Source organism: Xylophilus sp. Leaf220 (assembly GCF_001421705.1).
GTDB lineage: Bacteria > Pseudomonadota > Gammaproteobacteria > Burkholderiales > Burkholderiaceae_C > Xylophilus.
Map to the genome: position 1 here is coordinate 1 of NZ_LMKO01000022.1, position 440000 is coordinate 440000.

Sequence of the window (440000 nt, forward strand, 5' to 3'; positions counted from 1 at the left end):
CTCGCTGCGCTGCGCTCCGCTCAAACAGTCGCGGGCCCTGATCCGCCGCCCGCTGCGCTCCTCGACGCCGCAGAGGGGCGGGGGAGCGGGAGCGGGGTCCACACGGGCCATCGCTGCGCTCGGCCTGGGGGTGCCTTTGCTTCGCTCGGCACGAGGGGTGGGTCGTTGCTTTGCTCGACTTTCTGACGTTTCGGTCTTACTGCCTTTCGCGTGTGGGGAGAGGGCGGGGGTAAGAGTGGCCCGGGCCATCGTCGCAGCAACCTTTTGCACAGACGCTACTAAATCGATAGCTGACAGCCGGCGCTATACGCCGGCTACAGCCACTTTTCGTTCAAATNCCCGGGCCATCGTCGCAGCAACCTTTTGCACAGACGCTACTAAATCGATAGCTGACAGCCGGCGCTATACGCCGGCTACAGCCACTTTTCGTTCAAATTCTGCCTTGGTGCTGGTGCTTGTGCCGATGCGGGCGTTGGTGCCGGTGCCGGTGCCGGTGCCAGTGCCAGTACCAGTACCAGTACCAGTACCAGTGCCAGTGCCAGTGCCAGTGCCAGTACAGGTGCGGGTGCCTTTGCCTTTGCCGCTTCCGCCCCCAGGCGTAACTGCCGCGAAGCCGGCAGCAGCCGAGGGACCCCGCCTGCCGCGAGCACCGCAGGTTGCCCGCAGCGCAGCGGAGGGACGCAGCACGTGGGGTCGCCTTTTCTTGGTTACTTCTTTTGGCGAAGCAAAAGAAGTGACTCGCCCGCGGGGGCGAAATCCCCGCCTCCGATCAGCGGCGGCACAGCAGCAGCACATATGAGTCGGGCGCGGCCCTCACCCCCGCCCTCTCCCAGGGGGAGAGGGAGCCATGCAGGACAGCCGGGCACGGACCCGACAGCCGTCAGTGGATGGCCAGCCGGGCACGGCCCTCACCCCCGCACTCTCCCGGAAGCAGCGGAGCAATAACGGCCAAACCTGCGCACCGTAAGCAAGCGCAACATCAAGCGCCCAAGTCCTACCACCCCACCCCCTCCCCCTCGCCCATACTTCTCCCCCATGCTGCGCTCCCTCCTCGACAGGCTGCCCACCATCCCCGAACACCTCCTGTTCGGCACCCTGGCGGTCCTGGCCTATGTCATCACGACCCGTGCGCGCGGCGAGCAGCGGGCGCCGTCCAGCGCGATCGCCTGGGTCATGGGGCTGGCGCTGCTGCCGTACCTGGTGCTGCCGATGTACCTGGTCTTCGGCAGCCGCAAGCTGCGCCCGGCCCGCCTGCCGCGCGCGCGGCCGGCCGTCCCGCTCGGGCACTGGGCGGCCGAGCTGATCGAGAGCTTCGGCCTGGCGCCGCCGTCGGCCTGCAGCGTGCGGATGCACCACGACGGACACGAGGCGCTGGCCGCGCTCTGGGACACCATCGCGCAGGCGCGCTCCCGGATCGACGTCTGCACCTTCCTGATCGGCAACGACGACGTCGGCCGCGAGACCGTCGCGCGGCTTGCGGCGCGGGCCCGGGAGGGCGTGCGGGTGCGCTTGCTGCTCGACGGCTACGGCGCCCTGCTGGCGCCGCGCAACGCCTTCGATGCGTTGCGCGAGGCGGGTGCCGAGGTCGCCGTGTTCCGCCCGTTCCTGAGCCTGCGCCGCAGCGGCCCGCGCAACCTGCGCAACCACCGCAAGCTGCTGATCGCCGACCACGCCTGGCTCTGGTGCGGCGGGCGCAACCTGGCGGCCGAATACTTCAACGGGCGTGCGGGCGAGGCGCCGTGGGCCGACCTGTCGTTCGACCTGCACGGCGGCGTGGCGGCGGCGGCGGCCCACCAGTTCGAGCAGGACTGGGCCTCGGCCTGCGGCCACGCGCCGCGGCCGGTGGCGAGCCCGGCGGAGGTGCCGCACGGCGCGCTCGCGCAGTTCCTGCCCAGCGGCCCCGACCAGACCGAGGACACCGCCCAGGCGCTGCTGATCGACGCCTGCTTCCGCGCGCAGAACCGCATCCTGGTGGTCACCCCCTACTTCGTGCCCGACAACTTCCTGCGCGACGCGATGCGGCTGGCGGCGCGGCGCGGCGTCGAGATCACGGTGGCGCTGCCCACCCGATCCAACCACCGGCTGGCCGACTTCGTCCGCATGCGGGCGATGCGCGAGCTGTCGCGCGTCGGAGTGCGGTTCCGGATGCTGCCGGCGATGGCGCATGCCAAGGCGGTGGTGGTCGACGACAGCCTGGCGATGTGCGGATCGATCAACCTGGACCTGCGCAGCCTGCTGCTGAACCACGAGGCGGCGGTCGTCTTCTACAGCCTGGCCGAGATCGAATGGCTGGCCGGCTGGATCGCCGCGCTGGCCGCCACCGGGCACGACTTCGACCCGCGGCCGCCCTCGCTGCTGCGCGACATCAGCGAGGGCCTGCTGCTGACCGTCGCCTTCCAGCTCTGACCTTCCCCTTCATCTTTTCGTTCTCCGCGAGCACCCCGACCCATGTTCCACCCCTCCGAACTTTTGCAGGACTACGGCTACTACGCCGTCTTCTTCGCCGGCCTGCTCGAAGGCGAAACCATCCTCCTGCTGGGCGCCTACGCGGTGCACGAGGGTTATCTGAAGATCTGGCCGCTGATCGCCTGCGGCGCGGCGGCGGCCTTCCTGAGCGACCAGTTCTATTTCTTCCTGGGCCGGCGCAAGGGCCAGCAGGTGCTGGCGCGCCACCCGAAGATGCAGAAGCGCTTCACCCGCGCCTTCGGCTTCGTCCACCGGCATCCGATCTGGACGGTGATGCTGATGCGCTTCGCCTGGGGCCTGCGCATCGTGTTCCCGGTCGCCCTCGGCATGACCAAGATGCGCGCCGCGCTCTTCGTGCCGCTGAGCGCCTTCGCCTCGGTCGCATGGGCGATGATCGTCTCGTTCTTCGGCATCTGGGCCAGCGAGATGATCAAGTCGCTGATCGGCAGCCTGCGGCCGTACGAGTACGTGCTGATCGGCATCGCGGCGGTGGTGGGCCTGATCGTCGCGATCCGGCACATCCGAATGGACTAGGCCATGGCGTACCCAGTGCGGTGGCTGGTTCTGGCAGCGTGGCTGCTCGCAACCATGTGCGCGCAGGCGGCCGACACGCTGCGCATCGGCTCCAAGCGGTTCACCGAGAGCTACATCCTGGCCGAGATCGTGGCGCAGCAGGCGGCGGACGCGGGTGCGGCGACGCGGGTATCGCAGGGGCTGGGCAATACCGCGATCGTGTACGCGGCGCTGCGCGGCGGCAGCATCGACGTGTACCCGGAGTACACCGGCACCATCGCGCAGGAGATCCTGCGGCAGCCCGGCGCCACCGGCCTGGAGGCGCTGCGCAGCGCGCTCGCGCCGCTGGGGCTGGGCGTCGCGGTGCCGTTGGGCTTCAACGACGGCTACGGGCTGGCGATGCGCGCCGACGTGGCCGAACGGCGCGGCATCCGCACCCTGGCCGACCTGGCGCGGCACCCCGACCTGCGGCTGGGCCTGTCGAACGAGTTCCTGGGCCGGGCCGACGGCTGGCCGGGCCTGGCACGGCACCACGCCCTGCCGCAGACGCCGCAGGCGCTCGACCACGGGCTGGCCTACGACGCCCTGGCCCGCGGCCAGGTGGACATCGTCGACATCTACACCACCGACGCGCAGATCGAACGCCGCGGCCTGCGGGTGCTGCAGGACGCCGACGGCTACTTCCCGCGCTACGACGCGGTGCTGCTCTACCGGCTCGACGTGCCGCAGCGCTTCCCGGCCGCGTGGGCGGCCCTGCAGCGGCTGGAGGGCCGGATCGACGAGGCGCAGATGGTGCGGATGAACGCGCAGGCCGAGGTGGACGGCCAGCCGTTCGAGGCGATCGCCCAGGCATGGCACCGGCAGGCGGGGGCGACGGCGGCGGGCGCCGCGCTCGCCGCCGACGCGAACGCCAGCGCGCCACGGGCCGGGGCCACCCCCGCTGCCGCGGCGCCGCCCGCGGCGATCCGCGGGTTCGGCGCCAAGCTCTGGGGCCCCGACCTCGGGCGGCTGACGCGCCAGCACCTGCTGCTGGTGGCCGCATCGGTCGGCCTGGCACTGATGGTCGGCGTTCCGCTGGCGATGGCGGTGGCCTACCGGCCGCGCCTGCGCGCGCTGATGCTGGGCGCCGCGGGGCTGCTGCAGACAGTACCGTCGCTCGCGCTGCTGGCGATGCTGATCTCGCTCACCGGCAGCATCGGCAGCGTGCCGGCGCTGGCCGCGCTGATGCTCTACGCGCTGCTGCCGATCATGCGCAACACCGCCACCGGCCTGGCCGCCGTGCCGCCCGGGCTGCGGCAGGCGGCGCTGGCGCTGGGCATGACGCCCGGGCAGCGGATGCTGGCGGTCGAATTGCCGCTGGCCCTGCCGACCCTGATGGCCGGCGTGCGCACCGCCACCGCGATCGCCATCGGCACCGCGACCATCGCCGCCTTCATCGGGGCGGGCGGCTACGGCGAGCGGATCGTCACCGGCCTGGCGCTCAACGACCGCGGCCTGCTGCTGGCCGGCGCGCTGCCGGCGGCGGCCCTGGCGCTGGCCAGCGAAGCGGTGTTCGAATGCCTGGAGCGGGTCCTGCGCCGCCGGCAGGGCGCGGCAGCGCAAGAGGGCTGATGCGCAGCGCGTTTTCGAACGAAAAGTGGCCGGGGCCGTCGGTGGACGCCGGCATCTAGCTATTATTTTTATAGCATCACGTGGTCGAGACAGCCAGGCGGTGTCGTCCGGCCCGCCTGCAGCCGGGCATCAGCCCGCTGGCAATTCCATCGGCAGCAGGAACGACACGTCCGGTTCGCGCTGGGTGGCGATGAAGCGCACGAAGCGCAGCGCCTCCATGTCGAAGACGCCGACCTTGTCGTTGTCCTGGCTCACGTAGGCGATCGGCTTGGTCGGGTGGTAGCTCAGCGCGATGGCGCGGGCCTCCATCGGGATGTGGTGCAGCTCCTGCAGGGTGGCGGGGTCGACCACCGACAGGCTGCGTTCGCCGTAGTTGCTCACCACCAGACGGCCGTCGCGGTAGAGGTAGAGCCGCGTCGCGTCGTCGCGCGACGGCGCCCGGCGGGTCACCTGCATCGTCTCGGTGTCGATCGCGCAGAGGGTGTTGCTCCAGCGGCAGGTGACGTAGAGCGTCTTCTCGTCGGGGCTGAGCGCATAGCCCTCGGGCTTCTCGCCGGGTGCGCAGGCAACCGGCGCCACCGTCGCGTCGTGGGGGCGCACCCTGGTCACGGTGTGCGACAGCAGGTTCATCGCATAGGCGGTCCTGCCGTCGCGGGCCAGGGCGAACAGGTGGCTCTTGATGCCGCCCACCGGCACCGCGCGCCGGGGTGCGGTATCGGTCGCTGGCCGGTCGATCACCACCAGCTGCGCCCGGTCTTCGCTGAGCGCGTACAGCCGGCCCTGGTCGTCCATCTGGATGCCGTGCAGGCGGTTGAACGGCGCGATGTCGATGATGCGGGCCAGGGTGCGGGCGGCGATGTCGATCTGCAGGATGCAGGTGCCGCCTTCGCCCAGGTGGCCGGACGTCTCCACGCCGTAGTGGCCGACGTAGGCGAAGCGCCGCTCCCGGTCGACGACGAACTCGTGCGGGAAATCCGGCAGCGGGATGCTGGCCAGCCGTTCGCCGGTGTCGGCGTCGTAGTAACTGAAGCAGTGGCTGCATTTCTCCACCAGCAGCAGGATGTCGCGGGTCATGGCTGTTGTATTCCCTGGGTGTTGAGTCGGATGCGGTAGAGCGAGGTCGATGCCGCGATGAAGAGTTCGTCGCGCCGCGGGCCGCCGAAGGTGAGGTTGCCCACCTTCTCCAGCACCGGGATGCGGCCGAGCAGCGTGCCGTCGGGGTGCAGCACCTGCACCGCATCCAGGCTGCTGGTGTAGATCCAGCCGTGGCGGTCGATGCGGAAACCGTCGGGCAGTCCCGGGGATACGGCCGCCACCACCCGCATGCCGCTCAGCTGCAGGCCCTCGACGTCGAAGGCCACGATGTGGTGGTTGCCCCGGCCCAGGCGCTGCAGCGCGGCCGAGGTGTCGCTGACGTAGAGCACCGATTCGTCGGGCGAGAAGGCCAGGCCGTTCGGCTCCTGCACCTGGTCGGTCACCGCATGCAGGCGGCCGGTGGCGGGCTCGTAGCAGAAGACGTGGTTGGCCGCCTGCTCGGGCGCCGCCTTGTAACCCTCGCGGTTGCTCAGGATGCCGTAGGGCGGATCTGTGAACCAGATGGTGCCGTCGCTGCGAACCACCACGTCGTTGGGCGAATTGAGGCGCCGGCCCTCGAACCGGTCGACCACCACCTCGTCGGGCACGTGGGCCCGCACGCCGTCGGGGCCGACCCGCGTGCGCAGGATGGCGCGGCGGCCGTGGGAGCAGTGCAGCAGGTCGCCGTTGCGGTCGCGGGTATGGCCGTTGGTGAAATCGACGCCGTCGCGCCAGACGGTCATGCCCTCGGCCGCCGACCAGCGCAGCATGCGGTTGGCGGGGATGTCGCTCCAGAGCACCGCGCCGTCCTCGTGCATCCAGACGGGGCCTTCGCTCCAGGTGGCGCCGGTGCACAGCCGCTGCAGCACGGCGCCCTCGGCCACGGTGGCGAATCGGGGATCGAATATCTCGGGTGGGGTCGTCGTCATGCGGTTCATGGGTACTGCGCTCAGGCGACGCTCGGGTCCGCCGACCCGGGACCGACGCGCCGCGATGCGGTGAAGAGGTCGTTGCCGGCTGCGCTGCCGGTGCGGGTCTTGCGCCAGTCGGCCGCGGCGATCATGGCGTCGAGCGGCGCGACGCAGCCCGCCAGCGCCGCCGCCGCGGTGCGCTTGCCGCTCAGCACGTCGGGCAGCGCCTGTCCGATCACGTCGCGCGCCATCGTGTCCCATTCGGGGATCAACGGGCGCCAGGCCGGATTCGCGATCTTCATCGCGTACGGCAGGATGCTCTGCTCCGGACGGCGCGACCTGAACTCCACATCCGACAGCGTGGACCACCGGCCCGCGTTGCCACCGGAGATCGCGACACGCAGGTCGTTTTCCTTGTTCGTCAGCCACTGGATGAAGAGGAAGGCCGCCTCCGGATGGCGCGCGTTGGCCGGAATGCCCAGCCCGAAGCCGCCGGTCAACCCGGACCAGGTGCGCGCGGTGGGATGCATGGCATAGGCCACCTTGCCCGCGACCTTGGAGCGTTTCGGATCGTCCGCCAGGTTCATCACCGTCAGGCTGTCCAGGTAGAAGGCGCTCCGCCCCGACAGGAACGCTTCCTGCATCTCGCCGAAGCCGGCATTGGCATGGTTGTCCGGCCCGGTCTGCACGATGCGCGCCAGGGTTTCGGCGGCGCGCACGCCGCCCTCGTTCTGCAGCGCGGCGCGGTAGTTGCCGTCGAACACCTGGCCGCCGTGCGGCGTCAGGTGCAGCAGCCAGGCATGCACGATCTGGTGGCCGGCCTGGGTGCGCGAGGCCAGGCCGCCGATCTTCTCCTTGTCGTGCACCATTTCGCAGGCGGCCAGCAGCTCGGTGTAGTTGGTGGGGATCGGCAGCTTGAGCCGCTCCAGCACGTCGCGCCGGTAGCCGAGCACGCTGGTCTCGGCCCCGTAGGGCAGGCCGTAGAGCCGCGCGGGCGAGCGCGGCAGGTAGCTGCCCGGCCCGCCGACGCGGCCGATCGACTCGAGGTAGCCGGGGATGATGTCCTGCAGCGCATAGCCCGGCTGCGCCAGCGGGCCGGCCAGCAGGTCGTCGAGCGGGCGCAGCAGCTGGTGGCCCGCGTACTCGCTCTTCCAGGTGAGCAGGTAGGTGACGACGTCGTAGTCGCCCTGCTGCCGTCGCATTTCCTTGACCTGCCTGTCGTGCATGTCCAGGTAGGGCGTGCGGTCGCGCTCGACCAGGATGCCGGTCTCGGCGGTGAAGCGGTCGAACAGGGCCTGCGCCGCATCGTAGTGCGGATGCGGGCCGGGGTAGCTGATCGTGATCTTCTGCCCGCGGTACGGGCGGTAGAGGTCCTGCGCGTGCAGAGCAGGCGCGGCGGTTGCGGTGGCGATGCCGGCCGCGAGGAAATGGCGTCGATCCATCGAGAGTCCTGTTGTTGGTTCGTTCAGACCACGGCCAAGGCATGCCCGGCCGGCACCACGAAAGCGCCGACCATGCCCTGCAGTGCGCCGGTCTGACGGCGCAGCGCATCGGCGGCGGCGGCAGACTCTTCCACCAGCGCAGCGTTCTGCTGGGTGGTCATATGCAGGTTGTTGACGGTGATCAACAGTTCCTGCACATGGGCCCGTTGGTGCACCGCGGTGTCGGACACCTCTCCCATGGCATGGGCCACCGCGGTCACCGCGGTCTGCAGTTGTGCCATCGAAGCACCGACCGCGTCCGCCATACGGGTGCCGTTCTGCACCCGCTCGCGGGTGGACGACACCACCTTGCGGATTTCACGCGCCGAGTCGGAGCAGCGCTGCGCCAGCGCCCGCACCTCTTGCGCCACCACCGCGAAGCCGCGTCCCTGCGGGCCGGCACGGGCCGCCTCCACTGCCGCATTCAGCGCCAGCAGGTTGGTCTGGAACGCGATCGCGTCGATCACCCCGACGATGTCGGCGATGTGCGCAGCGCTCTCCTGGATCACCCGCATGCCGGCCCCCAGTTCGGTGGTGGTGCCGGCGGCCGTGGCCGCGGCACCGGCGGCGGCGCGGGCCAGGCCCTGCGCGTCTTCAGCTGCGCGGGCGCCCTGCTCCGACGCCTGCCGCAGCTGTTCGACCGTGGCGGCCGAGCGGTCGAGCTCGATCACCTCCTGCTCGGTCCGCTGGCTCAGGTCGAAGTTGCCGGCCGCCAGTTCGTTGGTCGAGAGGTCGATCGCCCCGGCACTGTCGCGCACGCCGACCACGAGCGTGGCCAGCCCCTGCTGCATCCGGCCCAGGGCCTCCAGCAGCACCGCCATCTCGCGCGGCGCACCGGAGCCGGACGCGGTGGCGGCAAGGTTGCCGCGCGCCACCCGGTCGGCTGCCGCCATCGCGTCGGCCAGGGGGCCGGTCACCGCGCGCAAGGTCAGCACCGCCAGGCCGGCGACGGCCACCGCGCCCACCAGCGCCACCAGGGCCAGGGCGGCGATCTCCAGCCGACCGCGCCGGTCCTGGTCCTGCCGGCTCTGGTCGACCCGCTCCGACACCCGCTGCACCAGCTCGGGCAAGGCGGCCTCGGCATCGCGCAGTCCGGCACGGCCGGGCGCCATCAGTTCGTTGCCGACGCCGGCCGACAGCACCGCGCCCGACTGCATCTTCTTCAGGAAGAACTGCATGCCGGCCTGGTACGAGGCCAGGCCCTTGCCGATGCGGGCGGCGCTGGCCGCGACGACCGGGTCGGCGTCGGCCGAGAGGGCCCTCGCCCCGGCGGTGCCGGTGGCGTACGCGGACTCCCAGGCGGCCTGCGCCGCGTCGGCCAGCGGCGCGCTCTCGAAGTTGACGATCAGCTCCATCTCGTGGCGGCCCATGCGGCTGAGCGCATCGCGCAGCGCGCCCGCCTGCGTCAGGGCGACCAGGTCGCGCTCGGCGAACGCGGTCGCCACCGTGCGGCCCTGCAGCACCGCGGCCACGCCCACCGCCGCCACCGCGCACACCGCCAGCACCGTGACCAGCGCCAGGGCCCACAGGCGTTGCCGGATGCTGAGCCGCCCCTCGCGCACGCCCATACTCAGCCCTTCACCGCGCCGGCCGTCAGGCCGGTGATGATCTGGCGCGCGGCCAGGAAGGTGAAGACCAGCGGCGGGATCGCGATCAGGCTGCCGAGCGCCATGACCTTGCCCCAGTCCACCCCGATGTCCGTGATGTAGAGCGAGGCGGCGACCGGCAGGGTGCGGGTCGCGCGGTCGGTCAGCACCAGGGCCAGGATGAACTCGTTCCAAGCGATGCGGAAGGTGAAGATCGCCGCCGCAGCCAGGCCCGGCCGGATCAGCGGCAGGACGACGCGCCAGAACACCGCGACCGGCCCGCAGCCGTCGATCGCCGCCGCTTCCTCCAGCTCGATCGGCACCTGCTGGATGAAGCCGTAGAGCAGCCAGATGGTGAACGGCAGGTTGACCGCCACGTAGAGCAGCACCAGCCCGCCGAGCGAATTGGCGATGCCGGCCTGGCTCCAGATCATGAAGACCGGCACGGCCAACACCGCCAGCGGCACGGTGCGCAGCAGCAGCGTGGTGTAGCCCAGCACCCTGCGCCCCCGGAACCGCAGCCGCACCAGTCCGTAGGCGGCCATGCAGCCCAGCAGCAGCGTGATCGCGGTCGAGGCCACGCCCACCAGCAGGCTGTTGACCAGGTAGCGGTCGAAGTGGTCGTCGAACAGCACGTCGCGGTAGTTCTGCAGCGTCGGCATGAAGACGAAATTCAGCCCCTGGGTGAACAGGTCGCTCTGCAGCTTGAACGAGGTGGCGAACATCACCACGATCGGCGTCACGCAGAAGAGGCCCAGCGCCAGCAGCGCGACGTAGTGCAGCAGGTCGCCTAGGCGTGCCAGCAGGAAGCGGGGACGCCGCGGCGTGGCGATCGGGTGGCCGAGGGTGCTCATGACCGCTCCTCCTTCAAGGGGTTGGACAGGCGCAGCGCGAACCACGAGAGGCCCGCCACCACCGCCAGCAGCAGCACCGAGATGGCCGCGGCGGCACCGAGCTGCTGGCCGACGAAGGCCGTCTTGTAGATGTGCAGCGACAGGATTTCGGTGGAGTCGCCCGGCCCGCCGAAGGTGAGGATGTAGACCACCTCCAGCACCCGGAACGCGTCGATCAGCCGCATCAGCAAGGTGACCACGATGACGTTCATCACCATCGGCAGCTTGACCCGGAAGGTGGTCTGCCACCAGTTGGCGCCGTCCATGCGGGCGGCCTCCAGCACCGCGGTGTCGACGTTGGCGAGCGCGGCGACCATCATGATGAAGACGAAGGGCGTCCACTGCCAGATGTCGGCGATCACGATGGCCGCGAAGGCCATGTGCTCGTTGGCCAGCCAGGCCACCGGCTGCGCCCCGAACACGCCGAGCAGCGCGTTGACCAGCCCGAACTGCGCATCGAACAGGTAGCGCCAGGTGAGGCCCACCGCGATCGGCGCGATCATCATCGGCAGGATGAACAGCGTGCGGAAGAACGCGACGCCGCGCAGCGGACGGCCCGGCCGGTCCTCCAGCGCCAGGGCCAGCGCGATGCCCAGCACCATCTCGGCGGCGACGCAGACGAAGGCGAACAGCAGCGTGATGCGCAGGGAGCGCCAGACCGCCGGGTCCTGCAGGGTGCGCAGGAACGTCTCCAGGCCGACCCAGCGGGCGTCGGACCACGGCGTGCCGATGCTCCAGTCGTAGAAGCCCAGCTGCAGCGCCGACAGCACCGGATAGAGGCAGGCCACCGCCATCACGACGGCCGCGGGGCCGACGTAGACGAGCGGCACCCAGGCGGGTGTTTTCATCGTGGGACTTTCGCAAGAAGGAGGCCTGCAGCCGGCGCCGCGCGCCGGCCTGCAGCTACAGAAACCATAGCAATCGACCTGCAGCCGGGTCAGGCCTTGAGGTATCCGCCGCGCCGCATGATCTCGGTCACCTTCGGCACCACGCCGTCGAGCGCGTCCTTCGGTGTCTTCTTGCCGGTGAGCGCCTCGGAGATCGCCACGCCCAGCGCCTGGATGTTGATCTCGTCCCACTCGGGGATGATCGGACGCCAGTCGGGGTCGGAGTACTTGAGCTGCTCGCGCAGGGTGATGTACTCGGGGTACTGGCGCACCAGGTCGGCATCGGCCAGGGTGCTGTTGCGGATCGGCACGCCACCGGCCTTCGCCACCGCGACGTCCTGCTGCTTGGAGGTCAGCCACTGCATCAGCAGGAAGGCCGCGTCCGCGTTCTTGGCGTTGTGCGGAATCGCCAGGCCCAGGCCGCCGGACTGCGACGCGTACTTCACCCCCTTCGGATGCAGCGCGTAGCTCACCTTGCCCGCGATCTTCGAGCGGGCCGGGTCGTTGACCTGGCCGAAGATGACGGTCGAATCGAGGTACATCGCAGACTGGCCCTGCAGGAAGGCGGTCATCATCTCGCCCTGGCCGTAGCTCGGGATGCCGGCGGGCCCGGTCTCCGAGATTTCCTTCAGCAGGGCCAGGGCCTTGACGCCCACCTCGTCGTTGAAACGCGGCTTCCAGGCCGCATCGAACACCTTGCCGCCCAGCGGGTTCAGGTGCAGCAGCCAGGCGTGCACGCACTGGTGGCCGGCCTGGCCGCGCGAGGTGAGCGCCCCGATCGCCTGCTTCTTCTCGATCATGGGCAGCAGGGCCTGCAGTTCCGCATAGTTTTCCGGCGGCTTGAGGTCGTGCTTGGCGAAGATGTCGCGGCGGTAGGCGAGGATCGAGGTCTCGGCACCGTAGGGCAGGCCGTAGAGCTTGGCACCCGGGCCGGCCAGGTAGCCGCGCGGGCCGCCGACCAAGCCGATGTTCTCGCGGTAGGCCGGCACGATGTCCTGCAGGTCGAAGGCCGGGTCGGCCAGCGCCGGGTTCTTCAGGAAAGGATCGAGCTCGCGGATCAGGTTCTTCTTGACGTACTCGCCCTTCCACATCACGACGTAGCTCACCAGATCGTAGTCGCCCTGGGGCTTGGCCATCTCGAGCAGCTGCTTGTCCTTCATCCGCAGGATCTGCAGCTTGTCCACCTCGACCTTGATGCCGGTTTCCTTGGTGAAGGCCGGCAGCAGCTTGAGCATCGCCTCGTAGTGCGGATGCGCCGGGATGCTGATGACGACCGACTGGCCGCGGTACTTGGCATAGCGGTCCTGCGCATGCGCGCTGCCGAAAGGCAGCGCGGCGCCGAAGAGGGAAAGGCCGGTGGCCTTGACGATGTCGCGACGTTGCATGGTGGGTCTCCTGGGGCGTTGTCCGGTGGGGTCAGGCGGCGTAGTTGTGGCCGGTGGATCGTTCGAAGACGTGCAGGTCCGCCGGATCGGCCGTGAGCGGCACGGTGCTGCCGACCAGGTCGGTGCGGTGGCCCGGCACCACGGCCGTCAGCCGGGTGGCGGGGAACTGGTCGAGGTGGCCGACCAGCACGCTCTCGGTGCCCAGGTACTCGACCATCGCGACCCGGATGCGCAGCGCGGCGGCCGCGCCGTCGGCGATGCGCAGGGCCTGCGGGCGCACGCCGGCGACCACCGCGGTTCCCGCCACCAGGCCGGCGGTGGACGGCGCGGGCAGCACGAAGCCCTCGCCCTCCAGCCCGCCGTCGGCGCGCACCGTGGCCGGCAACAGGTTCATGGTGGGCGTGCCGATGAAGCCGGCGACGAAGAGGTTGGCCGGGCGGTTGAACACCTCCTGCGGCGTGCCGACCTGCTGGATCAGGCCCTTGTCGAAGATCACGATGCGCGAGGCCAGCGTCATCGCCTCGACCTGGTCGTGGGTGACGTAGACGGTGGTCTTGCCGAGCCGCTGGTGCAGCACCGCCAGCTCGGCCCGCATGTGGCCGCGCAGCTTGGCGTCGAGGTTGGACAGCGGCTCGTCGAACAGGAACACCTCCGGCTCCCGCACGATCGAGCGGCCGATCGCCACCCGCTGGCGCTGGCCGCCCGAGAGTTCCTTGGGCTTGCGCTGCAGCAAATGGCCCATGTTGAGGATGCGGGCCGCTTCCTGCACCCGGCGCTCGATCTCCGCCTTCGGCGTGCCGGCCAGGCGCAGCGCGAAGCTCATGTTCTCTGCCACGTCCATGTGCGGGTACAGGGCGTAGTTCTGGAAGACCATCGCGATGTTGCGCTGCTTGGGCGGCACGTCGGTCACGTCGCGGCCGGCGATGAAGATGCGCCCCTGCGTGACCGTCTCCAGGCCGGCGACCATCCGCAGGGTGGTCGACTTGCCGCAGCCCGACTCGCCCAGCAGGACCACGAACTCGCCCTGGCGGACACGCAGGTTCATCTCTTGCACCACCGTCACCTCGCCGAAGCGCTTGATGACGCCCTGCAGTTCGAGGCCGGCGACACCGGCATTGGTACTCATCGAATCGTGTGTCATTTTGTCTTTTATTGTAAGTATTGTGATTCAACGTTAGCCGGTTTCAACGCCGCGCTTTGTAAAGCAGCGCGCGAAATGCGGCGGCGTCGTAGCGGCGGACACCCCATCCGACGGGTGCCATCCGGTTGCCGGGGTGCCGATCGTCGGGGCCCCAGATGGCCTGGTAGGTGTCGATGCAGCGCCCTTGCCGCTGGAGCAGGCAGAACGCCGCGATCCACACCGCCCACCACAGGACCACGCCTGCCCACATCCACCGAGGGGCGTCGGCCACCTTTAGGCCGAGCACCACGGTGGCGGCCGCCAGCAGCAGCGCCAAATAGCCGAGGCCCTTGTGCAGCACCTCGAAGGCGATGCGGCGGCGCGTCATGTCGTAGTGGTCGCCCCGAAGGCCCTGCGCATCGGTGGGGCCGCCCTTGCTGCCCCGCAGCCAGCCGCCCAGCGCCTGCAACGCCCCCAGCGCCACCACCGCCAGGCCCAGGCCCGCATGCCACCGCGCGACCGCCGTGGCGCCGCCACCGCGGCCCCAGGCCAGCCAGAGGCCCGCGCCCATCGCCGCCAGCCCTGCGTACTGGAGCGTGCGGTGGGCGTGCCACCAGGCCTTGTTGTCGAGCTCCCGGGGCCAGTCCTGGCGCGGCGTCACCTTGCAGTAGCGGGCGACCAGCACCCCCACCGGCAGCAGCACCGCCCAGGCCAGCACCATCAGCCGGCCGTGCCAGGAGGCCCAGGCGGCGATGTGATGCTCGGCGGCACCGCTGGCGGGTGCCAGCAGCCAGTGCAGGCAGGCGGCGAGGTCCATGGCGGCTACCGGCCCCAGCGCAGCACGAGCGGGTCGAGCCGCCGCGCCGTGGCGATAAGGCCCTGGCGCACCGCGGGGTGCATCGCGGGCCACGGGTGGCGCGGTGCCTCGCAGTCGATCACCCCGCCCTCCTTCATCAGCGCCTTGGCCGCCAGGAAGCCCGCCTGCCGGTTCTCCAGGTTGATCAGCGGCAGCCAGCGCTGGTACAGCGCGAAGGCGGTGTCGGCGTCGCCCTCCCGGTGCGCCTCGATGATCGGCCGGATGCCGTCGGCGAAGGCCCCGCCGGTCATCGCGCCGGTGGCGCCGGCGTCGAGGTCGGCCAGCAGCGTGATCGCCTCCTCGCCGTCCCACGGGCCTTCGATCGCCTCGCCGCCCAAGCGGATCAGCTCGCGCAGCTTGCTCGCCGCACCGGCGGTCTCGATCTTGAAGTACGCGACATGCTCGATCTCCTGCGCCATGCGGGCCAGGAAGGCCGCCAACAGCGGCGTACCGCTGGCGGGTGCGTCCTGCACCATGATCGGGATGCCGACCGCATCCGACAGCCGCGCGTAGAAGTCGAAGACCTGCGGCTCGGGAAAGCGGAAGGTGGCGCCGTGGTAGGGCGGCATCACCATCAGCATCGCGGCGCCCATCTCCTGCGCGCGGCGGCTGCGCGCGGCACAGACGGCGGTGCTGGTGTGGGTGGTGGTGACGATCACCGGCACCCGGCCGGCGACGTGTTCCAGCGCGGTGCGGGTCAGCACCTCGCGCTCCTCGTCGGACAGCAGGAACTGCTCGGAGAAGTTGGCCAGGATGCAGATGCCGTCGACGCCCGAGTCGACCATGAAGTCGAGGCAGCGCCGCTGGCTGGCCAGGTCGAGCGCACCGTCCTCGGTGAAGGTGGTCGGCGCCACCGGGAAGATGCCGCGGTAGCGCGGGTGGGAGAGTCCGGGCATGGCGCGGCTCACTCCAGGATGTCGAACTGGTCGAGGTACTCGGTCTTGAGCGAGAGGCCTAGGCCCGGCACGTCGTCCTGCAGTTGCAGGAAGCCGTTCTCGGCGATCGGCTCGCCGTCGAAGATGTACCAGAACAGCTCGTTGCCCACTTCCACGTCGAAGATCGGGAAGTACTCGGCCATCGGCGAGGCCAGGGTGCTCATCGTCAGGTGGTAGTTGTGCATCTGGCCGGCGTGCGGGATCACCGGCACGCTGAACGCCTCGCACAGCGCGTTGATCTTGTGCGCGGCGGTGATGCCGCCGACCCGGTTGGTGTCGTACTGCACGACGCTGACCGCCTTCCTGTCGAGCAGCTGCTTGAAGCCGTAGGGGCTGAACTCGTGCTCGCCGCCGGAGATCGGGATGATGTTCATCGCGTTGAGCTCGGCATAGCCGTCGATGTCGTCGGCGATCACCGGCTCCTCCAGCCAGCGCGGCTCGAACTTGGCCAGCTTCGGCAGCATGCGCTTGGCATACTCCAGGTTCCAGCCCATGTAGCACTCGAGCATCAGGTCGGTGTCGTAGCCGATCACCTCGCGCACCGCCTCGACCGATTTCAGGTTCTCCTGCACGCCGTGCTGCAGGTGCGCCGGGCCGTAGCCGAAGCGCATCTTGAAGGCCTTGAAGCCCTGGTCCAGGAATTTCTGTGCCTCGTCCTGCATCTCCTTGAGGTCGGTGCGGTAGAGCTTCGAGTAGTAGCAGGGGATCTTTTCCTTGGTGCGGCCGCCCAGCAGCTTGAACACCGGCTTGTTCACGCTCTTGCCCAGGATGTCCCAGATCGCCAGGTCGACCGCGGAAATGGCCGCCATCGTCACGCCCTTGCGACCCCAGGCGTGGGTGGCGCGGTACATGCGCTGCCACAGGTATTCGTAGTCCCAGGGGTCCTGGCCCAGCACCAGCGGCGTGAGGTATTCGTCGATGATGGCCTTGGCGATCTTCGGCGCCAGCGCCACGTTGCCGATGCCCACGATGCCGTCGTCGGTCTCGATCTCGACCACCGTCCACGAGTGGAAGCGGAAGGTGCTCATGCTTTCGGCGGGCGAGTACAGCAGGTCCATCGCGTTGGAGCAGAAGTTGCCCTGCGGCGGCACGGTCTTGCCCTTCCACTGGAATACGCGGGCACGGACGGATTTGATTTTCATGACAGAGGTGGGGCTGTGGAGGTTGAAACGAATTCGGGCCTTCAGGTCAGGCGGCGGCCAGCGACTTCTCGCGCTGGGCGGCGCCCATGCGGCAGGCGATCTGGAAGGCGTGCGACATGGCCTCGACGCTGGCCTTGCCCTGGCCCGCGATGTCGTAGGCGGTGCCGTGCGCCGGTGTGGTGATCGGGATCGGCAGGCCGCCCTGCACCGTGACGCCGCGCGAGAAGCCCAGCAGCTTGATCGCGATCTGGCCCTGGTCGTGGTACATGGTGACGACGGCCTGGTACTCGCCCGCCTGCGCCTTCAGGAAGATGGTGTCGGCCGGAAAGGGGCCGTGGAACGGGCTGTCGGTGGGCCAGCTGCGGGCCTGCAGGGCCTGCACCGCGGGCACGATGGTGTCGACCTCCTCCCGCCCGCACAGGCCGCCGTCGCCGCCGTGCGGATTGAAGGCCGCGATCGCCACCTTCGGCTGCGCCACGCCGCTGGCGAGCAGCGAGCGGTAGATCAGCTCGGCCGCCTGCTGGATGCGCTCCACGCTCAGGTAGCCCGCGACGTCCTTCAGCGGCACGTGGGACGAAATGCGGGAGGTCCAGAGCTCGCCCAGCGTGTTGAACTCGCAGAAATAGCCGGTCACGCCCAGGTGCTCGGCGAAGTGGTGCAGCTCGTCCTCGTGCTGCATGCCGCCGATCTTCATCGCCTGCTTGTTGAGCGGGGCGAAGCAGATCGCGTCGATGGTGCCGGCCAGGGCGGCGTCCATGCACAGGTCGAGCACCCGCAGGACCGAGCGGCCGCCGATGGCCTGTGCGCGGCTGCGCACCACCTCGGCCTGCGCCACCGTGTCCATCGCCAGGAAGGCCGGGCGGGCGGTGTCGGCCCGGTCGCGCACCGCGTCGAGCGAGTCGACGGCATCGGTCGCCACCCGCACGCCGGCGATGCGCTGGCCCTCTTCCCACAGCCACGGGTCGCCGACCAGGACGATGTTGGCGCGCTGCGCGGCCTCGGGCCCGGCGAGCAGCCGGGCGATGAGTTCGGCGCCGATGCCGGCGGGATCGCCGAGCGTGAGCGCGACGACGGGACGTTCTGCGGTGGTGGTCATGGGAAGGGCTCCGGGCTCAGTCGAGCTTGATGTTGTTCTTGCGGATGACGTCGCCGTAGCGCTTGGATTCGGCGTCGTGGAAAGCGATGAACTGCGCCTGCGTCATCGGCTGCAGCTCCGCGCCGACCGCTTCCAGGCGGGTCTTGGTCTCGGGCAGCGCGATCACCTCGTTGACCGCGTCGTGCACTTTCTGCTGCACCGCCTTGGGCGTGGCGGCGGGCATGTAGACGCCGTACCAGGCGGTCACCGCCACCGCGGGCAGGCCGGCCTCGGCGGTAGTGGGCACGCCGGGCAGTTGCGGGCTGCGCCGGGCCGAGGTCACCGCCAGCGGACGCATCTTGCCGTTGCGGATCTGGCCGATCACCGAGGGCATGGTGTCGAAGCTCATCTGCACCTGGCCGCCGATCAGGTCGATGATCGCGGGCGCACTGCCCTTGTAGGGGACGTGCACGATGTCGATGCCGGCCGCTTCCTTGAAGACGACGGCCGCGATGTGCTGGGTGCTGCCGGCACCGCTGCTGGCGTAGTTGATCTTGCCCGGCTCCTTCTTCGCCAGCGCGACCAGCTCGGCCACCGATGTGGCAGGCAGCTCGTTGGTGACCACCAGCACGTTGGGCACCGACCCGACGAAGGCCACCGGCACCAGGTCCTTGTCGCCGTCGTAGCCGAGCTTCAACAGGTGCGGCGCGATGGCATGGGCGGTGACCACACCCATCACCATCGTGTGGCCGTCGGTCGACTTGGCGGCCACGTCGGCGGCCAGGGTGTTGGAGACGCCGGGGCGGTTCTCGACCACGACCGGCTGCTTGAGCAGCGGCCCGAGGCGGTCGGCCACCGCACGCGCCATCGCGTCGGTGCCGCCGCCGGGGGCGGAGCCGACCAGCATCCGCAGCGGGCGCGTCGGCCAATCCGGCGACGCGGCCTGGGCGAAGGCGCCGAAGGGTGCGGCCAGCGCGATCGCCAGGGTAGAAATGGCAAGGGGGCGGATCATCTTTGTCTCCTGCGTGCTTCTCGGTGTGCACGGTGTGGAGGGCCATCGTAGGAAGCCGAAAGCATTCCGTAAAATGAAAATTGATGATGGATCGATCACCCCAGGCTATCGAAAAATGTCCAGTACCGACGCCGTTCCCCAGCTGCTCAACCGACTGCGCATGCGCCAGGTGGCGCTGCTGCTGGCCATAGAGGATCGCAACACTCTGCGCGCCGCCGCGGCCGAGCTGGGCATGACACAGCCGGCCGCCACCAAGATGCTGCACGAGCTGGAGGACACGCTGGGCTACCGCCTGTTCGACCGGGTGGGCCGAGGGCTGCGGGTCAATGCGGCCGGCGCCTGCGTGACCGAATACTTCCGCGGCATGCGCGGCGGGCTGGAGGCGCTGCGGCGCGAACTGCAGGGCCTGCGGCTGGGAAGCGCCGGCAAGCTGTTCATCGGCAGCATCATGGCCGCCTCCCCGGCCGACCTGACGCTGGCGCTGGTGCGGCTGAAGGCGCTGTACCCGCTGCTGTCGGTGGAGATCTCGGTGGGCACCAGCGACCGGCTGATGGAGCAGTTGCGCGAGGGCCAGCTCGACGTCGTGATCGGCCGCATGCCCGCGCGCACCGGCGGCGACTGCGTGTTCAAGCCGCTGTCGGACGAGCGGCTGTCGGTGGTCGTCGCGGTGGACCATCCGCTGGCGCGGGCGCGCACGTTGGCGTTCGCCGCGCTGCAGGCCTACCCCTGGATCCTGCAGCCCGCCGGCAGTCCGATGCGCGAGGTGATGGAGCAGGAGTTCGCCGCCCACCACCTGCCGCTGCCGCCGGGCCTGGTCGAGACCGCGTCGATCCTCACCACCACCAACCTGATCGCCCGGACCGACATGGTGGCGGTGATCCCGTGGTCGATCGCCGGACGCTATGCGGAGCACGGCCTGCTGCGGGTGCTGCCCTACACGATCCGCAACCGGCTGACCGCCTACGGCAGCATCGTGCGCAGCGACCGGCCGGCCTCGGCGGCGCTGCAGCACTTCGTGGAACTGCTGCACGCACCGGCCGCGCCGGTCGATGCGCACGATGCCCTTGCCGCGGCAGTTCCAAAGAAAAAGGGCTTGCAGCGCAAGCCCTTCGCCGACCGGTAGCTATCTTTTCGATAGCGCCCGGTATCAGGCCAGCGTATAGGCCGTCTTCACCACGGTGAAGAACTCCTGCGCGTACTTGCCCTGCTCCCGCGGGCCGTAGCTGCTGGCCTTGCGGCCGCCGAACGGCACGTGGTAGTCGACGCCCGCCGTCGGCAGGTTGACCATCACCATGCCGGCCTGGCTGTGGCGCTTGAAGTGGGTCGCGTGCTTCAGGCTGGTGGTGGCGATGCCGGCCGACAGGCCGAACTCGGTCGCGTTGGCGGTGGCCAGCGCTTCCTCGTAGTCCTTGACCTGGATGACGCTGGCGACCGGGCCGAAGATCTCCTCGCGGTTGACGCGCATAGACTGCGTGGTGTCGGTGAGCAGCGTCGGGGCCATGAAGTAGCCGTCGTGGCCGCTGCCGGTGTGGCACGCCACCCGGCCGCCGCCCGAGTAGACGGTGGCGCCCTCGGCCTTGCCGATCTCGACGTAGCTCAGGTCCTGCTCCAGTTGCGACTGGCTGACGACGGGGCCGATGTCGGTGCCGGCCGTCAGGGCATCGCCGACCTTGATTTTGTCCATCCGCGCCTTCAGCGCCTCGATGAACTTCGGGTAGATGCCCTGGGTGACGATCAGGCGGCTGGATGCGGTGCAGCGCTGGCCGGTGGAGTAGAAGGCGCTCTGGGCGCTCAGCTCGACGGCCTGGGCCAGGTCGGCGTCGTCCAGCACGATCTGCGGGTTCTTGCCGCCCATCTCCAGCTGCACCTTCTTGTGGGTCTGCACGCAGCGCTCGGCGATGCGCTTGCCGACGCCGGTGGAGCCGGTGAAGCTGATCGCGGCGATGCCGTCGTGGTTGACCAGCGCGTCGCCGATGACGCGGCCCGGGCCCATCACCAGGTTGAAGACGCCGGCCGGGATGCCGCTGCGGTGGATGATGTCGGCCAGCGCCCAGGCGCTGCCGGGGACGAGGTCGGCGGGCTTCAACACCACGCAGTTGCCGAAGGCGAGCGCCGGTGCGATCTTCCAGGCCGGGATGGCGATGGGGAAGTTCCACGGCGTGATGAGACCGACCACGCCGATCGGCTCGCGGGTGATCTCCACGCCGATGTTGGGCCGCACCGACGGGATCGTCTCGCCAGCGAGGCGCAGGCATTCGCCGGCGAAGAACTTGAAGATCTGGCCGGCGCGGGTGGCCTCGCCGATGCCTTCGGGCTTGGTCTTGCCTTCTTCGCGGGAGAGCAGCGTGCCCAGTTCCTCGCGGCGCGCCAGGATCTCGGTGCCGATCTTGTCGAGCGCGTCGCTGCGGGCCTGGATCCCGCTGGTGGACCAGGCCGGGAAGGCGGCCAGCGCGGCCTGCACCGCCGCATCGACCTGCGCCGCGTCGCCCTGGGCGTAGCGGCCCACCACGTCGGCCAGGTTGGACGGATTGCGGTTGTCGCTCAGCGACGCGCCGGCCGTCCATTCGCCGTTGACCAGGTTGTTGAATTCGCTCATGAAGTTTCCTGTTGGTTGATTTTTGACGGATGCGGCACGCGACCGGCGGTCAGCGCACCAGGCAGGGCCGCTTGGGATCGAAGGTCCAGCCGGGCACCAGGAACTGCATCGCCTGCGCGTCGTTGCGGGCGCCCAGGCCGTGCTGCAGGTACAGCTGGTGCGCCTTCTCGACCTCGGCCATGTCGAGTTCGATGCCCAGGCCGGGCTTCTTCGGCACCTCGATGTAGCCGCCCTCGATCTGCAGCGGCGCCTTGGTGAGGCGTTGGCCGTCCTGCCAGATCCAGTGGGTGTCGATCGCGGTGACGCGGCCCGGCGCGGCGGCACCGACATGGGTGAACATCGCCAGCGACACGTCGAAATGGTTGTTGGAATGCGAGCCCCATGTCAGCCCGAAAGCTTGACATAGCTGGGCCACCCGCACCGAACCGGCCATCGTCCAGAAGTGCGGATCGGCGAGCGGTATGTCGACCGACTGCAGCGACAGCGCGTGGGCCATCTCGCGCCAGTCGGTCGCGATCATGTTGGTGGCGGTCGGCAGGCCGGTGGCGCGGCGGAACTCGGCCATCACCTCGCGGCCGCTGAACACGCCTTCGGCGCCGCACGGGTCCTCGGCATACGCCACCACGCCCTGCATGCCGCGGGCCAGGCGGACCGCGTCCTTCAGCAGCCAGCCGCCGTTGGGGTCGAGGGTGACGCGCGCTTCGGGAAAGCGTTCGTGGATCGCGCGGATCGCCTCGACCTCCTCCTCGCCGCGCAGCACGCCGCCCTTGAGCTTGAAATCCTGGAAGCCGTAGCGGGCGTGGGTGGCTTCGGCCAGCCGCACGATCGCCTCGGGCGTCATGGCTTCTTCGTGGCGCAGGCGCAGCCAGTCGTCGGCCTGGTCGGGCTCGCTCGCATAGGGCAGGTCGGTCTTCTTGCGGTCGCCCACGTAGAACAGGTAGCCGAGCATCTGCACCTTGTCGCGCTGCTGGCCTTCGCCGAGCAGGGCCGCCACCGGCACGCCCAGGTGCTGGCCCAGCAGGTCGAGCAGCGCCGATTCGGCCGCCGTCACCGCATGGATCGCGATGCGCAGGTCGAAGGTCTGCTGGCCGCGGCCGGCGCTGTCGCGGTCGGCGAAGCGGGCGCGCATGCGGTTCAGGATGGCGTTGTGGTCGCCGATCGGCTGGCCAACCAACAGCCCGCGCGCGTCTTCCAGCGTCTGGCGGATCTTCTCGCCGCCGGGCACCTCGCCGACGCCGGTCGCGCCGCTGCTGTCGGTCAGGATCAGCAGGTTGCGGGTGAAGAACGGTGCGTGCGCACCGCTCAGGTTGAGCAGCATGCCGTCGTGGCCCGCGACGGGCACGACGCGCAGGTCGGTGATGGTGGGGGAGGAGCTGGTCATGGTCGACGGCTTGTGAAGAAACGGGATGGCTTGGCAAGGGCGAGCACGGCGAAGCCCTTTCGCGGACGCCCGCGGAACTGGCTTTGCTAGGCCGCAGGGTGCGCCCCCCTTCGCGCAGCAGAAGGGGGGCAGCCGCAAAGCGGCTCCGCGGGGCTGATCGCTACTAGTCTGCGGTGATCTTGCGGGTGTCGATCAGGGTCTTCCACCGGGCGAACTCGCGGGCCTGGAAGGCTGCGAACTGCTCGGGCGTATTCGCCACGATCTCCAGGCCCTGCTCTTCCATGCGCTTTTTCACCGCCGGATCCTTCATGGCCGCCGCGGCAGCGGTGCCCAGCTTGGCCTTGACCGCCGGAGGCAGGCCGTGCGGCGCGGCGAACCCTTGCCACGAATACACCTCGGCACCCTTGACGCCGGCCTCGGCCAACGTGGGCACGTCGGGCAGCACGGGCGAGCGCTTGTCGCCGGTGACCGCGATCGCACGCAACTTGCCGGCCTTGATATGGGACAGCACGGCGTTGACGTTGGGAAAGGAAAAATCGACCTGGCCACCCAGCAGGTCGTTGATCGCAGGCGATCCGCCCTTGTAGGGAATGTGCAATCCGTCCGTTCCGCTCTGCTGCCAGAACACCTCGGCCGCAAGATGGTCGGAAGAGCCGTTGCCGGAGCTGGCGAAGCTGACCTTGCCCGGCGCCGCCTTCAACTGTGCGATCACTTCGGCGACCGTGGTGGCCTTCTGCGCCGGGCTCGCGACCAGCACGTTGGGGGCCTGCACCAGCACGCTCAGGTAGTCGAAATCCTTCAACGCGTCGTACGGCACGGTCTTCTGGAGGTGCGGCGCGATGACGTAGGTACCGAGCGACGACACCATCAGCGTGTACCCGTCCGGCGTCGCGCGCTTGACCTGGCCGGCCCCGATGGTGCCCGTGGCACCCGGCTTGTTGTCGACGATGAAGCTTTGGCCGAGTTGGTCCTGCAGCTTCTGCGCGAGCGCCCGCGCCACCATGTCAGTCGACCCGCCCGCCGGGAACGGCACCACGATCGTGACCGGACGCTCGGGCCACGCCGGCGTCTGGGCCGATGCCGCACCGTGCAGCGCCAGTGCGAACGCCACCAGGCCAAGCAGATGCTTGATGTTTTTCATGCTTGCTTCTTTCTACGCAAAGACGTAATAAAAGACGTTCAGACGGGTGGCCGGACCGCCTGGCGGGCCAGCAGCTTCCACTGGCCGCCCTGCTGCTGCCAGACCTGCAGGATCTTGATCGTCACGTTGCCGGGCTTGCCGCTATCGTTGGTCTGCGCCGACAGGGTGTGGCGGACCAGGGCCACGTCCTTCACCACCTTCACCGTCTGGTCGGTGATGGCGATGGTGACGAAGTCCGACTTGCCGTCGAGCAGGTCGGAGATGAAGCTGGCCTTGGTATCGACCTTGCCGCCGGAGTGGCCGTAGCTCAGGTCGTCGGCCACCAGCGCGTCGAGCGCCGGCCGGGTCGGGTCGACCATCGCGACGCGCAGCTTCTCGGCCGCGGCCGCTGCGCCGGCACCGCCGTCGGCCGCCGCGCTGCCGCCGCCCTGCGGCATCGCCGAGCAGGCCGCCAGCGCGGCGGTGAATACGAGGGCGATCGCTGTCTTGTGGAACATGTTTGTCTCCTGTTGGTTTTTATGACGCGGGCTGCGAAGGTGCAGCGTTTACTGCGGGCCGAGCTTGTCGATCAGCGCCTTCAGTTCTTCCACTTCCGCCGGCTTCAGGTCGCTCAGCGGTGGGCGCACCGGACCGGCACCGTGGCCGACGATGGTGGCGCCGGCCTTGACGATGCTCACCGAGTAGCCGGCCACCTTGTTGCGGATGTCCAGGTACGGCATGAAGAAGTCCTTCAGCAGGCGGTGCTGCGTGGCCAGGTCGTCGGTGCGCACCGCTTCGTAGAACTCCATCGCCGTCTTGGGGATGAAGTTGAAGACTGCAGACGAGTACACCGGCGTGCCGAGGGCCTTGTACGCCGCGGCATACACCTCGGCCGTGGGCAGGCCGCCCAGGTAGCTGAAGCGGTCGCCCATCTTCTGGTAGACCGAGACCATCGCCTCGATGTCGCCCACGCCGTCCTTGAAGCCGACCAGGTTCGGGCAGGCGTCGGCCAGGCGGGCCAGCGTGTCGGGGCTGTAGCGGGCCTGGGCGCGGTTGTAGATGATCACGCCGAAATCGACGCTGTCGCAGACCGCCTTCACATGGGCGTAGAGGCCTTCCTGGCCGGCTTCGGTCAGGTAGTGCGGCATCAGCAGGATGCCGTGGGCGCCGGCCTTCTCGGCGGCCTGTGCGTACTGGATCGTCTGGCGGGTCGGGCCGCCGGCGCCCGCGATGATCGGTACCGTGCCGCGGCAGGCGTCGACCGCGGTCTGGATGATCGTCGGGTACTCCTCCTGCGTCAGCGAGAAGAACTCGCCGGTGCCGCCGGCGGCGAACAGGGCGGTGGCGCCGTACGGGGCCAGCCATTCGAGACGCTTGGTGTAGCCCTTGGCATCGAAGTCGCCGTTGGCGTCGAAATCGGTGACCGGGAACGACAGCAGGCCGGAGCCCATGATCGACTTGAGTTCTTGCGGGGTGAAGCTCATGGTGTGTGAGTAGTGTTGAAGGTTTTGGGAGAAAGGAAAAATCAGTCCAGCTTGATCTGGGCGTCAGTCACGACCTTGGACCAGCGGGCGCGCTCCTTGTTGAAGAACGCTTCCTGCTCGGCCGGTGCCATCGTCACCACCTCGGCGCCCTGCCCTGCCAGGCGCGAGCGGATCTCGGGGGTGCGGATGACCTTGATCAGTTCCTGGTTCAGGCGGTTGACCAGCGCGTCGGGCGTGCCCTTGGCGACCATCACGCCCTGCCAGGTGCCCGATTCGAATCCCGGCACGCCCTGCTCGGCGATGGTCGGCACGTCGCCCACCAGCGGCATGCGGGTGCCCTTGGAGACGGCCAGCAGCTTGAGCTTGCCGCTCTGCACGTGCGGCAGCGTGGCCAGCATGCCGTTCATCAGCACCTGCGTCTGGCCGGCGACCGTGTCCTGGATCGACTGCACGCCGCCCTTGTAGGGCACGTACTCCCACTTGGCACCGGTGGCGCGCTGCAGCGCCACGCCGGCCAGGTGCGGCGCGCTGCCGGAGGCGGTCACCGCGAAGTTCAGGTCGGACGTCTTCGACAGCGCCACCAGCTCCTGCAGGTTGGAGGCCTTGACCGACGGATGCACCACCAGCAGGTGCGGCGAGTACGCCAGCATCGTCACGCTGCGCAGGTCCTTCGACGGATCGAACGGCAGCTTGGTGTAGACCGAGGGGCTGATTGCCAGAGCGCCCACGTCGCACAGCAGCAGGGTGTAGCCGTCGGGCTGCGATTTGGAGACGAAGTCGGCGCCCAGGTTGCCGTTGGCGCCGGCCTTGTTCTCGACGATGACCGACTGCTTCAGCGCTTCCGACAGCGACTGGCTGATCGAGCGGGCGATGATGTCCGAGGAGCCGCCCGGCGGGTACGGCACGATGAGCTTGATCGGGCGGGCGGGCCAGGCGTCGGCGGCCTGGGCGGCGGTGCCGGCGCCGAGGGCGGCCAGCGCGGAAGAGCCCAGCAGGGCGCGGCGGGAAATGGTCATGTCGTGTCTCCTTGGAACGATGCACGGGCTCTGGGGCCCGGATGGAATGCGGCGCTTGTCGCACCACGCGTCATCAGTCATCGTACAACTATCCAGGAAAAAGTACAGCCCGTGCAAACCCCGTAGGGTCCGCAGGGGCTTGCGGCTAGTCGGTGGCGGGCTTGCCGGGGACCGACTGCGCGGCCTCGCGGGCGCGGCGCAGCCGTTCGCGGCTGTTGGTCAGGTGGATCCGCATCGCCGCGCGGGCGGCCTCGGCGTCGCGCCGGGCGATCGCGTTGAAGATCTCCTCGTGCTCGCGGTTGACCCGGTGCAGGTAGTGCGACTGGTCCTCCTGCGGCACCCGGGTGGCGGTGATGCGGGTGCGCGGGATCAGGGCCGACCCCAGGTGGCCCAGGATGTCCGAGAAATAGCGGTTGCCGGTGGCCTTGGCGATCTCCAGGTGGAACCGGAAGTCGGGCGATACCGTGTCGCCCTTGGCCATCACCACGTTGCGCTCGAACTCGTCGAGGGCGTCGCGCATCGCCAGCAACTGCTCGTCGGTGCGGCGCGCAGCGGCCAGGCCGGCGGATTCGGTCTCCAGGCTCACCCGCAGCTCCAGCACCGCGATCGCGTCGATCGAGGTGGGGATGTCGGCCGGGTCGAGCCGGAAGATGCCGCCCGGCCGGGACTCCAGCACGAAGGTGCCGATGCCGTGGTGCGTCTCCACCAGGCCCGCCGCCTGCAGCCGCGAGATCGCCTCGCGCACCACGGTGCGGCTCACCCCGTAGGCCTGCACGATGGCCGACTCGGTCGGCAGCTTGTCGCCCGGCGCCAGCACCTTGGCATGGATGCGGCCGCTGATGTCTTCGACCAGGTCGTGCGCCAGGCCGCGGGAGCGTTTGCGCTGCCGCACGGCCCCGCCCGCCATGGGGGATGGCACTGCGTCTGCCGGGGTGGTGGACCCCGTCGAAACCACCGTTGACATGTTCGACATTGCCTGATGATAATGGTCCGAGCGTTGTACGACAACCGATGACATACCCGGATCATCCCCCAAAGCCTCGCACCACACAATGACAGAAGAGACATATCCGAAGGCCGTCGCCGCCCCGGCGCCCGCCACCCGCACCCTGCAGCGCCTGCTGCTCACCGGCGCCGCGGGCGGCCTCGGCAAGGAACTGCGCGCACGGCTCCGGCCCTTCGCCGAGGTGATCCGCCTGTCGGACATCGCCGCCCTGGAAGCGGCCGCCGGCCCGCAGGAAGAGGTGGTGCCCTGCAACCTGGCGGACAAGCAGGCGGTCGATGCGCTGGTCGAGGGCTGCGACGCCATCGTGCACCTGGGCGGCGTGTCGGTCGAGCGACCGTTCGAGGAAATCCTCGAGGCCAACATCCGCGGCACCTTCAACCTGTACGAGGCCGCGCGCCGCCACGGCGTCAAGCGGGTGGTGTTCGCCAGCTCCAACCACGTGGTCGGCTTCCACCGCCAGACCGAAAAGCTCGATGCGCACTGCCCGCGCCGGCCCGACGGCTACTACGGCCTGTCGAAGTCCTACGGCGAGGACCTGGCGCAGTTCTACTTCGACCGCTACGGCATCGAGACGGTCAGCATCCGCATCGGCTCCTCCTTCCCCGAGCCGCGCGACCGCCGGATGATGAGCACCTGGCTCAGCTACCGCGACCTGACCGAGCTGGTGCGCTGCTGCCTGTTCGCGGCCGACGTCGGCCATACCGTGGTCTACGGCGCATCGGCCAACCGCGACGTCTGGTGGGACAACCATGCCGCCGCCCACCTGGGCTGGACGCCGCAGGACACGTCGGAAGTCTTCCGCGCCAAGGTCGAGCAGCAACCCGCGCCGGCGCCGACCGACGCGGTGGCCGTCTACCAGGGCGGCGCCTTCACCCAGGCCGGCCCGTTCGAATCGTGATCCGGCCCCTGCCGCATCCCGCCCTCGCCCGCCTGCCAGGAAACGACCGATGACCGCCGAACTCGTGCTCGACGCGCGCTGCGCCACCGGCGAAAGCCCGGTCTGGGACGTGCGCAGCCAGGCGCTCTGGTGGGTCGACATTCCGGCCCGCCGGCTGCACCGCTGGAATGCCGCAGACGGTAGCACCCGCCACTGGACCGCGCCCGAGATGCTGGCCTGCATCGCCCGCCGGGAAGACGCCCACGGCGGCGGCTGGGTGGCCGGCACCGAGACGGGCCTGTTCCACCTGCAGCCGCACGACGACGGCACCCTGGGTTTCGACCCGCTGGCGACGGTGGAGCACGCCCGCCCCGGCATGCGCTTCAACGACGGCCGCTGCGACCGCCAGGGCCGCCTCTGGGCCGGCACCATGCTGCTCGACATGGCGGCCGCCGCACCGGTCGGCGCGCTGTATCGCTACGATTTCGATAGCAAGGAGTCGGCGCAGATCGCCGGCTACCGGCCGATTTCGCCCCTGATCGTGCCCAACGGCCTGGCTTTCAGCCCCGACGGCCGGACCATGTACCTGTCGGATTCGCATCCGAACGTGCAGACCGTCTGGGCCTTCGACTACGACACCGACACCGGCACCCCGTCGAACCGGCGGGTTTTCGTCGACATGACCGCCCTGCCCGGCCGGCCCGACGGCGCCGCGGTCGATGCCGACGGCTGCTACTGGATCTGCGGAAACGACGCCGGCCTGGTGCACCGCTTCACGCCCGAAGGCCGGCTCGACCGCTCCCTGGCGGTGCCGGTCAAGAAGCCCGCGATGTGCGCCTTCGGCGGCGCGGGGCTCGACACGCTCTTCGTCACCTCGATCCGCCCTGCAGGCGACCTGTCCGACCAGCCGCTGGCCGGCGGTGTCTTCGCGCTGCGCCCCGGCGTGCAGGGCCTTGCGGAGCCTGCCTGCCGCGGATAGACCGTCCGTTACCCCTCTTTCCTTCCACCGTTTCATCACTACGCAAAAACAGAGACAAGCATGAAATTCCACCGCACCCTCCTCGCACTTTCCATCGCGGTCCTGGCGCCGCTGACCTCCCAGGCGACCGAGTTCCGCTCGGCCGACATCCACCCCGACGGCTACCCCACCGTCGAAGCCGTCAAGTTCATGGGCGAGCGGTTGAAGGCGCTCTCCGGCGGCAGGAACACGGTCCGCGTCTACAACAACGGCGCCCTCGGCGGCGAGAAGGACACGATCGAGCAGGCCAAGATCGGCGCGCTCCAGATGGTGCGGATCAACGTCGGCGCGATGAACAACATCTGCCCCGAGACGCTGGTGCCGACCATGCCCTTCCTCTTCAAGTCGGTCGACCACATGCACAAGGTGCTCGACGGCCCGGTGGGCGAAGAGATCCTGAAGGCCTGCGAGAAGCAGGGCTTCGTCGGCCTGGCCTTCTACGACAGCGGTTCGCGCTCGGTGTTCACCGCCAAGAAGCCGGTCAGGAGCATCGCCGACATGAAGGGCCTGAAGGTCCGGGTGCAGCAGTCGGACCTGTGGGTCGCCACCATGGAAGCCATGGGCGCCAACGCCACCCCGATGCCGCAGGGCGAGGTCTACACCGGCCTGAAGACCGGCCTGATCGACGCCGCCGAGAACAACTACCCCACCTACGAAAGCTCGCGCGCCTTCGAGGTGGCCAAGTACTACACCAAGACCGAGCACTCGATGGCGCCCGAGATCCTGCTGTTCTCCAAGCGCGCCTGGGACCGCCTCTCGGCCGAGGAGCAGGCGCAGGTGCGCCAGGCCGCCAAGGAATCGGTGCCGCACATGCGCAAGCTCTGGGCCGAGCGCGAGATCAAGTCGTTCGACACCGCCAAGGCCGGCGGCGCAGAGTTCTTCGAGATCGACAAGGCCCCGTTCCAGGCCGCGATGAAGCCGGTCTACGACAAGTTCATCACCGACGCGAAATTGAAAGACCTGGTCAAGCGGGCTCAGGAAACGCAATAGGCCGCCCGGCGCGCGACCGTCTTGCGACCCCACCGCGCGCCGTGCCTGCCCTAAAGTCCGCTCTCATTTCGATAGCTGGTAGCCGGCAACCTGCGCCGGCTCCAGCCCTTTTTTCTTCCAAAAACATGTACACCCGACTCTGCCGCGCGCTCGCCCGCGCCTGCATGTGGCTGGGCATCGCCGGACTGGTCGCGCTCATCTGCGCGGTCAGCTGGCAGGTGTTCGGCCGCTACGTGCTCAACAACACGCCCACCTGGGCCGAGAGCCTGGCCCTGCTGCTGGTGCTCTACGTGACGATGTTCGGCGTGGCCGTCGGCGTGCGCGACGCCGGCCACATCGGTCTCGAATCCTTCCTGGTGCTGGCGCCCGAGGGCGTGCGCATCAAGATGGAATTCCTGATCCACGCGCTGGTGCTGGTCTTCGGCGCGGCGATGGCCTGGAACTGCGCCTCGCTCGCCCAGTCGGTCTGGGACTACCGCCTGCCCACGCTGCCGCTGTCGGAGGGCTGGAAATACGTGCCCGCGACGATCGCCGGCGTCCTCATCGTGATGTTCTCGGTCGAGCACATCATCGCTCTCGCGCAAGGCCGCGAAGTCGAAGCTTCCTGGTCATGAAGCACACCCCCAGGCTTGCCCACTCCGTGTGGCCGCCAACCCCCTTGCAGGGGGCAGCACCAGCGGCCCGGCACAGCCGGCTCCGCGGTACTTCTGAAAAATTCATAGGCCTCGTACTGCCGTGACCATTCCTCTTCTGATCCTCTGCGTCACCTTCACGCTGCTGCTGCTGCTCGGCGTGCCCGTCGCGTTCTCGATCGGCCTGTCGGCCCTCGCGACGCTCGCCTACGAAGGCCTTCCGCTGGAGGTCGGCTTCCAGCAGATGACCTCGGGCATGGGCATCTTCTCGTTCCTGGCGATCCCGTTCTTCATCTTCGCCGGGGAGCTGATGCTCTACGGCGGCATCGCCGACCGGATCGTCGCCCTGGCCAAGAACCTGGTCGGCCATGTGCGCGGCGGCCTGGGCATGTCGAACGTGGTGGCCTGCACCCTGTTCGGCGGCGTGTCCGGCTCGCCGGTGGCCGACGTCTCGGCCATGGGCGCGGTGATGATCCCGATGATGAAGAAGGAGGGCTACCACGCCGACTACGCGGTCAACGTGACGACCCACGCGGCCCTGGTCGGCGCGCTGATGCCGACCAGCCACAACCTGATCATCTATTCGCTGGCCGCCGGCGGCAAGGTGTCGATCGCGGCGCTGATCCTGGCGGCGCTGGTGCCGGCGGCGATCCTCACGATCAGCAACCTGGCCGCGGCCTACTTCGTGGCCGTCAAGCGCGGCTACCCGGCGGGCACCTTCCCGGGCTGGCACATCGTGGCCCGCTCGCTGGCCGCGGCCCTGCCCGGCCTGTTCGTGGTGGTGCTGATCCTGGGCGGCATCCTGTCGGGCATCTTCACCGCGACCGAGTCGGCCGCGGTGGCGGTGCTGTATGCGCTGGCGCTCACCGTGCTGCTCTACCGCACGCTCAAGTGGGAGCACTTCATCAAGGCCGCGGCCAAGGCGGTCAAGACGACCGGGGTGGTGCTGCTGCTGATCGGCATTTCCAGCACCTTCGGCTACCTGATCAGCCTCTACGGCGTGGCCGAGCTGACCGGGCGGATGCTGTCCGAGATCACCACCACGCCGTGGATGATCTTCCTGATGATCAACGTGATCCTGTTCCTGCTGGGCACGTTCCTCGACATGGCCGCGACCATCCTGCTCTGCACGCCCATCTTCCTGCCGATCGCGCAGCAGTACGGCATGAGCTCGGTGCAGTTCGGCATCGTGCTGCTGATCAACTGCGCGCTCGGCCTGAACACGCCGCCGGTCGGCACCACCCAGTTCGTCGGCTGCGCCATCGGCGGCGTGTCGGTGGGCGAGGTGATGCGCACCATCTGGCCGTTCTACGGCGCGCTGGTCTTCGCGCTGCTGCTGGTCACCTTCGTGCCGGCGTTCTCGATGTGGCTGCCCGGCATGTTCATGGCGGTCAAGTAAAGCGACCGTTACCGACAGGAGATATCCCATGCCCCTTCGTTCTGCTTGCACCACCGCCCGCCGGCGTGCCGCCTGGTGCCTCGCGCCCATCGCCGGCGCCGCCCTGCTCGCCTCCTGCGGCGGCTCCGGCCCGCTGGCGCCGCCGGTGACCGGCACCCGGGTCTACGTCTCGAACGCCGACAGCCAGGACCTGTCGGTCTACACGCTCGACCGGGCCGCCGGCGTGCTGCGCCCGCTGCAGACGGTGCCGCTCGGCGGCCAGGCGATGCCGATGGCGCTGTCGCCCGACAAGCGCACCCTGTACGTCGCCCTGCGCTCGCAGCCCTACCGGGTGGTGAGCCTGGCGATCGACCCGGCCAACGGCACGCTGACCAAGCGCGGCGAGGCTCCGCTGGCCGACAGCATGGCCAACATCGACACCGACGCCACCGGCCGCTGGCTCTTCGCCGCCTCCTACGGCGGCCACAAGATCACCGTCAACAGCATCGGCGCCGACGGCCTGCCCGGCCCAGTGGTGCAGACCCTCGCCACCGCGCCCAACGCCCATGCGATCCATGCGGACGCGGCCAACCGCTATGTCTTCGCCACCAGCCTGGGCGGCGACAACCTCTCCAGCTGGAAGTTCGACGCCACCACCGGCCGCCTCACCGCCAACGACCCGGCGCTGACCACCGTCGCGCCCGAGAAATCCGGCCCGCGCCACTTCGTCTGGGACAAGTCGCAGCGCTACCTGTACCTGCTCGACGAGCTCGACGCGGCCCTGCACACGATGGAGTACGACGCCACCCGCGGCACGCTGCGTGCGGTGCAGCGCAGCACCACCCTGCCGGCCGGCTTCACCGGCAAGCCCTGGGCGGCCGACCTGCACCTGTCGCCCGACGGCCGCACGCTGTACGCGTCGGAGCGCACCTCCAGCACGCTGTCCACGTTCAGGGTGAATGCCGACAACGGCCAGCTGACGCCCCTCGGCCAGGTGCCGACCGAGAAGACCCCGCGCGGCTTCGCGGTCGATTCCTCGGGCCGCTTCCTGGTGGCCGCGGGGCAGGATTCGCACAGCGTGTCGCTGCACCCGATAGACCCTTCCACCGGTGTGCCCGGCACCCCCACGCGGGTGGCGGCGGGCAAGAATCCCAACTGGGTCGAGATCGTCGACCTGCACTGACATCCCTCCGGCCCCACGCGTTCCTGGCTCCCCCCAAAATGACTGCGCTTCCCACGTCCGCTCCTCTCACCATCCGCATGCACGCGGCCGACAATGTGGCCATCGTCGCCAACGACGGCGGCCTGCCCGCCGGCACCGTGCTGGCCGACGGCCTGGTGCTGCGCGACCGCGTGCCCCAGGCCCACAAGGTGTCGCTGGTCGATATCGCCGAAGGCGGCCCGGTGGTGCGCTACGGCGTGGTCATCGGCCGCGCGATCCAGCCGCTGCCGGCCGGCACCTGGGTGCACGAGCGGCTGCTGCAGATGCCCGACGCGCTCTCGCTCGAAGGCCTGCCGATCGCGACCGTCAAGCCCGAGCCTCAGCCGCCGCTCGAAGGCTTCACCTTCGAAGGCTTCCGCAATGCCGACGGCTCGGTCGGCACCCGCAACATCCTGGCGATCACCCAGACGGTGCAATGCGTGGCCGGCGTGACCGACTTCGCGGTGCAGCGGATCAAGGCCGAGTTGCTGCCGCGCTTCCCGAACGTCGACGACGTAGTGGCCCTGGAGCACACCTACGGCTGCGGCGTGGCGATCGACGCGCCCGACGCGATCATCCCGATCCGGACGCTGCGCAACATCAGCCTCAACCCCAACTTCGGCGGCGAGGTGATGGTGGTGAGCCTGGGCTGCGAGAAGCTGCAGCCCGAGCGGCTGCTGCCGCCCGGCAGCTTCGCCATCGTCGACGAGCGCAACGTCGCCGACGTGGGCGCCAGTGCCGAGACCAAGCTCGACGTGGTCTGCCTGCAGGACGATGCGCACGTCGGCTTCATGTCGATGATCGACGCGGTCATGCGGCAGGCCGAGGAGCACCTGGAGCGGCTCAACGCCCGCACCCGCGAGACGGTGCCGGCCAGCGAGCTGGTCGTCGGCGTGCAGTGCGGCGGCAGCGATGCGTTCAGCGGCGTGACCGCCAACCCGGCCGTCGGCTTCTGCACCGACCTGCTGGTGCGCGCCGGCGCCACGGTGATGTTCTCCGAGGTGACCGAGGTGCGCGACGGCATCGACCAGCTCACCTCGCGCGCAAGCACCCCCGAGGTGGCCGCGGCCATGATCCGCGAGATGGCCTGGTACGACGCCTACCTCGACAAGGGCCGGGTCGACCGCAGCGCCAACACCACGCCCGGCAACAAGAAGGGCGGGCTTTCGAACATCGTCGAGAAGGCGATGGGCTCGATCGTGAAGTCGGGCTCGTCGCCGATCACCGGCGTGGTCTCGCCCGGTGAGAAGGCCCGGCAGAAGGGCCTGCTCTACACCGCCACGCCTGCGAGCGATTTCATCTGCGGCACCCTGCAGCTGGCCGCCGGCATGAACCTGCACGTGTTCACCACCGGCCGCGGCACGCCGTACGGACTGGCGCAGGTGCCGGTCATCAAGGTGGCGACGCGCAGCGACCTGGCGCGGCGCTGGCACGACCTGATGGACATCGACGCCGGCACCATCGCCACCGGCGCCAAGACGATCGAGGACGTGGGCTGGGAGATGTTCCGGCTGATGCTGGACGTGGCCAGCGGGCGCAAGAAGACCTGGGCCGAGCACTGGAAGCTCCACAACGCGCTGGTCCTCTTCAATCCCGCCCCCGTGACCTGAGAAAGGGGGCATGAACCTACTGCGCGGGCCGATCTCGCGCCTGTGGTCCTCACCGTACAGAAGTACGGCTCCGGTCCGCGGCGCAAGCTAGGCCCGCTCGCTACGGTTCCTGACCCCTTCTCGCGTCGTGCTTGTTCAGGAAATCCAAAGAAAAATCAGGAGACAGAGACATGAACCGAATCAACGTCGATCTTTCCCGCCGCAGCGTCATCACCGGTGCGCTGGCGGCGGGCGCTGCGGGGCTGGCGAACGCGCAGGCGTTCGACTTCAAGCCGAACCAGCGGTATCCGGACCCTGCGGTGCAGGTGCTGGACCCGTCGTTCGCAAAGTACCGGCTGTTCAGCAGCAGCGTGGAGCAGATCGCCACCGGCTTCCGCTGGGTGGAGGGGCCGGTGTGGTTCGGGGACGGGCGCTACCTGCTGTTCTCGGACATTCCCAACAACCGGATCATGCGCTGGGACGAGGCGACCGGGCAGACCGGCGTGTTCCGCAATCCGTCGAACTTCTCCAACGGCCTGGGCCGCGACCGGCAGGGTCGGCTGCTGGCCTGCGAGCACCTGACGCGGCGGGTGACCCGCACCGAGTACGACGGCAGCATCACCGTGCTGGCCGACCGGTTCGAGGGCAAGCGCCTCAATTCCCCCAACGACATCGTGGCGCGCAGCGACGGCTCGGTGTGGTTCACCGACCCGCCCTTCGGCATCGGCGGCCACTGGGAGGGCGAGAAGCAGGCGTCGGAACTGCCGCAGGCGGTCTACCGGATCGATCCGAGCGGCCGGCTCGATCGGGTGCTGGAATCGCGCTTTCCCAACGGACTGGCGTTCACTCCCGACGAGAAGCAGCTCTACCTGGTCGAGCGTACCGCCGAGGGCCGCCGCCAGATCGTGCGCTACGACGTCACCGCCCGCCAGGGCCTGGCCAATCCGACCGTCGTGGTCGAGGGCGGCACCGGCGCGCTCGACGGCTTCAAGGTCGACGAGGACGGCAACCTCTGGTGCGGCTGGGGCAGCACCGGGGCCGCGGACTCGATCGCCGCCGACCTCGACGGCGTGATGGTGTTCAACCCCTCCGGCAAGCCGATCGCGCACATCCGCCTGCCCGAGCGCTGCCCCAACCTGGTCTTCGGCGGCCCGAAGCGCAACCGCCTGTTCATGGCCAGCAGCCATTCGGTCTACAGCCTCTACGTGGAAACACGCGGTATCTGATTCCCCCAATGCGCCTTCGGCGCTTCCCCCTCAGGGGGCGATACCGGTGGACCGGCAGAGCCGGATCCACGGTATCCCCGAGACGAGAAGCGTCCGCTGGCCTGTCCTTCACCGTCAACACCCAGGAGACCTTTCAGATGCAACGCAGAACCTTCGTCCATTCGGCCACGGCCGCCGCGCTCGTCGCCGCCTTCCCGGCGGCCTTCAACCCGGCGTTCGCGCAGGACAACTGGCCGACCAAGCCGGTCACCTACCTGGTGCCCTTCCCCACCGGCGGCACCACCGACATCCTGGCACGGCTGATCGGCCAGAAGCTGGGCGCGGCGCTCAACACCACCTTCGTGGTCGACAACCGCGCGGGCGCCGGCGGCAGCATCGGCTCGGAGCTGGGCGCGCGCGCGCCGGCCGACGGCTACACCATCGTGGGCGGCACCGTCAGCTCGCATGCGATCAACGTCAGCATCTACCCCAAGCTGGGCTACGACCCGGTCAAGTCCTTCACCCCGATCGTGCTGATCGGCGCCAACCCGGTGGTGCTGGTGGTGGGCGAGAAGAGCCCGTTCAAGACCTTGAAGGACGTGATCGCCGCCGCCAAGGCCAAGCCCGGCACGGTGACCTCGGCCTCGGCCGGCAACGGCACCTCGCAGCACATGTCGCTGGAGCTGCTGGGCTTCCAGTCGGGAACGAAGTTCGTGCACGTGCCCTACAAAGGCAGCGGCCCCGCGATCCAGGACGTGATCGCCGGCCAGGTCGACATGATGTTCGACACCACCGTGGTGGCCGGCCCGCACATCCAGAGCGGCAAGCTGCGCGCGCTGGCGGTCAGCTCGGCCAAGCGGCTCGAGTCGATGCCCGATGTGCCGACCGTCGCCGAGACGGTGCCGGGCTTCGAGGTGCTGTCGTGGCAGGGCATCTTCGCGCCGGCCAACACGCCCAAGCCGATCGTCGACAAGCTCAACGCCGAGATCCTGAAGATCCTCGCCACCGGGGAAATGCAGGACCGCCTGAAGAGCCTGGGCATGCAGCCCAACCCGATGACGCCGGCCCAGTTCGGCGAGTTCCAGAAGAAGGAAGTCGACAAGTGGGCGCAGGTGGTCAAGGCTGCCGGCATCAAGCTCGAATGACGGATGCAGGCACCGCCCGCCGGGCGGTGTTTCTGCGTGAAAAGAGGCTGCAGCCGGCCCTCCACGCCGGCCACCAGCTATTAAACTTGTAGCATTCGCCAATGTCGGCTATATTGCCCACGCACCCGACACCCGCCTTTCGCCACAGGAGCTTTCGCGCATGAGTCCCAAGGAAAACGCCGCCGTTCACCAGTTGTTCGACCTGCTCGAATCGCGCTACGCGATGCGCGTGCTCTGGGCGCTGCGCGACGGCCACCACCAGACCTTCCGGCTGCTGCAGGACAGCGTCGGCGGCATCACGCCGAACACGCTCAACACCCGCCTGAAAGAGCTGCGCCAGGCCGGACTGGTCGACCACGGCGGCGACGGCTACGGCACCACCGATGCGGGCAAGGACCTGCTCAAGCGCCTGAGCGACCTGCACGCCTTCGCCGGCCGCTGGGTGCAGACGCTGCCGCCGAAGGCCGGCTGAGCCGCTGCGCCTACCCGGCCCCGCGGCGCCTGCCGACCGCACGGCCGCCGCAGACACTTCACCCTCTCGTGCTCGTGGCAGGCCCCTCGCGGGCCTGCGCCGTTTCCCCCCATAGCACCATCCAAGGAGATCACCATGGCTATGACGACCACCGCATCCGGACTGCAATACGAAGACACCACCCCCGGCAACGGCGAAGAAGCCAAGGCCGGCCAGAACGTCAGCGTGCACTACACCGGCTGGCTCTACAACGACGGCGTGCAGGGCGCCAAGTTCGACTCCAGCCGCGACCGCAACAGCCCGTTCGATTTCTCGCTCGGCGCCGGCATGGTCATCAAGGGCTGGGACGAAGGCGTGCAGGGCATGAAGATCGGCGGCCACCGCACCCTGGTGATCCCGGCCAACCTGGGCTACGGCGCCCGCGGCGCCGGCGGCGTGATCCCGCCCAACGCCACCCTGAAGTTCGACGTCGAGCTGATCAAGATCGGCCGCTGAGCCGGTAGTGCGGGGCTGCTGCAGGCATCACCCGCCCACCCTTGTCTCTCGTACTCCGCGCCCGCCGCGGACCGGGCCTTCGGGCCGGGTCCCGGCGGGCGTCGTCGTTTGGGGGCCCGCGTCGATTCGTGCAGCAGATGAACTTCGGATGAACCCCGAATGAACCCGCCATGAAGCCCGCGGTATGCGGCAAAACGCGCCGCACACTGGCCTCGTCCCGTGGGTTCGGGCGTCCGTGCAGGCCCTGTTCCGCACCGACTCCCGGGCACCGCGGACCCCGCAACTACAGGAACCGACGATGACCACTGCGACGACCCCCGCCACTTCCTCCAACGCGCGCCGCGGCTTCTTTCGCAGCGCCTGCTGCGGCACCCTCGCGGCCGCCAGCGCGGTCGCCCTGCCCGCTTTCGGAGCCGACGCGGTGCCCAAGAGCAGCATGACGCCCGACCAGGCCCTGGCGCGGCTGAAGGCCGGCAACGCCGACTTCCTGGCCGGCAAGCGCAAGCCCTCGCAGCTCGACAACGACCGCCGGCTGGAGATCGCCCGCTCGCAGGCGCCGTTCGCGGTGCTGGTCGGCTGCTCCGACAGCCGGGTGCCGCCCGAGCTGCTGTTCGGCGTCGGCCTGGGCGAGCTGTTCATCGTGCGCAACGCCGGCAACACGGTCGACACCACCGCCCTCGGCAGCGTCGAATACGGCGCGATGGTGCTCGGCGCCCCGCTGGTCGTGGTGCTGGGCCACGAGCGCTGCGGCGCGGTCGAGGCGGCGGTGTCGGTGGTCGAGAAGAACGCGGTCTACCCCGGCTCCATCGGCAAGATGATCGAAGGCATCATCCCCGCGGCCCTGATCGCCCGCAGCACCGGCAACCTCAACGGCGACGCGCTGCTGGACGCCGCGGTGCGCGAGAACGTCAAGCGCACGGTGGAGCGGCTGCGCACCACCGAGACGATGTTCCAGGAGCCGCAGAAGAGCGGCAAGCTCAAGATCGTGGGCGCCCGCTACGACCTTGACACCGGCGAGGTCGAGTTCTTCGCCTGAGGATCCGGGAGAGTCTTCCGACCCGGGGCGCGCTGTTGCATGGCGGCCGGCCCGGCCGCCCGCCGCGCAGTCCTACCCGTTCAGCGCGCGGTCCAGCGACGCGTACTTCTCGGGGCCGACCGCCTCGCGTATCTTGGGCGCCAGCTGCACCAGGTCCTCGTAGCCCGAGGCGGCTTCCAGCGATAGGTTGAGGCGGAATCCGCGCAGCCCGAGTCCGGAGGTGAGCTGCGTCGCGATCGGGTAGGCCTCGCTGTAGCGCTGCTGCGGCGTGCGTGCGCTGGCCGCGCTGGCCGCATCGGCCGCGGCCGGTGGGACAGGGGTGACCGCACCCGCCGGGGCTGCGGATTCGACCAGCAGGCCGGCGGCCACCATCGCGTCGATGTCGGCCGCCGCCACGCCCATGCCGGCGGTGGCGGCCAGCACCTCGTCCCGGCTGCGCCGGCCGTCGAACAGGATGAAGGCCGACCGCTGCCGCGGCGTCAGCGGCACCGACCGGTCTTTCATCGCCTGGTGGCCCAGGGCCGTCTTGGCAAGAATCATGGGCGCAGCTTGCCATGCAGGGGTGCACCGATAAACGGTATTTACCCACAGGGAAAAACCTCATCCGCGCTGCGGTTTTCGGCTCGCCAGGCTGGCCAGCCACACCACCGCCACGCCCGCGGGCACGCCGAACACGCCTGCCGAGATCGGCTGGATGCCCCACCACGACGGCGCCGCGGCGGCCAGGCCCAGCAGGCCGCGCAACGGCGCCACATGCGCGAGCTGGTAGTACAGCGCCACGCCCAGCCCGGCCAGCATGCCCGCCACCGCGCCGTGCCGGGTGGCACCGCGCCAGAAGATGCCCAGCACCATCGCCGGCACGAAGGCCGACGCCGCCAGCGAGAACGACGCGGTGACCAGCGTCAGGATCTCGGCGGGCCGCGCCGCCGCCACCGCCGCGGCGATCAGCGCCACGCCCAGCAGCGCGAACTTGGTCAGGATCACCCGCTGCTCGGGCGTGCGGCGCGAGGGCCGTTCCTGCGACACCATGTCGCGCACCAGCGCGTTGCTGATCGTCAGCAGCAGGCCGTCGGCGGTGGAGAGCGCCGCGGCCAGCCCGCCGGCCGCGACCAGGCCCGACACCACGTAGGGCAGCCCGCCCAGCTCGGGCGTCGCCAGCATGATCATGTCGGCCCCCATCCGGATCTCGGCGAACTGCACCCGGCCGTCGCCGTTGACGTCCTCGATCGCCAGCAGCGACGCGTCGAGCCGGGTCCACTGCGCCACCCAGCCCGGCAGCGCATCGAACCGCGTGCCGACCAGGTTCTGCATCACCTCGAACTTCACCATCACCGCCAGGGCCGGCGCGCTCACGTACAGCAGCACGATGAAGAACAGCGACCACGCCACCGAGCGCCGGGCCGCACCCACGCTGGGCGTTGTGTAGAAGCGGGTCAGCAGGTGCGGCAGGCCGGCGGTGCCGACCATCAGGCAGAACATCAGCGCGAGGAAGTTGCGGCGCGCGTCGTCGAACGCGGCCCGCTCGGCCGGCGAGCCTTCGGGGTCGCCGGCGAAGGCCCGCGCATGGGGCGGCAGGCCGCCGAGCGGGCGGGCGCGCTCGGTGTCCTCGCGCAGCGCCCGGCTCCAGCGCTCGCGGGCGGTGGCCACGTCGCGCGGCAGGGCGGCCAGTGCGCGGCTGGCGGCCATCACCTCGGCCACCTCGGCGTTGCGGCTGCGCAGCTCTTCCAGCTGCCGCTGCAGGCGCGCCCGCTCGGCCGCCAGCGCGCCCTCTACGTCGCGCAACCGCTCGGCATGCAGTTGCGCCCGCTGCCGGTAGATGTCGGCCACCTGCCGCTCGGCGGGCGATGCGCGCAGCGCATCCTCCATCTGGCCGATCTTCGCGATCTGGGTGCCGTAGACCAGCGGCGCCAGCGGGTTGCCGAGCTGCTTGTACGCGAGCCACGACACCGGGATCAGGAAGGCCAGCAGCAGCACCAGGTACTGCGCCACCTGCGTCCAGGTGATGGCCCGCATGCCGCCCAGGAAGGAGCAGAGCAGCACGCCGCCCAGGCCCAGCATGATGCCGATCTCGAACTGCACGCCGGTGAGCCGCGAGGCGATCAGCCCCACGCCGTAGATCTGCGCCACCAGGTAGGTGAAGGAGCACAGCACCGCCGACACCGCCGCGATGCGCCGCGGCCACCGGCCGCCGTAGCGCACCTGGAAGAAGTCGGGCACGGTGTAGAGGTTCATCGCCCGCAGCGTCGGCGCGATCAGCATCGCCACCAGGCAGAAGCCGCCGGTCCAGCCCAGCAGGTAGGCCAGCCCGCCGGCCTGTCCTTCGCTGCCGGAGAAACCCTGCAGGTACAGCGCGCCCGCCAGGCTGAGGAACGATGCGGCGCTCATCCAGTCGGCCGCCGTCGCCATGCCGTTGTAGATCGGCGGAATGCGCCGGCCGGCGACGTAGTACTCGTCGGCATCGGTGGTGCGGCCCCAGACGCCGATCGCGGCGTAGACCATCACCGTGCCGAACAGGAAGATCGGCCCGATCCAGTGGCGCGACAGGCCGCTCTGCTCGGCCCAGCCCAGCGCCAGCAGGAACACGACGACGCCGACCGCATAGGCGCCGAAGACCAGGTGCAGCCGCCGGGCGTAGGCCCGGCTGTCGTCGGGTGGGAGGGCCACGGCGCGACCGCGTCAGCCGTGCGGCACGGAGGACGCGGCAGCCGAAGCGGGTCCACCATCCGCCGGGTCGCCCGCGGCGGAGGCCAGTGCGGCACGCGCCGCCTCGCGCCGGTCGCTGCGCCCGGTGCCCACCGCATAGGCCACCACCACCAGCAGGAACACGCCCAAGGCGCCCTGCCCGGCCATCCAGACGTTCAGCGGCCAGCCCTGCACCATGAATTCCAGCGACCGCGCGAAGTAGCACACCCCGAACGATGCCACGGCCCACACCAGCAGCAAGGCCGCCCGCAGCGGCCAGTCCCGCGGCACGGGTACCGCGAACGCGACCGGTGCGGCTTCGTGCCCTGCGTGCGGCAAGGATGGCGGCAGGGCGGGAAAACCAGGAAAAGCCATGCCGCGATCATCGCAGCAGGCGGATGTCGGCGCCTCGGTGTTTGCCAGCAAGGAGGACCACAGGCAGCGCGCGGAACGTGCAGTGCATGTCTCGGCCGGGAGGCCCTCACCCCAACCCTCTCCCAGAGGGAGAGGGAGCAATACCGCAGCCCGTCGCAGGCCATGCGTTCTCATCGGGGATACCGCGGAACCGGCTCTGCCGGGCCGTGGGTATCGCCCCCGGCGAGGGGGTGGCGGCCACACGAAGTGGGCAAGCCTGGGGGAGTGCTTGATCCTCCCCGGCGAGGGGGTAGGCGGCCACACGCAGTGGGCAAGCCTGGGGGCGTGCTCAGCCCGCCGCCAGGCGCTTCCAGGTCTCGATCACGCTGTCGGGGTTCAGAGAGATCGAGGCGATGCCCTCGTCGGCCAGCCACTGGGCGAAGTCCGGATGGTCGCTCGGGCCCTGGCCGCAGATGCCGACGTACTTGCCGGCGGCCTTGCAGGCGTCGATCGCCTTCGACAGCATCGCCTGCACCGCCGGGTCGCGCTCGTCGAAGTCGGCGGCCAGCAGTTCCAGGCCCGAGTCGCGGTCCAGGCCCAGGGTGAGCTGGGTCAGGTCGTTGGAGCCGATCGAGAAACCGTCGAAGTATTCGAGGAAGCGCTCGGCCAGGATCGCGTTGCTCGGCACCTCGCACATCATGATGACCTTGAGCGCGGAGCCGGCCGTGCCGTCGCCGCCCTCGCCGCGCTGCAGGCCGTGCTCGGCCAGCAGTTGCGTCACCTTGTCGGCCTGGCCCAGCGTGCGGACGAAGGGCACCATCACCTGCACGTTGGTCAGGCCCATGTCGTTGCGCACCCGGCGCATCGCCTCGCATTCCATGGCGAAGGCCTCGCGGAACTCGGTGCTCACGTAGCGCGCCGCGCCGCGGAAGCCCAGCATCGGGTTCTCTTCTTCCGGCTCGTAGCGGCTGCCGCCGATCAGCTTGCGGTATTCGTTGGACTTGAAGTCCGACAGGCGCACGATCACCGGCTTGGGCCAGAAGGCCGCGGCGATGGTCGCCACGCCCTCGGCCACCTTGTCGACGTAGAACGCCTTCGGGCTCGCATGGCCGCGGGCCACCGACTCGACCGCCTTCTTCAGGTCGGCATCGACGTTCGGGTAGTCGAGGATCGCCTTCGGGTGCACGCCGATGTTGTTGTTGATGATGAATTCCAGCCGGGCCAGGCCCACGCCGTCGTTCGGCAGCTGGCAGAAGTCGAAGGCCAGCTGCGGGTTGCCCACGTTCATCATGATCTTGGTCTTGATCGCGGGCATCTCGCCGCGCTCGACCTCGGTCACCTCGGTCTCGATCAGGCCGTCGTAGATCAGGCCGGTATCGCCTTCGGCGCAGCTCACGGTCACCAGCGTGCCGTCCTTGAGCAGTTCGGTCGCGTCGCCGCAGCCGACCACCGCCGGGATGCCCAGCTCGCGGGCGATGATCGCCGCGTGGCAGGTGCGGCCGCCGCGGTTGGTCACGATGGCGCTGGCGCGCTTCATCACCGGCTCCCAGTTCGGGTCGGTCATGTCGGTGACCAGCACGTCGCCGGCCTGGACCTTGTCCATCTCGCTGATGTTGTAGACCAGCCGGACCGGGCCGGTGCCGATCTTCTGGCCGATGGCGCGGCCTTCGGCCAGCACGGTGCCGGTGCCCTTCAACTTGTAGCGCTGCTCGGCCTTGCCCTGCTGCTGGCTCTTCACCGTCTCGGGGCGGGCCTGCAGGATGTAGAGCAGGCCGTCGGTGCCGTCCTTGCCCCATTCGATGTCCATCGGGCGTCCGTAGTGCTCCTCGATCACCAGCGCGTACTTCGCCAGCTGCTCGACGTCGGCGTCGGTGAGCGAGTAGCGGTTGCGCTGCTCGGTCGGCACGTCGACGGTCTTGACCAGCTTGCCGCTGGCGGCCTTTTCTTCTGTAGTGGCGAAGGTCATCTGGATCAGCTTGCTGCCCAGGTTGCGGCGGATCACCGCGCGCTTGCCGGCCTTGAGCATCGGCTTGTGCACGTAGAACTCGTCGGGGTTCACCGCGCCCTGCACCACCGTCTCGCCCAGGCCGTAGCTGCTGGTGATGAAGACGACCTGGTCGAAGCCCGACTCGGTGTCGATGGTGAACATCACGCCCGCCGCGCCCAGGTCGGAGCGCACCATGCGCTGCACGCCGGCCGACAGCGCCACCACGTCGTGGGCGAAGCCCTTGTGCACCCGGTAGCTGATCGCGCGGTCGTTGTAGAGCGAGGCGAAGACTTCCTTCATCTTGTGCAGCACGTCGTCGATGCCGACCACATTGAGGAAGGTCTCCTGCTGGCCGGCGAAGGACGCGTCGGGCAGATCCTCGGCGGTGGCAGACGAGCGCACCGCGAACGATGCGGCCGGGTTGCCCGCCGACAGCGCGGCGAAGGACTCGCCGATGGCCGCCTGCAGGTCGGCCGGAAAGGGCTGGGCCTCGACCCAGCCGCGGATTTCGGCGCCGGCGGCGGCCAACGCGCGCACGTCTTCGGTATCGAGCGCGGCCAGCTTGGCGCTGATCCGGTCGGCCAGGCCCTCGTGGGCCAGGAACTGGCGGAAGGCATGGGCCGTGGTGGCGAAGCCGGTGGGCACCCGCACGCCCTCGGGCAGCTGGGAGATCATCTCGCCGAGGGAGGCGTTCTTGCCGCCGACCGACTCGACGTCGGTCATCCTCAGGTTCTCGAACGGTACGACCAGGGCGGTCGCCTCAAAGCGTGCAGACATGGGAAAGCTCCAGAAGTTGAAACCGGGTCGCCGCCGCAGGTGGGCGGGCGTGCACGCATGTCCGGGCGCGGACTTTGGTCTTGTTCTGGTGGGTCGGAGAACATGCGTGAAAAATGGGCAGCCAAGCCGGGCATTCTAGGCCGCGGGGCCCCGGTCATGCTTTGTTGCAAGCCCCCCCGGGCAAACCCGGCCGGGCCCGCCGTTCGGATCGCCGGGCATGCCCGACGGGCGGCCAGCGCTTATTCTTGCGGCTGCGCCAGGCGCCGCCCGACCCTGTGCACCACCGCAGCCCCACCACCACCGCCCGCCATGCACACCCGCACCGTTTTCTTCATCTCCGACGGCACCGGCATCACCGCCGAGGCCTTCGGCATCGCCATCCTGTCGCAATTCGAGTTCAAGCCGCGGCACGTGCGGCTGCCCTTCATCGACACGGTCGACAAGGCCTTCCAGGCGGTGCGGCAGGTCAACCATGTGGCCGAGGTGGAGGGGCGCAAGCCGATCGTCTTCACCACCCTGGTCAACATGGAGGTCCTGCGGGTGGTGCAGGAAGGCTGCAAGGGCATGCTGCTCGACATGTTCGGCACCTTCGTGCAGCCGCTGGAGAAGGAACTGGGCATCAAGTCGCTGCACCGGGTGGGCCGGTTCAGCGACGTCAGCAAGAGCAAGGAATACAACGACCGGATAGAGGCGATCAACTTCAGCCTGGCGCACGACGACGGCCAGAGCAACCGCGACCTGCAGGGCGCCGACGTGATCCTGGTCGGGGTGAGCCGCAGCGGCAAGACGCCCACCTCGCTCTACCTGGCGATGCAGTACGGCCTGAAGGCCGCCAACTACCCGCTGATCCCCGAGGACTTCGAGCGCCAGCAGCTGCCGCCGGCCCTGGTGCCGCACAGGAAGAAGATCTTCGGCCTGTCGATCTCGCCCGAGCGGCTGTCGGAGATCCGCAACGAGCGCCGGCCCGACTCCAGGTACGCCGCGCTCGCCAACTGCCGCCACGAGATCGCCGAGGCCGAGGCAATGATGCGGCGCAGCGGCATCCGCTGGCTCAGCACCACCACCAAGTCGATCGAGGAGATCGCCACCACCATCCTGCAGGAGCTGCGGCCCGAGCGGCTGGTGTACTGATCCCACGACCATCCATTTCCCAGCAAGCAAGCCAGAAAGAAAGAGAGACAGCATGGCTCCCACCCTCCGTCCCACCTCCCGTACCGCCCTGTCGGGCATCTCCCGCCGCGCCGCGCTGCTGGCGTCGGCCCTCGTGCTGGCCGGCTGCGGCAGCCTGCCGGGCGGCACCACGCACGCGGCTGCGCCGGCCGCGGCATCGGCGCCGGTCCACGTCATGACCTCCGGCGGCTTCACCGCAGCCTACAACGACCTGCGCCCGGCCTACGAGAAGCAATCCGGCCGCACGGTGCAGACCGCCTACGGCGCCTCGATGGGCAATGCCACCGACGCGATCCCCACCCGCCTCGGCCGGGGCGAGCCGGCCGACGTGGTGATCCTGGCGCGCGACGCGCTCGATGCGCTGGTGAAGGCCGGCAAGGTCGTGCCCGGCAGCCAGGTCGACCTGGTGCGCTCCTCCATCGGCATGGCGGTGAAGAAGGGCGCGCCGCGGCCCGACATCGCCACGGTCGAGGCGCTCAAGCGCACGCTGCTCGCGGCCCCGTCGATCGCCTATTCGGCCAGCGCCAGCGGCACCTACTACGAGACCGAGATGCTCAAGACGCTGGGCATCGAATCGCAGGTGATGCCCAAGAGCCGCCGCATCCTGAGCGAGCGGGTCGGCACCGTGGTGGCCCGCGGCGATGCGGCACTCGGCCTGCAGCAGGTCAGCGAACTGCTGCCGATCGAGGGCATCGACTACCTGGGCCCGCTGCCGCCCGAGGTGCAACGGGTGACCGTGTTCTCGGCCGGCATCGCCACCGCATCGACGCAGCCTGAAGCGGCACGCGACCTGATCCGCTACCTGCAGTCGCCGGCCGCGGCGCCCACGATCCGCAAGACGGGGCTCGAGCCGATCCCGGCACCCTGAGGCGCGAAAGGCTTCCTCCTGCAGGCGGGGCCGCGCGGGGGCGGCCCGCCTAAAATCGCCGGCTGTCCTGTCACCGGCCCGCCGACCATGTCCTCGCCCGCAACCCCCTCCCCCGCCCCGCGCCCGGTGCGCACCCAGTACGAGGATTTCGTGCGCCACGTGCTGGCTCACGGCGTGCAGAAGGGCGACCGCACCGGCACCGGCACCACCAGCGTCTTCGGCTACCAGATGCGCTTCGACCTGTCCGAAGGCTTTCCGCTGGTGACCACCAAGAAGGTGCACTTGCGCTCCATCATCCAGGAACTGCTCTGGTTCCTGACCGGCAGCAGCAGCAACACCTGGCTGCAGGAGCGCGGCGTGACGATCTGGGACGAGTGGGCGCGCGAGGACGGCGACCTGGGCCCGGTCTACGGCGTGCAGTGGCGCAGCTGGCCGACGCCCGACGGCGGGCACATCGACCAGATCGCGCAGGTGATCGAGACGCTGAAGCAGAACCCCGACTCGCGCCGCATCATCGTCAGCGCCTGGAACGTGGCCGACCTGGACAAGATGGCGCTGATGCCCTGCCATGCGTTCTTCCAGTTCTACGTGGCGCCGCCGCAGGCGCCCGGCGCGCGCGGCAGGCTCAGCTGCCAGCTCTACCAGCGCAGCGCCGACATTTTCCTGGGCGTGCCCTTCAACATCGCCAGCTACGCGCTGCTGACCCACATGGTGGCGCAGCAGTGCGACCTGGACGTGGGCGACTTCGTCTGGACCGGCGGCGATTGCCACCTGTTTTCGGAACCTAAAAAAGTATCAATTCATTGAAAATCAACGGGTTAGCGTCTCATTCCGTTGACACTTTTCCAAAAAACACCAGCCCGCACGGTCGCTTTAGGTTCGCCAAAGCCCGCAAGGTGTCCTCACGTGGCAGCACCAAATGGGGTCAATTTTGCCCCGACTGTCGCAAAGAGTTACGAATGCTCCGCCAGCATGTAGCATGCGTACCAAACATGGGGTCGCATCTTGGCAGAAAACGAACATACGGCCCATCAGGCCGAAATCCTGGCGAGTGAACTTTTTTCAGAGTTTTTCTGGTCGCGGCTCGGGCCAACCAATCACGATTGGCCGTGCGAGGACACGGAGCGACACGGGGCCGCAACGCACCCGTGCGACGTCGTGTACTACTACGATGAGCCGTATGCCGCGCGTCAGACGTACGTGCACTGTGATCTCAAAAGCTACGCGAAAGGCACGATTACAGCCGCAGCTGTGAAAGCTGCCGTTGAAAGTCTCGGGAAGCAGGTGGCTTGTGCGGAGCGAAGCGACGAGTGGCGCAAATTGCACACCCACGACAACGTCACGTTTTCGGTCAGTGGTCTGTTATTCGTCTACAACCACGATGGGGAGTACGAGGCGGACTTTCAGAAGAATTTGGTGCACATCGCCCCCGAGAGTCTTCAACTACCACGTGGCAGCAAGCTCTTCGTACTAGGTCCGAGAGAGATCTTTTGGCTCGATAACATACGCGCTGACATCCAGCGAATGCGGGGCAAGGCGACCCCCGAGGTCCCTGCGCCCGAACACTGCTTCTTCTTTCACCCCCAATTGATGCGGCGTGCAAACTTGCAAGTAAAGAAGGCGAAGGCTGCGACGCTTGAGACGCTAACGTCCCCGATCATCATCCTTGAGCACCGCGACCCTCGTCGGCCAGTCAGCCGAGGGGTGCTGATTTTCTATTCAAGGCCGGGCGACACGGTCGACGAATTCATGTACCTCATCGACACAATGCGCAAGTATGACTTACTTGATGAGAACACTACTGTGACGGTCAAGACGCTTGGAGCATCGCCGATTTCGTCGCCTACGTTTCAGAAAGCGCAACTCCAGTACATCGAAGGACTCACCGGCAGCGGCGTATATACGGATCTTGGCGAGTACGTAAAAGCAATCCGTTATGAACCCATGAGGGAGACACGCACTGTGTACTCGAACATTGACCTGGGGACGTGGGGATGAGCGAATTTCTCGATCATTTGAGCGCGAACGACAACGACATCTACGATCTGCTGCTCTCAGGAAAGCAGAAGATTACTGAGAATGTGCTCAGGGAGCTCGCCCGAGATCGAGGCATTTTTTGCTCTTCACAGGACTCCCGCGAAGAACTGGCGGACTACCTGTCAATCCTGCCGCATGCCTTCCAGGATGTGGCGACCATCGTGCACAAGCGCGAACCAGGCGGTCGCAAGGAGAAGACGACTTCAGTACGGTTGAACGCTGTGATCTCCCAGGAGGACCTCAAAGCCGCTGTCGAAGAATACATTAGCGCGACGGGAAAGGCAGAGCGCGTAGTTCACCGTCCAACAACCGCGGATGGGCTCATCGTCAATGTGAAGTACGAGGAGTTCAACCATTCGCGTGCCCGACTACTGCAGCGCGAACGGCAGGAGGCCGAGATCGAGTTTTTTATTGTGGACGGACAAACGGTCGTCCGCATGCCCGCGACGGAAAAGGCCAAACGGATCGTTCAAGCGCTGAAAGACAACGTCGAACGCCGCCGCAGGGAAGTGATTGAGGAAGAAGTGATTGAACTCCGTGGCCTTACGTCGGTAGGCCTCCGGTCAAAGTTCTTCACGCGGCTTATCTCGACGTTGCAGGGATTCAAGCTGAGAAACGTGATGAGTTTGCGCGTTTCCTCTCACCTATCCGAAGACGGCGAGGATGACGAGTCACTTGACCTAGACGATGTGGATGAAAGCGAGGCCCGTGCTGAGATGTTTGCGGTGGTCCACAGCATGGCGCTATCGGGCCAGAATCTTGTCCAGTCGCAAGAGTACAAGGATCTAACCGCGCGCGGCTTTTACATTACCTCCATCTCGTGGCGATCGGAACAAGACGCCAATCCCCCTGACATTCTTCAGTTTGAAGCCGGCTTCCAAGACCGAAAACTTGGTACCGGGTTCAAGTACAACGTTCAGGGTGCCTTCCGCGCTTATAAAGGGAGCCACCGCAAAACCATCGTTCCGGTAGGACCCTCGGAAAAAGCACAACTGCTTGGGTTGCTCGAAACAACAGCTCGCGAGGTTTTGGCCGCATTGGTCGCGGAGACAGATGCGCTTTCTCCTGACGACATTACTGAACTGGGAGAGCAGCCTTGAAGCGATACCGATGGCTGCAGGCCGACTGGCCTATCTCGATGCGTGCTCTGGGCAGGCGCTTGAAGGCACGACCGTTTGGCCCTGAGGTATCTCACGGATTCGTGATTGATCGAGTGCGCGACGACTTTCTGGAAGGACGATACGTAGAACGCATCGAATTTACAGAGACCGTGACCGATCCTTTTGGCCTCGAACTGTCGTTTGACCGCGTTGAATTTCGGCAAAGTTCATTCCGGGCTAGTCCCTCAGGCGCTGGATTAGAGTTGCGAGATCCTCCACGTAGCGTTCAGGCGCTTTTGAATCGTCTTTCGGAGGCCTCTGACTTTGAGGTAGCAATCATCGCGCAGACGGTGGATGTGCTCCGATGGAGTGCGAAGTTCCAGGAGATGGCTAATCTGAGCCCCATTGTTGATTCTCTTCAGATCAGCGCTTTAGAGCTCGAGCCCGGCATCAAGGCGAAGATAGTGGTTAAAGGAGATCGAGACGTCCGTTCGGCTTGCAACTCCCTGACCGGGGCACGGAAATTCGAGGTCGAGAAGATCCAACTTCGACTTGCGGCTCCCAGCTCCGGAACAATCATTCTTGGAAGCTCCGCATCAGCATCAATTGGGGTCGATGATCCAGAAGAGCGGACGCTTCAAGCGCTTCGTGCATCGTTGCCGGACTAGATTGAGCAGCTACAGCTAGTGAGACTGTGCGCTGCAGCGCGATGGCCGGCCCAGCCGCCCCGTCTTGGGCTCCGTCGGCCCACCTGCAGGGCGGTGCGTAAGTCATTCGCGGGCCACAGAATCGAGCCTGCCGCTGGACAACAGGTGATGGTTGATCAGGTTGCATCGTTTTTCGCCGGAGGCGGCCCCGGCCATAATTTTCATACACGCCATACTTTCCATACTTCACCAAGATGGTTCGTCCGCGCGTCCGCTCTCCGTCTCGGTGCGCCTGTCACGAACCCCTAATGCGGCCGCAAACAATCTGGCCTTCGGACCGCAGGCTCATTCGTGTGCGCCAGTGATGACCAACGTCCAATGTCTCAGCCCGCGATTCGATAGGCCGCAGGCCTACGGCATCACGCACGGGATCGAAGTCGCCGTGCGGATCCCCAAAGAAACGATTTTTAGTCGGTCCGCCGATGCGTTTTTCGGCCTGGGATTGGACTCGGAAGCCGTCTTTTCTTTCAAGCGGGCGATGCCGGATTGCGGGTCATGAGGTGTCGGTGCGCAGAATCGAATCGGGTGCAGCGTGAACCTTCGCAGAAGAAACGCCTCGGCCCCGTCGCGGTGCGTGTGTGGGACGGCTAATCCGTTCCGACAAGCACGGCCAGTGCGAGGTGATTGAGCCTTGGCACGAGCCGCTGCCCTTGTACCTGCCTGATAACGGCTTGCACCAGGGCCACCGGCAAAGAGAATAGAAATCCGAAGATCACGCCTGCGACGATGAAAGAAACATCCGTGCCGGCGGAGATGGCACACAGCACCCCAATGCCGGTGCCAATGATCAGCCCCCATTTGATGCGCTTTTTATAAAAGCCCGGCGGAAGGTAGAGTCCGAGCGGCCGCAGGCGGTCGCAGTGAATCGACTTGTCGAAGTTGAATTTTCCGGTGGTGTTGTTCAGGGCGCCGAACACGGAACCTTCTTCGATGCCTTCGGCGGCACCGTACACCAGCGACATGTCGTGGCCAACTCTCGAGTCGACGGGAAATTCGCTCAGGTCATGGGCGGACTCCTTCCCGTCGGGCGAGCGCAGCCAAACCTTGTTGATTGACACGATCTCGGAGTGCAGACGTCCAGGACGAACAATCGCCGTACCTCCAATGTACTGCCGTTGGTCGCGATCTTGGTGGACGACGGCGACTGAAGTTTCGGAAGCATCGATGACGACACCGCGAGCAACATCAAGCCAGATGCGTCGCTTGCCGGGTAATGTGATCGTGGTGGGCATGAGCGGGTGTTGGGTGGAGTTAAAGGGCCGAGGTGCTAGCTTCGGAGCCTTTGGCAAGTCGCAGCGAAACTCATCCGTTGCTTCGGCTCCCGACTGGCTGGCTGAAGTTGATTGGGATCACAAAGCCAGAGAAGGCGAGCCGGCCTCAAGCGTCTATGGATTTGCTCAGCTAACCTGAGATGACGCACGTCGGCCGACCCCGGAGCGACTGAAGTTGGCCGGAAGTCGGCGGCGAAAGAAGCGGGCCAATCACCAGGAAGTCAGTCGCCTCCGCGGCTTGAACAACGAGGAAGGGTGGCTTGCCCGAACTCACACTCCAGCGGTTGCCCTCGGCGTCGCTCAGGTACACGCTCTCGATCGAACCCCGAGCTCGTTTCGGGCAGCCTTTCAGGATCGTGGCTTTGTCGGCAGCGTGTTCGAACGTCAGTGGACGTATAGCCCCGTGGGCGGGTAGCCAGCACGCGAACGCGAGCAAAGTTGCGAGGCATCTCAAGAGTTGGGCACGAGAGCGGAGGTTCACAGCACCTCCCTGGACAGGCGATCGGATTGCGCCAATTTGCTTGCGCATGCATTGCGCATCCATTCGACCGCAGAAGGCAGGGGCGTGCCCAGGCCCGTCAATGCTGCGGCCAACATCTCGCCATAAACCCGGCCCGCGCCATCAACCGCATAGTCGGCGCCGCCGATCAGAACAGCACAGTGCGTTGGATTGGCCAAGAAGGCTGAAACCGCAGCGGGTACGGGGCCGCGATCCTGAGCCTGCGCACCGTGCATGCAGGCGAGCGCGAGCGCGCAAAGTGAGAGCGATGGGTATTTCACAGGTTCCATTGGTTGCCCGCCCGCGAGGGCGAAGGATGCGGATCGACACCAACGAAGGATGTTGAGTATCGCGTACACGATAAAATTATCTCATGCTAGGGAATGATAAAAATCAATCGGTCGCGACAATTTGCGGATGCCCTCCGCCGTTGACCCGAAAGCCTTTGGCACGCGCTTTCGTCAAGCGATGCAACGCAAGGGGCACGGCGGTCTCGGTGCGACCCAGTTGGCAGAGGCTCTGGTGTCGGAGTTCCCTGAAGGGCTGTCCGTCCAGAGCGTGCACAAGTGGGTCAACGGCACAGCAGTGCCCCGCCCGGATCGATTGGCGATTTTGGCGCGTTGGCTAGACGTGTCCGAGCATTGGTTGCGTTTTGGGCCCGACCCGAAGGCCTCGAACCGGCAGACCGGCGGTTCGGATCGGCCTCTTAACGCCAAGGACCTCGCTCGTCGGCTGCAAGCGCTGTCAGAACCCCAGCGCGAAATTTTGGAGGCCCTGCTCCTGGAGTTTGAGAGGATTCCTCCAGAGTGACGCTGAACGTGTTCTTGGGTGCCGGGTAGCGTGATGCGCCTTGGCCTTGGGGCCCGAGTCTTCCAAAGCCGGCCTACGGGCACTCCGGTCAACGGACTGTTTTGCGCCGAGATCTTCGCTTCCGCTGCGTGCCAAGATTCGTGCACTTTGATGCTGGTCAGGACTGACGATTTCCGGCACGGGCGCGTTTTCGGGACACGAACGGCAGCTGCTGCGAACGACGATCGGTCAAGGACCAGAAATGGACCCCGATCGCGCGAACGAGGTGGTCTCGACCATCAGCTACCAGGCGCTGCTCGAGCAAGGCTCATTAGAGCGGCGGCGGGGTTGCTTTCGCCGGGATGATCTCGTAGTTCTGGTTCGGCATGTCGATCACCAGGTCGAACCGATCGCCGGGAGCGACCCCGGCCTTGTTCGCGGATAGTGCCAAGCTGAAGAATTGCTGGCTGTTCGCCTTGATGTTGATCGGAGGGAGGCTTTCGCCTTTGTGCGCGAAGGTGCCATAGATCTTCCCGAGAAGGAATTTCGGCAGGTAGACGACCTGACGCCGTAGCGGTTCCATCGACGCCGATTGCGTGACGCTGAAGCGGTAGGGACAAGTCAGGTCGACGGCCCCTTCCAAGGGAGCATTGCGGCCGACCTCGACTTCCCTTCGCCGGCGGGCATCGATCAGGCCTTGTGCAGGGATCGGCCGACCACGGATCGCATAGATCGAGTGCTCGAGCTTCTGAATCGCAGGTGAACTGCTGAGCGCCACCGAAACCGCCATGTTCGAGACGCCACCTAGTACCACCAAGCGGGCTGCAATTTCATTGCGCGTGGCCGCGCCGCCGTGTTCCTCGATGATGCTGACGATCGTGGCCTCTGTCGGCGAAAGAGCGTCGCGCGCGACGGTGGCTTTCGGTGTGTACTTGTTGTGCGCGTTGGCCGTGAGCCAATTCCAGCCTCCGATGAGGGCAGTCATCACGTGCAGCGGCGGCATGGCCAGCCCACGTCCGGCGCCGTCACGATAGAACCAGGCATCGTCGGTGACCAGTGCCGAGATCACGGCGTCGATCTCGACGCTACCCACGGCGACGCTCATGAGCTTGCGCATGCGCGCCGCGGCGGCACTGATGTCGCTGTCGATGAGGGTGAACCATCCAGACTCGGCGTCCAGGATGCGAAACCCAGGTGCGCGCTCGAACAGCGAGCGCAGCGTGTCCTCGTTCTGCGCCACGCCCTCTTTGATCGCCAGAATCCCCGCAATGCGGATGAAATTGGTGCAACCCACGAACGTGCAATCCCGGCGCGCTTCCGACAGGGCCACTCTCATCCAGGTCGACGGCTCGACAGCGAGGTCCAGCATCGCGATGCTTCTGATGCCATCACTCGTGCTCGTGCGCGTGGCGACAACCTGGATCGGCGGTGCGACGCCAAGCTCCTTGGCGAAGTCGATCGCTGCAATGATCCCGGCGCCCTCCCCGAGGAAGCGCTGCAGCTGCTCGTTGGCCGCTGTGGCGGACAGGGGCATGACGCGCGAGGCCGACGCGAAGAGGCGGTCCAGCGCCGGCAGCGCGAGCGGCCGCGCACGCAGCGAGGCCAAGAGGCCTTCACAGATCTGCCGCACGCGCTCACGGGTGAGGTCATGCACGTCGGCCACCGCCTGCAAAGTCGCTCCCTCCAAGCCAGCAAAGCGGCCGAGAAAGAGTTCTCGGCGGCGCTGCAGGCCTGCGTGATCTGGGCGCAGGCCGGCGTCGACCAGCGCGTGGCGCAGAAGGTCTTCGAGTTCCTCGGCCCAAGTCGCCTTGTGGGCAGCGATCAGGCGCACGCAGAGTTCGTGGGCGAATCCTGAAAGGGACGGCTTTGCGATCTGCTGCGTGAGCCACGGCGCGAGCGCGGAACCCGCGACGCCCGGAAACCTCAGGTCGTCGATGTCCAGGCCTTTGACCCAGGCTGCGTTGAGGCAATCTTCGACGGCGGCGCGGAAGGTGTCGTCCACGCAGACATTCGGCGAGACCTGGGGCGCCAGCGCCACCATCCTGGCGCCTACAGGCTGGCCAACCCAGTAGGTCGCCTCGATGCGTGCGAGGAGGCCGAGCAGCTCGGCCACCGGCATTTTGAGGGCGTCCTTCACCTGGCGAAGCGTCATCGAGGGGAATGCCTGCGTGAACCCCGCGCTTCGCGTGAGCGCCAGCAACCTGGCCCGCTCCGTGCCGCTGGTTGCCAAGTGCCATTCATCGGTCAGGCGCACACCGATGGGCGAATTCCAGATCACATCGAAGCTGGCGCGCCGGCGTGCAACGATCATCTCGCGCATCTCGGCGGCAAACCGCGCACTAGGAAGGCCCTGGCGCTGCCAGTTAAAAAGCTCGTGCGCCTCGACGTCGCCGTGCACCGAAGGCAAGGCGCTCTTGACGAAGGGCCTCATGAAACTCGGCACTACCCTGGCATGGCGGACGATGGCGCCGGCTGAAGTTGGCGCAGGCTGGCCGGAGCCTGCGACTTCGGGCTGGAGGGCGGCGTCGAGCTGTTTCAATGCATGCCCTTATTCGAGGTCGTCCTCTTCGGCGTGATCGTAGGTCTCGGTGGCCTGCGCGCTCTCGCGCATGCGGGGAGACAGCCGCGGCAGTTTACCGATTCGACAGCGCGCCCTCCAGGCTGCAATGCATCAGCCAGGGCGGTGCAGGCGCCGTTGCCATCGGGGGGGACGCTTCGCCCAGCGCCGGCGAGGCACCACCGTGGCGACTCGCCCATGCGCGAATAGGCCCCTTTTTGAGAACTTGCTGCCGTGACGACAGCCGCTCAAAATTGCATGGCTCGAAACGAAGAACGCCCGATCCATGAACCAACCGACCTCGACAGCGTGGAGCGACTCCTCTCAACTTCGCGCCCTGCTTGCAAGGTTTCAGTACATGTTTCCATTGACGGGTGTGGAACGGAAGCGGGCGTACATTTTCTTTCGCGGATGGATGCCAACATTCGCGCTGCTGTGCCAACACATCGATGAGGCCCTCGGGAGCGAAAAACGCACTTTCCGGTGGACGCGCGTTCGAGAAAAGTTCGGTGCACCGACCTTCGCATACGAAATGCAAGGACGGGCACGGCACGTGATTCACGCGCATCGCCCAACTGACGTCAGGCGAATCATTTGTGAGCCAAGCGAATCATTTGACCCTACAGCAGTTGCGATCCAAGAAGCTGTGCTGGAAGCTGAGGTGAGGTTGCGAGAGACATGCATCGTCTGTGGGACGAGTTCAACCATCACCAATGATGTCGGGCCATGGGTATCACTTTGCGTCGCTCATCGGAAGTGGACATTCGTGAAAAGCTTGGAAAACGAGGCTGCGTCGGTATGGGGAGCTGCCCAGCTTCGCGAAGCATGAACGGACGACCGACAATGATTACCATCGGCGCCTCGTTTCCCAACGGACGTGTCCAAATGCCTTACCCGCTTGAAGCAAGCCAAGTAGCCGGCGCGTTTGGAAGTGATGCTGACATCTGCTAGGTCCCCCACGCTAAGTTGTAGTCCATACGACAAACCCACGCTTGGATCGGGGCGCGCGTCAGACGACCGAGATTCGCCGAAGCGGTCGTTCTACACCGGGCGGCGGTCGGCAGCCTCAGACTGACTGCAGTCGGTCGACCTGGCCCGATCAATGTCGGCGCTTGCACAAAGCAGCATCACGCTGGCCCCTCGCGCGCGCAAAACTTCGGCCTGGTTCGCCAGCGGCACTACATCGATGCCCAGTTGCTCCATCAACGTCGCATTGCCGATGGCAAGGGTCTTGACGCTCACGACGCCCTTGATTCCGATTCCCGACGCGGAGTCAAATTGCTCGGCCTTGTCCAACTTCAGCTCGCGATCCCTTCTGGGCGAACCAGTGAGATGGCCAAACGCGCGAGCGATCGACCGCCTGGCGTTCGGCAGCCTGCTGTTCGGTGTCAGTTGGGGCCTTGCGGGCTTCTGTCCTGGACCGGGTCTGGTGGCGCTCGGAATGGGGGAAAGCGAGGCGCTTGTCTTCACCGCCGCGATGCTCACCGGAATGATCGTCTTCGAAGGCATTGAGCGTCGCAAGTCGCTGCGTGCAGAACCCGCGATCTAACACAGGCTCAGGGATTCGGCTTCTGCGCCATCGGCGATTCGATCGGATTGCCATAGAGCGGTCGCGCGCCGAATTGTGTGCTGATGGCGTAGGCCACGCCGCAGGCTAGCATCACGGGAACGGTGAGCTGGAATTGATTTGTCATCTCCAGCACCATCACGATCGCCATCAGCGGTGCATGGGTGACTGCGGCCAGCACCGCCGCCATGCCGACCACCGCGAGCAGACGCGGATCGCCCACCCACACCGCCGGCAACCAGAGCGCCGCCACTTGGGCCAAGACACTTCCAGCGGTCGCCCCGACGAAGAGCGATGGCGTGAACACACCGCCGATCGCGCCGCTGCCCGAACTCAGCGTCGTCGCCACCACTTTTGCGAGCAGCACCCACGCGAGCCATTGCCAGGCGTGGTCACCGTGAAGCACCTGCGACACCACGCTGTAGCCATTGCCCCAGACCTGCGGCACCCAGGCCGACAACAGGCCCACGAGCAAGCCCCCGAGTCCCAGGCGCAGGACTGGCGTACGGATGCGCGCGAACCAGCTTCGCCCTGATTCCAGCAGCGCCAGCAACCCCCAGCCCAACCCCCCGAACAGCACGCCGGCGAGTAAGGCGATACCGAGGCTCGTCGGTGCCATGACGACAGGCGGAACGTCGTAGAGCGGTTTGGGTTCGACCAGCCAGTAGATCAGTGAACTGGCCGTGGCCGACGCGATCAGCACCGGAGCGACCGTGTGGCGCGCGAGGAAACCGAGCGCCAGTTCCAGAACGAAGACGACGCCCGCAATGGGTGCGTGATAGGCCGAGCCGATGCCTGCGGCGATGCCGCACACCAGCAGCGTGTTGCGTTGTTCCGGCGCCGTCGCGACGAGTCGTGCCAGCCGCGCACTGACCCAGGCAGCCAGTTGGACCATCGGCCCTTCGCGTCCGATGGAAGCGCCCGTGCCGACGGATAAGAGCGCGGACACGGTGCGTGTCAACGTCGTTCGATCGTTCAGGTCGACTCTTCCTGCGCGCGCGGCATCGATGTAGTCGAGGTTCGCCGCGCCGCCCGGGCCCCGCCTGGCCCAGGCCGTTCCGCCTTGCAGGACCAGCCCTGCGAGCAAGCCGCCCAAGGTGCAGACCAGCGCGCGGTGCCAGGGCGACAACGACAACGCGGCTTCGACCAGTCCGCCGCGCTGACCGGTCGCGAGTTCCTCGACCCATTGCGTCAACCACCGGAAGCCCAAGACGGCAGCCGCAGCGAGCGCGCCCGTCACGGCCGCCCACCACCAGACGCGCAACGTTTCGGCAGCCGGTCCCATGGCCCACAGGCGCGCACGACCGCGTCTGGGAGACGCTACTTCTTCGGGAAATTCGTTGGCAGCCACGGGGATTCCATTTCAAGACGCTCGCAGTGCGCCACGAAGCGTTGCAGGTTGCCCGAAAGGCGCTTTTTCTGATGGTGCACCAGATAGAAGCGGCGAGTCAGACGAGGCAACGTGGTTCGCAGAACGACCAGTCTGCCGAGTGTCACCAGGTCCTGCACCGCGCACAGCGACAGGCAAGCCAGCCCGAGGCCTTCGGCCGTCGCCTGCTTGATCGCCTCGGTGCTGCCCGGCTGCATGTCGCCGTCCAGGTGGTGGAGGTGCGGCAGCAACACGTGCTCCACGGCCTCGCGCGTGCCGGAACCCGGCTCACGGAGCAACCAGCGTGCCTGCCGCAAGGCCTTCAACGGAACGCGTGCCTGCACGCCCTCCTGCACCAGCGCATGCGTCGGTGCAGCCACGATGACCAACTCGTCCTGAAGCCATGGCGTCACTCGAAGCTCGGCCTCGTGGCAGGGCCCTTCGATCAGACCAATGTCGACCTCCAGGCGGGTCACGGCCGCAGCGATGTCGCGCGTGTTGCCGATGACGACATCCACTGCGGCACCGGGCCACGTCCTGCTGTAGCCGGCGATCAGCGCCGGCAGCACGTAATTGCCGATCGTCGTGCTGGCACCGACGCGAAGTCGCGTGACCAGCGGCGCGGTGTCAGCGCCCGCGCTTCCGAGACCGAACCGGCTTTCGATCTCCTGTGCGCCGTCGAGCAATGACCTGGCTTGCGGCAGCAGCGCACGGCCGTTGTCGTTCAGCAGCAAGCGCTTGCCGATGCGGTCGAACAGTTGGGCGCCGAGCAGGCTCTCCAGTTCGTTCAGTGCGCCACTGGTTGCCGACTGGGACAGTGCGACGCGCTCACCGGCGGCCGTGGTGCTGCCGGTGTCCGCCACGGCCGTGAAGATCAGGAGTTGACGCAATGTCAGGCGCATCCAAACGCTTTCGTTACCTGTTCGATGGCTAGGTTATAGCGGAAGTATCCGTTTGTCGGATAGATCGTGCCGGTTCAAAGTTCGTTCATGCCTTCCGAAAACGACGTGATGGAGAAAACGATGCACACCGCCACTTCCGCAGCCCACCTGACGCACACCCCCGCAGCGATGCACCGTGTACGCCTGTTGGTTCCTGGTCTCGCACTCACGGGCGCTCTGGCTTTCGTGTCGATCCAACTGGGCAAGATCGGCTGGCTGCAGTCCAACGGCATCAGCGCGCTGACCCTGGCCATCGTGCTGGGCATGGTGGTCGGCAATACCGTCTACCCCCGCATAGGCGCCGCGGCCGGCGGCGGCGTGACCTTTTCCAAGGCCAACCTGCTGCGCCTGGGCATCATCCTGTACGGCCTGCGCCTGACCTTCCAGGACATCGGTAACGTGGGCTGGACCGGCGTCGCGATCGACGCCACGGTGCTGTGCAGCACCTTCGGGCTCGCCTGCTTCCTCGGCACCCGAGTCTTCGGGCTCGACCGCAAGACGGCCATGCTGATCGGCGCCGGCAGTTCGATCTGCGGCGCGGCAGCTGTGATGGCGGCCGAACCCGTCGTGCGCGGTCGCGCCGAGCAGGTGATGGTCGCGGTGGCCACGGTGGTGGTGTTCGGCACGCTGGCGATCTTCCTGTATCCGGTGCTGTATCACCTGGTCGCTCAATACCGGCTGTTCGACCTGTCGCCGACCGCTTACGGCGTGTTCGCCGGCTCGACCATCCACGAAGTGGCACAGGTGGTCGCTGCCGGTCGTGCCGTCAGCGAGCAGGCTGCGAACACCGCCGTCATCGCCAAGATGGTCCGCGTGATGATGCTGGCGCCGTTCCTCATCATCCTGTCGGCTTACCTCTCCCGCTCCAGCGCCAAGGATGCCGATGCTGTCGACGGCGGCGACGAAAGCAAAGCCTCGCCACGCGGCGGCATCGTGATTCCCTGGTTCGCCCTCGGTTTCGTGGCGGTCGCCGGGCTCAACTCGCTCGCGTTGCTGCCCCATGCGGTGGTGACGCAGGTGATCGACATCGACACCGTGCTGCTGGCGATGGCCATGGCCGGCCTCGGGCTGACGACGCACGTCTCGGCCATCCGCAAGGCCGGCATCAAGCCGCTGGCGCTGGCGGCCGTGCTCTTCGTCTGGCTGGTGTGCGGCGGCTTCGCCATCAACGCGGGAATCACTGCACTCCTCAAATGACAGGGCGGACCTGGAATAAATCGCCCCCGCCATTCGTCCATCCATCCAGACAACCGAAAGAATCTCATGAAACTCCGTCCTCTTGCACTCTCGCTGTGCCTCGCCCTCTCGACACTCGCCTCGATCCCTTCGACGGTCACGGCACAGCCGGCGCCTGTCGCAGCGTCCGCAAGTGCGACGCAGCGCTGGACCTTCGACGGTGCCATCCACAACAATTCGCTGGCGCTCAGCCCGGACGAGGGCACGGCCGTGGTGTCGTACAGCGAACGCCCGGACGTCGTCGTCTACGACCTGAAGACCGGCAAGGTGCGCAAGGTGCTGGATGGCTTCGTGACGCCACGCAACATCGTGTTCGCGCCGTCTGGCGAGTTCTTCTATGTTTCGGACAGCAGCCTGGGCACCGTGGCGAAGATCGCCACGTCCAGCCTGAAGACGGTCAGCAGCCTGCCGGCAGGCCCCGGTGCCTTCGGCACCGTGCTGAGCAAGGACGGCGCCACGATGTACGTGAACAACCAGGCCGCCAGCACCGTCACGCGTTTCGATCTCGCAAGCGGCGAACCGCGCGCCGTCATCACCGGCTTCGCGCAGCCGCGCCAGGGCGTGCGCCTGAGTCCCGACGGATCGGCGCTGTACGTCACCAACTTCATGGGCGACAAGATCACCATCGTGAACACGGCGACCAACAGGATCGACGGCGAGATCACCGGGTTCAACAAGCTGCGCGCGATCTCAGTCACCGCCGACGGCAAGACGCTCTTCGCTGCAAACAGCGGCAGCAACACCATCGCGGTCGTCGATCTGGACAAGCGCGCCATCGAGTCGACGATTCCCGTCGGAAAGGACCCGTATGGTGCGGCGCTGTCGCCCGACGGCAGGCGCGTCTACGCCGGCAACCTGGGCGACAACTCCCTGTCCGTCATCGATGTAGCGAGCAAGAGCGTGGTCGCCACCATCACCGGATTCAAGGAGCCGCGGCAAGCCATCGTCTTCACGCGCGACGGCAAGACGGCCTATGTTCTGAACGAAGACTTGGGAATCGCCAAAGTGGACTTGGCGAGCAACCGTGTGGAGGCGACGCTGGCTGCGCCTGCGGCAAAGATGCAGAAGGCCGCGCCGTGAAGAAGCGCTCGTGGACTACCTGAGATCGCCTGCAGCACAAGCAATCTTCGAGAAGTGGTGTTGGAAGACACCCTGAATAGCCACTGTATTTATCTAACAAACGAGACAAACCATGAGATCAGGTCGCGAAGCCACACCCACCGCGCAGCACGACGCCAAGCGCCCTCCATCCCGTCGGCGCTTCGTCCAGGGCGCCGGTCTTCTCGCGCTGGGTGCGTCGCCGCTCGCCGCGCTGGCGGCTGGTCGCGATACTGGCGAAGGCGTGACCTTTGCCGACGGACCGCGCCCCATGGTGACGTACCCGCAAAAACGGCCGCTGATTCGCGTTCACACCCGGCCGCCGCATCTGGAAACGCCGTTCTCAGTCTTCAACGAAGGGCCGATCACCGCCAACGACGCTTTCTTCGTGCGTTACCACCTGGCCAACATCCCGCTGGCGGTCGACCCTGCTACCTACCGGCTCACCGTCAAGGGAAAGGTCAACACGCCGCTGAACCTGTCGCTGGCCGATCTGAAGGCATTGGCAGAGCCTGTGGAAGTGGTGGCGGTCAATCAGTGTTCCGGCAACAGCCGCGGGTACTCGTCGCCGCGCGTCTTCGGCGCCCAGCTCGCCAATGGCGCGATGGGCAATGCCCGCTGGGTCGGCGTGCCGCTGCGCAAGGTTCTCGAGAAGGCGGGTGTGGCTGCGGGTGCCCGGCAGGTGACCTTCAACGGCCTCGACACGCCGGTGCTGCCCGCGACCTCGGACTTTCGCAAGGCGCTGGACATCGAACACGCGCTGCAGGACGAACCGATGCTCGCTTGGGGCATGAACGGCAAGGACCTTCCGTTCCTCAACGGCTACCCGGTCAAGCTCATCGTACCGGGCTACTTCGGCACCTACTGGGTCAAGCACCTCTCGGAAATCGAGGTCATCGACCATGTGTTCGACGGCCATGACGCGCTGTTCATGACGACCGCCTACCGCGTGCCCGACAACGACTGCCAGTGCGTGGCACCGGGTTCCGCAGCGGCGAAGACGCGGCCGATCTCGACGCTGCCCGTGCGCAGCTTCATCACCAGCGTCCAGGCCGGTGGCATCCTGCCTTCCGCTCGCTCGATCGAACTCAAGGGCATCGCCTTCGATGGCGGTGCCGGCATCAAGACGGTGGAAGTCTCCATCGACGGCGGCCAGAGCTGGAAGGCGGCGACGCTCGGCAAGGATCTGGGGCGCTTCTCGTTTCGGGAATGGCGGGCACCGGTGAGCTTCGCGAAGAAGGGCCGAGCCGTGCTCATGGTCCGCGCGACCAATCAGAAGGGCGAAGGCCAGCCTGCCACGGTGGACTGGAATCCGGCAGGTTACCGCCGCCATGTGGTCGAGTCCACGCCGGTCACCATCGCCTGAGGACACGCCATGAAAACCACCACTTTTTTGGCCCGCGCCGTTCTTGGCTGCTGCGTGTTGATCGCGTTCAACGCGTTGGCCGCGCCGCCCGACATCAAGCTGCAGCCCGACACGTCGAAGCTGCGCCCGTCGAAGCTGCCGGGCTACGCCATCGCGATGCAGAAATGCGCGATCTGCCATTCGGCGGACTACGTCAACTACCAGCCACCCGGCATGACGCAGACGCAGTGGACCGCCGAGATGGCCAAGATGCAGCACACCTACGGTGCGCCGATCAGTGATGACGAAGTCAAGCAGTTGGGTGCCTATTTGGCGGTCGCCTACGGGTCTGCGAAGGCCACAGACGCCAGTGTGATCGCCGCATCCACACCAGCGTCTGCGCCGCCCGCTCCGCCAACGTCACCGGGTGCTGCGGCCGCGCCACCAGCTGGTGGCGGGAGTGTCAACGTCCAAGCGCTTCTTGCGAGCAACGCGTGTCTGAGTTGCCATGGCCTGACCCAGAAGATCGTCGGTCCGGGCTATCACGACATCGCCGAAAAGTACAAGGCCGATCAGCAGGCGCAGTCGAAGCTGGAGGCCAGCATCCGTGGCGGCAGCGTCGGCAAGTGGGGCAGCGTGCCGATGCCGCCTTTCGCCGCACTGAAACCCGAAGAGGTGAAAGCGCTGGCTGCGTTCGTCTTGAAGCAGTAAGCACGCCCCCGATCGCCGGAGCGATGACTCCGGCAACGACTAAAAACCCCCCACGAGATTAAAAAAATGACCCCCACGAATCGCCGCTTTTTCATCTTGCAAGTTGCCGGCGCGGCAACTGCGCTGTCCGTCTCCGCCGCCCACGCACAGTCCGGTGGCCCGAAGCTGGCCGAGACCGATCCTCAGGCCGTGGCGCTCGGCTACAAGGAAGACACCACCAAGGTCGACGCCAAGAAATTCCCCAATCACGCGGCCAGCCAGAACTGCGCGAACTGTCAGCTGTTTCAAGGCAAGCCCAAGGAAGCGACGGGCGGCTGCCCGCTGTTCGCCGGCAAGCAGGTCGCTGCTGCGGGCTGGTGCAGCGCATGGAACAAGAAAGCGGCATGAGCAGCGGCTTCGTTCGTGCGGGGTTCCTCGGGTTGCTGGTCGCAGGGAGCACGTTGACGCAGGCGGCCGACATGCACGCGCACAGTATGAAAGCCGAGGGCGTCGTGCCTCCCAGCTTCATGGCCAGCACGGCCAAGCCCTTCGATGCGCTGATGGGCGATGCCATGGCCGTAATGGACCACGACATGCGCACCGCACCCATGAACGGCCAGCCCGCGCACGACTTCATGACCATGATGATTCCCCATCACCAGGGCGCCATCGACATGGCCAAGTCGATCCTGCTCAACACGCAAGACCCGGAAGTGCGCAACCTCGCGCAGGGAATCATCACCGAGCAGTCCAACGAGATCCGGCTGATGCAGGCCTGGCTCGCACGCCACGCATCACCCGCCAAGTAGTCGCTCCAGACACGTCGAAGAAGGACCTTTCATGAATTCACTCAAACCCCTTGTCCTTGCCACGGCGCTGGCCGTTGCATCTTTCGGTGCATCGGCCGCTTCCAATCCCGGCGACCGCGTCTACACCGCAGACCAGAACACCAACACGGTGTCGGTGATCGACCCGAACACCAACACATTGCTCGGCCAGATCAAGCTGGGGAACCAGCGCCCCGACGTGCTGTCGCCGATCTACAAGGGCGAGATCAACGTTCACGGCCTCGGTTTCTCGCCCGACCACCGCGCGCTGGTCGCCATTGCCAACGGCTCGAACTCGGTGACCTTCATCGACACGGCGACCAACAAGGTCAAGGGCGTGACTTACGTCGGCCGCTCGCCGCACGAGGCCTTCTTCACGCGCGACGGCAAGGAGGTCTGGGCCGTGGTGCGCGGAGAAAACTACGTCTCGGTGATCGACGCGAAGACCTTCAAGGAGAAACGCCGGATCGAGACCGCGCCGGGTCCCGGCATGGTGCTGTTCACGCCGGACGGTGGGCGCGCCTTCGTGGTGTCGAGCTTCACGCCCGAAGTGGCCGTGGTCGACACGCGCTCGTACAAGATCGTGAAGCGCATTCCGGTCGTGAGTCCGTTCTCGCCGTTCCTGCAGTTCACGCCGGACGGCAAGGAAGTCTGGATGGGCCACAAGGACGTCGGCAAGGTCACTCGCATCGACGTGAAGTCGATGGCGGTGACGAGCGTGATCGACACCGGCTTCATCACCAACCATCTCGGCTTCGCCAAAACCGCGCGCGGCACGCTGGCTTACGTCGCCGTGGGTGGCGAGAACGTCGTGAAGGTCTACTCGACCGATGGCGAGGCGAAGCTGCTCAACACCATCGCGACTGGCGCGCTGCCGCATGGCGTCTGGCCATCGGACGACGGCACGCGCATGTACGTCGGACTGGAGAACGGCGATGCGGTCCAGGTGATCGATACCGCCAGCGACAAAGTCATCGCGGCAGTGCCGATTGGACAGGCTCCGCAGGCGCTGGTCTACGTTTCGAACGCCGTGCCGTCGGGTGCCGGCACGGACAACCTGAAGCCGCTGGCGAACGCGGCGCCGGTCAACATTCCGCTCATGCCCGATTCCGGCGACGCCAAGGGCTTCGTGGTGGCACGCAATTTCGGCGTGGTCGATGCGCTGGAACTGTTCCTCTACAAACTCAAGCCGGAAACGGTCTACAGCATCTACGTGGGCGATCAGAAAGTGCCCGTCGCCAGCTTCAAGACCAATCCGATGGGAATGGCCGACGGCACGGCGATCGGCGAAATCCGCGAGGTCACTCGTCTGCAGTCGGAAGCCAATCCGAAGACCGCATCGATCGTGGTCATCGAAGGCGATGGGCCGATGGATGCAGCCAAGGTGGTTCTGCGCAGCCCGATGTGATCCAAGGCCCGCGCATCTTTCGTTACGTCGTGCGGCAAGACCGCGGCGGGTCGCCGAATCCTTTTCACGGCTGGTGCTCGCTCGCTGTGTGCAAGCCGCAGATTCGTCGCTCGGCACGTGTCGGCGACTGGATCGTCGGCCTGCGCAGCCGCCACAACGACCAGCTCGTCTACGCGATGCGCGTCGATGAGGTCATGGCGCTGGGCGACTACTGGGCGGACCCGCGCTTTGTCGCCAAGCGACCTGGCGGCGATGGCCCCCCGGACAACTTCTATCGGGCGATGGCGAACGGCTCGATAAAGCAGGTGGCCAACACGTTGCACGACGACAGCGAGGCCGCGCGAGACATTGCGGGCCTCAACGCCCTGGTGTCGTGGCATTTCTGGTACTTCGGCGACCAGAGCCCACCGCTGTCGACCGATCTGGTGCACCTGACGCATTCGGGCCAGGGACACTCGCTGCACCGGCGGCGTCGAGCGGATGACGTCGCCGTGCTGCAGCACTGGCTGGACCACTGGCCGATGGGCCGCAACGGAAATCCCGTCGATGCCTGGCCCATCGGGCGCCAAGACTACTTGTGCACTTCGAGCTGGCTGTAGACCGCCTCCGCGACCCGCAGCATTTCGGACTTGCTGTCGCCTGAAGAGATGGCGTAGCCGAATTCCTTGTCGACCCAGTAGAAGACATTCACCGGGCCATCCTGGCCGAACTTGAAGGCCGTCTCGCGTCCGGCGTCCTCGCGGGTGACGTACAGCGTCAGACGCTCGCCCTTTGCGCCGCCGAACATGAACTGCGCCACCGGCCCCTTGTCGCCCGGCAGCAGCCGCCCGCCGATGAGCTCGTAGCCCAGGGCGCGCAGGTCGGGCGGCTTCACTTCGGTGCCCATGCGCTTGGTCAGCCAGGTGACGAGTGCCTGCTCCTGGTCGGCGCCGACCTCCACCGGACGACGCACGTCCGGGCTGTAGACCACGTGGGCCACGGCTGCACGGTGAGCGAAACCATTGAGCGTGCCCACTCGCGCCGCCGCCAGCGTGGCACTGCGCTGCAGTTGCCCATCGTAGGCGCCACGGCCCCACCAAGCCGACCCGGTGCTGACGACCGCGATCGCCACGCCGGCTGCCAGGGAGCGCCACGGCCATTCCTGCCAGCCCGCCCCCGGCGCCGGCTTCAGCGGCAGGCGCAACGGCAAGGGCTCGGACAGGACCGGGTCGAGCAACTGCTTGAGCGCCAGATTCTGGGCACGCCAATCGTCCACGCGCTGGCGTTCGGCCGGGTGGGCATCCAGGAATTTATCGATTTCGACATGCCGCGAAGAGTCCAGAAGCTGGTCCGCGTAAGCATGCAGATCGGCTTCGGTCACCGGCTTGATGCCGTCGGTGGAAATGGGTTTGAGTGGGGGAGAGTCCATGTCACTTGATCCTGCGCAGGGGCGCGGCAACTTGGGCTGATGGCGCGCGGCCTTGCAGTTCCTGTCGCAGCTTGTCACGGCCGCGCGCCAGGCGGGACATCACCGTGCCGATGGGCACGCCGAGCGCGGTGGCGGCTTCTGCATAGCTCATTTCTTCGACTGCGATGAGCAGCAGCACCTCGCGTTGCTCCACGGGCAGCCGCTGCAGGACGCGGTCCAGGTCGCGGACCTCGATGCCGTCGGACTGGCTGGCTCGTTGTGGGATTTCGGGCAGGTCGTCGCCCGCGCTGTCCTCGGGTCGCCTGCCCTTGGCGCGTACACCGTCGATGAAGTGGTTGTGCATGATGCCGAACATCCAGGCGCGGATGTCGCCGCGTTTCTGCCAAAGCGAGAACCGACTCCAAGCCCGTTCCAGCGTGTCCTGCACCAGGTCGTCAGCTCGCTCGGTGTCTGCCACCAGCCCGCGCGCGTAACGGCGCAGGCTGGGAATGCAGGCGACGATCGAGGCTTCGTCCTGTGCGCGCATGGGATGAAGCGTCGTGCTCTCTTCCGTTCTGGTCGGTCAGGGCTTGATGACGTGCCAGACGTTCTTGAAGTTGTCGCCAGTCATGTCGCCGACCTTCATGTCGGACTTGTACAGGTACACCGGCTTGCCCTTGTAGGCCCACTGCTTGGTGCCGTCGTCGCGCACAACGATGGTCATGTCGCCTTCGGGCTTCGCGTCCGCTTCTGCCATCACCGGTGGCCACAGTCCGGCGCACGGGCCGTTGCAGGCACTCTTGCCGCTGCCCGCCGTGTCGTTGTCGAAGGTGTAGAGCGTCATGCCGCTGGTGTTGACCAGCATGCCGCCGGCTGTCTTGACAGGAGCGGCGGCCATAGCGGCGCCAGAGGCGAGCGCGGCGAGCGCAAGAATCAGGGTGGGCAGAAGGGAAGATTTCATGGGAAGTCCTGTGGAAGATGGAATTGGTCAGAGTTGACATCCAGACAGACGCTTGGCCGCCTGCGTTTATTCCGCTGTCTCAAAGAATTTTTGAGATGGGCGCCAGCGCAGATGGCTGCCAGATGCATTGCAGATGCAGTGTGCGACCAGCGCCTGACTCATAGGCACGCATTTCGCCGTTGGCGATCTCCAGGCACGAGACCGCTTGTTCACTGAGTTCTTCAAGCTGCATCACCAGCGCCCGCAGGCTGTTGCCATGACCGACGACAGCTACCGTTTGGGCCAACGCCAATGATGGTTCGATCAGTTCCTGCCAGAGCGCGGTCACCCGCAGAACGGTTTGCGCGAGTGATTCCGCCAAGGGCAGGGGTTCCAGCCCTGCGCAGGGTGGTTCCATCGATGGATCCGTCGCCACCCGACCGACATCGTCCTGAGTCCACGGCGGCGGTACCGCGCGGTACGACCTGCGCCAAGCTTGCACCTGATCGGCACCGTACCGCGCGATGGCTTCGGCCTTGGATGACCCCGTCAATGCACCATAGTGCCGCTCGTTCAACCGCCAGTCGGCTGTGCGTGGCGCCGATGGACTTCCCGCTGCGAGCAGCAAGCAGTCGACAGACCGTACGCAACGGACCAGCATCGAGGAGAAGACGCGGTCGACGACCAGACCTGACCGCCGAATCGCACGGCCGGCCTCCTGCATCTGACGCACACCCCGCGGCGTGAGGCCCACGTCGGCCCAGCCGGTGAAACGCTGTGCCAGGTTCCATTCGGACTCACCGTGTCGGATGAGCAGCAGTTGCACCTGCGATCGTGGCGCCGACACGTTCAATTGCCCTGCCTGTCGGCATGCGGATCCAGTGGCGTGGGTGTTCTCAGCCGGGCCATCGAACGTCGCAGATGCAGCGTCGATGCCCAAACGAGCGCGCAAGCAAGGTGCCTGTTCATGATCTTCTTTAGATTCGGGATTTTTGAAACATGATCTGAGTGTTACTTCAGTCGATCTGCGCGCAGGCGCTGTCGGTCGTCGGTGACGGCCCTCGCCGCCAGATAGACCGCGCCCGCCGACGCGAGACCGCCGGCGCCTGTGAGCAGGAAAAGCAGCAGGATCTGGTATTTCACGGCCTCGAGTGGATCCATGCCGGCCAGCAACTGCCCCGTCATGATGCCGGGCAGCGTGATGACACCCGCGGCCGACATCTGGTTGATGATCGGAATCATCCCGCGGCGGATCGCATGGCGGATCGGTGCGGCCAGCGCTTGGTGGATGCTGGCGCCGAGCGCCAGCTGCGCCTCGATCGCCGGGCGCCCGGTGCTGATGCCTTCGAAGAAGCTGTCGAGACCCAGGCTGGCCGAATTGAGCACACTGCCGAGCACGATGCCCATCAGCGGGATGGCGTAGCGCGGGTCGTACCAGGGCTGCGGGCGGATCGCCGTCATCAATGCGAGCAACACGGTGGCGATGCTCGAGAAGCCGACGACCACCGCCGCGATGCGGTGACTCCCGGCACCCTTGAGACGCCGAGTTGGACGCACTGCGACTTCGCGCGCGGCCGCCAGCAGCATGAGCGCGACGATCCCGAGAGTGGCCGCCGGCGACGCCGCCTGGAACACGAAGCGCAGCACCAGGCCGACCAGCAGGAGCTGGACGACCATGCGGGTAGCGGCCCAGAGCACCTGCCGATGCAACTGCAGGTGCAGGAGCACGGACGCCAGGGCGTTGATCAGCACCAGCAACGTGGCGAGCGCCACGTCCGTGGCGTGAAGATGGATGGTGCTCATGGCGCGTGCAGCTTGCCGTCGCGCATCTCGAAGTGGCGATGGCTCATCCGCACAGCCTGCTCACGCGAGTGCGTCACCATCACGATGCCGAGGCCGGAGCGGAGCTGTTGCAGAAGCAGGGATTCCATCGCCAGCGTGGAGGCGCCGTCGAGCGAGGCCGAAGGCTCGTCGAGCAGCAGCACGTCGGGCTCCCGCACCATCGAGCGGACGAGCGCCAGGCGTTGACGCTCGCCGGTCGAAAGGCGTGCGATGTCGGCGTCCAGCAGGTCCGGGCTCAGCCCGAGCGCCGCCATCAGTTCGGCGACCCGGCTCGACGCGGCAGACGGAAAGTGGGCTGCCGGCGTTGACGCCCACCAAGCGGGTTCGGCTGACTGGTAGATCACACGACCTCGCCACGCCGGCGCTGCAAACGTCTCCCGGCGTTTCCCGGCCAGGTTCACGCCGCCGGTGCCGGGGTCCATGTCGGCGATCAGGCGCAGCAGGACGCTCTTGCCCGATCCTGATCTGCCGAGCACGCAGACACATTCGCCGGCGTTCAAGGCCAGATCGAACGGACCGCCGAACGGCGACGCAAGACCGGAGATCGCCAGCAAGCAGTTGTCGACAGTCATTCGTAAACGGTCCTCGGCGAAGGTCAACGCTGCGGTCAATCGCCGGCATCAGTGGCATCACCGGCCAACGCGGGCGGCGTTGCTTTGCCGATCCGCCCGTAGACCATTGGCACCTGGATGTAGAACACCGTGACCGGCTCAAGCGCAATCGCTGCAAGCAGTCGTTCGGCGACCTCTTCCGTGGCCGATACGGTCACCGCCACAGGCTGCTGGGCCAGTTCGAAAAAGTGAGTGGAATGCATTTTTCCGGCGGATCCGAAACCCGTAGCCGCGCCCATCAAGCTTCCGCCCAACGCACCGTTGTCTTTGGCAAATTGCAAAAGCCAGTCTCCCATGGGGGTGTGGTCGTGTCGATGTTCCTGCTCGGCAAAGAACGTGATCTGGAAACCCTTCATGATGAACTCCTGGTGAGCGTGAACGAAAAAGAGAAACCGATGCCGTGACTGGCACTCTCATGAGCCACGTGCCGTTGATGGCGGCACTGGCGGTCGGCACGATTGGGCGTTGGTTGGCGACTCCGACTCGCCGTCGGTCATTGGAAGCTCGCAAGCGAAAAGAACGGCCCGCACCTTGCCCAACTCCTCCGCGTGCTCCTGCATGAAGGTCCGAAGCCGAGTTTCAGAGTCAAGCAACTCCAGACATTGCGGATGTCGCAAAGCATGGCCTTCAAGGTGGTGGTGCGTGAGCCGCTCCCCTGGCAGGTAGCCCGATCCGATGGGGTACAGCAAGGCTTGCTGAATGCCCGAGCGACGAGCAACCTCCAACAGATGCTGCGCCAGCGCGGGCGCGCCCAATCGGTGCCAGAAACGCGTGGCCTTGGCGCGGCTGTTGGCGGGAAAGTACAGACGCAAAACGGTCAGGTCGTACGTAGGAGTGGAGGCCTGAGTCGTCATTACTTCGTCTCCTGCAAAACGACGTCCTGCTTCTCCTGCTTCTGCTTGCGCCGGAACTGAGCGATGTCCGCCTGCCGAGGGTTTTTGGGCAAGGATTGGCGATGCTTGCCGGGGCGGACGCGCTGCGCGTGGCAGATGAACGCCCGTAGCTGCATTTCGGTGTCGATCAGCTCCAGGCACTGCGGATGCAGCATGTGGGAGCCGTCGATCTGGTGATGTGTCACGCGCTCTCGTTTGAGGTGGTCCGATGTGACGTGGTAGAGCAGCGCCGACTGCAGGTGCGCGCGCTTTGCCGAGACCAACAGTTGCTGCGCAAACCCTGGAACGCTCAGGTGATACCAGATACGGGTTGGGTTCGCATGGCTGCCGGCTGGGAAATACAGCTGCAGTGCCATCACCGTCGACGGATAGTTTTCAGCGCGACTCATGAGCGGTCATCTCTGGTTGCGGAGACGTGCTGGGTCTGCTGCTTTTTACGGAATTGCGGGACATCGGCGATACGCAGTTCCTCTGGGGGACCGCCATGGTGTTTGATGTGGCCGACGCGCTGCGAGTGGTAGATGCCGGTGTGGCCGGAGCAGAGGTAGCTGGTGATGCAGCCGATGGCTGCGAGCGGTCCGATCTGCGGCCCAAACAGTTCGATTGCCATGACGATGGTGGCCAGTGGCGTGTTGGCCGCGCCCGCGAACACGGCCACAAAGCCGATGCCGGCGAGCATGGCGAAGGGCAGCTGCAGCATGGGCGCCAGGACGTTGCCCAAGGTCGCGCCGATGTAGAACAGCGGCGTGACCTCGCCGCCCTTGAAGCCTGTGCCGAGCGAGGTGACGGTGAAGGCCAGCTTGCCAAAAAAATCCCACGGCGCCGAAGGTTCCTGGAAGGCGTTGACGATGCTAGGAATGCCCAGCCCGATGTAGCGATGCGCATCGAAGCCCGCTCTGCCGAGAGCCCAGAGGGCGAGCGCGATCACGATGCCGCCCAACATCGGGCGCAGCGGCGGATAAAAGATCCATCGCTTGACAAGCCCTCCGAGCTGGTGCGTCGCGGTCGCAAACACGAGGCCGACGAGACCGAAAATCACACCAGCGATCACGACGGCTCCGACGCTCCAAGGCGTAACCGCGACCACCTCTCCGATCGCGTAGTGCATGTGGTGCACGCCCCAGGCCATGCCGACCTGATCGGCCACGATGCCAGCGACCATGCAGGGAAATAGGGCGTCGTAGCGCATCCGGCCTATGGCCAGCACCTCGAGGCCGAAGAGTGCCCCCGCCAGCGGGGTCCCGAACACGGAGGCGAAGCCAGCGCTGATGCCCGCCATCAGCAGGATGCGGCGATCGGCAGGCTGCATTCGAAAGACGTGCGTGAGCTGGTCCGCCAGTGCGCCGCCCATCTGCACCGCCGTCCCCTCGCGACCCACGGACGCGCCGAAGAGATGTGACATGACGGTGCCGCCCAGGACGAGCGGGACCATGCGCAGCGGCACGACCTTCTTCGGGTCGTGGATCTCGTCGATCAGCAGGTTGTTGCCGGCCTCGACCTGCTTGCCGAGCTTGAAGTACACCCAGCCGACGGCGCCACCGGCGAGGGGCAACAGCCAGATGATCCAACGATGCGCTTCGCGCCAAGCCGTGGCGCGGTCGAGGGCGAAGAGGAAAAGTGCGGAAGCGCTGCCGGCCAGGAAGGCCACAACGGAGGCAATCACGAGCCACTTGCCGATGTACGGCAGCAGGTCGAATTGTTCAGGTCGTCTAAATCGGCTCATGCGGGTCAAGGAAACGAATCAATCGGCCTGACCAAGCAAAGAATCTGAGCGCGAACGCCTACAGCCCTGTAATGTGATCAGGTGTCTGTAGGCATCATTAGCCCCGGGCGATGCCAGGGCGGTTCACGGAAGGAATGCCATCTCCGTCGAAAAATTATAGCGAAATGGACTGGAAAAAGTAAAACGGCGCGGCATGCGGTTGAGGCTGCTTTCAGATCACAAGGCAAACATCAACTCGGCAAGTCATGAAGAGGTCGTACTTGCAACATACCCTGCCCGACATTTACATCACCTGGGGCAGCTGGTGCAGGGAGCATCGCACTCGCCGGCAGCAATGGCGACGTCAGGAACGTTGATGTGGGCGACGCCGCACAGTAGGGGTGTTCATCCGAAATAAGCCGTCAGCCGTCAGCAAACGGCAGCTACCCCGCCTAGAGCAGACACTGATCGGCCGACGGTCGCCGGCAGCAATCGCTGCTTAGCCGTCATCGGACCCCTCACAGCCGCTGCTCGGAGCCCAAGGCGGAAGTCCAGTCGTGCAAACAGCACGTTTAAAAACGGATTTTTGCCGAACTAACCTGGACTGATCGCTCGCCCAAACGCACCGACATGAGCGCAAGAAAGGCGATGAGCCCCGGCCTCGGCTGTCTCGCCTTGAGTCGAATCGGTTCAAGACGCCATAAGAGCCGTCGCTTATTCACTTTCGCTCCGAAGAAGCGAGTCATGGCGGGTGCCGTCTCAGACCGCAATCGGAGCAGAAATGGGTGGATGGGGGTCGTATCCTTCGATCACAAAATCCTCAAAACGATAGTCGTAAATCGAATCAGGCTTACGCGCAATGGTGAGCTTCGGTAACTCTCGCACATCCCTCTTCAACTGCGTGTGAATTTGGTCCATGTGGTTTGAGTAAGCATGCAAGTCGCCGATGCTTACGATGATTTCGTGGGCAATCAGATCGCACTGCTGAGCCAGCATGTGCGTGAGTAGTGCGAGAGATGCGATGTTGTAAGGAAGCCCCAAGAAGCTGTCTGAACTTCTGATGTACAACTGTGCAGAAAGCCTCCCGTTCGCCACATAAAACTGGTAAAGCAGATGGCAGGGAGGAAGAGCCATCTTCCCCAGTCTCGCATTGTCCTGAGGACTCAAATTTTCATCTGGAAGGTATTCAGGATTCCAACCGTGAAAAAGAATGCGGCGGCTGTTCGGATTGTTCTTGAGTGCGTCCACGACGTAATCAATTTGATTGATCGTGCCTCCATCCTTGGTTGGCCAAGCCGTCCATTGACTGCCATACACAGGGCCCAGGTCACCAGTTTCCGTTGCCCACTCATTCCAGATGCTAACGCCATGCTCCTTGAGCCACCCGACGTTTGTATCCCCCCTTAGAAACCAAATCAATTCATTGGCAATGCTTTTGAAGTGGAGTTTCTTGGTGGTGAGCAAAGGAAAGCCACCGGACAAATTATGTCTGATTTGCCGACCAAAGACCGATGTGGTTCCCGTGCCAGTCCGGTCACCTTTTGCCACCCCATTGTCTAAGATGTCATTCAAAAGATCCAGGTATTGCTTCATAAATTTGACGTCTAGTTCAAAGTAAAGTCAGGCGTTTACCCTGCAAAGCCAAAAGCGCATCGTCCCGCTTCTTGACCTGACTTCTAAGCCACATGATTTCCTCAAAAAGTAGCGCATTCTGGTTTAAGAGAGTGCGCAATCGATCACGCAGAGCATCTAAAGTCGGAACCTGCAAAACATCATCATGAGAATCCACAGAACTGAGTGCATTGGACTCATTCTTGGCCTCCCGCTTCATGTTTTTGAGTTTGATTAGCGCCCAACTTCGCGACCGTACAGTGTTCGTCGTCAATCCAGTGAGCACGCAAATCGAGCCCACCGTCAATTTTAACTTCTTTCGCTCAGCCGGGTTTGCCAAAGTGGCAAGTGCTTTGAGAATCGCCTCGTCGTTCTTGGCGGCAGTACGGTTGACATCAGGCCCCGGAGCGTTGCGAGACGAGGTCATGCATCCTTCTCCACTAACTTTCCGGCATGTCGGCCGAGCTTGTCTGCAAGACCAAGCCAGACCACCTTGAACTCAGCATTGCCCTCAGCTTGCGCTTGTGCCAGCGCATGCGTTCGCCTCGCGTTCAAAGCCATCCCACCCCGCTCTGTGATGACATGACTTCCGCAGTCTGGATCGCACTCGTAATCGCCATAGCACGGCGGGCGCTTGTCTTCGATCGGCAATTCAAAGTTCTTCGTGCAGTTGCCAATGCTAGTAGGCTGTAGTTTTACACCGCGACTTGCCATCGCTTTGATGTACTTGACACGGTCCGCACCAAATAGGGCCATCCCCGCAAAGAAGGCGTCTACCCGCATTTTGTGAGCAGCCCCTCCACCCCCTGCGAACTTGGCGTTCTCGTCATAAAGGTCGTTCAGCGCCGACTCGCTGGCCTGTGCCAGTCGGGTCGACACGCTCGTCATGAGCTGCGAGCGGTAATTTCCGTAGCCAGCAGTCACCTCGTTGGGCATCCCGTGAAACCTACTATGGAAATGTTTTAACTGCATACTGACGAATGGCAGCTTCACCTGCTGGCTTGCAAGCTGAAAAACCAATGTTTCTCTGCACTGATGAATGGAGAAAGTCCATTCTTTGAATTTCTCATCGACATGTATCTTACTCAGCCAACGCGAAAGCTTTTGACTTATGGTATGGAGGCTATAACCTCTTGATGCCCTAGTAAAACGAGCGAAGGGGCTCGAGATAAGAAATTCACTTCCTGTGAACCGACAGAAAAACGCGAGAACCTCGAACGCATCTCTAACGATGTCGATTGCAAGCCAGCCTTCGGTTGTCGGAGTATCTTTTTTCCGATGTTTCACGACCTTTGATTTGATGAACCAATAGCCGCGTTCAAAACTCAATGCCTCATTGCGCACGTGCACAATTTCACTTTGCCGCATTCCAGTGAACAACAGCAGCATCATGATCGATGCGCATTGCACGTCGGCAATAATTTCCTCGACCTGATAGGCACGCACCTTGAACCGCAGATCAAACTTTGCGCGGTCGACGGGTCCTTGCGGGTGCTCTGTCAAGAATGCGTGAATTGCGCTACCACTTTCACTATCCAATACATCATCTGTCAAAGCGACGTACTCGGAACAATGTACTGGCAACCCCAGTGCAGACTTGAACCGCCCGATCGCATTGAGGGCATAATCTTGAATGCGCAAAAAGTACAGATCGGGCAATGGTTGAATACCTTCGCCGTTGGTAGTCTCTGGCCACGCAATGGACGACTTCTCGATGTCCACCAATTGCCACTGCAAAGGACCCGACAAGTTTCTTTGCACCATCGGAGAAGATACAAGTTTAAGTGCCCTCTTTAAATGAGCCCCACGGCCTGGGTGATCCTTGATGCATTCTTTCAACAGGGCGAAATCAACATCCTGCAGCCGCGTCACAACTCTTCCGTATTTTGTTTTAGCTGCAATTATCGCAGCAGAGAAAATGTGCACCAGCTCTTCAATGCGGCCTTTAACCGTTTTCGGATCCAGTTGCTTTTTTGTGCGACGAGAGGTTTTTATCAATGCGGGAAAATAGCCATGAATAACAGCCGCAACTTTTAAGTCATCAACCATTTGCCGTGTAAGGCAGTTTACATAACGGGCTTTTTTGGCAGAGTTGTGGTGACCATGAGTTGATCCATGCCCGTGGATGAAATCGCTCCACATGATGGCGCTTCCCGTCTTGCCCATGTGAAGTGGATCGCTTAACGGCAACAGTGGCCATACGTCATCACCGAATCTGCCACACCAAACAGGTAGGTCGGGAGCAAATAAGGCTTGCCCGCCAACGAGCGCGTCTAACGAGGGCAAGCTTGATACGGCTAGCATTCAAATTCCTTGATAAATCAGTTGATCCACAAGCACATCATCAAGTGCGACCGCCTTGTCGCGCGCTTCCTCAATGACGGGTTTTGGGAAGATCACGTCTTCTTTCAGGATCCCGTCAATGAGCGTGATCACATCTTTGAAGAGACCGATTCTCGGACGAATAGCGGGTGAATCACCAGCCACAGCCTCGCTCAACCGTTTTCTGTACACAATAATCTTTGGGAGACTTGACTCCGTCACGATAGCCTGATCGCAAAAAAGGCACATGTTCCAGAATTTGCAGACCGAACCTTTTTTGTACTTCGTAAGAGCTTGGACCCGTTCACTTGGTGCATAAGGGTCCGAGCATCCGCATCCGGACAGGGTTTCGCTAAAGCCCGATTGAGAACTGTTTGACTCTATCTTTACCTGCTTTTCTTGGGCAGTGCCATTGCGGTGTTCATTAGAACGGCGGACGATCCGCTCCATCGCGCCTGTAACCTCTCGATTGAAGGCTGGTTGCAGTTGATGTTCGTCTAAATAACTCGCGCTGGTAAGGATTGATCGGTGGCCAAGAGTTGCTTGAACTTGTAGCAAGCTTGCTCCCGCCAAGACCATGTTGGTTGCAAGCGTCGGTCGGCACCTGGAAATGTTAAAACTGAATTCTTTTCCAAATTGAGTCAGCAAACCTTCCTCTTGCTTGAACCTGCGACCCCAAATTTTTACCTTGCCTTTCGGGTCGATTGCAAGAATAACCTTTCGTCCCGCTCGGCGCGACTGCTCCACGTCTTCAAAAATGAACAGTCGCCGCGAAAGCTCTGGAGGTGCGTGATGTCGAATCCTCAGCGTAATTGCAAGGATAATGTTGATTAATGTCTTAACCCGCTTTGCGATTTCCCCAGGGACGAAAACCTCTTCCACTTCAAGCAAGCCTATGTGTAAACTCTGATCTTCTGACCGAGTTGCACTTCCAGAGCGCGGCTTCCGGTATGCAATCACAGGCTCGCCGGTGAGACCGTGCTCATCTTGATACGAATCAACCTCAAGCTGCTTGAGTGCCTCAACGTTCAACCCAGTAAGTACGCAGAGTTCGGTGGCGAGCGGCATCACCAATCGGTCATCAACATGAGCCCACACACCCCAACGACTAAAGAGCGCACGCAAACGTTCCTGGGAACAAACAACACCCAGTTTTCGTCGATTGAAATGGGTCAGCATGGCTTCCGCGTCGCATTCATACTCGTTCTCAAAAGCCCAAAGGAGCGCACGCTCGTCGGATTGAAGCACTCTGGTCGGCACGACGCCCAGCGCTTGCTCAGGGGTGCCGCCCACGCGGAGGCGTAAGGCGACGGTTCCGGCAGGAACACCGTAGGCTTTCGCTGCCTCAGCGATGGATTGGTAGGTCTGCCCCTCGACCTCAATGGGTTGCGCGATGCCCGCATCACAATTGCCACGCTCGTCCAGACCAAGTGTCTCTCGGACAGTCCAACCCTGTTGCAGCCGCGTGGTGAGCTTTTGATGAGAGAGGTTGTAAAGGCTCGCAGCATCCGAGATTTCTACAACTGCTCCATCTATTTCAATTGAGCCAAAGTTTCTTTTTTTATAGGGCACACCTTTGCCACTCCGCGTATAACCCACTACAACGCTCGCAGCAAGGCCAAGCCACTTCGCCAAAGCCGCGTTTATAACCTCCTGTTCGTCTTCGCTATAGGCCGAACGACTGTTCGTTTCACGAGTACCTTTAAACACTCCGGGTGAGTAGATCGCCGTATCTATCACACGAAGCGCATAAGCGAAATCCATGACCCTGCGCACACATTTGTAAAGGCTATACCGAGTTTTACTTGTCAACCTCATGCCGAGCCAGTCGCAAAATCGAACAAGCGCATCGGCTCCCCATTGCTCATGCAAATAGAATCGAACACGATCTTCCGACGATTTGCTATTCGCGTAAGTTTCCTCAAGGTATTTTAGGAACGAATTCTTGGCCCATCTGTAATTGGCCGCCGTTGGCTCGTCATACTCTCGCTCAACCTGGTAGAAAATCCAAATCACTTGGGCGTATGGATTACGAAGCGTAGGCTCGGGCGGACGGCTAATCTTATACGGCGTTGATGACATGATGCCCGCGTCTTTCTTTGTGCTGAATTGGCCCCAAATAGGTCTTGGCTCGTATCTCCTCAGCCTCTTCAAGGCGATTGATCAGTTTTCCGGCTTTTGTCAACTTGTCCAGAATTTGAGGCGGCACTTGAGTATAAATCTCTGTAGTACTCAAATTATTATGACCAAGCATTTTTTGGACGATGAGCATCCTGTCGACGAAATCTTTTCCCGCGTCAGAACGGAGGACCGAAAAGGCCATCCCATGTCGTAGCCAATGAGATCGAAATTCCGGGGGCAAACCTGCTCTCGTTACGGCCGATTTGAACTGTTTAGTGGCATTTCTCAGGCTCCAACGAAGTTGATTGGTCGTAAGGAAAGCAGGCTTATTCGCATCTGTGATGTCCCAATCGGGCGCAAGCCTATAATCTCGAGTATTGTGGTATGCCTTGATTCGGCGAAGAACCGCTCTGGAAATTAATGTGATTCTTTCCTTGCCTTGGTCTGCGCGCCCTTTGACGCCGTTGATGCAAATTGGAATGCATTCATGACCAGAATCATAGGTGCTGTCGTCGGGCAAATCCCCTCGTTTTAAATTGATTAATTCTGAAATTCGTAAGCCCATGTCGTATTGAGCGTGAAAAGCCGTCCTCTCGCATTCGCTGTACAAACCGCTTAGAACATCGATGACATGCGAAGTTGTAATGAACTTTGGACTCTTCGCATTTGACTTTTTAGTAACGTAGCCTGCAGCGCCATCGCGCCCCCAAGGTAGATACTCGACGTCCCTCCGCCTTCCACCTTCCTCCGTGCACAACCACGTCAGAAACTCGCGTACACAAGATTCCCTGCTGTGACGCGTCCTGCCTGTCACGCCTCGATCGCGCATGAAAGTCAACCAATGCACCAGGTCGTCTCTGTTGAGTTGGCAGATGTTCTCGTCGACGTTTACACCCGGGAGCGGTGGATCCGTATCGATCCAGTGGCAAAGGTATTTAAGGGTCTTGCCGTACTGGTGGACGGTGTCGGCAGCGTACGAGTGTCCGACTTCAGCCCAAAGCTTTCGGAGCCAGTTCGAAGCCGTTCTTACAATGACCCCGTGGCGGTCCGTGACCGTGAAGACGGTTGTCCGAGATTTCGGAAAGGAAAGCTCAACCTCTTCTCCTGAAGACTGCAAAGCGAACTTATGACTTTCAGGGGTAACAGCCACCGTCGTAAGGCTCGTTTCCAGGCACAAGGCAAGCTTCCGCACGTCGGACTTCTTGGGCATCTCTGATAGGTTGTGTTTGGTTGCCACAGTTCGTCCATTCTGCACGTTTGCATGCACCTTTGGTTCTTAAAAAAACATGCGAAAAACGAAAACCAGTCACTATCTTCCCAAGGAACGAAGATGCTTTTGATACTTTGTCTTTGGTTCCGTAAACACATCTACAGCAACCACCAGGAGCAGGTGGCCCTGCAGCTTTCGCGCGAGCCGTACCCGTACCCGGTGCTGGAGATCCAGCGCCGGCCCAATTCGATCTTCGACTACCGGTTCGAGGACTTCGCGGTGCAGGACTACCGGTGCCACCCCGCCATCAAGGCGCCGGTGGCGGTATGAAGCTCAACCTGGTCTACGCCCGCGCCGCCAACGGCGTGATCGGCAAGGACGGCGCCCTGCCCTGGCACCTGCCGGAAGACCTGGCGCATTTCCGCACATTGACCCGCGGCCACCCGGTGGTCATGGGGCGCCGTACCTGGGACTCCTTGCCGCCGCGCTTCCGGCCGCTGCCGGGCCGCACCAACATCGTGGTCACCCGGCAGGAAGATTGGAGCGAAACAGGCGCCCAGCCGGCCAGCAGCCTCGACCAGGCGCTATCGTTTTGCGAGCATCTGCCGGAGGCCTGGGTCATTGGCGGCGCCCAGCTCTACGCCCTGGCCCTGCCCCGCGCCGACCGGGTGGAAGTGACCGAGATCGCCCAGGATTTCGAGGGCGACGCGCTGGCGCCGGTGCTGGGCGCCGAATGGCGCGAGGTGTCGCGCGAGCCGCATGCGGCGGCCGACGGCATGCGCTTCGACTTCGTGCGCTACGAGCGCTGACGGACACCCCCCTTTGCGCGGCAACGGCGCGCCGGCACCGGGCCGGCACCGTCAACCCGGCCTGCACCCTTCGAACGCGCGCTGCAGCATGTCCCGTACCTCCTGGCGCTGCGCCGGACCGACGGGCCTCGGGTTCCAGTAGGGCTCTGCCACGACGATGTCGGCCGCCCGGTCCAGCGCGCCGGCCGGCAGGCCCAGGGCCTGCAGCGACAGCGGCGCGCCGTTGTCCCGCGCCAGGTCGTACAGGGCCCCGCCCGCGCCGGTGCCGTCGGGCGCGTCCAGGGCGGTGCGGATGCGCTGCATCGCCTCCGGCGCCGCCACGGCGTTGTAATCGACCGCATGCGGCAGCACCACCGCATGCACCTCGGCATGCGGCAGGCCGAAGCTGCCGCCCAGCACATGGCACAGCTTGTGGTGCAGCGCCATGCCGACGCCGCCCAGCACCGCGCCGCAGAGCCATGCACCGTAGAGGGCGCCGGCCCGCCCCGCCCGGTCGTCGCCGCGCAGCCGGATCGCCGGCAGGGCCCCGGCGATCGCGCGGATACCCTCCTGCGCCATCAGGGCCGACATCGGATGGCCGTCCTGCGCGTACAGCCCTTCGGCCGCATGGGCGACGGCGTTCAGGGCGCTGGCCACGCTGACCGCCGTCGGCAGCGCATAGGTCAGCTCGGGGTCGTAGAGCACGGTGCGGGGCCGCACCCGTTCGTCGCGACCGGTGCGCTTGTGGCCGGCGTCGGTGATGCCGTAGATCGCGGTCATCTCGCTGCCGGCGTAGGTGGTGGGGATCGCCAGGATCGGCAGCGACGACTCCAGGGCGATCGCCTTGCCGAGCCCGATGGTCGAGCCACCGCCGAAGGCGACCGCGCAGTCGGCACCCGCCTGCCGTGCGGCGTCGCGGGCGTCGCGCACCGTTTCGATCGGCACGTGCATCGCGGCCCGGGCGAAGACCCCGGCCGCCCGCGGGCCCAGCCGGTCGGCCACGTCGTGGGCGGCGGCGGCCTGGCCGGGGGTGGAGAGCACCAGCGCACGGCGGGCGCCCAGGCGCTCGATCTCGCGCGCCAGGTGGACGATCGAACCGGCGCCGAACACGGTCCGGGTGGCCGGCGCCTCGTGGTGGAAGGCCTCCATCTCAGGACCCTTCCCGGTCGAGCACGAAGTCGAATTCGAGCAGGTAGCTGCCGTCGGACTGCGCGACCCAGTCGGCCACCAGCGACTCGCGCACGCCGAAGACGACGTCCGAGTCGAGGTAGCGGTCGCCTGCGCGAAAGACGTGGGTCACCAGCGTGCGGTAGCCCGGCGCCGCGATGCGGAAATGCAGGTGCGCGGGCCGCCAGGGATGGTTGCCGGTCCGCCGGAGCATGTCGCCGACCGGGCCGTCGTCGGGGATCGGATAGGCCACCGCCAGGACCGAGCGGAAGTGGTAGCCGCCCTGCGCGTCGGATTCCAGGATGCCCCGCGCCTGGGCCTGCTGCAGCCCGGGCCGCTGCACGTCGTAGAGCCCTTCGTCGTCCGACTGCCAGACCTCGATCGTGGCACCGGCCACTGGCGTGCCGTCGAGTCCGCGTATCCGGCCGCGCACGGTGCACGGCGTGCCGGCCGCGCCGTTGGCGATGTCGTCGCCCTGGCTGTAGCGGGGCGCGTCTTCCACGTGAAACGGCCCGAAGACGGTCGACTCGGTGCAGCCCGGGGGCTTGTCCTGGTTCATCGCGACGGTGAGCATCGAAAGGCCCAGGGTGTCCGACAGCAGGATGAACTCCTGCCGCTTGTCGTCGGTGATGTGGCCAACACGGGTCAGGAAGTCGATGCCCTGCGCCCACTCGCCCTCGGTCAGCCGCACCTCGCGGGCGAAATCGTGCAGGTGCCGCACCAGGGCCGTGACCAGGGTGCGCAGCCGCGGGTCGGGCGTCCCGGCGAAGCGGGCGACGACCGCGTCGGTGATGGTGTGCTGGTTCAGGTTGCGCATCGGCGGCTATCCGTGTGCATGCAGGCCGGCGGCCGCCGCCTGGGCATGCGAGGCCTGCCGGCCGAGCGATGCGATGGCGATCGCCGCCACGATCGAGGCGCAGCCGATCAGCACGAACATCGGCATCGGCCCGGTGGTCGCACCCTGCAGGCTGCCGATCACGAACGGCCCCAGGATGGCGCCGAGCCGGCCCACGCTCAGCATCATGCCGACCGCGGTGGCGCGCATCTCGGTCTGGAACGCGCCGGCGGTGAAGTTGTTGAGCACGTACTGCGCGCCGATCACGAAGAAGCCCGCTGCCGCGGTGCACACCAGGTTCACCCAGTGGCCGTCGAGGAACACCATCGCCAGCACCGCCACGCCGCCCAGCGTCCACCAGGTGGCCAGCACGCTGCGGCTGGCACCGCGCCGGTCGGCCAGATGGCCGCAGGCCAGGCCGCCGACGAAGGACATGATCTGCATCAGCGCGCCGAAGCCGAAGCTGGCCGCGAAGGTTTCGCCGCGCTTCATCATCACCGTCGGGATCCAGCCGGTCAGGCCGAAGATGCAGAAGAGGCTGAGGAAGGCCGCGGCCCAGATCGTGAGCGTGGTGCGGCGCAGCCCGGGCGCGAGCAGCGCGGCGACCGGGTTGGCCTGTCCCTGCGCCACGGCCGGCAGCACCAGTCGGGCCTGCCGGTACACCGCGGCGCGCTCCGGACGCAGGCGGATCAGCAGCGCCCGGATGTCCTCGGTGCGGCCCTTGAGCGCCAGGAACTTGACCGACTCGGGCAGGCAGAAATGCAGCGCGACGGTCAGCGGGATCGAGAGCGAGCCGATCCAGTAGAGCACCTTCCAGCCGAAGACCGGCGTGAGGTAGACGCCCACCAGCCCCGCGAGCGTGCCGCCCAGGGCCCAGCCGAAGGCCACGCCCCAGAGCGAGAAGGTGTTGGCCACCCGCCGGGGCGCGAGCTCGTTGATGTAGGTGGTGGCCAGCGGCAGCAGCACGCCCAGGCCGATGCCGGTCAGCACCCGCAGCCCGCAGAACGATGCGAACGAGTCGGCCAGCAGCGGCGTGGCGAGGGTGAACAGGCTGGTGATCCACAGCCCGCCCAGCAGCGTGGCGCGCCGCCCGATGCGGTCGGCCACCATGCCGTGCGCACCGGCCCCGACCAGGAAACCCACCAGTCCGCTGGAGACCAGCAGGCCCGCCTGCCCGGGCGCCAGGCCCCACGGTCCGGTCACGTAGTGGATCACGTAGGCCGGGTTGAAGGTGTCGTAGCCGTCGAAGAGGGTCAGCGCGGCCATCATCACGCCGAGCCAGATGTGCAGCCGGCCGACGCGCGCCTCGGCCAGTTCCTCGTGCACGTCGATCGAAAGAGGTGTCGTCATGTCGTGTCTCCTGTCTTTTTTATCGTGAACCGGCGGCGGCGGGGTAGCCCGTCAGCCGCCGAGCAGCGGCGCCAGGCCGAACAGCTCGACCGCGTTTGTGCGGCCGATCTTCTCGCGGTCGCGCTCGCTGATGCTGGCGCTGTCGAACCAGCGCGCCGCGTGGTCCACGTTCTCGAACGGCCAGTCGGTCGAGAACAGGATGCGGTCGGCGCCGACTTCCAGGATCGCGTCGATCAGGGTCTGGGTGCGGAAGTTGCCGGAGGTGGTGAGGTAGAAGTTCTCGCGGAAGTATTCGGCGATGCGGCGGCGCGCCGGGTAGCGCGGCGGCGTCTCGATCCAGGCGTTGCGGTTGTCGATGCGCCACATGCTGTAGGGCAGCCCCTCGCCCATGTGGCCGAGGATGATGGCGAGTCCGGGGTATGCGTCGAACAGGCCGCTGCACATCAGCCGCAGCGCATGCACCGCCGTCTCCTGGCCGAAGCCCCAGGTCGGGCCGAGCAGCCACGGATGGCCGTCGTAGATGCGCGCATCCGCCGGCAGCGGGTTGCGGGGGTGCAGGTAGAAGGGCGCGCCGAGCGCCTCGACCGTCGCCCAGAACGGGCGGTACCGCGGCAGGTCGTAGTAGACGGCGGTGTGCGGGTCGCCCACCTGGCTGAAGCCGTTGACCAGCGCGCCCTTGAAGCCCAGATCCTGCACGCAGCGCTCCAGTTCGCGCGCGGCACGCTCCGGGTCCTGCATCGGCAAGGCGGCCAGGCCCTGGAAACGGTCGGGCCGCCGAGCGACCTGCTCGGCCAGGAAGTCGTTGGCGCGCCGCGCCACCTCGCAGGCCCGGTCGGTATCGGGGATCGCCTGCACCGCCGGGGCGTTGAGCGACAGCAGCATCATCGCCATGCCGTTGGCGTCCATCTCGCGCAGCCGGCGCTCGTGGATGTCGAGCAGCCGCGCGCGCAGCTCCGGCCAGTGCGTCTCGGGCGCGAAGCCGGCCGAGTCCATGACGGTTTCCTCGAGCGCGAAATGCTCCTCGAGTCCGATCTTTCCTTGCATGGTGAGTCCTTGGGGTTGGTTTCCGGAGGCGCCGGGCAGGGCCGGCGAAGTAGGCAATTCAGTACTGGCCCTTGGGCGCCAGGCCCAGCGCGTTCTGCCCGGCCATGGTCCCGACCGCGTCCCAGTTGAGGCTGATGTGGCGGCCCACCGCATTGGCGTCGCGCCAGGCCCGCTGCACCGGGTTCGACAGCACCAGCCCCTGGCCGCCGGTGGAGGCGTTGAGCGCCTCGGCACCGCGGATCGCCAGCGACACCGCGAACGCCTGTCCGCGGCGGCTGGCGATGCGCTCGTCCACGTCGACCGTGCCGCCGGTGCGAACCGTTGCGGCCCGGGCGCGCAGATCGCGCAGCAGCACCTCGCGCGCCGCGTCGACGCTGGCGGCGGCCTCGGCCACGCGCAGCTGGATCGTCGGGAACTCGGCCATACGGTTGTTGCCGCCGGCCACCGCGCCGCGGGTGACGCGCTGGCCGGTCATGGCGAGGTAGTCCTCCAGCGCGCCCGCCGCCGCGCCGACCGCCGTAGCGGCCAGGCAGGACGGTATGTTCGACAGCATCGGGATGCCGAAGCCGGGGTTGTCGTGCAGCCGCCGGCCGGGCGTGCAGCCGCTGGTGGTTTCCTTGAAGGTGAGGATGCGGTGCTGCGGCACGAAGGCGCCGTCGAGCACCAGCGTCCTGCTGCCGGTGCCGGCCAGGCCCACCACCTCCCAGTCGCCGTCGATCCGGTAGTCGATGGCGGGCACCAGGAAGAAGGCGGGGCCGGGCGGGGGCGCGCCGTCGGCGGCGGGCAGCACCGAGGCGCAGACCGCCCACTGGGCGCCGTCGCATCCGCTGGCGAAGGCCCATCGCCCGGTGAGCCGGTAGCCGCCCTGCTCGGCCACCGCCTGGCCGGCGGGTGCGTAGGAGCCGCAGACCACCGCGTCGGCATCGTCGCTCCAGACGTCGTGCTGGGCCGCCGCGTCGAAGCTCGCCACCAGCCACTGGTGGGCCGCGTACAGGCCGTACACCCAGGCGGTGGAGGCGCAGGCGCGGCCCAGCGTCATCACCAGGTCCACGAGCACGTCGAAGTCGTGCTCGTGGCCGCCGAACATGCGGGGCTGCACCACCCGGAACAGCCCGGCATCGTGCAGCTCGGCCAGGCTCTCGGCCGGGATGCGGCCCATGCGCTCGGTGGCCGCGGCGCGTGCCTTGATGGCCGGCAGCAAGGCGTGCATGCGGGCCTGCAGTTCGCCGGCCGAGGGCCGCTGCGGCGCCGGCGACAGGGTATGGACGGGATCGCTCGACAGGACACAGGACATGGGAAACCCCTTGTGGAATGGACTTCGGTGGAAAAAACGGGTGGTCCGGCGCGCCGGGCGCGAGAGCTCAGCCCGCCGGGCTGGTCACGCAGTAGCCGGCGTCCTGGTAGACCAGGGGCGCGATCGCGTCGCGCAGGCCGACGTGCTCGACCTGCCCTACGACGATGGTGTGGGTGCCGTAGGGGACCGCTGCGGCCTTGCGGCAGAACAGGTTGGCTTGCGCGTCGGCCAGGTAGGGGATGCCGTCCTCGGTGCGCGACCAGTCGCCGAGGGCGAAGCGCTCGGCCGGCGGCACCGCGCCGCTGAAGGCCGCCGACAGGCCCACCTGCTCGCGGTGCAGCACGTTCACGCAGAAGCGGCGGGCCCGGAACATGATGTCGTGCAGCAGCGTCTTCTGGTTCAGGCAGATCAGCAGGGACGGCGGGTCCATCGACAGCGAGGTGACGGCGGTGGCCGTCATGCCGTGGCAGCGCTCGTGGTCGGCCGTGGTGATGATGGTGACGGTCGATGCGAAGCGCCGCATCGCAGCCCGGAACGCAGCATCGACCTGGTGGGGTTCTACCGTGACGGTGTTCATGTCTTTTGTCTCCTCGGGCCGGCTGCATCGGTGCGGTGCGCAGGCCTCGAAGAGACTGTAGGCGGCGCTGCCGATGCAGGCCAGTGCAAAGATTGCAAGAGGGAAGTGCACGCCGTCGATACCCCCGCACCCCTCCTGCGGCGGCGGCACGGCCCGCCGGGCGTCAGTCGTTTCGCAGCGCCTGCTCGGCGTCGGCGCCGATCGTCACCAGTTTCTGGCGCAGCCAGCGGTGCGCCGGGCTTTGCTGCAGCCGCCGGTTCCACACCAGCCGGAACTCGACCCGCGGCACGGCGAACGGCAACGCGCGCAGCACCAGCGGCGCCGCGCCGGCGAAGACCTGAGCAGCCCCCCGCGTGACGGTGGTCACCATGTCCGACCGCACCAGCGCGATCACCGCGGCCAGGCCGTGCGGCAGACCCATCACGATGCGGCGGTGCTGCTGCGCGGCCGCCAGGGCCTGGTCCACCAGGTCGTCCGGCGCGCCGCTCATGCTGACCTGCAGGTGGGGTGCCTGCAGGTAGCGTTCCAGGGTCAGCGGCTCTGCCGCCAGCGGATGGTCGGCCCGCATCACGCAGACGTGGCTGTCGGCGAGCAGCCGGCAGGTCATGAACCGGTCGGGCAGGTGCTGGAAGAAGCCGATGCCGATGTCGGTGCGCCCCTGGTCGATGCCCGCCAGGATGTCTCCGACCGCGCCGGGCCGCACGGTGAGCGAGAGCAGCGGCGCCTCGGTCCGGATCTGGTCGACCATCTGCGGCAGGATGATGATCGTCTCGTGCGTCTCCACCGCGATCTGGAAGGTGCCATGGGCCTGCGCCGGCTCGAAGTGCTCGGGCGTCAGTACCGTCTGCACGCCCTGCAGCGCCATCCGCAGCGGCCCCGCCAGCCCGAGCGCCCGGGGCGTCGGCTCCATGCCGGTCGCGGTGCGCACCAGGATCTCGTCGCCCAGCAGCTTGCGCAGGCGGTCGAGCGCATGGCTGGTGGCCGACTGGCTCAGGCCGATGCGCTCGCCCGCACGGCGCACGCCGCGCTCCTCGATCAGGGCCTCCAGCACCACGAGCAGGTTCAGGTCGATGGCGCGGAGGTTCATGGCGGGCGGCGGTTAGTGCGCAAAAGCGCAACGCGGCAGCATGCCCGCGCGCCGCCCTGCCGCCAATGGGGAAAACGTGGGCACCGTCACGGCGCGCCAGCGCGGCGCGCCGCGGCTCACCTCAGCGCCGCGCCGTCAGCCACTGCTGCGGCTTGAGCGCCGCGGCCACCACCCGCACTTCGCCGATCTGGCCGAAGAAGCCGTCGGCCCGGCCGTTGTCCCACGATCCGCCGCCCACCACCCAGGGCGCGCTGGCCGAGGTGGTGGCTAGGCCGGTCACCTTGCTCGCGTTGCGCAGCACCGGCGCGCCTTCGACGTACATCGTGGTGTCGTGCGATGCCGGGTCGTTGACCACCGCGATGTGCACCCAGGTGTTGGCGATGATCTCGCCCGACCAGTTGGCGCGCGGCGCGATGGTGTCCTGCGTCGGCACGACCTCCCACTGCACCTCGCGCAGCGACGAGATGGCGAACAGCATCGGCGGCGATTCCGGGTCCTCGCCGGTGAAGCCGGCCAGGTTTCCGCGCCGGCCGTCGCGGGTCATGATGTTCATCCAGGCGTGGGTGGAGCGCATCCAGGCGGCATCGATCTTGACGAAGGCCTCGACGGTGTAGCCGCCCTCGAGCTTCTGCGCGTTGATCGGCGCGGCCGCGTCGGTCATGAAGTAGCTCAGGCGCGGCACGTTCTTGTCGGTGTTCAGGAAGCGCACCGAGCCGGGCGCGGCCGAAAGCCGGTGGCGGTCGGCGCTCCAGACGATGTCGCCCTGCGCCGCGCCGACGATGCCGCCCTGGTTGAGCGCGTCGCGCCGCAGCGGGTTGGCGCCGGTCACGTCGGCGATCACCGTGCCGGTGGCGACCGCCTGCCCGGCGGTGCCGCCGAAGAAGCGCCAGTGCGCCAGCGTGTTGGCGACTTTCGGGTAGTCGTCGCTGTCGGCGGCGGCGCGCGGTGTGACCACCGTCGGCTCCTTGTAGTTGGCCAGCACCAGCGCGCGGGCCTGGGCGACCAGCGACGAGGCGACCGTCGCCTGCCCGGCCGCGAAGGTTTTGTTGAAGCCCGCGAACCGCGCCGCGAAATCCATCGCGAAGGAGAAGCTCTCGTTGGGCGCGCTCAGCACCGCCTGGTCGAACTCGGTCAGCGTGTCGGCCGGCTTCTGGATCACCCAGGGCGAGAACGACAGCACCTTCACCAGCTTGTTGGTCAGGTCGAATTCGTAGAGCCGCATCAGGCCGTTGCCGCCCTGGTAGGCCATCTGGTAGTCCACCACCATTTCCTCGACCGCGTGGCCGAAGTCGTTGGTCCTGGTGAGCCGCGCGGCGCCGTGGTGGTGGCCGTTGAGGGTCATGAAGATCTGGTCGTTGTCGCGGATCAGCTTCTCCCACAGCATCTTGCCGTAATCGGTCTCCAGCGGGCTGCTGCCGTCGGGGGCGATGTTGAGCAGCTGGTGGTTCACCAGGATCACCGGCAGCGTCGGGTTGCGTGCGATGGCCTGCCGCGCCCAGGCGATCGCCGCCGGCGAGATGCGCCACGACAGCGACAGCACCATGAACTTCTGGCCCTGCGCCTCGAACACGTGGTATTCGTGAAAGCCGCTCGGGTCGCGGCCGCCGAAGGTCGACTGGCGCTGCGCGCGGGCGGTGCCGAACCACTGCAGGTAGGGCTCGTTGGCCAGGGTGCGCGCAGCGTCGGTGCCGTTGACCGGGTCGATGCTGTAGTCGACGTCGTTCAGCACGTCGTGGTTGCCGGCCAGCACGCTGTAGGGGCGCTTGGCCACTTCCAGCACCTGCATCGCGCCGTCGGCCACCTTCCACTGCTCCGGCTTGCCCACCTGGTCGACCACGTCGCCCAGGTGGATGGTGAACGGGATGTTGAGCGCACGGGCGTTGGCGGCGATCCACTGCGTCTGCGCCGCGAACGGCTCGCTGCCGAAGCGGCGGCCGTACTGGCTGCTCTCGGCCGAGGTGGCGTAGCGCGAGTAGAACTGGGTGTCGGGCAGCACCGCGACCGCGAAGCTGGAGATGGCGGTGCTGGCCGCGGGCGCAGGGGCGGGGCTCGGTGCCGGCGCGGCATTGGCCGATGGATCGTCGCCACCACCACCGCAGGCCGTCAGGGCCGCTCCGCCGCCTAGCCCCAGCAAGGTGGAGGCGCCCAGTTTGAGCATGCTGCGGCGCGGGGCGAGCGGTGCCGCCGGGATGCGTGCATCGGCGGCTGGATCGGGGGCAGGCACGCAGTCGGGGCGGGAGGGAGTCGAGGCCATGGAAGGACAGTCAGGGTTGGAAAGCCCGCGACGTTAGGGAACCGCCGTGACAGAAGATTGACGCCGCCATGACAAAGCGAAGAACCAGCGCAAAAGCCGAGAAAGCGACACGATGCGGGTCCGATGAATGCATTTGCACTCGGGTAAATCTATTTACATCCTGGTGTACCGGCGGCCCAGTCCTATCTGCGTGCTGCAGGAACAACTGCGCTCGGGAGCTGAAAATCGAGCAAAAAGTGGTTCGAGCCGGCGAGAGGCGCCGACCGGCAGCTATCGAATCAGGAGCAACGGGGCCGGAGGATCGAGGATCTCTTCAGGCCAGCGGCGCCAGCAGCCCGTCCAGATCCCCCACCCCGAACTTCACCGCCGCTTCCGCGTCCTGGCCCAGCACCCCGTCGGCAAGCACCGCCTTGCGCGCCTGCAGCTCCAGCATCCGCTCTTCGATGCTGCCCTCGGCCACCATGCGGTAGACGAAGACCGGCCGGGTCTGTCCGATGCGGTGGGCGCGGGCGGTGGCCTGGGCCTCGACGGCCGGGTTCCACCACGGGTCGAGGTGGATCACGGTGTCGGCCGCGGTCAGGTTCAGGCCGGTGCCGCCGGCCTTCAGGCTGGCAAGCAGGATCGGCGCATCGCCGGCCTGGAAGCGCTGCACCAGCGCGCCGCGCTCGGCCGGCGGCGTGCTGCCTGTGAGCAGCAGGCGCGGCAGGCCCAGGGGCTCCAGCGCCGCATCCACCAGCCGCAGCATGGTCGCGAACTGCGAGAAGACCAGCACCGTGCGGCCGGCTTCCACCATCGCCGGCAGCATCTCGCACAGCCGCTCCATCTTGGCCCGCTCGATGCCGGGCGGCGTGGCGGTACCTTTCAGCAGGTGCGGATCGCAGCAGACCTGCCGCAGCTTGAGCAGCGCGTCCAGCACCGCGATCTGCGCGCCCTGGAAGCCGGTGCGCTGCAGCACCCGGCGCACCTGCTTGTCGGCCGCGACGCGCACGCTTTCGTACAAATCGCGCTGCTGGCCCAGCAGCGGCACCCGCTCGACCACCTCGGTCACCGGCGGAAGCTCGGTCGCGACCGTGTCCTTGCGGCGGCGCAGGACGAAGGGCCGCACCCGGCGCGCCAGTAGCGCGGCCCGCGCGGTCTCGCCGCCCACCTCGATCGGCTTGCGCCAGACGCGCTGGAAACTGCGCGCATCGCCCAGGAAGCCCGGCATCAGGAAATCGAACTGCGCCCACAGCTCGCCCAGGTGGTTCTCCAGCGGCGTGCCGGTGAGGCACAGCCGGTGGCGGGCCTGCAGCCGGCGCAGGGCGTGGGCCGCGCGGCTGGCGGCGTTCTTCGCGACCTGGGCCTCGTCCAGCACCAGCAGGTGCCAGGGCTGGGGCCGCAGCCGGTCGAGGTCGCGCCAGGCCAGCGGGTAGGTGGTGACGACCAGGTCGTGCGCCGCCATCTGCGCGAAGCCCGCGTGCCGGTCGGCCCCCTGCAGCGCCAGCACCTTCAACTGCGGTGCCACGCGGGCCGCCTCGGCCTGCCAGTTGAAGACCAGCGAGGTGGGCACCACCACCAGCGAGGGCCGGTCAGCCCGGCCCTGCTGCTTTTCCACCAGCAGGTGGGCCAGGGCCTGCGCCGTCTTGCCCAGGCCCATGTCGTCGGCCAGGATGCCGCCCAGGCCCTCGGCACGCAGGTACTGCAGCCAGGCCAGGCCCTCGCGCTGGTAGGGCCGCAATGTCACGCCCAGGCCGGCGGGCACGTCGACCGGTGCCGGCGGCCCGCTGCGGGCCAGGCGGGCGGCCAGTGCCTCCAGCCCCTCGGCGCCCTGCAAGGCCCACGCGCCTTGCGCGCCAGCGCGCTGCGCCTGGCTGGCGGCCAGGTGGTGGCGCAGCGATTCGAGCCGTTCGGCATCCCACTGCGACAGCTTCAGCGGACCGGCCGCGCGGTGCGGATCGGTCAGCAGGTCGAGCATCGCGCCGACGATCGCCTTGAGCGGCGCCGCCTCCATGTCGATGCGCCGGCCGCCCGGCGCCCGCAGCCGCACCTGCGCCGCATCGTCGATCGCCGCCAGCGCCGCGGCATCGCGCCAGCGGGCATCGCGCTTCAACAACTCGGCCAGCAGCGGCGCGAGGTCGAGCATCTCGCCCTGCACCTCGATGCCCAGCGTCAGCAGCCAAGAGCCCTCGCGCCGCGGCAGGGCCAGCCCGCCCGCCGGCACCACCGGGGCCGGCCGGGTGCCGAGCGGCGCCGCAAGCTCGCGGCCCTGCGCTTCGCCCGTCGCCGGATCGAGCAGCAAGCGCCAGGCATCGACCGGCACGCTCTGGTGCGCGAAGCCCGGCACCACCACCACCGACCATCCCGCCGCCTGCAGCACCGGCACCCGGTCGGCCCAGAAATCACCGAACTGCTCTTCCTGCGGCAGCGTCCACAGCACCGGCGGCGCATCGCCGAGCGCGGCCGTGGCGGCCTCGGGCGCGCGCCACTGCAGCGCATCGGCCGGAACCGGCCGCAGGTCCAGCGTGGCGAGCAGGTCGCGGGCATCGGCCTCGGCGGCGCGGTCGCGGGTGACGGGGGCGGCGTCCTGGGCCGCATCGGCACGCGGCGCCAGGACCGAGGTGGGCGCCGGCACCTGCCACCGCAGCCCGCCCGGGGCCGCGTAGGTCCATTCCACCTGCGCCACCGTGACCTGGTCGCCGCGCGGCGCCAGCGATTCGGACGGCGCCATGCCCAGCAGGCCGTCGCCGCGGCCGAGGGTGCGCAGGGTCAGGCGGGGGCGGAAGGCGGCAGCGGGGGGTGCGGGGGCGAGGGAGGCTGCGGGGGGCACGGCGGGCATGGGGAATTGTGGAGCGACGGCGGAAGCGCATTAGCGATCCGGACTGCCCCATGACGCATTTCGCGAGCCGGATCAACCTCCAGCCGGCGCCGATCGCCGACAGTCAGCTATGAAAATAATAGCTGGCTGTCGCGCATGGAATCGCGGATGTACGGCAAGCAACCGTCTGCAGCCGGTTTTCGACGGACCATCCGGGACGCTGTGCAAAGCCGACGACCACGGCGGCAACGCACCGGATCGACCCGCCGCCCTCCCAGGAGACCCCGCATGCCCGCAGCCGAACGCACCCTCTGCTGGACCCCCCTGACGGACGAAGGAAGGCCGGGGCCCGGCATGGAACACCTGAGGCTTTGCGCCACATCCGCCGACGGCATGGTGCTGGGCGTGGACGAAGACCAGGGTCCGTTCCGCCTGCACTACCAGCTCCGGTGGACACCGCGGTGGCAGTTGCGCAGCGCCGCGCTGACGCTCGCCACCTCCGGGTCGACCCGCACATTGCGGATGGAAACCGACGGCCAGGGCCGCTGGCGCGATGGCGCCGGCCGCCCCATGTCCGAGCTGGAGGGCTGCCTCGACATCGACATCTGGCCCACGCCCTTCACCAACACGCTCCCGATCCGGCGGGAACCGCTGGCCATCGGCGAGCGGCGGTGCATCCAGGTGGCGTGGGTGTTCGGGCCCACGTTGGGCATCCGGAAGCAGGCGCAGGCCTATACCCGGCTGGAGCATGGCCTGTACCGGTTCGAGAGTCTGGATGGAAGCGGTTTCACAGCCGACATCGCCGTCGATTCGGACGGGCTGGTGCTCGACTACCCCGACCTGTTCCGGCGCTTGCGGACCGGAGTCGGGGGCGGATGCCCGGGTGGCACCGTCGATCAATGAGTGTGTGCTTTCGGCCAAGGCCACGCTTACAAAGACAAACAAGTTAAATTCGGGCTCGACCATCCCGTCGCATTGCCCTTGCGAGCGGTCCACCCGTTTCACGCCCGCCCCATGCGACCTGCCGCCTTCCCCGCCCGATTCCTGACCCTGTGCGCGCTGGCCTGCTGCTGGGCCAGCACCCACGCCGAAGTCGACAGCCTCGTGCGCGATGCTGCCGCCCTGCGGCAGGCCGGCAAGGCGCAAGTTGCGTACGACCTGCTGGAAAGCCACGAAGCCGCACGCGCAGGCGATCCCGATTTCGACACCGTGTTCGGCATCGCCGCCAACGACATCGGCAACTATCCGCGTGCGGTGCTGGCGCTGGAACGTGCGCTGGCGATGCAGCCGGGCCAGGCCCGCATCCAGGCCGAACTCGGCCGGGCGCTGTTCGCGGTCGGCGACAACCAGGCCGCGGCTACCCTGCTGCGCGCGGCCCGCGCCGACCGGCAGGTACCCGAGGGCGCCGCCCGCAGCATCGACCAGTTCCTGAACGCCATCGGCCGGGTCGAGGATGCCAGCCGCTCGTCGGTGCGCGGCTATGTCGAGGGGGGCGTCGGGTACGACAGCAACGTCAACAGCGGCCCGGCCGGCGCCAACGTCGCGGTGCCGGCGCTCGGCGGGCTGGTGCTGACGCTGAACCCCGCGGGGGTGGAGCGCGCGTCGCGCTTCGCCAGCGTCGTCAGCGGCCTGTCGGCCCGCATCGTGGTCGATCCGCGCTGGTCGGTGATCGCCGGCGCCAATCTGTCGGCCCGCCCGAACACCTCGTCGGTCAGCGGCATGGACACCGCGCAGGCCGACGCCAACGCCGGCGTGTCCTACCGGCACCAGCGCCACGAGCTGATCCTGGCGACGCAGCTGAGCAGCTTCGAATACGGCGGCCGGCAGCTGCGCCAGACCGCCGGCGGCACCGCCGAGTGGGTCTACCGCATCGACGGTTTCCGCCAGTGGGACAGCTACCTGCAGTACGCGCGGCTGCACTACCCGCAGCAGTCGGTACGCGACGCCGACCGGGTGGTGCTGGGCACCTCGTACGCCCACCGTTTCCGCAGCGGGCCGCTGGCCTACGGCGGTGGCTACCTGGGCCGGGAAGGCACCCGCGCCGACGGCGTCGACCAGTTGGGCCACCGGCTGGTCGGCCTGCGGGCCGGTGTGCAGGCACCCCTGACCGAGCAATGGGCCGCCTTCGCCACCTTCGGCTTCGAGTACCGGCGCTTCGGCGGTGACGACCCGTTCTTCCTGATCCGCCGCACCGACCGGCAGACCACGCTCAACCTCGGCACGACCTGGGACCCGGCGCCCCGCTGGCGGGTGACGCCGCAGCTGTCGCTGACACGCGTCGCCTCCGACTCGCCGATCGCCGATTTCCGCAAGACCGTCCTGTCGGTCACCGCGCGCAGGGATTTCTGATGCACACCGCACCGCTGCCACACACCATGACCACCGCCATCCGCTTTCGCAAGGCCACCCTGGCCATCGCCGTGGCCGGCTGCTTTCCGCTGGCCGTCCAGGCCGCCGAGCCCGCCGTCGCGCCCGTGGCCGGCACGGTCCAGTTCGCCATCGGCGAGGTCAGCGCCCGCCGGCAGAACGCCTCGGTGCCGCTGCAGAAGGGCTCGACGGTGGAAAGCGGCGACCTGCTGACCACCGGCGCCGACAGCCAGGTGCAGATCCGGTTCAGCGACGGCGGCCTGGTCGCACTGCAGCCCAACACGCAGTTCGCCATCACCGAATACGCCGACCGGCAGGATCCGAAACGAGACCGCTACATGGTCAGCCTGCTCAAGGGCGGCCTGCGTTCCATCACCGGCCTGATCGGCAAGCGCAACCACGACAACTACAAGGTGCAAACGCCCACCGCCACGGTCGGTATCCGCGGCTCGGCCTTCACCGCCTTCGTCGATCCGGCTGACCGCAGCCTCAAGGTGGCGGGCGAGCAGGACGCGATCGAGGTCTGCACCGACAGCGGCTGCATCGGCCTGACGGTCGGCGAGACCGCCCTGGTGCGGGCCAGCGCCGCCGGCGCGCTGCCGAGCCGTACCAGCGACCGCGCCAGCCTGCCGGTATCGGCGCCCACCCAGGCGCCGCAGACCGTGGCCAACCAGAGCGACGATGCCGGCCGCCCCGTGGTGGTGGCGCAGGCGGTGGATGCGCAACGGCCGGCGACGCCCCCTCCTGCCCCCCGGCCCGCTCCCAGCCCTGCCCCCAGCCCCGCCCCCACACCGACGCCCGCACCTGTGCCAGCCCCGGCGCCCATCACGGCACCCGCCCCGACGCCCGCGCCGACACCCATTCCTCCGGCTCCGCCTGCGCCCGCTCCAGCACCATCACCGGTGCCGGGGCCCGCTCCAGCTCCAGCTCCAGCTCCAGCTCCAGCTCCAGCTCCAGCTCCAGCTCCAACTCCAACTCCAAGCCCAACGCCAAGCCCAAGCCCAACGCCGGCACCTGCTCCAGCGCCAACGCCCGCACCTTCGCCAACGCCTGCACCGCCCCCGGTGCCGACACCTGCTCCGTCGCCTGCACCTGCACCTGCACCGTCTCCGACGCCCGCACCTGCTCCAGCGCCAACACCTGCACCGTCCCCGACACCCGCACCGTCTCCAACACCTGCTCCAGCGCCGACACCAGCACCGGCTCCGACACCTGCTCCGGCGCCCACGGCCTCCGGCCTCACCGTCCGCGGCTTCTCCACATCGGCGACCGGCCTGCAAGGCCGCGCCCTGACCGCTGCCACCGCGACCTACGACACCAACGGCCAGCCCCAGCGCTTCGCAGCGGGCACCACATCGGTCAGCCGCGACGGCGCGGCCGTACCCGGCGCGACCTTCTACAGCAGCGGCAGCACCGCGACAGGCGACCTGCTGCAACTCGGCGAGTGGGGCGCATCCACCTGGAGCGCGGGGGGCGCCAACAGCGCGGATACCCGGTTCGTGTATGTCACGGGCGTGCCCACCGCGCCGCAGTTCGTCCTGACCAACCAGCGGGCCACCTACAGTCTGGCTGCGTCCACCCCGGTCTACACCAGCCAGAACCGCGTCGGCTCGGTCGCCTCGGCCACGCTGTCGGTCGACTTCTACATTCGCAACACCAATTCCCTGGGTACCCTCGCGGTGGCCGTCGACCTGCCGAGCGGCGCAGGTGCGGCGACCAACCGCTACAACCTGGCCGGCACCCTCTCCGGCAACGGAGCCTCGCTGTCGGGCGCGCTGGGGATCACCGGCGCGGGCTGCTCCGGCCCGTCCAACCCCTGCCTGGGCGGCTCGGCCGAAGGCTTCTTCGCCAATGCCGCCGGCAGCAAGGTCGGCCTGACCTTCACCGGCAACAGCACCACGACCGGCAGCTTCGGCGGCGCCCTGGCGTTCACCGAGACCGGCCCGCGCGGCAGCATTCCCGCCGCCACGGTCGGCTCACCCGCGGCTTCCTATGTCACCAGCTTCGCCTACCTGACCTCCGTCGGCGCGGCGGCCCAGCGCACCACCGTCCCGGACGGCGACCGCGTCTTCTTCCAGGGTGCGGAGCTGATCGAGTCGCGGCCGCGCGGCAGCCAGCCCGACATCGTCAAGGGCGGCACCGTCACCGCCGCCAGCGCCGGCGCCGGCGGCATCGGGGTGCCGGGCAGCCTCGACTTCATCGGCTGGGGCAGCTGGGAGTCGGGCAACATCAACGGCACGGCGGGCCTGCCGGTCATCAGCAACGTCCACTACATCGTCGCCACGCCGACCACCGACGCCTCGATGCCCATCGCCGGCACCGCCAGCTACAACCTGGTCGGCGGCAGCGCGCCGGTCTCGACCACCCAAGGAACCGGCACACTCAACAGCGGCTCGCTGACGGCCGACTTCACCGCCGGCACGGTGGGCACGGTGCTGAACCTGGGCTTCGGCGGCAACAGCTACACCGTGGGCGGCACCGGCCAGTTCCGCCAGCCCGGAAGCGACGCGGCGATCATCGTGCCGGGCTCCGGCAGCAACGGTGCGCCGATCGCGGCGGTGATCAACGGCGTGTTCAGCGGTCCCAACGCCTACCGCGCCGGCATCACCTACAGCGTCACCGGCACGCCGGCCACCACCGGCATCATCAACGGTGCGGCGGTGTTCCAGAAGGTGCCGTGAGGCGCCCGGGATCGACCGGCCTCCGCAAAATTCATAGGGAAAGTGCCCGGGGCCGGCGTCCTACGCCGGCCTTTAGCTATCAATTTGGTAGCTAACGCCGTTGCAGTGCCGAACCGACCGCCGGCTCCGGCACGCCGATCAACCCTGCTTCCGCGCCCGCACCACCGTCGCGATCTGCGTCTGCGGCTGGATGTCGGTGTACGCCGAAACGTCCTTCCGGATCGCTTTGGCATGCGGCGCGAAGGCGGTCTGGAACGACGCCATCGATTCGAAGTACATGTGCACCGCCGCCACGAAGGGCGGTTGGCTGCCGGGTGCGGCGCCGGCCAGGCCCTGGTCGATCTCCACATCCAGCAGCGCTGCGCCGAGAAGCTCGGCGATCATCGCCACGTGGCGGTCGACGTAGTAGTCCATGTCGAAGCGGGCGCCTTCGGCGGCGGGGTAGAGCACGCTGACCTTGATCATGGGGGTGTCCTAGGATGTAGTTTGAAGATGTGGAAGAACCGTCGCGAGCGGCCCGGGTGTGCAGTGAGGACCGGAACCGACCTTGGGTACGGTGAGGACCGGATCCGCGCCATCGGGTTGCGCAGCAGGCTCTCTCACGTCTGCTTGGCTACGAGCGTCAGGATGTCGTAGCTGGCGACGATCTCGTCGTGCTGGTTGGTGACGGCCACGTCCCAGGCCACGACGCCCTGGCCCTGGCCGTTGGCGTCCTTCTTCTGCCGGTCGGTCTTGCGCTTGCAGGTGAGCCGGGCGCGGATGGTGTCGCCGATGGCGACCGGTTTCACGAAGCGCAGCGTATCGAGCCCGTAGTTGGCCAGCACCGGCCCCGGCGCGGGCGAGACGAAGAGCCCCGCCGCGGCCGACAGCACGAAGTACCCGTGCGCGATGCGCTGGCCGAAGGGCGATGCGCGCGCCGCGATCTCGTCGAAGTGCATGTAGAAATAGTCGCCCGAGATGCCGCCGAAGGCGACGATGTCGGCCTCGCCCACGGTGCGGCGGTGGGTCAGCAGCGAGTCGCCGATCTGCAGCTCCTCGAAGTGCTTGCGGAACGGGTGCAGCGCGCTCTCCTGCACCGCGGCGCCCCGCAGGTATTCGCCGGTGATCGCCGCGATCATGTTGGGCGAACCCTGCACCGCGGTGCGCTGCAGGTAGTGCTTCACCGCGCGGATGCCGCCCAGCTCCTCGCCGCCGCCGGCGCGGCCGGGGCCGCCGTGCTTCAACTGCGGCAGCGGCGAGCCGTGGCCGGTGGATTCGGCCGCCGCTTCGTGGTCGAGCACCAGCAGCCGGCCGTGCAGCGCCGCCACCTGGGGCACCACCGCCGCGGCGATGCGCGGATCGCGCGTCACCAGCGTGCCGACCAGGCTGCCGCGGCCGCGCGCGGCCAGGGCCATCGCCTCGTCGATGCCGTCGTAGGGCATCAGGGTGCTGACCGGGCCGAAGGCCTCGATGTCGTGCGCCGCGTCGTGCTCCAGCGGCCTGCGGCTCAGCAGCAGCGTGGGCGCGAAGAACGCGCCTTCGGCCACGCCCTCGCCCACCGGCGCGAAACCGTCCTGCGCGCCGAAGACCTGCTCGGCGCCCTGCAGCAACGCGGCCACCCGCTCGGCCACGTCGGCCTGCTGGGCGTGGGAGGCGAGCGCGCCCATGCGCACGTCGTCGCGTGCCGGGTCGCCGACCACCACCTTCGCCAGACGGGCGCGCAGCCGCTCGACCACCGCATCGAGGTGCCGGCGGGGCACGATGGCGCGGCGGATCGCGGTGCATTTCTGGCCGGCCTTGGTGGTCATCTCGCGGGCCACTTCCTTCACGAAGAGGTCGAACTCCTCGTCGTCGGGCGTCACGTCGGGCGCCAGGATCGCGCAGTTGAGCGAGTCGGCCTCGGCGTTGAACGGGACCGACTGGCGCACCAGGTTCGGATGCACCCGCAGCTTCGCCGCGGTGTCGGCCGAGCCGGTGAAGGTGACGACGTCGGAGCCGACCAGCCGGTCGAGCAGATCGCCGGTGCCGCCCACCACCAGCTGCAAACTCCCCTCGGGCAGCAGGCCCGATTCGACGATCAGCCGCACCGCGGCCTCGGTCAGGTAACTGGTGGCGGTGGCGGGCTTGCCGATGCAGGGCATGCCGGCCAGGAAGCTGGGCGCGAACTTCTCCAGCAGGCCCCACACCGGAAAGTTGAACGCATTGATGTGCACCGCCACCCCGCGCCGCGGCACCAGGATGTGGGTGCCGGCGAAGCCGCCCTTCTTGCCCAGCGGCATCGCCGGGCCTTCGTGCACCAGGTCGCCCGAGGGCAGCTCGGCGCTGCCCATGCTTGCATAGGCGAAGAGCGTGCCGGCACCGCCTTCGATGTCGATCCAGCCATCGGCCCGGGTGGCGCCGGTGGCGGTGGAGAGCGCATACAGCGTCTCCTTGCGCTCTGTCAGGTACTTGGCCAGGGCCTTGAGCCGTTCGGCGCGCTGCTGGAAATCCAGCGCCAGCAACCCGGGCAGGCCGACAGTGCGCGCGTGGTGCAGCGCCTCGGCGAAGTCGGGCGTCTCTGCGTGGGTATGGGCCACGGTGGTGCCGTCGATGGCGCTGCGCAGCGCCTGGGCGGCCTGTTGGCCGACCCAGCGGCCGCCGATGTAGCTTTGGAGGGTACGTGTCATGGAGATGCTCAGTGCTTGGTGCCGATGCCGAGGTAGGTGTCGATGATCCGTTGGTCGTGCAGCAGCTCGCGCGCCGGGCCTTCGAGCGCGACGGCGCCGGTCTCCAGCACATAGCCGCGGTCGGCCACCTGCAGCGCGGCCCGGGCGTTCTGCTCCACCAACAGCACCGACACGCCGTGCTGCCGCAGCGACGACACCACCTGCAGCACCTCGCGCACGATCAGCGGGGCCAGGCCGAGGGAGGGCTCGTCCAGCATCAGGAGCCGCGGCCGGGCCATCAGCGCGCGGCCGATCGCCAGCATCTGGCGCTCGCCGCCCGACAGGGTCGAGGCCATCTGCGGCCGCCGTTCGCGCAACCGCGGGAAGATCTCGAAGACCTCCTGCATCCGCGCCTTCTGGTCCCGCTGGCCCTTGCGCCAGCGGTAGAAGCCGCCGAGCAGCAGGTTGTCCTCGACCGACATCTCGCCGAACAGCTCGCGCCGCTCGGGCACCAGCGCCACGCCGCGCGCCACCAGCGCCTCGACGCTCGGCCGGGCGATCCGCTCGCCCGCCAGCGTCAGGCTGCCGGTGGAGGGGAGCAGGCCCATCGCCGCGCAGAGCAGCGTCGTCTTGCCGGCCCCGTTGGGGCCGATCACGGTGACGATCTCGCCCTCGTCCACCTGCAGGGCGATGTTGTGCACCGCCTCCACCGTCCGGTAGGAGACGCAGAAATCCTCAAGTCGCAATACCGTGTTCATGGGCGATGTGTCCTGCATGCCGTTGCTTCGTAGGGAGGCCGCTGCGCACGGCCGCCCGAAGCGGCCGGCCTGCCCCCGGAAGGGGGTTGGCGCAGCGACACGCAGTGCGCGCAGCCTGGGGGAGAGCTCATACCGCGCCACCTAAGTAGGCATCCAGTACCCGCTGGTTGCTTTGGATGTCGCTCGGCGTGCCTTCGGCGATCACGGTGCCGAACTCGAAGACGGTGATCCGGTCGGCCAGGTTCATCACGAACTCCATGTCGTGTTCCACCACCAGGATGCCCAGGCCTTCTGCCCGCAGCTGCGACAGCAGGTCGGCCAGCGCGCGTTTTTCCAGGTGGCGCAGGCCGGCGGCGGGTTCGTCGAGCAGCAGCAGCACCGGCTGGCCGGCCAGGGCGCGGGCGATCTCCACCACCCGCTGCTGGCCCAGCGCCAGCGATGCGGCCGGCGTGTCGGCGTGCGCCCCCAGGCCGCAGCGCACGATCTGGGCACGGGCCTCGGCCAGCACCGCGGACTCTTCCGCGCGGTCGAGCCGCAGCATCGAGGCGACCCAGCCGCGCCGCGCCCGGCCGTGGGCGCCGAGCGCCACGTTCTCGACCACGCTGCGCTGGCCCAGCAGCCGCACATGCTGGAACGTGCGGCCCAGGCCCAGCGCGGCGAAGGCACGCGACGGCCGGCCGGCCATCGGCTGCTCCAGCACCCGCACCTCGCCCTCGGTAGGGTCGGCCACGCCCGAGACCATGTTGAAGAAGGTGCTCTTGCCTGCGCCGTTGGGGCCGATCAGCGCATGGATTTCGCCGGCCCTGACGTTCATCGTCACCGCGTTGTTGGCGACCAGCCCGCCGAAGCGCTTGGTGACGCCGGTGGCCTGCAGCAGCACCTGCCCCGCGGCCGGCGTGGGCCGCCGCGCCAGCGCGGCGCCCTGGTGGGCGACGCGTGGCGCGTCGGGCTTCAGCCAGCGGCCGCCGAGGCGCGCGAAGGTGGGCCACAGCCCGTCGGCGAAGCGCTGCAGCACGAAGAGCATCAGCAGGCCGAAGACGATCACCTCGAAGTTGCCGCTGGTGCCGAGCAGGCTGGGCAGCACGTCCTGCAGCTTCTCCTTCAACAGCGTGATGACGGTGGCGCCCAGCACCGCGCCCCAGAGGTGGCCGGCTCCGCCGACCACCGCCATGAAAAGGTACTCGATGCCGATGTTGAGGTTGAACGGCGTCGGGTTCACGAAGCGCTGCATGTGGGCATAGAGCCAGCCCGAGATGGCGGCCATCAGCGCGGCCAGCACGAAGAGCTTGATCCGGTAGCGGGCGGTGTCGACGCCCATCGATTCGGCCATCACCCGGCCGCCTTTCAGCGCGCGAATGGCCCGGCCTTCGCGCGAATCCAACAGGTTGTGCAGCAGCCACAGCGCCACCAGCAGCACCGCCCAGATGACGATGCCCAGCGCCCGCGGCGAGGCCAGCGACCAGCCGGCCACCACCAGCGCCGGCACGCCGGTGATGCCGGTCTGCCCGCCCAGGAACTGCATGTTGCCGAACAGGTAGTACAGGCTCAGGCCCCAGGCGATGGTGCAGAGCGGCAGGTAGTGGCCCGAGAGCTTGACCGTGACCGCGCCCAGCGTCCACGCCACCGCGAAGGTGATCGCCAGCCCCAGCAGCAGCCCGACCCAGGGCAGGCCCGCCATGCCGACCAGCCCGCCCAGGAACGCGACCGAGGCCGGCGCGGTGCAGACCCAGGCCGTCGCGTAGGCCCCCACGCCGACGAACGCGGCCTGGCCGAAGGAGGTCATGCCGCCCACGCCGGTGAGCATCACCAGGCCCGCGGCGACGATCGAGTACAGGCCGATGTAGCTCATCACCACCATGGTGAACTCGGGCAGGAAGCCCCACGCCACGGCGAGCACCGCCACGCCCAGCAGCGTGAGCTGCCGGCGGGTGACGAGGCCGCGCGAGGCTTGCGAAGACTGCGAGGAGGCGCCTGCGGGCGCCTCGGTGTGCGACACGGGCGCGCTCATTCCTCGTCCTCCACATGCACGCTGTGCAGCGACCGCCACCACAGCACCGGAATGATCAGGGTGAACACCAGCACCTCCTTGAACGCGCTGGCCCAGAACGACGAGAACGACTCCAGCTGCCCCACCAGCAGCGCGCCGGCCAGCGCCAGCGGATAGCTCGCCAGCCCGCCCACGATGGCGGCGACGAAGCCCTTCAGGCCGATCAGGAAGCCGGTGTCGTAGTAGACGGTGGTGAGCGGCGCGATCAGCAGCCCCGACACGACGCCGATCAGCGCGGCCAGGGCGAAGCTGATGTCGCCCGACAGCTCCGTCGGGATGCCCATCAGCCGTGCGCCAACCCGGTTGATCGCGGTGGCCCGCAGCGCCTTGCCGATCATCGAGCGGCCGAAGAACACGAACAGCAGCAGCACCAGCGCCAGCGTGGTCCCCACCACCACCAGCGACTGCCCCGACACCTGCATGCCGCCCAGCTCGAAGCGGGCATCCGAGAACGCCGGCGTGCGCGAACCCTCGGCGCCGAAGAACAGCAGCCCCAGCCCGATCAGCACCCCGTGCAGCGCCACCGACACGATCAGGAGCGTGAGCACCGTCGCATGGGCCAGCGGCCGGAAGGCCAGGCGGTACAGCAGCGGGCCCAGCGGCACGATCAGCACCACCGTGGCGAACGCTTGCGCGGCCAGCCCCGACGGCTTCCAGACCAGGAGCAGCACGCAGGCCAGCGCGGGCAGGGCCACGCACCAGACCAGCGCAGACGTCCAGTCCACCGCCGCCCCGCGCTTCCAGCGCCAGGCCTCGACCACCAGCACCACGGCCGCCAGCGCCAGCAACAGCCACAGCGTCGCCGGCACCTTGCCCGCCTGCAGCATCGCCATCGACAGCGCCCCGAAGGCGACGAACTCGCCCTGCGGAATGAAGATGACCCGCGTCACCGAAAACACCAACACCAGCGCCAGGGCCATCAGCCCGTACACCGCACCGTTGATGAGGCCGTCCTGCGCCAGGAGCAGGGCGATCTGCGCATCCATGGATTGACTTTCAAGAAGGCCCTGCGGGCCGAAAACGCTGAACAGCAACTCCGCTGTCCCCGGGAACGCCGCGGAACCGGCTTGGCCGGACCGCAGGTGTTATGCCCACAAGGGGTTGCGAAGGCACGCCCTGCGATGTCCGCGCCACCCCATCAGGAACACCGCAGATCCGGCTTCGCCGGTCTGCCGGTGTTGCCCCCGGTAGGGGGTTGGCGAAGACACGAAGTGCGCAGCCTGGGGGCGAGCTTAAGGAACATATTTCCAGGTGCCGTTCTCGATCTTCACCATCACCCGCGCCCGCTGGTCCAGGCCCAGGTGGTCGGTCGGCGACATGGTGAAGATGCCGTGGGCGCCCGGCAGCTCCTTGGTCTGCTCCAGCGCATCGCGCAAGGCGGCACGGAACTCGGCCGTGCCCGGCTGCGCCTTCTTCAGCGCGACCGGTACCGCGGCGGTCATCAGCAGGCCGGCGTCCCACGCATGGGCGCCGAAGGTGGAGACGCTGCCCTTGCCGTTGGCGGCCTCGTAGGCGGTGACGTAGGCCTGCGCGCTCTTGCGCACCGGGTCGGAGGCGGGCAGCTGGTCGGCCACCAGCACCGGACCGGCGGGCAGGAAGGTGCCTTCCACGTCCTTGCCGCCCACGCGCAGGAAATCCGCGTTGGCCACGCCGTGGGTCTGGTAGATCTTGCCGGCGTAGCCGCGCTCCTTCAGCGCCTTCTGCGGCAGCGCGGCCGGGGTGCCCGAGCCGGCGACCAGCACCGCGTCGGGCTTGGCGGCGATCAGCTTCAGCGTCTGGCCGGTGACCGAGGTGTCGGTGCGGTTGAAGCGCTCGTTGGTCACCACCGTCAGGCCCTTCAGGCCCGCGGCCTTGGCGAACTCCTGCGACCAGCCTTCGCCGTACGCATCGGCGAAGCCGATGAAGCCGACGGTCTTTACGCCCGACTTCTGCATGTGCTCGGCGATCGCCAGCGACATCATGATGTCGTTCTGCGGCGTCTTGAAGACCCACTTGCGCTTGGCGTCCATCGGCTCGACGATACGGGCCGAGGCGGCCATCGAGATCATCGGCGTATTGGCCTCGGCGGCCACGTCGATCATCGCCAGCGATGCGGGCGTGACGGTCGAGCCGATGATGATGTCGACCTTGCTCTCGGTGATCAGCTTGCGCGCGTTGGCGACGGCGGCGGTGGTGTCCGACGCGTCGTCGAGCACGATGTAGTTGATCTTTTGGCCGCCGATGGTCTTGGGCATCAGGGCGATGGTGTTCTTCTCGGGGATGCCGAGCGAGGCGGCTGGGCCGGTGGCCGAGAGCGACACGCCCACGGTCACGTCGGCATGGGCGGACAGGGCGGCGGCGATCAGGCTGGCCAGAAGAAGGGGCTTCGCAAATTTCATTCGGTGTCTCCGGTGTTGTGAGAAAAACGATAGGGGCCTAGTGGACGGGAAGCGCGGGATTCCTGCATCGGGATCGACCCGCGTGCAGCATGGATCGTCGGTCAACGTTCATCGAAGGACAGCACCACCCGGTCGGTCAGCGGATGGGCCTGGCAGGCCAGCACGAAACCGGCGGCGACCTCCTTCTTGTCGAGGGCGAAATTGCGCTCCATGCGTACCTCGCCTTCGACCACCTTGGCACGGCAGGTACCGCAGACGCCCGAGGTGCAGGAGTACGGCACCTCCAACCCCGCGGCCGAGGCGGCGTCGAGGATGCTGGGCTGGCCCTTCTTGAATGGAATCTCGCGCTGCAGGCCGTCGCGCACGATGACGATGCGCGCCTGCTCGGCATCGCCTGCCTGCGGCGCGTGCAGCACCGCGCCGCCCGGTGCGGTGCCGGCCGGCGTGCCCGCCGGCAGTGCGACGCCGAAGCGCTCGATGTGGATGCGCTCCTCGGGCACGCCGGCGGCGAGCAATGCCGCCTCGGCCTCGTCGTTCATCTGGAACGGACCGCAGACGAAGACGTGGTCGATCTGCGCCGCCGGCACCACGCTCGCCAGGAACTCGCCGATCTTCTCGCGGTTCATCACGCCGTGGTTGAGCGGCGCGTCGGTGTGCTCGTCGGAGAAGACGTGCTGCAGCACCAGCCGCTGCATGTAGCGGTTCTTCAGGTCCTCGATCTCTTCCTTGAACATCGTGGACTGCAGCTGCCGGTTGCCGTAGACCAGGGTGAAGCGACTCAGCAGCTCCCGCGCCAGCACCGTCTTCATGATCGACAGGATGGGCGTGATGCCGCTGCCGCCGGCGATGCCCACGTGGTGGCGCCGCGCCGCCGGATCGAGCGGCACGAAGAAGCGGCCCTGCGGCGCCATCACGCTGACCGTGTCGCCCGGCTTCAGGTGCGTGTTGATCCACTGCGAGAACACGCCGCCGCGGACCTTGCGCACGCCGACCCGCAGCTCGCCGTCGTCCACGCCCGCGCAGATCGAATAGGAGCGGCGCAGGTCCTGCCCGTCGATCTCGGAGCGCAGCGTGAGGTACTGGCCCTGGGTGAAGGCGAAGGCATCGCGCAGGTCGGGCGGCACGTCGAAGGACACGACGACAGCCTCGGCCGTATCCGGCTGGACCGAACGCACGCGCAGGGGATGGAAGATGACGCTCATGGACCTGTCGCGGTTCAGATGGGTTTGAAATGTTCGAACGGCTCCCGGCACGCCATGCAGCGGTACAGGGCCTTGCAGGCGGTGGAGCCGAAGGCCGACAGCCGCTCGGTCTGCAGGCTGCCGCAGCGCGGGCAGGCCAGGCGCTCGGCCCCCGAGCGCCCGCCGAAGAAGCGGATCGGCACCGCCGCGCCCGGCTCCAGGTGGGCGGGCGGCGCGATGCCGTAGGCGGCGAGCTTGCGGCGGCCCTCGGCACTGATCCAGTCGGTGGTCCAGGCCGGCGCGCGCCGCAGCGTGACGCGGGCCGGCCCCAGGCCGGCGGCGGCCAGGGCGGCCAGCACGTCGGCCTCGATCGCCTCGGTGGCGGGGCAGCCGGAATAGGTCGGCGTCAGCACGATCTCCAGCCCCGCGCCCTCCCCCGCGTCGACCACCTCGCGCACGATGCCCAGGTCGCAGACCGAGACGGCCGGCACCTCCGGGTCGAGCACCGTGGCCAGCACGTCCCAGGCGGCCTGCACCCGCGGGCCGTGGACCGTCGGCTTAGACACGGCTTCGGCAGCGCTCACCAGACGCCTCCGGGATAGGCCCGCTGCAGGTACTGCATGTCGGTCAGGACGAAGCCCATGTGCTCGCTGTGCTGCCCGCGCTTGCCGTGGCTGCGGAAAGCCGAATCGGCCGGCACGGCCAGGCCGGCTTCGCCCACGATTTGCGCCATTTCCGAGCGCCAGCCGGCCTCCAGGTCGGACCAGAGCGGCCCCAGCCCGGCCTCGGCTGCGGCCCGGTCGGCCGCATCCACGTCGAACATCTCGGCCGCATAGCGCCACAGGTCGTGCAGCGCCGTCTCCATCCGCCGGCGGGATTCGGCCGTGCCGTCGCCCAGGCGCACCACCCAGTCGCCCGAATGCTGCTGGTGGTAGCGCGCTTCCTTCACCGCCTTGGCGGCGATGGCCGACAGCTCGGCATCGCTCGAATGCGCCAGCCGCTCCCAGAGCAGCTTGAGCCAGGTCGCAACCATGGCGTTGCGCAGCACGCCGAAGGCGAAGTCGCCGCGCGGCAACTCGGCGATGGTGAGGTTGAAATAGTCGCGCTCGTTGCGCAGGAAGGCCAGCCGGTCCTCGTCGTGTCCGCTCCCTTCCACCTCGCCTGCACGGGTCAGCAGCGCCCGGGCCTGGCCGACCAGGTCGAGCGCGATGTTGGCCATGGCGATGTCTTCCTCCAGCACCGGCGCGTGGCCGCACCACTCGCCGAGCCGCTGCGCCAGGATCAGGCAGGTGTCGCCGACGCGCAGCAGGTACTGGGTCTCGGGGGTGAGGCGGAGATCGATCGAGGCTTGCATGGCGATCTCCGGCTACATGTGGTCCACGGACTGCGGCAACGCGTAGAACGTCGGATGCCGGTACACCTTGTCCTCCGACGGATCGAAGTACATCTGCTTGTCGCCCGGGTCGCTCGCCACGATCTGGTCGGAGCGCACCACCCAGATGCTGCTGCCCTCCTGGCGGCGGGTGTAGACGTCACGCGCCATCTGGATGGCCATCTTCGGGTCGGCCGCATGCAGGCTGCCGCAGTGCTTGTGGTCCAGGCCTGCCTTGCTGCGGACGAACACTTCCCACAGGGGCCATTCGGTGCCGGGGGCAGGAGAAGGGGAGTCGGTCATCGGGATCCTTGTTTTTTCGGGGTGTCGGTCGCTCAGGCCGCCAGGGCCGTGCGCTCCTGCTTCGCGGCATGGGCCAGGGCGGCGTCGCGGACCCAGGCACCGTCGTCCCAGGCCTTGACCCGGGTGGCCAGCCGCTCACGGTTGCAGGGGCCGTCGCCGCCGATCACCCGCCAGAACTCGCTCCAGTCGATGGCGCCGAAGTCGTGCGACTGGCGCTCCTCGTTCCACTTCAGGTCGGGGTCCGGCAGCGTCACGCCCAGGATGCGGGCCTGCTCCACCGCGCTGTCGATGAACTTCTGGCGCAGTTCGTCGTTGCTCACCCGCTTGATGCCCCAGCGCATCGACTGGGCACTGTTGGGCGACTGGTCGTCGGGCGGGCCGAACATCATGATCGACGGCCACCACCAGCGGTTCACCGCGTCCTGCACCATCGCCTTCTGCGCGTCGGTGCCCTGGGTCATCATCGTCAGCAGCGCCTCGTAGCCCTGGCGCTGGTGGAAGCTTTCTTCGCGGCAGATCCGGACCATGGCCCGGGCATACGGCGCATAGGAGCAGCGGCAGATCGGCACCTGGTTCATGATCGCCGCGCCGTCGACCAGCCAGCCGATGGTGCCCATGTCGGCCCAGGTCAGCGTGGGGTAGTTGAAGATCGAGCTGTACTTGGCCTTGCCGGAGTGCAGCGCCTCGAACATCTGGTCGCGCGAGGTTCCCAGCGTCTCGGCCGCGGCGTACAGGTACAGGCCGTGGCCGCCCTCGTCCTGCACCTTGGCCAGCAGGATGGCCTTGCGCTTGAGCGTCGGCGCGCGGCTGATCCAGTTGCCCTCCGGCAGCATGCCGACGATCTCCGAGTGGGCATGCTGGCTGATCTGCCGCACCAGCGTCTTGCGGTAGTGGTCGGGCATCCAGTCCTTGGCCTCGATGAAGTCGCCCGCGTCGATATGCGCGTCGAAGCGCTCCTGCAGCCGCAGCTCCTCGGTGGAGCGCACCGGCTTCTGGCGGGCATCGGCACTGTCCGCGTTCTGGCCGTCCTGGCCCATCGTGTCCATCGCCTGGGTGTACATGCGTTTCTCCTTCGGGGGTATTCGGTTGACGGGTGCGGCTCAGCGGGCGCGGGTGTCGACCACGCGCCGGGCCTTGCCGGTCTGGGTGCGCTCGATCGAATGGGGGTCGAACACCCGCACCCGGGTCGAGATGCCGACCAGCGTCTTGACCCGGTGCTGCACCCACTGCGCGATCGCGCTGCGGTCGGCGTCGGGCATCGGGCAGGCGCCGGGCTGCAGCTCGCAGTGCACCTCCACCTCGTCCATCAGGCCGGTGCGGCTCACATGCACCTGGTAGAGGCCCGAGAGCTGCCGGTGCGCCAGCACGATCTCCTCGACCTGCGTGGGAAACACGTTGACGCCGCGGATGATCATCATGTCGTCGCTGCGGCCGACGATCTTGCCCATGCGGCGGAACGAGCGCGAGGTGGGCGGCAGCAGCCGGGTGAGGTCACGGGTGCGGTAGCGGACGATCGGCATCGCCTCCTTGGTGAGCGAGGTGAACACCAGCTCACCCTCTTCCCCGTCGGCCACCAGCGCGCCGGTATCGGGGTCGATGATCTCGGGATAGAAATGGTCTTCCCACACCACCGGGCCGTCCTTGCTCTCGATGCATTCGCTGGCCACGCCCGGGCCCATGACCTCCGACAAGCCGTAGATGTCGACCGCGTCGATGCCGGCCTTGGTTTCGATGTCGTGGCGCATCGCCTCGGTCCAGGGCTCGGCGCCGAATATGCCCAGCTGCAGCGAACTGTCGCGCGCATCCAGCCCCTGGCGCGCGAACTCTTCGATGATCACCTGCATGTAGCTGGGCGTGACCATGATGATCGACGGCTGGAAGTCGCGGATCAGCTGCACCTGCTTCTCGGTCTGCCCGCCCGACACCGGGATCACGGTGCAGCCTGCACGCTCTGCGCCGTAGTGCGCGCCCAGGCCGCCGGTGAACAGGCCGTAGCCGTAGGCGATGTGGATCAGGTCGCCCGGCCTGCCGCCCGCGGCGCGGATCGAGCGCGCGACCAGCTCGGCCCAGGTGTCGATGTCGTTCCTGGTGTAGCCCACCACCGTCGGCTTGCCGGTGGTGCCCGACGATGCATGGATGCGTGCCACCTGCTCGCGCGGCACCGCGAACATGCCGAAGGGGTAGTTCTCCCGCAGGTCCTTCTTCACGGTGAACGGGAACTTCGCCAGGTCGGAGAGCTGCTGCAGGTCGTCCGGGTGCACGCCGTGCGCGTCGAAGGCCTGGCGGTAGTGCGGCACGTGGGCATACGCCCGCTGCAGCGTGGCCTGCATCCGCTGCAGTTGCAGCGCGGCGATCTCGTCGCGGCTGGCGGTTTCGATGGGCGACAGGTCGCCGGGGCGGGGTTGCTGCACGGGCATGGTGGTGGCTCGGTTGGCTGAGGCGGCGGAGGGGGCGGCGTCAGGCGGCGGGCACCGCCGGCCGGCCCTTGGCGGTGTAGGAGCGGCCGCGGAAGATGGCGATACGCTCGCCGCGCTCGTTGGTGACCACGGTGTCGTAGACGCCGGTGCGGCCGGCTTTCGACACCTCGTCGCAGCGGGCCGTCAGCAGGTCGTCCAGGCGCGCAGGCGCCAGGAAGTCGATGCCGAATCCGGATGCGACGGTGAGCTCGTCGTACGAATTGCAGGCGAAGGCGAAGGCCGAATCGGCCAGCGTGGCGATCAGGCCGCCGTGGCAGGTGCCGTGCCCGTTGAGCATGTCCTGGCGCACCCGCATCGCGAGCGTCGCGGTGCCGGGCGCGATCTGCAGCACCTCCATGCCCAGAGCCCGGGTGGCGTGGTCGGTGCGCAGCATGCTGTCGCGCACGCGCTCGGCCGTCCGCTGGGGGGTGGTGTCGGGCATGGCGGTCGTGCGCTCAGCGTTCGGTGAAGCGCGGCGCGCGCTTCTGGCGGAAGGCATCGACGCCCTCCAGGTAATCGGGCGCGGTACCCAGCGCGCTCTGCAGCGCGGCCTCGTTCGCCAAGGCGGTGGCCAGGTCCATGCCGTGCGCGGCCGCCAGGGCGTGCCGGGTGGCGACCAGCGCCCGCAACGGCATGCCGGCCAGACGCTCGGCCAGCGCCGCAGCGGCGTCGGGCAGCGCCGCGTCGTCCACGCACTGCCAGATCAACCCGATGCGGGCCGCCTCTTCCGCCGGCAGCTTGTCGCCCAGCAGCGCCAGGCCCATCGCCCGCGCATGGCCGACCAGCCGCGGCAGCAGCCAGGTGCCGCCGGTGTCTGGCACCAGGCCGATCTTGGAGAAGGCCTGGATGAAGCTGGCCGAGCGCGCCGCCAGCACCATGTCGCAGCACAGCGCCAGGTTGGCGCCGGCACCGGCGGCGACGCCGTTCACCGCGGCCACTACCGGCACCGGCATCGCGCGGATGCGTTCCACCAGCGGCGTGTAGTGGTCGGCGATCAGCCGGCCCAGGTCGCTGCCCGGGGCGGCGGCCGCGTCGCCCAGGTCCTGCCCGGCACAGAAGCCGCGGCCGGCGCCGGTGAGGACCACGCAGCGCACCGTGCCGTCGTCGGCCGCCGCGTCCAGTGCCGCGCGCAGTTCGGCATGCAGGGCCGCATTGAAGCTGTTCATCGCCGTGGGGCGGTTCAGCGTCAACGTGGCGACCGAGGCGGTACGGCTGACCAGGACGAGGGATTCGGACATGGGGTTCCTGCTGCGAATGCGAGGGCCGGCGGGGTGCTACAACGAGGTCAAACACTATTGACCGACCGGACGGTAGATTTTAGGATCGACGCTGGAACCGATGCAAGTACACCGGCCGGATTTCGGCCTAGCGAAAACCCTAGCCACCCCAAGGAGCTTCCGACATGCCCTGCTATTCCATCGACGGCGTGGTCCCGGTCGTCGACCCGACCGCCTACGTCCATCCCATGGCGGTCCTGATCGGCGACGTGGTCGTCGGGCCGCACTGCTACGTGGGCCCCGGCGCCAGCCTGCGCGGCGATTTCGGCCGCATCGTGCTGCAGCGCGGCTCCAACATCCAGGACAACTGCACGGTGCACGGCTTCCCCGAGCAGGACACGGTGGTCGAGGAAGACGGCCATGTCGGCCACGGCACGGTGCTGCACGGCTGCGTGGTGCGGCGTGGCGCACTGGTCGGCATGAACGCGGTGGTGATGGACGAGGCCGAGGTCGGCGCGCAGGCGATCGTGGCGGCCTGCGCCTTCGTGCCGGCCGGCATGCGGGTTCCGCCGCGCAGCCTGGTCGCCGGCCTGCCGGCCAAGCTGCGGCGCGAACTGAGCGACGACGAGATCGCCTGGAAGCACGAAGGCACCCTGACCTACCAGGACCTCACCCGCCGCTGCCTGGCGACGATGGCCGAAGTGGCCCCCCTGCCCGCGCCCGAAGCCGGGCGCCCCCGGGTGCAGCCGGCGGCGGTGAAGTCGCTCATCGCCACCAGGCGCGGCTGAATCATCGCGCGCTGGTGCACCATCGCACCCTTACTCCCCTGCCCCGAGAACCCCTGACATGCCGCGCGGACGATCAGCCAGCTACGACGACCAACGCACCCTGATCCTGGAGCGGGCCGCGGCCCTCTTCGCGAAGCACGGCTACCCGTCCACCTCGATGAACCAGGTGGCGCAGGCCTGCGAGCTGTCGAAGGCCACGCTCTACCACTACTACCGCGACAAATACAGCCTGCTTGTCAGCATCGCCGACGGCCATGTGTCGCGGCTGGCCGCGCTGGTGGACGACGAGGCCACGCTGGCCCTGGACAGCGAGGCGCGCCTGCGCCACCTGATCCACCGCATCGTTGAGGAATACGCCGGCGCCCAGGACGCGCACCGGGTGCTGACCGAGGACGTGCGCTTCCTGGAGCCGCAAGACCGCGAACGGGTGCTGGGCAAGGAGCGCCGCGTGGTGGCGGGTTTCGCAGACGCCGTGGCCCAGGTGCGGCCCGGCGCGCCCGGCGCACCGCTCGCCAAGCCGCTCACCATGCTGCTGTTCGGCATGGTCAACTGGATGTTCACCTGGATGAAGCCCGACGGCGCACTCAGCCATGCGGCCATGGGCCCGATCGTGGCCGACCTGTTCCTGGGCGGCATCGGGAAGGTGCAGTTGCCGCCGGCCGCCGTGCCGCAGGCTGCGCCGGAACCGTAGGGGCGCGCACGCGGTCGGGGACGGCCCGCCGGCCCACCGTTAAGGCAGGGTTCAGTCGAAACCGCGACCCTCCGCGGCATGGAACGTTTTTCGAACAGGGGCCTGGGCCTGGCCACGGCTGCATGCGCGCTGGCCCTGCTGGCTTGGGACGCCACCGGGCTCGACATGCCGCTGGCCCACCTCTTCGGCGGCCCTGCCGGTTTTCCGCTGCAGGACCACTGGCTGCTGACCCGGGTGCTGCACAGCGGCGCCCGCAACCTGGCGTGGATCGTGGTCGCGCTGCTGTGGGTGGGCGTGTGGCATCCGGTGGGCAGCCTGCGGCGCATCGCCTTCGGCCGCCGGCTGCAGTGGGCGATCACCACCCTGGCCGCGGTGACCGCGATCAGCCTGCTCAAGGCGGCCAGCACCACCAGCTGCCCCTGGAGTCTGAGCGACTTCGGCGGCGTGGCGCATTACCGGTCGCACTGGGCGAATCTGTTCGGCTCCGACGGGGGCAGCGGCGGCTGCTTTCCGGCCGGGCATGCCTCGACCGGCTTCGCTTTCCTGGGCGGCTACTTCGCCTACCGGCATACGGATGCCCGGCGGGCGCGGGCGTGGCTGGTCGGCGCGCTGGTCGCCGGCCTGGTGCTGGGGGTCGCGCAGCAGATGCGCGGCGCCCATTTCATGAGCCATACGCTGTGGAGCGGCTGGGTCTGCTGGTGCGTGGCCTGGGGTGTCGAGGCGGTGGCGCAACGTCTCCGGGGCCGCGACCCTGTCGCGACGGGCCGTGCGGCGGTGGCCGCCAACGCCGTCCACCGCGTCCCGGCGGACGGGCGATGACGATGGGCCAGTTCCCCGATCCGGCACGGCCCATGCCCGCCGCCTCCTCCGCATCGTCTCTGCGCACCCGGGGTGCCATGCTGTGCCTGCTGTCGGTCCTGGCGCTGCTGGTGCTGGCCCGCGATGCGGCCACCCACCAGGGCCTGGCCCGCTACGACCGGGCGGTGTCGCTGCTGCTGCACAACGCCGGCACGCCGCTCCACGCCCAGCTGCTCGGCGGGGTGACCGCCCTGCACAGCACGCTCGGCATCCTGGGCATGGGCGCTCTCCTGGCCGCCTGCCTGCTGCGCCGCGGAGAAAAGGCGTGGCTGGCGCTGTGGTGCATGGTGGTCCCCGCCGGCATGCTGGCCAACCTGGCGCTGAAGCACCTGGTCCGCCGGCCCCGCCCGTCGTTCGACGGTGCCCTGCCGCACCTGTCGAACTTCAGCTTTCCCAGCGGGCACACCACCGGTGCGGCGCTGTTCTACGGGTTCCTGGTGCTGTACGGGCTGGGTCGAACGGCGCAAGCCCCGCGGCGGTGGCTCTTAGTGTTGGCCGCCTGTGCCATGACCGCCCTGGTGGCGTTCAGCCGGGTGTACCTGGGCTTCCATTTTCCGAGCGATGTGGCAGCGTCGGTGGTGCTGGCGCTGGCGTGGACCGGCGGCGTGCTGGCGATCGCAGGCCTGCCGACCCGGCCTGCGCTGTCGAAAGCCTGAATCCCTGTGCTTGACGGCGGGCGACCAGGATGCGCCCACCGGGCAGGGCGCGGCTCGTGATTCATGGCAACCGGCAAAATGGGCGACAGCCGCCTTGCCCGTCCCCGCCGCCGCAACACCCATATGCCCCATGCCGCGGTACCGGGGCCTACACCCGTCCGGATACCCATGAAACTCGCCACCTGGAACATCAACTCCCTCACCGTCCGCCTGCCGCAGGTGCTCGACTGGCTGGCCGCCAATCCGGTCGACGTGCTGTGCCTGCAGGAGTTGAAGCTCACCGACGACAAGTTCCCCCTGGATGCGTTGCAGGCGGTGGGCTACCACAGCGCGGTTTTCGGACAGAAGACCTACAACGGCGTGGCGATCCTGAGCCGCGCGCCGATGACCGAGGTGGAGCGCAACATCACCGGCTTCGACGATCCGCAGTCGCGGGTGATCGCGGCCACGGTGGAGACGGCCGATGGCCCGCTGCGCGTGGTCAACGGCTACTTCGTCAACGGCCAGGAGCCGGGCTCCGACAAGTTCGCCTACAAGATGCAGTGGCTCGATGCGCTCAACGCGCAGATCAAGGCGCAGCTGGCGGCCTACCCGCGGCTGGTGGTGCTGGGCGACTTCAACGTGGCGCCCGAAGACCGCGATTCCTTCGACCCCGACGGCCTGCGCGACACCATCCACCACACGGTGGAGGAGCGCGCCCACTTCCGCGCGCTGCTCGACCTGGGCCTGACCGACGCGTTCCGCATGTTCGAGCAGCCCGAGAAGAGCTTCTCGTGGTGGGACTACCGGATGCTCGGCTTCCAGAAGAACCGTGGCCTGCGGATCGACCACATCCTGGTGAGCGATGCGCTCAAGCCGCTGGTGAAGGCCTGCACCATTGACCGGGCGCCGCGCAAGAACAAGCAGCCCAGCGACCACACGCCGGTGATGCTGGAAATCTAATTGCTATATTTTTCATAGCTAGAAGCCGGCTTCGGACGCCGGCTGCAGCCACTATTTTTTCGAAATCGGGGTGACGCGGCCCGGCATGGACGAGCCGCAACGCCCCCTGCAACCAGCACCGACCGGACGGCCGGCCTGCCCTACTCCAGTCCCAGCTCCTGGATCTTGCGGGTGATGGTGTTGCGGCCGATGCCCAGCTTCTGCGCGGCCTCGATGCGGCGGCCGCGGGTGCTGGCCAGCGCCGACAGGATCAGGCGCGATTCGAAGCGCCGGGTGAGCGCGTCCCACACGTCGTGGCGGCCTTCGCCCAGCAGGGCCAGCGCTTCGGTCTCCAGTCCCTGCTCCCAGCCGGAGGCCGAGGGCGCGTCGCCGGTGGCGGGCAACGCTGCCACGGCCGGCGCGGCAACGGCGGCGCCGCCGAAGACCGATTCCGAGATCGGCGGCCACACCGGGATGTGCGACGGCGCCGGGCTGGCCACCGGCGGCGCCACCGGTGCGGGTGCTGCGATGGCGGGGGCCGGCACATAGACCGCAGCGCCTTCGGCCAATGCCACCTCGGGCGGCAGGTCCTTCGGCTCGATGACCTGGGACGGCGCCATCACCGTCAGCCAGTGGCAGATGTTCTCCAGCTGGCGCACGTTGCCGGGAAAGTTGAAGTTGCTGAGCTGGGCCAGCGCCGCATCGGCGATGCGCTTGGGCTCCACTCCCAGTTGCTTGGCGCTTTGCTGCAGGAAATGCCGGGTGAGCGCGAACACGTCCTCGCGGCGCTCGCGCAGGGCCGGCAGCCGCAGACGGATCACGTTCAGGCGGTGGAACAGGTCCTCGCGAAACCCGCCGTCCTTGACGCGCTGCTCCAGGTCCTGGTGGGTGGCGGCGATGACCCGCACGTTGGTCTTCACCGCGCTGTGGCCGCCGACGCGGTAGAAGTGGCCGTCCGACAGCACCCGCAGCAGGCGGGTCTGCAGGTCGAAGGGCATGTCGCCGATCTCGTCGAGGAACAGCGTGCCGCCGTCGGCCTGCTCGAAGCGGCCGCGGCGCATCGTCTGCGCGCCGGTAAAGGCGCCGCGCTCGTGGCCGAAGAGTTCGGATTCGAGCAGGTCCTTCGGGATGGCCGCGGTGTTGATCGCGACGAAGGGACCGTTGGCGCGCGGCGAATGCTTGTGCAGCGCACGCGCCACCAGTTCCTTGCCCGAGCCCGATTCGCCGGTGATCATCACCGTGACGTTGCTCTGGCTCAGGCGGCCGATCGCGCGAAACACGTCCTGCATCGCGGGTGCCTGGCCCAGCATCTCGGGCGCCGCGGCCATGCGCTCCTCGGCCACTTCCTCGCGCTGGCTCTCCTCGACCGCGCGGCGGATCAGCTCCACCGCCTTGGGCAGGTCGAAGGGCTTGGGCAGGTACTCGAAGGCGCCGCCCTGGAATGCCGATACCGCGCTGTCGAGGTCGGAGAACGCGGTCATGATGATGACCGGCAGGCCGGGATGGCGTACCTTGACCTTCTCAAGCAGATCGAGGCCCGAGCCGCCCGGCATGCGGATGTCGCTCACCAGTATCTGCGGCCCCTGGTTGTCGGTGTCGTCGTCGCCGATCTCCTCCAGCGCGGCCAGCACCTCGCGCGGATTGGTGAAGCTGCGGGTGGGCAGGTCCTCGCGCAAAAGCGCCTTTTCCAGCACGAAGCGGATGGATTGGTCGTCGTCTACTATCCAGATCGGCTTCATGAATTGCGCTTGCCTCAGAGTCAGCTTGGGGTGAATGTCATGGCAACGGAATCAGCAGTTTGAAATCCGTCCGGCCGGGAACGCTGTCGCACTCGATCAGGCCGTGGTGCTGCTGAACGAAGGTTTGCGCCAACGTCAGCCCCAGCCCCGAACCGCCCTCCCGCCCCGATACGAGCGGGTAGAAGATGCGGTCCTTGATCGAGTCCGGCACGCCGGGCCCGTTGTCGATGACATGCAATTCCAGTGCCAGTCGGTAGCGCTGTTTGCCGAAGGTGATCTGCCGCGCGATCCGGGTGCGCAGCACGATCTGGCCGTCGCCCTCGGCGATGCGTTCGGACAGGGCCTGCGCCGCGTTGTGGGTGATGTTGAGCACCGCCTGGATCAGCTGCTCGCGGTCGCCGCGGAACTCGGGGATCGAGGTGTCGTAGTCGCGCACCACCCGCAGGCCGCGCGGGAACTCGGCCACGATCAGCGAGCGCACCCGCTCGCAGACCTCGTGGATGTTGACGTCGCCCACCACGTGCGGCCGGCGGTGCGGCGCCAGCAGCCGGTCGACCAGCGTCTGCAGCCGGTCGGCCTCGTGGATGATGACCTGGGTGTACTCGATCAGGTCGCGCGATTCGACCTCCATCTGCAGCAGCTGTGCCGCGCCGCGGATGCCGCCCAGCGGGTTCTTGATCTCGTGGGCCAGGTTGCGGATCAGCTCCTTGTTGGCCTGGGCCTGGTCGATCAGCCGCTCTTCCCGGTCCTGCTTGACCTGCTGCTCCAGCGGCAGCAGTTCGACCACGATCTCGCTGCGCCGGTCGGTCTGCGCCACGATCACATGGACCGGGAAGGAATCCTGGTTGGCGCGCTTGACCCATGCCTCGTAGCGCAGCGCCGCGAAGACGTTGCCGTGCGCGCCGTCGAGCGCGTTGCGCAGCACGTCGGGCTCGGTGAAGAAATCGATGAAGGAGGTGCCCTCGATCGTCCGGCGCGAGGTGCCGATCGCATCCTCGAGCGCCGAGTTGGCGAACAGCACCGCGCCGTCGGGCCGCACCACCGCCACCAGCGTGGCCAGCAGGTCGAAGGCGCGGTAGCGTGCGGCGCGCGAGGTCAGCTTGGGAACGCCGGGTATGCGCAGGCTCATCGGGAAGCCGGCAGGCGGGCGATCTCGCGCTTGATGCCGGCGATGTCGCCGTCGTTGCGGGCGATGCTGGCCTTCAACTCGGCCACGCGGTCGCGGTACTTCTGGCTGTCGGGCGTCTCGTTGGGCAGGCGTTCCGGCGTTCCGTTGGCGTACTCGCGCAGCAGGTCGGCCTGGCGGGCCTCGGCGCGGCGCAGTTCGCCCTCGAGGATGGCGCGGGCGTCGGAGTCGCGGGCGCGCTGCTCGCCGGTGTCGATGCGGGGCGCCGACGGCGGGGCGGTGACGACGTTGCCACCGCCACCACCGCCGCTGCCGGCCTGCGGCGCGGTGGACGGCCGGGTGCCCTGGATCACCGTCACGTTGCCGCCCTCGACCAGCTTGCAGTCGCGCTGCTTGGCGCTCGCGGAGCTGTTGGTGTATTCGTTGCCGCAGCGGTAGATGCGGTCCTGGGCCATGGCGGGCGTCGCGGCCGCCAGCAACGTGGCCGCGGCAGCCACGGAAAGAATGAATGCGGTTGTCATGCGGTGTCGGGTGAGGGGCACGGAGCCGGCCGGGAAGGGCCTCAGTATCCTGCAAATCCCTCGCCGGGCCACCAAAACCCGTGGATTCGGCGGGCAGAGCCGATATGCGGGCGCCCAGGAAAAAGGGCGGCCGAAGCCGCCCCTGGGAACCCTGCGGTGCGCAGGATTACAGCGAGTAGTACATGTCGAACTCGATCGGGTGGGTGGCCATGCGCAGACGCGTGACTTCGCCCATCTTCAGCTCGATGTAGGCGTCGAGCATCGAGTCGGTGAACACGCCGCCCTTGGTCAGGAACGCGCGGTCCTTGTCGAGGTACTCCAGCGCCTGGTCGAGGCTGTGGCAGACGGTCGGCACCAGCGCGTCTTCTTCCGGCGGCAGATGGTAGAGGTCCTTGGTGGCGGCTTCGCCCGGATCGATCTTGTTCTCGACGCCGTCGAGGCCGGCCATCATTAGGGCCGAGAAGCACAGGTACGGGTTGGCCAGCGGATCGGGGAAGCGCGCTTCGATGCGGCGGCCCTTCGGGTTGGCGACGTACGGGATGCGGATCGAGGCCGAGCGGTTCTTGGCCGAGTAGGCCAGTTTCACCGGGGCTTCGAAGCCGGGCACCAGGCGCTTGTAGCTGTTGGTGCCGGGGTTGGTGATCGCGTTCAGGGCACGGGCGTGCTTGATGATGCCGCCGATGTAGTGCAGCGCGAATTCCGACAGGCCCGCATAGCCGTCGCCGGCGAACAGGTTCTTGCCGTCCTTCCAGATCGACTGGTGCACGTGCATGCCGGAGCCGTTGTCGCCGACGATCGGCTTGGGCATGAAGGTGGCCGTCTTTCCGTAGGCGTGCGACACGTTCCAGACCACGTACTTCAGCAGCTGGGTCCAGTCGGCGCGCTGCACCAGCGTGCTGAACTTGGTGCCGATCTCGTTCTGGCCGGCGCCCGCCACTTCGTGGTGGAACACTTCTACCGGGATGCCCAGCGATTCGAGGATCAGGGACATCTCGGCGCGCATGTCCTGCGTGCTGTCGACCGGAGGCACCGGGAAGTAGCCGCCCTTGGTGGTCGGACGGTGGCCCTTGTTGCCGCCTTCGATCTTGGCGCCGCTGTTCCACGGGGCTTCGTATTCGTCGATCTTGAAGAACGTGCCCGATGCGTCGGTGTTCCAGCGGATGCCGTCGAAGATGAAGAATTCGGGCTCGGGTCCGAAGAAGGCGGTGTCGCCCAGGCCGGAAGCCTTGAGGTACGCCTCTGCGCGCTTGGCGATCGAGCGCGGGTCGCGGTCGTAGGCCTTGCCGTCGCCCGGCTCCAGCACGTCGCAGGAGATGAACAGGGTGGGTTCTTCGAAGAACGGATCGATGTTGGCGGTTGCCGGATCCGGCATCAGCAGCATGTCGGAGGCTTCGATGCCCTTCCAGCCGGCGATCGAGGAGCCGTCGAATGCGTGGCCCGAGGTGAACTTGTCTTCGTCGAAGTGGGAAACGGGCACGGTCACGTGCTGTTCCTTGCCACGGGTGTCGGTGAAGCGGAAGTCGACAAACTTGACTTCGTTTTCTTTCACCAGCTTCATCACGTCTGCGACGGTCTTTGCCATCAGGGCTCTCCAGTTATTTGCGCGTTGAGAAATAAGTGCGACAGGTGGGGGGAATGCAGTTTCTGTGCCAAACGTGGTGCATCGGCGCCCGCTGCATCGCCGGCTATTCTGCCTTCGCGCCGGCCCGGTTCCCGCGTCTGGGGCGTAGTTTTGTCTGGCAACTGCCTAACGGCGTCCGCACTGCACCAACTTGGCGCACATCATCGAGCGCACCACTTTAGAACCATCAGCGCACCAACTCGGGGCCGAGCGGCAGATCCATCGACCGCAGCTCCGCCAACAGCAGCGGAAACACCTTGTCGACCAGAGCCACCTGCCCCTTCACGCCCAGCTCGATGTGCCGCCCGTGCTCGGGGTGGTCAACGCTCGGCAGGCTGAAGATGCGGATGCCGGCATGGTCGTGCTCCAGGCGCTCCATCAGCGGGGTGAGCGTCGCCTCGATCGAGCCGTAGACGACCACCGAGTGCTCCCGCTGCAGGTTCTGGTGCGCGAGGTGGGCGTAGTGGTGGTCTAGCACCCACTCGATCATCGGCCAGGCCATCACCGGGAAACCCGGCACGAAGTGCACCGTGCCGCCGGCCGGGCCGTGGCAGCTGAAGCCGGGAATCTTGTTGTACGGGTTGGGGATGATCCGGGCGCGCTGCGGAAACACGCCCATGTTGAGCCGGTGCACGTTGTCGGCACGGTCGGGCTCGTAGGGCACGCCCTGCTCGCGGGCGGTGTCCTGCATCCGCTCGCGGATGAGGGCCTCGGCCTCGGGGTGCAGCTGCAGCGGCTCGCCCAGGGCGCGCGCGGCGCACTGGCGGGTGTGGTCGTCGGGGGTGGCGCCGATGCCGCCGCAGCTGAAGACCACGTCGCGGCTCGCGAACGCCCGCTCGAGGGTCGCGGTCAGCCGGTCGGGAACGTCGCCCACGTAGTCGGCCCAGGCCAGGTGCAGGCCCCGGGCGGCCAGCAGCTCGATCGTCTTGGGCATGTGCTTGTCGGCACGCTTGCCCGAGAGGATCTCGTCGCCGACGATGATCAGGCCGAAGGACGGGGCCCCCTCCAGCGCCGGCAGGGCCGACGCGTCAGGAGAGGGGGCGGTGAGGTGGGGAGTGGTCGGCTGGCTCATCCGGCAATGCTAGCGGCTGGCGGCCGTCCGTGCCGGCGCCCGGCGCAGGCTCCGCCCCGGCCCGCAGCGCCTCCAGCGCCGACAGTCCGAAATGCAGGAACCAGAGCGACGAGAAGGCGAAGACCAGCGTGTAGATCCACACCGCGACGAGCAGCAGCACCGGGAAGAAGGCCGCGAAGAACAGCGCGCCGGCGGCCCATACCAGGCCCGGCGCCGCCCCCAGGTAGCCGCAGACGATGCCCATGGCCAGCATGCGGCCGCCGTGGCGCCGGAACAGGGTCTTGCGCTCTGCCGTGCTGGCGTGGGTGGCGAGGGCGTCGAAGGCCATCACCCGGTAGGTGAGCCAGCCCCAGATCAGCGGCGGGATCAGCAGCACCAGGGGCGGCACCAGCCACAGCGGCACCGACAGCACCAGCGCCACCAGCGCGACGGCGGTGGCGCCCACCGACCACAGAACGCTCTGCGCCAGCGACGCACCGTGTCGCCGCTCCAGTGCCGGGAAGCGCCGCTGCGCGACCAGCCCGGTCAGCGCCGGCGTCATCACCAGCGCGACGACCAGCATCGAGACGACCACGATGACCGGCACCGCCACCAGCACGACCAGCACCGGTGCCAGCGCCGATTGCATGCCGCCCATCTGCAGGCCCTCCAGCCAGGTCCAGAAACCCTGCAGCCAGCCGGCACCGCCCAGCCAGTCGAGGGTCCAGGCCACGGCCGGGGACCAGTACAGGTAGCCCAGGCCGCCGGCGGCCGCGACGATCAGCGCCAGCGGCAGAAGGGACATGGCGATCACCCGCGGGTAGAAGCAGTACGCCAGGGCGCGCCAGAAGGAATCGAAGATCAGGGCCATCGCGCCAGCATAGCGAAGCAGGCCTGCGGGGCTGTGTCGGCGTGTGGCGCGACTACCTGCACCCCCCGTTCAGTGCCCCGCGGGGGGACCTGTCAGGCGCGGCCCACCAGCCGCTTCAGCCCCTGCCACTGCTGCGACCAGAACCCGTGGCCGTAGTCGCGCACCCTGCCCTCGGCATCGGGCTCGACCTGGTCCCGGATGCCGGTGGGGTCGTAGCGCACCACGAAGTCCGAGGTGCGGAACAGCATGTCCCACCACGGCAGCAGCACGCCGAAGTTGCAGCCGCCCAGGCGCGGGCCGACGCTGGGCACGGTCTCTCCGGCATGGCCGCCCTCCCCGGCGGCGCGCTCCGCGCCGGTCGGCCATTCGTGGCCGATGCCGATGCTGTGGTGCCGCCGGTGGAAGCGCGGGCTGACCCACAGCCGCTCGCCCAGGCGGCCGAACCAGACGCGCAGGTTGGCGTGCTGCAGGTTCTCGCTCAGTTGCATGATCGCCACCACCGCGATGAACTGGCCCGGCGCGATGCCGATCAGCTGGGCCACCACCACCACGATGCAGTCGTGCAGCAGCGAATCGAGCAGGTGGTTGCGGTTGTCGCTCCACATCGTCATCTGGCGCTGCGAATGGTGCAGTGCGTGCAGGTTCCACCACCAGCCCAGCTGGTGCTGGCCGCGGTGGATCCAGTACTCCAGGAAGTCGAAGACCACCAGGTAGATCACGAGGCTGACCAGGGGCAGGTCGGTGACGCCCGGCCAGACCTCGTCGACGTGGAAGGTGCTCCAGCCCTGCACCCGCAGCAGTCCGAACAACTCGTCGAACAGCGGATCGGCCATGAAGAACAGGGCCACCCGGAACACCCCCAGCCGGTGGATCAGGGTGTAGAAGATGTCGACCCGGATCGCCGCCCGGTCGCGTACCGGCTCGGCCGGCCGCCAGCGCTGCAGCGGGCCGATCACCGCCACCATCACCAGCAGCTGCAGCAGGCCGACCAGCAGCCAGCCGGTGGCGTCGTAGGCGTCCTCCAGCAGGTTGCCCATGTGCAGGGAGAAGAGCAGCGGCTGCACCACGGCTTCGAAGAGCCATTGCTGGGCCAGGGAGAAAAGATCGGTGATCGCGTCCATGGTTCGGTGGTTCTACGCGGTGGCGCGCGGCGCCGGGTACAGGCTGCGGCCGCTCAGCGGTGCTGGGCGATCCACTGGCGGTAGTCGGGATGGTCGCGCAGGGTGGCGAAGCAGTGGCCCTTCTGCTGCAGCCCGGCGATCAGCGGCTCGAGCACGCCCGGCGCCCAGGCATCCTTGCGCGACCAGATGCCCAGGTGGGCCAGCAGAATGTCGCCGGGCCGGATGTCCCGCAGCGCCTTGGCCAGCAGTGCCTGGTTGGGGTAGCGGTCGCTCGGCAGCTCGTCGCCCAGGAAACCGGCCGGCGCCCAGCCCACGTGGGCGTAGCCGCAGGCGCGCGCCGCTGCCAGCAGGGCAGGCGAGGTCTTGCCGCCCGGAGCGCGGAACAGCGGCAGCGGCGCCTGGCCGGTGATCTGCTGCAGACGGGTCTCGGAGCGCTTGATCTCGGCGCAGTACGCCGCGGCGTCCATCGTCAGGTCGCGGCCTTCCTGCGGGCCGGCCGAGGGCCGGATGCGGAAGCGGGTGCCGGATGCGCCCGCCGCGGGCGGCAGGTCGGCCCGCCAGTAGGCATGGTCGTAGGTGTGGGAGGCGAAGGCGTGGCCTTCGGCAGCACGCGCCTTCCACCAGGGCGCCCAGTGGTCGCCCAGGCTGCCGTCGCCTTCCTGGGTGCGCTCGTTGGCGGCGAAGAAGGTCACCTTCACCTGGTGGCGCCGCAGCACGTCGGCGATGAGGGGGGCCACCGCCATGTGGCCGGTGTCGAAGGTCAGGTAGACCGGCTTTTCGCAGGAGGCTGCCGCCGCAGCGCTCTGCGCACCGAAAGTGGCGCTGGCCGGCGCGGCGCACAGGCCTATAGCTACCAATTTGATAGCGTGACGACGGACAAGCTCAGCGGCGTGCATGGTCCAGCGTCCACACGCCGTGCGGCGAGCGGCCTACCGCCACCTGCTTGACCACCTGGCGCGACTGGGTGTCGATGATGGTGAGCTTCTTGGCCCAGCGCGAGGTAACCAGCAGGTAGCGGCCGTCGGCCGAGACGTCCATGCAGTCGGGGCCGCCCGGTGCCGGATAGCTCGCCACCGTCTTGAGCGTGAGGTAGTCGATCTTGCTGATCGTGTTGGCCACCCGGTTGCTGACGAACACATGGCGGCCGTCGCCGGCGGAGCGGAACGCGTGGGCGCCCTTGCCGGTATCGATGCGGCCGGTGCGGCGCGGCTCCGGCCCGCTCACGTCGAAGATCTCGACGCCGTCGCTGCCGGTCAGGCCCAGCAGCAGGGTGCGGTCGTCGGGCGTGACGAAGACGTCGGCTGGCATCGGGCCGGTGCGGGTCCGCCACTTGATCGCCTGCGTCGCCATGTCGATCGCCACCAGTTCGTCGCTGTCCTGCATCGACGAGTAGACGGTGGTGCTCTTGCTGTCGATCCACAGGTGGCTCGGCGTCTTGGCGGTGGAGACGCGCTTGGCCAGCACCGGCTCGCGGCCGTCCCAGCGGTAGATGTCGACATGGTTCAGCCGGTTGGCGGCGGTCACGAACCACTTCATGTCGGGCGAGAACTGCAGCTGGTACGGGTCGACGATGCCGCGGACCGTGCGCTGGACCTCGGCCGTGCGCGGATCGAGGAAGGTCAGCGAATCGCTCAGCGCGTTGGCGACGATCAACGACTTCTCGTCGGGCGTCAGGTAGAGGTGGTGCGGTTCCTTGCCGGTGGGAATGCGCTGCGTCTCGGTCCAGGTGACCGGGTCGATCACACTGACATTGGCATCGAGCGAATTCAGCACGAAGACCGGATGCCGAAGCACCACGTCGCCAGGGGCGGCCGAGCCCGGTGCAGCGGCGGGCGCCGGTGCACGGTTGGCGGCGGCCGGGGCGGGCCGGGGCTGCTGGGCCTGCACGAGGGAAGGCAGGAGACCTGCAGAAAGCGCCGCCGCAACCGCTGCGCGCGCCAGAATACGAACACAAAACATCAGTCCAACCACCTTCCGCTTAACCGGCAAGTGTAGCGGGGCGGCATTCGGCGAATGCCCCTGAAAAGGTAACGGACTCGCAACCTGCGGGCCGACCGGTGCGGGGTCTCCTGCCCGGCCCGGAACGTCTCAGCGCGGGACCAGCAGCGCCATCTCGTCGGGCCCCAGCCAGCGCCAGGCGCCCGGCGCCAGGTCGGCCGGCAGCGCCAGCCCGCCGATGCGGGAGCGGTGCAGGCTTTCGACCCGGTTGCTCACCGCGGCCACCATCCGCTTGACCTGGTGGTACTTGCCCTCGGTCAGGGTCAGGCGCAGGTGGCGGGAGACGCCCGGCTCGCCCACGATCTCGCAGGCCGCGGCCTTGACCGGCTTGGGGTCGTCGTCCAGCACCACGCCGGCGAGCAGCCGGTCGACCTGGCTCTGGTGCAGGGGGTGGCAGGCCGTCACTTCGTAGACCTTCGGCAGGTGCTTCTTCGGCGAGCTCATGCGGTGGATGAACTGCCCGTCGTCCGACAGCAGCAGCAGGCCGGTCGTGTCCTGGTCGAGCCGGCCGACCGCCTGCAACCCCTGCACCGCGCTCTTGGTGGGGCGCAGCCGCAGCGGCGACGGCAGCAGGGTGTAGATGCTCGGGTAGGTCGAGGGCTTCTGCGAGCACTCGGTGCCGGCGGGCTTGTGCAGCATCACATAAGCCTTCTCGTGCACCTGCCACTCGGTGCCCTGCACCCGCAGCCGCAGGCCCTGCATCTCGAAGTGCGCGGTCGAGTCGGTGCATGGCGCGAAGTCTGCGGTGCCCGCGGGCGCGACCTGTACCAGGCCCTGCTGGACCAGGCCCGCGCAGACGCGGCGGGTGCCGAAGCCCTGGCTGAAAAGAATGTCTTGGAGCTGCATGGAAAGGAAGAAAGGCAAGGACGGCGACGGCCCGCCGCACGGAGCGACGGCGCCCGCCGCTATTTCTGGTGGCTGAGGGCGTTGCTGACCAGGCGCGAGGTGATGTCCACGATCTGGATCATCCGGTCGTACGGCATGCGCGTCGGTCCGATCACGCCCAGCGTGCCGACGACCTGGCCGTCGACCTCGTAGGGCGCGCTGACCACCGACAGTTCCTCGATCGGCACCACCTGGCTTTCGCCGCCGATGTAGATCCGCACGCCCGCCGCCTGGCTGGACACTTCCAGCAGGCGCATGAGTTGCGTCTTCTGCTCGAACAGCTCGAAGGCCCGGCGCAGCTGGCCCATGTCGCTGGAAAAATCGGTGACCGCCAGCAGGTTGCGCTCGCCGGCGATCACCACCTCGTCCTGCGACTGCGCCAGCGCGTCGGAGCTGGCGCTGACCGCCGCCTGCATCAGCGAGGCGATCTCGCCCTGCAACTGCTGCACCTCGGTCTTCAGGCGCTCGCGCACCTGCTCGATCGCCAGGCCGGCGTAGTTGGCATTGAGGAAGTTGGAGGCCTCGACCAGCTGGGTCTGGGTGACGTCGGTCTCGGTGAAGATCACCCGGTTCTGCACATCGCCGTCGGGCGAGACGATGATGACCAGGATGCGCCGCTCCGAGAGGCGCAGGAATTCGATGTGCCGGAACACCGAGGTGCGGCGCGGCGCCATCACCACGCCCACGAACTGCGACAGGTTCGACAGGATGTGCGCCGCGTTGGCGATCACCTTCTGCGGCTGGTCGGGCATCAGCGCGGGGGTGTCGAGCGGGCTGCGCTCGGCGGTGAGCATCGTGTCGACGAAGAGGCGGTAGCCGCGTGCGGTTGGGATGCGCCCGGCCGAGGTGTGGGGGCTGACTATCAGGCCCAGCGCTTCCAGGTCGGACATCACGTTGCGCACCGTGGCGGGCGAGAGTTCGATGCCGGTGGCCCGCGACAGGGTGCGGGAACCCACCGGCAGGCCGTCTGCGATGTAGCGCTCTACCAGCGCTCGGAGCAACAACTTGGCGCGGTCATCGAGCATCGGCGCATTCTAAGGGCCCGCGTCGCACCGGAAAGGCCCCGCGACCCTGTGCCCGACGCTGGAGAAACATACAGGCCGCGCGAGGTTCCTGTGATGTAATTTGCGAATGAATTCGCGCTTCCGCCGTGTGGCCTTGATCGGCAAATACCATGTGCCCCTGACCGGCGCCGCGGTCGACACCGCGCGCGAGGCGATGGCCGGCGTGGCCGCCTTCCTCGACCGGCAGGGCTGCGAGATCGTGCTGGAGCAGGACACCGCCACCGGCACCGGCCTGCCCTACCCCGCCTACCCGGCAGACTGCATCGGCGCGCACTGCGACCTGGGCCTGGTGGTGGGCGGCGACGGCACCATGCTGGGCATCGCCCGGCAGCTCGCCCGCTACGGCATCCCGGTGATCGGCATCAACCAGGGCCGCCTGGGCTTCATCACCGACATCCGCCTCGACGACTACGCCGCGTCCCTGCCTGCGATGCTCGCCGGGGATTTCGAGGAAGACTGCCGCGGCCTGATCCATGCCCAGGTGATGCGCGACGGCCACTGCGTCTTCGATGCGCTGGCGATGAACGACGTGGTCGTCAACCGGGGCGCCACCTCCGGCATGGTAGAGCTGCGGGTAGAGATCGACGGGCATTTCGTCGCCAGCCACCGGGCCGACGGCCTGATCATCGCCTCGCCCACCGGCTCGACCGCCTACGCGCTCTCGGCGGGCGGCCCGGTGCTGCACCCGTCGATCGCCGGCTGGGTGCTGGTGCCGATCGCGCCGCACACGCTGTCGAACCGGCCGCTGGTGCTGGCCGACAGCGCCGAGATCGTGATCGAACTGGTGGCCGGCCGCGACGCCAGCGCCAACTTCGACATGCAGTCGCTCGCCTCGCTGCTGCACGGCGACCGTGTGGTGGTGCGCCGCTCGGAGGACCAGGTGCGCTTCCTGCACCCAGTCGGTTGGAACTACTTCGACACCCTGCGAAACAAGCTGCACTGGAACGAGGGGAACGGTTAGGCATGGCCCTGAAACGGATTTCGCTGCGCGATTTCGTGATCGTGCGGGCACTGGAGCTGGACCTGTCGGGCGGCTTCAGCGCCCTCACCGGTGAAACCGGCGCCGGCAAATCGATCCTGGTCGATGCGCTGCAGCTGGCCCTCGGCAGCCGGGCCGACGCGTCGGTGGTGCGCGAAGGCGCCGCGCGGGCCGAGATCAGCACCGAGTTCGACACGCCCGCCGCGCTCGGGGCCTGGCTGGACGCCGCCGGCTTCGAGCCGCACGACCCGCTGCTGCTGCGCCGTACGATCGACGCGCAGGGCAAGAGCCGCGCCTGGATCAACGGCAGCCCGGCCACCGCCGGCCAGCTGCGCGAGGTGGGCGAACAGCTGCTCGACATCCACGGCCAGCACGCCTGGCAGAGCCTGACCCGGCCCGATGCGGTGCGCGGCCTGCTCGACGCCTACGCCGGCGCCGACACCCGGCCGCTCGCCGGCCTCTGGCAGACCTGGCGCAGCGCGGTCCAGGCACTGGAAAACGCCCGGACCGCGCAGGAGTCGCTGCACCGCGAACGCGAGCGCCTGTCGTGGCAGATCGGCGAGGTGCAGAAACTCGCGCCCGCGGCCGACGAATGGGACGAACTCAACGGGCAGCACACCCGCCTGTCGCATGCCCAGGCCCTGATCGACGGCGCGCAGGGCGCGCTGACCGCATTGGAAGAGGACGAGCACGGCGCCACAGAATCGCTCTCCCGCTCGCTTGCGCTGCTGCAGGACCAGCAGCACCTGGAGCCCGAGTTCGCGGAGCTGTGCGGCGTGCTGTCGTCCGCCCTGGCGCAAGCCGAAGACGCCGCCCATTCGCTGCACGCCTACCTGCGCAAGACCGATCCCGATCCGCAGCAGCTGGCCTCGCTCGACGAGCGCATGGGTCTCTGGATGTCGCTGGCGCGCCGCTATCGCCGCCCGCCGGAGGAACTGCCGGCACTGCTGGCCGGATGGCGCGAAGAGCTGGCCCGCCTCGACGCTGCCGCGGATCTTGCCGCGCTGGAGAAGGCCGAGCGCACCGCCGCGGCCGCCTTCCAGGCCGAGGCGGCCACGCTCTCGAAGGCTCGGGCCCGCGCCGCACCCCGGCTGTCCCGCGAGATCACGCAGGCGATGCAGGGCCTGGGCATGAACGGCGGCCGCTTCGAGGTGGCGCTGCAGAAATCGGCACAGGCCTCGGCCCACGGCATGGAGGACGTCCATTTCATGGTGGCGGGCCATGCCGGCAGCACGCCGCGGCCGGTCGCCAAGGTGGCGTCGGGCGGCGAGCTGTCGCGGCTGGCGCTGGCCATCGCCGTGACCACCAGCGCGCTGGGCAGTGCCGACACCCTGATCTTCGACGAGGTGGATGCCGGCGTCGGCGGCACCGTCGCCGAGACGGTCGGCCGGCTGATGCAGCAACTGGGCCGCGACCGCCAGGTGCTGGCCGTCACCCACCTGCCGCAGGTCGCGTCCTGCGCCGACCATCACCTGGTGGTCGCCAAGCAGCGCGACGCCGACGGCATCACCAGCAGCTCGGTCGCCGCGGTCGAAGGCGAGGCCCGGGTGGCCGAGGTGTCGCGCATGCTGGGCGGGGAGCGCCAGTCGGCCACCAGCATGGCCCATGCGCGCGAGATGCTCGAACGCCGCAACATGCCGCCCGCCACGCCGACCGTGCAGGCGCGGGAGCCCGCGTGAGCGAGCAGGCGCCGACCGACCGGCCGGACGCACCCGGCGGTTCCGCAGGCGCGCCGGGCGCCGGCGCTCCGGCAGCGATGGACATCGTGCTGATCACCGGCATGTCGGGCTCGGGCAAATCGGTAGCGCTGCACGCGCTGGAGGATGCGGGCTACTACTGCGTCGACAACCTGCCGCCCGACCTGCTGCTGTCCTTCGTCGCGCTCGAGCAGCGGCACGGCGCGACCCGCGTCGGCATCGCGATGGACGTGCGCAGCGCCGCCTCGCTGCCGCTGGTGCCGCAGCAGTTGGCGGTGCTGCGGGCCCAGGGCATCCGGCTGCAGATGCTGTTCCTCGATGCGCAGACCGACACGCTGGTGCGCCGCTATTCTGAGACCCGCCGGCGCCATCCGCTGTCGAGCGACAACATGCCCGACCGGCAACGCGCCCTCACCCAGGCGATCGAACTCGAGCGCGAGCTGCTGGCCGATCTGCGCGAGGAAGCCCACGTGCTCGATTCGAGCCTGATGCGGGCCTCGCAGCTGCAGGGCTATGTGAAATCGCTGGTCGCGGCGGCGGCCACCCCGCTGCTGCTGGTGTTCCAGTCGTTCGCGTTCAAGCGCGGCATCCCGGTCGATGCCGACTTCGTCTTCGACGTGCGGATGCTGCCCAACCCGCACTACGAGCCGGCCCTGCGGCCGCTCACCGGCCGGGACGCGCCGGTCGCCGATTTCCTGCAGAAGGAGCCGGCGGTCGAGCGCATGTTCGACGACATCGGCCAGTTCCTGGCCCGCTGGCTCGACACGCTGGCCCAGGACCACCGCAGCTATGTCACGGTGGGCATCGGCTGCACCGGCGGGCAGCACCGGTCCGTCTATCTGGTGGAACGCCTGGCCGCATCCTTCGCCGGCCGCTGGGTGACGCTCAAGCGGCACCGGGAATTGGACGCGCAGAACTGACCGGCGGCGCCGCCCGCAGCAGCGGTCATGGCGCGCGGTTCAGCCGATGCCGTCGAGCAGCTTGCGCACCGGTGCCGGAAGGCCGAGCGCGGTCCACTCTTCCCGCGTGGCCCAGCGGCCTGCGGACTGCGGTTCGCAGCCTGGGGGCAACAATGCTTCCACCGGATGGAGGTGCAGGTCCTTGTGCGTCAGAACGTGCAGGAACACCGGCAGCTCGTGGGGCTCCCCGACGACGCCCGCCTCTCGCAGCGCCGTGTCCGCGCCTTCCCGATGCGGGAACACCGGCAGGCAATGCAGGCCGGCCCAGATGCCGATGTCGGGCCGGCGCTCCAGCCACACCCGGCCGGCGCCGTCGCGCGCCAGGAGCAGCCACCAGGATTCGCTGCTGCGCTTCAAGGTACGGGTGCGCACCGGGTAGGCCTCTTCGCGCCCCTCAACATGCGCCACGCAATCCTCCTGCAGCGGGCACAGCAGGCACAGGGGCTTGCGCGGCATGCAGAGCGTGGCGCCCAGGTCCATCAGGCCCTGGGTGTAGCGGGGCATCTCGATGTCGAGCGTGGCCTGCGACCCGTGCGGAAGCAGTTCGGTCACCCGGTCCCACAACAGCCGCTCGTTGGCCGGGCGCGCCAGATCGGCCGCGAAGCCCAGCACCCGGGTCAGTACCCGCTTGACGTTCGCATCCAGGATCGCCACCCGCTCGCCGAAGCAGAACGACGCGATCGCCGCCGCGGTGGAGCGGCCGATGCCCGGCAGGGTTTCCAGCAGCGCAGCACTGCGCGGGAATTCGCCGCCGAAGCGCTCGACCACCTGCTGCGCGCACTTGTGCAGGTTGCGGGCGCGGCTGTAGTAGCCCAGGCCGCTCCACAGGCCCAGCACCTCGTCGGCCGGCGCCGCCGCCAGGGCCTGTACGTCCGGCAGGTGCGCCAGGAAGCGGGGAAAGTAATCCATCACCGTCGCGACCTGGGTCTGCTGCAGCATGATCTCCGACAGCCATACCAGGTAGGGATCGCGGGTGTTCTGCCAGGGCAGGGCGTGGCGGCCGTGCGTGGCCTGCCACTCCGTCACCCGGACGGCGATGCTCGACGCCGCGGCGCTCATGCCGCCGAAGTCGCAGGTGCGTTGCGGGCCGCGGGCGTCTCGAAATGCTGCGCCCAGGCCGCGACCGATGCTTCGAGCGTGGCCAGGTCTTCCACCTGCTGCTCCAGCTCGGCCATGCGCTCGCCCAGGCCCGACGCGGCCTGCTGGATACGGTCGATCGCCTCGATGCGCCGGACGAAGCCCTGCCGGCGCTCCTTGAGCTGCGAATCGACCGGCGCGGCGGCGGCGCGGCTCCAGCCTTCTAGCTCGGTCGCGGCGTCGTCCAGCACCACCTGCACACGGCTGGCCAGGGCCCGCACCAGACGGCCGGCGAAGTCCGGCTGCGCGAGGCGCAACGCGTTGCCGACGCCGACATAGTGCAGATGCGTCTCGCCGATCGCCGCCAGTTCGCGCTCGTGCGGGCCGAGCGCCGGCGGCGGCGGCACCTGCAACGAGAAGCCGTGCTCCGCATTGAGCTGGCGAAAGCTCGCCTCCAGCATCGCATGCATCTCCAACGCCATGCGCTGGGCCTGCGACACCCGCTCCGCGACCTGCGCGAACGCCTGCTGGTAGCCGCGCCGGGCATTGAGCTTCATCACCCCCGACCCGAGGCCCGCCAGCAGCGCGACGAATTCGGGCGCCGGCGTCTTGCCGCGCAGCAGCGCGACCGCCTCCTGCCGCATCCGGCGGTGCACCATGCGCAGGGCCTGCACCCGCTTGTCGCTGGCGTCGAACTCCTGCTGCTCCTGCTCCACCCGGGTGCGCATGCCGGCGATCACGTTGGCGTTCTTGCCGCGCAGGCTGCGCAGCTCCAGCATCTGGTCGTCGATCTCGCGGCGGCGCATGGTCAGCGTCCGGGCCGCGTCCGAGCGCATGCGGACCACCGCTGCCGCCACCGCGCCGCGCAGGATGGCGTGGCGGCGATCGACGATGCCGTGGATCAGCACGTCCTCCAGGATCGGCAGTCCGCTGGCCTGCAGCATCGCGGCGTCGTTGTTGATCCGCGCCAGCAGCCCCTTCTGCGCCGATACCGGTATCACCCGGCCCACCGGCACGCCCAGCAGCGCGGCCGAGGTGGTGCGCTGCCGGTCGGTCTGCGCCTGTATCTGCTGCGGCGTCAGCATGCCGTCCCACAGCACGTCGATCTTGTTGAGCACCACGACCCGCGAGCGCACCTCGGACTGCCCGGCCGCCGGCGCCAGGTGCTCGCGCCACAGGCCCAGGTCGGAGCGGGTCACGCCCGCGTCGGCGGCCAGCAGGAACACGGTGGCGTGCGCCTCCGACAGCAGGTTGACGGTGAGTTCCGGCTCGGCCCCGACCGCGTTCAGGCCCGGGGTATCGAGCACCACCAGCCCCTGGCGCAGCAGCGGATGGTCGATGTTGACCAGCGCATGGCGCCACATCGGCACCTCGACCATGCCGTCGCTGCCGGTCATCGGGTTGTCGTCGGGCGTGTCGTCGTTCCAGAAGCCGAGGTCCCGCGCCATGCCGGGCGATACCCGCCGCACCTGCGACACCGTCTCCAGCGTCTGCGCCATCTGGGCCGGATCGGCCAGGTCGAGCGGGAACCGTCTCCAGGCGTCGGGCGTCGCGCGCCAGTCGGCCAGTGCCCGCGAATCGAGCCGCGTCTCGATCGGCAGCAGCCGCACCGAGCAGGGCTCGCCCGCGTCGTAGGCCAGCTCGGTGGGGCACATGGTGGTGCGGCCCGCGCTGGCCGGCACGATGCGGCGGCCGTGCTGCGCGAAGAAGATCGCGTTGATCAGCTCCGACTTGCCGCGGGAGAATTCGGCGACGAAGGCGACCACCACCCGGTCGCTGCCCAGCCCGTCGGCGATGTGCTCCAGCCGCCCCGACAAGGCGCTGTCGGCCAGTTCGTGCGCGACGAGCCAGGTCGACATCTCGCGCAGCTTGCGGGCCGTTTCCGACCGCCACGCGCCGTGCCGGTCGAACTGTTCTGAAGAGGAGGGGTTCAAGGCACGTCGTGGGGGGTTCTTCGGGTCAATATAGCATCGCCGCCCGCCTCAGGGCTTTTGGCAGACCGGGCAGAAAAACGTCGAGCGCTGCCCCTGGCGGATGCTGCGGATCGGGGTGCCGCATACGCGGCACGGCAGGCCTTCGCGGGCGTACACCATCGCCTCCACCTGGAAATGCCCCGCCTGGCCGTCGGCGTTCGAGAAATCGCGCAGCGTGCTGCCGCCCGTCTCCACCGCCCGGGCCAGCACCTGCCGGACCGCCGTCCACAGCCGCAGGGACCGGGGCCGGGTGATGCGCGCAGCGGGCATCGTCGGCCGGATGCCCGCCTGGAACAGCACCTCGGACGCGTAGATGTTGCCCACCCCCACCACCAACTCGCCCGCCAGCAGCACCTGCTTGATCGGAGATTGCCGGCGCTTGAGCCCGAGGTAGAAGTGCGCGGGATCGAACCCCTCGCCCAGCGGCTCCATGCCCAGGCGCCCGAGCAGCTTGTGCGCCACCGGATCGCCCTCGCCCTGCGCGAACACCACCGCGCCGAAGCGCCGCGGATCGTGCAGCCGCAGCGTGCCGCGGGTGGTTTCCAACTCGAAATGGTCGTGCACTCCGCGCGGCGGCAGCGTGTCCGCGAAGGACAGGCTGCCCGACATGCCCAGGTGCAGCAGCAGCAGGCCCGCATCAAGCTCGATCAGCAAATACTTGCCGCGGCGGCGCACCCGCACCACCTCGCGGCCCTGCAGTGCCGCCGGGTCCAGCCCCAGCGCCCAGCGCAGCGGCTTGCCGATCCGCGCCTCCACGATCCGGCCGCCCGCGATACGGTCGGCAAAACTCAGGCGCGTGACTTCGACTTCGGGCAACTCGGGCATGGAAATTCTTGGAAATCGGGGGGAAGGCGTAAGACAGCGCAGCGGCCGGGTGCAGGCGTTCGCCGGGAAATGCCGCTCGGCGGTAAAGACTGGTAAACCGCCGGGCAGAGGCGCAGCGCGGGCGGAAAGGCTTGAATTATTATGGGTCGATGAATCCCCTAAGCCTCGTAACGGCCTTGGCCGCTGCGCTAGCGGCCTTCGCCGCAGCCCCGGTCCTGCATGCACAACCGCAGCCCATCGTCCCGCCCACCCAGGCGGAAAAGGTGGAGCCCTCGCCCGACAGCGATGCGGCGGATGTCTCGATGCTCAATGCAGAGCTGTTCTACGAGGTGCTGCTGGGCGAGATCAACTCGGCCGACGGCGACCGCAGCGCCGGCTTCGCGCTGCTGCTGGATGCCGCCCGCAAGGCCAACGACCCCGATTTGTACCGCCGCGCGGCCGACGTGGCCCTGCGTGCCCGCTCGGGCGACGCTGCGCTGCTCGCCACCCGCGCCTGGCAGGAGGCGTTTCCCACCTCGCGCGAGGCCAACCGCTACGTGCTGCAGATCCTGGTGGCGCTCAACCGCGTCGGGGAAACCGCTGTTCCTCTGGCCCGTGAACTGGCCCTGACCGAGCCCCGCACCCGCGCCCTGGCCTACACCGCCATTCCGCCGCTCTACGCCCGCGTCGGCGACAAGCGCGCAGCGTTGACGGTCGTCGAACGCGTGCTGGCCGACGACCTGGAAAAACCGGCGCGGCCGGAAGACGGTGCCTCCGCCTGGATCACCGTCGGCCGCATGCGGCTGGCGATCGGCGACACCGCCGGCACGCTGGACGCCGCCAGCCGCGCCCAGGCGCTCGACCCGGCCGGCGAAGGCCCGGCAATCCTGGCGCTGGAGCTGATGGACCCGAAGCAGCCGCTGGCCGAACCTATCGTCAAGCGCTACCTCGCCAGCGGCAAGGTGCAGCCCGAGATCCGGCTGGGCTACGCCCGCGCGCTGGCCGATGCGCAGCGCAACGCCGAAGCCACCCGCGAACTGCAGACCCTCACCGTCGAGAACGCCGACTTCCCCGAAGGCTGGCTGCTGCGCGGCGCGCAGGAAGCCCAGGACGGCCAGTACGGCCCTGCGGAGCAGTCGATCAAGACCTTCCTCGACCTGGTCGCCGCCCGCACCGCCCCCGCCCGGCCGGACGAGGGCCAGGCCCGCTCGCTGGCCCAGGCCTACCTGGTGATGGCCCAGATTGCCGAGAAGCGGGGCGACCTGAAAGCCGCGGCTGCCTGGCTCGACAAGATCGACAGCCCGCAGGCCCTGCTGGGCGTGCAGTCGCGCAAGGCTTCGCTGCTGGCGCGGCAGGGCCGCTTCGAGGAAGGCCGCGCCCTGATCCGCGGGGTGCCCGAACGCTCGGTGGCCGACAAGCGCGGCAAGCTCATGGCCGAGGTGCAGTTGCTGCGCGACTTCAAGCGCGAGGACGAGGCCTACAAGCTGCTGCAGGAAGCCAGCGCCGCGGCACCCGACGATGCCGACCTGCTCTACGACCTGGCCATGACCGCCGAGAAGCTCGGCCGACTCGACGACATGGAGCGGATGCTGCGCCAGTTGATCAAGCAGCAGCCGGACTACCACCACGCCTACAACGCCCTCGGCTACTCGTTCGCCGAACGCAACGTGCGCCTGCCCGAAGCCCGCGACCTGATCAAGAAGGCGCTGGAATTCGTGCCTAACGACCCGTTCATCACCGACAGCCTCGGCTGGGTCGAGTTCCGGATGGGCAACAAGGAAGAAGCCGCACGGCTGCTGCAGGGCGCCTACAAGACCAAGCCCGACGCCGAGATCGCCGCCCACCTGGGCGAGGTGCTGTGGAGCATGGGCCAGCGCGAGCAGGCCAACGCGATCTGGAACGAAGGCCTGCTGATCAACGCCGACAACCCCACGCTGACGCAGACGCTCAAGCGCCTGCGCGCCAAGCCGTGACGCAGCGGATCGGCAGACGCCTCTGCCTGGGCGCCACCGCTGCATTTGCTATATTTTCGATAGCAGGATGCCAGGGATTGGCGCCGGCCCGGGCATCGAAAGTGCCCGAAGATCGTCTGTGGAGCGGCCGGATGGCGCTGCAGGTCGACGGGCAGGACACGCAGTCGTTCGCCGCCTCGTTCGAGCTGCAGGGCAATGCCGACGCGGGCCAGCTCTCGCTCTTCACGCCGCTGGGCGGAACGGTCGCGGTGCTGGAATGGGCGCCCGGGCGCGCCACGCTGCGCTCCGGCCAGGACGTGCGCAATTTCGGCTCGTTCGACACGCTGGTGGCGCACGTCACCGGCACGCCGATCCCAGTGGCGGCGCTGTTCGACTGGCTGGCCGGCACGCCGAGCCCGGTGCCCGGCTGGACGCCCGACCTGCGCCAGCGGGAAGATGGCCGGATCACCGCGCGGCGCGACACCCCGCTGCCGGCCGCCACGCTGCGCATCGTCTTCGAGCGCTGAGCCAGCCGACGCATGCGCGCCCTCTACGACGTGCCGGCTCCGGCCAAGCTCAACCTGTTCCTGCATATCCTCGGACAGCGCGTCGACGGGTACCACCTGCTGCAGTCGGTCTTCATGCTGATCGACTGGTGCGACGTGCTGCATTTCGAACTGCGCACCGACGGGCGATTGAGCCGCGAGGACCTCACCACGCCGCTGCCACCCGACGACCTGGTGCTGCGCGCCGCGCGGCTCCTGCAACAGGAAGGCGGAGTCGCCGCCGGCGCCCACATCGGCATCGCCAAGCAGGTGCCCGCCCAGGCCGGCATGGGCGGTGGATCGTCCGACGCGGCCAGTTGCCTGCTCGCCCTCAACCGGCTGTGGGGGCTCGACCTGCCGCTGGAACGGCTGGAGGCGCTGGGCCTGCGGCTCGGCGCGGACGTGCCTTTCTTCCTGCGCGGGCACAACGCCTGGGTCGAGGGCGTCGGCGAGCGCATCCTGCCGCTGGAGGGCGACGCGGTGCTGCCCGCCGCGCGGTTCGCCGTGGTCAAACCGTCTGCGGGACTCGACACGAAATCGATTTTTTTGTCGGACCGGCTCAAACGCGATTCTCCTAGTGCTAGAATCGCAGGCTTCGCTGCAGAGCACTTCGGTTTCGGCCGAAACGACCTCCAGCCAGTTGCCGAGACGCAATGCTCCGACGTCCGGCAAGCCATCGACTGGCTTGCCACACGCGGACTCAGCGCCCGGATGACCGGCTCCGGAAGTGCCGTGTTCGCACCGATGCCGCACGAAGCGGATTTGACCGGCGCACCCAGCGGCTGGCAGATTCGGCAGTGCAATAATCTGGGTATCCATCCTTTGGCGGGGTGGGCATCCAACCAGAATAAAGGGTAGGCAGCGATGCGCTGCAGACCTGTGTAGGGGAATCGCCAAGCTGGTTAAGGCACTGGATTTTGATTCCAGCATGCGAAGGTTCGAATCCTTCTTCCCCTGCCAATGTCTTCGTGACGCCGCCGGCGCACACCGCAGTTTTCCAAGGTCGCCGGGATCGCCCATGCAGGTTCAAAACCAACACCCCGATTTCCTCGTGTTCACCGGCAATGCCAATCCTGGCATGGCCTCCGAGATCGCCTCCCACCTCGGCATCACGCTCGGCAGCGCCCAGGTCGGCCGCTTCTCCGACGGCGAGATCACCGTCGAGATCAACCAGAACGTGCGGGCCCGGGACGTCTTCGTGGTGCAGTCCACCTGCGCGCCCACCAACGACAACCTGATGGAACTGCTGGTGATGGTCGATGCGCTCAAGCGCTCGTCGGCCGAGCGCATCAGCGCGGTGATCCCCTACTTCGGCTACGCCCGCCAGGACCGCCGTCCGCGCTCGTCGCGGGTGCCGATCTCGGCCAAGGTGGTGGCCAACCTGCTGCAGACCGTGGGCGTGTCGCGCGTCCTCACGATGGACCTGCACGCCGACCAGATCCAGGGCTTCTTCGACATCCCGGTCGACAACATCTACGCGTCGCCGGTGCTGCTGGGCGACCTGCGCCAGCAGAACTACGAAGACCTGATCGTCGTCTCCCCGGACGTCGGCGGCGTGGTCCGCGCCCGGGCGCTCGCCAAGCAGCTCAACTGCGACCTCGCCATCATCGACAAGCGTCGGCCGAAGGCCAACGTGAGCGAAGTGATGCACGTCATCGGCGAGATCGACGGCCGCAACTGCGTGATCATGGACGACATGATCGACACCGCCGGCACGCTGGTGAAGGCGGCCGAGGTCCTGAAGGAACGCGGCGCCAAGAAGGTCTACGCCTACTGCACCCACCCGGTCTTCTCGGGCCCGGCGCTCGAGCGCATCGCCAGCGGCACCGCCCTCGACGAAGTGGTCGTCACCAACACCATCCCGCTCGCCGACAACGCGCGCGGCTGCACCAAGATCCGCCAACTGTCCGTGGCCCCGCTGATCGCCGAGACGATCCAGCGCATCGCCAAGGGCGAGTCGGTGATGAGTCTGTTCTCGGACCAGGACAACCTGTTCTGACCGTCCGCGAACGCCGCAGGGCCCTTCTACCGGGGCCCTTTTTTGCAATCGGAGCCGCACTGGTCGCGGTCGGCTTCCACAGGAGTCAGTTATGAAATTCGTCGCTTTTGAGCGCGCCAAGCAGGGCACGGGTGCGAGCCGCCGTCTCCGCAATTCCGGCAAGACGCCGGGCATCGTCTACGGTGGCGACAGCCAGCCGCAGCTGGTCGAACTCGACCACAACGCACTGTGGCACGCCCTGAAGAAGGAAGCCTTCCACGCGTCCGTCCTCGAGATGGAGTTCGCCGGCGTCACCAGCAAGGTCCTGCTGCGCAACGTGCAGTACCACCCGTTCAAGCAGCTCGTCCAGCACGTCGACTTCCAGCGCGTCGATGCCAAGACCCGCCTGACGATGAAGGTGCCGGTGCACTACAAGGGCGAGGAAGACTCCCCTGCCGTCAAGGTCGACCAGAACCTGATCACCCACGTGATGACCGAACTGGAAGTCACCTGCCTGCCGGCCGACCTGCCGGAATTCATCGAAGTCGACCTGTCGGGCATGACCAAGATGGGCACGCTGCACATCAACGACATCAAGCTGCCGAAGGGCGTGAAGTTCGTGAGCCACGGCAAGGTCAACCCGGTGCTGGCGTCTGCCGTGCCGCCGGCCGCCGAAGAAGAGCCGACGCCGGAAGAAGCCGCTGCTGCAGCGGCTGCCGCCGCCGCGGCCGCGCCTGCTGAAAAGGGCAAGGGCAAGAAGAAGTAAGCCTTCGCCCTTTTGTCGGCAAGGCGCGGCTCCAGGCCGCACCAAGGCCCGCCTCGGCGGGCCTTTTCTTTGGGGGGTACCGCTCGGCGCCTGCCACCGCTCCGCATGGGGCCTCACCCGCACTCCGGATAATTCACCTCCATGATCAAACTGTTCGTGGGCCTGGGCAACCCGGGTCCGGACTACGAGGCGACCCGCCACAACGCCGGGTTCTGGTGGATCGACGCGCTCGCACGCGAGTGGAAGCTGCAGCTCAACGTCGAGAAGGGCTACTGGGGCCTGATGGCGCGCACCACCATCGCCGGCCAGACGGTCTGGCTGCTGGAGCCGCTGACCTTCATGAACGCATCGGGCAAGTCGGTCGCGGCGCTGGCCCGCTTCTTCAAGATCGCGCCCGCCGAGATCCTGGTGGTGCACGACGAACTCGACATCGTGCCGGGCCAGGTCAAGCTCAAGTTCGGCGGCAGCCACGCCGGCCACAACGGCCTGCGCGACATCCACGCCCAGCTGGGCAGCCCCGACTACTGGCGGCTGCGCCTGGGCATCGGGCACCCCGGCGACCGCGCCGAAGTGATCCACTGGGTGCTGAAAAAACCCTCGCTCGACCACCGCATCGCCATCGACCAGTGCATCGACCGGTCGCTCAAGGCGGTACCGGCCCTGCTGGCGGGCGAGATGGACAAGGCGACGATGCTGGTCCACACGGCGCTTCCGCCACGCGCCAAGCCGCCACGGCCGGAAGGTGTCTGAGCGCAACGCACTGGCCATTCGGGAAGCTGCCCCGCCTTAATTGAGAGCCGCGTATCAACTGTATGATCCGCAGCCTCGGTTTCTCCATGCGCATACGTTCCTCCCTCTGTCTCTGGCTATTGCTGCTCCTGGCGTGTTTCCACGCCGCCGCCGGCGTGGGTCACCATGTGCACGACTGCGGGCCGGACCGTGCCGTGCCGGCAGCGTCTGCCGCATCCGACGAGGCCCCGGGCGACTCGGCACCCGGCGCTGCACATGCAGCGTGTACCGCCTGCATGCTGCAGGCACACGGCGCCCTGCCCGCGGTTTCGGTGCCGACGTCTTGGCAACCGATGGCTCTGTCGGCCGCGCCGCTGCCCTGGGCCACCCGCGAGGACAGGCTCCACTACGCCCCCTGGCGCAACCGGTTCGCAGCGCGAGACCCACCGGTGGCGGGATAGGCCGCGGCACGCCCGGTGCCGCCCTCTCCCGGTCGTGGCGCCCTGCTACGGCCCTCCCTTGCACCGCGCGGCCCTGCGCGTGCAATGCCTGTCTTCCTGCCGCCGATCCCATGCCCTCTCGCTCTTTTCCCGCCACCGGCCGCCTGCCCGTGGCCCTCGCCGCGTCCGCCCTGTGGGCCTCCGGGGCCTTCGCCCAGGACGCGCCTTCCCGCAGCGCCGAAGCGCCCGCGCTCGCCACGACGGATGTGGTCGGCCGCACCGAATCGGGCACCTACCACGCAGACGAAGCCGCCGGCGCCAAGACCGACCTGCCGCTGCGCGAGCTGCCCCAATCGGTCCGCATCATCACCCGGCAGGTGATCGACGACCTGGGCGCCACCCGGCTCGACGACGTGCTCGACTACGTCGGCGGCGTCTCGCGGCAGAACAACTTCGGAGGGCTCTGGGACAACATCGCGATCCGCGGCCTGCCGGGCAACGAGAACACCGGCATGGCGACGCTGCAGAACGGGTTTTCCTCCAACCGCGGCTTCAACGCCCCGCGCGACCTGGCCGGCGTGGAGCGGATCGAGTTCCTGAAAGGCACCGCCTCGGCCCTCTACGGCAGCGCGGAGCCCGGCGGCACCCTCAACATCGTGACCAAGAAGCCGCTGTGGAAGGCCGCGAACGCGGTCGAGGCGTACGCCGGCAGCTTCGGGCTGAAGCGCGCCACCTTCGACAGCACCGGCCCGATCGGCGAGCGCTTCGCCTACCGGCTCAACGTGGCGGCGGAAGACCGCGACGGCTTCCGCGATTTCGTCGGCTCCCAACGCCGGGTGGTGGCGCCCGCCTTCACCTGGAAGCTGACCAACGCCACGGTGCTGGAATACAGCGGCGAGATCCTGCGCCACAGTACCCCGCTCGACCGCGGCGTGGTGGCGGTCGACAACCGCCTGGGCGCGGTGCCGCGCGAGCGCTTCCTGGGCGAGCCCGCCGACGGCGACGTGACGGTCGACAACCAGACCCACCAGTTCATCCTGTCGCACGACTGGAACACCCGATGGCGCAGCCGCCTGGGTCTCTCCTACCGCGAGACGCAGATCAAGGGCTTCTCCACCGAGGCCACCGCGCTGCGCAACGACGGCGTCCTGACCCGCCAGCGCCGCTACCGCGACTACGGCTCCGACGACACCGCGGTGCAAGCCGAACTGATCGGCAACGTCAGCACCGGCACGCTGGAGCACGAGCTGCTCTTCGGCGTCGAGACCTACCGCTTCGACATGGACACGCTGATGCTGCGGGCTAACCCGACCGCCGCGGCGCCCTACGGCATCAACATCAACAACCCGGTCTACGGCCAGGCGCAGCCCACGCCGCTGCCCAACACGAGCACCTACGAGCGCCAGCGCAACACCGCGTTCTATGCTCAGGACGCGATCAAGCTCTCGCCCGCCTGGCGCGTCGTCGCCGGCCTGAGGGCCGACAACTACCGCCAGAGCCTGGAGAACCGCCGCACCGGCAGCACCGCGTCGCAGGATCCGTCGGCCACCACGCCGCGCGTCGGCGTCTCGTGGCTGCCCACCGCGCAGTGGACGGTGTACGGCAACGCCGGCCAGTCCTTCCGCCCCAACACCGGCAGCAGCGCCGCCAACACCGCCTTCGGCCCCGAGAAGGGCCGCGCGCTGGAGCTGGGCACCAAGTGGGAGAGCGCCGATCACAGCATCGGCGCCACCGCCGCGCTGTTCGACATCCGCAAGCGCAACGTGCTCACCAGCGATCCGTTCAACGGCGGCTTCTCCGTCGCGGCGGGCGAGGTGCGCAGCCGCGGCGCCGAGTTCGACTTCGCCGGCCAGGTCACCCGGCAGTGGCGGATCAACGCCAGCCTGGTGGTCAACGACGTGGAGGTGACCCGCGACAACACGCTGGAGGTGGGCGGCCGCCTGCTCAACGTGCCCAAGGTCAATGGCAGCGTGCTGGCGGTGTACGAGAACGCCTTCGCCAACGGCCAGCGCTACGGCATCGGCGGCGGCGTCACCCACACCGGCAAGCGGCTGGGCGAGGCCCGTACCAAGGCCCAGGCCAATGCCGGCACCGCCGCCTTCGACCTGCCCGCCTACACCACCGCCAAGATCGTCGCCTACTGGCGCCTGACGCCCGCCGTGCGGCTCACGCTGGATGTGGACAATCTCTTCGACCGCAGCTACTACCCCAACTCCTACAGCGGGGTCTGGGTGACCCCCGGCATGGGCCGGGCGGTGACGCTGGGCCTGCAAGCCAAATTTTGAGTACATCCCCCCGGAGCGGCTGCGCCGCTCCCCCCCTTCTCTCGCTGCGCGGGAAGGGGGGCGCGCCCGGTGGACCGGCGGAGCCGGCTCCACGGGGGCCCTGGTAGTCAACCATCTTTCGCTTCTATGACCGATGCTTCTTCTTTCGCCGTCGAGCGGCGCCGCCTGCTGCAGTGCGGCGCGGTGATCGGTGCGCTTCCGGCGTTCGCCCGGGCGGCCGAGCCTGCGCCGCTGCAGCTGGTCGGGCCGTGGGAGGTGAGCGGGCTGGCGCCGGCGGCCAGCGGCTATATGTTCGCCCGGCTGCAGGTGGCCGAGACGCTGATGGGCGCGGCGGACGACGGCGCGCCGGCGCCGGCCCTGGCCGAGCGCTGGAGCACCTCGGCCGACGGCCTGGTGTGGCGCTTCGTGCTGCGGCCCGCGGCGCGCTTCCACGACAACACTCCGGTCACCGCCGACGCGGTGGTGCGCTGCCTGCGGGCGGCGCAGGTGGCGCCGTCGCTGCTAAGCGGCGCGCCGATCCGGTCGATCGAGGCCGACGGCCCGGGCACGGTGGCGATCGCCCTCGCCGAGCCGCACGGCCGGCTGCCGGCGTTGCTGGCGCACAGCAGCACGGTGGTGCTGGCGCCGTCCGCGTTCGACGCGCAAGGACGCGTCCTGCGGATCGTCGGCAGCGGGCCCTACCGCATCGCGGTGCTCTCGGCGCCGCAGCGCATCGAGACCACGGTGTTCGAGGGCTACGACGGACCGCGCCCGGCCATCGCCCGGGTGCGCTACCTGGCCGCCGGCCGTGCCGAAACCCGTGCGCTGATGGCCGAGGCCGGCCAGGCCGACCTGGCCTACGGGCTGGACCCGGTGAGCCTGCAGCGGCTGAAAAAACGCGGGCAGGTGCCGATCGCCGCGGTCACGCTGCCGCGCACCGCGGTGCTCAAGCTCAACGCCGCCGATCCGGCGCTGCAGGACCTTCGGGTGCGGCAGGCGCTGAGCCTGTCGATCGACCGCGCCGGCATCGCCCGCGCCCTGCTGCGCGATACCGAACTGGCCGCCACCCAGCTCTTTCCGCCGACCCTGGGCGACTGGCACAACCCCGCGCTGGCGCCGCTGCGCCACGATCCGCAGGCGGCCGCGCAGCTGCTGCAGCAGGCCGGCTGGCGCCCCTCGCCCGACGGCCTGCGCAACGCGGCGGGCCAGCCGCTGCGGCTGGTGCTGCGCACCTTCGTCGACCGGCCCGAACTGCCGCTCTTCGCCACCGCGCTGCAGGAGCAGTGGCGGCAGGCCGGCATCGCGGTGCAGATCGCCATCGGCAATTCGGGCGACATCCCGCTGGGCCACCGCGACGGCAGCCTGCAGCTGGGCCTGGGCGCCCGCAACTACGCCACCGTGCCCGACCCCAGCGGCACGCTGGCGCAGGACTTCGGCCCGCGCGGCGGCGACTGGGGCGCGATGGGCTGGAAGAGCGATGCGGTGGTCGGCGCGCTCGACGAGTTGACCCGCGGCACGCCCACCGCGGCCCGTGCCACCGCCCTGCGCGGCCGGATCGCCCAGGTGCTGCAGGACGAACTGCCGGTGATCCCGGTCGTTTGGTACCGGCAGCAGGTGGCCGTCAGCCCCCGGGTGGCCGGCGTGCGCCTGGACCCGCTGGAGCGCTCCTACCGCCTGACCGAGATGGCATGGCGCGGATGAGCCCGCAGGCCGCCCCGCGGCGCCCCGGCACGGCCGCCGGTGCCGAAATCTACAAGAAAAGTTCCTGTAGCCGGCACCGGACGCCGACCACCAGCTATGGAAACCATAGCAAACAGCCGGTTTTCCACGACGGGTGCCACGGGCGCCTGTGTCTCCGAGAGGTGAAACGATGACCCCGCTACGGTCCCCCTGGGCGGCGCTGCTGGCCCGCCGCTCGGTGCAGGTGGTGGCGCTGGCGCTGCTGATCGGCACCCTGTGTTTCTTCATGGCCCGCGCCCTGCCCGGCGACGTGGCGATGCGCATCGCCGCCAGCCGCTACGGCTACGACCTGGTCGGCAACGCCGCCGCGGCCGCGGTGCGCGCCGAACTGGGCCTCGACCGGCCGCTGTGGCAGGCCCTGGCCGACTGGTGGGCCACGCTGGCCCGCCTGGACCTGGGCCGCTCGCTGGTCAGCGGCGATCCGGTCTGGCACGAGGTGCGGGCGCAGCTGGGCGCCACCCTCGACCTGGCCGTGGCCGCGCTGCTGCTGGCGATGGCCATCGGCCTGCCGCTGGGCGCCTGGGCCGGCCTGCACGCCGGCGGCCGCATCGACCGCGCCACGCTGGCGCTGGCGGTGCTGCTGCGGGCGATGCCGCCCTTCCTGCTGGCGGTGCTGCTGATGCTGCTGGTGGCGGTGCGGATCGGCGCCCTGCCGGTCGCCGGCGACGACCATGCCGGCAGCCTGCTGCTGCCCGCGCTCACCCTGGCGCTGGGCCTGGCCGCCGGTCTGGCCCGCGTCTTCCGGCAGGCCCTGCGCGACGCGGTGCAGTCGCCCGCCTACGAGTTCGCCCGCACCAAGGGCCTGGACGACACCCAGGCCCTCCTGCGGCGCGCCCTGCGCAGCGCCGCGGTGCCGGTCGTCGCCTACCTGGGCGTGCATGCGGTGTTCCTGGTCGAAGGCGCGGTGGTGGTCGAGAGCCTCTTCGCCTGGCCCGGCATCGGCCATGCCCTGGTGCACGCGATCTTCGGCCGCGACGTGCCGATGATCCAGGGCACCGCCCTCTGCATGGGCCTGCTCTTCGTCGTCTTCAACCTGCTGGTCGATGCCGCCTGCCTGGCGCTCGACCCGCGCCGCCGGCTGGAGGATGCGCGATGAGCGCCGTGCCGGGCCGCCCCCAACAAGCTCGCACCGCAGTGCGCAGCACGAAGGTATTGCCATGAGCGCCGTGCTCGACACCCCCGCCGCGCAGTCGACCATGCCCCCCGCCCGCCGCCGAGGCCGCGCGCGCGCCGGCCTGGCGGTGATGCTGGCGCTGGCCTTGTTCGCCGCCTTGGGCCCGGCGGTGGTCGGCCCCGACCCGGCAGCGCAGGACTTGAACAACAGCCTGGCACCGCCCGGCGCGGCCGAATGGCTGGGCACCGACGTCTTCGGCCGCAGCGTGCTCGCACGGCTGGCCCATGCCGCCCGGCTCTCGCTCGGCCTGGCACTGCTCGCCGCCGTCACCGCGGCCGTGCCCGGCGTGCTGCTGGGACTGCTGGCCGCCTGGCGCGGCGGCGCGGTGGAGCGGGCGCTGGTGATGCTGTCGGATGCCGCCCTGTCGGTGCCCGGCCTGCTGCTGGTGCTGCTCTTCGCGGGGCTGGCGCCGGGCCGGCACTGGGCGCTGTACCTGGGCCTGTCGCTGTCGCTCTGGGTGGAGTACTTCCGGGTGAGCCGGGCGGTGGCCCGGCCGGTGATGGCGGGCGATGCGGTGCAGGCCTCGCGCCTGCTGGGCTTCGGACCGGTGTACCTGGTGCGGAGCCACCTGCTGCCGGCGCTGGCCCCGGTGCTGGGCACCCTGCTGGCATTCAGCGCGGCGCAGGCGGTTCTGGCGCTGGCCGCGCTCGGCTTCATCGGCGTGGGCCTGCAACCGCCGACGGCCGAGCTGGGCCTGATGATGACCGAAGCCCTGCCCCACTACGAGGAGGCACCCTGGCTCATCGCCGCACCGGTCGCGCTGCTGACGCTGCTGGTGCTCGGGATGATGCTGCTGGCGGGCGACCGGGAGGCATCGGCATGACGGGCGTCGCAGCTCTCCACCGCTCCCCGCGCCACGGCAGGAGCACCGCATGACCGGCACCGTACTTCTCGCGGCCGACGATCTTTCGGTCCACGTCGGCACCCACACCCTTCTGCGGGGCGTGTCGTTCACGCTACGCGCGGGCGAATCGCTCACGCTGCTGGGCGAAAGCGGCGCCGGCAAATCGCTGCTGGCGCAGGCCGTCGTCGGCAACCTGCCGACCGCCCTGCGCGCTGCAGGCAGCGTCACGCTGGACGGCACCACCACCCGCGCGGCCGACGCCGCCGCCCGCCGCCCCGCCTGGGGCCGCACCCTGGCCGTGCTGCCGCAGGAGCCGGCGCTGGCGCTCGACCCGCTGGGCCGCATAGCGCCGCAGCTGGCCGAGGTGCACGCGCTGGTCCGCGGTGCCAGTGCCGCCGCGGCCGATGCCGCCGCTGCCCAGGGCCTTGCCGATGCCGGTCTGGCCGCCGCCGCGCAGCGCTACCCCTGGCAGATCTCCGGCGGCATGGCCCAGCGCGCCGCCGCCACCATCGCCTTGGCCGGCGGCGCCCGGGCACTGCTGGCCGACGAACCCACCAAGGGCCTCGATGCACACTGGCGCGCCCACACCGTCGCGCTGCTGCAGTCTGTGCAGAAGGCCGGCGGTTGCGTCGTCACCATCACGCACGACATCCAGGTCGCCCGGGCGCTCGGCGGCCAGGTGATCGTGCTGCGGCACGGCGAGGTGGTCGAACAAGGCGATGCCGCCGCGGTGTTGGCAGCGCCCCGCCACCCGTTCACCCGCGCTTTGCTGGCCGCACAGCCGGCGCACTGGCCGCGCCACGGCACGGCCACCTCCGGCGCCCCGGTCTTGCATGCCGATGACATCGCCAAGCGGCTGGGCGGCCGCACGCTGTTCGAAGGCATCGACATGCCGATCCACGCCGGCCAGCGCTGGGCGGTGCAAGGCCCCAGCGGCACCGGCAAGAGCACGCTGGGCAACGTGCTGCTGGGCCTGCTGGCGCCCGACGCCGGGCAGGTGCGCCGCGCGCCGGCGCTGCGGCGCCATGCGCTGCAAAAGCTCTACCAGGACCCGGTCGCATCCTTTGCGCCGAAGGCCAGCCTGGAACGTTCGCTGCGCGATGTGGCGCGGCTGCACGGGTGCAGCTGGGCCAGCATAGAGGCCCGCCTGCAGCGCCTGCGCCTGCCCGATGGCGTGCTGGCCCGCCGGCCGTTCGAGGTATCGGGCGGCGAGCTGCAGAGGATCGCGCTGGCCCGCGCGCTGGCAGTGGAGCCGGCGCTGCTGTTCGCCGACGAGCCCACCTCGCGGCTCGACCCGATCACCCAGCAGGATGCGATGGCCACGCTGCTGGGCGCAGCCGAGGAGACGGGCGCGGCGCTGGTGCTGGTGACGCACGACCCGGACATCGCCGCGGCGGTGGGATCGCACTTCGTACACCTGCACGAACCGGTGGTGCCGACGCAGCCTGCGTTGGTCTAGACGCTGCAATCGCACGCGGCGAGGGCATGCCCCGGCGGCGTGTCGGCACTGGCCGCCGCTTCACTCTGCACTACCGGCTTCCGGACTGCACAGGCCCCGCGGCACCGGCGGGCACGACCGCGCTCACCGGCGCCTGCGTGACGCGCCAGATGCCGTAGCAGACCAGCACCAACGCCAGGCCATTGCGCCACTCCAGAATGCTCTCGCCCAGGAAGACGGCGGACAGCATCGTGCCGAACACCGGAACCATGAAGTTGAAGGCGGTGATCAGGCTGACCCGGTTGTACTTGAGCAGCAAACTCCATATGGAGATCGCCAGCGCCGAGAGCACCGCCAGATAGGCCAGCAAGGCAGACGATGCCATGGTGAACCCGCCCAGCGTTCCGCCCGATGCATAGCCGGCCACCAGCAGTGCCGCGCCACCGATCACCAGTTGCCACGCGGTCATGACGATGGGGTCGAGGCCCTGTGAAATGCGCTTGCCGTAGATGCTGCCTGCGGCCAGCACGAACGCCGCGATGATGACGAAGCCTTCGCCCAGCAGCGAGAAATCGAAGTCGAACAACCCGCCCAGCCCGTTTCCCAGGTTGACGATCATGACACCCGCAAAGCCGACGCTGCACCCCAGCGCCTTGCCCAAGCTGAGCCGGTCGTTGCGGTAGAGAAAGTGCGCCATCAGCACGCTGAAGAAGGTGCCGGTGGCGTTCATGATCGAGCTCTTCACGCCGGTGGTGTGGGCCAGGCCGATGTAGAAGAACACGTACTGGATGGTCGTCTGCGCGAGCCCCAGCACCGCGATCTGCCCCCACGCCTTGCGGGTCAGCCCGCGCACGGCCTTGCCGGTGCAGGCGGCGTAGGCCACCAGCAGCATGCCCGCGATCAAAAAGCGCCAGCCGGCGAAGACCAGTTTGGAGGCGATGTCATCCGGTGCGATGCCGAACAGGAGATAGCCGCTCTTGATCGCCGGAAACGAACTGCCCCACAGCATGCAGCACAGCAAAGCCAGCAGAAACACGACCTTGCGGCGGGTCAGAACGGGATGGGGGGCGGATGACACAGCAACTCCAGAGCGGTACTTCTGGGATTCGAATTGCCCCAAAAAGGTGCATCATAGCTGTCGTCTGACAACTCAAGCGGCCGCGTCGGTGTGTGCCGCCACACAAGCCGGACCAACAACCGCAGTTGTGCGACAACTGGTCATGCGTTCCAAGGTGTCGGTAGCACGCCGTGCCGGTACCCAAGGCACGACCGCGATCAGCGCCTTGCGCAAGATGCCTACGCCAACCGCTGGCATGGGAGAGACCGCCGTGGCGTCAGGCGGCCGGCACCACCTGCAGACGGATGTACTTTTGGTACAGGGTTTCGTGGCCTTCTTCGTGCGCCGGATCCTTCGGGATGCAGGCCACCGGGCAGATCTGCACGCACTGCGGCTCGTCGAAGTGGCCGACGCATTCGGTGCAGCGGTTCGGGTCGATCTCGTAGATCAGCTCGCCGGGGTAGATCGCGTCGTTCGGGCACTCGGGCTCGCACACGTCGCAATTGATGCACTCGTCGGTGATCATCAGCGCCATGCGGGACCTCCGACAGAGCAAGAGCGAGGGACGTGGCAGCAGCGCATCCGGGCGATTATCCGCGCCGACGGTTAACCCTGGCCCTACCGGGCCTCTGCACTGCCCGGCGGCGGCGGCACCCCGAAGCTCGCCCCCATAATGCACTGCACCAAACCACGGCCGCAGCCCCGTGCTGCCGAACCTGCTCCCCGCCCACGATGAGTGTGTTTCTCGCCAAACGCTTCCTGACCCTGCTGCTGACGCTGGCAGCGGCATCGCTCGTGGTGTTCCTCGTGCTGGACATCCTGCCGGGCAACGCGGCGCAGGTGCTGATGGGCCCCGATGCAGCACCCGAGGCGGTGGCCGCCCTCTCCGCCAAGCTGGGCCTGGACCAGCCCGCCTGGACCCGCTACTGGCACTGGATCGGCGGCCTGGCCACCGGTCAACTGGGCGACAGCGCCAGCTACGGCTCGCCGGTGTGGGAGCTGATCCTGGAGCGCCTGGCGCTCACCGTGCCGCTGGCCCTGCTGGCGATGGCGCTCACCACCGTGCTCGCACTGCTGGTCGGCGTCACCGCCGCGGCCCGCCACAACCGGCTGGGCGACGTGGGCCTGATGGGCATCGCGCAGGTCGGCATCGCCATCCCCAACTTCTGGTTCGCGATCCTGCTCATCCTGCTGTTCTCGGTGAAGCTGCAGTGGTTCTCGGCCGGCGGCTTCGACGGCTGGGGCGAAGGCGTGCTGCCCGGCCTGAAGGCCCTGCTGCTGCCGGCGCTCTCGCTGGCGGTGGTGCAGGCCGCGATCCTGGCGCGCATCACCCGCTCGGCCGTGCTGGAGGTGATGCGCGAGGACTTCGCGCGCACCGCCCGGGCCAAGGGCGTGTCGCAGCGGGCGGTGCTGTGGCGCCACGTGCTGCGCAACGCGATGGTGCCGGTCGTCACCGTGATGGGCATGCAGTTCACCGAGTTGCTGGCCGGCACCATCGTGGTCGAGAACGTCTTCTTCCTGCCCGGCCTGGGGCGCCTCATCTTCCAGGCGATCAGCAACCGCGACCTGGTGGTGGTGCGCAACTGCGTGATGCTGCTGGCCGCGATGGTGGTGGTCGTCAACTTCGTGGTCGACGTGCTGTACGCGGTGATCGACCCGCGCCTGAAGCCGAACGATGTCTAGCGCCGCCCCGCCCCTCGTGCAGACGCGGCCGCCGGGCTTCTGGCCGCGCGCGCTGCGCCACCCCAGTTTCGCGATCGGCGCGGTGCTGACGCTGCTGCTGGTGCTGGCCGCCGCCGTGTCGTACGCCTGGACACCGTGGCCGGTCTACGAGATGGACCTGGCCGCCAAGCTGCAGCCACCGTCACTCTCGCACTGGCTGGGCACCGACGCCTTCGGCCGCGACGTCGCGTCTCTCCTGCTGGTGGGCGCGCGGGCGTCGATCCTGGTGGGCGTGGTGGCGGTGGGCATCGGCCTGGCGGTCGGCACCGCGCTGGGGCTGCTCGCCGCGGCCCGGCGCGGCTGGGTGGAAGAGGCCATCATGCGGCTCGCCGATTTCTCGCTGGCCTTTCCGGCCATCCTGTCGGCGATCATGATGACCGCCGTCTTCGGGCCCGGCATGGTCAACGCCATCGTGGCGATCGGCATCTACAACATTCCCACCTTCGCCCGCATCACCCGCGCCTCGGCGGCGGCCGTCTGGTCGCGCGACTACGTGGCGGCGGCGCGGGCCTGCGGCAAGGGGCCGTGGGCGATCACCTGGGAGCATGTGCTTCCCAACATCTCGGCGGCGCTGATCGTGCAGGTGACGATCCGCTTCGCGATCGCGATCCTGGCCGAGGCCGCCCTCTCCTACCTGGGCCTGGGCACCCAGCCGCCGCAGCCGTCGTGGGGCCGCATGCTCAGCGAAGCGCAGACGCTGATGTTCCAGGCGCCGCTGCTGGCCGTGTGGCCGGGCGCGGCCATCGCTTTTGCCGTGCTGGGCCTGAACCTGCTGGGCGACGGCCTGCGCGACCTGCTCGACCCGCGCCTGGCCCGAGCACGATGAAACACCACCAGGCTCCCCGCTGCGCGGTCCGCCGACCCCCTTCCAGGGGGCGACACCAGCGGCCCGGCAAGCCGGTTCGGCGGTGTCCGTTTGGGAACGACACGGTATCCGCATGACGAATTTGCTCCACGTCGAAGATTTGCGCATCCGCCTGCAGACGCCGCGCGGCCCGGCCGATGCGGTGCGCGGCATCGGCTTCACCCTGGCGCGCGGCGAGACGCTGGGCATCGTCGGCGAATCGGGCTGCGGCAAGTCGCTGACGGTGCAGGCGCTGATGGGCCTGCTGCCCGCCAGCGCGGAGGTCTCCGGCAGCATCCATTTCGACGAGCGCGAACTGGTCGGCCGCAGCGACCGCTCGATGTGCTCGATCCGCGGCAACCGCATCGGCATGGTGTTCCAGGAGCCGATGACCGCGCTCAACCCGCTGCACCCGATCGGCCGGCAGGTGGCCGAGCCGCTGCGGCTGCACCGCGGCCTGTCGAAAGCCGACGCCCGCCGCGAGGCGCTGGCGCTGCTGGAGCGCGTCGGCATCCCCGACGCGGCGGCGAAGCTGGGCGCCTACCCGCACCAGTTCTCGGGCGGGCAGCGCCAGCGGATCGGCATCGCGATGGCCCTGGCCTGCGGCCCCGACCTGCTGATCGCCGACGAGCCGACCACCGCGCTCGACGTGACGGTGCAGCGGCAGATCCTCGACCTGATTCGCTCCGTGGTCGCAGAGCGCGGCATGGGGCTGATCCTGATCTCGCACGACCTGGGCGTGATCGCCCAGAGCGTGCAGCGGGTGCTGGTGATGTACGGCGGCAGCGTGGTCGAGAGCGGCAGCACCGCCGAAGTCTTCGCCCGCCGGGCGCACCCCTACACCCGCGGCCTGTTCGCGGCCCGGCCGCTGACCGGCGCGCCGCTCGGCACCCGGCTGCCCACCATCGCCGGCAGCGTGCCCGAACTGGTCGACCTGCCCGCCGGCTGCCCGTTCGCCGGCCGCTGCGCGCACACGGTGGCCGATTGCCACACGGTGCGGCCGCCGCCGGTCTGGCTCTCGCGCACCCATGCGGTCCGCTGCATCCGGCTGCGCGAGATCGCCGCCTCGGCCGGCGGCGTCTGAAGGTCATGATGGACGATGCTACAGAAACCATAGCTGGTAGCCGGCCTGCAGAGCCGGCCACGGCCGCTTTTCCTTCGCATTCTGCGGTGGAGGTCCCCTTGCTGGAGGTGAGCGACATCGTCCGCGACTACGCACTGCCGCGCACCTCGCTGTTCAAGCCTGCGGCGAAGGTGCGGGCGCTCGACGGCGTTAGCCTGCGGATCGAGGCCGGGCAGAGCCTGGGCATCGTCGGCGAATCGGGCTCGGGCAAGTCGACCCTGGCCCGCATCGTGATGGCGCTGGATGCGCCCACCGCCGGCAGCGTGCGGCTGCTGGGACAGGATCTGCACCGGCTGCCGCGCGAAGCGTTGCGCGCCGCCCGGCGTGACATCCAGATGGTGTTCCAGGACCCGTACGGCTCGCTCGACCCGCGCCAGACGGTGGCGCGCATCGTCGCCGAACCGCTGGCCGCACTGGACGGCGCCGCCGCCGGCAGCCGTGCCGACCGGCGGGCGCGGGCGGCCGAGGCGCTGGTCGCCGTCGGCCTGCGCGGCAGCGATCTGGACAAATACCCGCACGAGTTCTCGGGCGGCCAGCGCCAGCGGATCGCGATCGCCCGGGCCCTCATCACCCGGCCGAAGCTGATCGTGGCCGACGAGCCGGTCAGCGCGCTCGATGTGTCGGTGCAGGCCCAGGTGCTCAACCTGATGCAGGACCTGCAGCAGCAGTTCGGCATCGCGTACCTGCTGATCAGCCACGACCTGGCGGTGGTCAACCACCTGTGCGACGAGGTCGTAGTGCTGCTCAAGGGCCAGGTGGTCGAGCGCGGCACGCCGCGGCAGCTGTTCACCGCGCCGGCCCATCCCTACACCCAGGCGCTGCTCGCCGCGGTGCCACGGGCCGAGCCGCCGGCCGCCGCCCCGCCGCGCTGACGATCGGCACATCCTGTCGCCCGCCGCCGCGCTCGCCGCCACGCCCCGTTTTTTACCCCGCCACTGTCCGGAGCCTGCCATGCCGAATCGCCGTACCGTCCTCGCCTCCAGCGCCCTCGCCGCCGCACCGCTGGTGCTGCCCGCCGCCGTCTTCGCCCAGACCCGCAAGAACGCGATCGTGCTCGGCATGACCCTGGAGCCGGCGGGCCTGGACCCGACCGCGGCCGCAGCGTCGTCCATCGCCGAGGTCACGCTCTACAACCTCTACGAGACGCTGACCAAGATCAACGCCGACGGCAGCGTGACGCCGCTGCTGGCCGAGCGCTGGGTGGTGTCGCCCGACCTCAAGACCCTGACCTTCCAGCTGCGCCGCGGGGTGAAGTTCCACAACGGCGAGCCGTTCGACGCGCAGGCGGTCAAGTTCAGCTTCGAGCGGGCCGCCGGCGAAAAAAGCACCAACAAGGACAAGCGCCTGTTCGCCAACCTGCAGGTGCAGGTGGCCGACACCCACACGGTGGTGCTGGTGAGCGCCGAGATAGACCCCGACCTGCCCTTCCTGCTGGGCCAGGCCACCGCAGTCATCGTCGAGCCCAAGAGCGCCGACGGCAACGCGACCCAGCCGGTGGGCACCGGGCCGTACCGCCTCACCAGCTACAACCGCGGCGCGTCGCTGGTGCTGGAGGCCTGGGACGGCTACCGCAACGCGGCGGCGATCCCGCTGAAGAAGGCCACCTTCCGCTTCATCGGCGACCCGGCGGCCCAGGGCGCGGCGCTGCAGGCGGGCGACGTGGACATCTTCGCGCGCTTCGCACCGCGCAGCGTGCCGCAGTTCAAGGGCAACCCGCGCTTCCAGGTGGTGGTGGGCGGCTCGCGCGCCAAGACCATCGTGGCGATCAACCACCGCCGCAAACCGCTCGACGACGTGCGGGTGCGGCGCGCCATCTCCGCCGCCATCGACCGCAAGGCGATGATCGAAGGCGCGGCCGACGGCTACGGCGTGCCGATCGGCAGCCACTACGTGCCCGGCGCGCTGGGGTACGTGGACACCACCGGCATCAACCCGTTCGACGTGAACAAGGCCAAGGCGCTGCTGGCCGAGGCCGGGGTGAAGACCCCGCTGGAGCTGACGGTGACGCTGCCGCCCACGCCCTATGCCCGCCAGGGCGGCGAGGTGCTGGTGGCGCAGCTGGCCAGGATCGGCATCGTCGCCAAGCTGCAGAACGTCGAGTGGGCCCAGTGGCTCAGCGGCACCTACGGCAACAAGAACTACGACCTGTCGATCATTTCGCACGTGGAGCCGTTCGACCTGGGCAACTACGCCAAGGCCGACTACTACTGGGGCTACCGGTCGCCCGCGTTCGACGCGCTCTACGACAAGATCCGCAGCACCGGCGACGGCGCCGAACGGGCACGCCTGCTCGGCGACGCCCAGCGGCTGCTGGCACAGGACGCGGCCAACGTCTTCCTGTACCAGCCGCAGTGGGTCACGGTGGCGCACAAGAACCTCAAGGGCTTCTGGAAGGACATGCCCATCTTCGTGAACGACCTGGGCGCGATGGCCTGGGCCTGATACCGACCCGCGGGCGCGGCGGATCCTCCGCGCCTCTGGCGGCACCTGCCCTCGCCCTATAGCGGCACGGCCCGCGAAAATCGTCGGAAAACGGCGAATCGCACTGCATCGTGTGCAATGCAATAGGACGAAACCGAACCGGAAAATGCCGCCTATCGATTTATGGAAAATGGGAATCCAGGCGCCGAGGCCTGAATCGTGGCCATTTTCGAATCGCCGCCCTCTGATTTTCGCCAACAAAAAAGGCTCCCGAAAGAGCCTTTTTCATTCTGCAGAAGCAGCTTAGTAACCGCCGCGGCCACCGCCACCGCCGTAACCGCCGCCACCACCACCGCCGCCGTAACCACCGCCGCCGCCGCCACCACCGTAGCCGCCACGACCGCCGCCACCGCCAGGAGCACGTGGCTCCATCGGGCGGGCTTCGTTGACCGTGAGTGCGCGGCCGTCGAGTGCCTGGCCGTTCATGCCTTCGATGGCGGCCAGGGCTTCTGCCTCGGTGCCCATTTCGACGAAGCCGAAGCCCTTCGAACGGTCGGTGTCACGTTCCATCATGACCTTGGCGCTGGCAACGGTGCCGTATTCGCCGAAGGCTTGTTGCAGATCGTTGTCGCGGATGCTGTAGGACAGGTTGCCTACGTAGAGTTTTTTGCCCATGAGGACTCCAAAAAGAACCAAAAAAAGCGATGGAGTCCCAAATCACGACAAACAAATGAAGCTGAAGCGCGAAACTGACCAATCACCGAAGGACGCCTGTACAGCAAAACTGCGCAGGCTCCACGCGATTATGGACCGGTTTCGTTTTTGAGCGCCAGCTAAATCGTTACATTCATCCACGCTGCGGATCGCGCCCGAAAACCCCGCATATCCGGCCCGTCGCGCCGCATCGCACAATCGTCCGGTGCCGTCCTCCCACCTGCCGACCGATCCCCTGGGCAATCCGCTCACGCTGCACGACCCGTCCTCGCGGGCCGCCGTCGATGCCTTCGTGGAAGGCTTCGTCGCCTGCGAATCCCGCGCGGCCGAGACGCTGTCCGCAGCCGACGACACCAGCCCGCTGGTGCAGGCCTACTGCGCCGCGCTGCACATGTTCTCCGAATCGCGCGGCGGTGCCGCAGCGGCGCAGCCTTTCGTCGAGCGGGCGCAGGCGGGTTGCGCCGGCGCCACGGCGCGGGAGCGCCGATTCGTCGCGGCCGTCGCCGCCTGGGTCGGCGGCGACGTGCCGCGGGCGATCGCGCTGCACCAGGAGCAGGCGGCCGAGCATCCGCGCGACCTGGTATCGGTCAAGCTGGGCCAGTACCACGCCTTCAACCGCGGCGATGCGCCGGCGATGCTGCGGCTGGCCCTGGCCGCGCTGCCGGCATCGGAGGACGTGCCCCACGCCCACGGCATGGCCGCCTTCGGCTGGGAGCAATGCCACTTCATGCCCGAAGCCGAGGCCGCCGCCCGCCGGGCGATCGCCCTGCGCTGGAAGGAGCCCTGGGCCCACCATGCGCTCGGCCACGTGATGCTGACCGAGGGCCGGATCGCCGAAGGACTGGACTTCATGCGGACGGCCAGCGCCACCTGGACCGGCCTCAACTCCTTCATGGTGACCCACAACTGGTGGCACCTGGCGCTGTTCCTGGTCGAGCTCGACCGGCTGGACGAAGCGCTGGACGTCTACGACACGCAGGTCTGGGGCGTGGCGCCCGACTATTCGCAGGACCAGGTGGGCGCGGTGTCGCTGCTGGCGCGGCTGGAGATGGCCGGGGCGGAGGTGGGCCCGCGCTGGCAGGACGTGGCCGACCGGCTGGCGGCGCGCACCCACGACCAGGTGCTGCCCTTCCTGGACCTGCAGTACCTCTACGGCCTGGCGCGTGCCGGCCGGCCCGAGGCCGTCCTGCTGCTCGACCGCATCGCCCAGCAGGCGGACCACGGCCCGGCGGCCGACCGTGCGGCCTGGCGGCGTGCGGCGGTCCCGGCGGCCCGGGGCTGCGTGGCCCATGCGCAGGGCCGCTTCGCCGACGCGGCGGCGGCCCTGGGCGCCGCGCTGCCGGTGCTGGTGGAGATCGGCGGCAGCCATGCCCAGCGCGATCTGTTCGCGCAGCTGCACCTGGATGCGCTGCAGCGCAGCGGCCAGGCGGCCGAGGCCCTGCACCTGCTGCAGCCGCAGTGCAATGCGCAGCCGGAATCGCGCCGGCTGGCGCGGCAGGCGCAGGGCCTCTACTCGGTGCTGGGATTGCCGGCCGACAGGCTGTCGGCGCGGGCGGCCGCGGCCGCGGCGGCCTCGCGCTCGCGGGCCAGCCGCGTCTGGTCGTAGACAGGCTGGGCCGGCAGGCCTTCCAGGTGGCCGACCTCGGCCCAGGCCCGGATCTCGATCGCACCCCGTTCGTCGACGCGCACCCGGTTGAAGCCGGCATTCGGAATCTCGGCCATCCGCGGGCCGTCCAGGCTCAGCGCCTGCGCGGTGCGGAACACCATGTCGAGCACGCCCCCGTGGCTCACCACCAGCACCGTCTTGCCGGCATGCGCCGCGGCCACGTCGCGCAGCGCAGCGATGCTGCGGGCATGGAACTGCCGCGTGCTTTCGCCACCCGGCAGGCTGCGGTCGGCCCGGAAATCGAGCCAGCGCAGCCACGAAGCGGGCATCGTCCCGCGCAGTTCGGCGGCGGTCAGGCCTTCGGCCTCGCCGAAGAACTGCTCGCGCAGGCCGGCATCGGTCTGCAGCGACAGGCCCAGCCGCGCCACCGCGGGCGCCGCCGTCTGGCGGGTGCGCAGCAGGTCGCTCGCCACCGCATGGTCGATCGCCTCGTGCGCCAGGCGGTCGGCCAGGCGCTCTGCCTGGGCCAGGCCGACGGCGTTCAGCGGCACGTCGGAATGGCCCTGGAACCGCATCGCGCGGTTCCAGTCGGTCTCGCCGTGGCGGATCAGGATCAGGTCGGTGGGCAAGGTGTCGGCGTATCCGGGACGTGTCAGGACTTGGGCGGGCGCTGCATCGACTCCAGGCGGCCCATGTCGATCGCCTTGACCGCCTTGCGCAGGTCGTCGATCGCGACGTTGTCGCCGTCGCCCTGCACCACGATGCCGTTCTCGAGCATCACCGTGTACTCGCCGTGGGACTTGTCCTTGCGGTATTCCTCGCGCACGGTGCGCTTGCCGTCGCGGTAGACCTTCTCGACGCTGTCGGCCGTCTCGCGGTCAAGCGTCATCTGCGACCAGGCCATGCCGATGATGGCGGCGGCGCCGGCATCGGTGATCGAGAGCTCGATGTTGCGGTCGTCCTTGCGGTAGACCGCGCGGGCGGTGCTGCCGCCCAGGCCCATCGCGGCGCCGCTCTGCGCTTCGATCGACTCGCGCGGCAGGCCGTCGGCGGTCTCGGGCAGCACGGCGCGCAGCTGGTCGGCCGGGACCACCGTGCCGGAGCCGCCGGCCAGCGCGCCCATCATCTCGCTGGCGGCCTTGCCGGCCGCGGCGCTGTCACCCGATGCCTGCGCGGCTTCCATCCGCTTGCCGGCCTCTTCCATGCGGCGGGCGGCTTCTTCCATCTTGGCGGTGTCGATCGTGACCGCGCCTTCCGAGCCGCGCAGCGTGACCTGCTGGCCGGCCGTGCCCGCGGCCATCAGCCCGACGGGCATCACCATGCCGGCGATCCACGACACGAGCACCGCGGCCACGATGCTGCAGATCGCGACGACGGCGGTGTAGCCGACGGCCTTCTCGGGCGGGCACTTCATCAGCACCGGCAGGCCGGTGTAGAGCAGGTAGATCGAATAGAGCGCCGCCACGATGCCCAGCACCGACAGCGCGGGCAGCAGGCTGAAGATGCCGCCCAGCAATGCCGCCGTGCTGGCGTAGACCACCAGCTTGAGCGAGCCGATGCGGCTCTTGGTGCCGCCGAAGCCGGGCGCCAGCGCGTCGACCACCAGCGCCACCACGAACACCATCACCAGCGTCAGCAGGTAGCCGACGACCATCCCGACGATGCCGGCCAGCAGCGGCACCCGCACCGATACGCCCAGCATCCCGAAGCCGATCAGCGAGGTGCCGACAAAGCCCGCCACCGCCGGCACCAGCGCCAGCAGCATCAGGTACTGGGTGTAGAGGCCGTTGGGCGTGGCCGGCTCGGCGTCGATGACCGGCCAGGTCTGTTTGGGCTTGAGCAGGATGTCCTGCACGCGTTGCACGATGTTCATGTGTTGTTCTCCGTCTTGGGTCGATGGTGGCGGACGCCTCCCGCCGCGCCGGCCCGCAGTCTATGCGAGCAGGGTAGCGTTTCGGTGACAACGCGCGCCGGGCCGCGTCCGTCGTAGATCAGAGCCCGATCACCCGCAGCGGGCGGCGGCAGTCCGCATCGCGGAACGGCCCTCCGGCCTGGCCCCACCCGCTGCCGGGCGAGGTCTGCGCGCAGACCTGGCTGCCGTTCTGCAGGCTGCGCCACTGGTACCAGGGGGCCGGCGCGCCGGCCGCACCGGCGGCGCATGCCAGTGCGAGCAGGCCCGCCACCGCGTGCCGCCTCCCCGTCGCGAAGGCGATGGCAGCCGATGGCAAGGATATAAGCATCAGGATATAAAGAAAGGTGGATCGAGGGAGCATGCTAGCGTCCCGCAGCTTGCGCAGCCGCAACGACGCCTCGACGAGGCCCGGCGCCCATCGCGCACTGCTGTCCTTTCCGGTCCCTTCCCTCCGAAACTTCCCATTGCGGCCTCTGCCATGACGTCTTCAGCCCCTCTGCCCCCCGCCGTCGCCACCGGCTGCGAAGGCTGCCGCAACGGCGAGAGCCCGGGTTTCGACTTCACGATGGCGTTCCAGCCGATCGTCGACGTGGAACACCGCACCGTCTTCGGCCACGAGGCGCTGGTGCGCGGCCTGCAGGGCGAAGGCGCCGGCAGCATCCTGGCCCAGGTGGGGCCGCACAACCGCTACGCGTTCGACCAGGCCTGCCGGGTCAAGGCGATCGAGCTGGCCAGCACGCTCGGCATGCAGTCGATGCTGAGCATCAACTTCCTGCCCAACGCGGTCTACCGGGCCGAGGCCTGCATCCGCCTGACGCTGGCCACCGCCGAGAAGTGCCGCTTTCCGCTGGAGCGGATCATGTTCGAGCTGACCGAGGACGAGCGGGCGAGCGACGTGCCGCACCTGGTCTCGATCTTCAGCGAGTACCGCCAGCGCGGCTTCACCACCGCGATCGACGACTTCGGCGCCGGGTTCTCCAACTTCGGCCTGCTGGCCGACTTCGCGCCCGACATCATCAAGATCGACATGCACCTGGTGCGCGACATCCATCTGGACGCCCGGCGCCGCACCATCGTCCAGGGCCTGCTGACCATCTGCCACGGCCTGGGCAGCCGGGTGATCGCCGAAGGGGTGGAGCATCCGGAAGAAGTACAGGTGCTGCGCGACATGGGCGTGACGCTGTTCCAGGGCTACGTGTTCGCCCGGCCGGGCCTGGCCGCGCTGCCGGCGGTGGACTGGGCCGGCGCGCTCGGCAGCCCTGCCTGACGCTACGAAATCAATAGCTGGTGGTCGGCGCCGTTCGCCGGCTGCAGCCACTTTTCATTCGGATTCCGGGCTCAGGCGGTGACGATCCAGCCTTCGAGCGGGTCGACGCCCTCCGGCAGCCCGTAGCGCGGCACGCCCGCCTGGTGCTGCTGCAGCGCCCACCCCGCCTGCAGCAGGCACAGCACCGCGTCCAGCGCATCGCCGCTGGCGTCGGCCACCAGCAGGTCGTGCTGCAGCGGGCTGAGCTTCAGGCGCAGGCCGATGCGCAGCGGCGCCGCAGGCGCGCGGCCCTGCTCCAGCGCCGCCAGCAGGTCCTTGCGGGCGATCAGCCGGTCGGGCGTCTGCTTGGCGCGGTCGTCGCTCTTGTAGCTGCGCCGGCCCAGCACCTCGCGGGCCAGCAGGCCGGGGTAGGCCTCCAGCGCGACGCGTCCTTCGGCACCGCACGGCTCGGCGCCGACGCCGGCCAGCCAGGCGCCGGACGCGCGCAGCAGCGGCACGCCGGCATGCAGCATGAAGGCGACCGGCGGGTTCACCCATTTCATCGACGGACTGGAGACGGCCGGCCCGTCGGTCGCGCGGTGGGCGAACTTGCCGCCGACCGGCCGCGCGTCGCAGAAGGCGGCGAAGCGGGTGCGGATCTCGTCGCGGGTCAGGTCCGCGTAGTGGTCGATGCAGGCGCCCCATTCGGTCGGCCAGCCGAGCGTCTCGACCAGTTCGCGCGGCAGGCCGAAGGGCAGGTCGAACCCGCCGACCCAGGCGGCGCCCGGCGTGGCCAGCCAGGCCGCCCAGTCGGCCAGGGTGTCGAAGCGGCGCAGCTCCAGCAGCTGCACCCGCGGCCCCGCCAGCCGGCCGAGGGCCACCACGATTGGCTTGCGGCGGCTGGGGCTGCTCGAGAAATCGCAGCCGAAGAGCCAGGGGGCGGGGGCGGCAGGCACGGTCGGCAGGGTCGGTGTCTTGTGCGCGGTGGTCATCGGGTCAGCCCCATCCGAGCGCGGTGACGCCGGCCGCGATGCAGAGCGCGCCCAGCAGCCGCTGCACCCGGTCGCCCTCGCCCAGCAGCCGGCCGCCGATGAGGGCGGCGAACAGCATCGACACCTCGCGGGCCGGCGCCACGTGGGAGAGCGGCGCGGTCTGCATCGCATAGAGCACCAGCACGTAGGAGACGGGGCTGATCGTGCCGACCAGCAGCGCGTACTTCCACTGGCTGCGCCACAGCGCTGCGGTGGCCGGCCGGTCGTGCAGCGCCACCGGCGCCAGCAGCACCACCCGCACGAAGTTGCCCATGTAGTCGACCAGGATCGGCGAGAGCAGCATCACCTTGACCGCATACCCGTCGAGCACGGTATAGGCCGCGATGAAGGCGCCGGTCGCCAGGCCGTAGCGCAGGCCGGTGTGCAGCCGCGCGCGGCGCTGCGGATCGTGCGCCAGCCGCAGCATGCCCACGCCGCCGGCGATCAGGAATACGCCCACCGCCACACCCAGGATGCCGGCCGCCCCCAGCGCCGACAGGTGCTCGCCCAGCAGCACGATCGCCACCGCCGACGAGATCAGCGGGCCCGAACCGCGGGCCACCGGGTACACCACCGTCAGGTCCGCACGCCGGTAGCCGCGCAGCAGCACCACGAAGTACAGCACGTGCAGCAGGCCGCTGGCCGCCACGACGGCCCACGCGGCCACGCCCCAGCCCGGCACCACATCCCTCCCGGCCCACCAGCCCACCGGCGCCCAGACGACCATCATGCAGACGCTGGTGAAGAAGGCGAAGCGCGCATCGCCCTTCGCCTTCTTGGCGGCGATGTTCCAGCAGGCGTGGATCAGGCCCGCCAGGATGACGAGCGCGAAGGCGGAAGGCGACATGGAGAAAGAACGAAGCCCGCGGGGCCGTCCGCATCGGGCGGCCGGCTGCGGGCAAGGGCGGGATCAGCAGGGGCGGCCGACGATCGAGGCGGTCACCGTCAGCTCTTCGAGCAGCGCCAGGGACGCGCGGCCGGGCACGGCGTACGGATCCAGCTCGGGCCGCTCGGAGTACTTCAGCACGAGCGAGGCGTTGAGCCGCGACAGGTTGACCTGGCCCATCGTCCAGCCGCCGAAGCGGCGCTCGGCGATTTCCTCGAACAGCAGCAGTTGCACATCCTCGTGGCGCGGGTCGCGCAGCAGGGTGCCGTAGAGCTCGTTGACCGCGGCGCGCCCCCCCTCGATCGCCTGCAGGAAGATGCCGCGGCCGTAGCAGAGGATGCCGGTGATGCCCGAGGCCGGGTTGTGCGCGCGCGACTTGGCGAGGATCGCCTCGATCGCCGCGGGCGAGTTGTCGACCGCGCGGCTGGCGTAGATCAGGCGTACCAGCATGGTCGGTCCTCCTTGCCGGCGGCGGCGGTCATCGGACGGTGCGGACGAAGGGCGGCGGCCATGTCAGTTCTGCCGGGGAATGAGCGAGAGGAATTCGCGACGCAGGGTGGCGTCCTTCAGGAAGGCGCCGCGCATGACCGAGTTGATCATCTTGCTGTCCATCTCCTTGACGCCGCGCCACGACATGCAGAAATGGCTGGCCTCCATCACGATGGCAAGGCCGTCGGGCTGGGTCTTGTCCATGATCAGGTCGGCCAACTGCACCACCGCCTCTTCCTGGATCTGCGGACGGCCCATCACCCAATCCACCAGCCGGGCGTACTTCGACAGGCCGATGACGTTGGTGTGCTCGTTGGGCAGCACGCCGATCCAGATCTTGCCGATCACCGGGCAGAAGTGGTGGCTGCAGGCGCTGCGCACCGTGATCGGGCCGACGATCATCAGCTCGTTGAGCCGCTCGGCGTTGGGGAATTCGGTGATCGGAGGCGCCTCGACGTAGCGGCCGCGGAACACCTCGTTGAGGTACATCTTGGCCACGCGACGCGCGGTGTTGCGGGTGTTGTGGTCGGTCTTGGTGTCGATCACCATGCTGTCGAGCACGCCGTGCATCTTCTCTTCCACCTCGTCGAGCAGCTTCTCCAGCTCGCCGGGTTCGATGAAGGCGGCGATGTTGTCGTTGGCGTTGAACCGCTGCTTGGCCGCGGCGAGCCGCTCGCGGATCTTGACCGACACCGGCGTGCCTTCGTCGGAATCGCCGGGGGGCGGAACAAGGGAATTCATGGGTTCAGCGGCCTTCTTCAACATCCGAAGATAGTAGCAGCGCCGACCGAATGCCGCCTACACTCCGCGCGGGCATTGAAATTGCACTCCGTCCCCGGCTGCCCAACCACAAGGCATTTCCAGATGACCGCTCCCGTACTGCAGAAGATCTCCGAGTGCCGGGCACTGGTCGTCGACGGCAATCCCACCTCCCGCAGCATCCTGGTGTCGCAGCTGCGCGAGTACGGCGTGGGCAAGGTGATGCAATGTACCCGGGTATTAGAGGCCCGATCGAGGCTGGAGCATGCGCAGTTCGATTTCGTGCTCTGCGAGCAGAATTTCGCCGACGCCTCGTATTCCGGCCAGGACCTGCTCGACGACCTGCGCCGCGCCCAGCTGCTGCCCTTCTCCACCGTGTTCTTCATGGTGACCGGCGAGGCCTCCTACGCCATCGTGGCCGAAGCCGCCGAATCGGCGCTCGACGGCTACCTGCTCAAGCCCTTCACCGCATCGGCCCTCTTCGACCGGCTGCAGGTCGCGCGCCTGCGCAAGGCCCACCTGAAGCCGATCTTCTCGGCCATCGAGGCGCAGCGCTTCGACGACGCAGCCCAGCTCTGCCTGGAGCGTTTCGAGAAGCGGGCGCCCTACTGGCTCTATGCCGCGCGCATCGGCACCGAACTGCTGCTGCGCCTGAACCGCCACGAGGAAGCCCGCATCCTGTGCGAGGCGGTCATCGCCGCCAAGGCGCTGCCGTGGGCCAAGCTGGGCGTGGCACGGGTGCACATCGAGGCCGGCCACACCGCCAAGGCGATGAGCACGCTGGAGCGGCTGGTCGGCGAGGACAGCGGCTTCGCCGACGCCTACGACGTGATGGGCAGCGCCCAGGTCGAACTGGGCAAGTTCGACGAGGCGCTGGAAACCTACCGCATGGCCGCCGAGCTCACCCCGGGCTCGGTGGTGCGCCTGCAGAAGCACGGGATGATGGCGTACTACATGGGCGACCGGGCCACCGCGGCCCGCGTCCTGGCCCGCGCCGCGATGCTGGGCGCCGATTCGAAGATGTTCGACGCGCAGTCCCTGGTGCTGCTCGCCTTCGCCTCGTTCCAGGACGGCGACCGCAAGACGCTCGACCGCTGCGCCGCCGACTTCCAGCGCCTGATGGAGAAGGCACCCGACGACGCGCGGCTGGTGCGCTTCTCCGACGTGGTCGCCACGCTGCGCATGATCCAGTTGCGGCAGTTCGCGACCGCGGTGGCCTCGGTGCGCGCCTTCGCCGGCACGATCCGCGACGCCTCCTTCGACTTCGAGGCCGCCTGCAACCTGGGCGGCCTGCTGTCGGTGCTGGCCGCCACGTCCATCGAGCTCGGCGACAGCGAGACCTGGATCCAGACGCTGGGACTGCGCTACGCCAGCTCCCGCGGCCTGGGCGAACTGCTGGCCCGGGCCTGCGTGGCGTACGAACCGCATGTGGAGATGCTGCGGACCAGCCACGCGCGGATCAACAAGATGGCCGAGACCTCGATGGCCCTGAGCCTGGCCGGCGACCCGGGCGGCGCGGTGCTGGGCCTGCTGGCCGACAGCGAGGCCACGCTCAACGCCAAGCTGGTCGACGTGGCGCAGCAGGTGCTGACCCGCCACGGCGCCCGCATCGACGGCGCCGCGGGCCTGCATGTCCGCATCGCCCAGCTGCGCGACGCCTGCGGCTCGCAGCCGCGCCGCGCGGCCCTCACCCAGGACAAGCACCGCCAGCCGGGCGGGCTCAACCTGCGGGTGGCGCCGCCCGCCGAAGCGCTGGCCACTGTCGGCTGACGCGCCGGTCGGGCCGCGCGTCTTTCACGCCGCGGCGAAGCGCGGAAGCATCGTGATCGCCTCGGCGTTCGAGGGCGAGAAACACCGGTCGGCCGCTGCGTGCCAGGGCAGCCAGACATGGTCGGTGTGCTCGCGCGGCGACAGCCGCACCGCCGTGCCGGCCGGCACCTGCAGGCTGAAGAGGTGCTCGGTGTTGCGGGTCACGCCGGGCGCATAGCGGTGGCGCCATTGCGGCCAGATGTCGTAGACGTTCTCCAGCGCCCAGTCGGTCAGCCGGCAACCGGGTGCCAGTGCTTCGATGCCGGTTTCCTCGTTCACTTCGCGGACGGCGGTGGCGTAGAAGGACTCCGTGTCGAAGTCCTTACTGCCGGTGACCGACTGCCAGTGGTCGTCTTCGCCGGTGCGCCGCAGCAGCAGCACGTCCAGGGCCGGCGTGTGGATCACGACCAGCACCGACTGCGGCAGCTTGAACGCCGGGGGCATCGGCTGCAAGGTCCCCGGCGTAATGACGGCCACCGCGGCGAACGCAGGCCTCAGCCGGCCTTGACCGCGTCCGGATTGCGCAGGCGGATGTGCAGTTCGCGCAGCTGCTTCTCGTCGACCGGGCTCGGCGCCTGGGTCAGCAGGCACTGGGCGCGCTGGGTCTTCGGGAAGGCGATCACGTCGCGGATCGATTCGGCGCCGGTCATCAGCGTGACGATGCGGTCGAGGCCGAAGGCCAGGCCGCCGTGCGGGGGCGCGCCGTACTGCAGCGCGTCCAGCAGGAAACCGAACTTCTGCTGCGCTTCCTCGGGCGAGATCTTCAGCGCGTCGAACACCTTCTGCTGCACGTCGGCACGGTGGATACGGACCGATCCGCCGCCCATCTCCCAGCCGTTGAGCACCATGTCGTAACCCTTCGAGATGCACTTCTCGGGCGCGGTGACCATCCAGTCCTCGTGGCCGTCCTTGGGTGCGGTGAAGGGGTGGTGCACCGCGGTGTAGCGCTGCGACTCCTCGTCGTATTCGAACATCGGGAAGTCGACCACCCACAGCGGCGCCCACTTGTTCTCGAACAGGCCGGACTTCTTGCCGAACTCGCTGTGGCCGATCTTGATGCGCAGGGCGCCGATCGCGTCGTTGACAATCTTTTCCTTGTCGGCGCCGAAGAACAGCAGGTCCCCGTCCTGCGCGCCGGTGCGCTTCAGGATCTCGGCGATGGCCACGTCGTGGATGTTCTTGACGATCGGCGACTGCAGGCCGTCGCGTCCCTTGGCGAGCTCGTTGACCTTGATGTAGGCCAGGCCCTTGGCGCCGTAGATCTTCACGAACTCGGTGTAGCCGTCGATCTCGCCGCGCGAGAGGCCGCCGGTCTCGCGCGCGCCGCCGGGCACGCGCAGGGCCACCACGCGGCCGCCCTTCATGTTGGCGGCACCCGAGAACACCTTGAAGTCGACGTCCTTCACCACCTCGGTCAGCTCGGTGAACTCGAGGCTCACCCGCAGGTCGGGCTTGTCGGAGCCGTAGCGGTAGGCGGCGTCCTGGTAGGTCATGACCGGGAACTCGCCCAGGTCCACGCCCAGCGTGTTCTGGAACACCGTCTTGATCATGCCCTGGAACATCTCGCGGATGTCCTCCTCGGTCAGGAACGAGGTCTCGATATCGATCTGGGTGAACTCGGGCTGGCGGTCGGCGCGCAGGTCCTCGTCGCGGAAGCACTTGGTGATCTGGTAGTAGCGGTCGAAGCCCGAGACCATCAGCAGCTGCTTGAAGAGCTGCGGCGACTGCGGCAGCGCGAAGAACTGGCCGTCGTGCACCCGGCTCGGCACCAGGTAGTCGCGCGCGCCTTCGGGCGTCGACTTGGTGAGCATCGGCGTCTCGATGTCGATGAAGCCGTTGGCGTCGAGGAACTTGCGCACCTCCATCGCCACCTTGTAGCGCAGCATCAGGTTGTTCTGCATGTACGGGCGGCGCAGGTCCAGCACCCGGTGGGTGAGGCGGGTGGTCTCCGACAGGTTGTCGTCGTCGATCTGGAACGGCGGGGTGACCGAGGGGTTGAGCACGTTCAGCTCGTGGCACAGCACCTCGATCTTGCCGCTCTTCAGGTTGTCGTTGACGGTGCCTTCGGGGCGCGCGCGCACCAGGCCCTTGATCTGCACGCAGAATTCGTTGCGCACGTCTTCGGCCACCTTGAACATGTCGGCGCGGTCGGGGTCGCAGACCACCTGCACGTAGCCTTCACGGTCGCGCAGGTCGACGAAGATCACGCCGCCATGGTCGCGGCGGCGGTTGACCCACCCGCACAGGGTGACGGTTTCGCCCATCAGGGCTTCGGTCACGAGACCGCAGTAATGGGAACGCATAGCCATGTCAGTGATTCCGTAAGCTGGGGGGCGCCGCGTGGGCGCCCTGTTGGGGTTGCGATGGTCCGACGGGCACGACCACGCCCATGGAGACGATGTACTTGAGCGCCTCGTCGACGCTCATGTCGAGTTCGATGCAGTCGCCGCGGCGCAGCATCACGAAATAGCCGCCGGTGGGGTTGGGCGTGGTCGGCACGTAGACACTCAGGTAGTCCTCGCGCAGGTAGGTGGCCACGTCGCCGCCGGGCGAGCCGGTGACGAAGCCGACCGTCCACACGCCGTCGCGCGGCCACTGCAGCAGCACCGCCGTGCGGAACGCGTTGCCGCCTTCCGAGAACAGCGTGTCCGACACCTGCTTGACGCTGGAATAGATAGAGCGCACCACCGGGATCCTCACCAGCACCGCATCGCCCCACTGCACCAGCTTCTTGCCGACGAAGTTGCTGGTGACGGCCCCGACCACCAGCAGGATGACCAGCGTCAGCACCACGCCGAAGCCGGGAATGTGGACGCCCAGCAGCCGGTCGGGATGCCAGGCGGCCGGCAGGATCAGCAGGGTCTGGTCGAGCGTGCCCACGATCCAGTCGAGCACCCAGACGGTGATCGCCAGCGGAACGATGACGAGCAGTCCGGCGAAGAGCCAGCGGCGCAGTGCCGTCACGGGCGTGCCCTCAGTCGCCACTACCACCACCGCCGCTGCTGCTGCCGCCACCGCTCGGCGCGGGCGACGGCGCGGGTGCGGGAGCCGGGCTGGGGGAGGAAGACGCGTCGGACTTGCCCGCTGCCGCAGGCGCGGCGGGCGCTGCGGCCGTATCGCCCGACTCCTTGCCGCCGCCCTCCTTCGCCGCCTCCTTGCCGCCGCCGCTGCGGAAATCGGTCACATACCAGCCGGAGCCCTTCAGCTGGAAGCCCGCGGCCGTCACCTGCTTGCGGAACGCGTCGGCGCCGCAGGACGGGCACACCGTGAGCTGGGCATCCGACATCTTCTGCAGGACGTCCTTGGCGAAACCGCAGGACTCGCATTTGTAGGCGTAGAAAGGCATGGCGTTGGATAGCGGAAAAAGACCGACAAAGGCGGGGCCGGTGGAGCCCGAAAAAACTTTCGATTATAGGCCGCCGCCCCTGTGCCTCCGGCCGGCGCCCGCACCCCCGCAGGCAGTGCCGCTAGTCCAGCCCCGCCACCGCCTGGTGGCTGCCGTGCGCGTTGCGCACCGCCTGCGGGGCCAGCGAGCCGAGCAGCATGCCGGCGAACGCCGCCAGCACGCCGCCCAGCTGCGCGGGGAACACCTGGCCCCAGGGCGTGGCCATCAGCACCAGCCAGGTCACGATGCCGCAACCAATCGACAGCAGCGCGCCCTGCGTCGTGGCGCGCTTCCAGTAGAGGCCGCAGGCCAGCGGCACGAAGGCGCCGACCAGCGTGACCTGGTAGGCGCCCGACACCATCTCGTAGATCGAGGTGCCCTGCATGGCGATGGCATAGGCCAGCACGCAGGCGCTGAAGACCAGCACGGTGATCCGCATCGTGCGCAGGTTGTCCTTGTCCGAGCGGCCGGGCCGGAATTGGCGCCAGATGTTCTCGGTGAAGGTGACGCTCGGCGCCAGCAGGGTGGCCGACGCGGTCGACTTGATGGCCGACAGCAGCGCGCCGAAGAACAGCACCTGCATCACGAAGGGCATGCGCTCCAGCACCAGGGTGGGCAGCACCTTCTGTGGATCCTCCTTCAGCAGCGCCTGGGCCTGCTCCGGCATGATCAGCAGCGCACTGGCGACGAGGAACATCGGCACGAAGGCGAACAGGATGTAGCAGATGCCGCCGATCACCGGGCCGCGCGTCGCCGCGTGCAGGCTGTTGGCCGACATGACACGCTGGAACACGTCCTGCTGCGGGATCGAGCCGAGCATCATCGTGATCGCCGCGGCGATGAAGAACACGATGTCGTGGAACTTGGGCTCGGGCCAGAAGTTGAACAGCTCGCGGCTCAGCGCGAACTGCACCACCTTGTCGGCACCGCCGGCCATGCGGCCTGCGAAGACCGCCAGGATCGCCAGCCCGCCGACCAGGATGATCATCTGGATGAAGTCGGTCACCGCCACCGACCACATGCCGCCGAAGAGCGTATAGGCCAGGATCGACACCACGCCTATCACCATGCCTGCCGGGACCGGAATGGCGCCGGCCGAGAGCACGTTGAACACCAGCCCCAGCGCGGTCACCTGCGCCGACACCCAGCCCAGATAGCTCAGCATGATGATGAGGGAGCACACCACCTCCACCGCGCGGCCGTAGCGCTCGCGGTAGTAGTCGCTGATGGTCAGCAGCGTCATCCGGTAGAGCCGCGCCGCGAAGAAGAGCCCCACCAGGATCAGGCAGGTGCCCGCGCCGAAAGGGTCTTCCACCACGTTGCCCAGGCCGCCCTCGATGAACTTGGCCGGGATGCCCAGCACCGTCTCCGACCCGAACCAGGTGGCGAAGGTGGTGGTGACGATCATCACCAGCGGCAGGTTGCGGCCGGCGATCGCGAAGTCGGCGGTGTTCTTGACGCGCCGGGCGGCCAGAAGGCCGATGCCGATCGTGACGACCAGGTAGGCAAACACAAGCGTCAGCAGCACGGCGCGACCTCGGAAAAAAGAACGGGATTATCTACAAGCACGCGCCATGCCCGCGCATGCCCCGCGGGACGGCCCGGATCAGAGCATCCGGACCCGCACCAGCACCTGCATCACGATCAGCCCCAGCACGAAGCCCAGGCCGCCGTAGAGCAGGCTCTGCAGCAGGCGGTTGGTGCGCTTCTGCTCGCGCACCAGCTCCTCCATGTCGCGCCGGTAGTCGGACGGCCGGTGCTGCAGGTATTCGTAGACCAGCCGCGGCAGCTCGGGCAGCAGCTTGGCGTAGCGCGGCGCCTGGTCGCGCAGCTGCTTGAAGAGCTTCTTCGGGCCGATCTGGTCGATCATCCACTTCTCGAGGAAGGGCCGCGCGGTGCTCCAGAGGTCCAGTTCGGGATCGAGTTGGCGGCCCAGGCCTTCGATGTTGAGCAGGGTCTTCTGCAGCAGCACCAGCTGGGGCTGGATCTCGACCTGGAAGCGGCGCGAGGTCTGGAACAGCCGCATCAGCACCATGCCGAGCGAGATCTCGCGCAGCGGCCGGTCGAAGTACGGCTCGCAGACCGCGCGGATCGAGGACTCGAGCTCGTCGATCCGGGTGTCGGCCGGCACCCAGCCCGACTCCACATGCAGCTCGGCCACCCGCTTGTAGTCGCGCCGGAAGAACGCGGTGAAGTTCTGCGCCAGGTATTCCTTGTCGAATTCGGTCAGCGTGCCGACGATGCCGAAATCCAGCAGCACGTAGCTGCCGAAGGATTTGGGCTCCAGGCTCACCTGGATGTTGCCGGGGTGCATGTCGGCATGGAAGAAGCCGTCGCGGAACACCTGGGTGAAGAAGATGGTGACGCCGTCGCGCGCGAGCTTCGGTATGTCGACGCCCGCGGCGCGCAGCCGCTCGATCTGGTTGATCGGCACGCCCTTCATCCGCTCCATCACCATCACGTCGGGGTGGCAGAAATCCCAGAAGATCTCGGGGATCAGCACCAGCTCCACGCCGGCCATGTTGCGCCGCAGCTGGGCGGCGTTGGAGGCCTCGCGCACGAAATCCAGCTCGTCGTGCAGGTACTTGCTGAACTCGCCCACCACCTCGCGCGGCTTCAGCCGCTTGCCGTCGGCCGAGAGCTTCTCGACCCAGCGCGCCATCATCGCCATCAGCGCCAGGTCCTTCTCGATGACCGCCAGCATGCCCGGGCGGCGCACCTTGACGGCCACCTCGCGCTCCTGCCCGTTGCGGTCGCGCAGCACCGCGAAGTGCACCTGCGCGATCGAGGCGCTGGCGACCGGGATGCGGTCGAAGGAGGTGAAGACGGTGCCGACCGGCTTGCGGAACGCCCGCTCGATCGTGCCGATCGCTACGTCGAGATCGAACGGCGGCACCCGGTCCTGCAGCCGGGCCAGTTCGTCGGCGATGTCGGGCGGCATCAGGTCGCGCCGGGTGGAGAGCACCTGGCCGAACTTCACGAAGATCGGCCCCAGGTGCTCCAGCGCCTCGCGCAGCCGCTGGCCGCGCGGTGCGTCGAGCTTGCGGCCGATGGTGATGATGCGGGTCAGCCGCTGCAGCCAGGGCTGCCGGAAGTTGGTGAGTACCAGTTCGTCCAGGCCGTAACGCAGGGCGATCCACAGGATGTAGGCACCCCGGTAAAAACGGGTCATGGGAGAAGCGGTGCCAGGTCAGGAAGAAGCGGAAGAACCGGGCGTGCCGCCGGCCGGCGAGGATGCGGCCGGCCCGCGGCCGGCGACGAACTGGCGCAGGGCCTGCGCCACCCGCGAGGCGCCGCGCACCAGGTTGTGGGCCGGCACGTCGCCCACGAAGCGGGCCAGGTCGTCCTCGACGTCCCAGCGCACGTTGTCGACCACCCAGTTGATGTCGGCGGCCAGTTGCACGTCGCCCTCGATCCGCACGCCGGGCTTCTGGCCCTTGACCACCGCCTGCACCAGGTCGAAGGGCGACTCCTCAGTGACGGTCAGCGTCAGGTCGGGCGGCGCCACCGGGTCGGCCCGGTCGAGCAGGCCGGCCGGGGTGATCAGGAGCCGCAGGTTGAAGCCGCGCCACTGCACCAGGGCCACGCGGCCCTTCTGGCGGGCCAGGCGGGCGGTGGCTTCGGGCTCCTGCTGGAGCACGTGGTTCACGAACAGGACCGCGCGGTGCTGCAGCTCGTCCACCAGCCAGTGCGGCGGCTGCAGACGGCCTCCGACCCGCGCCAGGAGACCGTCCAGAAAAGGAAATGGGGACTGTGGTGTTGCCATAGTCCCCATTATTCCCTGATCGGGCCGCCCGACCCGGCATGCCCTTCATTCCAGGGGGCATGCCGCATGCGGCGGCCGCGTCGGCTGCGCCTTACTGCAGCGCCTGCACGCCCGCCACCAGCCAGCCGGCGCTGCCGTCCTTCGGCTTGGCCATGTTCCACACTTCGCGGAAGGGGCTCGGGCCGGACGACGGCTCTTCGCGAATCATGCCGGAGAACTCGACGCTGGCGAGGTAGCCGTCGGCCTCTTCCTCGATGCCCAGCAGTTGCGCCTCGAGCACCACGACCTCGGTCTTGTTGGCACGGCCGCCCAGGTGGCTCTCGCGCTCCGACAATTGGGTGCGGATCTCGTTGACCATGTTGTTGGTCATCATCGAGCGCAGGGCTTCGATGTCGGCACGGTCCCAGGCGTCCTGCAGCGTCACGAAGTTGCGCTTGGCGGCGGCCAGGAAGCCGGGCGTGTCGAAACCTGCGGGAACGCCCCAGGTCTGCGAACCGGCGAGGGCCGAGGTGCCGCTGGCGGCGGCAGCGCCACCCAGGGCCGAGCCGATCATCGAGCCGGATTCGGCCGCAGGGCGTGCGTCGAATGCGGTCGCCTGGTTTTCCCACGGACGTGCGGAGGCGTCGTTGCCCACCTTGGCCGGGTTGTACTGCGCAGGCGTCTCGGGCTTGGGACCGTTGCCGTTGCCGGCGCCCTGGAAGGCGAATGGCGAAGCCGACGGGCCGGCGTTGCCACCGTTGCGGCGGCGCATGATGAAACCGACGACGGCGATAACCGCGAAGGCCAGCAGTGCGAACATCAGGATGTTGCCGAACGCACCGCCCAGGCCGAGCGAGTTGGCCAGCCACGCGAGGCCCAGGCCGGCGGCCAGGCCGCCCAGCATGCCGGCCCACGGCTTGCGTGCCGCGGCGGCGGCAGGTGCGGCGGCGGCACCGGCGGCGGCCGGCGCGGCGGCGTTGCTGCCGTTCTGCGGATTGGCCGGCGCCTGGCGCGGTGCGGCCTCGCGCTGGGTCACGCTGTTCGACTGGCGGCCGACCGAGCCACCGCCACCCATGCGGCGTGCCTCGGCATCGAAACTTCCCACCATCAGCACTGCCACCAGCACTGCAGACCAGACCTTCATCATGTCGCGCTCCTTCTTGTAGACCAAAACCCGATGCCGTACTTGGGGGCATCGCTCGAAATTGACAGGGACCGGTGCCGCATCCTCAGCACTTGATTCCAACATGCAGGGCCGCGATGCCGCCGGTCATGTTGTGGTAGTCCACATGGCCGAATCCGCTTTTCTGCATCAGGGTCTTCAGCTCCTGCTGGCCCGGATGCATGCGGATCGACTCGGCCAGGTAGCGGTAGCTGGACGCATCGCCCGCCACCAGCTGGCCGATGCGCGGCAGCACCTTGAACGAATACCAGTCGTAGGCCTTCGCCAGCGGCCGGGCGACCTGCGAGAACTCCAGCACCAGCAGCTTGCCGCCGGGCCGCAGCACGCGGCACATCTCGGCCAGCGCCACGTCCTTGTGGGTCATGTTGCGCAGGCCGAAGGCCACGCTCACCAGGTCGAAACGGTTGTCGGCGAACGGCAGCTGCTCGGCGTCGCAGACGGTGGTGGGCAGCACCACGCCCAGGTCCAGCAGGCGGTCGCGCCCGGTGGAGAGCATGGCGGCGTTGATGTCGGTGTGCACCACGCAGCCGCGCGGCCCGGCCTTCCTGGCGAAGGCCAATGCCAGGTCGCCGGTGCCGCCGGCGATGTCGAGCACCTGCTGGCCTTCCTGCACGTTGGCCACCATGACGGTGTAGGCCTTCCAGGCGCGGTGCAGCCCGGCGGACATCAGGTCGTTCATCACGTCGTACTTGGGCGCGACGGAATCGAAGACCTTGCGCACTTCGCGCGCCTTGTCTTTCTCTTCGACCGACTGGTATCCGAAATGGGTGGTGCTCATGTTGCGTAGATGCTAGTGGTGAAAAGGGCCCGCGCCTTGCAGAGCCCCGCGTCCGTGGCGGGGCTTCGGCGCGGAGAAATCAAAACCAAACCGGGTTGCAGCCGGCGCGGATCGCCGGCCTATAGCTACCAAAACGATAGCAAACTATCTGCAGGCGCCATCGCGGCGCGGACGGCGTCGCACGCCGCCGGGTGCCGGCTAGCCGTGGCTGGAGCAGCCTGCGCCGCCGCGCGACGGCATCGGGTCGTCGCGCCCGCGGCCCGCTTCGGCCAGGCGCTTTTCGTAGCGCGACCAGTGCTCGGCCTGCCCGGCGCCCAGTTCGTAGAGGTAGGCCCAGGTGTAGATGCCGGTGTCGTGGCCGTCGCTGAAGACGGGCTTGACCGCGTAGTTGCCGATCGGCTCCAGCGCCACGATGCCGACGTCGCGCTTGCCGGTCTGCAGCGTCTCCTGTCCGGGCCCGTGCCCCTGCACCTCGGCCGAAGGCGAGAGGATGCGCAGCAGCTCGAATGGCAGCCGGAACCGGGCGCCGTCGGAGAACGCGACTTCCAGCACCCGCGAGGCGCCGTGCAGCGTGAGGGCTTCGGGCGTCGCGGTGCCCGGTGTCAATCCAGCCATGGGGTGGCTCCTGTTCTAGAAAAAGGGGCGGCAGGTCATGCCGCCGCCGGACCCGCGTCGAGCCGCGCGGCGATGGCCGCGTCGATCGCCGGCATGCGCCGCGACAGCGCATTCTCGTGGGCCGTGTCGCGCGGCCGCACGGCGGCGGCCCAGACCGGCGCGGGGAAATGGCTGTCGTCCTCGAAGCGGGCGACGATGTGCCAGTGCAGGTGCGGCACCAGGTTGCCGAACGCGGCCAGGTTGATCTTCTCGGGCCGCAACTCTCGGCGCAGCACCTGCTCGATCGCGGCCACCGCCTCCATGCACAGGAAACGGTCTTCCACCGACAGGTCGGAGAACTCGGCCACGTGCTGCGTCCAGACCAGCCGGTAGAAGGCGGGAAAGCCCGCCTCGTCGGCGCGGACCACGCGGAAATGCGGGCCGCGCCAGACGAGCGCGCCGCCGTCGCCGTCGCACAGCACGCAGCCGGCGACGCGGGGAATCGATTGCAAGGACATGCCGAGATTATTGGCGCGCGGCGCAGGGGCCGCGTGCCAAACCGCTACACCAGCACCCGCTCGATGCCGCCGTTGTTGGCGGCCGCCACGTACGCGGGCATCCACTCCTCGCCGAGGATGTGGCGGGCCATCTCGACCACGATGTAGTCGGCCTCGAGCAGGCCGTTGTTCAGGTCGTCGCCGTAGCGCTTCAGGCCCTGCAGGCAGCTCGGGCAGCTGGTGAGGATCTTGACGTCGGAGGTGGCCGGCAGGTCGGCCTTGATGCGCAGTGCGGCCTCGCCCTTCTTCAGTTCCTCTTCCTTGCGGAAGCGGACCTGGGTGGAGATGTCGGGCCGGGTCACGCCCAGCGTGCCCGATTCGCCGCAGCAGCGCTCGCTCTTCAGCACGTTGTCGCCCAGCAGCGCCTTGACCGTCTTCATCGGCTCCTGCAGCTTCATCGGCGTGTGGCAGGGGTCGTGGTAGAGGTAGGCGCCACCGGCGTCGAGCTTCAGGCCCTTCTCGAGCAGGAACTCGTGGATGTCGATGATCCGGCAGCCGGGGAAGATCTTGTCGAACTGGTAGCCCTGCAGCTGGTCGTAGCAGGTGCCGCAGCTCACCACCACCGTCTTGATGTCGAGGTAGTTGAGGGTGTTGGCCACCCGGTGGAACAGCACCCGGTTGTCGGTGATGATCTTGTCGGCCGCGTCGAACTGGCCGCTGCCCTTCTGCGGATAGCCGCAGCAGAGGTAGCCGGGCGGCAGCACCGTCTGCACGCCGGCATGCCAGAGCATCGCCTGCGTGGCCAGGCCCACCTGGCTGAACAGCCGCTCGGAGCCGCAGCCGGGGAAGTAGAAGACGGCCTCGCTCTCGGTCGTCGTCGCCTTCGGGTCGCGGATGATCGGGACGTAGTCGCGGTCCTCGATGTCGAGCAATGCGCGAGCCGTCTTCTTCGGCAGGCCGCCCGGCATCTTCTTGTTGACGAAGTGGATCACCTGCTCCTTGAGCGGTGCCCGGCCGACGGTCGCCGGCGGGTGCGCGGTCTGCTTGCGCGCCAGGCCGCCCAGCAGCTTGTTCGCCGCGCGCTGCGCCTTGAAGCCGACGTCGACCATCGCGCCGCGCATCAGCTTGATGGTCTGCGGGTTGGTGGCGTTCAGGAAGAACATCGCCGCCGCATTGCCGGGCCGGAACGATTTCTGGCCCATCTTGCGCAGCAGGTTGCGCATGTTCATCGACACCTCGCCGAAGTCGATGTTCACCGGGCACGGCGTGAGGCACTTGTGGCAGACGGTGCAGTGGTCGGCCACGTCCTCGAACTCCTGCCAGTGCTTGATACTGACGCCGCGGCGGGTCTGCTCTTCGTACAGGAAGGCCTCGACCAGCAGCGAGGTGGCCAGGATCTTGTTGCGCGGGCTGTAGAGCAGGTTGGCACGCGGCACGTGGGTGGCGCAGACCGGCTTGCACTTGCCGCAGCGCAGGCAGTCCTTGACCGAATCGGCGATGGCGCCGATGTCGCTCTGCTGCATGATCAGCGACTCGTGGCCCATCAGCCCGAAGCTCGGCGTGTAGGCGTTGGTCAGGTCGGCATGCAGGCCGAAATTGGGAGCCGAATCGGGCTGCAGCCGGCGATCCGCGCCGACCTCCTGCTCCTTATTTCGTAGCAGCTTGCCCTTGTTGAAGCGGCCTTCCGGGTCGACGCGACGCTTGTAGTCGGTGAACGGCTGCAGCTCCTCGTCGTTCAGGAACTCGAGCTTGGTGATGCCGATGCCGTGCTCGCCCGAGATCACCCCGTCAAGGCTGCGGGCCAGCACCATGATGCGGGCAACCGCCTCGTGCGCGGTCTGCAGCATGTCGTAGTCGTCGCTGTTGACCGGCAGGTTGGTGTGCACGTTGCCGTCGCCGGCATGCATGTGCAGAGCCACCCAGACCCGGCCCTTCAGCACCCGCTTGTGGATCGCGTTCACCTCATCGATCAGCGGCTGGAACTCGGCACCGCCGAAGATCGTCTGCAGCGGCTGGCGGATCTGCGTCTTCCAGCTGGCGCGCAGCGTGTGATCCTGCAGCTGCGGGAACAGGGTGGCCACGTCCTGCAGCCAGCCCTGCCACTGGGCGCGTACCCCGGCGACCAGCGCCAGGGCCTGGGCCACCCGGTCTTCCAGCAGGTCGGCCGACGGGATGTCGTTGGCGTCGTCGCTCTTGCCGAGCGGCAGGTTGCCACGCGCGAAGAAATCATCCAGCGCGTCGCAGAGCTTCAGCTTGTTGCGCAGGCTCAGCTCGATGTTGATCCGCTCGATGCCGTCGGTGTACTCGGCCATCCGCGGCAGCGGGATCACCACGTCCTCGTTGATCTTGAAGGCGTTGGTGTGCTTGCTGATGGCGGCGGTGCGCTTCCTGTCCAGCCAGAACTTCTTGCGCGCCTCGGGGCTGATCGCCACGAAGCCTTCGCCGCTGCGCGAGTTGGCGATGCGCACCACTTCGCTGGTGACGCGGGCCACCGCGTCGGCATCGTCGCCGCTGATGTCGCCGAACAGCACCATCTTCGGCACCGACGATCCGCTCGCGCCGTGCTTCTTCGACTTGGTGGCGTAGCCGACCGCCTTCAGGTAGCGGTCGTCCAGGTGCTCCAGGCCGGCCAGCAGCACGCCCGAGCGCTTCTGCTCTGCGAACATGAAGTCCTTGATCTCGACGATGCTGGGCACCGCGTCCTTGGCGTTGCCGAAGAACTCCAGGCAGACGGTGCGGGTGTGCGGCGGCATGCGGTGCACGATCCAGCGGCCGCTGGTGATCAGGCCGTCGCAGCCTTCCTTCTGGATGCCCGGCAGGCCCGACAGGAACTTGTCGGTCACGTCCTTGCCGAGGCCTTCCTTGCGGAAGGTCTTGCCGGGAATGTCGAGCCGCTCGGTGCGGATCGGCGTCCTGCCGTCGGCCTCGAAGTACTGCAGCTCGAAGCTGGCCATCTCGGCGTCGTGGATCTTGCCCAGGTTGTGGCCGATGCGGGTCACCTCCAGCCACTGCGCGTCGGGCGTCACCATGCGCCACGAGGCCAGGTTGTCGAGCGCGGTGCCCCACAGCACCGCCTTCTTGCCGCCGGCGTTCATCGCGATGTTGCCGCCGACGCAGGACGCCTCGGCCGAGGTGGGATCGACCGCGAAGACGTAGCCGCCGCGCTCGGCCGCATCCGACACCCGCTGCGTCACCACGCCGGCGCCCGTCCAGATGGTGGGCACCGGGTGGTCCACGCCGGGCAGCTGCCGCAGTTCGACCTCGGTCATCTGCTCGAGCTTCTCGGTGTTGATCACCGCGCTCTTCCAGGTCAGCGGGATCGCGCCGCCGGTGTAGCCGGTGCCGCCGCCGCGCGGGATGATGGTCAGGCCCAGGTCGATGCAGCCCTTGACCAGGCCGGCCATCTCCTCCTCGGTGTCGGGCGTCAGCACCACGAACGGGTATTCGACCCGCCAGTCGGTGGCGTCGGTCACGTGCGACACGCGCGACAGGCCGTCGAACTTGATGTTGTCCTTGGCGGTCAGCCGGCCCAGGCTGCGCTGGGCCTCGCGGCGCAGGGCGGCGACGGTGTCGAAGTCGGCGCCGAAGGCGCGGATCGCACCGTCCACCAGCCCCAGCAACTCGACCACCACCGCGTCGCGCTTCGGATCGGCCTGCGGGGTGCGGCGTTTCTGGACTTCCGAGAGGCGGTGCCGCAGGGCCTCGACCAGCAGGCGGCGGCGCTTCGGGTTGCCCTGCAGGTCGTCCTGCAGGTAGGGGTTGCGCTGCACCACCCAGATGTCGCCGAGCACTTCGTAGAGCATGCGGGCCGAGCGGCCGGTGCCGCGCTCGCCGCGCAGCTGCTCCAGCATGTTCCACGCCCGCGCGCCCAGCAGGCGTATGACGATCTCGCGGTCGGAGAACGAGGTGTAGTTGTACGGGATCTCGCGCAGCCGCGCAGGCCCTTCGGCCTGTGCGAGGAGGGCCGCCAGGGCGGTGGGAGCATTCATCGGGGATACCTGGGTCGGGCGGGGTCGCCCATGGGCCTTGGGAGGGCGATTTTAGCCGCGCGGGTCGGTTCGCGCCGGCCGCCCCGCCGGCACCCCGCGGGCGCGGGCCGCCGCCCTAGACCGCGGGCGGGTCGGTGTCTTCGTCCGGGGCGATGTGGATGCGGTCGCGCCCGGCGCGCTTGGCGGCGTAGAGCGCCCGGTCGGCCCGCTCCAGCGTCTCGCCGGGCTGGTCGGTGGCGCGCACCGCCGCGACGCCGGCGCTGAGGGTCACGTGGAAGTGCCGCCCCTGGTCGATGAACTCGAGCTGCGAGAAATGCAGCCGGATCTCGTCGAGCACCTTGCGGGCCTGCGCCGGCGCGCAATCGGGCAGCACCGCCACGAATTCCTCGCCGCCGTAGCGGCCGAGCTGGTCGGCCCGGCGCAGCCGCTGCCGCAGCAGGTTGGCCAGGCTGCGGATCACGTTGTCGCCCACGCCATGGCCGTAGGTGTCGTTGACCCGCTTGAAATGGTCGATGTCGATCATCACCACGCTGGCCGGCTTGCTGCCGCGGGCGCTGCGCAGCACCTCCTGCGTCACCTGTTCCTTGATGTCCGCATGCCGCAGCAGCCCGGTGAGCCCGTCGCGCGACAGGGCCGCGCTGAGCAGCCGCGCGCGCTGGGCCCGGGCGAACACGGTGGCGACCAGGGCGTTGTCGGAGATCGGCTTGGTGACGAAGTCGTCGCCGGCCTTGAGCAGGGCGTCCATCTGCCGCGCGATGTCGGTCTCGGCCGAGAGGTAGATGATCGGGATCCGCAGCAGGTCGTCGTGGAAGCGGATGATCTGCGCCAGCTCGGGGCCGGAGCAGCCGGGCATCATCACGTCGAGCAGCAGCACCTCGGGCAGGAAAGCGCGCATCGCCTCCAGCACCTGGGCCGGCCGGGCCTGCACCTCCACCCGCATGCCGCTGCTGCGCAGCACCAGGGCATAGCGCTCTGCCAGCGCCAGGTCGTCGTCGACGATCATGACCCGGTAGGGGTCGCCGTTCTGCTGCACGAAGGTGCGCTCCAGCCGGTTCTCCAGATCGGTCAGGTTCACCGGCTTGCCGAAGAAGCCGGTGGCGCCGGCCCGCACCGCGCGCAGCCAGGTGTCGAACCGGTTGTCCGACGTGATGACCAGCAGCGGCACCGGCTGGTGCATGTGCGCCTGAATGTCGGCTGTCAAAGCCAGTCCGTCCTCGGCATCGTCGCCCAGGTGCACGTCCACTATCAGCGCGTCGGGGTCTTCGCCCAGGCAGGCTTCGCGGAAGGTCTCGGCCCGGTCGTAGTGGCGCGCGTCGTAGCCGAAGTTGCGCAGCGTCAGCTCCATGTTGCGGCCGACCACCCGGTCGTCTTCCAGGATGAAGATGCGGTAGCTCTGGCCCTGCGCCAGGCGGCGCGCCACCAGCGGGCCCTCGGGCGGCGTGGCCCGCGCCGGCAGGCGCTCGGTGTGCAGGCCGCGCACCTCGTCGGCGAAGGCCTGCAGTGCCGCGGGATCGGCATCGAAATGCTCCAGCCACTGCGCCGCCTGGCGTTCGAGCCGCCGCGCGGCCTCGCCCAGGCGCGGGAATCCGAACGTGCCGGCCGAGCCTGCGATCTTGTGCAGCCGGTCGCGCAAGGGCTGCAGCTGCGGATGCGCCGACGCGTCGCCAGTCCCTTCCAGCAGCGAGTCGGCCAGTACGCCCAGCGCCTGGAACTCGCCCTCGAGCCGCTGGGCGAACTGTTCCGACAGCAGGGCCAGCTGGCGCTGCAGCGCTTCCTGCAGCGCCCGCTCGTCAGCCATGCGCCGCGGCCCAGATCGCCTTGACCTGCGCGGCCAGCTGCATCGGGTCGAAGGGCTTCACGATCACGTCGCGGGCACCCAGGCTGCGGTAGTGCTCGATCTCGGCCGGCTGCACCTTGGCGGTCATGAACGCCACCGGGATGCGGCCCAGGTCCACCACGGTGCCGAGCCGCGCCAGGGTCTCGGGCCCGTCCATGCCGGGCATCATCACGTCGAGCAGGATGAAGTCGGGCGCGAAGGCGACGACCTGGTCGAGCGCCTCCTGGCCCGACGAACAGCTCAGGACCTGCAGCCCGCCCACGATCTCCAGCGCCACCTTGGCGACCGCCTGGATGGAAGCGTCGTCCTCGACATGCAGTACGCGTTGCAATGGGCTCACCGGGAATCTCCTGGGTTGTGGGGGTTACGGGGCAGCAGCCCCTGCAGCACCGACAGGAAGCGCTGCTCGCTGGTGCGCGACTTGGCCAGCGCCGCCTGCACCTGTTCCAGCTGGCCGCCCGAGAGTTCGTTGGCCGACATGACCACCACCGGCAGGCCGGGATGCTGCCGGTGCAGCTCGTCGAGCAGGTCCCAGCCGTTGCCGTCCGGCAGGCCCAGGTCGAGCAGCACCAGATCGTAGCTGCCCTGCGCCAGCAGGCCGCGGGCCTCGGCCAGCGTGTTGGCTCCGTCGAAGTCGGCGATGGCCGCGCCCTGGCCGGCGATCACCTGGCGCAGGTCGGCGTCGTCCTCGATGTGCAGCACCCGCGGCTTGCCTTCGGCACCGGGGCGCATCACATGGCGCAGGGCGGAGAGCAGGTGGCGCTCGTCGATCGGCTTGTCGAGCCAGTCGATCGCGCTGAAGCTGCCGCTGAGCGCCAGCCGGCCCGCATCGCTCGCGGCCGAGATCACCACCACCGGCAGGCCGGCGGTGCGCGGATCGGCCCGCAGCTCGCGCACCAGCTCGGCGCCGTTGCCGTCGGGCAGGCGCAGGTCGAGCGTCATGGCAGCGAAGCCGCCGGCCAGCGCCTTCTCGCGCGCCTGCTGGGCGGTGTGGGCCAGTTCCACCTGGTAGCCGGCGCGTCCGAGCATGACCTTGAGCAGGTGGGCGATGTCGGGCTCGTCCTCCACCACCAGCAGCTTCAGGCCGTTGCCGGGCACCGCGTCGGCGGCCACCCGCGCCTCGGCGGCCGCATCGACCACCGGAAGCTCGAACCAGAACACCGAGCCCTGTCCTTCGGCCGATTCGAAGCCCACCTGGCCCGCCATGCGCTCGACCAGCTCCTTGGTGATCGCCAGGCCCAGGCCGGTGCCGCCCTTCTGCCGGGTGTCGGACGCATCGGCCTGCGCGAACTTCTGGAAGATGCGCGAGCGGAACGCCGCCGGGATGCCCGGACCCCGGTCGTGCACGCTGACCCGCACCACCGGGCCGCGGCGCTGCGCGACCACGTCGACGACGGCGCCCGCCGGCGAGAACTTGGCGGCGTTGGAGATGAAGTTGGCCAGCACCTGCTGCAGCCGCATCGCGTCGATCCGCACCTGCACGTCGGTCTCGCACGCCAGCTCGAACCGCACGCCGTGCTGCTGGGCATAGGACTGGTTGGCGGCCACCGCCTCCTCCAGCACCGGCCGCAGCGGCTGCTCGCGCAGGTCGAGCGTCATCTGGCCGGCCACCAGCTTGTCCATGTCGAGCAGGTCGTTGATCAGCAGGCTCAGCCGGTTGCTGTTCTGGTGGGCGATCGACAGCATCTGCCGCATCATCGGCGGCACCTCGCCGAGCGCGCCGCCGTTGACCAGGCCGAGCGATCCGGCGATCGAGGTGAGCGGCGTGCGCAGCTCGTGGCTCACGGTGGAGACGAACTCGCTCTTCATCCGCTCGCTGCGCTTGCGCTCGGTGATGTCGCGCAGGTTCACCATGATCTTCTGTGCGTCGCCCACCGTGACCCGGGTGGCCGTCACCTCCAGCTCCAGCGCGTGGCCGTCGCGGTGCTCGGCACCGCGCTCGTGGGCGCTGTCGGCGGCGCTGTCGGTGGCATCGGCCAGCTGCCGTGCCAGGCCGCCGTCGGGGTCACCCAGCAGCTCGGGCAGGCTCCGGCCGATCGCGTCGGCCAGCGCGTGGCCGGTGATGGCGGCGACCCGGGCGTTGGCGTCGGTGATGCGCCAGGTCGCCGGCTCCATCAGCACGATGCCGTCGGACGACTGCTGGAACTGGCGCTGCAGGAAATCGCGCTCGCGCTGCAGCTGGCGGTCCTGCTCGTCGCGCAGGGCCAGCAGGCGGTTGAACGCGGCGGAGAGCTGGCCGACCTCGTCGTTGCGCCACACTTTCAGGGTGCGGCCGGCGGTGCGGCCCTCGGCCATGTCGTTGATCGTCGTCGCCGCGATGCCCAGCGGCGCCAGGGTGCGCCGCAGCAGCCACCAGACCGCGGCCGCCACGGCCGCCATCAGCAGCACGATCATGGCCAGGCACTGCGCCATCAGCCGGCGGATCGGCGCGAACGCCTCGTCCTGCGACTGGGTCTGCACCAGCAGCCAGCCGGTCTCGGGCAGCGTGTCGGCCGCATACAGCAGGCGCTGGCCCTGCGCATCGGCGGCGCTGCCGACGGTGCTGCCGCCACGGACCGCGTCGAGCAGCGGGCTGGCGCCGGCGGCGGGCAGCGGCTGCAGCGCCTCGGCGCGGCCGGTGGCGGTGACGTAGATCCGCGCCGCAGGGTCGATGATGGCCAGCGCGCCGGTGCCGTTGATCATCTCGCTCTCGACCCGGTCGAACAGGCTGCCTTCCGACAGCTCCAGGATGCCGACCACAAGGGCGATGGTCTGCCCGCCCGCCACCCGCAAAGGCTGCACCATCGCGATCTGCGGCACCTTCAAGGCCTTGCCCAGCATCGGCTGCCCGAGCACCGGCTTTCCGCTGGCCAGGGCCTCGGCGACGACCGGAAAGTCGATGTACGACCGCCCGAGCCGGCCGGGCACCGCCAAGGTTTCCGCCACGCCGACGCCTTGCCCGTCGAGCACCAGCACGCCGCCCCGGAAGAGCTGGTTGAGCGTGTTGCGGTTGCGCAGCAGGGCCTGGAGCCGGTCGTTCGGCAGCAGCGCGCCGTCTTCCTGCAACTGCGGCGCTAGCCCTTCCAATGCGGTGCGGCGCGCACCGAACTCGTTGTGCAGCCGCCGCACGATCGCCTGCACCGAGCCCTGCTGCTCGCGCAGCAGCATGTCGCGTGTGCCGCTCCACAGCACCTGGCCGGTCAGGAAGGCCAACGCCGCGGTGGCCACCAGCATGCCGAGCAGCACGATCAGGAGGATTCTTTTCTGGATGCTGGACGTGTGCATGGTGGGGCGCGGAGGACCGCCTGAAAGGGAAGCGGGCGCCGAAGCGCCCGCCGGGGTTCGCAAGCCGCGCAGGCTATCAGAACAGCACGCGGCTGCGCAGCGTGCCCGGCACCTCGCCGAGCTTGCGCTGCGCCAGGTCGGACGAGGCGGCGTCGACGTCGATCACCACGTAGCCGATCTTGGCGTTGGTCTGCAGGAACTGCGCGGCGATGTTGATCTGGTTGTCCGAGAAGATGGTGTTGATCTGCGACAGCACGCCCGGCACGTTGCGGTGGATGTGCAGCAGCCGGTGCTTGCCGGCGTGGGTGGGCAGGGCCACCGCAGGGAAGTTGACAGACGAGGTGGTGGCGCCGGTGTCGCTGTAGCGCACCAGCTTCTCCGCCACTTCCAGGCCGATGTTGGCCTGCGCCTCCATGGTGGAGCCGCCGACGTGGGGCGTGAGGATCACGTTGTCGAGCCCGCGCAGGGGCGACTGGAACTCGTCCTTGTTGCTGCGCGGCTCGACCGGGAACACGTCGATCGCGGCACCCAGCAGCTTGCGCGCCTTGAGCGCCTCTGCCAGCGGCTCGATCTCGACGACCGTGCCGCGGGCGGCGTTGATCAGGATCGCGCCGGGCTTCATCGCGGCGATCTCGGCGGCGCCGATCATCCACTGCGTCTCGGGTGTCTCGGGCACGTGCAGGCTGACGATGTCGGCCTGGCCCAGCAGGCCGTGCAGCGTCGGCACCTGGCGGGCGTTGCCCAGCGGCAGCTTGGTCACCGTGTCGTAGAACGCGACCTGCATGCCCAGGCCCTCGGCCAGCACCGACAGCTGGGTGCCGATCGAGCCGTAGCCGACGATGCCCAGCGTCTTGCCGCGGATCTCGTAGGAGTTGTCGGCCGACTTGAGCCAGCCGCCCCGGTGGGCCACCGCGCTCTTCTCGGGCACGCCGCGCAGCAGCAGGATCGCCTCGGCCAGCACCAGTTCGGCTACCGAGCGGGTATTGGAGTACGGCGCGTTGAAGACGGTGATGCCGCGCTCCAGCGCCGCGTCCAGGTCGACCTGGTTGGTCCCGATGCAGAAGCACCCCACCGCGTTGAGCTTGTGCGCCTCGGCGAAGACCTCGGCCGTCAGCTGGGTGCGCGAGCGGATGCCCAGGAAGTGCACGTCGGCGATCTTGGCCTTCAGCTCCGCGTCGCTCAGGGCGCCGGGCAGCGATTCGATGTTGGTGTAGCCCGCCTGCTGCAGCACCTCGACCGCGGACGGGTGGATGCCCTCGAGCAACAGGAATTTGATCTTGCTTTTGTCCAGGGAGGTCTTGGTCATGGCGCGCGGGAGCGGGTCCCGGTTCGGTCTGAAGGCGGAATTCAAATGCTAGCATGGTGCGTTGCAGCAAGCCTGCACCGGCCCCTTGCCCTCGGCAACGGCAGGGCCGGACGACGCGCCCGCCTGGATCGCCACCCGCCGCATCGGCCCGAGAGGGTTTCCCCGCTTTCGGCCCGGTTATATTTGTCATGAAAATGACACACAGATGTCACATGCGGCGACGAGCATGCCGCCCTGCTCGTCCCTATTTTCTTCCAGGAGTTATTCATGAAATTTGCACGCCTCGCCTTGGCGGCTGCATTCGGCGCGATCGCGGCCGTCCCGGCCGTCGCGCAGACCGAGATCCAGTGGTGGCACTCGATGACGGCGGTCAACGGCGAATGGGTCAACGACCTGGCACGCCAGTTCAATGAAAGCCAGAAGGACTACAAGATCCTGCCGACGTACAAGGGCACCTACGACGAGTCGATGACCGCCGCGGTGGCCGCCTTCCGTGCCGGCAACGCGCCGCACATCCTGCAGGTGTTCGAGGTGGGCACCGCCACGATGATGGCCAGCAAGGGCGTCGCGGTGCCGATCACCAAGGTGATGCAGGACGCGGGCAAGAAGTTCGACCCGTCGGCGTACGTGCCTGCGGTCTCGGGCTACTACACCGCGCCCAACGGCCAGATGCTGAGCTTCCCGTTCAACAGCTCCACCACCATCTTCTACTTCAACAAGGACGCCTTCAAGGCGGCCGGCCTGCCGACCGACAAGGCGCCCGCCACCTGGCCCGAGGTGGTCGCCGCGGCCGCCAAGCTGAAGGCGTCGGGCAACAAGTGCCCGTTCACCACCGCCTGGCAGAACTGGACCCAGCTGGAGAGCTTCTCCGCCTGGCACAACGTCGAGTTCTCCAGCAAGTCGAACGGCCTGCAGGGGCTCGACACCCGCCTGAAGGTCGACTCGCCGCTGCACCTGCGCCATATCGAGAACCTGGCCAACATGGTCAAGCAGGGCCTGTTCATCTACAAGGGCCGCAGCAACGTGCCGGAGGCCAGCTTCGTCTCGGGCGAGTGCGCCATGATCGCCACCTCGTCGGGCTTCTACGGCAACGTGGCCAAGAACGCCAAGTTCGCCTACGGCCTGGCGCCGCTGCCCTACTACCCCGACGTCGAAGGCGCGCCGCAGAACACCGTGATCGGCGGCGCGAGCCTCTGGGTCATGTCGGGCAAGAAGGCGGAAGAGTACAAGGGCATCGCCGAGTTCTTCTCGTTCATCTCGACGCCCGAAGTGCAGTCGGCCAGCCACAAGCGCACCGGCTACCTGCCGATCACCACCGCGGCCTACAAGCTGACCGAGGAATCGGGCTTCTACAAGCAGAACCCGGGCACCGACGTCGCGGTGACCCAGATGATCCGCAAGGTGACCGACAAGAGCCGCGGCATCCGCCTGGGCAACTACGTCCAGATCCGTGCGATCGAGGACGAGGAACTCGAGCAGGTCTGGAACGGCAAGAAGACCGCCAAGGAAGCGCTGGACGCGATCGTCAAGCGCGGCAATGAACAACTCGAACGCTTCCAGAAAGCAAACAAGAGCTGACCGCACCCCGCGCTAGACCCACCGCCGTGCCTGCATAGGGCCGGCGGTTTTCGTTTTCAGGTTTGTATGGAAAAACGTGTTCTGTTCCGATCGCCGTGGTTGCCATGGGCGCTGCTGGCGCCGCAGATGGCGATCATCTGCGTCTTCTTCTTCTGGCCGGCGGGCAAGGCGCTGCTGCAGTCGCTGCAGTCGCAGGACGCGTTCGGCATGTCCACCGAATGGGTGGGCCTCGACAACTTCCGCCAGCTGTTCGCCGATTCGACCTATGTCGAGTCGTTCAAGACCACCGCGCTCTTCTCGGTGCTGGTGGCCGGCATCGGCCTGGCGCTGTCGTTGATGCTGGCGATCTTCGCCGACCGCATCATCCGCGGCGCGATGTTCTACCGCACCCTCCTGATCCTGCCGTACGCGGTCGCGCCGGCCGTGGCCGCGGTGCTGTGGGTCTTCATGTTCTCGCCCTCGCTGGGGGTGGTGGCGTACGCGCTGGGCCACATCGGGATCGACTGGAACCACCTGCTCAACGGCACGCATGCGATGACGCTGATCGTCATGGCCGCGGTGTGGAAACAGATCTCCTACAACTTCCTGTTCTTCCTGGCGGGCCTGCAGTCGATTCCGAAGTCGCTGATCGAGGCCGCCGCGATCGACGGGGCCGGCCCGTGGCGCCGGTTCTGGACGATCCAGTTCCCGCTGCTCTCGCCCACTACCTTCTTCCTGCTGGTGATCAACGTGGTCTACGCCTTCTTCGACACCTTCGCGATCGTCGACGCCGCCACCCAGGGCGGCCCGGGCAAGGACACCGCCATCCTGGTCTACAAGGTCTACTACGACGGCTTCAAGGCGATGGACCTGGGCGGCTCGGCCGCGCAGTCGGTGGTGCTGATGCTGATCGTCGTCGTGCTGACGGTGGTGCAGTTCCGTTATGTCGAGAAGAAGGTGAACTACTGATGGTCGAACGCAGCCCCACTCTCGGCATCCTCGCCCACGTGGTGATGGTCCTGGGCGTCCTCATCGTCGCCTTCCCGCTCTACCTGGCCTTCGTCGCCTCCACGCATTCGGCGCAGGAGATCGTGCAGGCGCCGATGCCACTGCTGCCCGGCACCCACTTCTGGGAGACCTACAAGTCGGCGCTCTTCGGCGGCGGCAGCGGCGCCGGCTCCACCGCGCCGGTAGCCCGCATGATGTGGGTCAGCCTGGTGTCGGCCCTGGTCATCACCTTCGGCAAGATCGCGATCTCGCTGCTCTCCGCCTTCGCGGTGGTGTACTTCCGGTTCCCGTTCAAGCAGCTGTGCTTCTGGATGATCTTCGTCACCCTGATGCTGCCGGTCGAGGTGCGGATCGGGCCCACCTACCAGGTGGTGTCGGACCTGGGCATGCTCAACACCTATGCCGGCCTCACCGTGCCGCTGATCGCCTCGGCCACCGCCACCTTCCTGTTCCGGCAGTTCTTCCTGACGGTGCCCGACGAGCTGGTGGAGGCCGCCCGCATGGACGGCGCCGGGCCGATGCGCTTCTTCAAGGACGTGCTGGTGCCGCTGTCGAAGACCTCGATCGCGGCGCTGTTCGTGATCCAGTTCATCTACGGCTGGAACCAGTACCTCTGGCCGCTGCTGGCCACCACCACCGAGGACATGTACCCGGTGGTGATCGGCATCAAGCGGATGATCGCCGGCGGCGACGGCCAGAACGAATGGAACATCGTGATGGCGACCGCGTTGCTCGCGATGCTTCCGCCCGCGCTGGTGGTGATCCTCATGCAGAAATGGTTCGTCAAGGGCCTGGTAGACACCGAAAAATGACCCCCAGGCTTGCCCACTGCGTGTGGCCGCCAACCCCCTCTTCGGGGGGCAACACCGGCGGCCTGGCAAAGCCAGATCCGCGGTGTTCCTGGACGGGAACCGTCGCGATTGCAAAGTACAACTGAGAACGATATGGCAGCCATTTCCCTGAAAGACGTCGTCAAGCGCTACGGCATCGGTCCCAAGGCCAACCAGGTCATCCACGGCGTGAACGCCGAAGTGGCCGACGGCGAGTTCATCGTGATCGTGGGCCCTTCGGGCTGCGGCAAGTCGACCCTGCTGCGCATGGTGGCGGGCCTGGAAGAGATCAGCGGCGGCACCATCTCGATCGGTGGCCGGGTTGTCAACGACCTGGAGCCGGCCGAGCGCGACATCGCGATGGTGTTCCAGAACTACGCGCTCTACCCGCACATGAGCGTGTTCCAGAACATGGCCTACGGCCTGAAGATCGCCAAGGTACCGCTTGAAGAGATCAAGACCCGGGTCGACAAGGCCGCCAAGATCCTGGAGCTGGGCCACCTGCTGGAGCGCAAGCCCCGCGAGCTCTCCGGCGGCCAGCGCCAGCGCGTGGCCATGGGCCGTGCCATCGTGCGCCAGCCGCAGGTGTTCCTGTTCGACGAGCCGCTCTCCAACCTCGACGCCAAGCTGCGCGCCCAGACCCGGCTGGAGATCCAGAAGCTGCACCGCGAGCTGGGCATCACCAGCCTGTTCGTCACACACGACCAGGTCGAGGCGATGACGCTGGCGCAGCGGATGATCGTGATGAACGGCGGCGTCATGGAGCAGTTCGGCACGCCCGAAGAGGTCTACCACCGGCCCGCCTCCACCTTCGTCGCCAGCTTCATCGGATCGCCGCCGATGAACCTGCTCAAGCACGCGGCCGAGGCCCGGCCCGGCACCGTGCTGGGCGTACGGCCCGAGCACCTGGACATCGTCCCGGCCGGCACGCCCAGCACCTGGGCGCTGCAGGTCGACAACGTCGAGCTGCTCGGCGCCGAGCGGCTGGTGTACTGCCACCTGGGCGAGGACGCGCTGATCGTGCGGGCCGAGGAAGGCAAGCACGCCCCCGCGCCCGGCAGCACCCTGCACGTGCTGGCCCGGCCCGAGCGGCTGCACTGGTTCGACGCCACCTCCGGCAAGCGGATCTGACCGCCATGGCAGACGCCGCGCTCCCGTTCGGCATCGCGGATGCCTGGCCCTACCCCCGCTGGATCGCCCACCGCGGTGCCGGCAGGCTTGCGCCCGAGAACACGCTGGCCGCCTTCCGCCTCGGCGCCCGGCACGGCTACCGCATGTTCGAATGCGACGTGAAGCTGAGCGCCGACGGCGTGCCTTTCCTGCTGCACGACGCCACGCTGGAGCGCACCACCAGCGGCCACGGCACCGCCGGCCACCAGCCGTGGGCGTCGCTTGCCCAACTGGATGCGGGCGGCTGGCATTCGCGCGGCCATGCCGGCGAGCCGCTGCCCAGCTTCGAGAACATCGCCCGCTACTGCCTGCAGAACGGCTGGCTGCTCAACATCGAGATCAAGCCCACCCCCGGCACCGAGCGCCACACCGGCGAGGTGGTGGCCGCCCACGCCGCGCGGCTCTGGCAGCAGGCGGCCGTGCCGCCGCTGCTGACCTCGTTCAAGCCCGAATCGCTCGAAGGGGCGCGGGCAGCGGCACCGGCCCTGCCCCGCGGGCTGCTGCTCGACAGCCTGCGCGACGGCTGGCTGGAAGAAGCGCTCGCGCTGGAATGCGTGGCCATCGTCTGCAACCACGCGCTGTGGGACGCCGGCAACGTCGAGGCGGTGTACGCGGCCGGCCTGCGTGCGCTCTCCTACACCGTCAACGACGACTGGGCGGCCCAGCGGCTGCTGGCCCTGGGCACCGACGGCATCATCACCGACCGGGTCGATTTCTTCTCGCCGGCCTGACTCCGTCAACGCTTCGGGCCACCGCCAGAAGGTGTGAAAGAACCGTAGCGAGCAAGCCCGAGTGTGCAGTGAGGACCGGAGCCGTACTCCTGTACGGTGAGGACCGGAATTGCGCAATCGGGCTGCGCAGTAGGTTCTCTCACACCTTCTCAGCGCCAGGCGCGGCGCAGGCACCACTCGGTGGTGGCCATCGCCAGCACCAGGGCGATCCATGTCGCCATCGCGCCGTCGTGCCCGGTGAGCACCAGGCCCAGCACCAGTACCAGCACCCCCACGCCCGCGTCCAGCGCCAGCCGCCACGGCCAGGCCACCCGGGGCGGTCCGGGCACCACCAGGCGGGCGGACAGGGCCAGCAGCGCGGCGGTCCAGAACGCGGGCGCGACGAAGTTCAGCAGGTGGTTCAGCAGGTCGGCGGCGGACATGGGGCAGGCGCCGGTGCGGGGCGCGGGAGGGACGGCGAAGGCATAACCGTTCGCATTCATACCGATAGAAAGGGGCTATGCGCCGCGGACAGCCATGAATTTTATAATCCGGGGATGGCAGTCTGGGCTTTAGGCATCAACCACACCACCGCGCCCCTGGATCTGCGCGGCAGGTTCGCGTTCGCGCTCGACCAGATCGCCCCGACGCTGCAGGGCTTGCGCGGCTCGTTCACTACCGGCGGCGGCCGGCATCCCGAGGTGGAAGCGGCCATCATCTCCACCTGTAACCGCACCGAGATCTACTGCGCCGGCGAGCGCCCCGCGCTCGACCACACCCTCGGCTGGCTGGCCCGGACCGGCGGCGTGCCGGACGCGCTGCTCCAGTCCCACTCCTACACCCTGCAGGGCGACACCGTGGCCCGGCACGCGTTCCGGGTCGCCAGCGGCCTGGATTCGATGGTGCTGGGCGAGGCGCAGATCCTCGGCCAGATGAAGGACGCGGTGCGCGCCGCGGAAGACGCCGGCGCGCTGGGCAGCACGCTCAACCAGCTGTTCCAGCGCTCCTTCTCGGTCGCTAAGGAAGTGCGCAGCTCCACCGAGATCGGCACCCAGTCGATCAGCATGGCGGCCGCGGCGGTGCGCCTGGCCGGCCAGCTCTTCGAGGACCTGTCGGAGATCAAGGTGCTGTTCGTCGGCGCCGGCGAGATGATCGAGCTGGCCGCGACGCACTTCGCGGCTCGCAACCCCAGGGGCATCGCCATCGCCAACCGCACGCTGGAGCGTGGCCAGGCCCTGGCCGGCCGCTTCGGCGGCGAGGTGATGCGCCTGGCCGACCTGCCCGACCGGATGCACGAATTCGACGCGGTGGTGAGCTGCACCGCCAGCACCCTGCCGATCATCGGCCTGGGCGCGGTGGAGCGGGCGCTGAAGCGCCGCAAGCACCGGCCGATGTTCATGGTCGACCTGGCCGTGCCGCGCGACATCGAGCCCGAGGTCAAGGCGCTCGAGGACGTGTACCTCTACACGGTCGACGACCTGGCCAGCGTGGTGCAGACCGCCCAGGCCAGCCGCCAGGCCGCGGTGGCCCAGGCCGAGACGATCATCGACGCCGGCGTGCTCAGCTTCATGCACTGGATGGACCAGCGCGACCCGGTGCACGGCGCGGTGCCGCTGATCCGCCAGCTGCACGCCCAGGCCGACGCATGGCGCAGCGCCGAGATCGCCCGGGCGCGCAAGCTGCTGGCCCGCGGCGACGATGTCGACACGGTGCTGGAAGCCCTCTCCCGCGGCCTCACCCAGAAGATGCTGCACGGCGCGATGGCCGAACTGCATGCCGGCGATGCGGCCCAGCGCGAGCAGACCGCCCAGACCGTCTCGCGCCTCTTCCTGCGCGGCGACGGCCGCAAGGAACGTTAGCGGCGCTCGCCGCTGCCGTGGCGCCGCGTCGCCACGCCGCCCCGCGCGGCCTTTGCCGCGCCGCCGGCTCCCCGGGGCCGGCGTCCTCCCCCGATTCCCGTTCCCCGCACCCCTTCTCTCGCCCGTGAAAACATTCCTTCGCCACCAGCTCGACCGCTACGCCGTCCGCCTCGAGGAACTCGACTTCCTGCTCTCGCGCGAGGACATCATGGCCGACATGGAGCAGTACCGCGGCCTCTCCCGCGAGCATGCCGAGGTGACCCAGGTGGCCGGCCGCTACGCCCGCTACCGCCAGTGCGAGGCCGACCTGCAGGGCGCCCGCGAGATGCTGGCCGACCCCGACATGGCCGAGATGGCGCAGGAGGAGATCGCCGCCACCGAGGCCGAGCTGCCCCGGCTGGAGGAAGAGCTGCAGCGCCTGCTGCTGCCCAAGGACCCGGACGACGTGCGCAACGCCTTCGTCGAAATCCGTGCCGGCGCGGGCGGCGACGAGTCGGCCCTCTTCGCCGGCGACCTGGCGCGGATGTACACCCGCTACTGCGAGCGCGCCGGCTGGCGCTGCGAGGTGGTGAGCGCCAACGAGAGCGAGCTGGGCGGCTACAAGGAAATCGTATTCCGCATCGTCGGCGACGGCGCCTTTGGCCGGCTGCGCTTCGAATCGGGCGGCCACCGGGTGCAGCGGGTTCCGGCCACCGAAACCCAGGGCCGGATCCACACCAGCGCCTGCACCGTCGCCGTGATGCCCGAGCCCGACGAGCACCAGGCGATCACCCTGAACCCGGCCGACCTGCGGATCGACACCTTCCGCGCCAGCGGCGCCGGCGGCCAGCACATCAACAAGACCGATTCGGCGGTGCGGGTGGTCCACATCCCTACCGGCATCGTCGCCGAGTGCCAGGACGGCCGCAGCCAGCACAGCAACAAGGCCAAAGCGCTGCAGGTGCTGCAGGCCCGGCTGCAGGAAAAGGACCGCAGCGAGCGCGCCGCCAAGGAGGCCGCAATGCGCAAGGGTCTGATCGGCAGCGGCGACCGCAGCGACCGGATCCGCACCTACAACTTCCCCCAGGGCCGGCTCACCGACCACCGCATCAACCTGACGCTCTACAAGCTGCTGATGGTGATGGAAGGCGACCTGGGCGAGGTGCTCGACGGCCTGCAGCAGGCGCGCGAGGCCGAGCAGTTGGAGGAGCTGGAAGGCCAGAAGGGCTGAGGCCCGTGCGCCCCCGGTGAGCCTCAACGCGCTTTCGATAGTCGAACAGGCCTGTAGCCGGCTCTCCACGCCGACATCTAGCTACCAAATGCATAGCAAACCCTACGACATCGCCCAGGCACTGCATGCCGCGGCCACCGCGGGCCTGGACCGGCTCGACGCCCAGTTGCTGTTGCTGCACGCCCTGGCCCGCCCGGCGCACGACCGGGCCTGGCTGTTGGCGCACGACACCGATCCGCTGCCGCCCGCGGCGCAAGGCGCGTTCGACGCGTTCTGCGCCGGCCGCCGGGCGGGCCTGCCGGTCGCCTACCTGGTCGGCGAGAAGGAGTTCTTCGGCCTGCCGCTGGCCGTCGATGCCCGGGTGCTGGTGCCCCGGCCGGATACCGAGACGCTGGTCGTCTGGGCGCTCGAAGTGCTGGCGGATGCGGCCCGCACCGACGCCGCCGAAGTGCTGGACCTGGGCACCGGCAGCGGCGCCATCGCGCTGGCCCTGGCGCATGCGACCGCCCGGCCCGGCGCCGGGCCGGCTGCCCGGGTGACCGCGCTCGACGCCAGCCCCGATGCGCTGGCCGTCGCCGGCGGCAATGCCCGGCGGCTGGGCCTGGCGGTCGAATTCCTGCACAGCGACTGGTTCTCCGCCGTGGCCGGCCGCCGCTTCGACCTGCTCGTCTCCAATCCGCCCTACATCGCGGCCGGCGATCCGCACCTGGCGGCACTGCGCCACGAACCCACCGCAGCGCTGGTGGCCGGGGCCGACGGGCTGTCGGATCTGCGCACCCTGGTCGCGGGCGCCCCGGCCCACCTGCGGCCGGGCGGCTGGCTGCTGCTGGAGCACGGCTGGGACCAGGCCGACGCGGTGCAGGCCCTGCTGCGCGCGGCCGGCTTCGCCCAGGTGCAAAGCCGCAGCGATCTGGCCGGCATCGCCCGGTGCACCGGCGGGCTTTGGCCATCGCACGGATAATCGCGCATCCCTTTTTGCACGACCTGCCGCGCCCGTTGGCGCATCCATCCGGAGAAACCCCATGAGTGACGCCCAGAAACGCATCGACGACCTCGTCAAATCCAACGAAGTGCTGCTCTTCATGAAGGGCAACGCCAGCTTTCCGATGTGCGGCTTTTCCGGCCGCGCGATCCAGGTGTTGAAGGCCTGCGGCGTCGACACCAAGGCGCTCAAGACGGTCAACGTGCTGGAGGACGACGGCATCCGCCAGGGCATCAAGGAATACAGCCAGTGGCCGACGATCCCGCAGCTCTACGTCAAGGGCGAGTTCATCGGCGGCTCGGACATCATGATGGAGATGTACGAGTCGGGCGAGCTGCAGAAGGTCATCTCCGGCCCGGCCGCCTGATGCCCTGCCGGCCGTAGCGGCCGGTACCCACGCTCCTCTCCGGCGCGGTCCCCCGATCAGGGCGACCGCGCCGTTGCTTTTCGGGCGTTCCGACAGGTGTGCGCACATGGACGGCTGGCACGGTGTGTGCTGCAATGAATCCGTCACCGACACCTACCCCAAGGAGTGGCCCTATGGAATCCCGCAGTCTCGTCGTCGCGCAGACCTCCCGTTCTTCCGAGTGCCCGCCACCCTTCCAGCTGCCGATCGCCCAGGTCCGCAGCGTGTTCGACCCCTCCGACGTGGAGCGCCGGCTGGGCAAGCTGCAGGCGGCCGCCGGCGACGGCCGGGAGCACGAGAGCCTGCGCGGCACCTACGAGCGCATGCTCGCGCGCGGCCCAGAGCGCTTCCAGGTCAAGCCCGCCGGCGTGCCCGAGATGGCATCCCTCTACGACGCGCTGCCCAACTTCACCGAAGTGCTCGACGACGTGCGCCGCCACGTCGCCCTCAGCCAGGACAGCCGCGACGGGCTGGAAGTCACCCCGATGCTGCTGCTCGGCCCGCCCGGCATCGGCAAGACCCATTTCGCCAGGCACCTGGCCGACCTGATCGGCACCGGCATGAACTTAGTGCCGATGGGCTCGATGACCGCCGGATGGCTGCTGTCGGGCTCGGCCTCGCAGTGGAAGGGCGCGCGGCCCGGCAAGGTGTTCGAGGCGCTGGTCGAGGGCGCCTACGCCAATCCGGTGATCGTCGTCGACGAGATCGACAAGGCCAACTGCGACGCCCAGTACGACCCGCTGGGCGCCCTCTACGGCCTGCTGGAGCACGACACGGCCGGCGCCTTCGTCGACGAGTTCGCCGAAGTGCCGATCGACGCCAGCCAGGTGGTCTGGATCACCACCGCCAACGACCCGCGCGGCATCCCCGACCCGATCCTCAACCGGATGAACGTGTTCGAGGTGCAGCCGCCCTCGCCCGCCCAGGCGCGCCACATCGCGCTGCGGCTCTACCAGTCGATCCGCGCCGAGCACGACTGGGGCAGCCGCTTCGGCGAGACGCCGCACGACGACGTGCTCGACCGGCTGGCGCCGCTGGCCCCACGCGAGATGCGCCGGGCGCTGATGGTGGCCTTCGGCAACGCCCGGCTCGATGCGCGGGCCGAGTTGCGGGCCGACGACCTGCCGCGCGCCGGCAACGGCCGCAGCCGCATCGGGTTCATGCAATAGGCATGGGCGCGGCGCCTGCGCCGCGACCAGGGTGCACGCACCGCCGGTGAGGCGGCGAGGCGATGACGCGGGGTGCCGTGGCACCGGCCCTCCACGTCGGCTCGCCGTCGCGGTGCGGACGATCGGCGGTTACGGTGCGACAGGGCGGGCACCCCTAAACTGTCGGCCCTGCCGCGCGGCGCCCGCACTCTCCCATGTCCCTGTCCACCAGCCTGCTCCTCATCGTCTGCCTGATCGCCGCCAGCGCATTCTTCTCGGTCGCCGAGATCTCGCTGGCCGCCTCGCGCCGGCTGCGGCTGCGCCAACTGGCCGACGAGGGCGAGGCGCGGGCCGAGCGGGTGATGCGGCTGCAGGAGCTACCCGGCCCCTACTTCACCGTGGTGCAGGTCGGGCAGAACGCGATCGCGATCCTGGGCGGCATCGTGGGCGAAGGCGCGCTCAGCCCGTTCTTCGAATCAGCCTTCGCGCTCTCGCCCTTCGCCGCGCCGCGGGCGGCCACCTGGGGTTTCCTGGCCTCCTTCGTGCTGGTGACCTCGCTCTTCATCCTCTTCGCCGACCTGGTGCCCAAGCGCATGGGCATGGGCGACCCCGAGCGGATCGCGGTGCGGGTGGTCAAGCCGATGCTGCTGCTGATGCGCATCTTCCGCCCGGTGGTCTGGGTCTACAGCCAACTGGCCGACGGGCTGTTCCGCCTGTTCGGCCTGCCGGCGCAACGCGACGACCGGATCACCTCGCAGGACATCCTGGCGATGACCGAGGCCGGCGCCCTGGCCGGCGTATTGCTGGCCAGCGAGCAGCAGGTGATCGCCAACGTCTTCTCGCTCGACACCCGCACCGTCGCCAGCGCCATGACCCAGCGCGACCGCATCGCCTACTTTTTGCGCGACGACCCCGACACGGTGATCCGCGCCCGGATCGCCGCCGAGCCGTTCTCGACCTACCCGGTCTGCGACGGCGACATCGACCATGTGCTGGGCTACGTCGATGCCAAGGACCTGTTCCAGCGGGCGCTCAACAACCTGCCGATCAACTTCGCCGACGCGGGCCTGGTGCACAAGGCGCTGATCGTGCCCGACCGGCTGTCGCTCGCCGAGGTGCTCGACCAGTTCCGGCTGGTGGGCGAGGATTTCGCGGTCATCGTCAACGAGTACAGCCTGGTGGTGGGCGTGGTGACGCTCAACGACGTGATGAGCACGGTGATGGGCGACCTGATCTCGCCGCTCGACGAAGAGCAGATCGTGCGGCGCGACGCCGACTCGTGGCTGATCGACGGCGTCACCCCGATCCAGGACGTGCGCCACGCGCTCGGCCTGGTGGACGACCTGCCCCACCCCGACGACTACGAGACGCTGGCCGGCTTCCTGATGGTGATGCTGCGCCGGGTCCCGCGCCGCACCGACAGCGTCAGCTGGGGCGGCTACAAGTTCGAGGTGATGGACGTCGACAGCTACCGGATCGACCAGGTGCTGGTGTCGCGCACCGGCACCGGCACCGGCACCGGTGCGGGCGCGGCGACCGCATCGCCGGCCTGAAGCCCCGCCATCCACGCATCGACCTGTTCGGGCTCGGTCATCGTGCGCACCGTCTGGAAGGCCGTCTCGGCCTCGGGAAAGCGGCGGCGCAGCAGGTTGAGCCACTGCTTGAGCCGGCCGACCCGCTGCCGGCCGGGAAAGCAGGTGCTGATCCGGATCCAGAAGGCGGCGACCTGCAGCCGCACCCGGGGCCAGCCGACCGGCGGCGGCGTGCCGGGCTCGCCGTCGGCCGCGCGGATCGCCCAGGCCAGGCCCGGGTCGGCCACGATGCCGCGGCCCAGCATCAGCGCGGTACCGCCCGAGCGTTCGCGGCAGCGCAGCGCGTCCTCCACCGTCCAGATCTCGCCGTTGGCGACCACCGGGATCGCCACCGCCGCGCGGATCGCCGGGATGCGCTCCCAGTAGGCGGGCGGCCGGTAGCCGTCGGTCTTGGTGCGGGCATGCACCACCAGTTCGCAGGCGCCCGCCTCGGCCAGCGCCACGGCGCATTCCACCGCGCCGTTGCCGTCGCGCACGCCCAGCCGCATCTTGGCCGAGACGGGGATGTGGGCCGGCACCGCCATACGCACCGCCGCGACGATGGCGTGCAGCAACTCCGGGGTATCGAGCAGCGCGGCGCCGCCGCCGTGGCGGTTGACGATCGCCGCCGGGCAGCCGAAGTTGAGATCGATGCCCGCCGGCGCCAGCCGCGCAAGGGCGGCCGCGTTGGCGGCCATGCAGGCCGGGTCGGAGCCGAGCAGCTGCGGCCGCACCGGCACGCCGGCGGGGGTACGGCTGCCGTTGCGCAGTTCGGGCACGTAGCGGTGGAAGACGCGGTCGGGCAGCACCGTGTCGGAGACGCGGATGAACTCCGACACGCAGCGGTCGATGCCGCCCACCCGGGTCAGCATGTCGCGCAGCAGGAAATCGAGCAGCCCCTCCATCGGGGCCAGCAGTATCGGGGCGGGTGTCGGCGTCGGCTGCGTCATCGGGCCGCTATTGTGCCGGACGCATTGCTACTATATTAATAGCTGAAGGCCGGCGCGGGACGCCGGCCGCAGCCCTTTTTCATCGCGCACGGCTGCGGCTGCGGCCGGTGCGGGCCTTGGCCCGGCGGCTGCGGTGGTGGCGGGTGGTTTTGGGCTTCTTGGCGGTCTTGGCCGATTTGCGGAACGATTCGTCGGTCGGCGCGCCCTTGGAATTGGGCTTGCGCATCGTCTCGCCGCTGCCGGCGGCGATGCGGCGGCGCTTGGCCTGGATGTTGGCGTAGAGACCCTTCTTCGGCTTGCCGCCGGATTTCCGGGAAGAGGACGATTTGGACGATGCGGAGGTCGAGGTGCTGGTCATGGCGGTGGCTGGGGCAGTGGCTGTTAGGACCGTCAGGTTGCGGCGGCGAACGCTGCCGCGGTGAAAGCCGGGGCCGATGCACCGGGTCGGCCTGCTTCCTCAGCTGTGCGCAGCGGGTGCCGCGGCTCCGGGGCGTTCGGGCGCCCGGCGCGGCAGCCGCACGGTGAAGACGGTGCCGCGGCCCGGCGCCGGCAGCCCGTCCGGCACCGGGCTGTCGGCCCGCAGCGTGCCGCCCAGCACGTCGGCCACGATCTGGTGGACGATGTGCAGACCCAGGCCGGTGCCTCCGGCATGGCGCCGGGTGGTGAAGAACGGGTCGAATATCTGCGGCAGGTCGGCGGCCGGAATGCCGGCGCCGTCGTCGGCGACCCGGATCCGCACGTGGTCGGGGCCGTCCGCCGCCACCTCGACCACGATGGTGCCGGTGCCCTGGGCGCCGAAGGCGTGCAGCACCGCGTTGTCGAGCAGGTTCGACACCGCCTGCTCCAGCGGGCCGGGGTAGCTGTCCATCTCCAGGCCGGGAGGCAGCAGCAGTTGCAGGTCGACGGTGCCGCCGGCCGGCCAGTGGCGCAGCCGGGGGTCGGCATCGAGCACGATCTGCCCCAGGTCGAACACCCGGCGCTGCATGCTGGTCCGGTCGACCGCCACCTGCTTGAAGCGCTGCACCAGGCCGGCGGCGCGGCGCACCGCGTCGGCCACCGTCTGCATCGCGCCGTCGCTCATCGCCACGTAGCGGTCCAGGTCGGAGCGGCGCAAGCCCTGCTGCAGCCGCGCGGCGAGCATGTCCAGCTCCTGCCGCGCGGTGCTGAGCGCCAGGGTGGCGCTGCCGAGCGGGGTGTTCAGCTCGTGCGCCACGCCGGCCACCATCAGCCCGAGGGAGGACAGCCGGGCGGCGCGGGCCAAGTCGTCCTGCACGCTGCGCAGGTTGTCGTTGGCGATGGTGAGCGCGCGGTTGGCCTGGTGCAGGGCGCGGGTGTGGCGGGCGTCGGCCCGCAGGCTGCGCAGCAGCTGGGAGCTGAGCACCACCGCCGCGAGCAGCGCGGCCGCCATGCAGGCCGCCAGCGGCAGCTGCCAGCGCCAGCCCTCCCAGGCGGTCGAGAGCCGGTCGGCCCGCGCCACCAGCAGCAGGCGCGGCTCGGGCGATGCGGGCGGCGGCGGCGGCGCCGCGGCGCCCAGCTCGCGCGCCAGGCCGAAATGGCGGAAGGTCCATTCGCCGCCGCTGCCGCGGCCCTCGGCGCCGCGGTAGAGGCCGTCGCCCTGCGCCTGCATCGCCGCCCACAGGCCGGGGTCGGTCTCGGCCACGGTGGCCGACCAGTCGCGCCCGGGCTCCGGCCCGCGGATCCACCGGCCGTCCGGATGCGCCACGAACAGCTCGACATGGTGCGACCGGCCCAGGGCCACGATCCGCTCCAGCAGGTCGTTGGCCAGCAGTTCGAGCGATACCGCGCCGCGCAGGGTCTCGCCGTCGAACCGGGCGGCCGTGGCGCGCAGCACCGGCTGCGGCGGACGGCCGTCGACCGCGGGCCGCAACTCGAAGCCCGACAGGTACACCTCGCCCTGCGGCAGGTGCGACACCCGGTCGAAGTCGATATGGTTGCGGGCGTTCTGCAGCCGGTCGGGCGGCGCGAGCGCCCGGTTGCGCGCGACGGCCACGCCCGGCGCGGCATAGAGGCCGGGCGACGGGCCGGCGGTGTAGTCGACCCGCAGCCGCTCCCGGCCGTCGGCATCGACCAGCCGCAGGTGGTCGTACGAGGGTGCGCCGCGGGCGAAGGCCAGCATCAGCCGCGCGGTGTCGGAATCGGACGCGAGCGCGGCACCGTCGTCGTCGAGGGTGGAGACGGCTTCCAGGAATCGCACGTCGTTGCGCACGCTGTCGATCACCCGTCCGGCCACGCTGGCGGCCTGGAACAGCGCCAGCTCGCGCGCCCGCTGCACCGGGCTGTCGAAGGTCTGGCGCATCTGCTGCCACAGCAGCGGAAAGCCCAGCCCCATCGCCAGCAGCCAGGGCAGCAGCAGCAGCGCCAGCCGCAGGTGGCGCCGCAGCGGATGGCGCGCGGGTGCTGCGGCGGCGCCGGCGGGCGACGCCGGCGGCCGCGCGCCATCGCCCGCCGGACCGTGCTCCAGGGTGGGCGGTGCGGGCGCGGGCATGGCGGCGTCTACTGGGACTGGAGCCGCGCGATGAACGCCTCGAGCGGCTCGGGCCGTGCGAAGAAATAGCCCTGGGCCAGCGGACACCCGCGGTCCCGCAGCCACTCGGCCTGCGCGGCGTTCTCGACGCCTTCGGCCAGCACCTTCAGGCCCAGGTGGGCGCCCAGGTCGACCACGAGCCCGGCGATCGGCGCGCGGCGGGCCGAGGCACCGGGCACGCCGATGTCCTGGATGAAGCTGCGATCGACCTTCAGCATGCCGAGCGGCAGGTCCTGCAGGTAGGCGAGCGACGAATGGCCGGTGCCGAAGTCGTCCACCGCCACCATGAAGCCCCGGTCGCGCAACGCGTGCAGCACCGCGATGTTGGCCTGGTGATCGCCCATCATGGCCGACTCGGTGATCTCCAGGTCGAGCCGCGAGGGCGCGATGCCGTGGAGCTCCAGCACCGCCATCAGCTCGGCCACGAAGGTGCGGCGCGCCAGCTGGTGGGGCGACACGTTCACCGCCACCGAGATGTGCTGGAAACCCGCTTCGGCCAGGCGCACCAGCGCGCGGCAGGCCAGCTCGATCACCTGCTGGCCCAGGTGCACCACCAGTCCGCTGGCCTCGGCCACCGGCACGAAGTCGTTGGGCGCGATCGCCGTGCCGTCGGGCAGGGTCCAGCGGGCCAGCGCCTCGGCGCCGACGATGGCGCCGGTCGCCAGCGCGATCTGCGGCTGCAGCTCGATGCGCAGCTGGTGCTCGCGCAGGCCGTGGTAGAGCTGACGCGACAGGGTGAAGTGCTGGTCGTTCTCGCGCTCCATGCCGGGCGCGTACTCCACCAGCCGCCGCAGACCCTGCGCGCGGGCGCGGCGCAGCAGCAGCATGGCCGCGGCCATCGCGCCGCGGCCGCTGCCGCGGAAGCTGTCGAGGTCCATCCGCGCGGCGCACACGCCGATGAAGGGCGGCAGCTGTTCGTCGCCCGGGTCGGCCGTCTCCAGCGCGTCGATGTGGGCCTCGTCCACCATCGCGCCGGGGCCGACGATGCCGAAGGTGTCGTCGTGCAGCCGCGCCACCATGCAGGGCGGCGGGAACACGTTGGCGAGCCGGGCCGCCATGCGCTTGAGCATCAGGTCGCCCTGGTCGATGCCCAGCGCCAGGCACCCCTGCGAATACTGGTTCAGGTCGATCAGCAGCAGCGCCCGGTCGCGCGGCGCGTGCATGTCGAGGATGGTGTCTATGCAGCGCATCAGCGCATTGCCGTTGGGCAGCGACAGCAGGCTGTCCTCCAATGCCATCCGGTTGAGCCGGCTGGTGAGCGACACGTTGATCAGCCCCGACTGGATGTTGGTGCAGAACACGCCGAGCAGTTCGCGCTCGGTCTCGTCGAGCGGGCGGCGGGTGGCCAGGTAGACCGCGGCGCGCGGGCTCTTGCCGGTGCCGGGGAAGAAGAGCACCTGGCTGGTGTCGGTCTCGACCGGCTGCTGGCGCGTGAGGCTCTGCACCAGCAGGTCGCGGATGCCTTCGTCGGCGAAGCTGTGCAGGTGGCGCGACACCTCGGGCGCGAAGCGGCCGGCCGCGCCCACCACCACCGCGCGGCCGGGATCGCCGTCGCCGCCGCGGCCGGCCTCCTGCACGCAGACCACGCTCTCGGGCGCCAGGCCCAGCAGCCGCGACAGCTCCCGGATCACATGGGCCGAGAACTCCTGCAGGTTGCGGGCGCGGTTGAGCGAGTTGCTGGCCTCGACGATGGTCTGCAGCCCCTGCCGCGCCCGGTTGAGCGCATGGATCTGCTCCCAGGCCCGCAGGTTGCCGGCCAGGATGCCGTGCAGCCGCTCCTGCGTCAGCTCGGTCTTGAGCCAGTAGTCGTTGATGTCGAGCCGGTCGATCGACTCCTTGAAGTCGCTCATGCCCGGCTGGCCGGTGAGCAGCACGATCCGCACCTCGGCGTTGCCGAGCAGCTCGCGCACGCTGCGCACCAGCCGCAGGCCGGCGTCGTCGGTCTCCATCACCACGTCGAGGAACACGACCGCCACCTCCGGATGGGCGGTGAGGTAGCGGGCGGCCTCGGCGGCGGAGTGGGCGCTCTTGAGCTGGACCGGCGCATCCTGGTAGCGGAAGCCGGTCAGGGCCTGGTGCAGGGCCTGCTGGAACTGCCGGTCGTCGTCGACGGTGAGCACCGTGAGGCCGGTGCCGGCGGGTGCGGCGTCGGCCGGCGAAGGCCCGTCGGATTCCGGTGCAAACACGAAGTCGTCGTCGTCTACCTGGGCCATGCCGCGTCCTTGACGGACTGCGGCGTGCAGTCCCGTTACATTGTGATGCGCTTCGAGCGCCACTGTAAAGCAAGCCTGCTTTTGCAGGGGTATATATCCTGCAGCATCGGCCGAACGGCGGTGCGGACCGTGTGCGAACGGTCGCGGTCAGCCCGCTGCGGTGTCCGAGAACTTCCAGATGCGCTGCGCCCCGAATACCGCATCCGGGTACGGCGCCCGCCCGCGGCTGCCGTTGTAGCGGCCGAGCGCCATGAAGGCATCGCCCCGCTCCCGCTCCAGGTAGTGGCGCAGGATCACGCAGCCGAAGCGCAGGTTGGTCTGCATGTGGAACAGCCGGCCGGCGTCGCCGTCGCCGATGGTGCGGGTCCAGAAGGGCATCACCTGCATGTAGCCCCGTGCGCCGACGCTGGAAACGGCGTACTTGCGGAACGCGCTCTCCACCTGCACCAGGCCCAGGACCAGCGACACGTCGAGGCCCGCGCGCCCCGCCTCGTACCAGACGGTGCGCAAGAACTCGACCCGGGTGTCGCGGTCGGGCACCCGCTTCTGCAGCCGCTCGGCCATCGCCGCCAGCCAGCGCAGGTAGGCCATGCGGGCGACGGTGGTGGGAAATTCCGGCACCGGCGGCGCCTGCTGGGCGATGGCCGAGCTGAGCGCGGTACGCACCGCGTCGGCCAGCGGTTCCTCCAGCTGCGAGCCGGCCGCAGCCTGCTTCGAAAAAGATAGCATAAGGCCGGCGGCGGGCGCCGACATCAGCCACTTTCGGCGTGAAAGATCGTCCAGCGCGGGTGGCGGACGCACCGTGCCGCTCATGCCGACAGGCGGCCCTTCACGTGGGCCAGGATGTCCGACAGGGCGACGGTGGTCGCGGCAGTGTCGCGGCGGTGCTGGTACTCGACCTGGCCTTCCTTGAGGCCCCGGTCAGAGAGCACCACCCGGTGCGGCACGCCGATCAGTTCCCAGTCGGCGAACATCGCGCCGGGGCGCTCGCCGCGGTCGTCCAGCAGCACGTCGACGCCGGCGGCCTGCAGGTCGGCGTAGAGCTGCAGCGCGGCCGTCTTCACCGCCTCGCTGCGGTCCATGCCGATCGGGCAGACCACCGCGGTGAAGGGGGCGATCGCGTCGGGCCACAGGATGCCGCGCTCGTCGTGGTTCTGCTCGATCGCCGCGGCCGGCAGCCGGGTGATGCCGATGCCGTAGCAGCCCATCTCGAAGTGCCGGGGCTTGCCGGTCTCGTCGAGGAAGGTGGCGTTCATCGCGGCGCTGTACTTGGTGCCCAGGAAGAAGACATGGCCCACCTCGATGCCGCGCTCGATCGCCAGCACGCCGCGGCCGTCGGGCGAGGGATCGCCCGCCACCACGTTGCGGATGTCGGCGACCAGATCGGGCTCGGGCAGGTCGCGGCCCCAGTTGACGCCGGTCAGGTGCACGTCGGGTTGGTTGGCGCCGCAGATCCAGTCGGCCATCGCGGCCACCTCGCGGTCGGCGACCAGGCGGACCGGCAGCAGCAGGTTCAGCGGGCCCAGGTAGCCGGGCTTGCAGCCGAAGTGCGCCTCGATCTCCGGCACCGTGGCGAAGCGGAAGCCCGCGTCCAGGCCCGGCACCTTGCCGACCTTGACTTCGTTCATGTCGTGGTCGCCGCGCAGCAGCAGCAGCCAGACCTGGCTCCCGACGATCTCGCCCTGCTCGTCGGTGGTGTCGGTGGCCAGGACCAGCGACTTGACGGTGGTCGCGAGCGGCACGCCCAGCAGCGCGGCCACGTCGGCGCAGGTGCTCTTGCCCGGGGTGGGGGTGTGGGCCAGGGCCTGGGTGGCGGCGCCCCGCGCACCGGCCGGCGCCAGGGCCTCGGCCTTTTCCATGTTGGCGGCGTAGTCGCTGTCGGGGCAGTAGACGATCGCGTCCTCGCCCGTGGCGGCGATCACCTGGAATTCCTGGCTCAGGTCGCCGCCGATGGCGCCGCTGTCGGCGGCCACGGCACGGTAGCGCAGGCCGAAACGGTCGAAGATGCGGCGGTAGGCATCCTTCATCACCTCGTAGCTCGCCTGGGCCGCCTCGGGGCTGCGGTCGAAGCTGTAGGCGTCCTTCATCGTGAACTCGCGGCCGCGCATCAGGCCGAAGCGCGGGCGGCGCTCGTCGCGGAACTTGGTCTGGATCTGGTAGAAATTCTTCGGCAGCTGCTTGTAGCTGCGCAGCTCCTGGCGGGCGATGTCGGTCACCACCTCCTCGCTGGTCGGCTGCACCACGAAGTCGCGGCCGTGGCGGTCGCGGATGCGCAGCAGCTCGGGGCCCATCTTGTCGAAGCGGCCGGTTTCCTGCCAGAGCTCGGCGGGCTGGACCACCGGCATGGTGACCTCGACCGCGCCGGCGCGGTTCATCTCCTCGCGCACGATCGCCTCGACCTTGCGGATCACCCGCAGGCCCATCGGCATGTAGCTGTAGATGCCGGCGCCCAGCTTCTTGATCAGGCCGGCACGCATCATCAGCCGGTGGCTCGCGACCTCGGCATCGGCGGGGGCCTCCTTCTGGGTGGAGACGAAGAACTGGGAAGCTTTCATGGGCGGCGCACTCGGAACACGGGGTGGGAAGGTCTGTCTGGGCGGCCCGAACGGAGCGAATCCGCGGGTGCCGGGGGCCGGGTCCTTGTCGCGCCGGGAGCGGCGTGCATAATGGACTCAGTTTAAAAAATTGGGGTTTGATTATGCTCGACAGGGACGGGTTCAGACCCAACGTCGGCATCATCCTGCTCAACCAGAAGAACCAGGTTTTCTGGGGCAAGCGCATCCGGACCCACAGCTGGCAATTCCCGCAAGGGGGCATCGACCGGGGCGAGACGCCCGAGCAGGCGATGTTCCGGGAACTACACGAAGAGGTAGGTCTGCATCCGGAGCACGTGCGCATCATGGCCCGAACCCGCGACTGGTTGCGCTACGAGGTGCCGGACCGGTACATACGCCGCGACGCGCGCGGTCACTACAAAGGCCAGAAACAGATCTGGTTCCTGTTGCAGCTCACGGGCCACGACTGGGACCTGAACCTGCGCGCCACCAACCACCCGGAGTTCGACGCCTGGCGCTGGAACGACTACTGGGTGCCGCTCGACGTGGTCGTGGAGTTCAAGCGCGGCGTCTACGAGATGGCGCTGACCGAGCTCTCCCGCTTCCTGCCCCGCTACGAACAGCGCAACCGCTTCCTGCGCAGCAGCATGCGGCCGATGCGCGAGCAGGACGGCGGCATGCACACCGGCTTCACCGGCGCGGCGCCTTTCGAGCTGCCGCCCGGCGCCACTTTCGAACCCGATCCCTCGATGGCCACGGCCTCGGCAGTGGCAGACAAGGAGGGTCCGCATGCCGGATCGTAGTTTCGGGCGTCGTGCCCGCGCAGCCGCCGCCGTGGCGCTGCTCGCCCTGGCCGTGGCCGCACCCGCGTCGGCCGGCCTGCTGGGCATCGGCGAGCCGGAAGGCGGCCGGGTCGAGCTGCCGCCGCCCGCGCCTCCGCCGTTGCGGACCGACAAGCTCGTGCCGGTCGTGTCGCCCGCCCAGTCGGCCGTGGCGATCGGGGTGGACCCGGCGTCGATCAGCATCATGAGCGACGGCATCGTCCGCTACGTCTCGGTGGCCCGCAGCCTGGCCGGCAACGCGGTGAACGCGACCTACGAAGGCATCCGCTGCAGCACCGCCGAGGTCAAGCTCTACGCCCGGCACTATGCCGAGGGCGAATGGCAATTGCAGGAAACGCCGACCTGGGTGTCCCTGTACGAGCCGCGTGCCCGCACCTCGCTGGCGATCGCCAAGGCGGGCGTCTGCAAGGACGCGTCGGCCAACCTCAGCCCGCAGCAGATCCTGCTCGACATGCGCGGCGACCCGAACCGCGGCACGCCCTGAACTGCGCCTGATACCGGCCCGTCGCGCAGAGGCGGCCGCAGCCGGGATCAACGGGTGAGGATCAGGTTGTCCCGGTGCAGCATCTCGGGCTCGGCCGCATAACCCAGCAGCTTCTCGATCTCGGACGACGCCTTGCGGCACAGCAGCCGCGCCTCGGCGCTCGCGTAGTTGGCCAGGCCGCGCGCGACCTCGGAGCCGGCCGCGTCGCGCACCGCGATCACGTCGCCCCGCGAGAAATCGCCCTCCACCGCCACCATGCCGATCGGCAGCAGGCTCTTGCCTTCGTCGCGCAGCTTGGCGACGGCGCCGGTATCGACCGTGACCGCGCCGCGCAGTTGCAGGTGGTCGGCGATCCACTGCTTGCGCGCCTGCTGCTTCTGCGTCTGCGCCACCAGCCGGGTGCCGATCGATTCGCCGGCCACCAGCCGCAGCAGCGCATCGGGCTCGCGGCCCCAGGCGATGACGGTCGAGGCGCCCGAACCGGCAGCCCGCTTGGCGGCCAAGATTTTGGTCAGCATTCCGCCGCGGCCGAGCGCGCTGCCGGCACCGCCGGCCATCGCCTCGAGCGCCGGGTCGCCGGCGCGGGCCTCGTGCACGAAGGTCGCCGCCGGGTCCTTGCGCGGATCGGCGGTGAACAGGCCCTTCTGGTCGGTGAGGATCACCAGCACGTCGGCCTCGACCAGGTTGGCCACCAGCGCGCCGAGCGTGTCGTTGTCGCCGAACTTGATCTCGTCGTTGACGACGGTGTCGTTCTCGTTGATCACCGGCACCACGCCCAGCTGCAGCAGGGTCAGCAGCGTCGAGCGGGCGTTGAGGTAGCGCTCGCGGTCGGCCAGGTCGCCGTGGGTCAGCAGCACCTGGGCGCTGCCCACGCCGTTCTCGCGCAGCTTGGTTTCGTACATCTGGGCCAGGCCCATCTGGCCCACGGCGGCGGCGGCCTGCAACTGGTGCACCGCGTGCGGCCGGGTCGCCCAGCCGAGCCGCTTCATGCCCTCGGCGATCGCGCCGCTCGAGACCATGATGACCTCGCGCTTCGGCACGCCATCGCCGCCGCGGACCAGCGCCGCCAGTTGCCGGCACCACTCGCCGATGGCCGCCTCGTCGAGCCCGCGGCCTTCGTTGGTCACCAGGCTGGAGCCGACCTTGACCACGATGCGCCGGGCGGTGCGCAGCGGGTTCGATGCACTTTCGTTCGTCATGTATGCCTGCAGCCCTTGCCGTTCGCCGGCTCTTAGCTATTATTTTTGTAGCAGATGGATATCAGTCGGCGCTGTCGGTGCCGGGCGCTGCAGCGGCCGGCGCATCGGCGAAGCGCGGATCGACCTCGGCCGGCGGCTGGCTGGCGATCTGCTCGGCCTTCACGTGGCGGTAGATCGCCTTGATCAGCGGCTCGCAGCCTTCGCGGGTCAGGGCCGATATCTCGAAGACCGGTCCCTTCCACTTGTAGCGCTTGACGAAATCCTTCACCAGCGCCGCCCGCGCATCGTCCTGCACCATGTCGAGCTTGTTGAGCACCAGCCAGCGCGGCTTCTCGTACAGGGCGGTGTCATACTTCTTCAGTTCGCCGACGATGGCCTTGGCCTGGGCGACCGGGTCCACCGTGTCGTCGAACGGCGCGAAATCGACCACGTGAAGCAGCAGCCGGGTGCGCTGCAGGTGGCGCAGGAACAGGTGGCCCAGCCCGGCGCCTTCGGACGCGCCTTCGATCAGGCCCGGAATGTCGGCCACGACGAAACTCTGCTCGGGCGCGACCCGCACCACGCCCAGGTTGGGGTGCAGGGTGGTGAAGGGATAGTCGGCGATCTTCGGCCGGGCGTTGGAGATGGCGGCGATCAGGGTCGACTTGCCGGCGTTGGGCATGCCGAGCAGGCCGACGTCGGCCAGCACCTTGAGTTCGAGCTTCAGGCTCTTCTTGTCGCCGGGCCAGCCCGGCGTCTTCTGCCGCGGCGCACGGTTGATCGCGCTCTTGAAGCGCATGTTGCCGAAGCCGCCGTCGCCGCCCTTGGCGATGGTGATTGTCTCGCCGGGCACCAGCAGTTCGTAGAGCACGTCGCCGGTTTCGGCGTCGGTGATGATGGTGCCGACCGGCATCTTCAGGGTGACGTCGTCGCCCGCGGCGCCGAACATGTCGGAGCCCATGCCGTGCTGGCCGCGCTTGGCGTCGTGCCGGCGCGAATAGCGGAAGTCGACCAGCGTGTTGAGGTTGGGATCGGCCACCGCGAACACGTGCCCGCCCCGCCCGCCGTCGCCACCGTTGGGGCCGCCGAACTCCTTGTACTTCTCGTGCCGGAACGACACGCAACCGTTGCCTCCGTCGCCGGCGGCCACGTCGATAAAGGCTTCGTCAACGAATTTCATGGTGCTGCAGTCTACAAAGGAGCGGAGCCGGCGGGCGCCTCGGGGCGGGCCACGGGTCCGGAAAACAAGAAGCCCCGTCGAGCGGGGCTTCTGAGGACGTCGAAACGAAGCTTACGCTGGCGTGACGTTGATCACCTGCTTGTTCAGCGGGCCCTTCACACCGAACGACACGTGGCCGTCGACGAGTGCGAAGATGGTGTGGTCCTTGCCCACGCCGGCATTGGCGCCGGCATGGAAGCGCGTACCGCGCTGGCGCACGATGATCGAGCCGGCGGTGATGAGCTCACCACCGAAAGCCTTCACGCCGAGCATCTTGGGCTTGGAATCGCGCCCGTTTCGCGTAGAGCCGCCGCCTTTTTTCTGTGCCATGACCTGTGCTCCTTAACCGGCGATCGCGCCGATTTGCAGTTCGGTGAACTGCTGGCGATGGCCTTGACGTTTCTGATAGTGCTTGCGACGGCGCATCTTGAAGATGCGAACCTTGTCGTGCTTGCCGTGGGACAGTACGGTGACTGTCACGGTTGCGCCGGACACCAGGGGCGTTCCGACCTTGAGTTCAGCGCCGTTTCCGACGGCCAGAACCTGGTCGATCACGATTTCCTGGCCTACGTCCGCAGCAATCTGTTCTACTTTAATTTTTTCGCCGGAAGCAACGCGATACTGCTTGCCGCCGGTTTTTATGACCGCGTACATGTAAACCTCTTGGTACTCTCGAAGAGCTGAGTTCCGCAGACGGATTTCTGCAGAGCCCATGATTATAGCAGTTGGGATCCGACTTGCCTATTTTTCGCGCAGCGGCCGTGCGCCGCCGGCGCCGACCGGCGCCATTCCTATAATCCGCCAGCCCTTCCGCCAGCGCCCAGACCCGCCTCCCTTGACACCCACCGCCGCTCTCTCCGCCCCCGCCGCCACGACGGCCGACACGATCGCCCTCGTCGCAGACGACATGCGTGCCGTGGACGTCGCCATCAACACCCGGCTCGATTCCGGCGTGCCGCTGGTCGGCGAGGTGGCCCGCTACATCATCGCCGGCGGCGGCAAGCGCCTGCGGCCCGCCCTGCTGCTGCTGGCCTGCGGCGCCCTCGAATGCGACGACCCGCGGCGGTTCGACCTGGCGGCGGTGGTCGAGTTCATCCACACCGCTACCCTGCTGCACGACGACGTGGTGGACGACTCGACCCTGCGCCGCGGACGCGCCACCGCCAACGAGATCTTCGGCAACCCGGCGAGCGTGCTGGTCGGCGATTTCCTCTATTCCCGCGCCTTCCAGATGATGGTCGAGGCGGGGGACATGCGGATCATGGAAACGCTGGCCGAGGCCACCAACGTCATCGCCGAGGGCGAGGTGCTGCAGCTGATGAACATGCACGACGCGGGTCTCGACCAGGCCGGCTACCTGCGCGTGATCCGCTCCAAGACCGCCAAGCTGTTCGAGGCCAGCGCCCGCATCGGCGCGCTGCTGGCCGGCGCACCCCCCGGGATCGAGGCCGCCTGCGCCACTTATGGCCAGGCGCTCGGCACCGCCTTCCAGGTGATCGACGACGTCCTCGACTACGACGGCGACACCCAGGAAATGGGCAAGAACCTGGGCGACGACCTGCGCGAGGGCAAGGTCACCCTGCCGCTGATCGTCGCGATGCAGCGGGCCTCGGACGCGCAGACCCGGGTGATCCGCGAGGCGATCGAGACCGGCAACCTGGCCGACATGGGCCGGATCGTGGACATCGTCCGCGAAACCGGCGCACTCGACGCGACCCGCGACGCCGCGGCCGCCGAGGCGCAGCGCGCGATCGATGCGATCGCCGAGTTGCCGGCCAACGCCTGCACGGCGGGCCTGGTGCAACTGGCAGCGCAACTGCTCACGCGACGCGCCTAGCGTCGCCGTCCGGCAGCCGACGGCGCACCGGCGCAGCCGGCCCGTCTGGCTCCAAAACAACACACCGGCGGTCCCGGCGCCGCCGCCAGCAGGTCGGGGGCGCGGTTGAAAAAGGGCGATGGTAGGATGCACTTTTTTACTCCTGCATTCCCCACGGCATGGCTGTTGTAGATACCCCGTCCAAAGACGTTGCGCCTGTCGCCCTGCCCGGATTGGGCCGGACGCTGATCGCAGCCGGGGTACTGGACCAGCACGCGGCCGAGGCCATCTACCGCAAGGCGCTGGCCAACCGCACCAGCTTCCTCGCCGAATTGACCCATTCGGGAACGGTGGTACCGGCCGACATGGCGCACGCGGTGTCCGCCGCGTTCGGCGCTCCCCTGCTGGACCTGACGGCGATCGATCCGCTGCGGCTGCCCCGCGAACTGCTCGACGAGAAGATCTGCCAGGCCTACCGGGTGGTGGTGCTGAGCAAGCGCAGCAACCGGCTGATCGTCGCCACCGCCGACCCGACCGACCAGGAAGCGGCCGAGAAGATCAAGTTCTCGACCCAGCTCGGCGTGGACTGGGTGATCGCCGAGTACGACAAGCTGGCGAAGCTGCTCCAGTCGCTCGCGCCCAGCGAAGCCGAAAAGCTCGACACGATGCTGGGGTCGGAATTCCAGTTCGACGAGGAAGCGGCACCGCAGGAGGCGGTGGACTCGCTCGCCACCGAGGTGGAAGACGCGCCGATCGTCAAGTTCCTCCAGAAGATGCTGCTCGATGCGTTCAACATGCGCGCGTCCGACCTGCATTTCGAGCCCTACGAGCACAACTACCGGGTCCGCTTCCGGATCGACGGCGAACTGCGCGAGTTCGCCTCGCCGCCCACCGCGATCAAGGACAAGCTCGCCTCCCGGATCAAGGTCATCTCGCGGCTCGACATTTCGGAAAAGCGCATTCCCCAGGACGGGCGGATGAAGCTCAAGATCTCGGCCGACCGGGTGATCGATTTCCGGGTGAGCACGCTGCCGACGCTCTTCGGCGAGAAGATCGTGATCCGGATCCTGGACCCGAGCAGCGCCAAGCTGGGAATCGACGCGCTCGGCTACGAACCCGAAGAGAAGGCGCGGCTGATGCACGCCATCGGCCGGCCCTACGGGATGATCCTGGTCACCGGGCCCACCGGTTCGGGCAAGACGGTGTCGCTCTACACCTGCCTGAACCTGCTCAACCAGCCGGGCGTCAACATCGCCACGGCCGAAGATCCGTCAGAAATCAACCTGCCGGGCGTCAACCAGGTCAACGTCAACGAGAAGGCGGGCCTGACCTTCGCCGCGGCACTCAAGTCCTTCCTGCGGCAGGATCCCGACATCATCATGGTCGGCGAAATCCGCGACCTGGAAACCGCCGACATCTCGATCAAGGCCGCGCAGACCGGTCACCTGGTGCTGTCCACGCTGCACACCAACGACGCGCCCACCACGCTGACGCGGATGCGCAACATGGGCATCGCGCCCTTCAACATCGCCTCCAGCGTGATCCTGATCACCGCGCAGCGGCTCGCCCGCAAGCTCTGCCCGGTGTGCAAGCAGCCGGCCGAGATTCCGAAGTCGGCCCTGCTCGACGCCGGCTTCAAGGAAGACCAGGTCGACGGCAGCTGGGTGCCCTACCGCGCGGTGGGATGCTCCGCCTGCAACAACGGCTACAAGGGCCGGGTCGGTATCTACCAGGTGATGCCCATCTCGGACGCGCAGCAAACCATCATCCTGCGCGACGGCAGTGCTCCCGAGATCGCCGCCCAGGCGCGGCTCGAAGGGGTGCGCTCGCTGCGCGAGTCGGGCCTGCTCAAGGTGCGGCTGGGCCAGACCTCGCTCGAGGAAGTGCTCGCGGTCACCAACGAATAACGTACGACAACACACGATCCGCGTCACCGGAGAAGGCCCTATGGCGACTGCTGCGTCCAGAGACATCAAGGAATTCGTCTACGAGTGGGAGGGCAAGGACCGCCAGGGCAAGCCCGTGCGTGGCGAGTTGCGTGCCAGCGGCGAGAACCAGGTGCAGGCCACCCTGCGCCGCCAGGGCGTGTTCCCGCTCAAGATCAAGAAGCGGCGCACCCGCTCGGGCAAGAAGATCAAGCCGCGCGACATCGCCATCTTCACCCGCCAGCTGGCCACGATGATGAAGGCCGGCGTTCCGTTGCTGCAGTCCTTCGACATCGTGGGCCGCGGCAACCCGAACGCAAGCGTCACCAAGCTATTGAACGAGATTCGCTCCGACGTGGAGACCGGCACCTCGCTCTCGGCCGCGTTCCGCAAGCATCCGATGTACTTCGACAGCCTCTACTGCAACCTGGTGGAAGCGGGCGAGGCGGCCGGTATCCTGGAATCGCTGCTCGACCGGCTGGCGGTCTACATGGAGAAGACCGAGGCGATCAAGTCGAAGATCCGCTCGGCGCTGATGTACCCCACCTCGGTGATGATCGTGGCCTTCGTCGTGGTGGCGGTGATCATGATCTTCGTGATCCCGGCCTTCAAGGAGGTGTTCAGCTCCTTCGGTGCCGACCTGCCGGCCCCGACGCTCTTCGTGATCGCCCTCAGCGAGTTTTTCGTCAGCTACTGGTGGCTGATCTTCGGCGGCCTGTTCGGCGGCTTCTACTTCTTCTTCCAGGCGTGGAGACGCAACGAGAAGATGCAGATGTTCATGGACCGGCTGCTGCTGCGCATACCGGTCTTCGGCCCGCTGATCGAGAAATCCTGCATCGCGCGCTGGACCCGCACGCTCTCCACCATGTTCGCGGCCGGCGTGCCGCTGGTCGAGGCGCTCGACTCGGTCGGCGGTGCATCGGGCAACTCGGTCTACGAAATGGCGACCAACAAGATCCAGCAGGAGGTCTCCACCGGCACCAGCCTGACCGCCGCGATGAGCAATGCCAACATCTTCCCGTCGATGGTGCTGCAGATGACCGCGATCGGCGAGGAATCCGGCTCGATCGACCACATGCTGGGCAAGGCCGCCGACTTCTACGAAGGCGAGGTCGACGAGATGGTGGCCGGCCTGTCGAGCCTGATGGAGCCGATCATCATCGTGTTCCTGGGCACGCTGATCGGCGGCATCGTGGTCTCGATGTACCTGCCGATCTTCAAGCTCGGACAGGTCGTCTGATGGGGGTGTCGCCGGAGATCGACATCGCCCTGGCCGGCGTCGTCGGGCTGCTGATCGGCAGCTTCCTCAACGTGGTGATCCACCGCTTGCCCAAGATGATGGAGCGCCAGTGGGAAGCCGAGTTCGCCGCCATGGCGGCCGAGAAGGCCGCGCCGGCCGGCAGCCCGCCGGTCGAGCCCGCGCCTGCCGAGGCGTTCAACCTGTTGGTGCCGCGCTCGCGCTGCCCGCACTGCGGCCACGGGATCCATTGGTACGAGAACCTGCCGGTCGTGAGTTGGCTGGTCCTGCGCGGCCGATGCTCGGCCTGCAAGGCCCGGATCAGCGCCCGCTACCCGCTGGTCGAGTTGGCCACCGGCGCCCTCTTCGCCTATTGCGTCTGGCGCTGGGGCATGACGCCCTCGGCCAGCGCCTGGTGCGTCTTCTCGGCCGCGCTGGTGACGCTTGCGATGATCGACTGGGACACCACGCTGCTGCCCGACGACATCACCTATCCGCTGCTCTGGATCGGCCTGGTCGCAGCGCTGATGCAATGGACCAGCGTGCCGCTCGGCGATGCGATCTGGGGCGCTGTCGGCGGCTACCTGTCGCTGTGGGGCGTGTACTGGGCGTTCAAGCTCGCGACCGGCAAGGAGGGCATGGGCTACGGCGACTTCAAGCTCTTCGCCGCGCTCGGTGCCTGGTTCGGCTGGCAGGCGCTGGTACCGCTGATCCTCGTGTCGTCGATCGTCGGCGCCGTCGTGGGCATCGCGATGAAGCTCAACAGCCGCTTGCGCGAAGGCGGCTACGTGCCCTTCGGCCCGTTCCTGGCTGCGGCGGGCCTGTCGGGCATGGCGTTCGGACCCGAATGGGCATTGCGGCTGCTGGGCTTCTGACGCGCCGACACCCACGCGGGCCGGCGGCCGCCACAGGGCCGCTGGCATGCTGAGGCTCGGCCTCACCGGCGGGATCGGCAGCGGCAAGAGCACGGTCGCCAGCCTGCTGGCCACGCACGGGGCGCGGATCATCGACACCGACGCACTATCCCGCGCCACGACTGCCGCGGGCGGCACGGCGATGCCGCAGATCGCCGCCGTCTTCGGCCCCGACTTCGTGCAACCCGACGGCGCCCTGGACCGCAGCCGGATGCGCGCCCTCGCCTTCGCCGAGCCCGATGCGCGGCGCCGGCTGGAGGCGATCGTGCATCCGCTGGTAAGACAGGCAACCGATTCGGCAGCCCGCGACGCGCTGGAGAGCGGCGTGCGGGTCGCGGTATTCGATGTGCCGCTGCTGGTGGAGTCCGGGCAGTGGGCAGCGCGGCTGGACCGGATCCTGGTGGTGGATTGCAGCATTCCCACCCAGATCGCGCGTACGACCGCGCGCAGCGGTCTGGACGAGGCCACGCTGCGCCGCATCATCGCCGCGCAGGCCAGCCGCGAGGCACGGCGTGCGGCGGCCGATACGGTGCTGTTCAACGAGGGTTTGGGCCTGGCGGACCTGGCCCGGGAGGTGGCCCGGGCCGCACCGCACATCGGGCTATGATGGCCGCCGTGATTCTCTACGAATATCCTTTCAACGAACGCATCCGGACCTACCTGCGGCTCGAACAACTGTTCCGCCGGTTGGGCGAGCTGGTACCCCGCGAACATCCCCTCGACCACCATTTCGCGCTGGCCTCGATCTTCGAGATCATGGACGTGTCGGCGCGCGCAGACCTCAAGTCCGACGTTCTCAAGGACCTGGAGAAGCAGAAGCACCAGCTCGATGCCTACCGCGGCAATCCGTCGATCGCCGAGGGCGTGCTCGATGGCGTGATCGCGCAGATCGACCGTTGCTTCGAAGCGCTCAACCAGCGGACCGGCAAGGCCGGCATGGCGCTGACCGAAAACGATTTCCTGATGAGCATCCGAAGCCGTATCGGGATTCCGGGCGGCACCTGCGGCTTCGACCTGCCGGCCTACTACGCCTGGCAGCACCGCAGCGCCGCCGAGCGACGCGCCGAAGTCGGCCAGTGGGCCTCCACCCTGGCACCGCTGGCCGAATCGGTCTACCTGTTATTGAAGCTGCTGCGCGACTCCGGCCTTCCGCAGAAGGTGATGAGCCAGCACAGCCAGTTCCAGCAGACGCTCCCGCAGGGCCGCAGCTTCCAGTTGCTGCGCCTGCGGATCGACCCGGCCCTGGGCCTGGTGCCCGAGATCAGCGGCAACCGGCTGATGGTGTCGGTGCGGCTGATGCGCCACGCCGCCGACGGCCGGCTGCATGCGGCCGATACCGACGCGGGCTTCGAACTCACCCTCTGCGCCTGAGCGCTCGCCCGCGATGCAAGACGAAGACGCCACCGTGTACGACCACGCCCTGCCGGGCGAGCGCATCGTCGCCTGTCCGCAATGCCGCCGTGACAGCGTGTACGCGCCCCGCAACCGCTACCGGCCGTTCTGCAGCGCGCGCTGCAAGGGCGTCGACCTGGGTGCCTGGGCAAGCGAGGAGTTCCGGATGCCGACCGAGGCTCCGCCGGACGACGCTCCGCACGGCGATCCACGGCTGCAATAGCGCGCCGGCGGGGGAGCTTCTAACAAATAATAGCCACAGCCGGCGCAGAACGCCGGCCTCTAGCTATGGATTTTGTAGCGTGCGATGCGTAGGGCCGCTGAAGCCCCGCTCTGCTGCCAGCCACGCCAGCACCGGGAACGCACCCGGCAGCACCGGCTCTACCTGCAGCGGCAGTTGCTCCCACGACATGGACTGGCCTTCGCGCATCTCGAAGTCGCCGGTCCATTCGCGCACGATGCACCAATGCAGCCGCACCAGCGCATGGGGATAGTCGTGCTCGGTCACCTTCCAGACGGTCGCGGGGCCTATTGCGATGCCCAGTTCTTCGACCAGCTCGCGACGCAGCGCCTGCTCGACCGTCTCGCCCGCCTCCAGCTTTCCGCCGGGGAACTCCCAGTAGCCTGCATAAGGCTTGCCGGCAGGGCGGCTGGTGAGCAGCAGCGCGTCGTCGGCGCGTACCAGGATGCCGACGGCCACCTCGGTGTGCTTGCGGGCGGTGGTGGCGACGGCCGGATCAGCCATCGGCACGCCCCGCCTTGTCGCGCGCGAACTGGTAGGCCACCCGGCCGCTGCGCGAGCCGCGCTCCAGCGCCCAGACCAGCGCCTCGGCCCGGCTGGCCGCGATCGCCTCGGCCGACAGCCCGAACGACGACAGCCACTGGCCGACGATGGTCAGGTATTCGTCCTGGGTGAACGGGTAGAAGCTCACCCACAGGCCGAAGCGCTCCGACAAAGAAATCTTCTCCTCGATCACCTCGCCCGGATGGATCTCTCCGTCGTCGGACGTGGTGTACGTCAGGTTGTCCTTCATGTGCTCGGGCAGCAGGTGGCGCCGGTTGCTGGTGGCGTAGACCAGCACGTTGGGCGTGGCCGCGGCCACCGAGCCGTCGAGGATCGATTTCATCGCCTTGTAGCCAGGCTCGCCGTCCTCGAAGCTCAGGTCGTCGCAGAAGACGATGAATTTCTCGGGCCGGGCCGACACGGTCTCGACGATGTCGGGCAGGTCGACTAGGTCGGCCTTGTCGACCTCGATCAACCGCAGGCCCTGCGGCGCGAAGGTGTGCAGGCAGGCCCGGATCAGCGACGACTTGCCGGTGCCCCGCGCGCCGGTCAGCAGCACGTTGTTGGCCGAGCGGCCTTCGACGAATTGGCGGGTGTTGCGCTCGATCCGCTCCTTCTGCGGCTCGATCTCGCGCAGGTCGGCGAGCTGCATCGCGCCCAGGTGGCGCACCGGCTCCAGCCTGCCGGCGCCGTTGCCGCGCTTGCGGTAGCGCCAGGCGATCGCCTCGGACCAGTCGGGCGCGGCCAGGGGCTGCGGAAGCACCGCCTCGATCCGGGTGAGCAGGCGCTCGGCATGCGCCATCAGCTGTTCGAATTTCTCGTTCATGGCACGGGACGGCGGGTCAGGAGCGGTAGTCGGCGTTGATGCTCACGTAGTCGTGACTCAGGTCGCAGGTCCAGACGGTGTCGGTGGCGGTGCCGCGGCCCAGGCCGACGCGTACCGTGATCTCGCTCTGGCGCATCACCCGCTGGCCGTCTTCCTCGCGGTAGGCGGGGTTGCGGCCACCCTTCGTCGCGACCAGCACGTCGTCCAGGTGCAGTTCGATGCCGCCCTGCTCCAGGTCGGCGATGCCGGCGTAGCCCACCGCGGCCAGGATGCGGCCCAGGTTGGGGTCGCTGGCGAAGAACGCGGTCTTGACGAGCGGCGAATGGGCGATGGCGTAGGCCACCAGCCGGCATTCCTCCGCGGTGCGGCCGCCTTCGACCTGCACCGTGATGAACTTGGTGGCACCTTCGCCGTCGCGCACGATGGCCTGGGCCAGCAGCCGGGCGACGCCCAGCAGCGCCGCTTCCAGCGCCCGGCCCTCGGGGCAGTCGAGCGATGTCACCGGCGCATGGGCGGCCTTGTTCGTCGCGACGACGACGAAGGAGTCGTTGGTGGAGGTGTCGCCGTCGATCGTCACCCGGTTGAAGGACCCTTCGGCCAGCCGGCCCGCCAGCTGCTGCAGCACCTCGGGCGCCACGCAGGCGTCGGTCGCCAGGAAGCCCAGCATCGTCGCCATGTTGGGCCGGATCATGCCCGCGCCCTTGCTGATGCCGGTGATGCGGACCGTGGCGCCGCCCACCTGCGCCTGGGCGCTGAAGGCCTTGGGCAGGGTGTCGGTGGTCATGATGCCTTCGGCGGCGCGGCCCCAGTGGCCGGGCTGCGCATCGGCGATCGCCGCGGGCAGGCCGGCCTCGATCCGGTCGACCGGCAGAGGCTCCATGATCACGCCGGTGGAGAACGGCAGCACCTGCGCCGGCACCAGGCCGAGCAGTTGCGCCGCCGCGGCGCAGGTGGCCCGCGCCCGGGCCAGGCCGTCTTCGCCGGTGCCGGCATTGGCATTGCCGGTGTTGATCACCATCGCGCGCACGCCGTTGCTGCCCTGCAGGTGCTCGCGTGCCACCTGCACCGGCGCGGCGCAGAAACGGTTCTGGGTGAAGACGCCGGCGACGCTGGCCCCCTCGTCGAGCAGGAACACCGTCAGGTCCTTGCGGTGGGCCTTGCGGATGCCGGCTTCGGCCACGCCGATGCGCACGCCGTCGATGGCGAGCAGGGCGGACGCGTCGGGCGCGGAAAGATTCACGGGCATGGGGTTCTCCAGAAGAGGGTCGCGGGGGAAAAGGCGGCGCCTGCCCCTTCCAGGGACACCGCGGAACCGGCTCCGCTGGGCCGCCGGTGTCGCCCCCTGCAAGGAGGTAGGCGCAGCGACACGCAGTGCGCGCAGCCTGGGGGTGTGCTAGACCAGCTGGCCGTGGCAGTTCTTGTACTTCTTGCCGCTGCCGCACGGGCACGGATCGTTGCGGCCCACGCGGGGCACGTCGGACGACGACAGCGTCTGCTCGGCGCGGGCCTGGTTGCCGGCGGTGGTCTCCACCTCGCCGGTCTCGGTCGGGGCCTGGTAGGTCACGTTGGCGATCGACTCGGCACGGCTCTCCATCGCCTCGGCGGCTTCGCCCAGCTCGTCGCGCGACTGCACCTGCACCGTCATCAGCACGCGGGTGACCTCGGCCTTGACCGCGTCGAGCAGCTGGCTGAACAGCTCGAAGGCCTCGCGCTTGTATTCCTGCTTCGGCTGCTTCTGCGCGTAGCCGCGCAGGTGGATGCCCTGGCGCAGGTAGTCGAGCGCGGCCAGGTGCTCGCGCCAGTGCGAGTCGATGCTCTGCAGCAGCACCACCCGTTCGAACTGGGTGAACTGCTCGCCGCCCACCTGGGCGACCTTGGCTTCGAAGGCGGCATCGGCCGCGGCCAGCACCTTCTCGAGGATGTCGTCGTCGGTGATCGCGCTGGAGGCTTCGACTTCCGAACGCAGCGGAAGGTCGAGCTGCCACTCCTGGGTCAGCGTGCCTTCGAGCGCGGGCAGGTCCCACTGCTCCTCGACCGATTCGGCGGGCACGTACTGGCGCACCAGATCGGTGAAGGTGCTCTGGCGCAGGCCGTTGATCTGCGGCGAGAGGTCGCTCGCGTCCAGGATCTCGTTGCGCTGCTGGTAGATGACCTTGCGCTGGTCGTTGGAGACGTCGTCGTACTCCAGCAACTGCTTGCGCACGTCGAAGTTGCGGGCCTCGACCTTGCGCTGCGCGCTCTCGATGCTGCGGGTGACGATGCCGGCCTCGATCGCCTCGCCCTCGGGCATCTTCAGGCGTTCCATGATCGACTTGACCCGGTCGCCCGCGAAGATGCGCATCAGCGTGTCGTCCAGGCTCAGGTAGAAGCGCGACGAGCCCGGATCGCCCTGGCGGCCCGAGCGACCGCGCAGCTGGTTGTCGATGCGGCGCGATTCGTGGCGCTCGGTGGCGATGATCCGCAGGCCGCCCTGTTCGGTGACGAAGGCGTGGTCCTTTTCCCACTGCGCACGCAGCTCGGCGGCGCGGGCGGCCTTGGCGGCCTCGTCGAGCGTCTCGTCGGCCTCGACTTCCTTCAGCATCTTCTCCAGGCTGCCGCCCAGCACGATGTCGGTACCGCGGCCGGCCATGTTGGTGGCGATGGTGATCATCTTCGGCTTGCCGGCCTGGGCGACGATGTCGGCCTCGCGGGCATGCTGCTTGGCGTTGAGCACCTGGTGCGGCAGGTTCTCGCGGATCAGCAGCGCGTCGATGATTTCCGAGTTCTCGATCGAGGTGGTGCCCACCAGCACCGGCTGGCCGCGCTCGTAGCACTCGCGGATGTCCTGGATCGCCGCCTCGTACTTTTCCTGGGTGGTCTTGTAGACGCGGTCGAGCTGGTCGGTGCGCTTGCTGACCCGGTTCGGCGGAATGACGATGGTCTCCAGGCCGTAGATTTCCTGGAACTCGTAGGCCTCGGTATCGGCGGTGCCGGTCATGCCCGAGAGCTTGCCGTACAGGCGGAAGTAGTTCTGGAAGGTGATCGAAGCCAGCGTCTGGTTCTCGGCCTGGATGTCCACGCCTTCCTTCGATTCGACGGCCTGGTGCAGGCCTTCGCTCCAGCGGCGGCCGGACATCAGGCGGCCGGTGAACTCGTCGACGATGACGATCTCGCCGTTTTGCACCACGTAGTGCTGGTCGCGGTGGTAGAGGTGGTTGGCCCGCAGCGCCGCGTACAGGTGGTGCATCAGCGAGATGTTGGACGGGTCGTAGAGCGACGCGCCCTCGGGCAGCAGGCCTTCGCTGGCCAGGATGCGCTCGGCGCTCTCGTGGCCCTGCTCGGTCAGGAAGACCTGGCGGCTCTTCTCGTCGATGGTGAAGTCGCCCGGCTTGGTCACGCCCTCGCCGGTGCGCGGATCGGCCTCGCCCTCTTGTCGGACCAGCAGCGGCACCACGCGGTTGATCGCGATGTAGGTGGCGGTATGGTCCTCGGCCTGGCCGCTGATGATCAGCGGGGTGCGGGCCTCGTCGATCAGGATCGAATCGACCTCGTCGACGATCGCGTAGTTGAGGGCGCGCTGCACGCGGTCGCCGCTCTCGTACACCATGTTGTCGCGCAGGTAGTCGAAGCCGTACTCGTTGTTGGTGCCGTAGGTGATGTCGGCGTTGTAGGCGGCCTGCTTCTCCTCGCGCGGCAGGTTGGGTAGGTTGATGCCCACCGACAGGCCGAGGAAGTTGTAGAGCCGCGCCATCCATTCGGCGTCGCGCTGCGCGAGGTAGTCGTTGACCGTCACGACGTGCACGCCCTTGCCGGTAAGCGCGTTCAGATAGACCGGCAGGGTGGCGGTGAGGGTCTTGCCCTCGCCGGTGCGCATCTCGGCGATCTTGCCGTAGTGCAGCGACATGCCGCCGAGCAGCTGCACGTCGAAGTGCCGCATCTTCATGACCCGCTTGGAGCCCTCGCGCACCACGGCGAAGGCTTCGGGCAGCAGCTTGTCGAGCGATTCGCCCGCCGCCACCCGTTGCTTGAACTCGTCGGTCTTGGCGCGCAGCTGGGCGTCGTCGAGCTTCTCGAACTCGGGCTCCATCGCATTGATGCGCGAGACCGCGCCGCGGTACTGCTTGAGCAGGCGGTCGTTACGGCTGCCGAAGAGTTTGGTCAGAAAGTTGGTGGCCATGCATGCGGGTGCCGCCTGCCCGTCTGCACGCGCGGGGCGACCCATCCTCGAAGGGTATGTGAAATGAATCCTGACGCTGCCGTGGCAGGCCAAACCCCGGATTTTAGCGTCGCGATGCGCGGCCGGCGCGACGGGGATAATCGGCCCATCGCCAAGGCGCCTGCCACCGGCGCCCGCACCCCACGTCTGGAACTTGATGCACCGCCGCCACCACGCCGTTCCCCTGATGCAGGCGGCCGAGCAGTCGCCCACCCTGGCCCGCCTGACCGGGCTGGCCCGCGACTCGGGCGAGCGCCTGCGGCAGGTCCAGGAACTGATCCCGCCGGGCCTGCGCGGCACGGTGCGGGCCGGCCCGATCGAGGGCGCGACCTGGTGCCTGCTGGTGGACAGCAACGCCGCGGCCGCCAAGCTGCGGCAGCTGGTGCCGGCGCTGCTGGCGCATCTGCGGACCAAGGGATGGGCGGTGGAGGCGATCCGCCTCAAGGTGCTGACGCGGGGGCGCTGAGGCCCGGGCGCTCGCCGGGCTTTCCTGGGGGAAACGGGCGAGGCGAAGAAGGATGGTGCCGCTTGTCGGAATCGAACTGACGACCTTCCGCTTACAAGGCGGGTGCTCTACCAACTGAGCTAAAGCGGCGAACTCGGGATTCTAGTGCGGCCGGCGACGCACGCGCATGCGCCGCGGCCGGAACTCACTTGACGCGCTTCAGCGAAGGTCGGGGGGCGTCGCCTGCGGGCGGGCGTGGCGGCTCGTCGTCGGAACCCGACGGCGCGGGTGCGTCGGTGTCGTCGACCGCCACCAGTTGCATGACCCGCGGCTCGCCGCCGGGTGCCGCCGGCTGCGGGCTGCCGGTGTCCATCGCCTCGGGCCCGGCCTGCGCCAGGCCGCCTGCCTCGGGCACGCCCATCGGGAAGGCCATGCCCTGCCCGTTCTCGCGGGCGTAGATGGCCATCACCCGGCTGATCGGCACCATGATGTCGCGCGAGGTGCCGGCGAAACGCGCCTTGAACTCGATGAAGTCGTTGCCGAGCTGCAGCGAGCTGGTCGCGTCGTAGCTGATGTTCAGCACGATCTCGCCGTTCTTCACGTATTCGCGCGGCACCTGCACCGCCTCGTCGACGCGCACCGCGACATAGGGCGTGAAGCCGTTGTCGGTGCACCATTCGTAGAGGGCACGGATCAGGTAGGGCCGTGTCGAGGTGGATTCCAGCGCGTTCATGGGGCCGATCTTACTTACTTGCGCATGACCTTTTCGGACGGCGTCAGCGCTTCGATGTAGGCGGGGCGCGAGAAGATGCGCTCGGCGTACTTCAGCAGCGGCGCGGCGTTCTTGCTCAGGTCGATGCCGTAGTAGTCCAGGCGCCAGAGCAGCGGTGCGATGGCCACGTCGAGCATCGAGAAGTTGTCGCCCAGCATGAACTTGTTCTTCAGGAACACCGGGGCCAGCTGCGTCAGGCGGTCGCGGATGTGGGCACGGGCCTTCTCCAGCGCCTTCTCGTTGCCCTTGACAGCGCGCGACTCGAGGACGTTGACGTGCACGAAGAGTTCCTTCTCGAAGTTGAGCAGGAACAGCCGCACGCGGGCGCGGTCGACCGGGTCGCCGGGCATCAGCTGCGGATGCGGGAAGCGCTCGTCGATGTACTCGTTGATGATGTTCGACTCGTACAGGATCAGGTCGCGCTCGACCAGGATCGGCACCTGGCCGTACGGATTCATCACGTTGATGTCTTCGGGCTTGTTGTAGAGATCGACGTCCCGGATCTCGAAGTCCATGCCCTTCTCGAACAGAACGAAGCGGCAACGGTGGGAGAAGGGGCAGGTCGTACCCGAGTAAAGCACCATCATGGTGGAAGGCTCCTAAAAATCGAAGGAGCGGGGGTGCGATGCACTCCCACTCCAGAAAATGCCAACGCGCGGGACGGGCCCGCGCGTGGCGATGTGAGGGCGGACGCGAAGACTACTTCACGTCCTTCCAGAACGCCGCGTTGAGGCGCCAGGTGAAGACCGTCAGCACCAGCAGGAACAGCAATACGGCGACGCCCAGCCGCACCCGCGTGTTCTGTGCCGGCTCGGCCATCCACTGCAGGTAGTTGACCAGATCGCCGATCGACTGCTCGTACTGCAGCGGCGTCAGGGTACCGGGCTTGGTCTGCTCCCAGCCGGTGAAGACGTGGGTGGCGTGGCCGTGCTCCATGCGTTCTTCGTACACCGGGCGGCGCTCGCCCTGCAGCTCCCACAGCACGTTCGGCATGCCGACGTTGGGATAGGCCAGGTTGTTCCAGCCGGTCGGCTTGGTCTCGTCGCGGTAGAAGGTACGCAGGAAGGTGTAGAGGTAATCCGCACCCGATCCGCCGTGGCCGGCGCGCGACCGGGCCACCAGGGTCAGGTCGGGCGGGTTGCCGCCGAACCATTCCTTGGCCTGCTTCGGATCGATCGCGGCCTTCATCGTGTCGCCCACCTTCTCGGTGGTGAACAGCAGATTGTCCTTGACCTGCTGCTCCGACAGGCCGATGTCCTGCAGCCGGTTGTAGCGCATGAAGGCCGCCGAGTGGCAGCCCAGGCAGTAGTTGACGAAGATCTTGGCGCCGTTCTGCAGCGACTGCAGATCGTTGGTCTTGTTGGGCGCCTTGTCCCAGGCGATGCCGCCCTCGGCAGCGTGCGCGCCGGTGGCCAGGCCTGCGGCCGCCACCAGCGCCAGCAGGATCTTCTTTGCGTAACCCGTGGTGTTCATCGTGGTTCTCTCGAGGCTCGGGCTCAGTGCGCGGCGAAGGTGACGCGGTCGGGCACCGGCTTGGGTTCGCCCAGGCGGCTCCACCACGGCATCAGCAGGAAGAAGCCGAAATAGAACAGGGTGCCGACTTGCGACACGCGCTCGCCGAGCGGCGACGGCGGCTGCACGCCCAAGTAGCCCAGCACCACGAAGTTGACGACGAAGATGCCGTAGAGGTACTTGTGCCAGCCCGGACGGTAGCGGATCGACTTGACCGGGCTGTGGTCGAGCCACGGCAGGAAGAACAGGATGACGACCGCGCCGCCCATCACCACCACGCCCCAGAACTTGGCGTCGATCGACAGCATCGCGGCGATCGCGCCGAGGGCCACCAGCACGATCAGGCCCTTCAGGAAACCGGCCAGCTTACTCTTCACGGCACACAGGATGGCGGCGCCCAGCACGCATGCGATCAGCGCGTACATCATCTCGCTGGTGATGGCGCGCAGCATCGAATAGAACGGGGTGAAGTACCAGACCGGCGCGATGTGGTTCGGCGTCTTCAGCGGATCGGCCGGAATGAAGTTGTTGTATTCCAGGAAGTAGCCGCCGGCCTCGGGTGCGAAGAAGATGATGGCGGTGAAGGCCATCAGGAACACGCAGACGCCGAAGATGTCGTGCACCGTGTAGTACGGATGGAACGGAATGCCGTCGAGCGGAATGCCCTTCGCGTCCTTGTACTTCTTGATCTCGACGCCGTCGGGGTTGTTGGAGCCCACTTCATGCAGCGCGATGATGTGCGCCACCACCAGGCCGAGCAGCACCAGCGGCACGGCGATGACGTGGAAGCTGAAGAAGCGGTTGAGCGTGGCGTCGGACACCACGTAGTCGCCGCGGATCAGCAGGGCCAGGTCGGGACCGACGAAGGGGATCGCGGCGAACAGGTTGACGATCACCTGCGCGCCCCAGTACGACATCTGGCCCCAGGGCAGCAGATAGCCCATGAACGCCTCGGCCATCAGGCACAGGAAGATGCCGCAGCCGAAGAGCCAGACCAGCTCGCGCGGCTTGCGGTAGCTGCCGTACATCAGCCCGCGGAACATGTGCAGGTACACCACCACGAAGAACGCCGAGGCGCCGGTGGAGTGCATGTAGCGGATCAGCCAGCCCCACGGCACGTCGCGCATGATGTACTCGACCGAAGCGAACGCCAGCGTCGCATCGGGCTTGTAGTGCATCACCAGGAAGATGCCGGTGACGATTTGGATCACCAGCACCAGCAGCGCCAGCGATCCGAAGATGTACCAGAAGTTGAAGTTCTTCGGAGCGTAGTACTCGCTCATGTGCTCTTTGTAGAGCTTGGACGCCGGGAACCGGTTGTCCACCCAGTTCATCAGCTTGGCACCGACCGGTGCATTGGGGGAAATGGGTTTGAATTCAGCCATGGCCGTGTCTCCGTCAAGCCTTCTTGTTGTCTTCGCCGATCAGCAGGCGCGTATCGGTCAGGTACATGTGGGGCGGCACCGGCAGATTGTCCGGTGCAGGCTTGTTCTTGAAGACGCGGCCCGCCAGGTCGAAGGTCGATCCGTGGCAGGGGCAGAGGAAGCCGCCTTCCCAGTTGTCCGGCAGCGACGGCTGGGGGCCCGCCTGCAGGCGATCCACCGGCGAACAGCCGAGGTGGGTGCAGATGCCGACCACCACCAGCACTTCGGGCTTGATCGAGCGGCCTTCGTTGCGGGCGTATGCGGGGGTGAATTCGTCCGGGTTGCGCAGCGATTTCGGATCGGCCAGCTGGCTGTCGATCTTCGGCAGCTCATCGACCTGCGCCTTGCTGCGCTTCAGGATCCAGACCGGCTTGCCCCGCCACTCGACGGTCATCTTCTCGCCTTCCTTCAGGCCGGAGATGTCGACTTCCACCGCGGCACCCGCGGCCTTGGCCTTCTCGGACGGCTGGAAGGTGCTCACGAAGGGAATGGCGGTAGCCACGCCCCCGACCGCACCGGCGCAGCTCGAGGCGATGAGCCAGGTGCGCTTGCTGCGGTCGATCCTCGGGCGCTCGACTAAAGATTCACTCATGGAAATCCTCGATGATCATCGCTTGTTTGGGGTCAACCGAAGATTGTAGCGGAGCGTTTCCAAGGGTTTTTCCCATCTCCGCACCTCCGGAAGCCCCCACGGTGCAGCGATACTGGCGCGCTTTCAACCCGTAAAAACCAGCGGAGGCGCACGCCATGGGCATCGTTCAGGAATTCAAGGATTTCTCCCTCAAGGGCAACGTGGTCGATCTCGCGGTGGGCGTGATCATCGGCGGGGCCTTCGGCAAGATCGTCGATTCGCTGGTGAGCGACATCATCATGCCGGTGGTGGGCCTGGTGTTCGGCAAGCTCGACTTCTCCAGCATGTTCGCGGTGCTGGGCACGATTCCGGCGGGGGTGCCGCGCACACTGGTCGATTTGAAGAAGGCGGGCGTTCCCGTCTTCGCCTACGGCAACTTCATCACGGTGGCGGTCAACTTCCTGATCCTGGCGCTGGTGATCTTCGTGATGGTCAAGCAGATCAACCGCCTGCGCCGCAAGGAGGCCGCGGCCCCGGCGGCACCGGCCGCGCCGGCCGAGGACATCGTGCTGCTGCGCGAGATCCGCGACAGCCTGCGCGCTCGGCCTTGACCGCGCCCTGCTATTGAATCGATAGCTACAGGCCGGCATTCCGCGCCGGCCACGGCCACTTTTCGCTTGAAAAGCTAGCCCGCCAGTACCCGGGCCATCCGCACCGCCGCCAGCAGGCTCGACGGATCGGCACGGCCGGTGCCGGCGATGTCGAAGGCGGTGCCGTGGTCGGGGCTGGTGCGCACCAGCGGCAGGCCCAGCGTCACGTTCACGCCCTGCTCCACGCCCAGGTACTTGACCGGGATCAGCCCCTGGTCGTGGTACATCGCGACCACCGCGTCGAACTCGCCCGGCCTGGTGGCCGTGTCGCGGGCTCGCATGAAGATCGTGTCGGGCGCGAACGGACCTGCAGCGTCGATGCCCTCGGCCCGTGCCGCGGCGATCGCCGGGGCGATGTGCAGGATTTCTTCCTGCCCGAACAGCCCGCCCTCCCCGGCGTGCGGATTGAGCCCCGCCACGCCCAGCCGCGGCGGGCGGCCCAGCATCCGCGCGAGCGACCGGTGGGCGATGCGCAGCGTCTGCAAAACGCTGTCTGCGTTCACCGCGTCGAGCGCGTCGCGCAGGGACATATGGATGCTGACCAGCACGGTGCGCAGCTCGTCGTTGGCCAGCATCATCCGCACCGGCACCTGGGCCACCGGCAGCGCCTGGAAAGCGGCGGCTTCGGCCTGCAGCAGTTCGGTGTGGCCGGGAAAGGATTCGCCGGCGGCGTGCAGCGCCTCCTTGTGCAACGGCGCGGTGACCAGCCCCGCGATCTCGCCGCGCAGGGCCGCACGGGCCGCCCAGCGCACGCTCTCGGCCGCCTGCCGGCCGGCCTCGGCCGACACCGTGCCGAACGGCACCACCGCCCGCGCCACCACCACCGGCAGCACCGGAATGCAGCGCGACGGCAGGCCGGGTGCCTCGGCCGGCGACGCGATCTCGGCCACCGGGATCGACGGCCCGGCCCCCGCCACCACCGCCGCCGCCCGGCGCAGCACCGCGCGGTCGGCGACCACGAAGCAGCCGCGCAGCGCGTCCGGCGCATCGCGGAACAGCATGGCGATCGTCTCGGGGCCGATGCCGGCCGGATCACCCGCGGTGATCGCCAGCGGGCGAAGCGATGTCGGTGCAGAACTCATCGGGTAGAAATATTGAGAACAAGAGGCCCTGAGCACGGGCCACCGAAAAATGTGAAAGAACCGCAGCGAGCAAGCCCAAGTGTGCGTGGAGGACCGGAGCCGTACTTCGGTACGGTGAGGACCGCAGACGCGCAATCGGGCTGCGCAGCAGGTTCTCTCACATTTTCAACCGGGGTTGGGGATATCGACAAAGGTGTGCCGCAGGCCCAGGGCTTCGGCCACGTGGCCGGCCGCCGCAGGCGCGCCGTAGCGCTCGCTGGCATGGTGGCCGCAGGCGATGTAGGCCACGCCCAGCTCCCGCGCATAGTGGGCCTGCGGCTCCGAGATCTCGCCGGTGACGAACGCGTCGGCCCCGGCGGCGATGGCCGCCTCGAAGTACCCCTGCGCGCCGCCGGTGCACCAGGCCACCCGCCGGATGGCGCCGCGGCCCGGGTCGACCAGGGTGACCGGCCGCGCCACCGTGCGCTCCACATGCCGGGCCAGCGCCTCGGCATCCTCGAACGCCGCGGGCGCCAGGCAGCCCAGCGACTGCTCGCCGAACCAGGCGTCGGCCGCCCAGCCCAGCCGCGCGCCCAGCTGCGCGTTGTTGCCGAAGACCGGGTGCGCGTCCAGCGGCAGGTGGTAGGCGAACAGGCTGATGTCGTGCGCCAGCAGCAGGCCCAGCCGCTGCCGCAGCCAGCCGGTGACCCGGCCGTCGTGGCCGCGCCAGAACAGGCCGTGGTGCACGAAAAGCGCATCGGCCCGCAGGTCGATCGCCGCCTCGATCAGCGCGCGGCTGGCGGTGACGCCCGATACGACGTGGCCGACCTGCGCACGGCCCTCCACCTGCAGGCCGTTGGGGCCGTAGTCCTTGAAGCGCTCGGGCGACAGCAGTTCGTCGAAACGGCGCAGCAGCAGGCCGCGCTCGACGGTGATGGGTTCGGGAGATGGCTGAGACATGGCGCCTATTCTGTTTCATGCCGGGCCGGCGCTCTGCGGGCGGCTTCGGCGAGAATCGGGCACCGCGCGACTGGCGCCCCTCGATTCCCGTTTGGTTCTCCATGAAGCGCATCTGGCTGCTGTTCTCGCAAACCGTCACCGTCCTGCTGGCGGCCTATTTCGTTGTCGCGGTGCTGAAGCCCGACTGGCTGGGCCGGCCGAGCTTCCGCGGCGGCATGGTGTCGCTGCTGGAGGCGCCCGCCACCGTGGCCGCGCCGCCCGAGCCCGGCAGCCTGGCCGCGGCGGCCAAGAAGGCGTCGCCGGCGGTGGTCAGCATCAGCACCAGCAAGGCCGCGCCGCGCCATCCGCGCAGCAACGATCCGTGGTTCCAGTTCTTCTTCGGCGACCAGGGCAACAGCCAGCCGCAGGCGGGCCTGGGCAGCGGCGTGATCGTGAGCCCCGATGGCTACATCCTCACCAACAACCACGTGGTCGAAGGCGCCGACGAGATCGAGGTGATGCTCAACGACAGCCGCCGCACCCAGGCCAAGGTGATCGGCACCGACCCCGAAACCGACCTGGCGGTGCTGAAGATCACGCTCGACAAGCTGCCGGTCATCGTGCTGGGCAATTCCGACCAGCTTCTGGTGGGCGACAAGGTGCTGGCGATCGGCAACCCGTTCGGGGTGGGCCAGACGGTCACCAGCGGCATCGTCAGCGCGCTCGGCCGCAACCAGCTGGGCATCAACACCTTCGAGAACTTCATCCAGACCGACGCGGCGATCAACCCCGGCAATTCGGGCGGCGCGCTGACCGACGTCAACGGCAACCTGATGGGGATCAACACCGCCATCTATTCCCGTTCGGGCGGCAGCATGGGCATCGGCTTCGCGATCCCCGTCTCCACCGCCAAGCAGGTGCTCGAAGGCATCGTGACCGACGGGCAGGTGCAGCGCGGCTGGATCGGCGTGGAGCCCAACGAGCTCTCGCCCGAACTGGCCGAGACCTTCGGGGTGAAGGCGTCGCAGGGCGTGATCATCACCGGCGTGCTGCAGGCCGGCCCGGCCGCGCAGGCGGGCATCCGGCCCGGCGACGTGATCGTGCAGGTGGGCCCGAAGGCCGTCGGCAACGTGTCGGAGCTGATGACCGCCGTCGCGTCGATCAAGCCCGGCACCACCGCGCCGTTCACGTTGCTGCGCGGCGACGGCCGGCTGACGCTGGACGTGGCGACCGGCACCCGGCCCCGCGCCTCGGCCCGCAACTGAGCGGCGCGCCGGGCGGCGTCTGCGAGGCGTGCCGCCGAGCGTTCGCCGGCGGCCCGGCAGACCCTGCGCAGCAGGGGCTTTCCCTCTGATAAGCCCCGGGAGCGCCGGGTAGAATCCGCCGCCATTACATAACGATTTCCCAAGGATTTCCCATGCGCTACGTTCCATCCAAGCGTCCGCTGATCGCCCTGCTGGCAGTGGCGGGCCTTGCCACCGCCGCCCAGGCGGCCGACCTTAAGATCGGCGTCGCGGAAGCCCTGTCGGGCGGTGCCGCCCAGTACGGCTCGGCGATCCGCAACGGCTTCCAGCTGGCGGCCGACGAGCTCAACGCCGCCGGCGGCATCAACGGCGACAAGATCGTGCTGGTGGTGGAGGACGAGCAGGGCAAGAAGGAAGAAGCGATCAACGTCTTCAAGAAGCTGATCTTCCAGGACAAGGTGCTGATGGTCTTCGGCCCGACGCTGTCCAACTCGGCCCAGGCGGCCGACCCGGTGGCCCAGGCCGCCAAGACGGTGGCCTTCGGCACCTCGAACACCGCCGACGGCATCACCTCGATCGGCGACTACGTGTTCCGCAACTCGGTGACCGAGGCCGACGTGCTGCCCGCCACCATCAAGACCGCGGTCGCCAAGGCCGGCGTGAAGAAGGTCGCGGTGTTCTACGGCAACGACGACGTGTTCACCAAGAGCGGCTACGACAACTTCAAGAAGGCGCTCGACGACCTGAAGATCCCGGTGACCACCACCGAGACCTTCGCCAAGGGCGACGTCGACTTCAAGGCCCAGCTGACCAAGATCAAGGCCAGCAACCCGGATGCGATCGTGCTGTCGGCCCTGCTCGCCGAAGGCGCGCCGATCATGGTGCAGGCCCGCCAGATCGGCCTGAACGTGCCGGTCATCGGCGGCAACGGCATGAACTCGACCAAGATCTTCGAACTGGCCAAGGACAAGTCCGACGGCCTGTACGTCGGCAGCCCGTGGTCGGCCAGCAACGACACGCCGGAGAACGCCAAGTTCATCAAGGCCTACACCGCCAAGTACAGCGCCGCGCCCGACCAGTTCGCAGCCCAAGCCTACGACGCGCTCTACATCGCCGCGCAGGCGATCAAGTCGGTCAAGATCACCGGCCAGCTTCCGGCCGACCGCACCGCGGTGCGCGACGCGCTGCCCAAGGTCAAGTGGACCGGTGCCACCGGCGCGTTCGAGTTCCGCCGCGCCAGCGACAAGGCCGGCAAGCCCGCCGGCTACGACGCGCAACAGACCCCGATCGTCAGCGTGACGAAGGGCAACCAGTTCGTGATCGAGAAGTAAGCAGGCCGGGCCTGCGGGCCCTCCTCTCGGACGGCGCGGCACCCCGCGCCGTCTTTTTGTTTTTTGCAACGCGCGACATGCGCACTGTCTGGACACGACCGTGCTGGAACAGCAACTCTTCAATGCCCTGTCGCTCGGGTGCGTCTACGCACTCTTCGCGCTCGGCTTCACCCTCATCTTCGGCGTGCTCGGCGTCATCAACCTCTCGCACGGCGCCGTCTTCATGGTCGGCGCCTATGCGGCGGTCGAGGTCATGGCGCGGCTCAGTCTGCCGCTGTGGGCGGGGCTGCTCTTCGCATTCCTGTTCTGCGGCGTGCTGGGGCTGCTGATCGACCTGCTGGTGCTGCGGCCGCTGCGCGCCCGCAACGCGCCCCACCTGATCCCGATGATCGCGACCATCGGCGTGGCCATCATCCTCAACAACGGCATCCAGGGCATCTTCGGCGCGCAGAACCTGCGCTTCCCGCCAGGCGCCGTATCCGACGACGCGATCAACTTCGCCGGCCTGCACCTCACCTCGGTCGAGCTGGGCATCATCCTGCTGTCGTTCGCGCTGATGGCGGTGCTGCTGGTGGCGCTGAAGAAGACGCAGCTCGGCCGGGCCCTGCGCGCGATCGCCGAATCGCCCAAGGCGGCCTACCTGCTGGGCATCAACGTCGAAGGCCTGTTCTTCATGACCTCGTTCGCGGCCGCCGGCCTGGGCGGCGTGGCCGGCGTGCTGATCGGCCTGTACTCCAACGCGGTGTTCCCGCTGATGGGCCAGCCGATCCTGCACAAGGGCATCGCGGTGATCATCCTGGGCGGCATGGGCGACATCCGCGGCGCGATGCTGGGCGGCCTGTTCCTGGGCTTCGCCGAGGTGCTGTCGGTGGCCTACATCGGCTCCAACATGCGCGACGCGGTGGCCTTCGGCCTGCTGTTCCTGGTGCTGCTGGTGCGGCCCAAGGGCCTTTTCGGCACCCTGCAAGAGCGGAAGGTCTAGCCATGGACTGGTTCGAGAACTTCTGGTCGGTCTACAGCAACCTGGTGCTCACGCTGGGCACCAACTCGCTGCTGGCCCTGTCGATCTACCTCACCCTGTCGTGCGGCATGCTGACGATGGCCAACGCCGCCTTCATGGGCATCGGCGCCTACGTGTCGGCGCTGGTCACGATGAACCTGGGCCTGCCCTACCCGGCAGCGCTGGCGGCCGGCATGGCCGCGCCCGCGCTGATGGCCTTCGTCATGGGCAAGCCCACCCTGCGGCTGTCGGGCGTGTACCTGGCGATGGCCACGCTCGCCTTCGGCGAAGTGGTGCGCATCGTGATCCTGAACGCCGAGGGTTATACCGGCGGCGCGCTGGGCTTGAACGGCATTCCGCAGTCGACCCAGTGGTGGCATGTGGCGGTGGCGCTGCTGGCGGTGGTGGCGCTGCTCTGGCGCCTGCGGCATTCGCGCGTCGGCCGCGCATTCGAGGCGATCAAGGAAGACGAGACGGCTGCCGGCCTGATGGGCATCGACGTGGGCGCCCACAAGATGCTGGCCTTCGTGCTGGGCGCGGCCATCGCCGGCCTGGCGGGCACGCTCAACGCGCACCTGACCTTCTTCATCGGACCCAACGAGTACGGCTTCGACCGCGGCGTCGACATCCTGACGATGGCGGTGCTGGGCGGCATCAACAGCCTGTTCGGCCCGGTGCTGGGCGGCGTGATCCTGGCGGTGCTGCCGGAGATGCTGCGCGGTTTCAAGGACTTCCGGCTCGTGGTCAACGGCGTGATCCTGGTGCTGATCGTGCTGTTCCTGCCGAAGGGCATCTGGGACCCGGCACGTTTCCGCGGCTGGTTCGGACGCAAGGGAGGGGCCGCCGTATGAGCGCCGCGATGGGCCGCCCCGAGCAAGCTCGCACCGCAATGCGCAGCATGGAGGTTTTTCAATGAGCGCCGTACTGCAACTCGACGCGGTCTCCCGCCACTTCGGCGGCCTGAAGGTGTTGCAGGACTTGAACCTCACGATCCCGCAGGGCGGCATCTTCGGCCTGATCGGCCCCAACGGCGCCGGCAAGACCACCGTCTTCAACCTGATCACCGGCCTGCTGCCGCCCACCAGCGGCAGCATCCGCTTCGACGGCGAGGACCTGGTCGGCCGCAAGCCGCACCAGATCACCCGCCTGGGCCTGGGCCGCACCTTCCAGAACATCCGGCTGTTCAAAGAAATGAGCCTGCTGCAGAACGTGATGGTGGGCATGCACGCCCACCTGCGCTACGGCGCGGGCGGGCTGCTCGCCAGCTCGGGCCTGTTCCGTGCCGAGGAAAAGCGCGCCCGGGAGCGGGCCCGCGAACTGCTGTCGTGGATGAAGCTCGACCACAAGGCCGAGGACACCGCCGACAACCTCTCCTACGGCGAACAGCGCAAGCTGGAGCTGGCCCGCGCGCTGGCCACCGAGCCGAAGCTGCTGCTGCTCGACGAGCCGGTCGCCGGCATGAACAGCAGCGAGAAGACCGAGCTGATGCGCGAGATCGAGAACATCAGCGCCCGCGGCTACACCATTTTCATGATCGAGCACGACATGCGATTCGTCATGGGCCTGTGCCAGGAGATCGCCGTGCTGAACTTCGGCCGCATCATCGCCCAGGGCGGACCCGACGCGATCCGCAACGACCCGCAGGTGATCGAGGCCTACCTGGGCCGCGAGGACGACGAGCCCGAGGCCGGCGGCGGCCCGCACGGCATCGTCACCGACGGCATGCCGTCGGCGGTGGCGGCCGGCACGGCGCCCACCTCGGTGCCGCAACCGGGAGCGCCGGCATGAGCGGTTCTCCATTGCTGACGGTCGAAGGCCTGAAGGTCAACTTCGGCCACATCGAGGCGGTCAAGGGCATCGACTTCGAGCTGCACGAGGGCCAGATCACCACCTTGGTCGGCGCCAACGGCGCGGGCAAGTCGACCACGCTGCTGGCGCTGTCGGGGCTGGTAAAAAAGGCCGCGGGCCGGGTCAGCTTCGACGGCCGCGACCTGACATCGCTGGCACCGCACCGCATCGTGCAGGGCGGCGTGGTGCAGGTGGCCGAAGGCCGCGCCACGCTGACCACGCTGACGGTGCGCGAAAACCTGGAGCTGGGCGCCTACACCCGGCGCGACCGCGCCCAGCGCGCGCAGGACCTCGACTACGTCTACGGCCTGTTCCCGCGGCTGGCCGAGCGCGAAGGCGGCCTGGCCGGCAATTTGTCGGGCGGCGAGCAGCAGATGCTGGCGATCGGCCGCGCACTGATGGCCCGGCCCCGGGTGCTGCTGCTGGACGAGCCCTCGATGGGCCTGGCGCCGATCATCGTGCAGGACATCTTCCGCACCCTGCGCACCATCAACCAGGCCGGCCTGACCATCTTCCTGGTCGAGCAGAACGTGCGCCAGGCGCTGAAGATCGCCGACCGGGGCTACGTGATCGAGACCGGCAAGATCGTGCTGGCCGACACCGGCGCGGCGCTGCTCGGCAATCCGAAGGTGCAGGAAGCGTACCTGGGCAGTTGACCCGATGGGTGGGTGCGCGGACTGGGGTGGGCAGTCAGAGGCCTGTCTACCCCCCGCTCCATCCACCGCCAGATCGACCCGGCCAGGCGCCTCGGGGCACGACAGGCGTCCCCACGCAGGAACGCTATACTTTCTATAGCTAGAAGCCGTCTTCCCGCGCCGGCTTCAGGCCTTTTCGATGCCCGAAATGCTCCGGAGCATCCGAAAACCTCGGCTCAGGAACTGGCGGTCGTCTCGGCCTCGTCTTCCGGCGCCTTGGTGTGCTTGATGAAGACGTGCGCGGCCCAGATGCCGGCCTCGTACAGGATGCACATCGGGATCGCCAGCGACAGCTGCGATACCACGTCGGGCGGCGTCACCACCGCGGCGACGATGAACGCACCGACCACGAAATAACCGCGGAAGGACTTCAGCTTCTCGACGCTGACGATGCCGAGCCGCGCCAGCACCACCACCACGATCGGCACCTCGAACGCGATGCCGAAGGCCAGGAACATGGTCAGCACGAAGCTGAGGTATTCCTCGATGTCGGGCGCCGGCGTGATGCTCTTGGGTGCAAAACTCTGGATGAAGGCGAACACCTGTCCGAAGACGAAGAAGTAGCAGAACGCCACGCCCACGAAGAACAGGAAGGTCGACGACATCACCAGCGGCAGCACCAGTTTCTTCTCGTGCGAGTACAGGCCCGGCGCCACGAACGCCCACACCTGGTAGAGCACCACCGGCAGCGCCGCCAGGAACGCCGCCATGAACAGGATCTTGATCGGCACCATGAACGGCGAGATCACCGAGGTGGCGATCAGCGTCGCGCCCTTGGGCAGGTGCTGCACCAGCGGCGCGGCCAGCAGGTCGTAGAGCGGGCCCGGGCCGGGATAGAAGAACAGCACCGCCGCGGCGATGCCGACCGCGATCAGCGCCTTGACCAGCCGGTCGCGCAACTCCATGAGATGCGCCACGAAAGGCTGTTCGGTGCCGGCGAGTTCGTCGTCGCGTGATGAATCGGACATGGGGCAGTCGTGCGGCGTCGGGCACCGGGCCCGCGCCGCGAGGAAGGAAAAGGTCAGTGGACTTTGGGCCGGTAGCGCGCCACCCGGGCGGCTCCCGACAAGGCTTTGCTGCGGACGCCGTTGCGGGCCTTGTACCACTGCGGGGTGGCGCCCTGCTTCAGGCGCCAGTTCTTCTTCGGATGCCGGTACTGCGGATAGACCGGCGTCACGTCGGACTGGGCGATGCTGTTGCCGCTGCCGTAGTCGTCGGTGGCCGCGGGCGTGTCCGACCAGCTCTTCTCGAAGTCGCTGGCGTGGGTGCGGGCCGAGTCGTGCACGTCGCGTGCGGCGCTCTCGACCGTGTCCTTCATCTTGCGAAGCTCGTCGAGCTCCATCGACCGATTGACCTCGGCCTTGACGTCGGACACGTAGCGCTGCGCCTTGCCGAGCAGCATGCCCACGGTGCGGGCCACGCGGGGCAGCTTCTCGGGGCCGATGACAATCAGCGCGACGGCGCCGATCAGCGCCATCTTGGAAAGACCGATGTCGATCACGGAATCACGGCGCCGTCAGGGCGCTCAGGACCGGGTCTTCGACTCGACGTCGATCGGCGCCTTGTCGGGCGCGGTGCTGTGCGCGACGTGCGACGAGGCCGGTGGCACCGGGGTGCCGGGTGCCGGGGCGTCGGCCGATGCGGTGCCGTCCTTCACGCCGTCCTTGAAGCCCTTCACGGCGCCGCCCAGGTCGGAGCCCATGTTCTTGAGCTTCTTGGTGCCGAACACCATGACGACGATGAGCAGCACGATCAACCAGTGCCAGATGGAAAACGAACCCATGGATGACTCCTAACGTAGGGAAGCTGATTCTAGGCGGGCGCCGAAGGCCCCACGGACGGAACAGGCGACGACACGACCGGAAACACCGCGGGACCGGCTTCGCCGGACCGCTGGTGTCGCCCCCCCCCCGAAGGGGGTTGGCGCATCGACACGCAGTGCGCGAAGCCTGGGGGTGGGCCCATGCTACCCCTTGGCCCAGGGGCGCGGCCCGCCCAGGACATGCACGTGCAGGTGGTGCACTTCCTGCCCGCCCTCGTCGCCGGTGTTGACCACCACCCGGAAGCCGCCCTCGGGATAGGGCTTGCAGCCCTGCTCCAGCGCCAGCTTCGGCGCCAGCAGCAGGATCTTGCCGAGCAGCGCCTGGTCATCCGGCGTCGCCTGCGCCAGCGACGGGATGTGCTTGCGCGGCACGATCATGAAATGCACCGGCGCGTGCGGATGGATGTCGTGGAAGGCGTAGACGTCCTCGTCCTCGTAGACCTTGCGCGACGGGATCTGGCCGGCGATGAGCTTGCAGAAGATGCAATCGGGATCAGACGACACTGGAAGTCTCCATGGCTTGGTGGCGATTCATCCGCACCATGCCCAGCACGATGCGGTAGAGGAACCAGATCGAGATGATGATCCAGGCGATCCAGCCGGGGATCAGGAAGAACAGCCAGAGGGGCGAGGTCACCAGGTACAGCACCGCCGCCCAGATGACCGAGCGGATGCGCCAGCGGAAATGCGAGGCCTGCCAGGTGCCTTCGGCATCGCCGCGCTTCACCAGGTCGATCAGCAGCGCCACGACCAGGATCGCGATCGACACCTGGGCACCGGGCAAGACGGCGGCCACCGCCACCACCAAATGCAGCAGGTAGCTGATCCAGCCGACGGTGACGAGCGAGCCGTCGGCGGCGGCCTGGCGGGCCGGCAGGGATTCGGCGGAATAGCGGTCGGGTTCCATGGGTGCGCTCCTGTGTTTTTTGTGCGGTGGTCCGGATCAGCGGGGCGCCGACTCCGACGCGTCGCGGTCCTGCGCCTTGCGCAGGGCCTTTTCCTCGATGCCGCTGGTGCCTTCGCGGCGCTCCAGCTCGGCGATCACCTGGGCCGGCGAGAGGCCGTAGTGCGACAGCGCGATCATCGAGTGGAACCACAGGTCGGCCACCTCGTAGACGATCTTCGTCGCATCGCCGCCGTGGTCGGCGTCCTTGGCGGCCATGACCACCTCGGTGGCTTCCTCGCCGATCTTCTTCAGGAAGGCGTCGGGGCCCTTGTGCAGCAGCCGGGCGACATAGCTCTTGTCGGGGTCGCCGCCGTTGGCCGTCTTGCGGCTTTCGATCACGGCGGCCAGGCGCGCCAGCGCGTCCTGGGAAACGGCGGAAGGGGTGGGTGCGGCCATGGCGCTCACTTGTAGATGGATTCGGGGTCTTTCAAGACCGGATCGACCGGCGTCCACGCACCATCCTTGAGCACGCTGAAGAAGCAGCTGTGGCGGCCGGTGTGGCAGGCGATGCCGGGCGCGTGGCCTTCCTGGGTGATTTTCAGCAGCACCACGTCGTTGTCGCAGTCGATCCGGATCTCGTGGACCGTCTGCACATGGCCCGATTCCTCGCCCTTGAACCAGAGGCGGTTGCGCGACCGGCTCCAGTAGACGCCGCGGCCGAGTTCGGCCGTCTTCTGCAGCGCCTCGCGGTTCATCCAGGCGAACATCAGGACATCGTTGCTGCCCTGCTCCTGCGCGATCACGGGCACCAGGCCCTGCGCATCCCATTTCACGTCGTCGAGCCAGTTCATCGGGCGATTGTCGGCGATTTGGCTGCGCACCTCTTCGGTGCCGTGCGCACCAAATGATATAAAAATATCTATTTTTCAAAAGCCGTGAGAGAATTTTCTCAATCCGCTTTTCACGACCGCGTCATCTTTCATTTCCCATCGCCGTGCAGCCGCCCACCCCGCCGGATCTTTCGCCCACCATCGCCCAGCGCATCGCCCGCGCCCGGCCGGCGCTGACCCGGTCGCACCAGAAGATCGCCGACCATGTGCTGGCCCATCCGCTGCAGGTCGCGACCGTGCCGGTGGACGCGCTGGCGGCCCAGGTCGACGTGTCGGTCGCCACCGCCAACCGCTTCGCCCGCGCGATCGGGCTGGAGGGCTATGCGCAGCTGCGGGCCGAGCTGGTTCGCAGTTTCGAGGCCACGCTGGCGCCGGTGGAGAAGCTGCGGACCCGCCTGGCCCAGCCCTCTTCCGTGGCCGAGGTCTTCGCCGCCGCGCTCGACGAATCGCACCGCAACATCGCGAAGACCCGCGACGCGATCGACGCCGCCGCGTGCGAGAAGGCCGTGCAGGCCCTGCTGGGCGCGCGGCGCATCTACATCGCCGGCTTCGGCGCCAGCGGCTGGCTGGGCGGCCTGCTGCAGCGCGGCATCGATCCGTACTGCGACAACGTGCAGCTGCTCGCCGGCGTGGGCGGCGCCTCCTACGGCGGCCGGCTGCTGCCGCGCATGGCCGCCGACGACCTGATGGTGGCGATCGCCTACCCGCGCTACAGCACCGACACGGTGCTGCTGGCCCGCGAGGCCGGCCGCCGCGGCGTGCCGGTGCTGGCCCTGACCGACGACGCCCGCTCGCCGCTCGCGCCGCTCGCGCAGGTCTGCCTGTTCGCCTGCACCGAGAACCAGTACGCCGCCAATTCGGATTCGAGCGTGCTGGCGCTGATCGAAGCGCTGTCGAGCGCGGTGGCGCACAGCGCGCCGCATCCCCTGCAATCCGCCGCCGAGATGACCGAGGCGGTGCTGCCCTGGCTCCACGTGGCCGGCGCCGAAGCCCTGCGCGGCGGCGACGCCGCATCCGACCGCCCGCGCCCCCCGGCCGCGGCCCCCTCGACCTCCCGCAAGACCCGATGACCGCAGCCTCCCCTTTCCGCGCCGTGATCGCGATCCACGGCGGAGCCGGCACCCTCACCCGCGCCGCGATGGACGACGCGCAGCAGGCCGACTACCACGCCGCGCTGCGCCGCATCCTCGTCTCGGCCCAATCGCTGCTGGCTGGTGGCGCTAGCGCGCTCGACGCGGTGACGCACGCGGTCGAGCTGCTGGAGGACTGCCCCTACTTCAACGCCGGCCACGGCGCCGTGTTCACCCGCGCCGAGACGCACGAGCTCGATGCCGCGGTGATGGACGGCGCCACCCTCGCGGCCGGTGCCGTCGCCGGCGTAACCCGGGTGCGCCGCCCGGTGCGCGCCGCCCGCGCGGTGCTGCAGCACGGCGAGCATGTGCTGCTGGCCGGCGCCGGTGCCGAGGCCTTCGCGGCCGGTGCGGGGCTGGAGATGGTCGATCCTTCGTATTTCTCGACCGACGCCCGCCGCGCCCAGCTGCACCGTGCGCTCGCCTCCGACACCGGCGCGGTGCTCGACCACGACGGCGCCGCAGCGCTGGCTGCCGCTGCGCCGGAAGCCCCTGTGGCGCCACTCGACGAGGACCGCAAGTTCGGCACCGTCGGCGCGGTGGCGCTCGACCTGCACGGCCACCTGGCCGCCGCCACCTCCACCGGCGGCATGACCGCCAAGCGCGTCGGCCGCATCGGCGATTCGCCCCTGATCGGCGCCGGCACCTATGCCGACGACCGCAGCGCCGCCGTGTCCTGCACCGGCAGCGGCGAGATGTTCATCCGCGTGGCCGCCGCCTACGACGTCTGCGCCCGCATGGCCTACGGCGGCGCCTCGCTGGCCGACGCCGCCGACGCGGTGGTGCACCGCGCCCTGCCGCCGCTCGGCGGCCGGGGCGGTCTGATCGCGGTCGACCGCCACGGCAACGTCGCCCTGCCCTTCAACACCGAAGGCATGTACCGCGGCCATGCCGCCGTGGGCGCCGAGCCGCAGACCGCCATCTTCGGCTGAGCCCTTTTTCCGCACGCCTTTCGCTCCTACCGCACCGCCATGCCCGCATCCCCTTCTTCTCCTTCGCCCGCCCTGCAGGACGGCCGCGTCCTGGCCGTGGACGGCCTGACGGTGCGCTTTTCCACCTCCGAGCGCACGGTGGACGCGGTGCGCAACCTGTCCTTCCACGTCGACCGCGGCGAGACGCTGGCGGTGGTGGGCGAATCGGGCTCGGGCAAGTCGGTGACCTCGCTCGCGCTGATGCGGCTGGTGGAGCACGGCGGCGGCCGCATCGTGGGCGGCCGGATGGACTTCCGCCGCCGCAACGGCGAGGTGCTCGACCTGGCGCAGGCCGGCGGCCGAACGATGCGCGGCATCCGCGGCGCCGACATCGCGATGATCTTCCAGGAGCCGATGACCTCGCTCAACCCGGTCTTCACCGCCGGCGACCAGATCGCCGAGGCGATCCGGGCGCACCAGGGCAAGTCGGCCAGCGCGGCCATGGCCGAGGCGCTGCGCATGCTGGAGCTGGTGCGCATCCCCGAGGCGCGCAACGTGCTGGGCCGCTATCCGCACCAGCTCTCGGGCGGCATGCGGCAACGGGTGATGATCGCGATGGCGCTCTCCTGCAAGCCGCAACTGCTGATCGCCGACGAGCCCACCACCGCGCTCGACGTGACGATCCAGGCGCAGATCCTGCAACTGGTCCGCGAACTGCAGGCCGAGATGCAGATGGGCGTGCTCTTCATCACCCACGACATGGGCGTGGTGGCCGAAGTGGCCGACCGGGTGCTGGTGATGCACCGCGGCGACCAGGTCGAGCAGGGCCCGTCGGTGCAGATCTTCGGCGCGCCGCAGCATCCCTACACGCAGGCACTGCTCTCGGCCGTGCCCAAGCTGGGCGCGATGCGGGGCACCGACCTGCCGCGCCCGTTCGCGCTGCTGCAGGGCGGCGGGGTCGCGGTGGACGGTGCCGCGGGTTCCGACCCGGCCGCGCCGGTGGACACCCGCACCGCGGGCCAGCCTCCGATCCTGCGGGTGCAGGACCTGGTCACCCGCTTCGACCTGCGCTCGGGACTGTTCAACCGCATAACCCGCCGGGTGCATGCGGTGGAGAAGGTGAGCTTCGACCTGCACCCCGGCGAGACGCTGGGCCTGGTGGGCGAATCGGGCTGCGGCAAGTCGACCACCGGCCGCTCGCTGCTGCGGCTGGTCGAGAGCCAGGGCGGCGCCATCACGTTCGGCGGCCGCAACATCCTGGACCTGCCGACCTCCGAGGTGCAGGCGCTGCGCCGCGACATCCAGTTCATCTTCCAGGACCCGTTCGCCTCGCTCGACCCGCGGCTGACGGTGGGCTTCTCGATCATGGAGCCTCTGCTGGTGCACAAGGTGGCCAGCGGCGCGGCGGCGCAGGAGCGGGTCGACTGGCTGCTGGAGAAGGTCGGCCTGCCGCGCGAGCATGCGCAGCGCTATCCGCACGAGTTCTCCGGCGGCCAGCGCCAGCGCATCGCCATCGCCCGCGCGCTGGCGCTCAACCCCAAGGTGGTGGTGGCCGACGAGTCGGTCTCGGCGCTCGACGTGTCGATCCAGGCGCAGATCATCAACCTGATGCTCGACCTGCAACGCGAGCTGGGCGTGGCCTTTCTCTTCATCTCGCACGACATGGCGGTGGTGGAGCGGATCAGCCACCGCGTGGCGGTGATGTTCCTCGGCCAGATCGTCGAGATCGGCCCGCGCCGCGCGATCTTCGAGAACCCGCAGCACCCCTACACCCGGAAGCTGATGGACGCGGTGCCGATCGCCGACCCGGCGCGCCGCCACCTGAAGCGCTCGCTGCTCGAAGGCGACATCCCCAGCCCGATCCGCGCGCTCGGCGACGAGCCGGACGTCCGGCCGCTGGTGCAGGTGTCGCCGGGCCACTTCGTGGCGCGCCATGCGATCGCCAACCTGTATTGAGCGGCAGGCCCGCACCGCGCCTGCCTGTCCGTCTTCCCCTCGTTTCTCTCTCGTTGTTTCCGCCTTCGTTTCCTGACCACCGGAGTTCCACCATGCAAAAGACCCTCTCCTCCCGCCGCATCGCCCAGGGCCTGATGGCCCTCGCGGCCCTGGCCGCGTCCGGCTCCGTGCTGGCCGCCGGCAACGCGGTGCTGGCCATCTACCAGCAGCCCGAGACGCTCGACCCCTACAACACCAACACGACCATCACCACGGCCGTCACCAAGAGCTTCTACGAAGGCCTGTTCCAGTTCGACAAGGACCTGAAGATCAAGAACGTGCTGGCCGAGAGCTACGAGATGTCGAAGGACGGCGTGGTCTACACCTTCAAGCTGCGCCAGGGCGTGAAGTTCCACGACGGCACCGACTTCAACGCCGCCGCCGCCAAGGCCACCCTCGACCGGGTGATGGACCCCGCCAACCGGCTGCTGCGCGCCAACCAGTTCAACCGGGTGGCCAAGGTCGAGGCGGTCAATCCGCAGACCCTGCGCATCACGCTGAAGGAGCCCTTCGGCCCGTTCATCAACACGCTGGCGCACGCCTCGGCCGCGATGATCTCGCCCGCCGCCCTGGCCAAGTGGGGCAGCAAGGACATCGCGTTCCACCCGGTCGGCACCGGCCCGTTCGAGTTCGTCGAATGGAAGCAGACCGAGGCCATCGTGGGCAAGAAGTACGCCGGCTACTGGAAACAGGGCTACCCCAAGGTCGACCAGGTCACCTGGAAGCCGGTGATCGAGAACAACACCCGCGCCGCCATGCTGCAGACCGGCGAGGCCGATTTCGCCTTCACCCTGCCCTACGAGCAGATCGCCACGCTCAAGAAGAGCGACAAGGTGGAGGTCATTTCCTCGCCGTCCATCATCCAGCGCTTCCTCACGTTCAACCTGCTGCAGAAGCCCTTCGACAACCCGAAGGTGCGCGAAGCCATCGGCTACGCGATCAACAAGGACGCGTTGGCCAAGGTGGCCTTCAACGGCTATGCGTTCCCCGCCCAGGGCTTCGTGCCGCAGGGCGTGGAATACGCGGTGAAGATGCAGCCGATCCCCTACAACGTGCAGAAAGCCAAGGACCTGCTGAAGGAGGCCGGCTTCCCGAACGGCTTCGAATCGGTCCTGTGGAGCGGCTACAACAACACGACCAGCCAGAAGGTGATCCAGTTCCTGCAACAGCAGTTGCAGCAGGTCGGCATCAAGGTGTCGGTGGAAGCGCTGGAGCCCGGCAAGCGCGCGGAACTGGTCGATTCCTGGGCCGACCCCAAGACCGCCAAGGCGCGCCTCTACTACATCGGTTGGTCTTCTTCCACCGGCGAGGCCGACTGGGCGCTGCGTCCGCTGTTCTCGACCGAATCCTGGGCACCCAAGCTGGCGAACTACGCGTTCTACAGCAACCCGGTGGTCGACGAGTCCATCGCCAAGGCCCTGCTCACCGCGGACAGCGCCGAGCGCGCCGCCCTCTACAAGACCGCGCAGGAGCAGCTCGCCAAGGACCTGCCGCGCATCCCGCTGGTGACCGAGGAAGTCCTCTACGCCCACGCCAAGCGCCTGTCGGGTGTCTTCGTCATGCCCGACGGCAACATCAACAGCGACGAGATCGCGCTGAAGTAAGCCCCTGGCCCCGCGCAGGCGGGGCCGCTCTCCGTTTCCCTACAACGCTGCGCACCGCAGCGCCGCATCCATGCTGAACTACTCCCTCAAACGACTGCTGGGGCTGCTGCCCACCTTGCTGATCGTGGCGGTGCTGGTGTTCCTGTTCGTCCACATGCTGCCCGGCGACCCCGCGCGCCTAGCAGCCGGACAAGACGCCGACGAAGCCACGGTGCAGCTCGTGCGCCAGGAGCTGGGCCTCGACCGGCCGCTGCCCGAGCAGTTCGTGCACTTCTTCTCGCGCATGGTGCAGGGGGACTTCGGCACCTCGATCCGGACCCGACGGCCGGTGGCCGCCGAGATCGGCGAACGCTTCATGCCCACGCTGCTGCTGACCATCAGCAGCATGGCGTGGTCGGTGGTCTTCGGCATGGGGATCGGCATCGTCTCGGCGGTCTACCGCAACCGCTGGCCCGACCGGCTCGGCATGACGCTGGCGGTCTCGGGCATCTCGTTTCCGGCCTTCGCGCTGGGCATGACGCTGATGCAGCTGTTCTCGGTGCAGCTGGGCTGGCTGCCCACCGTGGGCGCCGCGACCTGGCAGCACTACATCCTGCCCTCGCTCACCCTGGGCGCGGCGGTGGCGGCGGTGATGGCGCGCTTCACCCGCGCCTCCTTCGTCGAGGTGGTGCAGGAGGACTTCGTGCGCACCGCGCGCGCCAAGGGCCTGAACGAGCGGGTGGTGGTCCTCAAGCACTGCCTGCGCAATGCGCTGATCCCGGTGGTGACCATGATGGGCCTGCAGTTCGGCTTCCTGCTGGGCGGCTCGATCGTGGTCGAGATGGTCTTCAACTGGCCCGGCCTGGGCCGCCTGCTGGTCGATGCGGTGACCATGCGCGACTACCCGGTGATCCAGACGCTGGTGCTTCTGTTCTCGCTGGAATTCATCCTTATCAACCTGGTGGTGGACGTGCTGTACGGCTTCATCAACCCCACGATTCGCTACAAGTGAACGCCGCCCGTTCCGAGGTACCCGGCATGACCACGCCCTCCATCCCCACCCCGCCCGACGCGGCGCAGATCGCGGCGGCCTCCGTCGCCGCCACCGCGCAATCGGCCTCGGCCGGCGCGGTCCGCACGCCCTGGCGCGAGTTCTGGCGCAAGTTCAGGAAGCAGCACGTGGCCGTCGCCGCGCTGGCCTTCGTGCTGCTGCTGGTGGCCGTCGCGGCGCTGGCGCCCTGGCTGGTGCCCTTCGACGCCGAGAACTACTTCGACTACGACCGCCTCAACGACGGCCCGTCGGCGATGCACTGGTTCGGCGTCGATCCGCTCGGCCGCGACATCTTCAGCCGCATCCTGATGGGCGCACGCATCTCGCTGGCCGCGGGCTTCCTGTCGGTGCTGGCGGGCGGCGCGATCGGCACCGTGCTCGGCCTGCTGGCCGGCTACTACGAAGGCTGGTGGGACCGGATCGTGATGCGCATCTCGGACGTGCTCTTCGCCTTCCCCGGCATCCTGCTGGCGCTCGGCGTGGTGGCGATCCTGGGCAGCAGCATGACCAACGTGGTCGTCGCGGTGGCGGTGTTCAGCGTGCCGGCCTTCGCGCGGCTGGTGCGCGGCAACACGCTGGTCTTGAAGCAGATGACCTACATCGAATCGGCGCGGAGCATCGGCGCATCGGACTGGACCATCATCGTCCGCCACATCCTGCCGGGCACCATCTCGTCGATCGTGGTGTATTTCACGATGCGCGTCGGCACCTCGATCATCACCGCGGCCAGCCTGTCCTTCCTGGGCATGGGCGCCCAGCCGCCGACGCCCGAATGGGGCGCGATGCTCAACGAGGCGCGGGCCGACATGGTCAACGCGCCGCACGTGGCGCTGTTCCCCAGCCTGGCGATCTTCTTCACCGTACTGGCCTTCAACCTGCTGGGCGACGGCCTGCGCGACGCGCTCGACCCCAAGATCGACCGCACGTGACACCGGTACCGCCCCGCGTCGGCACCCTGCCCGCCGGCCCGCGCGACGCGATCACCGACGTGGCGGGCGTCACCGTCGGCCATTGCACGCTGGCCGACGGCGAGGTGCAGACCGGCGTGACCGTGGTGCGGCCGCACGCCGGCGACGCGTTCCGCGACAAGGTGCCGGCCGCGGCCGTGGTGCTCAACGGCTTCGGCAAGAGCGTGGGCCTGGTGCAGGTGGAGGAACTAGGCACGCTGGAGACGCCGATCGCGCTGACCAACACCTTCTCGGTCGGCAGCGTGGCTGCGACGCAGATCCGTGCCTGCATCGCCGACAACCCCGAGACCGGCCGCTCGCTGCCGACGGTGAACCCGCTGGTCTTCGAATGCAACGACGGCTACCTGAACGACATCCAGCGGATGGCGGTGGCCGAGGCGCACTACCGGCAGGCGCTGGATGCCTGCGGCGCACAGGTCGAACAGGGCGCGGTGGGTGCGGGCCGGGGCATGTCGAGCTTCGACCTGAAGGGCGGCATCGGCACCGCATCGCGCGTCGTCTGCCTGCGCGACGGCACCCACCATACCGTCGGCGCGCTGGTGCTGGCGAACTACGGGCGCCTGCCGCAGCTGGTGCTGTCGGGGCATGCCATCGGCGCCGCACTGGCGGCGCGGATCGCTGCCCCACCTGCCGACACCGATGCCCCCGAGCGCGGGTCGATCATCCTGCTGGTCGCCACCGACGCGCCGCTCGACGCCCGCCAGCTGCGGCGCCTGGCGCTGCGCGCTGGTGCCGGCCTGGCGCGCACCGGCTCGGTCTTCGGCCACGGCAGCGGCGACATCGCGCTGGCCTTTTCCACCGCCTATACCGTGCCGGCCGATCCAGCCCGGCCGATGCCGGCCGTGGCGATGCTGCACGACGCGCTGCTCGACCCGCTGTTCCAGGCGGTGGCCGACGGCACCGAGCAGGCGATCGTGCACGCCCTGTGGCACGCCCGCGCGGTGACCGGCCGTGACGGCCACCACCGCCCCGCGCTGGCCGACCTGCTGGCGCAGGGCGCGCCGCTTCTTCCTCCGACACCCAACCCGCCGCACGGCGGCGCGCACGCAGCATGAAAGTCCTGATCTCCACCGACATCGAAGGCGTCGCAGGCGTCTACCATCCCGAGCAGGTGCGCCCCGGCAACCCGGAGTACGAACGCGCCCGCCGGCTGATGACCGACGAGGCCAACGCGGCGATCGCGGGTGCGTTCGACGCGGGTGCCGCCGAGGTGTGGGTCAACGACTCGCACGGCGGCTTCCGCAACCTGCTGCCCGACCTGCTCGATCCGCGGGCGCAGGCGGTGCAGGGCAAGCCGCGCTACCTCAGCATGGTGTCGGGCGTGGAGCACGGCATGGACGCGGTCTGCATGGTCGGCTACCACGCCAAGGCCCAGGCGCCCGGCATCCTCGCGCACACGATCAACAGCTTCGCCTTCGCCGGCATCTGGCTCGACGGGCAGGAAGTGGGCGAGGCCGGCCTCTACGGCGCGCTGGCCGCGAGCTACGGCGTGCCGGTGGCCATGGCCAGCGGAGACGACGCTTTCATCGCGGAGACGCAGCCGCAGTTCCCGCAGGCGCATTTCGTGCAGACCAAGCGCGCGACCGGGCAGAACAGCGGCATCTCGCTCTCGCCCGCCGCCGCCTGCTCGGCGATCCGCGCCGGCGTGGTGGCCGGACTGGCGCAACGGGTGGCGCCGGACCGGCCCGCCCCTGCCCAGCCGGTTGCGGTGCGTCTGCGCACCCAGACGCCGGCGCTGGCCGACCTGTTCTGCCAGTGGCCGACGCTGGCGCGCACCGGCGGCGTGGAGTTGACGTTCGGCGCGCCGACCATCGAGGCCGCGGTGCGGATGCTCAACTGCCTGTCGGCGATGTCGAGCATGCTGCGGTAGGCGGGCTGCAGGCGGGCCGAACGGGGTTTTCAAGCGTTTCGTCGCCACAGCCGGCGCTGTTCGCCGGCTCCTAGCTATTCTTTTTATAGCACGGGCATTTCAAAGCCGCACCGGAATCCCACGCTCCGCCATCCGCGCCTTGGCTTCGCCCACCGTGTGTTCGCCGTAGTGGAAGATGCTGGCGGCCAGCACCGCGTCGGCGCCGCCCTGCTGCACGCCGTCGGCCAGGTGGTCGAGGTTGCCGACGCCGCCCGAGGCGATCACCGGCACCGAGACGGCGTCGCTCACCGCGCGGGTCAGCGCCAGGTCGAAACCGCTCTTGGTGCCGTCGCGGTCCATGCTGGTCAGCAGGATCTCGCCGGCGCCCATGCGGGCCATCCGGGTGGCCCAGGCGACCGCGTCCAGGCCGGTGTTCTTGCGGCCGCCGTGGCTGTAGACGTCCCAGCCCGGGCCGGCGGCGCGGCCGTCGCCGTCCAGGCGCCGCTCGTCCTCGGCGCTGCGGCGCTTGGCGTCGATCGCCACCACGATGCACTGCGCGCCGTAGCGGGCCGATGCGTCGGCGATCACCTGCGGGTTGGCGATGGCGGCCGAGTTGAAGCTGGTCTTGTCGGCCCCGGCGTTGAGCAGGCGGCGCACGTCCTCGACCGTCCGCACGCCGCCGCCGACGGTCAGCGGAATGAAGACCTGCGACGCGACGGCTTCGATGATCGGCAGGATCAGGTCGCGTTCGTCGCTGGTGGCGGTGATGTCGAGGAAGGTGAGCTCGTCGGCGCCCTGCAGGTTGTAGCGCGCGGCGATCTCCACCGGATCGCCGGCGTCGCGCAGTTCCAGGAAATTGACGCCCTTGACGACACGGCCGCCGGTCACGTCGAGGCAGGGAATGATGCGTTTGGCCAGCATGGGAGATCCGCGGAAAGAGAAGAAGAAGAAGGTGGGTGTACGGAGCGCCGGGCGCCTGCGGGCTAGGCCAGTTGCAGCCGCTGGAATCCCGACCAGTGCGCTCCGGGCGCGAGCGGCACCGGCGTGTCGACGCAGGCGGCCTCGACGCAGAGCATCCGGCGCCAGCCGTCGGCCGGCATGTCGGGCAGCGTGGCGCAGAGCGCTTCGCCGGGATTCCAGACGACGGTGTTGGTCCACGACGGGCTGTTGGCGATCTGGATGGTGGCGTCGCCGGCCTGCAGCCGCAGCGGGCCGGGCGGCGCCGAGAACACGCAGTCGTACTCGCCGCCGAAGCCGACCGGACCCTGCTGCACCGCATGCACGTCGGCCACCGAATCCCAGCGGGCGCAGCCGTCCAGGCCGTCGAGCCGGGCCTGCGCCACGTCGTCCACCTGCAGGTAGGTGTGCAGCGCGGCGGTGAAGTCCCAGGCGGTGTCGCCGGTGTTGCGGGCGGTCAGTTCGACCTGCAGGTGGGCGTCGGCCAGTTCCACCGCCAGGCGGGCGGCGAAGCCGTGCGGCCACCAGGCGCGGGTCTGCGGCGTGTCGTCCAGGGCCAGGACGGCGCGCACGCCATGGTCGTCGGCACCGCTGTGTTCGACCCGCCAGGGCAGGTTGCGGGCGAAACCATGCTTGGCGAGCGGTCCGCGCTGGTTGAACTGCGGGAAGCAGACCGGCACGCCGCCGCGGATCGCACCGTGGCCGTCGAGCCGGGCCCGGGGGCTGAGATAGAGGCGTTCCGCCCCGCCGGCCGGCCTCCAGGACAGCACCTGCGCGCCCTGCAGGGCGACGACGGCGGATGCGCCGCCGGGCAGGGCCAGGTGCAGCGCGGGAAGTCCATGGAAAGGCGCGTGGCGCACGGCCTGGAATGCGGGAAAAATGGCAGGCATGCGGCGATTGTAGGAGCCGCACTTTGCGCCGCCTGCGGCCGTCTCCCCGGCTGCGGGACCGGCCGCGGGGCGGCTACAGGAAGCTACAGCGACCGGCCGACGCCGTCCTGCCAGCGCCAGGCATCGGCGCACATCCGCTCCAGGCCGTGCTGCGCCTTCCAGCCCAGCAGTTGCTCCGCCCGCGCCGGATCCGCCCAGCAGGCGGCGACGTCGCCCGGCCGGCGGGCGACGATGCGGTAGGGCACCGGCCGGCCGCTGGCCTGCTCGAAACCGCGCACCATCTCCAGCACCGACACCGCGCGGCCGGTGCCCAGGTTCACCGTCAGCAGGCCGGGGTGCTCGCGCAGGTAGCGCAGCGCGGCCACGTGGCCGTCGGCCAGGTCGCAGACATGGAGGTAGTCGCGCACGCCGGTGCCGTCGGGCGTCGGGTAGTCGTCGCCGTAGACGCTCAGGCTTTCCCGCATGCCGACGGCCACCTGCGCCACGTAGGGCATCAGGTTGTTGGGAATGTCCTGCGGGTCTTCGCCGATCAGGCCGCTCTCGTGCGCGCCGACCGGGTTGAAGTAGCGCAGCCGCGCGATCCGCCACTGACCGGGCTCGGCCGCGTCGACGTCGGCCAGCACCTGCTCCATCATCAGCTTGCTCCAGCCGTAGGGGTTGGTGGCCGAGAGCGGGAAGTCTTCCCGGATCGGCAGCGAGGCCGGGTCGCCGTACACCGTGGCCGACGACGAGAACACCAGGGTGCGCACACCGGCCTTCTGCATCGCGCGCAGCAGCGTCACCGTGCCGGCCACGTTGTTGTCGTAATAGCGCAACGGCTCGCGCACCGATTCACCGACCGACTTGAGCGCGGCGAAATGCACCACCGCCTCGATAGGATGCTCGGCGAACAGGCGGGCCAGCAGGGCCTCGTCGCGCACGTCGCCCTCCACATGCTGCGGCACCGCGCCGGTGATCTTCTCCACCCGCTCCAGCACCGACGCACGGCTGTTGCAGAAGTTGTCGAGGATCAGGAAGGGGATGTTCGCGGCCGCCAGGGCCACGCAGGTGTGTGAGCCGATGAAGCCGGCGCCGCCGGTGACGAGAATCATGTTTTTCCTTGTTGACGAATCCGGACGGCCGCCGCGTGCGTACTGCCGACGGTACGCGGCAAGCCGCTGCGATACCCCGGTTTGCACATTCGCGAATCGCCTCTATAGTGCCATCGTGAGATATTTATACGGGTTAAATTAGCCGAATGCCAGGTCTACCGAACGGAGGGGCTTACAAAGTCGCATATGCTCGCGCCGTAAGAAAACGGTAAGCCGAGTATCCACATGCATCGCTCCGGAGGTGGTGCAGGCATGCACAAATGGCGTAGCGTATCGAAGTCTGCCGCCTTATTTCTATCCGCTCATTTCCTTTCGTCGTGTTGCACAAACTCCTCTCCCTATTCCTCTGCCTGTGCTGCGCTTTCCCGCTGTGGACGACCGCAGCGCCGGCGGTGGCCCTGCACTACGGGCCGATCGCCGGCCTGCCGGAACTGAAGCTCTTCGACATCGTGGTGGTCGAGCCCGACCACGGCCAGGACCCGGTCGCCTACCGCAAGACCGGCAGCGAGCTCTACGCCTACGTGTCGGTGGCCGAGGTGCAGGCGTCGCGGCCCTACTACCCCGAGATTCCCGTAGCCTGGAAGATGGCGCGCAACGGCGACTGGAACTCCGACGTGGTCGACCAGACGCCGGCCGAATGGCCCGAGTTCTTCGCCAACAAGGTGGTGGGACCGCTCTGGCAGAAGGGCTACCGCGGCTTCTTCCTCGATACTCTCGACTCCTACCGGCTGGCCAAGCAGTTCGACGAGGCGGCGCAGCAGGCCGGCATCGTCCGGGTGATCGAACTGCTGCACCAGCGCTACCCCGGTATCCAGCTGATCCTCAACCGGGGCTTCGAGATCGTGCCGCGGGTCAAGGACAAGGTGAAGATGGTGGCGGTCGAATCGCTCTTCCGCGGCTGGAACGCCGGCACCCAGCGCTACGAGCCGGTGAAGCCCGAAGACCGCGAGTGGCTTCTGGGCCAATTGCGCACCATCCGCGAGCGCGACGGCCTGCCGATCCTCGCGATCGACTACGTGGCGCCGCAAGACAGGGCACTGACCCGCTCGACCGCCGAGCAGATCAAGGCGCTGGGCTTCATCCCCTGGGTGACAGACGGCCATGTGAAGACGGTCGGCATCGGCGCCGTCGAGCCGGTACCGCGGCGGGTGCTGGTGCTCTACAACGGCGGCGAGACGCCGGCGCTCAACTACACGCCGGCCCACCGCTTCCTGCAGATGCCGCTGAACCACCTGGGCTACGTGGTCGACTACGTGGACGTGCGCGAGGCGCTGCCCGCCGAGGTGTACCAGGACCGCTATGCCGGCGTCGTGACCTGGTTCTCGGGCTTCCTGCCGGAGAACCGCATCAAGCCGGTGCAGCAGTGGCTGCAGGCGCGCCTGGCCGAGCAGATGCCGGTGGCGGTGCTGGGCAATTTCGGCTCGGCACTCGACCGGCCGCTGGTCGAGGCGCTGGGCATCCAGCCCAACAGCGCCGCGCCCCGCGGTAGCCAGCAGCCGGTCGCCCGCGACCCGATGATGGGCTTCGAGACGGCGCTGGAGCCCGCCACCCGCGCGCAGTTCGAACTGGTGCTGCGCAACGGCGCGCCGGTGCAGGCGGCGCGCCCGCTGGTCGAATTCAAGGACCAGCGCAACCAGTCGGTGCTGGGCGGCGCGGTGATGCCCTGGGGCGGCTTCCTGCTGGATCCTTTCGTGGTGGTCGAGGTGCCGGGCACCGACTACGCCCGCTGGGTGGTCGACCCGTTCGCCTTCCTGGCGCAGACGCTGCGCCTGCCGGCGGTGCCGGTGCCCGACGTCACCACAGAGAACGGCCGCCGGCTGCTGTTCTCGCATGTCGACGGCGACGGATTTCCGTCGCGCGCCGAACTGCCCGGCAGCCCCGACGCGGGGCAGGTGCTGCTCAAGGAGATCTTCGAGAAGTACCGCACCGTGCCGCAGACCATGTCGGTGATCGAAGCCGAGATCGCGCCGCACGGACTGCACCCCGAGATGAGCCAGGAGCTGGAAGGCGTGGCGCGCCGCATGTTCGCGCTGCCGCACGTCGAGATCGCCAGCCACACCTATTCGCATCCGTTCCTGTGGGACCGCAACGTCCGCCACGGCACCTTCAGCGACAACTCCGAGGCGGCGATGAGCCTGGAGGTGCCGGGCTACACGATGGACCTGACACGCGAGATCGTGGGCTCTACCGACTACATCAACAGCCGCCTGGCGCCGCCGGGCAAGAAGGTCCGGATCCTGCTGTGGTCGGGCGACACCGCGCCCAACGCCGAGGCGCTGGCGATCACCGCCAAGGCCGGTCTGCTCAACATGAACGGCGGCGACACCTCGATCACCCGCACCAACCCTTCGCTCACCGCCATCGGTCCGCACGGCATCCAGAAGGGCGGCCTTCTGCAGGTCTACGCCCCGATCACCAACGAGAACATCTACACCAACCTGTGGAAGGGGCCGTACTACGGCTACGAGCAGGTGCTGCAGAGCTTCGAGATGACCGGCACGCCCCGCCGCATCAAGCCGGTCGACATCTACTACCACGTGTACTCCGCCAGCAAGCGGGCCGGCCTGAACGCGCTGCGCAAGGTGTACGACTGGGCCCAGGCGCAGCCGCTGCATCCGGTGTTCGCATCGGAATTCATCCGCAAGGTGCAGGACTTCCACACCTACGCCGTGGCCCGCGACGGCGACGGCTGGCGGGTGCGCGGCGACGGGGAACTGCGCACCCTGCGCATGCCGGCCGCGCTCGGCACGCCCCTGCCCCAGGCCAGCCAGGGCGTGGCCGGCTACACCGCCGCGGCCGAGGGCGGCACCTATGTGCACCTGACCGGCGGTGCCGCATGGCTGCAGATGCGCGCCGGCGACGCCGCCGCGCCGGCCGCACCGCAGGGCCCGTACCTGTCCGACGCCAACGCCCGATTGGCCGAATGGACGGTGCGCGACCAGGGCCGTACCGATTTCGCCCTGAAGGGCTACGCACCGCTGGCTTTCGGCCTGGCCAATGCCGGCAATTGCCAGGTGCGCGCCAACCAGCGCCTGCTGACCCCCACCCGCGCGGCTTCCCCGGCCACCCCGGCCGTCCAACAATTCCGACTCTCCGATGCTGCAGCGCAAATCCAGCTCCAGTGCCCAGCCCGCTGAGCGGCCGGTCCTGGCGCCCCCGTGGCTCATCGCCCTGCTGGCCAGCATGGTGGGGGGAGGCCTGTGGCTGCTCTACCCGAAGCAGGACCTGGAGCGGCGGCTCTCCGATACGCCCGACGTGGCCCTGTCGGTCGCCTACCTCAACAACCTGCTGCGCAGCGACCCGGACAATCCCCGCCTGCGCCTGCTCCTGGCCCAGCGGCAGATCACGATGGGCGACATGGCCAACGCGCGCGCGACGCTGCAGCCGGCGCTCGATTCGCCCGATCCCGAACTGCACCGCGACGCGCTCTGGAGCCTCTGGGACCTGACCTATGCCGACTACCAGCGCACGCCCGAAAAAGAAGCCGAGCGCCGCAAGGGCCTGCGCGAAGACCTCAGGCGCCAGTTGAAGGCGCTGACGCAGGAGCGCTGGCCGATCGAACGCCAGATACTGCTGGCGCGCCGTGCGGCCGACCTCGAAGACCGTGTAGTCGGCGTCGTGCTGACCCGGCAGCTGGCCGCGGAAGCGACCGACCCGCGCGAAGCCGCGCGCCTCTACGAGCGGGCCGCCAAGGAGGCGCTCGGTACCTCCGACTACGCCGCCTGCGCCGAGCTGTACCTGCTGGCGCGCCAGGCCACGCCCGACCCGCAGCAGGCCAAGGTCTACTACACCGCCGCGGTGAAGGCCCTGCAATCGGGCAACCAGCCGGTCGCCGCCCTGGCACTGGCAGAGCGCGAGCTGGGCCCGCTGTCGGACGATGTGCAGACCCTGCTGATGATCACCAACCTGGCGCGTGCTGCGGGCAAGCCGGCCGTGGCCGACCGCTACGTGCGCCGCCTGCTGCGCATCTCCGTGCTGCAGCAGATGCCCGATACGGCGGCGATCCTGGTCGGCAGCATGGCACCGGTCGGCGCGCTCCTGCGCCCGCTGCATGGTGCCGCGTTGGATGCGCCGCCCGCGCAGTACGGCTACGACGACGGCGCCCACCTGATGCTGCCGCCCGCGATGGCGGTGGCCGACGCCGGCACGTGGCAGCAGCGCCGCATGGCGCAGGAAGCGCCCCGCCCTGCGGCTGCCCCCGCACCCGCGGCGGCGGCACCGCTGCCCGCGCCGCGCCCCGGTGCGGTGCCCAACCTGCCGTTCGACGACAAGATCTACACGCTCGGCTACGAGGTCTTCGTCGAGAACCGCAAGCTCGACGACGCCTGGTCGCTGGCGAACGTCGCGGTGCAGAACCTGCCGCAGGACCTGGTGTGGCGCGAGCGCCTGGCCCGGGTGTCCGACTGGACGCTGCGATCCTCGTCGGCGCTGGAAAACTGGCTCTACATCGCCCGCAAGACCGACCGCGACGAGGCCTGGCAGTCGGTGCTGCGGCTGGCGCCCGGCCAGTTCGACGACCGTGCCCTGGTCGAGGGCCTGCGCCACCAGCTGCGCGGCCGCCCCGAGGATTTCGCGCTGATGCGCGCCCTGGTCGACGCCTACGAACGCATCGGCGAGCCGCAGCCCGCACTCGACTACCTGAAGGTCCACGCCCGGACGGCGCCGGCGGTGGAACTGCTCGCCAACCTGGCCGAACGTGCCGGACAGCCGACCCTGGCGCTCGACAGCTGGCGCCGCCTGCTGTCCGACAAGGCCCAGGTGACCCAGGCCCGCGCCATGCGCGCCGCCGTCCTGGCCCTGACGCACGGCCGGCCCGACGAAGGCCTGCGCTGGCTCGAGACCGCCCAGCAGCAGCCGAGCGCGGGCACCGACCAGAACGACTACTGGCGCCTGACCGCCCAGCTGGCCGAAAGCCGCCAGCGCAACGATCTGGCGGTGCAGGCCTACCGCCGGCTGGTGGAAGGCAAGGACACCGACAGCTCCGACTACGACGCGCTGGTGCGCCTGCTCAACAACGACCAGCCGCTCGAAGCGGCGCGGGTGTCGGTGCTGGCCTGGGAACGCTTCGACGAGCCGCGCTACCTGGTCGATGCACTCTCCATCTACTCCAGCCGCAACCGCTGGGACGACGTCGGGCTGCTGCTCAAGCGCCTGGATGCGACCCCGCAGGCCACCCGCCGCGCCGCGTCCCGCTTCCGGCAGATGCCCGAGTTCCTCCGGCTGGCTGGGAGCTACTACCAGAACACCGGCAACCTGCCCGAGGCCCGCCGCTACTTCGAGGCCGGCCTGCAGCAGAGCCCCGATTCGTCGGAGATGCGCCAGGCGCTGCTGTGGCTGTTCATCGACAGCAACGACGCGGTGTCGCTGCGCACCCTGCTGGCCACGCAGGAACGCGTCTGGGCCCGCGACGAGGATGTGCACGACGCGCTGGCGGCCGCCTACCAGGCGCTGTCGCTGCCACAGGTCTCGCTCGACCGCTACCTCACGCCGCACCTGAAGGCGCACCAGGGCGACTTCCTCTGGCTGATGAACTACGCCGACGCGCTCGACCAGAACCAGCAGACCGACCGTGCCTGGCGGCTGCGTCGCGAGCTGCTGTCGCGCGAATGGCAGACGGCGCGCAAGGGCGACGGCGGCCAGCGGCTTTCGGCCGAAGAGGCACGCGCCCGCTGGCTGACCGACGAGGGCCTGGACCAGACGCGGCGGATCGCCCGCACCCGTCTGTTCATCACCCAGCGGCCGGGCGACCCGGCGCAGGAAGTGCTGCGCGAACTGCTGCGGGTCGACCGCGACGGGCGCGGCGGCTACTCCAACGCCGCGGCCGAGACCGCCATCGGCTGGCTGCAGGACGCGGGCGAATACACCGCCGAGCGCGGCTTCCTGCGCCACCAGTACGCGCGCAGCCAGGGCCAGCGGAGCAACCGGCCGCTGTGGGCGGAGATCACCGTCGCGCTAGCCGAGGACGACAAGTCCGCCACCGGCCAGCTGCTGCAGGCGTTCGACGAGCGCCTGCCCCGCTACGACCGGGTCAACGCCGCCCGCGCGGTGGACGACATCCGGCTGGCGCAGACTGCCGCCTTCGAGGCGCAGCAGGACCAGCACGACGACCAGCCGCTGCACCTGCAACTCACCGAGAACCTGCTGGCCTTCAGCGATACGGTGGGCGGCGGCCTGAAGCTGCAGCGCCTGGGCGGTATGGACGAGGACGAGGTCGACACGGTGCTGCACATCGCGATCGACCCGCGGCTGTCGCTGGACCTGGAGTTCGCGAGCATCCGCCGCAGGGCCACCGATGCGCTGGTGATCGTCAACCCGCCCGACGAGCGGGCCTTCGACATGAAGCTCAACTGGCGCCACAACGACGGCACGACGATGCTGCGCGCCGGCCGCCGCGAAAGCCTGGGTTCCTACAACCCGCTGCAGATCGAGCACCAGCAGCGGATCGACAACCGCCTGATGCTGACGCTGGACCTGGGCACCGATCTGCCCAGCCAGGAAAGCCTGGCCCTGCGCATCGCCGGCAAGAAGCGCCGGGCCGGCGCCGCCCTGCGCTACCAGGCCACCCGCCAGGACCAGTTCACCCTGGGCTATTCGGACGAGGCCTACAGCCTGCAGACCGGCGCGGCGCTAGGCAACGGCCAGCACACCCGGCTCAACTACAGCCACACCTACCGGCAGGAGGCGCCGGTGGTCGAGTTCGGCGCATTCTGGTCGCGCCACAATTTCTCGCGCCGCGACCTGGCGGGCCTGGGCCCGAACGACCTGGCCTTCACCCGCATCGTGCCGCCGAGCGCGGGCACCGTGGGCCAGGACTATTTCCTGCCCGACAGCTTCAGCTTCTACGGGCTGCAGGTCTCCACCAACATGCGCTACGAGCAGGAGTACACCCGTGCCGCCCTGCCCTTCGCCACCCTGAGCCGCACCTGGCACAGCGTCCTCGGCCCCGGCTACGAGCTGCGCATGGGCGTGGCCGGCAGCGTGCTGGGCGCCGACCACCTGGGCCTGAGCTGGGGCGTCGGCAAGTCGGGCCTGCAGGTCCGGGGCCTGACCCGCAGCATGCTGCTCACCTACCGTCTCCATTTCTGATGTCGTCCCGAGAGGAATCCACCATGCCCCACCACCGCTTTCTGCTGCAGCGCCGGCACGCCCTCGTCGCCGGCAGCCTCGCCCTGCTGCTCGGCGCCTGCTCCACCATCGACCGCGGCCAGCCGCCCGAGCTGGAGCGCAACGCCACCTGGGTGGTGCTGCCCTTCGCCAACCACACCGAGACGCCGCTCGCCGGCAACCGGGCCGAGGCGATCGCGCAGGCCCTGCTGCAGACCCGCGGCGTCGGCCGCATCCAGCGCTATCCGACCAGCACCCAGCAGGAAGCGCTGTTCGACGCGGGCGACGCCAGGCGCCAGCAGGAAGTGCTGGCCTGGGCCCGCGAGCAGAAGGCCAGGTACGCCCTGACGGGCGCGGTGGACGAATGGCGCTACAAGGTCGGCGTCGACGGCGAACCCGCTGCCGGCGTGACGCTGCAGATCCTCGACGTGGCCTCGGGCGACACGCTCTGGAGCGGCACCGGCGGCAAGAGCGGCTGGAGCCGCGAATCGCTCTCGGGCGTGGCGCAGAAGCTGATCCGCGATCTGCTCGACGCCGGCCTGGCGCGGGCGCGCTGATCCCGCCATGGCCTCCGAGACGACCACGCCCGCCGCGCGCCGCCGCACGGTCAAGCCGACGCCGATCGCGGCCAAGTCGAAGAAAGTCACCCACCTGCCGTCCAACCTGCTGGGCAAGCTGGCCGATCCCGACGCCCGCGCGCCGGTCATGCTGGTCGAGACCCTGCTGCTGCCGCTGGTCGCGCTGGCGCTCGGCCTGTGGCTGGAGCCGCAGGACCCGATGTGGGTGCAGGCGCCCTTCCCGTGGTCGTGGCTGGCGCCGGTCATCGTCGCGCTGCGCTACGGGCCGCTGGCGGGGCTGGGCGCCGCCTGCGTGCTGGCGATCGGATGGCTGGGGCTGAACCCGGGGCGCTACGACGGATTTCCGCAGGTCTACTTTCTCGGAGGCCTGATTCTGGTGATGCTGGTCGGCGAGTTCTCGAGCCTGTGGCAGGCGCGCACCCGGCGGGCGGAGAACGTCCAGGTCTATCTCGACCAGCGGCTGGAGCATCTGGTGCGGCAGTACTACCTGCTGCGGCTGTCGCACGACCGTCTGGAGCAGGAGCTGATCGGCCGGCCGATGTCGATGCGCGACGCGCTCTCCACCCTGCAAAGCGTGGGCAGTCCCGACCAGAACGTGGCACAGGGCGCCGAGACGCTGCTGCGGCTGCTGGCCCAGTACTGCCAGCTCGAGTCGGCCACGCTCTACGCGGCCGACGACGAGCACATCGACGCGGAGCCGATCGCGCGTCTGGGCAACGGCGCGGCGATCGACCCGTACGATCCCCTGGTGCAGCAGGCCATCGAGACGCGCAAGCTCTGCCACGTCAGCCAGGTGCTGGCCGGACAGCAGCAGACCCAGTACCTGGCGGCGGCGCCGCTGCTCGACCTGGGCGGCGAGATCTACGGCCTGCTGGTGATCGACGACATGCCCTTCTTCTCGCTGCAGGACGAGAACCTGCAGACGATCAACCTGCTGCTGGGCTACTACACCGACGGCCTGGCGATGAAGGCGCTGGCCGAGCCGATCCAGGCACGGCTGCCCGAGTGCCCGGCGACCTTCGCCTTCGAATCGCAGCGGCTGGCGCACATCCGCGATACCGCGCAGGTGCCGAGCGTGATCGTGGCGCTCGAATTCCTGCCGCGGGCGATCGACGCCGGCCTGCCCGGCCAGATCCAGCGCCTGAAGCGCGAACTGGACGAGGGCTGGCTGATCCAGGGCGAGCACCGGCACGTGCTGGCCATGCTGATGCCGCTCGGCGACAGCGCCACCGCCGAGGGCTACATCAACCGGCTGGAGTTGTGGTCGGACCAGAAGACCGGCCAGCCGCTGGCCGAATCGGGCGTGTTCCCGCACATCGTGCCGCTCGACGGCGAGCCGCTGTCGGTGCTGCAGCGGATCCACGGAATGGCCCATGCTTAACCTCAAGTTCGGCATCTCGGCGCTGCTGCTGGAGATCGGTGCCTGGAGCGGGCCGGCCCTGCTGCAGGGCCGCTCCGACGCCGCCCTGCTCAGCTACCTGACGGTGCACGGATTGGCCTGCGTCATGCTGTCGCTGTTCCTGCTGCCCCTGCTCTCGGGTGCCCAGGCCAAGCCGCGCACGCCGGTACTGGCGCTGATGGCGGCCTTCAGCTACACCGTGCCGGTCGCCGGCTTCGTCGGGGTGGCGCTGGCCGTTATCGTGCTGCGGGTCTACCGCAGCCCGGCCGCGCAGGACGCCTTCGAATCCCTGCGCCTGCCCGAGTTCGACCGCCACCAGCGCCTCCAGGGCAGTTTCCGGCAATCCGGTCTGCGCTCGTTCCTGGGCAACAGCCAGGCGCCGATGCAGACCCGCATGCGGGCGATGGTGGCACTGCAGCGTGTCTCCGGCCGCATCGCGTCGCCGCTGCTGCGCACCGTGCTGAGCGACCCGAGCGAAGACCTGCGGCTGCTGGCCTACGGCATGCTCGACACGCTGGAAAAGCGCATCAACCGCACGATCGACAGCGAACTCGACGCGCTGCGCCAGGCCCGGGAAGCCGAAGGCGACACGCCCGGGCCGCTCACCACCGAATCCAACTACCGGCTCTCGGACCTGTACTGGGAGCTGGTCTACCAGGAACTGGTGCAGGGCGACCTGCGCGACCACGCGATCAAGGAATCGCTGCGCTACTGCGAACAGGTGCTGGAGCACCGGCCCGAGCATCCGCATCTCAACCTGCGCCGCGGCCGGCTTCTGCATCTGCTGGGACAGACCCAGGCCGCCGAGGCCGCCTACGGGCTGGCGCGGGCTCTGGGCCTGCCGGCCACGCGGGTGCTGCCGTACCAGGCCGAGCTGTGCTTCCAGCGGCGCGACTTCGAGCAGACGCGGCAGCTGGTGCACGAGCTGGCCCAGTGGCGCGCCCTGCCCCGTCTGCGGCCGATCCTCGACTACTGGGAGCCGCCGCGATGAGCCATCCCAAGGCCGGCCAGGCCGACATCGCGCTGCTGCTGGAAGGCACCTTCCCGTACGTGAGCGGCGGCGTCTCGAGCTGGATCAACCAGATCATCCGGGCCTATCCCGAATACACCTTCGCGATCATCTTCCTCGGCAGCCGCCAGGAGGACTATTCGAACTTCAAATACGAACTGCCCGCGAACGTGGTGCATTTCGAGGAGCACTATCTCTACGACCATCTGGGCGCCCGCGGCATGCCGGCCCGGCGCACGGGCAACCGGGCCGCGCTCGACATGGTGCGCACCCTGGTCGAGTCTTTTCGCACCGGCGACCGCAGCGCCGAGACGATGGCCGCCTTCCGCGAGCTGACGCTGCAGATGCAGCCGGGCGGCACGCTGCCGCTGGAGGATTTCCTCTACAGCGAGCGGGCCTGGGAGATCATCTGCCAGGGCTACCGCGACCACTGCACCGACCCGTCCTTCGTCGACTATTTCTGGACGGTGCGGATCATGTACCAGCCGCTCTGGACGCTGGCCCGGGTGGCGCAGCAGATGCTGCCGGTGCGGATGGTGCACTGCGCCTCGACCGGCTACGCCGGCTACCTGGGCGGCCTGGTGCAGCACATGCGGGGCGTGCCGCTGATCCTGTCGGAGCACGGCATCTACACCAAGGAACGCAAGATCGACCTGTTCAAGAGCGAGTGGATCCGCGACAACCGCAACATCTTCCAGCGCGACCCGACCGAGCTGTCGTACTTCCGCCAGATGTGGATCCGCTTCTTCGAATGGCTCGGCTACTACTGCTACGCCGCGGCCGATCCGATCATCGCGCTCTACGAGACCAACCGCCTGCGCCAGGTCACCGACGGCGCCGAAGCGGCCCGCACCTTCAACATTCCCAACGGCATCAACCTGGCGCGCTTCGCACGGCTGCGCGACCAGCGGCCGGTCGAGGTGCCGCAGGTGCTCTGCCTGATCGGCCGCGTGGTGCCGATCAAGGACATCAAGACCTTCATCCGCGCGATGCGCCGGGTGGTCAACCAGCTGCCGCTGGCCGAAGGCTGGATCGCAGGGCCTACCGAGGAAGACCCCGCCTATGCGCAGGAGTGCACGAACCTCGTGCGCAGCCTGGGACTGGAGAACAACATCCGCTTCCTGGGCTTCCAGCGGGTGGAGGACCTGATGCCGCGGATCGGCCTGGTGATCCTCTCGTCGATCAGCGAGGCGTTGCCGCTGGTGATCCTGGAGGGCTACGCCGCCGGCGTGCCCACCGTGTCGACCGACGTCGGGTCGTGCCGCCAGCTGATCGAAGGACTGGACGAGGAAGACCGCGCGCTGGGCGCCTCCGGCAAGGTGGTGCCTATCGCCGATCCGCAGCGGCTCGCCGACGCGTCGATCGCGCTGCTCAAGGATTCGGATGCCTGGCACGCCGCCAGCCGCGCGGCGATCGCGCGGGTGGAGCGCTACTACACCGACACGATGATGTTCGACCGCTACCGCCGGGTCTACGAGACGGCGTTCCAGAAAACAGAGGGAGCGCGCTGATGGCCGGCATTGGATTCGAGCTGCGGCGCATGCTGCGCAAGGACACGCTGACCAGCCTGGTGCAGGCCTATGCCTATGCCGGCGTGATCGGCTCGGGGCCGTGGGTGTTCTCGATCGTCGGCATCCTGCTGATCGGTATCTTCAGCGCCAGCGTGGTGGTGCCGGCCTCACTGGTCACCCAGTTCCAGACGTCGGTCACCTACCTGGTGGCGGGCAGCCTGATCCTCACCGGGCTGGTGCAGCTGGCCTTCACCCGGTTCGTGTCGGACCGGCTATTCGAGAAACGCCGCGACCTGATCCTTCCGAACCTGCACGGCCTGCTGCTGGTGGTGACCGTCGCCTCGGGCGTGCTGGGCACCCTGGCCCTCTTCGTGGTGCTGCCCAACCTGGGCCTGGTCTACCGGATGCTGATGCTGGCCGGCTTCGCGCTCATGTGCAACGTCTGGGTGCTGACGGTGCTGCTGTCCGGCATGAAACGCTACAAGGTCATCGTGGCGCTGTTCGGCCTGGCTTACGCGGTCATCGTCGTCGCCTCGCTGCTGCTGCGGCCCTGGGGGCTGGAGGGACTACTGGCGGGTTTCGTGCTGGGCAACTACCTGCTGCTGGCGGGCATGTGGGTGCTGGTGGTGCAGGAGTTCAACCCCAAGGGCAAGCTGATCGCGTTCGACTTCGCGCGGCGCAGGATGCTCTATCCGTCGCTGGTGGCGGTGGGGTTCCTCTACAACTTCGGCATCTGGGCCGACAAGTTCATGTTCTGGTACTTCACCCCCACGTCCCAGAGCATCATCGGCGGGCTGCGCGCCTCGATCATCTACGACCTGCCGGTGTTCCTGGCCTACCTGTCGATCATCCCGGGCATGGCGGTATTCCTGGTCCGGATCGAGACCGACTTCGTCGAGTTCTACGACAAGTTCTACGACGCGGTGCGCAGCGGCGGCTCGCTGGAATACATCGAGGCGATGCGCGACGAGATGGTCTATTCGATCCAGCAGGGCCTGGGCGAGATCGGCAAGATCCAGACGCTGGCGGTGCTGGTCACCTTCGTCGCCGGACCGGCCCTGCTCGACGTGCTGGGCATCTCGCGGCTCTACCTGCCGCTGCTGCATGTGCAGGTGATCGGCGCCGGCCTGCAGGTGGGGCTGATGGCGATCCTGAACGTGTTCTTCTACCTCGACCAGCGGCGCATCGTGCTTTTCCTGTGCCTTCAGTTCGTGCTGCTCAACATCGTCTTCACCGGCTTCACGCTGCATGCCGGCGCTGCGCTCTACGGCTACGGATTCGCGCTGTCGACCCTGCTCACCCTGTGCACTGGCATGTACCTGCTGTCGCGCCAGCTCAACCGGCTGGAGTACGAGACCTTCATGCTCCAGTAGGCCCCGCAAGGGCCGCCCCGCTACCATCGGTTCCCACCCACCGTCGATCGGCCGCTTCATGAAACCACCTTCCCTGCGTGCACTTCCCCGGTGGCTGAACCTGGCCCTGGCCGCGCTGGTGGCGGCGTGCGGCGGTGGAGGTGGTGGCGGCAGCGGCGGCGCGCCCGTCGCCGTGCCGGTCGTCACCGTCACCATCGGCGCGCCGGGCGACCAGGCGATCTTCGAGATGGGCGGCCCGGTCAGCGTGAACGCCCGGGTGACGGTCGACGGCGCGGTGCCGGCCGACGGCACCGCGGTGCGTTTCGCGGCGTCGTCCGGCACCTTCGCGCCGGCCAGCCCCACCACCCAGGCAGGCGTGGCGACCGCGTCGTTCAGCGCCACGGCGCCGGGGCGCCAGGAGATCACCGCGTCGGTCCAGATCGGCGGCCAGACGGCCAACGCGGTGCGGGTGGTGTACCTGCGGCCCGCGCCGGCGCCGCTGGAGCTGCTGGTGCCGGCCTACTTCTCGCCGACCACTACCAGCCACTGGAACACGCTGGTCGCCGGCGCCGCGTCCCATCCAGGCGTTGCGGTCACCGCCATCATGAACCCCGACAACGGCATCTTCACCAACGCCAGCGCCGACTACCTGCGCGTGCTGACGCAGCTGTCCGCGGCCGGCGGCCGGACGGTCGGCTACGTCTACACCGGCTACGGCACCGGGTCCCGGTCGATGGCGTCGATCAAGGCCAACATCGACAGCTACCTGGCGCTGTACGGCCGCGCGCTGATCGGCGGCTTCTTCCTCGACGAGATGGCGTCCGCCGCCAACCGGCTGGATTTCTACCGCGAGATCTACGGCTACATCAAGGCCAGGGACGCAGGCCTGCGGGTGATCGGCAACCCCGGCACCTTTCCCGACCCGGGCTACGCGGCGGTCGCCGACATCCTGGTGAATTTCGAAAACAGCGCCGCCGCCTTCGCCGACTACGACCCGCGCAACGGGCAGGCCTGGCTCTACCAGTACCCCAACAGCCGTGCGGGCGCTCTGGTCTACGGCACGCCTACCTGCGCAGCGATGCAGACCGCCGTACGGGCCGCCGCCACCGCGCGCTTCAACGCCGGGCCGCTCTACATCACCGACTTGCCGTACAACCCGGTGACCGGAGCCGGCAACCCCTGGGCTGCCTTGCCAAGCTATTGGTTGCAGATGCTCGACACGGTCGCAGCGGTCAACCGCGGCAGCACGCTGCCTGCCTGCTGATCTGGGCTGTTCGGCCGCCCAGCGGCGGCACGGCACCGCCGATGCGCTGTTGCCCGGATGTCCGCAAGACACTGCGGTATATTTAAAGCACGGGTAAAACCAACCGTCGGACAGGCCCGACCGACGGCCATCGCTGCGGTTAGCAACTGTCGCCCAGGTGACTATCATCCGATTTTTTGCGGATCGCCCACCATGCAGCTTTTCGGACCGCTCTCCCGTTTCAGTCTTCTGGCCGCGGCGGCGGCGCTCGTGGCGGGCTGCGGCGGAGGCGGAGACAGCACCACCACCGCGGCGACCTCCAGCGTTACCGCCGCGGGGGAAGCCGACATCATCGTCGGCACCCAGGCGGCCAAGGCCAAGCTCCCGGTGCTGTCGCTGGCTTTCACCACCCCGGACGATCAGGAGGTGCTGACCGTCGGTACCGCGGCCACCGTCGCGGCACGGCTGAAGATCGACGGCGTGGCAGCGGTAGACGGCACCGCGGTGCGCTTGGGCGCGCCGTCGGCCCACTGGCTGCCGGTCCTTCCCACGACCGTGGCCGGCTTGACCACCACCGCCTTCACCGCCACCGCACCCGGCCGCCAGGAGATCACCGCCACCGTGCAGGCCGGCGGCCAGACAGCCAGTGCGGTGCGGGCTGTGTATGCCCGGCCGGCCCCCGCACCGCTCGAGATCCTGGTTCCCGCCTACTTCTCGCCCGCCGACTCGACCGACTGGGCGAAGATGACCGCCGGCGCCGCCGCCCATCCGACGCTGGCCGTCACCGCGATCATGAATCCGAACAATGGCATCTTCACCGCGGCCGATCCGGACTACCTGCGGGCGCTGGCGCAGTTCGCCGCGGTGGGCGGCCGCACGGTGGGCTATGTCTACACCGGCTACGGCACCGGATCGCGCTCGCTGGCCTCGATCAAGGCCAACATCGACCGGTACCTGGCGGTCTACGGCCGCCCCTTGATCGGCGGCTTCTTTCTCGACGAGATGGCCTCCGATCCGAAGAGGCTGGCCTTCTACCAGGAGATCTACCGCCACATCAAGGCCCGCGACCCGGGCCTGCGGGTGATCGGCAACCCCGGCACCGTGCCGGATGCGGTGTATGCGGGCGTGGCCGACACCCTGGTCACCTTCGAAGACCGCGGTACGGCCTACACCCGCTACGACCCGCGCCAGGGCAATGCCTGGCTGTACCTGCAGGCCAACAGCCACCAGGCGGCGCTGGTCCACAACGCGAGCTGCGCGGCGATGCAGCGCGCCGTCGCCGCGGCCGCCACGGCACGGTTCAACGCCGGGCCGGTGTACATGACCAACCTCAAGTTCAACCCCGAGACCGGCGTGGGCGATCCCTGGAAGGCCCTGCCCGGCTACTGGATGCAGATGCTGGACACCGTCTCGGCCGTCAACCGGGGCGTGCCACCGACGGCCTGCTGAGGCCGCCGCGCGTCCGGTGGCCGGCGGCGCATGTCCTGCGCCGGCCGATCGCGCAGGGTCAGGCCAGTTCGTCGGCGCGGGCCTGCGCCGCAGCGAAGTCGAGGTCGCCCGAGTAGATGGCGCGGCCGCAGATGACGCCTTCGACGCCTTCGGCCTCCACCGCGCAGAGGCCCTCGATGTCCGCCATGTTCGACAGGCCGCCCGACGCGATCACCGGGATCGTCAGCGCCTGGGCCAGCTTGACCGTCGCGTCGATGTTGATGCCCGAGAGCATGCCGTCGCGGCCGATGTCGGTGTAGATGATCGACTCGACGCCCCAGTCCTCGAACTTCTTGGCCAGGTCGACGACCTCGTGGCCGGTGAGCTTGCTCCAGCCGTCGGTGGCGACCTTGCCGTCCTTCGCGTCCAGTCCCACGATGATGTGGCCGCCGAAAGCGCTGCAGGCGTCCTTCAGGAAGCCCGGGTTCTTGACCGCCGCGGTGCCGATGATCACGTAGCGCAGGCCGCCGTCGATGTACTTCTCGATCGTGTCCAGGTCGCGGATGCCGCCGCCCAGCTGCACCGGGATGTCATCGCCCACGGCCTTCAGGATCGACTTGATCGCCGCGTAGTTCTGCGGCTTGCCGGCGAAGGCGCCGTTCAGGTCCACCAGGTGCAGGCGCCGTGCGCCCTGCTCCACCCACTTCAGCGCCATCGCGGCCGGGTCTTCCCCGAAGGTGGTCGATTGGTCCATGTCGCCCTGTTTCAGGCGGACGCAGTGACCGTCTTTCAGGTCGATCGCAGGAATGAGGATCATGGTGCCGTGGTCAGCTGGAAGACTCGAAGGGATGGAAATGCAGGTCGATGTGCGAAGCCGCCGCCGCGGCCGGATTCTCGTGCGCAATCCGAGTGCGGACGCAGTGGCCCTCGCGGCAAGCGTTCAGGGTGCCCAGTGCAGGAAGTTGCGGTAGAGCGCCAGCCCGTGGTCGGCGCTCTTCTCGGGATGGAACTGGGCGGCAAAAATGTTATCGCGTGCCACGGCGGCGGTAAAGCGTCCGCCGTAGTCGGCCTCGCCCGCAGTGTGGCGGGCATCCGACGGACGGGCGTAGAAGCTGTGCACGAAATAGAAGTGCGTGCCGTCGGGAATGCCCTGCCACAGCGGATGCACCGCGCCGCCGTGCGACGACTGGAACACCTGGTTCCAGCCCATCTGCGGTACTTTGAAGCGGCTGCCGTCGGGCTGCATCCTGCCGGCCAGGTCGAACTTGACGACGCGGCCGGGGAACAGCGCCAGGCCGTCGGTCGGGCCCTCGTCGCTGGCGTCGAGCAGCATCTGCATGCCGACGCAGACGCCGAAGAGCGGTTTCTGCGCCGCCGCCTCCAGCACCGAGGCGCGCAGGCCCGAATCGGCCAGCTCGCGCATGCAGTCGGGCATGGCGCCCTGGCCGGGCAGCACGATGCGGTCGGCGGCGCGCACCGTCTCGGGCTCGGCGGTCACTACCACGTTCCAGCCGGTGCCGGCGGCGGCGGCCCGCACCGCCTGCGACACCGACCAGAGGTTGCCCATGCCGTAGTCGACCACGGCCACGGTCTTTGCTACATTATTCATAGCTAGAAGCCGGCTTCGGGCGCCGGCCAGAGGCACTTTTGATGCTCGAAACCGTCACAGCGACCCCTTGGTCGACGGAATGACGCCGGCCATCCGCGGATCGCGCTCCAGCGCGGCACGCAGCGCCCGGGCGAAGGCCTTGAACACCGTCTCGCACTGGTGGTGGGCGTTGATGCCCTTGAGGTTGTCGATGTGCAGCGTCACGCCCGCATGGTTGGCGAAGCCCTGGAAGAACTCGTAGACCAGCTGCGTATCCAGCGTGCCGACCATGCCGCTGGTGAACGGGATATGCAGGTGCAGCCCCGGCCGGCCCGAGAAGTCGATCACCACCCGCGACAGCGCCTCGTCCAGCGGCACGTAGGCATGGCCGTAGCGGCGGATGCCCTTCTTGTCGCCGACCGCCTTGGCGAAGGCCTGGCCGAGCGTGATGCCCACGTCTTCGACCGTGTGGTGGCCGTCGATGTAGAGGTCGCCATCGGCCCGCACGTCGAGGTCGATCAGCCCGTGCCGGGCGATCTGGTCGAGCATGTGGTCGAAGAAGCCGATGCCGGTGGCGAGCGTCGCGCGGCCGGTGCCGTCGAGGTTGACGCGCACGGTGATCTTGGTCTCTGCGGTGTCGCGCGAGACCTCGGCGACGCGTTCGAGTGACGGGTCGAGGGCGGGGCCGGTCGGGTCGGGAGTGGTCATCGGGTGGGGGCGTCGGTGGGCAGGGACAGCGTCGGGGATGGGGCCAGCGCCTGCTGCAGCGCCGCCAGCATGCGGGTGTTCTCGTCTTCGGTGCCCACGGTCAGGCGCAGGCAGCCGGCCAGCAAGGCATGCATTCTAGAAACGTTCTTGACCAGGATGCCCGAGCGCCGCAGCGCGTCGAACACCCGCTGGGCGCCGGCCTCGCCGCCGGGCATGCGCACCAGCAGCATGTTGGCGTCGCTGGGCCACGCCTGCACGCCGGGCAGCGCGGCCACGGCGTCGGCCAGGCGTTGGCGCTGGGCGCGGATGTCGGCAGCCTGCGCCTCGAACACCGCGGCATGCTCCAGCGCGAACAGCGCGCATTCGGCGTTCAGCACGCTGATGTTGTAGGGCGGGCGCACCTTGTCGATCTCCGCGACCAGCGCGGCGGGCCCCATCAGGTAGCCGAGGCGCACGCCCGCCAGGCCGAACTTGCTCAGGGTGCGCATCAGCAGCACATGGGCGTGGCCCGCCGGGTCGCGCCGGATCGCATCCTGCCAGCTGCGGCTGGCGAAGGGCTGGTAGGCCTCGTCGACCACCACCAGGCCGTCCACGGCCGCAGCCGCGGCGATGACGCGGGCCATCGCGTCGGCGTCCCACAGGTTGGCGGTCGGGTTGTTGGGATAGGCCAGGTAGGTGATAGCGGGGCGGTACGCGGCGATCGCCGCGCACATCGCATCCGTATCGAGCTGGAAGTCGGCCGAGAGCGGCACGCCGACGAAGCGCAGGCCCTGCAGTTGCGCGCTGATCGCATACATCACGAAGCCGGGCAGCGGCGCCAGGATCGCCGGCGGCAGGCCGTCGGGCGTGTCGGCGGCGGGTACGTCGCAGGCCATCGCCAGCAGCGAGATGATCTCGTCCGAGCCGTTGCCGAGCACCAGCGCATGGCCCTCGGGCAGGTCGACGTGCGCGGCCAGGGCGCGCTTCAGGTCGTCGATCCGCGGGCCGGGATAGCGGTTGATCGCCAGCGCGCCCAGCCGGGCGCCGAGGGCCGCCTGCAGGTCGGCCGACAGCGTGTGCGGGTTCTCCATCGCATCGAGCTTGACCATGCCGGCCGCGTCCTGCACCGCATAGGCGTGCATCGACTGCACGTCGGCGCGGATGCGCCGCAGCGCCGGGATGGCCGAGGCGTCGGCGCTCACGCTTGCGCCCTCTGCGGCGGCACGTCCTTCAGCCGCAGTTCGGCGGCGCGGGCGTGGGCCTGCAGGCCCTCGCCGTAGGCCAGCTCGGCGGCGATGGTGCCCAGCACCTGGGCGCCCTGCTCGCTCACCTCGATCAGGCTGCTGCGCTTCTGGAAGTCGTAGACGCCGAGCGGGCTGGAAAAACGCGCGGTGCCGCTGGTGGGCAGCACGTGGTTGGGGCCGGCGCAGTAGTCGCCCAGGCTCTCGCTGGTGTAGGCACCGAGGAAGATCGCGCCGGCGTGGCGCAACAGCGGCTCCCAGCGGTGCGGGTCGCGGCTGGAGACCTCCAGGTGTTCCGGCGCGATGCGGTTGCTGATGGCGCAGGCCTCTTCCATGTCGCGCGTCAGGATCAGCGCGCCGCGGCCGTTGAGGCTCTTGGCGATGATCTCGGCACGCGGCAGCGTCGGCAGCAGCCGGTCGATCGCCTCCTGCACCGCGTCGATATACGCGGCGTCCGGGCAGAGCAGGATGCTCTGGGCCAGCTCGTCGTGCTCGGCCTGGCTGAACAGGTCCATCGCCACCCAGTCGGGCGGCGTGCTGCCGTCGGCCAGCACCAGGATCTCGCTGGGGCCGGCGATCATGTCGATGCCGACGGTGCCGAAGACCCGCTTCTTGGCGCTGGCCACGTAGGCGTTGCCCGGGCCGGTGATCTTGTCGACCTGGGGCACGGTGGCGGTGCCGTAGGCGAGCGCCGCCACCGCCTGCGCGCCGCCGATGGTGAACGCGCGGGTCACGCCGGCCACGTAGGCGGCCGCCAGCACCAGCTCGTTGCGCTCGCCGCGGCTCGATGCCGCCTGCTCGCCCGATCCCCCGGTGGCCACGCTGCCCCGCACCGGCGTAGGCACGACCATGACGATCTCCTGCACGCCGGCCACGTGGGCCGGGATGGCGTTCATCAGCAGGCTGGAGGGGTAGGCCGCCTTGCCGCCCGGCACGTAGATGCCCACCCGGTCGAGCGGGGTGACCTTCTGGCCGAGCAGGGTGCCGTCGACGTCGCGGTAGCTCCAGCTCTCGCCCGAGGCCTTCTTCTGCGCCTCGTGGTAGCTGCGCACGCGCTGGGCGGCCGCCTGCAGGGCGTCGCGCTGGGCCTGCGGAATGGCGTCGAACGCGGCCTTGAAGTCGGCCTGGGTCAGTTCGAGTGCCGCCATGTCGGGGGCCGACAGGCCGTCGAAGCGCGCGGTGTACTCCAGTACCGCGGCGTCGCCCCGCTTCTGCACGTCGGCCAGGATGTCGGCGACGCGCTGCTCGATCGCGGCGTCGGTATCGGCCGACCAGTGCAGCCGGGCCTTGAAATCCGTGTCGAAAGTGGCCGAGGCCGTGGAAAGACGCTGGGGTTTAGCTACAAATTCCATAGCATTCCGGAAAACTTCAGTCGGGAGAGTCGGGGGAGACGGCGGATGCGAAGGCGTCCACGATGCGGCGGATCGGCTCGCGCTTGAGCTTGAGCGCCGCCGGGTTGACGACCAGGCGGGAGCTGATGTCCATGATCCGCTCCACCTCGACCAGGTGGTTGGCCCGCAGCGTGTTGCCGGTCGAGACCAGGTCGACGATCGCATCGGCCAGGCCGGTGAGCGGCGCCAGTTCCATGCTGCCGTAGAGCTTGATCAGGTCGACGTGCACGCCCTTGGCCGCGAAGAACTCGCGGGCGATGCCGAGGTACTTGGTGGCCACCCGCAGCCGCGAGCCCTGCTTGACCGCGCTGGCGTAGTCGAAATCGGCCCGCACCGCGACGCTGACGCGGCAGCGGGCGATCTTCAGGTCGAGCGGCTGGTACAGCCGGGCGCCGGCCGCCTGCTCCATGTTGTGCTCCAGCAGCGTGTCGAGCCCGGTCACGCCCAGGTCGGCGCCGCCGTACTCGACGTAGGTGGGCACGTCGCTGGCGCGCACCAGCACCACCTGCACGTCGGGCTGGTTGGTCGGCAGGATCAGCTTGCGGGATTTGTCGGGGTCTTCCAGCACCCGGATGCCGGCGGCCGCCAGCAGCGGCAGCGTCTCGTCGAAGATGCGTCCCTTGGACAGCGCCAGCGTGATCACGTCGAAATCCTCTGAATGTCCGCGCCGATGCCGCGCAGCTTGGCTTCCATCCGGTCGTAGCCGCGGTCGAGGTGGTAGATCCGGTCGACCACCGTCTCGCCCTCGGCGACCAGGCCGGCGATCACCAGACTGGCCGAGGCGCGCAGGTCGGTCGCCATCACGGTGGCGCCCGAGAGCCGCTGGCCGCCTTCGACCAGCGCCACCTTGCCGTCGGCCTGGATGCGGGCACCCAGGCGGGCCAGTTCCTGCACATGCATGAAGCGGTTCTCGAAGATCGTCTCGGTCACCTTGCTCGCGCCTTGCGCCACGCAGTTGAAGGCCATGAACTGGGCCTGCATGTCGGTCGGAAAGCCCGGGTATTCGGTGGTGCGGAAACTCTGCGCCCGCAGGCCGCCGCCCTGCACGCCCGGTGACTGCACCCGCACGCCGCCGGCTTCAGCGGTGACGGTGACGCCGGCCTGCGCCAGCTTGTCGAGCACCGCATCCAGGTGCTCGATCCGCGCGTGGCGCAGCAGCACGTCGCCGCCCACGGCGGCCACGGTCACGAGGAAGGTGCCGGCCTCGATCCGGTCGGCCACCACCGCGTGGGTGCAGCCGTGCAGCGTGTCGACACCCTGGATGTGGATGCGGCTGGTGCCGTGGCCCTCGATCTTCGCGCCCATGGCGATCAGCATCTCGGCAAGGTCGGAGATCTCGGGCTCCTGCGCCGCGTTCTCGAGCACCGTTTCGCCCTGGGCGAGAGCCGCGGCCATCATCAGGTTCTCGGTGCCGGTGACGGTGACCATGTCGGTGGTGATGCGGGCGCCCTTGAGCCGCGTGGCGCGGGCCACGATGTCGCCGTGCTCGAACTGGATGTCGGCGCCCATCGCCTGCAGGCCCTTCAGGTGCTGGTCCACCGGGCGCGAGCCGATGCTGCAGCCGCCGGGCAGGGACACCTTGGCCTCGCCGAAGCGGGCGACCATCGGCCCCAGCACCAGGATCGAGGCGCGCATCAGCTTCATGAACTCGTAGGGCGCCTCGCGCGTCTGCAGCGTGCCGGCATCCAGCAGCAGCTCGTCGTGGCGCTCGGGATTGCGCGCGGCCTGCGCGCCCATGTGGCGCAGCAGCTTCGACGCGGTGATCACGTCCTGCAGGCCCGGCACGTTGCGCAGCACGACCGGCTCGGCGGTCAGGAGCGACGCGAAGATCTCGGGCAGCGCGGCGTTCTTCGCGCCCGACACCAGCACCTCGCCCTGCAGGCGGTTTCCGCCGCGGATCAACAGCTTGTCCATCGCTCAGTCCTTCGGCAGTGCGGCCCATTCGGCCGGCGTGTAGGTCTTCATCGAGAGCGCGTGCACCTCGTCGGTCTGCATGCGCCCGCCCAGCGTGGCGTAGACCTGCTGGTGGCGCTGGATCGGCCGCTTGCCTTCGAACGCCGCCGAGACGATGGTCGCGAACCAGTGGCGGCCGTCGCCCTCGAGCGCCAGGTGCTCGCAGGCGAGGCCTGCACGGATGATGGTTTGGAGTTCTTCGGCGGTCATCGCAGGGCGGGAGAAAAGAAAAGGGGAATGCCGGGCACCACGGTCCGCGCCGTCCACGGCACGCAAACGCGGCAGGTCAATGGCGGATCTTGTAGCCGGTCTTGAGCAGGTGCAGCGCGAGCGCCCCGGTGGCCACGCAGGCACCGCCCACCATCGCCAGGCTGAGCCAGGGCGAGGCGTCGCTCACCCCGAAGAAGCCGTAGCGGAAGCCGTCGATCATGTAGAAGAACGGGTTCAGGTGGCTCACCGTCTGCCACACCGGCGGCAGCGATCCGATCGAATAGAACACGCCCGAGAGGAAGGTCATCGGCATGATCAGGAAGTTCTGGAACAGGGCCATCTGGTCGAACTTCTCGGCCCACAGCCCGGCGATCAGCCCCAGCGTTCCCAACAGCGCGGCGCCCAGGAAGGCGAACGCGAAGATCCACAGCGGCGCCACGTAGGTCAGCTTGGCGAAGAACAGCGCGGTGACCGCGAAGACGCCCAGGCCCACCGCCAGGCCGCGCACGATGGACGAGCCCACGTAGGCCAGGAACAGGTCCCAGTGCGACAGCGGGGTGAGCAGCACGAACACCAGGCTGCCCATGATCTTGCTCTGGATCAGCGAGGACGAGCTGTTGGCGAAGGCGTTCTGCAGCACGCTCATCATCACCAGACCCGGCACAAGAAAGGCGGTGTAGCTCACCGTGCCGTAGACCTTCACATGGTCTTCGAGCGTGTGGCCGAAGACCAGCAGGTACAGCACCGCGGTGAGGATCGGCGCGCCGACCGTCTGGAAGCCCACCTTCCAGAAACGGAGCACCTCTTTGTAGAAAAGCGTTTGCCAGCCGGTCATGTCGCGTCCTTCATACCGGGGCCTGCCAGCGCTTGCCGCCGGCGTTCTGGTCGGAGGCCATCACCTCGAGGAACACGTCCTCCAGGTCAGCCTTGCGGATTTCCACGTCGTCGACCGCCAGGCCGGCCTGGCGCACCGCGGCCAGGTACTGCTCGATCGCATGCGCGTCGGGCGCCGGCAACTGCACGATCCGGCCGGTGACGCGCGCCTGGGCGGCCAGGGCTGGCGGCAGCGCGCCGTCGGTCTTGAAGCGCAGCACGTTGCCCGAGGCCATGCGCAGCAGGTCGCTGGTGCGGTTGAGCGCCACCAGCTTGCCTTTCTTGAGCATCGCCAGGCGGCTGCAGAGCGCCTCGGCCTCTTCCAGGTAATGGGTGGTGAGCAGGACGGTGTGGCCTTCGCGGTTCAGGCGCGCCACGAACTGCCACAGGGTCTGCCGGAGTTCGACGTCGACGCCGGCCGTCGGCTCGTCGAGCACGATGATCGGCGGCTTGTGCACCAGCGCCTGGGCCACCAGCACCCGGCGCTTCATGCCGCCGGAGAGCTGGCGCATGCCGGCGTTGGCCTTGTCGGCAAGGCCGAGGGCTTCCAGCAGCTCGTCGATCCAGGCGTCGTTGTTCTTGACGCCGAAGTAGCCCGACTGGATGCGCAGCGTTTCGCGCACGTTGAAGAACGGGTCGAACACCAACTCCTGCGGCACGACGCCGAGCTTGCGGCGGGCGGAGGCGAAGTCGCCCTGCACGTCGCTGCCGTCGACCAGCACCCGGCCGCCGGAGGCCCGGGCCAGGCCGGCGAGGATGCTGATCAGGGTGGTCTTGCCGGCGCCATTGGGGCCGAGCAGGCCGAAGAACTCGCCCGGCGCGATGTCGAAACTGACCTCGTCGAGCGCCTTGAGCGAGCCGCGGGGCGTGTCGTACTGCTTGGAAACGGACTGGAAGGAGATGGCGGGCATGGGAGCCCGGCATTTTACGGCCTGGCGTCGTGCGGGACCGACGCTGCCAAAGAAGACCTTGCCCGCGCCGCCAGGGCGCAAGGCGAGGAGAAAGTCAGCCGGCGGGCAGAAGCGCCGACACGCCGTAAAGGCCCGCCAGTCCGGCCAGACGAGGATGCAGCCCCCGCACGACGAAACTGCGGCCGATGGCCAGCGCCTCCCGCCGGCAGGCCAGCAGCACCGCCAGCGCGGAGGAATCGAAGCTCGACAACGCCGAGGCATCGGCGACCACCGGCACGTCCTTGGGCTGGGCCCCGTGCTGGAGGCCCTGGGTCAGCATGCGCAGGCAGGCCTGGGCATCCTCATGCACCAGCCGGGTCGGCAGCACCAGCATCTGGGCCTGTGCAGGGGCTTCCGCCACCGGCGCAGGAACCGTGGCCGCCACCGCCGGCTTCTCGGCGCGGGACGCCTTCACCGTCTGCTTGCGTGCCGTCGCCATGTCAGCCCTTGTTGCCCTTCTGGACATTGCTGCGGTTGCGCGCTTCGAGCGTGGCGATCAGGCCGTCAATGCCCTTGCCGTTGTTCAGTTCCTGCGCGAACTGGCTGCGGTAGGTCTCGACCAGCCACACGCCCAGCACGTTCAGGTTATAGATCTTCCAGCCGGCGCCCTGGCCAGGCGTCTTCTCCATGCGGTAGTCGAGCTGGATCGGGTCGCCGCGGCCGGTGACCTCGGTGCGCACGACGACTTCCTTGTCGTCGTCGGCCGCACGCAGCGGCTTGACGTTGATCGACTGGTCGCTCACCTGCGAGAGCGCGCCCGAATAGGTGCGGACCAGCAGCGTCTTGAACTCGTCGGCCAGCTTGGTGCGCTGCTCGGGCGTCGCCTGGCGCCACTGCGGTCCGACGGCCGACGCGGTCATGCGCTGGAAATTGACGTTCGGCATGATCTTGCTGTCGACCAGTGCCATCACCTTGGTCAGGTCGCCGCCCTTGAGAGCCGGATCGGCCTTGATCGTTTCGAGCGTTTCGGCGGACAGGCGCTTGATCAGCGCGTCGGGGGCTTCGTCGGCAGCACGCACGGCCAGCGGCAGTGCCAGGGAAGCGATGGTCAGGAAGCCGGCGGCCAAGCGGCCAAGGGAGCGTCGATCCATGGGGAACCTCTTTCGATGAATAGCGGCGTGGTCCGGGATGCCGTCGAGAACCGCCGGCCTGCCCCTGCGCCACGCGCGCGTCGGGATGTTGGAACCACGATGCTGGCATACGGTTCCGGCGGCCGCACCACGAGATGCAACAGCCGGCAACCCCAGCCCGCCGTGGCGGTCGGTCAGCGTGTCGGCGTCGGCGGCGCCAGATCGGCCGCAGGGGCCGCGCCGCTGCTGGTCCGGCTGTAGTCGGCCTCGTAGCCGTCGCCGTCGGAATCGGTCGTGTCCTTGTTGCGCGGCTGGTTGCGGCGCAACTGCAGGTAGGCATCGCGGGTGAAGGTGTACTTGTCGAGCGCGGCGGCGTCCAGCACCGAGCTGGCGCGCAGCAGGTTGGCCCGCACATCCACCGCGCGCAGCACGTAGAGCGAATTGCGCACCGGGATCTCGTCGATGCCCGACAGCAGGTTGGCGCGCGTATCGACGGTGAAGGTCGCGGTGTCGCGCACCGTCGAAGGGCCGAGCAGCGGCAGCACCAGGTACGGACCGGTCGGCACGCCGTAGAAGGCCAGCGTCTGGCCGAAGTCCTGGCGGTGCTGGTCGATGTCGGCCGCGCCGGCGATGTCGAGCACGCCGCCCAGGCCGAACACCGTGTTCACCGCGAACCGGATCCAGGTCTCGCCCGCGTCGCGGATCTTCAGCTGCAGCACGTTGTTGACCAGCGACCACGGCTCGGTCAGGTTGCGGAAGAAGTTGCCCACGCCGGTGCGCACCAGCGGCGGCGTGACGTCGCGGTACACGGTCGCGACCGGGCGTACCACCGCGTCGTCGATGCGTTCGTTGAACTCGGACACTCCGCGGTTGAAGGGCTCGAAAGGATCGCGCGGATTGCGGGATCCGGTGGTGGCGCCGCTGGAGGCGCAGCCGGCGACCAGCAGGCTGCCTGCCAGCGCCAGGACCAGCATGGCACGGTGGCCGAGGGAGTGGGATGTCGTTTTCATTTCTTGCTCGTCGCACCGGGCGTCGTGGCCGCCGGCTTGTTGCCTTCTTCGGCCTTGTTGTAGAGGAACTGGCCGATGAGGTTTTCCAGGACCACGGCGGACTGGGTCGAGGTGATCGTGTCGCCGGCGGCGAGGGTCTTGTCGTCGACGCCGGCCTCGATGCCGATGTACTGCTCGCCCAGCAGGCCGCTGGTGAGTATCTTGAGCGAACTGTCCTTGGGGAACGCATAGCGGTCCTGCAGGGAGATGGCGACCGAGGCCTGGAAGGTCTTGGTGTCGAAGGTGATGCCGTCGACCCGGCCGACCACCACCCCGGCGCTCTTGACCGCCGACTGCGGCTTCAGGCCGCCGATGTTGTCGAAGCGGCCCACCACCTTGTAGGTGGACTGGAAGTTGAGGCGCAACAGGTTGGCCGACTGCAGGGCCAGGAACAGCACCGCGGCCAGCCCCACCAGCACGAACAGCCCGACCCACACGTCGCTTTTGGAGCGTTCCATCGTCTTTCCTATCTCGTCAAATGCTGAACATCAGCGCGGTCAGGATGAAATCCAGACCGAGTACCGCCAGCGAAGCCACCACCACCGTGCGGGTGGTGGCGCGCGAAACGCCTTCGGGCGTCGGCTTGGCCACGTAGCCCTGGAGCAACGCGACGAACGTCACCGTCACGCCGAAGACCAGGCTCTTGACCACGCCGTTGCCGACGTCGCGCAGCACATCGACGCCGCCCTGCATCTGGCTCCAGAAGGCGCCGCCGTCGATGCCGATCATGACCACGCCCACCAACCATCCACCGATGATGCCGACCGCGCTGAACACCGCCGACAGCAGCGGCAGGGCGATGACCCCGCCCCAGAAGCGGGGCGCCAGGATGCGCTTGACCGGATCGATCGCCATCATCTCCATCGCGCTCAGCTGCTCGCCGGCGCGCATCAGGCCGATCTCGGCGGTGAGCGAGGTGCCGGCCCGGCCGGCGAAGAGCAGGGCGCTCACCACCGGGCCCAGCTCGCGCACAAGGCTGAGCGCCACCAGCAGGCCGAGCGCGTCGGACGCGCCGTAGCGCTGCAGCGTGTAGTAGCCCTGCAGGCCCAGCACGAAGCCGACGAAGAGGCCCGACACGGTGATGATGGCCAGCGAATAGTTGCCGAGGAAATGGATCTGCTCGGCCACCAAACGGAAGCGCCGCAACGCGGGCCCGGTCAGGGCCAGCAGCCGCAGGAACAGGCGCGCGCCGGCGCCCAGGTCGGCCAGCTTGCCGCGCACGGCGAAGCCCAGATCGGCCGGATGCCACCACCTCATCGCTTGCCCCCGTACGGCACGCCGCCGAAATCGTCGTCGACTGTCGGCGCCGGGTAGTGGAACCGCACCGGGCCGTCGGCCTCGGCATGGATGAACTGGTGCACCAGCGGATCGGTGCTGGCGCGGATCACCTCGGGCGGCCCCTCGACCGCGATGCGGCCGTTGGCCAGCACGATGACGTGGTCGGCGATGCCCAGCGTCTCGTCCACGTCGTGCGACACCACGATGCTGGTGAGCGCCATCGCATCGTTGAGCTGGCGGATCAGCCGCGCGGCGATGCCGAGCGAAATCGGGTCCAGGCCCGCGAAAGGCTCGTCGTACAGCACCAGCTCGGGGTCGAGTGCGATCGCACGGGCCAAGGCCACGCGCCGGGCCATGCCGCCCGAGATTTCGCTCGGCCGCAGGTCGCGGGCACCGCGCAGGCCCACCGCGTCGAGCTTCATCAGCACGATGTCGCGGATCAGCTCTTCGCTCAGGTCGGTGTGTTCGCGCAAGGGGAAAGCCACGTTGCCGAAGACATCGAGGTCGGTGAACAGTGCGCCGAACTGGAACAGCATGCCCATCCGGCGGCGGGCGGCATACAGGCTTTGCGCATCCAGCCCACCGATGTCCTTGCCGTCGAACACCACCTGGCCCGACTGGGCCTTGACCTGTCCGCCGATCAGGCGCAGCACCGTGGTCTTGCCACCGCCGGAAGCGCCCATCAGGGCCGTGACCTTGCCGCGCGGCACCGCCAGCGACACCCGCTCGAGCACGCTGCGCCCGCCGTAGCCGAAAACGACATCGCGAAGCTCGACCAACGGGGCAGGCGAAGAAGACAAGAAGGCGATCCGAAAGGAAGAAGGGAGAGTGGCGGCCGGTGCCTGAAAGGAACGCTGCAACTAAACGTTCATCCGTGAATGTATAGGCCGCAATATAACCGGTGGCGGTGCCACCCGATGTCAGCCACGATCGCCGACATCGCCGATGCCTGTTACAAAACGGGCCGGCGCGCGGAGCATAACGCACGCCCACCGCACAAATGAGAAAGGCGTCCGTTCGACGCCACATCTCTTCACCGCTTCCGCATCACGCCGCTCCTCTCCACGCGACGGCAGCGGATGCTGGTTCCGGCCGGGCCCTGCCGAAGCGAGGGCCGGTCCGGCCGCTCAGCGCGGAAGGTCGCTGAAGCCCATCAGGAACTCGTCCACCGCGCGGGCCGCCTGGCGCCCCTCGCGGATGGCCCAGACCACCAGCGACTGGCCGCGGCGCACGTCGCCGGCGGCGAAGACCTTGGGCACGTTGGTCGCGTAGCCACCGGTGAACTCGGTGGTCGCCTTGGCGTTGCCGCGGGCATCCTTCTCGACGCCGAAGGCCTCCAGCACCGGCGACAACGGGCTGACGAAGCCCATCGCCAGCAGCACCAGGTCGGCCTTCAGGATTTGCTCGGAACCGGCGACCTCGACCATCTTGCCGTCCTTCCACTCCACCCGCACCGTCTTCAGGCCGGTGATCTTGCCGCCTTCGCCGATGAATTCCTTGGTGGAGATGGCGAATTCGCGTTCGCAGCCTTCCTCGTGGCTGGAACTGGTGCGCAGCTTGTAGGGCCAGTAGGGCCAGGTCATCGGCCGGTTTTCTTCCTCGGGCGGCTGGGGCATCAGCTCGAACTGGGTGACGCTGGCCGCACCGTGGCGGTTGCTCGTACCGACGCAGTCGCTGCCGGTGTCGCCACCGCCGATCACGATGACGTGCTTGCCCTCGGCGCGCAGCTGGTTCTTCACCTTGTCGCCGGCGTTGACCTTGTTCTGCTGCGGCAGGAACTCCATCGCGAAGTGGATGCCGTCGAGCTCCCGGCCCGGTGCCGGCAGGTCGCGGGATTGCTCCGCGCCGGCCGTGACGACCACCGCGTCGAAATCCTTCTGCAGTTGCGCGGGCGAAATCGATTCCTTGGCCCAGTTGGTGACCTTGGAGCCCTTGCCCAGGGGATCGGCCTGCGCACCGACGACGACGCCGGTGCGGATGGTCACGCCCTCGGCCCGCATCTGCTCGGCACGGCGGTCGATGTGCGTCTTCTCCATCTTGAAGTCGGGAATGCCGTAGCGCAGCAGGCCGCCGATACGGTCGTTCTTCTCGAAGAGCGTCACGTCGTGGCCGGCGCGCGCCAGCTGCTGGGCCGCAGCCATGCCGGCAGGGCCGGAGCCGACCACCGCCACCTTCTTGCCCGTCTTGTGCTTGGCAAGGCGCGGCTTGACCCAGCCCTCGTTCCAGGCGCGGTCGATGATCGCGTGCTCGATCGACTTGATGCCGACCGCGTCGTCGTTCACGTTGAGCACGCAGGCGGCTTCGCACGGCGCGGGGCAGATGCGGCCGGTGAACTCGGGGAAGTTGTTGGTCGAGTCCAGCACCGCCCAGGCGCTCTTCCAGTCCTGCTGGTACACCAGATCGTTGAAATCCGGAATGATGTTGTTGACCGGGCAGCCGCTGTTGCAGAACGGCGTGCCGCAGTCCATGCAGCGCGCGCCCTGGATCTTGGCCTGCGCGTCGTCGAGGCCTACGACGAATTCCTTGTAGTGCTTCAGCCGCTCAGAAGCGGGCCGGTAGCCCTCTTCGAGACGTTCGAATTCCATGAAGCCGGTGGTTTTTCCCATGACCGTGGTGTCCTTCTAATCGTGGTGGTACGGCGCACTACTTGGCGGGCGCCGCTTCCTTGCTCTTCTTGGAATCGACCACGGGCGGCGTGGGCGATTCGGCGACGACGCGGCGGGCGTAGATCTCGGCCAGCGCGCGCTTGTATTCGGTCGGGAACACCTTCACGAACTTCGTCCGCGCGACCTTCCAGTCGTCGAGCAGTTCGCGGGCGCGCTTGCTGCCGGTCCAGCGGTTGTGGTCCTCCAGAAGCTTGCGCAGCGTCGCCTCGTCGGTCTGGTCGCGGTGCCAGATGTTGCGGTGCACGTTGGCGGTCTGCTCGGCGACGGTGGTGACCTTCTCCAGGGTGACCATCGCCATGTTGCAGCGGCTGGCGAACTCGCCGTCCTCGTCGTAGACATAGGCCACGCCGCCGCTCATGCCGGCCGCGAAGTTGCGGCCGGTCTTGCCCAGCACCGCCACCGTCCCGCCGGTCATGTATTCGCAGCCGTGGTCGCCGGTGCCCTCGACCACCGCGGTGGCACCCGACAGCCGCACCGCGAAGCGTTCGCCGGCCACGCCCGCGAAATACGATTCGCCTTCGGTCGCACCGTACATCACCGTGTTGCCGACGATGGTGTTGCGGGCCGCCTCGCCCCGGAAGTCGAGGCTCGGCCGCACCACAATCCGGCCGCCCGACAGGCCCTTGCCGGTGTAGTCGTTGGCGTCGCCGATCAGGTAGAGCGTGATGCCGCGGGTAAGGAAGGCGCCGAACGATTGGCCGCCGGTGCCTTCGAGCTGGATGTGGATCGTGTCGTCGGGCAGGCCTTCGGGATGCACCCGTGTCACCGCGCCGGAGAGCATGGCGCCGACGGTGCGGTTGACGTTCTTCGCCACTTCCATGAAACGCACCCGCTCGCCGCGCTCGATTGCCGGACGCGACTTCTCGATCAGCCGGCGGTCTAGCGTCGCCGAGATGTTGTGGTCCTGCGTCTCGGTGTGGAAGCGCGGGACATCGGCCGGTGCGGTCGACTGAGCGAACAGCCGGCCGAAATCGAGGCCGCGGGCCTTCCAGTGCGAGATACCCTTCTTGGTGTCGAGCAGGTCCACCCGGCCGATCATGTCGTCGAACTTGCGGATGCCCAGTTGGGCCATGATCAGGCGCACTTCTTCGGCGATGAAGAAGAAGTAGTTGACCACGTGCTCGGGCTTGCCGGAGAACTTGGCGCGCAGCACCGGATCCTGCGTGGCCACGCCCACCGGGCAGGTGTTGAGGTGGCACTTGCGCATCATGATGCAGCCTTCGACCACCAGCGGCGCGGTGGCGAAGCCGAACTCGTCGGCACCCAGCAGCGCGCCGATGGCGACGTCGCGGCCGGTCTTCATCTGGCCGTCGGCCTGCACCCGGATGCGGCTGCGCAGGCGGTTCAGCACCAGGGTCTGCTGGGTCTCGGCCAGGCCGATCTCCCACGGACCGCCGGCATGCTTGATCGACGACCAGGGCGATGCACCGGTGCCGCCGTCGTGGCCGGCGATCACCACATGGTCGCTCTTGCACTTGGCCACGCCTGCGGCGATGGTGCCCACGCCCACCTCGGACACCAGCTTGACGCTGATGTCGGCATGCGGCGCCACGTTCTTCAGGTCGTGGATCAGCTGGGCCAAGTCCTCGATCGAATAGATGTCGTGGTGCGGTGGCGGGCTGATGAGGCCGACGCCCGGCACCGAGTGGCGCAGCTTGCCGATGTACTCGGACACCTTGCCGCCGGGCAACTGGCCGCCCTCGCCAGGCTTGGCGCCCTGGGCCATCTTGATCTGGATCTGGTCGGCGCTGCTCAGGTATTCGGCGGTGACGCCGAACCGGCCCGAGGCCACCTGCTTGATCCTGGAGCGTAGCGAGTCGCCCGCCTGCAGCGGCAGGTCGACCTCGACGTTGGCGGCGCCGATCACGCTCTTGAGGGTATCGCCGACCTTGATCGGGATGCCCTTGAGCTCATTGCGGTAGCGGTTCTCGTCCTCGCCGCCCTCGCCGGTGTTGCTCTTGCCGCCGATGCGGTTCATCGCCACCGCCAGCGTGGCGTGCGCCTCGGTCGAGATCGAGCCGAGCGACATCGCGCCGGTGGCGAAGCGCTTGACGATGTCGGCCGCGGGCTCCACCTCTTCCACCGGAATGGCCTTGGCCGGATCGATCTTGAACTCGAACAGGCCGCGCAGCGTCATGTGGCGGCGGCTCTGGTCGTTGATGATCTGGGCGTACTCCTTGTACGTGTTCCAGTTGTTGGCACGGGTCGAATGCTGCAGCTTGGCGATCGCGTCGGGCGTCCACATGTGCTCTTCGCCGCGGGCGCGCCAGGCGTATTCGCCGCCGGCGTCGAGCATCGTCTCCAGCACCGGGTCGTCGCTGAACGCAGCCTTGTGCTGGCGGATCGCCTCTTCCGCGATCTCGAAGATGCCGATGCCTTCGACGCGGGTCGAGGTGCCGGTGAAGTACTGCTGGACCGTCTCGGTGTTGATGCCGATCGCCTCGAACAGCTGCGCACCGCAGTAGCTCATGTAGGTGCTCACGCCCATCTTGGACATGATCTTCGACAGGCCCTTGCCGATCGCCTTGACGTAGTTGTAGATCGCCTTGTCGGCCGACAGGTCGCCGGGCAGGTCCTTGTGCAGGTCGGCCAGGGTTTCCATCGCCAGGTACGGGTGCACTGCCTCGGCGCCGTAGCCGGCCAGCACGCCGAAGTGGTGCACCTCGCGGGCCGAACCGGTCGCCACCACCAGGCCGGCGCTGGTGCGCAGGCCTTCGCGGATCAGGTGCTGGTGGATCGTCGAGAGCGCCAGCAGCGCAGGGATCGCCACCTGGGTCGGGCTGACCGCCCGGTCGGTGATGATCAGGATGTTGTGACCGCTCTTGATCGCATCGACCGCTTCGGCGCAGAGCGATGCCAGCTTGGCCTCGACGCCCTCGTGGCCCCAGGCCAGCGGATAGGTGATGTCGAGCCGGTGGCTCTTGAACTTGCCCTGGGTCGCCGCCTCGATGTTGTTGAGCTTGGCCATGTCCTCGAAGTCGAGGATCGGCTGCGCCACTTCCAGCCGCAGCGGCGGGTTGACCTGGTTGATGTCGAGCAGGTTGGGCTTGGGGCCGATGAAGCTCACCAGCGACATGACGATCGCCTCGCGGATCGGGTCGATCGGCGGGTTCGTCACCTGGGCGAACATCTGCTTGAAGTAGTTGTAGAGCGGCTTGTCCTTCGACGACAGCACGGCCAGCGGGCTGTCGTTGCCCATCGAGCCGATGCCCTCTTCGCCGTTGCGCGCCATCGGCGACAGCAGGAACTTGACGTCTTCCTGGGTGTAGCCGAAGGCCTGCTGCCGGTCGAGCAGCGTGGCATCCGGGGCGGTCGCGGCCTGCGCCACCGTGTCGGCGGCGGGCGCGGCAACGTTGTCGAGCTTGATCCGCAGGTTCTCGATCCACTGCTTGTACGGCTTGCTGTTGGCGAGGGTCGCCTTCAGCTCGTCGTCGTCGATCATGCGGCCCTGTTCCAGGTCGATCAGCAGCATCTTGCCGGGCTGCAGGCGCCACTTGCGAACGATCTTGTTCTCGGGGATCGGCAGCACGCCCGACTCGGAGCCCAGGATGACCAGATCGTCGTCGGTGACGCAGTAGCGCGACGGGCGCAGGCCGTTGCGGTCGAGGGTGGCGCCGATCTGGCGGCCGTCGGTGAAGACCAGGGAGGCCGGGCCGTCCCACGGCTCCATCATCGCGGCGTGGTATTCGTAGAAGGCGCGGCGGCGCGAGTCCATGCCGGCGTTCTGCTCCCACGGCTCGGGCACCATCATCATGACGGCCTGGCTGATCGGGTAGCCGGCCATCGTCAGCAGCTCAAGGCAGTTGTCGAAGGTGGCGGTGTCGGACTGGCCGGCGAAGCTGATCGGGTAGAGCTTCTGCAGGTCGGCGCCCAGCACCGGCGACGACATCACGCCTTCGCGCGCCTTCATCCAGTTGTAGTTGCCCTTGACCGTGTTGATCTCGCCGTTGTGGGCGACGTAGCGGTACGGGTGGGCCAGCGGCCACTCGGGGAAGGTGTTGGTGGAGAAGCGCTGGTGCACCAGGCCGATGGCCGAGACGCAGCGGGCGTCCTGCAGGTCGAAGTAGTAGGTGCCCACCTGGTCGGCCAGCAGCAGGCCCTTGTAGACCACGGTGCGGCTCGACATGCTCGGAACGTAGTATTCCTTGCTGTGCTTCAACTTCAGGTTCTGAATGTTGGCGCTGGCCGTCTTGCGGATGACGTAGAGCTTGCGCTCCAGCGCGTCCTGCACGATCACGTCTGCGCCGCGGCCGATGAAGATCTGCCGCAGAATCGGCTCGGTCTTCTTGACCTGGGGCGACATCGGCATCTCGCGGTTGACCGGCACGTCGCGCCAGCCAAGCAGCACCTGGCCCTCTGCCTTGATCGCGCGCTCCATCTCCTGCTCGCAGGCCAGGCGCGAGGCGTGCTCCTTCGGCAGGAAGATCATGCCGACACCGTACTCGCCGGCCGGCGGCAGCGTTACGCCCTGGGCCGCCATTTCCTCGCGGTACAGCGCATCGGGAATCTGGATCAGGATGCCCGCACCGTCGCCCATCAGCTTGTCGGCACCGACGGCGCCACGGTGGTCGATGTTCTCCAGGATCTTGAGCGCCTGCGTCACGATGTCGTGCCGCTTCTCGCCCTTGATGTGCGCCACGAAGCCGAGGCCGCAGGCATCGTGCTCGTTGCTGGAAGAGTACAGACCGTTGTCTTGGAGATGCTTGATCTCTACAGCCGTCGTCATGGCGTGCTCCTGTCTTGAATCGCTGAGGGCGCGGGATTTTTCGCGTGGGATGCGAAGCATAGTGCGATGCAACAAAGAAGCCAAACTATTTAAATGGGGTCAGATTCCAAATAATAGTTGAATATTTTCATCGGAAAATAATAGGGGACACATCAAATTCGCGAGGTAGAGAAGAGAGCTTTTGCCATCGAATCAGATGGAGGCGTTCGGCCGGCCCGGCGGGCGCCCGGCGCGTGCACGCGTCACCCGGCGCGCCGTTTGCGCCTGCAAGGCCGCAGCGAATTCCGGCGACCCCATCGCCCATCCACGCTGCGTGTCGCTCTCGATCCGCTCCCGGTCGGCGGCAGAGAGTCCTGCTTCGACCAGTGCCGCATAGGCCGCCTCGCGCGCGAACGGCGTGTTGCCGAGGTCCCACACCACCGGATGCGGCTTGAGCCAGCGTTCCTGCACCTGCCCGATCCAGTGCCGGTGGCTCGACCAGCCGTGGTCGGCCGGCCGGAGGGTCAGCTGCGCATGCACGGCAGCCAGGTCGATCGCCACCATGCAGGGCAGCAGGTAGCGGCCGGCCTCCACCACCGTCGACCGGTAGCGGCCCTCCCACAACGTGCCGGTGCGGCCGTGCCGGTCGTTGAAATACCGCACGTACCGCCGGCCGACGGCCTGCATCCAGCCCGGCAACCCGCTCTCGGACCCCTCGGGCGTCACCAGGAGCTGCAGCCGGTTGTCGAGCAGCGTGTACGCATGCACTGCGATGCCGAACGCCGCCGCATGGTCGGCCAGCAGGTGCACCATGAACGCCCGGTCCGCATCGTCGCGGACGATCGGCACGCCGTCGTTGCCGCGCAGCATCACATGGTGGGGAAGACCGGCAACGGTCAGACGGGCGAGACGGGCCATGGCGCGATGATAGGGAGTGACTCGCCGCCGGGGCCGGCCTGCGCAACCGAGCAGTTGCCAGGCAGTCACGGATCCAGCACCTGCTGGAACGCAAATGCTACATTTTTAGTAGCGCAAGGTCCTTATGGATAGCCGGCCGGGAACCGCTTTGCTTACCTATTCGGATGTGGGACCACGCGACCTCGGAACCGCCGACCAACAACCGCGGGCACCAGCCGGATATGCGGGAGGTCCCGGCGCTCAGACGGGCATCGGCACCCGCGCAAAACGGGTTTCCGCCAGCGCCTGCAACCCGAACTGCTCCAGGATCGCATGGAGCCGTTTGGCAGCGCTGCGCTTCTTCTGACCGGTCCAGCGGGCCACGATCAGCTCGTTCTTCATGCTGTGCTCCCAGCCGACCAGTTCGGTCACGGTGACCTGGTAGCCGCTGGCCTCCAGGTACAGGCAGCGCAGCACGTTGGTGATCTGGCTGCCGAGTTCGCGGGTGTGCAGCGGATGGCGCCACAGCTCTGCCAGCGGCGTGCGGGCCAGCGCCAGGGCCTTGTTCTGGCGTAGGCACGCGGCGGCTTCCGCCTGGCAGCAGGGCACCAGCACCATGCAACGCGCGTTCTTGGCCAGGCCGAAGTCGATCGCGTCGTCGGTGGCGGTATCGCAGGCATGCAGGGCGGTGACCATGTCGATCCGCGCCGGCAAGGCGTCGGAGGTGGTCGATTCGGCCACGCTCAGCGGAAGGAAGGACATGCGATCGAACCCCAGTCGCGCCGCGAGGGCCTGCGACTTCTGCACCAGTTCGGCACGGGTCTCGATGCCGTAGATATGGCCCGACCCGAGGGCCTTGAAGAACAGGTCGTAGACGATGAAGCCGAGGTAGGACTTGCCCGCCCCATGGTCGGCCAGCGTGGCGCCGGCGCCGCCCTCGGGCAGTTCCTTCAGCAGCGTCTCGATGAACTGGAAGAGGTGGTAGACCTGCTTCAGCTTGCGGCGCGAATCCTGGTTCAGCCGGCCGTCGCGGGTGAGGATGTGCAGTTCCTGCAGCAGCTCGATCGACTGCCCGGGACGCAGTTCGTCGGCCACCGACGGTGCCGGCGGTGCGCCGCGTGCGGGCGCCTTGTGCAGAGGGCGTGCGGTCTTGTTCATACACCCTCCCCTGCGGCACGGTGCGCGGCGCCGGCCGATACGTCGAGCGCCGACCAGCCGGCGGATCCGATCCGCTCCAGCGTCTCCATGTTGCGCTCGTAGATCGCTTCGGCCTCCGGAAACGCTTCCACCGCCCGGTCGAGGCTGGTCTCCCGCAACAGGTGCAGGGTCGGCCAGGGTGCGCGGTTGGTGCAGTTGGTCACATCGTCGGGCTCGGTGCCGGCGAAGCAGTAATCGGGATGGAAGCTGGCCAGCTGCAGCACGCCGTCGAACCCGGCGCGCCGCAGACGGCGCTCGGCGCGGCCGAGAAAATCGTTGAAATCCAGAAAATCTCTCAGACAGCCTGTCGCTATCAAAAGTGTAGTGTCCAGCCGGCGCGGGTCTTCGGCTACGAGGCTTTTCGCTTCGGATTCCAATGCGTCCAGCAGATCGCCTTCCGACGCCGTGGCGCAGGCGGCGTACCGCACCTGCGCCTTGGCATGGACCGCCTTGGCGAAAGGACACAGGTTGAGCCCGATCACGGCGCGCTCCAGCCAGCGCCGGGTATCGGCGATGGCGGCCTCGTCGCAGGCGACCGGCGCGGAATCGGAAACAGGAAGGGGCACGGCGGTCACCAGGAAGGATTCGGCGGACGGCAGATGCACCGCTCGCAGGGGCGCGAATTTTACGGTGCGCCGCACTTTCGCGGTCCCGCCGCGGCCGGAGCCCTGCCCGCGCTAGGGGAAGAGGCGGATGCCGGTGAGCCGCTCGTGCTCGCGGGTGGCGAAGCGGTCGGTCATGCCGGCCACGTAGTCGGCCACCACGCGCTCGGGCGACATCGGCCCTTCGCCGTCGCTCGCATGCGCACGAGCGTTCGGGCTGGCCCGCATCTCGCCCGGTGCCGAGCGGTAGGCATCGAACAACTCCCGCACCACCCGCCGTGCATGGCCGGTGGTGGCCATCACCTGAGGATGCCGGTAGAGGTCCTGGAACAGGAAACGCTTGAGCGCGGTCGATTCGCGGCGCATCGCGTCGCCGAAACGCACCAGCGGCGAACCCTGGCGCGCGGCATCGGCCGTCGGCGGCGCCGCATGGCCTACCGCGACGCCGGTGGCATCGATCACGTCGTAGACCTGCGCGCTGAGCATCCGGCGGATCGTCTCGTGCAGCAGGCGCCGCCTGGCGCCATCTGCCGCCAGCGACGGATGGGCAGCCAGCGCCTCGTCGCGGTAGCGGGCGAAGAGCGGCACCGCATCGAGTTGCTCCAGCGTGATCAGGCCCGAGCGCACGCCGTCGTCGATGTCGTGCGCGTTGTAGGCGATCTCGTCGGCCAGGTTGCAGAGCTGCGCCTCCAGGCTCGGCTGGGTGCGGTCGAGGAACCGACGCGCGACACCGCCAGGCTCCTGCGCGTCGATCCGCTCGGCATTCGCGCGCGAACAGTGCTTGAGGATGCCTTCGCGCATCTCGAAGCAGAGGTTCAGCCCGTCATAGTCGGGGTAGCGCTCTTCCAGCAGGTCGACCACCCGCAGGCTCTGCAGGTTGTGCTCGAAGCCGCCGTGGCCGGCCATGCAGGCATCCAGCTCGTCCTGGCCGGCATGCCCGAACGGCGTGTGGCCCAGGTCGTGCGCCAGCGCGATGCCTTCGACCAGGTCCTCGTTGAGCCGCAACGACCGTGCGATCGACCGGCCGAGCTGCGCCACCTCCAGCGAATGGGTCAGCCGCGTGCGAAATAAATCGCCCTCGTGGTTCAGGAATACCTGCGTCTTGTAGACCAGCCGCCGGAATGCGGTGGAATGCACGATCCGGTCGCGGTCGCGCTGGAAATCGGTACGGGTGGGCGCGGGTATCTCGGCAAAACGCCGGCCGCGGCTCCGGTAGGGGTCGCTGGCGTACGGTGCCAGCATCACGCCGGCACGCAGCACGCGTCGATCACCTGGCGCACCAGCGCGTCCGGCGCCGACCGCACCACCGCGCGACCGGGGCCGTCGATCAGCACGAAACGGATTTCGCCGCCTTCGGCTTTCTTGTCGACCTGCATCAGGTCGAGGTAGCGGCCCGCGTTGTCGGCCGCATTCAGCACCGGTCCGACGACCGGCAGGCCGGCACGCACCACCAGCGCCGTCAGCCGCTCGACGAAGGCGGCATCGACCAGCCCCAGCCGCTGCGACAGGTGGGCGGCCATCACCATGCCGCAGCCGACGCCTTCGCCGTGCAGCCAGTTGCCGTAGCCCATGCCCGCCTCGATCGCGTGGCCGAAGGTGTGGCCGAAGTTCAGGATCGCCCGCAGCCCGGTCTCGCGCTCGTCGGCCGCCACCACGGTCGCCTTGATCTCGCAGCTGCGGCGCACCGCATAGGCCAGTGCGTCGACCTCGCAGGCCCGCAGCGCATCGACGTTCGACTCGATCCAGTCGAAGAAGTCCATGTCGTAGATCGGGCCGTACTTGATGACCTCGGCCAGGCCCGCGCTGATCTCGCGCGGCGGCAGGGTGCGCAATGTGTCGAGATCGCACACCACCAGTTGCGGCTGGTAGAACGCGCCGATCATGTTCTTGCCCAGCGGATGGTTGATCGCCGTCTTCCCGCCCACCGACGAATCCACCTGGGCCAGCAGCGTGGTCGGCACCTGTACGAAGGGCACGCCGCGCATATAGCAGGCGGCCGCGAAGCCGGTCATATCGCCCACGACCCCGCCGCCGAGGGCGAAAAGGACGGTCTTGCGATCGCAGGCGTTGGCGAGCAGCGTGTCGAAGACGAGGTTCAGCGATTCCCAGGTCTTGTGGCTTTCGCCGTCGGGCAGCGAGACCGTGTGCAGCTGAGCGTACTGCGGCGCGAGCGCGGCACGCAGGCGCGCTTCATACAGCGGCGCGACGGTGGGGTTGGTGACGATCAGCGCAGTACCGGCACGTGGAAGATCGCCATACGTCTGCGGGGCCCCGAGCAGGCCCGGGCCGATTGCGATGCCGTAGCTGCGCGGACCGAAGTCGATCCGCACCTCTTCTACTGGCTTTGCAGTCACGGAAGACAGCGGTACTGCCGGATATGAAAAGACGGAAGCATTTGCGGGCATCGAACACTAAGCCTGATAGGCGACGAAAGGAGGGGGCGAATCCGGCAGGAAACCGGCGACAGCTGGTTTCAGACAGCAGCAAAGGTATGGCCGTGAGATCGGGCCGGGAGCCAGTGTAAGAGGTCAGCGTATACCCGCCATTCCTTCGACCTGCGACCGGAAAGCAGCTCGAATGCGCCAGGGCACGGCAGGCCGTAGTTGCAGATGCTACGGACCCAGGAAGCGCACCATCTCTGAAGTCAAGCGTGCGGACGGCCGGGGCCGACGAGCGATTGCACCAGCACGCTGGCCGGCAACCTGCCCGTCTCGATGATTTCATGCGCGATTTCGCGGTACAACGGATCGCGGTCGTGGTACAGAGACTTCAGCCGCTGCATCGGATCATCGACCTGCAGCAGTGGCCGGGTGCGGTCATGGCGCAGCCGCCGAAACAGATTTTCCGGTGCGGAGTGCAGGTAGATAACCCGACCCGCCCGCCGCAACGATTGCCGATTCTCGGCCCTGAGGACCGCGCCGCCGCCTGTCGCCAAAACCACGGCCGTCCGGCCACACAGTTCCCGCAGCACTTCGCTTTCGAGCAGGCGAAAGGCGGCTTCACCCTCCTGTTCGAAATACGAGAGCACACTGCAGCCCAGCCGCTGCTCGATCACATGGTCAGTGTCGAGGAACTGCAGGCCGAGGTGGTGGGCCAACTGGCGGCCGATGGTGGATTTCCCGGATCCGGGAAGACCCACCAAGGCGATGGCGCTCGCGTTGCTCAGGTCAAGGCACCGTAACGTTGATTTGCGATGTCTTGTTGATCGAGCCCGACGTCACCGCCACCTTCACTGCAATAGTTTGACCCGAAGCACAGCCTGCCAACGTTACACGGTGCTCGGTAGGCTCAATACTGCTACCGATGGCGGTGCCGCCAATCGTCGGGACACAGGTTCCGGCCGTTCCCACAACAGACACTGAAAGGCCGGCATCTGCAGGCAGTGGATTGCCGTCGAGGTCAGCCAAACGAATGTCGAAGCCGCTGCTCGAAAGACTCAGCAGTGCAGTTCGCTTGTTAGCCGGAATGGTCGCGTCGTAACTGTTAGGGGAACCAATCTCGCCACCCGAAAATACGACAGTGATCGATCGACGAACCTTTCCGTATCCGTCCCACTTGCCATTACATGTATTGGCTTGGGAAAGACCAACATTGGTGTTGGATGAGCAAGCCTGGGTTCCAACCGCCGACGCCTGAATCGGATAGGTCACTTCACCTTCATCCGTACCGGTAACCAGATTCTTGTAAGCCGGCGTGAACGTCTTGTTTTCGTCCTTGTCGAGGAACGGGATGCCCATGTCCTCAAACTTTTCGCCACTGTCGTACCGGTTGTTGTTATTGGCGTCGATAAAGTCTTCTTCGCCGTCAGCATATGCCAGGATGGTTACGCGGCCTGGGCGAGGATCCCCATTCGGAGCAGAAGATCCCAATGGACGGTAATTCTGGCCAATCAGCGTCACCGTGCAACGGCCGCCAGATATCACACAGCTGCTTGCGCCGGCGGTGTTGAGTTGACCACCTTCCGCAACGAGCACTACCGGCGTCCCATCCGGAACAGGGTTACCCTGACGGTCTGCTGCAAAAACGGAGATGCCTACGCTGTTCCCGTTGAACTGATCAGTGAACTGTCCCCCAGCATAGAAGTTGAACTGAGTAGTAGATATGTCGAAAAACCGCTGAGTCGGCAGACCGGTCTGGATGGTCAACAGGTTGGAGGCCGCAAACAAGGCTGGCGCGCTTACCAGCGAGGCCCGAACCTGAACAGTTGCGGGCAGCGTACCGGCGCACACCGAATAAGACACCACGCCGTCAGCGCCCGACGTCGCCACCGATGGAGCACCGCAGAAATTGATACCGCCGTCGGTATTGGTTAGCACGGCACTGACATCCTGCCCTGCAACTGCACTACCGACAGCGTTTACGACCCGGAAACTCACGATCGAACGGCTTACGCCTGGAGAGCCGGTCTGGTAAATGAGCGTGGGGGCCGCACTCACGAACTGAACACCGGTCGTGGGTGGCGCAGTCACGGTATAGCCAGCAGATGCATTGACGGTGCCCGCTTGGGCATTGACAGTGCAACTGCCAACGTTAGTCGTTTGAATGACCGCGCTGGCCTTCCCGTTGTTATCGACGGCAGAACTTGCCGGGGAAACAGTTCCGCAGGAACTGCTGAAAACAACCGACGCCGAATTGGATGTGGCAGCTTGGCCATTGACCAATACATTGACACTTACGCTCACCGACTGACCGCTTTGCACTGATGTTGGCGACACGGTCAATCCTTGCAGCGCCACGGTACCTGCGGTGATGGTCAGATCATAAGTTTGCGTGAGCGTTGCTCCCGCCACATCCGCCGTCACCGTGGCGCGCACCACGCCTACCGAACTGACAGAAGCAGGTGCGACGCGTATCAGTGCGACTCCGTTGTCGTCGGTTAGCTGACTGGATGCCACCGGCAGTACAGCCTGCGTACTATCGAGCGCAACAACAACCCGCTGAGATTTGACCGGAACACCAGCGGCGTTTTTGACAGTAGCCTTGATGAAAAATGGCTGCGTTAGAGAGAGCACCCGGCTGGTCGATTCAACCCCGTTGGCATCAGCGCCCGTGACAACCAAAGTTGCAGTTGCAACAGGCGTCGTAGTACCACCGGTGCCCGTACCACCCCCCAGGCCCGGCGTTCCGGAACTGCCCCCGCCGCCGCCACAACCCGCGATGAGAGCCGTTGTGATAGCCAAAGCAGCTATGTTCTTGATTTGTTTCATAGGTAGGTCCCTTCCCCTTCGGTCGATGTCAGTCTCAGCGCGCAGCCGTGCGGTCCGCGATCATTTTCGGCGTGATGAACACCAGCATTTCCGTCTTGTTCGAAATCCGCGAGCGGTTCTTGAACAGGTTGCCGGCGATCGGGATATCGCCCAGCAAGGGGACCTTGGTCTCGTCCACCGTCTCGTTCAGTTCGAAAATTCCACCGATTACCACCGTGCCGCCGTTCTCGACCACCACTTGCGTCTTGACGTGCTTGGTGTTGATGGCGATACCGCTCGACGTCGTCTCGCCACGCGAGTCGCGGGTGATGTCGAGGTCGAGGTCGAGAATGATATTTCCTTCCGGGGTGATTTGCGGGATCACTTCCAGCTTGAGCACGGCCTTGCGGAACGCGATGGAGGTGCCGCCGGTCAGGCCACCGGCGTTCTGCTGGTAGGGATACTCGGTACCTTGCTCGATCAGCGCCTTGACCTGGTCGGCCGTCACCACGCGGGGGCTCGACACCACTTTGCCCTTGCCGTCCGCTTCCAGGGCCGACAGTTCCAGCGCCAGGAACCGGTTTGCTGCCGAGTTGAAGATCGACAGGCCGAAGGTGGCGGCGGAGCCGTTGGTGCTGGAGACCACCGGCAGGTTGACGAAGTTGCCGCTCGTGTTGACCGTGCCGCCCGCACCGGCCGAAGCCACTGCGTTGGCATAGCCGGTGCCGATCGCGACCCGGTTGTCGCCGCTGAGCTGGTAGCCGCCGTTGCCGCCGTTCTGGGCGCGCAGGTCGCCGCCGCCCAGGCGGACGCCCAACTGCCGGCTGAAGGTGTCCGAGGCTTCGACGATGCGCGCTTCGATCAGCACCTGCCGCACGGCACGGTCCAGACGAGAAATCAGCTCCTGTACCTGGACCAGCTTGGCGCCGGTGTCGGTCACGAACAGCTGGTTGGTACGCGGCTCGGCGATGGCACTCCCACGCTCGGTCAGGAACCGCGCGTTGTTGGTACCGCCGGTGGGGATGCCCGAACCGGGAATTCCGACGCCCAGCAGCTGCGGCACCATCTCGATCGCCTTGGCGTAGTTCAGCTGGAATGCCTGCGTACGCAGCGGCTCCAGCTTCTGGATCGCCAATTCGGCTTCCAGATCCTTCTTGGTCCGTGCATCGATTTCGTCCTTCGGCGCGATCCACAGCACGGTGCCGTTCTTGCGCATGCCGAGGCCCTTGGCGTCCATGATGATCTGGAGCGCCTGGTCCCACGGAACGTCCTTCAGGCGCAGCGTGAGCGTGCCGACGACGGTGTCCGAGGTGACGATGTTGAAGTTGGTGAAATCGGCGATCACCTGCAGCAGCGAGCGCACCTCGATGCTCTGAAAGTTCAGCGACAGCTTCTCGCCCGAGAAACCGGGGCCCTGGGACAGCTTGTTGAAGTCGGTCTTCTTCGGACGCACTTCGATCACGAACTGGTTGTCGCTCTGGTAGGCGCTGTGCTCCCAGTCGCCGCGCGGCTGGATCGTCATGCGCACCCGCTCGCCGACCTGCGTCGTCGAGATGGTCTGGACCGGCGTGCCGAAGTCGGACACGTCCAGCTTGCGGCGCAGGCCTTCGGGCATCGAGGTCTGCAGGAAATCGACCACCAGCGCGGGGCCCTGCTGGCGCAGGTCGACACCGACCTGGTTGCTCGGCAAGGTCACGACGATACGGCCGGTGGCGTCGTCGGCCCGGCGGAAATCGATGTCGCGCAGGGCCGCCACGTCAGAAGTCGACGGTTCGGCAAAGGTGGCACGGGTTTGGGACGCAACGGCAGCGGGCGCCGCAGGCGCCAGCGATACCAGCAGCGAGCGCCCCTGGATCTGCGCGGTGTAGGTCGTCGCCACTTTCAGGTTGAGCACGACGCGGGTGCGGTCGCCCGCCTCCACCACCATGGCCGACCGCAGATTGCCCTGGTTGAGCTCGACCGCGTTGCGGCCCAGGCCGTTGGTGGTGCCCGGAAAGTCGAGCGCGATACGCGCGGGCGACTGGATCGCGAAGCCGGTCGGCACGGCCGCGAGCGGCTCCGAGAAATCGACCCGCAGGATTTCCGACCCGCCCTGCACCGAGCCGGAGATGGATTGGATCGCGCCTTGCGCGTGCGCCGCGATGCCGTGAAGCAGGGTTGCAGCGAACAATGCGCCGCAGAGCATGGTGCTCTGCATCCGCCGGGACCAGTTTTTCATTTCGACCTTTCCTGCAGCTGCAAGCTCGTGACGCGTTCCACCCAGTCGCCGGTGGCGTCGGGCACGATCTCGCGCAACGTAATTTCGGTTTCCGTAATCTTCAACACCCGGCCGAAGTTCTGGCCGAGGTACTCGCCTACGCGCACCTGGTAGAGCAGGTTGTTCGCCCGGACCAGCCCGACCGGCTTGCCGGCCTTGACCATGCTGCCGACCATGGCCATCGCATCGAGCGGGAATGCTTCGAGCGGCTCCTTGCGGCGCTGCATCTCGGGCGTGATCAGCGCCTCGTTGGCCGAAGAGCGGGAGGAATCGCGGCGCAGGGCCTGCGTGAGCTTCTCCGCATTGAACGGATCGACCGTGTTCTGCTGGGTGTAGTCCTGCGGCGTGAACTGCTTGGGTTCGGTCAGCGGCGTGATGCGGGGCCGCGTCTGCGCCTTCTGCTCGTTCATCCAGGCCTGGATTTCCTCCTGGCCCGATCCGGCGCAGCCACCGAGGAGCGCCGCGCACACGGCGAAGAAACCGACGCGACGCATCATTTGGCGGCCCCCGGTGCAGCCGTCGCCTTGCGCTGGGCGGCGATCTCGTCCGCGTCGAGATAGCGGAAAGTGCGCGCGGTCACGTCCATCACGAGACCTTCCTTGTCTTTTTCCTTGGCAGGCGAAATCGAGAGATTGTTGAGCGTCACGATCCGGGAAAGATGGGCGATGTCGGAAGCGAAGGCGCCCATGTCGTGGTAGCGGCCAGTGACCCGCACCGCGATCGGCAGCTCGGCGTAGTACTCGCGCACCCGGATCTCGCCGGGGCGGAACAGTTCGAACTGCAGGCTGCGGCCCAGGCCGGCCTGGTTGATGTCCGACAGCAGCGCCGACATCTCGGACTTGCTGGGCAACTGCTTCTCGAGCTGGAGCACGTACTGCTGGACCTGCTCGCGCTGCTGCTTCAAGGCTTCGAGGTTGACCGCCTTGGCGAGCTTGACCTGGTAGTCCTTGCGCAGGGTCTCCTCCTTGGCGACCTCGGACTCCAGCTGGGTCTGGTAATCCGAGAGCCAGAGGTACCACAGCGCACCGACCACCGCCGCGGCCAGCAACAGGCACAGCAGCCCGCGCGGCACGACTGGCCAGAGCGAGGGATCCTTGCGGTCGAGGTTGCGGAACTGCCGCGACAGCTGGTCGAGCCTGATCGACGGTGCTTTGGGGGACTTGCGGGTGGCCATGGCGAACCTCAGGGGCGGACAGCCGCGGGAGTGGTGGCGGGCGCAGCCGCCGGCGCCGCACGCTTGGCAGCGGCCTCCGCCGCGGCGGCGGCGGCCTGCACTTCGCTGGAGCGCAAAAGCCGCAGCGAAATGGTGAAGTTGGCGACGCGGCGTTGGTCCCGCGCCGACAACGCGACCGTGCCGGTGACGATTTCCACCAGCTGCGGCTGGGCGAACCACGGCGTGCCGCTGCCCAGGTTGCGCAGCAGTTCGGACACCCGCTCGTTCGACTGGGCAGAACCCTTGATCGTGACGTTCTGCTCGACCTGCTTCAAGTCGGTGAGGTAGACGCCGTCGGGCAGCTGCTTGACCAGCTCGTTGAGCAGGTGCACCTGCAGGTTGCGGTCGGACTGCAGGTCCTCGACCGCCTTCTGGCGGGCGCGCAGCGCGGCGATCTCGGATTCGAGATTCGCGATTTCCTTGATCTGCGATTCCAGCCGGGATATCTCGGTCTGCAGGAATTGGTTGCGGCCCTGCTGGTCGTCGATCTGGGCCTGGTACCACAGGTAGATGCCGCCGGCGATGAGCACGCCGAAGAGGGCCGCCGCGACCAGCGACGCATTGAACGCATCGCGTCGGCGCTTGCGGGCCGCTTCGCGGTGCGGCAGCAGGTTGATCAGAATCACTGCAGGAACCTCCGCATGGCCAGGCCGCAGGCGGTGAGATAGGAGGCGGATTGCTGGACGGCCTTCTTGGCGCGCACCGAGGAGCCGACCTCCATGCCTTCGAACGGATTGGCGAGGCTGCAGGCGAAGCCCGACTGGCGGGCGACCGCCTCGGCCAGGCCGGGGAGCGACGCGGAGCCACCGGCCAGCATCACGTGGTCGACCCGGTTGTAGGGCGTGCTGGTGAAGAAGAACTGCAGCGCGCGCACGACTTCGGCGGCCATGTTGTCGACGAACGGGCGCAGCACGGCGGTGTCGTAGTCGTCGGGCAGTTCGGCGTTGCGCTTCTTCGATTCGGCCTCTTCCGGCGAGAAGCCGTACTGGCGCACGATCAGCTGGGTGAGCTGGCCGCCGCCGAACGCCTGCTCGCGCTCGTAGAGCACTTCGTCGTTGCGGATGACCTGCAGGCCGCTGGCGGCGCCGCCGATCTTGAACAGGGCCACCACCGCGCCGACGCCCTGCGCGGGCAGGGTCTCCAGCAGTCGGCCGGCGGCCAGGCGGGCGGCATAGGATTCGATGTCGAGCACCACCGGCTTCAGGCCGGCGGCTTCGGCCAGGCCCTGGCGGTCCTGGACCTTCTCGCGGCGGGAGGCGGCGATCAGCACCTCGACATCGCCCGGCGAGCCGGCGCTGGGGCCGATCACGCAGAAATCGAGGCTCACCTCGTCGAGCGAGAACGGGATGTACTGGCTGGCTTCGGATTCGACCTGGACTTCGAGCTCCAGCTCGCTCAGGCCTTCGGGCAGGACGATCTTCTTGGTGATCACCGCCGACGAGGGCAGCGCCAGGGCGACATGCTTGGCGCGGGCGCCGCTCTTCTTGACCAGGCGGCGCACCGCCTCGGCGACCTCGTCGAATTTCTCGACGTTGCCGTCGACGATCCAGCCGCGCTCCAGCGGTTCGATCGCGCAGCGCTCGAGGACCCACTGGCCGCCCTTGTTGCGCCCGAGCTCCACCAGCTTGGCACTGGAGGAACTGATGTCTATACCCAGCAGCGGCGCGGCTTGGCGCTTGAACAGCGACCCCGAAGAGATCAAGTCGGCCCCCTGAAGTGAATTGGAAAAGACAGTGCAACAAAAGCTAACACTTCACACTGATGCTATCAGTAACTTTTCGGAATCTCCAAGCGCGGGTGCCCGGCCTGTCGCCGCTCGTTGCCAAAACAATACGTTCTCTGCAATATGCCCGGGCGACGACCCTCGGGCGGCCGATGGTTGCAGGCAGGGCCGCCCGTGCCCTGCCGCAATTTTTATAATGCGCGGTTACCCCCAAGCGAGACGCCATGCCCTCCTCCCCGAAATCTCCGGACGCGCCACAGGGCTCTCCGCGCCGCCCACAGAAGGACAAGCTGGTCTCGCTCGGCAAGGCGGGCTGGCTCACCTGGCTGTTGCGCGCCCTGCTGGCGATGGTGGGGCTGGTCGTGGCCGGGGCGGTATCGCTGGTGCTGGTCATCGCGGTGGCGCTGGCCGTGGCCTACCCCAACCTGCCCGACATCTCCGATCTGGCCGACTACCGGCCCAAGCTGCCGCTGCGGGTGTACTCGACCGAGGGCGCCCTGCTGGGCGAGTTCGGCGAGGAGCGGCGCAACCTCACCCCGATCGCCGACATCCCCAAGGTGATGATCGACGCGGTGCTGGCCGCCGAGGACACCAGCTTCTACAGCCACGGCGGCGTCGACTACAAGGGCGTCCTGCGGGCGGGCCTGGCCAACCTGAACCGGGCCAAGAGCCAGGGCGCCTCCACGATCACGATGCAGGTGGCGCGCAACGTGTACCTGTCGTCCGAGAAGACCTTCACCCGCAAGATCTACGAAATCCTGCTGACCTTCAAGCTGGAGCACATGCTCTCGAAGGACCGCATCCTCGAGATCTACATGAACCAGATCTACCTGGGCAACCGGGCCTACGGCTTCGCCGCGGCCTCCGAGGCCTACTTCGGCAAGCCGCTGCAGAAGATCACCGTGGCCGAGGCGGCGATGCTGGCCGGCCTGCCCAAGGCCCCCACCGCCAACAACCCGATCAACAACCCGCGCCGCGCCCGCGGCCGCCAGCTCTACATCGTCGACCGGATGGAAGACGCCGGCTTCATCACCCGCGACGAAGCGAAGCAGGCCCGCACCGAGGAACTGAAGATCCGCACCGGCCCCGACACCACCCGGGTCCATGCCGAGTACATCGCCGAGATGGTGCGACAGCTGATCTTCTCGCAGTACGGCAACGAGGCCTACACCCGCGGCCTCAACGTCTACACGACGGTGAACGCCGGCGACCAGGACGCCGCCTACCGCGCCCTGCGCAAGGGCCTGATGGACTACGAGCGCCGCCAGATCTACCGCGGCCCCGAGGAGTTCGTCACCCTGCCCGCCAGCGGCAGCGAACTCGACGAGGCGGTCGACGATGCCCTGGCCGACCGTCCCGACAACGGCGACGTGCTGGCCGCGGTGGTGCTGGAGGCCGGCCCGAAGAAGATCGTGGCGATGCGACCCGGCGGCGACCGGATCGAGATCACCGGCGAAGGCCTGCGCCCCGCCCAATCCGGCCTCAGCGACAAGGCGGCGCCGAACATCCGGCTGCGGCGCGGCGCGGTGGTCCGCGTCGTCAAGACGCCGAAGGACACCTGGGAGATCACCCAGATTCCCGAGGTCGAGGGCGCCTTCGTCGCGCTCGACCCGCGCACCGGCGCGATCAAGGCCCTGGTCGGCGGCTTCGACTTCGGCAAGAACAAGTTCAACCACGTGACGCAGGCCTGGCGCCAGCCGGGATCGAGCTTCAAGCCCTTCATCTATTCGGCCGCGCTCGAGAAGGGATTCACCCCCGCCACCGTGATCAACGACGGCCCGCTGTTCTTCGACGCCGGCACCACCGGCGGCCAGCCGTGGGAGCCGAAGAACTACGGCGGCACCTTCGACGGCCCGATGTCGATGCGCAAGGCGCTGGAGAAATCAAAGAACATGGTGTCGATCCGTATCCTGCAGTCGATCGGCACCAAGTACGGCCAGGACTGGATCACCCGCTTCGGTTTCGATGCCGACAAGCACCCGGCCTACCTGCCGATGGCCCTCGGCGCCGGCGCGGTCACGCCGATGCAGCTGGCCGCGGGCTACTCGGTCTTCGCCAACGGCGGCCACCGGGTCAATCCGTGGCTGATCGCGAAAGTGACCGACCAGAAGGGCCGCGTACTGCTCGAGACCACGCCCCCGCCGCTCGACCAGAGCAACCAGACGATCGACCCGCGCAACGCCTTCGTGATGGACAGCCTGCTGCAGTCGGTCGCGCGCTACGGCACCGCCGCCCGCGCCCAGGCGGCCCTGAAGCGGCCCGATATCTACGGAAAGACCGGCACCACCAACGATTCGATGGATGCCTGGTTCGCCGGCTTCCAGCCGACGCTGGCCGCCATCTCCTGGATCGGCTACGACACCCCGCGCAACCTGGGCGACCGCGAGACCGGCGGCGGCCTGAGCATGCCGGTGTGGATCAGCTTCATGGAGTACGCCCTGAAGGGCGTGCCGGTGGCCGAGATGCAGCCGCCCGCCGGCGTGGTGAACGTGGGCGGCGAATGGTTCTACGACGAGTACGCCCGCAACGGCGGCATCCCGAGCCTGGGCACCGAGGCCGCCGCCGGCGCGACCGATCCGGGTGCACAGCAGGCGCCACCCGCGCCCGAGGAGCGCAACCGCATTCTGGATCTCTTCAAGAACTAGGCTCGCCCCCAGGCTGCGCACTGCGTGTCTTCGCCTACCCCCTGCCGGAGGCGATACCGGTGGCCCGGCAGAGCCGGTTCCACGGTATACCTGGTTTGGGAGACTCGCTAGTTGCCGGGAGTGTTGTTAAAACCGATCGTCACGCCGGCCTGGGCGGCGGTCTCGCGTTGCAGGATGGCGAGGAGTTCGCCCTGGCCCTTGGTGTCTTGCCAGGCGGCGCCGTCCCACTTGAAGTGGTAGCCGCCGGAGCGCGCCGCCAGCCACAGCTCGTGCAGCGGCCGCTGCATGTTCAGCACCAGCTGGCTGCGGTTGCGGAAGGTGAGCGTGACCATGCCGCCGGAGCGCTGGCTGTCGATGTCGGCATCGGTCTCCTCGTTCACCCGGTCGCAGCTTTCCTCCACGGTCTGGAGGAGGTGCTCGGCGCGGTCGAGGAATTCGAGGTCGGTCATACAATTTGCGGATGTTGAAAGTCCACGGAATTCTAGTGAGAGCGCTTGTCCTTGCCGGCAGTGCGGCGGCGCTCGCCGGCTGCGGCCAGAAGGGGCCGCTCGCGTTTCCGCAAGGACCGGCGGCCGCCAACCGCGCCACCCTCGTCGAGACGCTGAAGTTTCGCGTGACCGGCGATCCGCAGCAGAAGAAGGCCGCGCCGGGCACCGCGCCCGCGGCGGCCGCCGCACCGGCCGCATCCGCCGCCGCCACCAACGCGGCACCCGCCACCCCGCCCATGACCGAGCAGTCGTACGACCTGATGATGGTGCCCGAGAGCACCATGCCGCCGGTCACGGCACCCAACAACACCCCATGACCCTCACCGCCCTGCCCGGCCAGCCCCAGCTGGCGTACCGCGGCGACACGCTCTTCCTGGAAGAGGTGCGCCTGTCCGACCTGGCCGCCCGCTACGGCACGCCGCTCTTCGCCTATTCCAAGGCGTCGATGCTGTCCGCGCTGGCCGCCTACCAGCGCGGCTTCGCCGGCCGCGATGCGCAGATCTGCTATGCGATGAAGGCCAACTCCTCGCTCGGCGTGCTGCAGGTCTTCGCCCGCGCGGGCTGCGGTTTCGACATCGTCTCGGCCGGCGAATTGAAGCGGGTGATCGCCGCCGGCGGCGATCCGCGCAAGGTGATCTTCTCGGGCGTCGGCAAGACCCGCGCCGAGATGCGCACCGCGCTCGAGGCCGGCATCGGCTGCTTCAACGTCGAGAGCACCGCCGAGCTCGAGGTGCTGCACGAGGTGGCGACGGAGCTGGGCACGCAGGCGCCGGTGAGCATCCGCGTCAACCCGAACGTCGACCCGCAGACGCACCCCTACATCTCCACCGGCCTGAAGGGCAACAAGTTCGGCGTGGCGCACGAGGAGACCGTCGCCACCTACCAGCGCGCCGCGTCGCTGAGCGGACTGCGCGTAGTGGGCATCGACTGCCACATCGGCTCCCAGATCACGCAGGAGAGCCCTTACCTCGATGCGATGGACCGCATCCTCGACCTGGTGGCCGCCATCGAGGCGGCCGGCGTGCCGCGGCTGCAGCACATCGATTTCGGCGGCGGCCTAGGCATCGACTACCAGGGCGACACGCCGCCCGCGGCCGACGCCCTGTGGGCCCAGCTGCTCGCCAAGATCGATGCCCGCGGCTACGGCGACCGCAAGCTGATGATCGAGCCGGGCCGCTCCCTGGTCGGCAACGCCGGCGTCTGCCTGACAGAGGTGCTCTACCTGAAGCCCGGCGAGCAGAAGAACTTCTGCATCGTCGATGCCGCGATGAACGACCTCCCCCGCCCGGCGATGTACCAGGCCTGGCAGGCGATCGTGCCGTTGGAGCGCACGCCCGATGCGGCAGAGCGCCCGGCCTACGACGTGGTCGGCCCGATCTGCGAAAGCGGCGACTGGATCGGCCGCGACCGCCACCTGGGCCCGGTGCAGGCCGGCGACCGGCTGGCGGTGCTGTCGGCCGGCGCGTACTGCATGAGCATGTCGAGCAACTACAACACCCGCGGCCGGGCCGCCGAGGTGCTGGTCGACGGCGACCAGGTGCATCTGATCCGCGAGCGGGAGTCGGCGGAAGACACGTTCCACAAGGAGCGGCTGGTTTAGCCGGGAGCCGATCCCAGGCGCTTGCCGCCCGGGATCGCTATGGATTAGATAGCATGATGCCGGCGTCCAGCGCGGACTTCGGGCACTGATCTAGCGCAAAGCCGCGCTGCACGCCGGCCCGCTGCTATCGTTTTCGAATGGCGGCAGCAGGCGCAGGCGTGGCAACCGACTGCCGTGCCGCCCGCTTGCGCAGCGCCTGCACCACCCGGAATCCCAGCAGCACCGCGATGATCGCCGCATACACGAACACCTCGTTGAAGTTGTTCTTGCCGGCCCGCATCCAGAAGAAGTGCAGCAGCCCCAGCCCTGCGATCAGATAGATCAGCTTGTGCAGCGCCTGCCAGCGCTTGCTGCCCAGCGCCTTGATCGCCCGGTTGAACGAGGTGGCGGCCAGCGGCGTCAGCAGCAGGAAGGCGGCGAAGCCGACCAGGATGAACGGCCGCTTGGCGATGTCCTTGGCGATCTCGGGCACGTCGAAGCCCATGTCGAACCAGCTGTAGCACAGCAGGTGCACCACCACGTAGAAGTACGCGAAGAGCCCCAGCATCCGCCGGTAGCGCGCCAGGCCGTTCCACTTGCTGATCACCCGCAGCGGCGTGACGGCCAGCACGATGCAGATGAAGCGCAGCGTCCAGTCGCCGGTGGCGCGGATCAGCGCCTCGGCCGGGTTGGCGCCCAGCGTGTCGGCGAACGCTCCGTAGGCCAGCCAGGCGAAGGGCAGCAGGCACAGCAGGAACACGACCGGCTTGGCCGCAGGGTGCAAAAGCAGCTTGTTCATCGGATGTTTGTTATTGCAGCGCCGCATGGAGCGGTCGCCGTGGTTTTTCCGAAAGCACCTTCAGATGGCGGTGTCGCCTTTTCCGAAAGGGATGCCGAAACCTGCGACGCGTCGCGCCGAACGCGGGTCCGGCGTCTAGAAGTTCTTCTTCAGGTCCATGCCGGCATAGAGTTGGCCGACCTGCGCCTCGTAGCCGTTGAACATCTCGGTCTTGCGGCGCTTGGCGAAGAGGCCGCCGCCGTCGCCGATGCGCCGCTCCGACGCCTGGCTCCAGCGCGGATGGTCGACGTTCGGGTTCACGTTGGAATAGAAGCCGTACTCGTTGGCCGCGGCCTTGTTCCAGGCGGTGGACGGCTCCTTGTCGGTGAAGCGGATCTTGACGATCGACTTGGCCGACTTGAAGCCGTACTTCCACGGCACCACCAGCCGCACCGGCGCGCCGTTCTGGTTGGGCAGCACCTCGCCGTACATGCCGAAGGACAGCAGGGTCAGCGGGTGCATCGCCTCGTCCATCCGCAGGCCTTCGGTGTAGGGCCAGTCGAGCACCGCCGAGCCGACGTAGGGCATGGTCTTCTTGTCGGCCAGGGTGACGAACTCGACGAACTTGGCGCCGGGCTGCGGCTCGACCTTCTTGATCAGCTCGGCCAGCGAGTAGCCGACCCACGGGATCACCATCGACCAGCCCTCTACGCAGCGCAGCCGGTAGATGCGCTCTTCCTGGGCGCTGAGCTTGATCAGGTCCTCGATGCCGTACTTGCCCGGCTTCTTGACCAGGCCCTCGATCTCGACCGTCCAGGGTTTCGTCTGCAGGGTGTGGGCGTTCTTGGCCGGGTCGGCCTTATCGGTGCCGAACTCGTAGAAGTTGTTGTAGGTGGAGGCGTCCTTGTAGTCGGTCACCTTCTCTAACGCCATCGCGCCGGCCACCGACGACTTGGCACCGGGCAGCGGCGCCAGCTTGCCTGGCGCGGCCGTCTGGGCCAGTGCCTCGCGGCCGGCCCAGGCGGCCAGCGCGCCGCCCGCAGCGCCGCCGGCCAGCAGCTTCATCATCCTGCGGCGGTCTTCGTAGACGGCGCGGGGCGTGATCTCGCTGGCGCGGGGATGGTCGAAGCCGGAGGAAGAGGATCGGATGGGCATGGGAGGCCTTGTGGTCGAGGGGGAGGTGCAAGCGGGGCTGCTGACGGAAGGTTCTACGCGCCGGCCGCCCTGGCGGTTTCAGCGTGTTTCCAAGCGTTCGAGCGGCCCGGAGCTAAAGCGTTCCGTAGCTGTGCAGTCCGCTCAGGAACATGTTCACGCCCAGGAAGGCGAAGGTGGTCACCGCCAAACCGACCAGCGCCCACCAGGCCGAGATCGCGCCGCGCATGCCCTTCATCAGCCGCATGTGCAGCCAGGCGGCGTAGTTGAGCCAGACGATCAGTGCCCAGGTCTCCTTCGGGTCCCAGCTCCAGTAGCCGCCCCAGGCCTCGGCCGCCCACAGGGCACCCAGCACGGTCGCGATGGTGAAGAACGCGAAGCCGACCGCGATCGACTTGTACATCACGTCTTCCAGCACCGGCAGGGCCGGCAGCTTGGAGGCGATGCGCTTTCGGCCCAGCAAAATGCCGGCCACGATCAGCGCCGAGACGCCGAAGTACACCGCCCAGTAGCTGCCGCCCGGCTCCGACACCGTCTTGCGGAACACGATCGGCTCGAAGCAGAGCACCACGCCCAGCGCCCACAGCGGCGCCAGCCTGTACCAGCGGGTCTCGCCCGCCTGCTGCTTGATCAGGTAGGCGAAGGCGACCATCGCCGCCATCGCGAAGGTGCCGTAGCCGATGAAGTTGGCGGGCACGTGCAGCTTCATCCACCAGCTCTTGAGCGCCGGTACCAGCGGCTGGATCTCGTGGGCCTCGCGCACCACCGTGTACCAGAGCAGGAAGCCGACCGCCGCGCTCACCACCAGCATCACGAAGGCGCCGAGCGCCCGGGTCTGGTACTGGTCCTCGTAGTACAGGTAGAAGGTGGTGGTGAGCCAGCAGAACAGCACGAAGACTTCGTAGAGGTTGCTGACCGGGATGTGGCCCACGTCGGCGCCGATCAGGTAGCTCTCGTACCAGCGCACCAGGGTGCCGACCAGTGCCATCGTCACGCCGGCCCAGGCGATGCGCGACCCCAGCAGCGAGAGCGCCCTGCCCTCGCCGCGCGAGAACATGCCGATCCAGTAGAAGACGGTGCTCATGAAGAACAGCATGCTCATCCACAGGATCGCCGACTGGCTGGAGAGGAAGTACTTGAGCCAGAACACGCTGTCGGCCCGCGCCAGGCTGCCCTGGCCGTCGACCTGGTAGGACACGATGCCCAGCAGCGCCAGCGCCGCCGCGCCCACCATCAGCAGCCGCAGCGGCCGCCAGAACCAGCCGAGCCAGACGGCGGCCGGCACGCAGCCGACCAGGATCGCCTTCTCGTAGACGTCCATGAAGCCGCCGTAGCGCAGGAAGGCGAAGGCGCCGCCCGCGGCGACCAGCGCGGCGAAGACCCAGTCGAGCGCGCTGCGCCGGCTCCAGAAGCCTTCGTGCAGGGTTTCCGTGCGGTGTGCAGATGCGGTGCCTGCAGGCGCGGTGACGGTGGTGGCGGTGTTCATCGGGAGGCCTTTTCGTGTCTCTTGTCGTTCGCTAGGTGCGCGGCAAAGTATCTGGCTCCGGCGGCCCTGCGGAGCCGAGCAGCTTCTGCTGCAGGTGGGCGAATTCGCGGTCGCCGTCCATCGTCTTGCGGTTGGACGACATCGCCATCATGGCGTGCGCGGCCTCGGCCCGCGGCGCGACCCAGACCCAGAGCCGGCGCTCGCGCACGTAGAGCATCGCAAAGATGCCCACGATCAGCAAGGCGCAGCCCAGGTAGACGACCGTCTTGCCCGGCGCCCGTGCCACCTGGAACACGCTGGCCTGCACCTGGGTGAAGTCCTGCAGCCGGAAGGCCATCGGCGCCGGGTACAGCGCCATGTCGGAGAGCGAGAGCACCGCCTGGGTCATGAAGCCGCGGGTCGCCTCGTCGGCCGGCAGCGGCGCCTGTCCGGCGGCGCGGCGCGTGTCCTGGGCCAGCTCGAACAGCGCGCCGTTCAGGATGCGCACCAGCACCTCGCCGGCACGCGCGCGCTCGGCCTCGGGCACGTTGGCCTCCATGAAGTCCGAAATCGCCTGCAGCCCGCCCTGGCGCGCGGCGGAGCCCTCGGCCGCCTCCGGGTCGCCGGCGAACAGCGCCAGCGCGCGGCCGGCCGACAGCGCCAGCTGCGCGCCCAGCTCCGGCCGCGCCGGATCGACCGCCTGCGTCGCGTAGCGCTGCACCGCCGCCGCGCGGCGCGCCGGGTCGGCCAGCGCTGCGTGCAGCCGCAGGAAGCCGTCCATCGCGCCGTTCTCGTCGGCGGGAATGCGCAGGTAGCGGAACTCCTCGGCCGGCGTGGCGCGCATGCCCAGCAGGAACACCGGCACGCCGTCGCCGGTATCGACCGGCAGCATGTAGTTGTGGAACTCCCGCGCCTGGCCCGCCGCGTCGCGCAGCCGGTAGGTGATGCTCGGCCCGACGTTGCGCAGCTCCTTCTGCGTGACCGTCTTGTTGGCCGCGCCCAGGCGCGCGTCGATGGCCGAGCGCAGGTCGACCTTGCGCACGTCGACGCTGCCCGCGCCGACCTTGCCGCCGGCGAAGTTCTCGACGTTGATGGTGCGCAGCGCGGTGTACTCCAGCGTCATCTTGCCGGCCGCGCCGCCGCTGCCGTCGGCCAGTTCCGACGAGCCGCCCACCGTGCCCTCGATCTCGAAGGGCTTGACCGCGGCGCGGCCCGGATGCATCGGCACCGCCTGCAGCACCACCCGCGAGCCGCCGTCGTCGAAGCTCGACTGGTAGATCTCGACGCCCTTGAAGCTCGCCGGGTGGTTCACCTCGATGCGCGCCGGATGCGCCGCGCCGGTGGCCTTGTCGTGGATCACCACCTCGCTCGCGAAGAGCTTGGGCATGCCGGTGGAGTAGTAGTCGACGATGAACTTCTTCAGCTCGATCGAGAAGGGCAGCTCCTGCACCAGGATGCCGTCGGACTGGTTCAGGATCGCGTTGCTCGACTGCGTGCCTTCGGCCACCAGGATGTTGCCGCGGAAGGTGGGGTTGGTGTCGGCCAACCGGTGCCGGGGCGCGACGTCGGCGATCATGCCGCCGCCGGCATAGGGCGTCTTGCCGTGCAGCAGCATCTGGGCGCGCACCACCAGGTCGCCGTCGAGCAGCCCGCCGATGCAGACCAGCACGATCGCGCTGTGCGCCGCGATGTAGCCGATCTTGTTGGCCGCGCCGGCCTTGGCCGCCACCATCCAGCCGGTGCCGGCCGCGGTGCTGCGCTCCTGCAGCCGCACCCGCCAGCCGCCGCCGGCCAGCAGGCCGCCGATGCGGCGGGCGGCGGCCTCGGGCGCCTCGGGCAGGTCGGCCTCGGCCCGCTGGGCGAAGGCGCGCAGGCTCTGCTCGCGGATGTTCTCCTTGTAGACCTTCAGGTCGGCCAGGATGCGCGGCGTGCTGCGGCCGATGCACAGCGAGGTGCTCACCACCAGGAACGCCAGGATCAGCAGAAACCACCAGGCGCTGTAGACCCGGTAGAGCCCGGCCGCATCGAACACCTGCGCCCAGAAAGGCCCGAACTGGTTGACGTAGTTGCCGTAGGGCTGCTGCTGCTGCAGCACCGTGCCGATCACCGAGGCGATGCAGATCACCGTCAGCAGAGAGATCGCGAAGCGCATCGACGACAGCAGCTCCAGCCCCGCACGCAGCGCATGCGAGCCGGAATGGACGCGGATACCGTGGGTCGAGACAGACATGGGCGGTGGAGCGGGGGGCCGGTTCGGGAAAGTGGAATGGACGAAGACCGCCGAGGCCGTCCCAGCAAAAAGGGCGGGCCATCCTGTGGAGGATCGGCCCGCCCTTCTTGGAGTGCTGTGGGGTCGTTAGTTCAAGCCGCGCTCAGCGAAGGCCGGCGATGTAGTCGCCCAGGGCCTTGATTTCGCGGTCGTTGAGCTTGGCGGCGACGCCGTGCATCACCGCGTTGTTGTTGCGCACGCCGTCGCGGAAGGCGACCAGCTGGGCGGCGGTGTAGTCGGCATGCTGGCCCGACAGGCGCGGGTACTGCGACGGGATGCCGGCGCCGTTGGGGCTGTGGCAGCTGGCGCAGGCCGGCACCGCACGGTCGGCGATGCCGCCGCGGTAGATCTTCTCGCCGACGGCGACCAGCGCCTTGTCCTTGGCGAAGCCGGGCTTGCCGGCTTTGGCCGTCAGCCAGTAGGAGATGTTGCGCATGTCGGCATCGCTCAGCTGCGCGGCGAAGCCCTGCATGATCGGGTTCTTGCGCTTGCCTTCCTTGAACTCCTGGAGCTGCTTGACCAGGTACTCGGGGTGCTGCGCGGCCAGCTTGGGCTGGGCCGGCACCGACGAATTGCCGTCGGCCCCGTGGCAGGCGGCGCAGACCGCGGTGTACTTGGCCTCGCCCTGCGCCAGGTCGGGCTTGGCACGTGCCGCGCCGGCGGCGGGCGCCGGTGCCGGCGCGGCCGCCGAGGCGGTGCCGACCGGTGCGCCCGCCGAGGGCGCGTCGCCCTTGGCCGCCGCCCCTGCGGGTGCACCCGCGCTGGTGGGCGCCGCGTCTGCGGCCACGACCGGAAAAGCAGGCACCGCCAGCGCAGCGGCGGTCAGCAAGGAGGCAAGCAGCTTCATATCGAGGGTCTGTGTTATGGGCGCAAAACCTCATGATTCTACAATGGTGCCTCCCGGGGTAATCCCTGCTCTGTACCCCGCGCCATGACCGATACCCCCCTCGTTTCCCCTAGCAACGGCACCGCCGACACCGTGGCAGCGGCACCCGCGGCCGACGGCAAGACCGCCATGGGCTGGATGCACACCGCGCGCTTCCTGACCACCGCCGCCCAGCTCCACCACCTGCCGCCGCTGCACCTGCCGGAGATCGCCTTCGTCGGCCGCTCCAACGCCGGCAAGTCGACCTGCATCAACACCCTGACCCAGCAGAAGCAGCTGGCCTTCGCCTCCAAGAAGCCGGGCCGCACCCAGCACATCAACCTGTTCAGCCTGGGCAAGCAGGGCGTGCACGACGCGGTGCTGGCCGACCTGCCCGGCTACGGCTACGCCGCCGTGCCCAAGGCCGACAAGGTGCGCTGGCAGCGGGTGATGGCCAACTACCTGGTCACCCGCGAGAACCTCACCGGCGTGGTGCTGCTCTGCGACCCGCGCCACGGCCTGACCGAGCTCGACGAGATCCTGCTCGACGTGATCCGCCCCCGCGTGGCCGAAGGCCTGAAGTTCCTGGTGCTGCTCACCAAGGCCGACAAGCTCACCCGGGTGGAAGGCACCAAGGCGCTGCAGATCGCCAAGCTCAACGCCGGCGGCGGTGAGGTGCAGCTGTTCTCGGCGCTCAAGAAGCAGGGCGTGGACGAGGCGGCATTGCGCCTCTGGCACTGGGCCCATCCGGTCGGCGGCTTCGTCTCGAACGTGGAAGACCACCCACAGGCAGAAGGCGACATTCCGGAAGAACTGCCCGACGCCGACTGAGGAACCTCGGGCCCTACCCCGCGGCCCACGCCGCGGCGGCGGGCGCAGCGCCGCCCACGTGCTGAGCCCTGCGCGACAGTTTCGGGCCTCTTTCAGGGCTGCAGCCGTTGCGCTGCGCCGGCATCCCGCTACGCTTTCCATAGCAACAACGGAGATGCCCATGATCGACACCTGCTCCCACGCCCTGCCCCACGGCATCACCCTGGCCTGCCGCACCGCCGGCGCGCCGGGCCGGCCGGTGCTGCTGTTCCTGCACGGCTTTCCCGAGGGCGCCTTCGTCTGGGACGCGCTGCTGGAGCATTTCGCCGATCCGGCGAACGGCGGCTACCGCTGCGTGGCGCCGTGGATGCGCGGCTTCGGACCCTCCAGCGCGCCTGCCGAGGTGGCCGCCTACCGCGCCAAGCACCTGGTGCAGGACATCGCCGCGCTGGTCAATGCCGAGGCCGGCCCCGGCGGTGCGCTCGCCGCGCTGGTGGCCCACGACTGGGGCGGCGCGGTCGCCTGGAGCTTCGCCAACCAGCACCCGGCGCGGCTGCGGCAGCTGGCCATCGTCAACGCGCCGCATCCCGGTGCCTTCCTGCGCGAGCTGAACGGCAACCCTGACCAGCAGGCGGCCAGCGCGTACATGAACTTCCTGATCCGCCCCGATGCCGAAGCGCTGCTGGCCGAGGACGACTTCCGCCGCCTCTGGGAGTTCTTCACCGCCATGGGCGCCGAGGCCGCCCCCGGCTCACCCGGTGCGCCCGACGGCGCCGGCTGGCTCACGCCCGCGGTGAAGGAGCAGTACCGCGCCACCTGGCGCGCCGGCTTCACAGGCGGCTGCAACTACTACCGCGCCTCGCCGCTGCGCCCGCCGCGCGCAGGCGACCCGGCCGCCGCCGCGATCACCCTGCCCGACGCGATGCTGCAGATCGCCGTGCCCACCCTGCTCGTCTGGGCCGAGGACGACACCGCCCTGCCGCCCGCCCTGGCCGAGGGCCTGGATCAATGGGTACCCCGCCTCACGGTGCACCGCATTCCGCGGGCGACGCACTGGGTGGTGCACGAGCAGCCCCAGCGGGTGATCGGCCTGATCGCGGACTTCCTCCACACGGCCGATGCTACGAAATAGATAGCTGGCGGCCGGCGCAGGACGCCGGCTACAGGCACTTTCCGTTCAAAAAAACGATGGAATGCGTGTGCCGGGCGCACGGGACAACGGCCTCGGTGTTCCGAGCGGCTACGCCGGATTTCCGCCATATCCCTCGGGCACCCTCTCCGCGCAACCACCGCCCGGCGGTTCCCAGGGCACGGCGGGTCCGGCTCCGCCGGTCCGCCAGTGCCGCCCCAGGAAGGGGGTTGGCGAAGACGCGAAGCGCGGAGCCTGGGGGCGAGTCAATACACGCCGGGCTCGCCCTCCGGCCGCGTCTTGAACCGCTTGTGCACCCAGTAGTACTGCGCGGGCATCGTGTCGATGTAGCCTTCCAGCCGGCGGTTCACCAGCGCGGTGTCGGCCAGCACGTCGTCGGACGGGAAGTCCTGCCACGACGGCAGGATGTCGACCGTGTAGCCGGTGGGCGTGAGCCGGGGCAGCACCGGCACCACCTTGGCGCGGCCCAGCCGGGCGAAGCGCGGCACCGACGGCAGCGTGGCCGCGGTCACGCCGTAGAAGGGCACGAAGACCGAATCCTGCGGGCCGAAATCCATGTCGGGCAGCAGGTAGAGCACGCCGCCGTCGCGCACCGCGCTCAGGATGGTCTTCATGCCGGTGGTGCGGGTGAAGACCTTCGAATCGCCGAAGCGCAGCCGGCCTTCGCGCACCCACCGGTCGAGCGCCGGATCGGACTGCGACGAGTAGATCGAGAACCAGCGCCGCACCACCTGCATCGAGATCGTGGTGGCCGCCGCGTCCAGCCCGTAGAAGTGCGGGCAAAACAGGATCGTCGGCGTCTCCTCGCCCTGCGGGCCCGGCTGCAGCTCGTGCACCGCGCCCTGCAGCACCAGCCGGCGTTCCAGCACCCGGCGCGGCGCATGCCAGAGCCAGCCGCGGTCGAGCCAGGTCTGGGCAAAGACGACGAAGGTCTGCCGCGCCAGCGCCCGGCGCGCGGCGGGCGACCGGTCGGGAAAGCACAGGCGCAGGTTGGTCTCGGCGATGCGGCGCCGGCCGCCCAGCAGCAGGAACAGCGCCTGGCCGAGCAGCCAGCCCAGCGCGCGCACCCACGACAGCGGCAGCACCGCCATCACGCGCATGAACATCACCCACATCCGGCCGATCATGCGGCGCCCTCCCCGGTCGTCGCCGTCGTCGTTTCGGTAGTCGCCGCGGATGCAGCCGGCGCCTCGGCGCGCGGCGCCTTGTAGCGGGCGTAGCCCCACAGGTACTGCTGCGGGCACTGGCGGATCAGCCGCTCCATGTCGGCGTTGAGCGCATCGACCGCATCGTCGAGCGCGGCGGGCAGCGGCGCGCTGCGCGCCTCGACATGCACCCGGAAGCCGCGGCCGCGCGGCAGGCGCTCGCTCCAGGCCAGCAGCACCGTCGCGCCCGACTGCTGGGCCAGGCGCGCCGCCAGCGTCATCGTGTAGGCCTCGCGGCCGAAGAAGGGCGACCAGCGGCCCATGCCGTCGGGCGGTACCTGGTCGGGCAGAAGTCCGACGGCCTCGCCGCGCTTCAGGGCCCGCAGCATCTGCCGCACGCCGGCCAGGGTGGTGGGCACTGCGGCCAGGTGGGGCCGGTCGCGCGCCGCGGCCATGGTGCGGGCCAGCCAGGGCTGGCGGGCGGGGCGGTAGAGGATCGTCATCGGGCCGTGGCGCGGGCCGTAGTCGGCGGCCAGCGCCTGGGGCGAGGCCTCGAAGCCGCCCAGGTGCGGCGTCAGGAACAGGATGCCGCGGCCGGCCGCGTAGGCCCGGGCGATGGAGCCGCCGTCGTCCCACCGCCAGGCCGGCGGCGTGCCGAACCACAGGCGCGGCACCTCGGCCACCATCCGCCCGGCATGGGCCACCGCGCCGCGCACCGCGCCGAACGGCAGGCCCGCCTGCCGTGCGTTGGCCAGGAAGCGCCGACGGTACGGAGCCGACGACAGGAACGCCACCCACCCCAGCACGGCACCGAGCAGGTGCAGCAGGGGCAGCGGAAGCCGGGAGAGGAGACGGAGCATCGGCAAAAGAGCGGACGGCGCGGGCTAGAATGCCCCGGTCGCCGAGTTAAATGAGCAACTTGCAGGGCGACGTTAAAAACTACTGCTAAAGCGTTCGCCAAGGCTCCAGGCCCGGGCAGCGCCCCAAGCCGCAACACTGGAGTTTATGCAAATGGCGAACGACTTTCTCTTCACTTCCGAATCCGTCTCCGAAGGCCATCCCGACAAGGTGGCCGACCAGATCTCCGACGCCATCCTCGACGCGATCTTCGAGCAGGACCCGCGCAGCCGCGTCGCCGCCGAGACGCTGACCAACACCGGCCTGGTGGTCCTCGCCGGCGAGATCACCACCAACGCGCACGTCGACTACATCCAGGTCGCCCGCGACACGATCAAGCGCATCGGCTACGACAACACCGACTACGGCATCGACTACAAGGGCTGCGCAGTGCTGGTCGCGTACGACAAGCAGAGCAACGACATCGCCCAGGGCGTCGACCAGGCGTCCGACGACCACCTGAACACCGGCGCCGGCGACCAGGGCCTGATGTTCGGCTACGCCTGCGACGAGACGCCCGAGCTGATGCCCGCGCCGATCTACTACGCCCACCGCCTTGTCGAGCGCCAGGCCCAGCTGCGCAAGGACGGCCGCCTGCCCTTCCTGCGGCCCGACGCCAAGAGCCAGGTGACGATGCGCTACGTCGACGGCAAGCCGCACAGCATCGACACGGTGGTGCTCTCCACCCAGCACCACCCCGACCAGAGCGAGACGCCCAAGACGATGAAGGCCAGCTTCATCGAGGCGGTAATCGAGGAGATCATCAAGCCGGTGCTGCCCCAGGAGTGGCTGCAGGACACCAAGTACCTGATCAACCCCACCGGCCGCTTCGTCGTCGGCGGCCCGCAGGGCGACTGCGGCCTGACCGGCCGCAAGATCATCGTCGACACCTACGGCGGTGCCTGCCCGCACGGCGGCGGCGCCTTCAGCGGCAAGGACCCGACGAAGGTCGACCGCTCGGCCGCCTACGCCGCCCGCTACGTGGCCAAGAACATCGTCGCCGCGGGCCTGGCGCGCCAGTGCCAGATCCAGGTGGCCTACGCGATCGGCGTGGCCCGGCCGATGAACGTCACCGTCTACACCGAAGGCACCGGTGTGATCCCCGACGACCAGATCGCCAAGCTGGTCACCGACCACTTCGACCTGCGCCCGAAGGGCATCATCCAGATGCTCGACCTGCTCCGCCCGATCTACCAGAAGACCGCCGCCTACGGCCACTTCGGCCGCGAAGAACCCGAGTTCACCTGGGAGAAGACGGACAAGGCTGCGCAGCTGCGTGCAGCTGCAGGCCTGTAAGCCAGGCCGGCCGCGCAGCGGGGACGCCGCCTTGCGCCACGAGGCTGCACCGCCGTGCGCTGCGGCGGGCCTGCGGACCGTGTTCATGGTGCAGCGCAACATCGAAATTTACGGTCTGACACACCCGGCGCGTCAACCTGCCGTAGCGCCCGCCCGTTGTAGTGCGACCTAAGGAGTTCGCCATGCCCACACCTGCAACCCTCCCCGTCACCGGTCCCCGCCCCGCCGCCTGCTGGCCCTACGACGAGCGCGACCGCAAGCGCTGACCCGCCGCTTCGCTACGCCCTGCCGCCGTTGCGGGCCAGCGCCTTGAGCGCAGACGACAACGACACGGCCGCGGCGGCATAGCCGGCCCAGGGTGCATTGCCCACCCGAAGCCGCGCATCGACGGTCTGCACCGTCCAATGCGCACCGCTGGTGAGCGTCTCCAGCTCATCCCATTCCAGCGGAACCGAAATTCCCATTCCCGGACGCGACCGTGCCGACCAGGCCGCCACGGTCGTGGCGCCGCGTCCGTTGCGCAAAAAATCCACGTAGATCTTGCCCACCCGGTTGCGGGGCCCGCTCTTGGCGACGAAGCGCGAGGGAATGGTGTGCGCCAGGTGCTGCGCCACTGCTTCCGAGAACCCCTTGACCGCTTCCCAGCCGTGGAGTCGCTTGATCGGCACCACCACGTGCAGGCCCTTGCCGCCGCTGGTCTTCAGGAACGCGGGCAGGCCGAGCTCTTCCAGCGCCACCCGCACCAGCACCGCCGCCTGCTGCACCTGCTCCCAGGGCACGCCCTCGCCGGGGTCGATGTCGAAAGTCATGCGGTCGGGCCGCTCGATTCGGTCGTGGCGGGCGTTCCAGGTGTGGAACTCCAGCACGTTCATCTGGGCGGCCTGCAGCAGGGCCTCGGCCGAGGCCACCTCCAGCAGCGGCGCATGGTCGGGGTCCAACGCAGGGTCGAGCCGCCGCACAGCCGGCATGCCCTCGCTTTCCGCATGCTTCTGGAAGAACAGCTCGCCGCCCACGCCCGACGGCGCACGGACGAGCGACGCGGGCCGCCCCTGCAGGTGCTCCAGCATCAGCGGCGCCACGGTGGCGTAGTAGCGGACCAGATCGATCTTGCGCAACCCGCTTTCCGGATCGATGACGCGGTCGCCGTGGGTCACCTTCAGGCCGGCCGGCAAGGCGTCGGGCGCAGTCTTGCGGGCGGCACGGCTCTTATTCGTCGGGGGATCGAGGGCCACGGGGCGCTCCTGCACGATGGCGCGCGCCGGCTTGTCGCTGCGCAGTCCGTGGAACACCGCATGCCGGATGCGGTGGGTGCGCGTCCATTGTGCGAAGGACACTTCGGCCAGAAGAACCGGCCGCACCCAGTGCGCGCCGCGGGCGATGCCCGTCGTGTCCGTGAACGGGCTTTTGTCTGCGCCATGCGTCGCCAGGGCTTCGTGCAGCGTCCGCAGCGTGCGGTCGCTGAAGCCGGTGCCGACATTGCCCGCGTAGCGCAGTGTGCCGTCATCGTCGTGCACGCCCAGCAGCAGGGAGCCGAGGCCCTGGCGCGATCCCTTCGGATCTGTGTAGCCGCCGATCACGAACTCCTGGCGCTGGCCGCACTTGATCTTGATCCAGGCGGCCGAGCGGCGACCTGTGTAGGGCGCGTCGCGCCGCTTGCCGATGATGCCCTCGAAGCCGAGCTTGCAGGCCGATGCGGCAAGGTCGTGCGGCGGCGCGTCGAAGGCTTCGCTGAACCGCACGCGTGTAGCGCCCCCGGCGTGCTCCCCGAGCATGGCCTGCAGCCGTGCCCGGCGGTCGTCGAGCGGCAGCGCGCGCAAGTCATGGCCGTCGTGAAACGGCAGGTCGAACAGGTAGTAGACCAGGGCGGCCGTACCCGTGCCCGGCCGGGTCGGCTGCTCGAAGGCGTTTTGCAGGGCCTGGAAATCCGGCGCGCCGTCGCGCCCCAGCACCACCACCTCGCCGTCGAGCCAGCCCGAGGTGAAAGGCAACGCCTCGACCGCCGCGGCCAACGCCGGCATGCGCTCCGTCCAGTCGAGCCCGTTGCGGGTGAAAAGCCTGGCCTTGCCGCGCTGCTTGCGGGCCAGCAAGCGGTAGCCGTCGAATTTCAGTTCGTACAACCATGCATCGGCGTCTGCGGGCGGCGCGTCCACCAGCGTGGCGAGTTGCGGCGAGAGTTTCTCGGGCAGTGCCGCGGACTTGCCGCGGACGGGTTGCGCAGGCTCGGCAGCGGGCGTCTTCGCCGCCGGCGGGCGCTTCGGCGCGTCCGGATCGGGCAGGCTGCCGACGCTGTCGGGTAGCGCCTCGACCACATCGAAATCGGCAGACGGCCGCGCATGGTCGTCGTCTTCCTTGATCAGCAGCCAGGGCGGCTGCTTCTCCTCCGAGGCACGCTTGCCGTGCATCCGGACCAGCGTCCAATGGCCCTGCAGCTTGTGGCCGTGCAGCGCGAACTTCAGCTTGCCCGCTTTCCAGCCGCGTGCAGGATCGTCCTGCGGCGCCCAGGTGCCCTTGTCCCAGACGATCACCTTGCCGGCGCCATACTGCTTGGGCGGAATCTGCCCTTCGAAAGTGTTGTAGGCGATCGGATGGTCTTCCACCTGCACGGCCATCCGCTTGTCGTGCGGGTCTAGGCTGGGGCCTTTCGGCACCGCCCAACTCTTCATGGTGCCGTCGATCTCCAGCCGCAGGTCGTAATGCAGCCGGCTGGCCCAGTGCTTCTGGACGACGAAACGCAGCGCATCGACGCTTGTCTCTCCGCCCTCCTCAGGCTCCGACGTGATGCTGAAATCTCGTTTTCGCCGGTAGGCTTCAAGAGGGTCGGGGCGGGTCATGAAATCCAATCTAGCCCGCGTGTTGCGTACCAACAATCAGACATGTCCTACGTCGTGTCGACTGCCCCGGCAGCCTGCGCCGGGCGACGCAGGATCATGCGGCGACACGATTCTCGGCCGCCGCCTGCCGCCGGCGCTTCTGCGCCTTCACGAAATCCGGCCGGAAGCATCGGCTGCTTCCGTCCGCGAACGCGACCGTGACCGAAAGCGCGTCGGTTGCCGTCACCACGCCGGCCCCGTAGCGCCGGACCATGACCGCTGCACCGGCCTCGAACGCCTGCTTCGGCCCAGTCGATACCGGCGCCATGACCGACGCTTGCTTGTCCGGTTCGGCCGCGCGCATCGGAGCGGCATCGTCCTCGACCGTCCACGTTCCGGAAGGCGGCAGCACGGCAGGCGCCGCCGCGGTGCTGGCCTGGTCGTGCACGGCCGCCAGGGCGGCCATGCGTCGGCAGTTGTCGCAGTGCCCGCATTGGCCGCGCGGGCCACCCTCCTCGGCATGGCCGAAATAGTCGAGCAGCACCTGCCAGCGACAGCGCCCGGTCTGGGCATAGAACACCATCTGCTCCAGCGCCTCGTTGTCCTGCTCGCGCTTGGCACAGTAGGTCGACACCAGGTCGTCCAGCGCCACCGCATCCAGTGCCTTGCGCTGCAGTACCAAGCCGGCCTTCGCCTTCTGCACCACCAGGCGACGGCTGCGCAACAGGCCCAGCGCGACCTGGACCTTGCTGCGCGAGCAGCGATCCGCCAAGTGCGACTGCAGGGTCGCGAGCGACCATCCGGCAGCGGCAGCGTCGTCCGGTCCGGGTGCCGGCGGTGCGGCCAGCAAGGCATCGTGCACCGCCTGCAGGTCCTGCAGCGACGGATACCGCCCCGCCAGGAAGAACTGCTGCACCGCGCGATCCTTGCGCAGGAACATCAGCGTGCAGTCCGCAGGCTCGCCGTCGCGGCCGGCGCGACCCGACTCCTGGTAGTACGCATCGAGGCTCGCGGGCATCTGGTAATGGACGACGAATCGAATGTCCTGCTTGTCGATGCCCAGTCCGAACGCGTTCGTGGCCACCACCACCCGGGTGTCGCCGCGCATGAATCCGTCCTGCACCGCCTGGCGCTGCGCCGCAGGCAGGCGGCCGTGGTACAGCGCGACCGATTCGTCCGCCGCGGCCAACGCGTCGCGCACCGCCTCGGCGGCGCGGATCGTGGCGGCATAGACCAATCCGGCCCCGCCCGACGCCCGCACCAGCGCCACCACCCGGGCCATATTGTCCTTCTCGTTCGCAAGCGCCTCCACGCTGTAGGCCAAATTGGGACGGTAGGTGCCGGTATCGACGACGCCACCCGGGGCGATCCCCAGTTGCCGGCAGATGTCGCGCGCGACCGGGCCAGCGGCCGTGGCGGTCAGCGCCAGCACCGTCGGCCGCCCCAGGCGCTTGCAGGCCGGGCCGATCTCCAGGAACGCGGGCCTGAAATCGTGGCCCCACTGCGAAACGCAATGGGCTTCGTCCACCACCAGCAGGCTGGTCGGATGGCGCAGCAACAGCGCCAGGAAGTCGGCGTTGGCCAGCCGCTCGGGCGTGCAGAGCACCACCTTCGCCGAGCCGTCCGCGATGGCCGCCTCCGCCGCGTGGAGCGACGCCGCATCCAGGGACGCATGGACTTGCACCGTCGCGATTCCATGCTCGCACAGGGATTCGGACTGGTCCTGCATCAGAGCCAGCAACGGGGAAACCACCACGGTGCGGCCCGGCAACAGCGTGGCCGGCAGTTGGTAGCACAGCGACTTGCCGGCGCCGGTCGGCATCACCGCCAAGGTGTTGTCACCGCGCAGTACGCGGTCGATCACGTCGCGCTGGCCCGGCCGCAGGGTTTCCAGTCCGAACACCTCCCTTAGGCGGCTTTCGAGCATCGCGTCGTCCGCTGTCGCGGTGGAAATGGACGCGCCGGGATGCGTGGCGGCAACGGAAGCCGAGGCGGAGGCAGAAGCGGTCATGGCAGCGTGATCCGAAGAGGTACCGAAGCACCGATCGGGAGATGCTGGTCGGGCGGCACGGCCGGTGGCGTGGGCGCCGGTTACCGCCGCATGTCAGCCGATGGCGACGGGGCGTGAGGCCGCATCGCCGGCTGCGGTGCGAACCACCGTGCCGCCCGACCGGCGGCCGGTATGCGAATTCCACGCGCTTCCGTACACGACGAACATGGGGAGCACGGCGATCCCCGAAGATGTGCCCGGCACGGTCCAGGCATCATCTACCCGTATGAAACGTCAATACCTGGTGGCCATCGCTGCCGTGGCCGCGGCGCTGCTGCTGCGCTACCTGCTCAACCCGGTGCTGGGGCAGCAGGGGCCCTACCTGATCCTGACGCTGCCGATCGTGGCGGCGGCGGTCTACGGCGGCTTCGGGCCGGCCTTGTTCGCGACCGCACTGGGCACCTCGGCCGGCACCTACCTCTTCATCGACCGGGGCGCCGGCCTGCACGATGTGCTGCAGCCCGAAAACCTAACCCGTACCCTGCTCTTCGTGGTGATCGGCCTGGCCGTCGCGCTGATGGGCGGATGGCTGCACCGCTCCCGCGCGGCGCTGGCCGACAAGGTGCGCCAATTGAAATCCAGCAACCGCGCCAAGGACAACGCGATGGCCGTGCTGGGCCACGAGATCCGCAACCCGCTCTCGGCGATCCACTTGGCGCAGACCGTGCTGCAGCGCGCGCCGGGCGACGAGAAGCGGATCGCCTGGGCCACCGAGGTCATCGGCCGGCAGGTGGCGCAGATGACCCGCATGGCCGACGATCTGCTCGATCTCTCGGGCGTGATGCGGGGCGCGCCGCCGGCGAGGCTGGAGGTCGATCTGCGCCAGGTGCTGCTGCAGGCGCTGGAGCAGAGCGCCCCGCTCTACGCCAAGAAGGGCCACCGGCTCCACACCCGGATCGGCGATGCGCCGGTGGTCGTGACCGGAGACGCGCAGCGCCTGGTGCAGGTCTTCGCCAACCTGCTGACCAATGCCGCCAAATACACCGATCCGGGCGGCGAGATCGCCCTTACCCTGCAGCCGAAGGGGGCCCGCGAGGTCGCGGTGGCGATCGAGGACAACGGCGTAGGCCTGCCGCCCGGGCTGGTCGCCGACCTGTTCGAGCCCTTCGTGCAGGCGCCCGGTGCCGCCTCCAATGCGGAAGGCGGCCTGGGGCTGGGCCTGGCGATCGTGCGCAAGATCGTGACCGCCCACGGCGGCGAGGTGACGGCCGACAGCGCAGGGCCCGGGCAGGGCAGCCGCTTCACCGTGGTACTGCCGAAGGCGCAGGGCGGCGCCTGAGCGGGCTTGCGGACGGGCGCCATGCCGCGGGGACCGCCGATCCCCGGAACGCAAGAAGAAAACCGGGTCTCCGAGCGGAGTGCATTGCCAGGCCGCGCCTCGATCCGCCGCACCTTCCTTACATCCATTTCGCCTGCTCACCTACAGCCCCTCTTGAAACTGCGCCCGATGGCTATATCATTAGCACTCGAAGGGGACGAGTGCTAGCAGCCCGTACAGGCCGGCCCGGCGCCCTCCCCTCAGTTTCGCGACAGCCGCCTCTGCGCGGTGTCGTTCCGGCCCCAACCGCTTCCATTTCAGGAGTTGCTATGAACCTTCGTCCTCTGCACGACCGCGTGATCGTCAAGCGCATCGACAGCGAAACCAAGACCGCATCGGGCATCGTGATCCCCGACGCCGCCGCAGAAAAGCCGGACCAGGGCGAGATCCTGGCCGTCGGCCCGGGCAAGAAGAACGACAAGGGCGAGATCTCCGCTGTCGGCGTGAAGGTCGGCGACCGCGTCCTGTTCGGCAAGTACTCGGGCCAGACCGTCAAGGTCAACGGCGACGAGCTGCTGGTCATGAAGGAAGAAGACCTCTTCGCAGTTGTCGAGAAGTAAGGCGCCTGCGCTGCCCCGGTGCAGCGCGGCCTTTGCAGACAACCGTTTCCCTCTTTAACTGAATTCTGGAGAAATCAACATGGCAGCAAAAGACGTAGTCTTCGGCGGTGAAGCCCGCGCCCGCATGGTCGAAGGCGTGAACATCCTCGCCAACGCAGTGAAGGTCACCCTCGGCCCCAAGGGTCGCAACGTGGTGCTCGAGCGCTCGTTCGGCGCTCCTACGGTGACCAAGGACGGCGTGTCCGTCGCCAAGGAAATCGAACTCAAGGACAAGCTGCAGAACATGGGCGCCCAGCTCGTGAAGGAAGTGGCCTCCAAGACTTCCGACAACGCCGGTGACGGCACCACCACCGCGACCGTGCTGGCCCAGGCCATCGTGCGCGAAGGCTCCAAGTACGTCGCCGCCGGCCTGAACCCGATGGACCTGAAGCGCGGCATCGACAAGGCGGTCACCGCCCTGGTCGCCCAGCTGAAGAACGCCTCGAAGGCCACCACCACCTCGAAGGAAATCGCGCAGGTCGGCTCCATCTCGGCCAACAGCGACGAATCCATCGGCAAGATCATCGCGGACGCGATGGACAAGGTCGGCAAGGAAGGCGTGATCACCGTCGAAGACGGCAAGTCGCTCGACAACGAACTCGACGTCGTCGAAGGCATGCAGTTCGACCGCGGCTACCTGTCGCCCTACTTCATCAACAACCCTGAGAAGCAGGCCGCGTTGCTGGAAAACCCCTTCGTGCTGCTGTTCGACAAGAAGATCAGCAACATCCGTGACCTGCTGCCCGTGCTGGAGCAGGTCGCCAAGGCCGGCCGTCCGCTGCTGATCATCGCCGAAGAAGTCGAGGGCGAAGCCCTGGCGACGCTGGTGGTCAACACGATCCGCGGCATCCTGAAGGTCGTGGCCGTCAAGGCACCTGGCTTCGGCGACCGCCGCAAGGCCATGCTGGAAGACATCGCCATCCTGACGGGCGGCAAGGTCATCGCCGAAGAAGTGGGCCTGACGCTCGAGAAGGTCACCCTGGCCGACCTGGGCTCCGCCCAGCGCATCGAAGTGGGCAAGGAAAACACGACGATCATCGACGGCGCTGGCGCTGCCGACGACATCGAAGCCCGCGTCAAGCAGGTCCGCATCCAGATCGAGGAAGCCACCAGCGACTACGACCGTGAAAAGCTGCAGGAGCGCGTGGCCAAGCTGGCCGGCGGCGTTGCGGTGATCAAGGTCGGCGCGGCCACCGAAGTCGAGATGAAGGAAAAGAAGGCCCGCGTCGAAGACGCCCTGCACGCCACCCGCGCTGCAGTGGAAGAAGGCATCGTGGCCGGTGGTGGCGTCGCGCTGCTGCGCGCCAAGCAGGCCGCTGGCGAGATCAAGGGCGACAACGCCGACCAGGACGCCGGCATCAAGCTGATCCTGAAGGCCATCGAAGCGCCTCTGCGCGAGATCGTCTACAACGCCGGCGGCGAGCCGAGCGTGGTGGTCAACGCGGTGCTGAACGGCCAGGGCAACTACGGCTTCAACGCCGCCAACGACACCTACGGCGACATGATCGAAATGGGCATCCTGGACCCGACCAAGGTGACGCGCACTGCCCTGCAGAACGCCGCTTCCGTCGCGTCGCTGCTGCTGACGACCGAAGCCATGGTCGCCGAAGCACCGAAGGACGAAGCCGGTGCCGGCGGCATGCCTGGCGGCGGCATGGGTGGCATGGGTGGCATGGGCGACATGGGCATGTAAGCGCCCGGTCGCACCACCTGCCGGCCCGTGCCGGCGGGTGATGCCCCAAGCGAAAGCCCCGCGGACTGCGAAGTCCGCGGGGCTTTTTCCTTTATTTTGCTACTAGTTTTATAGCTGGCAGCCGGCGCAGGACGCCGGCTACAGCCACTTTTGGTTCAGATGTCGTCGAACTGCGCCTTTACCGCCGGGTATAGCTGACGAAAGCGCCGGTGTCGCGCCCGGTGTGCCTCGGCCGCTGCCAGGTCCGGCTCGAAGTGCTGGCGCACGGCGGGCGCGGTGCACACCGCCGCTTCGTCGCCGCCATCGGCCAGCCAGGCCAGCCGCGCGGCCCCCAGCGCGGCGCCGGCCTCGCCCCCCTCCGCGAGCGTCAGCGGCACCTCCAGGATGTCGGCCAGCAGTTGCGCCCACCAGACGCTGCGCGCACCGCCGCCCACCAGCGCCAATGCACCCGAAGGCGCCACCAGCGTGTCGAGCCCGTCGCGCAGGCCCAGGCAGACGCCTTCGGCCACCGCATAGGCGATGTCGTCGGGCCCGTGCGCCTGCGTCAGCCCGAACAGCACGCCCTGCGCACCGGCGTGGTTGTGCGGCGAGCGTTCGCCCGACAGGTAGGGAAGGAACAGCGGCGCCCGGCTGCGGGCCGGCGCATCGGGCCGTGCCGCGGCCTCCAGCAGGGCCGCCTCGCTGCCGCCGAAGCCGAAGGCCCGCGCCGCCCACGTGACCGCACTGGCGGCCGAGAGCATTACCGACATCTGGTGCCAGCGGCCCGGCAGCGCATGGCAGAAGGCGTGCACGGCCCGGGCAGGATGGGGCAGGAACCGGTCGGTGGCGATGAAGATCACGCCCGAGGTGCCGAGCGACACGAAGCCCTGCCCCGGCGCCACGACGCCCATGCCCACCGCACTGGCCGCGTTGTCGCCCGCCCCGCCCGCGATCTTCACGCTGGCCGGCAAGCCCCACCGCGCAGCCAACGCGGGCGACAGCATGCCCGACACCGCACTGCCCTCGACCAGCCGCGGCATGTGGCCGCGGGTGAGCCCGGTGGCCGCCAGCAGTTCGTCCGACCAGTCGCGCCGCCCTACGTCCAGCCACAGCGTGCCCGCCGCGTCCGACATCTCGGCGACCGCCTCGCCGCAGAGCATCAGCCGCAGCCAGTCCTTCGGCAGAAGCACGCGCGCCGTGCGGGCGAACGCGTCGGGCTCGTGCCGGCGCACCCACAGCAGCTTGGGCGCGGTGAATCCCGGCATCGCCAGGTTGCCGGCGATCTCCGCCAGCCGCGGCACCGCCTGCGCCAGCGCATCGCACTCCGCCGCGCTGCGTCCGTCATTCCACAGGATCGCCGGCCGCAGCACCGCGCCGGCCGCGTCCAGCAGCACCGCACCGTGCATCTGCCCCGACAACCCGATCGCCCGCACCGCCGCCAGCGCCGCCGGATGCGCTGCCCGCAGCTGCGCCATCGCGTCCTCCACCGCCACCCACCACGCCGCCGGGTCCTGCTCCGACCACAGCGGCCGCGGCCGGCTCGCCACCAGCGGCGCCCGCGCCACCCCCACGATGCGCCCGCCGCCGTCCAGCAGCAGCGCCTTGAGTTCCGAAGTGCCGAGATCGAGCCCGAGGTACATGGTCATGAACGAAAAGTGCCTCCAGCCGGCGAACGGCGCCGACCATAAGCTATAAAAAACGTAGCATCGGCCTTCACGACCTTGCCACGGAGAATTCCCCATACTCCGCGCACCGCCACCCTCAAGGGACACCGTGGAACCGGCTCTGCCGGGCCAGGGGTGTCGCCCCCGGTAGGGGGTGGGCGAAGACACGCAGTGCGTAGCCTGGGGGCCAGCTAAGCCTGGCCGCCAAATCGCCGCTCCGACTGCCGCCGGAATTCCGTCGGCGTCATGCCCTTGATCTCCAAAAAGCGCCGGTTGAAATTGGCGACGTTGTTGAAGCCCACCTGGTAGCAGATGTCGGTCACGTAGTGGTCGGTCTGCATCAGCAGGTGGCAGGCGTTGTTGATCCGCACCCGGTTCACGAAATCGGTGAAGCTGTTGCCGGTCGCCTTGCGGAAGAAGCGGCTGAACCGGCTCTCGCTCATGCCCAGGCCGGCGGCCACGTCGGCCATGTGGATCGGCTCGGCGACGTTGTCGGTGATCCGGTTGACGATGGCGTTGATGCTGTCGACCTCGGCATCGCCCTCGGCGCCCTGCATCTGCACGCTGGAGAGCAGCCGGTAGTCGGTGCAATCGGCCAGGTCGGCCAGGAAGTCGCAGAACGCCGCCAGCCGGCGCAGGCCGTGGGTGGACTTGACCCGCGCCCAGTGCGCCTCGGCCCGCTCCGACAGGCCGAAGAACTCGACGCCCCGGCGGGCCCGCTCCAGCAACGGCCGCACCTCGGCCAGCTCGGGAATGCCCTGCGCCGCCTGCTCCACCGGATCGTGGCGGAACTGGATGACCAGGTCCCGCGCCTCCACCCCGCCGGCCGGCGTGTCGAGCGAGATCCAGTTGTGCGGCAGCCGCGGCCCGCACAGCACCAGGTGCCCCGGTCCGAACGGCCCGATCCAGTCGCCCACGAAGGCCTTGCCCGAGGTGTGCGTGATCAGGTGCAGCTCGTACTCGTCGTGACAATGCCAGCGCGCCAGCGAACTCGGGTACCCGTGCGCCAGGCAGCGCACCCACCCGGCCTCTTCCGGCGGCTCGTAGCCCAGCGCCGGCGAGCGCGCCAGGTCGTGCTCCAGCTCCGGCTGGCGCTGGCGGGGAGTGGCGTAGGTCTTGTTCATAAACATCGGCCCCAAAAGACACACCGGCAACTCCCAGACATCTCGCGGAACCGGCTTCGCCGGGCCGCCAGGATGGCCCCCTGCAAGGGGGTGGGCGAAGACACGAAGTGCGCAGCCTGGGGGTGTGCTCAGCCCATGACGCTACCACCGTCCACGTTCAGCGTCTGGGCGGTGATGTAGCGCGCGGCGTCGCTCGCCAGGAACACCACCGCACCCGCCATGTCGGCCGGCGTGCCCATGCGGCCCAGCGGCACCGCCAGGCCCACCTGGCGCTTCTTCTCGCCGATCGGCAGGTTCTCGTAGCGGGCGAAGAGCGCATCGACCCCGGCCCACATCGGCGTATCGACCACGCCCGGCGCGATGCCGTTGACCCGGATGCCGTGCGGCGCCATCGCCAGCGCCGCGCTCTGGGTGTAGCTGATGACCGCGGCCTTGGTGGCGCAGTAGTGGGCGACCAGCGCCTCGCCGCGCCGGCCGGCCTGCGAGGCCAGGTTGACCACCGACGCGCCTCGCGTGCCGGCCCGCACCATCTCGCGCAGCACCGCCTGCATCACGAAGAACATGCCCTTCACGTTGACCGCGAACAGCCGGTCGAACGAGGCCTCGTCGGCGTCCAGCAGCGGCGCCATGTCGAACACCGCCGCGTTGTTGACCAGCGTGTGGATGGCACCGAAGCGGGCCTGCGCCGCGGCGATGCAGCGGGCGATGGCGGCGCTGTCGGTCACGTCGGCGCCCTGGTAGGCGATCGCGTCGGGATGGCGCGCGGCCACCGCGCGCACCGCGTCCGGGGCACCGTCGGCGCGATCGACCACGGTGCAGCGCGCGCCCTCGGCGATGCAGGCCTCGGCGATCGCCAGGCCGATGCCGCCGCCGGCGCCGGTCAGCAGCACGTGCCGGCCGGCGAGGCAGCCGGTGGATGTGGTGGGGGATACAGGTGCGTCGCTCATCGAAAAGGTCCTCAGGAAGACAGGGGAAGGCGGTCGGCATCCGCCAGGAAGCCACGCTGGGCCGCCGACGTGGCCGGGTGGTCGAGGATCTCGGCGAACAGCGCGGGCGGCACGGTGATCGCGCCCACGCCGAGCGCCAGCAGCGCCTGGTAGGCGGCGCGGGAGCGCACGCTGGCCACCAGCAGCCGGGTGCCGCTGCCGCTCTGCGCCACCAGCGCCTGCATCCGCGCGACCAGCGCCAGTCCGTCGATGCCGGCGTCTTCCAGCCTGCCCAGGTAGGGCGCCGCATAGGCCGCACCGAGCTGGGCCGCGAAGTGCGCCTGCTCTTCCGCGTACACCGCGGTGTAGGTGACCGGGACACCCTCGGCGCTCAGTTCTGCGCCGGCCCGCAGGCCCTCGCGGGTGGCCGGGATTTTCACCACCAGCTGGCCCGGCTCGAACGCCGCCAGCAGCGCCAGCGCGTCGGCCCGCATGCCGTCGGCATCGGCCGACTGCACCTGCGCCTGGACCTGCCGCGCGCCGAGCCGCAGCGCGCGGTGCAGCAGCGCGGGCAGCGCCGCCCGCGAGACGCCGGCGCGCAGCAGCAGCGTGGGGTTGGTGGTGACGCCGTAGACCACCGGGTGCGGCAGGCAGGCCTGCAGCGCGTCGATGTCGGCACTGTCGATGTAGAGGTGGAAGCGCGTCATGGGGTCGTGCGGTGGATCGCGGTGAATGCGTCGGTCGGTTCTGCGTGGCGGCGGTTCACCGCGGGATCGATGCGGGGTCTTGCGGGCCGGCCCACGTACCGCGCACCTCGTCGCGCCGCGGGGGATTCGCACCCTCTCGCGTGCAGTTGAGCGCCGCGGCGGCGGCCGCGAACTGCAGCACCGTGCGCCAGGTCGCGTCGGCCAGGGCGGCCAGCTGCGCCGGCTGCTCCACGCCCTGCTCCAGCAGGCCCACCGACAATGCCGCGCCGAAGGTGTCGCCGGCGCCGATGGTGTCGACCACCGCCACCGACGGCGGCCGCACCTCCAGCGGCGCATGCCCGGTCCGGTAGAGCGTGGCCCCGGCCGCGCCGCGGGTCAGCACCACGGCGCGCGGCCCCATGCGCAAAAAGCACAGGGCGGTGTCGGCCGCGTCCTGGTGCGGCGCGAGCGCGGTGGCGTCTTCGTCGCTCAGCTTGACGATGTCGCTCAGCGCGGCCCAGGCGCGCATCCGCTCGCGGTAGCCGGCCATGTCGCGCACCAGGCTGGGCCGCACGTTGGGATCGAAGACGACGATGCGTGCGCCGCGCTGAGCCTGCACCAGCGCGGTGATGCAACCGGCCGCCGGTTCCTGCAGCAGCGCGATGGAGCCGAAGTGCAGGTAGCGGCAGCTCTGCGGCAGTTCCGGCAGCGGGTCGGGCGACCACAGCGTGTCGGCGGTGGCCTGGGTGTAGAAGGCGTAGCGGTTGGTCTGCGGCGTGCGCTCGACGAAGGCCAGCGTGCTCGGCGCATCGCTGCGCAGCACCAAGCGGGTGTCGACCCCGTTGGCCTGCAGGTTCGCCAGCAGCCGCTCGCCGAACAGGTCGGTGGAGAGCTGGGTGACCAGGCCGGCAGGCTGGCCGAGCCGTGCGGCGGCGATGGCGCTGTTGGCCAATGCGCCACCTTCGTGGCCCACGAAGCCCAGGCCGCCGGTGCCGGTGAAATCGATCAGGGCCTCGCCCACGAACGCGATGCGCATGGAGGCTCCTTCAGGCGGCGGACGCCACGAATGCGTCGACCCGCTGGCCGACCCGGCGCACCGCGTCGACCAGGCGCGGATCGTTCGCGGTAGGCCCCCACAGCGACCCATCGGCGCAGAAGGCCGCGACCGGGTCGGCGGCGTCGCAGATCGCATGCGCTGCCGTCGGGTCCATGCCCTGGTCCTGGTACGCATAGGGCAGCGTGCCCCGGTGCCAGCGCTGCAGGAAGGCCAGGAACAGCGCGGGCAGCATCGCCACGCTGTCGATGCCCTCGCCGCGCGCCAGCCGCTCCCGGATCGTCGGTGCGACGAAGCCGGGAATCTTGGAGAAGCCGTCGGCTGCCACCCGCTGGTTGGTGTCGCGGATCGCCGGGTTGCCGAAACGCTCCAGCACCACGTCGCGGTAGGCGGGCAGGTCGACCGGGCTGGCCGCGCCCGGCACCTGCAGGCAGGGGATCACGTCGTCGGTGACGTAGTCGTAGGCCATCCGGCGGATCGCCGCGGTGTGCGTGCCCTCGTGGATGAACTGCAGGCCGACCAGGGTGCCGGCCCAGGCGATGCAGCTGTGGGTGGCGTTGAGCAGCCGGATCTTGGCTTCCTCGTACGGCTGCACCGATGCGACCAGCTGCACGCCCACGCGCGCCCAGTCGGGCCGGCCGGCGACGAAGTCGTCCTCGATCACCCACTGGATGAAGCTCTCGCCGGTGACCGGCACGGCGTCGTCCCAGCCGGTGGCCTGCAGCACGCGCGCGCGCAACTCCGGTGGAGGGCGCGGCGTGATGCGGTCGACCATCGCGTCGGGACAGGCGGTGTTCGCCTCGGCCCATGCGCGCAGCGCCGGGTCGCCCGCATGGTCGATGAACTCCAGCAGGCCGCCGCGGAAGCGTTCGCCGTTGTGGCGCAGGTTGTCGCAGTTGAGCAGGGTGAGCGGGCCGGCGCCCGCCGCACGGCGCGCCCGCAGGATCGCGCAGACCGCGCCGTAGACCGTCTGGCCGGCCTCGCCGCGGCGGGCGCGGTCGATGTCGGCCTGCAGGTCGGTGAACGACAGATCCAGCCGGTGCTGTGCGTCGAGATAGTAGCCGGCCTCGGTCACGGTGAAGGACACGATGCGGGTGGCGGGCGCCGCGCCGCAGGCGACCACCGCGGCCAGCGACGCCTCGTAGGGCAGCACCGCGCGGATCGCGGCGATGCGCTGGTAGCGCACCGCGCCGGCGGGCGAGATCGTCTCCAGCGTGTAGTGGCCGCCCTGGGCGCGCAGCGCGTCCAGCGTCTCGGCCATGTCGGGCCGGATGTTGGCGCCGACTAGCGACCAGCGGGTGTCGCCCGCGTCGTGCAGTTGCTGCAGGTACACCGCCTGGTGCGCGCGGTGGAAGGAGCCCAGGCCCAGGTGCAGGATGGTGCCGGTGCCGGTGCCGTCGGGCGGGGTGGAGTTGGACATGTCGCGGTTCCGAAGAGGATTCAGGCGGTGGCGTCGGCGGTGCGGCCGTCGCGGTCGAAGAGGTGCAGCACCGACGGATCGAGTTCGACGCCCACGTCGTCGCCGGCCTGCAGCCGGGTGCGGTCGTTCTGGCGTGCGACCAGCGGCACGCCTTCCACGTCGACATGGATCAGAGTGTCGGCCCCCAGGGCCTCGACCAGCTCGACCCGGCCCGGCACGCCGGCGCCGTGGCCGGGGTGCACCCGCAGGCCCTCGGGCCGCACGCCCAGGAAGCCGTCCTGCGGCAGACGGCCGCGGGTCTGGGCCGAGAAGTGCGGGATGGCCGCGGCCGGCACCAGGTTCATCGACGGCATGCCGATGAACTGCGCGACGAAGCGGTTGGCCGGCCGGTCGTAGAGCTCCAGCGGCGTGCCCACCTGCTCGATCCGGCCGTCGCGGAACACCACCACCCGGTCGGCCAGCGTCATCGCCTCGACCTGGTCGTGGGTGACGTAGATGGTGGTGGCGCCGAGCGCGCGGTGCAGCTTGTGGATTTCCACCCGCGTGTTGCCGCGCAGCGCCGCGTCGAGGTTGGAGAGCGGCTCGTCGAACAGGAACACCTTGGGCGCGCGGACGATGGCCCGGCCGATCGCCACCCGCTGGCGCTGCCCGCCCGACAGGTCCTTGGGCGTGCGGTCGAGGTACTGCGCCAGGTTGAGCGTCTCGGCCGCGTGCAGCACCTTGCGGCGGATCTCGTCCTTGGCCACGCCGGCCAGCTTGAGCGCGAAGGACATGTTGTCGTAGACGCTCATGTGCGGATAGAGCGCATAGCTCTGGAACACCATCGCCAGGTCGCGCTTGCCCGAAGGCATGTGGGTGATGTCGCGGCCGTCCAGGTGCAGGCTGCCGCCGGTGGCCGGCTCCAGCCCGGCGATCAGCCGCAGCAGCGTCGACTTGCCGCAGCCCGACGGCCCGACAAAAACGATGAACTCGCCCTTCTGGATCTCCAGGTCGACGCCGCGGATGATCTGCGCGTCGCCGAAGCTCTTGGTGATGTGCTGCAGTTGCAGGTAGGCCATGGATGTCTCCCGTTTCACTTGACGGCGCCGAAGGTCAGGCCCTGGACGAGTTGCTTCTGGCTGAACCAGCCGAACACCACGATCGGCGCGATCGCCATCAGCGAGGCGGCCGAGAGCTTGGCCCAGAACAGGCCTTCGGGGCTGGAGTAGGAGGCGATCAGCGTCGCCAGGGTGCCAGCCTTGGCCGAGCTGAGGTTGAGCGCCCAGAACGATTCGTTCCAGCTGAGCACCAGGCACAGCAGCCCGCAGGAGCCCAGCCCGCCGACCGACAGCGGCAGCACCACGTGGCGGAACTCGGTCCACAGGCTCGCGCCGTCCATGCGGGCGGCCTCCAGGATGTCCTGCGGTATGTCCTTGTAGCTGGCGTACAGCATCCAGACCATGATCGGCAGGTTGGACAGGGTGAACACCACCGTCAGCGCGGTCAGCGAATCGAGCAGGCCGGTGCTCTGCGCCAGCACGTAGACCGGCATCAGCGCGCCGACCGCCGGCATCATCTTGGTGGAGAGCATCCACATCAGGATGTCCCGGGTGCGGCGGGTGCGGAAGAAGGCCATCGAGTACGCCGCCGGCGCCGCGATCAGCAGCCCGAGGACGGTGGAGCCCAGCGCGGTGACCAGCGAATTGCGGGCGTACAGCAGGTAGTCGCTGCGGCGCTGCACCTCGGCGAAGTTGTCGAGCGTGGGCGTGAAGACGAAGAGCGGTGGCACGTGGATCGCCTGCAGCTCGGTCTTGAAGGCCGTCAGGAACAGCCATCCCAGCGGGAAGAACAGCAGCAGCGCCGCGGCCCAGGCGCCCACGGTGCGGATGCCGGTGAGAACGAGCTTGTCGTGCATGGTCATCTTTCTTGGAAACACCGCGGAACCGGCTTGGCCGGGCCGCTGGTGTTGCCCCCTGCAAGGGGGTTGGCGCAGAGACACGCAGTGCGCGAAGACTGGGGGTGTGCCATGGTTCAGTCGAGGTTCTTGCCGACGATGCGGATCAGGAAGACCGCGACGATGTTGGCCAGCACCACCGCGAACAGCGCGCCGGCCGAGGCCACGCCCACGTCGAAATTCATCAGCGACTGCTTGAAGATCAGGTAGGTGAGGTTGGTGCTCTCGTTGCCCGGGCCGCCGTTGGTGGTGATGGCGATCTCGGCGAAGACGCCCAGAAGGAAGATCATCTCGATCATGATCACCACCGCCATCGGCCGGCCCAGGTGCGGCAGCGTCAGGTAGAAGAAGCGCTGCGGCGCGGTGGCGCCGTCCATGCGGGCGGCCTCCATCTGCTCGCGGTCGAGCGACTGCAGCGAGGTGATGAAGATCAGGCAGGCGAAGGGCAGCCACTGCCAGGCCACCATCACGATCACCGACAGCAGCGGCGCATCGGTCAGCCAGTCGACCGGCGCGGCGCCGAAGGCGCGCCACACGTCGGCCAGGATGCCGTAGATCGGGTTCATCATCATGTGCTTCCACAGCAGCGCGTTGACCGCCGGCATGACGAAGAACGGCGAGACCAGCAGCACCCGCACGATGCCCCGGCCCGGGAACGGCTCGTTGACCAGCAGCGCCAGCAGCACGCCCAGCACCACGGTGATGCCGATCACGCTGCCGATCAGCAGCAGCGTGTTGGAGACGGCGGGCCAGAAGTCCGGATCGGTGACGAAATACTGGAAGTTGCCCAGGCCCGCGAAAGCGTGCTCGCCCGGCTGCATCAGGTTGTAGTTGACGAACGAGAAGTACAGCGTCATCGCCAGCGGCACGACCATCCAGAGGACGAGCGTGGCCACGGCAGGCGCCATGAGCATCCGGGGCAGCAAGCGTTTCATGGGAACGGCCTCGAGGGGTTTTCGGGTGCGGCTCCTTCCCCCGCTGGGGGAAGGTGGGGATGAGGGCTGCCGCCAGTGACGGTGCCGAACGTTCTATCGGACGTGGGCCCCCACCCCGGCCCTCCCCCAGCGGGGGAGGAAGCTGCGGGTTACTTGTAGTACCCGCCCTTTTTCATCTCGCGCTCGGCGGCGCTCTGCGACGTCTTCAGCGCCTGCTCCACCGTCACCTTGCCCGACAGCGCCGCGCTCATCTGCTGGCCCACCGCCACGCCGATCGCCTGGAACTCGGGGATCGCCGCGTACTGCACGCCGACGTAGGGCGACTTGGGCAGGGTGCTGTCAGTCAGGTTGGCGCTGTCGATCGCCTTCTTCTCCTCGGCCGCGAATTTCGCCACCTTCTGGAATTCGGGGTTGGCGTAGGTCGACTTGCGGGTGCCGGTGGGCACCGTGTTCCAGCCGTGCTCCTTGGCCACCAGTTGCACGTACTCCTTCGACGTCGCCCACCGCACGAAGGTCTGCGCGGCGGCGGCCTTGGTCGAGCTGGCGGGAATCGCCAGATTCCAGGTCCAGAGCCAGTTGGCGCCTTTCGGCGTGACGGCGGTCGGGGCCTGGGCGAAGGCCACCTTGTCGGCCACCTTCGACTGCTTCGGATCGCTGATGAACGAGGCGGCGATGGTCGCGTCCACCCACATGCCGCACTTGCCCTCGTTGAACAGCGCCAGGTTCTCGTTGAAGCTGTTGGCCGAGGCGCCGGGCGGGCCGTAGTTCTTCATCAGGTCCACGTAGAAGCCGATGGCGTCCTTCCAGGGCTTGGAGTCGATCTGCGGCTTCCACTGCATGTCGAACCACTGGCCGCCGTAGGTGTTGACCAGCGTCGTCAGGAAGGCCATGTTGTCGCCCCAGCCGGGCTTGCCCCGCAGGCACATGCCGTAGACGCCGGCCTTCGGGTCGTGGATCTTGCCGGCCAGCTCCTTGACCTGGGCCCAGGTGGGCTGCGGCGGCATCTGGAAGCCGGCCTTGTCGGCCAGGTCCTTGCGGTACATCAGCATCGAGCTTTCGCCGTAGAAGGGCGCGGCGTAGAGCTTGCCGTCGGTCGACAGGCCGGCGCGGATCGCGGGCAGCAGGTCGTCCACGTCGTAGGCGGCATCGGTGGCGATGGGGGTGAGCCAGCCCTTCTTGGACCAGATCGGCGCTTCGTACAGGCCGATGGTCATCACGTCGAACTGGCCCCCCTTGGTGGCGATGTCGGTGGTCACCCGCTGGCGCAGCGTGCCCTCCTCCAGCGTGACCCACTTCAGCTTGATGTCGGGATGCGCCTTCTCGAACACCGGCGAGAGCTTCTGCATCTCGATCATGTGGCCGTTGTTGACGGTGGCGATGACCAGTTCGGTCGCTGCGGTGGCAGCGGCGCAGGCGTGCACGGCGGCCAGCGCCAGTGCGATGCGGGTGAAGGTTTTCATGGTTGTGTCTCCTTGCGGAGGCTGCGACCGGCCCCCGTGGAGCGGATTCTGGCGATCCTCGGTTGCAGCTTTGGTACGCGTGCCGCCACCTCCGATACTTTGTTGCACCACCCCCTCGGGAGTATCCCTAGTCGCCCGCATCGACCGACGTATCGCCCGGGCGCAAAAAAGCCCGCAGGCGCGAACGGCTGCGGGCTCGGGTCGGGCGGTGGCCCGCTCAGCGGGTGGGGGGCGGGCCCATCCGCGGCGGCCGGGCGGCCAGGCGGCCGTCGGGCAGCTTGGCGCAGGTGCCGGTCATGGTGCGGCCGTCGGGCATGGTCAGGGTGACGGTGTCGCCCTCGGCCTTGCCGGCGCAGGCGGTGAAGGCCTCGGCCGGCGGCTCGCGGTGGCCCTCGCCGGGCGGCGGCGGCCGGTTGCCGTCCTGGGCCCATGCGGTGCCGGTGGCAACGGCCCATGCCAGCAATGCGGCTGCGGCGGTGCGGTGGAAGATGGTCATGCGGATGTCCTCGGTACGGTGCTGCTGGAAGCCACCGACTCTAGACACGCCGCATGTACGCCCTGCCACAGGACGGTAAAGCGCAGCGTACAAACGCCGCCGGCCGCCGCCGGCGCCGCCGATCAGACGCTGCCCGGCGGGCCGCCGAGGAACTCGGTCGGTGCCGTCACCGGCGCGCCGTACTCGTTGCTGCCCGCATCGCCCGGCTGCACCATCCAGTACAGCAGCACCAGTCCGCCCACCAGCGGGATCACGCTGATCAGGAGCCACCAGCCGCTGCGGCCCACGTCGTGCAGGCGCCGAACGCCCACGCCGAGCGACGGCAGGAGCAGCGCCAGCACCACGACCATGTACACCACGTTGTGGATCAGGCCCGAGACCAGATAGGCCAGTATCTGGAAAAGGAAGAACCACCACAGCTCGGAACGGCTGGCCCGCCCCGAAAAATCGACATATTTCTTCTGCAGGCACACCGAAACCGCTTGTCCGAACGTCATCCGTCTTCTCCTGTTGCGAGGCCCTCCGCCCCGCCCGGATCATAAGGACAGTCCGTGGCGCACCGGTGCTGCCAACAAGTCACGGGGATCCGCCGGCTTTGCCGAAGCGCGCGACAGCGCCGACCCAGCGCGTACGCCACTGGCCGGCAGACGCGGCGGCACCAGCCCGCGGCGGCGTGGTCCAACGCATCAGGGGCAACTCCACGCCCCGGTACCACAGCCACCCGATCAGCACGATCAGGACCGGATAGCTGGCCGCGAAAAGCGTGGAACCGAGCGTCGTGCCGCCGCCCAGGTACGTGTAGCGCACGTAGCCGAGGCCGCTCAACAGAAAAATGTGGATCAGGTACACGCTGAACGAAGCGTCGCCGATCCGCACCAGCCACAGCGGCGCACGCACGGCTTGGCGCTGCAGCGCCAGGGCAGTGCCCAGGAAACCGATGGCTGCCACGCCGTAGCTGCCGGCCCGCATGATTTCCACGCGGTCGAAATACGGCGACGTCGACCCCACGGCGAAGCCCAGCAGGACCACCGCACCGCAGGCCGGCAGCACGACCCACGGATCCACCCGCGCCGAGGAATAGCGCGCATACCACTCGAACACGAGCGCGCCCGCCAGAAACTCGGCCGCGTAACCGGTCAGTCCGAAGCGCAGGGGTTGTTGGCCCATGAGCATCGTGCCGGAAGCCGCCATCAACCACACCGTATTCCAGGCGACGACGACGGCCAGCAGCGCCGCGACCACGCGCAACCGGACGGCAGGCCCGGCGCAAAGGCTCACCAGCGCCAGCCATGCGTAGAAGAAGAGCTCGTAGGTCAGCGACCAAGCCGTCGGCACCCAGTTGTCCGAGATGTTGGGATACAGCAGGAAGACGCTGCGCAGTACCCGCTCCCAGGAGAGCCCCTCTGCGCCCTTGACGATCCACGGAACGGCGGCGAAGACCAGCAGCACGGGCCAGTAGCCCATGTAGATGCGCAGCATCCGGCGCTTCACGAAGTCCGAGACCTCGCGGAGGCCGACGCACTGGCGGGCCGACGCATAGACCACGAACCCGCTCAGGACGAAGAACACGTCGACGCCCGCGAAGCCGAAATGCATCGCACTGGAGAAAGTGCCGAGTACCGGAAGATCCTTCCAGTACGGTGTCATGTGGAAGAACAGCACCATGAGGGCCGCAACGCCCCGCAGCGCCTGCAACCACTCCAGCTTCTGGCGCGGTGAAGCCGCCGTGTCTTTCGTCACCAGCATCTGCAAGATTCTTTCCTTACCCGGCCGGCCAGATTTCCGCTGACGGGCGGTCCATTCAGCGGACACATGTTTTTGCAACTCTCCCCAGCAGATGGTAACGGCTAGGACCGGCGTCGAAGGGCTGCGGTCGATTCGTCGAAGCCAAGCGTCGAGTCCGGCAAAAAGTCCAGAAACGGGACGCGAAGCGCCCGTCGGCCCGGGATGCTTCCGCGCTACCGGCGCCTGCAGCACCGTTTGCCGCAGGCGATTCTCACGCGCACCGGGTCGCGCCGCGCCGGCGTCAACCCAGCGGACGCAGGCGGGCCAGCAAGCCGGCGGTGGACGGGTCCAGCCCGGTGGTGTCGCCCGAAGCCAGCCGCGGCTCGATGTCCTTCGCCAGCACCTTGCCCAGCTCCACGCCCCACTGGTCGAAGCTGTTGATGCCCCAGACCGCGCCGCTGACGAACACCCGGTGCTCGTAGAGCGCCAGCAGCGCCCCCAGGGTGGCCGGGTCGAGCTTTTCCAGGACGAAGAAGGTGCTCGGCCGGTTGCCTGGGAAATCCTTGTGTCCTCCCGCGTCCGCCTGCCCCTGCAGCAGCGCCTGGGCCTGGGCGAGCGCGTTGGCCAGCAGCTTGGGGTGGTGGCCGGGCAGGTCGTGCGCCGCGTCGCGCACCGCGATGAATTCGAGCGGCACCACGTCGGTTCCCTGGTGCAGCATCTGGAAGAACGCATGCTGGCCGTTGGTGCCGGGCTCGCCCCAGACGACCGGCGAAGTGCCGTAGTCCAGCGGCCGACCGCCCTGGTCGACCCGCTTGCCGTTGCTCTCCATCTCCAGTTGCTGCAGGAAGGCCGGCAGACGTTTGAGCGCCTGGTGGTAGGGCGCGACGCAGCGGCTGGTGAAGCCGTGGAAGTTGCGGTACCAGACGTCGAGCAGGCCGAGGCGCACCGGCAAATTACGCTCCAGCGGAGCGGTGCGGAAATGCGTGTCCATCGCATGCGCGCCGGCCAGGAACGCGTCGAAGGCCCGGGCGCCGATGGCGATCGCGATCGGCAGCCCGATCGCCGACCACAGCGAATAGCGCCCGCCCACCCAGTCCCAGAAACCGAAGGTGGTCGTGATGCCGAAGGCATGCGCCGCCGCCACGTTGGTGGTGAGCGCCGCGAAGTGCCGGGCCACGTCCTGGCCGCCGGCCGCCGCGAACCACGACCGGGCGCTTTCGGCGTTGGCCATCGTCTCGGCGGTGGTGAAGGTCTTGGATGCGACCAGGAACAGCGTGCTCTCCGGCCGCAGCCCGCGCAGCACGGCCGCCAGCTCGTGGCCGTCGACGTTGGAGACGAAGTGGAAGCGCTTGCCCGCCGCCCGGTAGCCGTCGAGCGCCAGCACCGCCATCTGCGGCCCCAGGTCGGAGCCGCCGATGCCGATGTTGACGATGTCGGTGATCGCCACGTCGCCCCGCACCTGCTCGGCATAGGCCAGCATCGCGTCGCGAGTGGCGTGGACCTCCTGCGCGGCCGATGCTATGTTTTCGATAGCTGATGGCCGGCTGGCAGCGCCGGCTACCGCCTCTTTTTCTTCGGATTTCGGTGCGCGGAGCAGCGTGTGCAGCACTGCCCGGCCCTCTGTGGCGTTGGTGGCGGCGCCGGCCAGCATCGCGTCGCGCTGCGCCTCGACGCCGCATTCGCGGGCCAGCTGCATCAACAGGGCCTCGGTGGCGGCGTCGGTGCGGTTCTTCGAGAGGTCGGCGAAGAGGTGCGGCGCTTCCTGGCTCAGGGTGTCGAAGCGTGCCGGGTCGGCGACGAAGGCATGGCGCGCATCGAACGCGCGGCCCGTCGCCTGGTAGTGGGCCTGCAGCGCGGCCCAGGCGGGCGTGGCGTCGCAGCGGGGGAAGCGGGCGAGCGGGTCTTGTGGTCGGATCATCGGGGCTCCTCGCGGCTCAGGCGGCCTGCTGCTGCAACAGCTGGTCGAGCTTGCGCGCATCGGCGGTGAAGCCGCGGATGCCTTCGGCCAGCTTCTCGGTGGCCATCGCGTCTTCGTTCAGGGCGAAGCGGAACCCGGCCTCGTCGTAGTTCACCGGCTCCAGTTCCTTGTGGCGGGCGGCGGCAGGGTCGAGTGCCGGCTGCAGCGGCGCAACGGTGGCGGCCAGTTCGGCCAGCAGCTCGGGGCTGATCGTCAGCAGATCGCAGCCTGCCAGCGCCGCGATCTGCCCGGTGTTGCGGAAGCTCGCGCCCATCACTTCGGTGGCGATGCCGAAGCGCTTGTAGTGCTCGAAGATCTGCCGCACCGAGCGCACGCCCGGGTCGTTGGCACCGGCGTTGGCCGACTCGTCCCAGGCGCTGCCGGCCGATTTCTTGTACCAGTCGTAGATCCGGCCGACGAAGGGCGAGATCAGCTGCACCTGGGCCTGGCCGCAGGCCACCGCCTGGGCGAAGGAGAAGAGCAGCGTCAGGTTGGTGTGGACGCCGCGCCGCTCGAGCCGGGCCGCGGCCTGGATGCCTTCCCAGGTGGCGGCGACCTTGATCAGCACCCGGTCGATGTGCACGCCCTCGGCCTCGTAGAGCTCCACGATGCGCTCGGCGCGGCTGTAGGTGGCCTCGGTGTCGAACGACAGGCGCGCATCGACTTCGGTGGAGACGCGGCCGGGGATGATCGACAGGATCTCGGCGCCGAAACGCACCAGCAGGCGGTCGGTCAGCTCGTCGAGCGGGCGGTCCTTGAAGCGGGCGACGGTCTGGTCGAGCAGGGGCCGGTAGTCGGGCTTCTGCACCGCCTTGAGGATCAGCGAAGGATTGGTGGTGGCGTCCTGCGGCTGGAACTGCGCCAGCTGGCGGAAATCGCCGGTGTCGGCCACGACGGTGGTGAACTGCTTGAGGGCGTCGAGTTGGTTCATGCGCATCCTGAGGTTCTGCTGCTGCGGGAGAAAGCGGGCCGGAGACGGAGTCCGGAGCGGTAAAAGTGTAGTGGCCCTCCCGGCGCAGGCCTGTACGCAGCCGCACGCAGGCATGGCCGCGGCGCCCGGCCGGTATCGATCGGCCGTGGCAAACCCCGTTAAAGTCGAAGCCCCACAGCACCTGCACCCCCCATGTCCTTCGAACTCGTACTGTTTGGCGGCACCGGCGACCTGGCCTGGCGCAAGCTCATGCCGGCCCTGTTCCAGGCATTCCGCCACGGCACCCTGCCGGCGCAGGGCCGCATCATCGGCGTGGCCCGCGACGACCTGAGCGACGACCAGTACCGCACGCTGATCCAGTCGCGCTTCGAGGAGGTGGAAGGCGCCAAGCGGCCCAACGCCAAGGAGTTCGCCAAGTTCGCCGAGATGCTGCACTACGTGCAGCTCGACGTGTCCAAGCCCGGCGACTACGCCCGGCTGAAGGCCCGGCTCGACGAGCGCAACGCCGAGACGGTGGTGATGTACATCGCCACCGCGCCGACGCTCTTCACCACCGCCTGCGAGCAACTGGGCGCCGCGGGCCTGGCCACGCCGCGCACCCGCATCGTGCTGGAAAAGCCGCTGGGCCACGACCTGGCGTCCAACCGCGAGATCAACGCCGCGGTGCGGCAGGTCTTCAGCGAGCAGCAGATCTTCCGGATCGACCACTACCTGGGCAAGCCCTCGGTTCAGAACCTGTTCGCGCTGCGCTTCGGCAACGCGCTGTTCGAGCCGTTGTGGCGGCGCGAGCTGATCGCCAACATCCAGATCACCATCGCCGAAGACCTGGGCGTGGAGAAGCGCGGCGCCTTCTACGAGACCACCGGCGCGCTGCGCGACATGGTGCAGAACCATGCGCTGCAGCTGCTCTGCGCGATCGCGATGGAGCCGCCGATCAGCGCCGACGCCGACGCGATCCGCGACGAGAAACTGAAGGTCCTGCGCTCGCTGCGCCCCTGGACGCCCGAGACGCTGGGCCTGCACGTGGTGCGCGGCCAGTACACCGCCGGCACTGCGTACGGCGAGCGGGTGCAGGGCTACCGCGAGGAACCGGGCGTGGACCCTTCCAGCACCACCGAGACCTTCGTGGCCCTGCGCACCGAGATCGACAGCTGGCGCTGGGCGGGCGTGCCCTTCTACATCCGCACCGGCAAGCGGCTGGCCTCGCGCGATTCGCGCATCGAGATCAATTTCCGGCCCGCGCCGCACCCGATCTACCGCACCCCGGTGGGTGGCGCCTTCAACCAGCTGGTGATCAACCTGCAGCCCAAGGACGGGCTGGAGCTGCACCTGCTGGCCGAGGGCCAGGTGGAGCGCAAGGGCGCCAAGGCCGGCACCCGGTCGGGCACGCAGACGCTCTCGCCGGTGCAGCTGGACCTGGATTTCGACAAGCGCTTCGGCTCCGAGCGGGTGGGTGCTTACGAGCGCCTGCTGCTCGACGTGATCGACGGCCGGCTCAACCTGTTCGTGCGCAGCGACGAGCAGGAGGCCGCCTGGCGCTGGGTGGAGCCGATCCTCGACCACTGGCAGAGCGGCCACCAGGAGCCGCGACCGTATGCGGCCGGCACCTGGGGGCCGAGCGCGTCGAGCGCGATGATCGCGCGGGACGGGCATTGCTGGAGCGAAGAGACTTGAGCGCTCCCCCAGGCTCCGCTCACTGCGTGTGCTGCGCCTTCCCCCTCGCCGGGGGCACCACCGGCGGACCGGCGGAGCCGGATCCGCGGTGGTTCTGGGGGTGTGAGGGGCGCACGGGGCGCGGTGCGCTGTTTTGGGCGGGGCGCGGCGTAAGCGCTTTGTTTGCGGGGGGCGTCCGTGGTTGAGGCGGGGGGAATGCTGGATCGGGTGCGGGCGTCGTTGCCGTCGCTGGCGCCGGCGGAGCAGCGGGTGGGGCGGCTGGTGCTGGCGGATCCGCGGGCGTTTTCGCTGTTGCCGGTGGTCGAGTTGGCCGACAGGGCGCATGTGAGCAAGCCGACGGTGGTGCGGTTCTGCCGGAGCGTGGGCTACGACGGGCTGTCGGACTTCAAGCGCAAGCTGGCCGGCACCGTGGTCGAGGGCGTTCCCTTCATCCACCGCAGCGTGGATGCGGACGACAAGACGGCCGACGTGCTGGTCAAGATGATCGACAACACCACCGCCGCGCTGCAGAAGTACCGCAACGAGGCGAGCCCGGTGGCGATCGAGCGGGCGGCCTCCGCCCTGGCCGCCACCTACCAGACCGGGCGGCGGATCGAGTTCTTCGGCGTGGGCAACTCGGGCATCGTCGCGCTCGACGCACAGCACAAGTTCTTCCGCCTGGGCGTGACCGCCATCGCCTACAGCGACGGCCACATGCAGGTGATGAGCGCCACCATGCTCGGGCCGGGCGACTGCGTGGTGATCATCTCCAACTCGGGCCGCACCCGCGATTTGATGGACGCCGCCGACATCGCGCGCCGCAACGGCGCCACCACCATCGTGATCACCGCCAGCGGCTCGCCGCTGGCCTCGGCCGGGCATATCCACCTGGCGGCCGACCATCCCGAGGGCTACGACCGCTACAGCCCGATGGTCTCGCGCCTGCTGCACCTGACCATCGTCGACATCCTGGCGACCTGCGTGGCCTTGCGGATCGGCAGCGCCCTGCAGCCGGTGCTGCAGCAGATGAAGAACAACCTGCGCAGCAAACGCTACGCCTGAGGCGCTTCGGGACCGTCGTGTGGGAGTGCGGGCACCGCATCGAGGCCCAGAGGGTTGCCCCGCGCCGCACGGGGCCTGGCTTGCAGGCACCGCGGTGCCTTCCCCGCTCTAGGGGTGCGAGGCCACCGCCTGCGACGGGCCACCGACCGGCGCCAGCCGCACCGGGCCGTACCAGGCCAGCGCACGCGAAGCCGTGTTGTCGCTGTCGGTCATGACGCCGATGCCGGCCAGCATGCCCGGCGCCTCGCCGAAGGCTTTCTCGAAGTCGGCCCGCACGTCCCGGTCGTAGGCCAGCCACTGGCCCAGCCGCGCCGGGCCGGATTCGACCACGATCGACTTGATGCGGTCGCTGCGCGGATGGGGGATCACGCTGCCGACCGGGCGCTTGTTGCACCAGACGTACATCAGCGTGGCATAGGGCATTTCTTCGCCGGTCAGCGTGCGGGCCAGCTCCGACAGGATCGCGTCCTTGGTCGAGAAGCGGCTGCGGTCGCCTTCGAACGCCAGCACCACGCGGGAGGGCGCATCGTCGGCATCGCGCCGCATCATGTCGGCGTCGGTGATCAGGGCCGGCACCTTCCAGGAAAACTGCAGGTGGCCGATCGCCTCGGGCGGCACCTGCAGCGGCGTCTTCAGCATGCTGGCCGAGCCGTCGGACCGGGCGCGGACGCTCGGCGTCTTGCCGTCGAAGGCGTATTCGTATTCGGTGGACTGCTTGCCCGGAAATTCCTTGTGGACCCACTGGCGGGCCACCCCGCGGGTATCGACGCCGCCCCAGCCCAAGGCCGCGTCGCCCACCGTCGCCGATGGCCGCGCCGGCGCGGCACAGCCCGCCAGCAATGCCACGACAGGCAGCACCATGATCCACGCAAAGATTTTCTGCATGGCATGCAGCTTACGACAGCGCCTCGCACGCAAGCTAGGGATTTGCCATCATTTCCCGGGGCAATTAGGGCTTCTGCACACGAGCCCTCCCAACCGCCCATGAAAAAAGCCGCCGACCCGAAGGCCAGCGGCTTTTGCTTCGAAATCCAACCGGCTCACGCCGGCGGGAAATCAGAAGGAGTGGCGAACGCCGATGTCGAAACCGGTCGAGTTGCGACCAGCACCAGGCGTCACGCCGGTCAGGCCAGCGCCGCCGACAGCGTAAGCTGCGCCGCCCTTGTTGCTGATGCGTGCCACGGTCGTGTAGACCTGGGTGCGCTTCGACAGGTTGTAGCCGTAACCGATGGCGAACTTGTTCGCGTCGGCGTTGCTGTTCTTCAGGTCGTAGCGGGCCACGGAAGCGCGCAGTTCGCCAGCGCCCAGAGGAGCGGTAGCACCGATCAGCAGGGTGTTCAGCTTGGTGTTGGCGATGCCGTTTGCAACGGTACCGTTGTCAACCTTCGACTGACCGTAGTAGATCGATGGCTTGACGATACCGAAGTCGTACGAAGCGCCGATGTTGGCTTGCTTCAGGTCGCCACCGACTGCGCCGTTGGCAGGCAGGAAGGCTTGCTTGGTTTCGCCGAGCGAAGCTGCAACGTTCAGAGGGCCGTTGGCGAAGCCAACGCGACCACCGATGTAGCGGCCAGCCTTGTCGTTGACGGCGGTGGAGACTGGCTCCGAGCCGAAGCCGTACTGCAGTTGGCCGTAGAAGCCGCCCAGGGTGGCTGGCAGGAAGTAGCCAACGGTGTTGTTGTTGCGAACTGGGTTCGACAGACCTGGACGGTAGACGTCCAGTGCTTGGCCGACGCCACGCGTGCCGAACGGATCGAACGTGGTCACGTTCCAGAACGATGGCGAGTAGTCACGGCCGAGGCGGACTTCACCGAAAGGACCTGCCAGGCTCACGGTAGAGCGGCGATCGAAGGAGTAACCAGCAGCTTGGCCGTCGTCCACACCCACGGTGCCTTCGAGCCAGAAGCTGGCAGCCAGGCCGCCGCCGAGGTCTTCGGTACCGCGGAAGCCCAGACGGCTAGCGCTGTTGCCGCCTTGCGACAGACCAACACGGTTACCTGCACCACCCGAAGCGGAAGAACGGGTCACAGCAGCGTCGACCACGCCGAACAGGGTGACGGAGGACTGTGCCATCGCGGCGCCGGAAGCAGCCAGCACAGCCAGGGCAATCAGGGATTTTTTCATTGCGAGTTTCTCCAAGGTTAAACATAGGGCTCCGGTACGAGGGGCAAGGCCGGCTCGCACCGTAGCCTGATCCCGCCGGTTCCCCGGGCCAACCTCCTTGATGGAAGTTGGTGTTATTGCAACAGACGCTCGGAGGTTGCGCAAAGGATTTAGGCCGCAAACGGAGAAGAAAAGCCGTTTCGTTGCGACGATGCAACGAAACGGCCTCCGTGGTCGAGAAGGGTTCTCGTCTCAGGGCCTCATACCCTTCTTTCGACCGAAAACCCGCCGACTTGAGCCCGGGTCAGAAGCTGTGGCGAACGCCCACTTCGTAGCCCGTCGATTTTCCACCGGCGGCCACGCCCGGGGAAGCCAGGCCGTTGATCGAGATGCCGCGGGTGGCGGCGCCGTCGTTGCTGACGCGGGCGACGGTCGCGTACAGCTGGGTGCGCTTCGAGAGGTTGTAACCATACCCGAGCGCGAACTTGCGCGAGTCGTTCGCGCTGTCCTTCAGGTCGAAGCGGCTGACCGCGGCGCGCAGCTCGCCGGCACCCAGCGGAGCGGTGGCACCGATCTCGAGCAGGTCGATGCGGCGGCCGTTGCCGCGCTCGGTCGCGAACAGCACCATCGGCTTGACGATGCCGAAGTTGTAGGAACCGCCGAGGCTCGACGACTTGTACTTGATCTCGGTCGCGGCCGGGCCGCCCTGCACCTGGCTGTAGCCGCCCGACACGTTGATCGGGCCGGCCATGTAGCCCGCACGGAAGCCCATCGAGTTGCCGCGCTTGTCGTTGACCGCGGTCGATACGGTCTCGCCGAAGCCGTACTGCAGCTGGCCGTAGAAGCCGCCGAGCGTGGCGGGCAGGATGTAGCCGACCGTGTTGCTCAGGCGCTTGGGGGCGCTGCCTTCGATCGTGGTGCCGGTGGCACCGGTCGTGCCGCCGCCGGCCGCCGTCGCGGCGTTGGCCAGCATGTTGGAGGCGCCCACGCCGCCCACGCCGATGTCGGCGAACGGATCGAAGGTCTCGATCGTCAGGTATGCCGGCACCTTGTCGCGGCCGAGGCGGATTTCGCCGAAGCCGCTGTTCAGGCTGACGGTGGAGCGGCGGTCGAACTGGTAGCCGTTGCTGGTGCCGGTGTCGAGGCCGAGCGAACCTTCGAGCCAGAAGCCGGCCGAAAGGCCGCCACCCAGGTCTTCGGTTCCCCGGAAGCCCAGGCGGCTGCTGGTGTTGCTGCCGTTGGCCAGGCCCTGGGTATGGCCGCCGTTGCCCGAGATGCGCGCCACCGAGGCGTCGACCACGCCGAACAGGGTCACGTTGGATTGGGCGAAGGCGCCGCCGGCTGCGCACAGCAGGGCCAGGGCGAACATGTTCTTTTGCATCACGAGGATTTCTCCGGAAAGGTTGGACAGACACCGCCCCGGCGGCAAGAAGCGCTGCGCCGGGCGGCCGGCCTCCGCGGTGGAAGCTGTCGCCATTGGAGAAAACCCCGACTACACCCGTATGAAAACCCCTATTTTTCGCGCGAATACAACGCCGGGGCCATCGACCGCCTGTTTCCGGCGCACCGGTCGGCCGTGCTATGTTGGTCGCCTGCCAAGCCCTGGAGCCTCTTTCGCATGGACCGTTTCCTGATCGCCGCCGACGCCGCACTGCGCACCCTCTTCGCCGTTCCGCACGGAGGGCGCCCGGCGCCCGAAGGCGACACCGCCGAACTCGATCCGGCGCAGAAGCGGCTGGCCGGTGCCTTGATGCGGGTCAACCACGTCGGCGAGGTCTGCGCCCAGGCCCTCTACACCGCGCAGGCCGCGGTCACCCGGGATCCGGCCCTGCGGGCGCACTTCGAGGAAGCCTCCCGCGAGGAGACCGACCACCTGGCCTGGACCCGCCAGCGGCTCGACGACCTGGGCGACCGCCCCAGCCTGCTCAATCCGCTCTGGTACGGCGGCGCCTTCGCGCTGGGCCTGCTGGCCGGCGCCGCGGGCGACCGCGTCAGCCTGGGTTTCGTGGCCGAGACCGAGCAGCAGGTGGGCGAACACCTGGGCAGCCACCTGCAGCGGCTGCCGGAGGCCGACGGCGCATCCCGCGCTATCGTGGCGCAGATGAAAGCCGACGAAGAAGCGCACGCCGCCGAGGCCCGCGCCGCCGGCGGGGTCGACCTGCCCGCGCCGGTGCGGCTGCTGATGCGCGGTGCCGCCCGGGTGATGACCACCACCGCCCACTACGTCTGAGCGACAGCGGCGGGCGGGCTGCCGTCAGCCCTCGATCAGGTCGAAGCCGGTCGTGATCGTGGCAGTCGCGCCCAGCATGATGCTGGCCGAGCAGTACTTGTCGTGGCTCATGGCGATCGCGCGCTCCACCGCCGCGGCCGGGATACCTTTGCCGGTCACGGTGAACTGCATGTGGATCTTGGTGAACACCTTCGGATCGGCCGGCGCCCGTTCGCTGCTCAGGTGCACCGAGCAAGCCTTCACGTCGTGCCGGCCGCGGCGCAGGATCAGCACCACGTCGTAGGCGGTGCAGCCGCCGGTGCCGGCCAGCAGCATTTCCATCGGGCGGGGGGCCAGGTTGCGGCCGCCGTTCTCGGGGCGGGCCTCGTCGGGCGCGCCGTCCATCGCCACGACGTGGCCGCTGCCGGTTTCTGCCACGAAGCCCATCTGGGAGCGGGTTCCGGCCGCGCCGGTCCAGCTGACGGTGCATTCCATATCGTTTTCTTCTTTCTGCGCGGTGACTGTGGCGATTTGCCAACCATTGACGGAAATCGCGGGCGGTCTGTTGCATCGCAACAAAGGCTCCCGCTATACTGCACACAAGCATAACGAATCGGGAACTCCATCAGGAATTACCCGGCTCCGCTTGCACCAGTTGTCTCCTCCACCTCCTCCTTTGGTGGATTTAGCCCCTAGCCGCAAGGCTCGGGGCTTTTTTCTTGGCGCCGTATGATCGCCCCGCTGCGCACGGCGCGGGCGCCCGGCCCGCTCAACCGCCTGTCATGCCGCTGCCGGCCTCCTCCATGACCGCTGTTCCTACGCCCTCCCCGCTCTCCCCCCATTCCCTCACCCCGGCCGACTACCTGACCCGCATCCTGAATGCGCGGGTCTACGACGTGGCGATCGAGTCGCCCCTGGAGCGGGCGCGCAACCTGAGCGAGCGGCTCGGCAACACGGTGCTGCTGAAGCGCGAGGACCAGCAGCCGGTCTTCAGCTTCAAGCTGCGCGGCGCCTACAACAAGATGGCGCACCTCTCGGCCGAGCAACTGGCCCGCGGCGTGATCTGCGCCTCGGCCGGCAACCATGCCCAGGGCGTGGCGATGAGCGCCCGCAAGCTGGGCACCACCGCCGTGGTGGTGATGCCGACCACCACGCCGCAGCTCAAGATCGACGCGGTGCGCGGCTTCGGCGGCGACGTGGTGCTGCACGGCGAGAGCTATTCCGACGCCTACCAGCACGCCGCCCTGCTGGAGCAGGCGCGCGGCCTGACCTTCGTGCACCCCTTCGACGACCCCGACGTGATCGCCGGCCAGGGCACCATCGCGATGGAGATCCTGCGCCAGGTGCAGGGCATCGGCCAGGGCCCGGGCTCGGACCGGCTGGACGCGGTCTTCGTCGCCATCGGCGGCGGCGGGCTGATCTCGGGCGTCGCCAACTACATCAAGGCGGTGCGCCCGGGCGTCAAGGTGATCGGGGTGCAGATGAACGACTCCGACGCGATGATGCAGTCGGTCGCCGCCGGCCACCGGGTCACGCTGCCCGACGTGGGGCTGTTCTCGGACGGCACCGCCGTCAAGCTGGTCGGCGCCGAGACCTTCCGCATCGCCGCCAGCGGCCTGGTCGACGGCTTCGTCACCGTCGATACCGATGCGGTCTGCGCCGCGATCAAGGACGTGTTCGTCGACACCCGCAGCATCGTCGAGCCGGCCGGCGCCCTGGCGGTGGCCGCGATCAAGCAGTACGTCGCCACCCACGGCACCACCGGCGAGACCTACGCGGCGGTGCTCTGCGGCGCCAACATGAACTTCGACCGGCTGCGCTTCGTGGCCGAGCGGGCCGAGGTGGGCGAGGAGCGCGAGGCGCTGTTCGCCGTCACCGTGCCCGAGGAGCGCGGCAGCTTCCGCCGGTTCTGCGAAAGCATCGGCACCCTGCAGGGCGGCCCGCGCAACGTGACCGAGTTCAACTACCGGATGGCCGGCCCGTCGGAGGCGCATGTCTTCGTCGGCCTCACCACCGTGGCCCGCGGCGAATCGGTGCGCATCGCCGAGCACTTCGGCGCGCTGGGCTTTCCGACGCTCGACCTGACCCACGACGAGATGGCCAAGGAGCACCTGCGCCACCTGGTCGGCGGCCGGGTGCCGGTCGACGCGTCCGGCGCGGGCGCGTCCGAGCGGCTGCTGCGCTTCGTCTTCCCCGAGCGGCCGGGCGCACTGCTGAAGTTCCTGCACCTGATGCGGCCCAACTGGAACATCAGCCTGTTCCACTACCGCCACCAGGGCGCCGACTACGGCCGCATCCTCGTCGGCCTGCAGGTGCCGGCCGAGGACGACGCCGCCTTCGCCGCCTTCCTGGCCGACCTGGGCTACCCGTGGATCGAGGAAACCGCCAACCCGGCCTACCGCCTGTTCCTGCGCTAGCGGGCGGCCGGGTACCGCCGCGATGAGCCTCGACCCGGTGCGCCGCTTCCTGCTGGCGCTGCAGTTCTTCACCCGCATCCCCGTCACCGGCCGTCTCGCCGACTGGGTGGGCTTCAGCCCCGCGATGCTCCGCGCCAGCGCGGCGCACCTGCCGGGCATCGGCTGGATCGTGGGCGGCTTCGCCTGCGCGGTCTATGCGCTGGCCGCCTGGGCCCTGGGCCCGGGGCCGTTCACCCCGCTGGCCGCCGCCGCGTTCTGCACCGTGGCCACCGTCTGGATGACCGGCGGCTTCCACGAGGACGGCCTGGCCGACGTGGCCGACGGCCTGGGCGGCAGCGCCGACCGCGAGCGGGCGCTCGACATCATGAAGGACTCGCGGATCGGCGCCTACGGCACGCTGGCGCTGGTGCTGGGCCTGCTCTGCAAGGTCGCTTTGCTGGCAGGACTGGGCGCACGCGGCACCGCCACCGCCGTGGCGGCGCTGGCGGGCGCCCATGTGCTGTCGCGCTTCGCGCCGCTGCTGCTCATCCGGGCGCTGCCGCACGTGGGCGACACCGCCCGCTCCAAGAGCAAGCCGCTGGCCGACCGGATCGGGCGGGGTGCGGTGGCCGTCGGGTTTCTATGGTGTTTCGTGCCGCTGGCCGGCGCTGCATACCGGCATGGCGCTATCTATTTAGTAGCATGCGCAGTGGCGACGGCGCTGGCGTGCTGCGCCGCCTACCGCCTGTTCAGGCGCCGGCTGGGCGGCTTCACCGGCGACTGCCTGGGCGCCACGCAGCAGGTCTGCGAGATCGCCTTCTACCTGGCCGCGGCCGTGGCGCTGCGATGACCCGGCTCTGGCTGGTGCGCCACGCGGTGCCGCTACTGGCGCCGGGCATCTGCTACGGCCGCACCGACGTGCCGGCCGACCCGGTCGCGACGGACCGCGCAGCCGAGGCCCTGGCCGCCGTGCTGCCCGCGGGCAGCCGCGTCGCCCGGTCCCCGCTGCAGCGCTGCGCCGCGCTGGCCGAGGCCCTGCACCGGCTGCGGCCCGACCTGCCCTCCACCCCCGACCCGCGCCTGGCCGAGATGGATTTCGGAGACTGGGAGGGACACGCCTGGGACGCCCTCGGCGCCGAACGGCTCGACGCCTGGACCGCCGATTTCGCCCACCACGCGCCCGGCGGCGGCGAGAGCGTTGCCGGTTTCATGGCGCGGGTGGCCCGGGCGTTCGACGAGTTACCGCACGCGGGCGAAGCGGATGTGGTCTGGATCGCCCATGCCGGCGTGGCCCGGGCGGCGCAACTGCTGGCCGCCGGCACCCGGCAGGTGGCCCGGGCGAGCGACTGGCCGCGAGAGGGCCTGGATTTCGGCCGCTGGGCGGTGGTGGAATGGCGCCCGCCCGGGGCCTTCGCCACGCCCGATTGAGTTTTCTGTCTGGGCCGACGGCAGCCCGTGGCGGCCGAACCGCGCCGCCGCGCTGCAGCGCCGGCTACTTCAGGACCGGCATGTCCAGCGTCACCGCCGCCACGCCGTCGCCGCCCAGGTAGGCCCTGCGCGGCCCGACCGACTGCAGCACCACCCCCGGCGCCACCGCGCTGCCCACCCGGAACGGCCGCGCCGGCTGGCCGTCGACGGCGATCAGCGCGGTGCCTCCGGAACTGCGCCCGGCCACCACGCCCAGCAGGGTGAAGCGGGTGGGCGCCGCGACGACTGCGACCGGCGCGTCGGTGACGGCGCCCAGCGCCCGGCCCACGGCCATCGGATCGGCCTGCGGCCCGGGGGCGGCCGCCAGCGGCGCGTAGGCCGCCGCGGCGGGCGGGGCCGCCAGGCGCAGCCCCCAGAAGGCGATGCTCCCGACGGCCAGCGCCCAGAGGGCGGTGGTGGCGGTGCGGCGGGTCCAGCGGGCTACATCGGGCTGTTGCATGCGCGGATTATCATGGAACGTCCGGCGGCGCCCGCCGCCCTGTCTCCGACCGTCCGCAGACCCCTTTTTCCGCCATGCACCCCACGACACTCCTTCGCCGACCGCTGCGCCGCCTCCAGGCTGGCTTCACCCTGATCGAATTGATGGTGGTGCTGGTCATCATCGGCGTGCTGGCCGCGCTGATCGTGCCCAACGTGCTCGACCGCGCCGACGACGCCCGCAGCACCGCCGCCCGCACCGACGTCAACAACCTGGTCCAGGCGCTGAAGCTCTACCGCCTCGACAACCAGCGCTACCCCACCGCCGAGCAGGGCCTGCAGGCGCTGATCGCCCGGCCGACGAACCCGCCCGTGCCCGGCAACTGGAAGCCCTACCTGGAGAAGCTGCCCAACGACCCGTGGGGCCGGCCGTACCAGTACCTCAACCCGGGCGTGAAGGCCGAGATCGACGTGATGTCCTTCGGTGCCGACGGCCAGCCCGGCGGCGAAGGCAAGAACGCGGACGTGGGCAGTTGGCAGTAGACGCCCGTGCGGTGCCCGCTGCGGTCGCCGCCCGACGATCCCCGTCTTTCTCTCTCCTTCCCCGATGCACCCGTCCCCGGCCGGCACGCCCGCCCACCAGGCCGCTTCCCTGCCAGCGCAGCATGGCGAAGCCGCCCCGGCGCATCTGCTATCGAAAAGAGAGCTGGAGGCCGGCGCAGGATGCCGGCCACAGCCCTTTTTCTTCCCGAAACCCGGTTTCCCGGCTCGGCGCCGCCGCCGCAGGGCCGGCGGCTTCACCCTGCTGGAGCTGATGGTGGTGATCGCGATCATCGCCCTCTCGACCGCCGGCGTCGCCTTCGCCCTGCGCGACGGCAGCCAGACCCAGCTGGAGCGCGAGGCCGAGCGGCTGGCCGCGCTGCTCGACGGCGCCCGTGCCCAGTCGCGCGCCAGCGGCGTGCCGGTGCGCTGGCGGCCGACGGCGCAGGGCTTCGTCTTCGACGGCCTGCCGCCCGGCGCGTTGCCCACCGGCTGGCTGGCGCCCGGCGTGCTGGTGGCGGGCGACGCGGTGCTGCGCCTGGGCCCCGAGCCGCTGATCGGGGCGCAGCAGGTGCTGCTCTACAGCGCCGCCCGGCCCGACCGCGCGCTGCGGGTGGCGACCGACGGCCTGCGGCCCTTCTCGGTGGCCGCGCCGTGAGCCGCCGCCCGGCCGCCGCGCGGGGCCTCGCCCGCGGCTTCACCCTGATCGAGGTGCTGGTGGCGCTGGGCATCGTCGCCATCGCGCTGCTGGCCGGCAGCCAGGCGACCAGCGCCCTGACCCGCAACGCGCTGCGCCAGTCCGACCTGGTGCTGGCCCAGCTCTGCGCCGAGAACGAGCTGGTGCGGGTGCGCCTGTCGCGGCAGATGCCCGGCATCGGCGACAGCACCGTACCCTGCGCCCAGGGCGGGCGCGAGTTCGCGGTCTCGGTCGCGGTGCGGCCCACGCCCAACCCGAGCTTTCGCCGGGTCGACGCCCAAGTGCGCGATGGCGGCAGCCCGGTCCTGACGCTTTCCACCATCGTGGGGCAGTACTGATGGGGGCCCCGCGGCGCAGGCGCCCGGCCCGCATCGGCGGCTTCACCCTGGTGGAGCTGCTGGTCGCGCTGGTCGTGATGGCGCTGCTGGCCATCATGAGCTGGCGCGGCCTCGACGGCATGGCCCGGGCGCAGGAGCAGACCAAGGCCCGCTCCGACGAGGTGCTGGCGCTGCAGGCCGGCCTGGCCCAGTGGACGGCCGACCTGGACGCGGTGACGGCGGTGCAGCGGCTGCAGGCGCTCGACTGGGACGGCCGCGCGCTGCGCATCACCCGGCGCGGCAGCGGCGGCGATGCCGACGGCCTGCGGGTGGTGGCCTGGGCGCGCGGCGCCACGCCCGCCGGCCTGTCCTGGCTGCGCTGGGAATCGCCGCCGCTCACCACCCGCGGCGAGTGGGACGAGGCCTGGCAGCAGGCCGCGCTCTGGGCCCAGAACCCGGGCGAGGCCCAGCGCGCGCGGCAGGTGGCCATCGCCGCGCTGTCCGAGTGGCAGATCTACTACTACCGCAACAACGCCTGGAGCAACCCGCTCTCCAGCGAAGGCACCGCCGCCACCATCGCCAGCGCCAACGGCATCCCCACCGTGCCCGAGGGCGTGCGGCTGGTCCTGGTACTTGCGCCCGGCCAGGCGATCAGCGGGCCGCTGGTGCGCGACTGGGTCGGCCCCACCGTGGGCGGAGGCAAGTCGTGAGTCCGCGCCACGCCGCCGCGCAGCGCGGTGCCGCCCTGCTCGCCGCGATGCTTACGGTGACGCTGGTCGCCACCTTCGCCGCCGCCGCCATGTGGCAGCAATGGCGCAGCACCGAGATCGAGACCGCCGAGCGCGCCCGGATGCAGGCCGCCTGGATCCTCGTCGGCGCGCTCGACTGGTCGCGGCTGATCCTGCGCGAGGACGGCAACGCCAACATCCGCGCCGCCGGCAACGGCGCCGACCACCTCGGCGAACCGTGGGCGCTGCCGCTGCAGGAGGCCCGGCTCTCCAGCTTCCTGGCCGCCGCCGACCGCTCCGGCGCGGGGGCCGATGTCAGCGACGACGTGCGCGACGCCTTCCTCTCGGGCCAGATCCTCGACATGCAGGGCCGGCTGAACCTGCGCAACCTGGTCGACAACAACGGCCACGTCTCCACCACCTGGCGCGCCGCGTTCCAGAAGCTGTTCGCCCAGCTGGGCCTGCCGGCGCAGGAGCTGGACCGCATCGCCGAAGGCATGCGGCAGGCGCTGGCCAGCTCCGCGGTGGCGGCCGCAGGCAATACCGCCGGCACGAATAGCGGCACCACGCCGGGCACCACCGGCAACACCGGCACCACGGCCGCCGCCACGGTCGACCCCAACGCGCCGCTGCTGCCGCAACGCCTGGAGCAGTTCGCCTGGTTCGGCGTGTCGCCCCGGACGTTGCAGGCCCTGGCGCCCTTCGCCACGATGCTGCCCGAGCTGACCCCGGTCAACGTCAACACCGCCGACGCCCTGGTCATCGCCGCGGCCCTGCCCGACATCGACGCCTCGGCCGCCCAGCGGCTGGTGGCGTCGCGCGCCGGCAACTACCTGCGCAACGCGGAAGACATCCGAAAACTCCTGCAGATGGAGACGGTGCCCGATCCGGCCGTCGTCGGGGTCTCCAGCCGCTATTTCGAGGTGCGCGGCCGGCTGAGGCTCGACAACGCGGTGGTCGAGGAGCGCTCGCTGGTGCTGCGCAACGGCAATGCGGTCACCACCGTCTGGCGGGAGCGCGGTGCGATCGGCGTGGCGCAGGCGCTGCAGGCGGCCCAGGAAGCGGCCGCGCGTTGAAGGCCGCAACGTATCTGTCGGCGGCGCCCGACACACCGACCCGCCGCCGTCCGGCAGACACCGGGTCTCTCTACAATCGCGCGCACACCGCCGACTACCGTCCATGAGCACCCTGATCGTCTACCTCCCTCCCGACGCCGGCGCCGTGGACCTGCCCTACGTGCTGACCGCCGACGGCCACGCCGCCGTGCGCCACGCCAGCGCGCCGCCCGCCCTGTTGCCCCAGCCGGGACGCCCCGGTGGCGAGGTGGTGGCGGTGGTGCCGGCCCGCGCCCTGTCGTGGCAGCGGGTGGAGCTGCCGCGCGGCATCCGCGCCAGCAGCCCGCCGCAGCGGGTGCGCGCGGTGCTCGACGGCCTGCTGGAAGACCGCCTGCTCGACGACCCCGCACACCTGCATTTCGCCCTGGCGCCCGACGCCGCCTCCGGCGCCCCCGCCTGGGTCGCCGTCTGCGACCGGGCCTGGCTGCGCAATGCCCTGCAGCGCCTGGAGGCCGCCGGCCGCCGGGTGACGCGGATCGTGCCCGAATTCGCGCCCGACGACGCCGCGCTGCCGCAGCCCCAGCTCCACGCCGTCGGCACGCCCGAGGATGCGCAGCTGGTCGTCGTCGGCGAGCGGCCCGGCACCGCCGTGTCGGTGCTGCCGCTGTCGGCCGGCGCGCTGGGCCTGGCCCTGTCGGGCCGGCCGGCCGATGCCGATGCGCCACCGCCCCTCTTCTGGGCCGAACCCGCCGTCGCCGCCCTGGCCGAGCAGCTGGCCGGCCGGCCGCTGCCGCTGCAGACGCCGGCCGAGCGCTGGCTGGTCGCCGCCCGTGGCCGCTGGGACCTGGCCCAGTTCGACCTGGCCAGCTCGGGCCGCCGCCGCGCCGTCAAGCGCGCCGGATCGCTGATGGCCGGCCTGCTGCGGTCGCCGCAGTGGCGCGCGGCCCGCTGGGGCCTGGGCGTGCTGCTGGTGGCCCAGCTGGTCGGCCTGAACGCCTGGGCCTGGAAGGAGCGCAGCGCGCTCGACGCCCGCCAGTCGGCCCTGCACGCGGTGCTAACCCAGACCTTCCCGTCGGTGCGGGTGGTGGTCGATGCGCCGGTGCAGATGGAGCGCGAGCTGGCGCTGCTGCGCCAGGCCACCGGCGTCGGCGCGGGCGCCGGGCTGGAAGGCCTGCTGTCGGCCGTGGGCACGGCCTTGCCGCCCGGGGCATCGGCCCAGTCGGTCGATTTCCTGAACAACGAACTGCGGCTGCGCGGCTTCGACCCGGCGCAGGCCGCGCCCCTCGCCGAGAAGCTGCGCGGCCAGGGCATCGCCGCCCGCACCGAGGGCGAGGTGCTGGTGCTGCGCCAGGAGGGCGCGCCATGACCGCGCTGCTCCGCCCGTGCCGCCCGCACCGTGCGTGCGCCGCCCTCGCCGATGCCTCCGACCGCACCTGCCGACTGGACCCGACCCGATGAACGCCTCGCCTCGCAGCACCCCGGCGGCGCTGCTCACCCTGCGTGCCCGCTGGAACGCCCTGGCCGCCCGCGAGCGCTCGATGGTGCGGCTGGCGGCGGCCGCCGTCGGCATCGCGCTGGTCTGGTGGGTGGCGCTGGCCCCCGCCCTGCGCACCCTGCAGGTCGCCGAGACCCGCCGCAACACGCTCGACGCGCAGCAGCAGCGGCTGCTGGCCCTGCAGGCCGAGGCCCAGCGCCTGAAGGCCCAGCCCAAGGCCGGCTACGACGAATCGCTGCGCGCCCTGGAATCCTCGGTGCGCGACGGCCTGGCCGGCACCGGCCGGCTGAGCGTCGTCGGCGAGCGGGCCACCGTCACCCTGCGCGGCACGCCGCCCGAGGTGCTGGCCGCCTGGCTGGCCCGGGCCCGCGCCAATGCGCATGCGCTGCCGATCGAGAGCAAGCTGGTACGCAGCGCGCCGCCGGCCGCGCCCGCAGCCATCGCCGGCAGTGCCGCCGCAGCCCGGCCGCTGGTGCCCGACTTCTCGCAGAACGTGCCCGCCCCGGTCGTCACCGCGCCGCCCGACCTGGAGCCGCGCTGGGACGGTACGGTCGTGCTGGCGCTGCCTGCGCGCTGAGCCGGCACCGAATCCGCCCTCCACCGCCTTCCACGTCCTGATCGCCCTTTCCGCTTTTCGCTCCCCCATGGCCCGCCGCTCTTCTTCTGTTTCCCGCCCCGGCCGCGAGCCTTCGGCCGGCTGGCGCTGGGCCACCGTCGGCGCGGTGCTGGGCCTGCTGGCCACGCTGGTGCTGTTCGCGCCGGCGCGCTGGCTGAGCGGCGCGCTGGCCGATGCCACCGATGGGCACCTGCTGCTGGCAGCTCCGGCCGGCACCGTCTGGAACGGCACCGCCCAGCTGGTGCTGACCGGTGGTGCCGGCAGCTCCGACGCCGCCGCCCTGCCCGACCGGCTGCGCTGGCGGCTCCGCCCCACCTGGGATGGCCTGACCTTGCAACTGCAGGCGCCCTGCTGCACGCCCGAGCCTGTCGCGCTGCGGGTGCACCTGAAGCGCGGCGGCGCCCGCATCGTGGTGGCCGACAGCGGCTCGCGCTGGCCGGCGGCCCTGCTGGCGGGCCTGGGCACGCCGTGGAACACGCTCAAGCCCCAGGGCGACCTGGCGCTGGCCACCCAGGGCCTGGCGGTGGAGATCGCCCAGGGCCGGCTGGTGCTGGCCGGCAGCGCGCAGCTGGACGCGCTCGGCATGTCGTCGCAGCTCTCGCCGCTGCGCCCGATGGGCAGCTACCGGCTGGTGCTGGCCGGCGGCGAGCTGCCGACGCTGGGCCTGCAGACCCTCGAAGGCGCGCTGCAGCTCACCGGCCAGGGCCGCTGGGTCGGCTCGCGCCTGCGTTTCGACGGCGAGGCCTCGGCCGCGCCCGACCGCGAAGCGGCGCTCTCGAACCTCCTGAACATCATCGGCCGCCGCAGCGGCGCCCGTTCTCTCATCACCGTAGGTTGACGCATGACCCACCGAACGCCGCGCGCCCCGCGCTTCTTCCAGCGATCCGTTCTGCGCATTGCTACTATTTCCGTAGCAGCAAGCCTGGGCGGGACGCCGGCTACAGGTCCTTTCGGCTTCCATAGTGCGAATGCGCAGAACAACCGGGCCGCCCGCGGCGCCGCGCCGCCCTCGGTCGGCGCGCGGGAGCCGGTGACGCTCAACTTCGCCAATGCCGACATCGAGGCGGTGGCCCGCACCATGTCGACCATCACCGGCCGCAACGTGGTGGTCGACCCTAGGGTCAAGGGCACGATGACGCTGGTGACCGAGCGTCCGGTGCCGCCGGCCGTCGCGTTCAACCAGTTCCTGGCGGCGCTGCGGCTGCAGAGCTTCACCGTCGTCGAATCGGCCGGGCTCTACAAGGTGGTGCCCGAGGCCGACGGCAAGCTGCAGGGCGGCGCGGTCACCGTCGCGCCCGCCACCGGCGGCGCGGCCGGCAACCAGATCATCACCCAGATCTTCAAGCTCAATTTCGAGAACGCCAACAACCTAGTGCCGGTGCTGCGGCCGCTGATCAGCCCCAACAACACGATCAACGTGAACCCGGGCAACAACTCGCTGGTCATCACCGACTACGCCGAGAACCTGCAGCGGATGGGCAAGATCATCGCGACGATGGACGTCTCGAACGCGAGCGACGTCGAGGTGATCCCGCTGCGCCACGCGGTCGCGACCGACCTGGCGCCGCTGGTCTCGCGGCTGATCGACGGCTCGGGTTCCGCGTCGGCCGCCGGCGGCCTGCCGGGCGCCCAGCCCACCGGCGTGCCCGGCGGCCAGGGCCAGACCGACAACGCCTTCCGCACCACCCTGATCGCCGAGCCGCGCAGCAACTCGCTGATCCTGCGGGCGGCCAACCCGGCCCGGGTGTCGCTGGTGCGCTCCCTTGTGGCGCGGCTCGACCAGCCCGCGCAGGACGGCGCCAACGGCGACGCCGGCAACATCCGCGTCGTGTACCTGAAGAACGCCGAGGCCACCCGGCTGGCGGTGACGCTGCGCGCCGCGATGGCGTCGCTCGCCGCCAACAGCGGCAACAGCGGCGTGGCGGGCGCCCTGCCCGGCGGCGGCACCACCGGCGTGCCGCAGCAGGGCGGCACCACGTCGAGCCCGTCGGGCTTCGGCGGAGGCAGCGGCTTCGGGGGCGGCTTCGGCGGCGCCGGCGGCAGCAACGCGGCCCTCGGCAGCAGCGCGTCGTCCAACTTCGCCAACAGCGCGATGCCGTCTACCGGCGGCAGCATCCAGGCCGACCCGGCCACCAACTCGCTGATCATCACCGCGAGCGAGCCGCTCTACCGCCAGCTGCGCGCGGTGATCGACAAGCTCGACGGCCGGCGCGCCCAGGTGCTGGTCGAGAGCCTGATCGTCGAAGTGAACGCCAGCAAGGTGGCCGATTTCGGCATCCAGTGGCAGACGGCGCTGGGCAACAGCGGCGACAGCGTGGTGGGCGTGATCGGCAACAACTCCAACGTCGCCGGCACCAACATCATCAGCCTGGCGCTGGCCGCAGCCGGCCTGGGCAGCACCGGCGGCGCCGCCGCACTCGCCAATTCGACGATCCGGCCGTCCACCGGCTTCAACCTGGCGCTGGCGCCGCGGATCAACGGCAGGTACTACCTGGGGGCGCTGGCCAACTTCCTGCAGAGCTCGGGCGACGCCAACATCCTCTCGACCCCCAACCTGCTGACGCTCGACAACGAAGAGGCGCGGATCATCATCGGCCAGAACGTGCCGTTCCCGACCGGCTCCTACGCCAACAGCACCGGCAGCAGCACCGTCAACCCGTTCACCACCGTCGAGCGCAAGGACGTGGGCCTGACGCTGCGGGTCAAGCCGCAGATCAACGAGAACGGCACGGTGAAGATGGCGATCTACCAGGAGGTCTCGAGCGTCGACACCAGCACCATCGCCAACCAGAACGGCCCGACCACCAACAAGCGCTCGATCGAATCCAACGTGCTGGTCGACGACGGCAGCATCGTGGTGCTGGGCGGCCTGCTGCAGGACGACTATTCGCTCAGCCAGGACAAGATCCCGGTGCTGGGCGACGTCCCGCTGGTAGGCGGCCTGTTCCGCAACGAGAACCGCAGCCGCCGCAAGACCAACCTGATGGTGTTCCTGCGGCCGGTGGTGGTGCGCGACGCGGCCGAGAGCGATTCGCTGACCCAGGACCGCTACGAGGCGATCCGCGCGCTGCAGCAGAACATCCAGCCCGCGCCGAGCACCGTGATGAACGGCGTCAGCGGCGCGCCGGTGCTGCCGCCGATGCCGGTGCCCGCGCCCCGCAAGGATGCGGGCGGCGGCATCCAGGGCACCGCCCTGGTCCCGCCGCCGCTGCCGCCCACCGTCACCCGGCCCTCGGGCCCGCCGCTGCGCGGCGCCCTGCCCGCCACCGCCGACCCGGCCACCCGCCAGGAAAGCCCGTGATCCGCCCCCTTCCCGACCGGCCCGGAGCCACCGCCTGATGCGCCACCCGCTGCCCTACGCCTTCGCCCGCACCCACCAGCTGCTGCTGGAGGACGACGCCGGCCAGCTCACCCTGTGGCACGGCCCCGCGCCCGACAGCGCCGCCTGCAGCGAAGTGCTGCGCAAGTACCCGGTGGCCGCCCTGCAGCGGGCCGAGGTGCCGGTGCTGGTGCAGCGCATCAGCGCCGCCTACGCCCAGGGCGAATCGAGCGCCGCCACGGTGGTGAGCGAGGTCGAGAGCGACGCCGACCTCTCGCGGATGATGCAGGACCTGCCGGCCATCGAGGACCTGCTGGAGACGGCCGACGACGCGCCGATCATCCGGATGCTGAACGCCCTGCTGACCCAGGCCGCGCGCGACGGCGCCAGCGACATCCACATCGAGCCCTACGAGCGCCACAGCAGCGTGCGCTTCCGGGTCGACGGCGCGCTGCGCGAGGTGGTGCAGCCCAACCGCGCGCTGCATGCGGCCCTGATCTCGCGCCTGAAGATCATGGCCGACCTGGACATCTCCGAGAAGCGCCTGCCGCAGGACGGGCGCATCTCCCTGCGCATCGGCACCCGGGCGGTGGACGTGCGCGTCTCGACCATCCCGTCGGCCCACGGCGAACGGGCGGTGCTGCGGCTGCTCGACAAGAGCGAGAGCAAGATCAGCCTGGAATCGGTCGGCATGCTGGGCGACGTGCTGCACCGCTTCGAGCGGCTGATCCGGCAGCCGCACGGCATCATCCTGGTGACCGGGCCCACCGGCTCGGGCAAGACCACCACGCTCTACGCCTCGCTGGCCCGGCTCGACGCCACCGCCAACAACATCATGACGGTCGAGGACCCGATCGAGTACGAGCTGCCGGGCGTGGGCCAGACCCAGGTCAACGGCAAGATCGACCTGACCTTCGCCCGGGCGCTGCGGGCCATCCTGCGGCAGGACCCGGACATCGTCATGATCGGCGAGATCCGCGACTTCGAGACCGCGCAGATCGCCATCCAGGCCTCGCTCACCGGCCACCTGGTGCTGGCCACGCTGCACACCAACGACGCCGCCAGCGCGATCACCCGCCTGACCGACATGGGCGTCGAGCCCTTCCTGCTGAGCAGTTCGCTGCTGGGCGTGCTGGCCCAGCGCCTGGTCCGCAAGCTCGACCCGACCGAGACCAGCGGCTACCGCGGCCGCACCGGCGTGTTCGAGCTGCTGGTGGTCGACGAGGCGATCCGCGCCCAGATCCACAACCAGGAATCGGAAGCGAAGATCCGCGACACCGCGCTGGCCGGCGGCATGAAGCTGATGCGGGAAGACGGCGAACGGCTGGTGCGCGAAGGCATCACCAGCCCCGAGGAAGTGCTGCGGGTCACGCGGGATTGAAACAGGCCCGGCTCGCCCGAGACGACGCAAGCGCATCCGACGATTCGAGCCGCATGCCCTTCTTGTCGCCAACGCTACAAAGTCGATAGCACCAGGCCATTGATACGTGCCGGCGATGCCGAGATTTCCGCGACATCTTGGGTCGAGGCCCGTTCGCAGGCCGCAATCCTCCTACGCCCTACTACGGGCCGTGGAGGTATCACCCGGATCGAAACCGTAGCCTTCGCACGGTTGCTGCAGCTACCGCCAGCAATCCTGCGCGCTCCCTTGCATCATGGCCGGCTGTCACCACCTGCTTTGCCATGAACACCTTGAATCGCACCGCTTTCTCCATGCTCGACCTGGTCGCCGTCCGCGAAGGCGGCACGGTGGCGCAGGCACTGGCTCTGGCGCTGCGGACGGCGCAGCATGCCGAGACGCTCGGCTTCACCCGCTACTGGATGGCCGAGCACCACAACATGGAGGGCATTGCCAGCTCTTCCACTGCGGTGATGGTGGGCCACGTGGCCGGCGGCACCCAGCGCATCCGGGTGGGTTCGGGCGGCATCATGCTGCCCAACCACGCCCCGCTGGTGGTGGCCGAGGCCTTTGGCACCCTCGCCGAGCTGTACCCGAACCGGATCGACCTGGGCCTGGGCCGCGCGCCCGGCACCGATCCGTCCACGATGCGTGCCCTGCGCCGCGACCGCACCGAGACGGTCGACGACTTCCCGGCCGACGTGCTGGAGCTGCAGCGCCTGCTGGCGCCCGCCCAGCCCGGCCAGAAGCTGGTCGCCACGCCCGGCGCCGGCACCCAGGTGCCGATCTGGCTGCTGGGCTCGAGCCTGTTCAGCGCCCAGCTGGCGGCCGAGCGCGGCCTGCCCTACGCCTTCGCCTCGCACTTCGCGCCGCGGCTGCTGCTGCAGGCGGTGGACCTGTACCGCGAGCGCTTCCGGCCGTCGGCGACGCTGGACAAGCCCTATGTGACCATCGGCGTGCCGCTGATCGCGGCGCCCACCGACGAGGAAGCGCAGTACCTGGCCAGCAGCACCTACCAGCGGGTGCTGGGCATCCTCACCGGCGCCCGCGGCAAGCTGCCGCCCCCGGTCGCGAACTTCGTCGACCAGCTGCAGCCGCGCGAACGTTCGGCGATCGAGGACTTCCTGGCCGCCGGCGTGATCGGCGGGCCGGAGACGGTGCGCCGCGGGCTGGAGACGCTGGCCGAGCGCACTGGCGCCGACGAGATGATGTTCGTCTGCGACATCTTCGACCCGGCGCTGCGGCTGCGCTCGCTCGACATCGCCGCGGCGGTCAAGGCAGAAGAGCCCGCGCTGGTCGACTGAGGCTCGGAGGGCCCGGGCTTCAGCGCCAGGTCTGCGAGAACTGCGAGACCACCCGCTCCAGGTGCCGGCGCATCGCCTGGCGGGCCTGCTCCGGGTCGCGCGCCAGCAGGGCGGCGAAGATGCGGTGGTGGTCGTCCAGGCTGGCCGCCCGCAGCGCGGGGGTGTGGAAATGCAGTTCGATCTTGTCCCAGCGCGGATCGCTGCGGGCGCTGTCCCACATCGATTGCACGATGTGCACCAGCATATTGTTGCCGGTCGCCTCGGCGATGCGCAGGTGGAACATGCGGTCGGCCTGGTCGTAGGCGGCCTTGTCGTCCATCCGGTCGCGCATGCGGTTCAATTCGTCCAGGATGCGGTCGAGGTCGGCATCGCGCCCTTCCCGGGCCGCCTGCGCCGCGATTTCCGACTCGATCAGGCAGCGGGCCCGCAGGGCCTCAATCGGGCCGGGGCCGTTCGGCAGGCCGACACCCGGCCGCCCGTCGTTCGCGCCGGCCGCGATGTAGATGCCCGAGCCCATCCGCACCTCGACCAGACCCTGCACCTCCAGCGCGATGATCGCTTCGCGCACCGCCGTGCGGCTGACCGCGAAACGCTCGGCCAGGGCCCGCTCCGACGGCAGCCGGGTGCCGGGCGGAAACTCGCCTTCGCGCACCAGCTCGACGACCTTCTCGGCGAGCTCGCGGTACGAGCGCTCGCCCTTCCAGGCCTCGGACGGAGAGGCGGTCGCCTTGTCTGCCATGTGCTTTCTTTTCGGCGCGGGAGGTGCGCGGTGGGATCGGTGCGCCGATTCTCGCCGCATCTTCCGCGGGTCTGCGCCTAGTGGTAAACCACAAGCACCTTTTGGCATACCAAAACTAAGATTGGTCCAACCAGTTTTTGCGAGGTGTTGGTCAGATGAAGATGTCGTTTCGTTGGTTCGGTGCGTCCGACCCGGTCAGCCTGCAGTACATCCGGCAGATTCCCGGCATGACCGACATCGTGTCCGCCGTCTACGACGAGCCGGTGGGCGCCGTCTGGCCCCCCGAACGGATCGCGGCGCTGAAGTCGGAGATCGAGTCCGCCGGCCTGCGCTTCGAGGTGGTCGAGTCGGTGCCGGTGCACGAGGACATCAAGCTGGGCAAGCCCGGCCGCGACACCCTGATCGCCCATTACCAGCAGACGATCCGCAACCTGGGCGCCGCCGGCATCAAGGTCATCTGCTACAACTTCATGCCGGTCTTCGACTGGACCCGCACCGACCTCTCCAAGCGGCTCGACGACGGCTCCACCTGCCTGGCCTTCGACACCCAAACGGTCGACAGCATCGACGTCACCCAGGGCATCTCGCTGCCGGGCTGGGACGCCAGCTACCGCCAGGACGAGCTGCTGGCGCTGCTGGCCGAATACCGCGAGGTCGATGCCGACCGGCTCTGGCAGAACCTCGCGTATTTCCTGAAGGCGATCATCCCGGTCGCGGAAGAAGCCGGCGTGAAGATGGCCATTCATCCCGACGACCCGCCGCGCCCCATCTTCGGCCTGCCGCGCATCGTCAAGAACCGCGACGACCTGGCCCGCATCCTGGCTGTTGTCGATTCGCCGGCCAACGGGTTGACGCTGTGCTCCGGCTCCCTGGGCGCGGGGCCCGAGAACGATGTCGAGGCGATGGTGCGCGAGTTCGGCGCGCAGGGCCGCATCCACTTCGCCCACCTGCGCAACGTCAAGGTCTCTCCGGCCGGCGACTTCGAGGAATCGGCGCACCTGTCGGGCTGCGGCTCGCTGGACATGGCGGCCATCGTCAAGGCCTACCACGACGTGGGCTTCACCGGCCATTTCCGTCCCGACCACGGCCGCATGATCTGGGGCGAGACCGGCAAACCCGGCTACGGGCTCTACGACCGGGCGCTGGGCGCGGTCTATCTCAACGGCCTGCTGGAAGCGGTGAAGAAGTTCGCCTAATCTCGGCCCCCCCGACACACAACTTCAACAGGAGACACCACCGTGGCATTCACTCTCAACTCCCGCGCCAGCGCGGTCCGCCGCATGGCGCTCTTCGGCGCCCTGGCGCTCGGCCTGCAGGGACTGGCCGCGACAGCCTTCGCGCAAGGCGCGGCCTGGCCGAACAAGCCGGTCTCGCTGATGGTCGGCTTCCCGCCCGGCGGCCAGACCGACTTCGCCGCCCGCGTGGTCGCCAACAGCCTCGGCACCACCCTGGGCCAGGGCATCGTCATCGAGAACAAGGGCGGCGTGAACGGCAACATCGCCTCGGTCGAGATCATGCGCGCCGCGCCCGACGGCTACCGCCTGCTGGTGGGCAACGGCTCGATGACCGTGACGCCCCACGTGTTCCCCAAGCTGGGCATCGCCGATCCGCAGAAGTTCACCCCCATCGGCGTGCTGCTGCAGTCGCCGCTGGTGCTGGTGGTGCCGGCCTCGTCGCCGGTGAAGACCTTCGCCCAGTTCGTCGAACTGGTCAAGAGCAAGGCCAAGGACGGCAAGGGCATCGACTACGCCACGCCCGGTGCCGGCTCGCTGGTGCACGTGGCCACCGAGCTGCTGCGCGACCGCCTGGGCGGCCCGGTGATGAACCATGTGCCCTACAAGGGCAGCGCCCCGGCCGTGGTCGACGTGATGGCCGGCCGCATCGACGCGATGTTCGACGCCACCTCGGTCTTCGCGCCCTACATCAAGTCGGGCCAGGTGCGCCCGATCCTCGTGACCAGCGCCAAGCGGGTCGAGACTCTGCCCGACGTGCCCACCAGCGCCGAAGCCGGCGTGAAGGATTTCGAGATCATCTCCTTCATCGGCCTGTACGGCCCGCCCGGCCTTCCGGCCGACGTGGTGAAGAAGGCCAACGCCGCGATCAACGTCGCGATGAAGGACCCGGCGGTGGTCAAGGGCATCAAGGACCGTGCCGACGAGCCCGGCGGCGGCACGCCCGAGCAGCTCGATACCCTGACCCGTTCGCAGTACAAGCTCTGGGGCGACGTGGTGAAGGCCAACAACATCCACTCGGAGTGACGCGGCCCCGCCCGGCGCGGGCGGGACATTCGCAGACGGGCCGACCCGGGGCGCGGGGCGGGCGCCGCCAAGGCGGACGCGCCCAGCTTCGGCGCTACCATCGCCGCCATGCCAGCCTATTCGTTTGAAGCCCTCGATGCCCAAGGCCAGTCGCGCAAGGGCGTGATGGAGGCCGACACCGCCCGCGCGGCCCGCAGCCTGCTGCGGGCCCAGGCGCTGGTGCCCCTGCTGGTGGAGCCGGTGGCGACCGGCAGCGGCGGCAGCCGCGATACCGGCGGCTTCTTCGTGCGCCGGGTCTTCAACTCCACCGGCCTGTCGATCTGGACGCGCCAGCTGGCCGGCCTGGTCAGCTCCGGCCTGCCGCTGGAGCGCGCGCTCACCGCGCTGTCGGACGAAGCCGAGGACGACCGCCAGCGCCACCTGGTCGCCGCGCTGCGGGCCGAGGTCAACGCCGGTGCCAGCTTCGCCCAGGCGCTCGGCCAGCACGGCCGGGAGTTCTCGCCGATCTTCGTCGCGGTGATCGGCGCCGGCGAGCAGTCCGGCAACCTGGGCCTGGTGCTCGACCGGCTGGCCGACGACCTGGAAGAGCGCCAGGCGCTCAAGGCCAAGCTGCTCGGCGCGGCGCTGTACCCGGCGATCGTGACGGTGGTGGCGATCGTCATCGTGCTGTTCCTGGTGGGCTACGTGGTGCCGCAGGTGGCCAGCGTGTTCGCCGGCACCAAGCGTGCCCTGCCGTTTCTGACCGTCGCGATGCTGGCGGTGAGCGATGTCGTGCGCAGCTACGGCTGGGCGATGCTGCTCGCGGTGGTGGTGCTGGCTTTCGCCGGCCGCGCCGCGTACGCCAACCCGGCGCTGCGCCGCCGGCTCGATGCGGCCTGGCTCACCCTGCCGCTGGTGGGCCGGCTGGCCCGCGGCTACAACGCCGCCCGCTTCGCCAGCACCCTGGCGATGCTGGCCGCCGCCGGCGTGCCGATCCTGCGCGCCCTGCAGGCCGCGGCCGAGACGCTGCACAACACCGCCATGCGCGCCGACGCGCTCGACGCCCTGGTGCTGGTGCGCGAAGGCGCGCCGCTGGCCTCGGCCATGGCGCAGAAGAAGCGTTTTCCCGGGCTGGTCGCGATGTTCGCCCGGCTGGGCGAGCAGACCGGCCAGCTGCCGCTGATGCTGCAGCGCGCCGCGGTACAGCTCTCGACCGAGGTGCAGCGCCGCGCCGTGTCGCTCGCCACCCTGCTGGAGCCGCTGCTGATCGTGGCGATGGGCCTGGTGGTGATGCTGATCGTGCTGGCGGTGCTGATGCCGATCATTCAGTTGAACCAATTCGTGCGCTAGCGCGCACGAAACCCCCAGGCTGCGCTTCGCTACGCCCCCCCCTGCGAGGGGGCGACACCGCTGGACCGGCGGAGCCGGATCCAGGGTGTCCCTGGGAATGCAGGGGGTGCGGGGGGCGGTGGGTGTGGGGTGGTCGGTTCTGGATCGAAAGTGGTTGGGGCCGGCTCCGCGCGCCGGCCTGCAGCTATGAAACTTATAGCGCCGGACCGAGGTCCGGCCACAACGGGGTTCTTATGCCGGTGACGCTGGAAGATAAGCTGGTGGTCGCGATCTCGTCGCGGGCGCTGTTCGATTTCGAGGAAGAGAACCGCCAGTTCGATCCGCGCGATCCCGGGCCCTACATGCAGCTGCAGCTGGACCGGCTCGACGTGCCGGCCAAGCCGGGCGTGGCGTTCTCGCTCGTCAAGAAGCTGATGGCGTTCAACACGCCGGGGGTGCAGCGGGTCGAGGTGGTGATGCTCTCGCGCAACGACCCGGTGAGCGGCATGCGCATCTTCCGCTCGGGCGAGGCGGCCAAGGTGCCGCTGGAGCGCGGGGTGTTCACCCAGGGGCGCGACCCGTTCCGCTACCTGCGGCCGCTGGGCGCGCACCTGTTCCTTTCGGCCAACGAGGAGGACGTGCGCGCCGCGCTGAACCTGGGCTTTCCGGCCGCGCGGGTGCTGACCGAATCGGTGCAGGCCGGCGCCACCTACCCGGACGAGGTGCGGATCGCCTTCGACGGCGACGCGGTGCTGTTCTCGGACGAGGCCGAGCGGGTCTTCCAGAAGAAGGGCCTGGCCGCCTTCCAGCGCCACGAGACCAGCAAGGCCGCCCAGCCCCTGCCCGACGGCCCCTTCAAGCCGCTGCTGAGCGCCCTGCACCGGCTGCAGCAGGCCAGCGATTCGGCGGTCGCCGGCGGCATGCGGCTGCGCACCGCCCTGGTCACCGCCCGCAGCGCCCCGGCGCACGAGCGGGCGATCCGCACCCTGATGAGCTGGAACATCGCGGTCGACGAGGCGATGTTCCTCGGCGGCCTGGAGAAAGGCGCGTTCCTGCGCGAGTTCGAGCCCGATTTCTTCTTCGACGACCAGACCGGCCACGTCAACTCGGCCGCGCTGCATGTGCCGGCGGGGCATGTGAGCTTCGGCGTCTCCAACCGGCTGCCGGCCGCGCCGCCCGCCCTGCCGGTGGAAACCGCCGCCACGCCGCCGCTGCCGCCGGCCGGCAGCTGATCCGACGCCGATCCGCATCCGGCCTGCAGTTTTTCGAAGGAAAACATGCTGCAGCCCGCGCAGGACGCCGGCCTTCAGCTATCGATTCGGTAGCATTCAGCAGAACCGTCATCCTGGGCCGCTTGCCAAAGACGACGAGCTTTGCAGCCGCGTTACCCGGCGCGCCCGCCATCCGTGCCACCATCGGGGCACACCGGCCCGGCCCCCCGCCGTGGCCGCCTTCGACTCCACAGCCTTCCATGTCCATGCCTTTCACCGCCATCGCCCGCCTCGTCCACGCCACCCGCGCCCTGGCCGCCCTCCTGACCACCCTGGCCCTGGCCGGCACCGCGGCCGCGCAGAGTGGCGGCGCCCAGCCCCAGCAGGCCGCGCCGCTGACCGCCACCACGCCCGAGAAGGCGGCCACCGAAGGCACCAAGGGCGAAGTGCTGGCCGCCAAGCAGTTCAAGTGGCTCGATACCGACGGCGACGGCTTCCTCACCAAGTCCGAGGTGGCGCTGTTCCCGCGGCTGCGCGACAACTTCGAGGCGGCCGATACCAACCGCGACGGCAAGGTGAGCTTCGAGGAGATCCGGGTGTTCGCCCAGAAGCACCGCGCCGAGCGGGACCGCGCACGGCAGGCACCTGCCGCGGTGGGAGACGCCGCACCGATGGCCCCGGCAGCGGCGACAGCGCCGGCACCGCGCAACGAGCCTGCCGCCGCGCCGGCGCCCATGGCAGCGCCGGCACCGGCCGCGCCGGCGCCCGCAGCCGGCAGCAAGCCTTCCTGGTAACGGAGTAGCACGGCCGTGGCGGCCGCTGGAGCGGCGGAGGCCGCTTCAGACGGGCGCCTGCCGCTACTGCCGCGCAGCGCCCTGCGCGGACGATTCAAGCCGCGGCCGACGGCGGCGGCCGCTTGACCTTGCTCGGGTCGGAGTAGACGACCGGCGCGTTCGGGTCGTTTGCCTGGCCGGACGCCAGGGCCTTCTGCGCCAGGCGCTGCTGCTCTTCGGCCAGGTCGACCATCGACGAGCTGGCGCGCCAGAGGGACTGCAGGTTGTCCATCAGCAGCTTGCTGATCGGCTCCTTCGGCGGCTCCTCGGGCTCCTTGACGGTTTCCTTCTGGCGGACGGTGGTCCAGTCGCGGTTGGGCGTTTCGGCGGCCGACGAGGGCGTGTTGTCGGGGCTGCGGGCCCCCTGGGGCGCGCCGACGAAATCCTGCGCCTTGGCCGCCGCCGTGGCCTGGGTGACGCCCGCCCGCACCGAGCCCTCGCCGGCGACCTGGGCGGACGACGACGCACCGCTGCTCGCAGCGGCGCCGCCACCCGCGGCGGTGGCCGCGGCCGGTGGGCGGTAGAGGGTCAGGTCAACGGGTGGGATCTGCATCATGGCGTGCTCCGGCGAAGGACGGGTGGCCAGGGTTGGACCGGCCGTATCAGTGTCTTCGGCAGGTTTGTACAAACCTTGAGGATTTTTTGAATTATTTTTGGCCGGGTGTTTGTTGGTGGTCGGCCGCCTCGCGGTAGCGGTTCCAGCCGTTGGCCCGCAGCTCGCACGCGGCGCAGGTGCCGCAGCCGTAGCCCCAGGCATGGCGGTGGCTGCGGTCGCCCAGGTAGCAGGTATGGCTGTGCTCGACGACCAGGTCGACGAACGGCAGGCCGCCGAGTTGCTCGGCCATCGCCCAGGTGGCGGCCTTGTCGATCCACATCAGCGGCGTCTCGACGACCAGGCGCCGGTCCATGCCGAGCGACAGGGCCACCTGCATCGCCTTCATCGTGTCGTCGCGGCAATCGGGGTAGCCGGAGTAGTCGGTCTCGCAGACGCCGGTGACCAGCACATCGTGGCCGCGCCGGTAGGCCAGCGCGGCGGCCAGCGTCAGGAACAGCAGGTTGCGGCCGGGCACGAAGGTGTTGGGCAGGCCGCTGGCCTCCATCCGGAAGGCGGTATCCCGCGTCAGCGAGGTTTCGCTGACCTGGCCGAGCACGCCGACGTCGAGCAGATGGTCGTCGTCGAGCCGCGCGGCCCACTGCGGGAACTGGTGGCGCAGCGCGTGCAGCACCTCCAGCCGGGCATCGAGCTCCACCCGGTGGCGCTGGCCGTAGTCGAAACCGACGGTCTCGACCCGCTCGTAGCGCTGCAGCGCCCAGGCGAGGCAGGTGGCGGAATCCTGGCCACCGGAGAACAGGACGAGGGCGGAGCGTTGCATGGCGGGCCTGCAGAGGATCAGCGCCGGGGCGCTATTGAAACGATAGCTACTGGCCGGCGCTGCACGCCGGCCACAGCCCCTTTTGGCTAGTGGAACCGGCTTACAGGAACCGGTCGAGCAGCTTGCGCGACCCGCGGTCGAGCGCGAAGCGGTCGCGCACCCGGTAGTGCACGCCGTGCTTGTCGGCGATCAGCAGGCCGTTGTCGGGCAGGCGGCGCAGGTCGTCCTCGGAGCGCAGCACGAAATGCACCGGGCCGCGGTCGGTCTCCACCTCCCAGGTGCTGGGCGTGGAGAAGGTCGAGACCGACACCAGCCGCCGCACCTCGGGCATGAACTCGCGGGCGGCGAGCGCCGCCTCGACCAGCGCGCGCTCGGCGGCGGGCAGCGCGCTCAGCAGCGCGATCCAGCCGCGCTCGCGGCCGTCGGGGCCGACCAGGGAGACGCCCTCGCCCGGCGCCGCCAGCGGAAAGGCGCGCACCGGATGCACCGGCACGCTGCCGGCGGCGTCGGTCAGCACCAGCCGGCCGAAGGCGTCCTGCGCGAGGCCGAACACGGCCGAGGGCTGGGCATCGGGCAAGGGCGGGGCGAGGGGCCGGGCGGATGGGGAGGGATCAGTCGCCATGGGAATGCTGCGGGGTTGCGCGGTGGAAGCGGGAGGACCGAGAAAAGCGGCAGGTCCGCGCGGGACGACCGCCGCCGCGCGGGTGACCGGCACGGCCGGCGAGGAGCATGTCGTGGGCGCCGCACGGGCCGCGCGGCAGGGTGGTCGCCGGGCACCGCATCACGATTCCCCCGACGGGTGGGCCGAGTGCGTGGCCAGCGCCGCGGCGGCGGCCTGCACCACGCTCGTGCGGTCTTCCAGGTCTTCGTCGTCCACCCGGCGCACCTGCGCCTGGTAGAGCCGCCAGTAGGCGCCCTGCCGGGCCATCAGCTCGTCGTGCGGGCCCACTTCCACCACCGCGCCGCGGTCCATCACCACCAGCCGGTCGGCCTTGCGCAGGGTGGAGAGCCGGTGGGCGATGGCGATGGTGGTGCGGCCCTGCACCAGGTTGTCGAGCGCCTTCTGGATCTCCTTCTCGGTCTCGGTATCGACCGCCGAGGTGGCCTCGTCCAGGATCAGGATGCGCGGGTCGATCAGCAAGGCGCGGGCGATGCTGATGCGCTGGCGCTCGCCGCCCGACAGGCCCTGCCCGCGCTCGCCGACCTGCGAGTCGTAGCCGTGCGGCAACCGCAGGATGAAATCGTGCGCATGGGCGGCGCGGGCGGCGGCGACGATCTCGTCGCGGCCCGCGTCGGGCCGGCCGTAGGCGATGTTCTCGGCGATGGTGCCGAAGAACAGGAACGGCTCCTGCAGCACCAGGCCGATGTGCTGGCGGTAGTCGGCCACCCGGTACTGGCGGATGTCGTGGCCGTCGACCGCGATGCTGCCGTCGGTCACGTCGTAGAAGCGGCTGATCAGGTTGACCAGGGTGCTCTTGCCCGAGCCGCTGTGGCCCACCAGGCCGATCATCTCGCCGGGGCGGATGTCGAGGTCCATGCCGCGGATCACCGAGCGGCTGCCGTAGCGAAAGCCCACGCCGCGCATCGCGATCGCGCCGCGGGGCGCGGTGTAGGGCACCGGCCGGGCCGGCTCGGGCACGTCGGAGCGGTGGTCGAGGATGTCGAAGATGCGTTTGGCGCCGGCCGCCGCCTTCTGCGTCACCGAGACGATGCGGCTCATCGAGTCGAGCCGGGTGTAGAAGCGGCCGATGTAGGCCAGGAAGGCGGTCAGTACGCCGACCGTGATGCTGTGGTGCGCCACCAGCCAGATGCCGAAGCCCCAGACCACCAGCAGGCCCATCTCGGTGAGCAGGGTGACGGTGGGGGTGAACAGCGACCAGGTGCGGTTGATGCGGTCGTTGACCTCCAGGTTGCGCTGGTTGGCGGCGCGGAAGCGCTGGGCCTCGCGGCGCTCCTGGGCGAAGGCCTTCACCACGCGGATGCCCGGGATGGTGTCGGCCAGCACGTTGGTCACCTCGGAGAACGCTCGGTCGACCTTCTCGAAGCCGGTGCGCAGCCGGTCGCGCACGAAGTGGATCATCCAGGCGATCAGCGGCAGCGGCACCAGCGTCACCAGGGCCAGCCAGGGGTTGATCGAGAACAGGATGACCGCCGTCATCAGCATCATCAGCACGTCGGTCGCGAAGTCGAGCGCGTGCAGCGACAGGAAGACGTTGATCCGGTCGGTCTCGGCGCCGATCCGGGCCATCAGGTCGCCGGTGCGGCGGCTGCCGAAGTAGTCGAGCGACAGGTCCAGCAGGTGCTCGAAGGTGGCGGTGCGCAGGTCGGCGCCGATCCGCTCCGACACCCGGGCCAGCATGAAGGTGCGCGCCCAGCTCAGGCCCCAGCCGACCAGCGCCGCGGCGAACAGGGCCGAGAGGTACAGCAGGACCTTGGCGGTCTCGATCTGCTGGCCGTTCTGGAACGGGATCAGCACCTCGTCCATCAGCGGGATCGTCAGGTAGGGCGGCACCAGCGTGGCCGCGGTGGAGGCCAGCGTCAGGAGGAAGCCCGCCAGCAGCCGGTACCGGTAGGGGTGGGCGAAGCGCCAGAGCCGCAGCAGCACCCAGGTGGAGGGCGGCGGCGCGGGCGCGGCGTCGTCGGCGACGCCCAGGGCCTCGGCCTCTTCGGCGTTGCCGGTCTGCAGCGCGTCGAAGCGCTCGACCAGCCGCAGCGCCTGCGGATGCGCCGCCATGGTGAAGCGCCAGACCGCCAGCCGCGAATCCTCGCCGCACAGCTCCAGGGCCGCGACGCCGCCGTGGTCGGCGAGGCGCAGCGACAGGCCGGGGCGCAGCGGCCAGGCCTGGTCGGGCACTCCGGGGATGCCGGCGGCGCGCAGCTCCCGCGCGGTGAGCTGCAGCCGGCCCGCGGCGAAGCGCATCGCCGGGTCCAGGTCAACCGGCACGGTCGCGAGCACGTTGCCACCGGGGCCGGGCGGCAGGGGCGGATCGGGGTTTACCGCAAGGGCATCGACAGGGTCTGGTTTTTGCACCGTACGATTCTGACCCAATCTCCCCCTGTCGCAGCAGGGCATCGACCGGTTTTCCCACCATCCGACGACCCTGCCGCCGCAGGGCACGCAGAATGGCGTCGTTGACAATCACGGCCTCCGCTGCCGACCATAGGCCTATGCAACCGAAGAACGACATCCGCATCCTCCGCGTCAACTACCTGCACGGCTCCAACATCTGGACCTACCGCGAGGTGCTGGAGGTCTGGCTGGACCTGGGCGAGCTGGAGCAGTTTCCCTCGCACACCCTGCCGGGCTTCAACACCCGCATCACCGGCTGGCTGCCGGGGATGGTGGAGCACACCTGCGGCGTCGGCGAGCGCGGCGGCTTCCTGCAGCGGCTCGAGGGCGGCACCTGGATGGGCCACGTGCTGGAGCACGTGATCATCGAGCTGCTCAACCTCTCGGGCATGCCCACCACCTTCGGCCAGACGCGCGAGACCACCACCAGCGGCGTCTACCGCATGGTGTTCCGCGCCCAGGACGAGGCCAGCGCCCGGGTGGCGCTGGAAGAAGGCATGGCGCTGCTGATGGCCGCGATCAACGACCTGCCGTTCGACGTGCAGGCCGCCGTCGGCCGGTTGCGCAAGCAGATCGACCGCTCCTTCCTCGGCCCCAGCACCGACTGCATCGTCACCGCGGCCAACGAGCGCAAGATCCCGCACATCCGCCTGAACCCGGGCAACCTGGTGCAGCTGGGCTACGGCAACCGCCAGCGCCGCATCTGGACCGCCGAGAGCGACCGCACCAGCGCCATCGGCGAGAGCATCGCCGCCGACAAGGACCTGACCAAGTCGCTGCTCGCCTCCTGCGGCGTGCCGGTGCCCGAGGGCGCCCTGGTCGAGACGCCCGCCGCCGCCTGGGAGGCGGCGCAGGAGATCGGCCTGCCGGTGGTGGTGAAGCCCTCGGACGGCAACCACGCCCGCGGCGTGACGCTCGACCTGCGGCAGCAGGCCGACATCGAGGCCGCCTTCACCCTGGCCGAGGCCGAGGGCAGCGGCGTGATCGTCGAGCGCTTCATCGAGGGCTACGAGCACCGGCTGCTGGTGGTCGGCGGCAAGGTGGTGGCCGCCACCCGCGGCGAGCCGGTGGCCGTCACCGGCGACGGCGTCTCGACCGTGGCGCGGTTGATCGACGTGCAGATGAACACCGACCCGCGGCGCGGCTGGGAGCACCAGTTCCCCCTGACCACCATCGACGTGCAGGACGGCGGCGTGCAGCTGGAGCTGCACCGCCAGGGCCTCGCCCCCGACAGCATCCCCGAGGCGGGCCGCCGGGTGACGGTGCAGCGCACCGGCAACATGGCGATCGACTGCACCGACGAGGTCCACCCCGAGGTGGCGCACGCGGTGGCGCTGGCTGCCCGCATCGTGGGCCTGGACATCGCCGGCATCGATCTGGTGGCACGCGACATCCGCCAGCCGCTGCAGGCCCAGGCGGGCGCCATCGTCGAGGTGAACGCCGGCCCCGGCCTGCTGATGCACCTGAAACCCACCCAGGGCCAGCCGCGCCCGGTGGGCCGCGCGATCTGCGACCACCTGTTCTCCGAGAGCGAGACCGGCCGCATCCCGCTGGTCGGCATCGCCGGCACCCGGCACACCGCGGCCATCGGCCGGCTGGTCGCCTGGCTGGCGCACCTGGACGGCCGGGCGACCGGCCTGGCCTGCCGCGACGGCCTGTTCCTGGACCGCCGCCGCTTCCTCGCGGCCGACAGCCGCCACTGGCGCGCCGGCGAGCAGCTGCTGATGAACCGCACGGTGCAGGTCGCGGTGATCGAGAACCCGGCCGAGAGCATCCTGCGCGACGGCCTGGCCTACGACCGCTGCCAGGTGGGCGTGGTGACCGATTTCGACGGCATGGAGGCCCTCGCCTTCTACGACGTGCACACCGAGGACCACATGCGCAAGGCCCTGCGCACCCAGATCGACGTGGTGCTGGCCGACGGCGTGGGCGTGCTCAACGCCGCGGTGCCGCAGGTGGCCGACCTGGCGCCGCTCTGCGACGGCGAGGTGATCCTGTACGCCTGCGACCCGGCCACCCCGGCGCTGGCAGCGCACTGCGCCGCCGGCGGCCGTGCGGTGGTGCTGCGCCAGGGCCGGGTGGCGCTGGTGTCGGACAGCCAGGACGTGCCGCTGTCGGGCCTGGGCCCGCTCGACGCCTGGCGCGCCCGCTTCGGCGCCCTGCCCGACGAGGCGATCCTGGCCGCGGTGGCCACCGCCTGGGCGCTGGGCATCGCGCCCGGCCTGATCGGCGCCGGCATCGAGGCATTCGAGCAGGAGCCGGGCGTGCCGCTGGTGGCCGCCATGGCCGCCATGGCCGCCGACGCCGTACCTGCCTGACCCCGCCGCCGCTGCCGACCCCGCGCGCTCCCCGCACCGACCGCCCCGAAAGCAATTCACGATGGAAATCTCCCGCATTCGCGCGCTGCGCGGCCCGAACCTCTGGAGCCGCCACATCTCGATCGAAGCGATCGTCACCTGTCCGCCCGACCGCAGCACCATCGCCCACGTGCCGGGCTTCGAGGCCCGGGCCCGGGCGCTGTTCCCGGCCATCGGCGCGCTGCGCCACGCGGGCCACGGCGGGCCGGTGTCGCTCGCCTCGGTGATGGGCGCCGCGGCGCTCGCCCTGCAGGCCGAGGCCGGCTGCCCGGTGACCTTCTGCCGCACCGCCGACACGACCGACGCCGGCGTGCACCAGGTGGTGGTGCAGTACAGCGAAGAGGCCGTCGGCCGCCGCGCCTTCGCGCTGGCCCATGCCCTGGTACAGGCCGCCATCGCCGACACCGCCTTCGACGTGAAGGCCGCCATCGCCGAACTGCGCGAGCTGGACGAATCCGAGCGTCTGGGCCCGAGCACCGGCTGCATCGTCGAGGCGGGCGTGGCCCGCGGCATTCCGTACCGGCGCCTCACCCAGGGCAGCCTGGTGCAGTTCGGCTGGGGCTCCAAGCAGCGCCGCATCCAGGCGGCCGAACTGGACACCACCAGCGCCGTGTCGGAATCGATCGCGCAGGACAAGGACCTGACCAAGACCCTGCTGCACGCGGCCGGCGTGCCGGTGCCCCGGGGCCGGCCCGCCACCTCGGCCGAGGACGGCTGGGCCGCGGCGCTGGAGATCGGCCTGCCGGTGGTGGTCAAGCCACAGGACGGCAACCAGGGCAAGGGCGTCACCGTCAACCTGGTCGACCGCGACCACATGGACATCGCCTTCAAGGCCGCGGCCGAATACGGCGACGTGATCGTCGAGCGCTTCCTGCCCGGCTACGACTTCCGGCTGCTGGTGGTGGGCGACAAGATGGTCGCCGCCTCGCGCCGCGACCCGCCGCAGGTGATCGGCGACGGCACCCACACGGTGCGCGAGCTGGTCGAAGAGGTCAACCGCGACCCGCGCCGCGGCGACGGCCATGCCACCTCGCTCACCAAGATCCGCTTCGACGACATCGCGGTGCTGCGCCTCTCCACCCAGGGCCTGCTGCCCGAATCGGTGCCGGCCCGCGGCCAGCGGGTGGTGCTGCGCAACAACGCCAACCTCTCGACCGGCGGAACCGCCACCGACGTGACCGACGACGTGCACCCCGAGGTCGCGGCCCGCGCCGTGGCCGCGGCGCAGATGGTGGGCCTGCACATCTGCGGCGTCGACGTGGTCTGCGAGACGGTGCTGAAGCCGCTCGAGGAGCAGAGCGGCGGCATCGTCGAGGTCAACGCCGCGCCCGGCCTGCGAATGCACACATCGCCCTCCTACGGCAAGCCGCGGGCGATCGGCGACGCGATGATCGGCGAGCTGTTCGCGCCTGGCGACGACGGGCGCATCCCGGTGGTGGCCGTCACCGGTACCAACGGCAAGACCACCGCCACCCGCCTCATCGCCCATATCGTGGCCGCCAGCGGACTGCGGGTGGGCATGACCAACACCGACGGCGTCTACGTCGACGGCCGCCAGACCGACAGCGGCGACTGCAGCGGACCGAAGAGCGCCCGCAACGTGCTGCTGCACCCCCATGCCGACGCGGCGGTGTTCGAGGTGGCCCGCGGCGGCGTGCTGCGCGAGGGCCTGGGCTTCGACCGCTGCCAGGTGGCGGTGGTGACCAACGTGGGCGCCGGCGACCACCTGGGCCTGAACTACATCACCACGGTGGAGGACCTGGCGGTCATCAAGCGGGTGGTGGTGCAGAACGTGGCGCCCGGCGGCTATGCAGTGCTGAACGCCGCCGACCCGATCGTGGTGGCGATGGCGCCCACCTGCCCCGGCGAGGTGATTTTCTTCGGCGCCGACCGCCACAAGCCGACCATGGCCACCCACCGGGCCCAGGGCAAGCGCACCGTGTACGTCGATGCCGACACGCTGGTCGCCGCCGAAGGCATGTGGCGCGAGACGGTGCCGCTGCGCGACATTCCGCTCACCCGCAACGGCGCGATCGGCTTCCAGGTCGAGAACGCGATGGCCGCGGTGGCCGCCTGCTGGGCCCTGGGCCTGGGCTGGGACGTGATCCGCAGCGGCCTGGCGAGCTTCGTCAACGACAGCAGCAACGCGCCGGGTCGCTTCAACGTGATGGACTACCGCGGCGCCACGGTAATCGCCGACTACGGCCACAACCCCGACGCGATGCGGGCCCTGGTGGCCGCCGTCGAGGCGATGCCGGCGAACCGCCGCTCGGTGGTGATCAGCGGCGCCGGCGACCGCCGCGACGAGGACATCCGCGAGCAGACCGCGATCCTGGGCGCGGCCTTCGACGACGTGCTGCTCTACCAGGACGCCGCCCAGCGCGGCCGGGCCGACGGCGAGGTGATGGCCCTGCTGCGCGAAGGTTTGCAGGGCGCCGCGCGCACCCGGCATGTGGACGAGATCCGCGGCGAGTTCGTCGCGATCGACACCGCCCTGGCCCGCCTGGTGCCCGGCGACCTGTGCCTGGTGCTGGTGGACCAGGTGGAGGAAGCGCTGGCCCACCTGGCCGCGCGGATCGCAGAGCCTGCCGCGGCGCAGCCGCAGGGCTAGCAGCCATGCCGGTGCGGCCCGGGCGCCGCGCAGGGCGGCCGCCGGCGGCCTGCCGCGCGGCGGCCTACCCCGTCAGGGCTGCGGCGGCACCGCCGACATGTCCATGTACATCAGCTCCCAGATGTGGCCGTCGAGGTCGGTGAAGCCGTGCCCGTACATGAACCCCATGTCCTGCGGCGGCTTGTGCGCGGTGGCGCCCGCCGCCAGCGCCTTGGCGACCAGGGCATCGACCTCGGCCCGGCTCTCGCACGACAGGCAGACCAGCACCTCGGTGGTGGCCGTGGCGTCGGCGATCTTCTTGCCCGGCGTGAACGTCTGGAAGAACGGCTCGACCAGCAGCATCACGTAGTTGTGGTTCTCGCTCACCACCATGCAGGCGCCCTGGTCGTTGGTGAACTGCGGGTTGAAGGCGAAGCCGAGGCTCTCGAAGAAGGCGCGGCTGCGCGCCATATCGCGGATCGGCAGGTTGACGAAGATCAGGCGGGACATGGCGGTGCTCCAGGTGGTGGGTGCGTGGTGGGGAGGGCTCGGGCCGGACGCAGTCTGCCAAACCCGGGCCCCTGGGTCCAGAGCTAAAGCCGGACCGCGCCGGGCGCCTCGCTGCAGCGCTCCACGGGCGACCGATCAACAGCATCGGACCTTCGGAAAGAAAAGGCCTGCAGCCGGCGAACCACGCCGGCCACCAGCTATCGTTTTCGTAGCAAATGACCTAGCTCGAACTCCTCACATCTTGATGCCCGATGCCTGGATCACCGGCGTCCACTGCGCGGCGTAGCCGGCCAGCATCTTCTGGGTGTCGGCGGGGGTGCTGCCGATCACCTCCAGTTCGGCCGTCGCGAAGCGGCTGCGCACCGCCGGGTCCGACAGCGCGCGGTGCACCGCGTCGCCGATGCGGGCGGCGCGCTCGGGCGGCATGGCCGACGGGGCGTAGAGCACGTTCCAGCCGACGGCCGAGAGCTTCAGGCCGACCTCCTTGAAGGTGGGCACGTCGGCCAGGGTGGTGCTGCGGCGCTCGGCCGAGTTGGCCAGGATGCGCAGCTTGCCGGCCTTGTGCAGCGGCTCCAGCGCGTCGATGGTGTCGACCGCCAGCGGCACGTGGCCGCCCATCAGGTCGTTGGCCAGCGGGGCCGAGCCGCGGTAGCCGGCCACCGGCATCTCGATGCCCAGTTGCTGCGCCAGCATCAGCGCGAAGAAGTGCGGCAGGCTGCCGGTGGCCGGCACGCCGACGGTGATCTTGTCGCGGTTGGCCTGCATCCAGCCGCGCAGCGGGCCGAACTCCTTCACCGGCACCGCAGGGCCCACCGCCACGCCGAAGGCATAGCGGGTGACCTCCGACAGCGCACGGTAGTCGCGCGCCACGTCGTAGCCGTCTTCCTTGACCAGCAGCGGCGCGACCAGCATCGGCGCCGGGTTGGCCAGCAGCAGCACGTTGCGCGCGGCCGGCTCCTTGTGCACCTGCTGCACCGCTAGGCGGCCACCGGCGCCGACTCGGTTCTCGACGATCACCGTGGCGCCCAGCAGCGGCTGCAGCGCATCGGCCAGCAGGCGCGCGGCGCGGTCGGTGCCGCCACCGGGCGGGTACGGCACCACGATGCGCAGCGTGCCGCCTTCGATGTCGGCCGGCCCCTGGGCATGGCCCGCCGCTGCCGCCGCCCATGCGGCCATGCCCGCCACCGCCTGTCGTCGTGTCCAACCCATGTGCATCGCTCCCGTGCCGAAGAAAAAGAAACGGACTGTAGAGCCGCGGTTATACCGGCGGCGGCATAAGTTAAGAAGCGCCGGCCGTCCGGTCGGTTGGCGATGCGGTTTCCGGTGCGGGCTCGGACGGATCGGCCCTTTCGCGCAGCACCGCGCCGATCTCGGCGCCGAAGATCAGCGTGGTCGCGCTGATGTAGAGGAACACCAGCGTCGCCACCACGCCGGCGAAGCTGCCGTACACCAGCGCCAGCTTGCCGGCCGAGCGCAGCGTGGTCGAGAGCGTCGCCGCCGCGCCCACCCACAGGGCCGCGCCGACGATGGCACCGGGAATCACCGTGCGCAGCCGCTGGCGCACGTCGGGCAGCCAGCCGTAGAGCAGCGCGTACAGCACCGTCAGCGCCAGGAAGGCGACGCCGTAGCGCACGCTGTTGCGCAGCCAGAGCGCCTCCTCCCCGGTGGCGTTGGCATCGACCAGCCGCCAGAGATACGGCATCACGATCACCGAGCTGAACGCCGCCACCACGCCGCCGCCCACCACCACGGTGAACAGCGTGACCTTGATCCGCGCCTTCCAGAACGGCAGGCCGCGCTCGATGCCGTAGGAGCGGTTGAGCGCGGTGCGCACCGCCTGCATGCCCGACGACGCCGTCCACAGCGTGACCAGCAGGCCGATGGTGAGCAGCGCCTGGTTGCGCTGCGCCAGCACCTGGTCGATCACCGGCTGCAAGGCCTCGCGCACCACCTGCGGCGCATAGCCCATCACCCGCCCCGCCATCGCCGCCGCGTCGCCCGGCTGCCCGATGTAGCCGGCCGCGGCCGACACCAGCAGCAGCAACGGGAACATCGCCAGCACCGACGAGAACGCCATGCTGCCCGCCTGGTTGGCGCTCTGGTGCAGCACGTAGTTGCGGATGGCGAGCAGGATGACGCCGAGGACCGGCGTGGCGAAGGCACCGTCACGCAGGCGGGCCAGGGTAGAAGCGAGGCGACTCATGGGAGCCCGGGCCCGCGGGCGGCTGGCACGTCGCGGACCGCAGGCGTGCAGCGGATGCTGTGCGGCATGGTGCAACGGTAATTGTCGACACGGGTTGCAGAGACCATGGGCGAGCGAAAGGGAGGGGTTGGCGGGAAACCGATCCTACAAGCGCGAACACCGCCGACACGTACGCCGACCGCCCGGCGCGGCCCCGTCCGCGTCCGACGTCAGGCCAGCACCTCGGCAACCAGCTGCCGCATCGCGACCACCACCGCGCCCTCTTCCTTGTGCGCCGGCAGCATGCGGAACACGACCTGCGGTAGCGCCGGCAGGCCCCGCACCGGTGCGAGCTGCGCGCCGCCTTCGGCCCAGGCCGACGCGTTGAGGCAGGCCACGCCCAGGCCGGCCGCGACGGCCGACTGCACGCCGGCCACGCCCGAGGCCACGTGGGCCACGACGTACGGGATCCTGCGCCGCGCCAGCAGGGCCACCGCGAAGCGCCGCAGCGCGCAGGCCTCTTCCAGCGCCACCAGGCGCAGCACCTCGCCCTTGCCGCGGCGCAGCGCCGGCGCGCCCACCCAGGCGAGCGGTTCGCGGCGCAGCAGCGTTGCGCCACCGCCGCGGCGGTTGGACGCATCGGCGATGCGCATCGTGACCGCGATGTCGGCCTCGCCCCGCGCATGGGCCGCCTCGATCGCGTCGCTCTTGTCGATGCGCACATGCAGCCGCACCTGCGGATGCCGCGCGGCCAGGCGTGCGAGCAGCCGGGTCAGCTCCGAGGGACGGAAGTAGTCGGTGATGGCCAGGCGCAGCTCGCCCGCCACCGGCGCGCCGTGCATGTCGCGCCAGGCGGTGTCCGACAGCGCCAGGATCTGCCGCGCATGCACCAGCAGCCGCGTGCCGGCTGTCGTGGGCTGCACGCCCGACCGGGCGCGCAGCAGCAATCGCTGCCCGGCGCGCTCCTCCAGCTTGCGCAGCTGCTCGCTGAGGGAGGACTGGGACAGGAAGCGCAGCGGCACCGCGGCGGTGAGGCTGCCGGCATCCACCGCGGCGACGAAGGTGCGCAGCTGCTCGATATCGAATCCCTGCATCGGTCGGCCCATCCATTCGATTAAACGATGGATCGCATCATATCTTCCGGCTTTTCCGATGCGATCCGGTGACCCAGAATTGCGCTCTCTCCACCACGTTCCAGGACCCCGCCATGCCCCACATCGCCATGCAGCTCTCCGGCATCCGCAACCCCGACGTCGTCCGCGGCGTGGTGCACGCGGTGAACGCGCTCACCGAAAGCATCCTGGGCAAGCAGCCCGCCGTGATGTCCACCACCGTGCAGACGGTGGCCGACGAAGACTGGTTCATCGCCGGACGGCCGCTGTCGGAGATCGGCGGCAGCGCCTTCGACCTCGCGATCAGCATCACCGACGAGACCAACACCAAGGCCGAGAAGGCGCGCTACCTGCGCGAGGTGCATGCCGCCATGGCGCGGCTGCTGCCCGGCCTGCACGAGACCTCGTACATCCACCTGGTCGATGCCCGTGCCGCGGCCTATGGCTACGGCGGCCGCACGCAGGAGTGGCGGCACCAGCAGGCCGGGGTGTAGCGGCTGGCGCGGGCGGCATTTGCCTGTATGTTGCGGGCATGACCGATTCGCCTGCCCTGCCCCTCCACCGCCGTGCCGCGCTGCGCCTTGCCGCCGCGGGCCTGCTGGTGCCGACCGCCCTCTTCGCCCGCACCGCCGCGCTCGCCGCGGCAGACCCTAGCGTCTGGCCCCGCGATTCCGCGGTGCCCGGCGGTGTCGCCCGCCTCTCGCTCGGCCCCGCGGCCGCAAGGCCGGTGGCCCACAGCGGCGATGTTCCGCTGCTGGTGGTGGGCGATCCGATCGAGTGGACCGCGCTCGTCGGCATTCCGCTGGCGGCAACGCCCGGTGCGGCCGAGATCGCGGTGGCCGACGCGCCCGGCACGGCGGCGCGGCGTATCGCCTACCGCATCGCGCCGAAGCGCTACGTGGAGCAGCGGCTGACAGTCGCACCCGGCACCGTCGACCTCTCGCCCCAGAACCAGGCCCGTTACGAGCGGGAGCGTGCCCACCTCGCGACGGTGATGGCCAGCTTCACCGAGCCGCTGCCGCGCGAGTTGCAGATGCGGGTGCCGGTGCCCGGCCGCCGCTCCAGCTCGTTCGGCCTGCGCCGGGTATTCAACGGGCAGGCCCGCAATCCGCACAGCGGGATGGACATCGCCGCGCCCACCGGCACGCCCATGCTGGCGCCGCTGGCGGGCACGGTGCTCGACACCGGCGACTACTTCTTCAACGGCAACACGGTATGGCTCGACCACGGCGGCGGCCTGCTGACGATGGGCTGCCACCTGAGCGCGATCGACGTGCGGCCCGGCGACCGGGTACAGGCGGGCGACCGGCTGGGCGCGGTCGGCGCCACCGGGCGGGTGACCGGGCCGCACCTGCACTGGTCGGTGATGCTCAACCGGGCGATGGTGGACCCGGCGCTGTTCATCGCGGGCTGACCGCGCGATCAGCAGTTGCTGAAATCCGGCTTGCGCTTCGCCATGAACGCACCGAACGCTTCCTTGGCGGCCGGCTCCTGCAGCATGCGTCCGAACACCGCGCCTTCGTCGCGGATCTGCTGGGCGACGAGGGCGGCCTGGCCCTGCTTCATCAGGCGCTTGGTGGCGACCAGGGCGCTGAGCGGCTTGGCGGCGAGCTTTCTGGCCTGGGCCTGGGCGATGCCGTTGGCCTCGGTGGGCGGGACCACGCGGTTGACCAGGCCCACTTCGAGCGCGGCCTCGGCCATGAAGGGCTCGCCCAGCAGCAGCGCCTCGGCCGCGCGGTGGTAGCCGAACATCTGCGGCAGCAGCAGGCTGGAGCCGCCCTCGGCGCAGACGCCCAGGTTGACGAAGGGCAGCGAAAAGGCGGCGTTGTCGCCGGCGTAGACCAGGTCGCAGTGCAGCAGCATCGTGGTGCCGATGCCGACGGCCGGGCCGCAGACGGCGGCGATCAGCGGCTTGGAAAAACCGGCGATCGCGTGCAGGAAGGCGAAGGCGGGCGACGAGCCTTCGCCCTGCGCCGCCGCGCCGCCCGAGGCCGCGGCCAAGAAGTCGCCGACGTCGTTGCCCGCGCTGAAGACGGCGGTGTCGCCCTGCAGCACCACGACCCGCACGGCGGTGTCGGCATCGGCGGCCTGCAGCGCCTCGGCCAGCGTGGTGTACATCGCGCCGGTGATCGAGTTCTTCTTGTCGGGCCGGTTGAGGGTGAGCGTGGTGACGCCCGCTTCGGTGTGGATCAGGATGTCGCTCATGGGGTCTCCTTGGGGGTCGGGCAGTGCGAAAGGGTAGCGCGCACCGCGCCCTACTGCTTGAAATAGACGATCTGGTGGGTGGTGGCCAGCAACTGGCCCACCTGGTTCCACAGCTGGGCCGTCTGGTCGAAGAAGCCGCGGCTGAAGGCCTGGGCGCGCGCCTGGGCCAGCAGGTGGCCGGTGCCGATGGCGGCCAGTTCGGCCTCGCCCGCGTGGAAGTAGACGGTGATCGACACGGTGCCGGCCGGCACCCGGGTCGCGCGGCGCAGCCACACCCGCGGATAGAACACGTCGGCGATCGCGGCGAGCGAGCAGAAATCCAGCGGCCGCGGCTCGGCGTCGCGCACCCAGAGGCGCGACAGGCTGTCGTCGCCCTGTCCGTCCCAGGCCTGCGGCACCGCGCCCACCAGCGGCCGCATGTCGTAGCGGCGCACCCATTCGACGCCCGAGAAGGCGGTGATCGGCGCCACCGCGTCGGGTGCGGGCACGCCGCGCGGCATCGGCATGTCGCAGGCGCCCCAGGTGTCGCGCCGCACCGCGGTGACGGCGGTGGCGGTGGTCGCGACCGCCGGCGCGCCGTCCTCGCCCGGCTGGGTGAGGGTGACGCTCCAGTGCTGGGTGGAGCGGTTGGTGCGCACCGGCACCGCCTCGATCTCGAACGGCGCGGCGCCCAGCGGGCCGGCGAAGTTGACGGTCAGCGACAGAGGCGTGCCCAGGCACTGCGGATGCGACTGGATCGCCCGCAGCACGACGGCGGCCGTGGTGCCGCCGAACGGGCCGACCATGTTCCAGTAGCCGGCGCTGGGCACGCCGCGCCAGCGGTGCTCGCCGGCGGGTTCGAGTTGCAGCGCGGCGTCGAAGGGGTGGTGCGTCATGGCCTGCGAGTGTGGAAGGGTGGCGGTGCGGCGGCAGTCGTATCGGCGACGCGGGCTGCGGCGTCGTGCCTGCTCCGTGCGCACATTGCTATCGAATTAATAGCTATTAGCCGGCGTACAGAGCCGGCTACAGCCCTTTTTTCTTTGAAGACTACCGCTCACACCCGCTCGAAGATCCCGGCCGCGCCCTGGCCCATGCCGACGCACATCGTGACCATGCCGTAGCGGAGCTGCTTGCGGCGCAGCGCATGCACGACCGTCGCCGCGCGGATCGCGCCGGTAGCGCCCAGCGGATGGCCCAGCGCGATCGCGCCGCCCATCGGATTGACCTTGGCCGGATCGAGCCCCAGCGTGTTCAGCACCGCCAAAGACTGCGCGGCGAAGGCCTCGTTCAGCTCGAACCAGTCGATGTCCTGCTGCTGCAGGCCGGCGTAGCGCAGCGCGGCCGGAATCGCCTCGATCGGGCCGATGCCCATGATCGCGGGCGGCACGCCCTTGCTGGCGAAGCTCACGAAGCGCGCGAGCGGCGTCAGGCCGAAGCGCTGCACCGCCGCGCCGCTGGCCAGCACCAGCACGCCGGCGCCGTCGGAGGTCTGCGAGCTGTTGCCGGCGGTCACCGTGCCGCGCGCCGAGAACACGGTGCGCAGCCGGCCCAGGCCTTCCAGGCTGGTGTCGGGCCGTGCGCCTTCGTCCAGGCTTACGGTGCGGGTCTTGGCGGTCACTTCGCCCGTGTCCAGGTCGGGCGTGCGGTCGGTCACCTCGATCGGGGTGATCTCGTCGGCGAACTCGCCCGCGGCCTGCGCGGCCAGCGCGCGCCGGTGGGACTGCAGTGCGAAGGCGTCCTGCGCGTCGCGCGACACCTTCCACTGCTGCGCCACCTTCTCCGCCGTCAGGCCCATGCCGTAGGCGATGCCCACGTCGCCGTCGCGCGCGAAGATCGAGGGCGAGAGCGACGGCGCGTTGCCCATCATCGGCACCATGCTCATGCTCTCGACACCGGCGGCGATCATCACCTCGGCCTCGCCCACGCGGATCCGGTCGGCAGCCATCTGCACCGCCGACAGGCCCGACGCGCAGAAGCGGTTGACGGTGATGCCGCCGACGCTGGTCGGCAGCCCCGCCAGCACCGCGGCGATGCGGGCCACGTTGAGGCCCTGCTGCGCCTCGGGGATCGCGCATCCGCAGACGATGTCCTCGATGGCCGCCGGGTCCAGCCCCGGGACCTGGGCCAGCGCGGCCTTCAGCGTGGTGGCCAGCAGGTCGTCCGGCCGGGTGTTGCGGAAGAAGCCGCGGTGCGATTTGCCGATCGGCGTGCGGGTGGCGGCGACGATGTAGGCGTCTTGGACTTGTTTGCTGCTCATGCGGATTCTCCTGGAGGATCTTGCTCCTTCCCCCTCTGGGGGAAGGCTGGGATGGGGGCCGCCGCCGTCAGTGTCGCGAGCCGGTCGGCTATCGCCCGGCGCACCCCATCGAAGTTGTGAAACGGATCGTTCGATGCGAAACGCAGGACGTCGAAGCCTTGTGAACGAAAGAATGCATCGCGCCGTGCGTCGTACCCTTGCTGGTCCTGGTGTTGCGAGCCGTCGAGTTCGACGACCAGCTTGGGCGCGAGGCAGGCGAAATCGGCGACGTACCCGCCCAGCGGGTGCTGTCGCCGGAACTTCACGCCCAATTGCTCGGCGCGCAGGCCGCTCCAGAGCTTGCGCTCCGCGTCGGTCATCTCGCGGCGCAGTGTTCTGGCATGGGTGCGGGCGTTGGGTGTGGCTTGGTTTTGCATGGCGTTCCAGTGCAAGGGCGGGAGCGCCCCCATCCCGGCCTTCCCCCAGAGGGGGAAGGAGGGGTGCAGCTCAATTCCTCACCGGCTTGCCCGTGCTCAGCATTCCCATGATCCGCTCCTGCGTCTTGGGGTGCACGATCAGCGAGCAGAACGCCTTGCGTTCGAGCGCCATCAGGTACTCCTCGGTCACCAGCGTGCCGGCATCCACGTCGCCGCCGCAGACCACGTGCGCGATCAGCCCGGCGATATGGAAATCGTGCGCGCTGATGAGGCCGCCGTCCCGCATGTTGACCAGCTGGCCCTTGATCGTGGCGACGCCGCTGCGGCCCGCGACCTTGAAGCGGCGCCTCGGCGGCGCGCGCCAGCCGGCCTCGGCCATGGCCTTGGCTTCGGTGAGGGCGACGTAGAGCAGCTCGTCCTTGTGCGGCACGACGATGTCGCTCTCCAGCAGATAGCCGAACTTCCTCGACTCCAGCGCGCTGGTGCCCACCTTGGCCATCGCCGCGGCGGTGAAGCCTTCGGTGAGGAAGGGCAGCAGGTCGCTGCCGGTGCAGGCGGCCGCGTTCTCTGCCGCGCGGCGGGCGATGTAGGCCAGGCCGCCGGCGCCGGGCACCAGGCCCACGCCGACCTCGACCAGGCCGATGTAGCTCTCCATCGCGACCACCCGGCGGGCCGAGTGCACCGCCAGCTCGCAGCCGCCGCCCAGCGCCAGGCCGCGCACCGCCGACACCACCGGCACACCGGCGTAGCGGATCTTCAGCATCGTGTTCTGCAGTTCCTGCTCGGCGCCCTCTATCGCATCGACGCCGGCGACCACGAAGGCCGGCAGCATGGCCTGCAGGTCGGCGCCGACCGAGAACATCTCGTCGGGCGACCAGATCACCAGGGCGTCGTACTCGCGCTCGGCCAGTTCCACCGCGGCGGTCAGCGCCTCGGCTACGTCGGGGCTGATCGCGTGCATCTTGGAGTGGATGCTGGCGATCAGCACCCGGCCGCGCGACGGGTCGCCAGCCGATTCGCCCAGCGTCCAGACGCGCACGTCGCCGTCGTCGCTGATCGTGGTGCCGGCCTCGGCCACGGTGGGCGCGCCGCTGCCGCGAACGGTCTCGGGAAACAGCTGGCGGGCGTGCACCGGCAGGCGGCGCACGGGCACGAAGCGGTTCTCTGCCGCGCTCCACGAGCCGGCCGGCGTGTGCACGCCGCCGGCCTCGGCCACCGGGCCTTCGAACACCCACTGCGGCAGCGGCGCGGACGACAGGGCCTCGCCTTTGTCGATGTCTTCCTGCACCATCTTCGCGACGTCCAGCCAGCCGGCCTCCTGCCACAGCTCGAACGGGCCCTGCTGCATGCCGAAGCCCCAGCGCATCGCCAGGTCGACGTCGCGGGCGCTCTCGGCGATGGTGGCCAGGTGCACCGCGGCGTAGTGGAAGCCGTCGCGCAGGATCGCCCACAGGAACTTGCCTTGCGCACCCTCGCTGTCGCGCAGCAGGCGCAGACGCTCTGCGGCGGGCTTCTTCAGCATGCGGCCGTACACCTCGTCGGCCTTGGCGCCGCCGGGCACGTAGTCGCCTTCGGCAAGGTCGAAGCGCAGGATGTCGCGGCCCCCCTTCTTGTAGAAACCGGCCTTCGTCTTCTGGCCCAGATTTTTCATCTCCAGCAGCTTGGCCAGTACCGCGGGGGTGCCGTAGCTGCCGTAGAACGGGTCGTACTTCGTGGCCCCTGCGCTCGCGTCGGCGCTCAGGTTGTCCTGCAGGGTTCTCACGACGTGGGCCAGGGTGTCGAGGCCCACCACGTCGGCGGTGCGGAAGGTGCCGCTGCTGGCGCGGCCCAGCTTCTTGCCGGTCAGGTCGTCGACCACGTCGGGCGTCAGGCCGTACTTCTCGACCTCCTTCAACGTCGCCAGCATGCCGGCGATGCCGACGCGGTTGGCGATGAAGTTGGGCGTGTCCTTGGCGCGCACCACGCCCTTGCCGAGGGCGCGGGTGACGAAGGTCTCCAGGTCGTCCAGCACCTGCGCGTCGGTGGTGGGCGTGGCGATCAGCTCCACCAGCGCCATGTAGCGCGGCGGGTTGAAGAAGTGGATGCCGCAGAAGCGGTGGCGCAGCGCCTCGGGCACCGCCTCGCTCAGCTTGGTGATCGACAGGCCCGAGGTGTTCGAGGCCAGGATCGCATGCGGGGCGACGTGCGGCGCGATCTTCTCGTAGAGCGCCAGCTTCCAGTCCAGCCGCTCGGCGATCGCCTCGATCACCAGGTCGCAGTCGGCGAGCTGGCCGAGATCGTCCTCGTAGTTGGCCTGGCCGATCAGCACGGCGTCTTCGGCCACGCCCAGCGGCGCGGGTTTGAGCTTCTTCAAACCCTCGACCGCCCGCGCGACGATGCCGTTCTTGGCCGCGCCCTGGGCGGTGTTGCCGTCCTTGTCCTTGGCCGGCAGGTCGAACAGCACCACCGGCACCCCGACGTTGACGAGATGCGCCGCGATCTGCGCCCCCATCACGCCCGCGCCGAGCACGGCGACTTTCTTTACCTGGAATCGTGTCATGTTCTTGTGATCCTTAATTCTTTATGGAGGCACGCTGCCCCGGCGGGGTTTCGCTCCCTCTCCCTCTGGGAGAGGGAGAGGGTGAGGGCGCCCGTCCGGCATGGCGACCGCCATCTGCAAGCGTTGCGCGGCCCTCATCCCAACCTTCTCCCAGAGGGAGAAAGAGCAAGACCGGGAGCGTCGGTCATGCGCCTCAAGGCACGCGTTGCCACACCTGCGTCCGCCAGAAAGGCCCCAGGTAGCCCCGCACTTCCATCCGCGCGCCGCCGTCGATCGGGGTGAAGCTGGCCCGGTACTCCTTGCCGTTCTCCGGGTCCAGGATCTTCCCGCCCTCCCACACCGCCTTGTCGGCCGCCTTCTGGCCGCCGCGGATGATGTCCAGGCCGACGATGGGCTTGTCCTTGCGATCGTCGGTGCATTCGGTGCAGCGGGCGGCCGGGTCGGCGTCCTTGCGCAGCACCTGGGCCACGCGGCCGGCGAGCGCTCCGCCCTGCTCGGTGATGACGACCTGCGACTTCGGCTCGCCGGTCTTTTCGTCCACCGTGCGCCAGGTGCCGACCGGGCCGGTCTGCGCCTGGGCCTGCGCCGCGCCCGCGATCGCTACCAAAACAATAGCTAGATGCCGATAATTCATGAGGGCCTCCGGACCTTTTTGCTGGAAGTTCAGGCGAACACCGCGTCGGTGTCCATCAGCGGGCGGGCGCCGGCGCGGGCGGTGCGCATCAGCGTGGCGGTCTCGGGGAACAGCTTGGCGAAGTAGAAGCGCGCGGTCTGCAGCTTGGCCAGGTAGAAGGTGTCGGTGCTGCCCTCGGCGATCTTCTTGAGCGACACCTGCGCCATGCGGGCGAAGAAATAGCCGAACACCAGGTGGCCCGCGACGCGCAGGTAATCGACCGCGGCGGCGCCCACCTCGTCGGGGTTCTGCGAGCCCTTGAAGCCGATCTCGGTGGTGAACTTGGTCATCTGGTCGCCCAGGTAGGCGATCGGGTTGATGAACTCGGCCATCTTCTCGTTGACGCCCTCCTCCTCCACCAGCTTGGCGACCAGCTTGCCGAACTTCTTCAGCGACGCGCCGTTGTTGCCGAGGATCTTGCGGCCCAGCAGGTCGAGCGACTGGATGGTGTTGGTGCCCTCGTAGATCATGTTGATCCGCGCATCGCGCACGAACTGCTCCATGCCCCATTCGTGGATGTAGCCGTGGCCGCCGAAGACCTGCTGGCACTGGGTGGTGGCGTTCCAGGCGTTGTCGGTGATGAAGGCCTTGACGATCGGCGTCAGCAGCGCGACCAGTTCGGCCGAGTCCTTGCGCACCTTCTCGTCGGGGTGGTGGATCTCCTTGTCGAGCAGCAGCGCGCAGTAGGTCGCCATGGCGCGGCCGCCTTCGGCATAGGCGCGGGCGGTGAGCAGCATCTTGCGCACGTCGGGGTGCACGATGATCGGATCGGCGGGCTGGCTCTTGTCCTTGGTGCCCGAGAGGCTGCGCATCTGGATGCGGTCCTTGGCGTAGGCCACCGCGTTCTGGTAGGCCACCTCGGTCAGGCCGAGCGACTGGTTGCCCACGCCCAGGCGGGCGGCGTTCATCATCACGAACATCGCCGCCAGGCCCTTGTTGGGCTGGCCCACCAGGGAGCCGGTGGCGCCGTCGATCACGATCTGCGCGGTGGCGTTGCCGTGGATGCCCATCTTGTGCTCCAGGCCGCCGCAGTAGATCGGGTTGCGATCGCCCAGGGAGCCGTCGGCGTTGACGTGGAACTTGGGCACGGCGAACAGGCTGATGCCCTTGCTGCCGGCCGGCGCATCGGGCAGGCGGGCCAGCACCAGGTGCACGATGTTGTCGGTCATGTCGTGCTCGCCGGCGCTGATGAAGATCTTGTTGCCGGTGATGCGGTAGCTGCCGTCGGCCTGCGGCTCGGCCTTGGTGCGCAGCAGGCCCAGGTCGGTTCCGCAGTGCGGCTCGGTCAGGCACATGGTGCCGGTCCATTCGCCGCTGGTGAGCTTGGGCAGGTAGAGCTTCTTCTGCTCCTCGGTGCCGTGCACGTGCAGCGCCTCGTACGCGCCGTGCGACAGGCCGGGGTACATCGTCCAGGCCTGGTTGGCCGAGTTCATCATCTCGTAGAAGCACTGGTTGGCCACGAAGGGCAGGCCCTGGCCGCCGTAGGCCGGGTCGCAGGAGAGCGCCGCCCAGCCGCCTTCCACGTACTGTTTGTAGGCCTCCTTGAAGCCCTTGGGCGTGGTGACTTCGTGGGTCGTCTTGTCGAGGGTGCAGCCCTCCTCGTCGCCCGACAGGTTCAGCGGGAAGGTCACTTCGGCCGCGAACTTCCCGCCCTCCTCCAGCACCGCGTTCAGCGTGTCGGCATCCACCTCGGCATGCTGCGGCAGCGCCTTGAATTCTTCGGTGACGTCGAGCAGTTCGTGCAGGACGAACTGCATGTCGCGCAGCGGGGGCGAATAGATCGGCATGGGGTCTCCAGGAGAAGGGTGGGATGTGGGGGAAGAAACGAAACTCAGGCCGGCTGCACCGGCGGGGTGCCGTAGCGCAGCAGGATGTTGTCGAAGCCGACGTGCGCCCGCGCCAGCGAGCGCGGCGAGCGCAGGAAACGCGCCTCGTAGTGCAGCGCGAGGATCAGGCCGTGGATCTCGAAGACCATCTGTTCCTCGTCGGCGTCGGCGCGCAGGTGCCCGGCCTGCTTGGCCTGCACCAGGGCGCGGTGCAGCGCCCGCAGCCAGGTCTTGACGGAGCTGGCGAGCGCGTCGCGCACCGGGCCGGGCCGGTCGTCGAACTCGGCCGCGCCGCTGATGTAGATGCAGCCCGAATCGATCTCGGCCGAAGTGCGGCGCATCCAGTTGGCGAACAGCGCCCGCAGACGCGGCAGGCCGCGCGGCTCCTTCAGCGCCGGGTAGAACACCTCGGCCTCGAAGCGGGTGTGGTACTCGCGCACCACCGAGATCTGCAGCTCTTCGCGCGAACCGAAGTGGGCGAAGACGCCCGACTTGCTCATCTGCGTCACTTCGGCCAGCGCACCGATCGACAGGCCTTCCAGCCCGATCTGGGTGGCCAGGCCCAGCGCCGCATCGACGATGGTGGCCTTGGTCTGCTGGCCCTTCTGCGACACGCGGCTGTCCCGCGCCGTGGCGCCCACGGACGGCGCAGCGGCATCGGAGGCCAGGGAAAGGGGTGAGGTAGGTGCCATGGGAATAAAACGAACGGTCGTGCTATTTTGCAGGAAAAGTGCGGGACGGCAAGCCCCCGCCGACAGATTCCGGCCGCGACCGCGGGTTTGCCCTGCTGCCGGACGGGCGACAGGCGGGCGGCCCCGGCGGGGGCATCATCGACGCACCGGTTCGCGACAGCGACCTGCCGCACGCTCCGCGGGCGCGTCGCGGCCCTGCCCTTCCCCCACCAGGAGACTTTATGGAAAAACTGCTTGGCGCCTACAGCCTGCAATCCTTTGTAGCTAGCATTTTCATAGCAAACGGCAGCACGCCGGCCGAGGCCGAACAGGTCGCTGCCAACCTGGTGCTGGCCAACCTGAGCGGGCACGACTCCCACGGCGTGGGCATGGTGCCGCGCTACGTGGCGGCGGTGGCCGAGGGCGGGCTGCGGCCGAACCAGGGCGTGGCGGTGCGGGCCGACACCGGAAGCCTGCTGGCGCTCGACGGGCAGCGCGGCTACGGCCAGGTGGTCGGCCCGCAGGCGATGGCGCTGGGCATCGAGCGGGCGCTGGCGCACGGCAGCTGCATCGTGTCGCTGGCGCAGGCCCACCACCTGGGCCGCATCGGGCATTTCGCCGAGCAGGCCACGGCCGCGGGGCTGGTGTCGATCCACTTCGTCAACGTGCTGTCGCGGCCGGTGGTCGCGCCCTGGGGCGGCGGCGACGGGCGCTTCGGCACCAACCCGTGCTGCATCGGCGTGCCGCTGCCGGGCGATGCGCCCTTCGTCCTCGATTTCGCGACCAGCCGCGTCGCCCAGGGCAAGATGCGCGTCGCCCACAACAAGGGCGAGCGGGTGCCGCCCGGCTACCTGATCGACGCGCAGGGCGCGCCCACCGACGACCCCGGCGTGGTGGTGGTGCCGCAGCCGCCCAGCGGCCTCTTCGGCGCCCTGATGACCTTCGGCGAGCACAAGGGCTACGGCCTGGCCGTCGCCTGCGAACTGCTGGGCGGTGCGCTCAGCGGCGGCGGCACCTGGCACCAGCCGGCAGTGAAGACCAGCGCGGTGCTGAACGGCATGCTGACGGTACTGATCGACCCGCAGAAGCTCGGCACCGCCGACAGCTTCGCCGCCGAATCCCGCGCCTTCGTCGACTGGCTGCGCCAGAGCCCCGCCGGCCCGGGCAGCACCGGTGTCCAGGTGGCGGGCGAGCCGGAGCGTGCCTGCCGCGCTGAGCGGCGGCAGAACGGCATCGCGGTCGATGCGCAGACCTGGGACGACATCGTGCGGGCCGGCGCGTCGGTGGGCGTAATGGCGCCGGCGTTCGGCTGACCTTGCGCGTTAAATGAACGAAGCGTGGGGAAAGGCGGTGACGCGGCCTCGGCTGGATCGGCCGCCCCACGCGCCCTCAGGCGGCCAGCTCGATCGCCGGCCGCAGCGCGGCGATGCGCTGCGCCATCCGCTCCTTCGCGGGCAGGTAGGTGCCGGCGAAGATGTCGTTGCGGCGCTTGCGGATCTCGACGTTGGCCGGCGTCCTGAAGAGCGAGGTGACCTTGGGCACATAGGCGAAGACGTTGCCGTCGGCGTACACGTTCCACATCACCCAGTCCTCGAGCGCGTCCATGTCGACGTCGAAGCCGCCGCGCTCCTCGAACAGGCGGCGCTCGAACAGCACCGACTGGATCGCCATGTAATTGCGCTCCTTGAGCAGTTCCAGGTGGAACTCCTGCTTGAGCACCGGCGGCACGGTGTAGAGCACTTCCTCGTAGTCGGCCGAGATGCCGTTGGGGAAGTCGGTTTCCACCTCCCAGGCGGGCGAATAGGCGGCGACCGTCTCGGGTTGCTGCAGCAGCGCATGGGCCAGCACCTCGACGTGGTCGGCGAAGACCAGGTCGTCGTCGTCCAGGAACAGGCACCAGCGGCCCCGCGCCGCCGCCAGGCCGGCGTTGCCGGTGGCCGAGCGGCCTTCCTTGGGCGTGGCGATGAAGCGGCAGTCCATGCCGGTCACGCCGGCCACCTCGCGCACCACCGCGCCCAGGCTGTCGCCGCCGTCCTGCACCACGATCAGCTCGATCCGCGGATAGGTCTGGTGGGCGACCGAGAGCATCGCCTGGCGCAGCAGCCGCTCCCGGCCCTGGAAGGTGCGGGTGATGACGCTGACCAGCGGCGGATCGGCCGGCAGCGGATGGCCTTCGACGAAGGCGCCGTCGCGGCGCAGTTCGTAGTCCCACACCTGGAACGGGAACACCGCCTTGCTCGAGCGGCGCGCCGCCAGCGCCAGCGGCGCCTTGACCACCAGCTTGGCGAAGTTGCGCAGCAGCGCCTTGCGCGAGCCGGGGAACGCCTGGGGCAGCGCCAGCAGGCCGAGCGCCATCAGCGGGACGATGGTGACGTCGGCCGGCTTGCCGTACTTGAGCCGCAGGTACAGGTTGGCGAAGGTGCTGCCCAGGTACTGCACCGGCTTGACCTGGCCGGCGTTCTCGTAGGCGTAGTGGGTGACCACCGCCGTCGGGCAGTAGCGCAGCACCCAGCCGGCGCGGCGCAGGCGGTAGGACATTTCCACGTCCTCGCCGTACATGAAGATGTTGTCGTCGTAGCCGCCGATCGACTGGAACGCCGAGCGCCGCAGCAGCACGCAGGCATGGCTGTTCCAGTTGGTGGCGCCGGTGACCGGGTCGTAGAACTTCGGGTGCTCGTACGGCTTCTGGCGCAGCTCCCACGAGGCGCCGCGCTCGTCGTGCAGGGCGATCGCGACGATGCGCTTCAACGCATCGGGCTCGAACTCGAGGTCGATGTTCGACACCAGGCCGAACGGCGAACGCCCGGCCCCCAGGCCAGCGTTGTGGCCCGCGCCGAAGCCGTTGTTCGGGCACTGCAGCAGCTGCGCTTCGAACCCCTCCGCCACCAGGCCGCGCACCGCCGCCTGCAGCTGCGCCACCGTCTGGTCGGTCGACTGGTTGTCGACGAAGCGCAGGTGCAGCCGTTCGCGCGGATAGTCCAGCAGCCGCAGGCTGGCCATGAAGCCGTCGATCCACTTGCCGTTGTTGTGGGTCACCACGCTGATGTCGACGTCGGGCCAGGCGGCGGGCTCCGGCGGGCGGAGCACGTCGGCGGCCAGCGCCGTCTCGGCCGTGTAGGCGTTGCGGCGCTCGACCAGTTGCGCGACCGCGTCGAGCCGCACGCTGGTCGTGCCGACGAGGCCCGAAGCAGCGATGACGCGGGCCCGCAACCGGGTCAGGAAGCCGCGCATCGGATGCGGCAGCCGGCGCATCGTCCGGGACAGCACCGAGCGGGTGAGGCGCTTCGCCTCGCCGTACTCGCCCCGCGCGAGCAGGCCGAAGAAGCGGATCGGCCGGGTGATCTTCCACGAGCGGCTGGCGACGAGGGCGCGGATGTCGTCGACCGCCTCCTGGTGGCGCCGGGTCAGTTCCTGGATCTGCTGCTCCAGCGCGGCGCCCTGGGCTTCCATCGCCTGCATCCGCTCGCGCACCGCGGCGTTCTCGTCGCGCACCGCGGCATTGTCCTCGCGCAACGACGCCTCGCGACGGCCGGCCTCGGCCAGCTGCTCGCGCATTTCGCTGCGTTCGTGGTTCAGCGTCCAGACGCGGGCATTGGCCTCGATCAGTGCGCTGTCGAGCAAGGTGTTCTGCTCCTGCACGACCTCCAGCCGCTGGTGGCGCGCCTCGGATTGCGCCAGCAGCGCATCGGCGTGCTGCCGCAGGGCGTCGGCATGGGTGTGCAGGGCCTCGGTCTGCTGCCGCAGCCAGGCGCCGTGCTCCTGCGCCGTCTGCAGCTGCTCCTGCACCCGCAAAAGCTGGGCGCGCTCTTCCGCCAGCGTGTGCTCGATGCGCGAGAGGCGTGCCAGCTCCAGCTGCATCACGAGCAGGGTGTTGGCCTGGCCGACCGAATGCTGGCGGTACTCGATCAGCGCCGCGGGCACGCGGACCGGCTTCCAGCCCTGGCCCAGCATGCGGACGAAGAGGTTGTGGTCTTCCGGCCCGCCCGAGGCCTGGTAGCCGCCGACGGCATCGAACGCTTCCTTGCGGTACATCGACGAGCCGTGCATGAAGTTGTGCGTCGCCAGGTTGGCGAGCGCCTCGGGCGTCGGCTCGGGAAAGCGCCAGACGTAGACCGGCCAGCGCTCCAGCTTGCTGCTGCCGATCTGCTCGGCTCCCACCTTGGCCGCCAGCTCGGCCGCCCGGTGGCCGAACAGCAGCATGTCGGTATAGGCGACGGCCGCGTCGGGCCGGCGGTCGAGCGCGGCGCGGCATTGCTCGACATAGTCGCAGCGCATCCGGTTGTCGGCGCCCAGGAAGGCGATGTAGTCGCCGGTGCAGAGCCCCACCGCCTTGTTGAAATTGGCGACGATGCCAAGGTTGCGCTCGTTGATCACCACGGTGGCGACATCGCGGTAGCGCTGCGCGATCTCCTGCGAGCCGTCGGTCGAGGCGTCGTCGATCAGGATGATCTCGTCGGGCGCCAGGGTCTGGTGCAGGACCGAATCCATCGCCTGCGGCAGGAAGGCGCCGTAGTTGTGGTTGGCGACCACCACGCTCACCCGCTTGCGGGCGAAGCGGCTGGTCTCCACCGCGGTGACCCGGTTGAGCTGGTAGCGGTCGCTGTCGTTGCCATCGATGCACGAGAGCGCGCCCGAGAAATGCGACTTCACCAGCGCGACCGCCTCGGCGTCGTGGTTGCCGTGCGGGTAGGCGAACCAGTCGAGGTGCGGCGCCGGAAAGCGCGCCTTCAGGGCACCGGGCACGGTGATTTCGGCGCGCAGCGCGTCCGGCGCCAGATCGGCCAGGCGGCAGTGGCTGGCGGTGTGCCACTGCACCCGGCCGCCGTGCTGCGCCATCGCGTCGAGCTGCTCCAGCGTGCAGAAGCGGGCCAGCGGCTCGACCGCATCGAACGCGTTGTCGCCGCCGATGGTGTCGCCGGTCACGAACAGCTCGAACGGGTAGCCCCACTTCTTGAGCAGCGGGAAGGCGAACTGGAAGACGTTCTCGTAGACGCCGTCGAACGTGATCACCACGTGGCGGGGGTTGTGGCTGTCGTACGCGTCGAGGTGGACGACGTCGTAGCCGGCCAGGTCGGCCAGCTGTCGGTCGAATGCGTCGGCGGTCACCCACCACTGGGTGGGCGCGGTGGCTGCGACCTTGTGGTACAGGAGGATCATTTCAGGTACACCTCGAGCCGGTGCATGTAGTCCCGGTACGGGTAGAGGCTCAGGTCTGCGAGTGCGTAGGGGAAACGGGGCGGCTGCCAGCTGTCGATGTGGCAGGACACCAGGACGCCGCCCGGCCGCAGGATGCCGTCGATCGCCGGCAGCACCACCGAGGCCGCGGCGCCGATGTACTGCGGGTACAGCACGCCGGTGATCACCACCAGGTCGAATTCGCCCTCGACCACCTGCGGCAGGTCGAACACCGAGCCGGCGCGGAAGGTGAATCGCGCAGCTTCGGCGGCCGACAGCGTCGCCTTGCGCTTGTCGGCCCAGCCGACGGCGGCCGGCGACACGTCGACGCCGACGACAGCGGCGCCCGGCAGGTCGAAGGTCAGGAAGCCGTCGCCGCAGCCGATGTCGAGCACCCGACCGAAGGTGCGCTCGGGCAGGATGCCCAGGATTTCCGACTTGCGGCGCATGTCCTGCGGATTGTTCTCGTAGCCCCAGGGATCGGGCTTGTCGTAATGGCGGTCGATGTCCGCCAGCGGTTGCAGGCTCATGGCAGGGAGGAAGAGGATTGCAGTTCGACCGCGATCGGGGGCGTCACCAGCGCCCAGCGCTGCACGCCCGGCTCGGGTGCGCTGACGAAGGAGGCTGCGAGGTCGATGTAGTCGACGTACTCGGTGTTCAGCACCGGCGTGTAGTCGACCAGGAACACCTGGATGCCGAAACGCCCCGGCCGCAGCCGGTTCTCGAGCGAGAAGCGCACGGTGTAGGGCTCGCCCAGGGTGCAGCCCTTCAGGTCGAGCCGCTCGTTGTGGGAATTGGTGCCGACGATCAACTGGCCCGCCGCGTCGATCAGGTACAGCGCGATCGTCGGGTTCTCCAGCGGCGCGGTCAGGCGGAAGCTCACCTCGATCGCCAGGGCGCCGCCGAATTCGACCGAGGGCTCCTCGCCGTGGGTGCCGTTGACCGCCACCGCCAGCACCTCGCCCTGGGCGCGGCTGCCGTTGCGGTGGGGCGCGACCCGTACCGCGAAGGCGGCATGCAGCGCGGCGTCGAGGGCCGCATCCGGCGCCCGCCGCGGCGCTTCCAGCACCGGGCCGTCGGCGGCCGGCCCGGCCATGCCGGCCTCGGACTCGCGCACGTCGGCCAGGTAGCGCATGCAGGCGTCCTTGGCATCGCCGTAGAAGACCGCCTCGCCCTTCTTCAGGTAGAGCGCGCGGCTGCAGAGGCGCTGCACCTGCTCGATGTCGTGGGTGACGAAGAGCACGGTGCAGCCGCCGGCCGCCAGTTCCTTCAGCTTGCGCAGGCACTTGAACTGGAATGCGAAATCGCCCACCGACAGGGCCTCGTCCACGATCAGGATCTCGGGATCGACGTGGATCGCGGCGGCGAACGCGAGGCGGGCGAACATGCCGCTGGAATAGGTCTTGACCGGCTGGTCGACGAAATTGCCGATGTCGGCGAACGCGGTGATGCTGTCGAAGCGCTCGTCGATCTGCTGGCGGGTCAGGCCCAGCACGGTGCAGTTCATGTAGACGTTTTCACGGCCGGTGTAGTCGGGGTTGAAGCCCGAGCCCAGCTCCAGCAGGGCCGAGATGCGGCCGAAGGTCTCCACCGTGCCGGTGGTCGGCGACAGCGTTCCGCAGATCATCTGCAGCAGGGTCGACTTGCCTGCGCCGTTGCGCCCGATGATGCCCACCGTCTCGCCACGGCGGATGTCGAACGCCACGCCCTTCAGCGCCCAGAACGAGCGGTAGTAGCTGCGCTCGGCCAGGCCCAGCAGGCGCCGCAGCCGCGGCACCACGAACTGGCGCAGGCGCAGGGTCGGGGCGTCGTAGATCGAATAGCACTTGCCCAGGTCCTGGGCACGGATGGCGGGAGCGGCCTCAAAGGACATCGGCGAACCCCTTGCGCGTCTTCTGGAACCAGAAGAACCCGGCCCATGCCACCACCACGGCGCCGAGGGTGTAGCCGGCCAGGCCCAGCCAGTTCGGCAGGTGCCCCCAGATCAGCACTTCGCGGGCCTGCTCGATGATGAAGGTGAGCGGGTTGAGCAGCATCCACTTCTGGACGCTGGCCGGCAGCGACGCCACCGGATAGAAGACCGGCGACAGGAACAGCAGCACCGTGCTGAGCAGGGCGGTGGTCTGGCCGATGTCGCGCAGGAACACGCCGAGCGACGCCAGGATCCAGCCGATGCCCAGGCAGACGATCACCAGCGGCAGCAGCACCAGGGGCAGGAAGCACACCGTCCAGTGCACGAAGCCGTTGAAGATCGCGATTGCGATCAGCAGCACCAGCAGGCTCACCGCGCTGTGGAAGATCGCGCCGCCGAGCGTCACCACCGGCAGGGTCTCCAGCGGGAACACCACCTTCTTGACATAGTTCACGTTGTTGACGATCAAGAGCGGCGCACGGTTGACCAGCTCCGCAAACAGGCCGTGCACGATCATGCCGCTGAAGAGCAGCGTGGCGAACAGCGTCTTGCTCTGCTCCACGTCGCCGGTGCCCCAGCGCGTCTTGAACACCACCGAGAACACGAAGGTGTAGACGCTCAGCATCAGCACCGGATTGAGGAAGGACCACAGAAGGCCCATGGCCGAGCCCTTGTAGCGCCCGACGATCTCCCGCCACGTCATCCGTGCGATCAGCTCGCGGTGCCGCCAGAGCGAGCCGGCCATGTCGCCGAGGCCGGCCGGAGAGGGGGAGTTGGGATTCAAAACACCCCTTCGGTCATGGAGAAATCAGAAATCATGTGGTCGGCCCGCACGGGGCGGCGAAGGGTTCGACAGTGCGCGTCCCACGGAACACGCCGGTCCTCGGTACCCGGCGCCCATGCGATGCCGCGCTCCGCATTTTGCGCCCGGCGTCGGCCGCCTGGCGGCAGGCCGGGTAGCTTACCGGCTTTTGAACGGGTCGCCGGCAGATCCGTCCGGCAATGGGCCGTGCAGGGGCCGGGCGGTCAGTCCGACCGGATCATCGTGCCGAACGCCTGGTCGGTCAGGATCTCGAGCAGCATCGCGTGCGGCACCCGGCCGTCGATGATATGGACCGAATTCACGCCGCTCTTGGCCGCGTCCAGGGCCCCTTCGATCTTGGGCAGCATGCCGCCGGAGATGGTGCCGTCGGCGAACAGCGCGTCGATCTCGCGGGCGCTCAGGTCGGTCAGCAACTCGCCGGCCTTGTTGAGCACGCCGGGCGTGTTGGTGAGCAGCACCAGCTTCTCGGCCTTGAGCACCGTGGCCAGCTTGCCCGCCACCACGTCGGCGTTGATGTTGTAGCTCTCGTTCTGGTCGCCGAAGCCCAGCGGACTGATCACCGGGATGAACTGGTCGTCCTGCAGCGCCTTCACCACCGACGGGTCGATGCTGACGATGTCGCCCACATGGCCGACGTCGTGGAAGACCGACGGGTCGTCCCGGTCGGGCAACTGCAGCTTGCGGGCGCGGATCAGGCCCCCGTCGCGGCCGGTCAGGCCGACCGCCTTGCCGCCGGCCTGGTTGATCAGGCCGACGATGTCCTGCTGCACTTCGCCGGCCAGCACCCACTCGACCACTTCCATCGTTTCGCTGTCGGTGACCCGCATGCCCTGCACGAAGGTGCCCGCCTTGCCGAGCCGCTTGAGCGCCGCCTCGATCTGCGGGCCGCCGCCGTGCACCACGACCGGGTTGATGCCCACCAGCTTCAACAGCACCACGTCCTCCGCGAAATCGGCCTGCAGCTCGGGATCGGTCATGGCGTTGCCGCCGTACTTAATGACCATCGTCTTGCCGTGGAACTGGCGGATGTAGGGCAGTGCCTGGGCCAGGATCTCGGCCTTGTCACGCGGTGAGATGGAAGCGATGTCGGTCATGGTGCTGGTGGGAAGAAATCAGGACGAAATTGTGCAGCATGCGGCCCGGCGGGCCCGTGTGGCGCCTCAGCGCCGCAACCAGGGCGGCACCTTGAAACGCACGATCATCATGTAGGCCGCGACGTAGGTGAGGGCGAACAGCGCGCAGAAGGCCATCAGGACCCAGCTAGTGCGCCAGAAGATCATGGCAGGCACCACCGTCAGCAACGTGAAAGCCCACAGATAGGGCGCGGTGCGGTTGTTGCGCATCAGGATGCGACGCGACTCGTCGTCGTGGAACACCCGGTGCACCACCCGACGGTAGATGAGCTGGTGGAAATGCAGCGCGTCCGCCACGCTCGGCGACATGCCGCGGGTGAGCTTGCGGTAGATCGAGAACACGGTTTCCCACACCGGATAGATCAGCAGCAGCATCGGGAACCAGGGCGAGATTTCGGTATGCCGCTTGACGAGCAGCAGGCTGGCGACCGCGATGCAGACGCCCCACAGATAGGCGCCGCCATCGCCCGCGAAGATCATCCCGCGCGGGAAGTTCCACAGGAGGAAGCCGGCGGTGGCACCGGCCATGCAGAGCAGCAGCCCGGCCATCTGCCGGTCGCCCACCTGCAGGGCCACGTAGGTGAGCGCCAGGCACACCACCAGCGCCACCATGCCGGCCAGCCCGTTGTAGCCGTCGATGATGTTGAACGCATGCGGCAGGCCGGCGATGGCCACCACCGCCAGGCCCACGCCCAGCCAGGGCATGCCCGCCAGGACGGCGTCGAGCATCGGCACCCCGACCCGGTCGACCGACACGCCCAGCCACCACACCGCCAGGATGGCCGAGCTGCTGGTGAGCAGCAACCGGAAGACGACGCCCAGGCGCTGGGTCAGGTCTTCCACCACCCCGCCGACCAGCGCGGGCAGCATGACCGCGGCCCATGTCGCGGCGGTGGTCGGCGTGATGTCGAAGAACCCCTTGTTCTCGAACCGGAAGGCGATGCCGGCGGCCGCCATGCCGCAGGCGGCACCCGCGAAGATCGCGATGCCGCCCAGGCGCGGCACGTCGCCCACGTGGAAACGCTGCGGCATGGCGTCGCCATAACGGCGTGCATGGCCCCGCGCGCGGCGAATGAGCCAGATGGCGGCACCGGCCGCGACGAATGCGCTCAGGCAGAACAGGAAGACCATGGGCAGGCACGAGAAAGGAACGGGATCGGACGGATGCCGGCGCTAGCCGCGCATTCTCCGGCATTTGCAGCGGTCGATTTCACCGTGCTGACACAAACGAGGGCACGGCTGCCGCTCCTGCGCGCACCATCAGCGCATCAGGTCCCGCACCGCCTCGCGCAGCTGGGCCGCGCCGTGGTGGGGATTGCCGGCGTCGAAGGACATGATGTTGTGCACGCCCTCCCGCCAGGGGCCGGAACCATCGGACTCGGCGAAGAAGGACAGGAAGCGCGCACCGTGGGACGCGTGCCGCTGCAGCACCGCCCCCAGCGCATCCGCATCCATCGGCCGCAGCGGGTGGAACTCGGTCACGCCGTAGGCCGTGCGGCCGGTGGAGGCGAACCAGTCGAAGAACGAACGGCCGTAGCTCGCTTCGCCGTACAGGCTGACGCCCAGGCCCAGGGCCGGCGGCACGTCCAGGTCCTGCTCGACCGCGAACTTGCTCGCGTCCCAGCCCGGATTGACGAAGGGCAGGATCTGGTGCGAGTAGATCCGGTCGGCCGGGATGCAGGAGCCTGCGGCCACCGACCGGAAATGCGCCAGGTAGTCGCGCACCTGCTGCGCCCTGAAGGCGTTCCATTGCACGGCGAGGGGATTGAAGTAGTAGGAAGACAGTTCCGCCGGTCCGTCCAGGGAGGAGAGCAGGCCGGGGGGCGGCTCGGCGGCGGCGGGCAGTGGCGCCATCGGCTGGGGCCGTGGCGTGGCCTGGGTGCGATCCATGACCGCGATCGTGCGGCTGCCCAGCGGGGCCGTCCCTCCCGCCGGCAGCTCCACGTACATGTCCAACCGGTGGAGCCCGGGCGGCAGCGCGGCGTATCCGAGGTCGAACTTCCAGCCGACGTCGGCCGTGCGGAACTCGGGATGGGCGGCCGCCACGTCCTGGCGGCCGAAGCGGGCGGGCACCCTGCCCGCCAGGGTGCCGTTGCGGTAGATCCGCACCCAGGCCGGTTGCGCGGCGGTCGCACCGGGCAGGTAGACCCATCCCGCGACCGGCAGCGTGCCGGCGGCGTACGCATCGACATGCTCCTCGTAGCGGCCGAGCGGCGTAGTGCGGATGTCCTTCGACGGCGGCACCACCGCGTCGAATCCTGCGTAGTCCGACCCCAGGGCCCGGTTGAACGCGGCGACGGTGCCGAACCGCCGCTCCAGGAACGTGCGAAAGCCACGGGCGCTGGCCGCGCTGTAGTCGGTGATCGCATACCGGCCCGAAAATCCCATGCCGTCCTCGAAGCGGGGAAACATGTGGTGCAACTCCCCGAGCAGGGTCACGCCGCGCACCCTGTTCCGGGCGGCCGGCTCCAGGCTGCAGATGCCGCCGAGCAGGGCGCCCATGACCTGCTCGCGCATCCGGGTGATGCCGTTGTCGGTGCGCACGAACGACCAGGGGTAGACATCGGTCTGGTAATAGCGGTCGGGCCCGAGCGGGCCGTCGGCCGTCTGCAGCAGGTTGTCGGGATCTTCTGCCAGCGCCGCCTCGGCGGCCGCACCGCTGCCGAAATGGGTGGAGAACATGTACAGGACCACCGGCCGGTCGCTGTCGCGCACCGACCGCACCGCCCGCGCGACCGCTTCGTGGTCGATCGCCCAGCCGTCGCCCTCCCGCCGCAGGAATTTCAACAGCGGCAGATTCAGCGTGTAGCCCATCTCGAGGCGTCCGTCCCGGCTGGTCCGGCGGTCGCCCAAGGCCTGCAAGGTGCTTTCGATCACCGGCGCGGCGGAGCCCTGTTCGCCCCGGCACCGGGCTGCGACCGCAGGCGCACGGGCCGCTTCGTCGGGCCGGTCCGCGAACAGGCAGGCGTCCAGGCCCATCATCGGCGCCAGCAGCAGCGCTCCCTGGCCGGCGGCCGGCGTGCCGCGGCCCACGATGGCCAGCAACCCCACCAGCAGCAGTACCAGACAAGCCATCGCCGCGGTGAAGGAGGTGGCACGCGCCGAGGAGGAAGGCGGGACAGGCGTGGAGGCGGGAGGCGAAGACATGGCAGGACCAGACGAAGGACAGGGAAGCGGAGAAACCGGCGCGCTCAGGCGCGCGCGGACCGGGGCGGGCGCAGCCGCAGGTAGCGCCACAGCACCGGCGTCGTCCAGAGCCGCCACAGGCCTTGCAGGTGCCAGACGAAATGCCGTGGCCGGCGGTGGCTGGCGCGCTGGGCTTCGTGCTCGGCCTCTGCATCCACCCGGCAGAGGCCGTGGCCGGCCAACTGCACCCGCAGGCAGAAATCGACATCCTCGCAGTACATGAAGTAGCGCTCATCGAAACCGCCGACCGCTCGGTAGACCGTGGAAGGCGCGGCCCAGAGCGCCGCACTCACCCAGTCGACGGACCGGTCACGCAGGCCGAACACCCGCCGGCGAACCAGCGCCCAGGGGGTCACCGCCTCCCGCTCGCTGTCCTGCACCCGGCCGTCGGGATTGAGGAGACGCGGGTAGGCGCAACCGACGCCCGGCTGCAGCGCGGCAGCGGCCAGGCGCGGCCAGAGCGTCGCGTCGGGGAACCGGAGATCGGGGTTGAGAACGCAGAACACGTCGGCCCGCGCCTGCTGGAACGCCCGGTTGTGGTTGGTGCCGAAGCCCGCGGGCGCGGCATTGACCACCTCGACCAATTCGAAGGGCCACGCCTGCGCGCCGAGCGCCGCACCCGCCGGCGGCAGGTTGTGCGTCACGATCACTTGCGCCACCACGCCGGCGCCGTCGGCTGCCAGTTGCCCGAGCAGGGCCGGCAACCACGCGTCGTGGCCGTGGCTCACGACCGACACCGAAAGACGTCCCTGCGCAGGCGTGGTCGCCTCCAATTCGTTGCGGTTCAAACTTCGTCCGGTCACGTTGCGAAACGGTCATTATCCGGGGCGGCGATTCCCGGTCGGCAGCCTGCCCGGTTCCGGTCCGCCCGGCATAATCCCGGGATGACTCAAAAGATAGGAGATCTGCACGTTTATCTCCGCGAAATCAAAGACGGTGAACGTACTTCCCTTTCCGTTCTGGCAGGCCTGATACCGCATGGGTCGACGGTGCTCGACCTGGGCACCGGCAGCGGCGCCCTCGGCCAGTATCTGGGCGAGACCCGGGGATGCACCGTCGACGGCGTGACGTTCAACGAAGAAGAGGCGGCCTTCGCCAAGCCTTTCTACCGCAGCCTCCACGTCGCCGATCTCGACACCTGCAACCTGGAAGAGATGTTCGCCCGGGGCTCCTACGACGCGATCGTCTGTGCCGACGTCCTGGAACACCTGCGGCTGCCGAGCCGCATCCTCGATTCCTCACGCCATTTGCTGTCGCCCGACGGGCAGGTATTGATTTCGATTCCCAACGCGGCCTATTGCGGCCTCGTGGGCGAACTGATGCTGGGCGAATTTCGCTATCGCAACGAAGGCTTGCTCGACAGCACCCACCTGCGCTTCTTCACCCGGCGGTCCCTCGCACGCTTCCTGCACGACGCAGGCTGGTCGCTGCACGGCATCGACGAGATCCGGCGAGAGCTCGTCTCCTCAGAATTCCAGCTGGCCTTCGACCGCCTGCCACCGGCCGTCTCGCGCTACCTGCTGAGCCGGCCCGACGCACTGACCTACCAGTTCATCGCGCAGGCACGGCCCGGCGCGTCGGCCGATGCCGTCCTGCCCCCCGGCCCCGAGGACGGCCATGCCACCTTCACCGCCGAGTTGTACCTCGGCCGGGACGGCGGCTACCGCGAAGACGCGAAGCTGCTGGCGACGGGCGCGATCGGCCAGGGCCGGCAGCGGCTGCGCTTCGACCTGCCGCGGGGCCAGGGGTGGACGCAACTGCGGCTCGACCCGGCCGACCGGCCCGGTTTCCTGCACCTGCACACCCTCACGCTCTACGGAGACCAGGGCAATTTGCTCTGGCGTTGGCATGGCACACCCGAGGGCCTGACGGCGCTGCTGGGATCGGCCCGCCAGCAGATGGTGATGGCGTCGAGCGCCTTCCTGCCCGATGGAGCGATGGTGCTGCTGCACGGCGACGATCCCTGGATCGAGCTCCCGGTTCCGGCGGCGACCGTGTCGGCGGCCACCGTGCTCGAGGTGGAACTGGGCTGGCCGATGTCGGCGGACTACATCGCCCTGTCGGGCTGCGTGCAGCAGGCCGAAGACGCCCGCAGCCGCACCGCCGCACAGCTGGCCGAATGCGAAACCGCGCTGCAGCGGGAGCGCGGCGAACTCAACGGCGCCCTGGTGCGAGAACGCGGCGAACATGCCGACCATCTCGTACACGAGCGGCTGCGGCTCACGGAACAACTCGCGCAAGAGCATCGCCACCAATCCGAGCAGCTGGCGAGCGTCTATGCCGACCAGCTCGCACAGGAGCGCGCGCGGCTGTCCGAGCAGCTGGCACTCGAACGTCAGCGGCTCACCGCGCTGGTGGAAGCAGAACGCGCGCAGCTGCAGGAAGAGCAGCTCAAGCAGGAGCAGATCGCCCAGACGCTGGAGAGAGTGCGCGAACAGCGCTACTCGCTCAGCGAGCAGAACCGCCTGCTGCAGGACCAGCGCCGCAGCCTCAGCAGCGAACTGCACCTGCTGCGCTCCGACCACCGCCGCCTCGAGTCCGAATTCACCCAGCTGGCGACCCACCTGCGCTGGATCGAGGAATCGACCGTGTTCCGGGCGACCCGGCCGCTGGTGCACGCCAAGATGCGCATCGGCCAGATGTTCGCGCCACCGGCGCCGGTCCAGACGACCGAGCCGGCCATGCCACCAGCGCCGATGCGCCCGCTGGCCGTGCAGACCACCGTCGACGTCATCGTGCCGGTCTACCGCGGCCTGGAGGACACCCGGCGCTGCATCGAATCGGTGCTGCTGCATGCCTGCGAATCGCCGTTCCAGCTGATCGTGATCAACGATTGCAGCCCCGAGCCCGCGGTGACGGACTGGCTGCGCCAGGTCGCCGACAGCGACCCGCGCCTGATGCTGCTGGAGAACGAGGAGAACCTCGGCTTCGTCGGCACCGTCAACCGGGGCATGGCGCTCAGCAAGACGCACGACGTGCTGCTGCTCAACAGCGACGCCGAGGTGGCCAACGACTGGCTCGACCGCATCTACCGCGCGGCCTACTCGGACGAGCGCGTGGCCACGGTCACGCCGTTCTCCAACAACGCCACTATCTGCAGCTACCCGCGCTTCTGCGAAGACAACGCGCTGCCGGCCGGCTACGACACCGCCAGCCTGGACCGGCTCTTCGCCGCCACCAACGCCGGCCAGGTGGTGGACGTGCCCACCGGCATCGGCTTCTGCATGTACATCCGCCGGGCCTGCCTGGACGAGGTGGGCCTGTTCGACGTCGAATCCTTCGGCAAGGGCTACGGCGAGGAGAACGATTTCTGCCTGCGCGCCGCCGCCGCCGGCTGGCGCAACCTGCACGCGCTCGACACCTTCGTGATGCATGCCGGCGGCGTGAGCTTCGGCGCCGGCAAGAGCCCGCGCGAGCAGGCCGCGATGGAGACGCTGCGCCGGCTCCACCCCCACTACGAGCCCGAGGTGCACCGCTTCATCGGCCGCGATCCGGCCCGGATGGCACGGCTCGCGGTGGACCTGGCCCGCGTGCGCGATGCTGGCCGGCCGGTGGTGCTGGCGATCATGCACGACCGCCACGGCGGCACGCTGCGCCACGTGGGCGAGCTGGCCGAGCACATGCGCGGCAGCGCCAACTTCTTCATGCTGACCCCCACGCCCGGCGGCGTCACGCTGCGGCTGGTGGGCGCGGGCGAGGCCTTCGTGCTGATGTTCCGCCTGCCCGAGGAGTTCGAGGGACTGCTGCAGGCGCTGCGCAGCATCGGCGTGCAGCACCTGCACTACCACCACATGCTGGGCCATGGCCAGCAGGTCGTGGAGCTCCCGCAGCACCTGGGGTTGCCCTACGACTTCACGGCGCACGATTTCTACACCGTATGCCCGCAGATCTCGCTGACCGACAAGCGCAATGCCTACTGCGGGGAACTGGGCGTAGACCAGTGCCGGACCTGCCTGGAAAGCATCCCCGCGCCCGGAAACGTCGACATCGAGACCTGGCGCGCCCGCTTCGCGCCCCTGCTGTCCAAGGCCCGGCATGTGCTGGTGCCGAGCCGGGACGCGGGCAGGCGACTGGCCCGCTACGTTCCCCAGGCCGACATCCACCTGGCCCCGCACACCGACATCGTCGCCCACGGCGAAACACCCATTCCTGCGCCGCAGCTGCTGCCCACCAACGCGCGCCTCAAGATCGCGGTGATCGGCGCCCTGAGCCCCATCAAGGGAGCCGACGTGCTGGAAGACGTGGCCACCGAGGCGCTCAAGCGCAACAGCCCGCTCGAATTCCATCTGTTCGGCTACGGCTACCGCAGCCTGCGCACCCGCCCGAAGAGCGCGCTGACGGTGCACGGCAAATACGAGGAGGACGAGCTGCAGGGCCTGCTGGACTGGCTCAAGCCCGATCTGGTGTGGTTCCCTGCCCAGTGGCCCGAGACCTACAGCTATACCCTCAGCGCCTGCTTGGAAGCCGGCCTGCCGGTGGTGGGGCCCGACCTGGGCGCCTTCGCCGAGCGGATGAGTGGCCGCGCCTGGAGCTGGGTTCGCCCGTGGACCACGACGACCACCGAGTGGGTCGCGTTCTTCGAGCGCATCCGCGAGCAGAACTTCTCCACCGGCCAGTCGCCTTCGCCGCAATGGTTCGGCGTCATGGAGACCGGCGCAGACGCGCTGATCCAGGACTGGAATTACGACCGCGACTACCTCGCGGGTGTCGGCGCGGCACCGGCGGCTCCGGCTCTCGGCCCCGCGTTTCTTGCGGCCTACCTGCCCGACCGGGAAGGCCTGCCCGGCCATGCCACCCGTGTGGCACGCCAGCGCACGCTGGACATGCTGGTGCAGTTGCGTCGCCTGCCGGTGTTGCGCGGCCTGGCGCGGGCAGTGCCGCTGCGGTGGCAGACGCGGGTGAAGAGCTGGCTGCGGACATGACGGTTTCGGCAGGCGGGTCCGTACGACGGGAGTACGCCCCAGGCAGGGGTCGTTGATGCCGCCCACGCCGACGCCGCTTTCGGCAGATGCCTTGCAAGAGCGTCTGCGGTCGGCCATCCAACGCCAGCAGCAGGGCCTGCTGGCCGAGGCCGAAACCATCTACCGCGATGTCCTGCAGGTGCATCCCAGACACCCGCTGGTCCTGCAGATGCTGGGTGTCCTGGCCGCCCAGCAGCAGCGCCCGGCCGCGGCGCTGGAACTGCTGCAACAGGCGATCGCACTCGCCCCGCAGGACCCAGGCGCGCATAACAACCTGGGCAAGGTGCTCGCCGCACTTCATCGGCACGACGAGGCCCTGGCCGCCTACGACCGTGCCATCGCCCTGCACCCCCAGCATGCGGTCGCCCACTACAACCGCGGCACCATCCTGCTCCAACAGCGCCGGTTTGCCGAGGCCGTGGTCGACTTCGAGCAGGCCCGGACGCTCCAGCCCGGGGTGGCCGGCCACTGCAGCAACCTGGGACTGGCCTATGTCGGGCTGCGGCGCTCGCCGGCGGCACTTTACGCTTTCGATCGCTGCCTGGCGCTCGACCCCAACCACCACGATGGTCTTGTCAACCGGGGCAACCTGCTTGTCAAGCTCGGCCGCACCGAAGAGGCGCTGGCCGACTTCGTTCATGCGCAGGCTTTGCGACCGGGTACACCCTACCTGCAAGGCCTCGTGCTGCACCTGCGCATGCAGCTGTGCGCATGGGACGGCTGGGCCGACCGCACGGCGGCGCTGCTCGACGCCGTCGGTCGCGGCGAGCCGGTAGCGCAACCTTTCGACCTGGTGGCGCTGCCCTGCACGCCTGCCCAGCAACTGCGCTGCGCCCAGAACTGCGCGCAGGAGAAAACGCAGGCGGCACATCGTTCCCCTCCCCTGCCTTTTCCACCACCGGCAGCCTCGGCACACCACAAAATCCGCATCGGATACTACTCGGCCGACTTCCACAGCCATGCCACCGCCTACCTGATGGCGGGCCTGATCGAGCTGCACGACCGCAGCCGCTTCGAGATCGTCGCCTATTCGTTCGGCCCTCCCGGCGAAGGCGCGATGCGCGACCGGATGGAGCGGGCCTTCGACCGGTTCGTCGAGATCGGCCACCTCACCGATGCCCAGGCCATGGCACTGGCGCGCCAGGACGGCATCGACATCGCGGTCGACCTGAAAGGTTTCACCGACGATGGTCGCATCGGTATCTTCCTGCAGCGTGCCGCGCCGGTGCAGGTCGCCTACCTGGGCTATCCGGGCACCGCCGGCACGGACTGCATCGACTATTTGATCGCCGACGAACGGGTGGTGCCGCCCAGCCACCGGGGCTTCTATGCGGAGAAACTCGCCTGGCTGCCCGAGAGCTACCAGGTCAACGACCGGCACCGCCGCATCGCCGACCGCACGCCGCCGCGCGCCGAACTGGGCCTGCCGGACGACGGGTTCGTCTTCTGCTGCTTCAACGCCAGCTACAAAATCACGCCGGACGTGTTCGATGCGTGGATGCGTTTGCTGCAGCGCGTCGCCGGCAGCGTGCTCTGGTTGTTCCACGACAAGGACACCGCCGTGGCGAACCTGCGGCAGGAAGCCGAACGGCGCGGCGTGTCGGCCGACCGGCTGGTCTTCGCCCGCAAGATGGAACTGGCCGACCACCTGGCCCGCTGCCGGCAGGCGGACCTGTTCATCGACACCTTCCACTGCAACGCCCACACCACCGCCAGCGATGCGCTATGGGCAGGCGTGCCGGTCCTGACGCTGCAGGGCGAAACCTTCGCCGCACGCGTGGCGGCCAGCCTGCTGCACGCGGTCGGCCTGCCGGAACTGGTCACGACCACGCCGGCGGAGTACGAGGCCCTGGCCGAGCGGCTGGCCACCCAGCCCGCGGTGCTGGCCGGCCTGCGCGAGCGGCTGCGAGCAGCGCTTGCGGAAGCGCCGCTGTTCGACACCGCCCGCTTTGCCCGCCACCTGGAAGCGGCCTATTGCCAGATGTGGAACCGCCACTGCCGGGGCCTTTCCCCCGACCACCTGCGCATCGCGCCCATCGCTGCGGGCAGCGAAGCGCCTCAGGCGCGGTAGCCTGGCAACAGCAGATAGCGCAGCTGCTGCATCGCCGAACGGCGCAGCCGGGTGACGGCCGACATCGGCGGTTGGCGGAAAACGCCGACCGTGTCGCCCCAGGGCGCGCTGTCGGGGTCGGCATGCGGCTCCCAGTCGGTCGAGACCTCGACCAGTTCCAGCGCCGCGTACTTGGCCAGCGCCCGGTAGCCGTCGGGGTAGAAGCGCCAGCAATCCTGCGGGTAGCGGTGCTCGGGACCGCGCGAGGGCGCCATCAGGAAGATCAGGCCGCCGGGCTTGAGAACCCGCGTCATCTCCAGCCAGGTCAGCCAGAAGAACTCGACATGCTCGAACGCCTGGCCCGAGACGACCACGTCCTGCGAGTGGCTGGCGAACGGCAGGCGGTAGGGCGATTGCAGCACCACGTCCACGTTCGGCCCGGCGGCCAGGTCGACGCCGGTGTAGGCCCAGTTCGGGAGGCTGAAGAACTGCTTGTAGCTGCCGTTGACATCGTAGCTCCCGATGTCGATGACCTTCAGCGCAGGCCGGTCCGTCAGGTAGCGGCCCACGAGGCGCTCGACGTGTTCCAGGGAACTCTTGTGCATGAGAAAAACTTCGGGGAAACAGGCGGACCTGGATTGTAGGGAGCCATCCCGCGCCACCCCGGGCGGCAGCGGGCAAAGAGGTTCAACGCCGCGCGGCTAGGCCTTGCCGATCACGTAGGCATCCTGGTGGTGCCAGAAATGCTGGGGCGCGACATGCAGCAGGCGGCCTTCCGGAATCTGCTCGGCGATGCGCGCCCGGACGAAGGCGGTCGAGGTGAACGCGGTGCCGTAGTCGGCCACGTCGATCGCCTGCGACTCGCTGGCCGAGGCGAAGAAGAAGCCTTCCTCGTCCCACTGCACGCCCTGGCGCCGCACCGCATCGGCGCCGTGCGTCGAGAACACCAGCACACCGCCCGGCGCCACCGCGTCGAACAGCCGGCGCAGCCAGGCACCCCAGGTGCGGCGCGGCAGGTGGCTGAAGAGCGACAGCACGAAAACCACGTCGTAGGTGCGCGGCCACGCCACGGCGGCCGGGTCGGTGGACGACTGCAGCCCCGCCACGCCGAAGGCGCTGCGGGCGAACTCCACCGCGTCGGGTACCACGTCGCTGGCGGTGACCTTGTCGGCGCCCAGCACCTTGACCAGGTGCCGGGTGAAGCGGCCATGGCCGCTGGCGAACTCCAGGAAGCTGCCGGTCCTGAGCAGCGGCCGATCGACCGTCTCCAGCAGGAGCATCAGCTCCGACAAGGTGCGCCAGCCGTCGGCCAGGTAATCGCGCAGTGGGTTGCTGCTGAGCGGATGGTTCTCGAAGAACCGGAAGATGTCGTCGGCCGGGGCGATCTCGCAGGGGCAGCCCATCCACGAGCCGAACGCGTCGGCCAGGCCGTGGCGCTCGATGATGTTGTGCGCCGCCAGCCGGGTGTCCCGGGACTGCAGCGCATGGCGCAGCGCGTCGCCGGCTTCGGCGGTGTCGCCGGCGGCGAGCCGCTCCTGCCCCCACGCGAGCCACTCGGCCGGGGTGCGGATTTGGACGCCCGACGTCATCGGGCACCCCATGTGGATCGGTCGATCGGATGGCCATCGAAAAGCCGTTGCATGGTCATATTCAAGCAAAAAGTGGCTGTAGCCGGCGTACCGCGCCGGCCTCTAGCTATTGTTTTTATAGCACCTGGCAAACACAGGGCCGTGGGCTCATTCCCAGCGGTGCGGCAGCCGCACCAGCCCGGGCATCAGCGTCGGCGACACGAAGCGGAAATGCAGGGTGCGCAGCCATTCGTCGTAGACGATCAGCCCGCTCTCGTCGAACAGGAAGGCGCTCACCACGTACTCGCCGCTGTGCAGCGGCAGCTCGGGGAAGGTGAGCACCGAGCGCCACAGGCCGTCGCCCAGCGAGACCGGCACGGCGCCCTCCTCGTGGGTGGCCAGCGAGGTGATGCCCGAGCCGCGCGACTGCTCCAGCATGAAGCCGACGTTCGGCCGCTCGCTGCCGCTGCCCCGCACCACGATCGTCGCGACCAGGTCGCGGCTCTCCAGCAGGCCGGGCTCGCCGGGGGCCAGGTCGGCCAGGGTGAGCGAGACGATGCGGGCGGCGCCCTCAGGCTTGGCGACCGGCGGCAGGGGCGCGGCCGAGGGCGGCGATGCCTCGCCCTCCCCCGTGCTGGCCGCGACCATCGCCTGCGCCGGCAGCGACAGGTCTTCGTTCAGCCCGTCCTGCGCATTGCGCAGCCGGGTGTGCATCTCGTAGGCGCCCAGCACCGGCTCGGTGGGCCCGAACTCGCGCACCCGTCCGCCGTCGAGCCACAGCGCCACGTCGCACAGGTGGCGGATGTGGTACGGGCTGTGGGAGCAGAACAGGATGGTGCAGCCCGCCTTGCGGAAGGCGGTAATGCGCTCGATGCACTTCTTCTGGAAATGCTGGTCGCCGACGGCCAGGGCCTCGTCGATGATCAGCACGTCGGGCTGGATGGCGGTGACCAGCGCGAACGCCAGCCGCACCGCCATGCCCGAGGAATAGGTCTTGACCGGCCGGTGGATCGCCTCGCCCAGTTCGGCGAACTCGACGATGCCCGCTTCCAGCCGCTGCATCTCGGCCTGGGCGATGCCGATCAGGCTGCCTGCGAAGTACAGGTTGTCGCGCCCGGTGAAATCGGGGTGGAAGCCCGCCCCCAGCTCCAGGATGGCGGTGACCCGGCCGACGCGGCTCACGCTGCCGGTGGTGGGCTGCATCGTGCCGGCCAGCAGCTTGAGCAGCGAGCTCTTGCCGGCGCCGTTGTCGCCGATCACGCCCAGGCACTGCCCCCGGTGCAGGGCGAACGACACGTCCTGCAGCGCCCAGTGGCTGCGGTGGTAGCGGCGGCCGGTCAGCAGCGCCTTCAGCCGGTCGCGCGGCGAGGCGTACAGCCGGTACTCCTTGCCGGCGCCGTCGAGCCGCAGCACGGCCGGGCCGGCGTCGGCTGCCTCTGCCGGGGTGGTGGCAGGAGATAGATCCATCGCGCGGGCGTCGCTCACAGCCAGTCCACCAGTTGTTCGCGGCTGCGCCGCACCGCCAGCGCCAGCAGCGCCGTCGCCACCAGCCACCAGGCGCCGGCGCCGGCCCAGGTCGTCCACTCGGGCCAGGCGCCCTGCAGCAGCACGTTCTGGTAGCCCAGCACCAGCGGCGTCATCGGGTTGAGGTACAGCACCCAGCGCCAGGCGGCCGGGAACAGCGTCATCGGGAACAGCACCGGCGACAAGAAGATGCCCACCGACAGCAGGAAACCGACCACCTGCACCGTATCGCGCAGCGCCGCGGCCAGGATGGCCAGCAAATAACCCAGCACCAGGCACAGCATCAGCTGCAGCGCCAGCAAGGGCAGCAGCGCCAGCAGGGCGATGCTGAAATGGTGCGAAGGGATGTAGCCGACCGCGAGCAGCAGGATCAGCGGTGCGTAGACCACGCTGCTGGCCAGCGCCGAGCGGGCCACGAACAGCACCGGCGGCAGCGCGTTCTTCTGCAGCACGCTGCCCGCGTCGAGCAGGCTGTTCATCGTGCGGCCGATGGTGTCGCAGAACGCCATCCACGGCAGCGAGCCGACGATCAGGTAGGCACCGACGCGGTGGGTCGGCGCGTTTTCGCCCAGGCGCATTGCGAAGACGACGTCGAAGACCAGGAAGTAGGCCGCGACGGTGAGCAGCGGCTGGACATAGGCCCAGGCGATGCCGCCGGCGGCCCCGGCGTAGCGGGCGGAGATTTCGCGGCGGGTCATGACCGCCACGAGTGCGCGCGCGCGCCAGAGGGCTCGCGCATCCATCAGCAAAGCACTCATCGTGTCATTTCAAAGGACAGCGCGCCGACCCAGGAAGGCGAGCCTCATACACCCATAGCGGCGGAATCAACGAAATTTTGCAGACACGGCTTCTGCGGCCTGATCGTCGACCTTGGCACCCTGCATCAAGTTCTGGAATTTGGCTGCCCGTGCATCTTCGACCAGCTTTGCACGCGCTTTTGCCATCATTTCAGGTTTCACCTCCGCAAACGGCCTGAGGGAAGCCGGCTTCACTTCTTCCAGACGGATCACATGGTATCCGTAGGTAGTCTTGACTACAGGTGACAGGTCGCCAGGCTTGCTGAGGGCCCAAGCAGCTTGGTCAAAAGGTGGAACGGTATTTCCGCGCTGAACAAATCCCAGATCGCCGCCTTTGGCCGCACTACCTGGATCCTTGGACTGGGCTTTGGCCAATTGTTCGAAATCAGCGCCAGCCTTAAGGTCAGCGAGTATCTTCGCAGCAGTGGCCTCGGCATCCGGGGCATCGATGGGTATCAGAACATGCCGCAGTCGACGCTGCTCGGGAATCCTGTAAGCCTCAGGATTTGCTTTGTACTGCAACTCGACCAACGCTTCCAGCTTCTTGGCATCTGCAGGCAATACATCGACATCCATCTGTGCGATACGCGCGTCCGACAGTACTTTGTCACGGGCAATCTGCAAGGCCGCCGCAACCTGCGGGTCACCGGCCAGTCCGCTCTTTTCCGCCTCTTGTGCCAACAAACGCCGCGTGTAGAGGTTGGTCGCGGCAGTGGAGACATTGGAAGCTTTGCCGAACACCGTGGCACGCGCAGCATCCGGCACGCGAAGCGCATCAGCCTGGATGTCCTGCTCGGTGATTTTGATTCCGGAGGAGCCGGTCACAACAACCTGCTGGCCCCATGCCGTGGATGACAACGCGGCAAATGCCACCATAGACAAGAGAGGAACCGCGCGGCGAACAGAAACAGTCATGTGCTTGCTGAAAAAAATGGAGATACCCATACGGAGTCGCACAGGCACAAAAGCGTTCCACAAAAAAAAAGGGCGGGAGAATCCTCCCGCCCTTTCATGCTACTCGGCGAACCGGGTAATCCTCAAACCCAATTAAGGGTTGGCAACCAGCGAAGGCGTGGTCTTGTGCTTGAAAGCCCAGCTGTAGTTGGTCGACACGCCGTTGGCTGGCGAACCGATGGCGCTGGTGTAAGCCGAGCCCAGAACTGGCAGACCGCCTGCATTGCCGGCATCCACGAATGGACCAGGCGTTGCAATGGTCAGCCAACCTTCTTGGTAGCTGGTGAACACGTCCTTGGCAGCGACCGCTGCGCCCAACACGCCGTTGCCGGCTGGGTTGGAAGCATTGCCGTTGATGGTAAGCACGCTGACTTCACCGCAGAAGCTCAGCGGTGCCGTGCCAGTACCTGGAGAAACGACAGCGCCGTTACCCGTGGTCACGGTGCGCTCCGAACGGTCAAATGCCGTTACCGGAGCGGCAGAACCGGTATTCACGCACAGCAGGTTACCCTGCAAGCTAGTGTTGCTTGCGATGAAGAACGTACGGCCCGTGAAGGTAGGGGCAGTGCTATAAACCGCGATCGGGCCAGCAACTGGTGCTCCGCCACCAATACCATTTGGCGCGCCAACGTAGCTAACCACAGCGTGATAGCGACGGGTAGGCAACGAGAACGTGAAGTCCGTCTTCGAGCCGATGGCTGCCAAGGTGCTGTAGTCGTTCTTGACGCTGGTCGTAGCCAACGAACCTGACAGGCGGGTAGCCTGAGCAGCCGGCGAACCCGTGCCAGTAGTGGCCAGAGGCGCCGTACCGGTGTATGGGGTCGACAGATCAGGGAAGTCGAATTCCAGAGGTGGAACGGTTGCAGCAACCACACCACCGTTGGTGCTGAAACCACCAACCAGCAGCGGATCAGCCGTCAGCAGGTTAGCTGCCGTCGTCTGGACAGCGTCGTTGGTTTGTGCAGCAAACACGAAACGGCCACGTGCAGCCACGCCGGTAGCAGCGGTCACCGCTTGCACAGCAGTCGATTCATTCGACCACGACAGGAACGCGTTGGCCGTGTTGATGATGAATGCGTTGGTGTACAGGCCGGTCGACGGGGTGTCGAAACCAAGCGCACGTGCCGAAGCCTCGTCAGCAAAGTTCGCAGGAACCGTCAGCTTGCTCAGAACGCTGTCGGTGCAAGGAGCGACGCCACCGACGTGCTTCGTCGCGTAGTACAGATCAGGAGCGGCAGCGGTACCGGCGGTAGGCGGAATGTCAGCCATCGTCAGAACTTCGACGTAGCCTTCACGGGTCCACTCAGCCTTCTGGGCTGCGGTGAAACCTGCAGGCAGACGTGCGTCCACAAAACCGCGGTTCAGAGCAGCGATGCCAGGCAGCGTGCACGAGTTGTCGGTCGTCACCAGACGCGAGGTTCCGGTGGTTGGATCACGGCTGATGTTGGCGGTCCAGATGTCGCCAGGCGACAGGAACAGCGTAAAGTCGAAAATGTCGTCGGAGTTGGCGGCCGAACGGAAGCGCACCTTGACTGCCTTGCCGTTGACGGTGTCGGAGTTGGTGATGCTGAACAGCGTTTGGTTGCCGTTCTGCGTGCTGAAGTAAGGAATCACGCCGATGTGGCCGATGCCGCCTGGATTCAGTTCGAGCGTAGCGCCAGCGGTCGTGGCGGTGAAGGTGTTGGCCGAGAGTGGGCCGGTACCGGAGATCGACACGGCTGCGTTGGCTGCGCCGGCAAGCGTCAGGCCAGCGACTGCTGCACCGATGCTCAGAGACAGAAGATTCTTCTTCATTAATAACTCCATGGAAAAAGTTGGTAAGCGCAACTACAAAGAGCGTGTACGCCACGAGATGGTAGCAGGGGGAGCTTGGTGCCAAAGAACTTTTGGCAGGCCGCTCCTCTTGTGTTGGGTCATTGCAACGCCTGGGTTTGCCGGAGAGGTCGAGACCTCCCATATGGCACAAGCCAGATGATGCAGGTCGCCCACGCGCAAGCTAGCAGCAATGCCCTCCCTAACGCAGTCACGTCTCGACGAGAGCGGTGCGAAGCGTAGCGGCACGCCCCTGCGAGGTCAAACGTTTTTTGTGCAATTGCGCCAAATACTTGCCGTATGTAAGCGTAAGACCGGCCAGTGCAAACAAAAAAGCCGGCTTCCTTACAGAGATCCGGCTTTTTCTTACATATAGAGAGCTATCTACAACCGCGGCAGGAAGTACCAGCGGTTGCCTTCCTTGACCCAGCTTTCGTCGATCGCAGTGGTCAGGGTCGGTGCGCCACGCATGGGCGACACGTTCCTGACGGTGATCTCCATCACCACATTGCAGGCCGCGTCGGAACTGCACTCCACCTTCGCCACCTTCGCATCGGTCCAGGCAGAAGCTGAACCATACAAGCTGCGATAAGACTTGGCATCCTTGACAGCCTTGTACGAAGGGGCAGTGAACTCGTAGGACGACTCGAACTTGTCCGCGCGCATCAGGTTCCAGCGCTCGTTGGCACGCTGTGCCACGACTTCTTCGGTGGTCTTGGGCGACAGAGAGGCGCATCCGCTCAGCAGGATCGCAACGCCTGCACCCGCTAGGGCCAGCCGGGAGGCGGCCTTTGCCGCACGCACTGGAGTCGATGAAGCTGCAAAAGCAGACTGGTTCTTGTTGTTGGACAGTTGCATGGCTGTTCACTTTCACTTAGTTGGGAGCACTCGTGCCCGCTGCTGGCAGCAAGGAGACGCCAGGAGCTTGCTCGACTTTGGGATCCAGCGCACCGGCAGGTGCACGGCCGCGGTTGGAGAGGCGGTCGTCCTGAAAAATTCCCTTCATCCGGTCGCGCATCTCGGTGCCGACTTCTCGAATGTCTTCATCGGAGCGAACGACCCGAGGGGTAAGGATCACGACCAGTTCCGTCCGATCGAGCACTCTGCTGGTCGCACTGAATGCTGCGCCCACCACGGGAAGGTCTTTCAAGAATGGAATACCTGTGCGCCCGTTGGTGGTGTTGTCGCGGATCAGCCCTCCCAGCACCAACGCGTCGCCTGAGCGTACAGCAACCTTGCTCGTGATCTGGCGTTGCCTGAAGGTCGGGGTGGTGGTGGTCCCTACATCGGTAACGGCCTGCGTAAGCAGCATCGTCACTACATTACCCGCATTGACCGACGGCATGACCTGCAGCTGCACGCCTGTGTCCTTGTACTGAATATTCGTAGTGGCGAACCCGGTTGAGCTGACAGTAGTACCGGTCTGGATAGGAACTTGGTCACCCACAACGATCGATGCGGTCTGGTTGTCCAGCACCATCAGCGACGGGCTGGAGATCACTTTTACTAAATCCTTCTTGGCAAGCGCGGTCAGAACAACACTAACGTCCTGAGCAGTGCGCCCCAAAGAGTAGGCAAATCCGCCCGCTACCGCTGCAGGGGTTGCGGTTGCAAGAGTTGGCACACCACCCAACGAACCCTGCCCCTGGTAGGCCCCGCTGTTCTTAAAGAACCACTCGAGTCCATACTGGAGTTCGTCTTTCAGGGTCACCTCAATGATGCTGGCCTCGATCAGAACCTGCGCAGAACGAACGTCCAGCCGCTTCAATGTGGCCTCGATCTTCGCAAACTCGCTCGCCGTGGCGTAGACCAAGATCGAGTTGTTGACCTCGTCTGCGATCACCCTCACGCCGTTTTCGAGGGCGGTCGCGCTCACGCCTGTTTGGTTACCGCTGCTCCTATTGCCACCAAATGCGTTTCCGGTATTTCCGAAGCCGCTGCTACCGCCGAAGCCAGAGCCGCCACCAAAGCCTCCGCTGCCGCTCCCAAAACTGTTGCTACCAGTGTTGAAGCTGTTTCCACCCGCGTTTGCAAAACCACCCGTATTGCCAAAGCCACTGTTGCTCGTACCAAATCCGCCCGTCGCCCCGCTTGAACTACCCAAACCCGGGGCGATGCCGTTGCCGCCTGTGGCATTGTTGCTACTGCCACCATAGATTCCAGTCAAAACGGTAGCCAGATGGCGCGCATTACCGTTCTGAACACCATAGACATTGAGCTGCGGCTCGGTACTGTTGCTGTTGGGCCTGTCCAGTCTTTCGATCCAGCGCCGCGCTTCATCCAGCGCCGATGCTCGGGGCGACACGACAAGAATGCTGTTGATGCGCTCTATCGGCATCACACGAACACCGCCGAAAAGTGCGCTGGTACCGCCATCAGCAGCGGCAGCAGCAGCGCTCGCATTGCTGCTGGCCGCAGGAGCGGTACTAGCAGTTCCTCCTCGTCCTGGCGCAGGAGCAGCAGCTGGACGTCCTCCCCCATTGATCACCTGCAACGCTGCCTCAACTTCGGCCACTGACGCGTACTTGAGTGGAAACACGCCGACCGACATGCCCTTGAGCAGGTCGATGTCGAAGGTGTTGACGATGTCGAGCCAGCCCTCGGCCTGGGTGCGAGTGCCCGCCATCACGAGCAGGTTGCGGACAGGATCGACGCGGATCAGCGCATCGGCGCCGGCGATGGGCCTCAGGATCGCCGCCATCTCGGCCGCGCCGATGAACTGAAGCGGTACCACGATAGAACCCGAGCCCGGCGGCAGCACACCGTTCGATGCCTGGCGCGGCGCCGACACGATGCCCCGCAGCGCTTCGGCTTTGCCGATGTGGTACGTGCCGCGCGCGTCGCGGGCCATCACCAGCCCGTTGGCCTGCAAGGCCGTTTCCAGCAGAAAGACGGCCTGGTCGGGGCTTACCGCCTGGCGGGTGGCAATCGTGACCGAGCCGGTCACCTGGCCATGGAACACCACTTCGGCCTTGGCGATCTCGGTCAGGATGACGCTGGCCACCTCGGCAATAGGCGCATCCTCGAACTTGAAGCTGCTGGGCGCGCCGGCAATGGCGCGGGTGACGGGGCGCGGCGCTGCGATGACGCGGTCGGTGCCGCGCAGGATGCGGGGCTCGTTCGTCGGTGGTGCCGGTGCCGCTGCAGGTGGCGCTGCAGGCGGCAGGGCGCCCGGCATGGACAACAGCTCGCCGGCGGCAGTGGAGACGGCTCCGGGATCGGCTGAAAGTTGCTGTTGTTGCTGCAGCGCATCCGGCATCTGTGCCATGGCGCTGTGGCATACGGCAGCGACCAGTGCGGTCAGCGTAGCGTTTCGAATTTGATTCATACGTGATATGAAGAAGCACGGCCTGGGGCAGCACTCTCTTGTGAAATGACGCGGGAAGAAAAGCGTTGGGACCCGAACCCTTAGGGCTACGGGGGTGGCCCCGTGCGGCCGTTGCCCCACTGCATCGTGGCAGGACGGGCATTGCTATGGTCGAATGCGGCAGCGCCCTGTACCCCGGGTTTGGCACGCAGCAACTTGATGACACGGGTTTCGGCCCCGCGAACGAAAGTGATGTCACGGTCGACGATGGATGCGACCTTCCAGTCGCCCAACATTCCGCCGGCCAGGATGCGGCGTGGTTTGCCGCCCACATCGGCAATGATGCCGCTCGCTCCGGCAACCACGAAGGTGCCGTAGATGCGGGTCGTCGCCAACGCGTCGGGTGCTGAAGGTGCCGCATTGGTTTTTTCGACAGGCTTTGGGGGAGGTGGACGACGCGTCGAGGAGAACAGGGGGCGCTCCAGGATCGCCGCATACTGGCCCGCGCTGGGTGGCTGCATCCTCTCCAGGACGGTACCCGCACCCGCTTGCGATAGATCCGGGCGTAACGGCGCCGGTGCTTTCCATTGCGCATTGCGCAGCGTACCGTTGGGGCGCAGCCACAATGCCAATAGCAGTACGGCCAACACGACCGGCAACGCCATGAGCAGCTGTGGCGCTCTGGCCTGGAAGCGCTGAAAAGAACGAGTGCTCATGAGCGGGCACGCAATACCGAAAAGGAAAACTGCATGGTCAACCGGGTAGCGTCGGCGCGAAGATAGCTACTGCCCTGGATCGTCATCCGGTCGATCAGGATCGCCGGGCTCTGACTGCCGATGCTAACCAGCGCAGCCTGCAATGCAGATGGCTCGCCCTCGGCCCGCACGCTGATAGGCACCCGCTCGAAGTCGCCCTCGGTCTTACCTGCCAACACCTGGCTGCTGGCGATGTCGAGCTTTGCGCCGGTAAACAGGTCACGAATCTTCTGCTGCGCATCGTTGCCGGCCTGGGCGCCATCCTGCGAGGCGGGATAGACGAACTTGGCAACGGCGTTGCGCGCCGAAGCATCCGCCTGCTCCAGTTGAGCTTGCGAAGCCTCGATTCCCAGCAAGCGGGCATAGCGCGGCTCCAGCTGCTCGAGATTTTTTTGCGCAGCGGCATGCCGGGTCCACAAATACGAGGCACCCAGCAAAAGTGGAACCAGGAGCAGCAGACCAATGGCGAGCAAAGCAAGCCGGTCCTGACGACGTAAGTACACGGATGAAATCCTGGTTAGGGAGCAGGGGCCGGAGCAGGCGGTGCCACCGGTGCAGGAGCGGTTCCGCCGATCGTGGCCGTGGGTCGCCGCGGCGCGCCTTCTTCTACAGGGGCGGGTGCGCTGACAGGGGCCGGCGCTTGCTCAGCAGGTGCAAGTTTGGAATAGTAGGACGCGGGTGGCGGGCCTGCCGGCAAAGACGGGCCGCTCGGGGCGGTCGGGCCGCGCGGATAGATCGACGCCGCCCTCTCGTCGGCATCGTTCATCCGCAGCGGCGAAGCTGCGGCGGGCTCCTGGGCGGCAGCACCGATCGGAACTGCGGTGGATGCTGAGCGCGCCGGCAATCCTGCGACCTCCAACTGAAACTCGATGCCGAACGTTTCTTTGGATGCACCTGCCTGCCGTGTCGCGGCCTGGGGGGCTCGCAGTGCCAAAACCCCAGGTGTTGCGGCCAACCGGCTCATCAATGCCGCAGCATTGTCGGTGAGGCCCGCGATGGACACCTTGGCACCATCGATCTGGACGGTCTGTAGGTATGTGTCATCTTGAAGCGCATCGGTCAGTAGCGCCAGGACCTTCAATGGCGCGGAGCTTTCGGCTACGGCAATTTCAAGGTTCTTGAGTCTCTCGGAAGACTGGGTGAATTTTTCTCGAGCGGATACAGCGGGTTGCGCGCGTCTCTGGGTTTCCGAAAGAGCGGCGTTGGCATCGCGCACCCTCAGCCACAGTTGCGCCGTCGGAGTGAGGGCAATCATGGCGGCCAACAATCCGCTCAACGCAAGCAGGGCATAGACACGCCGTTGCCTGAGCCGTGTATTGCGAGACCGCGCGGTCTCGCCGAATCCTTGCATTACGATAGGAGCCAGCGGCGGCGCGGCTGCCGAGATGGTTGCAGCCGAAAGCGGCAATACCCACACCTCGAGACTATGCGCCTCCACACCAAGCTTCTGCGCAGCTTCGGGAAGCAGCCGTTCGACATGGGTGCGCGACGCCAATGCAACATCCAGTTGAAGCACGGTACGCGCACTGGGCCGCAGCTGCCATCCCCATACCAGCTTGTCTGGCGCGAACGGGCTGATGGTCTGAACCTCGAGCGCCAATGCATCGGACACTTGGGCTAGCGGCATGACCGGCATGGTGACCGTATGGCGCAAAACCACCGAATCGTCTATCTCTACCGCGTGGAATGATGGACGCCCCACTGGTTTGACCGCAGCCAAATTGCGAACTTCTCGGCCGTCTTGCCACCGTTGGATACTGCCATCGGCACGCAGCAACGCCACGGCAGCGGGCGTATAGAGCCAGGTGAAGGGCGGACTCCGCAGAACCTGGTCCCACAGTGTTGCCAACCCCTGAACGCCGGAGCGGAGATCGATGCCGAAAAGTCGAAGGTCTTGGGAAAGAGGCGTCATGACCGATCAGTTGTGCCTGGCGTCACCGAAATGGCGCCACTGTTTTGCAGGATGCGCCACGGGAGTTCGCTCTGTGCGGAAGCCTGGAAAGTGATGCTTTGGGAAAAGCTCATGCCAGCCCCGTCTGGCAGCGGTACGTTCGCAGTAAGGCGATACGCCCGTGAGGTCGAGCCGCCGATGAATGACGCTTCGAGCTGCGTGAGGTCTATGCCGACCTGCCGCGCATCTCGCGCGGCGGCGATGCGCGCAGCCACAGCCGCGTTGCCCCTGGCGAGCACCAGCAGAACCGCGCTCGGCGCGCTCAAAGGGTTGACCGTGCCGCCACTGGACTGCCCGGCAGCAATCAGCGGCGCGATCCTAGCATAGACGTCGTAGGGAAATCCGGGCACCAACATCAGGTCTTCCGGCGCCTCCAAACCCAGCGGCTGACCAGTCGAGCCGGGCCGGGTACGCCATTGAACCACTGCCTGAGCAGCAGCGGTTGCGGGCCCAGGCGCCAGGCCTCCTGCAATAACGAAGAGCGCTTGAAGCAGCTCGGGCGATGCGCTCTTGACGTCTATCAGTCCGCCCATCGGCAGTACTTGTACCTGTACGTTGATGCCACGGTATGGCACGGCGACCACGGCTTGCTGGGTGATCGACGCAGGTTGCGCCGCCATCTGTTGCAAAACGATATTGATGGCCGCTTCGCCTTGCGCTCGTCCTTCCACGAACTGTCGCGCGCTAGTAGCTGCTCTTACCTCCTGGCGCACGGATCCGGTCATGCCGGTCAGCATCAAGCTCAATGCAGCCGTGATCCAAAGCACGGCGACCAACGCCATACCATTCTGAAACCGCGCTTCCTGACCGGAGCGAGATGGCACCTTCATGATCCGCTGCCGCCCACAACCGCACCGCCGCCCAAGGTTCTTCCGCCAAACTGTCGTAATGGCAGTACAAGGTCCGGCCAGCTACTCAAGGGCGTCGTGACGCGAATGTTTATGCGCCCTGGCAGCCGGTCGACGAATGGCCATGCTGGCCCCCACTGCCGCGGCTCGGTCTGATCGTCCTCATACGCAATTGAAAAATCGGTGAGGTCTGCAGCAAGTACCCGTGCATCGGCTTTGGACCAGTCAGGGAATCCCGAAACGTCGCTCCAGGGAATAAACCGGATGACCAGAGCCGATCGCCCATCGGAAGGTTCAGCTGCCAAACGAAAGAAATACCGACCGCCCGCCCCATAGCGTGGCGGCATCACGCCCACCCACGTCATTACCGCAGGCGCACCCTGAAAAAAGAACGTGGCCTGACCCTGCCCCTGGACTGCCATCGCCCTCTGAGCCCATACGCGCCCAGCAATCGTCTTCAAGAACCCGGTGCCGGTCCGAAAATCATCCACTCGCATCAATCGATCCGACACGCGATTGTCCGTCTGCACCATGCCCCGCAGAGCAGCACCCAACGCCACCATGACCAGTGCCATCAGGGTGATCGCCACCAATACTTCGACGAGTGTGAAACCGCGCATGTACACGCGCCGCGCATACTGCCGCGTCATGGCAGTCGTCCTCCCGGAACAGGTCGTGCCTGCGGCCGCAACGTCAAAAGATCGTAGCGTTTGACTGCTGTACCTTCGGACCACAAAACCGTGACCGACACCTCGTGCAGCGAGGGCACATTAGGCCCGCTGATCGGCGTCGGAAACGGCGTACTCCTGACTTCCCATCGAAATCCAGCGGAGTCGCCGCGCCCATTCCAGCCGGACGGCGGAACCGTATCGCGCAAATTGAGAACCGATTCTGCGAGCAACGCCGCCTGTTGGTAGTGCTCGAGCTCGCCCGCACTGCGTGCCGTGCCGCCACTCACGCGATAAATCATTGCGAGCGAGAACGCCATGATGCTGAAGGCCACCAGCATTTCCAGCAAAGAGAAGCCCCGCTGGCTTCCTGCAGCAGACAAGCGCCTCATGGCACTAGCGGCTCTTGCTCGACACGCCCGGTGAGCCAGTCAACCCGCACACGCACACCGGTTCCGGAAGCCCTCAAGAGATCGAAGCTGCCGCCACTGGCGCCCCCACTCGGTAGAAAGCGAATGGACGCAACCGAATTCGCTTGCAATTCCTGGTCGGCAACCGTAGCACGCAACGTCAGAGCTTGAGCAAGAGGGTGCTGCGATCCGCCTTCGATGCCATATATGCGCTGCTTCAAATCGACGCTGAAACGCATCTCTCGGCCTTCAGACGTAGCGCGCCAACGCGCCTGCCGCATATCTGATATCAGCAGCCGCAAAGCATCTCGGTACTCGGTGGATTCGCGCAGGCTCTGAAGTGCAACTGGCGCAATCCCGATGATCAGGGCGCCGATCGCAAAAACTACGAGCAGCTCAACCAGCGTAAACCCCCGCTGCTTTATCACGTTGGGATGTGATTACTGGCGATTGCGTATGTCGGCATTTTCGCCATCACCGCCTGGCGCACCATCAGCACCAAAGGAGATAATGTCGATTCCGCCGTTTGCGCCAGGATTGGCATACTTGTATGGATGACCCCATGGATCCGAGGGAAGGCCGCCTTTGAGGTATGGACCTGCCCAACCGTTCGCGGAACCGGGCTTTGCAGCTAGCGCGTTGAGACCTTCGTCATTGGCTGGATAGCGGCCAACATCAAGCTTGAACAAGTCCAGGCCCTTTTCGATGTCCGCAATCTGTACCGCAGCAGTTTTGGATTTGGCTCCACCCAACATGCCCAACACACGGGGCCCCACCAAACCCGCAAGCATTGTCAATATTGCCAAAACAACCAAGAGCTCGATCAAAGTAAATCCTAAAGCCGCCGACTTGAAGCGGCGTTTACCTTGAGAAAATCGCACCATTACCGTTCCTTTTCGATCGCGGGTCATACCGCGAGGTCATTGATAGAAAGAATGCCCAGCAAGATCGACACGATGATAGTGGCGATCAGGAAGCCAAGAATCAAAATAAGCGCCGGCTCTAATAAAGTCAACGCGCGTTTGATGCCCGTTTCCACATCACGATTCAAAATATTCGCCAACTCCAGCATCATCGCGCCGATGCGCCCGGTCTCTTCCCCGACGCGGATCAAGTTGATCGCCAACGGTTCGAAGATACGCGTAGCCGCTATCGCATCGACCACCTTACCGCCATCCTTGACGATGGGCGACACCGGTGCCAACGCATTCCGAAGAATAGTGTTGCCGACCGTATCGGTGGCGATGTGCAAGGCCGCCAGCATTGGAACGCCGTTGCCCAGCAGAGTTCCGAGCGAGCGTGAGAAGAGTGTCAGCTCGTACTTCAAAAGCAAAGGGCCCAGCACCGGCAACCGCAACAGCCTCGACTGGAACCAGCTTTTACCTTTCGGAGACTTGAGCCAACGCACCAGCATCCAGCCTGCGAGTGCACCGCCCACCAAGATCAGAAGACCATACTCTTTGAAACCGTGGCCCAGCATCATGACGATACGGGTCGGCATCGGCAGCGCATCGCCCATGTCCGTGAAAAGCTTTTCGAACTGCGGCACCACGAAGCCCAGCATGACGATGAGGGACAGCACCGCCACGGTCAACAAGATGGCAGGGTAGATCGTGGCCGACACCACGTTTTCGCGCAGTGCGCGCAACCGCTCCATATGCTCCACCAACCTTGCCAGCACGGCAGCCAGCTGGCCGCTTGCCTCTCCGGAGCGCAGCATGTTGATGTAGAAATCGCCGAAGAGGTCGCCATGGCGCGCCAAGGCTTTGCTCAGCGGGGTACCGCCCTTGACGTCGTCCAAGGTACCTTGCAGCAGCGCAGCGACGGATGGCTTGTGGCTCATGTCGATCAGCACGCGAAGCGCGTTGTCGAGCGCAAGTCCTGCGCGCAGCATGATCGCCAGTTCTGAGGTCAACGCCATCACGTCCACCTGCGTGACGGGCCCCCGGGCTGCACGCGGCTTGCGGCCGATGGCGCCCTTGAGTGCCGCGTGCGCGACGCCGGCCACGGCGCTTCCCGCCGCCGCATTGTCGATGCGCAGAGGCGTCAAGCCGCGCGCACGAAGTTGCTTCATCACCAGTGCCGATGTCTCCGCACTGGTATGGCCTTCCACGATCTGTCCGCCGGCCTGGGCGGCCCGCCATGCGAAATCAGGCATCGCCCTGGTCCTGCGTGACGCGCATCAACTCGTCCAGGCTGGTGACCCCCGCGACGACCTTGCGAAGCCCGTCCTGGTACAGCGACAACATGCCCGCCTGCGCCGCCAGCGCATTCAGCTGGCCGGCGTCCTTGCCTTCGATGATGGCGCGCCGCATCGGCTCGTCGAGCGCCAGAAGTTCGTGGATGCCGGTACGCCCCTGGTAGCCCGAGTTGCGGCAGTGCTCGCATCCCCGCGCTTGGTACAGCGTGGTGCCCGCATCGCAAAAGCGCGCCAGACCGGATTTCTGCCGGAGCTCTTCGCTCGGCTGGTAGGGCTCTTTGCAGTGCTTGCACAAGGTGCGTACCAAGCGTTGCGCCAGCACGCCGTTGACCGAAGAAGTGATGAGGTAACTTTCGACGCCCATGTCCTGCATGCGGATCACGGCGCCGGCGGCGGTGTTGGTGTGGAGCGTCGAAAGAACCAAATGCCCGGTCAGTGCAGATTGCACCGCGATCTGGGCGGTTTCGCCATCCCGCATTTCGCCGATCATGATGATGTCGGGGTCCTGGCGCAAGATGGAACGCAGGGCGCTGCCGAAGGTCAGATTGATCTGGGGATGCACCTGGATCTGGTTGATTCCCTCCAGCTGGTACTCCACCGGGTCCTCCACGGTGATGATCTTCTGGGTCTCAGAATCGAGCTTCGACAACGCCGCGTACAGCGTGGTGGTTTTGCCCGAGCCTGTCGGTCCCGTCACCAGCAGAATTCCGTGCGGCCGCGCCAAGAGAGTATTGAAACGCTCGAGCGTGTCCGACTCGAAACCCATTTTTTCCAAGCTGAAGCGCACGCTGGCGCGATCCAGCACCCGCATGACCACGCTTTCGCCGTACACGGTCGGCACCGTCGATACGCGGAGATCGAGTTCGCGTCCCTTCACACGGGTCTTGATACGGCCATCCTGCGGCAGCCGGCGTTCTGCAATGTCCAAATGGGCGAGCAGTTTCACCCGCGAGTTGACGGCCGCGCTGTGCTTGGGTGCTAGCACCTCGGCACCCAATAGCACGCCGTCCACCCGGTAGCGGACATGCAATCCATCATCGAAGGGCTCGAGGTGAATGTCGGAAGCGCGCAGGTCGATCACGCGACCGATGATCGTGTTCACCAGCCGGATGACCGGCGCCTCGCTCGCCAGATCTTTCAAGTGTTCGACGAAGTCGCCCGAGTCACCGTCGCTCTCGACAGCTTCGTCGTCTGCAGCAACCCCGCCGTTTTCGGCAAGCTGAGACAGCGCTTTCTCGATGTCGCTTTCGATACCCAACAATGCACGGATCCGCAGCCCTGTGGCGAGATGCAATGCCTTGACGACGAAGGCATCCTGCGGAACGGCCATCACCACTTCGAGGAGGCCGTCCTCCACCCGAAGGGGATACACATTGTTGGCCGCCAAAAATTCCGACTGGAGGCCCGGCACTTCGGCGGCGACTGATGGGAAGTCGTCGGCCGCGACCAGGGGAATACGCAGTTGCTCGGAAACGGTCCGCGCAACATCGATCTCCGATACGAGCCCGAGTCGAACGAGCACGTGGCCCAACAGGTTTCCCATTTCCTGCTGGGCCACCAACGCGCGCTCCAGGTCTCGCAAGCCGAGCTTCCCGGATTGGACGAGCATCTCCCCCAGTCGCACCGCGCCCGCGATCGCCGGCGTCAGATTTGCGAGAGGCGCTTCAAGAATCATGTTGTCCATAGGGTGGTGAGTGCGCACTTCTACTAGCGGCCGGAAATCGAATTATCGGGGGCGATCCAGCGCTGATTTGCATCAGACCGCGGGCATGCGCCGCTCGTGCGCCAAGGCCAACAGTCCTTCGAATATCAGATGGTCGACCAGTTCGAAAGTTCGGGTCATGCTGGGCGCCATCTTCCATGCCGCGCCTCCCGTCATGATGCATACCGGCTCTTGGCCGCTGTGTTGGCGCAGATGCTGGATCATGCGCTCGACAGCACCGGCAATTGCGTATGTACCGCCGCTAGTGAGTGCATCACTTGTATTGGTTGGAAAGACTTGTACCTCGCCCGTAGGCACGTGCAGACCTGCCGTTCCTGATTCCAGCGCCTTGAGCATGATTCCGTGCCCGGGCAAGATCAGCCCACCGAGAAACCGCCCTTCGTCACTGACCGCATCGACCGTCACGGCAGTCCCTACCATCACGACGATCAGGGGTCGCAGGTTGCCGCTGGACAGTACGCGCTGCCGCGCACCGATCATGGCGATCCAACGGTCGACGCCTAGCCGGGATGGATGGTCGTAACCATTGACCAAACCAGCAGCTTCGGCGGCCGAAGCGACCCATCGAGGTTGCACGTCCCACAGTTCGAGTTGCTCTTGGACGCGGCGTCGAACGCCCTCTCCAGCGACGATACAGCCCAACACGCTATGGGGCGATTGCAGTGGGCGCCACCGTGTCTCAGCAAGAAACTCGATGTTTTCCAAGAACTCCGCGCCATAAGCCAGCAAGCGAGCACCTGGTTGGGCACTGGCGTACTGCGCCCACTTGAGACGCGTGTTGCCCACATCGATCGCAAAAAAGGTCATAGGCGGATTATCTGCGGCCAGCGAAATCACGGTTCCATATTTCTGCGCGCCGCAAAAGGTAAAGCCCCCGCATCTTAGGGATGCGGGGGCTTTACGGGCTGTAGGAGCCTGACGATGACCTACTTTCACACGGGAACCCGCACTATCATCGGCGCGGAGNAAAGCCCCCGCATCYTRGGGATGCGGGGGCTTTACGGGCTGTAGGAGCCTGACGATGACCTACTTTCACACGGGAACCCGCACTATCATCGGCGCGGAGGCGTTTCACTGTCCTGTTCGGGATGGGAAGGAGTGGTACCACCTCGCTATGGTCATCAGGCATAACTTGTTGCTGCGCTGTCTTTGGGACAGCGCGGCGAATTCATAGAGTTTGGAATCAGCTTGTGGCTTGTTTTTGAATGCGTCAACTTGGCATAACACCCTGATTCGACGATGTCGATCAAAGTTATAGGGTCAAGCCGCACGAGCAATTAGTATCAGTTAGCTTAACGCATTACTGCGCTTCCACACCTGACCTATCAACGTCCTGGTCTAGAACGACTCTTCAGGGGGCTCAAGGCCCCGGCAGATCTCATCTTGAAACGAGTTTCCCGCTTAGATGCTTTCAGCGGTTATCTCTTCCACACTTAGCTACTCGGCAATGCCACTGGCGTGACAACCGATACACCAGAGGTGTGTCCACTCCGGTCCTCTCGTACTAGGAGCAGGCTTCCTCAAATCTGCAGCGCCCACGGAAGATAGGGACCAAACTGTCTCACGACGTTTTAAACCCAGCTCACGTACCTCTTTAAATGGCGAACAGCCATACCCTTGGGACCGGCTACAGCCCCAGGATGAGATGAGCCGACATCGAGGTGCCAAACACCGCCGTCGATATGAACTCTTGGGCGGTATCAGCCTGTTATCCCCAGAGTACCTTTTATCCGTTGAGCGATGGCCCTTCCATACAGAACCACCGGATCACTATGTCCTGCTTTCGCATCTGCTCGACTTGTCAGTCTCGCAGTTAAGCACGCTTATGCCATTGCACTATCGTCACGATGTCCGACCGTAACTAGCGTACCTTCGAACTCCTCCGTTACGCTTTGGGAGGAGACCGCCCCAGTCAAACTGCCTACCATGCACTGTCCCCGATCCAGATAATGGACCTAGGTTAGAACCTCAAACGCACCAGGGTGGTATTTCAACGTTGGCTCCACAAGATCTAGCGACCCTGCTTCAAAGCCTCCCACCTATCCTACACAGATCCGTTCAAAGTCCAATACAAAGCTACAGTAAAGGTTCATGGGGTCTTTCCGTCTTTCCGCGGGGAGATTGCATCATCACAAACATTTCAACTTCGCTGAGTCTCAGGAGGAGACAGTGTGGCCATCGTTACGCCATTCGTGCAGGTCGGAACTTACCCGACAAGGAATTTCGCTACCTTAGGACCGTTATAGTTACGGCCGCCGTTTACTGGGACTTCAATCAAGAGCTTGCACCCCATCATTTAATCTTCCAGCACCGGGCAGGCGTCACACCCTATACGTCCACTTTCGTGTTTGCAGAGTGCTGTGTTTTTAATAAACAGTCGCAGCCACCGATTTTTTGCAACCCTTTTCGGCTCGGCTTGTACAGCTTCACCTACAGAGGGCATACCTTCTCCCGAAGTTACGGTATCAATTTGCCGAGTTCCTTCTCCTGAGTTCTCTCAAGCGCCTTAGAATACTCATCTCGCGCACCAGTGTCGGTTTGCGGTACGGTCGTGTGTAGCTGAAGCTTAGTGGCTTTTCCTGGAAGCAGGGTATCACTCACTTCGTCTGCAAGCAGACTCGTTATCACCCCTCATCTAAGCCCGGCGGATTTGCCTACCAGGCACGACTACAGGCTTGAACCAACATATCCAACAGTTGGCTGAGCTAACCTTCTCCGTCCCCACATCGCACTACACATCGGTACAGGAATATTGACCTGTTTCCCATCAGCTACGCATCTCTGCCTCGCCTTAGGGGCCGACTCACTCTACGCCGATGAACGTTGCGTAGAAAACCTTGCGCTTACGGCGAGCGGGCTTTTCACCCGCTTTAACGCTACTCATGTCAGCATTCGCACTTCTGATACCTCCAGCACGCTTTACAACGCACCTTCACAGGCTTACAGAACGCTCTCCTACCACGTGCAATAAATTGCACATCCGCAGCTTCGGTAACTGGCTTAGCCCCGTTACATCTTCCGCGCAGGACGACTCGATCAGTGAGCTATTACGCTTTCTTTAAATGATGGCTGCTTCTAAGCCAACATCC

390 protein-coding genes, 2 tRNA genes, 2 rRNA genes, 3 pseudogenes and 1 riboswitch (1 of these 398 running past the window's edge) are annotated in these 440000 nt (G+C 68.5%); of the genes and pseudogenes, 150 read left to right on the top strand and 247 right to left on the bottom strand.

Features of this window, described 5'->3' with window-relative positions; genetic code table 11:
• Positions 1 to 1035 precede the first annotated feature (1035 nt).
• The 3 genes from ASE76_RS12025 to ASE76_RS12035 are packed head-to-tail and all read left to right on the top strand — an operon-like array spanning position 1036 to position 4590.
• Positions 1036 to 2406, top strand: coding sequence for a phosphatidylserine/phosphatidylglycerophosphate/cardiolipin synthase family protein (locus ASE76_RS12025; protein WP_055839695.1), 1371 nt, complete (start codon positions 1036 to 1038; stop codon positions 2404 to 2406).
• 42 nt (positions 2407 to 2448) lie between these two features.
• Positions 2449 to 3000 carry a DedA family protein gene (locus tag ASE76_RS12030; RefSeq protein ID WP_055839698.1) on the top strand — a complete coding sequence of 184 codons (552 nt, stop codon included), beginning with the start codon at positions 2449 to 2451 and terminating at the stop codon, positions 2998 to 3000.
• 3 nt (positions 3001 to 3003) lie between these two features.
• Positions 3004 to 4590 (top strand): glycine betaine ABC transporter substrate-binding protein, encoded by a 1587-nt coding sequence (locus ASE76_RS12035; RefSeq protein ID WP_055839701.1) that lies wholly within the window; start codon positions 3004 to 3006, stop codon positions 4588 to 4590.
• Between the two features lie 129 nt (positions 4591 to 4719).
• Here ASE76_RS12035 and ASE76_RS12040 read toward each other — a convergent pair whose 3' ends face one another.
• The 13 genes from ASE76_RS12040 to ASE76_RS12100 form a co-directional block, all read right to left on the bottom strand.
• Complete coding sequence (locus ASE76_RS12040) at positions 4720 to 5664, bottom strand: YncE family protein (protein ID WP_055839703.1); 945 nt, start codon at positions 5662 to 5664, stop codon at positions 4720 to 4722.
• Positions 5661 to 6602, bottom strand: a complete 942-nt coding sequence (locus ASE76_RS12045) for an SMP-30/gluconolactonase/LRE family protein (protein ID WP_369793409.1) — start codon at positions 6600 to 6602, stop codon at positions 5661 to 5663. Before ASE76_RS12045 ends, ASE76_RS12040 begins: the two co-directional genes overlap by 4 nt.
• A gap of 11 nt (positions 6603 to 6613) precedes the next feature.
• A complete protein-coding gene (locus ASE76_RS12050; protein ID WP_082448423.1) occupies positions 6614 to 8017 on the bottom strand; it encodes an ABC transporter substrate-binding protein in 1404 nt (467 codons plus the stop codon).
• Between the two features lie 23 nt (positions 8018 to 8040).
• A complete protein-coding gene (locus tag ASE76_RS12055; RefSeq protein ID WP_055839706.1) occupies positions 8041 to 9624 on the bottom strand; it encodes a methyl-accepting chemotaxis protein in 1584 nt (527 codons plus the stop codon).
• Positions 9625 to 9626: 2 nt separating this feature from the next.
• Entirely contained in the window at positions 9627 to 10496 is an 870-nt protein-coding gene (locus ASE76_RS12060; RefSeq protein ID WP_055839709.1) for a carbohydrate ABC transporter permease, read from the bottom strand.
• Positions 10493 to 11383 carry a carbohydrate ABC transporter permease gene (locus ASE76_RS12065; protein ID WP_055839712.1) on the bottom strand — a complete coding sequence of 297 codons (891 nt, stop codon included), beginning with the start codon at positions 11381 to 11383 and terminating at the stop codon, positions 10493 to 10495. The genes ASE76_RS12060 and ASE76_RS12065 overlap by 4 nt, the downstream gene beginning before the upstream one ends.
• Positions 11384 to 11472: 89 nt before the next feature.
• Complete coding sequence (locus ASE76_RS12070; protein WP_055839715.1) at positions 11473 to 12807, bottom strand: ABC transporter substrate-binding protein; 1335 nt, start codon at positions 12805 to 12807, stop codon at positions 11473 to 11475.
• A gap of 31 nt (positions 12808 to 12838) precedes the next feature.
• Positions 12839 to 13933 carry an ABC transporter ATP-binding protein gene (locus ASE76_RS12075; protein ID WP_082448425.1) on the bottom strand — a complete coding sequence of 365 codons (1095 nt, stop codon included), beginning with the start codon at positions 13931 to 13933 and terminating at the stop codon, positions 12839 to 12841.
• 58 nt (positions 13934 to 13991) lie between these two features.
• The gene (locus ASE76_RS12080) at positions 13992 to 14744 is read right to left on the bottom strand and encodes a cytochrome b561 domain-containing protein (RefSeq protein ID WP_236698425.1); all 753 of its coding nucleotides are present in this window, start codon (positions 14742 to 14744) and stop codon (positions 13992 to 13994) included.
• Between the two features lie 5 nt (positions 14745 to 14749).
• On the bottom strand, positions 14750 to 15679 hold the full coding sequence (locus ASE76_RS12085) for a dihydrodipicolinate synthase family protein (RefSeq protein ID WP_055839718.1): 930 nt from the start codon (positions 15677 to 15679) through the stop codon (positions 14750 to 14752).
• Positions 15680 to 15687: 8 nt separating this feature from the next.
• Complete coding sequence (locus tag ASE76_RS12090; protein ID WP_055839721.1) at positions 15688 to 16860, bottom strand: L-rhamnonate dehydratase; 1173 nt, start codon at positions 16858 to 16860, stop codon at positions 15688 to 15690.
• Between the two features lie 46 nt (positions 16861 to 16906).
• Positions 16907 to 17956, bottom strand: a complete 1050-nt coding sequence (locus ASE76_RS12095) for a 4-hydroxythreonine-4-phosphate dehydrogenase PdxA (protein WP_055839724.1) — start codon at positions 17954 to 17956, stop codon at positions 16907 to 16909.
• A gap of 16 nt (positions 17957 to 17972) precedes the next feature.
• Positions 17973 to 18947 carry a tripartite tricarboxylate transporter substrate binding protein gene (locus tag ASE76_RS12100; RefSeq protein WP_055839728.1) on the bottom strand — a complete coding sequence of 325 codons (975 nt, stop codon included), beginning with the start codon at positions 18945 to 18947 and terminating at the stop codon, positions 17973 to 17975.
• Between the two features lie 115 nt (positions 18948 to 19062).
• On the opposite strand from ASE76_RS12100, the gene ASE76_RS12105 reads away from it, so the two are divergent.
• Positions 19063 to 20070, top strand: a complete 1008-nt coding sequence (locus ASE76_RS12105) for a LysR family transcriptional regulator (protein WP_082448427.1) — start codon at positions 19063 to 19065, stop codon at positions 20068 to 20070.
• A gap of 24 nt (positions 20071 to 20094) precedes the next feature.
• Here the strand turns inward: ASE76_RS12105 and ASE76_RS12110 are convergent, their stop codons facing one another.
• From ASE76_RS12110 to ASE76_RS12140, 7 genes are all read right to left on the bottom strand, one after another.
• Positions 20095 to 21543, bottom strand: coding sequence for an aldehyde dehydrogenase family protein (locus tag ASE76_RS12110; RefSeq protein WP_055839732.1), 1449 nt, complete (start codon positions 21541 to 21543; stop codon positions 20095 to 20097).
• Between the two features lie 49 nt (positions 21544 to 21592).
• The gene (gene gudD, locus ASE76_RS12115; protein ID WP_055839736.1) at positions 21593 to 22924 is read right to left on the bottom strand and encodes a glucarate dehydratase; all 1332 of its coding nucleotides are present in this window, start codon (positions 22922 to 22924) and stop codon (positions 21593 to 21595) included.
• A gap of 163 nt (positions 22925 to 23087) precedes the next feature.
• Positions 23088 to 24065, bottom strand: a complete 978-nt coding sequence (locus ASE76_RS12120; protein WP_201781859.1) for a tripartite tricarboxylate transporter substrate binding protein — start codon at positions 24063 to 24065, stop codon at positions 23088 to 23090.
• Positions 24066 to 24103: 38 nt separating this feature from the next.
• On the bottom strand, positions 24104 to 24562 hold the full coding sequence (locus ASE76_RS12125; protein ID WP_055839740.1) for a nuclear transport factor 2 family protein: 459 nt from the start codon (positions 24560 to 24562) through the stop codon (positions 24104 to 24106).
• Positions 24563 to 24610: 48 nt separating this feature from the next.
• Complete coding sequence (kdgD, locus tag ASE76_RS12130; RefSeq protein ID WP_055839743.1) at positions 24611 to 25528, bottom strand: 5-dehydro-4-deoxyglucarate dehydratase; 918 nt, start codon at positions 25526 to 25528, stop codon at positions 24611 to 24613.
• A gap of 41 nt (positions 25529 to 25569) precedes the next feature.
• Positions 25570 to 26544, bottom strand: coding sequence for a tripartite tricarboxylate transporter substrate binding protein (locus ASE76_RS12135; RefSeq protein ID WP_055839746.1), 975 nt, complete (start codon positions 26542 to 26544; stop codon positions 25570 to 25572).
• A 145-nt stretch (positions 26545 to 26689) separates the two neighbouring features.
• Complete coding sequence (locus tag ASE76_RS12140) at positions 26690 to 27451, bottom strand: FadR/GntR family transcriptional regulator (RefSeq protein ID WP_055839748.1); 762 nt, start codon at positions 27449 to 27451, stop codon at positions 26690 to 26692.
• A 145-nt stretch (positions 27452 to 27596) separates the two neighbouring features.
• Here ASE76_RS12140 and ASE76_RS12145 point away from each other — a divergent pair, with 145 nt between their 5' ends.
• From ASE76_RS12145 to ASE76_RS12200, 12 genes are all read left to right on the top strand, one after another.
• Positions 27597 to 28448, top strand: coding sequence for an NAD(P)-dependent oxidoreductase (locus ASE76_RS12145; RefSeq protein WP_055839751.1), 852 nt, complete (start codon positions 27597 to 27599; stop codon positions 28446 to 28448).
• A 49-nt stretch (positions 28449 to 28497) separates the two neighbouring features.
• Complete coding sequence (locus ASE76_RS12150; protein WP_055839754.1) at positions 28498 to 29406, top strand: SMP-30/gluconolactonase/LRE family protein; 909 nt, start codon at positions 28498 to 28500, stop codon at positions 29404 to 29406.
• A gap of 60 nt (positions 29407 to 29466) precedes the next feature.
• Entirely contained in the window at positions 29467 to 30435 is a 969-nt protein-coding gene (locus tag ASE76_RS12155; RefSeq protein ID WP_055839757.1) for a TRAP transporter substrate-binding protein, read from the top strand.
• 125 nt (positions 30436 to 30560) lie between these two features.
• Positions 30561 to 31049: a TRAP transporter small permease gene (locus ASE76_RS12160; RefSeq protein WP_055839760.1), complete on the top strand. Its 489-nt coding sequence runs from the start codon at positions 30561 to 30563 to the stop codon at positions 31047 to 31049.
• Positions 31050 to 31170: 121 nt separating this feature from the next.
• Positions 31171 to 32466: a TRAP transporter large permease gene (locus ASE76_RS12165; RefSeq protein ID WP_055839763.1), complete on the top strand. Its 1296-nt coding sequence runs from the start codon at positions 31171 to 31173 to the stop codon at positions 32464 to 32466.
• A gap of 28 nt (positions 32467 to 32494) precedes the next feature.
• Positions 32495 to 33628, top strand: coding sequence for a beta-propeller fold lactonase family protein (locus ASE76_RS12170; RefSeq protein ID WP_082448429.1), 1134 nt, complete (start codon positions 32495 to 32497; stop codon positions 33626 to 33628).
• Between the two features lie 38 nt (positions 33629 to 33666).
• Positions 33667 to 35256, top strand: a complete 1590-nt coding sequence (gene garD / locus ASE76_RS12175) for a galactarate dehydratase (RefSeq protein WP_055839766.1) — start codon at positions 33667 to 33669, stop codon at positions 35254 to 35256.
• A 170-nt stretch (positions 35257 to 35426) separates the two neighbouring features.
• Complete coding sequence (locus tag ASE76_RS12180) at positions 35427 to 36461, top strand: SMP-30/gluconolactonase/LRE family protein (protein WP_055839768.1); 1035 nt, start codon at positions 35427 to 35429, stop codon at positions 36459 to 36461.
• 137 nt (positions 36462 to 36598) lie between these two features.
• Positions 36599 to 37585 carry a tripartite tricarboxylate transporter substrate binding protein gene (locus tag ASE76_RS12185; RefSeq protein ID WP_055839771.1) on the top strand — a complete coding sequence of 329 codons (987 nt, stop codon included), beginning with the start codon at positions 36599 to 36601 and terminating at the stop codon, positions 37583 to 37585.
• 160 nt (positions 37586 to 37745) lie between these two features.
• Complete coding sequence (locus ASE76_RS12190; protein ID WP_055839773.1) at positions 37746 to 38057, top strand: helix-turn-helix domain-containing protein; 312 nt, start codon at positions 37746 to 37748, stop codon at positions 38055 to 38057.
• A 135-nt stretch (positions 38058 to 38192) separates the two neighbouring features.
• On the top strand, positions 38193 to 38552 hold the full coding sequence (locus ASE76_RS12195) for an FKBP-type peptidyl-prolyl cis-trans isomerase (protein ID WP_055839776.1): 360 nt from the start codon (positions 38193 to 38195) through the stop codon (positions 38550 to 38552).
• Positions 38553 to 38850: 298 nt separating this feature from the next.
• Positions 38851 to 39588: a carbonic anhydrase gene (locus ASE76_RS12200; RefSeq protein ID WP_055839780.1), complete on the top strand. Its 738-nt coding sequence runs from the start codon at positions 38851 to 38853 to the stop codon at positions 39586 to 39588.
• A 72-nt stretch (positions 39589 to 39660) separates the two neighbouring features.
• Here ASE76_RS12200 and ASE76_RS12205 read toward each other — a convergent pair whose 3' ends face one another.
• The 4 genes from ASE76_RS12205 to ppsA form a co-directional block, all read right to left on the bottom strand.
• A complete protein-coding gene (locus ASE76_RS12205) occupies positions 39661 to 40128 on the bottom strand; it encodes a hypothetical protein (RefSeq protein ID WP_055839784.1) in 468 nt (155 codons plus the stop codon).
• 60 nt (positions 40129 to 40188) lie between these two features.
• On the bottom strand, positions 40189 to 42252 hold the full coding sequence (locus ASE76_RS12210; RefSeq protein ID WP_055839787.1) for a VC_2705 family sodium/solute symporter: 2064 nt from the start codon (positions 42250 to 42252) through the stop codon (positions 40189 to 40191).
• Between the two features lie 12 nt (positions 42253 to 42264).
• Positions 42265 to 42645 carry a DUF4212 domain-containing protein gene (locus ASE76_RS20050; RefSeq protein ID WP_168389249.1) on the bottom strand — a complete coding sequence of 127 codons (381 nt, stop codon included), beginning with the start codon at positions 42643 to 42645 and terminating at the stop codon, positions 42265 to 42267.
• A gap of 328 nt (positions 42646 to 42973) precedes the next feature.
• Entirely contained in the window at positions 42974 to 45388 is a 2415-nt protein-coding gene (ppsA, locus tag ASE76_RS12220; RefSeq protein ID WP_055839794.1) for a phosphoenolpyruvate synthase, read from the bottom strand.
• 309 nt (positions 45389 to 45697) lie between these two features.
• Here ppsA and ASE76_RS12225 point away from each other — a divergent pair, with 309 nt between their 5' ends.
• From ASE76_RS12225 to ASE76_RS12250, 7 genes and pseudogenes are all read left to right on the top strand, one after another.
• Entirely contained in the window at positions 45698 to 46519 is an 822-nt protein-coding gene (locus ASE76_RS12225) for a pyruvate, water dikinase regulatory protein (protein ID WP_055839795.1), read from the top strand.
• Between the two features lie 52 nt (positions 46520 to 46571).
• Positions 46572 to 47426, top strand: coding sequence for a substrate-binding domain-containing protein (locus ASE76_RS12230; RefSeq protein WP_055839798.1), 855 nt, complete (start codon positions 46572 to 46574; stop codon positions 47424 to 47426).
• A gap of 87 nt (positions 47427 to 47513) precedes the next feature.
• Positions 47514 to 48206 (top strand): annotated as a pseudogene (locus ASE76_RS12235) (thymidylate synthase); the annotation flags it as partial.
• Between the two features lie 225 nt (positions 48207 to 48431).
• Positions 48432 to 49424: a hypothetical protein gene (locus ASE76_RS12240; protein ID WP_236698426.1), complete on the top strand. Its 993-nt coding sequence runs from the start codon at positions 48432 to 48434 to the stop codon at positions 49422 to 49424.
• Entirely contained in the window at positions 49421 to 50563 is a 1143-nt protein-coding gene (locus tag ASE76_RS12245) for a hypothetical protein (protein ID WP_055839801.1), read from the top strand. Before ASE76_RS12240 ends, ASE76_RS12245 begins: the two co-directional genes overlap by 4 nt.
• Positions 50560 to 51231 (top strand): hypothetical protein, encoded by a 672-nt coding sequence (locus ASE76_RS20055; protein WP_236698427.1) that lies wholly within the window; start codon positions 50560 to 50562, stop codon positions 51229 to 51231. The genes ASE76_RS12245 and ASE76_RS20055 overlap by 4 nt, the downstream gene beginning before the upstream one ends.
• A gap of 343 nt (positions 51232 to 51574) precedes the next feature.
• Positions 51575 to 51769: a hypothetical protein gene (locus ASE76_RS12250; RefSeq protein WP_055839804.1), complete on the top strand. Its 195-nt coding sequence runs from the start codon at positions 51575 to 51577 to the stop codon at positions 51767 to 51769.
• 88 nt (positions 51770 to 51857) lie between these two features.
• Here the strand turns inward: ASE76_RS12250 and ASE76_RS20635 are convergent, their stop codons facing one another.
• Positions 51858 to 52502: a hypothetical protein gene (locus ASE76_RS20635; protein WP_156362720.1), complete on the bottom strand. Its 645-nt coding sequence runs from the start codon at positions 52500 to 52502 to the stop codon at positions 51858 to 51860.
• A gap of 516 nt (positions 52503 to 53018) precedes the next feature.
• Positions 53019 to 53399 (bottom strand): hypothetical protein, encoded by a 381-nt coding sequence (locus ASE76_RS20640; protein ID WP_156362722.1) that lies wholly within the window; start codon positions 53397 to 53399, stop codon positions 53019 to 53021.
• A gap of 58 nt (positions 53400 to 53457) precedes the next feature.
• On the opposite strand from ASE76_RS20640, the gene ASE76_RS12260 reads away from it, so the two are divergent.
• A complete protein-coding gene (locus ASE76_RS12260; protein WP_156362724.1) occupies positions 53458 to 53850 on the top strand; it encodes a helix-turn-helix domain-containing protein in 393 nt (130 codons plus the stop codon).
• Positions 53851 to 54160: 310 nt separating this feature from the next.
• On the opposite strand, the gene ASE76_RS12265 is transcribed toward ASE76_RS12260, so the two are convergent.
• Positions 54161 to 56368, bottom strand: a complete 2208-nt coding sequence (locus tag ASE76_RS12265) for a hypothetical protein (protein ID WP_156362726.1) — start codon at positions 56366 to 56368, stop codon at positions 54161 to 54163.
• A 304-nt stretch (positions 56369 to 56672) separates the two neighbouring features.
• Between ASE76_RS12265 and ASE76_RS20645 the strand changes: the two genes are divergently transcribed.
• Entirely contained in the window at positions 56673 to 57215 is a 543-nt protein-coding gene (locus ASE76_RS20645) for a hypothetical protein (protein ID WP_156362728.1), read from the top strand.
• Between the two features lie 212 nt (positions 57216 to 57427).
• On the opposite strand, the gene ASE76_RS12270 is transcribed toward ASE76_RS20645, so the two are convergent.
• Entirely contained in the window at positions 57428 to 57628 is a 201-nt protein-coding gene (locus ASE76_RS12270) for a hypothetical protein (RefSeq protein WP_156362730.1), read from the bottom strand.
• On the opposite strand from ASE76_RS12270, the gene ASE76_RS20060 reads away from it, so the two are divergent.
• Complete coding sequence (locus ASE76_RS20060; protein WP_135148873.1) at positions 57618 to 57935, top strand: DUF6691 family protein; 318 nt, start codon at positions 57618 to 57620, stop codon at positions 57933 to 57935. The two genes, ASE76_RS12270 and ASE76_RS20060, sit on opposite strands and share 11 nt — an antisense overlap.
• Before the next feature lie 7 nt (positions 57936 to 57942).
• Here the strand turns inward: ASE76_RS20060 and ASE76_RS12275 are convergent, their stop codons facing one another.
• Both ASE76_RS12275 and ASE76_RS12280 read right to left on the bottom strand, forming a co-directional pair.
• Positions 57943 to 59304: a chloride channel protein gene (locus ASE76_RS12275; RefSeq protein ID WP_236698428.1), complete on the bottom strand. Its 1362-nt coding sequence runs from the start codon at positions 59302 to 59304 to the stop codon at positions 57943 to 57945.
• Complete coding sequence (locus ASE76_RS12280; RefSeq protein ID WP_055839817.1) at positions 59274 to 60224, bottom strand: LysR family transcriptional regulator; 951 nt, start codon at positions 60222 to 60224, stop codon at positions 59274 to 59276. Before ASE76_RS12280 ends, ASE76_RS12275 begins: the two co-directional genes overlap by 31 nt.
• 120 nt (positions 60225 to 60344) lie before the next feature.
• Between ASE76_RS12280 and ASE76_RS12285 the strand changes: the two genes are divergently transcribed.
• From ASE76_RS12285 to ASE76_RS12320, 8 genes are all read left to right on the top strand, one after another.
• Positions 60345 to 61460: a YeiH family protein gene (locus ASE76_RS12285; protein ID WP_055840464.1), complete on the top strand. Its 1116-nt coding sequence runs from the start codon at positions 60345 to 60347 to the stop codon at positions 61458 to 61460.
• 66 nt (positions 61461 to 61526) lie between these two features.
• Positions 61527 to 62579, top strand: a complete 1053-nt coding sequence (locus ASE76_RS12290; protein ID WP_082448433.1) for a YncE family protein — start codon at positions 61527 to 61529, stop codon at positions 62577 to 62579.
• A 112-nt stretch (positions 62580 to 62691) separates the two neighbouring features.
• Complete coding sequence (locus ASE76_RS12295; protein ID WP_055839820.1) at positions 62692 to 63963, top strand: molybdopterin-dependent oxidoreductase; 1272 nt, start codon at positions 62692 to 62694, stop codon at positions 63961 to 63963.
• A 9-nt stretch (positions 63964 to 63972) separates the two neighbouring features.
• Positions 63973 to 64653: a c-type cytochrome gene (locus ASE76_RS12300; protein ID WP_055839823.1), complete on the top strand. Its 681-nt coding sequence runs from the start codon at positions 63973 to 63975 to the stop codon at positions 64651 to 64653.
• A 66-nt stretch (positions 64654 to 64719) separates the two neighbouring features.
• Positions 64720 to 65040, top strand: coding sequence for a high-potential iron-sulfur protein (locus tag ASE76_RS12305; protein ID WP_055839826.1), 321 nt, complete (start codon positions 64720 to 64722; stop codon positions 65038 to 65040).
• A complete protein-coding gene (locus ASE76_RS12310) occupies positions 65019 to 65441 on the top strand; it encodes a DUF305 domain-containing protein (RefSeq protein WP_082448434.1) in 423 nt (140 codons plus the stop codon). Before ASE76_RS12305 ends, ASE76_RS12310 begins: the two co-directional genes overlap by 22 nt.
• A 31-nt stretch (positions 65442 to 65472) precedes the next feature.
• Positions 65473 to 66867 (top strand): beta-propeller fold lactonase family protein, encoded by a 1395-nt coding sequence (locus tag ASE76_RS12315; protein ID WP_055839832.1) that lies wholly within the window; start codon positions 65473 to 65475, stop codon positions 66865 to 66867.
• Positions 66864 to 67466 (top strand): hypothetical protein, encoded by a 603-nt coding sequence (locus tag ASE76_RS12320; protein WP_156362734.1) that lies wholly within the window; start codon positions 66864 to 66866, stop codon positions 67464 to 67466. Before ASE76_RS12315 ends, ASE76_RS12320 begins: the two co-directional genes overlap by 4 nt.
• Here the strand turns inward: ASE76_RS12320 and ASE76_RS12325 are convergent.
• From ASE76_RS12325 to ASE76_RS20080, 15 genes are all read right to left on the bottom strand, one after another.
• Positions 67439 to 68275 (bottom strand): anti-sigma factor, encoded by an 837-nt coding sequence (locus ASE76_RS12325; RefSeq protein ID WP_055839838.1) that lies wholly within the window; start codon positions 68273 to 68275, stop codon positions 67439 to 67441. The two genes, ASE76_RS12320 and ASE76_RS12325, sit on opposite strands and share 28 nt — an antisense overlap.
• A gap of 1 nt (position 68276) precedes the next feature.
• Positions 68277 to 68801 (bottom strand): RNA polymerase sigma factor, encoded by a 525-nt coding sequence (locus ASE76_RS12330; RefSeq protein ID WP_055839841.1) that lies wholly within the window; start codon positions 68799 to 68801, stop codon positions 68277 to 68279.
• 36 nt (positions 68802 to 68837) lie between these two features.
• Positions 68838 to 69215: a hypothetical protein gene (locus ASE76_RS12335; protein WP_055839844.1), complete on the bottom strand. Its 378-nt coding sequence runs from the start codon at positions 69213 to 69215 to the stop codon at positions 68838 to 68840.
• A gap of 79 nt (positions 69216 to 69294) precedes the next feature.
• Positions 69295 to 70020, bottom strand: a complete 726-nt coding sequence (locus ASE76_RS20065) for a 2,3-diphosphoglycerate-dependent phosphoglycerate mutase (RefSeq protein WP_168389250.1) — start codon at positions 70018 to 70020, stop codon at positions 69295 to 69297.
• Positions 70021 to 70205: 185 nt separating this feature from the next.
• Positions 70206 to 70997 (bottom strand): iron export ABC transporter permease subunit FetB, encoded by a 792-nt coding sequence (gene fetB, locus ASE76_RS12340; protein WP_055839847.1) that lies wholly within the window; start codon positions 70995 to 70997, stop codon positions 70206 to 70208.
• Positions 70994 to 71608 carry an ATP-binding cassette domain-containing protein gene (locus ASE76_RS12345; RefSeq protein WP_055839850.1) on the bottom strand — a complete coding sequence of 205 codons (615 nt, stop codon included), beginning with the start codon at positions 71606 to 71608 and terminating at the stop codon, positions 70994 to 70996. The genes fetB and ASE76_RS12345 overlap by 4 nt, the downstream gene beginning before the upstream one ends.
• Before the next feature lie 35 nt (positions 71609 to 71643).
• Positions 71644 to 72003, bottom strand: a complete 360-nt coding sequence (locus ASE76_RS12350; protein WP_055839853.1) for a DUF190 domain-containing protein — start codon at positions 72001 to 72003, stop codon at positions 71644 to 71646.
• A gap of 57 nt (positions 72004 to 72060) precedes the next feature.
• Complete coding sequence (locus ASE76_RS20070; protein WP_236698429.1) at positions 72061 to 72501, bottom strand: hypothetical protein; 441 nt, start codon at positions 72499 to 72501, stop codon at positions 72061 to 72063.
• Positions 72501 to 72929 (bottom strand): hypothetical protein, encoded by a 429-nt coding sequence (locus tag ASE76_RS20970; RefSeq protein ID WP_201781861.1) that lies wholly within the window; start codon positions 72927 to 72929, stop codon positions 72501 to 72503. Before ASE76_RS20970 ends, ASE76_RS20070 begins: the two co-directional genes overlap by 1 nt.
• Positions 72926 to 74263 (bottom strand): voltage-gated chloride channel family protein, encoded by a 1338-nt coding sequence (locus ASE76_RS12360; RefSeq protein ID WP_055839859.1) that lies wholly within the window; start codon positions 74261 to 74263, stop codon positions 72926 to 72928. Before ASE76_RS12360 ends, ASE76_RS20970 begins: the two co-directional genes overlap by 4 nt.
• Positions 74264 to 74344: 81 nt before the next feature.
• A riboswitch (Fluoride riboswitch) is annotated at positions 74345 to 74417 on the bottom strand.
• Positions 74418 to 75001: 584 nt separating this feature from the next.
• On the bottom strand, positions 75002 to 75835 hold the full coding sequence (locus ASE76_RS12365; RefSeq protein ID WP_055839861.1) for a thymidylate synthase: 834 nt from the start codon (positions 75833 to 75835) through the stop codon (positions 75002 to 75004).
• Positions 75836 to 75851: 16 nt separating this feature from the next.
• On the bottom strand, positions 75852 to 76280 hold the full coding sequence (locus ASE76_RS20655; protein ID WP_156362737.1) for a hypothetical protein: 429 nt from the start codon (positions 76278 to 76280) through the stop codon (positions 75852 to 75854).
• A complete protein-coding gene (locus ASE76_RS20075; RefSeq protein WP_168389251.1) occupies positions 76277 to 78019 on the bottom strand; it encodes a site-specific integrase in 1743 nt (580 codons plus the stop codon). Before ASE76_RS20075 ends, ASE76_RS20655 begins: the two co-directional genes overlap by 4 nt.
• Before the next feature lie 138 nt (positions 78020 to 78157).
• The gene (locus tag ASE76_RS20660) at positions 78158 to 80257 is read right to left on the bottom strand and encodes a site-specific integrase (protein ID WP_156362739.1); all 2100 of its coding nucleotides are present in this window, start codon (positions 80255 to 80257) and stop codon (positions 78158 to 78160) included.
• Complete coding sequence (locus ASE76_RS20080; protein WP_082448440.1) at positions 80238 to 81506, bottom strand: tyrosine-type recombinase/integrase; 1269 nt, start codon at positions 81504 to 81506, stop codon at positions 80238 to 80240. The genes ASE76_RS20660 and ASE76_RS20080 overlap by 20 nt, the downstream gene beginning before the upstream one ends.
• Positions 81507 to 81659: 153 nt before the next feature.
• Here ASE76_RS20080 and ASE76_RS21210 point away from each other — a divergent pair.
• A pseudogene (locus ASE76_RS21210) lies at positions 81660 to 81836 on the top strand (thymidylate synthase); the annotation flags it as partial.
• Positions 81833 to 82315, top strand: a complete 483-nt coding sequence (locus ASE76_RS12375; protein WP_055839868.1) for a dihydrofolate reductase — start codon at positions 81833 to 81835, stop codon at positions 82313 to 82315. The pseudogene ASE76_RS21210 and the gene ASE76_RS12375, both read left to right, overlap by 4 nt.
• Before the next feature lie 51 nt (positions 82316 to 82366).
• Here the strand turns inward: ASE76_RS12375 and ASE76_RS12380 are convergent, their stop codons facing one another.
• The 9 genes from ASE76_RS12380 to ASE76_RS12420 form a co-directional block, all read right to left on the bottom strand.
• Positions 82367 to 83443, bottom strand: a complete 1077-nt coding sequence (locus ASE76_RS12380; RefSeq protein ID WP_055839871.1) for a maleylacetate reductase — start codon at positions 83441 to 83443, stop codon at positions 82367 to 82369.
• Between the two features lies 1 nt (position 83444).
• Positions 83445 to 84278, bottom strand: a complete 834-nt coding sequence (locus ASE76_RS12385; RefSeq protein WP_055839872.1) for an intradiol ring-cleavage dioxygenase — start codon at positions 84276 to 84278, stop codon at positions 83445 to 83447.
• Positions 84279 to 84284: 6 nt separating this feature from the next.
• The gene (locus ASE76_RS12390) at positions 84285 to 85646 is read right to left on the bottom strand and encodes an MFS transporter (protein ID WP_055839875.1); all 1362 of its coding nucleotides are present in this window, start codon (positions 85644 to 85646) and stop codon (positions 84285 to 84287) included.
• 51 nt (positions 85647 to 85697) lie between these two features.
• Positions 85698 to 86690 (bottom strand): amidohydrolase family protein, encoded by a 993-nt coding sequence (locus tag ASE76_RS12395; RefSeq protein WP_055839879.1) that lies wholly within the window; start codon positions 86688 to 86690, stop codon positions 85698 to 85700.
• A gap of 58 nt (positions 86691 to 86748) precedes the next feature.
• Positions 86749 to 87984: an acyl-CoA dehydrogenase family protein gene (locus ASE76_RS12400; RefSeq protein ID WP_055839882.1), complete on the bottom strand. Its 1236-nt coding sequence runs from the start codon at positions 87982 to 87984 to the stop codon at positions 86749 to 86751.
• Positions 87985 to 88051: 67 nt separating this feature from the next.
• Positions 88052 to 88561 carry a flavin reductase family protein gene (locus ASE76_RS12405; protein ID WP_055839885.1) on the bottom strand — a complete coding sequence of 170 codons (510 nt, stop codon included), beginning with the start codon at positions 88559 to 88561 and terminating at the stop codon, positions 88052 to 88054.
• A gap of 163 nt (positions 88562 to 88724) precedes the next feature.
• A complete protein-coding gene (locus tag ASE76_RS12410) occupies positions 88725 to 89648 on the bottom strand; it encodes a LysR family transcriptional regulator (RefSeq protein ID WP_055839889.1) in 924 nt (307 codons plus the stop codon).
• A 121-nt stretch (positions 89649 to 89769) separates the two neighbouring features.
• Positions 89770 to 91902, bottom strand: coding sequence for a LamG-like jellyroll fold domain-containing protein (locus ASE76_RS12415; protein ID WP_082448443.1), 2133 nt, complete (start codon positions 91900 to 91902; stop codon positions 89770 to 89772).
• Positions 91903 to 92215: 313 nt separating this feature from the next.
• Positions 92216 to 94717 carry a DEAD/DEAH box helicase gene (locus tag ASE76_RS12420; RefSeq protein WP_055839895.1) on the bottom strand — a complete coding sequence of 834 codons (2502 nt, stop codon included), beginning with the start codon at positions 94715 to 94717 and terminating at the stop codon, positions 92216 to 92218.
• A gap of 267 nt (positions 94718 to 94984) precedes the next feature.
• Here ASE76_RS12420 and ASE76_RS12425 point away from each other — a divergent pair, with 267 nt between their 5' ends.
• The 3 genes from ASE76_RS12425 (at position 94985) to ASE76_RS21390 (ending at position 99744) form a co-directional block, all read left to right on the top strand.
• Positions 94985 to 95599 carry a putative glycolipid-binding domain-containing protein gene (locus ASE76_RS12425; RefSeq protein ID WP_168389252.1) on the top strand — a complete coding sequence of 205 codons (615 nt, stop codon included), beginning with the start codon at positions 94985 to 94987 and terminating at the stop codon, positions 95597 to 95599.
• A 111-nt stretch (positions 95600 to 95710) separates the two neighbouring features.
• Positions 95711 to 97045, top strand: a complete 1335-nt coding sequence (locus tag ASE76_RS12430) for a surface lipoprotein assembly modifier (protein WP_055839901.1) — start codon at positions 95711 to 95713, stop codon at positions 97043 to 97045.
• 26 nt (positions 97046 to 97071) lie between these two features.
• On the top strand, positions 97072 to 99744 hold the full coding sequence (locus ASE76_RS21390; protein WP_201781862.1) for a FecR family protein: 2673 nt from the start codon (positions 97072 to 97074) through the stop codon (positions 99742 to 99744).
• 138 nt (positions 99745 to 99882) lie between these two features.
• On the opposite strand, the gene ASE76_RS12455 is transcribed toward ASE76_RS21390, so the two are convergent.
• From ASE76_RS12455 to ASE76_RS12520, 14 genes are all read right to left on the bottom strand, one after another.
• Complete coding sequence (locus ASE76_RS12455; protein WP_055839918.1) at positions 99883 to 100209, bottom strand: EthD family reductase; 327 nt, start codon at positions 100207 to 100209, stop codon at positions 99883 to 99885.
• Between the two features lie 134 nt (positions 100210 to 100343).
• Positions 100344 to 102389: a phenylacetic acid degradation bifunctional protein PaaZ gene (gene paaZ / locus ASE76_RS12460; RefSeq protein ID WP_055839921.1), complete on the bottom strand. Its 2046-nt coding sequence runs from the start codon at positions 102387 to 102389 to the stop codon at positions 100344 to 100346.
• A gap of 8 nt (positions 102390 to 102397) precedes the next feature.
• On the bottom strand, positions 102398 to 103126 hold the full coding sequence (locus ASE76_RS12465; protein ID WP_055839924.1) for an ABC transporter ATP-binding protein: 729 nt from the start codon (positions 103124 to 103126) through the stop codon (positions 102398 to 102400).
• Between the two features lie 127 nt (positions 103127 to 103253).
• Positions 103254 to 105134, bottom strand: a complete 1881-nt coding sequence (locus ASE76_RS12470; RefSeq protein ID WP_055839927.1) for an ATP-binding cassette domain-containing protein — start codon at positions 105132 to 105134, stop codon at positions 103254 to 103256.
• Positions 105131 to 106159, bottom strand: coding sequence for a branched-chain amino acid ABC transporter permease (locus ASE76_RS12475; RefSeq protein ID WP_055839930.1), 1029 nt, complete (start codon positions 106157 to 106159; stop codon positions 105131 to 105133). The genes ASE76_RS12470 and ASE76_RS12475 overlap by 4 nt, the downstream gene beginning before the upstream one ends.
• A gap of 246 nt (positions 106160 to 106405) precedes the next feature.
• A complete protein-coding gene (locus ASE76_RS12480) occupies positions 106406 to 107551 on the bottom strand; it encodes an ABC transporter substrate-binding protein (RefSeq protein WP_055839934.1) in 1146 nt (381 codons plus the stop codon).
• 101 nt (positions 107552 to 107652) lie between these two features.
• On the bottom strand, positions 107653 to 108753 hold the full coding sequence (paaE, locus tag ASE76_RS12485; RefSeq protein ID WP_055839937.1) for a 1,2-phenylacetyl-CoA epoxidase subunit PaaE: 1101 nt from the start codon (positions 108751 to 108753) through the stop codon (positions 107653 to 107655).
• 14 nt (positions 108754 to 108767) lie between these two features.
• Entirely contained in the window at positions 108768 to 109316 is a 549-nt protein-coding gene (paaD, locus tag ASE76_RS12490) for a 1,2-phenylacetyl-CoA epoxidase subunit PaaD (RefSeq protein ID WP_055839939.1), read from the bottom strand.
• Positions 109313 to 110086 carry a 1,2-phenylacetyl-CoA epoxidase subunit PaaC gene (paaC, locus tag ASE76_RS12495; RefSeq protein ID WP_055839943.1) on the bottom strand — a complete coding sequence of 258 codons (774 nt, stop codon included), beginning with the start codon at positions 110084 to 110086 and terminating at the stop codon, positions 109313 to 109315. The genes paaD and paaC overlap by 4 nt, the downstream gene beginning before the upstream one ends.
• Before the next feature lie 12 nt (positions 110087 to 110098).
• On the bottom strand, positions 110099 to 110407 hold the full coding sequence (gene paaB, locus ASE76_RS12500; protein WP_055839945.1) for a 1,2-phenylacetyl-CoA epoxidase subunit PaaB: 309 nt from the start codon (positions 110405 to 110407) through the stop codon (positions 110099 to 110101).
• 32 nt (positions 110408 to 110439) lie between these two features.
• Complete coding sequence (gene paaA, locus ASE76_RS12505) at positions 110440 to 111468, bottom strand: 1,2-phenylacetyl-CoA epoxidase subunit PaaA (protein ID WP_055839948.1); 1029 nt, start codon at positions 111466 to 111468, stop codon at positions 110440 to 110442.
• Positions 111469 to 111507: 39 nt separating this feature from the next.
• Positions 111508 to 112824 carry a phenylacetate--CoA ligase PaaK gene (gene paaK, locus ASE76_RS12510; protein ID WP_055839950.1) on the bottom strand — a complete coding sequence of 439 codons (1317 nt, stop codon included), beginning with the start codon at positions 112822 to 112824 and terminating at the stop codon, positions 111508 to 111510.
• A gap of 40 nt (positions 112825 to 112864) precedes the next feature.
• Entirely contained in the window at positions 112865 to 113305 is a 441-nt protein-coding gene (gene paaI / locus ASE76_RS12515) for a hydroxyphenylacetyl-CoA thioesterase PaaI (RefSeq protein WP_055839952.1), read from the bottom strand.
• A gap of 13 nt (positions 113306 to 113318) precedes the next feature.
• Entirely contained in the window at positions 113319 to 114101 is a 783-nt protein-coding gene (locus tag ASE76_RS12520) for an enoyl-CoA hydratase-related protein (RefSeq protein WP_055839956.1), read from the bottom strand.
• Positions 114102 to 114265: 164 nt separating this feature from the next.
• Here ASE76_RS12520 and ASE76_RS12525 point away from each other — a divergent pair, with 164 nt between their 5' ends.
• From ASE76_RS12525 to xth, 5 genes are all read left to right on the top strand, one after another.
• Positions 114266 to 114868 carry a transferase hexapeptide repeat family protein gene (locus ASE76_RS12525; RefSeq protein ID WP_055839960.1) on the top strand — a complete coding sequence of 201 codons (603 nt, stop codon included), beginning with the start codon at positions 114266 to 114268 and terminating at the stop codon, positions 114866 to 114868.
• Positions 114869 to 114926: 58 nt separating this feature from the next.
• Entirely contained in the window at positions 114927 to 115559 is a 633-nt protein-coding gene (locus tag ASE76_RS12530) for a TetR/AcrR family transcriptional regulator (protein ID WP_055839963.1), read from the top strand.
• Positions 115560 to 115637: 78 nt separating this feature from the next.
• Positions 115638 to 116378 carry a phosphatase PAP2 family protein gene (locus ASE76_RS12535; RefSeq protein WP_055839965.1) on the top strand — a complete coding sequence of 247 codons (741 nt, stop codon included), beginning with the start codon at positions 115638 to 115640 and terminating at the stop codon, positions 116376 to 116378.
• A 32-nt stretch (positions 116379 to 116410) separates the two neighbouring features.
• The gene (locus tag ASE76_RS12540; RefSeq protein WP_168389253.1) at positions 116411 to 117073 is read left to right on the top strand and encodes a phosphatase PAP2 family protein; all 663 of its coding nucleotides are present in this window, start codon (positions 116411 to 116413) and stop codon (positions 117071 to 117073) included.
• Between the two features lie 168 nt (positions 117074 to 117241).
• The gene (gene xth, locus ASE76_RS12545; RefSeq protein WP_055839972.1) at positions 117242 to 118015 is read left to right on the top strand and encodes an exodeoxyribonuclease III; all 774 of its coding nucleotides are present in this window, start codon (positions 117242 to 117244) and stop codon (positions 118013 to 118015) included.
• A gap of 140 nt (positions 118016 to 118155) precedes the next feature.
• Here the strand turns inward: xth and ntrC are convergent, their stop codons facing one another.
• The 11 genes from ntrC to hrcA all read right to left on the bottom strand — a co-directional run bounded on the left by ntrC (position 118156) and on the right by hrcA (position 129952).
• Positions 118156 to 119733, bottom strand: a complete 1578-nt coding sequence (gene ntrC, locus ASE76_RS12550; RefSeq protein ID WP_055839975.1) for a nitrogen regulation protein NR(I) — start codon at positions 119731 to 119733, stop codon at positions 118156 to 118158.
• 37 nt (positions 119734 to 119770) lie between these two features.
• Positions 119771 to 120862, bottom strand: coding sequence for a nitrogen regulation protein NR(II) (gene glnL, locus ASE76_RS12555; RefSeq protein WP_055839978.1), 1092 nt, complete (start codon positions 120860 to 120862; stop codon positions 119771 to 119773).
• Entirely contained in the window at positions 120859 to 121380 is a 522-nt protein-coding gene (locus ASE76_RS12560; RefSeq protein ID WP_082448451.1) for a hypothetical protein, read from the bottom strand. The genes glnL and ASE76_RS12560 overlap by 4 nt, the downstream gene beginning before the upstream one ends.
• A 166-nt stretch (positions 121381 to 121546) precedes the next feature.
• On the bottom strand, positions 121547 to 122962 hold the full coding sequence (gene glnA / locus ASE76_RS12565; RefSeq protein ID WP_055839981.1) for a type I glutamate--ammonia ligase: 1416 nt from the start codon (positions 122960 to 122962) through the stop codon (positions 121547 to 121549).
• 226 nt (positions 122963 to 123188) lie between these two features.
• Entirely contained in the window at positions 123189 to 124010 is an 822-nt protein-coding gene (locus tag ASE76_RS12570; protein ID WP_055840470.1) for a molybdopterin-binding protein, read from the bottom strand.
• A 19-nt stretch (positions 124011 to 124029) separates the two neighbouring features.
• The gene (locus ASE76_RS12575) at positions 124030 to 124923 is read right to left on the bottom strand and encodes an EI24 domain-containing protein (protein WP_055839983.1); all 894 of its coding nucleotides are present in this window, start codon (positions 124921 to 124923) and stop codon (positions 124030 to 124032) included.
• Positions 124924 to 125015: 92 nt separating this feature from the next.
• Positions 125016 to 126044, bottom strand: coding sequence for a sterol desaturase family protein (locus ASE76_RS12580; RefSeq protein ID WP_055839985.1), 1029 nt, complete (start codon positions 126042 to 126044; stop codon positions 125016 to 125018).
• Positions 126045 to 126097: 53 nt separating this feature from the next.
• Positions 126098 to 126940 carry a polysaccharide deacetylase family protein gene (locus ASE76_RS12585; RefSeq protein ID WP_082448455.1) on the bottom strand — a complete coding sequence of 281 codons (843 nt, stop codon included), beginning with the start codon at positions 126938 to 126940 and terminating at the stop codon, positions 126098 to 126100.
• Positions 126927 to 127931, bottom strand: coding sequence for a YncE family protein (locus tag ASE76_RS12590; RefSeq protein ID WP_369793410.1), 1005 nt, complete (start codon positions 127929 to 127931; stop codon positions 126927 to 126929). The genes ASE76_RS12585 and ASE76_RS12590 overlap by 14 nt, the downstream gene beginning before the upstream one ends.
• 201 nt (positions 127932 to 128132) lie before the next feature.
• A complete protein-coding gene (locus ASE76_RS12595) occupies positions 128133 to 128888 on the bottom strand; it encodes a 16S rRNA pseudouridine(516) synthase (RefSeq protein ID WP_055839988.1) in 756 nt (251 codons plus the stop codon).
• A 59-nt stretch (positions 128889 to 128947) separates the two neighbouring features.
• Entirely contained in the window at positions 128948 to 129952 is a 1005-nt protein-coding gene (gene hrcA, locus ASE76_RS12600; RefSeq protein ID WP_055839991.1) for a heat-inducible transcriptional repressor HrcA, read from the bottom strand.
• A gap of 106 nt (positions 129953 to 130058) precedes the next feature.
• Between hrcA and ASE76_RS12605 the strand changes: the two genes are divergently transcribed.
• From ASE76_RS12605 to rapZ, 3 genes are all read left to right on the top strand, one after another.
• Positions 130059 to 130952, top strand: a complete 894-nt coding sequence (locus ASE76_RS12605; protein ID WP_055839993.1) for an NAD kinase — start codon at positions 130059 to 130061, stop codon at positions 130950 to 130952.
• Positions 130953 to 130954: 2 nt separating this feature from the next.
• A complete protein-coding gene (gene recN, locus ASE76_RS12610; RefSeq protein WP_055839996.1) occupies positions 130955 to 132649 on the top strand; it encodes a DNA repair protein RecN in 1695 nt (564 codons plus the stop codon).
• A 77-nt stretch (positions 132650 to 132726) separates the two neighbouring features.
• On the top strand, positions 132727 to 133587 hold the full coding sequence (rapZ, locus tag ASE76_RS12615; RefSeq protein WP_055840000.1) for an RNase adapter RapZ: 861 nt from the start codon (positions 132727 to 132729) through the stop codon (positions 133585 to 133587).
• 39 nt (positions 133588 to 133626) lie between these two features.
• Here rapZ and mutY read toward each other — a convergent pair whose 3' ends face one another.
• Genes mutY through mutM form a run of 3 tightly spaced genes read right to left on the bottom strand, consistent with a single transcriptional unit; the run spans position 133627 to position 137501 of the window.
• Positions 133627 to 134685: an A/G-specific adenine glycosylase gene (mutY, locus tag ASE76_RS12620; protein WP_055840003.1), complete on the bottom strand. Its 1059-nt coding sequence runs from the start codon at positions 134683 to 134685 to the stop codon at positions 133627 to 133629.
• Complete coding sequence (locus ASE76_RS12625) at positions 134682 to 136637, bottom strand: dynamin family protein (RefSeq protein WP_055840006.1); 1956 nt, start codon at positions 136635 to 136637, stop codon at positions 134682 to 134684. Before ASE76_RS12625 ends, mutY begins: the two co-directional genes overlap by 4 nt.
• 48 nt (positions 136638 to 136685) lie before the next feature.
• Positions 136686 to 137501, bottom strand: coding sequence for a bifunctional DNA-formamidopyrimidine glycosylase/DNA-(apurinic or apyrimidinic site) lyase (gene mutM, locus ASE76_RS12630; protein ID WP_055840009.1), 816 nt, complete (start codon positions 137499 to 137501; stop codon positions 136686 to 136688).
• Between the two features lie 176 nt (positions 137502 to 137677).
• On the opposite strand from mutM, the gene ASE76_RS12635 reads away from it, so the two are divergent.
• The 12 genes from ASE76_RS12635 to ASE76_RS12690 all read left to right on the top strand — a co-directional run bounded on the left by ASE76_RS12635 (position 137678) and on the right by ASE76_RS12690 (position 151371).
• Positions 137678 to 139453 (top strand): tetratricopeptide repeat protein, encoded by a 1776-nt coding sequence (locus ASE76_RS12635; RefSeq protein WP_236698430.1) that lies wholly within the window; start codon positions 137678 to 137680, stop codon positions 139451 to 139453.
• A gap of 101 nt (positions 139454 to 139554) precedes the next feature.
• Positions 139555 to 139959, top strand: coding sequence for a lipoprotein insertase outer membrane protein LolB (locus tag ASE76_RS12640; protein ID WP_236698431.1), 405 nt, complete (start codon positions 139555 to 139557; stop codon positions 139957 to 139959).
• Between the two features lie 12 nt (positions 139960 to 139971).
• A complete protein-coding gene (ispE, locus tag ASE76_RS12645; RefSeq protein ID WP_055840018.1) occupies positions 139972 to 140835 on the top strand; it encodes a 4-(cytidine 5'-diphospho)-2-C-methyl-D-erythritol kinase in 864 nt (287 codons plus the stop codon).
• A 25-nt stretch (positions 140836 to 140860) separates the two neighbouring features.
• Positions 140861 to 140937 (top strand) — tRNA-Gln (locus tag ASE76_RS12650).
• A 58-nt stretch (positions 140938 to 140995) separates the two neighbouring features.
• Positions 140996 to 141976 carry a ribose-phosphate pyrophosphokinase gene (locus tag ASE76_RS12655; protein WP_055840020.1) on the top strand — a complete coding sequence of 327 codons (981 nt, stop codon included), beginning with the start codon at positions 140996 to 140998 and terminating at the stop codon, positions 141974 to 141976.
• 91 nt (positions 141977 to 142067) lie between these two features.
• Complete coding sequence (locus tag ASE76_RS12660) at positions 142068 to 142721, top strand: 50S ribosomal protein L25/general stress protein Ctc (protein ID WP_055840023.1); 654 nt, start codon at positions 142068 to 142070, stop codon at positions 142719 to 142721.
• A gap of 141 nt (positions 142722 to 142862) precedes the next feature.
• Entirely contained in the window at positions 142863 to 143471 is a 609-nt protein-coding gene (pth, locus tag ASE76_RS12665; protein WP_055840026.1) for an aminoacyl-tRNA hydrolase, read from the top strand.
• A 550-nt stretch (positions 143472 to 144021) separates the two neighbouring features.
• The gene (locus tag ASE76_RS12670; RefSeq protein WP_055840029.1) at positions 144022 to 146175 is read left to right on the top strand and encodes a TonB-dependent siderophore receptor; all 2154 of its coding nucleotides are present in this window, start codon (positions 144022 to 144024) and stop codon (positions 146173 to 146175) included.
• Between the two features lie 126 nt (positions 146176 to 146301).
• Positions 146302 to 147855 (top strand): ABC transporter substrate-binding protein, encoded by a 1554-nt coding sequence (locus ASE76_RS12675; protein WP_055840032.1) that lies wholly within the window; start codon positions 146302 to 146304, stop codon positions 147853 to 147855.
• A 169-nt stretch (positions 147856 to 148024) separates the two neighbouring features.
• Entirely contained in the window at positions 148025 to 148990 is a 966-nt protein-coding gene (locus ASE76_RS12680; RefSeq protein WP_055840036.1) for an ABC transporter permease, read from the top strand.
• Between the two features lie 61 nt (positions 148991 to 149051).
• Entirely contained in the window at positions 149052 to 149891 is an 840-nt protein-coding gene (locus tag ASE76_RS12685) for an ABC transporter permease (protein WP_055840038.1), read from the top strand.
• Between the two features lie 49 nt (positions 149892 to 149940).
• On the top strand, positions 149941 to 151371 hold the full coding sequence (locus tag ASE76_RS12690; RefSeq protein WP_055840040.1) for an ABC transporter ATP-binding protein: 1431 nt from the start codon (positions 149941 to 149943) through the stop codon (positions 151369 to 151371).
• 70 nt (positions 151372 to 151441) lie between these two features.
• On the opposite strand, the gene ASE76_RS12695 is transcribed toward ASE76_RS12690, so the two are convergent.
• On the bottom strand, positions 151442 to 152428 hold the full coding sequence (locus ASE76_RS12695) for a DMT family transporter (RefSeq protein WP_255357283.1): 987 nt from the start codon (positions 152426 to 152428) through the stop codon (positions 151442 to 151444).
• A 256-nt stretch (positions 152429 to 152684) separates the two neighbouring features.
• Positions 152685 to 152942 carry a YfhL family 4Fe-4S dicluster ferredoxin gene (locus ASE76_RS12700; RefSeq protein ID WP_055840044.1) on the bottom strand — a complete coding sequence of 86 codons (258 nt, stop codon included), beginning with the start codon at positions 152940 to 152942 and terminating at the stop codon, positions 152685 to 152687.
• A 197-nt stretch (positions 152943 to 153139) separates the two neighbouring features.
• Between ASE76_RS12700 and ASE76_RS12705 the strand changes: the two genes are divergently transcribed.
• The 5 genes from ASE76_RS12705 (at position 153140) to ASE76_RS12725 (ending at position 158538) form a co-directional block, all read left to right on the top strand.
• Entirely contained in the window at positions 153140 to 154090 is a 951-nt protein-coding gene (locus ASE76_RS12705) for an ABC transporter permease (RefSeq protein ID WP_055840046.1), read from the top strand.
• Positions 154083 to 154955 (top strand): ABC transporter permease, encoded by an 873-nt coding sequence (locus tag ASE76_RS12710; RefSeq protein WP_055840048.1) that lies wholly within the window; start codon positions 154083 to 154085, stop codon positions 154953 to 154955. The genes ASE76_RS12705 and ASE76_RS12710 overlap by 8 nt, the downstream gene beginning before the upstream one ends.
• 112 nt (positions 154956 to 155067) lie before the next feature.
• Positions 155068 to 156057 (top strand): ABC transporter ATP-binding protein, encoded by a 990-nt coding sequence (locus ASE76_RS12715; RefSeq protein WP_055840051.1) that lies wholly within the window; start codon positions 155068 to 155070, stop codon positions 156055 to 156057.
• Between the two features lie 8 nt (positions 156058 to 156065).
• Complete coding sequence (locus tag ASE76_RS12720) at positions 156066 to 156968, top strand: ATP-binding cassette domain-containing protein (protein WP_082448516.1); 903 nt, start codon at positions 156066 to 156068, stop codon at positions 156966 to 156968.
• A 79-nt stretch (positions 156969 to 157047) separates the two neighbouring features.
• A complete protein-coding gene (locus ASE76_RS12725; RefSeq protein ID WP_055840055.1) occupies positions 157048 to 158538 on the top strand; it encodes an ABC transporter substrate-binding protein in 1491 nt (496 codons plus the stop codon).
• 282 nt (positions 158539 to 158820) lie between these two features.
• On the opposite strand, the gene ASE76_RS12730 is transcribed toward ASE76_RS12725, so the two are convergent.
• On the bottom strand, positions 158821 to 159192 hold the full coding sequence (locus tag ASE76_RS12730) for an RNA-binding protein (protein ID WP_055840057.1): 372 nt from the start codon (positions 159190 to 159192) through the stop codon (positions 158821 to 158823).
• Between the two features lie 244 nt (positions 159193 to 159436).
• Between ASE76_RS12730 and ASE76_RS12735 the strand changes: the two genes are divergently transcribed.
• Entirely contained in the window at positions 159437 to 160837 is a 1401-nt protein-coding gene (locus ASE76_RS12735; protein WP_055840059.1) for a hypothetical protein, read from the top strand.
• On the opposite strand, the gene ASE76_RS12740 is transcribed toward ASE76_RS12735, so the two are convergent.
• The 3 genes from ASE76_RS12740 to ASE76_RS12750 all read right to left on the bottom strand — a co-directional run bounded on the left by ASE76_RS12740 (position 160741) and on the right by ASE76_RS12750 (position 163077).
• The gene (locus ASE76_RS12740) at positions 160741 to 161466 is read right to left on the bottom strand and encodes a histidine phosphatase family protein (RefSeq protein ID WP_255357284.1); all 726 of its coding nucleotides are present in this window, start codon (positions 161464 to 161466) and stop codon (positions 160741 to 160743) included. The genes ASE76_RS12735 and ASE76_RS12740 overlap by 97 nt on opposite strands.
• A 23-nt stretch (positions 161467 to 161489) precedes the next feature.
• Positions 161490 to 162710 (bottom strand): Yip1 family protein, encoded by a 1221-nt coding sequence (locus tag ASE76_RS12745; RefSeq protein ID WP_055840060.1) that lies wholly within the window; start codon positions 162708 to 162710, stop codon positions 161490 to 161492.
• A 118-nt stretch (positions 162711 to 162828) separates the two neighbouring features.
• Positions 162829 to 163077 (bottom strand): hypothetical protein, encoded by a 249-nt coding sequence (locus ASE76_RS12750; protein ID WP_055840062.1) that lies wholly within the window; start codon positions 163075 to 163077, stop codon positions 162829 to 162831.
• Positions 163078 to 163227: 150 nt separating this feature from the next.
• Here ASE76_RS12750 and ASE76_RS12755 point away from each other — a divergent pair, with 150 nt between their 5' ends.
• On the top strand, positions 163228 to 164016 hold the full coding sequence (locus ASE76_RS12755) for an EAL domain-containing protein (RefSeq protein ID WP_055840064.1): 789 nt from the start codon (positions 163228 to 163230) through the stop codon (positions 164014 to 164016).
• A gap of 71 nt (positions 164017 to 164087) precedes the next feature.
• On the opposite strand, the gene ASE76_RS12760 is transcribed toward ASE76_RS12755, so the two are convergent.
• The 4 genes from ASE76_RS12760 to folE all read right to left on the bottom strand — a co-directional run bounded on the left by ASE76_RS12760 (position 164088) and on the right by folE (position 167142).
• The gene (locus ASE76_RS12760) at positions 164088 to 164987 is read right to left on the bottom strand and encodes a DUF429 domain-containing protein (RefSeq protein ID WP_055840066.1); all 900 of its coding nucleotides are present in this window, start codon (positions 164985 to 164987) and stop codon (positions 164088 to 164090) included.
• A 4-nt stretch (positions 164988 to 164991) separates the two neighbouring features.
• Positions 164992 to 165873, bottom strand: coding sequence for a DMT family transporter (locus ASE76_RS12765; RefSeq protein WP_055840068.1), 882 nt, complete (start codon positions 165871 to 165873; stop codon positions 164992 to 164994).
• Positions 165874 to 165936: 63 nt separating this feature from the next.
• On the bottom strand, positions 165937 to 166362 hold the full coding sequence (locus ASE76_RS12770; protein ID WP_055840070.1) for a BLUF domain-containing protein: 426 nt from the start codon (positions 166360 to 166362) through the stop codon (positions 165937 to 165939).
• Positions 166363 to 166425: 63 nt separating this feature from the next.
• A complete protein-coding gene (gene folE / locus ASE76_RS12775; RefSeq protein ID WP_201781863.1) occupies positions 166426 to 167142 on the bottom strand; it encodes a GTP cyclohydrolase I in 717 nt (238 codons plus the stop codon).
• A gap of 123 nt (positions 167143 to 167265) precedes the next feature.
• Here folE and ASE76_RS12780 point away from each other — a divergent pair, with 123 nt between their 5' ends.
• Positions 167266 to 168930, top strand: a complete 1665-nt coding sequence (locus ASE76_RS12780) for a tetratricopeptide repeat-containing response regulator (protein WP_055840074.1) — start codon at positions 167266 to 167268, stop codon at positions 168928 to 168930.
• 24 nt (positions 168931 to 168954) lie between these two features.
• On the opposite strand, the gene nudB is transcribed toward ASE76_RS12780, so the two are convergent.
• From nudB to serA, 16 genes are all read right to left on the bottom strand, one after another.
• Complete coding sequence (gene nudB / locus ASE76_RS12785) at positions 168955 to 169413, bottom strand: dihydroneopterin triphosphate diphosphatase (RefSeq protein ID WP_055840076.1); 459 nt, start codon at positions 169411 to 169413, stop codon at positions 168955 to 168957.
• Positions 169414 to 169463: 50 nt separating this feature from the next.
• A complete protein-coding gene (gene aspS / locus ASE76_RS12790) occupies positions 169464 to 171278 on the bottom strand; it encodes an aspartate--tRNA ligase (protein WP_055840078.1) in 1815 nt (604 codons plus the stop codon).
• Between the two features lies 1 nt (position 171279).
• A complete protein-coding gene (locus tag ASE76_RS12795; protein WP_055840081.1) occupies positions 171280 to 171933 on the bottom strand; it encodes a DUF502 domain-containing protein in 654 nt (217 codons plus the stop codon).
• Between the two features lie 10 nt (positions 171934 to 171943).
• Positions 171944 to 172315, bottom strand: a complete 372-nt coding sequence (locus ASE76_RS12800; RefSeq protein WP_055840083.1) for an FmdB family zinc ribbon protein — start codon at positions 172313 to 172315, stop codon at positions 171944 to 171946.
• 121 nt (positions 172316 to 172436) lie between these two features.
• A complete protein-coding gene (locus ASE76_RS12805) occupies positions 172437 to 173882 on the bottom strand; it encodes a sodium:solute symporter family protein (protein ID WP_055840084.1) in 1446 nt (481 codons plus the stop codon).
• A gap of 78 nt (positions 173883 to 173960) precedes the next feature.
• Positions 173961 to 175526 carry a ubiquinone biosynthesis regulatory protein kinase UbiB gene (gene ubiB, locus ASE76_RS12810; protein ID WP_055840087.1) on the bottom strand — a complete coding sequence of 522 codons (1566 nt, stop codon included), beginning with the start codon at positions 175524 to 175526 and terminating at the stop codon, positions 173961 to 173963.
• An 18-nt stretch (positions 175527 to 175544) separates the two neighbouring features.
• A complete protein-coding gene (locus ASE76_RS12815) occupies positions 175545 to 176120 on the bottom strand; it encodes an SCP2 domain-containing protein (RefSeq protein WP_055840089.1) in 576 nt (191 codons plus the stop codon).
• Positions 176121 to 176211: 91 nt separating this feature from the next.
• The gene (locus ASE76_RS12820) at positions 176212 to 177246 is read right to left on the bottom strand and encodes a Tim44 domain-containing protein (RefSeq protein ID WP_055840476.1); all 1035 of its coding nucleotides are present in this window, start codon (positions 177244 to 177246) and stop codon (positions 176212 to 176214) included.
• Between the two features lie 82 nt (positions 177247 to 177328).
• A complete protein-coding gene (gene ubiE / locus ASE76_RS12825; protein WP_055840091.1) occupies positions 177329 to 178060 on the bottom strand; it encodes a bifunctional demethylmenaquinone methyltransferase/2-methoxy-6-polyprenyl-1,4-benzoquinol methylase UbiE in 732 nt (243 codons plus the stop codon).
• Positions 178061 to 178258: 198 nt separating this feature from the next.
• Positions 178259 to 178675, bottom strand: coding sequence for a gamma-butyrobetaine hydroxylase-like domain-containing protein (locus tag ASE76_RS12830; protein ID WP_055840093.1), 417 nt, complete (start codon positions 178673 to 178675; stop codon positions 178259 to 178261).
• A 35-nt stretch (positions 178676 to 178710) separates the two neighbouring features.
• On the bottom strand, positions 178711 to 179172 hold the full coding sequence (locus ASE76_RS12835; protein ID WP_055840095.1) for an HIT family protein: 462 nt from the start codon (positions 179170 to 179172) through the stop codon (positions 178711 to 178713).
• A gap of 44 nt (positions 179173 to 179216) precedes the next feature.
• A complete protein-coding gene (locus ASE76_RS12840) occupies positions 179217 to 183140 on the bottom strand; it encodes a DUF3683 domain-containing protein (protein WP_055840096.1) in 3924 nt (1307 codons plus the stop codon).
• A gap of 115 nt (positions 183141 to 183255) precedes the next feature.
• The gene (locus ASE76_RS12845) at positions 183256 to 184938 is read right to left on the bottom strand and encodes a diguanylate cyclase (RefSeq protein ID WP_055840098.1); all 1683 of its coding nucleotides are present in this window, start codon (positions 184936 to 184938) and stop codon (positions 183256 to 183258) included.
• Positions 184931 to 185317 carry a response regulator gene (locus ASE76_RS12850; RefSeq protein WP_055840100.1) on the bottom strand — a complete coding sequence of 129 codons (387 nt, stop codon included), beginning with the start codon at positions 185315 to 185317 and terminating at the stop codon, positions 184931 to 184933. The genes ASE76_RS12845 and ASE76_RS12850 overlap by 8 nt, the downstream gene beginning before the upstream one ends.
• Positions 185314 to 188241, bottom strand: coding sequence for a response regulator (locus ASE76_RS12855; RefSeq protein ID WP_055840102.1), 2928 nt, complete (start codon positions 188239 to 188241; stop codon positions 185314 to 185316). The genes ASE76_RS12850 and ASE76_RS12855 overlap by 4 nt, the downstream gene beginning before the upstream one ends.
• 76 nt (positions 188242 to 188317) lie before the next feature.
• Positions 188318 to 189547 carry a phosphoglycerate dehydrogenase gene (gene serA, locus ASE76_RS12860; protein ID WP_055840104.1) on the bottom strand — a complete coding sequence of 410 codons (1230 nt, stop codon included), beginning with the start codon at positions 189545 to 189547 and terminating at the stop codon, positions 188318 to 188320.
• 267 nt (positions 189548 to 189814) lie between these two features.
• On the opposite strand from serA, the gene ugpB reads away from it, so the two are divergent.
• The 5 genes from ugpB (at position 189815) to ugpQ (ending at position 194843) form a co-directional block, all read left to right on the top strand.
• The gene (gene ugpB / locus ASE76_RS12865) at positions 189815 to 191125 is read left to right on the top strand and encodes a sn-glycerol-3-phosphate ABC transporter substrate-binding protein UgpB (protein WP_055840106.1); all 1311 of its coding nucleotides are present in this window, start codon (positions 189815 to 189817) and stop codon (positions 191123 to 191125) included.
• Positions 191126 to 191191: 66 nt separating this feature from the next.
• Positions 191192 to 192073 (top strand): sn-glycerol-3-phosphate ABC transporter permease UgpA, encoded by an 882-nt coding sequence (gene ugpA / locus ASE76_RS12870; RefSeq protein ID WP_055840108.1) that lies wholly within the window; start codon positions 191192 to 191194, stop codon positions 192071 to 192073.
• On the top strand, positions 192073 to 192924 hold the full coding sequence (ugpE, locus tag ASE76_RS12875; RefSeq protein WP_055840110.1) for a sn-glycerol-3-phosphate ABC transporter permease UgpE: 852 nt from the start codon (positions 192073 to 192075) through the stop codon (positions 192922 to 192924). The genes ugpA and ugpE overlap by 1 nt, the downstream gene beginning before the upstream one ends.
• A gap of 132 nt (positions 192925 to 193056) precedes the next feature.
• Positions 193057 to 194073, top strand: coding sequence for a sn-glycerol-3-phosphate import ATP-binding protein UgpC (locus ASE76_RS12880; RefSeq protein WP_055840112.1), 1017 nt, complete (start codon positions 193057 to 193059; stop codon positions 194071 to 194073).
• Positions 194074 to 194078: 5 nt separating this feature from the next.
• Complete coding sequence (gene ugpQ / locus ASE76_RS12885) at positions 194079 to 194843, top strand: glycerophosphodiester phosphodiesterase (protein WP_055840114.1); 765 nt, start codon at positions 194079 to 194081, stop codon at positions 194841 to 194843.
• 149 nt (positions 194844 to 194992) lie between these two features.
• Here ugpQ and ASE76_RS12890 read toward each other — a convergent pair whose 3' ends face one another.
• Positions 194993 to 195265 (bottom strand): hypothetical protein, encoded by a 273-nt coding sequence (locus ASE76_RS12890; RefSeq protein ID WP_055840478.1) that lies wholly within the window; start codon positions 195263 to 195265, stop codon positions 194993 to 194995.
• A 114-nt stretch (positions 195266 to 195379) separates the two neighbouring features.
• On the opposite strand from ASE76_RS12890, the gene hemA reads away from it, so the two are divergent.
• From hemA to ASE76_RS12920, 6 genes are all read left to right on the top strand, one after another.
• The gene (hemA, locus tag ASE76_RS12895) at positions 195380 to 196681 is read left to right on the top strand and encodes a glutamyl-tRNA reductase (protein ID WP_055840116.1); all 1302 of its coding nucleotides are present in this window, start codon (positions 195380 to 195382) and stop codon (positions 196679 to 196681) included.
• Between the two features lie 124 nt (positions 196682 to 196805).
• Positions 196806 to 197891, top strand: coding sequence for a peptide chain release factor 1 (prfA, locus tag ASE76_RS12900; RefSeq protein ID WP_055840117.1), 1086 nt, complete (start codon positions 196806 to 196808; stop codon positions 197889 to 197891).
• A gap of 88 nt (positions 197892 to 197979) precedes the next feature.
• Positions 197980 to 198852 (top strand): peptide chain release factor N(5)-glutamine methyltransferase, encoded by an 873-nt coding sequence (prmC, locus tag ASE76_RS12905; protein WP_055840118.1) that lies wholly within the window; start codon positions 197980 to 197982, stop codon positions 198850 to 198852.
• Between the two features lie 61 nt (positions 198853 to 198913).
• Positions 198914 to 199240 (top strand): Grx4 family monothiol glutaredoxin, encoded by a 327-nt coding sequence (gene grxD, locus ASE76_RS12910; protein WP_055840119.1) that lies wholly within the window; start codon positions 198914 to 198916, stop codon positions 199238 to 199240.
• A 173-nt stretch (positions 199241 to 199413) separates the two neighbouring features.
• Positions 199414 to 200448, top strand: coding sequence for an AAA family ATPase (locus tag ASE76_RS12915; protein ID WP_055840121.1), 1035 nt, complete (start codon positions 199414 to 199416; stop codon positions 200446 to 200448).
• Positions 200449 to 200642: 194 nt separating this feature from the next.
• Complete coding sequence (locus ASE76_RS12920) at positions 200643 to 201980, top strand: hemolysin family protein (RefSeq protein ID WP_055840123.1); 1338 nt, start codon at positions 200643 to 200645, stop codon at positions 201978 to 201980.
• Here the strand turns inward: ASE76_RS12920 and ASE76_RS12925 are convergent.
• The 6 genes from ASE76_RS12925 to ASE76_RS12950 all read right to left on the bottom strand — a co-directional run bounded on the left by ASE76_RS12925 (position 201896) and on the right by ASE76_RS12950 (position 210261).
• A complete protein-coding gene (locus ASE76_RS12925; protein WP_055840125.1) occupies positions 201896 to 202948 on the bottom strand; it encodes a tRNA-dihydrouridine synthase in 1053 nt (350 codons plus the stop codon). The two genes, ASE76_RS12920 and ASE76_RS12925, sit on opposite strands and share 85 nt — an antisense overlap.
• A 79-nt stretch (positions 202949 to 203027) precedes the next feature.
• Positions 203028 to 203306: a hypothetical protein gene (locus ASE76_RS12930; RefSeq protein ID WP_055840127.1), complete on the bottom strand. Its 279-nt coding sequence runs from the start codon at positions 203304 to 203306 to the stop codon at positions 203028 to 203030.
• A gap of 99 nt (positions 203307 to 203405) precedes the next feature.
• Positions 203406 to 205454, bottom strand: coding sequence for a sensor histidine kinase (locus ASE76_RS12935; protein ID WP_055840130.1), 2049 nt, complete (start codon positions 205452 to 205454; stop codon positions 203406 to 203408).
• Positions 205455 to 205462: 8 nt separating this feature from the next.
• Positions 205463 to 207706, bottom strand: a complete 2244-nt coding sequence (locus tag ASE76_RS12940; RefSeq protein WP_055840132.1) for an EAL domain-containing protein — start codon at positions 207704 to 207706, stop codon at positions 205463 to 205465.
• 147 nt (positions 207707 to 207853) lie between these two features.
• Positions 207854 to 208519, bottom strand: coding sequence for a lytic transglycosylase domain-containing protein (locus ASE76_RS12945; RefSeq protein ID WP_055840134.1), 666 nt, complete (start codon positions 208517 to 208519; stop codon positions 207854 to 207856).
• Complete coding sequence (locus tag ASE76_RS12950; RefSeq protein WP_055840136.1) at positions 208516 to 210261, bottom strand: proline--tRNA ligase; 1746 nt, start codon at positions 210259 to 210261, stop codon at positions 208516 to 208518. Before ASE76_RS12950 ends, ASE76_RS12945 begins: the two co-directional genes overlap by 4 nt.
• 143 nt (positions 210262 to 210404) lie before the next feature.
• Between ASE76_RS12950 and ASE76_RS12955 the strand changes: the two genes are divergently transcribed.
• Both ASE76_RS12955 and ASE76_RS12960 read left to right on the top strand, forming a co-directional pair.
• On the top strand, positions 210405 to 211064 hold the full coding sequence (locus tag ASE76_RS12955; RefSeq protein WP_055840138.1) for an RNA pyrophosphohydrolase: 660 nt from the start codon (positions 210405 to 210407) through the stop codon (positions 211062 to 211064).
• The gene (locus ASE76_RS12960; protein ID WP_082448459.1) at positions 211051 to 211587 is read left to right on the top strand and encodes a CNP1-like family protein; all 537 of its coding nucleotides are present in this window, start codon (positions 211051 to 211053) and stop codon (positions 211585 to 211587) included. The genes ASE76_RS12955 and ASE76_RS12960 overlap by 14 nt, the downstream gene beginning before the upstream one ends.
• A gap of 47 nt (positions 211588 to 211634) precedes the next feature.
• On the opposite strand, the gene proB is transcribed toward ASE76_RS12960, so the two are convergent.
• The 4 genes from proB to rplU form a co-directional block, all read right to left on the bottom strand.
• Complete coding sequence (gene proB, locus ASE76_RS12965; RefSeq protein WP_055840143.1) at positions 211635 to 212786, bottom strand: glutamate 5-kinase; 1152 nt, start codon at positions 212784 to 212786, stop codon at positions 211635 to 211637.
• Between the two features lie 61 nt (positions 212787 to 212847).
• Positions 212848 to 213945, bottom strand: a complete 1098-nt coding sequence (cgtA, locus tag ASE76_RS12970; protein ID WP_055840145.1) for an Obg family GTPase CgtA — start codon at positions 213943 to 213945, stop codon at positions 212848 to 212850.
• Positions 213946 to 214056: 111 nt separating this feature from the next.
• Positions 214057 to 214314, bottom strand: a complete 258-nt coding sequence (gene rpmA / locus ASE76_RS12975; protein ID WP_055840147.1) for a 50S ribosomal protein L27 — start codon at positions 214312 to 214314, stop codon at positions 214057 to 214059.
• 12 nt (positions 214315 to 214326) lie between these two features.
• A complete protein-coding gene (gene rplU, locus ASE76_RS20095; protein ID WP_082448461.1) occupies positions 214327 to 214638 on the bottom strand; it encodes a 50S ribosomal protein L21 in 312 nt (103 codons plus the stop codon).
• Between the two features lie 253 nt (positions 214639 to 214891).
• Between rplU and ASE76_RS12985 the strand changes: the two genes are divergently transcribed.
• The 7 genes from ASE76_RS12985 to ASE76_RS13015 all read left to right on the top strand — a co-directional run bounded on the left by ASE76_RS12985 (position 214892) and on the right by ASE76_RS13015 (position 221491).
• Positions 214892 to 215821, top strand: coding sequence for a polyprenyl synthetase family protein (locus ASE76_RS12985; protein WP_055840480.1), 930 nt, complete (start codon positions 214892 to 214894; stop codon positions 215819 to 215821).
• A gap of 158 nt (positions 215822 to 215979) precedes the next feature.
• Positions 215980 to 217707, top strand: a complete 1728-nt coding sequence (pilB, locus tag ASE76_RS12990; protein WP_055840150.1) for a type IV-A pilus assembly ATPase PilB — start codon at positions 215980 to 215982, stop codon at positions 217705 to 217707.
• A gap of 40 nt (positions 217708 to 217747) precedes the next feature.
• Positions 217748 to 218965 (top strand): type II secretion system F family protein, encoded by a 1218-nt coding sequence (locus ASE76_RS12995; RefSeq protein WP_055840152.1) that lies wholly within the window; start codon positions 217748 to 217750, stop codon positions 218963 to 218965.
• Positions 218965 to 219837, top strand: a complete 873-nt coding sequence (locus tag ASE76_RS13000; RefSeq protein ID WP_055840154.1) for an A24 family peptidase — start codon at positions 218965 to 218967, stop codon at positions 219835 to 219837. The genes ASE76_RS12995 and ASE76_RS13000 overlap by 1 nt, the downstream gene beginning before the upstream one ends.
• A 46-nt stretch (positions 219838 to 219883) precedes the next feature.
• Positions 219884 to 220483: a dephospho-CoA kinase gene (gene coaE / locus ASE76_RS13005; protein ID WP_055840155.1), complete on the top strand. Its 600-nt coding sequence runs from the start codon at positions 219884 to 219886 to the stop codon at positions 220481 to 220483.
• Between the two features lie 8 nt (positions 220484 to 220491).
• Positions 220492 to 221247 carry a cell division protein ZapD gene (gene zapD / locus ASE76_RS13010; protein ID WP_055840482.1) on the top strand — a complete coding sequence of 252 codons (756 nt, stop codon included), beginning with the start codon at positions 220492 to 220494 and terminating at the stop codon, positions 221245 to 221247.
• 13 nt (positions 221248 to 221260) lie between these two features.
• Positions 221261 to 221491: a DNA gyrase inhibitor YacG gene (locus ASE76_RS13015; protein ID WP_055840157.1), complete on the top strand. Its 231-nt coding sequence runs from the start codon at positions 221261 to 221263 to the stop codon at positions 221489 to 221491.
• Between the two features lie 63 nt (positions 221492 to 221554).
• Here ASE76_RS13015 and ASE76_RS13020 read toward each other — a convergent pair whose 3' ends face one another.
• From ASE76_RS13020 to secA, 4 genes are all read right to left on the bottom strand, one after another.
• On the bottom strand, positions 221555 to 222013 hold the full coding sequence (locus tag ASE76_RS13020; protein ID WP_055840159.1) for an NUDIX domain-containing protein: 459 nt from the start codon (positions 222011 to 222013) through the stop codon (positions 221555 to 221557).
• On the bottom strand, positions 222006 to 222878 hold the full coding sequence (locus ASE76_RS13025) for an ATP-binding protein (protein ID WP_055840160.1): 873 nt from the start codon (positions 222876 to 222878) through the stop codon (positions 222006 to 222008). Before ASE76_RS13025 ends, ASE76_RS13020 begins: the two co-directional genes overlap by 8 nt.
• 16 nt (positions 222879 to 222894) lie before the next feature.
• A complete protein-coding gene (gene argJ / locus ASE76_RS13030) occupies positions 222895 to 224124 on the bottom strand; it encodes a bifunctional glutamate N-acetyltransferase/amino-acid acetyltransferase ArgJ (protein ID WP_055840162.1) in 1230 nt (409 codons plus the stop codon).
• A 147-nt stretch (positions 224125 to 224271) separates the two neighbouring features.
• Positions 224272 to 227034: a preprotein translocase subunit SecA gene (gene secA / locus ASE76_RS13035; RefSeq protein WP_055840483.1), complete on the bottom strand. Its 2763-nt coding sequence runs from the start codon at positions 227032 to 227034 to the stop codon at positions 224272 to 224274.
• A 196-nt stretch (positions 227035 to 227230) separates the two neighbouring features.
• Here secA and ASE76_RS13040 point away from each other — a divergent pair, with 196 nt between their 5' ends.
• Positions 227231 to 227539 carry a DciA family protein gene (locus tag ASE76_RS13040; protein WP_055840165.1) on the top strand — a complete coding sequence of 103 codons (309 nt, stop codon included), beginning with the start codon at positions 227231 to 227233 and terminating at the stop codon, positions 227537 to 227539.
• A gap of 53 nt (positions 227540 to 227592) precedes the next feature.
• Here the strand turns inward: ASE76_RS13040 and ASE76_RS13045 are convergent.
• The 6 genes from ASE76_RS13045 to petA all read right to left on the bottom strand — a co-directional run bounded on the left by ASE76_RS13045 (position 227593) and on the right by petA (position 231818).
• Positions 227593 to 227668: transfer RNA gene (locus ASE76_RS13045), tRNA-Thr, on the bottom strand.
• Between the two features lie 55 nt (positions 227669 to 227723).
• Positions 227724 to 228251 (bottom strand): ClpXP protease specificity-enhancing factor, encoded by a 528-nt coding sequence (locus ASE76_RS13050; protein ID WP_055840166.1) that lies wholly within the window; start codon positions 228249 to 228251, stop codon positions 227724 to 227726.
• Positions 228252 to 228265: 14 nt separating this feature from the next.
• Complete coding sequence (locus tag ASE76_RS13055) at positions 228266 to 228877, bottom strand: glutathione S-transferase N-terminal domain-containing protein (protein WP_055840169.1); 612 nt, start codon at positions 228875 to 228877, stop codon at positions 228266 to 228268.
• Positions 228878 to 228989: 112 nt separating this feature from the next.
• Positions 228990 to 229763, bottom strand: coding sequence for a cytochrome c1 (locus tag ASE76_RS13060; protein ID WP_055840171.1), 774 nt, complete (start codon positions 229761 to 229763; stop codon positions 228990 to 228992).
• A 23-nt stretch (positions 229764 to 229786) separates the two neighbouring features.
• Positions 229787 to 231187, bottom strand: a complete 1401-nt coding sequence (locus tag ASE76_RS13065; protein WP_055840172.1) for a cytochrome bc complex cytochrome b subunit — start codon at positions 231185 to 231187, stop codon at positions 229787 to 229789.
• 13 nt (positions 231188 to 231200) lie between these two features.
• Positions 231201 to 231818: a ubiquinol-cytochrome c reductase iron-sulfur subunit gene (gene petA, locus ASE76_RS13070; protein WP_055840174.1), complete on the bottom strand. Its 618-nt coding sequence runs from the start codon at positions 231816 to 231818 to the stop codon at positions 231201 to 231203.
• A gap of 155 nt (positions 231819 to 231973) precedes the next feature.
• Between petA and mscL the strand changes: the two genes are divergently transcribed.
• On the top strand, positions 231974 to 232408 hold the full coding sequence (gene mscL / locus ASE76_RS13075; RefSeq protein WP_055840176.1) for a large conductance mechanosensitive channel protein MscL: 435 nt from the start codon (positions 231974 to 231976) through the stop codon (positions 232406 to 232408).
• A gap of 74 nt (positions 232409 to 232482) precedes the next feature.
• Here mscL and pdxA read toward each other — a convergent pair whose 3' ends face one another.
• Both pdxA and ASE76_RS13085 read right to left on the bottom strand, forming a co-directional pair.
• Positions 232483 to 233529 carry a 4-hydroxythreonine-4-phosphate dehydrogenase PdxA gene (gene pdxA, locus ASE76_RS13080; RefSeq protein WP_055840179.1) on the bottom strand — a complete coding sequence of 349 codons (1047 nt, stop codon included), beginning with the start codon at positions 233527 to 233529 and terminating at the stop codon, positions 232483 to 232485.
• A 165-nt stretch (positions 233530 to 233694) separates the two neighbouring features.
• Positions 233695 to 234468: a Nif3-like dinuclear metal center hexameric protein gene (locus ASE76_RS13085; RefSeq protein ID WP_055840181.1), complete on the bottom strand. Its 774-nt coding sequence runs from the start codon at positions 234466 to 234468 to the stop codon at positions 233695 to 233697.
• 101 nt (positions 234469 to 234569) lie between these two features.
• Between ASE76_RS13085 and ASE76_RS13090 the strand changes: the two genes are divergently transcribed.
• The 6 genes and pseudogenes from ASE76_RS13090 (at position 234570) to ASE76_RS13115 (ending at position 240526) form a co-directional block, all read left to right on the top strand.
• Complete coding sequence (locus ASE76_RS13090; RefSeq protein WP_055840182.1) at positions 234570 to 235712, top strand: trypsin-like peptidase domain-containing protein; 1143 nt, start codon at positions 234570 to 234572, stop codon at positions 235710 to 235712.
• Positions 235713 to 235864: 152 nt separating this feature from the next.
• Positions 235865 to 237022 carry an ABC transporter substrate-binding protein gene (locus ASE76_RS13095; RefSeq protein ID WP_055840184.1) on the top strand — a complete coding sequence of 386 codons (1158 nt, stop codon included), beginning with the start codon at positions 235865 to 235867 and terminating at the stop codon, positions 237020 to 237022.
• A gap of 100 nt (positions 237023 to 237122) precedes the next feature.
• Positions 237123 to 238004, top strand: coding sequence for a branched-chain amino acid ABC transporter permease (locus tag ASE76_RS13100; protein ID WP_055840186.1), 882 nt, complete (start codon positions 237123 to 237125; stop codon positions 238002 to 238004).
• Between the two features lie 2 nt (positions 238005 to 238006).
• Positions 238007 to 238873, top strand: a complete 867-nt coding sequence (locus ASE76_RS13105) for a branched-chain amino acid ABC transporter permease (RefSeq protein ID WP_055840188.1) — start codon at positions 238007 to 238009, stop codon at positions 238871 to 238873.
• 61 nt (positions 238874 to 238934) lie between these two features.
• A pseudogene (locus tag ASE76_RS13110) lies at positions 238935 to 239708 on the top strand (ABC transporter ATP-binding protein); the annotation flags it as partial.
• Positions 239709 to 239806: 98 nt separating this feature from the next.
• Complete coding sequence (locus ASE76_RS13115) at positions 239807 to 240526, top strand: ABC transporter ATP-binding protein (RefSeq protein WP_055840190.1); 720 nt, start codon at positions 239807 to 239809, stop codon at positions 240524 to 240526.
• Positions 240527 to 240741: 215 nt separating this feature from the next.
• Here the strand turns inward: ASE76_RS13115 and tatC are convergent, their stop codons facing one another.
• The 7 genes from tatC to hisI all read right to left on the bottom strand — a co-directional run bounded on the left by tatC (position 240742) and on the right by hisI (position 244124).
• Positions 240742 to 241533: a twin-arginine translocase subunit TatC gene (gene tatC / locus ASE76_RS13120; RefSeq protein ID WP_055840192.1), complete on the bottom strand. Its 792-nt coding sequence runs from the start codon at positions 241531 to 241533 to the stop codon at positions 240742 to 240744.
• Between the two features lie 53 nt (positions 241534 to 241586).
• Positions 241587 to 242066 (bottom strand): Sec-independent protein translocase protein TatB, encoded by a 480-nt coding sequence (gene tatB, locus ASE76_RS13125; protein ID WP_055840195.1) that lies wholly within the window; start codon positions 242064 to 242066, stop codon positions 241587 to 241589.
• A gap of 24 nt (positions 242067 to 242090) precedes the next feature.
• A complete protein-coding gene (tatA, locus tag ASE76_RS13130; RefSeq protein ID WP_055840197.1) occupies positions 242091 to 242348 on the bottom strand; it encodes a Sec-independent protein translocase subunit TatA in 258 nt (85 codons plus the stop codon).
• A 183-nt stretch (positions 242349 to 242531) separates the two neighbouring features.
• Positions 242532 to 242891, bottom strand: coding sequence for a histidine triad nucleotide-binding protein (locus ASE76_RS13135; protein ID WP_055840199.1), 360 nt, complete (start codon positions 242889 to 242891; stop codon positions 242532 to 242534).
• A complete protein-coding gene (locus tag ASE76_RS13140; RefSeq protein WP_055840202.1) occupies positions 242881 to 243294 on the bottom strand; it encodes a hypothetical protein in 414 nt (137 codons plus the stop codon). The genes ASE76_RS13135 and ASE76_RS13140 overlap by 11 nt, the downstream gene beginning before the upstream one ends.
• A gap of 36 nt (positions 243295 to 243330) precedes the next feature.
• Positions 243331 to 243729 (bottom strand): phosphoribosyl-ATP diphosphatase, encoded by a 399-nt coding sequence (locus ASE76_RS13145; RefSeq protein WP_055840204.1) that lies wholly within the window; start codon positions 243727 to 243729, stop codon positions 243331 to 243333.
• Positions 243730 to 243734: 5 nt separating this feature from the next.
• A complete protein-coding gene (gene hisI, locus ASE76_RS13150) occupies positions 243735 to 244124 on the bottom strand; it encodes a phosphoribosyl-AMP cyclohydrolase (RefSeq protein WP_055840206.1) in 390 nt (129 codons plus the stop codon).
• A 143-nt stretch (positions 244125 to 244267) separates the two neighbouring features.
• On the opposite strand from hisI, the gene ASE76_RS13155 reads away from it, so the two are divergent.
• The 8 genes from ASE76_RS13155 to ASE76_RS13190 all read left to right on the top strand — a co-directional run bounded on the left by ASE76_RS13155 (position 244268) and on the right by ASE76_RS13190 (position 253671).
• Positions 244268 to 245233 (top strand): MurR/RpiR family transcriptional regulator, encoded by a 966-nt coding sequence (locus ASE76_RS13155; RefSeq protein WP_156362748.1) that lies wholly within the window; start codon positions 244268 to 244270, stop codon positions 245231 to 245233.
• Complete coding sequence (locus ASE76_RS13160) at positions 245230 to 246225, top strand: isoaspartyl peptidase/L-asparaginase family protein (protein ID WP_055840210.1); 996 nt, start codon at positions 245230 to 245232, stop codon at positions 246223 to 246225. The genes ASE76_RS13155 and ASE76_RS13160 overlap by 4 nt, the downstream gene beginning before the upstream one ends.
• A gap of 39 nt (positions 246226 to 246264) precedes the next feature.
• Complete coding sequence (locus ASE76_RS13165) at positions 246265 to 248160, top strand: dipeptide ABC transporter ATP-binding protein (RefSeq protein ID WP_055840212.1); 1896 nt, start codon at positions 246265 to 246267, stop codon at positions 248158 to 248160.
• Between the two features lie 92 nt (positions 248161 to 248252).
• A complete protein-coding gene (gsiB, locus tag ASE76_RS13170; protein WP_055840214.1) occupies positions 248253 to 249803 on the top strand; it encodes a glutathione ABC transporter substrate-binding protein GsiB in 1551 nt (516 codons plus the stop codon).
• 70 nt (positions 249804 to 249873) lie between these two features.
• Positions 249874 to 250794: a glutathione ABC transporter permease GsiC gene (gsiC, locus tag ASE76_RS13175; RefSeq protein WP_055840217.1), complete on the top strand. Its 921-nt coding sequence runs from the start codon at positions 249874 to 249876 to the stop codon at positions 250792 to 250794.
• 26 nt (positions 250795 to 250820) lie between these two features.
• Positions 250821 to 251762 (top strand): glutathione ABC transporter permease GsiD, encoded by a 942-nt coding sequence (gene gsiD, locus ASE76_RS13180; RefSeq protein WP_055840485.1) that lies wholly within the window; start codon positions 250821 to 250823, stop codon positions 251760 to 251762.
• Positions 251759 to 252856 carry a P1 family peptidase gene (locus ASE76_RS13185; RefSeq protein WP_055840219.1) on the top strand — a complete coding sequence of 366 codons (1098 nt, stop codon included), beginning with the start codon at positions 251759 to 251761 and terminating at the stop codon, positions 252854 to 252856. Before gsiD ends, ASE76_RS13185 begins: the two co-directional genes overlap by 4 nt.
• Complete coding sequence (locus ASE76_RS13190) at positions 252853 to 253671, top strand: M55 family metallopeptidase (protein ID WP_055840221.1); 819 nt, start codon at positions 252853 to 252855, stop codon at positions 253669 to 253671. Before ASE76_RS13185 ends, ASE76_RS13190 begins: the two co-directional genes overlap by 4 nt.
• 99 nt (positions 253672 to 253770) lie before the next feature.
• On the opposite strand, the gene hisF is transcribed toward ASE76_RS13190, so the two are convergent.
• The 3 genes from hisF to galE all read right to left on the bottom strand — a co-directional run bounded on the left by hisF (position 253771) and on the right by galE (position 256588).
• Entirely contained in the window at positions 253771 to 254571 is an 801-nt protein-coding gene (gene hisF, locus ASE76_RS13195) for an imidazole glycerol phosphate synthase subunit HisF (protein WP_055840222.1), read from the bottom strand.
• A 62-nt stretch (positions 254572 to 254633) separates the two neighbouring features.
• Positions 254634 to 255497 carry a D-hexose-6-phosphate mutarotase gene (locus tag ASE76_RS13200; protein ID WP_055840224.1) on the bottom strand — a complete coding sequence of 288 codons (864 nt, stop codon included), beginning with the start codon at positions 255495 to 255497 and terminating at the stop codon, positions 254634 to 254636.
• An 83-nt stretch (positions 255498 to 255580) separates the two neighbouring features.
• Entirely contained in the window at positions 255581 to 256588 is a 1008-nt protein-coding gene (gene galE, locus ASE76_RS13205) for a UDP-glucose 4-epimerase GalE (RefSeq protein ID WP_055840226.1), read from the bottom strand.
• A 317-nt stretch (positions 256589 to 256905) separates the two neighbouring features.
• Between galE and ASE76_RS13210 the strand changes: the two genes are divergently transcribed.
• The 9 genes from ASE76_RS13210 to ASE76_RS13250 all read left to right on the top strand — a co-directional run bounded on the left by ASE76_RS13210 (position 256906) and on the right by ASE76_RS13250 (position 272233).
• Positions 256906 to 259725, top strand: coding sequence for an endo alpha-1,4 polygalactosaminidase (locus ASE76_RS13210; protein ID WP_082448465.1), 2820 nt, complete (start codon positions 256906 to 256908; stop codon positions 259723 to 259725).
• Entirely contained in the window at positions 259685 to 263674 is a 3990-nt protein-coding gene (locus tag ASE76_RS13215) for a tetratricopeptide repeat protein (protein ID WP_201781864.1), read from the top strand. The genes ASE76_RS13210 and ASE76_RS13215 overlap by 41 nt, the downstream gene beginning before the upstream one ends.
• Before the next feature lie 23 nt (positions 263675 to 263697).
• Positions 263698 to 264249 carry a penicillin-binding protein activator LpoB gene (locus ASE76_RS13220; protein ID WP_055840230.1) on the top strand — a complete coding sequence of 184 codons (552 nt, stop codon included), beginning with the start codon at positions 263698 to 263700 and terminating at the stop codon, positions 264247 to 264249.
• Positions 264250 to 264256: 7 nt separating this feature from the next.
• Positions 264257 to 265651 carry a PelD GGDEF domain-containing protein gene (locus ASE76_RS13225; protein ID WP_055840232.1) on the top strand — a complete coding sequence of 465 codons (1395 nt, stop codon included), beginning with the start codon at positions 264257 to 264259 and terminating at the stop codon, positions 265649 to 265651.
• On the top strand, positions 265644 to 266660 hold the full coding sequence (locus ASE76_RS13230) for a hypothetical protein (RefSeq protein ID WP_055840234.1): 1017 nt from the start codon (positions 265644 to 265646) through the stop codon (positions 266658 to 266660). Before ASE76_RS13225 ends, ASE76_RS13230 begins: the two co-directional genes overlap by 8 nt.
• The gene (gene pelF, locus ASE76_RS13235; RefSeq protein ID WP_055840236.1) at positions 266657 to 268189 is read left to right on the top strand and encodes a GT4 family glycosyltransferase PelF; all 1533 of its coding nucleotides are present in this window, start codon (positions 266657 to 266659) and stop codon (positions 268187 to 268189) included. The genes ASE76_RS13230 and pelF overlap by 4 nt, the downstream gene beginning before the upstream one ends.
• Entirely contained in the window at positions 268189 to 269562 is a 1374-nt protein-coding gene (pelG, locus tag ASE76_RS13240; protein WP_055840239.1) for an exopolysaccharide Pel transporter PelG, read from the top strand. The genes pelF and pelG overlap by 1 nt, the downstream gene beginning before the upstream one ends.
• 58 nt (positions 269563 to 269620) lie before the next feature.
• Positions 269621 to 270805, top strand: a complete 1185-nt coding sequence (locus ASE76_RS13245) for a spherulation-specific family 4 protein (protein ID WP_055840241.1) — start codon at positions 269621 to 269623, stop codon at positions 270803 to 270805.
• 192 nt (positions 270806 to 270997) lie between these two features.
• Positions 270998 to 272233, top strand: coding sequence for a spherulation-specific family 4 protein (locus tag ASE76_RS13250; RefSeq protein WP_055840243.1), 1236 nt, complete (start codon positions 270998 to 271000; stop codon positions 272231 to 272233).
• A gap of 58 nt (positions 272234 to 272291) precedes the next feature.
• Here the strand turns inward: ASE76_RS13250 and hisA are convergent, their stop codons facing one another.
• From hisA to ASE76_RS13395, 30 genes are all read right to left on the bottom strand, one after another.
• On the bottom strand, positions 272292 to 273029 hold the full coding sequence (gene hisA, locus ASE76_RS13255; RefSeq protein ID WP_055840244.1) for a 1-(5-phosphoribosyl)-5-[(5-phosphoribosylamino)methylideneamino]imidazole-4-carboxamide isomerase: 738 nt from the start codon (positions 273027 to 273029) through the stop codon (positions 272292 to 272294).
• A gap of 123 nt (positions 273030 to 273152) precedes the next feature.
• Positions 273153 to 273821, bottom strand: coding sequence for an imidazole glycerol phosphate synthase subunit HisH (hisH, locus tag ASE76_RS13260; protein ID WP_055840246.1), 669 nt, complete (start codon positions 273819 to 273821; stop codon positions 273153 to 273155).
• Positions 273822 to 273875: 54 nt separating this feature from the next.
• Positions 273876 to 274508, bottom strand: coding sequence for an imidazoleglycerol-phosphate dehydratase HisB (gene hisB / locus ASE76_RS13265; protein WP_055840247.1), 633 nt, complete (start codon positions 274506 to 274508; stop codon positions 273876 to 273878).
• The gene (gene hisC / locus ASE76_RS13270; RefSeq protein WP_055840248.1) at positions 274505 to 275689 is read right to left on the bottom strand and encodes a histidinol-phosphate transaminase; all 1185 of its coding nucleotides are present in this window, start codon (positions 275687 to 275689) and stop codon (positions 274505 to 274507) included. The genes hisB and hisC overlap by 4 nt, the downstream gene beginning before the upstream one ends.
• Entirely contained in the window at positions 275686 to 277080 is a 1395-nt protein-coding gene (gene hisD / locus ASE76_RS13275) for a histidinol dehydrogenase (protein ID WP_055840249.1), read from the bottom strand. The genes hisC and hisD overlap by 4 nt, the downstream gene beginning before the upstream one ends.
• 16 nt (positions 277081 to 277096) lie before the next feature.
• Positions 277097 to 277762 carry an ATP phosphoribosyltransferase gene (gene hisG / locus ASE76_RS13280; RefSeq protein WP_055840250.1) on the bottom strand — a complete coding sequence of 222 codons (666 nt, stop codon included), beginning with the start codon at positions 277760 to 277762 and terminating at the stop codon, positions 277097 to 277099.
• Positions 277759 to 279033: a UDP-N-acetylglucosamine 1-carboxyvinyltransferase gene (murA, locus tag ASE76_RS13285; protein WP_055840252.1), complete on the bottom strand. Its 1275-nt coding sequence runs from the start codon at positions 279031 to 279033 to the stop codon at positions 277759 to 277761. Before murA ends, hisG begins: the two co-directional genes overlap by 4 nt.
• Before the next feature lie 3 nt (positions 279034 to 279036).
• Positions 279037 to 279282: a BolA family protein gene (locus tag ASE76_RS13290; protein ID WP_055840254.1), complete on the bottom strand. Its 246-nt coding sequence runs from the start codon at positions 279280 to 279282 to the stop codon at positions 279037 to 279039.
• Between the two features lie 76 nt (positions 279283 to 279358).
• On the bottom strand, positions 279359 to 280117 hold the full coding sequence (locus tag ASE76_RS13295) for an ABC transporter permease (RefSeq protein ID WP_055840256.1): 759 nt from the start codon (positions 280115 to 280117) through the stop codon (positions 279359 to 279361).
• A 10-nt stretch (positions 280118 to 280127) separates the two neighbouring features.
• Complete coding sequence (locus tag ASE76_RS13300; protein WP_055840258.1) at positions 280128 to 281066, bottom strand: ABC transporter ATP-binding protein; 939 nt, start codon at positions 281064 to 281066, stop codon at positions 280128 to 280130.
• Positions 281067 to 281160: 94 nt separating this feature from the next.
• On the bottom strand, positions 281161 to 281439 hold the full coding sequence (locus tag ASE76_RS13305) for a lipid asymmetry maintenance protein MlaB (protein WP_055840489.1): 279 nt from the start codon (positions 281437 to 281439) through the stop codon (positions 281161 to 281163).
• Between the two features lie 106 nt (positions 281440 to 281545).
• The gene (locus tag ASE76_RS13310) at positions 281546 to 282196 is read right to left on the bottom strand and encodes a phospholipid-binding protein MlaC (RefSeq protein WP_055840260.1); all 651 of its coding nucleotides are present in this window, start codon (positions 282194 to 282196) and stop codon (positions 281546 to 281548) included.
• A gap of 173 nt (positions 282197 to 282369) precedes the next feature.
• The gene (locus ASE76_RS13315; protein WP_055840261.1) at positions 282370 to 283185 is read right to left on the bottom strand and encodes a VacJ family lipoprotein; all 816 of its coding nucleotides are present in this window, start codon (positions 283183 to 283185) and stop codon (positions 282370 to 282372) included.
• Complete coding sequence (gene mlaD, locus ASE76_RS13320) at positions 283182 to 283682, bottom strand: outer membrane lipid asymmetry maintenance protein MlaD (RefSeq protein ID WP_055840262.1); 501 nt, start codon at positions 283680 to 283682, stop codon at positions 283182 to 283184. The genes ASE76_RS13315 and mlaD overlap by 4 nt, the downstream gene beginning before the upstream one ends.
• Positions 283683 to 283698: 16 nt before the next feature.
• A complete protein-coding gene (mlaE, locus tag ASE76_RS13325; RefSeq protein ID WP_055840263.1) occupies positions 283699 to 284481 on the bottom strand; it encodes a lipid asymmetry maintenance ABC transporter permease subunit MlaE in 783 nt (260 codons plus the stop codon).
• The gene (locus tag ASE76_RS13330; protein ID WP_055840264.1) at positions 284478 to 285302 is read right to left on the bottom strand and encodes an ABC transporter ATP-binding protein; all 825 of its coding nucleotides are present in this window, start codon (positions 285300 to 285302) and stop codon (positions 284478 to 284480) included. The genes mlaE and ASE76_RS13330 overlap by 4 nt, the downstream gene beginning before the upstream one ends.
• Before the next feature lie 327 nt (positions 285303 to 285629).
• Positions 285630 to 287108, bottom strand: coding sequence for a glutamate synthase subunit beta (locus tag ASE76_RS13335; protein WP_055840266.1), 1479 nt, complete (start codon positions 287106 to 287108; stop codon positions 285630 to 285632).
• A 37-nt stretch (positions 287109 to 287145) separates the two neighbouring features.
• Positions 287146 to 291894, bottom strand: a complete 4749-nt coding sequence (locus tag ASE76_RS13340) for a glutamate synthase-related protein (RefSeq protein ID WP_055840267.1) — start codon at positions 291892 to 291894, stop codon at positions 287146 to 287148.
• 192 nt (positions 291895 to 292086) lie between these two features.
• Positions 292087 to 292791 carry a transposase gene (locus ASE76_RS13345; RefSeq protein WP_055840269.1) on the bottom strand — a complete coding sequence of 235 codons (705 nt, stop codon included), beginning with the start codon at positions 292789 to 292791 and terminating at the stop codon, positions 292087 to 292089.
• Positions 292792 to 293031: 240 nt separating this feature from the next.
• Positions 293032 to 293928 carry an SAM-dependent methyltransferase gene (locus tag ASE76_RS13350; protein WP_082448472.1) on the bottom strand — a complete coding sequence of 299 codons (897 nt, stop codon included), beginning with the start codon at positions 293926 to 293928 and terminating at the stop codon, positions 293032 to 293034.
• Entirely contained in the window at positions 293925 to 294542 is a 618-nt protein-coding gene (locus ASE76_RS13355; RefSeq protein ID WP_369793411.1) for a DUF1415 domain-containing protein, read from the bottom strand. Before ASE76_RS13355 ends, ASE76_RS13350 begins: the two co-directional genes overlap by 4 nt.
• Positions 294543 to 294644: 102 nt before the next feature.
• Positions 294645 to 295814 (bottom strand): deoxyguanosinetriphosphate triphosphohydrolase, encoded by a 1170-nt coding sequence (locus ASE76_RS13360; RefSeq protein ID WP_055840495.1) that lies wholly within the window; start codon positions 295812 to 295814, stop codon positions 294645 to 294647.
• Positions 295811 to 296923 (bottom strand): 3-dehydroquinate synthase, encoded by a 1113-nt coding sequence (gene aroB / locus ASE76_RS13365; RefSeq protein WP_236698433.1) that lies wholly within the window; start codon positions 296921 to 296923, stop codon positions 295811 to 295813. The genes ASE76_RS13360 and aroB overlap by 4 nt, the downstream gene beginning before the upstream one ends.
• Positions 296924 to 297213: 290 nt before the next feature.
• A complete protein-coding gene (locus ASE76_RS13370) occupies positions 297214 to 297708 on the bottom strand; it encodes a shikimate kinase (RefSeq protein WP_055840497.1) in 495 nt (164 codons plus the stop codon).
• Between the two features lie 28 nt (positions 297709 to 297736).
• The gene (locus ASE76_RS20670) at positions 297737 to 299776 is read right to left on the bottom strand and encodes a hypothetical protein (RefSeq protein WP_156362750.1); all 2040 of its coding nucleotides are present in this window, start codon (positions 299774 to 299776) and stop codon (positions 297737 to 297739) included.
• Positions 299777 to 299810: 34 nt separating this feature from the next.
• A complete protein-coding gene (pilQ, locus tag ASE76_RS13375) occupies positions 299811 to 301973 on the bottom strand; it encodes a type IV pilus secretin family protein (protein WP_055840274.1) in 2163 nt (720 codons plus the stop codon).
• Complete coding sequence (locus ASE76_RS13380; RefSeq protein WP_055840275.1) at positions 301970 to 302509, bottom strand: pilus assembly protein PilP; 540 nt, start codon at positions 302507 to 302509, stop codon at positions 301970 to 301972. Before ASE76_RS13380 ends, pilQ begins: the two co-directional genes overlap by 4 nt.
• Positions 302506 to 303186 (bottom strand): type 4a pilus biogenesis protein PilO, encoded by a 681-nt coding sequence (locus ASE76_RS13385; protein ID WP_055840277.1) that lies wholly within the window; start codon positions 303184 to 303186, stop codon positions 302506 to 302508. Before ASE76_RS13385 ends, ASE76_RS13380 begins: the two co-directional genes overlap by 4 nt.
• An 8-nt stretch (positions 303187 to 303194) precedes the next feature.
• Positions 303195 to 303851: a PilN domain-containing protein gene (locus ASE76_RS13390; protein ID WP_055840279.1), complete on the bottom strand. Its 657-nt coding sequence runs from the start codon at positions 303849 to 303851 to the stop codon at positions 303195 to 303197.
• On the bottom strand, positions 303848 to 304927 hold the full coding sequence (locus ASE76_RS13395) for a pilus assembly protein PilM (protein ID WP_055840281.1): 1080 nt from the start codon (positions 304925 to 304927) through the stop codon (positions 303848 to 303850). Before ASE76_RS13395 ends, ASE76_RS13390 begins: the two co-directional genes overlap by 4 nt.
• 245 nt (positions 304928 to 305172) lie before the next feature.
• On the opposite strand from ASE76_RS13395, the gene ASE76_RS13400 reads away from it, so the two are divergent.
• Positions 305173 to 307593, top strand: a complete 2421-nt coding sequence (locus tag ASE76_RS13400; protein ID WP_082448476.1) for a penicillin-binding protein 1A — start codon at positions 305173 to 305175, stop codon at positions 307591 to 307593.
• Between the two features lie 107 nt (positions 307594 to 307700).
• Here ASE76_RS13400 and cyaY read toward each other — a convergent pair whose 3' ends face one another.
• Complete coding sequence (gene cyaY, locus ASE76_RS13405; protein ID WP_055840284.1) at positions 307701 to 308042, bottom strand: iron donor protein CyaY; 342 nt, start codon at positions 308040 to 308042, stop codon at positions 307701 to 307703.
• Positions 308043 to 308077: 35 nt separating this feature from the next.
• Here cyaY and ASE76_RS20100 point away from each other — a divergent pair, with 35 nt between their 5' ends.
• Positions 308078 to 308398: a lipoprotein gene (locus ASE76_RS20100; protein WP_236698434.1), complete on the top strand. Its 321-nt coding sequence runs from the start codon at positions 308078 to 308080 to the stop codon at positions 308396 to 308398.
• The gene (gene lysA, locus ASE76_RS13415) at positions 308395 to 309681 is read left to right on the top strand and encodes a diaminopimelate decarboxylase (RefSeq protein ID WP_055840286.1); all 1287 of its coding nucleotides are present in this window, start codon (positions 308395 to 308397) and stop codon (positions 309679 to 309681) included. The genes ASE76_RS20100 and lysA overlap by 4 nt, the downstream gene beginning before the upstream one ends.
• Positions 309682 to 309805: 124 nt before the next feature.
• Here lysA and ASE76_RS13420 read toward each other — a convergent pair whose 3' ends face one another.
• The 5 genes from ASE76_RS13420 to ASE76_RS13440 all read right to left on the bottom strand — a co-directional run bounded on the left by ASE76_RS13420 (position 309806) and on the right by ASE76_RS13440 (position 316171).
• Positions 309806 to 310459: a sulfite oxidase heme-binding subunit YedZ gene (locus ASE76_RS13420; RefSeq protein ID WP_055840288.1), complete on the bottom strand. Its 654-nt coding sequence runs from the start codon at positions 310457 to 310459 to the stop codon at positions 309806 to 309808.
• A gap of 135 nt (positions 310460 to 310594) precedes the next feature.
• Entirely contained in the window at positions 310595 to 311593 is a 999-nt protein-coding gene (gene msrP, locus ASE76_RS13425; RefSeq protein ID WP_055840289.1) for a protein-methionine-sulfoxide reductase catalytic subunit MsrP, read from the bottom strand.
• Between the two features lie 112 nt (positions 311594 to 311705).
• Positions 311706 to 313076 carry a c-type cytochrome biogenesis protein CcsB gene (ccsB, locus tag ASE76_RS13430; RefSeq protein WP_055840290.1) on the bottom strand — a complete coding sequence of 457 codons (1371 nt, stop codon included), beginning with the start codon at positions 313074 to 313076 and terminating at the stop codon, positions 311706 to 311708.
• Between the two features lie 31 nt (positions 313077 to 313107).
• Positions 313108 to 315285 carry a cytochrome c biogenesis protein ResB gene (locus tag ASE76_RS13435; protein ID WP_055840291.1) on the bottom strand — a complete coding sequence of 726 codons (2178 nt, stop codon included), beginning with the start codon at positions 315283 to 315285 and terminating at the stop codon, positions 313108 to 313110.
• Positions 315286 to 315427: 142 nt separating this feature from the next.
• Positions 315428 to 316171: a c-type cytochrome gene (locus ASE76_RS13440; RefSeq protein WP_055840292.1), complete on the bottom strand. Its 744-nt coding sequence runs from the start codon at positions 316169 to 316171 to the stop codon at positions 315428 to 315430.
• 84 nt (positions 316172 to 316255) lie between these two features.
• On the opposite strand from ASE76_RS13440, the gene yihA reads away from it, so the two are divergent.
• Positions 316256 to 317020 carry a ribosome biogenesis GTP-binding protein YihA/YsxC gene (gene yihA, locus ASE76_RS13445; RefSeq protein ID WP_055840293.1) on the top strand — a complete coding sequence of 255 codons (765 nt, stop codon included), beginning with the start codon at positions 316256 to 316258 and terminating at the stop codon, positions 317018 to 317020.
• A 160-nt stretch (positions 317021 to 317180) separates the two neighbouring features.
• On the top strand, positions 317181 to 318131 hold the full coding sequence (locus ASE76_RS13450; protein WP_055840501.1) for an alpha/beta fold hydrolase: 951 nt from the start codon (positions 317181 to 317183) through the stop codon (positions 318129 to 318131).
• Positions 318132 to 318394: 263 nt separating this feature from the next.
• On the opposite strand, the gene ASE76_RS13455 is transcribed toward ASE76_RS13450, so the two are convergent.
• Together ASE76_RS13455 and ASE76_RS13460 are read right to left on the bottom strand one after the other, a co-directional pair.
• Positions 318395 to 319276: a lysophospholipid acyltransferase family protein gene (locus ASE76_RS13455; protein ID WP_055840295.1), complete on the bottom strand. Its 882-nt coding sequence runs from the start codon at positions 319274 to 319276 to the stop codon at positions 318395 to 318397.
• Positions 319273 to 320154, bottom strand: coding sequence for a lysophospholipid acyltransferase family protein (locus ASE76_RS13460; protein WP_055840297.1), 882 nt, complete (start codon positions 320152 to 320154; stop codon positions 319273 to 319275). The genes ASE76_RS13455 and ASE76_RS13460 overlap by 4 nt, the downstream gene beginning before the upstream one ends.
• A gap of 151 nt (positions 320155 to 320305) precedes the next feature.
• Between ASE76_RS13460 and metK the strand changes: the two genes are divergently transcribed.
• Positions 320306 to 321487, top strand: coding sequence for a methionine adenosyltransferase (gene metK / locus ASE76_RS13465; protein ID WP_055840299.1), 1182 nt, complete (start codon positions 320306 to 320308; stop codon positions 321485 to 321487).
• 278 nt (positions 321488 to 321765) lie between these two features.
• Here metK and ligD read toward each other — a convergent pair whose 3' ends face one another.
• The gene (ligD, locus tag ASE76_RS13470) at positions 321766 to 324318 is read right to left on the bottom strand and encodes a DNA ligase D (RefSeq protein WP_055840301.1); all 2553 of its coding nucleotides are present in this window, start codon (positions 324316 to 324318) and stop codon (positions 321766 to 321768) included.
• 94 nt (positions 324319 to 324412) lie between these two features.
• On the bottom strand, positions 324413 to 326308 hold the full coding sequence (locus ASE76_RS13475; RefSeq protein ID WP_082448480.1) for an ATP-dependent DNA helicase RecQ: 1896 nt from the start codon (positions 326306 to 326308) through the stop codon (positions 324413 to 324415).
• Between the two features lie 265 nt (positions 326309 to 326573).
• Between ASE76_RS13475 and ASE76_RS13480 the strand changes: the two genes are divergently transcribed.
• From ASE76_RS13480 to groL, 3 genes are all read left to right on the top strand, one after another.
• A complete protein-coding gene (locus ASE76_RS13480; protein WP_055840305.1) occupies positions 326574 to 327626 on the top strand; it encodes an ATP-binding protein in 1053 nt (350 codons plus the stop codon).
• A 308-nt stretch (positions 327627 to 327934) separates the two neighbouring features.
• Positions 327935 to 328225 (top strand): co-chaperone GroES, encoded by a 291-nt coding sequence (locus tag ASE76_RS13485; protein WP_055840307.1) that lies wholly within the window; start codon positions 327935 to 327937, stop codon positions 328223 to 328225.
• A 79-nt stretch (positions 328226 to 328304) separates the two neighbouring features.
• The gene (gene groL / locus ASE76_RS13490) at positions 328305 to 329957 is read left to right on the top strand and encodes a chaperonin GroEL (protein WP_055840308.1); all 1653 of its coding nucleotides are present in this window, start codon (positions 328305 to 328307) and stop codon (positions 329955 to 329957) included.
• Positions 329958 to 330112: 155 nt separating this feature from the next.
• Here the strand turns inward: groL and xylB are convergent, their stop codons facing one another.
• The 15 genes from xylB to tal form a co-directional block, all read right to left on the bottom strand.
• A complete protein-coding gene (gene xylB / locus ASE76_RS13495) occupies positions 330113 to 331576 on the bottom strand; it encodes a xylulokinase (RefSeq protein ID WP_055840502.1) in 1464 nt (487 codons plus the stop codon).
• A gap of 215 nt (positions 331577 to 331791) precedes the next feature.
• The gene (locus tag ASE76_RS13500; RefSeq protein WP_055840310.1) at positions 331792 to 332724 is read right to left on the bottom strand and encodes an AraC family transcriptional regulator; all 933 of its coding nucleotides are present in this window, start codon (positions 332722 to 332724) and stop codon (positions 331792 to 331794) included.
• Between the two features lie 128 nt (positions 332725 to 332852).
• Entirely contained in the window at positions 332853 to 333671 is an 819-nt protein-coding gene (locus ASE76_RS13505) for an L-iditol 2-dehydrogenase (protein WP_055840311.1), read from the bottom strand.
• Positions 333672 to 333682: 11 nt separating this feature from the next.
• Positions 333683 to 334357 carry a transaldolase family protein gene (locus ASE76_RS13510; protein ID WP_055840313.1) on the bottom strand — a complete coding sequence of 225 codons (675 nt, stop codon included), beginning with the start codon at positions 334355 to 334357 and terminating at the stop codon, positions 333683 to 333685.
• A gap of 55 nt (positions 334358 to 334412) precedes the next feature.
• On the bottom strand, positions 334413 to 335372 hold the full coding sequence (locus tag ASE76_RS13515) for a carbohydrate kinase (RefSeq protein WP_055840316.1): 960 nt from the start codon (positions 335370 to 335372) through the stop codon (positions 334413 to 334415).
• Between the two features lie 10 nt (positions 335373 to 335382).
• Positions 335383 to 336810 (bottom strand): D-arabinitol 4-dehydrogenase, encoded by a 1428-nt coding sequence (dalD, locus tag ASE76_RS13520; RefSeq protein ID WP_168389254.1) that lies wholly within the window; start codon positions 336808 to 336810, stop codon positions 335383 to 335385.
• 20 nt (positions 336811 to 336830) lie between these two features.
• Positions 336831 to 337868: an ABC transporter ATP-binding protein gene (locus ASE76_RS13525; protein ID WP_055840318.1), complete on the bottom strand. Its 1038-nt coding sequence runs from the start codon at positions 337866 to 337868 to the stop codon at positions 336831 to 336833.
• A gap of 14 nt (positions 337869 to 337882) precedes the next feature.
• Positions 337883 to 338704, bottom strand: coding sequence for a carbohydrate ABC transporter permease (locus ASE76_RS13530; protein ID WP_055840506.1), 822 nt, complete (start codon positions 338702 to 338704; stop codon positions 337883 to 337885).
• Between the two features lie 116 nt (positions 338705 to 338820).
• Positions 338821 to 339678 (bottom strand): carbohydrate ABC transporter permease, encoded by an 858-nt coding sequence (locus ASE76_RS13535; RefSeq protein ID WP_055840320.1) that lies wholly within the window; start codon positions 339676 to 339678, stop codon positions 338821 to 338823.
• A gap of 149 nt (positions 339679 to 339827) precedes the next feature.
• The gene (locus ASE76_RS13540; protein ID WP_055840322.1) at positions 339828 to 341138 is read right to left on the bottom strand and encodes a sugar ABC transporter substrate-binding protein; all 1311 of its coding nucleotides are present in this window, start codon (positions 341136 to 341138) and stop codon (positions 339828 to 339830) included.
• A 217-nt stretch (positions 341139 to 341355) separates the two neighbouring features.
• Positions 341356 to 341634 (bottom strand): hypothetical protein, encoded by a 279-nt coding sequence (locus ASE76_RS13545; RefSeq protein WP_055840323.1) that lies wholly within the window; start codon positions 341632 to 341634, stop codon positions 341356 to 341358.
• A 122-nt stretch (positions 341635 to 341756) separates the two neighbouring features.
• A complete protein-coding gene (locus ASE76_RS13550) occupies positions 341757 to 342131 on the bottom strand; it encodes a DUF805 domain-containing protein (RefSeq protein ID WP_055840324.1) in 375 nt (124 codons plus the stop codon).
• Between the two features lie 79 nt (positions 342132 to 342210).
• Positions 342211 to 343380, bottom strand: a complete 1170-nt coding sequence (locus tag ASE76_RS13555; RefSeq protein ID WP_055840325.1) for an acyltransferase — start codon at positions 343378 to 343380, stop codon at positions 342211 to 342213.
• 280 nt (positions 343381 to 343660) lie between these two features.
• Positions 343661 to 345277, bottom strand: a complete 1617-nt coding sequence (gene pgi, locus ASE76_RS13560; RefSeq protein WP_055840327.1) for a glucose-6-phosphate isomerase — start codon at positions 345275 to 345277, stop codon at positions 343661 to 343663.
• A gap of 16 nt (positions 345278 to 345293) precedes the next feature.
• On the bottom strand, positions 345294 to 346247 hold the full coding sequence (tal, locus tag ASE76_RS13565; RefSeq protein WP_055840508.1) for a transaldolase: 954 nt from the start codon (positions 346245 to 346247) through the stop codon (positions 345294 to 345296).
• A 192-nt stretch (positions 346248 to 346439) separates the two neighbouring features.
• Here tal and zwf point away from each other — a divergent pair, with 192 nt between their 5' ends.
• The gene (gene zwf, locus ASE76_RS13570) at positions 346440 to 347921 is read left to right on the top strand and encodes a glucose-6-phosphate dehydrogenase (RefSeq protein ID WP_055840329.1); all 1482 of its coding nucleotides are present in this window, start codon (positions 346440 to 346442) and stop codon (positions 347919 to 347921) included.
• A gap of 195 nt (positions 347922 to 348116) precedes the next feature.
• A complete protein-coding gene (locus ASE76_RS13575; RefSeq protein WP_055840331.1) occupies positions 348117 to 348962 on the top strand; it encodes a MurR/RpiR family transcriptional regulator in 846 nt (281 codons plus the stop codon).
• 108 nt (positions 348963 to 349070) lie between these two features.
• Here the strand turns inward: ASE76_RS13575 and ASE76_RS13580 are convergent, their stop codons facing one another.
• The 3 genes from ASE76_RS13580 to ASE76_RS13590 all read right to left on the bottom strand — a co-directional run bounded on the left by ASE76_RS13580 (position 349071) and on the right by ASE76_RS13590 (position 352446).
• Positions 349071 to 349847: a DUF3047 domain-containing protein gene (locus tag ASE76_RS13580; protein ID WP_082448486.1), complete on the bottom strand. Its 777-nt coding sequence runs from the start codon at positions 349845 to 349847 to the stop codon at positions 349071 to 349073.
• 171 nt (positions 349848 to 350018) lie between these two features.
• Complete coding sequence (locus ASE76_RS13585) at positions 350019 to 351086, bottom strand: porin (protein WP_055840333.1); 1068 nt, start codon at positions 351084 to 351086, stop codon at positions 350019 to 350021.
• A gap of 283 nt (positions 351087 to 351369) precedes the next feature.
• Positions 351370 to 352446 carry a porin gene (locus ASE76_RS13590; RefSeq protein WP_055840336.1) on the bottom strand — a complete coding sequence of 359 codons (1077 nt, stop codon included), beginning with the start codon at positions 352444 to 352446 and terminating at the stop codon, positions 351370 to 351372.
• Between the two features lie 237 nt (positions 352447 to 352683).
• Here ASE76_RS13590 and coq7 point away from each other — a divergent pair, with 237 nt between their 5' ends.
• Positions 352684 to 353295 (top strand): 2-polyprenyl-3-methyl-6-methoxy-1,4-benzoquinone monooxygenase, encoded by a 612-nt coding sequence (coq7, locus tag ASE76_RS13595; RefSeq protein WP_055840338.1) that lies wholly within the window; start codon positions 352684 to 352686, stop codon positions 353293 to 353295.
• Positions 353296 to 353319: 24 nt separating this feature from the next.
• Here the strand turns inward: coq7 and ASE76_RS13600 are convergent, their stop codons facing one another.
• Positions 353320 to 353769 (bottom strand): OsmC family protein, encoded by a 450-nt coding sequence (locus ASE76_RS13600; RefSeq protein ID WP_055840340.1) that lies wholly within the window; start codon positions 353767 to 353769, stop codon positions 353320 to 353322.
• A 308-nt stretch (positions 353770 to 354077) separates the two neighbouring features.
• Between ASE76_RS13600 and ilvA the strand changes: the two genes are divergently transcribed.
• The 3 genes from ilvA to ASE76_RS13615 are packed head-to-tail and all read left to right on the top strand — an operon-like array spanning position 354078 to position 357098.
• A complete protein-coding gene (gene ilvA / locus ASE76_RS13605) occupies positions 354078 to 355691 on the top strand; it encodes a threonine ammonia-lyase, biosynthetic (protein WP_055840512.1) in 1614 nt (537 codons plus the stop codon).
• 22 nt (positions 355692 to 355713) lie between these two features.
• The gene (locus tag ASE76_RS13610; RefSeq protein WP_055840342.1) at positions 355714 to 356520 is read left to right on the top strand and encodes an adenosylcobinamide-GDP ribazoletransferase; all 807 of its coding nucleotides are present in this window, start codon (positions 355714 to 355716) and stop codon (positions 356518 to 356520) included.
• A complete protein-coding gene (locus tag ASE76_RS13615) occupies positions 356517 to 357098 on the top strand; it encodes a histidine phosphatase family protein (RefSeq protein WP_055840344.1) in 582 nt (193 codons plus the stop codon). The genes ASE76_RS13610 and ASE76_RS13615 overlap by 4 nt, the downstream gene beginning before the upstream one ends.
• Before the next feature lie 64 nt (positions 357099 to 357162).
• Here ASE76_RS13615 and ASE76_RS13620 read toward each other — a convergent pair whose 3' ends face one another.
• Positions 357163 to 357597: a type II secretion system protein N gene (locus tag ASE76_RS13620; protein ID WP_055840346.1), complete on the bottom strand. Its 435-nt coding sequence runs from the start codon at positions 357595 to 357597 to the stop codon at positions 357163 to 357165.
• A gap of 74 nt (positions 357598 to 357671) precedes the next feature.
• On the opposite strand from ASE76_RS13620, the gene gspG (ASE76_RS13625) reads away from it, so the two are divergent.
• The 11 genes from gspG (ASE76_RS13625) to ASE76_RS13675 all read left to right on the top strand — a co-directional run bounded on the left by gspG (ASE76_RS13625) (position 357672) and on the right by ASE76_RS13675 (position 369045).
• Positions 357672 to 358118, top strand: a complete 447-nt coding sequence (gspG, locus tag ASE76_RS13625) for a type II secretion system major pseudopilin GspG (RefSeq protein ID WP_055840348.1) — start codon at positions 357672 to 357674, stop codon at positions 358116 to 358118.
• A gap of 163 nt (positions 358119 to 358281) precedes the next feature.
• Positions 358282 to 358773 carry a Tfp pilus assembly protein FimT/FimU gene (locus ASE76_RS21220; RefSeq protein ID WP_255357288.1) on the top strand — a complete coding sequence of 164 codons (492 nt, stop codon included), beginning with the start codon at positions 358282 to 358284 and terminating at the stop codon, positions 358771 to 358773.
• A complete protein-coding gene (gene gspI / locus ASE76_RS13635; RefSeq protein WP_055840352.1) occupies positions 358770 to 359150 on the top strand; it encodes a type II secretion system minor pseudopilin GspI in 381 nt (126 codons plus the stop codon). The genes ASE76_RS21220 and gspI overlap by 4 nt, the downstream gene beginning before the upstream one ends.
• Entirely contained in the window at positions 359150 to 359839 is a 690-nt protein-coding gene (locus tag ASE76_RS13640) for a type II secretion system protein J (protein WP_055840354.1), read from the top strand. The genes gspI and ASE76_RS13640 overlap by 1 nt, the downstream gene beginning before the upstream one ends.
• Positions 359836 to 360933, top strand: a complete 1098-nt coding sequence (gene gspK / locus ASE76_RS13645) for a type II secretion system minor pseudopilin GspK (RefSeq protein WP_055840355.1) — start codon at positions 359836 to 359838, stop codon at positions 360931 to 360933. The genes ASE76_RS13640 and gspK overlap by 4 nt, the downstream gene beginning before the upstream one ends.
• Before the next feature lie 103 nt (positions 360934 to 361036).
• The gene (gene gspL, locus ASE76_RS13650) at positions 361037 to 362278 is read left to right on the top strand and encodes a type II secretion system protein GspL (protein WP_055840356.1); all 1242 of its coding nucleotides are present in this window, start codon (positions 361037 to 361039) and stop codon (positions 362276 to 362278) included.
• Between the two features lie 88 nt (positions 362279 to 362366).
• Positions 362367 to 362984 carry a type II secretion system protein GspM gene (gene gspM, locus ASE76_RS13655; RefSeq protein WP_082448490.1) on the top strand — a complete coding sequence of 206 codons (618 nt, stop codon included), beginning with the start codon at positions 362367 to 362369 and terminating at the stop codon, positions 362982 to 362984.
• Between the two features lie 67 nt (positions 362985 to 363051).
• Positions 363052 to 363861 (top strand): type II secretion system protein N, encoded by an 810-nt coding sequence (gene gspN, locus ASE76_RS13660; protein WP_055840357.1) that lies wholly within the window; start codon positions 363052 to 363054, stop codon positions 363859 to 363861.
• A 3-nt stretch (positions 363862 to 363864) separates the two neighbouring features.
• Positions 363865 to 366324 carry a type II secretion system secretin GspD gene (gspD, locus tag ASE76_RS13665; protein ID WP_082448492.1) on the top strand — a complete coding sequence of 820 codons (2460 nt, stop codon included), beginning with the start codon at positions 363865 to 363867 and terminating at the stop codon, positions 366322 to 366324.
• Positions 366325 to 366361: 37 nt separating this feature from the next.
• Positions 366362 to 367723 (top strand): GspE/PulE family protein, encoded by a 1362-nt coding sequence (locus ASE76_RS13670; protein ID WP_055840359.1) that lies wholly within the window; start codon positions 366362 to 366364, stop codon positions 367721 to 367723.
• 302 nt (positions 367724 to 368025) lie between these two features.
• On the top strand, positions 368026 to 369045 hold the full coding sequence (locus ASE76_RS13675) for an LLM class flavin-dependent oxidoreductase (RefSeq protein WP_055840361.1): 1020 nt from the start codon (positions 368026 to 368028) through the stop codon (positions 369043 to 369045).
• Between the two features lie 19 nt (positions 369046 to 369064).
• Here the strand turns inward: ASE76_RS13675 and ASE76_RS13680 are convergent, their stop codons facing one another.
• Positions 369065 to 369784, bottom strand: coding sequence for a FadR/GntR family transcriptional regulator (locus ASE76_RS13680; protein ID WP_055840364.1), 720 nt, complete (start codon positions 369782 to 369784; stop codon positions 369065 to 369067).
• 155 nt (positions 369785 to 369939) lie between these two features.
• On the opposite strand from ASE76_RS13680, the gene uxuA reads away from it, so the two are divergent.
• The 5 genes from uxuA (at position 369940) to ASE76_RS13705 (ending at position 375355) form a co-directional block, all read left to right on the top strand.
• Entirely contained in the window at positions 369940 to 370980 is a 1041-nt protein-coding gene (gene uxuA / locus ASE76_RS13685) for a mannonate dehydratase (protein WP_055840365.1), read from the top strand.
• 42 nt (positions 370981 to 371022) lie between these two features.
• Positions 371023 to 372042, top strand: coding sequence for a tripartite tricarboxylate transporter substrate binding protein (locus ASE76_RS13690; RefSeq protein WP_236698435.1), 1020 nt, complete (start codon positions 371023 to 371025; stop codon positions 372040 to 372042).
• A gap of 108 nt (positions 372043 to 372150) precedes the next feature.
• The gene (gene gspF / locus ASE76_RS13695) at positions 372151 to 373371 is read left to right on the top strand and encodes a type II secretion system inner membrane protein GspF (RefSeq protein ID WP_055840370.1); all 1221 of its coding nucleotides are present in this window, start codon (positions 372151 to 372153) and stop codon (positions 373369 to 373371) included.
• A gap of 233 nt (positions 373372 to 373604) precedes the next feature.
• Entirely contained in the window at positions 373605 to 374582 is a 978-nt protein-coding gene (locus tag ASE76_RS13700) for a 5'-nucleotidase (protein WP_055840372.1), read from the top strand.
• A 239-nt stretch (positions 374583 to 374821) separates the two neighbouring features.
• Complete coding sequence (locus tag ASE76_RS13705) at positions 374822 to 375355, top strand: EF-hand domain-containing protein (protein WP_055840374.1); 534 nt, start codon at positions 374822 to 374824, stop codon at positions 375353 to 375355.
• 94 nt (positions 375356 to 375449) lie between these two features.
• On the opposite strand, the gene ASE76_RS13710 is transcribed toward ASE76_RS13705, so the two are convergent.
• The 4 genes from ASE76_RS13710 to ASE76_RS13725 all read right to left on the bottom strand — a co-directional run bounded on the left by ASE76_RS13710 (position 375450) and on the right by ASE76_RS13725 (position 379687).
• Positions 375450 to 375950, bottom strand: coding sequence for a hypothetical protein (locus ASE76_RS13710; RefSeq protein ID WP_055840376.1), 501 nt, complete (start codon positions 375948 to 375950; stop codon positions 375450 to 375452).
• 91 nt (positions 375951 to 376041) lie between these two features.
• Positions 376042 to 376767, bottom strand: coding sequence for a 7-cyano-7-deazaguanine synthase QueC (queC, locus tag ASE76_RS13715; RefSeq protein ID WP_055840378.1), 726 nt, complete (start codon positions 376765 to 376767; stop codon positions 376042 to 376044).
• A gap of 100 nt (positions 376768 to 376867) precedes the next feature.
• Positions 376868 to 377389, bottom strand: a complete 522-nt coding sequence (locus tag ASE76_RS13720; protein WP_201781866.1) for a DUF1854 domain-containing protein — start codon at positions 377387 to 377389, stop codon at positions 376868 to 376870.
• Between the two features lie 159 nt (positions 377390 to 377548).
• Entirely contained in the window at positions 377549 to 379687 is a 2139-nt protein-coding gene (locus tag ASE76_RS13725; RefSeq protein WP_236698455.1) for an ABC transporter ATP-binding protein, read from the bottom strand.
• Positions 379688 to 379935: 248 nt separating this feature from the next.
• Here ASE76_RS13725 and cphA (ASE76_RS13730) point away from each other — a divergent pair, with 248 nt between their 5' ends.
• Together cphA (ASE76_RS13730) and cphA (ASE76_RS13735) are read left to right on the top strand one after the other, a co-directional pair.
• Entirely contained in the window at positions 379936 to 382155 is a 2220-nt protein-coding gene (gene cphA, locus ASE76_RS13730; protein ID WP_055840383.1) for a cyanophycin synthetase, read from the top strand.
• A gap of 61 nt (positions 382156 to 382216) precedes the next feature.
• The gene (cphA, locus tag ASE76_RS13735) at positions 382217 to 384805 is read left to right on the top strand and encodes a cyanophycin synthetase (RefSeq protein ID WP_055840384.1); all 2589 of its coding nucleotides are present in this window, start codon (positions 382217 to 382219) and stop codon (positions 384803 to 384805) included.
• 72 nt (positions 384806 to 384877) lie between these two features.
• Here the strand turns inward: cphA (ASE76_RS13735) and ASE76_RS13740 are convergent, their stop codons facing one another.
• The 4 genes from ASE76_RS13740 to ASE76_RS13755 all read right to left on the bottom strand — a co-directional run bounded on the left by ASE76_RS13740 (position 384878) and on the right by ASE76_RS13755 (position 388570).
• The gene (locus ASE76_RS13740; RefSeq protein WP_055840386.1) at positions 384878 to 385294 is read right to left on the bottom strand and encodes a VOC family protein; all 417 of its coding nucleotides are present in this window, start codon (positions 385292 to 385294) and stop codon (positions 384878 to 384880) included.
• Between the two features lie 234 nt (positions 385295 to 385528).
• A complete protein-coding gene (locus ASE76_RS13745; protein ID WP_201781867.1) occupies positions 385529 to 386503 on the bottom strand; it encodes a tripartite tricarboxylate transporter substrate-binding protein in 975 nt (324 codons plus the stop codon).
• A 70-nt stretch (positions 386504 to 386573) separates the two neighbouring features.
• Positions 386574 to 387497: a YihY/virulence factor BrkB family protein gene (locus tag ASE76_RS13750; protein ID WP_055840391.1), complete on the bottom strand. Its 924-nt coding sequence runs from the start codon at positions 387495 to 387497 to the stop codon at positions 386574 to 386576.
• Positions 387498 to 387706: 209 nt separating this feature from the next.
• Entirely contained in the window at positions 387707 to 388570 is an 864-nt protein-coding gene (locus ASE76_RS13755) for a LysR family transcriptional regulator (RefSeq protein WP_055840393.1), read from the bottom strand.
• Between the two features lie 113 nt (positions 388571 to 388683).
• On the opposite strand from ASE76_RS13755, the gene ASE76_RS21225 reads away from it, so the two are divergent.
• Both ASE76_RS21225 and ASE76_RS21230 read left to right on the top strand, forming a co-directional pair.
• Positions 388684 to 389082 carry a hypothetical protein gene (locus ASE76_RS21225; RefSeq protein ID WP_055840396.1) on the top strand — a complete coding sequence of 133 codons (399 nt, stop codon included), beginning with the start codon at positions 388684 to 388686 and terminating at the stop codon, positions 389080 to 389082.
• Between the two features lie 38 nt (positions 389083 to 389120).
• The gene (locus ASE76_RS21230; protein ID WP_082448494.1) at positions 389121 to 390002 is read left to right on the top strand and encodes a M23 family metallopeptidase; all 882 of its coding nucleotides are present in this window, start codon (positions 389121 to 389123) and stop codon (positions 390000 to 390002) included.
• An 8-nt stretch (positions 390003 to 390010) separates the two neighbouring features.
• Here the strand turns inward: ASE76_RS21230 and ASE76_RS13770 are convergent, their stop codons facing one another.
• The 8 genes from ASE76_RS13770 to ASE76_RS13805 form a co-directional block, all read right to left on the bottom strand.
• Entirely contained in the window at positions 390011 to 390793 is a 783-nt protein-coding gene (locus ASE76_RS13770) for an enoyl-CoA hydratase (RefSeq protein ID WP_055840397.1), read from the bottom strand.
• A 50-nt stretch (positions 390794 to 390843) separates the two neighbouring features.
• Positions 390844 to 391668, bottom strand: coding sequence for an acyl-CoA thioesterase II (locus ASE76_RS13775; RefSeq protein WP_055840399.1), 825 nt, complete (start codon positions 391666 to 391668; stop codon positions 390844 to 390846).
• 158 nt (positions 391669 to 391826) lie between these two features.
• Positions 391827 to 393029 (bottom strand): acetyl-CoA C-acyltransferase, encoded by a 1203-nt coding sequence (locus tag ASE76_RS13780; protein WP_055840401.1) that lies wholly within the window; start codon positions 393027 to 393029, stop codon positions 391827 to 391829.
• Positions 393026 to 393445: an endonuclease domain-containing protein gene (locus ASE76_RS13785; protein WP_055840520.1), complete on the bottom strand. Its 420-nt coding sequence runs from the start codon at positions 393443 to 393445 to the stop codon at positions 393026 to 393028. Before ASE76_RS13785 ends, ASE76_RS13780 begins: the two co-directional genes overlap by 4 nt.
• Positions 393446 to 393515: 70 nt before the next feature.
• Positions 393516 to 395984 carry a 3-hydroxyacyl-CoA dehydrogenase/enoyl-CoA hydratase family protein gene (locus ASE76_RS13790; RefSeq protein WP_055840403.1) on the bottom strand — a complete coding sequence of 823 codons (2469 nt, stop codon included), beginning with the start codon at positions 395982 to 395984 and terminating at the stop codon, positions 393516 to 393518.
• Positions 395985 to 396177: 193 nt separating this feature from the next.
• The gene (locus ASE76_RS13795) at positions 396178 to 396618 is read right to left on the bottom strand and encodes a DUF2147 domain-containing protein (RefSeq protein WP_055840405.1); all 441 of its coding nucleotides are present in this window, start codon (positions 396616 to 396618) and stop codon (positions 396178 to 396180) included.
• 29 nt (positions 396619 to 396647) lie between these two features.
• Positions 396648 to 398444, bottom strand: a complete 1797-nt coding sequence (locus ASE76_RS13800) for an acyl-CoA dehydrogenase C-terminal domain-containing protein (RefSeq protein ID WP_055840407.1) — start codon at positions 398442 to 398444, stop codon at positions 396648 to 396650.
• Positions 398445 to 398488: 44 nt separating this feature from the next.
• On the bottom strand, positions 398489 to 399175 hold the full coding sequence (locus ASE76_RS13805; protein ID WP_055840410.1) for a TetR/AcrR family transcriptional regulator: 687 nt from the start codon (positions 399173 to 399175) through the stop codon (positions 398489 to 398491).
• 221 nt (positions 399176 to 399396) lie between these two features.
• Here ASE76_RS13805 and ASE76_RS13810 point away from each other — a divergent pair, with 221 nt between their 5' ends.
• Complete coding sequence (locus tag ASE76_RS13810) at positions 399397 to 400467, top strand: malate/lactate/ureidoglycolate dehydrogenase (protein WP_055840411.1); 1071 nt, start codon at positions 399397 to 399399, stop codon at positions 400465 to 400467.
• 76 nt (positions 400468 to 400543) lie between these two features.
• On the opposite strand, the gene ASE76_RS13815 is transcribed toward ASE76_RS13810, so the two are convergent.
• From ASE76_RS13815 to ASE76_RS13850, 8 genes are all read right to left on the bottom strand, one after another.
• Positions 400544 to 404311 carry a glycosyltransferase gene (locus ASE76_RS13815; protein ID WP_055840413.1) on the bottom strand — a complete coding sequence of 1256 codons (3768 nt, stop codon included), beginning with the start codon at positions 404309 to 404311 and terminating at the stop codon, positions 400544 to 400546.
• Positions 404308 to 404859, bottom strand: coding sequence for a bifunctional 2-polyprenyl-6-hydroxyphenol methylase/3-demethylubiquinol 3-O-methyltransferase UbiG (locus ASE76_RS13820; RefSeq protein ID WP_055840415.1), 552 nt, complete (start codon positions 404857 to 404859; stop codon positions 404308 to 404310). The genes ASE76_RS13815 and ASE76_RS13820 overlap by 4 nt, the downstream gene beginning before the upstream one ends.
• Positions 404856 to 406202 (bottom strand): ABC transporter ATP-binding protein, encoded by a 1347-nt coding sequence (locus tag ASE76_RS13825; protein WP_055840417.1) that lies wholly within the window; start codon positions 406200 to 406202, stop codon positions 404856 to 404858. The genes ASE76_RS13820 and ASE76_RS13825 overlap by 4 nt, the downstream gene beginning before the upstream one ends.
• Positions 406192 to 406986, bottom strand: a complete 795-nt coding sequence (locus tag ASE76_RS13830; RefSeq protein WP_082448496.1) for an ABC transporter permease — start codon at positions 406984 to 406986, stop codon at positions 406192 to 406194. Before ASE76_RS13830 ends, ASE76_RS13825 begins: the two co-directional genes overlap by 11 nt.
• Positions 406987 to 407267: 281 nt before the next feature.
• Positions 407268 to 408158, bottom strand: a complete 891-nt coding sequence (gene argB, locus ASE76_RS13835; protein WP_055840421.1) for an acetylglutamate kinase — start codon at positions 408156 to 408158, stop codon at positions 407268 to 407270.
• A 66-nt stretch (positions 408159 to 408224) separates the two neighbouring features.
• On the bottom strand, positions 408225 to 409328 hold the full coding sequence (locus ASE76_RS13840) for a glycosyltransferase family 4 protein (protein ID WP_055840423.1): 1104 nt from the start codon (positions 409326 to 409328) through the stop codon (positions 408225 to 408227).
• Between the two features lie 129 nt (positions 409329 to 409457).
• Positions 409458 to 411344 (bottom strand): hypothetical protein, encoded by a 1887-nt coding sequence (locus ASE76_RS13845; protein WP_156362754.1) that lies wholly within the window; start codon positions 411342 to 411344, stop codon positions 409458 to 409460.
• 44 nt (positions 411345 to 411388) lie between these two features.
• Complete coding sequence (locus tag ASE76_RS13850; protein WP_168389256.1) at positions 411389 to 412171, bottom strand: glycosyltransferase family 2 protein; 783 nt, start codon at positions 412169 to 412171, stop codon at positions 411389 to 411391.
• Positions 412172 to 412267: 96 nt separating this feature from the next.
• Between ASE76_RS13850 and ASE76_RS13855 the strand changes: the two genes are divergently transcribed.
• Both ASE76_RS13855 and ASE76_RS13860 read left to right on the top strand, forming a co-directional pair.
• Positions 412268 to 416305: a methyltransferase domain-containing protein gene (locus ASE76_RS13855; protein WP_055840427.1), complete on the top strand. Its 4038-nt coding sequence runs from the start codon at positions 412268 to 412270 to the stop codon at positions 416303 to 416305.
• A gap of 91 nt (positions 416306 to 416396) precedes the next feature.
• Positions 416397 to 418415 carry a tetratricopeptide repeat protein gene (locus ASE76_RS13860; protein ID WP_055840430.1) on the top strand — a complete coding sequence of 673 codons (2019 nt, stop codon included), beginning with the start codon at positions 416397 to 416399 and terminating at the stop codon, positions 418413 to 418415.
• Here ASE76_RS13860 and ASE76_RS13865 read toward each other — a convergent pair.
• The 21 genes from ASE76_RS13865 to ASE76_RS13940 all read right to left on the bottom strand — a co-directional run.
• The gene (locus ASE76_RS13865) at positions 418403 to 418999 is read right to left on the bottom strand and encodes a class I SAM-dependent methyltransferase (RefSeq protein WP_055840432.1); all 597 of its coding nucleotides are present in this window, start codon (positions 418997 to 418999) and stop codon (positions 418403 to 418405) included. The genes ASE76_RS13860 and ASE76_RS13865 overlap by 13 nt on opposite strands.
• A 96-nt stretch (positions 419000 to 419095) precedes the next feature.
• On the bottom strand, positions 419096 to 419983 hold the full coding sequence (locus tag ASE76_RS13870) for a bifunctional 2-polyprenyl-6-hydroxyphenol methylase/3-demethylubiquinol 3-O-methyltransferase UbiG (protein ID WP_055840434.1): 888 nt from the start codon (positions 419981 to 419983) through the stop codon (positions 419096 to 419098).
• Between the two features lie 147 nt (positions 419984 to 420130).
• Positions 420131 to 421429, bottom strand: a complete 1299-nt coding sequence (locus ASE76_RS13875; protein WP_055840526.1) for an ABC transporter ATP-binding protein — start codon at positions 421427 to 421429, stop codon at positions 420131 to 420133.
• Between the two features lie 14 nt (positions 421430 to 421443).
• Complete coding sequence (locus ASE76_RS13880; protein WP_055840436.1) at positions 421444 to 422244, bottom strand: ABC transporter permease; 801 nt, start codon at positions 422242 to 422244, stop codon at positions 421444 to 421446.
• A gap of 66 nt (positions 422245 to 422310) precedes the next feature.
• Entirely contained in the window at positions 422311 to 423228 is a 918-nt protein-coding gene (locus ASE76_RS20110) for a peptidylprolyl isomerase (protein WP_236698437.1), read from the bottom strand.
• A 102-nt stretch (positions 423229 to 423330) separates the two neighbouring features.
• A complete protein-coding gene (locus tag ASE76_RS20675) occupies positions 423331 to 425031 on the bottom strand; it encodes a cell surface protein (RefSeq protein WP_156362758.1) in 1701 nt (566 codons plus the stop codon).
• Between the two features lie 402 nt (positions 425032 to 425433).
• A complete protein-coding gene (locus ASE76_RS13895; protein WP_156362760.1) occupies positions 425434 to 425907 on the bottom strand; it encodes a hypothetical protein in 474 nt (157 codons plus the stop codon).
• 16 nt (positions 425908 to 425923) lie between these two features.
• The gene (gene gspD, locus ASE76_RS13900; RefSeq protein ID WP_168389257.1) at positions 425924 to 428317 is read right to left on the bottom strand and encodes a type II secretion system secretin GspD; all 2394 of its coding nucleotides are present in this window, start codon (positions 428315 to 428317) and stop codon (positions 425924 to 425926) included.
• A gap of 146 nt (positions 428318 to 428463) precedes the next feature.
• The gene (locus tag ASE76_RS20680) at positions 428464 to 429072 is read right to left on the bottom strand and encodes a hypothetical protein (RefSeq protein WP_156362762.1); all 609 of its coding nucleotides are present in this window, start codon (positions 429070 to 429072) and stop codon (positions 428464 to 428466) included.
• The gene (gene gspM / locus ASE76_RS13910; RefSeq protein WP_168389258.1) at positions 429069 to 429614 is read right to left on the bottom strand and encodes a type II secretion system protein GspM; all 546 of its coding nucleotides are present in this window, start codon (positions 429612 to 429614) and stop codon (positions 429069 to 429071) included. Before gspM (ASE76_RS13910) ends, ASE76_RS20680 begins: the two co-directional genes overlap by 4 nt.
• A 14-nt stretch (positions 429615 to 429628) precedes the next feature.
• Positions 429629 to 431023, bottom strand: coding sequence for a PilN domain-containing protein (locus ASE76_RS20685; protein ID WP_156362764.1), 1395 nt, complete (start codon positions 431021 to 431023; stop codon positions 429629 to 429631).
• Positions 431020 to 431892, bottom strand: a complete 873-nt coding sequence (locus ASE76_RS13915; protein ID WP_156362766.1) for a general secretion pathway protein GspK — start codon at positions 431890 to 431892, stop codon at positions 431020 to 431022. The genes ASE76_RS20685 and ASE76_RS13915 overlap by 4 nt, the downstream gene beginning before the upstream one ends.
• Positions 431889 to 432560, bottom strand: coding sequence for a prepilin-type N-terminal cleavage/methylation domain-containing protein (locus ASE76_RS20115; RefSeq protein ID WP_082448504.1), 672 nt, complete (start codon positions 432558 to 432560; stop codon positions 431889 to 431891). Before ASE76_RS20115 ends, ASE76_RS13915 begins: the two co-directional genes overlap by 4 nt.
• A complete protein-coding gene (locus tag ASE76_RS20120; protein ID WP_082448506.1) occupies positions 432557 to 432970 on the bottom strand; it encodes a prepilin-type N-terminal cleavage/methylation domain-containing protein in 414 nt (137 codons plus the stop codon). The genes ASE76_RS20115 and ASE76_RS20120 overlap by 4 nt, the downstream gene beginning before the upstream one ends.
• A complete protein-coding gene (locus tag ASE76_RS20125; RefSeq protein ID WP_082448507.1) occupies positions 432967 to 433416 on the bottom strand; it encodes a GspH/FimT family pseudopilin in 450 nt (149 codons plus the stop codon). The genes ASE76_RS20120 and ASE76_RS20125 overlap by 4 nt, the downstream gene beginning before the upstream one ends.
• Before the next feature lie 12 nt (positions 433417 to 433428).
• Entirely contained in the window at positions 433429 to 433872 is a 444-nt protein-coding gene (gspG, locus tag ASE76_RS20130; RefSeq protein ID WP_082448508.1) for a type II secretion system major pseudopilin GspG, read from the bottom strand.
• Between the two features lie 23 nt (positions 433873 to 433895).
• A complete protein-coding gene (locus ASE76_RS13920) occupies positions 433896 to 435146 on the bottom strand; it encodes a type II secretion system F family protein (RefSeq protein ID WP_055840449.1) in 1251 nt (416 codons plus the stop codon).
• Entirely contained in the window at positions 435139 to 436863 is a 1725-nt protein-coding gene (gene gspE / locus ASE76_RS13925; RefSeq protein WP_055840530.1) for a type II secretion system ATPase GspE, read from the bottom strand. Before gspE ends, ASE76_RS13920 begins: the two co-directional genes overlap by 8 nt.
• A gap of 81 nt (positions 436864 to 436944) precedes the next feature.
• Complete coding sequence (locus tag ASE76_RS13930; RefSeq protein ID WP_055840452.1) at positions 436945 to 437718, bottom strand: type III pantothenate kinase; 774 nt, start codon at positions 437716 to 437718, stop codon at positions 436945 to 436947.
• 206 nt (positions 437719 to 437924) lie between these two features.
• A 5S ribosomal RNA gene (rrf, locus tag ASE76_RS13935) occupies positions 437925 to 438037 on the bottom strand.
• Between the two features lie 130 nt (positions 438038 to 438167).
• A 23S ribosomal RNA gene (locus tag ASE76_RS13940) occupies positions 438168 to 440000 on the bottom strand (it continues 1043 nt past the right edge of the window).

Coding starts and splice junctions, on each gene's coding strand:
- ASE76_RS13050 (WP_055840166.1), bottom strand. CDS start 228,251: ATGAACGCGCTGGAATCCACCTCGACACGGCCCTACCTGATCCGTGCC.
- ASE76_RS13345 (WP_055840269.1), bottom strand. CDS start 292,791: ATGGCCCGTCTCGCCCGTCTGACCGTTGCCGGTCTTCCCCACCATGTG.
- pelF (WP_055840236.1), top strand. CDS start 266,657: ATGAGCCATCCCAAGGCCGGCCAGGCCGACATCGCGCTGCTGCTGGAA.
- ASE76_RS12605 (WP_055839993.1), top strand. CDS start 130,059: ATGAATTCGCGCTTCCGCCGTGTGGCCTTGATCGGCAAATACCATGTG.
- ASE76_RS12360 (WP_055839859.1), bottom strand. CDS start 74,263: ATGAGCCGATTTAGACGACCTGAACAATTCGACCTGCTGCCGTACATC.
- ASE76_RS13600 (WP_055840340.1), bottom strand. CDS start 353,769: ATGGAATGCACCGTCAGCTGGACCGGCGCGGCCGGAACCCGCTCCCAG.
- ASE76_RS13620 (WP_055840346.1), bottom strand. CDS start 357,597: ATGCAACAGCCCGATGTAGCCCGCTGGACCCGCCGCACCGCCACCACC.
- ASE76_RS12660 (WP_055840023.1), top strand. CDS start 142,068: ATGAAATTCGTCGCTTTTGAGCGCGCCAAGCAGGGCACGGGTGCGAGC.
- ASE76_RS12075 (WP_082448425.1), bottom strand. CDS start 13,933: ATGAGTACCAATGCCGGTGTCGCCGGCCTCGAACTGCAGGGCGTCATC.
- ASE76_RS13895 (WP_156362760.1), bottom strand. CDS start 425,907: ATGCAACTGTCCAACAACAAGAACCAGTCTGCTTTTGCAGCTTCATCG.
- ASE76_RS13590 (WP_055840336.1), bottom strand. CDS start 352,446: ATGCAAAAGAACATGTTCGCCCTGGCCCTGCTGTGCGCAGCCGGCGGC.
- ASE76_RS13055 (WP_055840169.1), bottom strand. CDS start 228,877: ATGATGGTGCTTTACTCGGGTACGACCTGCCCCTTCTCCCACCGTTGC.
- ASE76_RS12195 (WP_055839776.1), top strand. CDS start 38,193: ATGGCTATGACGACCACCGCATCCGGACTGCAATACGAAGACACCACC.
- ASE76_RS12710 (WP_055840048.1), top strand. CDS start 154,083: ATGTCTAGCGCCGCCCCGCCCCTCGTGCAGACGCGGCCGCCGGGCTTC.
- mlaD (WP_055840262.1), bottom strand. CDS start 283,682: ATGGAACGCTCCAAAAGCGACGTGTGGGTCGGGCTGTTCGTGCTGGTG.
- grxD (WP_055840119.1), top strand. CDS start 198,914: ATGAGTGACGCCCAGAAACGCATCGACGACCTCGTCAAATCCAACGAA.
- ASE76_RS12145 (WP_055839751.1), top strand. CDS start 27,597: ATGACAGAAGAGACATATCCGAAGGCCGTCGCCGCCCCGGCGCCCGCC.
- ASE76_RS12055 (WP_055839706.1), bottom strand. CDS start 9,624: ATGGGCGTGCGCGAGGGGCGGCTCAGCATCCGGCAACGCCTGTGGGCC.
- paaI (WP_055839952.1), bottom strand. CDS start 113,305: ATGCCCGACACCACCCCCCAGCGGACGGCCGAGCGCGTGCGCGACAGC.
- hrcA (WP_055839991.1), bottom strand. CDS start 129,952: ATGCTCGATGACCGCGCCAAGTTGTTGCTCCGAGCGCTGGTAGAGCGC.
- ASE76_RS13840 (WP_055840423.1), bottom strand. CDS start 409,328: ATGGTCTTCCTGTTCTGCCTGAGCGCATTCGTCGCGGCCGGTGCCGCC.
- ppsA (WP_055839794.1), bottom strand. CDS start 45,388: ATGTCTGCACGCTTTGAGGCGACCGCCCTGGTCGTACCGTTCGAGAAC.
- pth (WP_055840026.1), top strand. CDS start 142,863: ATGATCAAACTGTTCGTGGGCCTGGGCAACCCGGGTCCGGACTACGAG.
- ASE76_RS13485 (WP_055840307.1), top strand. CDS start 327,935: ATGAACCTTCGTCCTCTGCACGACCGCGTGATCGTCAAGCGCATCGAC.
- ASE76_RS12035 (WP_055839701.1), top strand. CDS start 3,004: ATGGCGTACCCAGTGCGGTGGCTGGTTCTGGCAGCGTGGCTGCTCGCA.
- ASE76_RS20070 (WP_236698429.1), bottom strand. CDS start 72,501: ATGACGACTCAGGCCTCCACTCCTACGTACGACCTGACCGTTTTGCGT.
- ASE76_RS12260 (WP_156362724.1), top strand. CDS start 53,458: ATGCCCTCCGCCGTTGACCCGAAAGCCTTTGGCACGCGCTTTCGTCAA.
- ASE76_RS12315 (WP_055839832.1), top strand. CDS start 65,473: ATGAATTCACTCAAACCCCTTGTCCTTGCCACGGCGCTGGCCGTTGCA.
- ASE76_RS13310 (WP_055840260.1), bottom strand. CDS start 282,196: ATGGATCGACGCTCCCTTGGCCGCTTGGCCGCCGGCTTCCTGACCATC.
- ASE76_RS12535 (WP_055839965.1), top strand. CDS start 115,638: ATGGAACGTTTTTCGAACAGGGGCCTGGGCCTGGCCACGGCTGCATGC.
- dalD (WP_168389254.1), bottom strand. CDS start 336,810: ATGTCCAACTCCACCCCGCCCGACGGCACCGGCACCGGCACCATCCTG.
- ASE76_RS20970 (WP_201781861.1), bottom strand. CDS start 72,929: ATGAGTCGCGCTGAAAACTATCCGTCGACGGTGATGGCACTGCAGCTG.
- tatC (WP_055840192.1), bottom strand. CDS start 241,533: ATGTCCGATTCATCACGCGACGACGAACTCGCCGGCACCGAACAGCCT.
- ASE76_RS13085 (WP_055840181.1), bottom strand. CDS start 234,468: ATGTCTCAGCCATCTCCCGAACCCATCACCGTCGAGCGCGGCCTGCTG.
- fetB (WP_055839847.1), bottom strand. CDS start 70,997: ATGAGCACCATCCATCTTCACGCCACGGACGTGGCGCTCGCCACGTTG.
- ASE76_RS13315 (WP_055840261.1), bottom strand. CDS start 283,185: ATGAAAACGACATCCCACTCCCTCGGCCACCGTGCCATGCTGGTCCTG.
- gspF (WP_055840370.1), top strand. CDS start 372,151: ATGCCAGCCTATTCGTTTGAAGCCCTCGATGCCCAAGGCCAGTCGCGC.
- ASE76_RS12335 (WP_055839844.1), bottom strand. CDS start 69,215: ATGAAATCTTCCCTTCTGCCCACCCTGATTCTTGCGCTCGCCGCGCTC.
- ASE76_RS12105 (WP_082448427.1), top strand. CDS start 19,063: ATGTCCAGTACCGACGCCGTTCCCCAGCTGCTCAACCGACTGCGCATG.
- kdgD (WP_055839743.1), bottom strand. CDS start 25,528: ATGAGCTTCACCCCGCAAGAACTCAAGTCGATCATGGGCTCCGGCCTG.
- ASE76_RS13810 (WP_055840411.1), top strand. CDS start 399,397: ATGGAAAAACTGCTTGGCGCCTACAGCCTGCAATCCTTTGTAGCTAGC.
- ASE76_RS13015 (WP_055840157.1), top strand. CDS start 221,261: ATGCAAGACGAAGACGCCACCGTGTACGACCACGCCCTGCCGGGCGAG.
- ASE76_RS12190 (WP_055839773.1), top strand. CDS start 37,746: ATGAGTCCCAAGGAAAACGCCGCCGTTCACCAGTTGTTCGACCTGCTC.
- gsiD (WP_055840485.1), top strand. CDS start 250,821: ATGACCACGCCCTCCATCCCCACCCCGCCCGACGCGGCGCAGATCGCG.
- ASE76_RS13920 (WP_055840449.1), bottom strand. CDS start 435,146: ATGCCTGATTTCGCATGGCGGGCCGCCCAGGCCGGCGGACAGATCGTG.
- glnA (WP_055839981.1), bottom strand. CDS start 122,962: ATGGCAAAGACCGTCGCAGACGTGATGAAGCTGGTGAAAGAAAACGAA.
- ASE76_RS20675 (WP_156362758.1), bottom strand. CDS start 425,031: ATGAAGAAGAATCTTCTGTCTCTGAGCATCGGTGCAGCAGTCGCTGGC.
- ASE76_RS13290 (WP_055840254.1), bottom strand. CDS start 279,282: ATGACCGCCGAAGAACTCCAAACCATCATCCGTGCAGGCCTCGCCTGC.
- ASE76_RS12085 (WP_055839718.1), bottom strand. CDS start 15,679: ATGCCCGGACTCTCCCACCCGCGCTACCGCGGCATCTTCCCGGTGGCG.
- ASE76_RS13930 (WP_055840452.1), bottom strand. CDS start 437,718: ATGACCTTTTTTGCGATCGATGTGGGCAACACGCGTCTCAAGTGGGCG.
- ASE76_RS12080 (WP_236698425.1), bottom strand. CDS start 14,744: ATGGACCTCGCCGCCTGCCTGCACTGGCTGCTGGCACCCGCCAGCGGT.
- hisD (WP_055840249.1), bottom strand. CDS start 277,080: ATGGAATTTGTAGCTAAACCCCAGCGTCTTTCCACGGCCTCGGCCACT.
- ASE76_RS12030 (WP_055839698.1), top strand. CDS start 2,449: ATGTTCCACCCCTCCGAACTTTTGCAGGACTACGGCTACTACGCCGTC.
- ASE76_RS13825 (WP_055840417.1), bottom strand. CDS start 406,202: ATGTCCTTTGAGGCCGCTCCCGCCATCCGTGCCCAGGACCTGGGCAAG.
- ASE76_RS12595 (WP_055839988.1), bottom strand. CDS start 128,888: ATGCAGCTCCAAGACATTCTTTTCAGCCAGGGCTTCGGCACCCGCCGC.
- ASE76_RS20635 (WP_156362720.1), bottom strand. CDS start 52,502: ATGCCCACCACGATCACATTACCCGGCAAGCGACGCATCTGGCTTGAT.
- ASE76_RS13305 (WP_055840489.1), bottom strand. CDS start 281,439: ATGCTGGTGCTGCCGACCCGGCTGGTGCATGAGGATGCCCAGGCCTGC.
- ASE76_RS13065 (WP_055840172.1), bottom strand. CDS start 231,187: ATGGCTGAATTCAAACCCATTTCCCCCAATGCACCGGTCGGTGCCAAG.
- ASE76_RS12155 (WP_055839757.1), top strand. CDS start 29,467: ATGAAATTCCACCGCACCCTCCTCGCACTTTCCATCGCGGTCCTGGCG.
- ASE76_RS21230 (WP_082448494.1), top strand. CDS start 389,121: ATGACCGATTCGCCTGCCCTGCCCCTCCACCGCCGTGCCGCGCTGCGC.
- ASE76_RS12205 (WP_055839784.1), bottom strand. CDS start 40,128: ATGATTCTTGCCAAGACGGCCCTGGGCCACCAGGCGATGAAAGACCGG.
- ASE76_RS12305 (WP_055839826.1), top strand. CDS start 64,720: ATGACCCCCACGAATCGCCGCTTTTTCATCTTGCAAGTTGCCGGCGCG.
- ASE76_RS12945 (WP_055840134.1), bottom strand. CDS start 208,519: ATGAGCGGCACGGTGCGTCCGCCACCCGCGCTGGACGATCTTTCACGC.
- ASE76_RS12960 (WP_082448459.1), top strand. CDS start 211,051: ATGCCGGATCGTAGTTTCGGGCGTCGTGCCCGCGCAGCCGCCGCCGTG.
- ASE76_RS13455 (WP_055840295.1), bottom strand. CDS start 319,276: ATGATCGGCCGGATGTGGGTGATGTTCATGCGCGTGATGGCGGTGCTG.
- xylB (WP_055840502.1), bottom strand. CDS start 331,576: ATGTACCTCGGGCTCGATCTCGGCACTTCGGAACTCAAGGCGCTGCTG.
- coq7 (WP_055840338.1), top strand. CDS start 352,684: ATGGACCGTTTCCTGATCGCCGCCGACGCCGCACTGCGCACCCTCTTC.
- proB (WP_055840143.1), bottom strand. CDS start 212,786: ATGACGAACGAAAGTGCATCGAACCCGCTGCGCACCGCCCGGCGCATC.
- ASE76_RS12310 (WP_082448434.1), top strand. CDS start 65,019: ATGGAACAAGAAAGCGGCATGAGCAGCGGCTTCGTTCGTGCGGGGTTC.
- ASE76_RS12285 (WP_055840464.1), top strand. CDS start 60,345: ATGCACACCGCCACTTCCGCAGCCCACCTGACGCACACCCCCGCAGCG.
- gspE (WP_055840530.1), bottom strand. CDS start 436,863: ATGATTCTTGAAGCGCCTCTCGCAAATCTGACGCCGGCGATCGCGGGC.
- ASE76_RS12280 (WP_055839817.1), bottom strand. CDS start 60,224: ATGCGCCTGACATTGCGTCAACTCCTGATCTTCACGGCCGTGGCGGAC.
- ASE76_RS13190 (WP_055840221.1), top strand. CDS start 252,853: ATGAAAGTCCTGATCTCCACCGACATCGAAGGCGTCGCAGGCGTCTAC.
- ASE76_RS12880 (WP_055840112.1), top strand. CDS start 193,057: ATGGCAGCCATTTCCCTGAAAGACGTCGTCAAGCGCTACGGCATCGGT.
- ASE76_RS12475 (WP_055839930.1), bottom strand. CDS start 106,159: ATGGATGCGCAGATCGCCCTGCTCCTGGCGCAGGACGGCCTCATCAAC.
- ASE76_RS12830 (WP_055840093.1), bottom strand. CDS start 178,675: ATGGCTGGATTGACACCGGGCACCGCGACGCCCGAAGCCCTCACGCTG.
- gspN (WP_055840357.1), top strand. CDS start 363,052: ATGGCCCGCCGCTCTTCTTCTGTTTCCCGCCCCGGCCGCGAGCCTTCG.
- ASE76_RS12245 (WP_055839801.1), top strand. CDS start 49,421: ATGAGCGAATTTCTCGATCATTTGAGCGCGAACGACAACGACATCTAC.
- metK (WP_055840299.1), top strand. CDS start 320,306: ATGGCGAACGACTTTCTCTTCACTTCCGAATCCGTCTCCGAAGGCCAT.
- ASE76_RS13680 (WP_055840364.1), bottom strand. CDS start 369,784: ATGGCAGACAAGGCGACCGCCTCTCCGTCCGAGGCCTGGAAGGGCGAG.
- ASE76_RS13500 (WP_055840310.1), bottom strand. CDS start 332,724: ATGAACAAGACCTACGCCACTCCCCGCCAGCGCCAGCCGGAGCTGGAG.
- ASE76_RS13870 (WP_055840434.1), bottom strand. CDS start 419,983: ATGACGTCGGGCGTCCAAATCCGCACCCCGGCCGAGTGGCTCGCGTGG.
- ugpA (WP_055840108.1), top strand. CDS start 191,192: ATGGAAAAACGTGTTCTGTTCCGATCGCCGTGGTTGCCATGGGCGCTG.
- nudB (WP_055840076.1), bottom strand. CDS start 169,413: ATGCCCCCGGCGTTCAAGCTGCCGCAGTCGGTGCTGGTCGTGATCCAC.
- ASE76_RS13535 (WP_055840320.1), bottom strand. CDS start 339,678: ATGAAACGCTTGCTGCCCCGGATGCTCATGGCGCCTGCCGTGGCCACG.
- ASE76_RS13380 (WP_055840275.1), bottom strand. CDS start 302,509: ATGATGCGTCGCGTCGGTTTCTTCGCCGTGTGCGCGGCGCTCCTCGGT.
- ASE76_RS13785 (WP_055840520.1), bottom strand. CDS start 393,445: ATGCAAAACCAAGCCACACCCAACGCCCGCACCCATGCCAGAACACTG.
- ASE76_RS20115 (WP_082448504.1), bottom strand. CDS start 432,560: ATGACGCGGCAGTATGCGCGGCGCGTGTACATGCGCGGTTTCACACTC.
- ASE76_RS20050 (WP_168389249.1), bottom strand. CDS start 42,645: ATGGCTTTTCCTGGTTTTCCCGCCCTGCCGCCATCCTTGCCGCACGCA.
- ASE76_RS13000 (WP_055840154.1), top strand. CDS start 218,965: ATGGGGGTGTCGCCGGAGATCGACATCGCCCTGGCCGGCGTCGTCGGG.
- gspD (WP_082448492.1), top strand. CDS start 363,865: ATGACCCACCGAACGCCGCGCGCCCCGCGCTTCTTCCAGCGATCCGTT.
- ASE76_RS13550 (WP_055840324.1), bottom strand. CDS start 342,131: ATGACGTTCGGACAAGCGGTTTCGGTGTGCCTGCAGAAGAAATATGTC.
- ASE76_RS13200 (WP_055840224.1), bottom strand. CDS start 255,497: ATGCCTGCCATTTTTCCCGCATTCCAGGCCGTGCGCCACGCGCCTTTC.
- queC (WP_055840378.1), bottom strand. CDS start 376,767: ATGCAACGCTCCGCCCTCGTCCTGTTCTCCGGTGGCCAGGATTCCGCC.
- ASE76_RS12045 (WP_369793409.1), bottom strand. CDS start 6,602: ATGAACCGCATGACGACGACCCCACCCGAGATATTCGATCCCCGATTC.
- rapZ (WP_055840000.1), top strand. CDS start 132,727: ATGGACATCGTGCTGATCACCGGCATGTCGGGCTCGGGCAAATCGGTA.
- hisA (WP_055840244.1), bottom strand. CDS start 273,029: ATGATCCTCATTCCTGCGATCGACCTGAAAGACGGTCACTGCGTCCGC.
- cgtA (WP_055840145.1), bottom strand. CDS start 213,945: ATGAAATTCGTTGACGAAGCCTTTATCGACGTGGCCGCCGGCGACGGA.
- ASE76_RS13385 (WP_055840277.1), bottom strand. CDS start 303,186: ATGGCCACCCGCAAGTCCCCCAAAGCACCGTCGATCAGGCTCGACCAG.
- ASE76_RS12725 (WP_055840055.1), top strand. CDS start 157,048: ATGCCGAATCGCCGTACCGTCCTCGCCTCCAGCGCCCTCGCCGCCGCA.
- ASE76_RS13740 (WP_055840386.1), bottom strand. CDS start 385,294: ATGTCCCGCCTGATCTTCGTCAACCTGCCGATCCGCGATATGGCGCGC.
- ASE76_RS13775 (WP_055840399.1), bottom strand. CDS start 391,668: ATGACGCACCACCCCTTCGACGCCGCGCTGCAACTCGAACCCGCCGGC.
- ASE76_RS13575 (WP_055840331.1), top strand. CDS start 348,117: ATGCTGGATCGGGTGCGGGCGTCGTTGCCGTCGCTGGCGCCGGCGGAG.
- ASE76_RS13335 (WP_055840266.1), bottom strand. CDS start 287,108: ATGGGAAAAACCACCGGCTTCATGGAATTCGAACGTCTCGAAGAGGGC.
- ASE76_RS13540 (WP_055840322.1), bottom strand. CDS start 341,138: ATGAAAACCTTCACCCGCATCGCACTGGCGCTGGCCGCCGTGCACGCC.
- ASE76_RS13755 (WP_055840393.1), bottom strand. CDS start 388,570: ATGCAGGGATTCGATATCGAGCAGCTGCGCACCTTCGTCGCCGCGGTG.
- ASE76_RS13420 (WP_055840288.1), bottom strand. CDS start 310,459: ATGAACAAGCTGCTTTTGCACCCTGCGGCCAAGCCGGTCGTGTTCCTG.
- ASE76_RS13400 (WP_082448476.1), top strand. CDS start 305,173: ATGCCCTCCTCCCCGAAATCTCCGGACGCGCCACAGGGCTCTCCGCGC.
- ASE76_RS12230 (WP_055839798.1), top strand. CDS start 46,572: ATGGCTCCCACCCTCCGTCCCACCTCCCGTACCGCCCTGTCGGGCATC.
- ASE76_RS12655 (WP_055840020.1), top strand. CDS start 140,996: ATGCAGGTTCAAAACCAACACCCCGATTTCCTCGTGTTCACCGGCAAT.
- garD (WP_055839766.1), top strand. CDS start 33,667: ATGACTGCGCTTCCCACGTCCGCTCCTCTCACCATCCGCATGCACGCG.
- ASE76_RS13350 (WP_082448472.1), bottom strand. CDS start 293,928: ATGAACAAGACCGCACGCCCTCTGCACAAGGCGCCCGCACGCGGCGCA.
- ASE76_RS12720 (WP_082448516.1), top strand. CDS start 156,066: ATGGACGATGCTACAGAAACCATAGCTGGTAGCCGGCCTGCAGAGCCG.
- ASE76_RS13245 (WP_055840241.1), top strand. CDS start 269,621: ATGAAACCACCTTCCCTGCGTGCACTTCCCCGGTGGCTGAACCTGGCC.
- mutM (WP_055840009.1), bottom strand. CDS start 137,501: ATGCCCGAGTTGCCCGAAGTCGAAGTCACGCGCCTGAGTTTTGCCGAC.
- ASE76_RS13705 (WP_055840374.1), top strand. CDS start 374,822: ATGTCCATGCCTTTCACCGCCATCGCCCGCCTCGTCCACGCCACCCGC.
- paaB (WP_055839945.1), bottom strand. CDS start 110,407: ATGACCGACTCCCCTTCTCCTGCCCCCGGCACCGAATGGCCCCTGTGG.
- ASE76_RS12670 (WP_055840029.1), top strand. CDS start 144,022: ATGCCCTCTCGCTCTTTTCCCGCCACCGGCCGCCTGCCCGTGGCCCTC.
- ccsB (WP_055840290.1), bottom strand. CDS start 313,076: ATGAACACCGCCACCACCGTCACCGCGCCTGCAGGCACCGCATCTGCA.
- ASE76_RS13060 (WP_055840171.1), bottom strand. CDS start 229,763: ATGAACACCACGGGTTACGCAAAGAAGATCCTGCTGGCGCTGGTGGCG.
- ASE76_RS12540 (WP_168389253.1), top strand. CDS start 116,411: ATGCCCGCCGCCTCCTCCGCATCGTCTCTGCGCACCCGGGGTGCCATG.
- ASE76_RS12250 (WP_055839804.1), top strand. CDS start 51,575: ATGACCAACGTCCAATGTCTCAGCCCGCGATTCGATAGGCCGCAGGCC.
- xth (WP_055839972.1), top strand. CDS start 117,242: ATGAAACTCGCCACCTGGAACATCAACTCCCTCACCGTCCGCCTGCCG.
- ASE76_RS12095 (WP_055839724.1), bottom strand. CDS start 17,956: ATGACCACCACCGCAGAACGTCCCGTCGTCGCGCTCACGCTCGGCGAT.
- ASE76_RS13820 (WP_055840415.1), bottom strand. CDS start 404,859: ATGAGCCTGCAACCGCTGGCGGACATCGACCGCCATTACGACAAGCCC.
- ASE76_RS12170 (WP_082448429.1), top strand. CDS start 32,495: ATGCCCCTTCGTTCTGCTTGCACCACCGCCCGCCGGCGTGCCGCCTGG.
- ASE76_RS13725 (WP_236698455.1), bottom strand. CDS start 379,687: ATGCGCTTCGCCGCGGGCCGGCTGCAGCTCACCGCGCGGGAGCTGCGC.
- paaZ (WP_055839921.1), bottom strand. CDS start 102,389: ATGACACGTACCCTCCAAAGCTACATCGGCGGCCGCTGGGTCGGCCAA.
- ASE76_RS12690 (WP_055840040.1), top strand. CDS start 149,941: ATGACCGGCACCGTACTTCTCGCGGCCGACGATCTTTCGGTCCACGTC.
- ASE76_RS12520 (WP_055839956.1), bottom strand. CDS start 114,101: ATGTCCGAATCCCTCGTCCTGGTCAGCCGTACCGCCTCGGTCGCCACG.
- ASE76_RS13250 (WP_055840243.1), top strand. CDS start 270,998: ATGCAGCTTTTCGGACCGCTCTCCCGTTTCAGTCTTCTGGCCGCGGCG.
- ASE76_RS12395 (WP_055839879.1), bottom strand. CDS start 86,690: ATGCAAGGAAAGATCGGACTCGAGGAGCATTTCGCGCTCGAGGAAACC.
- pgi (WP_055840327.1), bottom strand. CDS start 345,277: ATGATCCGACCACAAGACCCGCTCGCCCGCTTCCCCCGCTGCGACGCC.
- ASE76_RS13555 (WP_055840325.1), bottom strand. CDS start 343,380: ATGCTGGTGACGAAAGACACGGCGGCTTCACCGCGCCAGAAGCTGGAG.
- glnL (WP_055839978.1), bottom strand. CDS start 120,862: ATGAGCCTGCGCATACCCGGCGTTCCCAAGCTGACCTCGCGCGCCGCA.
- uxuA (WP_055840365.1), top strand. CDS start 369,940: ATGAAGATGTCGTTTCGTTGGTTCGGTGCGTCCGACCCGGTCAGCCTG.
- argB (WP_055840421.1), bottom strand. CDS start 408,158: ATGACCGACATCGCTTCCATCTCACCGCGTGACAAGGCCGAGATCCTG.
- ASE76_RS20080 (WP_082448440.1), bottom strand. CDS start 81,506: ATGCCCAAGAAGTCCGACGTGCGGAAGCTTGCCTTGTGCCTGGAAACG.
- ASE76_RS12295 (WP_055839820.1), top strand. CDS start 62,692: ATGAGATCAGGTCGCGAAGCCACACCCACCGCGCAGCACGACGCCAAG.
- ASE76_RS12840 (WP_055840096.1), bottom strand. CDS start 183,140: ATGAATGCTCCCACCGCCCTGGCGGCCCTCCTCGCACAGGCCGAAGGG.
- ASE76_RS13750 (WP_055840391.1), bottom strand. CDS start 387,497: ATGAGTCGCCTCGCTTCTACCCTGGCCCGCCTGCGTGACGGTGCCTTC.
- cyaY (WP_055840284.1), bottom strand. CDS start 308,042: ATGACCGACCTCGAATTCCTCGACCGCGCCGAGCACCTCCTCCAGACC.
- ASE76_RS12385 (WP_055839872.1), bottom strand. CDS start 84,278: ATGCGCAACCTGAACCAGCACACCATCACCGACGCGGTCGTCGCCCGC.
- ASE76_RS12200 (WP_055839780.1), top strand. CDS start 38,851: ATGACCACTGCGACGACCCCCGCCACTTCCTCCAACGCGCGCCGCGGC.
- ASE76_RS13510 (WP_055840313.1), bottom strand. CDS start 334,357: ATGACGCGCTTCCACCTCTACATCGACAGTGCCGACATCGACGCGCTG.
- ASE76_RS20670 (WP_156362750.1), bottom strand. CDS start 299,776: ATGAAACAAATCAAGAACATAGCTGCTTTGGCTATCACAACGGCTCTC.
- ASE76_RS13115 (WP_055840190.1), top strand. CDS start 239,807: ATGAGCGGTTCTCCATTGCTGACGGTCGAAGGCCTGAAGGTCAACTTC.
- ASE76_RS12700 (WP_055840044.1), bottom strand. CDS start 152,942: ATGGCGCTGATGATCACCGACGAGTGCATCAATTGCGACGTGTGCGAG.
- ASE76_RS12765 (WP_055840068.1), bottom strand. CDS start 165,873: ATGTCGCCTTCCGCCTTCGCGCTCGTCATCCTGGCGGGCCTGATCCAC.
- ASE76_RS12410 (WP_055839889.1), bottom strand. CDS start 89,648: ATGAACCTCCGCGCCATCGACCTGAACCTGCTCGTGGTGCTGGAGGCC.
- hisF (WP_055840222.1), bottom strand. CDS start 254,571: ATGCTGGCCAAACGCATCATTCCCTGCCTCGACGTGACCGGCGGCCGT.
- tal (WP_055840508.1), bottom strand. CDS start 346,247: ATGAACCAACTCGACGCCCTCAAGCAGTTCACCACCGTCGTGGCCGAC.
- ubiB (WP_055840087.1), bottom strand. CDS start 175,526: ATGACCCGTTTTTACCGGGGTGCCTACATCCTGTGGATCGCCCTGCGT.
- groL (WP_055840308.1), top strand. CDS start 328,305: ATGGCAGCAAAAGACGTAGTCTTCGGCGGTGAAGCCCGCGCCCGCATG.
- ASE76_RS13800 (WP_055840407.1), bottom strand. CDS start 398,444: ATGCCGATCTATTCGCCCCCGCTGCGCGACATGCAGTTCGTCCTGCAC.
- ASE76_RS12125 (WP_055839740.1), bottom strand. CDS start 24,562: ATGTTCCACAAGACAGCGATCGCCCTCGTATTCACCGCCGCGCTGGCG.
- ASE76_RS12950 (WP_055840136.1), bottom strand. CDS start 210,261: ATGAAAGCTTCCCAGTTCTTCGTCTCCACCCAGAAGGAGGCCCCCGCC.
- ASE76_RS13460 (WP_055840297.1), bottom strand. CDS start 320,154: ATGCTCCGTCTCCTCTCCCGGCTTCCGCTGCCCCTGCTGCACCTGCTC.
- ASE76_RS12090 (WP_055839721.1), bottom strand. CDS start 16,860: ATGAAAATCAAATCCGTCCGTGCCCGCGTATTCCAGTGGAAGGGCAAG.
- ASE76_RS12120 (WP_201781859.1), bottom strand. CDS start 24,065: ATGAAAAACATCAAGCATCTGCTTGGCCTGGTGGCGTTCGCACTGGCG.
- ASE76_RS12995 (WP_055840152.1), top strand. CDS start 217,748: ATGGCGACTGCTGCGTCCAGAGACATCAAGGAATTCGTCTACGAGTGG.
- argJ (WP_055840162.1), bottom strand. CDS start 224,124: ATGCCCGTGAATCTTTCCGCGCCCGACGCGTCCGCCCTGCTCGCCATC.
- ASE76_RS13340 (WP_055840267.1), bottom strand. CDS start 291,894: ATGACGACGGCTGTAGAGATCAAGCATCTCCAAGACAACGGTCTGTAC.
- ASE76_RS12575 (WP_055839983.1), bottom strand. CDS start 124,923: ATGGCCCTGATCTTCGATTCCTTCTGGCGCGCCCTGGCGTACTGCTTC.
- ASE76_RS12420 (WP_055839895.1), bottom strand. CDS start 94,717: ATGCCCGCCGTGCCCCCCGCAGCCTCCCTCGCCCCCGCACCCCCCGCT.
- ugpE (WP_055840110.1), top strand. CDS start 192,073: ATGGTCGAACGCAGCCCCACTCTCGGCATCCTCGCCCACGTGGTGATG.
- ASE76_RS12760 (WP_055840066.1), bottom strand. CDS start 164,987: ATGACCACCGCGCACAAGACACCGACCCTGCCGACCGTGCCTGCCGCC.
- ASE76_RS13880 (WP_055840436.1), bottom strand. CDS start 422,244: ATGAGTGCTTTGCTGATGGATGCGCGAGCCCTCTGGCGCGCGCGCGCA.
- ASE76_RS20660 (WP_156362739.1), bottom strand. CDS start 80,257: ATGTCATCAACGCCGTATAAGATTAGCCGTCCGCCCGAGCCTACGCTT.
- ispE (WP_055840018.1), top strand. CDS start 139,972: ATGCGCGCCCTCTACGACGTGCCGGCTCCGGCCAAGCTCAACCTGTTC.
- gudD (WP_055839736.1), bottom strand. CDS start 22,924: ATGACCAGCTCCTCCCCCACCATCACCGACCTGCGCGTCGTGCCCGTC.
- pilQ (WP_055840274.1), bottom strand. CDS start 301,973: ATGAAAAACTGGTCCCGGCGGATGCAGAGCACCATGCTCTGCGGCGCA.
- gspM (WP_082448490.1), top strand. CDS start 362,367: ATGAACGCCTCGCCTCGCAGCACCCCGGCGGCGCTGCTCACCCTGCGT.
- pelG (WP_055840239.1), top strand. CDS start 268,189: ATGGCCGGCATTGGATTCGAGCTGCGGCGCATGCTGCGCAAGGACACG.
- gspL (WP_055840356.1), top strand. CDS start 361,037: ATGAGCACCCTGATCGTCTACCTCCCTCCCGACGCCGGCGCCGTGGAC.
- ASE76_RS20655 (WP_156362737.1), bottom strand. CDS start 76,280: ATGACCTCGTCTCGCAACGCTCCGGGGCCTGATGTCAACCGTACTGCC.
- ASE76_RS13865 (WP_055840432.1), bottom strand. CDS start 418,999: ATGCACAAGAGTTCCCTGGAACACGTCGAGCGCCTCGTGGGCCGCTAC.
- ASE76_RS13585 (WP_055840333.1), bottom strand. CDS start 351,086: ATGAAAAAATCCCTGATTGCCCTGGCTGTGCTGGCTGCTTCCGGCGCC.
- ASE76_RS12345 (WP_055839850.1), bottom strand. CDS start 71,608: ATGACTGTCGACAACTGCTTGCTGGCGATCTCCGGTCTTGCGTCGCCG.
- ASE76_RS12755 (WP_055840064.1), top strand. CDS start 163,228: ATGACGTCTTCAGCCCCTCTGCCCCCCGCCGTCGCCACCGGCTGCGAA.
- ASE76_RS20645 (WP_156362728.1), top strand. CDS start 56,673: ATGAACCAACCGACCTCGACAGCGTGGAGCGACTCCTCTCAACTTCGC.
- ASE76_RS13580 (WP_082448486.1), bottom strand. CDS start 349,847: ATGCAGAAAATCTTTGCGTGGATCATGGTGCTGCCTGTCGTGGCATTG.
- ASE76_RS12730 (WP_055840057.1), bottom strand. CDS start 159,192: ATGGGCAAAAAACTCTACGTAGGCAACCTGTCCTACAGCATCCGCGAC.
- ASE76_RS12470 (WP_055839927.1), bottom strand. CDS start 105,134: ATGAGCGCGCCCGTGTCGCACACCGAGGCGCCCGCAGGCGCCTCCTCG.
- secA (WP_055840483.1), bottom strand. CDS start 227,034: ATGGCCACCAACTTTCTGACCAAACTCTTCGGCAGCCGTAACGACCGC.
- ASE76_RS13640 (WP_055840354.1), top strand. CDS start 359,150: ATGGGGGCCCCGCGGCGCAGGCGCCCGGCCCGCATCGGCGGCTTCACC.
- rplU (WP_082448461.1), bottom strand. CDS start 214,638: ATGTACGCGGTCATAAAAACCGGCGGCAAGCAGTATCGCGTTGCTTCC.
- ligD (WP_055840301.1), bottom strand. CDS start 324,318: ATGACCCGCCCCGACCCTCTTGAAGCCTACCGGCGAAAACGAGATTTC.
- ASE76_RS13145 (WP_055840204.1), bottom strand. CDS start 243,729: ATGGCCGCACCCACCCCTTCCGCCGTTTCCCAGGACGCGCTGGCGCGC.
- ASE76_RS21225 (WP_055840396.1), top strand. CDS start 388,684: ATGCCCCACATCGCCATGCAGCTCTCCGGCATCCGCAACCCCGACGTC.
- paaK (WP_055839950.1), bottom strand. CDS start 112,824: ATGCCCGTGCAGCAACCCCGCCCCGGCGACCTGTCGCCCATCGAAACC.
- ASE76_RS13780 (WP_055840401.1), bottom strand. CDS start 393,029: ATGAGCAGCAAACAAGTCCAAGACGCCTACATCGTCGCCGCCACCCGC.
- ASE76_RS12525 (WP_055839960.1), top strand. CDS start 114,266: ATGCCCTGCTATTCCATCGACGGCGTGGTCCCGGTCGTCGACCCGACC.
- ASE76_RS13160 (WP_055840210.1), top strand. CDS start 245,230: ATGACCGCAGCCTCCCCTTTCCGCGCCGTGATCGCGATCCACGGCGGA.
- ASE76_RS13915 (WP_156362766.1), bottom strand. CDS start 431,892: ATGAAGGTGCCATCTCGCTCCGGTCAGGAAGCGCGGTTTCAGAATGGT.
- ASE76_RS12580 (WP_055839985.1), bottom strand. CDS start 126,044: ATGGACGCGATCACCGATCTTTTCTCCCTGGCCCAGCAATGGCTCTTC.
- ASE76_RS13105 (WP_055840188.1), top strand. CDS start 238,007: ATGGACTGGTTCGAGAACTTCTGGTCGGTCTACAGCAACCTGGTGCTC.
- ASE76_RS12050 (WP_082448423.1), bottom strand. CDS start 8,017: ATGGATCGACGCCATTTCCTCGCGGCCGGCATCGCCACCGCAACCGCC.
- ASE76_RS12300 (WP_055839823.1), top strand. CDS start 63,973: ATGAAAACCACCACTTTTTTGGCCCGCGCCGTTCTTGGCTGCTGCGTG.
- ASE76_RS12135 (WP_055839746.1), bottom strand. CDS start 26,544: ATGACCATTTCCCGCCGCGCCCTGCTGGGCTCTTCCGCGCTGGCCGCC.
- ASE76_RS13095 (WP_055840184.1), top strand. CDS start 235,865: ATGCGCTACGTTCCATCCAAGCGTCCGCTGATCGCCCTGCTGGCAGTG.
- ASE76_RS12390 (WP_055839875.1), bottom strand. CDS start 85,646: ATGACGACACCTCTTTCGATCGACGTGCACGAGGAACTGGCCGAGGCG.
- ntrC (WP_055839975.1), bottom strand. CDS start 119,733: ATGAAGCCGATCTGGATAGTAGACGACGACCAATCCATCCGCTTCGTG.
- ASE76_RS13505 (WP_055840311.1), bottom strand. CDS start 333,671: ATGAGCGACGCACCTGTATCCCCCACCACATCCACCGGCTGCCTCGCC.
- ASE76_RS13545 (WP_055840323.1), bottom strand. CDS start 341,634: ATGACCATCTTCCACCGCACCGCCGCAGCCGCATTGCTGGCATGGGCC.
- gsiB (WP_055840214.1), top strand. CDS start 248,253: ATGCAAAAGACCCTCTCCTCCCGCCGCATCGCCCAGGGCCTGATGGCC.
- ASE76_RS13230 (WP_055840234.1), top strand. CDS start 265,644: ATGCTTAACCTCAAGTTCGGCATCTCGGCGCTGCTGCTGGAGATCGGT.
- ASE76_RS13845 (WP_156362754.1), bottom strand. CDS start 411,344: ATGTCTTCGCCTCCCGCCTCCACGCCTGTCCCGCCTTCCTCCTCGGCG.
- hisI (WP_055840206.1), bottom strand. CDS start 244,124: ATGAACTGGCTCGACGACGTGAAATGGGATGCGCAGGGCCTGGTGCCC.
- cphA (WP_055840383.1), top strand. CDS start 379,936: ATGCAACCGAAGAACGACATCCGCATCCTCCGCGTCAACTACCTGCAC.
- ASE76_RS12750 (WP_055840062.1), bottom strand. CDS start 163,077: ATGCTTATATCCTTGCCATCGGCTGCCATCGCCTTCGCGACGGGGAGG.
- ASE76_RS12890 (WP_055840478.1), bottom strand. CDS start 195,265: ATGTCCGCCGCCGACCTGCTGAACCACCTGCTGAACTTCGTCGCGCCC.
- ASE76_RS13040 (WP_055840165.1), top strand. CDS start 227,231: ATGCACCGCCGCCACCACGCCGTTCCCCTGATGCAGGCGGCCGAGCAG.
- ASE76_RS12070 (WP_055839715.1), bottom strand. CDS start 12,807: ATGCAACGTCGCGACATCGTCAAGGCCACCGGCCTTTCCCTCTTCGGC.
- tatA (WP_055840197.1), bottom strand. CDS start 242,348: ATGGGTTCGTTTTCCATCTGGCACTGGTTGATCGTGCTGCTCATCGTC.
- ASE76_RS12845 (WP_055840098.1), bottom strand. CDS start 184,938: ATGGCTGACGAGCGGGCGCTGCAGGAAGCGCTGCAGCGCCAGCTGGCC.
- ASE76_RS13700 (WP_055840372.1), top strand. CDS start 373,605: ATGCCGGTGACGCTGGAAGATAAGCTGGTGGTCGCGATCTCGTCGCGG.
- ASE76_RS12930 (WP_055840127.1), bottom strand. CDS start 203,306: ATGACCAGCACCTCGACCTCCGCATCGTCCAAATCGTCCTCTTCCCGG.
- ASE76_RS13215 (WP_201781864.1), top strand. CDS start 259,685: ATGCTGCAGCGCAAATCCAGCTCCAGTGCCCAGCCCGCTGAGCGGCCG.
- ASE76_RS12685 (WP_055840038.1), top strand. CDS start 149,052: ATGAGCGCCGTGCTCGACACCCCCGCCGCGCAGTCGACCATGCCCCCC.
- ASE76_RS12770 (WP_055840070.1), bottom strand. CDS start 166,362: ATGCTGGTACGCCTGATCTACGCCAGCCGCGCGGTCGACAACTCGCCC.
- ASE76_RS12530 (WP_055839963.1), top strand. CDS start 114,927: ATGCCGCGCGGACGATCAGCCAGCTACGACGACCAACGCACCCTGATC.
- ASE76_RS13295 (WP_055840256.1), bottom strand. CDS start 280,117: ATGACCGGCTGGCAAACGCTTTTCTACAAAGAGGTGCTCCGTTTCTGG.
- gspG (WP_082448508.1), bottom strand. CDS start 433,872: ATGGTGCGATTTTCTCAAGGTAAACGCCGCTTCAAGTCGGCGGCTTTA.
- serA (WP_055840104.1), bottom strand. CDS start 189,547: ATGACCAAGACCTCCCTGGACAAAAGCAAGATCAAATTCCTGTTGCTC.
- ASE76_RS12585 (WP_082448455.1), bottom strand. CDS start 126,940: ATGCACGCCGCTGAGCTTGTCCGTCGTCACGCTATCAAATTGGTAGCT.
- recN (WP_055839996.1), top strand. CDS start 130,955: ATGGCCCTGAAACGGATTTCGCTGCGCGATTTCGTGATCGTGCGGGCA.
- ASE76_RS12065 (WP_055839712.1), bottom strand. CDS start 11,383: ATGAAAACACCCGCCTGGGTGCCGCTCGTCTACGTCGGCCCCGCGGCC.
- ASE76_RS13855 (WP_055840427.1), top strand. CDS start 412,268: ATGACTCAAAAGATAGGAGATCTGCACGTTTATCTCCGCGAAATCAAA.
- ASE76_RS13790 (WP_055840403.1), bottom strand. CDS start 395,984: ATGACACGATTCCAGGTAAAGAAAGTCGCCGTGCTCGGCGCGGGCGTG.
- cphA (WP_055840384.1), top strand. CDS start 382,217: ATGGAAATCTCCCGCATTCGCGCGCTGCGCGGCCCGAACCTCTGGAGC.
- ASE76_RS12100 (WP_055839728.1), bottom strand. CDS start 18,947: ATGATCCGCCCCCTTGCCATTTCTACCCTGGCGATCGCGCTGGCCGCA.
- ASE76_RS12745 (WP_055840060.1), bottom strand. CDS start 162,710: ATGAACATCGTGCAACGCGTGCAGGACATCCTGCTCAAGCCCAAACAG.
- ilvA (WP_055840512.1), top strand. CDS start 354,078: ATGACCGCTGTTCCTACGCCCTCCCCGCTCTCCCCCCATTCCCTCACC.
- ASE76_RS13770 (WP_055840397.1), bottom strand. CDS start 390,793: ATGAGCGACATCCTGATCCACACCGAAGCGGGCGTCACCACGCTCACC.
- yihA (WP_055840293.1), top strand. CDS start 316,256: ATGACCGATACCCCCCTCGTTTCCCCTAGCAACGGCACCGCCGACACC.
- ASE76_RS12325 (WP_055839838.1), bottom strand. CDS start 68,275: ATGGACTCTCCCCCACTCAAACCCATTTCCACCGACGGCATCAAGCCG.
- ASE76_RS12455 (WP_055839918.1), bottom strand. CDS start 100,209: ATGATCAAGGTCAGCGTGCTCTACCCCGCCGCCGAAGGCGCCCGCTTC.
- ASE76_RS13610 (WP_055840342.1), top strand. CDS start 355,714: ATGAGCCTCGACCCGGTGCGCCGCTTCCTGCTGGCGCTGCAGTTCTTC.
- ASE76_RS12680 (WP_055840036.1), top strand. CDS start 148,025: ATGACCCCGCTACGGTCCCCCTGGGCGGCGCTGCTGGCCCGCCGCTCG.
- ASE76_RS12365 (WP_055839861.1), bottom strand. CDS start 75,835: ATGAAGCAATACCTGGATCTTTTGAATGACATCTTAGACAATGGGGTG.
- ASE76_RS12350 (WP_055839853.1), bottom strand. CDS start 72,003: ATGAAGGGTTTCCAGATCACGTTCTTTGCCGAGCAGGAACATCGACAC.
- murA (WP_055840252.1), bottom strand. CDS start 279,033: ATGGACAAGCTGTTGATCCGCGGCGGAAACCGCCTGCAGGGCGAGGTG.
- ASE76_RS13815 (WP_055840413.1), bottom strand. CDS start 404,311: ATGATCCTCCTGTACCACAAGGTCGCAGCCACCGCGCCCACCCAGTGG.
- ASE76_RS12110 (WP_055839732.1), bottom strand. CDS start 21,543: ATGAGCGAATTCAACAACCTGGTCAACGGCGAATGGACGGCCGGCGCG.
- folE (WP_201781863.1), bottom strand. CDS start 167,142: ATGAATTCCCTTGTTCCGCCCCCCGGCGATTCCGACGAAGGCACGCCG.
- ASE76_RS12225 (WP_055839795.1), top strand. CDS start 45,698: ATGCACACCCGCACCGTTTTCTTCATCTCCGACGGCACCGGCATCACC.
- pilB (WP_055840150.1), top strand. CDS start 215,980: ATGGCTGTTGTAGATACCCCGTCCAAAGACGTTGCGCCTGTCGCCCTG.
- gspG (WP_055840348.1), top strand. CDS start 357,672: ATGCACCCCACGACACTCCTTCGCCGACCGCTGCGCCGCCTCCAGGCT.
- ASE76_RS13440 (WP_055840292.1), bottom strand. CDS start 316,171: ATGAAGCTGCTTGCCTCCTTGCTGACCGCCGCTGCGCTGGCGGTGCCT.
- ugpB (WP_055840106.1), top strand. CDS start 189,815: ATGAAATTTGCACGCCTCGCCTTGGCGGCTGCATTCGGCGCGATCGCG.
- ASE76_RS20075 (WP_168389251.1), bottom strand. CDS start 78,019: ATGGGCAAGACGGGAAGCGCCATCATGTGGAGCGATTTCATCCACGGG.
- ASE76_RS13875 (WP_055840526.1), bottom strand. CDS start 421,429: ATGGATCTATCTCCTGCCACCACCCCGGCAGAGGCAGCCGACGCCGGC.
- ASE76_RS13220 (WP_055840230.1), top strand. CDS start 263,698: ATGCCCCACCACCGCTTTCTGCTGCAGCGCCGGCACGCCCTCGTCGCC.
- ASE76_RS12920 (WP_055840123.1), top strand. CDS start 200,643: ATGTCCCTGTCCACCAGCCTGCTCCTCATCGTCTGCCTGATCGCCGCC.
- lysA (WP_055840286.1), top strand. CDS start 308,395: ATGACCCTCACCGCCCTGCCCGGCCAGCCCCAGCTGGCGTACCGCGGC.
- ASE76_RS13675 (WP_055840361.1), top strand. CDS start 368,026: ATGAACACCTTGAATCGCACCGCTTTCTCCATGCTCGACCTGGTCGCC.
- ASE76_RS12675 (WP_055840032.1), top strand. CDS start 146,302: ATGACCGATGCTTCTTCTTTCGCCGTCGAGCGGCGCCGCCTGCTGCAG.
- ASE76_RS12820 (WP_055840476.1), bottom strand. CDS start 177,246: ATGATGAAGGTCTGGTCTGCAGTGCTGGTGGCAGTGCTGATGGTGGGA.
- ASE76_RS12955 (WP_055840138.1), top strand. CDS start 210,405: ATGCTCGACAGGGACGGGTTCAGACCCAACGTCGGCATCATCCTGCTC.
- mscL (WP_055840176.1), top strand. CDS start 231,974: ATGGGCATCGTTCAGGAATTCAAGGATTTCTCCCTCAAGGGCAACGTG.
- ASE76_RS12150 (WP_055839754.1), top strand. CDS start 28,498: ATGACCGCCGAACTCGTGCTCGACGCGCGCTGCGCCACCGGCGAAAGC.
- ASE76_RS13480 (WP_055840305.1), top strand. CDS start 326,574: ATGAAACGTCAATACCTGGTGGCCATCGCTGCCGTGGCCGCGGCGCTG.
- ASE76_RS12180 (WP_055839768.1), top strand. CDS start 35,427: ATGAACCGAATCAACGTCGATCTTTCCCGCCGCAGCGTCATCACCGGT.
- ASE76_RS12425 (WP_168389252.1), top strand. CDS start 94,985: ATGCCCGCAGCCGAACGCACCCTCTGCTGGACCCCCCTGACGGACGAA.
- ASE76_RS12800 (WP_055840083.1), bottom strand. CDS start 172,315: ATGCCTTTCTACGCCTACAAATGCGAGTCCTGCGGTTTCGCCAAGGAC.
- ASE76_RS12025 (WP_055839695.1), top strand. CDS start 1,036: ATGCTGCGCTCCCTCCTCGACAGGCTGCCCACCATCCCCGAACACCTC.
- ASE76_RS13300 (WP_055840258.1), bottom strand. CDS start 281,066: ATGCCCGCCATCTCCTTCCAGTCCGTTTCCAAGCAGTACGACACGCCC.
- ASE76_RS12160 (WP_055839760.1), top strand. CDS start 30,561: ATGTACACCCGACTCTGCCGCGCGCTCGCCCGCGCCTGCATGTGGCTG.
- ASE76_RS13615 (WP_055840344.1), top strand. CDS start 356,517: ATGACCCGGCTCTGGCTGGTGCGCCACGCGGTGCCGCTACTGGCGCCG.
- zwf (WP_055840329.1), top strand. CDS start 346,440: ATGTCCTTCGAACTCGTACTGTTTGGCGGCACCGGCGACCTGGCCTGG.
- ASE76_RS20685 (WP_156362764.1), bottom strand. CDS start 431,023: ATGACGCCTCTTTCCCAAGACCTTCGACTTTTCGGCATCGATCTCCGC.
- ASE76_RS13670 (WP_055840359.1), top strand. CDS start 366,362: ATGCGCCACCCGCTGCCCTACGCCTTCGCCCGCACCCACCAGCTGCTG.
- paaC (WP_055839943.1), bottom strand. CDS start 110,086: ATGCAAGCCTCGATCGATCTCCGCCTCACCCCCGAGACCCAGTACCTG.
- ASE76_RS13450 (WP_055840501.1), top strand. CDS start 317,181: ATGATCGACACCTGCTCCCACGCCCTGCCCCACGGCATCACCCTGGCC.
- ASE76_RS13025 (WP_055840160.1), bottom strand. CDS start 222,878: ATGAACGAGAAATTCGAACAGCTGATGGCGCATGCCGAGCGCCTGCTC.
- hisH (WP_055840246.1), bottom strand. CDS start 273,821: ATGAATAATGTAGCAAAGACCGTGGCCGTGGTCGACTACGGCATGGGC.
- ASE76_RS12465 (WP_055839924.1), bottom strand. CDS start 103,126: ATGAACACGGTATTGCGACTTGAGGATTTCTGCGTCTCCTACCGGACG.
- ASE76_RS12185 (WP_055839771.1), top strand. CDS start 36,599: ATGCAACGCAGAACCTTCGTCCATTCGGCCACGGCCGCCGCGCTCGTC.
- ASE76_RS20120 (WP_082448506.1), bottom strand. CDS start 432,970: ATGAGGCGCTTGTCTGCTGCAGGAAGCCAGCGGGGCTTCTCTTTGCTG.
- ASE76_RS12140 (WP_055839748.1), bottom strand. CDS start 27,451: ATGGCGGGCGGGGCCGTGCGGCAGCGCAAACGCTCCCGCGGCCTGGCG.
- msrP (WP_055840289.1), bottom strand. CDS start 311,593: ATGCCCATCCGATCCTCTTCCTCCGGCTTCGACCATCCCCGCGCCAGC.
- ASE76_RS12290 (WP_082448433.1), top strand. CDS start 61,527: ATGAAACTCCGTCCTCTTGCACTCTCGCTGTGCCTCGCCCTCTCGACA.
- ASE76_RS12935 (WP_055840130.1), bottom strand. CDS start 205,454: ATGCCCGCGCCCGCACCGCCCACCCTGGAGCACGGTCCGGCGGGCGAT.
- ASE76_RS12375 (WP_055839868.1), top strand. CDS start 81,833: ATGAAGCTCAACCTGGTCTACGCCCGCGCCGCCAACGGCGTGATCGGC.
- ASE76_RS12415 (WP_082448443.1), bottom strand. CDS start 91,902: ATGGCCTCGACTCCCTCCCGCCCCGACTGCGTGCCTGCCCCCGATCCA.
- ASE76_RS12430 (WP_055839901.1), top strand. CDS start 95,711: ATGCGACCTGCCGCCTTCCCCGCCCGATTCCTGACCCTGTGCGCGCTG.
- coaE (WP_055840155.1), top strand. CDS start 219,884: ATGCTGAGGCTCGGCCTCACCGGCGGGATCGGCAGCGGCAAGAGCACG.
- ASE76_RS13830 (WP_082448496.1), bottom strand. CDS start 406,986: ATGGCCGGCTCGCTCTGGCGGCACCGCGAGCTGATCGCACGGATGACG.
- ASE76_RS21390 (WP_201781862.1), top strand. CDS start 97,072: ATGACCACCGCCATCCGCTTTCGCAAGGCCACCCTGGCCATCGCCGTG.
- mutY (WP_055840003.1), bottom strand. CDS start 134,685: ATGAGCGCCGCGGCGTCGAGCATCGCCGTCCGGGTGACGGAGTGGCAG.
- ASE76_RS13165 (WP_055840212.1), top strand. CDS start 246,265: ATGCCCGCATCCCCTTCTTCTCCTTCGCCCGCCCTGCAGGACGGCCGC.
- ASE76_RS12835 (WP_055840095.1), bottom strand. CDS start 179,172: ATGTCCTTGCAATCGATTCCCCGCGTCGCCGGCTGCGTGCTGTGCGAC.
- ASE76_RS12705 (WP_055840046.1), top strand. CDS start 153,140: ATGAGTGTGTTTCTCGCCAAACGCTTCCTGACCCTGCTGCTGACGCTG.
- rpmA (WP_055840147.1), bottom strand. CDS start 214,314: ATGGCACAGAAAAAAGGCGGCGGCTCTACGCGAAACGGGCGCGATTCC.
- prmC (WP_055840118.1), top strand. CDS start 197,980: ATGCATAGCAAACCCTACGACATCGCCCAGGCACTGCATGCCGCGGCC.
- mlaE (WP_055840263.1), bottom strand. CDS start 284,481: ATGAGGTGGTGGCATCCGGCCGATCTGGGCTTCGCCGTGCGCGGCAAG.
- hisB (WP_055840247.1), bottom strand. CDS start 274,508: ATGACCACTCCCGACCCGACCGGCCCCGCCCTCGACCCGTCACTCGAA.
- aspS (WP_055840078.1), bottom strand. CDS start 171,278: ATGGCTATGCGTTCCCATTACTGCGGTCTCGTGACCGAAGCCCTGATG.
- ASE76_RS12715 (WP_055840051.1), top strand. CDS start 155,068: ATGACGAATTTGCTCCACGTCGAAGATTTGCGCATCCGCCTGCAGACG.
- ASE76_RS13720 (WP_201781866.1), bottom strand. CDS start 377,389: ATGGCGACTGATCCCTCCCCATCCGCCCGGCCCCTCGCCCCGCCCTTG.
- pdxA (WP_055840179.1), bottom strand. CDS start 233,529: ATGAGTTCTGCACCGACATCGCTTCGCCCGCTGGCGATCACCGCGGGT.
- ASE76_RS13710 (WP_055840376.1), bottom strand. CDS start 375,950: ATGATGCAGATCCCACCCGTTGACCTGACCCTCTACCGCCCACCGGCC.
- ASE76_RS13530 (WP_055840506.1), bottom strand. CDS start 338,704: ATGCACGACAAGCTCGTTCTCACCGGCATCCGCACCGTGGGCGCCTGG.
- ASE76_RS13745 (WP_201781867.1), bottom strand. CDS start 386,503: ATGGGTTGGACACGACGACAGGCGGTGGCGGGCATGGCCGCATGGGCG.
- ASE76_RS13225 (WP_055840232.1), top strand. CDS start 264,257: ATGGCCTCCGAGACGACCACGCCCGCCGCGCGCCGCCGCACGGTCAAG.
- ASE76_RS12915 (WP_055840121.1), top strand. CDS start 199,414: ATGGAATCCCGCAGTCTCGTCGTCGCGCAGACCTCCCGTTCTTCCGAG.
- ASE76_RS13090 (WP_055840182.1), top strand. CDS start 234,570: ATGAAGCGCATCTGGCTGCTGTTCTCGCAAACCGTCACCGTCCTGCTG.
- ASE76_RS20680 (WP_156362762.1), bottom strand. CDS start 429,072: ATGAGCACTCGTTCTTTTCAGCGCTTCCAGGCCAGAGCGCCACAGCTG.
- ugpQ (WP_055840114.1), top strand. CDS start 194,079: ATGGCAGACGCCGCGCTCCCGTTCGGCATCGCGGATGCCTGGCCCTAC.
- ASE76_RS13805 (WP_055840410.1), bottom strand. CDS start 399,175: ATGGCACCTACCTCACCCCTTTCCCTGGCCTCCGATGCCGCTGCGCCG.
- ASE76_RS13795 (WP_055840405.1), bottom strand. CDS start 396,618: ATGAATTATCGGCATCTAGCTATTGTTTTGGTAGCGATCGCGGGCGCG.
- ASE76_RS12060 (WP_055839709.1), bottom strand. CDS start 10,496: ATGAGCACCCTCGGCCACCCGATCGCCACGCCGCGGCGTCCCCGCTTC.
- ASE76_RS12480 (WP_055839934.1), bottom strand. CDS start 107,551: ATGAAATTTGCGAAGCCCCTTCTTCTGGCCAGCCTGATCGCCGCCGCC.
- gsiC (WP_055840217.1), top strand. CDS start 249,874: ATGCTGAACTACTCCCTCAAACGACTGCTGGGGCTGCTGCCCACCTTG.
- ASE76_RS13515 (WP_055840316.1), bottom strand. CDS start 335,372: ATGCGCATCGCGTTCGTGGGCGAGGCCCTGATCGATTTCACCGGCACC.
- ASE76_RS20110 (WP_236698437.1), bottom strand. CDS start 423,228: ATGGGTATCTCCATTTTTTTCAGCAAGCACATGACTGTTTCTGTTCGC.
- ASE76_RS12560 (WP_082448451.1), bottom strand. CDS start 121,380: ATGACAACCGCATTCATTCTTTCCGTGGCTGCCGCGGCCACGTTGCTG.
- paaA (WP_055839948.1), bottom strand. CDS start 111,468: ATGTACACCCAGGCGATGGACACGATGGGCCAGGACGGCCAGAACGCG.
- ASE76_RS13435 (WP_055840291.1), bottom strand. CDS start 315,285: ATGTCTGTCTCGACCCACGGTATCCGCGTCCATTCCGGCTCGCATGCG.
- ASE76_RS12400 (WP_055839882.1), bottom strand. CDS start 87,984: ATGTCCTGTGTCCTGTCGAGCGATCCCGTCCATACCCTGTCGCCGGCG.
- ubiE (WP_055840091.1), bottom strand. CDS start 178,060: ATGAGCACCACCCATTTCGGATACCAGTCGGTCGAAGAGAAAGACAAG.
- ASE76_RS12780 (WP_055840074.1), top strand. CDS start 167,266: ATGACCGCTCCCGTACTGCAGAAGATCTCCGAGTGCCGGGCACTGGTC.
- ASE76_RS12940 (WP_055840132.1), bottom strand. CDS start 207,706: ATGGCCCAGGTAGACGACGACGACTTCGTGTTTGCACCGGAATCCGAC.
- ASE76_RS12815 (WP_055840089.1), bottom strand. CDS start 176,120: ATGGCAACACCACAGTCCCCATTTCCTTTTCTGGACGGTCTCCTGGCG.
- petA (WP_055840174.1), bottom strand. CDS start 231,818: ATGAGTGAATCTTTAGTCGAGCGCCCGAGGATCGACCGCAGCAAGCGC.
- ASE76_RS12985 (WP_055840480.1), top strand. CDS start 214,892: ATGCGTGCCGTGGACGTCGCCATCAACACCCGGCTCGATTCCGGCGTG.
- ASE76_RS13020 (WP_055840159.1), bottom strand. CDS start 222,013: ATGGCTGATCCGGCCGTCGCCACCACCGCCCGCAAGCACACCGAGGTG.
- galE (WP_055840226.1), bottom strand. CDS start 256,588: ATGATTCTCGTCACCGGCGGCGCCGGCTTCATCGGCTCACACACCTGC.
- ASE76_RS12380 (WP_055839871.1), bottom strand. CDS start 83,443: ATGGAGGCCTTCCACCACGAGGCGCCGGCCACCCGGACCGTGTTCGGC.
- ASE76_RS12855 (WP_055840102.1), bottom strand. CDS start 188,241: ATGCACACGTCCAGCATCCAGAAAAGAATCCTCCTGATCGTGCTGCTC.
- hemA (WP_055840116.1), top strand. CDS start 195,380: ATGGCAGTCTGGGCTTTAGGCATCAACCACACCACCGCGCCCCTGGAT.
- ASE76_RS13525 (WP_055840318.1), bottom strand. CDS start 337,868: ATGGCCTACCTGCAACTGCAGCACATCACCAAGAGCTTCGGCGACGCG.
- ASE76_RS12330 (WP_055839841.1), bottom strand. CDS start 68,801: ATGCGCGCACAGGACGAAGCCTCGATCGTCGCCTGCATTCCCAGCCTG.
- ASE76_RS12405 (WP_055839885.1), bottom strand. CDS start 88,561: ATGAACACCGTCACGGTAGAACCCCACCAGGTCGATGCTGCGTTCCGG.
- paaE (WP_055839937.1), bottom strand. CDS start 108,753: ATGAGCGTCATCTTCCATCCCCTGCGCGTGCGTTCGGTCCAGCCGGAT.
- ASE76_RS13475 (WP_082448480.1), bottom strand. CDS start 326,308: ATGACCGCTTCTGCCTCCGCCTCGGCTTCCGTTGCCGCCACGCATCCC.
- ASE76_RS12040 (WP_055839703.1), bottom strand. CDS start 5,664: ATGACCCGCGACATCCTGCTGCTGGTGGAGAAATGCAGCCACTGCTTC.
- ASE76_RS13140 (WP_055840202.1), bottom strand. CDS start 243,294: ATGGAACCCGACCGCTATTCCGCCGAATCCCTGCCGGCCCGCCAGGCC.
- ASE76_RS12925 (WP_055840125.1), bottom strand. CDS start 202,948: ATGACGCAGCCGACGCCGACACCCGCCCCGATACTGCTGGCCCCGATG.
- gspD (WP_168389257.1), bottom strand. CDS start 428,317: ATGGCACAGATGCCGGATGCGCTGCAGCAACAACAGCAACTTTCAGCC.